We start from the raw sequence: 432,500 nt of genomic DNA on the forward strand, positions 1-432,500 counted from the left end.
CACGGTGCTGACCACGCCGGCCAACGTCAACGACGTGACCCAGGCACACGGCCTGCTGCACGGGCAGGAAACGGTCGCGCTGGGTGATGCCGGCTACCAGGGCGTGGCCAAGCGTCCCGAGAATCGGGACGCGCCGGTCACCTGGCACGTGGCGCTGCGCCCGGGCGTGCGCCGGGCCCTGCCCGACGATGCGCTGGGCCGGCTGCAGGAAAGGATCGAACAGGTCAAGGCGAGCCTGCGGGCGAAGGTCGAGCATCCGTTTCACATCGTCAAGAACCTGTTCAAGCACCGCAAGACGCGTTACCGGGGGCTGGCCAAGAACCAGGCGCAGTTGTTCACGCTGTTCGGCCTGGCCAACCTGGTACTGGCCGGCTGGCGCCTCAGGGCGCGCGACACCCTCAGTGCGTCCTGAGGGAGCCCAAAACCCGGAATACCCGGCTGAAACGCGTACATTTACCCAATCCACACCCGAAAACGGGCCGTTTTTCCCCAAGCTCGCTCGCGCGTTGGCGCCGTCATGTCCACGGCGCCGGTTTCGGTGGATTGATCAGCGGTTCCCCAGGCGTCCGGCTGAGCATCAGCAAGCGTGCGCAGCGCGTGAGCGCCAACGGCGGCATGACGCTGTAGCCGCAGGCACGGCGGTCCAGCGCCGACCCGTTGCTGCGTCAGGCGGGGCACGCCATGCACGAGGCCAGCCAAATGGCGGGAGCCGCCTCTGCGTGCACGAGCCGGCCGTCAGGCAGCAGCCGGCCTGCGACACGGCCGTTCGCCGCCCGGCCAGCGCCGCCGCACCTTGACAGCCGTCAATCCGCCGCCGTGACGGCGCCGCAGAATGATCGCCGTCCGCTTGCTCCCGCAAGCCAAGTGAGGAATTCCGACATGAGCATCCTGCGTATCGGCAAAGTCGCCATCAATGTCCTGGACCTGGCCGAGGCGCGCCGGCACTACGGCGATTTTCTGGGCCTTACCGAAACCGCCAGCGCGCCCGGCACCGCCTATTTCAAGGGCTGGGACGAGTACGACCACCACAGCGTGATCCTCAAGGAAAACGACCGCGCCGGTCTGGACCACGTGGCCTTCAAGGTGCGTTTTCCGGACGATCTGGCCCGCATCGAGAGCACCTGCGAGCGCTTCGGCTTTCCGGTGCAGCGCGTGTCCGCCGGCAGCCGCATCGGCGAGGGCGAGGCCGTGGCCACCACGCTGCCGACCGGGCACCGGATCGAGTTTTACCAGCAGATGGAGCGGGTCGGCATCGCGGTCGGCAACACCAACCCGGAGCCCTGGCCAGACGACCGGCGTGGCGTGGGCGTGAACCGCTTCGACCACGTGCTGCTGACCGGCGAGGATCTGGAAGGCGTGACGCGCTTTTTCGTGGAAGGGCTCGACTTTCACCAGAGCGAGCGGCTGATCAACAAGGAAGGCGGCCTGCTGGCGAGCTTCCTGCACGTCACCAACAAGGCGCACGACATCGCCTTCATCAAGGGCCCGAACGGCAAGCTGCACCACGTCGGCTTCTACGTAGAGACCTGGGACGACGTGCTGCGCGCGGCCGATCTGCAATCCCGCCACCGGGTGCGTACCGAACTGACCCCGTCCCGCCACGGCCTCACGCGCGGCCTGACCACGTACTTCTTCGACCCGTCCGGTAACCGCAACGAGACCTACGCCGGCGGCACCTTCCCCCACTACGACAACGACGTAGTCACCTGGACCGAGGACGAGGCGGCGCGGGCCATCTTCTTCCACGGCCGGGAAATGATCCCCAGCTTCGGTTCCGCGCTGACCTGAGCGACCTCACTCATCCGGCGTTGACGTGGGTCAAGTCGGGCGCGGGATGGGCGTGAAACGATGGCTGCGCATTGGGTGTCGGCAATCTGCCGGCACCCGGACGCCACCGCAAGGGTGGCGGTAATGGTTATCCCGATCGGCCGCGCCGCGGTCCAGGGATGGGGTGGCGTCCCTTATCTGTGGGGGAGCGGGGACGCCACCTTTTTTATTGCCGGATATGTACCGGCCCGCCTGTCTGGCTTGAACCACCCGATCACCACCATGCGAGCGTCCCATCACCTGTGGGAGCGCAGCTGTGCTGCGCGATGGCGGGGCGTGGCTGGCCGCCATCGCGTTGCCAGTGGCCGTGTGCAGCCGGTCCATCGCCCGGCCCATCGCCCGGCATAGCCGGGCTCCTACACCGGAATCCCGCGGACGGGCGGGCGTTGCGCAAGACGCTGTCGCGGGCATGGCCCGCTCCTACGTCAAGCTGCACGGTTGGCTAACGGCGATCCATGCATGGCATCGCAGTGCGCAACGCCGGCCGCACTCAGCCGCACACCTCGCGACCGTTGACCTTCTTGCAGCCCGGATGCGCTTCGTCATCCAGGCGCGGGTCACGGACCGGCGGACGCACGCCCTGCGGGTGCTGGTGCCCGACGTAGACCCCGTCCGGAGTGCGGATCACGGTGGTGCCGTCGGAACCGACGCCGACGCCACCTTGATAGGTGTAGCTGGTGCCGTCGTCGCAGTTGGCGTAATGCCCCGTCGTCACGCAGTCGTGCGCCCACAGCGGGGTCGAAAACAGGCCGATCAGCGCCAGGCTCGCCCCATACATGCCACGCATAAGCCAATCCCTCCAGTACGTTTGCCAGGCAAATCCGGCGCGCCGATGGTAGCGCGAAGACCCGCCTACCCCGGCGCTGCCGTGGCACTATCCTGAATCGCATCGCCACCCTCGTGGCCCGCGCCCAGTCACGGACGACCCGCACAAACCACCCATCGAGCCGGGCACGAACCCGGCCGGACCCAGGAGGAAAACGTCCATGCCCGAATCCCGCGGCCCGAACCTGCGCCAGGCCCTGCACCGCACCGCCCGTCACCACGCGGACAACGAGGCGCTGGCGGACTCGCAGCACCGCTACACCTACCGGCAGATGCTGGCGCGCGCACAGCAGACCGCCGCCCTGCTGTTTGGCCTGGGCGTGCGCAAGGGCGACCGGGTGGCGCTGATGATGCTGCCGTCCACCATCCACCCGATCGCGCTGTACGGCTGCTGGGAACTGGGCGCCGTGCCGGTGGCCCTGCACGTGCGCGAGAAACTGCCGGTGCTGGTCAAGACGCTGGAGCGCATCTCGCCGCGGGCCTTGATCTACGACGGCAGCTTCGCCGAGCAGGTGGCGCACATCCGCGCCCAGGTGCCGCTGATCACCGGCTACGTGCGCGCCCGCAGCGAGGCCACGCCGCCCGACCAGATCCGCAGCGGCGCCGAGCCGGTGATCCCGGATGATCTGGACCGCTACCCGCTCGACTTCGAGCCGATGGCGCTGGCCGGGCACGACCTGGCGGCCATCGTGCTGACTTCCGGCACCACGGGCATCCCCAAGGGCGTGCTGCACACCCACGCCAAGCTGGTGGAAAGCTGCCGCGCGGCCGTCTACCCGTTCGGCCTGACGCCGCACAGCAGCACGCTGAACATGTTCACCACGTCCTTCATGGGCTGGTCGAACCTGGCCCTGCCCTACTTCAACATCGGCGCCCGGCAGGTGTTTCACGACCACTGGGACCCGAAGCGCGTGCTGCGCACCATTGCCGAGGAGCGCCTGACCAACCTGCTGCTGGTGCCCACCATGTGGCGGCTGCTGCTGCGCGAGGACGTGGAAAGCCACGACCTGTCCTCGCTGCGCCAGGTCGGCTTTGCGGGCGAGGTGATGGACCTGCCGACGCTGGAGGCCATCCGCCGCCGCATCTGCCCGCGCATCATCAACTGCTACTCCACCACCGAGACCGCCGTGTCCGGCGGCACGGCCATGTTCCCGGAGGACCTGGCCCGGCCCGACAAGATCGAGAGCGTCGGCAAGCCGCTGCTGAATTCCGAAGTGCGCGTGGTGGCGGCCGGCGGCAGCCCGGACGATGAACTGCCGCCCGGCGAGGAAGGCGAAATCCTCATCAGCGGCCCGTCGCTGGCGCAGGAGTTCTGGTGCGACCCGCCGCTGTCGCGGGAAAAATTCGTCGGCCCGTGGTGGCGCTCCGGCGACCTTGGCACCTTCGACGCCGACGGCTATCTGTACGTGCGCGGCCGGGTCGACGACATGATCATTTCCGGCGGCATCAACGTCATGCCCGGACCGGTCGAGAACGTGCTGCTGGCGCACCCGGACGTCGCCGAGGCGGCCGTGGTCGGCCTGCCGGACCCGCAGTGGGGCCAGCGCATCGTGGCCTTCGTGGTACGCAAGAATCCCGCCCTCAGCGACACAGCCCTGGACGCCGTGGTGCAGGCATCCGACCTGCCCGGCTACCAGCGCCCGCGCGAATACCGCTTCCTGGACGAACTGCCCCGCGGCAACAGCGGCAAGACCAACCGGCGAGCGCTGCGCCAGATGGCCGAGGGCGGGTAGCATGCGCTTTTGTGGACGGATGGCGCTTGCCGTGAAAGTAGATGTATCTTTTTACTCACTGACCATGCGCACGTTCGGTACGCAGGCTGTAGTGGTTCAGACGGAGACGATCGCGAAGCTGATCGAGCAGCCTGGGCGACCGGGGCACCGAAGGATCAGCAGGAGCAGTGTTCATGTGCAGGCCCAGCTTATCGGACATGGTGAACGTTATGAATCATGAGGTTGGTACACCACGCCCACATTTTTCGGACGTGTCTGGTAACACATTTATTCAGACAAATATCGGATAACTCACATTAGGTTATTAGAAGGGACAATTTATGTCGGTTGAAGAAGAAATCAATGATCGTATCGGAGAAGTCCGCACGGACACCTTTGACATGAGCTTCGGTGAAATTTCCAACTTGCACAAGAATAGGGAGCTTGTCATTCAGCCGGAATATCAAAGATTGTTTCGTTGGAGCAACCAGCAAAGATCTCACCTCATAGAATCCATCTTGCTAGAGTTGCCAATCCCGCAGATTTTTGTAATCGAAAACCAAGACGGGGTTTTAGAACTTATTGATGGGCTACAACGTACTAGTACCGTTTTGCAGTTTATCGATCCAGATTCAGTCGGCCTTGACCCCTTGACTCTCGAGGGCTGTACGCTTATCAGGGCCTTGAATGGCCTGACGTTTCACGATCTTCCGCTAAGTCTTCGGCTAAGTCTGAAGCGCGCGCCGATCCGTACTGTCGTCATAAAAAAACAAAGCAGGGGCTTTTTGCGATATGAAATGTTTAAGCGACTCAACACCGGCGGGGCGAATTTGGAGCCCCAAGAAATCCGAAATTGCTCTGCTCGAATGATAGGAAATGAGGGAGTTAAGTTTTACTCATTCCTCGTGGACTTAACGCAGGATTCCAATTTCTCCGCGTGCTCGGATTACCTACCACAACCCGAAAAGGAAAAGAAAGGTGCTGAGGAGCTTGTTCTCCGCTTTTTTGCTACGAAAAACGCGCGAAACCTTTTTCGGGGCAGCGTTCGCGATTGGCTAGACAACTACATGGAGCAGGTGCTGTTGGAACATCATGTGTTTGACTATGCGCAGGAGGAAGCCGAATTCCGCAATGTGTTTAGGCTTGCGAGGACCAAACTTGGGGAAACTGCATTTTTAAGATATCGTGGAACCATGCCCGTTGGATCACTGCCACCCGCATATTTTGAGGCTATTTCTATTGGCATTTCAAATACAAAGGCGGACATCGAACATAAAAGCGCCGATACTCTTCGAAACGTAATCACAGCTCTTGTTCAGTCTGATGCTTTTCGAGCGGTTACGGGTCCCGGCGCGAATTCCCGGGAAAAGATGGAGACAAGAATCCAGCTTGTCACTGACGCGCTAAGAAACGCATGAAATCGCAGTCGGACGAACTGGAAGAAGATCTACGTTGGCGGGAGGCAGAGCTGGCGTCGTTGAAGCGACTGGCCATTTTTCATAGTGAGAACGAAATAGTTTATCGCGCAACATTGCGCGCGTGCTGGGCGCTGCTTTATGCCCATTTCGAAGGATTTACCAAATTCGCCTGGGAGCTTTTACTAGATAAAGTTGAGGCCGAAAAACTTTCTGTTAAAGAACTTTCGAGGGAATTCCAAGCCCTCGCGTTGGAAAAAAAGTTTCAAATGCTTAGAGGGAATACTGAAACGAAAATGCTTTGGGAGTTTTTTAGCACGATCTTACCTGCTGAGCTCGAAAACTCTGCGGCATTTCATCCGGATTGTAGGCTACAAACAGACAGCAACTTGTGGCCGAATGTATTCGAAAGGGAGTGCGCTAGAGTTGGCATAAATTCCAATATTTTGTCGGATGAAAGATCCCGAATAAAAACGTTAGTTGCACGCCGCAACGATATCGCCCACGGCAAAAATATGACGATCAAATCCGTAGATGAATACACTGAATATGAAAACGCTGCATTTCTAGTTTTGCATGATCTAGCTGTTCAGGTGTTAAGCTTGCTTGAAGATCAGCAGTATCTCCAAAAAAGCTAAAAAGCCAGCGTAGGGTGGGCAAAGCGCAGCGTGCCCACGCGGATACGGCGCCACTCGCCGCATGCGGCTCATCGAAACCTCGTCAGAACCGCGCGGGCACGGCCTTATGGCCTTTGCCCGCCCTACGCTGACTGGCCAGGCCGCGGGCAGGTCAATGCGGTGCGGCTTTCATGCGCGTAGTGATGTCGACGGTCTCGACGCTGACGCGCGTCACGCGCCGGAGCAGCCCGCGTAGGGCGGAATAGCGCAGCGTATTCCGCCTTCCGGGTTGCCCCGCCGCCACTGTTACACTCCCGCCATGCCGCACTACGTTCGTGCTGACATCCCTGGCGGCACCTTCTTCTTCACCGTCGCCCTGCTCGAACGCCGCCGCCGGCTATTGGTCGAGAACATCGCGACGCTGCGCGAAGCGTTTCGCGGCGTCCGGCATCGGTATCCGTTCACCATCGACGCCATCGTGATCCTCCCGGATCACCTGCACTGCGTCTGGACACTGCCGCCCGCCGATGCCGATTTCTCCACCCGCTGGCGATTGATCAAAGCCGCCTTCGCGCGCGGCATCGCGGCTGGGGAACGGCTGTCCGAACGACGCCAGCGCACCGGCGAGCGAGGCATCTGGCAGCGGCGCTTCTGGGAACACGCGATCCGCGATGCGGCCGACCTGACCCGACACGTGGACTACATCCATTACAACCCCGTGAAACACGGCCACGCCGACCACGTTGTGGACTGGCCGTATTCGTCATTTCACCGCTACGTCGAGCGCGGTGTTTATCCACCGGACTGGGCCGCCGGATCAGCAGTGCGCGGGGTGAGTTTCGAGTAGCCTTGCTCTCGGAAGGCGGAATACGCTGCGCTATTCCGCCCTACGCGGTCTGACTGGCCAGGCCACGGGCGGGTCAATGCGGTGCGGCTTTCATGCGCGCTGTGATGTCGACGGTCTCGACGCTGACACGCGTCACGCGCCGGAGCAGGTCGATCACCGCGTCCTTGTGGTCGGCGAAGCGGTAAGTGTCGAACCTGGCGCGGATGGTCGGGTCCTTGGGCTTCTTTTCCTTGTGCTGGTCGAGCACCCAGTCGATGGCGCAGCGGTTGCCGAGCTGGTAGGCCCAGGCCTCGCGCGGCACGCCGGTGAGCGTGGTCTCGCTGTCCAGCGTGATGGTGCCGGCGTCCTTGTCGGATTTGAGCACCGGCTTGGGGCTCTGGCCGGCGGCGCGGGCCTTGTCGTCCGGCACGTCGATGCGGGTGAGCGGCCACGGCTCGACGCTTTCGTAGCCGATGTGCATATCCATCAGCGCCTTGCCCCAGCCCGCCCACTGCCAAAAATCCGCATAAAACGGAATGCGCGGGAATTCGCGCTTCAGGTTCTGCGCGTACTTCTCGCGGTACACAGGGTCGTGCAGCACCGCGTAGACGTAGTGGAAGATGGCTTCCTTGGTGATCGGCTGGCTCTTCTTGCCGCTGCCGGGCTGGTAGTGCTGCTGGAACTGCTTCAGCGCCCAGTCGGTGATGTTGTCGATGCGGTTGCCCGCTTCGTCCCACCGCCACAAGCAGACGGTCTGCCCGGCGTTCGGCAAGAACATGTCCTTATTGGGCAATCTGTCGAAGGCGAGGACTGCAAACCCCGCGCGGTCTTCTGCTGAAAAGCTGAAACCGGGATTCCGCGTGCTGGGCGACGGGAAGACGCTGAAGTTCTGATACGGACGGTGCGTTATCGCAGGAGCGAAGTAGGTGAGGCGCCGCACGTACGGCCGATAGAGCGACTCGTAGACATTGCTGGGGTCATACGCCAGCGCTGTGCCGCGCTGCATGTGTGTTTCGAGTTCGCTGGTCCATTTGATTCCGCGATCAACGAAGTCGCTTGTCGCTTGCCGTTGCGCGGAGCGCCTCCAACGCTCGGCGTCGGCCGCATAAGCATCGCAGAAGAACCGCACCCTGTCTTCAAGCGAGGACTGGTCGTCGGAGTAGACCCACTCGTCGCGATTCGTGACGATGCCCAAAGAGAACAGTTTGAAGATCACCTTGCTCCGGGACGCCTCACTTGCTTGCTTGGCCTCCTTCGTTGCCACCGGCATCAACTCATCGAAGTCATTACTCGTAACGTTCAGCCAGTTCTGCTTCGCATCCGGCCGCACTTCATCGAAGGCCAACTCCGACGCCCGCGCGCTGCCCAACCAAGCCAACTTCTCCTCCGCCGTCTCCATCTCCGGCCGCCGTGCATAGAACACGCGCGCGCCCTTCTTGCCCGCCGCGCCGTGGCGCTTGACGAGGAAGCTGATCGCCACGCCGGTCTGGATGCCGAACACATTGTGTTTCGTTCCGCTCAGCTTCGGGTTCGCGCGCACGTCGCCGCCCAGGTCCATCACATAGACCTCGGCGAACTCCTGCGCCACCACCTTGCGGAAGCCATCGAAGGTGCGGCTGTCGATGAAGCTGCGGTTCGTCACGAAGGTCAGCACGCCGTCGGCCGCCAGCCGGTCGCTGGCCCAGCGAAAGAAGCGCGCGTACATGTCGTACAGCTTGGTCTTCTGCGCCGTGCTCTCGTGGATGTAGGTTTGCTTGATGCGCTTGTCGATGCTCGGGTATTCGCGGTTCTTGTTGTTGTCGTTTTCGTTCACTTGGTTGGCGTTGTACGGCGGGTTGCCGATGATGACGCTGATCTTGCGGGCGTTCTGGCGCTTGATGCGCGCCACGTTCTCCTCGCTGACGCTGCCGAACAGGTCGTGCGTGACGCCGTGGGCGGCGGTGTGCAGGCCGACGTTGTCGAGCGTGTCCACGAAGCACAGGTTCTTGAACTCCTCGTATTCGCCGGTGATGGCGGCGTAGGTGGCCTCGATGTTCAGGTTGGCCACGTAGTAGGGCAGGATCGCCACCTCGTTGGCGTGCAGTTCCTCGCGGTACTTGTGCGCGAGCTTGGCCGGCTGGCCGCGAAAGTGCTCCAGCAGCTCGCAGACGAAGGTGCCGGTGCCGGTGGCCGGGTCGAGGATCTCGACGTTCTTGTCGATCAGGTTGCGCCCGAAGTGCTTCTCACACAGCCAGTCGGCGCCCTCGATCATGAAGCGCACGATCTCGCCGGGCGTGTAGACCACGCCCAGCCGGTCGGCGGCCTTGGGGTTGTAGACCTTGTAGAAATTCTCGTAGATGAGCTTCAGGAAGGCCTGCTTCTCGTGGTGGCTGCCGATCTGCGCGGCCGCGGCGCGGATGGCGGCGTAGTAGGCCTCCAGCCCCTTGAGCGTGGCCCGCTTCAGGCCGCCGGTGAAGAAGGTTTCCTCCAGTTTGTACAGCTCGCGGGCGACGTTGTTGTCGCGGTGGAACTCGCTGTCGAAGACCTTGGAGAAGATTTCCTCGGTCAGGATGTGCTGGATCAGCATCTCGCGCACGTCGGCGGCCGTAAGCGCCGGATTGATGGCCTCCTGCGCGTGCGTCAGAAACGCGGCCGATGCCTCGCGAAACGCCGCATTGCTGGCGAACTGCGCCTCGATCATGGCGCGCAGGGCTTCCAGCACGGCCGGCAGGTCGGTCTTGAACTGCGCGACGGCCTTGCGGAAGTCGGCAATCTCGGCCCGCTCGTAGGCGAAGAACAGCTTGAGCAGCTTCTCCAGTTGCTGCACGTCGGTGACGCCGCAGCGCATCACCTCGGCGCGGTTCTGAATCAGCACCGCCTGGGTGCTGTCCTCGAACACGATGTTGTCCTGCGGGTAACCGCGCTTGAACTTGAAGGCGATCTCCTCGTCCAGGTCATCCTTCGCGTCCTTGGCCTCCCAGTAGCCGAACGGCACGCGCAGCTCGTGCAGCAGCGCGCCGTCGACGAAGCGGGTGTCCCGGGTGGCGCTGTCGAGCTTGTACTCGGGGATGAAGACCAGGTCGTGCTGGCGGCCCCAGCCCTTGAGCAGGTCCTTGAAGGCCTCGCGCACCACCGACTCGCGGTGCGTGCCGCCGACCTTTTTCAGAAGGTCGAGCTGGGCGAGGTACTGGTTGATCAGGACTTGGCTCATGGGCGTGGAGTTTATGCCAGCCCTGTCGCTGGACGCGCCGCGCGGGCAGTCGATGCCAGGCGCCTCGATTTCATCGTCCGGCGATCAAACAGGCCTGTTTGTGGATCATCATCCGCACTGCAATCCGGCTGGCCGCGGGCGCACGACGCAAGGCCGCGCCGGGACATATAACGACAGCGACACAGGAGAGACGCCATGCGAGTTCTGATCACCGGCGGTACTGGTTTCATCGGCGCCGAAGTGGTGCGCCAACTGGTTGCGGAAGGCGGGCACCAGATCGCCGTGTTCCACGTCAGCGGCGCGCAGCAGCGCCTGGCGGACATCGCGGACCGGGTGACGCTGATCCGCGGCGACGTCGGCAACGTCAGCCACGTGCTGGACGCGGTCAAGCAATCTCGCCCGGAGGCCATCTTTCACCTGGGCGCGATCCTGTCCACGGCCTCGGACCTGGACCCCGCGGCGGCCATGCACGCTAACGTGAACGGCACCTTCAACGTGCTGGAAGCCGCGCGCATTCTGGAGGTGCCGCAGGTGCTGTTCGCCAGCACCATCGGCACCTACGCGCTCGGCATGACCGGCGAGCGCATCGACGACCTGACGCTGCAGCGGCCGCTGTCGTTCTACGGCACGGCCAAGCTGTTCGGCGAGGGTGCCGGCAATTTCTACCGCCACCGCTACGGGCTGGACTTTCGCGGCATTCGTTTTCCGGGCATCTGCGGCCCGGGCGTGCGCACGCCGGGCGCGGCGCAGTTCCATTCCTGGGTGGTCGAGGAATGCGCCAAGGGCCGGCCGTACACGATCGAAGTCGCGCCCCACACCCGCGTGCCCATCGTGTACGTGAAGGATGCCGCCCGCGGCGTGCTGCAACTGTCCCGCGCGCCGCGGGAACAGCTCAAGCAGTTCAATTACCTCATCAACGGCGTGCCGCCGACGCCCAGCGCGGAGGCCCTGGCCGATCTGGTGCGCGAGCGGGTGCCGGGGGCGAGGATCGATTTTCGGGTCGATGCAAAGCGCCAGGCCTTCGTCGACCGGCTGATGAAGCCGGTCGACGACCGGTTTGCCCGCGAGGAATGGGGCTGGAATCCGGCCTATGACACGGGCGCCATGCTGGATGATTTTCTGGCCGATCTGGCCGCCCACCCGCAGCGTTATCCGGACTGACGGCCCTACAGAAACCCGCGCCCGGCCGCTAGCGCGGCGGCCGTCAGCATCGCCGACAGCATGCTTTTGTGCTGCGCAATGCCCTTGCCGGCAATGTCATACGCGCTGCCGTGCGGGATCGACAGGTGCACGTAGGGCAGGCCGATGTAGATGGAACAGGCGCCCTCGAACACGGCGGTCTTGACGGCGATCTGTCCCTGGTCGTGGTACATGGACACGACCGCGTCGTGGCGGCCCTCGATGCACTGGCGAAACACCGCGTCCGGCGATATGGGGCCGCTGGCGACGATGCCCTCGGCGCGCGCCTGCTCCACCGCCGGGGCGATCTGCTCACGGTCCTCCGGGCCCATGGCATGCGGGTTCAGGCCCGCCACGGCGATGCGCGGCTGCGCCAGGCCATAGCGTTTCAGGGTGTCGTCGAGTAGCCGCAACAGGGCCAGCACATTGGCTTGCGTGACCGTCGCCGGCACGTCGCGCATCAGCACGTGTTCGGCGATCGGCACCACGCGCAGGGCGCCGCTGACGCGCAGCAGCCAGGTGCCGGCCGGCTGCAGGTCGTCGAGGTCCTTCAGCTTGCCGGTCAGGCGAATGGCGGTGCTGTCGACGGGCGCCATGATGCTGGCCTGCACGGCGCCGGCCCGGCCCAGCCGTTCGGCGGTCTCCAGCCAGTGCAGAACGGCTTCGCCGCAGGCGGCGGACGCGCGGCCAAACACCAGTTGCGCCGGATCGAGCGGCACCGGGTCCAGCACGTCGATGACGCCCGGCTCGTAACGCGCGTCGGCGCTGTCGGCAACCGCTCGCAGCGCGACGTCGATGCCGCAGGCGGCGCGGGTTTTTTCCAGCGCCGCCAGGCTGCCGATCAGCAGCGGGCGCGACTGCTTCTGCGGCTGCCCGGTGGCCAGCGCCTTGAGCACGACTTCCGGACCGACACCGCAGGGATCGCCGATGACGGTGGCAACGATGGGCGACATGACCGACTCCTCCCCGGGTTGTTGTCGGGCCTCAGTCTAGTCGTGCTTGCCCCCGATGTAGCCATAGCGGCGCAGCCCGACATACGAGCGCAGGCTGACCTCGAAACGGCTGCGCCGAGGCAGGGCATGGCGCCATTCCTGGTCCGGCACCACGCGCAGCTCGCCGTGATCGAAGCGCATCGGGTTGCCCGACACCGAGTGGCCGACGCCGACCCGCGCCACGCCCTGGCCTAGGAAGGCGAGTGGATCGGCGTCGGTCAACGGCAGATTCAAGGCGCTGACCAGCGGCGACAGCACGGCGCGCGGGTCGGCCGCCAGGTCCTCGTAGCGCAGGCGGTGCCAGGGCCGGTCGACGGCCTTGTGGGCCGCTTCAGCCATACGGTGGGTGCGGTTCCAGCTGCCGGCGCTGGCCCAGGCCGAGCGCGTTGCCATGTAGGCCTCGGCCCAGTGGATTTCCGGGCGCAGGCGCCGCCGCATCTTGGAATAGGCCACCGCCCGCGGATCGCGAATCAGGTGCAGGTAGCGGGTCTGAAAGCCTGGCAAGTGGGCAAGCTGTGCCGCATAGACCGGATCCTTTGACGAATCCACCAGCCAGCGGGCGCCGGATACATCGGCGATGGCCCCGAACAGACGGCTCCAGTGCGTCAGGATCGCCTCGCCCATGGGCCGCGGCCACAGCCCGCGCTTGAATGCCCGGCGGCTGAGCGCGTCCACGGCGCCGGCGTCAACGACTCCATCGGCGTCCAGCCGCTGGCGCACCTCGCCCCAGAACAGGCAGTCGTGAAACGGCTGCCCGCAACTGCACAGCTGGTTCTCGATGAAGCCCCGCCGCCAGACCCGCTGCAGCTCGCCGACCGACATCACCCCCGGCAGTTCGTTCAGCAAGCGCTCGAGCAGCGTGCTGCCGCTGCGGCTGGCACCGACGATGAACAGCACGCCGGTCACCGGCCGCCCGCCACGCCGGGCTTGGTCACCAGCACGTCTTCCAGGATCAGGTACTCGAGATCGCAGCCGAAGAACATGTCGAGCGCGTCCTTGGGTGAACACACCATCGGCTCGCCGCGGCGGTTCAGCGAGGTGTTCAGCAGCACCGCGTTGCCGGTGCGCGCCGCCATCGCGTCCAGCAGGGCGTGATAGCGCGGGTTGCTGGCGGCGCTGACGATCTGCACGCGGGCGGTGCCGTCCTCGTGCACCACTTCCGGGATGCGGTTCTTCCAGTGCGGGGCGACGTCGAAGGTGAAGGTCATGTACGGCGCCGGGTGCTCGGTGCCGATGATGTCCGCCGCCACGCGGTCCGACACCGATGGGCAGAACGGCCGCCAGCGTTCGCGGTACTTGATCTGCGCGTTGATGCGCTCGGCCACGCCGGGGTGCGACGGATTGCCCAGGATACTGCGATTGCCCAGCGCCCGCGGGCCGAACTCCATGCGCCCCTGGAACCAGGCCAGCGGGTTGCCGGCGGCCAGGATGTCGGCGGCCGTGGCGATGGTGTCGTCCAGGCGCCGGTACTGCGGCCGGGCCGGGTGGGCAGCGCAGGCGGCCAGGCACTCCTCGGTGCTGTAGTCCGGACCCAGATAGGCGTGGCGCATGGGCTGCACGGTGTCACCGGCACCGGCGGCCACATAGGTGGCCGCGCCCAGCGCCGTGCCGGCATCGCCCGCCGCCGGCTGCACGAACAATTGCTCGACCTGCGGCAGGGCCATCAGGCGCTGGTTCAGCTTCACGTTCAGAGCCACGCCGCCGGCATAGGCAAGCTTGCCGCCCTGCGCCAGAACCGGACCGAGGTGCTGCTCGACCAGCTTCAGCGCCGTGTCTTCGAGCAGCTTTTGCACCGCCGCCGCGTAGTGGATGTACGGCTCGTCGATGGCGTCGCCCTCACGCGGCGGGCCCAGCCACTCGACCAGTTTCGGACTGAAGAAATAGCCCTTGCCGCCGCGCTTGTAGCGGCGCAGGCCGACCACGTTGACCAGCCGGTTGTTGACGCGCAGACGGCGGCCGTCGCAGCGCAGCAGGCGCGAGAAGTCGAAGCGGTTCGGGTCGCCGTAGGGCGCCATGCCCATGACCTTGAACTCGCCGTCCAGCATCTCGAAGCCCAGGTACTCGGTGATCGCCCCGTACAGGCCGCCCAGCGAGTCGGGCTCGTAGAACTCGGCCAGCTTGTGGATGCGCCCGCCCTCGCCGTAGCCGAAGAAGGTGGTCGCGTACTCGCCGCGGCCGTCGATGCCAAGGATCGCCACCTTGCCGTCGAAACCGGACAGGTGATAGGCGCTCGACGCATGCGCCAGATGATGTTCCACCGGCACGAAGCGCACACCGGACTGCTCGAAACCGAGCTCGCCGAGCATCGCCAGCGCCTGGCGGCGGTTGCGCCGGTAGCGCCGGTTGCCGTCGAAAAGCGCCGTCAACGCCCGGTCCGGCGCGTACCAGGTGCGGGCCGCGTAATGCCAACGCGCCGGCGAGCCCAGGCCGATCGGCGCATACGGATAGGCCACCGCGTCGACCTGATCCGGCCGGATGCCGGCCCGGTCCAGACAGAACCGCGCCGCATGCAGCGCCTGGCGACCCTTGGCGTGCTTGTCGCGGATGAAGCGTTCTTCCTCGGCCGCCGCCACCAGTTCGCCGTCGACCAGCAGCGCGGCCGAGGCGTCGTGGCTGACCGCGCCGGACAGACCCAGCACGATCACGGTGCGAGCCCGGCGTCGGTCAGTGCCTGCTCGAGCTCGGCCAGCAGCGCCGGCTGATCGGCCCAGTTGGCGCGCAGGCGCGCCAGATCGCGGGCAAAGGCCCGCTCGAACGCGGGGCGTCGCCGGTGGCGGCGCAGGGCATCGAGGTCCAGCAGCATCAGGTTGTCGTCTTGGTCGACCAGCAGGTTGGTGGCCTTGAGGTCACCATGACTCAGATTCAGGCGCTTTAAGTCCCGCAGCAGCGCGCACAGGCGGTCCAGCAGCGCCGCCCGCCGCCCCGGCGCGGCCGCCGCCAGCGCGGCGCCGAGTAGTTCCCCCGGCACGTACTCGCTGAGGTACCAGGCCCGTCCGCGCAGGCAGCCGAAGCGGTTTTCCAGCAGCGCCACCGGCCGCGGCGTCGGCAGGCCCCACAGCATCAGGCGCTGCGCATTGCGCCAGCTGTGCCAGGCGCGGCTGGGTCGCCAGCAGCGGCGCAGCCAGTGGCCGAAATTCTTCAAATTGTAGCGTTTCACCACCCGTGGCCGGCCGTCGATATCGACCCGCACCACGCTGGCGCTGTTGCCGCGCTTGAGCCAGTCGGCATTCAGGTTCTCGAACGGCGCATCCGGCGCGGCCAGCCACGCGCGCAGGGCCGGCGTATCGTCACGGCGATCGAGCACCTGCAGCCGACGCAGCGTGCGGCGGGCATCGAAGGCCGTGCAAGTGCGAAGCGCCTTGTCGATGTGCTGCATCTCGCGCCGGCGCCGCGCACGGTCGATCAGCCGCTGCAGGTCCTCGCGCGGCAGCGGCCGGGCGATGGCGCCATACAGCGCGCACCACTCGCCGAGGCGCTCATCCACGGCCGGCGGGAACTGCGCCAGCCACAGGGCCAGGTTGCCAAGCGCCCGCCGGGCCGGCAGCGGCTGAGCCGATGTGCGGATGCCGGCGCCGTCGAGCGTCCAGGCCACGCCGCTGCGCACCAGAAAATTGGCCAGGTGTGCGTCGCGCTGCTCGACGCCGGCGGCATGGTGGGAAGCCACCGCCCGCAGCACGGCCGGCAAGGCGGCCTCGGCCAGCGCATCGGCGCCGGCGCCGGGCAGCCACGCGGTCAGGACCAGCCAGCCCGGCGGTTCATCGAGCGCGCCCGCGTAAAGCACGTCCGGCGCCGCGATGCCACGTCGATGCAGGGCCTCGAAGCCATGCCACTCGCGCTCGAAGTGGCGCCGCGCCTGCCGGCCGGCCAGAAACAGCTTGGCCACCACCGGCCGCTGATCGCGCTCCAGGGTGCCGGCCAGCGTCCAGCGGCGGCCCGGCAGGATGCGCAAGGCACAGTCGCAGTGCAGAAGGCCGAGCTCCGGCACGTCGATCCGCAGCGGCAGGTCGGGCAGTCCGCTCACACCGGCACCGGCAGGCGCGGCGTGCGTCCATGCGCCTTGCGATACAGAAAAACCGCCTGCCGGCTCACCTGGCGCCAGAACGGCCGGCCAAGCTGTGCCCGCAGCGGCGTGCCGCCGTACAGGCGCATGAAGCGGTAGCAGTCGTGGCGCGTCAGGCCCGCATCCAGGGCCGAGAAATACAGGCCGGCAATGTCCTTCAGCCGCCAACGCCGCGGCGTGCGCCGGCGCAGCTGCACCCGGTGCAGGTCGATCAGGTGCAGGTCGAGCCGGCCACCGGGCTGCGTGAGACCCGGACTGTCCTGCCGCAGCAGGAAGTGGCACAGGTAGAAATCGCGGTGGTTCACGCCGTGCTCGTGCAGGGTGCGGGCGGTGCTGGCCAGCTGCCGCAGCAGCTGGCGTTTCAGGATCAACTGCTCGGCAGTCCAGTGCGAACGCTCACCCCAGCCGGCGCACAGCTCCTCCAGGCTCAGCGTGTCCTGCAGCGCCACGGTGAGCGCGAAGGACGCGTGCCGGGCCGGGTTGCGGCCGCGCTGCCCCCAGCCGGCCAGCTGCAGGGTCGGGATGCCGAGCGCCTCCAGACGGCGGATGGCGCGCACTTCGGTGCCGGCGCCCAGCACCGGCAGGCGCAGCTGCAGCAGGTTCTTGAAGATTTCCCGCCAGCCGACGCCGCGGTGGCGCTTCAGGAAATAGTCTTGGCCGGCGATCGACACGCGCAGCGTCTGCCGGCCGCCGGTCTCCCGGTAGACCTCGCCGGGCATGCTCATCAGCGCGTCGAACGGATCGGCGCCGAGCGCGCCCCGCACGACCGGCTCGAGCTCCAGCCTCATCGGCGCAGCACCTGTTCGATCGTGTCGGCGGCGCGATCGTGCAGATGCCACAGGTCCTGCGTGCGCCCGTAGGCGATGCCGGCCTGCCGCCAGGCCGGGCGCTCGTCGCCGCCGAGCATGCGCGCCAGGGCGGCATCCAGGTCGGCCTGCCGAAACGGCTCCGGCAACACCAGCCCGCAGCCGCTGGCCGCCACGTGCTCGGCGTAGCCGCACACGGCGGTGGTCAGCACCGGCAGCCCGGCCACCACCGCCTCGATCAGCACCGCGCCGGTGTTTTCGTAATAGGCCGGGTGCAGCAGCAAATCGGCGCCCTGCAGGAAGCGCGGAATGTCGTCCCGGCCGGGCAGGATGGTGAGCGCCCCGCCGATACCTAAGCGCCGCGCCAGGCGCAGGAACGGCCCCGGCTTGTCGCGGCCGATGGCGATTAGCCGGCAGCGCGCGCGCAGCCTCTCCGGCAGCGCCGCCAGCGCGCGCAGGCTGCGGTCCAGGCCCTTCATGCGAAAGCCCGAGCCGACCTGCAGCAGCAGGAACTGATCTTCGCCGACGCCGAACTCGGCCCGCAGCGCGGCGCGCAGCTCGGCGGCATCCGGTCCGGCGCGCCGATCCGGGGTGATGCCCGGCGGCAGCAGGTGAAAGCGCGCCGGCGGCGTGTGCCAGGCGGCCTGGTATCGGGCGGCCTCGGCGGCGGAGATGGCCAGGATCTGCGTGCGCCCGGCCGGATCGAACACCGCCCGCTCGGCCGCCACGAAGGCCCGGTAACGCCCCGACAGGCGGTGCCAGAACGCCCGCTGCGCCATGCGCGCCAGGTAGCAGGTGTCGGCGGCGTAGTAGACATCCAGCCCCGGCAGCTTGTTGAAGCCCACCCGGCCGTCGAAGTCCCGCGCCGCCACGGCGAAGGCGCGCGCAAAGTGCGCATACCGGGCGTGGTTGGTCAGGCCCCGCGCCGGCAGCAGATGCACCGGCAACTGCGGATCGCGCGCGCCCTGCCAGGCGATGGTGAAGAACTCCACCGCATGCCCGCGTGCCAGCAGCAGGCGCCCGATGCGCAGTGCATCGCGCTGCATGCCACCGTAGGGAAAGTACTTGAACAGGCAAAAGGCGATCCTCATGCCGCCTCCAGCAGCTGCCCCAGCTGCGCCCACACGGCATCCGGGCCGAGCTGCCCGTAGCAGGGCGGATGCACGGCACCCTCGGCCGCGAAGCGGCATACCCGGCGCAGGCACGGCGCGCACGGATACACCGCCTGCGCGCGCCGCTGACGTGCGCCCCAGGTGCCGGTCAGCTGCGGATCGGTGGCGCCATACAGGGCCAGCGTCGGCACGCCCAGCGCCGTGGCCAAGTGCGTCGGGCCACTGTCGACGCCGATCACGCCCTGCGCGCCGGCCAGCGTCGCGGCCAGTTCGGGCAGGCGCAGCGGCGCCAGCACCCGGGCATGGGCGTGGCCGCCGGCCAGTCGCTCGGCCCTGGCGCGCTCCACGGCATCACCCCACGGCAAGAGCACCCGCCGGCCGGCGCGCCCGGCGATCTCGATCAACGCCCGCCAGTGGGCATCCGGCCACAGCTTGCTCGGCCAGGTGCTGCCGTGCAGGAACACCAGATAGTCGCCATCCGCCACCGACGCCGGCAGGCGCGTGCGGTCGATGCCGTAAGCGGGCTGATCCGGTCCCGGCCGGTAGCCGAGCGCACCGCCGAACAGCGCCCGCAGCCGCTGCACCGCATGCTGGTGCCGATCCACCGGCACCGCGCGGTCGTAGACGAAGGCCGCCAGGCCCTCGCGCGCGCTGCGGCGGTCGAAACCCACCCGCGGCCCGCGCGCCAGCAGCGTCACCGGCGCGGTCTTGAGCAGGCCCTGCGCGTCCAGCACGCAGTCGTAGCGCTGCGCACGCAACTGGCGCAGGAAGTCCGGCAGCTGCCGGCTGCGCCAGGCGGCCAGCGGCGCGCGCCGCCAGCGCCGCAGCGCGACCGGGATCACGCGCGTCACCGCCGGGTGCCAGGCGGGGATCGCGGCGTAGGCCTCCTCCACCACCCAGTGGCATTCCAGCGCCGGCAGCCGCGCGCGGGCCTCGGTCAGCGCCGGCAGGGCATGCAGCACGTCGCCGAGCGACGAGGTCTTGACCAGCAGCAGCTTCACGCCAGCAGCTGCGCGGCGGCGGCCAGCACCTGGTCCGGCGCCAGATCGTTCAGGCAGCGCAGATGGCCGAGTGGGCACTCGCGCTGGAAGCAGGGACTGCATGGCAGGCCAAGACTCAGCACCCGGGCGCGATCCGACAGCGGCGGCGTGAAACCCGGATCGGAGGAGCCGTACACCGCCACCAGCGGCCGGCCGAAGGCTGCGGCCACGTGCATGAGGCCGCTGTCGTTGCTGACCACCAGCTCCGCAGCGGCAATCAGGTCGCAGGCCTGACCCAGATTGGTGCGCCCGGCCAGATCCACGCAGCCGTCGTCCGCGGCGGCGTTGACGGCGGCGGCGGCCGGCGCATCCTTGGCCGAACCGAGCAGCCACACCTGCCAGCCCTGCGCCCGGTAATGCCGCGCCACGGCCGCGAAGTGCTGCGCCGGCCAGCGCTTGGCGGGACCATATTCGGCGCCCACGCACAGCACCAGCACGCGCCCTGCCCTGCCATCCAGGCCCAGCGCCGCCAGCGTGCCGGCCACCGCCGCCGGATCGGCGTGCAGGCGCGGCCGCAGATCGGCCGGCAGCGGCGCACCGGGAGCGAGCCCCAGCGCCGCGAAGCGCTGCACCGTCATCGGCAGCGCGCGCTTGTCGAGGCGCCGGGCGTCGTTCAGGAGGCCGTAACGCAGCTCGCGCACGAAGCCGGTGCGGGTCCGGATGCGGGCAAAAAACGGGATCAGCGCCGACTTCCACGAGCCGGGCAGCACGATGGCCTGCCGGTACTGGCCGCGCAGCGCCCGGCCGATACGCCAGCGCTCGGCCAGCGCCAGCGCACCGTGGCCGATGGGCAGGTCGATGGCGTGGCGCAGCTGCGGCATGCGCGCCAGCAGCGGGCGCGACCAGGCCGGCGCCAGCACGTCGATGGCCGGTGCCGGCCGGCGCTGTTTCAGCCCAGCCAGCAGCGGTTCGATCATCACCATGTCGCCGACCCAGGACGGGCCGACCACCAGCACCGCGCCGGCGGCGTCCTCAGGCGGCAGTCTGGTCAGCCTCGCGCACCAGCACGAACACCGCCCCGCAGTAGGGGCATTTTTCCTCGCCGGTCTCCTCGATCGGCAGGAACACCCGCGGGTGCGAATTCCACCGGGTCATGCCCGGCATGGGGCAGCACAGCGGCAGGTCGCGGGCGGTGACCTGGTAACGGTTCTCGGCATTGGCCGGAATTTCGCGGGTCATGGCAGCCTCACTTCACCGGGGTCAGCCAGTCGAGATGGCCGTCCAGTTCGCCGTTGACGGTGGCGAAGTAGCGATCCTGCAGCAGCTTGGTGATCGGGCCGGGCCGGCCCTCGCCGATCAGGCGGTCGTCCAGGGAGCGGATCGGCGTGACTTCCGCCGCGGTGCCAGTGAAGAAGGCCTCGTCGGCGATGTACACCTCGTCGCGGGTGATGCGCTTCTCGCGCACCTCGTAACCGGCCTCGCGCGCCAGGGTGATGACCGTGTCGCGGGTGATGCCTTCCAGCGCCGCGGTGATGTCCGGCGTGTAGATCACGCCCTTGCGGATGACGAACACGTTCTCGCCGCTGCCCTCGGCCACGTAGCCGTCCACGTCCAGCAGCAGCGCCTCGTCGTAGCCGCAGGCCTGCGCCTCGCGCAGCGCCAGCATGGAGTTGATGTAGTTGCCGGTGGCCTTGGTGCGGCACATGGTGACGTTGATGTGGTGGCGCGCATAGGACGAGGTGCGCAGGCGCACGCCGCGCTCGAGCGCGCCCTCGCCCAGGTACTCGCCCCACTTCCAGGCCGCCACGATCACGTGCACGGTCAGGTTCGGCGCGCTCACGCCCATCGCTTCGGAGCCGTAGAACGCCAGCGGGCGCACGTAGCCGCCTTCCAGCTTGTTCTCGCGGATGGCCGCCAGGCAGGCGTCGGCAATCTGCTCGCGGCTGAACGGGATGTGCATCTGCAGGATGTGCGCCGACGTGAACATGCGCTCGACATGCTCGGGCAGCCGAAACAGCGCCGTGCCGCGGGGGGTTTTGTAGGCGCGGATGCCCTCGAACACGCCCATGCCGTAGTGCAGGGAGTGGGTCAGCACGTGCACCTTGGCCTCGCGCCAGGGGACCATCTCCCCGTCGAACCAGATGACGCCGTCCCGATCTTCCATGCCCATGGCACGAGTCTCCGCTGTATCGCCGTTTTGAAGACAAAAACGCCGCCCGGTGTACGCGGACGGCGGCGGGCAAGTTTACACGCTGGCCGGCCGGCGCTGACGGCTGACACCAAGGACACCGGCTGGGCTGGTTAAACTCCCGCCGCCCCCACCGTCACCACCCACGAGGTTCGCCATGTTCTACAAGCTGGTCGCCGTCACGCTGTTCGTGTCCTTCATCGCCATGTCCACGTCCGGGCTGCTGATGTTCTTCATCGAAAGGCCGTCATTCACCATCCAGATGCACCCGGTGCACAAGCTGTTCGGGCTGGTGATGGTGGCGGCGATGACGGCGCATATCGCGCTCAACTGGCGCGCCTTGCGCAACTACGTGCGGGCCCGCGCGGTGGCGCTGACCGGCGGCGCGCTGGTGGCGCTGCTGGTGGTGCTGTACGCCGTGGCCATCAACAACGAACTGCCGCCCGAAATCGCGCAGCCGCTGGACGCGCTGGGCGCACAGGCCGAATAACAGCATCTGAATAACAGCACCGTCCGGCGGCCGGCGCGGTCGCCGGACGGTGCCGGCATTGACGCGCGTCAAGACCGCCGCCGGCCGCACGGCCACAGTTTCCCGTCATCGATAACCGAGGCGGGAGAACGCGGCATGAAACCCAACGACATTGACCAGCTGATCGTCGACCGGCCGGATGATTGGCTGTTCGAGGTCAGCCGCAGCCTGTTCACGGACCAGGAACTGTTCGACCTGGAGATGCAGCACATCTTCGAGGGCACCTGGATCTTCCTGTGCCACGAAAGCCAGGTCGCCCGGCCAAACGACTTTTTCCGCACCCGCATGGGCCGCCAGCCGGTGATCGTCACGCGTGACGCCAACGGCGCCGTGCACGCCTTCCTGAATGCCTGCCCGCACCGCGGCGCGGCGCTGTGCCGCACCGCCCATGGCAACCAGAAGTTCATCACCTGCCCCTATCACGGCTGGGTGTTCGACAGCGCCGGGCGCAACGTGGACATCAAGGACCAGGACAAGGGCGCCTATCCGGACGCCTTCCAGCGCGCCAATCACGATCTCGCCCCGGTGCCGCGGGTGGGCGTGTACCAGGGCTTCGTGTTCGGCAGCCTGAACGCCGACGTGCCGGAGCTGGAAACGCACCTGGGCAACACGCGGCCGTTCATCGACATGCTGGCCGGCATGGGGCCGGATGGCGCCGAGGTGCTGCGCGGCTCGTCCACCTACACCTACCGCGGCAACTGGAAGATGCAGTGCGAGAACGGCATCGACGGTTACCACTTCACCAGCGTGCACGGCAATTACGTGGGCGTCATCACGCGGCGGCTGGAAGGTGCGCAGTCCGGCGATCGGCCGGACAAGGTCAAGACCGGCTTCGACAAGAACGCGCTGGCCGGCCGCACCGGCAGCTATGACCTCGGCCGCGGCCACGCCATGATCTGGAGCACCTTCCCGCGGCCGGAAAACCGTCCGCTGTGGGACAGCCGGGACGAGGTCAAGGCGCGCATGGGCGAGGTGTACGCCGACTGGATGCTGCGCCGTCAGCGCAACCTGCTGGTCTACCCGAACGTGAACCTGATGGAGCAGGCCTCGTCGCAGATCCGCGTGTTCCAGCCGATCGCGCCCGGCCTGACGCAGGTGCAGATCTACTGCATCGCGCCCAAGGGCGAGAGCCGTGGCCAGCGCGAGCGGCGCATCCGCCAGTACGAGGATTTCTTCAACGCCACCGGCATGGCGACGCCGGACGACCTGACCGAGTTCGAGGCCTGCCAGGACGGCTTTCAGGCCCGCTACGTGGCCTGGCAGCAGGGCTACGACCGCGGCATGACGCGCATGCTCAAGGGCGCCGACGACATGGCGCAGCAGCTTGGCATCAGCCCGGAGTCGAGCGGTCCGGACATCATGGACGAGACGCTGTACTACGGTCAGTACCGCGAGTGGCGGCGGCTGATCGGGCGCGGGGTCAGCGGGCAGAAAAACCGTATCGGCTGACGAGCCCGTTCGGCCCGCGGGCGGGCCTCCCACCAAAGCCTACAAAGACGGATATCGCCGCGCCCCCAGCGCGAATGCGCGCAGCGCCCGACGTCCCGGTTGCGGGCATGGCCCGCTCCCAGCAAAAAAACCGGCCAGCCCCGTCAAGGAGCCGGCCGGCTACCCCCTTGCCTCGTTGATTGACCGCTCAGGCCGCCGGCTGCTGCAGGCTGTAGTCCGGCACCTCGACCTCGACATCGCCATCCAGCAGCTTGGTGACGCAGGACAGACGTGCGTTGGCGGGTGCTTCCTCGGCGGCCAGCGTGCGCAGCTCGGTCGGGAACGGCGCGCTCAGGTGCTCCATGCCGGACAGGATCAGCACGACGTCGGACCCGCAGCTGCCCAGGCCGCACGAGGTGTGAATCGGCACCCCGCCGCGGCCCTTGATCAGACCCAGCAGGCTGGAGCCGGGCATCACCTTGCGCCACGGCCCGCCGTTGATGCGGATGCGCGCCATCGGCCTTACCAGCGCGCCACGGCGTCGAACAGGCCGGTGCCGATGGCATTCGCCACCAGGCTGGCGCCGGCGATGCACGCCCGCTGGGCGTTGATGTCGTCGGCCGGCACATATTTTTCGAGCACGCGCAGGCCTTCGTTGCCGTGTTCCATTTCCACCTCGCCGCCGTGGATGCGGAACCATTCGGCGTCTTCCTCGGCCAGGCCGTAGTGCTTCACCGCGGCCTCTCCGATGCGGCCGAACACCGCCGGCACCACGCTTTCCACGCCCACCGCGGTGGCGGCCATGCCCTCGATCCACGGCCGGTGGAACACGTACCCTTCCAGCACCATGCGCAGCATGTGGATGTAGGGATCGAACTCGAACGATGCCCAGTCCGGCCCTTCCAGGATGGCGTCGCCGGGGCCGCCGAGCGCATTCACCGCCTGCGCCAGCAGGAACGGGTGGTCGCGCTCGATATAGGCGTTCTCGAGCAGCGCGGCCTTCACGGCGTGGTCGTTCTTGGGGCAGCCGGCGGCCAGCGCCGACACGTACTCCGGGAAACCGGTGATGACCCAGCACAGGTTGGCCATCATGCGGGCGAACTTGTCCTTCGGCAGGCGGCCGGCCTCGATTTCCTTGAGCACCGGGTGCGCCAGCGCGGCGGCGGCGACCGGTTCCAGGATGTCGTCTTTCAGGTGCTTGAGCCAGTCGGCCTTTACGTCGATCAGATAAGCGGTGTGGACGTCGTGTGCAACGGTAGCCATGGGCTGCTCCTCCAGGTGATATCACCGCCGGCCAGTGGCTGGCGGCTGTGTGTTTCAACCGTGTGCCGAGCGGGTGGCCCGTCCCTGGTATCCCGCGAGCGATCCCTGCGGCCTGCGCATCCTGCGCAGGCGTCCTGCCGCCCGGCCCTGGGCAGCGCATCGATGTGTCGGTACCGGCGGCCCAACGGCCACCGGTACCGGGCGCGCCTCAGGCGGCGTCGGTTTTGGCGGCGCTTTCCTCCTCCGGCGCCACCATGTCCAGGTCCATGCCGAAGCCGGATGCTTCCACCTCGTGGCCCCAGATGTCGGCCGAGTAGTACTCCTGCTGGCTCGGCGCCGAGCGTGCACCCCAGCCGAGTTCGGACAGCCAGCCGGACGGGTTGCCGCAGTAGAAGGTCACGGCCTGATCGTTGGAGTGCTTGCCGATGTCGATGCCCACCGCCAGCTTGCGCTGACGCACCGCGTGATACGCCACGCCCAGGTCGTTCAGGTCCGTGTACTCCAGCATCAGGTGATTGATGCGCTTGGGCATCGGCCCGCCCAGGAAAGCCACCGAGTGCTGGCGATCGTTGCAGTGCATGAAGGTCGGCATGACCACCGAGCCGTCGGGTTGGCGCAGCTTGTACTCCACCGAGCCACGCATGCCGAACACCTTGGTGTAGAAGTCGTAGGCCGCCTTGACGTCGCTCTGGCGCAGGATGCAGTGGCCCAGGCCCTGATCGCCGGTGACGAAGCGCCCGAACATGGGGCGGCCCGGATGGAACGGCCGGAAGGTCATCACCTCCGGGCCGTAGAAAACCTCGGTCGGGTTGCCGCCCGGATCGTTCAGCTTGAGCAGGCCCAGCACGCGCCGCTCGTCACACTCGGCGGTACTCGCAAAGCGGTACGGAACCTTGGCGGCTTCCAGCTGGGCGGCCATTTCCTCCAGCTCGTCCGGACCCGGCACGCGCCAGCCGATGTAGGCCAGGTCGTCCTCGTTGCTCTTGTGCAGCACGAAGCGGTGGTGCCAGTCGTCCAGGCGCAGGTATTTGCGATCGCCCTCGCCGGCGTCGTGCAGCTCCATGCCGACGATCTCGGTGGCGAAACACTCCCACGCCGCCATGTCGGTGACGTTGAAGCCCATGTAACCCAGCTCGGTAACCTTGACCATACGTGTTCTCCCCGCGGTGACTGGCCTGCGCCGCAACCCCAGCGGTACCGGCGTGCACCGCATTACGCCACGCAGGCGGGCGGCGCACTTGACGCAGGTCAGGCCGGCGCATCGGCCGGGCCGCTGTACCGGCCGCGCGGGCATCGCTTATCCTGCCGACCGACCGTCCGGCAAGCGCCGAACGCATCGCCGCCAACGCAAATCCCAAGGAGAAACCCGCCCATGAGCGAGCCGCTGGTCACCTACGCCCGCGACGGCCACGTTGCCGTCATCACCATGAACCGCCCCGAGGCCATGAACGCCATGAGCGTGGCCATGCTCAACGAGCTCACCGCCGCGGTTAAGCAGTACGCGGCCGACGACGAGGCCTGGGTCGGCGTGCTGCGCGGCGAGGGCCGGGCCTTCTGCACCGGCGGGGACCTGAAGGAAGCCCTGGAGCTGATCGGCGACGAGCCGGCCAATTTCTACGTCATGCCGCGCCAGGGCCTGGAAGCCTTCGCCCTGGTGCGCGCCACGCCCAAGCCGATGATCGCCGCCGTGCACGGCTACTGCATGGCCGGCGGCCTGCTGCTGGCCAACGCCTGCGACCTGATCGTGGCCGGCGAATCGTGCAAGTTCGGCATTCCGGAAACCTCGGTCGGCATGCCGACCATGGGCTACCTGGACCTGTGGAAGTTCATGGGCCCGCGCGTGTTCATGGAAAAGGTGCTGACCGCCGAGCCGTTCGGTGCCGCCGAGGCCAAGGCCTGCGGCCTGGTCAACCGCGTGGTGGCGGACGACCAGGTACAGGCCGAGGCCATGAAGCTGGCGCAGAAAATCGCCAGCAACTCGCCGCGCTCGGTGGCCGCCCACACGCAGGCGGTGCGCCTGTCGGTCAAGTACAACCGCGAGGTGCTGGAGGAATTCCAGCGCCAGATATGGGACCCGGTCGTGTTCGGGCAGGACATCCAGGAAGGCCTGGCCTCGTTCGGCCAGCGCCGCAAGCCGGAGTGGAAGAATCGGTAACGAGCTGCCGATCAGCTCAAGGTCGTCATTCCGGCGAAAGCCGGAATCCAGAAATAAACCGCCTGGACCCCGGCCTTCGCCGGGGTGAAGAAAGCGTCTCCCTATTGCCACGAACTAACGTACGGGCGGCGTTCCAGCGCCACCCTCTAATAAGGAGGAACCCCGCCATGCTCGAACTGACCGAACCGGAACACATCCGCCTGCTGCGGGACCAGCTGCGCCGCTTCGTGGACAGGGAAATGCCGCGCGAGGCGGCCGCGCGCTGGGACCGCGAGGACGTGTTCCCGCGCCAGGTGTTCGACAAACTGGCGGAGCTTGGCGTGTGCGGCCTGACGGTGCCGGAGGAATACGGCGGCGCCGGCGTGGACATCCCGGCCTGCATGGCGGTGATCGAGGAACTCTCGCGCCGCTCGCTGGCCGTGTCGGTGCCGTACATCATGTGCACCTGCTACGCCGGCATGAACATCACCGAGGTCGGCTCCGAAGCGCAGAAGCGCGAGCTGCTGCCCAGAATCGCCGAGGGCAAGCTGATCTTCGCCTACGGCCTGACGGAACCCGACGTCGGCTCGGACCTGGGCAGCGTCAAGACCACCGCCGTGCGCGATGGAGATGAACTGATCATCAACGGCGCCAAGCGCTTTTGCTCCGGCGCCGACGAGGCCGACTACATCTACGCCCTGGTCTGCTCCGACCGCGCCGGTGCGCGCTACAAGAACCTGTCGTTCGTGCTCATCCCGCCGACTGCGCCGGGCGTCACCGTCACCGCCTTCGAGTGCATGGGCGTGCGCGGCATCCACACCACGGACGTCACTTTCGACAACGTGCGCCTGCCGCTGGCCAACCTGGTCGGCGGCGAGGCGGCCTGGAACCGCGGCTGGGAAATGCTGGCCGGCCCGGGCCTGGACGTGGAAAAGATCGAAGTCGCGGCGATTGCGCTGGGCGTCGCCTGGGCGGCGCTCGAAGACGCCTGGAGCTATGCCCAGGAGCGCAAGCAGTTCGGCAAGGCCATCGGTTCGTACCAGTCCATCCGCCACCTGCTGGCCGACATGCAGGCCAAGCTGTACACCGCCCGCACGCTGGTCTACCAGGTGGCCGGCAAGCTGGACGGCGAAGGCCGCCACGGCGTGGAAACCGCCATCGCCAAACTGATGGCCACCGAGTACTGCACCGAGATCACGCTGGCCGCGCAAAAGGTCATGGGCGCCTACGGCTACGCCAGCGAATTCCCCATGGAGCGCTACGTGCGCGACTCGCTGGCGCTGCCGATCTTCGGCGGCTCGTCGGCCATCCAGCGCAACAACATCGTCAACTGGATGGGCTTGCCGAAGTAAGACGGCCTCCCCGGGCAAGGCGACCTCGATCTGGAATCCGCATGCAGGATGGGTGCAGCGCAGCGAAACCCATCGATCCGCACACCGGCTCAGGTGCCCGAATGACCGGCGTCGGGACCGAGCGCGTGCCCGCTCCCGGACGATGGCTTACGGCGGGTGGCCTTCACCCGTCCTGCGCGCTGATCCATCCGGCGGACATGCTGGGGCCGGCTCGAGACGGCACCGGGCTCACTGCGGCCGCGCTCAGCGCCCGCCGACCGGGTGGGCGGCGATCAACCGCGCCTGGGCGGCCGCAAGTGTGTCACTGATGGCGACCGGGTAGGGCTCGGCCGCCGGCTGCAGGTCATGCAGCGCCGCCGGCAGGCGTGCCACCTGCGCCGCGGCGTTGGCACGCGCCTCATCGAGGCCGATCCGCCCGGCTGGCAGGCGCTGGCCGCCCCGCATGACGCACTCCAGCAGCGGCTCGCCGGGCAGGCTTTCGTCGTGGCGGGCGATGGTGTCGCCCGCCGCAAGACCGTTCTGGTAGCGGCGGAACACCTGCTTGCGGCCCGGCAGGCTGATCTTGCCCGGCGACAGCTTGCCGCAATCGTGCCCGCCGTAGGCCACCAGCTTGTAGGCGGCGTCCAGGTACGGCCGGTCGGCGACCACATCCACTGCGGTGCCGACGCCAAAGCCGTCGATCGGTGCACCGTCCGCCAGCAGGGCGGCGATGACGTGCTCGTCCAGGCCGCCGCTGGCAATGATGCGCACGCCCGTCATTCCTGCCGCGTCGAGCAGCGCCCGGCTGGCCTTGGCCAGCGCGCCCAGATCGCCGGAATCGAGCCGCACCGCGCCCACCTTGAAGCGCTCGCCAAGACGCTGGCGCAGCTCGATGACCCGGCGCACGCCGTCGAGCGTGTCGTAGGTGTCCACCAGCAGCGTGGTACCGGGGAATTGCGCCGCGAAGCGCTCGAAGGCCTCCTGCTCGGTGGCGTGCGCCTGCACGTAGCTGTGCGCCACGGTGCCGGCCACGGGAATGCCGTAGCGACGCCCGGCCTCGACGTTGGAGCTGCCGGCATAGCCGGCGATGTACAGCGCCCGGGCGCAGGCGACCGCCGCATCCACGCCGTGGGCCCGGCGGGCGCCGAAGTCCACCACCGCCCGGCCGCCGGCCGCCTGCACCACCCGCTGTCCCTTGCTGGCCACCAGCGTCGGGTAGTGCAGCAGGTTCAGCACCGCGGTCTCGACCACCTGCGCCTCGGGCATGGGCGCCTCGACCGTCAGCAGCGGCTCGTGGGCGAACAGCGGCGTACCCTCGGCCAGGGCATGAACGTCTCCGGTAAACCGCAGCGCCCGCAGGCGCTCCAGAAAGTCGCCGCTGAAGGTACCGAGCGAGCGCAAATAGTCGATGTCCTCCCCACTGACGGCGAATGCCTCCAGATACTCCAGCACCTGCTCCAGGCCGCAGGCAAGCAGGAAATTGCGCCCCGGCGGCAACTTGCGCGCGAACACGTCGAACACCGCCGGCGCCGTCATGCCCTCGGCCCAACAGGCCTGCAACATGGTCAGCTCGTACAGGTCGGTGAACAGCGCCGGCACCGGCGGGCAGCTCATTGCAGCTGCGCTCCGGCCGCTGCCAGCTCGGCAAGTGCCCGCGCGCCGTCGCCGGGCGCCCGATCGACCGCTCGCACCGCGGCGGTCAGCACCACCACCCGGTAACCCAGAGCCAGCGCGTCGAGCGCCGTCGCCCGCACGCAGTAGTCGGTGGCAAGACCGGTCACCACCGCGGTGGTGATGCCGCGCGCCCGCAGCAGGGCGTCGAGTTCGGGCGTGTGCCCTGCGCCGGAGCGCGGATCGCGCACTGAAAAACCCGAATAACCGTCCTCGCCCCCTTCCCCCTTCGACACCACAGGCCCGTTCACCTCGAGCGCCGGGTGAAAGGCCGCGCCCCAGGTGCCCTGCACGCAATGCACCGGCCACGGCCCGCCATCGGACTCGAAATGCGGCGTGTGCGGCGGATGCCAGTCGCGGGTATAGAACACGCCGCCACCGGCGGCCTGCGCCTTGGCGATCTCGGCGTTGATGACCGGCACCACCGCCTCGCCTTGCGGCACGTACAGGCTGCCGGCCGGGTCGGCAAAATCGTTCTGCACGTCCACCACCAGCAGGGCGGTGCGGGAGTCGTACTGCATCGATGCGGGCCTCGCGTTGGCGCCGTGCCATGATGCGGCAGCAACGACGCCGCCGGCCAGCGGGCGCGGCCGCAGTTGACGCCGATCATGGCCCGTCGCCGCCTGCGACACCAAGATGACTCACCCCTCACCCGGAGAAACTGCCATGCCCATCGCCGAGATCTGCAGCCGCGGCGTCGTCATCGCCAATCCGGACGACTCCCTGCGCACGGTCGCCGCACTGATGCGCGTGCATCACGTGGGCAGTGTGGTCGTGACCCGCGACGACGCCGGCCTGTGCCGGCCGCTTGGCATCATCACCGACCGCGACATCGTGCTGGCGCTGGTCGCCAAGGACGTGTCGCCGGACGCCGTCAGTGCCGGTGATGTGATGAGCGAACCGCTCGAAACCATCCGTGAAACCGATGAGGTGTGGACGGCGCTGGAGCGCATGCGCAGCCGCGGCGTACGCCGCCTGCCGGTGCTGGGGGCACAGGGCGAACTGGTCGGCATCGTCAGCGCCGACGACCTGCTGGAGCTGGTCGCCGAAGAGCTCTCCGGTCTGGCGCGCATCATCGGCCGCGAGCAGCGTCAGGAAGTCAGCCGCCGCAGCGACTGACGCGGGTCGGTGGCCGCCCTTGGCCTGCCAAGCTGCGTAGAACCTTGGCCGTCCGATCCACCCCCGCCCGCCCAGCCCGGGGCAGACCCAGGCCACGCTGCATTGTCACGACATAAAAAAGCCCGGTCGACATCCGCCGACCGGGCCCTTGCCGCCGTCCGATCGCAGCCGCTCAGACGTTGAAGATATCCATCTGCCGCGGGATGATGTCGTTGCAGACGACGATGTACTTCTCGCGTATCTGCAGCGCCTCACCCGCCCGTGTCAGGCGGTAGCGGTAATGGCCGAAGAACATGTCGGTGCGCTGCTCTTCGTGCTTGTAGGTGTTGACCTGGAAGTTGGCGGTGGCGATGACCTCGCCGGCCGTCGCCTCGCGCAGGCGGATGTTGGTCACGAAATGCCGCGTGCGCGGCAGGCGCAGCAGGGATGAGGACAGCCCGGACTCGATCCGCCACACGCGGTCGCCCATGCGGTCGCGGTTGCCGCAGTAGATGAGCGAGATTTCGCCCTTCGGGTTGTCGATCAGCACGTCGTCGTCGTCCCAGGACGGCGCCCAGTAGACGGCATCGTCCTGGTACAGGGCCAGCCAGTCGTGCCAGCGCCGCTCGTCCAGGCAGTCGGCCTCTTCCAGCAGCAGTTCGGTGACGGCTTCCTTGAGCACGGGATCAGGCCGCATGGCGCTTGGCCTCCTCGCGGCGCAGGCCTTCGGTCATCAGCTTCAACCACTGCCGGTACTCGCCGTGGTAGAGCGTCTCGTCGGCAAAGCGGCTGGCGCTGACCTGCGGCTGGAAGCCCAGCTCGCGCGCCGGCTCGTCGGCGCCCACGATGCGCCGCTTCATGCCGCGGTCGAAGTCCTGCCACTGCGCGTTGCGGCCGGCGTAGCCGGACTGGCAGGCATCGAACTCGGTCAGGTCGTCCGGCGTGGCGATGCCGCTGGCGCCATAGAAATCCTCGTACTGGCGCACGCGCCGCTCGCGGGCCTCTTCCGACTCGCCCCGGGGCGCCACGCAGTAGGCGTGGACCTCGGTTTCGTCCGGCGCGATCGGCCGCCAGGAGCGCAGCTGCGTGGAGATGCCGTCGAACAGGATGACGTTGGGGTAGATCAGCACCTGGCGCAGACGTCCGGCCATCCACTTGGCCTGCAGCGGGCCGACACGGGCTTCGAGCGCGTCGTACTGCATGCCCAGCGCCCGGTCGCGGAAGTTGGGCACGTCCGACCAGATCATGACGTGGCCGTTGCCCAGGTCGTAGTTGCCGTTCTGGGTGTTGTGCAGGTCGACCTTGATGGCCTTGACGTTGTCGGTCCCGCCGGCCGCCGCCGCCTGTTTGGCACGCTCCTGCGCCAGGCGAAAGTAGGAGGCGTGCACGATGTCGACGTGGTAACCGTCGACGCCGTTCTCGGCCTGCATCTTCCAGTTGCCGCGATGGGTGTAGACCGAGTGGCCGCGCAGGACTTCCAGGCCATCCACCGACTGGTTGGCGAACAGCTCCAGGAACGGCGCGGCCGCCGCCAGGTGGGTCTTGATGTCCGGCACGTCCGCATTCAGGCTGGCGAAGATGAAGCCGTGGTAGCTGGCCACGTGCGGCACCGGCGTGAGGCCATAGTCGGCCTTGCTCCAGCCGTCCGGATAGGCCCCGCCGGCCTCGTCCTTGACGTCCAGCAGCGTGCCCTGGGTGTCGTAGACCCAGCCGTGGTACGGGCACGCCCAGTGCTTGGCGTTGCCGCGCGCCTTGCGGCAGACCATGGCGCCGCGGTGCGAGCAGGCGTTGATGAAGCCGCGCAGCTGCCCGTCCGCGCCGCGGCTGATGATGACCGGCTGGCGGCCGATGACGGTGGTCAGGTAGTCGTGGGGTTTGGGGATCTGGCTGTCGTGGCCGATGTAGATCCAGGTCGCCTCCCAGACGTGCTTGATCTCGAGCTCGAACAGCTCCGGGTCCGTGTACAGCGAGCGGTGGACCTTGAAGGTCTCGCCCGGCTTGTCGACGATGCGCCAGGTGATGTCTTCGATGCGCATGGGGGCCTCCGTGGGGTGAAGGGAAAGGCGCTGACTGTGCGGCCTGAACGGGTCCGCCATGATAAGGGACGAAACGGCCCGGCGCCTCGGGTGGCTTGGCTTCGGCTTTGGACGTGCCGCGACCGGCCTGCTCATCGGCGCCGGTCAATACCCCGACGCCCCGCCGCCGGCCTGATGCCGAGCGACGGGGCGCCACGGGCGAAGGCTCAGCGGTACTTACGCGCGCACAGCTCGGCCCAGGCCTTGCCGCTGGCCACGGTCAGCGCGCGCCAGTCGTCCGGCAGGTCCTCGTACGGCGCGCGGCACGGGCCGGCCTTGATGTAGCCGGCGGCGTTGCAGCGGATTTTTTCCACCTGCACGTTGTACTTGGAGAATTCCTTGAAGTCCGGGATGGCGTTGGGCAGGCCGTGCAGGTCGTGCATGATCTCGCCCATGCGCGCCTTGTCGCCGGCGTCGATGGCCCGCTGCAGGGCGACCACCGGCTCCGGTCCCATGGCGCAGCTGGTCGACCACATGCCCTTGAGGCGATCGCCGACCAGGTCGTAGGCCATCGGCGCGGCAAAGTCGATCGGCAGGAACTGCACATGCGGCGCGGCGTCCATGCTGGCCGGCAGGTCGATCAGCATGTTCTTGGGGTCCATCAGGTTGCCGACGTACTTGCAGGTAACCACCGTCGGACAGTGCTTGCCGACGCCGGCCCAGAACTCGACCGGGAAGGTCGACTTGAAGAACAGCGGATTGGCGTAAACCATCAGGCCCATGTCCGGCACTGCCTCGGCCAGATCGGCGTAGAACTTGACCGAATTGGTGAGGGTCGGGGTCTGCCACAGCGGCAGGCCGACGAAGCCGCCTTCCACTCCCAGCTCGCGGAACTTGCGCATCTGGCGCACGGTTTCCTTGGTGCCCAGCGTGGTGATGCCGGCAAACACCGGCACCCGGCCGCGCGCCACCTCGATGATGGTGCGGGTGAAGGCGAGTTTCTCTTCCAGCGTCAGCGCCGCGCACTCGCCAGTGGTGCCGTTGGCGGCGATCGAGCCGATGCCGGCGGCGATCAGCTGCTCGGTCATGCGCGCGGTTTCGTCCAGATCGACCGAATCCTCGTACTGCCAGCCGCCCTGCCCTTCCTTGCACGGCGTCGGGATCATGGCGGATACGCCGCGGATATCGTCTTTGGTCAGCATGGGCAGGGCCTCCTGGCATCGTAAAAGGGCGGCAATGGTAGCCGGTCCGGGCTTGTGCGTGACCGGCGGCTACTCGTAGCGCAGTTCCCCGGCCTCGCCCCAGAACACGCGGTAAACGTACACGGTGTAGACGATGATGGCCGGCAGCGTGATGACCACGCCGACCAGGATGAACTTGAGCGACTCCGGCGCCGCGGCAGCCTGCCAGGCGGTGAGGCGATCGACCACCAGATAGGGATACAGGCTGTAGGCGAGCCCGATCGCCGCCAGCACGAACAGCCCCACGGCGCAGGCAAACGGCTCCCACGGCCGCGGCAGGTCCTGCTGGCACAGGCGCTTCAGGCGCCGGTCGGCGACCAGCAGCAGTACCGCCGTGGCCAGTGGCACCTGCAGCAGCAGGATGAACTCGGGCATGGCGAACCACTTGTTGAAGATGCGCTCACTGACCAGCGGCGTGGCAATCGACACCGCCGCCAGGCCGAGCGCCGTTCCCCACAGCGCTCGCCGCGCCCAGCCGGCGGCGCGCTGCTTGAGCGCCGAGCCGGTTTTCATCAGCAGCCAGGTGGCGCCCAGCAGCGTGTAGCCGGCCATCAGACACAGGCCGATGAGGGCCGCGAACAGAGAGGGCCACAGACCGCCGGCAAAGCCCAGAACATACTTGCCAAGCATGAACCCCTGCGCGAACGCCGCCAGCGCCGAGCCGGCCACGAAGACGCGGTTCCACAGCGCCTTGTGGTCGGCGTGGGCCTTGACCCGGAAATCGAAGGCCACGCCGCGCAGGATCAGTCCGACCAGCATCAGCGCCACCGGCAGGTAGAGCGCGGTCAGTACCACGCCGTGCGCGTGCGGGAAGGCCACCAGCAGGATGCCGGCGCCCAGCACCAGCCAGGTCTCGTTGGCATCCCAGAACGGGCCGATGGAAGCGATCATGCGGTCCTTGTCGGCATCGTCAACCAGCGGCAGCAGCAGGCCGACACCCAGGTCGAAGCCGTCCAGCACCACGTAGGCCAGCATGGCGACACCCATCAGGCCCATGAAGATCAGCGGCAGGGCCTGGTCCATCACGGCACCTGCGCCACGGTCGGCCCGGCGCCGGGCGAGTCGGCTGCGCCCGCCTTGCGCGCCATGTAGAACAGCACCCACACGTAGGCGAGGATCAGCGCCACGTACAGCGTCAGATACAGCCCCAGCGTCAGGCCAATCATCCCGGTCGGCACGTCGGAAGCCGCATCGGCGGTTCTGAGCAGGCCGTATACCAGCCATGGCTGGCGGCCGATTTCGGTCGTATACCAGCCGGCCAGCACCGCCAGCCAGCCCGAAAACGTCATGACCAGCAGGCCGCGCTGAACCAGCACCGAGGGCTCGCCACGGCGCAGCGTCTGCCAGGCCGCCAGCCAACTGACCGCCAGCATCAGCAGGCCCACGCCGACCATGACCCGAAACGCCCAGAACAGCGGCGCCACCGGTGGGTGATCCTCGAAGCTGTTCAGGCCGCGCAGTTCGCCATTCCAGTGGTGAGTCAGGATCAGGCTGGCCGCGTCGGGGATGGTGATCTCGAAGCGGTTGCTGCGCGTGCGTTCATCCGGCCATGCAAACAGGCGCAGGTCGGCGCCGCGCTCGGTGTCCCAGATGGCCTCCATGGCGGCGATCTTGGCCGGCTGGTGCTCCAGCGTGTTCAGGCCGTGCAGGTCGCCAATGAAGATCTGCACCGGAATCAGCACCGCTGCCAGCAGCACGCCGGCGCGAAGCGTTGCCGCGACCTCGGCGCTGCGCTCGCCGCGCAGGCGCCGGTAGGACGACAGCCCCGCCAGCAGAAACGCCACCGTCAGCCCGGATGCCAGCAGCATGTGCGTCAGCCGATACGGGAATGAGGGGTTGAAGATCACCGCCCACCAGCTGGCGACGTGGGCCTGTCCGTCCACCATCACGTGTCCGGCCGGCGTCTGCATCCAGGAGTTCAGCGCCAGAATCCAGAACGCCGACAGACTGGTGCCGACCGCCACCAACGCCGTGGCCGTCAGGTGCATGCGTTCCGACACCCGGCGCTGGCCGAACAGCATCACACCCAGAAACGTGGCCTCCAGAAAGAACGCCGTCAAAACCTCGTAGCCGAGCAGCGGACCTGCAATGTTGCCCACGCGTTGCATGAAACCCGGCCAGTTGGTGCCGAACTGGAAACTCATGGTCACGCCGCTGACCACGCCCAACGCGAACGACAGCGCAAACACCTTGACCCAGGTGCGATACGCCGCCTGCCAGGGCGCGCCGTCGTCGGCCCGCCCGCGCAGTTTGAAATACAGCAGCACCCAGGCCAGCGCCATGTTGATGCTGGGGAACAGGATGTGAAAGCTGATGTTGGCGGCAAACTGCAAGCGCGCCAGCAGCAGCGGATCGGCGAGCGCGTTCATGCCGACACCTCGCGCTGCTCGTCCGTGTCGCGCCCGCCGGGCAGCAACTGCAGCACCCCCTTCACCTTGCTCCCCAGCGCCATCAGGCGCAGCAGCGTCTGCGGCGACAGGCGCTGCACCTGGGCAAACCACTCGGTCAGAGTCTCCATCAGCGTGTACATCTCGCGCATCCGCTGTTGGGCGTGACGTTCATGCTCCGACTGCGGCTCGGCCAACAATGCCTCGCGCAACATGGACAGGGTGGGCTCGACCTCGCGCCGCTGGCGCTCCTCTGCCAAGGTCTTGAAGATCAGCCAGACGTCGTCCGGGGTGCTGAAGTAGTCACGCCGGTCGCTGGGCTGACGCTGGGTTCGCAGCAGGCGCCAGCCCTGCAGTTCCTTCAGGCTGACGCTCACGTTCGAGCGCGAAATGGCCAGCTGCTCGGCGATCTCGTCGGCGTTCAGCGGGCGCGGTGAGACGAACAGCAGGGCATAAATCTGGCCGACGGTCCGGTTGATGCCCCAGCGGCTGCCCATCTCGCCGAAATGCATCACGAAGTCGCGAACCAGCGGTCTCATGTCATTCATTTCGTAAGTTTCAGTAAATTGTGAAACACGAGAGCGAATTAAATACCATTCGACGCGCCACCGCCAGTGAAGAGCCCGGCAACGAGGCGCCGCGCGGCGCCGTTGCCGGCACACGCCGCCACGCTCAGGCGCCGCTATCGAGCCAAACCTTGCAGGCCAGCGAGCCGGCGATCATGGCCGCGACGAACAGCCACGGCTCCAAGGTCCCCAGCGTCAGCGCCACCAGCGCCGGCCCGGGACAGTAGCCGGCCAGTCCCCAGCCGATGCCAAACAGCGCAGCGCCACTGAGCAGCTGGCCGTCCACCTGCCGCTTGACCGGCAAATGGAAACGGTCATCCAGCCGCGGCCGCGACCGGCGCAACACCCACGGGAACAACGCCGCGGTCACGCCGGCCCCGCCGCCCATGACCAGGATCAGGCTCGGATCCCAGGCGCCGGCCAGGTCCAGAAACGCCAGCACCTTGTTCGGGTCGATCATCTGCGCCAGCGCCAGCCCGATGCCGAACAGCACGCCGCACAGGCCGCCTGCCAGAACCCGGCTCATGGCTGCAGCCCCAGCAGGTGGCGCGTGACGTACACCGTGAGCATGCCGCAGCCGACAAAGGTGATCGTCGCCACCAGCGAGCGCCGCGAGCGCCGCCCCAGGCCACACACGCCATGACCACTGGTGCAGCCGCTGCCAAGACGCGTTCCGAAGCCGACCAGAAAACCCGCCACCAGCAACAACCCGACCGGAAAACCCTGCCGCGGCACGAAGGCGTGCGGCGTCAGCCACCAGAAAGCGCCCCCACCACCGAGCATCCCGAGGATGAAGGCCACGCGCCAGGCGGTGTCGCCCGGCACCCGCGCCAGGGCACCGTTCAGGATGCCGCTGATGCCGGCGATGCGGCCGTTCAGATACAGCAGCAGCACCGCCGCCGCACCGATCAACAAACCGCCGCCAAGGGCGGTATACGGAGTGAACTGACTCACGAGCACCTCACAGCACGTCCAGCGGCAACTTCAGATACGACACGCCATTGTCCTGCGGCGGCGGCAGCTGGCCGGCGCGGATGTTGACCTGGATCGACGGCAGGATCAGGCGCGGCATGCCCAGCGTCGCGTCGCGGGCGGTGCGCAGGGCCACGAACGCATCCAGCCCCACGCCGTCCCGCAGGTGGACGTTGCCGGCGCGCTGGGCCGCAACCGTGGTCTCGCAGCGCGGCGGCCGCGGCGCGGGCGGGTAGTCGTGGCAGACGAACATGCGCGTGGCGTCGCCGAGCGCATACAGCCGCTGCACCGAGTGGTACAGCGTGGCCGCATCGCCGCCCGGAAAGTCGCAGCGCGCGCTGCCCACGTCCGGCATGAATAGCGTATCGCCGACGAACACGGCATCGCCGATCAGGTAGCTCAGGCTGTCGCTGGTATGCCCCGGCGTGGCCAGGACGCGAATGGTAAGCTCGCCCAACGGCAGGCTGTCGCCATCCTGCAGCAGGCGATCGAACTGCGAGCCGTCCGTGGGGAAGCCGTCGCCCAGGTTGAAGATGCGGGCGAAGGTCTGCTGCACCTTGCAGATGCCCGCGCCCACGGCCAGCGGTGCGCCGAGCTGTTCCTTCAGATACGCGGCGGCGGTCAGGTGATCGGCGTGGGCATGGGTCTCCAGGATCCAGGCCACATCCAGATTATGCTCGCGCACCGCCTGCAACAGGCGATCGGCACCGCTGCGGCCAGTGCGCGCTGCCGCGGCGTCGAAGTCCAGGACCGGGTCGATGATGACCGCCTGCCGACTGCCGGCATCGACGACCAGATACGACCAGCTGCCGGTCGGCGGATCAAAGAACGTCTGCACTTCATGCCCCATGATCGAACACCCTCATCGCCTGCTCGAAATGCGTAACAGGTCACATTCAACCGTCATTAGCAGCTCCTAATATCCGGCCGCCTCGCCCTCCACGACGCGCAACAGCAATGTCAGCCGACAACGAACCTTGGGACGCCTTGCGCCAAGCCACGGCAATGCTAAAGGCAATCGGCAACACACATCGCCTGCTCATGCTGTGCGCGCTGGCGCAGCGCCCCATGGCCGTGTGCGATCTGAACCGCCGGGTGCCGATCGCCCAGTCGGCGCTGTCGCAGCATCTGGCGCGCCTGCGCAGTGCCGGCCTGGTGGTCGCCCAGCGCGATGGCCCGAGGATCCGCTATGCGCTGGCCAACGCCCGAACCCGCCGGCTGATCGAAGCGGTGTGCACCGAATACCGGATACGCGATTTCGTGGCGGACCCGGCCGCGGCCCCAGCGGGCAGCGTTCATGCCGAACCGGCCGACACCGGCGAAGCGCTGGCGCCCCTTTGATGCAGCCGGGCCAGCCCGTGTTCGGACAATGAATACAGGGCCGGCACCACCAGCAGCGTGAGCACGGTCGAGCTGAGCATGCCGCCGATGATGGTCACCGCCAGCGGTCCGTTGGCCTCGAATCCGGTGCCAAAACCCAGCGCCGCCGGCAGCATGGCCAGAATGATGGTCAGCGAGGTCATCAGCACCGGCCGCAGGCGCACCGGGCAGGCCTCCAGCAGCGCCTGATCGACGTCGCGCCCTTCGTTGCGCAGCTGGTTGGCCAGATCCACCAGCAGGATCGAGTTCTTGGCCACCAGCCCGACCAGCAGCACCATGCCGATCATCGAGTAGATGTTCAGGGTCATGTCGAACAGCCACAGGCCAAACAGCCCGCCGACCGCGGCCAGTGGCTGGGCCACCATGATGATCAGCGGCTGCACCAGCGAATTGAACTGGCTGGCCAGCACCATGTACAGCAACACCAGCGCCAGGCCGAAGGTGCCGCTCAGAATCCGCACCGTGTCGGCATAGTCCTTGGTCGTTCGCACCAGCTCCAGCGTGTATCCCTCCGGCAGCTGACCGACCGACGCCTGCACCGTGGCGATGGCTACGTTCAGCGGCACCTTCGGTTCGGCGTAGAAATTGGCCGCGTAGCGCAGGTCATAGCGCGAGATCAGCGCCGGCCCCAGCCGCTCCTCGAAGCGCGCCACGGTGTCGGCCCGCACCAGTTCGCCGCTGGCGCTGCGCAGATAGATGCGCCGCAGGTGCTCGGGGCGCGTCACCTGTCCGTCGACTGCCTTGACGCGCACGTCGTAGCGCTCGCCATCGCCCGGCTCGTCATTGAAATAGGCCACGTCCTGGCCGCCCATCAACAGATTCACCGCCTGCGCCACGGTGGCGGCGTTCAGTCCCAGGCTGGCGGCCCGCACGCGGTCGATTTCGAGCTTGTACTGTGGCAGGTCGAGCTTGAGGTCCAGATCCAGGTAACCGAGCTCGGGGTGCTGGGCCGACAGCTTGGCATGCAGCTCCTTGGCCAGCTCCGCCACTCGCGTCAGGTCGACGCCGCGCAGCACGAACTGCAATGGCTCGCCGCGGGCGCCCTGCACCGCCGGCACGCGCCCGGCGAAGGCCTCGATGCCCGGAATGTCGCCCAGCGCCGCCTGCACGCGCCGAATCACCCCGTACTGACTCACCGAACGCTGCTCGGCCGGCACCAGTCGCACGAACACCATGCCCTGGCTGACCTGGCCGATCGGGCCGACGCCTACCGACGACCAGTAGTCGCGCACCTCGGGCTGCTGTTTGAGCAGGGCCTCGACGTCGTGCATGCGCTGCTCGGAGTACTCCAGACTCGACCCCAGCGGCGTCTTGAAGGTCACCAGAAAGCCGTTCTCGTCGACATCCGGTTCGAAGGTCTTGCCGATGACGCCAAACAGCAGCCCCGCCGGCAGCACCACCAGCACCGCCAGCAGCAGCGTCACCCAGCGCCAGCGCAGTACCCACCGCAACGCTCTTCGGTAAGCGGACTCGAGCCGCTCCATGGCGGCGAAGCTGGCCCGCGCCACGCGGCCCTGGTGGACCTCGACCTTCAGCAGGCGCGAACAGAGCATCGGCGTGAGCGTGACGGCCACGAACAGCGAAGCCAGCACACCGGCCGTGACCACCACGGCAAAGGACTCGAAGAACAGCCCGATGATGCCTTCCATGAAGATCACCGGCCCGAAGATGCACACCAGCGCAAAGGTGGCCGCGATGATCGCGAAATACACCTGTTGCGTGCCCTCGGCGGCGGCGCGCAACGGCTCACCCGGCCGCTCATGCATGTGGCGGTGGATGTTCTCCAGCACCACGATGGCGTCGTCCACCACCACGCCGATCAACAGCAGCAGCGCCAGCATGGTCATGGTGTTGAGCGTATAGCCCATGAAATACATGATCAGCACCGCCGCCAGCAGCGACACCGGAATCGCCAGCGCAATGATGATGGTGGCGCGCCAGTTGACCAGGAACACGAACACCACCAGCGCTGCCAGCCCGGCGCCCAGGTAGATGTGCTCGGTCAGGGCGGCAATGGTGCGGTTGATGAAATCACTGTCGTCCCAGGCAATCGACAGCTTCATGCCCGGCGGCAGCGCCGGACGGAACTCGCCGTCGAGGCGCCTTTTCACCTCGCTGGCAATGGCCACGGTATTGGCGTTGCTGATCTTGACGATGCCCAGCCCCATCGACACCTTGCCGGCCTGGTAGGCCGCCTGGCGACGGTCCTTGCCACCGTCCTCCACCTGCGCCACGTCCTTGAGCAGGATAGCCGCGCCTTCGCGGTGCCCGACCACCAGGCGCTGCATTTCCTCGACCGAGTGGTATTCCTGGTCCAGCTTGATCAGGTGTTCGGTCTGACCGCCGACCAGGAAACCACCCGGCAACTGCAGATGCTCGTTGGCCAGTGCGGCGGTGATGTCCTGCGCCGTGACGCCCAGCGCCGCGGCGCGCTGCAGGTCGACATTGACGCGGATGGCGCGCTCCTGCACGCCGCCCAGCTGCACCTCGCCCACGCCATCGATGGTTTCCAGGCGCTTCTTGAGCACCGTGCGGGCGTAGGTCGCCAGCTGCGGGTCGGTCCGGTCGCCCTCCAGCGACAGCCACATGATGGCCTGTGAGCCGGTTTCGAGCTTGGCCACCACCGGCGCGTCGATGTCGTCCGGCAGGCGCTCCACGGCCTGGCTGACCTTGGTCTGCACCTCGTTGAAGGCGACATCGACATCCTTGCCAAGCTTGAAGATGACCACGATCAGCGACACGCCCGGCAGCGACTGAGACTCGATGCGCTCGATGCCGGGCGTGCTGTTGACCGAGCTTTCGATGACGTTGGTGACCGCCGAATCCACCACTTCCGGGTTGGCGCCCTTGAGCGTGGTGATGACGGAAACGGCCGGAAACTGGATCTGTGGATAGCGGTCGATGCCGATGCGCTGGTAGGCGATCAGTCCAAACAGCACGATCAGCAGGCTCAGCATGAGCGCGAAGATGTGCCGCTTGATGGAAATTTCCGGCAGTGTCACGAGCCCTGCTCCCGGACATTCACCGCCGCCCCTTCCGACAGATAGGCGGCGCCATCGATGGCGATGCGATCACCCGCCGTCAGGCCGGAGACGATCTCGACCTCGCTGCCCAGTCGCTCGCCAACCTGCACCTTGCGCTGCCGCACCGTGTCACCCTCGACCACATAGGCCACCTGTCCGGCCGGGCGCAGCACCACACTGACCGCCGGCACCACCACCGAATCGCGCCGTTCCAGCACCACACGTCCCACCACACTGGCGCCCGGGGACCAGTCGCCTGGGTTTGGCAACTCCACGATCGCCTCGCCAGCCCGGCTGCCGCTGCTGACCATCGGGCGCAGCTCGGTCACGGTACCGGTTACTGTCTGTCCGGGGGCAGTCGGGGTCGTCAGATACACGGTCTGACCGGCACGCAGGCGACCGAGCACGGTCTCGGGCAAGGGCAGATGCACCCGCAGCATGGCCCGCGTGGCAATCTGAAACAGCGCCTCGCCGCTGTTCACATAGGTGCCCTTCGACACCAGCCGCTGCTGGATCACGCCGTCCACCGGCGCCAGCACGGCGGTTTTGCTCACGCCGCGCGCGGCCATGTCGCGCCGCGCCCGGGCATTGGCCAGCTGTTCGGTGAGCGCCGTCAGCTGGGATTCGGCCTCATCGAGCGCCGTTTCGGACACGAAACGGTCCTGGCCCAGGCTGCGGTAGCGCTCCACCACCCGGCGCTGGTTGTCAACCAGCGCAACCAGGCGCGAGGCCTCGGCGCTGGCCGAGCGCAGCTCGTTCTGATAATCCACCGCCTCGATGCGTGCCAGCACCTGACCGGCCGTGACCGCCTGGCCGACATCGACCGTGACTTCGACCAGCCGGCCGGCGACCTCGGCCGCCACCCGGGGCGAGGTCCGGGTGTCGATGAAGCCGACCGACTCCTCGATGACCTCCACCGCACGCTGCGCGGCAATGCCGGCGGTGATCGATACCCGGCGCGCTTCGGTCGCGTCCGCTGGCTTGTCGCTGCTGCATCCCCACAAGACCGACGCCAGCACGGGCAGCGCGCAGCCACGCCAGCGAATGAAGGTCGATCGCATGAAACCCCGATCCTTGGAATTTGGAATTAATGTTTGCCGGGCGCCACGAGGCCCGACGCCGAAGTGAAAAACGCCCCGTCGCGCGACCCGATAACCGCCGGCCTCGCCCGCTATCGTCCGTCGCCTGCCGGTCCAGCGGCGGCCGTCGACGATTCGCAGGGACACTGTATCTTGACCGGCGCCGCCACCGCGCCTGCGCCGGTGGTGACGAAGCGCAGCGGCGGCAAGCTGCCCGGCGCGCCCCACTCGTCGCGGCGCGGGCCATGCCACGACACGATCAGGCAGTCGCCCGCCAGACACTGCGCACTGTGCGCCCTGTAGGGCGGCAGAACGACCGCCTGTCCGGCGCCGGCCGTCACCTGCGCGCCACCGGTCAGCGTGTACCTCATCTGGCCGCGCACCACCCAGGCCAGCTCTTCCCCGTGCACGGCATGGGCGGCGGCCACGTGCCCGGAGCCATCGGCCCGCAGGCGCGTCACCGCCACACTCACGTCGTCGCCATGCCAGTGACGAAACGCGACGCCGCCGCCCGCGTAGGACAGCAAGGTCGGCTCCACGGTGCCGAGGTTGAACAACGTGCGCACGGTCGGACCCGTGTAGTCCGTGCGCGGCGGCGCGGCCTTGGCGGCAGGCTGGCCATGCCCCGGGAAATACGCGGCGCCGTCTTCGGGCGGGTACTCCGGACGCGCCGGGGTCACCACGCTCAGGATGCGATTCTCGGTGCCGCCAAAGGTGCCGGTGTGGCGCACGTTGGCCTTTACCAGTACCACGTCCCCTTCCCGCAAGGGATAACGGCGCCCACGCTCGTCGACGATTTCCGAATCACCCGCCACCTGCACCGCCAGTTCGGTGCCGTGACTATGAAAAGCCAATGTGGCCGGTGCCGCCGACGCCGCGGCCGGCGGAAACCGAAACAGCGCGGTGCTCTGATCGCTGCCAAACCAGTGCCGCATGTAGACCGCGCCGGGCACGATTTCCCGCAACTGTGCCCAATCCAGCTCCAGCAGACGCAACTGCCCGGGGTACAGGCGCGGATCCTCGGCCGCCGCCTGCACACTGCCGGCAAGCAGCAACGCTGCCAGTATCTTGCTTCTACGCATGTTCCATCCTGATGCGCCGAAAAACCGGGGCCACGAGCCGCAGTGCGCAACTTAACCCAGTCACGCACCGTACTGGGTCGCCTTGCGCGAGCGGCGCCCCGGGAGCATTGTCAGTCGGCCCCGGCGGCGATCCCGCGCTCAACATTTCGCGCGGCCGACCGATAAATCCTGCCAGGAGAGTGGTTCGACCATTCGCCGGCGGGGCCATTCGCCGTGACGATGTGCCGGATCGGTAAGTTTGCACCTCTCACATTGTTATAGTAGCCACGCCTCGGAGGCATGAGGGGATCCATGGCAATCGCACGACACAGATGGCACAAATGGCAACTCCCAGCACCCGACTGAGCCTGATCGGGCTCGCCAAGCGTCTTGCCGGAGATGGACTGCTGAGCGAGGCCGAGGCGGCGCACGCCAGCGATACCGCGGCGGCCCGCGAGACATCGCTCGTAGCCTACCTGGTCGAGACGAAAGGACTGGACGCGGCGCAGATCGCGCTGTGCGCCTCCAACGAGTTCGGTCTTCCGGTGTTCGATCTGGACGCCTTCGACGCCGAGCTGCTCAGTCTGCACGGCGTGAGCGACCAGATTATCCGCAAGTACCGCGCCCTGCCGCTTTTCCGGCGCGGCAACCGGCTGTTTGCGGCAGTGTCCGATCCGACCGACTACCGGGCCCTGGACGAGATCAAGTTCAGCTCCGGCCTGAGCACCGAAGCGGTGCTGGTGCCGCACGACAAGCTGTCGGCCCTGCTGGCCAGAGTGCTTGCCAGCGCCGAAAACCAACCGTTGGACGAGATCAACGACGCCGACTTGGATGCCCTGGTCGTGCAGGACGAGGACAGCGACCCGGGCGCCGGCGCCAGCAACATCGACGTCGACGACGCCCCGGTCGTGCGCTACGTCAACAAACTGCTGCTGGACGCGATCAGCAAGGGCGCTTCCGATCTTCATTTCGAACCGTATGAGAAGCGCTATCGGGTCCGTTACCGGGTGGACGGCATCCTGCGCGAAATGGCGGCGCCACCGCCGGGCCTGGCCAATCGCCTGGCGGCCCGCATCAAGGTGCTGGCGCGCCTGGACATTGCCGAGCGACGCGTGCCGCAGGACGGGCGCATCAAGCTGAAGGTGTCGCGCAACCGGGCGGTGGATCTTCGTGTCAGCACCTGCCCGACCCTGTACGGCGAGAAGATCGTCATGCGCGTCCTGGACGGTGGCAACGGATTGCTGACCATCGACCAGCTGGGATTCAACCCGGCGCAGCGGGAGCTGTTCGAACACAACCTAAAAAAACCGTACGGCATGGTGCTGATTACCGGCCCCACCGGCAGCGGCAAGACGATGACGCTGTATGCCGGGCTGAAGGAACTGAACCAACCCGGCATCAACATTTCGACCGCTGAAGACCCGGTCGAGATCGTCATGGAAGGGGTCAACCAGGTCAACGTCAACGTCAAGGCCGGTCTTACCTTTGCGGCGGCCCTGCGATCGTTCCTGCGCCAGGATCCGGACGTGATCCTGATCGGCGAGATTCGTGACCTTGAAACGGCCGAGATTGCGGTCAAGGCAGCCCAGACCGGGCACCTGGTACTGGCCACGCTGCACACCAACGACGCCCCACAGACCATCACGCGCCTGATCAACATGGGCGTGCCGTCCTACAACGTGGCCGCTGCGCTGAACCTGATCATGGCGCAACGTCTGGCGCGGCGACTGTGCAAGGTGTGCAAGCGACCGCTGGAGTTGCCACGCCAGACCCTGCTCAAGGAAGGGTTCAGCGAGGAAGAAATCGACGCCGGCCTGACGATCTATGAAGCGGTCGGCTGTGATCGCTGTACCGGCGGCTACAAGGGGCGTATCGGCATCTATCAGGTCATGACGATCTCGGACGAGATGCGCAAGCTCATCACCCGCGAAGCCTCCGACATCGAAATCGCTGCCCAAGCCAAGCGCGAAGGCATCGCCGACTTGATACAGGCCGGTCTGGACAAGGTCCGCGAGGGCATCACCAGCCTGAGCGAGCTCCACCGCATCACCAAGGAATAAGCGCCACCATGGCTGCTCGCACCGCCGCTCGCGCCGCACCCAGCGACCGCATCAGCACCTACACCTGGAACGGCTTCGACCGCACCGGCAAGCGCCTGTCGGGCCAGATCAAGAGCGCCGATGAACTTTACGTACGCGAGCAACTGCGCAAGCGCGGCGTGCTACGGGCGCGGGTGCGGCGCAAGTCGGCGCTGTTCGAGACGCGGCATAAAGTCTCCGCCGCAGACGTCGCCTACTTCACCCGTCAGCTTGCCACCATGCTGGAAGCCGGCGTGCCGATGGTGGCCTCGTTCGACATCATCGGCCGCGGCCACGACAACCCGGCCATGACCGAACTGCTGATGGCCATCAAGACCCAGGTCGAGGGTGGCCTGAGCCTGCACGAGGCGCTGGCCCAGCACCCACGCCAGTTCAACGAGCTGTACGTCAACCTGGTGGCGGCCGGCGAGCAGGCCGGCATCCTCGACGGGGTGCTGGCCAAGCTGTCCGTGTACCTCGAAAAATCCGAAGCGCTCAAGCGCAAGATCCGCTCGGCCATGTTCTACCCGGCGGCCGTGATCGCGGTCGGCTTCATCGTCACCAGTATCCTGCTGGTGTTCGTGATCCCGCAGTTCGAGAGCCTTTTCAAGGGTTTCGGTGCCGACCTGCCGGCCCTCACCGCGTGGGTGGTCGAGTTGTCACGCGGCTTTCGTCAGTGGTGGTGGATTGCCATCCTGGTGGTCGTCGGCGCCGTCGTCGGCTCCGTACAGGCACATCGGCGCTCCGAACGGTTTCGTGATTTCCTGGACGCAGCCGTGCTGCGCATCCCCCTGATTGGCGAAATCATCCGCAAGGGTGCCGTGGCCCGCTATGCACGCACCCTGTCGACCATGTTCGGTGCCGGCGTCCCGCTGGTGGAAGCCATGGATTCGGTGGCCCGCGCCGCCGGCAACGTGGTCTACGAGAAAGGCATACGCCAAATCCGTGACGAGGTGGCCACCGGCAGCAGCCTGCACGTGTCGATGGAAAACACCAACCTGTTCGCGCACATGGTCAACCAGATGGTGTCGATCGGGGAGGAATCCGGCTCCGTCGACCACATGCTCGGCAAGGTGGCCGATTTTTACGAAGACGAAGTCGACCAGATGGTCAGCCGTCTGACCAGCCTGATGGAGCCGCTGATCATGTCGGTGCTTGGCGTGATCGTTGGCGGTCTGGTGATCGCCATGTATCTGCCCATCTTCAAGCTCGCCTCCGTTTTCTGAGCCGGCCGATGGTCGGTGCGCTGCTGGGGAGTCCGGCACTGTTTGTCGGTGTTTGTCTGCTGCTCGGTTTGCTGCTTGGCAGTTTCCTGAACGTGGTCGTGCATCGCCTGCCGGTGATGCTGCAGCGACAGTGGCAGGTCGATTGCGGCGGCATGGCCGCAACCGACCGCTATGACCTGCTCGCGCCGGCGTCGCACTGCCCACACTGCAAGACACCGATTGCCTGGCGCCACAACATCCCCCTGCTGGGCTGGCTGTGGCTGCGCGGCCGCTGCGCCGCCTGCAAGGCACCGATATCTGTCCGTTATCCGCTGCTGGAACTGACCGCCGGTGTGCTGTCTGCCGCGGTGGCCGTGCGCTTTGGACCCGGCATCACCGCCGTGGCGGCAATCGGCCTGACCCTGACGCTGCTGGCACTCACCCTGATCGATATCGACCACATGCTGCTGCCGGATGCGATCACGCTGCCGGGCATCTGGGCCGGCTTGCTGGTGAACCTGGACGGCACCTTCACGGACCTGCGCTCGGCGGTCATCGGCGCGGTGGCCGGCTATCTTGTCCTGTGGCTGGTGTATCACCTGTTCAAGTGGCTGACCGGCAAGGAAGGCATGGGTTACGGCGACTTCAAGCTGCTGGCGCTGCTGGGCGCCTGGCTCGGCTGGCAGGCATTGCCGGCGTGCATCCTGCTCGCCTCGCTGGTCGGAACCGTCTACGGCCTTGGTGCCATCCTGCGCCACGGTCAGAACCGCCAACAGCCGTTTCCGTTTGGGCCATTTCTGGCCGTCGCCGGCTGGATCAACCTGATGTGGGGCGAAGCGCTGCGCGCGGCGTACTGGCAGGCGGCGCTGTGATGTTGGTGGTTGGTCTGACCGGCGGCATCGCGGCGGGCAAGTCCACGGCTACGGCGTTTTTCCAGGAACGTGGCGTGCCGGTCATCGACGCCGACGAGGTGGCGCGCGATGTCGTGGCCCCCGGCACGCCCGGACTGGCCGCCGTGGCCGCCGCCTTCGGTTCGCAGATACTGCAGGCCGACGGCACGCTGGACCGCCGACGACTGCGAGAGGTGGTGTTTGCCGACCCGGCCGAGCGCCGCCGCCTGGAAGCCATCCTGCATCCGCTGATCCAGGCCGAGATTCGCGCCCGCCTGCAACAGGTCCGCGGCCCTTATTGCATTCTTGCCGTGCCGCTGCTGATCGAATCGGCCGCCCTGCGCGCACTGGTACACCGCGTCCTGGTGATCGACGTGCCCGAGGAAGTGCAGCTTGCACGCCTGATGCAGCGCGACCGGATGAGCGCCGAGCAGTGCCGGGCGATGCTGGCCGCGCAGACATCCCGCGCGCGCAGACTTGAAGCTGCGGATGACGTGGTCGACAATGCCACCGACATCGTTGCCCTTACGCATCAACTGGAAAGCGTGCATGCGCGCTATCTCGAACTGGCCGGGCAAAGCTAGCATCCACGCGCCCCGACGGGCACCCTTGGCGGGTTATGAATCCACCCGATTTCGTCGCCTACGAGCAACCGCTGAACGAGCGCATGCGCATGTTGCTGCGGATCGAGTTCGTGCTGCGCAACCTGCACGACAGCCTGGGCGGCGATCAGGTGTGGCACCACCGGGCCGCCGTGCTGCATCTGCTGGATCTGGCCGACCTGCTCACGCGCAGTGACCTGCGCGCCGAAGTCGTCAAGGAACTGGAGCGCCTGGCCGGCATCCTGACCGCCATGCAAAGCGCGCCGGACGTCGATCGCGGACGCCTGCAGGAGGTACTGGAACAGCTCGACAGCGAGATCGACCGCCTGCACGGCCTGCGCCTGCCGTTTGCCCAGGCGCTGCTGGAAAGCGACATGATCGGGCAGCTGCGCAAGCGTCACAACCTGGCCCTGGGCAACTGCGATTTCGACCAACCCGCCTACCGGCACTGGCTGGCACGGCCGGTCGCCAAACGCCAGCAGGACATCGCCGCCTGGAGCGATCCGTTCACCAGCCTCGGCAGCGCTACCCGTCTGATCCTGGAGTTGATACGCCAGTCTGCCGCCGCCGCCGCCGAATCGGCGCAGTTGGGCTTCTACCAGCGCTCGCTGGACACCAACCTGCCGCATCAGCTGTTGCGGATCCTGCTGCCCCTGGGCAGCCAGTACTACCCGGAGATAAGTGCCGGCCGGCACCGTTTCTCGATCCGCTTCGTGCGCTATGCCGAGTGCGGCAAGCCGCAGCCGGCGGACGAGGACGTGCCGTTTCGCCTCATGTGCTGCAGCCTGTGAAGCAACCCTTGACTCTACCCTGCCCGACTTGCAAGAAGCCAACCGTCTGGTCGGTCCAGAACCCGTATCGACCGTTTTGCAGCGAGCGCTGCAAGATGGCGGACCTGGGCAGCTGGCTCAGTGGCGACTACCGCCTGCCGGACACTGCCCCGGAGCCCGACCAGCCGCCAATCGCCGACGATGACGATTGAGCACCGGCCCGCCGCCACTGGCGCCAGGCCAGGCGGGAGAAGACTTCGGACCTGAGCGATCCGAAGCCCGCCTCCCGCCGATAGGCATCGAGAAACCCGCCAAATGCCTGCCGCTCGCGCAGCGCCTGCAGCAGCGGGTCGCGCAGCATCGGACGCAGATTCCGCCCCCGGCGAAGCGTCCCCAACGGTCGCCGGCACACGTACAGATCGGCGATATCGATCAGACCGAAAGCGTCGCCCGGCAGGCACACGATGTTGCCGCTGTGCAGCGAACGAAAGTAGATGCCCTGCCGGTGCAGATGCGCCATGAAAACGGCCAGCCGCGACCAGTCGACCGGCTCGCCGCGGGCAAGCCGCTCGCGCAGCACGTCCCCTGCCAGCGGGCGATAGGCCACTACGTGCCGGGCCGCCGGCGCGCATTGAAAAAACGCCCGCACCTGCACGGTCGGAATGCCGGCCCCCGCGAGGTGAGCGGCATTGCGCACAAAGCGCTGCGCATAGGGTCGCCAGGCCGCCGACGACACGCGGCGCTTGCGGCGAAAAAGCTTCAGAATGGTTCCGCACGGCAGCTGCGCCACCTTTATCCCGAAGCCGTCGCGTTCGAGCACGTTGGCCGCATCCAGCAAGCGCTGCAGGCGTGCGCCGGAAAGCGACCGCGGCCGGTCGCCTGATCGTTTACGCCCAATCCCCGAATCCCCGCCGTGCATCGTCGACTCTATTCCTGTTTGCTCACTGCCAGCCTGCCGCTGGCCTTCGGGCGCCTGCTGTGGCGCAGCCGGCACACGCCCGCCTACCGCCGGCGCTGGGCGGAGCGACTCGGCTTCGCTGCCGCCGCTGCACCCGGCGGCGTGTGGCTGCACGCGGTGTCGGTGGGCGAAGTCAACGCGGCCCTGCCGTTGATCATCGCCCTGCAGAAGGCACGTCCCGAGCTGCCGCTGCTGGTCACCACCACCACCCCGACCGGTTCGGCTCACCTGCGCAGTCGAGTCGGCGACAGCGTGGCGCATTGCTACCTGCCCTACGACCTGCCGGGCGCCGTGCGGCGCTTCCTTGGTCGCCAGAGCCCGCGCCTTGGCATCATCCTGGAAACCGAACTGTGGCCGAACCTGTACGCCACCGCGCAGGCACTGCAAATCCCCTTGCTGCTGGCCAACGGCCGCCTGTCACCCCGGTCGGCCCGTGGTTACGGGCGCTGGCCACAGCTGACCCGGCAAACGCTGGAGCGGCTCGCCGCAGTCGGCGCCCAGACCGCGCCAGACGGCGAACGCCTGCTCGCACTGGGCCTGCCGCCCGGGCGCCTGACCGTCACCGGCAACCTGAAGTTCGATGCTGCCGCGCCGAATCCTGCAGCCGGTCTGGCCCTGCGCCAACGTCTGGGCGAAGGGCGGCCAGTCTGGCTGGCCGCCAGCACCCATGCCGGCGAGGAGCAGGCCGCGCTGGCCGCGCACCGCCGGCTGCGCGCCCAGCATCCAGAGGCGGTGCTGATTCTGGCGCCGCGGCATCCGCAGCGCTTTGCCGAAGTGGCGCGCCTGTGCCGGGAACAGGGCTGGGCCACGGCGCTGCGCAGCGCCGACGACGGCCATCCCTGCGCGGTGTACCTGGCCGACAGCCTGGGTGAACTGCCATCGTTGATGGCGGCCGCGGACATCGTGTTCGTGGGCGGCAGCCTAGGCACCAGCCCGACCGCCCGCGGCGGTCACAACCTGATCGAACCGGCGCAGCTGGGCAAGCCCTCGCTGTTCGGCCCGCACATGAACAACTTTGCCGAACTGCGTGAGCTGGTGCTGGCGGCCGCAGCCGGTCAACAGGTGGCAAACGACGCAGCCCTGGCCGCCCAGATCATGGCCCTGCTGGCCGACCCGGCGCGCCGGGCGGCCATGGGTCAGGCCGCGCAGGCGCTGGTCGCCCAGCACCGCGGCGCCACCGCGCGCACGCTGGCGCTGATCAATCCGTATCTGGAACCTGGCTGATCACGGAGTCGCCGGGACCATCGGCGCAGCTGGTGTTGCCGCCGACGCTCCCAGCCAGCCGTTGACACGCGCAAGATCGTCCTGTGCCAGCTGGCCGGACTCCTGCTCCAGGCGCAGCACATAGAGCACGTAATCGTAACGGGCGGTCGCCAGGTTACGTTTGGCCCGGTACAGCTCGCGCTCGGCGTCGAGCACATCGACGGAGGTGCGGGTACCAACCCGGTAACCGAGCTCGGTCGCCTCCAACGCACTCTGGTTCGACACCAGGGCCTGGGTAAGTGCCTTGACGCGGCTGATGGCGGCCTCAACGCCCAGGAACGCATCACGCGTGCCGCGCGAGGTGGCACGCCGCTGCTGCTCCAGGCGCTGCTGGGCTTCGCGGTATTGCTGCTGGGCCTGGCGCACCAGCGAGCTGGTGCGGCCGCCCTCGAATATCGGCAGCCTCATCTGCAGGCCGTAGATGGTGTCCTCGCCGTCGTAGCCGGAGCCCTGACGACTGCCGTTGTAGCTGGAATCCATATACGTAGCCGTCGCGTCCAGGGTCGGGTAGTGCCCAGCGCGCTGGCGCTCGATTTCCTTGCGGGCAGCGTTGACCGCCTCGCCGGCCGCTGCGACCAGGGGATTCATCTCCATGGCCTGCTTGACCCAGGTCTCGACCTCGGCAATGGCCGGCGGCTCCAGCGGCAGGGTGTCGGCCAGGGGCGTGAGCACCTCGTAACCGGTGCCGGTCACTTCGCGCAGGGCCTCCAGCGCGTTGGTGAGTTGGTTGCGGGCCTCGATTTCCTGCGCCACGGTCAGGTCATAACGGGCCTGCGCCTCATGGATGTCGGTAATGGCGATCAGGCCCACCTCGAAACGCTGCTTGGCCTGATCGAGCTGGCGACCGATGGCCGCCTTCTCGGCCTGCGCAAACTGCAGGTTGTCGTTTGCCGACAGGACACCGAAATAGCGGTCGGCCGTGCGCAGCATCAGTTCCTGCTCGGCAAAGCCGTACTGGTTGTTGGCCTGGCGCACCAGTGCATCGGCCTGACCCAGGCCGGCGATCAGCTGCCAGTTGAACAGCGGCTGCACGGCCTGGACCTGCCAGTAATTGCTGTTGAAGTTGGCCCGGCCGCTGGGCGGGAAGGTGCTCGGAGAATCTGTCCGCAGCGTGTTCTTGGCCGTCTCGGCGCTGGACTGGATGTTCGGCAGCACGAACGACAGCGCCTGCGGCTTGAGCTCCCGCGCCGCATCGCGCGCTGCGGCGGCGGCCGCCAGCTGGGCGTCGTTCTGCACCGCCTGCTGGTAGACCGCCAGCAGATCCTCGGCGCCGGCCGGCAGCGCCAGCACCGCGCCGGCCAAGCCGGCCGCAAGGACGTAATTCTTCATGTAGGGATTCCTGCGAATACGTGAGGGTGGACAGCAGAATCAATAAACAGCCACGCCAGGATCGACCTGCCTGGCCCAGGCATCGATACCGCCGCTGAGGTTGGCCACATCCGTGAAGCCGTTGCGCTCCAGCCACAGCGCGACCTGCAAACTGCGCACACCGTGGTGGCAGACCACCACCGTCGTGCGCGTTGGGTCCAGTTCGTGCAGGCGCTGCGGCAATTCCTGCATCGGCAGCAGGAACGAACCTGCCAGCGAACACAGTGCATGCTCCCAGGGCTCCCGAACATCGACCACCTGCCAGTCCGCGGCCACCCCCGCGTCCTGGTCGGCCTTGAAGGCGCGTACCGACAACTCGCGCACGCGCCGCCCTAGAATTCGAACGCGGCGGCGGTGCGCACATGCAGCAGCATCGGCGCATCGGTTTCGAACAGCACCTGCCGGTGCCAGTCGGTCTCGCCGGTACGGGTGATCAGCACCGCCTGCATGGCTGGCCGCCGACCGATGATCGCCGCCAGGCGACCGCCGGTTCTGAGGCTGTTCAAAAACGCCTGCGGCAGCGCAGGCATGGCGCCGCTGATCATGATGGCGTCGTATGGCCCGTGATCCGGCCAGCCGTCAGCGGCGTTGCCGGTTTCCACCCGCACATTGCGCACGCCGGCCTCGGCCAGATGCAGGGCGGCCGATTCCGCCAGCTCGGCGAACACGTCGACGGTGGTCACGAACGCCGCCAGGCGGGACATGAGCGCCGCCATGTAACCACTGCCGGCACCAACCTCCAGCACCACGTCGCTTGGCCCCAGCGCCAGCGCCTGCAGGAAGCGGCCCTCGATCTTGGGCGGCAGCATCACCTGTCCATGCCCAATCGGCAGCATCAGGTCGGCGTAGGCCAGGTTGCGGTAGGCCGGCGGCACGAAGGTTTCGCGCGGCATATCGGCGAGCAAGCCCAGCACGCGCTCGTCGGACACGTCCCAGGCGCGCACCTGGTTCAAGAGCATATTGAAACGGGCGGCGCCAAGGTCCGGGCTGTTCATATCGTGGGACGACCGGGGGCAGGTGACGACCCATGCAGGGGTCGGGCGGGTGTGTCCAGCAGCCGGTGCGGCGCGTTGACACCCCTTCGAAGCGGCGCATAGATTACCGTTGCTACCCACACCACAACAACAACGCCGCCGCGCCGCCGCCCGGGCAGCGCGCACCCGCTCCACCGCCGCCCCCACAGGTCAGCCCATGAACGCCACCCAGAAACCCGTGCTCACGCCGGCCGCCGACGTCGACGCCGAACTGCGCCGGCCGTTTGCCGGATCGGCCAAGATCTACGTCACGGGCAGCCGGCCGGACATCCGCGTGCCGATGCGCGAGGTCACCCAGACCGCCACCTCCACCCAGCACGGCGGCGACAGCAACGAGCCGATCGCGCTGTACGACACCTCGGGCGCCTACACCGACACGCAAGCCAGCATCAACCTGCGCGCCGGCCTGCCGCCCATCCGCGCGGCCTGGATCGCCGAGCGCGGCGACACCGAGGTACTGCCGCAGATCAGCTCCGCCTACGGCCGCGAGCGCGCCACCGCGGACGATGTCTCCGGCATCCGCTTTGCCCACACCCGCCTGCCGCGCCGCGCGCTGGCCGGCCAGAATGTCACGCAGATGCACTACGCCCGGCGCGGCATCATCACGCCGGAGATGGAATTCATCGCCATCCGCGAGAACCAGCGCCTGCACGCGGTGCGCGACCCGGCCCTGCTGCGCCAGCATCCGGGGCACAGCTTCGGCGCCGCCATCCCCAGCGAAATCACGCCCGAGTTCGTGCGTGAGGAAGTCGCCCGCGGCCGCGCCATCATCCCGGCCAACATCAACCACCCGGAAAGCGAACCGATGATCATCGGCCGCAACTTCCTGGTGAAGATCAACGGCAACATCGGCAACTCGGCCCTGTCCTCGTCGATCGAGGAAGAGGTGGAAAAAATGGTCTGGGGCATCCGCTGGGGCTCCGACACCATCATGGACCTGTCCACCGGCAAGCACATCCACGAGACGCGCGAGTGGATCATCCGCAACAGCCCGGTGCCGATCGGCACCGTGCCCATCTACCAGGCGCTGGAAAAGGTCGACGGCAAGGCCGAGGAACTGACCTGGGACATCTTCCGCGACACTCTGATCGAGCAGGCCGAACAGGGCGTTGACTACTTCACCATCCACGCCGGCGTGCTGCTGCGCTACATCCCGCTCACGGCCAAGCGCCTGACCGGCATCGTCAGCCGCGGCGGCTCGATCATGGCCAAGTGGTGTCTCGCGCATCACAAGGAGAATTTCCTCTACACGCGCTTCGAGGAAATCTGCGAAATCATGAAGGCCTACGACGTCGCCTTCTCGCTGGGCGACGGCCTGCGGCCGGGCTCGATCGCCGATGCCAATGACGCCGCGCAGCTGGGCGAACTGAAAACCCTCGGCGAGCTGACGCAGATCGCCTGGAAACACGACGTGCAGACCATGATCGAAGGGCCCGGCCACGTGCCGATGCACCTGATCAAGGAAAACATGGACCTGCAGCTGAAATACTGCGACGAGGCGCCGTTCTACACCCTGGGGCCGCTGACCACCGACATCGCGCCCGGCTACGACCACATCACCTCCGCCATCGGCGCCGCCATGATCGGCTGGTACGGCACCGCCATGCTGTGCTACGTCACGCCCAAGGAGCACCTCGGGCTGCCGAACAAGCACGACGTGCGCGAAGGCATCGTCACCTACAAGATCGCTGCCCACGCCGCGGACCTGGCCAAGGGCCACCCGGGTGCGCAACTGCGCGACAACGCGCTGTCCAAGGCGCGCTTCGAGTTCCGCTGGAATGACCAGTTCAACCTGGGCCTGGACCCGGACAAGGCACGCGAGTTCCACGACGAGACCCTGCCCAAGGAGTCCGCCAAGCTGGCGCACTTCTGCTCCATGTGCGGTCCGCACTTCTGCTCCATGAAGATCACCCAGGACGTGCGCGACTACGCGCAAAGCAAGGGTCTCGCCGACGAGCAAGGCGCCCTGACCGCGGGCATGCAGGAGAAGGCGATCGAGTTCCGGGCGGCCGGGCAGCAGGTGTATCGCAAGCTGTAAGGCACAGGGCGCCCCGGCGCAGCCTCTTGCGCCGTGCCGGGGCACGGCCTCGCCTGCCCGATCGAGGCCCAAGGCAACAGCGCAGCCTGGCGCCCGACGCGAAGCCCAGTCCATCGGCCCGTGGGCGGGCCTCCTGCAGACATCCCGTCGTAGGAGCGGCGCCCCCGCCGCGATCAGCCCCGGCACGTCGCCCCACCCATCGGCCCGGGGCAGCCCCCCCAAGACAGCCGTCCAACCAACCGCCAGCCGGCCTGCCGATGCCCGGCAGCGCGGCGCTGCATGCCTTTACCGTCGGCTGCATCGGCGGCCTCGTCCTGGCCATGATGGCGCGCGTCGGCCTGGGGCACACCGGCCGGGCTGATGGCGCCGCGGGCAATGCCGCTGGCCTTCGGCGCGCTGACGCTGGCCGCCGTCGCGCGGGTCACGCTGGCCGGCAGCCAGCCGCGCCTGGTCGTGGCGCTGGCCGCCGGGTTCTGGTGCCTCGCGTTCGGGCTGTTCGTGTTTCGCTACGGCCCCATGCTGTGGCGCCCGTGGGGGATGGCCGGCCGGGGTAGCCACGCGTCAGCCAAGCGGTGCAACCCGGCCATGCCGGAGGTTGACCGACCGGCCTCGTTCGACCTATTGAGCGCGGGCGATCGCCGCGCCTGGCATGCCGGTGTCTTTCTCGCGGCCACGCTGCCGTCAGGCGGACGCGGGGCTGGCGGGGCGCTCGGGCGCGAACAGGCCAAAGCGCAGGCCGATCAGACCGAGCAGCGCCTGGTCGCGGGCCTCGCCCGGCGCCCGCGTGCCCAGCTGCGACAGGGCGGCGTCCAGAGCCGCCTTCAGTTCCTGCGGCGCCGGCACCGGGCGGCCCGCCCGCCGACGAGCCCGGTAGTGTGCGGCGACATCCGCCAGCAGGCGATCGAGCGCCTGCGTGTGCAAGGCAGGCAATGCGCTGCGCGCGCGGCGCAAGTTCAGGATGTTCAGACCCATGCGCACCTCGTCGAGCATGTCCACGCCGCCGATGTCGCTGTCGGCCGGCAGCGCGGCCAGGCGCGGCGCCAGCAGGCCGAGCAGGTCCAGCATGCGCACCATGAAACGGTCACGGTCCTGGCGACCGCGGCCTTCGGCGGCCGCGGCGAGCAATGCCCAGCCCTGGCGGACCAGGCGCCGGGCGCTCCATTCCGCGCCGACCGAGCGGAACAGCCGGGTCATCACCAAGGCGAACAGCAGCCCGAGGACGCTCGAGATCGACGAGTTGACGTAGCGGGTGAAGTCCGCCACGTAATCGTTCTGGATCGACAGCAGCGAAGCGAAGTTGGCGGCCATGACCATGCCGGGCAGGAACAGCTTCGGGCGCGAAAGCATCAGTCCAACCGGCAAGAAGGCCGGTGCGAGCACCACCACCAGCGGCACGAAATCGTGGATCGCCGGCAGGATGCCGAACTGGTAGACAAAGGCACCCAGTACCGCCGCCAGGTCCGCCTTCATGAACACGGCGATGTTTGGCGCCGGATCGTCCTGGGCGGCGAAGAATGCCGCGGCGACCGCCGCCATCATCGCGCCGGAGGCGCCGTCGGACCAGCCGAGCGCGATCCACAGCAGGCAGTAGGCGAACAGCGTGGCGCCGGCCGCCAGCGCGGAGAACGCCACCATGCTCCAGTCGATGTGGCGGTTGCCGGGCCGCACCAGCCGGCGCAGGTCGACACCGAACACAGGGGCCGGCGGCGGCCTGCCGGTCGCGATCGAATGCCGCAGATGAGCGCTGTCGTACCACAACTCGGCCAGTTCCTGCAGGCGCAGCAGCAGACCGGTGCGCAGCAGGCCGGCATGGTCCGCGTCGGGCGCCGGTCGCAAGGCGGCGATGCGAAAGCGAAAACGCTCCACCGCCTCGCGCATGGGCGCCGCATCCTCGCCGATCCAGGCGCGCAGGTCGGCGAGCAGCGCCTCCAGCTGTTCGTCCCGCACGGTGGCCTCGCCGAGATTGCCGAGGCGGTCCTCGACCGCGGCCAGCACCGGCAGCAGGCCCAGCAGCCGCGCGCGCAGCTGCGCGAGCCATTCGTCGAGCTCGCCGTGGCGCGGGTCGTCGCGCTTGGCGAACGGAATCACCAGATCCAGCTGCGACAAATCCCCGGCCAGCTGCCGGCGCAGGGCGTTGGAACCGCCGGCGCGCGCCAGGGTCTGCGCGCACCACGCCCGCGCGTCGCGCATCAGGGCGTCGACGCGCTGACGGATCATCGGCTGGATCGAGGCGGGAAAGACCACGGCCGCCACGACCACCGCGCACAGACTGCCCAGCACGATCTCCTCGCTGCGCGCGAGCGCCGTATCGAAAATCGCATCCGGCTGGGTCACGATGGGGAAGCCGACGAAGGCGGCGGTGTAGCCGGCCAGCATGAAGACGTACGACGACGGCCCGCGATGCAGCAGCGCGACGAACAGGCAGGCCGACAGCCACAGCGACATCCCCAGGCTCAGCAAGACCGGCGCCTGCGCCAGGTTAGGCACGATCGCTAGCACCGCGATGGCCGCGATCAGCGTGCCGCTGATGCGGTAGATGCCGCGCGAATTGGTGCCGCCCAGCACCGGCTGCAGCACAACGTAGGCGGTGGTCATCGCCCAGTAGGGCCTGGGCAAACCGGCCGCCAGCGCGATGTACAGCGCGGTCATGCCGGCCAGAAACGATTTGGCCGAGTGCAGCCAGGCCTGGCGGTCCAGCAGCAGCATGATCGCCCTCAAGGCCGCCGGGCGGGGGTGGCGGCGGCCAGGCCCTCGCCGGGTTCGGCCTCGTTGCGGCGCCAGCCGCCGCCCAGGGCCAGGAACAGGCGGATCTGGTCCTGCGACACCTGCGCCTGGGCGCTGGCGAGGCTGGCCTCGGCCGCGGCGAGCGTGCGTTCGGCGTCCAGGCTGGACAGGTAGGGTTCGCGCCCGCCCAGGTAGAGGCGGCGCAGGTCGGCGGCGGCGACGCGCGCCCGGTCGCGCGCCTGCCGCAGCGCCGCCTCGCGGCGCAGGTCCTCGGCGTAGCCGTCGAGAATCGTCTGCGTCTCGCGCAGCGCCTCCAGCACGACGCGATCGAATTCGGCCAGCGCCACCTCGGCGCCCGCCTTCGCCAGCGCGACCCGCGCGTGCGCGCCGCGGCCGGGGATCGACCAGGAGATCAGCGGGCCGATCGACCATTGCCGCGTGGCCGGCTCGCCGAAGTCCTCCAGCAGCCCATTGGCGCCGGCCGAGGCGCCCAGATAAATGTCGGGATACAGCTCGGCGGTGGCGACGCCGATCCCGGCGGTGGCGGCCGCCAGCTCGCGCTCGGCACGGCGCACATCGGGACGGCGGCGCAGCAGCGCGGCGCCGTCACCCAAGGGGATGGGCTGCTCAAGGCTCGGCGCCTCCTCGCATTGCAACGCGTCGGCCGGCACCTGGTCGGGCGTGCGCCCGTGCAGCGCCGCCAGTTCGTAAGCGGCCGCCTGTCGGCGCGCCACCAGCGGCGGCAGCGCCGCCTGCAGCGTCGCCACCTGGGCCGCGGCCTGCGCGACGGCAGTCGGCGTGCCGCGGCCGGCAGCCAGCATCCGCGCGGCGACGTCGTGGCTGCGCTGCTGCAATTGCAGCGAGCGGCGCGCCACGGCCAGCTCGTGGTTGCTGTGGCAGATCTCGACATAGGCGCCGACCACCGCAGCCGCCACGCTGATGCGCGTGAGGTCGCCGGCCGCCTGGACCGCCTCGGCATCGGCGCGCGCGGCCTCGATCCCGCGCCTGATCCTGCCGAACAGGTCGAATTGATAGGACACGGCGAGACTGCCATCGGCAAAGTTGAACACCGGCAGCGGCTCGGTCAGCAGCAGGGATTCCGCGGAGATGCGGCCGCGCGCGGCCGACGCCTCGACGTTCTCGTCCCAGCCGCCGGCCGCGCGCGCCTGCGCGTAACGCGCCTGGGCCTGGTGCAGGCGCCCGGCGGCGACCTTGAGCTCGGTGTTGGCCTGCAGCGCCTGCTCGACCAGCGCGTCGAGCCGTGGATCGTCGTAGAGCGCCCACCAGCGCCCCTCGACGGCGGGCTGCGCCGGCAGGGCTGCCGGCGAGCCGCGGGCATCCAGCGCCGGCGCCGACTGCTGCACCGTCGCGAACACCGACTCCTTGGGCAGCTGGTAGTCCGGGCCGACCGTCGTACACGCGGCCAGGGCCGCCAGCAGGCCGAGGCCGGCGGCCCGCAACGCCCGCGCGTTCATGAGGCCTTCGCCTTCACCTTCGCCCGCGCCGGCTTGCCGGCCACGACGCTGACCGTGACGCTGCGCCCGGCGATCAGGCGCACGCCGGCAGGCACCTCATCGATGGTGATTTGCACCGGCACCCGCTGCGCCAGCCGCACCCACTCGAACACCGGCGCCACGTTCGGCAGCAGCCTCGAACTATCGCTGCGGTAGCGGTCCTCGATGCCGGCGGCGATGCTGTGCACGTGACCGTGCAGCAGGCCGCGCTCGCCCATGAGATGGATGTCCACGCGGTCGCCCTCGTGGACGCCGTGCAGGCGCGTCTCCTCGAAGTAGCCGTCGATCCGCAGCGAGCCGGTGTCGAGCACCGCCAGCACCGGCTTGCCGGCGGCCACGTAGTCGCCGACCTGCGCGACGCGGTCGCTGACGCGGCCGTCGACCGGGCTGCGCACGACCGTGCGCTCGAGGTTCAGCTGCGCCAGATCCACGGCCGCCTGCGCTGATTCGATGTCGGCCTTGGCGGTGGCGATGCCGGCCTGCGCCGCCACCACGGCGGCCTGCGCCTTCTCCAGACTGGCGCGCCGGGCTTCGATTTCTTCGGTGGCGACCAGGTCCCGCAAGGCGCGGTCGCGGGATGCCTCGCGCTGCAACTGGCGTTCCTCGGCCTGGCTCTGCACCAGGGCGGCCTGGCTGCGCGCCAGCGCCGCCCGGCTTTGCGCCAGCACGCCCTGCGCCTGCGCCAGCGCTAGGTGGTAGCGCTCCTGATCGACGACGAACAGCACCTCGCCGCGCTGCACGGGCGCATTGTCGCGAACCCGCACCTCGGCCACGAGCCCGGACACGTCGGGCGCCACCTGGACGACGTCGGCGGCGATATGTGCGTCACGCGTCCACGGATCGCGCATGTAGTACTGCCACAAATGGCGCAGCACCAGCAGCGCGGCGACGACCAACACGAGCGTCGCGACGAGCGGCAAAGCCTTGCGAACCGCGGCGTTCATGCCTGAACCCGGCGCATCAGCGCGAACAGCGCACCCAGTACCAGCACGTACAGGGCGAGATCGAACAGCGGCGGGTGCCAGACATGGCGGTACGCGCCCAGACGCGCCAGCGCGAGGTGCAAACCTTTGTGCACCAGGTAGGCGATCAGCATCAGCCCCAGCAGGGTCGGAATGAACACGCCGTAGAGAGTGAACTCTCCGTACATCTAACGAGAATCCTGAGAGTCAAAGCAATGGCAATACGCTCGGCGCCGAACCGGGCGCGATCCGCCAGCGGCAGGCGGAAAACGCCTCAGCCGACCGGAGCGGCCGCCTGGTCGATGAGGCGGTAGAGCTTCAGGACCGCCGCCAATTCCGCATCGGAGAGCTCCGCCAGAACCTGCGCGCGCAGTTCGATCAGCCCCTGCTCCAACTCGCGGTGCAGACGCTGGCCCGCCTCGGTCAACCACAAGCGGTTGGCGCGCCGATCATTGGCGTCGCTTTCGCGGCGCACCAGGTCCGCAGCGGCCAACTTGCCGAGAAGACGCACCAGCGACGGACCTTCGATGCCCGACTGCTGGGCCAGCGTCACCTGATTCAGGCCGCCGTTGGACCGGCCGATGAACAGGAACGGACCGATGCAGGCGCTGGAAATCCCGTGGTGCCCCAAACGCTCCTGCACGATCCGATGCCACTGCCGAGCGCTGGGCAGCAAGCCGTTGGTCAACTGAAACTGGAGCTGCTGGCGTTCGTCCATGCGGCCAAGGATATGATTAGCTAGCTAATAAATCAATCGGCGCGTCCCATGAGCTGGCTCGACCGCCCGTCGCCGGCGCACGCGCCCGGCCGCCAGCCCCGCTCTCATGCGGGCGGTTCGTGTGCCGCTACGGCCCCATGCCGTGGCGCCGACGGGTGGACGGCGGGGAGGAGGCCGCGCGTCACCGGATACGGCGCACTGCGCGGCGCTTATTGCGTACGTGGGCTGGAGTCAGGACCCGGTGATGGGGGGCTCCGAAGCGGCCGGCATCACCGTGAAGATCAACGTGGGAAACGCCCGCCGCAGCGTGACGTAGAGACTCTCCGGCAGCCACTTGAACACGGCGCGGTACGCCAGGGCGCGCGGGCGTTCGAGCTCGAAGGTCAGGCGCAGCGCCCGGCCGTGTTGTTGGGCAAAGCCGAAGCCGGTCTCGCGCAGCAGGGCTTCGACCTGCGGGACGTTAAGGGGGCGGCAGTCGTAGTGGCTGCCGCGCTTGCGCTGGCGCAGGCGCAGGTAGGGCGTGCGCCAGGCGTGCGGCAGCCAGCTCAGGAAGGCCAGCCGATAGTGCGGCTCCACGATCTGCCAGCGGTTGGGCACGGCCAGGTAGCCGACACCGTCAGGGCGAAGTACGCGGCGCAATTCGGCCAGATGCCGGCGCTGCGCGCTCGAATCGCCAACGTGTTCGATGACGTGATTGCTGATGACGACATCGAAGTGGCCATCGGGAAACGGCAGCTGAACGTCGTCGACGCGGGTGAAGCGGTAGCCGTCGTGAATCTGTCGGCTGTCGGTGACATCCACCGCGTCGACCTCGCAGCGCAGGCTGGGGTGCGTGCCGAAGTAGTGCGCGATTCCGCCGGAGCCCGTGCCGACTTCCAGCAGGCGCAGCGGCCGGCCGGTCGGCGTCAGGCCAAGCAGAGCTTCGATCTTGCGCGCCTTGGCGTTGCGGCTTGTCAGGTCGAGCGCGGCGTGGCCCTGTCTTTCCATGAGGTCCATTCGAGCCTCCGAAACTTAAGCTGATCGCCCGATCAAGCGCTGCAGCAGCGCGGCGTAGCGACTGGCTATCGAAACCCAATCGAAATGCTCCACCACCCGCGCACGGGCCGCCATGGCCCGCCGCGTGGCAGCGGCCGGGTCGTCCAGCACCGTCGCGATGGCATCCGCCAGCGCCGCCGGGTCGGCGGGCGGCACCAGCAGGGCTGTTTCGCCGTCGATGGCAATGTCGCCGATGGCCGGCAGGCGCGAGGCGACTACCGGGCACTCGCAGCCCATGGCCTCGACGATGACCAGACCGAAACCTTCCTGATCGCCACCGGCGGCGACTACCGACGGCACGACCGCCACGCTGGCCCGGCGATACAGATCGGCCAGGCGGGTGTGGTCCACCGCGCCGATGAAATCGACCGCCGAGGCGATGCCCAGGCGCTGTGCCTGAGCGCGAAGACCTTCCAGCTCCGGACCGTTGCCGGCGATGCGCAGCGCCACATCCCGCCCCTGCCCTCGCAGGCGCGCGATGGCGTCGATCAGGTAGCTGACGCCTTTTTTTTCCACCAGCCGGCCGGCGAACAGGACCGTGTTTGGCTCTCGCCCGACCGTGGGGCAGGGCGTGAAGCACCCAAGCAGATCGGTGCCCATCGGAATGATGTCGACCGCCTGCCCCGGCCGCAGGCGCTGCACCTCGTCCCGCATGGCGGCGCTGACCACCGTCACACCCGTGCAACGCGCCAGGATGCCGCGCTTGATCCAGCCTAGCAGCCGGCCGCGCAGGCCGAACAGGTCGCCGCCGTGGCTGGTGCACAGCAAGGCGCAGTTTTTCGGGACGCCGGCCAGGATCGCGACCAGCGCCTGTGGGATCAGCCAATGGGCGTGGATGGCATCGAAACGCTCGCGGCGCAGCAGACGACGCAAGGCCCACCACTGCCCTGCCAGCAGGCACGGCACCAGCAGCAGGCGCCAGCGCCGCTGGCGCAGGCGGGCCAGGATGCCGCCGTCGTAGGCCAGTTGCTGCAGGGCCTCGGGGGCATAGCGAAACCGCTGCACCGCAAGCCCGGCCAGGGTTTCTTCGCGGCGTGCGCCGGCCGCGTGGGGCGCCAGGACGTGGACGTCGAACGTTTCCGCAAGCCGGCGCGACAGCTCGAACACGAACGGCGGCTCGTGATCGCCCGCCCAGCGCGGAAAGGTGGAGGTCAGCACCAGCAGACGCGGGCGGTGGATGTCACTCAAGGCTTGTGCCACGCACCCGGCCCATCGGTTCCGGATTTGTCAAATCGCCCGAGCCGATGCGCCGACGGCTGGCGCTGGATATCCGTCGCCCCGAGGAGCGTAGCGAGGTGGGGGCCTTGCCTTTCACGGCACCGTGCCGGAGGACAAAGGCAAGGTTGCCGCGGCCGGCTTTGCCGGCCTCGCAACGACGAGGGCGAGAGCAGGTATGGAAGATCAAAACGGCGACTGGCTTCAACGCGCCGCCGCCGCCAGAAACGCCGCGATCCGCTCCGCGTCCGGTCGTTCGATGACGCCGTGCTCGCAGACGATGGCGTCGATCAGATCGGCCGGTGTTACGTCGAACACCGGGTTCCAGGCGGCGAAGCCGGCCGGCGCGATCGGCTGGCCGGCCAGGCAGGTCAGCTCCTGCGCCGGGCGTTCCTCGACCTCGATCACATCGCCGGTCGGCGTGGCCGGATCGAAGGTCGACAGTGGCGCCACCACCATCACCCGCGCGCCGTGGGCACGGGCCGCCAGTGCCGCGGTGTAGGTGCCGATCTTGTTGGCGGTGTCACCGTTGGCGGCGATGCGGTCGGCGCCGACGATCAGCCAGGCCGGACGCAGGCGGGCGAACAGCCAGGCCGCCGCGCCGTCCGCCACCAGCCGCGCCGGGATGCCGTCCTGTTGCAGCTCCCAGGCGGTCAGGCGCGCGCCCTGCAACCACGGCCGGGTTTCGTCGACGAACACTTCGCGGATGCGGCCCTGCGCGTGGGCGGTGCGGATCACGCCCAGCGCCGTGCCGTGGCCGCCGGTGGCCAGTGCGCCGGTGTTGCAGTGCGTCAGCACCCGGCTGCCCGGTTCGATCAGCGCCGCGCCGTATGCCGCCATGGCGTGATTGGCGGCGATGTCCTGATCGTGGATGGCGCGCGCGGCGGCCAGGAGCGCCGGTTCGGGATCACCGAGCAGGTCCGCAAGGCAGCCGGCCATGCGCTGCACCGCCCAGGCCAGGTTCACCGCCGTCGGTCGCGCCGCGGCGAGAGGGTCCAGATCGGCCGCGATGGCCTCCCGCCAGCCGGCGCCGTGGCCGGCATAGGCGGCCCGCGCCGCCAGCACCACGCCGTAGGCGGCGGCGATGCCGATGGCCGGCGCGCCGCGCACCACCATGTCCCGGATGGCGTCCGCCACCTCGGCGGCGCTCGCGCAGCGCAGCCAGACCTGACGCGCCGGCAACAGCCGCTGGTCCAGCAGTTCGAGTGCCCCGCCTTGCCAGCGCAGGGCACACACGCCGCTCATGCCAGGCCCCGCGCGGCGAGTGTGTCGATCAGCTCGGCAACATCCGCCGCCGGCAGGCCGATGTCGTCCACCAGCAGCGCGGCCAGCGACGCCGGATCGTCCACGCGCCGGGCGCCGACCTGCGCGCCGCGGTCCTCGGTCAGTTCGTTGCCGATCAGGATCAGGCGCCGCTCCGGCGCCAGTCGGTGCGCAATCAGCCCCTGCACGAAGCGTGACTCCGGATGGGTGGACACGTAATAGCTCGACATCTCGTAATCGGCCAGCGCCTGTTCCTGCAGGGTGAACTGGTACAGCTCGGCCCAGTCACCCTCGCCGATCTGCAGGCGCCACAAGCCGTCCTGCTCCACCAGCCGGTACTGCCACAGGTACTGTGCCTGCGCCGCTCCGGGCGCGAACGCCAGCGGTCGCAGCGGGCCGGCGGCGCCGAAGCCGACATCGGCCAGCCAGGCGGCGGCGTCCGTCTCCACCCGCAGCAGCATGTGCGTGCGCGGCAGCACGCGCTGGGTGCGATAGGTGACGCGGGCCGCCAGGCGCCGCACGCGAAAGCCGATCTGCTCCAGCACCGCCGCGAACAGCAGGTTCTGCTCGAAGCAATAGCCGCCACGGCGCGCCGTGACCAGCTTGTCGAACAGGCTGGGCAGGTCCAGCCGGATGCCGCGTCCGAGCAGCACGTCCAGGTTCTCGAACGGAATGTGGCGCACGTGCGCCAGGTGCAGGTCGGCCAGCACCTGCGGCGTCGGCTGCAGCGCGCCGCGGTAGTCGATGCGTTGCAGGTAGCGGTCAAGATCGAGCGGACTTGCGGCGGTCACGGCGGGCGCTCCGGTGCGACTCAATACAATGGGCAGGGCGCCCGTGTGCCGGGCGGCCGCCATCTTAACAAGCCAGGAATCTGCACCATGGACAGCCCCGACCCGCCGGATTGCACGCCCGCCAGCCTGGGCTTCGAGGCTGCGCTGGCGCAGGTGCTGGACACGCTCGCGCCGCTGCCGGGCAACGAGGAAGTGCCGCTCGATCGGGCCCTGGGCCGCGTGTTGGCCGAGCCGCTGCGCGCCGGCATGGACCTGCAACCGTGGCCGAACTCGGCCATGGACGGTTACGCCTTCGCGGCGGCCGACCTGGATCTGGCCCGCGGCGACGGCCTGGTGATGGTCGGCACCTCGCTGGCCGGGCATCCGTTCAGCGGCACGCTCGCCGGCGGGCAGTGCGTGCGCATCCTGACCGGCGCCATCCTGCCGGCCGGCGCCGACACCGTGGTGATGCAGGAACAGGTGTTGATCGACGGTCCGCGCGTGCGCCTGACAGCCGCGGTGCGTCCGGGCGCCAACGTGCGCGCGCCGGGCGAGGACGTGCGCGCCGGGCAGATCGTGCTGCCGGCCGGCTGCCGCCTGGGCCCGCCGCAGATCGCGCTCGCCGCCGCGCTCGGCCAGGGGCACCTGACAGTCACCCGTCGGCCGCGGGTCGCACTGTTCACCAGCGGTGATGAGCTGACGCCGGTCGGACAGCCGCTCGCCGCCGGCGCCATTTACGACAGCAACCGCCACCTGCTGCGCGCCATGCTGGAAGAAATGGGCGTGTCGGTGATCGATCTTGGCATCGTCGCCGACGACCCGGACGCCGTGCGGGCGGCCTTTGCCGCCGCCCGCGCGCAGGCCGACGTGGTGATCAGTTCCGGCGGCGTATCGGTGGGCGATGCCGACTACGTGCGGGACGTGTTCAGCGAGTTCGGCGACATCCACTTCTGGCGCATCGACATGAGACCGGGCCGGCCGCTGGCCTTCGGGCGCCTGGGCGAGACCTGGTTTTTCGGCCTGCCGGGCAATCCGGTGTCGACCGCCGTCACCTTTCTGCAATTCGTGCGGCCGGCGCTGCGCCGGCTGGAGGGAGAGCCGGCCAGTGCGCCGCTGCGGCTGGAACTGCCGCTGCTCGAACCGGTGCACAAGGCGTCCGGGCGGCTGGATTTCCAGCGCGGCGTGCTGGCTCGCGATGCCGCCGGGCGCCTTGGTGTGCGCAGCGCAGGCCATCAGGGCTCGCACGTCATGAGCAGTCTGGCTGCCGCCGACTGCCTGATGGTGCTGCCGGCGGCGACCGGCGACCTGCCGGCCGGCAGTCTGGTGCAGGTGGAATTGCTGCCCTGGCGGGCCACGCCGCAGCCCTGATCCGTGGGAGATTCCATATTCCCGTTTGTGGAAGCGACGCCCCTGTGGGAGCGGCGCGCCGCCGCGAATCCTCGAAGCAAGCATTCGGCGCAAGCATTCGGCCCGGGGGCGGGCCTCCCACACTCGAGCACTGCCGTGGAAGCGACGCCCCTGCGGGAGCGGCGCCCCGCCGCGAATCTTCAGCTCACCCATTCGGTCCGAGGGCGGGCCTCCCACACCAGAGAATCGCGGTCCTGATCGCGCTCACACCCGCAGCAGAAACGTCACCGGCCCGTCATTGGTGAGGCTGACCTGCATGTGGGCGCCGAACTGACCGGTAGCGACCAAGGCGTGGCTGGTGCGCGCCGCGTCGACCAGGCAATCGAACATCGCCCTGGCGTGCGCCGGCTCGGCGGCGGACGTGAAGCTCGGCCGTCGGCCGCGGTCGGTATCGGCGGCCAGGGTGAACTGGGGCACCAGCAGCAGGCCGCCGCGGGTGTCGGCAAGGCTCAGGTTCATGCGCCCATCGGCATCGTCGAACACGCGGTAGCCGAGTATCCGCTCGGCCATGCGCTGCGCCTGCGCCGGGGCGTCGCCCGGCTGCACGCCGACCAGCACCAGCAGGCCCGGCCCGATCTGGCCGACGGTAGCGCCGGCGACGCTGACGCGGGCCTCGGTGACCCGCTGCAGCAGCGCCAGCATGCTCAGTCGGCGGCGCGGCTGTGGCGGCGGCGGTCGGATTCGAGCAGGTAGCGCTTGCGCACGCGCAGGAAGTGCGGCGTGACTTCCACCAGCTCGTCGTTCTCGATGAACTCGAGTGCCTGTTCCAGCGACAGGCGCGTGTGCGGCGTCAGCACGATGTTCTCGTCGCTGCCGGAGGCGCGCATGTTGGTCAGCTGCTTGGCCTTGAGCGGGTTCACGGTCAGGTCGTTGCCGCGGCTGTGCAGGCCGATCACCTGTCCCTCGTAGACCTCGTCGCCCGGGCCGACCATCAGCCGCCCGCGCTCCTGCAGGTTGAACAGTGCGAAGCCGACCGCCTTGCCGGTGCCGTTGCTGATCAGCACGCCGTTCTTGCGCGTTGCCACGTCGCCGCTGGCGACCGGCGCGTAGGCGTCGAACACATGGTGCATGAGGCCGGTGCCGGCACTGGCCGACAGAAAGTCGGTGCGCAGGCCGATCAGGCCGCGGGTCGGGATGCGGTAGTCCAGGCGCACCCGGCCGCGGCCGTCCGGCACCATGTTGGTCAGCTCGCCGCGGCGGGCGCCGATCAGCTCCATGATGTTGCCCTGGTAGGCGGAATCCACATCGATGGTGAGCTGTTCGTAAGGCTCGCAGGCCACGCCGTCGATTTCCTTGACGATCACCTGCGGGCGTGACACGGCCAGCTCGTAACCCTCGCGGCGCATGGTCTCGATCAGGATCGACAGGTGCAGTTCGCCGCGGCCGGACACGCGGAACACGTCCGGATCCTCGCCGTCCTGCACCCGCAGCGCGATGTTGGTCAGCAGCTCCCGGTACAGGCGCTCGCGCAGCTGGCGGGAGGTCAGGAACTGCCCGTCGCGGCCGGCAAACGGCGACTTGTTGACCTCGAAGTTCATGGTGATGGTGGGTTCGTCCACCGTCAGCGCCGGCATGGCTTCCGGGCGTTCCGGGTCGCACAGGGTGTCCGAGATGGCCAGGCCCTCGACGCCGGTGACGGCGATGATGTCGCCGGCCGAGGCCTGCTCGACCTCGTAGCGCTCCAGACCGCGAAAGGCCAGCACCTGCAGCGCCCGGCCACGGCGCTGTGTGCCGCCGGCGCCGACCACCATCACCGACTGGCCGCGCCTGAGCGTGCCGCGCCGGATGCGGCCGATGCCGATCACGCCCACGTAGCTCGAATAGCCCAGCGCGCTGATCTGCATCTGCAGCGGGCCGTCGACTTCCACCTGCGGCGGCGGCACCTTGTCCACGATGGTCTGGAACAGCGGCGTCATGTCGCCTTCGCGCACGCTGTCGTCGAGCCCTGCGTAGCCCATCAGGGCCGAGGTGTAGACCACCGGGAAATCGAGCTGCTCATCGCTGGCACCGAGCCGGTCGAACAGGTCGAAGGTCTGGTTCAGCACCCAGTCCGGGCGCGCACCAGGGCGGTCCACCTTGTTGATGATGACGATCGGGTGCAGGCCAGCCGCGAAGGCCTTTTCGGTCACGAAGCGCGTTTGCGGCATGGGCCCGTCGACGGCGTCCACCAGCAACAATACCGAGTCGACCATCGACAGGATGCGCTCCACCTCGCCGCCGAAGTCGGCATGGCCGGGGGTGTCCACGATGTTGATGCGGTAAGGCGTGTCGCCGCCCGGCGGGGTCCAGTCCACGGCCGTGTTCTTGGCGGTGATGGTGATGCCCCGCTCGCGCTCCAGGTCGTTGCTATCCATGACCAGGTTGCCGTGGTCCTCGTGGGCGGCGAAGGTGCCGGACTGGCGCAGCAGCTGGTCGACCAGCGTGGTCTTGCCATGATCGACGTGGGCGATGATGGCGATATTGCGGATATGGGTGGACATGAAAGGCCGGCAGGCGGGAGCGAGGGGGCGGCGATTATAGCCGCCCGGCCGTGACCGGCCGGCTTCAGGCCCCGGTCAGGCCAAGAAGGCGCGGCTTCGCGGCGCGATGATCGCCCGGCGGAGCCGGGCTCTTACAGTTTCCCGAGGCTCATCCGGGCCACTTCCAGTCCCGAATCTCCGGCATGTCCTGGCCGTGTTTGTTGATGTACTGCCGGTGCTCGATCAGCTTGTCCTTGAGCTGCTGCTTCAGGTAAAGGCCCCGCTCGCCGGTCTGCGGCAGGCGGTCGATGGCGTCCATCGCCAGGTGGAAGCGGTCCAGATCGTTCAGGACGGTCATGTCGAAGGGCGTGGTGATGGTGCCCTCCTCCTTGTAGCCACGGACATGAAGGTTGGCGTGGTTGGTGCGGCGGTAGGTCAGCCGGTGGATCAGCCACGGGTAGGCGTGATAGGCGAAGATCACCGGTTTGTCGCGGGTGAACAGCTCGTCGAAATCCCTGTCGCTGAGGCCATGCGGGTGTTCGCTGGGCGGCTGCAGCTTCATCAGGTCGACGACGTTGACGACGCGGATTTTCAGCTCCGGCAGGTGCTCGCGCAGGATCGAAACCGCCGCCAGCGTCTCCAGCGTGGGCACGTCGCCGCAACAGGCCATGACCAGGTCCGGCGCGACCGCCTGGTCGTTGCTGGCCCACTGCCAGATGCCGATGCCCTGCGTGCAGTGCTTGACCGCGGCATCCATCGTCAGCCATTGCGGCGCCGGGTGTTTGCCGGCAACCACCACGTTGACGTAGTGCCGGCTGCGCAGGCAGTGGTCCATCACCGACAGCAGGCAGTTGGCATCGGGCGGAAAGTAGACCCGCACCACCTCGGCTTTCTTGTTGACCACGAGGTCGATGAAGCCCGGATCCTGGTGCGTGAAGCCGTTGTGATCCTGGCGCCAGACGTGCGAGGCCAGCAGGTAGTTCAGCGATGCGATCGGGCGCCGCCACGGCAGGTGCGCGGTCACCGTCAGCCACTTGGCGTGCTGGTTGAACATCGAATCCACGATGTGGATGAAGGCCTCGTAGCAGTTGAACAGGCCGTGCCGGCCGGTGAGCAGATAGCCCTCCAGCCAGCCCTGGCACTGGTGTTCGCTCAGCACCTCCATCACGCGGCCGGTGGGCGCGAGAAATTCGTCGCTGGACTCGGTCGCGCCGTTCCACTGGCGCTCGGTCGCCTCGAACAGGGCGCCCAGGCCGTTCGAGATCGTCTCGTCGGGGCCGAAGACGCGGAAATTGCGCTGGGCGTCGTTGAGCCGCACCACATCGCGCAGGAAGGGTCCCAGCACGCGCGTGTCGCCGATGCCGCGCACGCCCGGCGCCGGAACCTCCGCCGCGTAGTCACGAAAATCCGGCATGCGCAGGTCGCGCAGCAGCATGCCGCCGTTGGCGTGGGGATTGGCACCCATGCGCCGGGGGCCGGTGGGCGCCAGTTCGGCCAGCTCTGGCTGCAGGCGCCCCTGCTCATCGAACAGTTCCTCGGGGCGGTAGCTGCGCAGCCATTGCTCGAGCAGCACCAGGTCCTGCGGATGGGCATTTGGGTGCAGCGGCACCTGGTGGGAACGGAACGAGCCCTCGTTCGGGGCGCCATCGACCATCCTGGGGCCGGTCCAGCCCTTGGGCGAGGCCAGCACGATCATCGGCCAGCGCGGACGGATGCGATGGCCGTGCTGGCGGGCGTCCTGCCGGATGTTCCTGATCTGCTCCACGGCCGTGTCCAGCGCCGCGGCCATCGCCTGGTGCATCGCTTCGGGTTCGTGGCCCTCGACGAAGTACGGCGTCCAGCCGCAGCCGCGCAGGAACTGCTCCAGCTCCTCGCGCGTGATGCGGGCCAGGATGGTCGGATTGGCGATCTTGTAGCCGTTCAGGTGCAGGATCGGCAGCACTGCCCCGTCGCCGACCGGATCGAGAAACTTGTTCGAATGCCAGGCCGTGGCCAGCGGCCCGGTTTCCGCCTCACCGTCGCCGACCACGCAGGCGACGATCAGCTCGGGATTGTCGAACACCGCGCCGAAGGCATGGCTGAGCGAATAGCCCAGCTCGCCGCCCTCGTGGATCGAGCCGGGCGTCTCCGGTGAGGCATGGCTGGGAATGCCGCCGGGAAACGAGAACTGTTTGAACAGTCTCTGCAGACCGGCCTCGTCCTGGCTGATATCCGGATAGATCTCGCTGTAAGTCCCTTCGAGATAGGTGTTACCCACGACAGCCGGGCCACCGTGTCCGGGGCCGGACATATAGACCATGTCCAGATCGTATTGCTTGATCACCCGGTTCAGGTGCGCATAGATGAAGTTCTGCCCCGGCGTCGTGCCCCAGTGCCCCAGCAGCATGCGCTTCACGTCGGTGAGCGCCAGCGGCCGCCTCAGCAGCGGGTTGTCGCACAGGTAAATCTGGCCGACCGACAGGTAATTGGCGGCGCGCCAGTAGGCGTCGATCCGGCGCAGCAGATCGGGTGAAAGGCTGCTGGTGTTCATGCTGCTCCTGCGGCCCGCCGGGCCGGTCTGGTGGGTGCGAGCGGCAGTCGGCGGCGCACGGCGTTCATCCGGCACTCGCCAGCGCATCGCCGACGATGGTCTGTGCTTCGGCCTGGATGCGACGCAGATGGGCCTCGCCCAGAAAGCTCTCGGCGTAGATCTTGTAGATGTCCTCGGTGCCGGATGGGCGCGCCGCGAACCAGCCGTGCTCGGCCACTACCTTCAGGCCGCCGATCGGCGCATCGTTGCCGGGCGCGCGGGTGAGCGTGGCCAATATTTCTTCGCCCGCCAGCTGCCTGGAGCGCACCTGCTGGGGCGACAGTTGCGCCAGCAATTTCTTTTGCTCCGGGGTCGCCGGCGCATCGATGCGGTCGTAGGCCGGCGCGCCAAACTCGTCGGTGAGCTGGCGGTAGATTTCGCCCGGATCGCGACCCAGGCGGGCGGTGATCTCACCCGCCAGCAGGGCCGGCACGATGCCGTCCTTGTCAGTGGTCCACACGCTGCCGTTGCGGCGCAGGAAGGACGCGCCGGCGCTCTCCTCGCCGACGAATCCCAACGCGCCGTCCAGCAGGCCGTCGACGAACCACTTGAAGCCGACCGGCACCTCATAGAGCCGGCGGCCCAGCTTGGCCGCCACGCGGTCGATCATCTGGCTGCTGACCAGGGTCTTGCCGACCGCCGCCGCCGGGCGCCACTGCGGGCGATGCTGGAACAGATAAAAAATGGCCACCGAAAGATAGTGGTTCGGCGGCAGCAGGCCGGCGCCTCGGGTGACGATACCGTGCCGGTCGTGATCGGTATCGCAGGCAAAGGCGATGTCGAAGCGATCCTTCAGACCGATCAGGCCCTGCATGGCCCAGGACGAGGACGGGTCCATGCGAATCCGGCCGTCCCAATCGACGGTCAGGAAACGAAAGGTCGGATCGACGATATCGTTCACCACCGTCAGGTCCAGGCGGTAGCGCTCGGCAATCGCGCCCCAGTAATGGACGCCGGCGCCGCCGAGCGGGTCGACGCCCATGCGCACGCCGGCGCCGCGGATCGCCTCCAGGTCCAGCACGCTGCCCAGATCGCCCACGTAGGCATCCACGAAATCGTGCCGGTGCGTGGTGGCGGCGCGCAGCGCCTGCTGCAAGGGCATTCGCTTGACGCCGCGCAGGCGGTCTTGCAGATAGGCGTTGGCCATGGCCTCGATCTGGCCGGTGACGTCACTGCCCGCCGGTCCACCGCTGGGCGGGTTGTATTTGTAGCCGCCACTATCGGGCGGATTGTGTGACGGCGTGATGACGATGCCATCGGCCAGCCCCTGGCTGCGGCCCCGGTTGTAGCAGAGGATGGCGTGTGAGATCACCGGCGTTGGCGTGTAGTCGTCGCGCGCGTCGAGCATGACTTCCACGCCGTTGGCGGCCAGCACCTCAATGGCGCTGGCGCGCGCCGGCTCCGACAGCGCATGGGTGTCGATGCCCAGAAACAGCGGGCCGTCGATGCCCTGCTGGGCGCGGTAATCACAGACCGCCTGGCTGATGGCCAGCACGTGCCATTCGTTGAAACTGGCGTCGAAGGCGCAACCGCGGTGCCCGGAGGTGCCGAAGGCGACCCGTTGCGCCGGCAGCGCCGGATCGGGCGTGAGGCCATAGTAAGCCGTGATCAGGCGCGGCACGTTCACCAACAGGGCCGGCGGGGCGAGCTTGCCCGCCAAGGGACTGATCGTCATTTCCACATCACCCGGGAGTTGGACTCGGCGGCGGCCTCCAGCAGCTTGATCAGGGGCAGCGCCCGCTTCGACAGACTGACCGCCGGCTCGCCTGCCGCCTCCTGGTCCTGGTCCTGTTCCTCCTCCACCACCGGCGGCTCGGCCTTTGCTTGCGCGATAGCGTCGCGCAGCCGGGCCAGCGCGGCCGGCACATCGGCCGCCAGGATCGCCCCCGGCACGGTCGGGCTGTGTCCCATCATGCGCAGCATAGCCAGCGCCACCTCACCGAACATGATGACGTCGCCGTAGTTGTCGGTCGTGAACGTGACCAGCATGGCGCCCTCCTGTGAAATCAGAAAAACCCGCGGCGCCGTCAGGCGCTGGCGATGCGCACCGGGGCGGTGATCGAGTTGCCGATGAAGCAGTTGCGGTGCGCCGACTCGTGCAGCTTGTCCAGTTCCTCGGCGCTCGGCGCCGCGCCGACAAAGGTGATAGTCGGGCGCAGCATCACTTCGGTCACGGCCATGCGGCCCTGCGCATTCTTGGCCAGCGTGCCAGTGGCCTGGTCGCGGTAACTGGCGACCTTGAAACCGCGCTTTTCGGCCACCGCCAGGAAGGTCAGCATGTGGCAGCTGGACACCGCGGCGATCAGGCCTTCTTCCGGGTTGGTGTGGTCCGGATCGCCGGCGTAGTCCGGAGCGGACGAGGCGCGCAGCGTCTGCCCGCCGGCCAGGCGCCACTGGTGGGCGCGGCTGTAGTCGTCCGGGTGACCGGCGCGCGCGGCGCGCTGCCAGGTGATTTCCACGTTGAAGTCAGACATCGTCGCTTTCCTCGTTCAGGGCCGTCAGGCGCGCCAGAAAATCCGCCGGCCGGCGCACCGGGCGCCGCGCCGCGTAATCGTAAAAACCCATCAGCGTGCGCGCCCGCAGCACTTCCTGCCCGGCCCGGTCGACCCGGTAGCGGAACTCGCAGCGGGCGGCGCCCAGGCCGGCAATGGCCAGGTCCACGCTCAGCCGATCGGCCCAGAATGCCTGCGCGGCGTAGTGGACTTCAAGCTCGAGCATGATCAAGCCGGCGCCGTCACGGCCGGCCTCATCGTAACCGGCCGCGGCCAGCCAGCGGCGCCGCGCCTCGTGCAGCAGGCTCACCGCGGCGTCGTGGCCCAGATGGTTGCCATAATTGATGTCGCGCGCCTGGACCGTCAGGTCGGTGCGGAAATGAAACCGCAAAGGCAGGCTCAGGCCACCGCCGCTCATGCGCCGGCCACGCAGGGGCGGCTTGCCGCCGGCAAGGCCGGGAACAATAATTCGCCGGCGCAGCGCCGCGTTGCAATCTTTTTCATATCGAACCCAAAGGGAGAAAAAGAATCATGCCCCGTCACGGATACTGCCTACTGGCCGGCCTGGTCTTGGCGGCCCATCTCGCGACCGCCGTCGCCGCCGAGTACCGCGCCGAACTGGCCACCGGCTGGGGCGACGACGACACGCAGATGTACCGCATCGGCGTCGCCCGCGACTGGAACCGGGCCTGGTTCACGGATGGGGACTGGCAGCTGACCGGCTACTGGCTGGCCGAAATCGGCTACTGGAACAGCGACAAAGATAACCGCCAAAACGACAACCTGTGGGAAGTCGGCCTGACGCCGGTGCTGCGCCTGGCACCCAAGACCAGCGGCGGCATGCGCCCGTACCTGGAAGCCGGCCTCGGCGGCCACGTGCTGTCGGACACCCGCATCGGTGAGCGCCAGCTGTCGAGCGCCTGGCAGTTCGGCAGTCATCTTGGCGTCGGCCTGGACTGCGGCCGGTTCCAGCTCGGCTACCGCTTCCAGCACCTGTCCAACGCCAGTATCAAGGAGCCCAACGACGGCATCGATTTTCACGTCCTGACCGCCGACATGCGGTTCTGAACGCATCGATCGATCCTGGACTGCCCAGCGCCGGCCACTTGGAAAAAACCATGTAGAGCGCAGCTTCGCTGCGCGATGATCGCCCGGCACAGCCGGTCTCCTGCCGATTCTGGCAGCGCGCCCCTCGCCCGGGGCCGCGCTAGGGATAGGCCGCGCGCAGATACGCCGCCAGGGCGCGCCGATCCGCATCATCCAGCGCCGGCGCCGGCATCGAGGCCGGCGGGGTTGCCAGCAGGGCGCCCAGCGCCGCCTGCGAGTAACGGCTGCCAAGCGCGGCCAGTCGCATGCCGGGCGCGCCACCGCGGTGGCAATCGGCGCAGGCGTGCCGGTCGAACAGCGCCGCGCCCCGCGCGAGCGTGGCATCCGCCTGCTGCGCCGGGTCAAGCCGGCTCAGGGCTGATGCGGCCGGCGACGACGGGCTACCGGCCTGATGCGGCCCCGCCGCGGTCGGCGGCACAAACACCGGCCCCGGCCCGGCGGTCGACGGGTCCCACGCAATTCGGTAGATCGCACCGGCGTAATCGTCCGACACGTACACCGCCCGGTCCGGACCCGGCAGTGCGTCAACCGGCCGGCCGGTGACCTTGCCCCCCTGCACGAAACCGACCGCGAAATCACGCTCCGTGATGCGCCCGTCGGCGGCCCAGTGCAGGGACGAGACCCGGTAGCCCGACAGCACGCTGCGGTTCCAGGAGCCGTGCTGGCCGACCAGCGCGGCGCGCTCGAAACCGGGCGGCGCGCGGTCGGGGTCGAAAAAATTGATCGACAGCGCCGCGACATGCGCGCCGAAGGCATGGGCCGGCGCGATCGGGGCGCGCCCGGCGGCGCCCGGGTGGGCGCCGTATTCGGGATCCGGCAGGTTGTCGCCATGCCAGAACGGCCAGCCGTAGAAGCCGCCGGCAACGATGCGGTTCAGCTCGTCCGGCGGAAAGTCGTCGCCCAGCAGGTCGCGCCCGTTATCGACACCGAACAGGGCCCCGCTGCCCGGCTGCCAGTCGAAGCCGACGGTATTGCGCAGACCCTCGGCGAAGGGTGTCACGGCGCCGCCTTGCGGGTCCACGCGCAGCATGGCGGCGCGCGGCGTGGTCTCGATGCACACGTTGCAGGACGAACCGCTGCTGACGTACAGCATCCGGTCCGGACCCACGCGCAGCGTGCGCGTGAAATGCATGCCGCCGCCGGCCAGTGCCGCCACCGTCTGCGGCGCGCCGGACACCGCGCGCGCGGCGGCATCGAAGCGCACCCGGCGCACGGCGCCGGTCTCGGCGAAGTAGAGCCAACCCTCGGCAACATCGATGCCGTGCGGGCGGTCCAGCCCTTGCAGCAGCGTACGCACACCATCGGCGCGGCCGTCGCCATCCGCATCCCGCTCGACCAGCAGGATGCTGCCCGCCCGCGTGATGCTGACCAGCAGATCGCCGGCGTCCGTGAAGCGCAGTACCCGCGCCGGGCCCAGGCCCTCGGCGTACAGGCTGGCCGTGAAGCCGGGCGCCAGGCGCAGGCCGGCGAGCTGGGCCGACGTGGGCTCCACGCCGCCGATGCCGGCAATGGCGTGCAGCACCGGGCCACGAACCGTCACCTGCGTGCTCAGGTAGCCCAGCGCCAGCGCCGCCAGCACGCCGACCGTCCCCAGAATCCCGACCGAAACCTTCAGTGCCTTGCGCATGTGGCCCTCGGTCAGTGTGGCACTGCAGCAGCCGGCGCAGCAGGTGGTGTCACCGGCGCCGTCGATGGCTCGGTGGGCGGCGCGGTGGCGGGCGCGGGAAGCGGCGCCGGCAGGCTGGCGATCAGCGCGCTGCGGCCGCGCTTGAGCTGCCGCTCGACCAGGCTGCGAAAGCGCTGCGGATCGGCCTTCAGTTCCAGCGCCACGGCCGACCCGGACAGGCGCACCTGCCCGTAGGGCTCGCGGCTGACCAGATCACGACCCAGATTCATCACCCGCACGGCATCCGGCGGCGTGCCGTCACCGGCGGCCGGCTCCACCAGTGCCAGATGGCTGCCGGCCACCACCGCCAGGCGCGACTCCAGCTGCCGGGGCTGATCGCCGCCGGCCGCGCCGCTCACCCGGGCGAAATCCACATACCAGACGGCAATGCCGTAGCTCACGCCAGGCCTGCGACCGGCCACCGCCCGCGCCAGGGCGGCACGGGTTTCGGCCAGGGCGGCATCGCTGCCCGGCGCATCGGCCGTCGGCGCCTGCGCCAGCGGGGCACCGCTGGGCGCGAAATACAGGTAATCACCGGCGCGCGCCGGTGCCGGCAGGCTGCCGCCGGTCGGCAGGGACGCCAGTTCCGGATTGAGCACCTCGAAGCCGGCCTGCTGGAGTTCTTTCAGCAGGGCCACGTAAGCGGCGTCGGTAATCGCCTGCATGGTGGTCAGGGGCACGCCGCCGAGTTCCAGGCCGGGCGCGCCGGCCGGGCCGTCGGCATCGGCGCGGGTCCGAAACGCGAGCCGGAAATCGAGCATGAACAGCGGCCCACGCGGTGACTGGGCGGGCTTTTCCGCCGCCTCGGGCCGGGCGGCCGGCGCGGCTTCCGGTGCTGCCGCGACCACCGCCTCGGTCGAGAGCGGGGCACCCACCGGGAGCGCAGGCTGTGCCGGGGCAGGCGCAGTGGTGGCGGAGGCGCCGGTCGCATCCGCGGCGGGGTCCACCGCGGATGCAGGCGCGTCGGGCTTGGCCTTGCCAGCAGCGACGTCCGCAACCCGGCAGCCACGCTTCAGGAACATGTCCACCAGATATTCCTTGCGCGCCCGGGCCGAGGCGATGCGCGCCTCGGAATCGCGCCCGCGCCGGCCGAGCACGTCCTTGGCGATGTCGCCAAAGATGCTGCCGAACGGCAGCACCTTGGCCACGCCGGCCACCACCTCGCCGGTGCGCGAACGAGTGACGGTCTCGGTGGCGCCGCGCACTGCGCCCGGGTCGCCACTGTGCGGCGCCAGCAGGGCCTCGAGTTCCCTGACCTGCCCCGCAATCTGGGCGCAATCGAGGTCGTTGTCGCCCATTTGCACGCGGTCGATCAGGCCGCCGTCCTGGGCCAGCGCATGGCCGGCCAGCAGCAACAAAACCGCAACACACGACGCGCGCGACAGAAACATGGGTATGGATGAGTTCCGGGTGACTAGAATGCGCCGGCGCTGCGCCGGGCCCGCACCTTTGACCCCGGGCGCGGGCGCTGTTCACGGCCGCCACGAGGGCGGCCTCCAGGAAGGCTGACCGGCCCGGACGCAGGCTGCCGCGGGCTGCCATTCTGGCAGAAGCGCCCGCCTGCCAGAGGCCGCCGCGTCGGATCGAGGCCAATCCACGAGGGTTTACGTGCAAACAGCACTTGCCGAGGCCGCGCGGCCGCAACCGATCGCCCTGTGGGCGCTGGGCGCCACATTGTTCGCCGCGGCGCTGGCAGCGGTCCATGCCGGCATGGCGCTGGCCGCCGCAGCGGGCGCCGGGCTGGGCCTGCTGCTGATCGGCCGCGCCGGTGGCACACGCGACGGACTGCTGGTCGCGCTGCGTCATGCGGCGGTCGCGGCATTGCTGGCGCTGGCCGCCACGCCCGGCCTGCCGCTGTGGCAGACGCCGCAGCAGTGGCCTGATCTGCTGCGGCTGACCCCGCTGGGCGCGGCGCTCGCGCTCGCGGTCTACGGCCTGGCGGCGGGCCTGCTGCCGGCACACCAGCGCCGGCCGCTGCCGGCGGCCACGTCGCTGGTGTTGCTGGCGCTGCCGTTCGTGCTGTTCAACGGGCTGTTCCTGCTCGCCTCGACCGGCTTGCTGGATGCGCCCGGCGCCTGGCCGGGAGAGGCTCTACCCGCATCCGCACGGCGGCTGCTGGGCCACTGGCTGGTGTTGGGGCTGTTTGGCGAGTTCGCGCTGCTGGGCCTGGGCCTGGCGATGGACCAGCGCTGGACGCGCAGCGGGCGCCTGCATGCGCTGCTGTGGGGCAGCGCGCTGTGGGCGGCGCTGACGCCGCGGCTGGCCGACCTTGGCAGCGGCCGGTTTGCCGCCGGCCTACCCAGCTGGCAGCAGCTGCCGCTGGTGGTGGCCAGTGCCGCGCTGGCACAGGCCGGCCTGTGGGGCCAGACCTTTCTGATCACCGGCGCGCTGCTGGACGCGCTCAAGGGCCGGCGCCCGACCTGGCAGGCGGCCGCCGACCACTGGCGCAGCGGCGCCGGCAAGGGCGCCGTCTACAGCGCCTGGTTCATGGTGCTGATACACGGCGGCGCGGCGCTGGGCGCTGGCCCGACCGCGGGCTGGATCGCCGGCTGGCCACTGCTGGGCGGAGCGCTGCTCGGCGCGGTGCTGTTTCCGCTGGCGCGCACGGTGATCGAGACCTTCGACGGCAGCCCGCCGCTGACCGGCCGGCTCGGGGCCGCCTACCGACAGCCGGACAACCTGGCGCGCGGCGCGCTGGCAGGGGTGGCGGTGGCGCTATGGTTCGCGCTCGGCGTCGGCGCCGGCAGCGACGGCATGCGCTTTGCCGCCGGTATGCTGGGCGGCGCCGTGGTCTACTCCGGGGCCAACCTGCTGTTCGACACCGCCGCCATCGGGCGCGGACTGCGACGGCGCCCACAGCGGCCGGCGGTGTACCTGTTGCAGGCAGCCATGGGCGGCGTCACCGGCGGGCTGATCGCCTGGTATTTCGACGCCAGCCAGTGGCAGGTGGTGCTGGACCGCTTCGCCGGCTACGCGGCGGTGCACAACCCGCAGGCCGGGCGCGGCAGCTACGAATTCATCATCTACCCGCTGTTCAGCAAGTGGGGAGCGACCGATCTAGGCCTGATCACGGGCGGCGTGAAGCTGTTCTATGCCCAGTCGCTGTCGGGCGTGGTGCAGTGGGCGCTCGCCGCGCCCCTGTTCAGCCTGAACCTGGTGCTGCTGACGGCGCTGATCGAGCGGCGCCTGCGGCCGATCCGCGCCACCTTCAGCCGCGCGGGGCTGGCCGAGGTCGGCGCCCAGACGGTGCGGGTGCTGCGCTGGGGCCTGTGGATGGCGCCGATCATCGCGTCGTTCCTGCGCATGGCGCCGGATCCGGCCTGGTACAACCAGGACGGCGCCGTGCGCTCGGTGCTGGCCACCGTGCAGCAAGTCGTGCAGCCGGCCGGCGACTACCGAGCCTGGAGTCTGGAGCTGTTCCTGGGGCTGATGGCCTACGACTGGCTGCGGGTGCTGATCTGGTTCGATCACATGGGCCTGCGGGTGGCGACGCTGGTCAATTTCTCCTTCGTCGGCGTCGACGCGGTGGACGCCAGCCTGGCGCGCCGGCTCGGTCACGGGCCGCGTGGGCAGGTGATCCCGGAAGGCCTGCGTCGCTTTGCCACCTGGGCGCCACTGCTGGTGCCGTTCTACATCCCGCGCGGCGGCGAATGGGATCAGGTGTGGGCACGTTCCGAGGCGATGCACGGCCAGGCCGGACCGCTGCTGCCGGCGGTGCACGACCTGCTGGGCGCCTACTCCGTCGCCGCGGTGCTGCTGATCGCCATCACCGCCCTGGTGCTGCGCCGCGCGGCGCGGGCCGGAACGCTGGCGCGCATCCATCACACGCCCATGCACCGGCTGGGCAATGGCCACTACACGCTGCGCCTGGCCGTGGATGGTCGTGGCCATGCGCAGGCGATCCGCGACCGCAAGGGCTGTCCGGAAATCGACCTCACGCGCCGTCCGGAAGACGGCCTGGACCGCCGCGGCCGGTTCTTCTACGTGTCCGAACCCGGGCAGCCGTTGTGGTCGCTGATGCGCGAGCCCTGCCCGCGCGCCGATGTGCGCCACTCGGTAACCGAGCTGTCGTCGACCGCTCTGTGCTTCCGCGCCGACACACCCGATCTGACCGCCACCAGCCGCGTCGAGGTGCCACCCGACGACGCCCTCGAATGCTGGACGGTGAGCTTCGAGAACCGCACCGATCGCCCGCGCCTGCTGCGCCTGAGCAGCTTCCAGGAGCTGATGCTCAGCCCCGAGGCGGCGGCCCGCCACCCGGCCTTCAACGCGCAACACATCGGCACGCATTTCGTGGCACCGCTGGGCGCCCTGCTGGCCCACAGCCGTCTGCTGACCGACAGCCGCGGCCGGCCGGCCGGGGAAACCGCCTTTCACGCCGTGGCGGCCGACGGGCAGGCGGTGCGCCTGGTCGGCTACGAGGACAGCCGCGGGCGCTTCGTCGGTGCCGGCGGCATCGCCCACCCGGATGGTCTGGCAGCCGGCGCGCCGCGCAGGCCCGACGACCAGGGCCTGCTGTACGCCTTCGACCCCGCGTTCTCGCTCACCGTCGAGGTATCCGTCCCGCCGCGCGGCAAGGCCCAGGTCCGCTTCGTCACCGGCTTTGCGCCGGATGCCGCCGCGGCGACGCGGCTGATCGCCCGCCAGCTGGGCACGCCGCTGCCGGCTCCGGCCGCGCTGACAACAGCCCTGAATGCGATCCGCCAGGTACGCGATGCCGTGCCGCCGGGGAGCGAATTTTCCGCCGACGGCTGGACGCTCAGCGTCGACGGCAACGCGCCGCGTCCGTACAGCCATCTGATCGCCAACGCGCTCGGTCACGGCGCGGTGCTGGACAGTGCCGGCGACATCGCGTCCTTCGCCGGTAACAGCCAGCAGAACGCGCTGACGCCGTTTCGAACCGGCGAAACCAGCCACCGCCTGCCCGGCGAGGGGCTGTACGTGGTGGACATGGCCACCGGCGCCTGCGGATCGCCCACCTTTGCGCCGCTGCGGCGGCCTGAGGTGGCGCACCGGGCCGAGTTCGCGCCCGGTCAGGCGCGCTTCGTCAGTTCGCTGGGTGAGCTCGACCTGGAACTGACCGTGTGCGTGGCGCCGGACCAGCCGGCACAGGCGCGCCTGCTGCGCATCGCCAACCGCGGCAGCACGGCGCGCCGCTGCCGGGTGGTGGCCTATTTCGAGTGGGTGCTGGCGGAAATCGCCGCCGACAGCCGCGGCCGGCTGGAAGTGCGGCAGGAAAACGGCGCCGTGTTCGCGCGCAATCCGGACAACCTGTTCGCGCCCGGCTGGGCCTTCGTGACCAGCAGCCTTGCGCAGCCGGCGATCGAGACCGTGCGCGGCCGCTTCATCGGCAAGGCGGCCGGCCCGCTGCCCTGCTTCGTCGGCCTTGGCGCCGGCGATCCGGCGGCCCATGACGATGGCTGCCGCGTCGCGGCCTTGTCGGGCGAGCTGCAGGTGCCGGCCGGCGGCGAGCTGTGGGTGAGCTTCGCGCTCGGCCAGGCGCCGAGTCTGGACGAGGCGCGCGCACTGGCCACGCAGTCCCGCGAGCTCGGCTGGGCGCAGGCGACGCTGGCGGCGAGCGAGGCCGATTGGCGCCGGCGCCTGGGCGTGCTGCGCGTCGAAACCAAGCGCCCGGATTTCGATCGCCTGATCAACACCTGGCTGCCGTACCAGGTGATCGCGGCGCGGCTGTGGGCACGCTGCGGGCCGCAGCAGCGCTCCGGCGCCTACGGCTTTCGCGACCAGTTGCAGGACGTGCTGCCGCTGCTGCTGATCGACCCGCAAACGGCCCGCGAGCAGATCCTGCGCCACGCCAGCCAGCAGTTCCTGCAAGGCGACGTGGTGCACTGGTGGCACCCCACGCCAACCGGTGGCACCGGCTTTGCCGCCCGCACCCGGGCCTCGGACCCGCAGGCCTGGCTACCCTATCTGACGGCGCAGTACGTCATGGCCACCGGCGACGCGGGCATCCTCGGTGAGATCACCCCCTTCCTCGAAGGCCGGCCGATCCCGCACGGCGCCGAAGGCCTGGGCTTTGCCCCGCAGCCGAGCGCCGAGCGCGCCAGCCTGTACGAGCACTGCCGCCGCGCCATCGACTACACGCTCAAGCGACGCGGCCGGCACGGCCTGCCGCTGATCGGCAGCGGCGACTGGAACGATGCCCTTGACCACATCGGCAATCTTGGCCGCGGCGAGAGCATTTGGCTGGGATTTTTCCTGCATCGGGTGCTGATCGACTTCGCGCCGCTGGCGCAGGCTCACGGCGATGTCGCGACCGCCACCCGCTGGCTGGGCGAAGCCGAGCGCCTGCGCACGGCGCTGGCCACCATGCGGCGCGATGCGCGTTACCTGCGTGCCATCGCCGACGACGGCACGCCGCTGCTGCTGCCAAACGCCTTGACGGCCGCCTGGCCGGCCCTGTCCGGCGCCGTGCCGAACGACACCGCCCTGGCGGCCTTGCGCGCCGATCTGCCGGAGCTCGAATCAGAGCACCTGGTGCGCGTGCAGTGGCCGCCGTCGGATGAGCATTCCAAACCCTGGCCCGGCCGCATCGCACTGTACCCGCCCGGCGTGCGCGAGAACGGCGGCCAGTACTCGCACGGCAGCTCGTGGCTGGTGGACGCGCTCACCGCCCTGGCGCGCGAGACAGACGACCCCGAAACCGCGCAGCAGCTGCGCGCCGACGCGCTGCGGCTGTGGCGCAAGATCTCACCGCTGGACCGCGACGGGCCGCAACTGGCCGCCCGTTACGGCCTGGCGCCGCACCAGCAGGCGGCGGACATCTACAGCGGCCCCGGCCACGAGGGCCGCGGCGGCTGGAGCTGGTACACCGGGGCCGCCGCACGCATGTTGTGGGCGGCCTATGGACTGCTGGGTATCGAACTGCGCGCCGGCGAGCTGCATGTGCGGGCAGCGGCCGGTGCGGACACGAGCCTGCGCGGCATCCACTGGCGGGGCGAAGCCCAGCGGATCGACGCCGATCAGGCTGACGAACAACCGCCCACCTGATGATCGCCCGGCATAGCCGGGCTCCTACTGCGCCGGCGTAGGCGATATCACTGATGCGCCAGCACCGCCAGCGACAGCGAGGCCATCAACAGCAGGGCACCGACGGCGCGCTTGCGGTACTGAGCACCGGTCAGGCGCTCGACGCCGGCCATGCCCAGCCGGCCCATGCCATAGACCACTGCCAGCACCCACAGGCCGCGCGAGGTCTGCACGATGTTGACGATGGTTGCCTTGCCGGCCAGGCCGAAGGCCATCATCAGGAACACCATGCCGGCGATCTGGATCGCCGCGTAGCTACCCAGCGCGCGGCCGAACGGCAGACCCACGCGCCAGCGGCCCGGCAGCAGCGTGAGGGTGACCGGCAGGGTCAGGAACGCCGGCACCAGCAGCGAATAGACGCCGATTTCGAGCGGGCTGACGCCGGCCCGGATGGCGCCGACCAGCAGCACATCGGTGACGCCATACAGCAGCGCGGCGGCGGTGACGAACAGCGCCGAGCGCAGGCTGCCCTTGAGCTTGCCGTCCGACAGCAGGAACAGGCTCGCGAAGGCCCCGGCGGCACCGACGTACACCAAGGGTTCGTAGGTTTCGCCAAGCAACACGGCCGAGATGCCGGCCACGGCGAACAGCTTCAGCCCCAGCATGGGCACCACGAAGGACGCATCGCCGTGGCGCAGGGCCAGAATGAAGAACACCTGTCCGGCCACCACGCACACGCCGATGGCGGCCAGCGTGCCCGGCATCTGCGCGACCACGTCAAAGCCCGCCCACGGCAGGGCCAGCGCCGCCAGCAGGCCGCAGGCGACCTGGCTGAGGATGGATATCTGGAACGGGTCGCGGCTGTACACCCATAGCCGCTTGGCGAGCGTGAACGAGATGGCGTGCAGCCAGGCAGCGGCCAGGGTCAGCAGCACATAGCTGGGCATGATGTTCCGTCTGTCTTGTTATCGCCGGCCGCGCATTCGCGACCGATCATGCGACCGATTGGTCGGTCAGTCCGCTGCCCCGGGTGCCGCCGCCTGCTCGCACGCCGACGGGCGGCGTGTTACTCGTCCCAGTCGCCGCCCAGCTCCTCCGGGGGCAGGTCATCGTCACGGGCGGCGCGGCGACCCCGGGGGCGACGTTCGGCATCCGGTTCCTCCCAGTCGTCCTCCGGCACGCCGATCTCGGGCTCTTCGTCTTCCTCCTCGTCCACGGCGTCGAGCGGGCCGGTCCAGTCCTCCGGCGGCTCGGCCGGTTCCAGATCGATTTCGTACCAGTCGTCGAGGGGGATTTCGTCCAGCGTGCCATCCACGTACTGGATTTCCACGCTGGCGGTTTCCTCGTCGACGGCCACCACCTCGAAATCGAGGCCCTTTTCGACGTGCTGGTACCAGTTGCCTACGATCGGGTCCATGTCGTAGCTCATTGCGGTTTCCTCTGCGATGCGTTGCCGCGGCCTGCGCCGCGGTTCAGGTAAGCAGGACATCAAGGTGCGCCCGCACACTGCGGGCCAGAGCCGGCAAATCGTAACCGCCTTCCAGCACCGACACGATGCGGCCCTGCGCATGGCGTGCGGCCAGTTCGTGGATGACCCGCGTCACCCAGGCGTAGTCGTCCTCGGTCAGGCACAGCTGGGTCATCTCGTCGTCGCGATGGCCGTCGAAGCCGGCCGAGATGAAGATCATCTGCGGCGCAAAGCGCTCCAGCGCCGGCAGCCACTCGTCCTCGACGGCGGTGCGAAAGGCCTCGCTGCCCAGGCCGGCGGCGATCGGCGCATGGATGACGTTGGGCGCCCGAAAATTCATGTCCGTGTACGGGTAGAACGGGTGCTGGAAGCTGCTGCACAGCAGCACCTGCGGCTGGTGATGAAAGACTTCCTCGGTGCCGTTGCCGTGGTGCGCGTCGAAATCGACGATCGCCACGCGCTGCACCTGGCCTCTGGCCAGTGCGTGGGCGACGCCGACCGCGACGTTGTTGTAGAAGCAGAAACCCATGGCGCGGCGGCGCTCGGCGTGGTGACCCGGCGGGCGCACGCAGCAGAAGGCGTTTTGCACGGTGCCGGCCAGCACCAGATCGGTCGCCTGCACCGCCGCGCCCGCGGCGCGCCGGGCGGCGGCCAGCGTATAGGGATTCATGGCGGTGTCCGGATCGACGTGGATCAGGCCGTGCTCCGGGCTGCGCGCGTCCAGCGCGTCCAGATAGTCGGCATCGTGCACGCGCAGCAGCTGTTCGCGCGTCACTTCCGGCGCCTCGAAGTGGCGCAGCAGCGGATCCAGGCCGGTCGCGATCAGGTGATCCTGGATCGCCGCCAGGCGACCGGGGGCTTCCGGGTGCCAGGGGCCGGCGTCATGTTCGTTGCAGGCCGGGTGGGTGATGAAGGCGGTGTGCATGGCTCAGGTCGCAGGCAGCTCGGTCAGGTCCAAGGTTACCCGCACCAGGGAAGGATCATCGGGGTCATCCTTGACCCTGAAGCCGAGCTTGCGCACCAGGCCCAGCATGGCCGCGTTCTCGCGCAGCACGTCGCCCCACACCTCACGCAGGCCGCGCTTTTTGGCGTAATCGATGATCTGGCGCATCAGCAGCGCGCCCAGGCCCTGGCCGGTCATGTGCTCGGGCACCACCACGGCGTACTCGCCGCGCTCGTTGTCCGGGTCGGCGGCGATGCGCACCACGCCGAAGATTTCCGTGGTGCCCGGAATGCCCGGCTCGGTCAGGATCAGCGCCATCTCGCGGTCGTAGTCGATCTGCGTCAGGCGCGCGGCCAGGCTGTGGCCGAGCTCCTTCATCGGCACGAAAAAGCGCAGCCGCACCTGCTCGGGCGTCAGGCGCTCGAAGCTTTTCTGCAGCTTCGGCTCGTCCTCCGGCAGGATCGGCCGCAGCAGCAGGCTGCGCCCGTCGCCGATCACCACGGTCTGCTCCAGGGACTTCGGATAGGGCCGGATCGCCAGGCGCGGGGCGGCCGGATCGGCCACGGCCGCCACCCGCGCCCGCACGTCCACCGCCAGCACGCCTTCGGGGCTGGCCAGCAGCGGGTTGATGTCGAGCTCCACCAGTTCGGCCAGGTCGGCGGCCATCTGGGCGACCTTGATCAGCGTCAGCGCGATGGCGTCCAGGTCCGCGCCGGGGATGCCGCGGTGGCCCTGCAACAGGCCGTGCACGCGGGTGAAGCTCATCAGCTCGTGCGCCAGGCGCATGTTCAGCGGCGGCAGGCCGATGGCGGTGTCGTTGAGCACCTCCACCGCCGTGCCGCCCTGGCCGAACAGGATGCACGGCCCGAACTGCGGGTCGACCGCAATGCCGACGATCAGCTCGTGGCTGCGGCTGCGGTCCAGCATCGGCTCGACCTGAAAGCCGTCGATGCGCGCATCCGGACGGCTCTTGCGGACCTGTTCGAGCATCGCCTCGGCGGCGTCGCGCACCGCCGCCGGGTGGTGCAGGTTCAGGACCACACCGCCGACGTCGGTCTTGTGGATGATGTCCGGCGAGCGGATCTTGAGCGCCACCGGGCCACCGATGTCGGTCGCCGCCTGGCCCGCCGCCTCGGGCGTAGCGGCGTGCCGGGGCTGCACCTGCGGGATGTGGTAAGCCGCCAGCAGGGCCGTGACCTCGTCGGGCGCCAGCCACTCCCGGTGATCGGCCAGTGCCTGGCGGCACACGTAGCGGGCGCGCTCTGCATCCGGCTCGAACTGTTCCGGCACCGACGGCGGCGTCTGCATCAGCGCCAGCCGGCCACGGCGGTAGCGCTCCAGGTACATGAAGGCGCGCACCGCCTCTTCCGGCGTGCGGCAGGTGCCGATGCGATTGTCGGTGAACACCTGCCGCCCGGCCCGGGCAACCTGATCGCCCACCCAACTGGTCACCAGCGTCTTGCCCGGCTTGCTCTTGAAGGCGCGCACCACGGCGCGGGCCGCCTCGGCCCCGTCGGCGACGGCCACCGGCGCGTGCAGCGCCAGCACGGCATCCACGCCCGGATCCTGCAGCAGCGGCAGCAGGGCCGCCTCGTAGCGTTCGGGCGGCGCGTCGCCGACGATGTCGACCGGATTGCCGTGCGACCAGGTGGGTGGCAAGGCGCGATCCAGTGCCGCGATGGTCTCCGGCGCCAGCTCGGCCAGGCGTCCGCCGTGCTGCTCCAGGGCATCGGTGGCCATGATGCCGATGCCGCCGCCGTTGCTCAGGATGGCCAGCCGATCGCCGGCCGGCGGGCGCGTGGTGGCCAGGATCTCGGCCGCCGTGAACAGCTCGTCCAGGGTGTGCACGCGCAGCATGCCGGCGCGCCGGAACACCGCGTCGTAGACCGCGTCGTTGCCGGCCAGCGCCCCGGTATGCGAGGCGGCGGCGCGGGCGGCGGCGGCACTGCGCCCGGCCTTGACCACCACCACCGGCTTGACGCGCGCCGCGGCGCGCGCGGCCGACATGAACTTGCGCGGACTGCGCACCGCCTCGATGTACAGCAGGATGGCGTCCGTGTCCGGATCGCCGGCCAGGTAGTCCAGCAGGTCGCCGAAGTCCACGTCGGCCACATCACCCAGCGACACCAGGTGCGAGAAGCCGACCCCGCGCGGCTGCGCCCAGTCGATGACCGAGGTCACCACCGCGCCGGACTGGGCGACGAAGGCCAGCCGGCCGGCGCGCGGCGTCAGGTGCGCAAAGCTCGCGTTCAGATGCTGTCCGGGCACCATCAGACCCACGCAGTTGGGCCCGACGATGCGCAGCAGATGGGGCTGGGCGGCCTCCAGCATGGCGCGGCGCAGGGCCGCGCCGTGGGCGTTGTCGCTGTCCTTGAAACCCGCGGTGATGATCACGGCCGCCTTGGTGCCGCGGGCGCCCAATTCCGCGATCAGGCCCGGCACCGACTCCGGCGGCGTGGCGATCACGGCCAGGTCCGGTGCCAGCGGCAGGCTGGCCACGTTCTTGTAGGCCAGCACGCCCTCGACGGCCACGTACTTCGGATTGACCGGCATCACCGGCCCGTCGAAGCCGGCCCGGAACAGGTTGCGCGCCAGCACGGCACCGACCGAGCCCGGCCGGGTGCTGGCGCCGATCAGCGCCACCGATTTGGGTTTGAACAGGTAATTGAGGTTGCGGATGGTCATCGGGCCGACGCCGGAACGGGAAATGCTTTCGATGCTAGCAGGACAGTGGGACGGTGAGCGGTCACATGCCGGACACCGCGCTGAAACCCAGGGCGGCACCGTCGATCGCGCCGCGCGCCGGGCGACGCCGCAGGAACACCCGCGGCGCCGGCCCCGACATGCCAGGCGCCATAATGCCTGCCATGACCACTCGTAGACCGCCCACGCCGGGCGCCGCGGCGGCCGGCTGAGCCATGCGCCTGCTGCTGGTGGAAGATTCCCAGCGCCTGCGCGAGGGCCTGCAAACGGGCCTCGCCGGCGCCGGTTTCGCCGTCGATGCCGCCGCCGACGGTGCTGCTGCACTGGCCTTTCTGGATGCCTACGACTACCCGCTCACGGTGCTCGACCTGGGCCTGCCCAAGGTCGACGGCATGGCGGTGCTGGCGCATCTGCGAGCCGGGCCCAGGCCGACCCGGGTGCTGGTGCTGTCGGCCCGCGACCAGCTCACCGACCGCGTGGCGGCGCTGGACGCCGGTGCCGATGACTACCTGGTCAAGCCTTTCGCGCTGGATGAGCTGATCGCCCGCCTGCGGGCACTGAGCCGGCGCTACCACGGCGCGACCACGCCGCAGCTGGCGGCCGGCAATCTCGAACTCGACAGCGCCCGGCGTGTCGCCCGCTGCGCGGGACGGCCCCTGAACCTGTCGCCACGCGAGTACGCGCTGCTCGAGATCCTGCTGCACGGCCGCGGGCGGGTGCTGTCGCGGGCCATGCTGTTCGAGCGCCTGTACGGCGCCGATGCCCGCGCCTCCGACAAGGTGATCGAGGTACTGATGAGCGGCCTGCGCGGCAAGCTTGCCGCCGCCGGCTGGGATCGGCAGATCGAAAACCGCCGCGGTTTCGGCTATGTCCTGGACTGAGTACCGGCGCCGCCGGCGGCATTCGCTGCGCAGCACCCTGGGGCTGCGCCTGGGCCTGACTGTGGCACTGGCCATGGGCGGTCTGTTCGCGCTCATCGACTATCTGGTGGACGCCGAGCTGTACCGGCGCTTCGACATCGGCCTGGCGGCCCGGGCTCATGCGCTGACCGCCTACCTGGGCGCCCCCGGCGCTGACCCGCGGCCGCCCATCGAGACCCTGATGCCGCAGTTCCGCGGCCAGGGGCATACCGATTTCTATCAGGTCTGGGACGGCCACGGTGCCGTGCTGGCGCGCTCGGCCTCCAGCCATGGGCGCGATCTGGCGCGCCCGGCGCAACCGAGCAGGGACGGTACCTACTACGACCTTCGGCTGCCGGACGGCCACCGCGGCCGCGCCCTGGCCCGGGTAGTGCCGCTACCGCCCGATGACCCGCGCGGCGCGCTGCTGGTCGTGGTCGCCGAAGAGCGCGAGGCGCTGGATGCGCTCGAGCGGCGTCTGCACCGCATCCTGTTCACCGGCACCGGCGGCACCCTGCTGCTGGTGCTGGTGCTCACCGCTTGGTCGATCCGCCGCGCATTTGCCCCGCTCGATGCCTTCGGCCGCGCGGTGGCGGAACTGTCGCTCGACGGCGGCGGCCGGCCACCGCCCGGCGACGACCTGCCGAGCGAGCTGGCGCCCGTCGCCGGCAAGCTGGCGGCGACGCTGGAGCGCCTGCTGGCCGCGCTCGAACGCGAGCGGCGCTTCTCGCGGGATCTCGCCCATGAGCTGCGCACGCCGCTGGCCGAGGCGCGGCTGCTGGCCGAACTGGCCCGGCGCGAGCCGGATACTGCGGGCGCAAATCTCGCCCAGCTGGACGCCGCGCTGGCCGAGATGAGCAAAATCGTCGACGGCCTGCTGTATCTCGCCCGCGTCGAGGCAGGCAGCGAGCAACCGCAGCCGGAGCCGCTCGATCTGGCCGCGCTGCTGGCGGCACAGGCCATGCGCTGCCGGGTGCCGGCCACCGAGCGCGGCCTCGACTGGCAACTTCGGGTCGAGCCCTGCTGGGTGCTGGCCGATGCGGCGCTGCTCGAGCGCCTGCTCGCCATCCTGTTCGACAACGCCGTGCAGCACGCCCCGTCCGGCGACTGCGTGCGGGTGCAGAGCGCCTGTGATCCCCCCGCGCTGTGGCTGGAAAACGCCGCGCCGCTGCTCGAACCGGCCGATCTGGGCCGCCTCGCGGAACGCTTCTTTCACCGCCACGAGGGTGGCAACGAGGCCCACGCCGGCCTCGGCCTCGCGCTCGCCCGGGCGTTGGCCGCCGCGCTCGGACTGCAACTGTCGTTCACGCTTGATGGCGGCCGCCTGCGGGTATCGCTCGGCGGCTTTGCGCCCATTCCGGCCGATCCGGCGCAGGACTGAAAGCCACGGCCTGTTTTCAAACAAGCGCTGAATAAATCCATCCTGGATTTTTCAGCGCCCGCCATCGAAAAAGTGTGGTTTTCCGATGGCTGACAAAATCAGCCGCTGATCGTGGCGGCGCCCGCGCAGCGGCTCCTTAAGCGTTTCCAAAGTCTGGGGTCGGACACTGCGCGCCAGTCCCGTCACCGGAAGCTGCGATGCGCCCTCTCGCCCTGGCCCTGGCCGTCCTGTTCGGCCTCATTCACCCGCTGCTGGCCGCCGACATCGCCGTCAGCCCCGAGCAGGCCACCGCGCTGGGCGTCGAAACCCAGCCGGCGGCGCCGGCGACGGTGTTGATGGCCGCGCGCCTGCCGGCCACGCTGGTGCTGCCGGGCAGCGGCGCCCGCGCGGTGGTGGTCCCCTTCGGCGGCGTGGTGACGCGCCGGCTGGCGCAGGAGGGCCAGACGGTGGCGGCCGGGCAGGCGCTGGTGGAACTGCACAGCGCCGAGTATCTGGCCGCCCACGCCGCCCAGCGCGACCGGCAGGCGCGGCTGGAACAGGCCCGCCAGCAGGCGGCACGCGATACCGCGCTGCTGCGCGAGGGCATCGTGCCGGCACGCCAGGCACAGCAGAGTCAGGCGGTGCTGGCGGCCGTGCAGGCCGAGTTCGGCGCCGGGCGTGAGCTGCTGGCCGCCACCGCCGCGGTGGACGGGCAGCCGGCCGTCTATCGGCTGCTGGCGCCGGCCGCCGGAGTGGTGCACGAGGGCGAGTTGCGCCTGGGCGAGCCGGTGCCGGCCGGCCACAGCGCGGCGCTGCTGCTCAGCGGCGATCGCCTGTGGGCCGAGGCGCAGCTGCCGCCGACCCTGGTCGGGCGTGTTCGCGCCGGGCAGGCGGTGCGCCTGCCCGGCGGCGCTCCGATCGGCCGGGTGATCGCCGTCGGCAGCGTGCTCGATCCGGCCAGCCGCGCCGCGCTGCTGCGCGCCGAGCTGCCGGCGGCGGGACTGGCCGCTGGCCAGACCCTGGAGATCGAGATTCTCGACACCCCGCCGGCGCAGGCGCGGCGCGTGCCGGTCAGCGCGCTCGGCCGCGACGGCGACCAGACCCTGGTGTTCCTGGCGGTGGACGGCGGCTTTCGACCGCAGCCGGTGGAGGTCCTCGGCCGCGACGGCGAGGACGCGGTGGTGCTGGGCCTGCCAGCCGACGCCCAGGTGGTGGCCCGCGGCGTGGCGGCGCTGAAGGTGCTGGCCCGGCAGGAGCCCTGAAGATGCTGTCGCGACTGGTGGAATTCGCCCTCGCCCAGCGCCTGGTGGTGCTGCTGGTCACTGCGCTTGGCGTGGGCGCCGGCATCGCCGCCTGGCGGCAGCTGCCGATCGACGCCTTTCCGGATATCTCGCCGACCCAGGTCAAGCTGATCCTGAAGGCCCCCGGCATGACCCCGCAGGAGGTCGAGCAGCGCATCCTGGTGCCGCTGGAGATGGAACTGCTCGGCCTGCCGCGGCAGGTGCAGCTGCGGGCCCTGGCCAAATACGCCATCGCCGATGTCACCCTGGTGTTCGAGGACGGCACCGACATCTACTGGGCGCGCCAGCAGGTGGCCGAGCGCTATGCCGGCGTGCGCGACGCCCTGCCGGCGGGCGTCGAAGGCGGGCTGGCGCCCATCGCCACACCGTTGTCGGACCTGTTCATGTTCACCATCGAGGGTGATCTCGGCCTGACCGACAAGCGCGATCTGCTGGACTGGACCATCCGTCCGGCGCTGCGCACCGTGCCCGGCGTGGCCGACGTCAACGCCCTCGGCGGCCGGGTGCGCACCTACGAGGTGGTGCCGGACCGCGCCGCGCTGGCCGCCGCCGGGGTGACGCTGACCGAGCTGGCCGCTGCGCTCGAGGTCAACAACCAGAACGACGGCGCCGGCCGCCTGCACGACGGCGAAGAGGCGCTGGTGGTGCGCGCCACCGGCGCCTACGAGGGCCTGGACGATGTGGCCAGCGTGGTGGTGGCGCGGCGCGACGGCCGGGTGCTGCGCGTGGCCGACCTGGCTCAGGTGCGCTTTGGCGAACTCGCGCCGCTCGGCGCGGTGAGCAAGGACGGCCGCGGCGAGGCGGTGGAGGCGATCGTGGTCGGTCTGCGCGGCGCCAACGCCGGCGCGGTGGTGGCCGGCGTGCGCGCCAAGCTCGCCGAGCTGCAACCGGCACTGCCGCCCGGGGTGAGCCTGAACGTGTTCTACGACCGCAGCGACCTGATCGCCCGCGCCGTGGGCACCGTCAGCCGCGCGCTGATCGAGGCGGCGGTGCTGGTGGTGGTGCTGCTGCTGCTGTTCCTGGGCGAGCTGCGCGCGGCACTGGTGGTGGCGATGACGCTGCCGCTGGCGGCGCTCGGCACTTTCCTGTTGATGCGCCTGACCGGCATGAGCGCCAACCTGATGAGCCTGGGCGGGCTGGCCATCGCCATCGGCATCCTGGTCGACGCCGCCGTGGTGGTGGTCGAGAACGCCGTCGAGCGCCTGGCCGGCGAGGAGGCCCAGCGCCTGCCACGCCTGCACATCATCTACCGCGCCGTGGCCGAGGTGGCGCAGCCGGTGACCACCGGCGTTTTCATCATCGCGCTGGTGTTCCTGCCGCTGCTGACGCTGGAAGGGCTCGAAGGCAAGCTGTTCGCGCCGGTGGCCCTCAGCATCGTGTTCGCGCTCGGCGCCTCGCTGCTGGTCGGGCTCACCTTCATCCCGGTGCTGGCCTCGCTGGTGCTGCACGCCGGTCCGCATCGCGATCCCTGGCTGATGCGCCAGCTGGCGCCAGCCTATGCGCGGCTGCTGGGCGCCTGCCTGCGCCGGCCGCTGCCGCTGATCGCGGTGGCGGTGGTCGGCCTGCTGCTGGCCAGCGGCGCCTACCTGCGCACCGGCAAGAGCTTCATGCCGACCCTGGACGAGGGCGCCATCCTGGTGCAGCTGACCAAGCTGCCATCGATCGACGTCGACGCCAGCCTGGCGCTCGATCAGGCCGTGCAGCGGGCGCTGCTGGCCGAGGTGCCGGAGGTGCAAAGCATCGTCGCGCGCCTGGGCTCGGACGACCTCGGCCTGGATCCGATGAGCCTGAACGACACCGACAGCTTTCTGGTGCTGGCGCCCAAGGAGCAATGGCGGGTGCCGGACAAGGATTGGCTGGCAGCGCGCCTGCGCGAGGTGCTGGCGCGCTTTCCGGGCATCGAGTTCACCTTCACCCAGCCGATCGAGATGCGCATCTCGGAGATGCTCACCGGCTCGCGCGGCGATCTGGCGGTGAAGATCTTCGGGCCGGACCTGGCCGAGCTCGACCGGCTGGCCGGGCGCATCGCCGCAGTGCTGGAAGCGACCCCCGGCGCCAGCGAGGTGTTCACCGTGCACAACGAGGGCGTGCAGTACCTGGAACTGCGCCTCGATCGCCTGGCCGTCGGCCGCGCCGGCCTCGATGCCCAGGCCCTGCAGCGCGAGCTGCGCGCCCAGGTGGACGGCCTGCGCGCCGGCACGGTGCTGGAAGGCAACAAGCGCATCCCGCTGATGGTGCGCGGCGAGCCGCGCCTGCGCCGCGACGCCGACGCCCTGGCCGAGACACGCATCGCCCTGCCCGACGGCGGCAGCGCGCGCCTGGCCGATCTGGCCCGCATCGAGCGCATGGCCGGCCCGATCAAGGTGGACCGCGAGGACGGCGAGCGCTTCGCCGTGGTGCAGGCCAACGTCGCCGGCCGCGACCTGGTGGGCTATGTGGACGACGCCCGGGCCCGCGTCGCCGCAGCAGTACCGCTGCCGCCCGGTTACCGGCTGGTGTGGGGCGGCCAGTTCGAGAATCAGCAGCGCGCCGCCGCGCGCCTGGGCCTGGTGGTGCCGGTGGCGCTGGGGCTTATCTTCTTCGTGCTGTTCGCCACCTTGGGCTCGGTGCGCCAGGCGCTGCTGATCCTCGCCAACATCCCGTTCGCGCTGATCGGCGGGGCGATCGCCCTGTGGGCGTCCGGCGAATACCTGTCGGTGCCGGCCTCGGTGGGCTTCATCGCCCTGCTCGGCATCGCCGTGCTCAACGGCCTGGTGCTGCTGACGCACTTCAACCAGCTGCGCGCCGCCGGCCTGCCGATCGAGCAGGTGGTCTACGACGGCGCCCGGCGGCGCCTGCGCCCGGTGCTGATGACCGCCGGCATCGCCGCCCTGGGCCTGGTACCGCTGCTGCTGCAGACCGGGCCCGGTTCGGAGATCCAGCGCCCGCTGGCGATCGTGGTGCTGGGCGGGCTCATCACCTCGACCGCCCTGACCCTGCTGCTGCTCCCCATCCTGTACCGGCGTTTCAGCGCCGCGGAGGCGCGCCCATGAACTCCGATCTGCAGCAACTGACCCTGGTGTTCCCGGACGAGCTCGAAGGCGCCGTGCTGGATGCGCTCGGCACCATCGCACCGGAGCAGCCCTACACCCTGCTGCACGCCACCGGCCACGGCCGCGACTTCGCCGCCGCCAGCAACCGCGAGCGCGTGCGCGGTCAGGTCGGGCGTCGGGTGCTGTGGGTGGTGGCCGCGCCTGCCAGCATCGAGCCGCTGCTGGCGGCGCTGCGCGAGCGCATCCACAGCCGCGACCTGGTCTGGTGGCGGGCGCCGGTGGCCGCCTTCGGAGACTTTTCATGAAACAAACGCGCATGGCAGCGGTGCTGGCACTGGCTGCGGCGCTGGCCGTCAACACGACCCAGGCAGGCGCCGCAGAAGCCGCAGAACCGGTGCCGTTGTTGCTGCCGGACCCTGACACCGCCCACCAGGTGCTGTCCGAAACCCCCACCGTGCAGGCGGCGCTGGCGGCGCGCGAGGCGGCCCGGGCGCGCGGCGAGGCGCTCGATACCGGCCCCTACGAGTTCGAGCTCGACGCCGTCGGCCAGCGCCGCGACGTGCGCCACGAGGGCGACTACAACGAGTGGGAGGCCGGCATCAGCCGGCGCCTGCGCCTGCCGGGCAAGGCGGCGCTGGACCGCGAACTGGGTGCACTCGGCAACGACGCGGCCGAGCTCGGCATCGCCGACGCCTTCCACGGCGCGGCGCTCGAACTGCTCGACGGCTGGTTCGGCTGGCTGGATGCGGCCAGCGCCGTGGCCGCGGCCGCCAGCGCCCGCGACCGCTTGGCCGAGGAGCGCGCGGCGGTCGACAAGCGCCTGGCGCGCGGCGACGCCGCCCGCATCGACCTCGACCTGGCCGACTCGGCGCTGGCCGGCGCCGAGGCGGCCCTCGCCGAGGCGCGCACCGCCGCCGCCGAGACCAGCGCCGCGCTGGGCGCGCGCTACCCCACCCTGGCACTGCCGGCCGCGCCGCCGCCCATCCCGGAGCCCGAAGCGCCGGCCATGGACGCCGCGGCGCTGGCCGCCCAGATCGTCGCCCGCAGCCACGAGATCGGCATCGCCGAGGCTCGCTACCAGCAGTCCATGAAGCGCGCCCAGCGCGGCGAGCGCGACCGCCGGCCGGACCCCGCGCTGGGCATCCGCACCCTGTCCGAACGCGGCGGCGACGAGACCGCCGTCGGCCTGACCTTCAACATCCCCATCGGCGGCCGCTACCGAGCGGCCGAGGCGCGCGCACTGGCCGCCGATGCCGGCGCCGCCGGGGCCGAGCTCGACGCCGTGCGCCGGCAGGTCGTGGCCGGTTCCCGCAGCGTCACCGCCCGCATGCAGGGTAGCCTCGCCGCCTGGCAGGCGGCGCGCCGCGCCGCCGAGGCCGCCGACACCCACGCCGCGCGCGCCCGGCGCGGCTATCAACTGGGCGAGACCGACCTGTTCAGCCTGCTGGCCGCCGAGCGCACCGCCCAGGACGCCCGGCGCGCGGAAATCGCCGCCCGTATCGCCGCGCACCGCGCCATCGCCCGGGTGCGGGTCGACGCCCACGAGATGTGGGCATACCACCACGGGCACGAGGAAGACGGCGCAGCGGCGGACGAGCACCGCCACGGCCAGTGAAATCCGGCAGCGGCCTGACGGTGCTACGCAGGAGCCTGGCTTGCCGGGCGATGGCTGACCGCATGGGGCCGGCCTGCCATCTGCGAATGGCTGGCCGCCCTCACCGCTCCGGGCGCAGGTGCGGGAACAGGATCACCTCGCGGATGGAGGTGACGTCCGCGAACAGCATGGCCAGCCGGTCGACGCCGATGCCCTCGCCGGCGGTCGGCGGCAGGCCGTATTCGAGCGCCTCCACGTAGTCGGCGTCGAAATACATGGCTTCCTCATCGCCGGCGGCCTTGCGGGCGGCCTGCTCCAGGAAGCGCGCCGCCTGGTCCTCCGGGTCGTTCAGCTCCGAGAAGCCGTTGGCCAGCTCGCGCCCGGCGATGAACAGCTCGAAGCGCTCGGTCAGCGCCGGGTCGTCGGCGCGGCGGCGGGCCAGCGGCGAGACCTCGACCGGGAAGTCGGTGACGAAGGTCGGCTGGATGAGCTGTTCCTCGACCACTTTCTCGAACAGCTCGAGCTGCACCTGCGCCAGCCCGTCGTCGTCCTTGACCACCAGGCCCAGCTCCCGCGCCAGGGCGCGGGCGGCGTCCAGATCGGCCAGCAGCGCCGGGGTGGCGCGCGGCAGGTAGGCCGTGATGGCCTCGGCCAGCGTGTAGCGGGCGAAGGGTTTGCCGAAGTCGATCGGCTGGCCCTGATAGCTCAGTTGGGTGCTGCCGAGCACGCGCATGGCCAGATCCCGCAGCAGGCGCTCGGTCAGGTCCATCAGGTCGCGGTAGTCCGCGTAGGCCTGGTAGAACTCGAGCATGGTGAACTCGGGGTTGTGGCGCGTGGACAGCCCCTCGTTGCGGAAATTGCGCCCCAGCTCGAACACCTTCTCGAAGCCACCCACCACCAGCCGCTTCAGGTACAGCTCCGGCGCTATGCGCAGGTACAGCGTCATGTCGAGCGCGTTGTGATGGGTCACGAACGGTCGCGCCACGGCGCCGCCGGGCATCGGCTGCATGAGCGGGGTTTCGACTTCCAGAAACCCGTCTGCGACGAACCACTCGCGCAGGCCCGTCACCAGCGCCGAGCGGATGGCGAAGGTGCGCCGCGCCTCCTCGTTGACGATCAGGTCCAGGTAGCGCTGGCGGTGGCGGCGCTCGGCATCCTGCAGGCCGTGCCACTTGTCCGGCAGCGGACGCAGCGATTTGGTCAGCAGGCGCAGCGACTCGGCGCGCACGGTCAGCTCGCCGGTGCGGGTGCGAAACAGCGTGCCGCTCACGCCGACGATGTCGCCCAGGTCCAGGCGCTTGAAGTCCTCGTAGGCGTCCTCGCCCAGCACGTCGCGCTGCACGTACACCTGCATGCGGCCGGAGCTGTCCTGCAGGTGCACGAAAGAGGCCTTGCCCATCAGGCGGCGGGTCATGATGCGCCCGGCGATGCGCACTGCCACCGGCTGCGCGTCCAACGCCTCGGCCGGCGTGTCGGCGTGCGCGCGCAACAGCTCGGCGGTCAGGGCGTCGCGGCGAAAGTCATTCGGGTAAGCCTGCCCGGCATGGCGCCAGTCAGCCAGCTTGCCCCGGCGAATGGCGATCTGCTCGTTGTCGTCTTCGTGGTGCATGGCTTACAGGCCGCTCTTGAGGCTGGCTTCGATGAAGGGGTCCAGGTCACCGTCCAGCACCGCCTGCGTGTTGCCGGTCTCGACGTCCGTGCGCAGGTCCTTGATGCGCGACTGGTCCAGCACGTAGGAGCGGATCTGGTGGCCCCAGGAGATGTCGGACTTGGCGTCCTCGGTGGCCTGCGCCTGGGCGCGGCGGGCGTTCAGCTCGCGCTCGTACAGCTTGGCGCGCAGCTGCGCCATGGCGGTGGCGCGGTTCTTGTGCTGCGAGCGGTCGGCCTGGCAGGCCACCACCACGCCGGTCGGCACGTGGGTGATGCGGATGGCCGACTCGGTGCGGTTCACGTGCTGGCCGCCGGCGCCGGAGGCGCGGTAGGTGTCCACGCGCAGGTCGGCCGGGTTGATGTCGACCTCGATGTTCTCGTCCACTTCCGGGTAGGCATAGACGGAAGCGAACGAGGTGTGGCGGCGGTTGCCGGAGTCGAACGGCGACTTGCGCACCAGTCGGTGCACGCCGGTTTCGGTGCGCAGGTAGCCGTAGGCATACGGGCCGCGCACGTGCACGGTGGCGGACTTGATGCCGGCCACCTCGCCGTCGGATTGTTCCGTGATCTCGACCTCGAAGCCTTTTCTTTCGCACCAGCGCAGGTACATGCGCAGCAGCATCTGCGCCCAGTCCTGCGCCTCGGTGCCGCCGGAGCCGGCCTGGATGTCCAGATAGGCGTTGTTGGCGTCGGCCTCGCCCGAGAACATGCGCTGGAATTCCAGCCGCTGCACATGGGCTTCGAGACGCTCGACGTCCTTTGTCAGCGCAGCCGCGGCGGACTCATCGTCCTCCAGCTCGATCAGCTCGGCCAGCTCCAGGCTGTCGGCGATGCCGCGCGTCAGCTCACTGATGCCGCCGACGACTTCTTCCAGGCGCGCTCGCTCGCGGTTCAGTTCCTGAGCGCGCTCGGCGTTTTCCCATACCTTGGGGTCTTCGAGCTCGCGCAGGACCTCGGTCAGGCGCTCTTGCTTGGTATCGAGGTCAAAGATACCCCCGTAGCGTGGCCACCCGCGCCGCCAGTTCTTTCAAGGTGTTTCGCTGGGTGCTGATGTCGATCATGGTCGGGCGGCGGGCCGGTGGCGAATAAAGGGCGCGCATGGTACCGCGCCGGCCTCGCGTGCGCCCCAAAAAAAGGCGCCGCGGCGCTGCTACCATCGCCCCGCGCGACAACACCATCAACGGAGGAGCCCCATGCCCATCGCCCGCCTGAACGGCATCGACATCAACTACCAGGTCACCGGCGACGGGCCGGCAACGCTGGTGCTGGTGCACAACGTGATCGCCAACATGAGCGCCTACGACGACAACGCGCCTGTTTTCGGCAAGCATTTCCGGACCATCCGCTTCGACCTGCGCGGGCACGGCCAGTCGTCCAAGGTCGCCAGCCAGGACGAGGCGCCGAGGTTTTACACCTTCGAGAACACAGCCGCCGATCTGGCCGCGTTGCTCGATCACCTCGGCGTCGAGCGCTGCCACGTGCTGGGCCAGGCCTACTGGGGCGTGAGCACGGCCAGCACCTTCATGGCCAGACACCCCGAGCGTGTGCAGAGCCTGACCGCGGTCAGCTGCGACCTGCTGGCCACGGAGGACGGGTTGGGTCTGTTCGACAAGCTGACGCCGGAGCTGCGCGCCGGCTTCGAGCGCCTGCACGCGGTGGCACGCAGTGAGGGCATGCTGGCCGTGTTCGAGGCGCGCAAGCAGACGCGCACCTTCTGGGGCGACCGGCTGATGGCGAGCCCGGCCATCCTGGAGCGGTTCCGGCAGATGTACGCCACCACCTCGCCGCTGACCTTCCTGAACTTTCCGCTCATGCGCCCGGCGGCCAAGCAGGCGATCACCGACGCTCTCAAGGCGCACCGCATCCCGACCTTCGTGCTGATGGGCGTGCAGGACCCCCACCCAGAAGAAATGATCGCCCACTGGAAGACCGACTACCCGGACTGCCACGCCCTGCTGCTGCCGGACTGCGGCCACTACGTGGCGATCGAGAACCCGGCTGACTTCAACCGGGCGGTGCTGAATTTCCTGGCGGGTGTGCGCGCGTACGGCAGCGGGTTTTGACGCCAGGTCGAAAGGCCGTTTGAACCGTCCACGGGGTGGGGTGCTCCCATACCCCGTGGACTTCGCCCGGGCTCAGTGGATATGCGCCCCGGCCACGAAGCGTTCCGGCAAGGCCCCCGGCAGCGCGTGCGGCACCACCTCGCCCTTGTCGTAGAAAGCCTCGAGCACCGGATGCACCAGCCGCCGCCACACCGGCGGCACGAAGGCGGCGAAGATCATGGTCAGGTAGCCGTACGGCAGACGCGGAGCCTCGGGTCGCACGCGCAGGATCTGGAATGGCCGGCCGGAGTTTTCGTGATGGTCCGCATGGCGATCCACCGCCGTGAACAGGAAGTTGCTCAGCATGTAGCTGTCGTCCCAGGAGTGAATGGCCCGCGGCGGCTCGTACTCGCCATTGGGCAGCTTGCGCCGCGACAGGCCGTAGTGTTCCAGGTAATCGCCCACCGACAGCAAAAAGCGCGGCGCGGCGTATTGCAAAGCAAACAACGCCAGCGCCAGCGGGCCGAAATACCAGGTCAGACCCACCACCCAGGCCAGCTCGTTCAACGTCAGCCAGATCATCAGATTGCGCGGCGACAGCCAGCCGCTGCCCAGACGGCGCAGGCGCTGCGCCTCGATCTGCCAGGACATCACGAACTTGCGCGAGATGTTGCGCACCGTGAACTGCCAGAACGATTCACCGTACCGCGCCGAGCCCGGATCCTCGGGCGTCGCCACCACGTTGTGGTGCCCGTAGTTGTGATAGACGAGAAAATTGGCCATGCCGCACAGGCACAGCACCTGCACGCCGATGAAGCGGTCCAGGCGGCTTGGGTGATGACACAGCTCGTGTGCCAGCGTGGCGCCAAAACCCACGCCGACCGCCATCGACAGCGCCAGACCGATCTGCGCATGCAGCGCCATGTCGGTTTCGATGATCAGGTGATAACTGAACAGCACCAGCGCGATCTGCACCGGCAGGTACAGCCACAGCGTCAGGCGGTAATAGAGGCTCTGCTCGTACTGGCGTTCGAGCTGCGGCGGGACGTTCAGGTTGTCCTCGCCGAGCAGGCGATCCAGCACCGGACCGACGACGAAAATCAGCACGACGGTCAGCCAGTGCCAAGCGCCGCCGCCCAGCCAATAGCCGACAAACGGCAGCAACGCCACCAGACTGACTGGAATGGCGCCGACCTTGGTCAGCGGACTGAGTCGAACCTTGCCTTGCTCAAGCGCCACGTCCATGTCGATTTCTCCTCCTTGGAATTATCGAAAAATCACTTCACGAAGCGGTCCATGATTCGGGACAACCGCGCCGAGTACGGCGGCATGATCCAGCGCGTGAAGCTGATGCGGCTGGTCTGGCGCAGCACGGCGCGCTCGTTCGAGAAGGCCTGGAAGCCATAGAAACCGCCCGACTTGCCGATGCCGCTGTTGTTCACGCCACCGAACGGCAGGTTCGGGTGCAGGCCGTGCAGCATCACGTGGTTGATGGTGGTGCCGCCGGCCGAGGTGCCGCGCAGGATGCGCTCGACGTTGTCCTTGATACGGCTGAAGACGTACAGCGCCAGCGGCTTGGGCTTGGCGTTGATCAGCTCCAGCGCGCGATTCAGATCCTGGTAGCCGAGCACCGGCAACAGCGGGCCGAAGATTTCCTCCTGCATCAGCCTGGCGTCGGGCGGCACGTCGGTGAGCACGGTCGGCGCGATGAAGCGCTCGGCGGCATCCGACTGGCCGCCGGTCACCACCCGCGCGCCGCGCGCCAGCGCATCGTCCAGCAGGCCCTGCACGCGGGCGTGGTGGCGCGGATTGACGATGCGCGTCAGCTGCGGCAACCGGCCGGCCTGGCCGCCGGCGTGCGCCTTGAACTGGCGATCCAGGGCGCCCAGCAGCTCGTCCTTGCGCGACTCGTGCACCAGCACGTAATCGGGCGCCACGCATACCTGGCCGCCGTTGAGCAGCTTGCCCCACACCAGGCGCTCGGCGGCGGCCTCGACGTCGGCGCTCTCGTCCACGATTACCGGCGACTTGCCGCCCAGCTCCAGCGTCACCGACGCCAGGTGCTCGGCCGCGGCGCGCATAACGACTTTGCCGATCTCGGGATTGCCGGTATAGAAGATGTGGTCGAAGGGCCGGCGCAGCAGCGCCTGCGCGACTTCCGGCCCGCCCTCGAAGACCGCCACTTCGGCCTCGTCGAAGGTTTCGGCGACGATGTTACGAATCACCGCCCCCAACGCCGGCGTCATCTCGGACGGCTTGATGATGGCCGTGCAGCCAGCGGCGACGGCGCTGGCCAGCGGCACGAAACTCAGGAATACCGGCACGTTCCACGGCGCGATGATCAGCGCCGCGCCCTTGGGCTCGTAGCGGATTTCGCCGCGCGTGCCGAGCAGGTTGATCGGCGTTTTCACCCGCTGCGGACGCATCCAGCGCTTGAGGTGTTTGAGCGCCAGATCGATGCCCTGCGTGACCGGCATGATCTCGCCCAGCAGCGCTTCGACCGGCTGTTTGCGCATGTCGGCGTGGGCAGCCGCCACGATATCCGCCTTGTGTGCGATCACCGCCGCGCGCAGGCGGCGCAGTTTTTCAAGCCGCTGCTCGGCGGTGGTCTGGCGCAGTTCGATCTTGCGCGCCTGCTGCAACGCGAAGACCCGATTGATTTCGGCCTGCAGACGGGGCTGGGGCAGTTCGTTGATGGCATTCATAGCGGTTCTCCTTAACCTGGGCCGAAGAACCGGAATATAAACTGAATGACTGTTTGGGAAAGGCTGAAGCGTTCATTCCCGCAGCGCAGGGACGCGCTCATCGGAAAAATTGCAGGAGCCCGGCTGCGCGCGGGCAGGTCGCGCAGCGAAGCTGCGCGCACGGTTTTTCGGTAGCGGGTTGAGAAATCCAGGATGGATTTATTCAGCGCCTTGCATAGGGAGGCGGGGCAACGCGCGCCCCGGCAGCGGCCAAACCGGCGCCAGACATCTTGAAGAAGCCAGTCGGCACTTGAATGCCGCTCAAGGCGAAGCGCCGAACAGCTGCACGCCGGCCTCCCGTTCCAGCGGCAGCAGCATGGCCAGGGTGTCGCGGTCGGCATAACCGGCTTGCATGGCTGCCTCGATGGCCGCGAACGCCGCCTCGCCGGTCGCGCTGCGCACGCCGCATTCGGCGGCCATCTCGAGCGCCAGGCGCAGATCCTTGTGCAGCAGTTCCGTGCGGAACTTCGGCTCCAGGTCGCGCGCCTTCAGGCGCGGGTACATCATCTCCAGAATCGCGCTGCGCCCGCTGCTGCCCATCAGCACCTGATACAGCGCGTCCAGGTCCACGCCGGCCTTCTGGCCCACCAGCAGCATCTCGATCAGCGCCCGCTGGTGCACACCCACCAGCAGGTTGTTGATCAGCTTGGCGACCGCGCCGCTGCCGGTCGGCCCCATGTAGACGACGGTCTTGCCCATGGCATCCAGCACCGGGCGCGCCTGCTCGAACACCGGCCGTTCGCCGCCGACCATGATGCCGAGCGTACCGGCCTGCGCGCCGGCCGGGCCACCCGACACCGGCGCGTCGAGAAAATGCACGCCGCGCGCCTGGGCGGCAGCGGCGATCCGGCGACAGGTGTCCGGCCCGACCGTGCTGTGGTCGATCAGCAGCGCGCCCGGCCGGGCGGCGGCCACCAGGCCATCGGGTTCGAGGTAAACACGCTCGACGTCAGCAGGCATCGGCAAACAGGTGCACACCACGTCGACCGCGGCAGCGAGGGCTGCATAACCGCCGGCCTCGGTTGCACCGGCGGCCAGGGCCTGCTCGATCGGCCCGCGGCTGCGGCTGACCACCTGCAAAGGGAACCCTGCCTTGCGCAGATTCAATGCCATCGGCAGCCCCATGCTGCCCAGTCCAACGTAACCGACCTGCACCATCGCGCACCTCCTGCAAAAATTGACCGCGTCGCCGCTCAGCTCAGCCAGCGGGCCCCGGCAATCAGCACCCACACCGACAAGGCCAACACCAGCGCCACGAACACCGCCGCCGAAGCCATGTCCTTGGCCCGACCGGACAGCTCGTGCCGCTCCGGGCCGATGCGGTCGATGGCCGCCTCGATGGCCGAGTTCAGCAGTTCCACGATCAGCAGCAACAGCAGGCTGCCGACCAGCAAGGCCCGCTCCACGGCGGTGCGCCCCAGCCACAGTCCGGCCGGCGTCAGTACCGCCACGATCAGCAGCTCCTGGCGAAACGCTTCCTCGCCGGCGAACGCGGCCCGCAGACCCTTGGCCGAGTAATACGCCGCCCGCCCGATCCTGGCCAGACCCATCCGCCACCCCCGGAATGCAAACGCCCCGAACGGGTCGGGGCGCTTGCAGCCAAACCACCCGGTGGCGTCACCACCACCGGGCACGGACCTGCTGTCAGGCCTGCATCTCCAGGTCCATGCCAAAGCCGGTGGCCTCGACACCGTGACCCCACACGTCGGCCACGTAGTACTCGGACTGGTGGGTGGCCTTGCGGGCGCCCCAGCCGTACTCCCACAGCCAGCCGGACGGGTTGCCCATGTAGAACGACCACATCTGGTCATTGCTGTGCTTGCCCGGCTGGATGGCCACCGGAATCTTGCGCTTGCGCACGATGTCCAGCGTGTAACCCACGTCGTCCATGTTCTCCACCTCGATCATCAGGTGGTTGATGCGCTTCGCCATCGGCGCGCCCAGGAAGGCCACCGAGTGATCGCGCTCGTTGCAGTGCATGAACACCGGCGAGGCGGTCATGTTGGTGCCGGGGATCGGCAGGTTGTACTCCACTGAACCGCGCATGCCCAGCACGTCGGTGTAGAAGCGATAGGCCTTTTGCACGTCGTCCTGGCGCAGGATACAGTGGCCAACGCCGCCGGCACCGGTCAGGAAGCGGCCGTACATGCGCCGGCCGGGGTGGAAGGGCAGGAAGCTCTCGATGCGCGGGCCGTGGTAGATCTCGGTCGGGTTGCCGCCCGGGTCCTTGAACTTGAGCAGGTCGAGCACCATGCGCTCCTTGCGCTCCTCGCCGTCGGCCTGCTTCCAGTCCACACCGGCGGCGTCCAGCTGGCGCTTCATCTCGTCGAATTCTTCCGGCCCGGCCACGCGCCAGCCAATGAAGTCCATGTCGTCGTCGCCGTGCAGGTTCACGACGATGCGGTGATGCTGGTTGTCCATGCGCAGGTAGAAGCGATCGCCGTCGCCCTCGTCCAGCACCTCCATGCCAACCACCTGACTGGCAAACTCACGCCAGGCGTCGCCGTCCTTGACACCGATGCCCAAGTAGCCGAATTCCGTTACCTTCGCCATGTCGAACTCCTCCGTGGGGAACGCCGCCTCCCACACATGGCAGAAGGCAAGAATCGGGATGATAACCAACAAATCACGCTGCGGAGTGACTGTCCGATGACGACCGCCATCGGCCTGCTGGCGGCGCTGCTGACCACGGCCGCCTTTCTGCCGCAGGTGCTGCACACCCTGGCCACGCGCGATACGCGCGGCATCTCGCTGCCGATGTACGTGATCTTCGTGACCGGCGTATTGCTGTGGTTGATCTATGGCCTGCTGACCGGCGACCTGCCACTGATCCTGGCCAATGCGATCACGCTGCTGCTGGCGGGCGCGATCCTGTACCTGAAGCTGCGCCACGGCTGAGTTCGCCTTGATGGCTGCAGGATGACCGCGCTGCGTCGCCTGCTTTAACATGCGTTAAGCGCTTGCCCGCCGGGCTGCCCAAATCGCAGCAGCGCGGCGGTCGCCAAAGAATCCTCCGAATCCAGACTGCACGCGGGAGCCTTCGTTGTCCTCACCCGGCATCACCCTCGAACCGGCCCGTCTGCCGCCGGTCTGCGAAGTCTTGCGCAGCCAGGTGCGCGAGTTTCTGAGCCAGGAGCTGGCCGCCGGCCGCTTCACGCCCTGCTGCGACAACTGGCTGGGCGGCTTCGATCCGGATTTCAGCCGCCGCCTGGCCGCGCGCGGCTGGCTGGGCATGACCCTGCCGCGCGAGTACGGCGGCCACGGCCGCACAGCCCTGGAACGCTACGTCGTCACCGAAGAGCTGTTGGCGGCCGGCGCACCGGTGGCCGCGCACTGGGTGGGAGACCGCCAGACCGGCCCGTCCCTGCTGCGCTACGGCACCGAGGAACAAAAGCAGTTCTTCCTGCCCAAACTGGTCAGCGGCGAGGTGTTCTTTGCCATCGGCATGAGCGAGCCGGGCAGCGGCTCGGACCTGGCCTCGGTGCGCACCCGCGCCGAACGGGTGGACGGCGGCTGGGCCATCACCGGCACCAAGCTGTGGACCTCCAACGCCCACCGCGCGGACTGGTTCTTTGCGCTGTGCCGCAGCGCGCCGCTGGGCGAGGACCGCCACGCCGGCCTGTCGCAGTTCATCATCGACCTCAAAAGCCCCGGCATCCGCATCCGCCCGGTGCCGATCCTGACCGGCGCCCATCACTTCAACGAGGTGGTGATGGATCGCGTGTTCGTGCCCGACACGCGGGTGCTGGGGCAAATCGGCCAGGGCTGGCAGCAGGTGACCTCCGAGCTGGCCTACGAGCGCTCCGGTCCGGAGCGGTTCATGTCCACCTTCCCGCTGCTGCAGGAGCTGCTGCGCGTGGTGGGCGACACGCCGGACGAGCGCACGGCGATTGCCATCGGCGAGCTGGCGGCGGAACTGTGGGCGCTGCGGCGCATGTCGCTGTCGGTGGCGGCGGCCCTGCAGCGCGGCGAGGCGCCCGACGTGGCGGCAGCGCTGGTCAAGGACCTGGGCACGCGTTTCGAGAGCGAGGTGTTCGAGCGCGTGCGACTGCTGATCGACTGCGCCCCGTCGCTGGCGGCGCGGCGGCGCATCGACCTGCTGCTGGCGCAGGCGGTGCTGCACTCGCCCGGCTTTACGCTGCGCGGCGGTACCAACGAAATCTTGCGCGGCGTCGTGGCCCGCGCCCTGGGACTCAGGTGAGCGCTGCGATGAGCGACGATACCCGTCAGATGCTGCTGGACACCCTGGAGCGGGTGCTCACCGATCACTGCACTGCCGAGCGCGTGCAGGCCGCCGACCAGGGCGGTTTCGATGCCGCGCTGTGGCAGACGCTGGAGGAACTCGGCTACCCGCTGGCCGGCTTGCCGGAACAGGCCGGCGGCATCGGCCTGCCGCTGCCGGACCTGTGCGCGCTGCTGCGCGTGTGCGGGCGGCACTGCGCACCCGTGCCGCTGGCGGAAAGCGCCATGCTCGCCGCCTGGCTGCTGGCCGACGCAGGTTTGGAACTGACGGGCGGCGTGCTGGCCGTGGCCGCCGCCGACTCGAAACAAGTCAGGATCACCCCTCAGGGCAGCGGGCTGCGCCTGGCGGGCGCCGTGTCCCGCGTCGCCGCCGCGCGCCACGCCAGCGCCATCGTGCTGTTGTTGGAAAACGGCGGCGCCTGTCAGGTCGTCGTGCTGCATCCCACCGATTACCGGCTGGAGGTCAGCGACAACTTGGCCGGTGAGGCGCGGGACGACATGCACCTCGACCTGACAATCGACGCCGGCCGGCTGCACGCCGCCGCGGCCGGTGTGACACTCGAAGCCTTCCACGCCCGCGCGGCCTTGCTGCGCGCGGCACTGATGACCGGCGCCCTGGAACGTGCCCTGCAACAGTCGCTGGACTACGCCCGCGAGCGCAAGCAGTTCGGCCGCGCGCTGGCCGCCTTCCAGGCCATCCAGCAGCAACTGGCCATCCTGGCGGCGGAAGTCGTGGCGGCCAATGCGGCGGTGGACCATGCGGCCGCCGTGGCCGAAACCGGACCGGCCCTGGACGAGATCGCCGTGGCCAAGATTCGCGCCGGAAAGGCCGCCGGCATCGCCTGTCGCATTGCCCATCAGGTGCATGGCGCCATGGGTTTCACGCAGGAATACTCGCTGCAACACGCCACGCGCCGGCTGTGGTCCTGGCGCGACGAGAACGGCACGGAAGCCGCATGGGCGCTGCGCCTCGGCCAGCGCCTGGCGCGCGCGGGCGCCGCTGCGCTATGGCCGCTGACCACGGCCAGCGGCGCTGTGGCAGACTGACCGGCAGTGCAGCCGGCAGCGGCGCCATAACGACAGATCAGCGCCCGGCGTGTACACGGACGTTTGAGGAGGACGAGCGGTGGAACTGAACATTCGCCTGCTGCTGGAGCGGGCGGCGCGCTATTTTCCGGACAACGAGATCGTCACCCACCTGCCGGATGGCGGCCTGCACCGCTACACCTACCGCACCCTGAACGAGCGTGCGCATCGCCTGGCAAGCCGCCTGGCGAGCATCGGCGTGCGCCCCGGTGACCGGGTGGCCACGCTGGCCTGGAACACCTACCGCCATTTCGAGCTGTACTTCGCGCTGCCGTGCGCCGGCACCGTGCTGCACACGGTCAACTTGCGCCTGGCCGATGAACACATCGCCTACATCCTGAACCACAGCGAGGACTCGGCCGTTTTCGTTGATCCGGACCTGCTGCCGACGCTCGAGCGCATCGCCGACCACATAAAAACGGTCAGGACTTTTGTGGTGCTGGCCGACCGGGTGCCGGCAACCTCGCTGCCGAACGTGTTGGCCTACGAGGATTTGATCGCGGCGGGCGATCCCGGATTTGCCTTCAATGAACTGCCGGAGCGCACGCCAGCCGGCATGTGCTACACCTCGGCCACGACCGGCCTGCCCAAGGGCGTGGTCTACAGCCATCGCGACATTTACCTGCACACCATCACCGAGTGCCTGGGCGACGTGCTCGACATCCGCGAGCGCGACACCCTCCTGCCGGTGGTGCCGATGTTCCATGCCAACGCCTGGGGGCTGCCGTTTGCCGCCGCTTGCATGGGTGCCAAGGTAGTGCTGCCGGGCGAGCGGCCACACGCGCCGATGATCCTGGACCTGATACAGGAAGAAAAGGTCACCTTCGCTGCCGCCGCGGTAAGCATCGGCATCGACATGATGACGGAGCTCAAACGCCAGCGCCGCGACCTGTCCAGCCTGCGCGGCATCATGCTGGGCGGCTCGGCCACGCCGGCGGCGGTGATGGAGTTCTACCTCAAGGAATTCGATGTCCCGATCATCACTGCCTGGGGCGCGACCGAGATGGCGCCGCTGGCCACCTGCGCGCACATCCGGCGCGCCGATCTGGACAAACCACCGATCGAGCACATACCGACCCGCATCCGCCAGGGCATCCCCTGTCCGGGTGCGGAACTCAAGGTGCTGGACAACGAAGGCCGCGAGGTGCCCTGGGACGACCAGGCCGTCGGCGAGATCTACGTGCGCACGCCCTGGAGCGCCACCGAGTATTACCACGACGAGCGCAGCCGGGAAAGCTTCATCGACGGCTTCTGGAGAAGCGGCGACATGTCGGCGGTGGACCGCCATGGCGTGCTGCGACTGGTGGACCGGTCCAAGGACCTGATCAAGAGCGGCGGGGAGTGGATTTCGTCGGTCGATCTTGAAAATGCCCTGATCGCCCACCCCAAGGTCCGTGAGGCTGCCGTGGTGGCGGCGCCCGACACCAAATGGCTAGAGCGCCCCTGCGCCTACGTGGTTCCGGAGCCCGGCGCCGCGCCGTCGCAGGCGGAGCTGCGCGCCTGGCTGGAGCCGAAGTTCGCCAAGTGGTGGCTGCCGGATCATTACCTGATCGTCGATGCCATCCCCAAGACCGGCGTCGGCAAGATCAACAAGCGGGCCCTGCGCGAGCAGGTCGAACGGGATATCCGCCAGTCGGCGGGTGCTTAAACCACAGCTTCAGGCGCTGCGAGGAACGACCATGCGCGGAATAAAGATTCGTCCCCTGCACCACGGCAACATGCATGCCGACCTGGAGCTGCTGGTCACCGGTCACCCGGACCTGATGCTCACCAAGAGCAACCATGCCAAGAACAAGGTGTGGTGCGAGGTGCCGTCCTTTACCTTCCTGATCGACCACCCGGACGGTCGCATCCTGTTCGACGCCAGCATTCACCGCCACTGGGAGGACCAGTGGCTGCCCGGCTACAAGGAACTGGCGCCCTACGACGACTACACCGAAGAACAGCTGCTGGAGAACACCCTGAAGCGCAACAAGCTGGGGCCGGAGGACATTGACTACGTGTTCCTGAGCCACCTGCACGTGGACCATGCCGGCAACGCCAAGCTGTGGAACACCTGCCCGTCAACCAAAGTGCTGGTGCACCAGGACGAGTACGCGGCGGCGGCGAACATGAGCCAGGACGAGCATTTCTTTTTGCGCTGCGACTACGACGTGCCGGGCCTGCGCTTCACCACGCTCGGCGGCGACACGGAAATCCTCAAGGACGTGCATGCCATTTCCGCGCCCGGCCACACGGCCGGCACCATGGCGCTGATGGTGCACCTGGAGCACGCCGGCACGGTCATCCTGACCTCCGACGCCTGCTACATGAAAGACAGCTACGACCACGAGACCGGCTCCATCATCTCGAACGACCTGGTGCGCTGGAAGCATTCCCTGCACAAACTGAAGATGCTGGCGCGGGCTCACAACGCCTGTGTGATGCCGGGCCATGACCACAAGCTGTGCCATGAGGGAGAAACGCCACTTCGGGATGAACCCAAATTGCGTGTCGGCGGCAGCTACGACTGACGTTTCAAGAGCAACCCACGGGGCCTGAGCCCCTTAACCCGCGGGGCATGTGCCCCAACACCAGAGTGAGGACGGAGCCGTGAAGTTCATATTGTTTTACTTGCCCTCGGTGGGCACGCTGAGCCAGACCAGGAAGGGTATGGCCGGCATCAACACGCAGAACTACCAGAACATGCTCTGGCAGGTCAGCGAACAGATCAAGTTCGCCGACAAGGCCGGTTTCTGGGGCGCGGCCTTCACCGAGCATCATTTCCACATCGAGGGCATCGAGCAGTCGAACAACCCCATCCTCCTGGGGCTGTATTTCGGCATGCAGACCACGCGCATCCGATTGGGTCAAATGGCGAATGTGATTCCCTTTCACAACCCGCTGCGCCTGGCCGAAGACATGGCCATGCTCGACCAGATGCTGCAGGGACGCACGTTCTTTGGCATCGCCCGCGGCTACCAGAAGCGCTGGGCCGACGTGCTGGGACAGACCTACGGCGTCGGCGGCACCATGTCCGACAAATCGGAAGTGGACGCCAAAAACCGCCGCCTGTTTCTGGAGCATTACGAAATCATCAAGAAGGCCTGGACCACGGACGTGTTCAGCCACAACTCCGAGCACTGGACCATTCCGCCGGAGGGCCTGCATTTCGGGCACGAGGCGGTCAGCCGCTTTGGCAAGGGTCAGAGCCCCGAGGGCATCATTACCGAGATCGGCACCGCCCCCAAGCCCTACCAGAAGCCGCACCCGCCGATTTTCCAGCCGTTCTCGTTCAGCGAGGACACGTTCCGCTTCTGCGCCCGCGAGGGCATCGCGCCGTTCGCCCTGGCGACCGACGACGACACGCTCAGCGACCTGTTCCGCGCCTACCAGGAAGAAGCCGCCGCTGCCGGGCGCGACTACGCGCTGGGCCAGAACATCGGCATTTTCCGCGACACCCTGGTGCTGGAGGACGCCGCCGAGGCGCACAAGTACGCGGCCATGGGCAACGGCTTCGTGTGGCCAGAGTGGTTCGCGCCGATCGGCTTCAACGAAGCCTTCCGCAAGAAGGGCGAGACCGGCAGGATCGGCCCGGAGTGCGACTACAACTATCTGGTCGAGAAAGGCTTCGAGTTCGTCGGCAACCCGGATCAGGTCAACCGGCAGATCGAAAACATGGTCAAGAAACACAACCCGGAATACTTCCTCATGTGGCAGTACCCGGGTCCGATCCCGCACCATATCCAGATGCGCAACCTGGAGCTGTGGGCGACCGAGATCCTGCCCAACTGGAACGACTGACGCTGCCCGTTTTCGCCTTCCTCGGCAGCGGCCGCGCCGGATGCGTTTCGGCGCGGCCGTTTTGCTGTGGCCGGCCGTCGCCGCGTTGGCCAATGCCCTGCCTTGCTAAACTGCCGGCCCCGTTTCCGCCCAGGTAGGCACATCCGTGAACTGGCAGCCCTTCACTGCGGTGTTCGTCACCGTTTTTCTGGCCGAGATCGGCGACAAGACCCAACTGGCCACGGTGCTGTTCGCGGCCGATGCCAAGGCCAGTCGCTGGCTGGTGTTCGCCGCCGCCGCCAGCGCGCTCGTGCTGGCGGCCGGCATCGGCGTACTGGTCGGCGGGCAGCTGGAGCGTTTCGTGTCCCCGGCAACGCTCAAACGGGTGGCCGGCGTCGGCTTCATCGCGATCGGGCTGTGGACCCTGCTGTCACGCTGAGCCCCTGCCCGCGGGGCTCTATTCCAGCGGCTCCAGATCCAGGCTGCGCCCGTCCAGCGTGACGCCGGCCCAGCGCTGCAGCACCTCGATCTTCTGCGCGATCCCGCCGAAGTAGCCCAGATCCCGACAGAACAACTGGTAGAGGTGGTAGGTCAGTTCGCCGAGCAGCTTTGGCCCGTCTCTGTCGGGCGGGCTAAATCTGTGACGTCCGGCGCGGATTCTTGGTCATCAGACCGACTCTGCATCGGATAACCGCCGGTCGTGTCCAGCATCAGCAGCTACGCCGCATGGAGCAGAGCCGCGCGCCCCAGAAAGGCCCGTCCCGACGCACGCTCGAATCCCGCGCCCGCGATGTCACCCGATCGCGGGCGGCTGCGGCCTGCCGCCCCCGCCGCAGCCGCGAGCCGCGCGGAATCCGCGTGCGTGTCCCCAACCCAGACCGATCGATCATGCCAACTGCCGGCGGCCCGGGCAAACCGCCGGCCTATCAGATGGGATAGGCCACGTAACGCGGCACGACATTGGTGTCGAGCACCGCCCGTCGGCTGCGAAAGCGCGCCTCGCCGTTCACGACGACTTCATCGACGTAGGTGCCAGTCGCCAGAACTTCGGTGCGGCCGGTGTTGTCGGGCGTGTAATTGACGGTGAAATGCGTCTCCACGCGGTAATTCACGCCGCCCAGCGGCCGGATGTCGACCACCTGTGTGAAGTGGCGCGGCTGGTAGTGCTCCACGGCATCGGGCTGGATCTTGGTGACCTGCGTCACCCGGTCCTGCAGGCGCGCGTAGCTGTCGTCGAGCATGTACGCGATCGGCAGGCCGCGATCCTCGTTTTCCTTGGGGATGCACACGTAGGTGCCCGGGTTGTCGAAGGTGGCCAACCAGCCTTGCATGTCGCGCCGGTCCAGGGCGCGGATGTACTTCAGGTTCAGCGCCTCGACGGCGTCGCGGACCTTGTAGTCGATGCCCATCATGCGGAGGCCCTCCGAAAGCCCATGCGTTTGCGGTAATGCTCCCAGCGCGGCAGGTTGCCGGATTCGTCGTTCTGCTTGACCTTCAGGTCCAGGCGGTATTCGTCCACCACGCCTTTCTGGAAGATGGCGTTGCCCGGCGAGCGGTTGCCCAGGTCGATGCGCGTGAAGATGGCGGCGTCCTCCAGGCTGATCAGGCCGCTGGGACCGAGCAGGTTGGAGCACTGGCGCGTGCGGTGGGCCAGCAGCTCGGGGCTGTCGTCGTCGCGCGCGAAATAGGCGTAATGGACCTCCACGCCGCGCGGCCCTTTCGGGAAGGCGTAGCGGATATTCAGCATGTCCATGTGCTTGGTGAACACCGTGATCGGGAAGGTGCTGACCACGATCGAACCCTTGCTGTCGGGATCGCCCAGGAACTGCACGATGGAGCTGTCCTGCAGCGCGTCGATTTTCTTGGGGATGCTGAGCTCGGAATCGAAGGCGATATGGCCGTTCTGGGTGATGATCTGCTCGCCATGGCCGCCCTGCCAGCCCAGCAGCTTGAACGCCAGGTGCAGCAGCGGCGCGTGGTAGCCGTCGTTGTCGACATAGGCCTTCCAGTTGCAGTCGTAATAGACCTTCTGGTAGCCGAGCAGCTTCAGGCCGTGGCCGTTGCCCAGTACCCGGCCGAGCGGATCGGCCACCGCCTCGGTCATGTACGTGCGCAGGTCCGGCGTCTTGTCACTCATGGTGACGAAGTACAGCTCCGAGAACGATTCGGTGCGCAGCTCCTTGAGGCCGAACTTCTCCTTGCTGAAGCTCGGCGAGAACTCATGGCTGTTGGGGCAGCCGACCAGCGACCCTTCGCGGCTGAACAGCCAACGATGGTAAGGGCACTCGAAGTCGGCCTTGTTGCCGGCACTGTCGGTCACCAGCGTGGCGCCGCGGTGGGCACAGGCGTTGTGGAACACGCGGATCTTGCCGTCGTCGCCATGCACGGCAAAGATCGGCATCTCGCCGATGAAGGCGGCCTTGTAGTCGCCGGGGTTCGGGATCTCGGCGCGGTGTGCAATCGGGTGCCACTCCTCGCCATAGAAGATGTTTTCCAGCTCCAGGCGCCACAGGCTGGGCTCCTCGAACACGGCCTTGGGGATTTCGTTGTACTTGGCCGGCCACTCCATGACGGTGTCCGGCAGGCTGATAGTGGCAGTCATCGGCGTGGCTCCTCCTTGGGGCGCAGTTCCGTCCGTCACGGTGGCAACAGATGGTAGGCACGCCCCCGACCGCCGACCTGACGCGCATCAAGCTTTGCCGCGGAAATCCGTCCAACGGATTGACGGCATTCGGCGCCGCGCAATGCACGGGTCGGTACTGTCGACCGGCCATCTGCGCTTATACTTGCGCCATTCCAGCGGCCCCAACCAGGAATCCCGGACCTCCGGGGCCTGCGCGTCCGCCCGTCATATTGACCGACCGGTCAGTCTGCGGCCGCAGCCACCACGCTTCACTGTAGAGGGAACATCCATGCCCGAAATCCGGCGCGCATTTCGCACCAGCCTGCTGGCGGCAAGCCTGGGGATGCTTTACGCCTGCGGACCCTCCGCCCCGCCCCAGGCACAGCGCCCGCCGCCGGAAGTGAGCGTGATCGAAATGCAGCCGCAGCGCTTCGAACTGACGGTCGAACTGCCCGGGCGCACCGCCGCCTACCGGGTGGCCGAGGTGCGCCCGCAGGTCAGTGGCATCCTGCAAAAGCGTCTGTTCGAGGAAGGCAGCGCCGTCAAGGCCGGGCAGGTGCTGTACCAGATCGACCCGGCGCCCTACCGCGCCGCGCTGCAGCGCGCCGAAGCGGAACTGGCCCGCGCCCGCGCCGCCGCCGAGGTGGCACGCCTGAAGGCCGCGCGCTTCGCACCGCTGGCCGCCTCCGGCGCCGTCCCCAAGCAGGACAACGACGACGTGCAGGCCATCTACCGACAGGCCCAGGCAGACGTTCAGGCAGCACAAGCCGCGCGCGACAGCGCCCGCATCGACCTCGACTACACGCGCATCGAATCGCCGATCGACGGTGTCATCAGCGAATCGTTTCTCACCGAGGGCGCCCTGCTGACGGCCAACCAGACCCAGGTACTGGCCCGCGTCACCCAGCTCGACCCCATCCATGTCGACATTCAGCGGCCTACGGCCGAAATGCTGCGCCTGCAGCGCGAGTTCGAGGCCGGACATCTCGAACGCAGCGGTCCGGACAGCGCACGCCTGGAACTGCTGCTGGAAGATGGCGCCACCTACGCACAGGCCGGTGAGCTCAAGTTCTCCGGCGTCACCGTGGACCGCGGTACCGGCTCGGTGACCGTGCGCGCCACCTTCCCCAACCCCGACCGCCAGCTGCTGCCGGGCATGTACGTGCGCGGGCGCCTGCTCGAGGGCGCGGAACCGGCCGCGTTGCTGGTACCGCAGCGCGCCGTCACGCGCGACGCCCAAGGCAATGCCAGCGTGCTGGTGGTGGGCAAGGACGACAAGCTGGAACTGCGGCGCATCCATACCCGCCGGGCCGCTGGCGATGCCTGGCTGATCAGCGACGGCCTGAGCGCCGGTGAGCGCGTGGTGGTCAGCGGACCGCTGCGCCTGGCGCCGGGCATGCCGGTCAAGCCGGTAGCGGCCGGCGCCGCGCCGGCCCAGGACACCAGCGGGAAGGCCGGACATGGTTAATTTCTTCATCGACCGGCCGATCTTCGCGTGGGTGGTCGCCATCGTCATCATGCTGGCCGGCGGGCTGGCGATCACCACTCTGCCGATCGAGAGCTACCCGGATATCGCCCCCCCGGCGGTGCAGATTCGCGCCAACTACCCGGGCGCTTCCGCGCGCACCGTGGACACCACCGTCACGCAGGTCATCGAGCAGCAGATGGTCGGCCTAGACGGGCTGCTGTACATGGCCGCCGAGAGCAACAACACCGGCGATGCACAGCTCACCCTGACCTTCCAGCCCGGGACCGACCCGGACATCGCCCAGGTGCAGGTGCAAAACAAGCTGCAGCTGGCGCTGCCGCTGCTGCCGGACGAGGTGGCCCAGCAGGGCGTGCGGGTGGCCAAGGTGGCGCAGAGCTACCTCATGGTGCTCGCGCTGGTCTCCGAGGACGGCTCCATGACGCAGTCCGACATCGGCGATTTCGTGGCCGCGAACCTGGTCGAGCCGCTGGGGCGCGTGGACGGAGTCGGCGACGTGCTCCTGTTCGGTGCCCAGCACGCCATGCGTATCTGGCTCGATCCGGAGCGCCTGACCCAGTACAACCTCACCGCCTCCGACGTCAACGCGGCGATTCGCATACAAAACGAACAGGTGGCGGCCGGACAGCTCGGCGGGCTGCCGGCGGTGCCGGGCCAGCAGCTGAACGCCGTGGTCTCCGCGCAAAGCCGCCTGGAGACGGCCGCGCAGTTCCGCGACATCCTGCTCAAGGTGCAGCCCGACGGCGCGCGCGTGTACCTGCGCGATGTGGCGCGTGTGGAGGTCGGCTCGGAGAACTACGCCTTCGCCAACCGCTACAACGGCAAGCCGGCCGCGGGCATGGCGATCACCACGACGCCGGGGGCCAATGCGCTGGCCACCGCTGCCGCGGTGCGCGCGCGTCTGGCGGAGCTGCAGCCGGTCTTCCCAGCCGGCCTGGCGGTGCGCTACGCCGAGGACAGCACGCCGTTCGTGCGCACCGCACTCAAGGAGGTGGCGATCACACTGGTCGAGGCGATCGCCTTGGTGTTCCTGGTGATGCTGCTGTTCCTGCAGAACCTGCGCGCCACGCTCATCCCCACCATCGCGGTGCCGGTGGTGCTGCTGGGCACGCTCGGCATCATCGCCGTGGCCGGTTTCTCGATCAACATGCTGACCATGTTCAGCCTGGTGCTGGCCATCGGCCTGTTGGTGGACGACGCCATCGTGGTGGTGGAAAACGTCGAGCGCGTCATGCATGAGGAAAACCTCGACGCCCGCTCGGCCACGCGCAAGTCCATGCGCCAGATCACCGGCGCACTTGTCGGCATCGGCGCGGTGCTGTCGGCGGTGTTCATTCCCATGGCCTTCTTCCCCGGCACCACCGGCGCCATCTATCGTCAGTTCTCACTGACCATCGCTTCTGCCATGGGCCTATCGGTGCTGGTGGCGCTGATTTTCACGCCCTCGCTGTGCGCCACGCTGCTCAAACCCAAGGCGCACGCCCCATCGGGCCGTGGACCGCTGGGCGCCTTCCAGCGTGGGCTCGAGACCAGCACCAACGGCTATGTCGGCGTGGTCGGCTACATGGCCCGCCGCATCCCGCGTTTTCTGCTGGTGTACGTCCTGATCGTCGGCGCCTTGGGACTGTTGTTCCTGCGCCTGCCCGGCGGCTTCCTCCCGGACGAGGACCAGGGCACGCTGTACGCCAACGTGATGCTGCCTCCGGGCGCCACCACTGAGCGCACCACCCAGGTCATCGAACAGGTCGGCCGTTACTTCTACGAGACCGAAAAGGACATCGTGTTCGGCGCCATGAACGTCTACGGCTTCAGCTTCGGCGGCCGCGGGCAGAACGTCGGCCTGGTGTTCGTGAACCTCAAGGACTGGGAGGAACGCCCCGGTGAAGAGGCCAGCGCGCACGCCCTGGCGGCGCGTGCCAGCCGGGCCTTCGCCGGCATGGTCAAGGACGGCCTGGCGTTCGCTTTCGCGCCGCCTTCGGTGCGTGCACTCGGGCGCACCGCGGGCTTCGACCTGCAATTGCAGGACCGCGCCGGCCTCGGTCACGACGCGCTGTTGGCGGCGCGCAACCAGCTGCTCGGGATGGCGGCGCAAAGCCCGGTGCTGACCAACGTGCGCCCGAACGGCCTCGAGGACGCGCCGCAGTACGTGGTACGTGTGGACCAGGCCAAGGCGCGCGCGCTCGGCCTGTCGATGGACGAGATCAACCAGACCCTCAAGACCGCGTGGGGCTCGACCTACGTCAACGACTACATCGAGCAGGGCCGCACCAAAAAGGTGTTCGTACAGGGCGACGCCCCGTATCGCATGCTGCCGGAGGACCTCGAGCAGTGGTATGTGCGCAACAGCGACGGCGAAATGGTGCCGTTCAGCGCCTTCTCGAGCGCCGAGTGGACGCTCGGCTCGCCGCGCCTGGAGCGCTACAACGGCGTGCCGTCGAGCGAGATTCTCGGCGAGCCGGCCCGTGGCTACAGTTCCGGCGACGCCATGGCCGAGATGGAGCGACTGGCCGCGCAGCTGCCCCCGGGCATCGGCTACGAATGGACTGGCCTGTCGTACCAGGAAAAACAGGCCGGCTCGCAGGCGCCTCTGCTCTACGCCATCTCGGCACTGGTCGTGTTCCTGGCCCTGGCGGCGTTGTATGAGAGCTGGTCGGTACCGTTCGCCGTCATGCTGGTGGTACCGCTGGGTCTGCTGGGTGCCGTGCTGGCGGCTCTGCTGCGCGGGCTCAACAACGACGTGTTCTTCCAGGTTGGGCTGCTGACCACGATGGGCCTGACGTCCAAGAACGCCATCCTGATCGTGGAATTCGCGCACGACCTGCACACGCACCAGGGCAAGCCCTTGATCGATGCGGTCCTGGAGGCCGCGCGCATCCGTCTGCGGCCGATCCTGATGACCTCGATGGCGTTCGTGCTCGGCGTGATGCCGCTGGCCATCGCCACCGGCGCGGGCGCGGCCTCGCGCATCGCCATCGGCACCGGCGTGATCGGCGGCATGGCCACGGCACTGTTCCTGGCTACTTTCTTCATTCCGCTGTTCTACGTCGCGGTGCGCAGGCTGTTTGGCCGCAACCGGCCCCGGCGCCTGCCGACTCCGCAAACCGGCGTGTGAGCGAAACACCCAGGTAGGCGCTGAGAAATCCATCCCGGATTTCTCGGCGCCTACCTCTTGGAAAACTGGGTCGCGCAGCTTCGCTGCGCGACAATCGCCAGGCACGGCCGGGCTCCTACTACAAGCCGCTGATTTTGGCAGCGCATCCCTGCGTTTCCCTGGTCCGGCGCGCTAAAAAAAACGCCGCGACAGGCGCGGCGTTTTGATATGGGGGTCGGCCCGGGCTGCGGCCCGGCCGTCGCTCACATCCCCAGAGCCTTCTTGACCATGACGCCCAGGTTCGCCGGCGAACGGGCGATATGCACACCGGCGCGCTCCATGGCGCGGAACTTGTCCTCGGCCGTGCCCTTGCCGCCGGCAATGATGGCGCCGGCATGGCCCATGCGTTTGCCGGCCGGCGCGGTGGCGCCGGCGATGAAGCCAACCACCGGCTTTTTGACTTCCGACGCGATGTACTCGGCCGCCTCTTCCTCGGCGCTGCCGCCGATCTCGCCGACCATGACGATGCACTCGGTCTGCGGATCGTCCTTGAACAGGCGCAGCGCATCGATGAAGCTGGTGCCCGGAATCGGATCGCCGCCGATGCCGATGCAGGTGGACTGACCGGCGCCGATGGCCGTGGTCTGGGCCACCGCCTCGTAGGTCAGCGTGCCGGAACGCGACACGATGCCGACCTTGCCCGGCAGGTGAATATCACCGGGCATGATGCCGATCTTGCACGCGCCCGGCGTGATGACGCCGGGACAGTTGGGACCGATCAGGCGCGAGGCCGAACGGTCCACCACCATCTTGACCTGCAGCATGTCCAGCGTGGGCACGCCCTCGGTGATGCACACGATCAGCGGCACGCCGGCGTCGACAGCCTCCAGGATCGAGTCCTTGCAGAAGGCCGCCGGCACATAGATGACGCTGGCATCGGCGCCGGTCTGCTGCACCGCGTCGCGCACCGTGTCGAACACCGGCAGACCCAGATGCTCCGTGCCGCCCTTGCCCGGCGTCACGCCACCGACCATGCGCGTGCCGTAGGCGATGGCCTGCTCGGAATGGAACGTACCCTGCTTGCCGGTGAAACCCTGGCAGATGACCTTGGTGTCCTTGTTGACCAGCACGCTCATGCCACGCTCTCCACTGCCTTGACGACTTTCTGCGCGGCATCGGTAAGGCCGTCCGCGGGGATGATGTTAAGACCGCTGTCGGTCAGCTTGCGGCTGCCCAGATCGGCATTGTTGCCGGCCAGGCGCACCACCACCGGCACCTTGACGCCGACCTCCTTGACCGCGGCGATGATGCCGTCGGCGATCAGGTCGCAGCGCACGATGCCGCCGAAGATGTTCACCAGCACGCCCTTCACGTTCTGGTCGGCGAGGATGATCTTGAACGCCTCGGTCACCCGCGCCGCCGTGGCGGTGCCGCCGACATCCAGGAAGTTGGCCGGGTTGCCGCCATGCAGCTTGATGATGTCCATGGTGGCCATGGCCAGACCCGCGCCGTTGACCATGCAGCCGATGTTGCCGTCCAGCGCCACGTAGCTGATGTCGTGCTCGCGGGCGCGGTTTTCCTTCTCGTCCTCCTGCGAGGCGTCGCGCATGGCAGACAGGCGCGGCTGGCGGTACAGGGCGTTGTCGTCGATGTTGATCTTGCCGTCCAGGCACACCAGGCGGCCATCGCCGGTCACCACCAGCGGATTGACCTCCAACAGCGACAGGTCGCATTCCACGAACATGCGCGCCAGTCCCGTCATCAGCGTGGTGAACTGCTTGATCTGGTCGCCGGTCAGGCCCAGCCCGAAGGCGATCTGGCGACACTGGTAGGGCTGCAGGCCGACGATGGGGTTCACGGCGGTGGTCAGGATCTTCTCGGGCGTCTCGGCGGCGACCTTCTCGATCTCGACTCCGCCCTCGGTGGAAGCCATGAACACCACCCGCTGGCTGGCCCGGTCGACCACGGCGCCCAAGTACAACTCGCGGGCAATCTGGCTGACTTCCTCGACCAGCACACTGTTCACCGGCTGGCCTTCGGCCGTGGTCTGGTAGGTGACCAGGCGCGTGCCGAGCATGGCCTCGGCAACCTGCGCCACCGCATCCGGGCTGTCCACCAGCTTCACGCCACCGGCCTTGCCGCGGCCACCGGCGTGAACTTGTGCCTTGACTACCCAGCGACTGCCGGGCACGCGGCCGGCCGCAGCCTTGGCAGCCTTGGGGCTGTCGGCGACTTCACCGCGCGGCGCGGCGATGCCGTAATCGGCAAACAGTTGTTTTGCCTGGTATTCGTGCAGATTCATGGATGTGATCTTTCCCTATGACTGAAGGGACGGCGCCCGGCCGCCTAACGGCCTGCCCGCTCCACGTTGCAGGTATGTCATCGACCTGAAGACCCGGATGCAAGCCCCACTGCCTGCGCCGTCTCAGATATGTATCGCCCGCCGGTGGGCCGCGAGGGCCGCCTCATGCAGCACTTCCGACAGGGTCGGGTGGGCATGCACGATGCGCGCGATGTCCTCGGCACTGGCGCAGAACTCCATCGCCACCACCGCCTCGGCAATCAGCTCCGAGGCGTGTGGGCCGATGATGTGTACGCCCAGCACGCGGTCGGTTTCGGCATGGGCAAGCAGCTTCACCTGCCCCTGCGCGGCCTCCATGGCGCGCGCCCGACCGTTCGCCTGGAACGGAAAAACACCCGTCACATAGGGCACGCCCTCGGCCTTGAGGGCCTGCTCGGTGCGACCGACCCAGGCGATTTCCGGCCAAGTGTAAATGATCCACGGGATGGTCCCGTAATCGACGTGGCAGTGCTGGCCGGCGATACCCTCGGCAACGGCAATCCCGTCCTCGGACGCGCGGTGCGCCAGCATCGGCCCGCGCACCACATCACCGATGGCGTAGACCCCGGCGGCACTGGTCTGAAAGCGCCCATCGACGGGAATGAAGCCGCGCTCGTCGCGGCTCACGCCAGCGGCGTCCAGGCCCAGATCATCCGTTACCGGCTGGCGACCAACCGCAACGATCAGCCGGTCGAACTGTGCCTGCTGCGCGCCGGCGGCGTCCTCGAAATCGACCGCAACCTGCCCGGCTGCGACCTGTGCGCCGGTCACCTTGGCGCCCAGCCGAATGTCCAGCCCCTGGGCAGTGAATTCCTTGCGTGCAATTGCCGCGATGGCACGATCCGCAGCCGGCAGGAATTCCGGCAGCGCCTCCAGCAAGGTCACCTGGCTGCCCAGGCGCGACCACACGCTGCCCAGTTCCAGACCGATCACGCCCGCGCCGATGATGCCCAGGCGCGCCGGCACGGCCGTGAAGTCGAGCGCCCCCGCCGAATCGACGATGTGTTCGCCATCGACCGGTGCCACGCTCAGCGGCGTCGGCCGCGAGCCGGTCGCGATCAGGATGTGCTGCGCGGCAACGGTTTGCACCGCGCCATCGGTGGCCGTCACCTGCACCTGGCCATCGCCCAGCAGGCGCGCCGTGCCCTGCAGCCAGGCAATGCCGTTTTTCGTGAAGAGACCCTTGATGCCGCCGGTGAACTGGGCGACGATCCTGTCCTTGCGGGCCACCATGGCGGCCGGGTCGATGCTGACCTCGCCCACGGTGATGCCATGCGCGCCAAGGCCGTGCCGGGCGCGGTGGTACTGCTCGGACGATTCGAGCAGCGCCTTGGACGGGATGCAGCCCACGTTCAGGCAGGTACCGCCCAGGGCCGGCTTGCCGTCCTTGCCGATCCAGCGCTCCACGCAGGCCACGCGCATGCCCAGCTGGGCGGCGCGAATGGCCGCCACGTAGCCGCCCGGCCCGGCGCCGATTACCAACAGATCGTAGCGGTCCATGCTCAAAGCCCCAGCAGCAGGCGGGCCGGGTCTTCCAGCGACTGCTTGATGGCGACCAGGAACTGCACCGCCTCGCGTCCGTCGATCAGGCGGTGATCGTAGGACAGGGCCAGGTACATGATCGGCCGCACCACCACCTGACCGTGCTCCACCACCGGCCGCTCGACGATGTTGTGCATGCCAAGGATGGCGCTTTGCGGCGGGTTCAGGATCGGCGTCGACAGCATGGAGCCGAAGATGCCGCCGTTGGTGATCGAGAAGGTGCCGCCGGACAGTTCCTCCAGCGTCAGCTTGTTCTCGCCGGCGCGGCGGCCGAAATCGGCGATAGCTTTCTCGATGTCGGCAAACGACATCTGCCCGGCATCGCGCAGGGTCGGCACCACCAACCCGCGCGGGCTGCTGACGGCGATGCCGATGTCGAAATAGCCGTGATAAACAACATCGCTGCCGTCGATGGAAGCATTGACCAGCGGGAACTTCCTGAGCGCCTCGACGGCGGCCCTGACGAAGAACGACATGAAACCGAGCTTCACGCCGTGGATCTTCTCGAAAGCCTCTCGGTGACGGGCGCGCAGGTCCATCACCGGCTGCATGTTGACTTCGTTGAAGGTGGTCAGGATGGCGGCGGTGCGCTGCGCCTCGACCAGCCGCTCGGCAATGCGCTGGCGGATGCGCGTCATTGGCACGCGCTGCTCGGGGCGTTCTGCGGCCGGCTGCGCCGCCAACTCGGTAGTCGCTGTGGGCGCCCGCTGCGCCACCGCCGCGAGCACGTCTTCCTTGATCACCCGACCGTCGCGGCCGCTGCCGCTGAGCGTCGCCGTCTCCACACCCTGCTCCACCGCCAGCTTGCGCGCCGCCGGGCTGGCTGCCGCACTGCCCGCGGCGGGCCGGATCTCGGCCACCGGCTGCGGCTGCGGTGCCATGTCCGGCGCAGCAGCCACCGCGCCGGCAATCGGCGCCGTGGCGCTGGTGTCCAAGGTCGCCAGCAGCTCGCCGGAATGCACCGTGGCGCCACCGGGCTGGTGAATGGCGGTCAGCACGCCGTCGGCCGGCGCCACCACTTCCAGCACCACCTTGTCGGTTTCGACGTCGATCAGGTTCTCGTCGCGTCGCACCGCGTCACCGGGCTGCTTGCGCCACTGCAGCAGCGTGGCTTCGGCGACGGATTCCGGCAGTACCGGCACCTTGATTTCGAGTTGCATGTCAGTCCCGGGTTGAATGAACCACTTTCAGGCGGATTTTTGTTTGCGGGCGGCAGCGGCTTGTGCCGGCGCCAGGGCGTCGTCGACCAGCGCCTGTTGCTGCGCCTGGTGCAGGGCATAGCTGCCGACCGCCGGCGCCGCCGAACGCGGTCGACCAACGTAGCGCAAGCGCTGGCCGGCGGCCAGCGCGTCGGTCAGCTTGTGGCGAATCTGGTACCAGGCGCCCTGGTTCTGCGGCTCTTCCTGCACCCACAGCACCTCGGCGGCGGTACCGTAATTTGCCAGCTCGGCCGTCAGGCGCGCCATTGGGAACGGATACAGCTGCTCCACGCGCACGATGGCGATGTCCTCGATTCCGCGCTCCTGGCGGGCCGCGTAAAGATCGAAATACACCTTGCCGCTGCACAGCAGCACGCGCCGCACCTGCGCCGGGTCGGGCCGCTGCGGGTCGCCGATCACCAGCTGGAACTCCCCGCCTGCAAGCTCGTCCAGCGTCGACACCGACAGCCGGTGCCGCAGCAGGCTCTTGGGCGTCATCACCACCAACGGGCGGCGGAAGCGGCGCAGCATCTGCCGGCGCAGCATGTGGAACATCTGCGCCGGCGTGGACGGCACGCATACCTGCATGTTCTGCTCGGCGCACAGCTGCATGAAGCGCTCCAGGCGCGCCGAGGAATGCTCCGGCCCCTGGCCCTCGTAGCCGTGCGGCAGCAGCAGCACCATGCCGCACAGGCGTTGCCACTTGGCCTCCGATGAGCTGATGAACTGGTCGATCACCACCTGCGCGCCGTTGGCGAAATCGCCGAACTGCGCCTCCCAGATCACCATCGTCTGCGGGTCGGCGCTGGCGTAGCCGTACTCGAAACCGAGCACGGCCTCCTCCGACAGCAGCGAATCGATGACCAGGAAACTGGGCTGGCCGGGCTGCAGGTGTTGCAGCGGCACGTGGCGCTGCGCCTGCTCCGGCGCGTCCAGGTCCTGGTTGTGCAGGACGGCATGGCGGTGCGAGAAGGTGCCGCGACCGCTGTCCTGACCGGACAGGCGCACCCGGTAGCCTTCCGTCAGCAGCGTGGCATAGGCCAGCGTCTCGGCGCAGCCCCAGTCCAGAGGCAGCGCGCCGGCCGTCATTTGCCTGCGATCGTCCAGCATCTTGGCCACCCGCGGGTGGACCTTGAAGCCGGCCGGAATCGTTGTCAGCTTCTCGCCGAGCCCGCGCAGGGTGTCCAGTGGCACGGCCGTTGATGCCGGTTCGGTCCACAGGGTATTCATGTACGGCGCCCAATCGATGGCCAGCAGCGGGCGCTGGTCGCTCATCGGCAGCGGCGCCACGCACTCGCCGCGGTCGAGCGCCTGCTGGTAGGCCTCGGCCAGGGCCTGTGCCTGGCCGCCGGCAAGCACGCCGGCACTTTCCAGGCGCCGCGCGTACAGCTCGCGCACGCTCGGGTGGCTGGCAATCTTCGCGTACATGCGCGGCTGGGTGATGGCCGGCTCGTCGGCCTCGTTGTGACCCTGCCGGCGGTAGCAGACCAGATCGATGACCACGTCGCTGCCGAAGGCAAGGCGAAAATCCAGCGCCAGCCGCGTCACGAACAGCAGCGCCTCCGGGTCGTCGCCGTTGACGTGGAACACCGGCGCCTGCGTCAGCCGGGCGATCTCGGTGCAGTAGTAGGTCGAGCGGGCATCGGCCGGGTTGCTGGTGGTGAAGCCGATCTGGTTGTTGATGACGATGTGCAGCGTGCCGCCGGTGGCGTAGCCGCGCGTCTTGGCCAGGTTCAGGGTCTCCATCACCACGCCCTGCCCGGCAAACGCGGCATCGCCGTGGATCAGCAGCGGAATCACCTGCTGGCGGGCCCAATCACCGCGGCGCTCCTGGCGCGCCCGCACCGAACCTTCGACCACCGGGTTGATGATTTCAAGATGCGAGGGGTTGAAGGCCAGCGTCAGGTGGATCGGTCCGCCCGGCGTGATCGGATCGGCCGAAAAGCCCTGGTGATACTTGACGTCGCCGGAGCCGATGACTTCGGCCTTGCCCTCGAACTCGGCGAACAGCTCCCGCGGCTGCTTGCCAAGGATATTGACCAGCACGTTCAGGCGGCCGCGGTGGGCCATGCCGATGACCAGTTCCTTGACGTCGGCCGACCCGGCCCGGCGCACGATTTCATCCAGCACCGGGATCAGGCCGTCACCGCCTTCCAGCGAGAAACGCTTCTGGCCGACGTAGCGACGATGCAGGTACCGCTCCAGCCCCTCGGCGGCGGTCAGCGCCTGCAGGATCTGCCGCTGCTCGGCCTCGTTCAGCACCGCGCGCCCGCGGCCGGCCTCGATGCGCTGACGCAGCCACTCGACCTGCGCCGAATCGGACTTGTAGGCGTACTCGAAGCCGATGGCGCCACAGTAGGTCGCCTCCAGCGCCGATAGCAGCTCGCGCAGCGGTGCACCGGTCGGCAGCGGGAAATTGCCGGCAGCGAACTGCAGGTCCAGATCGTCCTTCGTCAGGCCGTGGTAATCCAGGCTCAGGCTCGGCACCTCCATCGGTTCCTGCAACTGCAGCGGATCGGTGCGCGCCCGCAGGTGGCCGCGCTGGCGATATTCGTTGATCAGCTGCTGTACCGCGTTCTGCTTTTGCAGGCGCTGCAAGTCGCCGCTGGAGGCGGCCAGCTGCAGCGTCGCCGGGCGCGTGGCGCGCTCGCGAAACCGTGCCTGCACCGCCCCATGACTTGCACCGACCGGGGCGTTGCCCCAGGACTCGAACTCGCGCCGCCACGGCGTGGGGACGCTGGCCGGATCGGCCAGAAAATCCTCGTACAGCGCCTCGATGAAACCGACACTGCCGAAACCAAGACTGGAGCTGGCGTCCATCACAGATCCCATACCCGTTAGATTTGTGCCCGATTTTACGGCCAGCGGGCCCCGTATCTGAAACGCCTCCCATCCGGCAGGCCTTGCGGCCGGCCCGATCAGCCGCGCTCGAGAGCCTGCAGCGGCTCCAGCCGCGCCCGATGATGGCCCTGCGCGTGAATGCGCGCGGCATGTCTCAGATGGGTCAGGCGCAGCACCACGGCGGCCACCAGCGCAGTCAGCATCAGGTTGGGCGCCATCAGCCAGCCGAGCAGGGCGGCGCCCGCCGGCAACAGGCCCAACCAGACAGCGGCAGCGGTACCGATTAGCCCCACCCACTGCAGCGCGAGCGACCACAGGCCCAGGCGCGGCCAGAAGCGGTCGGCCTCCAGCGGCTGCGCCAGGGCCAGCAGCAAGGCCAGCAGCTGCGCGCCCACCACCACCGCCAGCACCGCCCGCGGCTGGCACAGGTCCGGCACAAAGCCGCCGTCCGGGGCGCGTTGGTCCGCTATAATCGCAGGCTCCGCCACGCCCGCCCTCCCGCCCATGTCCGAAGCACCCCGCAAACCCTGGGGCGGCCGTTTCGCCGAGCCCACCGACGCCTTTGTCGAGCGTTTCACCGCCTCGGTTGGCTTCGACCAGCGCCTGGCCCGCCACGACATTATGGGTTCCATCGCCCACGCCCGGATGCTGGGCCGGGTGGCGGTGTTGGGCGAGGCCGAAGTCACCGCCATCGTCGCCGGCCTGCAGGGCATCGGTGCCGATATCCAGGCGGGCCGTTTTCAGTGGCAGGTAGCGCTCGAAGACGTGCACATGAACATCGAGACGGCGCTGGTGGAGCGCATCGGCGAGGTCGGCAAGAAGCTGCACACCGGCCGCTCGCGCAACGACCAGGTGGCCACCGACGTGCGCCTGTGGCTGCGCGACGAGCTCGACGCCATCGACGGCCAGCTGCACGAGGTGCTGACCGTCCTGGTGGATTTGGCCGAACGCGAGGCCGACACCCTGATGCCGGGCTTCACGCACCTTCAGACGGCGCAGCCGATCACGTTTGGCCACCACCTGCTGGCCTGGTTCGAGATGCTGGCGCGCGACCGCGAGCGCTTTGCCGACTGCCGGCGGCGGGTCAACGTCATGCCGCTGGGCGCCGCGGCGCTGGCCGGTACCAGCTTTCCGATCGACCGCCTGTACACGGCGCAACTGCTCGGCTTCGACCGGCCGGCCGAGAACTCGCTCGACGCCGTCAGCGACCGCGACTTCGCCATCGAATTCGTGTCCGCGGCGGCGCTGCTGATGACGCATTTCTCGCGCATGTCCGAGGAACTGGTGCTGTGGTCCTCGGCGCAGTTCGGCTTCATCAGCCTGGCCGATGCCTGGTGCACCGGCTCGTCGATCATGCCGCAGAAGAAAAACCCCGACGTGCCGGAGCTGCTGCGCGGCAAGACCGGCCGCGTCAACGGCCACCTGGTGGCGCTGCTGACGCTGATGAAGGCGCAGCCGCTGGCCTACAACAAGGACAACCAGGAAGACAAGGAACCGCTGTTCGACACCGTCGATACCGTGCGCGACAGCCTGACTGCGGTGGCCGGCATGCTGCCCGGGATGACCGTGAATGCCGAGCGCATGCGCAGCGCAGCACGCGCCGGCTTTGCCACCGCCACGGATCTCGCCGACTACCTGGTGCGCCGCGGGCTGCCGTTTCGGGATGCCCATGAGGTCGTCGGCCGCGCCGTGCGCGAGGGCGTCGTCACTGGACGCGATCTCGCCGAGTTCACGCTGGACGAACTGCGAGCGTTCTCGCCGCTGATCGAGGCCGACGTGTTCGCCGTATTGACGCTCGAAGGCTCGGTTGCCGCGCGCGATCACCTGGGCGGCACGGCACCGGCGCAGGTACGGGCCGCCGCGGCGCGGGCCCGCGCCCGGCTTGACAATTTCCAGGGCGCCCGCTGAAGCTCATGGGCTTTTGATGGCAACTCGGCCCCGCGTTGACGGGGCCCGGATCGCCGCGTCAGGGATGTTCGCGGTACACAGGTGTAACGGGGGAATTTGCTCATGACGTCGAATCAGGCACTTGCGGACTGGGTCCGCGAGGTGGCAGCGCTCACGCAACCGGACCGGATTCACTGGTGCGACGGGTCGCAGGCCGAATACGATGCGCTGATCGCCGGCATGCTGCAAAGCGGCACCCTGATCGAGCTGGATCAAGAAACCCGCCCGCGCTGCTACCTGCATCGCTCGGACCCGTCCGACGTGGCGCGCACCGAGCACCTGACCTTCGTGTGCACACCCGAGCGCGACGATGCCGGCCCGAACAACCAGTGGATGAGCCCGGCCGACGCGCACGCCAGGATGGACGCGCTGTTTGCCGGCGCCATGCGCGGGCGCACGCTGTACGTGGTGCCGTACTGCATGGGCCCGCTCGACTCGCCGCTGGCGCGCTGCGGTGTGGAGATCACCGACAGCCCGTACGTGGCCGCCAGCATGCGCATCATGACCCGCATGGGCGCGCCGGCGCTCAGGCGCATCGAACGCGAGGGCAGCTTCGTGCGCGGCCTGCATTCGCTCGGTGACCTGCACCCCGAGCGGCGTTTCATCATGCATTTCCCGCACGAGCTGTCCATCCAGAGCATCGGCTCCGGCTACGGCGGCAACGCTCTGCTGGGCAAGAAATGCCACGCACTGCGCATCGCCTCCTACCAAGCCCGCCAGGAAGGCTGGCTGGCCGAGCACATGTTGATCATGGGCATCGAAGACCCACAGGGCCGCCTGCACTATATCGCCGCAGCCTTTCCGTCGGCCTGCGGCAAGACCAACATGGCGATGCTGATCCCGCCCCAGGAATACCAGGGCTGGAAGGTGAAAACCATCGGCGACGACATCGCCTGGCTGCACGTCGGCGACGATGGCCGGCTGTGGGCCATCAACCCCGAGGCGGGTTTCTTCGGCGTGGCGCCCGGCACCAGCCGGCACACCAACGCCAATGCCGTCGACATGCTGCAGCACGACACCATCTTCACCAACGTGGCGCTTACCGAGGACGGCCGGCCGTGGTGGGAGGGGCTGTCGGACGAGACGCCGGCCTATGACTGGCAGGGGCGCCCGTACGATCCGGCCAACGGCCCGGCCGCGCATCCGAATTCACGCTTTACCGTGGCGGCGCGTCAGTGCGCGTCCTGGTCGGATGCCGCCGAGCGGCCGTCCGGCGTGCCGATTACCGCGATCATCTTTGGCGGCCGGCGCGCCTCGCTGGCGCCGCTGGTGCTGGAAGCCAAGAACTGGCAGCACGGCGTGCTGCTGGGCGCCTCGATGGCGTCGGAAACCACCGCCGCGGCCACCGGCCAGGTGGGCGTGGTGCGGCGCGACCCGATGGCCATGCAGCCGTTTTGCGGTTACCACTTCGGTGATTACTGGGCGCACTGGCTGGCCACCGGCGCGCGCCTGAGCCAGGCGCCCGGCATCTATCAGGTCAACTGGTTCCGCCGCGATGCCGAACGCCGCTTCCTGTGGCCCGGCTACGGCGAGAACCTGCGCGTGCTCAAGTGGATCATCGAGCGCTGCCAGGGCAGCATCGACGCCCAGGAAACGCCGGTCGGCAACCTGCCCCTGCACGGCGACATCGACCTGACTGGGCTGGATGTATCGCATGAGCACATGCGCCAGCTCACGCACATCGAGCCGCAGGACTGGCTCAGCGAGATGGACGAGGTGGCGAGCTTCCTGCACGGCTATGGCCCGCGGGTGCCGCAGGCCCTGCACGAGGAGCGTGAGCGGGTCAGCCAGGGCCTGCGCCAGCAAGCCGGGGGCTGACGGCGCCGGCAGCCGGTCATTCGGGTCTGCGGGGCGCTTCTCCCGTAACAAAAAAGCCGGCCGGGGGTGGTTTCCCCGAGCCGGCTTTTTAATTGTCTGACGGTCCGCCTACGGCCGGACCGTCCCCTGTCAGACGGCTTCTTCGTTCAGTGCCTTCATGCTCAGGCGGATGCGGCCCTGCTTGTCCACTTCCAGCACCTTGACGCGCACCACATCGCCCTCGGCCAGCTTGTCGCTGACCCGCTCGACCCGTTCCTCGGAAATCTGCGAGATGTGCAGCAGGCCATCGCGACCGGGCAGGATGGTGACGAAGGCGCCGAAGTCCATCAGGCGCGCCACGCGGCCCTCGTAGACCATGCCGACCTCGATGTCGGAGGTGATGCGCTCGATCATGGCGCGCGCTTCCTCGCCGGCGGCCCGGTCCACGGATGCGATGCGCACGGTGCCATCGTCGTCGATGTCGATGGTGGCGCCGGTCTGCTCGGTGATGCCGCGGATGGTCACGCCGCCCTTGCCGATGACGTCACGAATCTTGTCCGGGTGGATACGCATGGTCAGGATGCGCGGCGCGTAGTCCGACATCTGCTCACGCGGCGCGGACAAGGCCTTGGCCATCTCGCCCAGGATATGCACACGACCCTCGCGGGCCTGCTCAAGCGCGGCCTGCATGATCTGGCCGGTAATGCCCAGCACCTTGATGTCCATCTGCAGCGCGGTCACGCCGCTGGCCGTGCCGGCCACCTTGAAGTCCATGTCGCCCAGGTGATCCTCGTCGCCCAGGATGTCGGACAGCACCGCAAAGCGGCTGCCGTCGGTGATCAGGCCCATGGCGATACCCGCCACCGGCTCCTTGATCGGCACACCGGCATCCATCAGCGCCAGGCTGCCGCCGCACACCGTGGCCATGGAACTCGACCCGTTCGACTCGGTGATCTCCGACACGATGCGCAGCGTGTACGGGAAAGCCGTCTTGGCGGGCAACACTGCCGCCAGGGCGCGCTTGGCGAGCCGCCCGTGACCGATCTCGCGCCGCTTGGTGGCACCCATGCGACCGGTCTCGCCCACGCAGTACGGCGGGAAGTTGTAGTGCAACATGAAGCCGTCACGGAACTCGCCTTCCAGCGCGTCGATCAGCTGCGCGTCGCGCTCGGTGCCCAGCGTGGTGACCACGATCGCCTGCGTTTCGCCGCGGGTGAACAGCGCCGAGCCGTGCGTGCGCGGCAGCACGCCGGTGCGGATGCTGATCGGGCGCACCTGGCGGGTGGAGCGACCGTCGATGCGCGGCTGCGCATCCAGGATGCGCCCACGCACGATGCGCTTCTCGACCGACGAGAACAGGGCCTGCACTTCGTTGGCCCGCTCGCCGTTCTCACCGGCCAGATGGGCAACCCGCTCGCGGACCTGCGCCACCGCCTCCTGGCGCGCCTGCTTGTCGGGGATCGAATAGGCTTCGTTCAGCGGCTGTTCGGCCACGGCGCGAACGGCCGTTTCGAGCGCCTCGTCCTTCTGCGGCGGCGTCCACGGCCACGGCTGCACACCGGCCTCGGCGGCCAGAGCCAGAATGGCCTCGATGACCGGTTGCATGGCCTGGTGACCGAACATGACGCCGTCGAGCATCACCGACTCGGGCAACATCTTTGCTTCCGACTCCACCATCAGCACGCTGCTGGCGGTGCCGGCAACCACCAGGTTCAGGTCCGATTCGGCCGTTTCCTGGTAGCTCGGGTTCAGGATGAAGGCGCCATCCTTGTAACCGACGCGAGCCGCGCCCACCGGCCCCTGGAAGGGCAGGCCGGACAGCGTCAGCGCAGCCGAGGCGCCGATCATGCCCAGGATGTCCGGGTCGACCTCGTCATCGGCCGACAGCACAGTCGGCACGACCTGTACTTCGTTGTAGAAACCCTTTGGAAACAGCGGCCGCATGGCCCGATCGATCAGGCGCGAGGTCAGGATGGCCTTCTCGGAGGGCCGTGCCTCGCGCTTGAAAAAGCCGCCCGGAATGCGCCCGGCGGCATAGCTGCGCTCGACGAAATCGACCGTCAGGGGGAAGAAGTCCTGCCCCGGCTTGACGCCCTTGCTGGCGGTGACCGCCGTCAGCACCATGGTGTCGCCCATGCGGACCATGACCGAGAACGCCTGCTTGGCGATTTCGCCGGTTTCAAGCGTCAGCAGGTGCTTGCCGAACTGGACTTCCTTGCGGATCAATTTCACGTGGCGTACTTCCTTTGCTTTGAACATGCAGCCTCCGCCGCCCTGCGGGGGAGACCTTGACCCCCGGATGGGGCCGGTGGGCGAGCTGCTTTAACGACGCAGACCCAGGCGCTCGACCAGCGCGCGGTAGCGGCCGTTGTCGCTGCGCTTGAGGTAGTCGAGCAGCTTGCGCCGCTGGGCGACCAGGCGCAGCAGGCCCTGGCGCGAGTGATGATCCTGGCGATGCAGCTTGAAGTGCTCGTTCAGCTGTTCGAGCCGCGCCGATATCAGCGCCACCTGCACTTCCACCGAACCGGTGTCGTTGGTGGCATGGCCGTACGACTGCACGAGCTCGGATTTCTTCTCGACACTGAGCGACATGAAACGGTTACTCCGGACAAAAAACGCCACTGATCATCTTTGGCGAAACGGCGCATTCTACCTGCCGGCCAGCGCCGGGCTCAAGCCGCGTCGGCCGCGCTGCCTTCCTGGCTGACCAGACGCCGCGGCAGCAATCGGCCGTCGCGCGCCTCGGCCATGCCAATGAACTGGCGCTGCTGCGTAAACACGGCCACCCAGCCGTCGGCCAGCGGCTGGCGCAAGGTCTGCGCCTGACCGCGTTGCAGGCTGGCCGCCTCGGGTGGGGCCAGTTCCAGCTGCGGCAGGTGGGCCAGGGCGTCCGCAATCGGCATCAGACAGGCATCGAGTGCATGCGGTTCATCCGTGGCCAGTGCCCGCAGCCGTTCCAGGTCCATTGCCTGGCGCACATCCAGCGCACCGACCCGCAGGCGGCGCAGGGTCGTCATGTGGGCACCGCAGCCCAGGGCCTCGCCGATGTCCTCGATCAGGCTGCGCACGTAGGTGCCCTTGGAACAGTCCAGCTCGACCTCGAACTCGCTTGCGTCGAATTCCAGCAGCTCGAGCCGGCTCACATGGACCGGCCGGGGCGGGCGCTCGACCGTCTCGCCGCGGCGAGCCAGCGCGTACAGGCGCTCGCCGCCCTGCTTGAGCGCGGAATACATGGGCGGCACCTGCAACAGATCACCGGTGTGCGCCGCCAAGGCCGCGGCCAGGCGTGCGGCGTCCACCGCCACCGGGCGCTCGCGCAGCACCTCGCCTTCGCTGTCGCCGGTGGTGGTGGTGATGCCCAGGCGGGCCCGAGCGCGGTAGGTCTTGTCCGCCCCCAGCAGGAACTGCGACACCTTGGTTGCCTCGCCGAAACACAACGGCAGCAGACCGCTGGCCAGCGGATCGAGCGTGCCGGTATGGCCGGCCTTGGCAGCGTTCAGCAATCGCCGCGCGGTCTGCAGAGCGTGATTCGATGACATGCCGATTGGCTTGTCCAGCAGCAGGACGCCGCTGACCGGCCGGCCACGCCGACGCCTCAAGCGGTCCCACCCTCCGCTCCGATGCGCCGCAACAGGTCCTCGATGCGCGACGGTGGATCGAGCTCGAAACGCAGTTCCGGCATCCGCCGCAGGCGCAGGGCGGTCGCCAGACGACTGCGCAGAAAGCCGGCTGCATGGTGCAGGCCGGCCGCGGCGGCCGTGACATCGGCACCACCCAGCACGTCAAAGCGCACCTTGGCAACACCAAGATCGCGACTCACGGTCACTCCGTGCACGGTGATCAGACCAGTCACGCGCGGGTCCTTCACCTCGCGCAGCGCAGCGGGGAGTTCCTCTGCAATCGCCTGCGCCACGCGGCGGGTGCGGTCGACGCCCTGCATGGCTTACAGCGTGCGCTCCACCGACGTGCGCTCGAAGCACTCGATCTGGTCGCCCACCTGCACGTCGTTGTACTGCCTGACGGCGATACCGCACTCGGTGCCGGCCCGCACCTCGGCCACGTCGTCCTTGTGCCGGCGCAGGGATTCGAGCTCGCCCTCGTAGATCACCACGTTGCCGCGCAGCACGCGGATCGGGCAGCGGCGGCGTACCACGCCGTCGGACACGATGCAGCCGGCAACGGCGCCAAACTTGGCCGAGTGGAACACCTCGCGCACTTCCGCCAGACCCAGGATGGTCTCCCGGATTTCCGGTTCGAGCAGACCGCCCAGCGCCCGCTTCACCTCGTCGATCACCTCGTAGATGATGCTGTGGTAGCGGACTTCGACGCCGGTCTCCTTCAGCAGCTTGCGCGCCGTCGCGTCGGCACGAACGTTGAAGCCGATCAGCAGGGCGCCGGTGGACAGGGCCAGATTGACGTCCGTCTCGGTGATGCCGCCCACGCCGGAGGCCACCACGCGCACGGTGACCTCGTCCGTCGCCAGCCCCAGCAGGGAGCTGGCGATGGCCTCGGCCGAACCTTGTACGTCGGCCTTGATGATGACGTTCAGGCTCTTGATCTGGGCCGTGCGCAGCTGGCTGAAGATGTCGCCACCGGGTACCGCTTCGCGCCGCGACAGGCTCGCCTCGCGCGCCGCCTGCTGGCGGAACAGGGCGATTTCGCGCGCCTTGCGCTCGTCCTCGACCACGTTGAACACATCGCCCACGTTGGGTACGCCGGACAGGCCGAGCACTTCCACCGGCCGCGACGGGCCGGCTTCCAGCAGGGGCTGCGCGTGCTCGTCCAGCAGCACGCGGGCGCGACCAAACTCGCCGCCGGCCAGCACCATGTCGCCGCGCTTGAGCGTGCCGGCCTGCACCAGGACGGTGGCCACCGGGCCGCGACCGCGATCGAGCTTGGCCTCGACCACCACACCCATGGCAGGGCCTTCGGCCACGGCCTTGAGTTCCATCACCTCGGCCTGCAGCAGCACGGCTTCCAGCAAGGCGTCGATGCCGGCGCCCGTCTTTGCAGACACCGGCACGAACTGCACCTCGCCGCCGAAATCCTCGGCAATGACGTCGTGCTGGATCAGCTCCTGCTTGACCCGGTCCGGCTCGGCGTCCGGCTTGTCCATCTTGTTGACTGCCACCACCAGCGGCACACCTGCTGCCTTGGCGTGCTGCACCGCCTCAATGGTCTGCGGCATCACGCCGTCGTCGGCGGCCACCACCAGGATGACGATGTCCGTCAGCGCCGCGCCGCGGGCGCGCATGGCCGAGAAAGCCGCGTGGCCGGGCGTATCCAGGAAGGTGATCGCGCCGCGCGGCGTGGTGACGTGATAGGCACCGATGTGCTGGGTAATGGCGCCGGCCTCGCCGGCTGCCACCTGCGACTTGCGGATGTAGTCCAGCAGCGTGGTCTTGCCGTGATCGACATGACCCATGACCGTGACGATCGGGGCGCGGGGCACGCCCTCGCCGGTCGGCGCCAGCTCAGTGAGCAGGGATTCGGGGGTCTGCGGCGCCGCCGCTGCGGCGGTGTGGCCCATCTCCTCGACCACCAGCATGGCCGTGTCCTGATCCAGTGCCTGGTTGATGGTGGCCATCTGGCCCATGCGCATCAGGCACTTGATGACCTCGGCCGCCTTGACCGACATGCGGCTTGCGAGCTCCGCCACGGTGATGCTGGCCGGCACCTCCACTTCGCGGGTGATGGCACCCTGCGGGCGTTCGAACTGGTGTCGTCCGGCGCCGGCGCCGCGATGGGCGCCCGGCCGGGAGCGGCTGCGCAGCCGCCCGAGCGCGTCGTCACCAAACCCGCCGCGCTCGTCACGCCCGCCTTTTTTGCGCTGCTTGCCGGCACCGCGGCCGGGCTCATCGCGGCGTGCAGCCGGCTGCGCGCCCCGCGCGGGTGGCTTGCCCGGGGCTGAGGGCTGCGGACGCGCCGCCGGCTGCGGCTCGGCCACGCGACGCGGCGGCGCCTCGGCGGCCGCGGTGGCCTGCGCGGCGGCGGGCTGTTCAGGTTCTGCAACGGGCACCGACTCGACCACCGGCTCCGGGGCCTGCACGACCACCTCGGGCTCGGGCGCCGGCTGCTCGACCGGCGTTGCGGCTTCGCTCTCGGCCGCCGTTTCCTCGCCGACCCTTTCCTGATCTTCGCGCTTGACGTAGGTGCGCCGTTTGCGCGTCACCACGGTCACCTTGTTGGCGGCCACGGCGGGCGCGGCGCCCGGACCCGGCCGACGCGCCACCGCCGGCTGGCGCAGCTCGGATACGACCTGGCGGGTCAACGTGATCTTGCGCGGCGTAGGGCTGGTTTCGGTTGCCTCGGCGCCATGGGCGCGGCGCAAATGACTCAGCAGGGCCGCTTTTTCGTCGTCGGTGATCGAGTCACCCGCAGCGCGGACGCCGACGCCGGCCTCCTGCAACTGGCGCAGCAGGCGGTCGACCGGCACCCGGATGGATGCGGCGAACTGTTCTATGGACTGTGCTGCCACTGGATCTGAACCTCTCAGGCCTGAGCGCCGTCGGTGAACCACGCCGATCGCGCAGCCATGATGAGCTGCCCGGCGAGTGCCTCGTCGAAGCCCTCGATGTCGAGCAAATCCGGAACCGCCTGGTCGGCCAGGTCCTCTCGGTTGACGATGCCGTGTGCGGCAAGCTGATACGCCAGACGCCGGGACATGCCCGGGACTTCCAGCAGATCGGCGGCCGGCTCGACGTCGCCGAATTGTTCCTCGCGGGAGATTTCCTGAGTCAGCAGCACGTTCTGGGCGCGGCTGCGCAGCTCCTGCACCAGGTCTTCATCGAATTCCTCGATCGCCAGCAGCTCGGCGGCCGGTACGAAGGCCACTTCCTCGACGCTGGTGAAGCCTTCCTGGACCAGGATGTCGGCCACGCTCTGGTCCAGATCGAGCTTGTCGACGAACATCTGACGCAGGACGCCGATCTCGGCCTCCTGCTTCTCGGCCGCCTGCTCCTCGGTCATGAGGTTCAGCTCCCAGCCGGTCAGCTCGCTGGCCAGGCGCACGTTCTGCCCGCCGCGACCGATGGCGATCGACAACTGGTCCTCGGCGACGGCCACATCCATGGTGTGGCTCTCCTCGTCCATGGTGATCGACACCACCTTCGCCGGCGACAGGGCGTTCAGCACGAACTGCGCCGGGTTGGCGTCAAACAGCACGATGTCCACCCGCTCGCCGGCCAGCTCGTTCGAGACCGCCTGCACGCGCGTGCCGTGCATGCCGACGCAGGCGCCGATCGGGTCGATGCGCGGGTCGTAGCTGCGCACGGCGATCTTGGCGCGCACGCCCGGGTCCCGGGCACACGCGACCACTTCCACGATACCGTCGGCCACTTCCGGCACCTCGCGCCGGAACAGCTCCATCATGAGCTTGGGCGCGCGCCGGGTCAGGAACAGCTGTGGCCCGCGCTGCTCGATGCGCGCGTCGGCCAGCAGGGCGCAGACGCGGTCGCCGATGCGGATGTTCTCGCGGGCAATCATCTCGTCCCGCGTCAGCAGGGCATCGACGTTGCCGCCCAGGTCCACGATCAGGTTGCCGCGGTCCAGGCGCTTGACCTGCCCGACCAGCATGTGGCCGATGCGCGGCGCGTAGGTTTCGACGATCTTCTCGCGCTCGGCATCGCGCACTTTCTGCACGATAACCTGCTTGGCCATCTGCGAGGCAATACGCCCGAACGGCACCGCCGGCAGCGGCTCCTCGATCACGTCACCGACGGACACGCCGGGATGATCGCGCTTCGCGTCCGTCAGCCTGATCTGTTGCTCGGGATCGAACTCGTCGGCCGCGTCGTCGACCACTGTCCAGCGACGAAAGGTCTCGTAGCTGCCGCTGTGGCGGTCGATGGCGACCCGCACGTCCATGTGCTCGCCGCCCACCTTGCGCGTGGCGGCCGCCAGCGCAGCCTCGATGGCCTCGAAGATGACTTCCTTGGAGACGCCCTTCTCGTTCGAGACGACATCCACGACCTGCAGGATTTCCTTAGTGTCCATCGCCCTTGCTCCGCAGTTCCGCCGCCAGGTCCGGCACCAGTCGGGCAGCCCTGATTTCTGCCAGTGGCAGACTCAGCCGCTGGCCATCCACTTCAATTTCGATCACGCCATCGGCCTCGCTGCACAGGCGGCCGCGCAAACGCCGCGCGCCCTGCAGCGGCCGATGCAATTGCAGGCGCGCCTCGCTGCCCACAAAACGGCGAAAATGCTCCGCCGTCACCAGCGGCCGGTCCAGGCCCGGCGACGACACCTCCAGCGCATAGGCACCTGGCAGCGGGTCCTCGACATCCAGCAGGCCGCTCACGTACTGGCTCACCTTCTGGCAATCATCCAGCGTGACGCCGCCCCCGACATCCACCAACAGGTCGATGTACAGGCGCAGCACCGGCCGGCGGGTGGCGATCTGCTCCACCTGTATCAATTCGTAGCCCAGTTTTTCAAGCGCTGGCCCCAGCAAATCGCGCAGCCGCTCGGTCAATGACCCCGACAAATCCCGTACCTGAAATAAAAAATGGGCCAAAGGCCCATTCAATGCTCGCTGAATAGAGGGCGGCGATTATAGCCGCGGCGCCCGGGAAATGACACCCCGAGCGGGAACCGGCCCTGGCCCTCGAAGCCGGCGTGGGCCGTTCCGGTGCGCCAACATCCGCACGCCTGGCCGGTCAGGAATGGCCCAGCGCCTGCGTCAGACCTTCGACGACTTTCTTGGCGTCGCCGAACACCAGCGCGCAGTTGTCCTGGTAGAACAGCGCATTGTCCACGCCGGCGTAGCCCGGCTTCATGCTGCGCTTGACGAAGAAAATCTGCCGCGCCCGGTGCACGTCCAGGATCGGCATGCCGTAGATCGGGCTCGCCCGGTCGGTCTTGGCGGCTGGATTGGTGACATCGTTGGCACCCAGCACCAGCGCCACGTCGCAGGTGGCGAAATCCGGATTGATCTCCTCCATCTCGAACACCTTGTCGTAGGGGATGTCGGCCTCGGCCAGCAGCACGTTCATGTGCCCCGGCATGCGCCCGGCCACCGGATGAATGGCGAACTTGACCTCCACGCCCTTCTTTTCGAGCGCATCGACCAGTTCGGCCGTCGCGTGCTGGGCCTGCGCCACGGCCAGACCGTAACCGGGCACGATGATGACCTTGCCGGCGTTCTCCAGCATGAAGGCTGCATCCTCGACGGCCGCCGACTTGACCGACCGGCCCTCGACACCGCCACCGGCGGCAGCCGCCGCCTCGCCGGCGCCAAAGCCGCCGAAGATCACGCTCAGGATCGAGCGGTTCATGGCCCGGCACATGATGTAGGACAGGATGGCGCCGGAGGCGCCCACCAGCGCGCCGGTGATGATCAGCAGCTCGTTGTGCAGCGTGAAACCGGTCGCCGCAGCCGCCCAGCCCGAGTACGAGTTCAGCATCGATACCACCACCGGCATGTCGGCGCCGCCGATCGGCAGGATCAGCAGCACTCCCAGCAGCAGCGCCAGCGCCGTCATGGCGGCAAAGGCCGGCAGCCCGCCGCCGAGCACGAACTGGCCGGCAAACCCGACCATCAGCAGCGCCAGCGCCAGATTCACCCAGTGCTGACCGGCAAAGCGCAGCGGCGCCGAACCGATCAGACCCTGCAACTTGCCAAACGCAATCACCGAGCCGGTGAAGGTGATCGCCCCGATGAAGCTGCCGATGCCCAGCTCCGCCATCAGCAGCGCGTTCAGTGCGCCCGCGTCGCGGTGTGTGAAGTAGGTTCCGAGCGCCACCAGCACGGCGGCGAGCCCCACGAAGCTGTGCAGGATGGCCACCAGCTGCGGCATGTCGGTCATCTTGACCCGCCGCGCCAGCACCGCACCGATGCCGCCACCGATGGCAACACCGGCCACGATCCAGCCGTAATCGGCAACCTGCGGCGAGGCCAGCGTGACCAGGGCCGCCAGCGTCATGCCGGCCATTGCATAGAGGTTGCCGGCGCGCGCCGTGCGCGGCGAGGCCAGGCCCTTCAGGCCGAGGATGAACAACACCGCGGCGATGAGATACGCCACGGCCAGCGTGCTGGCAGCCATGCTCAGGTCTTCTTCTTGAACATGGCAAGCATGCGCTGGGTGACCAGGAAGCCGCCGAAGATGTTGATCGATGCCAGCACCACGGCCACGAAACCGATGCCGCGGGTCAGGCCGTCGGCCTCGTGAAAGCCGGTCACCAGCATGGCGCCCACGATGATGATTCCGGAGATGGCGTTGGTCAGCGACATCAGCGGCGTGTGCAGCGCTGGCGTGACGCCCCAGATCACCTGGTAGCCGATGAAGCAGGCCAGCACGAAGATGTATAGCGAAACGACGATGGCGGTCATGGGGTCCTTCGTCAGGGTTTTGCGAAACGCACCGTGCCGGCCTGCACGGCCAGCGCGGCGGCGATGATTTCGTCCTGCAGGTCCAGCTCGATGCGCGTGCCGGCCTCGTCCTTGCGCAGCACCAGTTCGAGCAGGTTCAGCAGGTTGCGGGCATAGAAGGCGCTGGCATCGGTGGCCAGGCGCGACGGGTAGTCGGTAATGCCGACCAGCGTCACGCCGTGTTTTTCCACCACCCGGTCGGCCTCGGTCAGTGGGCAGTTGCCGCCATTCGCAGCGGCCAGGTCCACGATCACCGAACCGGGCCGCATGCCCTGCACCACCGCCTCGGGCACCAGCACCGGGGCCGGGCGACCTGGAATGAGCGCGGTCGTGATGATGATGTCGGCCGCCTTCAGGCGCTCGCCGAGCAGTTCCTGCTGGCGCTGCTGCGCCTGCGCCGACAGCTCCCGTGCATAGCCACCGGCCCCGGCGCCGCTCTCGCCAAGGTCGATGTCGATGAACTTGGCGCCCAGCGACAGCACCTGCTCGCGCGTCTCGGGGCGCACGTCGAAGGCCTCCACCTGCGCGCCCAGGCGCCGCGCGGTGGCAATCGCCTGTAGGCCGGCGACGCCCACGCCCAGAATCACCACGCGGCTGGGCTTGGCGGTGCCGGCGGAGGTCATCATCAGCGGCAGGAAGCGCCGGTAATGCGCCGTCGCCTCGAGCACCGCCCGGTAACCGGCGATGTTGGCCTGTGAGGACAGCGCGTCCATGCCCTGCGCGCGCGAGATGCGCGGGATCAGCTCCACCGCCAGCACGCTCAGGCCCGCCTGCGCCAGCGCGTCCAGGCCACCGGCGTGAGGATCGGCAAAGCCGACCAGCAGCGCGCCCGGCCGCATGGCGGCGATCTGCTCGGCGACGGGCCGGCGCACCGTCAGCAGCACGTCGGCCGCCAGTGTCTCGGCCGCTGTGGTCACGCGGGCGCCGGCCTGCGCATAGGCGGCATCCGCATAGCGGGCGGCCTCACCGGCGCCCGCCTCCACGCACACCTGCGCACCCAGGGCCAGCAGTTTCTTGACCGTTTCCGGCGTCGCCGCCACACGGCACTCGCCTGCCGCGCGCTCGCGCGGCACCCCCACCAACACCGTCATGGAATGCTTCTTGTCGTGGCGTGAATCGCGCGGCGAGCCCCCGGTCGGCTCCAGGAGGTGGCAGGCGGCGCTGTGGCAAACTCGCCCGGCCGCGCGAGCGGCCGGCGTGAAAAGTGCCAGCATTCTACACGCTGGCCCAAAGCCCCAAACGGAGAGACGCAATGATTCGGCACATGGTGATGGTCAAGCTCAAGCCCGGCTCGGATACAGCGGCGCAGGCGCTGTTCGAGCGTTTCCGCAGCATGGTCGGCAGCTTCGACGGCTTGCTGAGCTTCAGCGGTGGCCCCTACTCCAGCCCGGAAGGCATCAACCGCGGCTTCAACTACGGCTTCTCGATGGATTTTCGCGACGCCGCCGCCCGCGACCGCTACCTGCCGTCGCCGGAGCACGTGGCGATCGCGCAGGACATCGGCCCGCTGCTCGACGGCAGCTTCGACGACTGCGTGGTGGCCTTCGACTACGCGTGTTGAATTCGAGTCCGGACACGTCCAGCCTGGACTTCCCGAACCACGGAATCCGACCACGCCGGTTCTGCCACCTCGCCAGGTGATCCGGCGGTACCTTTGCGCCACCGGTGGCCAGCGCGGGCTGTGCTAGTCGCAAAACGCCTGTACCGCCCCGATATTGGCCACGCCTGCGGCCAGCATCAGCAGGCGGTCGAAACCCAGCGCCACCCCGGCGCAGTCCGGCAGGCCGTGCGCCAGCGCCGCCAGCAGCTGCTCGTCAAGCGGCACGTGCGGCAGGCCGGCCGCCTGCCGCACGCGGTTGTCCTGTTCGAATCGACGACGCTGCTCGGCCGCATCGGTCAGCTCGGACCAGCCGTTGGCCAGCTCGATGCCGTCCACGTACAGCTCGAAGCGCTCGGCGAGCTGCGGCCGGCCCGGTCGCAGGCGCGCCAGCGCCGCCTGGCTGGCCGGATAGTCGTGGATGAAAACCACGCCCAGCGGCGCGATGGCCGGCTCGATCAGGCGCGTGAGCAAAATGTCGAGCGCCGCATCGCGCCCGGCGGCCTGCAGCACCGGTGACGGCTCGATGCCGGCCGCCGCCACGCGCTGCCACAGCGTTGCCTCATCACAGGTGAATGCATCAATCCCGGAATGGCGCTCGAACAGTGCGCCATAGGTGAAAGCCCGCGCCGCAGGCCGGCCGAGCAGGCCACAGACCAGCGCCTGCACCTCGTCCATCAGCGCGCGGTAGTCGAAACCGGTCCGGTACCACTCCAGCAGGGTGAACTCGACCCGGTGACGCGGGCCGTGCTCGCCGGCCCGAAACGCCTTGCAGACCTGATAGATGCTGCCGCTGCCGGCTGCCAGCAGGCGCTTCATGGCGAATTCCGGCGACGGCTGCAGGTAGCGCCGGCCGACGCCAGGCAGATCAAGGTCCAGGCAGTGCTGTTGCGGGTCGCTGCCGGGCGCCGGACCCAGCAGCGGCGTGTCCACTTCGAGCACGCCCCGGGCCGCAAAGAAGGCGCGGATTTGTTCCAGCAGCCGCGCGCGCAGGCGCAGCGTTTCGAGACTGATCTGCGGGCGCCAGTCCGGCGCTGCCGGGCGGGCGCGGATCACCTATTCCTTGACGCGCGAGACGTACTCGCCGGTGCGGGTGTCCACGCGCAGCAGGTCGTCGATTTCAACGAACAGGGGCACCTTTACCGTGGCGCCGCTCTCCAGCGTGGCCAGCTTGGTGGCACCGCTGCTGGTGTCGCCGCGCACGGCCGGCTCCGTGTAGGTAACCTTCATCACCACGTGGTTGGGCGGCGCCACGGCGATCGGCTCGCCGTTCCACAGCGTGATGGTGCACATGTCCTGCTCCTTGAGCCACTGCGCCTTGTCGCCGATGGCTGCGGCACCGGCATGGACCTGCTCGAAACTGCTCGGATTCATGAAGCACCAGGACTCGCCGTCGTTGTACAGATACTGCATTTCCGTATCGACCACGTCGGCCGCCTCGATGGTCTCGCCGGACTTGAAGGTGCGCTCCCACACCCGGCCGGTCTTGAGGTTGCGCAGGCGCACGCGGTTGAAGGCCTGGCCCTTGCCGGGCTTCACGAACTCGTTTTCGATGATGTCGCAGGGGTCGCCATCGAGCATCACCTTGAGCCCGGCGCGAAATTCGTTGGTGCTGTAAGACGCCATAATTTCCTCTTTATCGGAACGTCATCGAGAGTGAGTACATGTCGAGTCTTGCCGCGGTGACCCGCGTGATCGCGCCGTGGCAGCGATTGCTGGCCGAGGCCATCGTCGACCCGGCCGAGCTACTGCGCGTCCTGGGCTTGCCGGACAGCCTGCTGCCGGCCGCCCGGCGTGCCGCGGCGTTGTTTCCGCTGCGCGTGCCGGCGCCCTATCTGCAGCGCATCCGGCCGGGCGACGCCGCCGATCCGCTGCTGCGCCAGGTGCTGCCGCTGGACCTTGAATGCGAAACCCGGCCCGGCTACAGCACCGACCCACTCGGCGAGTCGGCTGCCCAGCCGGTGCCGGGACTTCTCAAAAAATACCACGGCCGGGCGCTTTTGATCGCCACCGGCGCCTGCGCCGTGCACTGCCGGTACTGTTTCCGGCGCCATTTTCCCTATGCCGACGCGCACGCCGGCGGCTCACGACTGGACCCGGCGCTGGCCGCCGTCGCGGCCGATCCGAACGTCGGCGAGGTGATCCTGAGCGGCGGCGATCCGCTGACGCTGAGCGATGCGCGGCTGGCCGAGCTGGCTGCGCGCATTGCCGCCATCCCGCACGTCCACACGCTGCGCATCCACAGCCGCCTGCCGGTGGTGCTGCCGCAGCGAGTGACTGGCGAGCTGCTCGCCGGGCTGCGCCGGCTGCCGCTGCGCAAGGTCCTGGTGCTGCACAGCAATCACCCGCGCGAACTGGATGCGAAGGTCGATGCCGCCCTGGCAGCGCTCACGGGCGCCGGCGTCACGCTGCTGAATCAGGCCGTCCTGCTGCGCGGCGTGAACGACGACGCCGACACGCTGGCGGCGCTCAGCGAGCGCCTGCACCGCGCGCAGGTGCTGCCGTACTACCTGCACCTGCTCGACCGCGTGCAGGGCGCCGCGCATTTCGAAGTGTCACAGACCACCGCAGAAGCGCTGATCGACGCCCTGCGCGCGCGTCTGCCGGGCTATCTGGTGCCGCGCCTGGTGCGGGAAATTCCGGGCGAACCTGGCAAGACCGTCATCGCCTGACCAGGCTGCGCGCCTGCGCCAGCACCGGCAGCAGGCCGGCGGTCAGGGGCAGGTCCAGCAATTCATCGTCGCTCAGCCAGCGCGCATCCGCCGCATCGTCGCCGGCCAGCAACGGGGCATCGTCCCGCAGCGGCGCGCCGACAAAGTCCAGGATCACGTAATGGTGGTCCGCGTCCATGCGCTCGATCCAGGTCACCAGCGGCCCGATCGACACGTCGATACCGGTTTCCTCGCGCACCTCGCGCCGGCAGGCATCGGCCACCGCCTCGCCCCACTCCACCTTGCCGCCGGGCACTGACCACAGGCCCTGTGCGGGCGGGCGACCGCGCTGGATCAGCAGCACCCGCCCGGCGGCATCGAACACGAATACGCCGACCGCCAGCTGCGGCCGCACGGGCGGCGCCTCACAGGGTTGGCGCGTGTTGTCCGCTTTCAAGCGCCGTCTGGCAATCGATACAGCGCTCGGCGGCCGGATCGACCTCCAGACGGGCGCTGCCAATTTGCGCGCCGCATACGCGACACAGCCCATATCGGCCCTGGTCGATAGCCGCCAGGGCAGTCTCGATCAAGCGGACACGATGCACATGCCGGTCGAGGGCGACGATCTCAAGGTCCTCGAGCAGATCCGCCACCGCCTCGTCGCCGCGGTCATGGACCTGGCCGGCCAGATCCAGGTAACGGCCCTGCTCACTGCGCGCCAGCTCGCTCGCCACTTCGCTGCGCAGCTGCGCGTGTTCGTCTCGCAGGCGCTGGCGCAGGTGTTCGACTTCCTTGGCAGACAAACCATTCATCATGACGCGGATTCCTTGGCGGGTATTCGGGCGAGCGGCTCAGCGCTCGAGCAGCCGCGGCATCAACTCCACCAGGTTGCAGGGCCGGGTGCGGTAATCGAGCTGCGGGGCAATCAGCTTATCCCAGGCCGTGCGGCAGGCGCCGGATGATCCGGGCAAACAAAAGATGTAGGTGCCGTTGGCCACACCCGCGACCGCCCGCGACTGGATGGTCGAGGCGCCAATTTCCTCGAACGAAAGGGCCCGAAATACTTCGCCGAAGCCATCGATGGTCTTGTCCAGCAGCGGCGCCATCGCCTCTGGCGTGCCATCCCGGCCGGTAAGGCCGGTGCCGCCGGTGCTCAGTACCACGTGCACCGCCGGATCGGCAATCCAGGCCGACACCCGCGCGCGGATCCGGTAAATGTCGTCCGGCAGAATGGCGCGTCCGGCCAAGCGGTGGCCGCCCGCCGAGAGCCGCTCGATCAGCACGCGGCCAGAGCTGTCCTGCTCCAGGCCGCGGCTGTCGCTGACGGTAAGCACCGCAATGCCCACCGGCAGGAATGCCCTGGCCGCGGAATCATCCATCGATCATCCTGTTCGCCGTTACCGTGTGCCGGCCTTGCGCATGCCCTGCGGGGTGAAGATTTCCGGGTCGATGGTCGAGTCCTTGAGCAGGCCGACCTTCGGCTGCCCGGCGCCAAGATTGCCATACCAGCCGAAGAACGTCGTGTAGCGGCCGTTGACCAGATCGACCAGCTGATCGCCCCAGATCAGGTGCGAGCGGCTGTCGTACAGGTTCAGCACGTAGGCCTCGCCCATGCGCCACAGGCGGTCGCGCGCATCGTAGGCCTCGTGGCCCATACCGTGCCAGGTGTCCTCGTCGATATAGGCCACGATGCGCTTGTACAAGTGGCGCTGCCCGGGCTTGAGTGTGGCCTCCACCTCCCACACCCGGTGCAGCTCGTAGCGGATCAGGTCCTGGTTGACGTGCTTCTTGCCGAACAGATCATCCGGCCGCTTGCCTGGATCGGCCAGCGCGTAGGAGTTGTAGGGCACGAACAACTCCTTCTTGCCGTTGAGCTTCAGATCGTGGCGCGACTGCTTGCCAGCAAACCACCACTGCCAACGCGAGGAAACCGTACGCTGGCCGTCCGAGCCGAACGATGGGCTGTCCTGAAAGCCGATTTCCGGCGCCTTGCGTATCCGTCGCTGCCCGGGGACGTACAGATAGGACTGGAAGTCGAATTCCTGCGCGAAGTTGCAGCCGCCACCGATCAGCCCCGACTGGCGCGGCGGCTGCTTGACCTGAAAGGCGTCGCACAGCAGCGGACCGCCACGGCTGTGAAACCACTCGCTGGCCGGGCGCTCGGCCTTGGGCACCCACCACATCCACGACTGCCACTGTTCCATGATCACGTCGACACGATTGCCGAGCGAATCGACCAGCGGCGCGTCCATGAGGCCCTCGATGGCCTGGCCCTGGTAGGCGAGGTAGTGGTTCCAGCCCACCTCGAAGGCGTTCTTCGGGATCGGGAACGGGTAACCGCCGCCGTCGACATGGTTCTGCAGGCACACATACCCTTCGGTGTCCCAGCCGGGGCACAGTTCCGCATGCAGGGCCTGCCGGGCGGTCGCCTCGTACACCCAGTCCGAGAACGATGCGCTGCGCCGGGTCGGGTACACGTGCATCCGGAAACTGTCCGGATACTGTTTGAACATGGCAACCTGACCAGGGGTCAGTTTGTCCTGGTACTGGGCGTAGTTCTGGGCCGTGATGGTAAACAGCGGCTTGTCGTCCGGGAACGGATCGACCCAGGGGCCGCCCGGCTTGAAGTTGCCCGGCGGCTGCAGGATGCCGCCGGTCCACTCCGGAATGCTGCCATCGGCGTTCCCGGCGCGCTCGGCGCCGACTGGAGTCAACGGTGTACCGGTCAGGCCGAGCGCAGCGGCCTCCTCGGCCGTGATCTTGGCCCACGCCGTGCCGGCGGTGGACAGCGAAAGCGCCCCTGTCAGCGCCGCCGCAATCATTCGCAGTCGTCGATTTTTCATGTCCTTTCCCCTCTCGTGCGGTGCGAATCGTGCAGGTGCCGCCCTCAATGCGCCATGACTCTCCCGACCTGCCGCCGGTCGCCGACCAGCCACACGGCAATGGCCGGCATCAGGAAGATGGCGCCCAGCATGTTCACAAAGAACATATAGGCCAACAGTACGCCCATGTCCGCCTGGAACTTGAGCGACGAGAAATACCAGGTCGCTACGCCAAGACTCATTGTCGTGGCCGTGAACATGACCGCGCTGCCGACCTCGCTGAGCGATCGCGCGTAGGCCTCCGCGAACTTCAGTCCGGCCGCCAGGTGCATCTGTGTGCGGGCAAACAGATAGATGCCGTAATCGACTCCCACACCGACACCAAGGGCCAGGACCGGCAGGGTCGAAACCTTCAGGCCGATGTTCAGCCACACCATCACCGCATCCGCGAACACGGTCACCAATGCCAGCGGGATCATCACTGCCAGCGCTGGCCGCCAGGAGAAAAAGGTCAGCAGACAACACATTCCAACCGCAACATAGAGAATGACCGCCATGCCCAGTTGCGACTCCTCCACCGCCTCGTTGGTGGCCGCCATGATGCCGGCATTGCCCATCGCGAGCTTGAAGGTAACGTCGGGATTGGTGTTGCTGGCCTGAAAATCCTTCACTGCCTGAATGATCGGCCGCAGCGTCTGGGCCTTGTGATCGACCGGATAGATCGTAACCGGCATGATCGAACAGTCGTTGTTGAACAAGCGCTCCGACATCTCGACGCGATAGATGTTGGCGGAAATCATCTCCTCATTGCGCGGCAGGCCGAGGAATTTCGGGTTGGCCTCGAAATTCCCGACGTTGCGCTCGCGCACCACCTGCGACAGGGACTTCACGGAGCGCACACCCGGCACATTGCGCACATGCCAAACGAAATCGTCGATCGTCTCCATGACCGGGTAATCGACACACCCGTTGGGCTTCGAGACCTGAGCAATTACCACCAGCTCGTCCAGACCGACGGTGAACTTCGACACGATGGCCCGGATGTCTTCGTTGTAACGCGAATCCGCCCGGAACTCCGGAGCGCCGGCCTCGGCATCGCCGATGATCAGTGCGCGCCGCTCGATGACACCCAGCACCAACAAGCCGGCGCTGATGACCAGGATCGCCAGCGAGACCGGCTTGCGTGCCCCGGCCGCGAGCCACTCCAGGGCGGTACCATCCGTGTTCTTCTGCGGCGCATTGGAGCGCGCCAACTCTGCCGGGCTCATCTTCAGATAGGACAGCATCACCGGCAGCATGAACTTGTTGGTGATCAACATCACCGCCACGCCGATGCTGGCCGTGATGCCAAGCTCACGGATGATGGCGATATCGATCACCGTTATGACCGCAAAGCCGGCCGCATTGGCGACCAGCGCCGTAGCGCCCGGGATGAACAGCCGGTTGAACGCCTGCCGGGCCGCCGCCTTGGAATCGAGGCCCGCGGCGACGCCCAGCCGCCAGGCATTGGTCATCTGTACCGCGTGGCTCACACCGATCGACAGCACCAGGAACGGCACCATGATCGACAGAGGATCCACGCCATAGCCGACCAGCTTGATGGATCCCAGTTGCCAGATGACGGCAGCAATCGATACCAGAATCGCCGCCGTAGCGAGCTTCCAAGAGCGTGCGAAAAAAATCAGTAGAATGTAGGTGATCGCCAGCGTGATGGCGAAGAAGCCGATCACGTCCTGCGCACCGTCGATCATGTCGCCGATGAACGTCGCAAAGCCGATGATGCGGATATTGACTCCACCCTCGGCTTCGTACTTGCTGCGAAGTTGCTCCAGCTTTTGCGCCATGGCCCGGTAGTCGACCTTGCTGCCGGTAACCGGGTCGACCTCCACCAGCTCGGCGATCACCAGTGCACCGGACAAATCCTTGGCCACGGTCCGGCCGATCTCGTTGGAACGGGACAGATTCTCACGAACCGTCGCGAGCCCATCCTCGGTGGCGACAAAATCGGCCGGAACGATCCGCGAGCCGGTGAATCCCTCCTCGCTGACCGCGACGTAGTTCACGTTCGGCGTGAACAGCGACGTCACAGTGCGAACGTCAATGCCGTCCATGGTCAGGACGTCCTGCGTGACCTGCTCCAGAACCGTGAAAAACTTCGGGTTGAACATGTCGCCGCCTTCGTCTTCCACGAAGATCGTGATCATGTTCGAGCCACCAAACTCGGGCTTGTACTTGGTGTAGGTCTCCATGTACGGGTGGGACAACGGAATCGACTTATCGAACCCGGGATCGAGCCGTTGATGCAATGCGTGATAGGCAAAGAAAACGGTGATGGCTACCGTGACGACCAGCACCCAAGCGCGGTAACCGAGCAAAAAATCCGCAATGGCGGAAGCGACTCGTTCCAGACGCGCGTTATAGCCAGCGACTTGCGCCATGGCATTGATCCCCTGAGACAGATACCAACGAATTGAAACAACCCCGCCTCAGCGGGGCAGCAGTTCAGCGAGCGGCAGTTTCGTGACGCCCCCGCCCAGGCCAGCGAGATAGGCATCATCACCCACGACCAGCACGGCGTTGATACCGACACCGCCCGGACGCGTGGCGACCCGTGCATCGGCGGAGCGCGGATCCACGACCAGCAGCACCCCGCCCGCCCCGACGATCAGCACGCGCCCGTCGGCCAGCACTGCCGCATCCAGCAGGAATTGCTCGGTATTCGTGCGCACCTGCTGCCATGACGTGGCGCCATCGGCGGACTCGAACACGTGGCCTTTCATACCGTAGATCAGGAACTTGCCCCCGGCCAAGGTCAGCGCACCGAAGTAGGAGCCCGCATAGGGCGATACGATGGGGGAGAAGTCGGACCAGCCATCGGGTGAGCGATACAGCACGCCCTTCTCGGCAACAGCCAGAGTCACCCCATCCGGCAACCAGGCAATGTCGAAAATATGGTTCTGGTACCAGTCTTCCACCGCCAAGGTACGTCGATCCCAGACGGCTCCGCCGTCCTTGGTAATCCACAGTTGGCCATTGGCGCCGACCACATACCCCGTATTTGCGTCCCGAAAACGCACGTTGAGCATCACATTGCGCGATTCCGGATCGAAAGAAACCACCGTCCAGCTTGCACCGGCATCGGTGGTCTTCAAAATGACCGCGTCATGCCCAACGGCATAACCGGTTTTGTCATCGACGAACGCAAGTGCGGTCAGGGTGCTGCGCGTCGGCACCTCGGCCTGTGTCCAGGCGGCACCAGCGTCATCCGAATAAATGATCACACCGCGCTCGCCGGCCGCAACCACCCGATCAGCGGCCCTCGCGATGTCCAGAAAAACCACCTTCGTGGCCAGTGGCGCCTTGAGCGCCGGTCGCGGCTCAGCCGCGAAGACATCGCGTCCGCCGCACAGCAATAACGCCAGCAACACGCCACCGAAAAGACGTAACATCACTCCCCCTTTTTTGCCACCATCATCTGACCGCAGAAGACACCCGACGGCCGCGCAGCGCCGCCGGGAAACTGGACATACAGTCGAGCCGCACGCAACCGGCCCGAGCCCTCAACGTGTCCCGAACTTGCGAAGACCCTGCGGCGTAAAGACAGACACATCGACGGACATCTCGTCCGTGGTCTCGAACTTCGGCATGCCAAAGCCGCCCGCCTTGCCCGCCGCAACGTGCCAGTAAGGGTAGGTGGTATAGCGCCCATTTATGAGATCGATCTGCGAGTCACCCATGATGCGCTGAATACGCTTGTCGTAAATATTCAGGTTGTACTGTTCGCCCACTCGCCACAGTCGATCTCTGGCATCGTAGGCCTCGAATGCAACCCCCATCCAGGTGTCCTCGTCGAAATAGGCTACGTGCCGTTTGTACAGATGTCGAAAACCGGGTTTCAGTTCACCGTCGATCACCCACACCCGGTGCAATTCATAGCGCAGCAGGTCCTGGTTGATGTGCTTCTTTCCATAGATATCGTCATAGGTGAGATCCGCACCGGCAATTTTGTAAGCATTGTACGGAACGAAAACCTCCTTGCCTTTTTCCATCTTGTAGCTGTGGCGCGGCTCCTTGCCGCCAAACCACCACATCCAGCGGGATGACACGGTTCGCTGGCCATCAGAGCCAAACGACGGGCTGTCGTGAAAGCCGATTTCCGGCGCCTTGCGCACCCGCCGTTGGCCCGGGATATACAGATAGACCTGAAAATCGGTATTCTGGGCATACATGCAGCCGCCGAACACCAGCCCGGACGAACGCGGTGGCTGCTCGATCTGCCAGGAGTCGCAAAGGAATGCGCCGCCCCATTGCGTGAACCACTCGTTGGTTTGTTTCTTGTCCGCCGGCACCTGATAGGGCCAGTACTCGCGCGAGCGGATGATCACGTCCGTGCGATTGCCCAGCGAATCGATCAGTGCGCCGTTACCCATGGCGTCCATTGTGGTGCCGCTGTAGTGACCCAGCAGCGTGTTCCAGCCGGCCTCCTCGGGGATCTTGGGGATCGGGAACGGCACCCCGCCGTTGGGCTGCACGTCGACCAGGCACATCTCGTTCTTTTGCGCGTACTGCGGGCAAATGTCGATACTCTTGGCCTGAACCTTCGTGGCCTCGACAAACCAGTCCGGATAGGAGGCGCTGCGACGGGTCGGATACACGTGCATCCGGAAGGTATCCGGGTACTGCTTGAGCATCGCAATCTGACCCGGCAGCAGATTCTTCTCGTACTGCTGGTAGTTCTGCGCCGTGATGGTAAACAACGGTTTGTCGTCCGGGTATGGGTCGACCCAGGTGCCACCCGGCTGGAAATTGGCCGGGGGTGACTGAATGCCTCCCGTCCACTCAGGTATGGTGCCCGCTGCGTTGCCGGCGCGCGTCGCGCCAACTGGAGTGAGCGGTGTTCCTGTGACACCAAGCTGCGCAAGCTCCTCGTCGCTCAGCTTGGCGTTCGCAGCACCAACAATCGACAATCCCGCCAATGCCGCCACTGCCGCGCAGCGGCGGGTACTGTTGACAAAAAACATCTTCGCATCCTCCGGAATCAGCCAAGCGCTCCGCGCCCGCTCAGAATGAGTAACTCGCATTGAACGACAGGAAGTCGCGGTCGTTGGTGCCATTGTAGGGGCTGGCCGCCGCGTTGAAATCACCCTGCGGCCCAAAGAAATTTGTGTAACTGATACCACCTGTCCATTTTCCACCACCGTACAGGAAGCCCAGGCCGACCGTGATCGCCTTGCGGTCATCAACCACCAGCTTGGCACCGCCCAGTTCGTTCGAGAAGCCGTGCAGATCCCAGCTGAACGCCACGCTCGGCTCCAGCGCGATCAGGTTGAACAAGGCTGCGTTGTAGGTAAGTGAATGCCGAACCACCAGTTTCCCGAAATCCTTGCTGATGTCCGGCTCGAACAGCTTCGAGGAATCCGGAAGCCCGCCAATCCAGCCCCACATCACTTCCGCCACGGTGGCATTGGCATCGGCCTTCAGCCACTGCGTCACGCCCCAGTTCTTGTTGACGGAGAACTGCGCCTGGTGGCGCTCGATGCGGTCGAATCCCCGTATGGTCGCCCCCGGCGCCAAACCCGGCGCAAGGCCGGCGCCTTGCAACAGCGGCCCGAGCAGCTGAATTGGCGCATTTCTCCGCCACGAATACTCGCCACTGAGCGCAACACCGGCAAGGTTGGTGTTGAACGAGACGCCGAACCGCTCGACATTTTCGGGATATTCGATGAAGAACCGGCCGCCCGGCCCCACCGCGTTGCGCGTGACCGACAACGACGGCAGATGATCGTGCATGTTCTGATAATAGAACCCGACCTCGCCGCCGTTGCCAAAGCTCGGCAGGAACATGCGAAGCGCCAGACCCCATTGGCCGCCGTAGGAGGGAATGTCGTCCCCGCTCCTCACGAGACGGCCGCCCAGCAGGTCGCAGGGCTTTCCGTCGGGCGCGATACAACGCGGATTCATCCCGGGGGGCACATTGACGAATGTACTGCCGCCGAAACCACCGAGTGCATTCGGAAAGCCGCCACCGTCGGAAATCGCATCCAAAGTCCCGAAGAAGCTGCCCATCGGATCGACCTTGATCTCGTCGTACCCGAACAGGTAAAAACCTTCGAGCGTGTAGTTCTCGGCGAAGGTATAAGCAATGTCGATGGCCGGCGTGCCCAGGTACGCGTCCTTCAGGTCGGACCCGGGCGTGCGCAGCTTGGAGATGTCAACGGTGTTGACGTCGGAAATAGCCTGCCCGATGAAGGTACTCTCGCCCCAGGAAATCACCTGCTTGCCCAGACGAACCGACAGGTTCTGATCCGGCAGCAGATACTTGTAAACGTAGGCGTCCGTGATGTCGCCATGCTGTTTGGCACGGTTCTCGGCGGCATCCGGCAGATTCTGGTTCGCCATCTCGAAATCGTAGAACCAGTTGCCACGCACCAGGCCACCGAAGCTGTCACCCTTCACCTCGAGGGTATGGGAACCCTTGATAGCGTTCGAGAATATGTCCCACTTGTCCTGGAACAGATAGCGATTGGCGTAGACGCCCTGGTTCAGGGGATCGGGCTTGGCCGTACGCATCGAAAGCCCCCAGGTGAGGTCCGTATCGAACGCCGCCTCCAGCTCCCCGATCTTGAAGTCCACTGCCGGCGCCGAGGCCGAAATGAAGGCCGCGGCACCGGCCGCAACCGCTGTGCGTAATTGCATGCGCTTGGTCATGTTTTTCCCTCCTCTGCGTTCCATTAACCACGAACACCGGCGCGCGTGGCCGGCACCAGGCCGACCCGCGCGTCAAGTATAGTCAGCCGCACTCAGTGCGACAGCCCGCGCGTCGACACCCGCTCTTTCTCGACGTCAATCAGCCATGCCGCCAGCGCCGGCAACAGCACGACGGCGCCGACCATGTTCACGAAGAACATATATGCCAGAAGCACGCCCATGTCGGACTGGAACTTCAAATCCGAGAAGAACCAGGTCGCCACCCCGATGGACATGGTGCTGGCCGTGAAAATTACCGCCGTACCGGACTGCTTGAGGCCCTCATAATATGCATCCTTCAGACTCAGGCCGCGGCGGATGTGCGCCTGGGTGCGGGCGAACAGATAGATGCCGTAGTCGACGCCGACGCCGACGCCCAACGCCACCACCGGGAGCGTGGAGACCTTCAGGCCGATGTTGAGCAGCACCATCACCGCGTTGGCGAGAATCGACACCAGCGCCAGCGGCAGCAGGATGCACGCCGATGCCCGCCACGACAGGAACGTGAGGTAGCACAGAAAGCCCACCGTCACGAACAGGGCACCCATCATGGTCAACTCGGCGCGCTGAACCGCCTCGTTGGTGGCGGCCATCACGCCCGCCGGGCCCAATGCCAGTCGGAATGCGACTTTCGATCCGTCACCCTCCTCGGGAACCCGGAAACTCTTGACGGCCTCGATCACCCGCTGCAGCGTCGGCGCCTTGTGGTCCCACAGGAAGATGCGTATGGGCAGCGCTTCGCAGGTGTCGTTGAAAAGCTTCTGGCTCAGCTCGATGTTGCGCATCGCCGAACCCAAACCGGCGGCCGTCCGTGGCAGGCCATAGAACTTGATGTGCCCCTCGTTGTTGCCGACGTTGCGGTCCTTCATCACCTGCGACAGCGTCGCAACCGACTGCACGCCATCGACATTGCCCACGTGCCATACGAAGCGGTCAATTGTCTGCATCACGCCGAAGGTGTTGCAACCATCACGTGGCATCTCGGCAATCACTGTCAGTTCGTCGATACCGACATTGAAGTTACTGATGATGGCCTTGATGTCCTGGTTGTAACGGGCATCGGGCCGGAACTCCGGTGCCCCTACCTCGCTGTCGCCGATGATCAATGACTGCCATTTCCACCAGCCCAAGCCGAGCAGGACAACGGCGACCAGGATGACCCCCGTGCCGCGCCGCCGATCCGCGAAACCGGACAGAAAACGGAAAAACGGCTTTTCCTGCTCGAGAACCCGGGCGCGGATCCGCTCGACGGTGCGCGGCTTCATGCCGGCGTAGGACAACAGCACCGGCAGCATGAACTTGTTGGTGGCCACCATCACCGCGACACCGATGCTGGCCGTGATGCCGAGTTCCTGGATGATGTCGATGTCGATGATCATGATCACGGCAAAGCCGACAGCATTGGCCAGCAGCGCCGTGGTGCCCGGGATAAACAGCTTGTTGAATGCCTCGCGCGCCGCCGTGCGCGAATCCGCACCGCCCAGGATTTCCAGCTTCCAGGTGTTGGTCATCTGGATGGCGTGGCTGACGCCGATCGACAGAATCAGGAACGGCACCAGAATCGACAGTGGGTCAATGCCGTAACCGAGCAGCCGGATCAAACCAAGCTGCCAAACCACCGCCGTGACGGCGACCAGGATCGCCAGTACCGTGATCTGCAGCGAGTTCGAATAGAAGTACAGCATCACGCCCGTGATCGCAACGGCGATGACGAAGAACAGCACCACCCCCAGCGCGCCCTGGATCACATCGTCGATGAACTTGGCAAAGCCGATGATCTTCACGTCGACGTTGTCGCTGCCATACTTGGCCCGAATCTGCTCGAGCGCGGCCGCCACCTGCGTGTAATCGAGCGGCTGGCCCGTGGCGGGGTCCTTGTCCACCAACTCGGCCCGGATCAGGGCACCGCGAAAGTCATGCGACACCAGGCGCCCGACGTGCTGCGAAACCAGCAGATTGCGCCGCACTTGCTCGATGCTCTCCGGGCTTGGCTTGAAGTCAGGCTCGACCACGCGGTGGCCGGCAAAGCCCTCTTCGTTCACCAGCACGTAGTCGACGTTCGGCGTGAACAGCGAGGTCACCGACGACCGGTCGACGCCCTTGATGAACAGCACATCCTGGGTGGCCTTCTCCAGCGTCTTGAAGAAATCGACGTTGAAGATGTCGCCTTCCCTCTGCATCAGGGCCACGATGATCACATTGGCCCCACCGAACTGATCGGTGTACTGGGTGTAGGTCTTCATGTACGGGTGGCCAAGCGGGATGGACTTGGTGAAACCCGGGTCCATTCGCAGGAACGATGCCTGGTAGCCCAGAAACGCCGTCAGCAGCGTGAGCACGACCAGCACCGCGACACGGTAGCGGATCAATGCGTCTGCCAGCCAGCCGGACACGCGCGTCATCGCGCTCGCGTAATTAGACGTCAGCATGACTTCTCCAGAACGGTGTGTTGCGCGAGCGCTTACTTGATATCGAGGGAGATGCTGCGGACACCACCCTCGCCGAACGCGAGCCAGGTTCCATCGCGCTTTTGCAGGAGGCGGGCGAACTTGCGCCGCTCCGGCTGGGACATGAGTTCGAAGCTCTCGCCACCGTCCCGGCTCACCGCGATGGCGCCATCGAGGCCGGCCAGCACCACCGCGCCGCCGGCGGAAATGGTGGCCGACATGAACGACTTGTCGGTGCCCGTTGGCACCAGGCGCCAAGTGGAACCGTTGTCGTCGCTGACGGCCACGTGGCCTAGCATGGCGAAGGCGACGACGCGACCGGCGCTGGTCGTGATCACGCCGAAAAAGGACCCGCGGTAGGGGCTGTCCAGCTGCGTCCAGGTGGCGCCGCCGTCGTCGGACCGGTACAGAACGCCCTGTTCGGAAGCCAGAAAATAGCTTCCCGACGGCGACTTGCTGATCCCGAACAAATGGCTGTCAAAATCATCGCGCGTCAGAACCACCTGGTTGGTCCAGGTCTTGCCGCCATCGTCGGTACGGAAAAGGTTGCCGCGTCCGCCGACGGCCAGACCCGATGTCGCTGACTCGAAATAGACATCCAGCAGCGGCACGTCGAGGTCCGGATCGGCATGCTGCAGGACCCAATTGGCGCCCCCGTCCTCGGTGGCCAGGATCACCGCGTCGTGCCCGGTTGCCCAGCCATGTTTGGCGTCGACGAAGCTCACCGACGTCAACGTGACATCGACCGGCACCACGGCCTGCAACCAGTTCTGGCCCTGGTCGTCCGAGTACAGCACGATGCCGCGTTCGCCGACCGCCACGATGCGCTCGCCGGCATGCGCGGCATCCAGCAACAGCGCCTTGGACACTTTCGGCCCGGTAGCCGCCGGCTGCGCGCCGATCAACTCCACCCCGCGCGCGGGCAGGGCTAGCCCGCCGCCGATGAGCAGCATCCCAAGCAGCGTGAACAGTACACGCGAGCTGATCATCTTGATCGAGTTCAACACGGACCCCCTTGAATCAGTTCCTGATACATAAGCGCGCAAATTCCCCCGTAAGGGGCTTGCAACCGACACCATTTGCGCGCCGTCTCGGCGTGACAGTAAGCGCATGCGCCGGCAGGCGGCAGCCAGGGACGGTCGCCCCAACACATGAGACGACCGTACTCAACGCAACCCGCAGTCAGCGAACCCCATACTTGCGCAGACCGGCTGGCGTCATCAGGTCCGGATCAGGCTTGCCAGAAGGCGAGAAATCCGGCGGGAAGGTGCCGAGCTTCGCGCCCTGGTTGAAGTAACCGTTGGTGCCGGAATGGCGGCCGGAGATCAGGTCCGAGTGGTCGTCGCCCCACCAGTGCACCATCGGCACGTTGTAGTAATTGAGCAGATATGCCTCCGACACACGCCACAGGTTGCCCTGCGCATCGTACATATCGGCAAGCGCCGCGGCCCAGCTGTCCTCGTCCACGTACACCAGGCGATGCGGGCCAAGATGACGGAATCCTGGTTTCAGCTTGCCCTCAATGACCCAGACGCGGTGCAGCTCGTAACGCTTGATGTCCGAGTTGACGTGGCCCTTGCGCACGATGTCCTTGAAGGTGTACTGCGGGTCGGCCAGCTTGTAGCTGTTGTAGGGGATGTACATCTCCTTGCGCACCGGCGGCGACCAGTCATACCACTCCTCGTCACCGGTCTGGGCGAACAGGTTGCGGGCATCGGCCGTGCGCAAACCATCGGAGCCGGTGCCGGGGCTATCGTAGAAGCCGATCTCCGGCGCCTTGCGCACCCGCCGTTGACCCGGCACGTACAGGTAGGCATCGAAATCGGTTGAGCTGAAATAGTTGCAGCCGCTGAACATGGTGCCCGCAGTGCGCGGGGGCGCCAGGTCTTCCTGCGAGAAGCACCAGGCGGCGCCGCCCTTGCGGTCGTACATTTCTCCCTTGGGTTTTTCGTCCCCAACCAAGAACAAGGGGAACAACCAACGCTCACGCTTCACGTGCTCGGCATAATTGCCATCCGGAAACGCATTGAAGCCATACGCAACCGTCGTGAACCACTTGCCGAAGAAGTAGAACGTGTGGTTGTACATAAGCTCCCCGCCATCCTTGGGAATGGGGAAGAACACACCCGGACGATAGGTCTCCTGCTTCACGCAGCGCTGGGCTGTGTTGGGTCCACCCGGAGGGGGGTTGCACCAATCGGTGTTGGTTGCGTTCCAGATCGAATTCTCATACAGCCACTGCGGATATGAGGCACTGCGCCGACTCGGATAGACGTTCATCTTGAACGTGTCCGGATACTTCTTGAGCATCGCGACGGTGCCCGGCGACAGCTTGTCCTCGTACTGCTGATAGTTCTGCGCCGTGATGGTGAACAGCACCTGGTCGTCCTTGTAGGGATCCACGTACCACTTGCCGTCCTCGTAGCCGGCGGGCGGCGCCTTGATGCCGCCATCCCAGGCCGGAATGCTGCCGTCGGCGTTGCCGGCGCGGACGGCGCCGACTGGCGTCAACTCCGTCCCCTCCAGGCCCAGCTTGGCCGCTTCCTCAGGCGATACCTTGGCGACAGCCGCCCCGGCAAATAACGCCGCCGCTCCGGCAACGGCAAGGCCGGCGATGATCGGTAAATTTTTCATAACAATCACTCAAATAGGCTTGAAGTCATTTCTTGAAACCCGATACCGGCACCCAGTCAAAGAGGGCGCGGCATAGAGAACCAACAATGTCATTGAAATCACATTTTCTAGCGCATTCCATACTTGCGCAATCCAGCTGGTGTCTGAACATCAGGGTCCGGCATGACGTGGTAATTGATCAAGTCACCGGGATTGCCGCTGATATTCGGCCAGCCGGCATTGGAAGCATGCCTGCCGTTGATCAGGTCGGAATGATCGTCGGCAAAATGATGAACGGTTGGTACGTCGTAGTAATTAAGCAAATAGCCCTCGGACACGCGCCACAGGTTGTCCTGTGCATCGTACATGTCGGAGGCTACCCCGGCCCAGCTGTCTTCGTCTATGTAAGTGACGCGGTGTGGCGACAGATGCCGAAATCCTGGCTTGATCTTGCCTTCGATGGCCCACACCCGATGCAGCTCATAACGTATAAGGTCCGAATTGACGTGACCAGGTCGCACGATGTCCTTCATGCCGATTCCCGGCTGCGCCATTTTGTAGGCGTTGTACGGCACGAACATCTCCTTTCGCTGCGCCGTCCACGTGTACCATTCCACGTCACCGGTCATGGCGCCCATGTACTTTGAGTCCGCCGTGCGCAGGCCGTCGGAGTTGGTGCTCGGGCTGTCATAGAAGCCGATTTCCGGCGCCTTGCGCACCCGGCGCTGGCCGGGCACGTACAGGTAAGCGTCAAAGTCGGTGGTCTCGAAATAGTTGCATCCGCCGAAAATACTGCCCGCGTTGCGCGGCGGCGCCAGGGTTTCCTGCGAGAAGCACCAGGCTGCCCCGCCGTTACGGGTGAACACGTCACCCTTCGGTATCTCATCCGGATTCATGGCCGAAGGCACGATCCAGCGCTCGCGCGTGGCGAATTCGGCATAGGTGCCATCGGCAAACGCATTGAAACCATAGTGCGTGACTGTGTAGAACTTGCCAAACCAATAATAGGTATGGTTCCACATCGCCTCGCCGCCGGTCTTCGGTATGGGGAAGAAAATCCCTGGCCGGTATACCTCGCGCTTGACGCACCGCTCCTCACGGTCCTTGCCCAGCGGCGGGTTGCACCACTCCGTGTGCGTCGCGTTCCAGATGCTGTTCTCGTAGACTTCCTTCGGGTAGGACGCGCTGCGCCGCGTCGGGTACACGTTCAGCTTGTAGCTGTCCGGGTATTTTTTCAGCATCGCGATCTGACCGGCTGACAGCCTGTCCTTGTACTGCTCGTAGTTCTGCGCCGTGATGGTGAACAGAATCTTGTCGTCCGCATACGGATCGATATACCAGCCGCCCTGGGTGTAGCCCGCGGGTGGCGTCTTGATGCCGCCATCCCAGGCGGGGATGCTGCCGTCGGCATTGCCGGCGCGGATCGCGCCCATCGGCGTCAGCTCGGTGCCCTCGATGCCGAGCTTGGCCGCTTCTTCCGGCGACACCTTGGCACTCGCCATCAGCGGCACACCCGTACACGCCACGGCAAGCGCCAGGCTCGCCGCCCATTTCACCCCTTTCATGGCTTCCCCCGAATCATGAAGAAAAAGGGCCGGTGCCAACCCCAGCACCGGCCCACGTCGTTGCGTCAGAACGTGTAGCTCACATCCAGTGACAGGAAGTCGCGGTCGGTGTTGTTGACCGGGCGGCTGCCGTTCGGACGCCACTGGTCGTTATCGCCGTCGAAGATGAAGGTCTGGTTGATGCCCAGCTTCCAATTCAATGCATAGTCGAAGGTCACCCCGACCGACAATTGCTTGCGACCGCCAATGAACAGCGTCGCCCCGCCGAACTCGGGCGACACGCCCTCTACGTCCCACTTCAAGGCGGTGTTGAAGTCCATGTTGATGCGGTTGAACAGAATATTGTTGTAGGTGAGCGTCGAGCGGGCCACGAAGCCCCAGAAGTGATTGGTGACATCATCAAAGCGAAGGAAGCCGCCGCCCGCGATAGCCGCCGCCGCCAACTGCGCAGGGGTATAGGCAGGCGCCCTTTCGTGACCATTGAGGTCAATACCCGGCATATCCTCCGCCCAGCCGTAGGCGATTTCACCGATGGTATTCCACTGGTCCGCACCCAGCAGCATCGGCACCGGACCCCAGAGGCGCTGCGCGGTCAACTGAACCTGATGGCGCTTGTAATCCTCGAAGCCGACATATTTCGTACCCGGGGCGTAGACATTGCCGCTCAGATCGCGGCCCGTCGCCGCCACAATCAGAAAATCCGTGTCCTGGAGCGGTGCATTGCGCCTATAGCTGTACTCGCCACCCAAGGCCCACGACCCCAGCGTGGTGTTGAAGCTCAAACCGTAACGCTCGACATCCTTGGCATAGTCGACAAAAAACCGCCCTGGTTGTGGCACCCCGCCGACAACGGACCCGGCATATGAGGACAGCTGCGGGTTGTGGTCGTGCAGGTTTTGATAATACAGGCCAAAATCGAAACCGTTACCCAGATTCGGCGCGTAGTAACGTAGCGCCACGCCATACTGGCCGCCATACGACGGAATGTCGTCGCCGGCACGCGTCACCGGTATGCCACCCGGAGCCGCTAAATGACAGATTCCACCGTCCGGCGCCGCACAAATGGGAAACGGGCCACTCATCGCATTGGCAAAGCCACCACCATCGGTGATGACATCCTGGGTGCCGAAGAAACCACCATAAGGATCGACCTTCAGCTCGTCGTAACCAAACAGGACGAAGGTTTCCAGCGACAGCGCCTCATTCATCTGCCAACTGAAATACGCCGCCGGCGTGCCGACCAGGGCATCCTTCAGCTCAATACCGGGCTGACGTAATTTGGAAATATCAACAGTATTGATATCGTTCAATGAACCACCGATGAAGGTGTTCTCGCCCCAGGAAATGACCTGTTTGCCCAGACGCACCGTGAACTGGTCGGCACTGCCAAAGCGGGTCAGGAAATAGGCGTCGGTGATGTCGCCGTGCATGATGGCGCGGTTCTCCGCGGCATCCGGAAGACTGTCCTTCTCGCTCGCCATGGCGAAGTCGTAGAAATAATTGCCGCGCATGAACGCGCTCCAGCCTTGGCCGTTCACCTGCAGGTCATGCGAGGCCTTGACCAGGTTGGAGAAGATGTCCCATTTTTTGTTGAACAGTTCGCGGTTGCCGTACTGTACGTTGCCGAGCAGCAGCCCAGCCTCGGTCTGGCCCGGCGCCCAGCGGCTGGGATGGGGAATGGTCAAGGACGGGTCCATCTTCTCGGTCCGCAGTTGCAGACCGTAACCCAGCGTGGTGTCGAAGGAACCCTCCACCGCGCCATCGAACAACTGAAAACTGGCGGCCTGGACAGCGTCGCCGGCTGCGGCGAGTGCCGCTGCAGCCAGCCAGTAACGAGCCGTGCGGGTCGGCGGCGTGACGTTCTTGCGTAATTTCATAATCCCCTCCCGGTTGCATCCATTAACGGCTATGGCCGGCCACAAGGCACGGCGGCAAACTCGTCCGGACGAGGAGGGGCGGGTCCGCAGTGCGCACGCACGGCCGGCCGTTCAGGATGCCGGCCGCGCGGATGCCCTGGACATTCGGCGCAGTATCAATTGCTTTGTCAGGCTGCGGGCACCCCTTCCCGTAGCCAAACCCCCTCTTCATCCCCTGCCGTGCTGGCGCTGCGCCTTCCAGGCCGCCACCAGCACTGCGCGGCGCGGACCGTAGCACCGGCCCAAACACACTGTCAACAATTGGAAATGTTGCCCCCAGTGTGTTTTGTGCCGGCCGGCATCGGTCGGCGGGACACGCGCGGGCCCAGTGGCGATAATGGCCGAGGGCCTGCGCCCTGCCCGTCGCGAATCGGAAGTCCTCACGCATGTATCTTAATGACGTCCCACGAACCGATCCGGCGACGCTGCTGCAGCTCGCCCGGGATGTGCTGGAAACCGAAGCCGAAGCAATACGCCAACTGGCGCCGCGGCTGGGCGAGACTTTCGTGCGGGCCTGCCGCCTGCTGCTGGCCTGCCGCGGGCGGGTGGTGGTGCTGGGCATGGGCAAATCGGGCCACATCGGCGGCAAGATCGCGGCCACGCTGGCCAGCACCGGCACGCCGGCCTTTTTCGTGCATCCGGGCGAAGCCGGTCATGGCGACCTTGGCATGATCACGCCGCAGGACGTAGTGCTGGCCCTGTCCAATTCCGGCGAGACCTCGGAAATCCTGCTCATCCTGCCGATGATCCGGCGGCTGGGCGTGGGCCTGATCGCCATTACCGGCGATCCTTCCTCGACGCTGGCCCGCGAGTCGGACGTGAATCTTGACGCCAGCGTGGAACGCGAAGCCTGCCCGCTGGGCCTGGCGCCGACCGCGAGCACCACCGCCACGCTGGCCCTGGGCGATGCGCTGGCGGTGGCGCTGCTGCACACACGCGGCTTCTCGCGCGATGACTTCTCGCGCAGCCACCCGGGCGGCAAGCTCGGCCGGCGCCTGCTGTTGCATGTGGGCGATGTGATGGTGAAGGGCGAGCGCATGCCGGTAGTCGGCCGCGACGCCAGCCTGACCGACGCCCTGCTCGAGATCACCCGCAAGGGCCTGGGCATGACAGCCGTCGTGGACGCCGACGGTCGCGCGGTGGGGGTATTCACCGACGGCGATCTGCGGCGGGTGCTGGAAAAGGTCGACAACGTGCGGACCGTGGGCATCGCCGAGGTGATGACCTGCGGCGGCGTGCGCATCGGTCCGGACCTGCTGGCGGCCGAAGCCGCGCAGCTGATGGAACGACGGCGCATCAATGCGCTGCTAGTAGAAGACAAAGACGGGCGCCTGATCGGCGCCCTGAACATGCATACGTTGCTGGATGCTGGCGTGATCTGAAGCGGGGCCAAAGCGCATCGAGGTGGCGGCGTGCTGCCTGACGGGAGCCGCCCCTGACAGGCACTGGGCGGCAATCAAGACGTAGGCGCCGCGCAGTGGGTTTTCTGAACAAGTGGACCAATCAGCATGACATCAGGGGATAACCATCACGCCGGGCCGGATTCCGAATTGCGGGCGCTGGCCGCCCGTATCGAGCTGGTGGTGTTCGACGTGGACGGCGTGCTGACCGACGGCCGCCTGTACCTGGGCGATAACGGTACCGAGTTCAAGGCCTTTCACGTGCGCGACGGATATGGCTTCAAGCTGCTGCGCGAGGCCGGGGTCAAGCTGGCGGCGCTCAGCGGGCGGCGCTCGTCGGCCGTCACCCGGCGCCTGGACGAGCTGCAGGTCGACCTGTATCGCCAGGGTTGCCAGCACAAGGACCGGGATTTTCTGGACCTGTTGCAGCACTTGGGCATCGACCGCCGGGCCACGGCCTACCTGGGGGACGATGTGATCGATCTGCCAGCCATGCACCTGGCGGCCTTGCCGGTCGCGGTGGCGGACGCCCATCCGCGGGTACGCGAGATGGCGCGCTGGATCACAACGCTCGGTGGCGGCCGCGGTGCGGCGCGCGAACTGTGCGACCTGATCGTCGATGCCCGTGAGGCTGCCCCGGCGCCGGAATGAGAAAGCCAGGATGGATTCATTGCGCGCTGGCACCGGCGCGCAGCGCGCGGTTAATCGACACGACCGCCAAATCTCGGCTCGACCGGCCGCGCGCCTGCCAGCGATGGGCGGACTGCTAGACTTGCCGGCGGCGGCGCACCCGTCCGCTGCATAATTTTTGCCCGTGGTTCAACTGATACCCATGCGTTTTTTATCCACCCGCTCGCTGTGTGGCCTTGCCTTGCTGTGCCTTGCCGGTTCCGTCATGGCCCTGGATTCGGACCGCCAGCAGCCGATCTACATAGATGCCGATCGGGTCGAGCTGGACGAGGCCAAGGGCCTGAACACCTACACCGGCGCCGTGGTGGTGGTGCAGGGCACGATGCAGATCAACTCCGACACGCTGGTCATCCACACCGAAAACCGCAAACCGACCCGCTATGTCGCCAACGGCAAACCGGCCCGCTACAAACAGCAGCCCAAACCCAACGAAGGCGACGTGGTGGCCACCAGCCGGCAAATGGAATACGTGATCGGCGAGAAGAAGCTCTATTTGCGCGGAGATGCCCACATCACCCGCCAGGGCGACGTGTTTCAGGGCGATCAACTGGTGTACGACACCGTGCGCGACCTGGTCACCGGCAGCGGCGGCGAGGGCGGGCGCATCCGCATGATCATTCAACCCCAGCGCGGCGCCGAGAAAGCGGCGCCATGAGCCAGCTGACCGCGCACAACCTGCGCAAGAGTTACCGTGGTCGTGCGGCCGTAGCCGATGTGTCGCTGCAGGTCGCGCCGGGCGAGATCGTCGGCCTGCTCGGCCCCAACGGCGCCGGCAAGACCACCTGCTTTTACATGATCGTCGGCCTGGTGGCGCCCGACAGCGGCCACGTGGCCATCGACGGCGTGGACATCACGCAGGCGGGCATGCCCCAGCGGGCGCGCCTGGGCTTGGGCTACTTGCCGCAGGAAGCGTCGGTGTTTCGCAAGCTGTCGGTCCAGGACAACCTGCGTGCCATCCTGGAAACCCGCCGCGACCTGGATCCGGACGCGCGTCGAGTGCGCCTGGAGCGGCTGCTGAACGACCTGCACATCGCGCACCTGCGCAGCAGCCCGGGCGCGGCCCTGTCCGGCGGGGAGCGGCGGCGGGTGGAAATCGCCCGCGCGCTGGTCATCGAGCCGCGCTTCATGCTGCTGGACGAACCGTTCGCCGGCGTCGATCCGATCACCGTGATCGACATCCAGCGAATCGTTCGCGACTTGGCCGCCCGCGGCATCGGCGTGCTGATTACCGACCACAACGTGCGCGAAACCCTGGGCATTTGCCATCGCGCCTACATCGTCAACGAAGGCGAAGTGATGGCGGCGGGCACTCCGGAAACCATCCTGGCCGACGATCGCGTGCGCGCGGTGTACCTGGGCGACGCATTCCAGTTGTAGCCCGGCTTTGCGCAGGGCGCGGCATGCGGTACGCTTCTTGCTAACCAGAAGCCCCGCTTGGCAACCGCATGAAGCAAGGTCTCGAACTTGGCGTCTCGCAACATCTTGCACTGACGCCGCAGCTGCAGCAGGCCATACGCCTGTTGCAGTTGTCGACGCTCGACCTGCAGATCGAAATTCGCGAAGCGCTGGAAGCCAACCCGCTGCTGGAAGCAGACGAGGAAACAGCCGACCTCGCCGAAGAACCGCAGCTGCCGGTCGTGCCGGAGCAACCCGAGCGCGCCCTGGAGTTCGACGGGGACAACGAAATCCCGCAGGAGCTGGCAGTCGACGGCAACTGGGAAGACACCTTCATCGACCTGGGGGCCGGCAGCGGCGCCAGCAGCCGCGACGAGGATGACGGCGGCGACTTCACTGCCGTGTCCAGCAAAGCCGAGACGCTGTACGACCATCTGCTGTGGCAGCTTGACCTGACGCCGTTCAGCCCCGACGACCGGGCAATCGCCGAACTCATCCTGGACGCCATCCGACCTGACGGCTACCTCGGCCAAACGATCGCCGAGCTGTGCCAGACCGCCAGCGAGGGACGCGCCGAACCGGTGGACGAAACCGAGCTGCTGTCGGTGCTGCGGCGCATCCAACACTTCGACCCAGCCGGCGTGGGCGCACGCGATCTGGCCGAGTGCCTGCGCCTGCAGGTCGAACAGTTCGAGGGCCTGGATGCGCCGCTGCGCGAGGCCGCGCTGTCGGTGCTGGAGTACATCGCGCTGCTGGGCGAGCACGACTACAAGGCCCTGCAACGCGCCACCGGCCTGCCGGCCGAGACCGTCGACCAGGCCGTACATCTGATCCAGGCCCTGAACCCGCGCCCCGGCACCAGCCTTGACGCAGACGAGCCCGAGTACATCGTCCCGGACGTACTGGTGCGAAAGATCAACGGTGCGTGGCAGGTCGAGCTGAACCCCGCCATCGCGCCCAGACTGCGCATCAACCAGACCTACGCCGGCATGATCCGCCGCCGCGACAGCGGCGCCGACAACGAATACCTGAAAAATCGCCTGCAGGAAGCCCGCTGGTTCATCAACAGCCTCAAAAGCCGCAACGACACCCTGCTGCGCGTGGCGCGGGCCATCGTGCAGCGCCAGGTCGGGTTCTTCGAGGACGGCCCGCACGCCATGGTGCCGCTGGTGCTGCAGGACATCGCCGACGAACTGGGCCTGCACCAGTCGACCATCTCGCGCGCCACCAACCGCAAGTACATGCACACCCCGCGCGCCATCTACGAGCTGAAGTTCTTCTTCTCCAGTCACGTCTCGACCAGCGACGGCGGCTCGGCCTCGGCCACCGCCATCCGTGCCCGCATCCGCGACCTGATCGCTGCGGAAACGCCCGGCAGCCCGCTCAGCGACAACGACCTGGCCGAACAGCTTCAGCAGATGGGCATCAACGTGGCCCGCCGCACGGTGGCCAAATACCGCGAGGGCATGGGCATCGCCTCCACCACCGAGCGGCGCAAGGCGGCCCGCCGCAAGAGCTGAGCCGACCCGCCATGCCGCAGCGCCTGATCATCGTCAGCGGCCTGTCGGGGGCGGGCAAGTCCACGGCGCTGCGTGCGCTCGAGGACCTCGGTTTCTATTGCGTCGACAACCTGCCGATCGCGCTGCTGCCGGCCCTTGGCCAGGAACTGACGCGCAGCGGCGCCGACACGCCGGCGGCGGTCGGCATCGATGCGCGCAATTTCTCCGATCTGGCGGCCCTGCCCGGCATCCTGAAAACGATCCGCGACAACGCCGTCGACTGCCAGGTGCTGTTCTTCACCGCCGATCGGCAAACCCTGATCAACCGCTACAACGAAACCCGGCGCCAGCACCCGCTGGCCGGTCAGGGCGGCTCGATCAGCGAGGCCATCGACGCCGAACAGCTGCGCCTGGCGCCGATCGCCGAACTGTCGGATCTGAGCATCGACAGTTCCAGCCTGAACATCTATCAGCTGCGCACCACCGTGCGCGACCTGCTAAGCCACGGCCGGCAGGCGCCGACGCTGGTGTTCCAGTCCTTCGGTTACAAGTTCGGCACGCCGCTGGATGTCGACATGGTGTTCGACATGCGTTGCCTGCCGAATCCACACTGGGATCCGGCGCTGCGCGAGTTCACCGGCCTGGATGCGCCGGTGCGGGAGTTCCTGGACCAGCAGCCGGATGCGCAGCAGTTGTTCGCCGACATCCGGCAGTTTCTGGACAACTGGCTACCGCGCTTTGCCGCCAGCGACCGCAGCCAGGTGACAGTCGGCATCGGCTGCACTGGCGGCCGGCACCGTTCGGTCTACATGGCGCATCGTCTGGGCGAACATTTCAGGACGCGGCAGGGCACGAACCCGCCGGAGCGGGTGTTGGTGCGCCACCGCCAGCTGGCAGGCTGAGGCCGGGCCGGCTCAGGCCGGCGCCTGGAGCAGGTCCTCACGGCTGATCACGGCCACGCCCTCGCCGCCGCGGGCAAATTCCACCCACGTGAACGGCAGCTGCGGCAGGCGCTCGACCAGCGCCGGCCAGGTGGCACCGACCTCCAGCACCAGCAGGCCGCCGTCGTTCAGATGAGCCGCCGCGCCACGCAGGATGCGCAGCGGGTGGTCCAGGCCGGCATCGGGCGATACCAGGGCGCCCTGCGGCTCGTGCCGGTACTCGTCCGGCAGACCGGCGTATTCCGCATCCGGCACATACGGCGGGTTGCTGACGATCAGGTCGTAACGCTCGCCGGACAGCGCCTGATACAGATTGGACCGCAGCAAACGCACCCGCTCCTGCAGGCCGTAGCGGGCCACGTTCGTTGCCGCGACGTCGAGCGCGTCCTGGCTGATGTCGATCGCGTCCACCGTCGCCTGTGGAAACGCCAGCGCGCAGGCAATCGCAATGCAGCCGCTGCCGGTGCCGATGTCCAGAATGCGCGCGGGAGGGGCCTCGTCCAGCCAGGGTGAAAAACCGTTCTCGATCAGCTCGCCGATCGGCGAGCGCGGGATCAGCACCCGCGGGTCGACCGCGAAGCGCAAGCCGGCGAACCAGGCCTCGCCGGTCAGGTACGGCGCCGGCAGGCGCTCGTTGATGCGCCGATGCAGCAGTGCGGTCACCGCCATACGCTCCTCGACCGTCAACGCGGCGTCCAGAAATTCCGGCGCCAGCGGCAGATCCAGGTGCAGCACATGCGCGATCAGCACCGCCGCCTCGTCGGCAGCACCGTCCGTGCCGTGGCCATAAAAAAGACCCGCGCCGGCAAAGCGACTGGCGCCCCAGCGCAAGAAATCGCGCAGCGTGCGTAATGAATCCAATGTGCGTCCGGGTCAGGCGGGCTGGCGACCGGCCGGCGGCGGGCGCCGGGAGCGGTGGCCAGGGGCCACGAAACGGGCCACCAATAGTAGTGCAAACACCGTGAGGTACACGGCCGGCTCGGCGGTGTCGGCCTTCACCTTCCACCAGAAATGCAGCAACGCGAGCCCGGTCGCCAAGTACACCAGCCGGTGCAGCGCCTGCCAGCGGCGCGCGCCCAGCCGCCGGATCGCCGCATCGAACGACGTCGCCGCCAACGGCAGCAACAGCGTGAAGGCCGCCATGCCCGCGGTGATGAACGGCCGCTTCAGGATGTCACCGACGATCTGCGACCACAGCAGGCCCTGATCCAGCACCGCGTAGACCAGCAGATGCAGCAGCGCGTAACTGGCCGCCGTCAGTCCCAACAGGCGCCGATGGCGCAGCAGCACCGTCCAGCCGGTCAGCCGGCGCAGCGGCGTGGCGGCCAGCGTCAGCAGCAGAAAGCGCAGCGCCCATAGGCCCAGTTCGAGCGTGAGTTCCTCGACCGGATTGGCGCCCAGGCGATTGCCCAGGGCGCGCGCCAGCAACACCAGGGCCGGCGTCAGCGCCAGCGTCCACAGGCCGGCGGCCCACAGGCGGGCCTGCAGTGCGCCGCGGCGCACGCCTCAGAAGTCCCGGCGCAGGTCCATGCCGGCGTACAGGCTGGCCACCTGCTCGGCATAGCCGTTGAACGGCAGCGTCGGCCGGCGCGGCGCGAACAGGCCCTCGCCCAGACGACGCTCGCGCGCCTGCGACCAGCGCGGGTGGTCGACCTGCGGATTCACGTTGGCGTAGAAGCCATACTCGTGCGGCGCCACCACGTTCCACGCCGTCTGCGGCTGTTGCTCGGCAAAGCGGATGCGCACGATCGACTTCACGCTCTTGAAGCCGTATTTCCACGGCACCACCAGCCGCAGCGGGGCACCGTTCTGGTTGGGCAGCACATCGCCGTACAGGCCCACCGCCAGGAAGGCCAGCGGATGCATTGCCTCGTCCAGGCGCAAGCCCTCCACATACGGCCAGGGCAGCACGTCGCGTTTCTGGCCGGGCATCTGCTCGGGATCGTGCAGTGTGGTGAACTCGACATATTTGGCCGAACCCAGCGGCTCGACCCGGCGCAGCACGTCCGCCAGCGGCAGGCCGATCCACGGGATCACCATCGACCAGCCCTCCACGCAGCGCAGGCGGTAGATGCGCTCCTGCAGGTGCTGCGGCTGCAGCAACTCGGCGACGTCCAGGGTAAGCGGGCGAGTCACCGCGCCGTCGATCCGCACCTGCCACGGCCGCGGACGCAGCGTGTGCGCATTGGCGGCCGGATCCGCCTTGTCGGTGCCGAATTCGTAGAAGTTGTTGTAACCGGTCACGAACTGGCGCGGCGTGAGCGCCTCATCGGTCCCGAACGGCCCGCGCGGCACCGCCGCGAGCGGCCCGCCAGCCGGCGCCGCCCTGGCAAAGCCGGGCCAGGCCAGCGCCAGCCCGCCAGCCGCGCCGGCCAGCAGCAGCCGGCGGCGCGCCTCGTAGACCGGCCGCGGCGTGATCGCGGATGCGCCCGGAACAGCAGATTCGACGCGTTTCATACCAGCCCTCTCAGCCATCGGGCACGCCCGGCGCGGTGCACCTATGCGCAAGGTGCGTAGCGTGAATGCTTGGACGCCTGTCCGGTCGGTTGGTTACATGCTGCAAGAAGACTTTTCAAGCGTTCTTTTCAACATGTACGCTTATGCTGCCTGTCCGGGACGACACTGTTCCAATGGGCACTTCACATCAACCAAAGCACCAAACGGGAGTACAGACCATGTCTAAATTCCGGAATAGCTGCGTTGCCTTGTTTGTGACATTCGCGGCGGGAATCGCCACTGCCGAACCGGTCGACATCAACTGCGCCGACGCGCCGGCACTCACCGCCGGCCTGAAGGGCATCGGCGACGCCAAGGCCCAGGCCATCGTCGCTTACCGGACCGAGAATGGGCCATTCAAGTCCGCGGACGATCTGGAAAAGGTCAAAGGCATCGGCGCCAAGACCATTGAGGCCAACCGCGCCAACATCACGCTGAGCGAAAGCTGCGCCCCGGCGGCGCCCGCACCCGCGCAGTAAGCGGGACGCCTAGCACTTCAGATGGCCGGCCACCCCGCCCGGGGTGACCGGCCTTTTTTATGGGCGTCGCGGCGCGGTCGCGACCGACCCCACCGGCCAGGCCCGACCGGTCGTCAGTCTTCCTTGTACTTGTCGTGGCAGTCCTTGCAGGCCTGACCGACCTTGCCGAACTGGGGCTTCAGCGCATCGACGGCGGAGGCCGTCTTGGCCGCCTCGGCCAGCTTGGCAGCCTCGGTCTGGAAGGTTTCCATTTTGGCCTTGAAGTCGTCCATGTTGTCCCAGATTTCCTGCTTGGCCTCGGTCTTGCCGACCCGGCTGTCCGGGATGAAGCCCTCCAGCGGCAGGGTGCTCAGAAAGGCCACGCGCTCGGCACGCAGGGCGAAGGCCTTGGCGTCAAAGGGGATTTCGCCCTTGACCATGCCGGCCATGGGGCCGAAGTTGCCGGCGATGACATGAAACACGGCCTGACGGTAGCCGACCGCGCGCTCGGCGGGCGTGGGCTCGGCCGCGCCGTGGGCGACGGCGGTAACGGTGAACAGAACGGCTGCGCAGGACAGGGCGGTTTGACGCTTCATGGGGCAGGAGCTCCTCGGTCTGTGAAAGGGCAATAGGCGGTCGGACTGGACTCTAGCACAGGCCATTGGGGCTGCTTTCGGGCGCTTTGGGCAGCGCAGCGGATGGTAGTATCCCGCCCGTTACCGGTCGTTCAACCCAATCACCGGCGGGGGCTGGCGGTGTCATTCGACGTGCATCTGGATGAGGAACTCGACCTGCTGCGCGACACCGTGGCGCGCTTTGCGCGCGACGAGGTGGCGCCGCTGGCCGAGCAGATCGACCGCAGCAACGAATTCCCCATGCACCTGTGGCAGCGCATGGGCGAGCTGGGCCTGCTGGGCATGACGGTGCCGGAGGAATTTGGCGGCAGCGGCATGAGCTACCTGGCGCACCTGGTGGCGATCGAGGAGCTTTCGCGCGCCAGCGCCGCGGTGGGCCTGTCGTATGGCGCCCATTCCAATCTGTGCGTGAACAACCTGTACCTGAACGGTAGCGATGCGCAGCGGCGCCGGTTCCTGCCGAAGCTGTGCTCGGGTGAGCACATCGGCGCGCTGGCCATGTCCGAGCCGGGCGCCGGATCGGACGTGGTCGGCTCCATGCGCTGCAGCGCGGTGCAGCATGGCGAGGTGTGGGTCGCCAACGGCAGCAAGATGTGGATCACCAACGGCCCGGATGCCGACGTGCTGGTGGTCTACATGCGCACCGACGACGCCGCCAAGGGCTCGCGCACCATCACCGCCTTCATCGTCGAGAAGGGCATGCCGGGCTTCAGCACGGCGCAGAAGCTCGACAAGCTGGGTATGCGCGGCAGCAACACCTGCGAGCTGGTGTTTCGGGACTGCGAAATTCCCGCTGCCAACGTGCTCGGCGCCGTCAACCAGGGCGTCAAGGTGCTGATGCGCGGCCTGGATTCGGAGCGCGTCACCTTGAGTGGCGGGCCTCTCGGCATCATGCAGGCGGCCATGGACGTGGCGCTGCCCTACGTGCACGAGCGCCGCCAGTTCGGGCAGGCCATCGGCACCTTTCAGCTGATGCAGGGCAAGCTGGCCGACATGTACGTGGCGCTGCAGTCGGCGCGGGCGTTCGCCTACCGCGTGGCCCAGGCCTTGGACGCCGGTCGGCCGTCGCGCAAGGACGCCGCGGCTTGCCTTTTGTACGCTTCCGAAAACGCCGTGCGCGTCGCGCTTGAAGCCATCCAGTGCCTGGGCGGCAACGGCTACATCAACGATTACCCCACCGGTCGGCTGCTGCGCGATGCCAAGTTGTACGACATCGGCGCCGGCACCAACGAAATCCGCCGCATGCTGATCGGCCGCGAACTGTTCGAGCAGACCGCCTGAGCGTCACGGCCTTCGACCACCCCAACGACGGGCGTGCGGCCGTGATCGGTTGCATCGTTCGAGTATTTCACTGCATCAGGAGCACCTCACCATGACCACCGACGTCGTCATCGTTGCCGCCCGGCGTACCGCCATGGGCAGTTTTCAGGGCCAGTTCGCCAGCCTGTCGGCCTCGGATCTGGGCGCCGCCGCGATTGCCGCCGTGGTCGCCGATGCCGGCGTGGACGGCGCGCAGATCGAGGACGCGCACATCGGCTGCGTGCTGCCGGCCGGCCAGGGCCAGGCGCCCGGTCGTCAGGCGGTGCTCAAGGCCGGCCTTTCGCTGGGCGTGCCGGTCACCACCGTCAACAAGATGTGCGGCTCGGCCATGAAAGCGACCATGTACGCCTTCGACCAGATTCGCAGCGGCGACGTGAAGGTCGCCCTGGCCGGCGGCATGGAGTCCATGAGCAACGCGCCGTACCTGCTGCCGAAGGTGCGCCAGGGCCTGCGCATGGGCCACGGGCAGGTGCTCGACCACATGTTCTGCGACGGTCTGGAGGACGTGCGCGAGGGCCTGCTGATGGGCGCCTTTGCCGAGCGCTGCGCCGACAAGCAGGGTTTCAGCCGCGAGCAGCAGGACGCCTTTGCCATGGAGTCCCTGCGCCGCGCCCAGCGCGCCACCCACGAGGGCGATTCGGCCACCGAGATCGTGCCGGTGACGGTCAAGACCAGGACCGGCGAGGTCAGCTATGACAAGGACGAGCAGCCGCTGACGGCCAAGATCGACAAGATTCCCACCTTGAAGCCGGCCTTCAAGGAAGGCGGCACGGTCACCGCCGCCAACTCGTCGTCCATCTCCGATGGCGCCGCGGCACTGGTGCTGATGGCCGCGGAAGAAGCCGCCCGCCGCGGTCTGAAGCCGCTGGCGCGGGTGCTGGGTCACGCCACGCACGCGCAGGATCCGGCCTGGTTCACCACCGCGCCGGTCGGTGCCATCGAGCTGCTGCTGCGCAAGCTCGGCTGGACGCCCGACAAGCCCGATCTGTACGAAGTGAACGAAGCCTTCGCCGTGGTGCCGATGACGGTGATGCAGAAGCTGCACATCCCGCACGAGAAGATGAATGTGCTCGGCGGCGCCTGCGCCCTGGGACACCCGGTCGGCGCCTCCGGCGCACGCATCGTGGTGACGCTGCTCAACGCCCTGCGCCGGCGCGGCGGCAAGTACGGCGTGGCGGCGATCTGCCTGGCCGGCGGCGAGGCCACGGCGCTTGCGGTGGAGCTGTTGTAACCCCCTTTCGTCCCCCTGCGCCACCGCCCGGTGCGCGGTTCAGGAGCTGGCACGGCCTGCTCCTTGCCCGCTCCTTGAATGAACAGCCCTTCATCGCCCCCGGGCGGCTTCCCCCAAACCAGAGCGCCCCTGCGCATGAAAGCGATCGTCATCCACGACTTCGGCGGCCCGGAGCAGCTGCAGCTCATCGAGCGGCCCGTGCCGCCGATCAGCGACGAGCAGGTGCTGGTGGCGGTGCGCGTGGCCGCCGTCAATCCCATCGACTGGCGCATCCGTTCCGGTCAGCTGAAGGAGTTCGTGCCCTGCGAATTCCCAGCCATCATGGGCCGCGAGGTCTCCGGGGTGGTGGCGCAGGTCGGCGCCGCGGTGCGGGACTTCGAGGTCGGCGACGCCGTGATGGGCTTTCTGCAGCAGCAGCGGATGCATTGGGGCGGCTACGCCGAATATGTCCCGGTCGAGGCCGCCAAGCTGGCGCACAAGCCGGCCAATCTGAGCTTCGAGCAGGCCGCGGCGCTGCCGGTGGCCGGCCTGACCGCCTGGCAGGGCCTGTTTGAAGTCGCGCAATTGAAGCCGGGCGAGGTGGTGCTGATCACCGGCGCGGCCGGCGGCGTCGGCAGCCTGGCCGTGCAGTTGGCCTGCGATGCCGGGGCCACGGTCATCGCCAGCGCCAGCCCGGCCAATCACGATTTCGTGCGCAGCCTGGGCGCCGCCTTGGTGGTGGACTACCAGGCGCCGGATTTTGCCGCGCGCATCGCGGCGCAGTTCCCGTCCGGCGTGGACGTGATCTTCGCCGCCTTCGCCGGCGTGTCCCTGCAGGGCGCCCGGCCGCTGGTGCATGCCGGCACGCGCATCGTGCTGCTCAGTCCGGTGGCCACCGAACAGGACCTGCAGATCGGGCCGGTGAGATCGCAGCTGCTGATCGCGCGGGCCGACGGCGCGCAGCTCGAGAAGATCGCGCAGCTGGCCGCGCAGGGCCGGCTGCGACCGCAGATCGGCCCGCTGCTGCCGCTGGCGCAAGCTGCCCGTGCGCACGAGATGAGCGAAAGTCACCACACGCGCGGCAAAATCCTGCTGCGGGTTGCGGACGATCCGGCGTAACCCGGCCGCACACCGAACCGAGGAGGCCCCGCGTGCCGGTACTGGACAGCAAGCTGAATCCCGCCACGGCGCAGTTCCAGACCAACGCCGCGCACAACCGCGCGCTGGTGGCCGACCTGAAAGCCAAGCTGGCGCAGTACGCCACCGGCGGCCCCGAGCATGCCAAGGCCAAGCACAGCGCGCGCGGCAAGCTGCTGCCTCGGCAGCGCGTGGAGGCGCTGCTGGATCCGGGCACGCCGTTTCTGGAGCTGTCGCCGCTGGCGGCGCTGGGGCTTTACGAGGACGAGGCGCCGTCGGCCGGCATCGTCACCGGCATCGGCCGGGTCTGCGGGCACGAGGTGGTGATCGTCGCCAACGATGCCACCGTCAAGGGCGGCACCTACTACCCGCTGACGGTGAAAAAGCATTTACGTGCACAGCAGATCGCGCTCGAAAACCGCCTGCCGTGCATTTACCTGGTCGATTCCGGCGGCGGCTTCCTGCCGCTGCAGGACGACGTGTTCCCGGACCAGAACCACTTCGGGCGCATTTTCTACAACCAGTCCGTGATGTCGGCGGCCGGCATTCCGCAGATCGCGATCGTGATGGGCTCCTGCACGGCCGGCGGCGCCTACGTGCCGGCGCTGTGCGACGAGACGGTGATCGTCAAAAATCAGGGCACGATCTTCCTGGGCGGGCCGCCGCTGGTGAAGGCAGCCACCGGCGAGGTGGTGAGCGCCGAGGAACTGGGCGGCGGCGACGTGCACAGCCGCACCTCGGGCGTCACCGACTACCTGGCCCGGAACGACCTGCACGCGCTGTCCATCGCCCGTGACATCGTGGGCACGCTCAATCGCAGCAAGGCGATCGACCTGCCGCTGCGCGAGCCGGTGGCGCCGCGCTTCGACGCCCACGACCTGTACGGCCTGGTGCCGGCCGACGCCCGCCAGCCGTTCGACGTGCGTGAGGTCATCGCCCGCCTGGTGGATGGCTCGGAATTCCAGGAGTTCAAGCAGCTGTACGGCACCACGCTGGTGTGCGGCTTCGCGCACCTGTGGGGTTATCCGGTCGGCATCATCGCCAACAACGGCATCCTGTTCTCGGAGTCCGCGCTCAAGGGCGCGCACTTCATCGAGCTGTGCTGCCAGCGCAGGATTCCGCTGGTGTTCCTGCAGAACATCACCGGCTTCATGGTCGGGCGCGAGTACGAGAGCCGCGGCATCGCCAAGGACGGCGCCAAGCTGGTGCACGCCGTGGCCAACGCGCAGGTGCCCAAGTTCACGGTCATCATCGGCGGCTCGTTCGGGGCCGGCAATTACGGCATGTGTGGACGCGCCTACGGACCGCGCTTTTTGTGGATGTGGCCGAACGCGCGCATCTCGGTGATGGGCGGCGAGCAGGCCGCCAGCGTGCTGGCCACCGTGCGGCGCGACAACATCGAGGCCCGCGGCGACAGCTGGTCGGCCGAGGCGGAGGAAGCCTTCAAGGCGCCGATCCGCGAACAGTACGAGCGCCAGGGCCACCCCTACTACGCCACTGCCCGGCTGTGGGACGACGGCGTGATCGACCCGGCCGACACCCGCACCGTGCTGGGCCTCGCCCTGTCGGCGGCGCTGAACGCACCGATTCCCGAGCCGCGCTTTGGCGTATTTCGGATGTGAGGCGGCCATGGACACCCTGCAAACCCTGACCCTGCATACCGACCACCGCGGCGTGGCCACGCTGGCGCTGAACCGCCCGCAGGTGCACAACGCCTTCAACGATGTGGTCATCACCGAACTGAGCCATCTGCTGAGCCGCCTGGGTGCCGATCCGGCGGTGCGGGTGGTGGTGCTGACCGGCGTCGGCGAGAGCTTCTCGGCCGGCGGCGACCTGGGCTGGATGCAGTCGATGATCGGCTTCAGCGCCGCCGAAAACGAGGCCGATGCCCGCCAGCTCGCCAACCTGCTGGAACTGCTCGACCGCCTACCCAAACCCACCATTGCGCGCGTCAACGGCAATGCGCTGGGCGGCGGCGTGGGCCTGGTGGCCTGCTGCGACATCGCCGTGGGCGCGGCGGACGCAAAGTTCGGCCTGACCGAAGTGCGCCTGGGGCTGGCGCCGGCCACCATCGCGCCCTATGTCATCCGCGCCATCGGCGCCCGCGCGGCGCGGCGCTATTTCCTGACCGGCGAGCGCTTCGACGCGCGTCACGCCCTGCGCATCGGCCTGCTGCACGAGGCGGTGGCCGCGCCGGCACTCGACGCCACCGTCAACACCCTGGTCGAGCACCTGCTGCACGGTGGGCCGCAGGCGCTGGTGGCCTGCAAGCGCCTGGTCGAGGACGTGCAAACGGCCGCCGACCGCGACGCGCTCAAGCGCGACACCGCCGCCCTGATCGCCCGCCTTCGCGTGTCGGACGAAGGCCAGGAAGGACTGCGTGCCTTTTTCGCCCGCCGGGCGCCGGAATGGATGCGCTGACGTGTTCAACACGATCCTGATCGCCAACCGCGGCGAAATCGCCTGCCGCGTCATCGCCACTGCCCGGCGCCTGGGCATCCACACCGTGGCCGTGTACTCGGACGCCGATGTCGGCGCCCGCCACGTGCGCCTGGCTGACCGGGCACAACGCCTGGGACCGGCACCGGCCGCGCAGTCGTATCTGGACATGGACGCCGTGATCGGCGCCGCGCTCGCCAGCGGCGCGCAGGCCATCCACCCCGGCTACGGCTTTCTGGCCGAGAACGCGCAGTTCGCGCGCCGCTGCGCGCAGGCCGGACTGATCTTCATCGGCCCGCCGCCGGAGGCCATCGAGGCCATGGGCGCCAAGGACGCCGCCAAGCGCCTGGTGGTGCAGGCCGAGGTGCCGGTGGTGCCGGGCTTCGACGCACCGGGCGCGGACGACGCGCAGTTGATCAAGGCCGCCGACACCGTCGGCTACCCATTGCTGGTCAAGGCGGCGGCCGGCGGCGGCGGGCGCGGCATGCGTCGTGTGGACGTGCCCGATGCCCTGGCCGAGGCCATCGCCAGCGCGCGGCGCGAGTCGCTGGCCGCCTTTGGCGACGACACCTTGCTGCTGGAGCGCTACGTGACCGGCGCCCGGCACGTCGAGGTGCAGGTGTTTGCCGACGCGCACGGCAATGCGCTGCACCTGTTCGAGCGCGACTGCTCCGTGCAGCGCCGGCACCAGAAGGTGGTCGAGGAAGCCCCGGCACCCGGCCTGGACGAGGCCCGGCGCAGCGCCATGGGCGCCGCGGCGGTGCGCGCCGCGCAGGCGGTTGGTTATCGCGGCGCCGGCACGGTGGAGTTCCTGCTGGCGCCGGACGGGGCCTTCTATTTCCTCGAAATGAACACCCGCCTGCAGGTGGAGCACCCGGTCACCGAGCTGATCACCGGACTCGATCTGGTCGAATGGCAGCTGCGCGTGGCGGCCGGCGAGCCGCTGCCGCTGGCGCAGGCCGACATCCCGCGCCGCGGCCACGCCATCGAGGTGCGTTTGTGCGCCGAAGACCCGGCGCGCGGCTTCATGCCCGGCGCCGGCCGGCTGGACACGCTCGCCCTGCCCGCCGCCGGGCCGGGGCGGCGGGTCGATACGGGTTTCGAGACCGGCGACAGCGTGCCGTCGCATTACGACTCCCTGCTGGCCAAGCTGATCGCCTGGGGCGAGGACCGCGAGCAGGCCCGCGCGCGGCTGCTCGCTATGCTGGCCGAGACGGTGACGGTGGGCGTGCCCAGCAACGTGGCGCTGCTGGAACGCATTCTGGCCACCGACGACTTTGCCGCCGTGAAGCACCACACCGGCTGGCTGGAAGGCGTGCTGGACGGCCTGGTCGCGCCGGCGCCGCCGTCGATCGACGCGCTGTTGGCCGCCACCTGGCGCCTGGCAAGCGACGAACGGGCGGCGGCTTCGAGCCGGCACGGCAATGACCGCGCCTCGCCGTGGTCGCTGGCCGGGCCGTTCCGAGTCGGCGTGCCGGCGCAAAGGACCGTGCACTGGCAAACGGCCGACCAGACCGAGCACGCGCTCACCCTAACCGGCCGTAACGACGGCGGTTACGACTGGCAGTGTGATGATCTGGACGGTCCGCTCGATGGCCGCCTGGATGGCGTCGCGGTCACCGTCGATGGCCCGGCCGGGCAGCAAACCTGGCGCGTCTGGCGCAGCGGGGGGACTTTCGATCTGGCCGGCCCGCAGCGCCTCAGGTTGCATTACCTGGACCCGCTGGCCGCCGAGGCCGGCGAGGAAGAAGTCGAACTGCGCCTGACCGCGCCCCTGCCCGGCAAGCTGGTGCAGGTGGCGGTGGAAGTGGGGCAGCGGGTGGCCAAGGGTGATTTGTTGCTGGTGCTCGAAGCCATGAAGATGGAGCACCGCATCGTCGCCCCGCACGACGGCGTGATCGAGAGCGTCGGCGGGGCGACCGGCGATTTCGTGCCGGCCGCCGCGGTGCTGGTCAGCTTCGTGCCGGAAGAGACCTGACATGCTGCCCGACCGCCTGCCGCAACGCATCCGCATCTGCGAGATGGGACCCCGCGACGGCTTGCAGAACATTCCGGACACCGTGCCGCTGGAGGTGAAACTCGGCCTGATCGAGCGCCTGCAAGCGGCGGGCCTGAGCTACATCGAAGTCGCCGCCTTCGTGAGTCCCAGGGCGGTGCCGCAGATGGCCGACGCGCAGGCCGTGTGCGCGGGTCTGAAACGCCGACCGGGCGTCAGCTACGCCGCCCTGGCGCCCAATGTGCGGGGCCTCGAACGGGCGCTGGCCTGCGGCATCGACGAACTCGGACTGTTTACCGCCGCGTCCGAGACCTTCTCGCAGCACAACACCCGCTGCACGATCGACGAGTCCCTTGAGCGCGCCGCCGCCATCGCCGCGCCGGCCCGCGCCGCCAGTGTGCGCCTGCGCGGCTACGTGTCCTGCGTGCTGGGCTGCCCCTACGAGGGCGCCACCGACCCCGGCAAGGTGGCGGAACTGGCCGCGGCGCTGTTCGAGCTTGGCTGCTACGAGGTCTCGCTGGGCGACACCATCGGCGTCGGCACGCCGGGCAAGGCGCGCGCACTGCTGGCGCGGGTCCGGCAGGCGGTGCCGACCGCCCCCCTGGCGCTGCATTTTCACGACACCTACGGCCAGGCCCTGGCCAACATCCTGGCCTGCCTGGAGCTGGATATAGCCAGCGTCGACAGCTCCGTGGCCGGCCTGGGCGGCTGCCCCTACGCGCCCGGCGCAAGTGGCAACGTGGCCAGCGAGGACGTGGTCTATATGCTTCACGGTCTGGGCATCGAAACCGGCGTCGACCTGGACGCGCTGTGCGCCGCCGGCGCCTACATCAGCGAGGCGCTCGGCCGGCCGTCTGGCAGCAAGGCGGGGCGGGCGCTGGCCGCCCGGGCGCGGCGCGGCTGACGCACGATGATCGCCCGGCACGGCCGGGCTGCTGCGGCGCGATGCGGCAGGGGCGTCTTCGGGCTGATAGCCGGATCGGCGACACGCCCGCCTCAGCGCCGGCGCCGCCACAACGCCGCCAGCCCCAGCCCGGCCAGGTTCTGCCACACCGAAAACAACGCCGCCGGCAGCGCCGCAAGCGGCGGCAGGAACTTGATCGCCAGCGCGCTGGCCAGGCCCGAGTTCTGCATGCCGACCTCGATGGCGATGGCGCGCCGCTGCGCCGGCCCGGCGCCGCCCAGGCGTGCGCCCAGATAGCCCAGCGCAAAGCCAAGCCCGTTGTGCAGCACCACGGCCGTGGCCACCAGCGTGCCGGTGGCGGCCAGCTGGCGCCGGTTAAGGGCCACGATGACCGCCACGATGAGCGCGATCAGCAGCATGGAAAGCCCCGGCAGCCAGCCGGCCAGGCGCCTGGCCAGGCCGCCCAGGTAGCGGCGCAGCAGCACCCCGGCCAGCACCGGCAGCAGCACCATGCGCAGGATGTCCAGCAGCATGGCCAGCGCCGGCACGTCCACGCGCGCACCGGCCAGCCACAGCGTGAGCCAGGGCGTGGCCAGCGGCGCCACCAGGGTCGAGGCGGCGGTCATCGCCACCGACAGCGCCACATCGCCGCGGGCCAGATAGGTCACGACGTTCGAGGCCGTGCCGCCCGGACAGGCGCCGACCAGAATCAGGCCCGCGGCCAGCGTCGGCGGCAGGCCGAGCTTCGCCGCAATGGCCCAGGCCAGCGTCGGCATGATCAGGAACTGCAGCCCGATGCCCTGCAGCAGCCAGCGCGGACGGCGCAGCACGGCGGCCAGCTGCGGCCCGGTCAGCGTCAGGCCCATGCCGAACATGATCAGGCCCAGCGCCGGCACGATGGCGACCTTCAGCGGCACGAAGGCCTGCGGCAGGCACCACGCCGCGGCACAGGCCAGCAGCAGGGCAGCGGTCGGCAGCAGCGCCTCGCGGCGGGCGGAATTCATCGCGCGGTATCCATTGATGTTGCGGGAGCGCAGCTGTGCTGCGCGATTGTGCGTGATCGCATCCATCGCCCGGCATAGCCGGGCTCCTACACGCGTTGCGTCATATCTGGACGGTCTGGGCTTTCTTGCCGGAGCCGGTCTTCGCCAGCCAGCAGATAGGCCGCCGTCAGGTTGTCGTACAGCGCGCAGCCGGTGCTGATGAACAGGCGCTGCTCGGCCACAACGGCAGACGCGGGCGGATCGGCCAGCAGCGCCAGCAGGTCGGATGGCGGTGCATCGTCGATCAGCCCCCGCCGGCGCCAGGCCAGCAGGTCGCCGTAGTTCACGGCGTCGGCCGAATCAACCCACAGCCTCGCCCGACCGGCCCAGGCATCGGTCAGTTCACGCTGCCCGGCGGCATCGGCGCCCAGGCTCACGACCACTGCGGGCGCCGCCGGCGGCGGTTCGCAAAACGGCGCCTCGCTGGTGGTGGCCAGCAGCCAGGCATCGCAGCCCGCATCGGCCACCGGCACGGCGCGGCAGGGCAGGCCGTGCCGGACCAGGATTTCTGCGACATCACGTGCGCGGGCGTGGTCACGGTCGGCAATGTCGATGCGCTCGATTGTCCCCAAAGCTGCGCAGTACAGCGCCGTGTAGAAGCCCACCCGGCCGGCGCCGATCACGGCAATGCGCCGTGCCCGCGGCGCCAGGCGAGCGAGCGCCAGCGCCGCCACCAGGCCGGTGCGGGCCGACGACAGCAGGCAGGCGTCGAAGCGTTCGCGCACGAACTGTTCGGCAGCGTCCAGCACCAGTAGCTCGCCGACCGTGATCTGACCCGGCAATACGGTTTGGCGGCGGTTGGTGCCGATGATCTTGACCGTCTTGAGCGTGCCGCGCGGGCCGCGCAGCACGCAGGGCATGAGCCGGAAATCACCGCCGTCCGGGTCGTCCAGCACCTGCTTGGCCGGCATTTGCAGCTGCGCCCTGCCGGACGTGAGGTCGGCCAGGTAGTCCGCGGCGAAGGCGAGATAGCCGGCCGGATCGGCGCACAGTCGGCGGTGCACGGTGGCCTCGTCCCAGTGCCGGCAGGGCACCGTCTGCGGCCACAGCGCAGCCGGCAGCGCTACGCCGCCGGCCGTCACCATCGGACCTCAGGCATTCAGCTTCATCAGCCGGATGGCGTTGCCGGACAGCATCTTTTGCTTCTCGGCCGGCGGCACCGCCAGCGCAGCGATGCTGAACAGTGTGTCGCGGGTGAAATCCTCGCCGCCGGTGCCGTCGAAGGGCGTGTCGGTGCCAAACAGTAGCCGGTCGGGGCCAAGGTAGCCATAGGCCGCGGCCAGGCCGCCGACGGCGCCCATCAGCGCCGTGTCGCCGTAGAACAGGCGGAAGTATTCGTTAGCCGGACGCGCCAGCTTGTCGGCCGCGGCGCGGATTTCGGGCATGGACGGCTTGCCGTAGATGGCGTCGATGCGCGCCTCGAAGGCCGGCGCCATGGCCCCGGCGTGGTGGGTGATGACCTTGATGTCCGGGTGGCGATCGAACAGGCCGTCGAACACCAGGCGCGTCATGGCGGCGGTGGTCTCGTAGGGCCAGCCGAAGACCTGCCAGATCCAGTATTTGGAATGGTCCTCGCCGCGATAGTCGGGCTGGCTGCCGCCGCGCGCCGGGTGCAGCCAGATCGGGTAGTCGTGCTCGGCCATCACGGCAAAAAAGTCGCGAAACTCCGACCGGTCGAGCGCCAGGCCGGCGGCCGAGGAATAGATCAGCACGCCTTTCATGCCCAGCTGCGTCAGGCAGCGCTCGGCCTCGCGCGCCATGTGGGCAGGATCGTTCATGGCCACCGTGCCGACCGGGATGAAACGACCCGGGTGCGTGGCGGCCATTTCGACGATTTCGTCGTTCGCCAGGCGCGCCAGATCGGCCGCCGTGGCCGGATCCGCAATGGCGATCTCGATCGGCGGTGAGGAGGCGGTGATGACCTGCGCGTCGATGCCGTGACGGTCCATCACCGCCAGTCGCGCCGGCAGATCGACCAGATGCGGCAGCGATTCGATCATGCCCGACAGGTAATCCGGGCCGGTCATCCTGGCCTTCATGGCGGCGTAGAAACGCGGCGGCATGACGTGCGTGAAGCAGTCGATCTTCATGGGGCATCCTCCTCATGGGGCTTGCGCCAGACCGTGGCCAGCCACGGCTGCAGGTGGCGCGGCTGGCCGGCTGGGCGGTAATAGTGTTCGATCTCGATAAAGCCGGCGGCCGTGACGTAGCGACGCCAGCCTTCCAGCGAATGGTAGGCGCCGTAGCGATCGCCCTGCCAGCCTTCCTGATCGTCACCGCGCGGATTGCTGACGAACAGCACCCCACCCGGCTTGAGTGTGCCAAAAAGCGCACGCAGCACCGCCGGCAAGTGGGCGCTTGGCACGTGAAACAGCGAGGCGTTGGCGAACACGCCGTCGAAATGCCCGCCCGGCAGCTCCAGCGCCAGGAAATCCTGGCGCCAGACCTCGCAGCCCGAGTGGGCGCGGGCCATCTCGCAGAACCGCGCCGAACCATCCAGGCCGACCGCCGTGTGGCCGAGCTCGCGAAAGGCGATCAGATCCCGCCCCGGCCCGCAGCCGAAATCGAGAATGCGCAGCGGCGCCGGCGCGGTGATGTGCCGCAGCAGCGCATCGCGGTTCTGGCTGACGTCATGATCGCGGGTGCCGTCCCAGAAGGACTGTGCCTGGCGATCGTAATGGCCGAGCGTGCGGCGGCTGGTCAGGGGCGGTGTTTCCATGGGCGGCAATGATGGCCGAATGTCGATGGGCAATGTAGCGTGCCGGTCCGGTGCCGATGGCCGGTTCGCTGTAACGCGCAACGGCTTGTGAATTTGGTGAACCCTGCGCCGTGCTACGCGCGCGCCAGGCGGGCCACAATCGCCGGTGCCGGCGTGCCCCGGCGCGGTTCGCGGCGGCGAATTCCGGATGGCACCCGCGTTGCTTTGAGGAAACGACCATAACGACAGGAGGAGCCGATCATGACCAATCAAGTGCGCCCCTATACCGGCGCCGAGTATCTGGACAGCCTGCGCGATGGGCGCGAGATCTGGATCTACGGTGAGCGCGTCAAGGATGTCACCGCGCATCCGGCGTTCCGCAACCCGGCGCGCATGCTGGCGCGCCAGTACGACGCCCTGCACGATCCGGCGCGGGCCATCGCCGTGCCGACCGACACCGGCAACGGTGGCTTCACGCATCCGTTCTTCAAGGCGTCCCGCACGCGCGAGGAACTCATCGCCGCGCGCGATGCCATCGTCGCCTGGGCGCGCCTGACCTACGGCTGGATGGGGCGCTCGCCGGATTACAAGGCGAGCTTCATGGTCACGCTGGGCTTCAACCCGGATTACTACGCGCCCTACCAGGACAACGCCCGGCGCTGGTATGTGATGAACCAGGAGCGCTGCCCATTCCTGAACCATGCCATCGTCAACCCGCCGATCGACCGCCAGCGCCCCCCGGAGGAAGTCGCCGACGTCTACGTGCACTGCGAGCAGGAAACCGACGCCGGCATCATCGTCTCGGGCGCCAAGGTGGTGGCGACCGGCTCGGCGCTGACGCACTACAACTTCCTGGGCCAGTACGGGCCAACGCCGACCAACGACCCGCGCTACGCCATCTCCGGCATGGTCAAGATGGACGCGCCGGGGGTGAAGCTGATCTGCCGGCCGTCCTATGCCTACCAGGCGGAGGTGATGGGCAGTCCCTTCGACTACCCCCTGTCCAGTCGCCTGGACGAGAACGACGCCATCCTGGTGCTGGACAAGGTGCTGATCCCCTGGGAGGACCTGTTCATCTACGGCGACTGCGAGAAGGCGGCGCAGTTCCTGCCGGCGTCGGGCTGGGCCAACCGCTTTGCCTTTCACGGCTGCACGCGCCTGGCGGTGAAGTTCGACTTCATCACCGGGCTGCTGATGAAGGCGGTGGAGCTGACCGGAAGCCGCGACTACCGCGGCGTGCAGGTGGCCATCGGCGAGGCGCTGGCCTGGCGGCATCTGTTCTGGTCGCTGTCGGACGCCATGTGCGGCATGCCCGAGGATGGCCCCAACGGCGCCATCCAGCCGAATGTGCAAGGCGCCCTGGCCTACCGGGTGATCGCCACCATGGCCTACCCGCGCCTGAAGGAACTGGTCGAGAACGCCGTCGCCAGCGGGCTCATCTACCTCAACTCACACGCCGTCGACTTCAAGGTGCCGGAGCTGCGCGGCTACATCGACAAGTACATCCGCGGCTCCTACGGCCACGACGCCGAGGACCGGGTCAAGACCATGCGCCTGCTGTGGGACGCCATCGGCACCGAGTTCGGCAGCCGCCATGAACTGTACGAGCGCAACTACGCCGGCAACCACGAGAACATCCGCCTGGAGAACCTGTGGATCGGCCAGGCGCGCGGACTGGACAAGGAACTGATGGCCTTCGCCGAGCGCTGCATGGGCGAGTACGACCTCGACGGCTGGACGGTGGGCGATCTCGTCAATCCGACCGACGTGAACCTGTTCATGGGCAAGCGGCCGTGAACAGCGCGCCGCAGCCAATGTTGACCTGAGTCAGATTGACCCGCGGTCATTTGGCGTGCAATAAACCGATCGATTGGTCACTTCCATCACCCTGGGGAGGGAAAACGATGACTCAATGGAAGCCATGGATTCACCGCTTGGCCGGTGCGTCGGCAACGTTGCTTGCTGGCGGCGCCCCGGCGGTGCAATACGACATCGGCGACACACAAATCAACGTCGGCGGCTACCTGCGCCAGTACGTCTCGACCAACCTGAGCGACAACAAGGACCTGCGCGGCGACGACCAGTTCGATGTGTCGATGCTGCGCAGCGTGGTGCAGCTGAACGCCGACACGCAGGTCGGGCCGCTGTTTTTCAAGGCCATCGGCCGCATCGCACGCGAGCCGCTGACCCGCTACTCGGAGGACCTCGAAGACCAGCACAACGCCCGCTTCGGCGGCGCGCCGTTCTTCGTGCCGCGGAAAACCGACTTCAACGATCAGTACAACGAGGATGAGTTGCGTGAGTTCTACGTCGCCTTCGACGCCGGCGATCGGTTCGGCTTCACGATCGGTCGCCAGCAGGTGGTGTGGGGCGAGTCGGACTTCTTCCAGGCCATGGACATCGTGCACGGTTACGACTTCCGCTGGCGCGCCTTCCTGGAGCCCGAGAACGAGGACACGCGCCGCCCGCTGGCCATGATCAACGGCCAGATCAAGGTACCGGAGTTCGACGGCACCCTGCAGGTGCTGCTGCGTCCGGGCGGCTGGGGCCGCGACCACGACATCGGTTCGCTGTACGACACCTTCGGCGGCCGCTGGGCACCACAAAAGGACCGCGGCACCGACATCCCGGCCTTCCTGCGCTACAACTATCGGCACAGCGACGGCGACGTGCAGGACACCACCTGGGGCCTGCGCTGGTCGGGCCTGGCCGGGCCGGTGCAGTACACGCTGAACTATCTGCGCTGGTTCGGCACCGACCCGGTGATCGACTCGATCTGGAATCCCACCGCCAACATGGGCGATCTGAAAGGCGTGTGGGGCAGCCTGTACTTCCCCAAGCTGAGCACCTACGGCTTCACCGCCAGCGGCTACGTGGAGCCGGTGGACGCGGTGTTCAGCACCGAGATCGCCTACACCAAGGACAAGCCCTACAACATGCTCGGCTCGCCCGACAACTGCCCGTTCGGCGGAACGGGGTGCGGCGGAACTCTGGCCGGTCAACCGCTGCCAAGCCTGGGCGGCGTGACCGACCGCGACACCATCCGCGCCATGGTGCGCATGGACAAGCAGCTCAAGACCGAAGGCTGGCTGGGCACGGCGCGGCCGTCGTTGTTCTCGGTGCAGGTGTTCGACACTTGGCTGCTGGGTTATGACCCGCGCCACAACGGCGATCCGCTGGCCATCGTCGACGGCCCCGGGCATGCGGCGATCAAGAAGGAGCACTCGACGGTGGCCACGGCCATCCTGGCGATGAACTACCGCTACGACACCATCAACCCGACCCTGGCTGCCGGCTGGGATCCGTCCAACAACGGCGGCTTTTTCATCCCGAGCGTCGATCTGGTGTATGGCGAGCACTGGCGCATCCGTTTCGAAGCAGACCTGTTCTTCCACGACGGCGACAGCAAGTTCAACAGCGGCGACCCCTGGACGGCTTCGACCGACACCCACCTGTTCGGTTATTTCGCCAACAACAACCAGCTCCTGATGCGCGCCACGTATCAGTTCTGAGCACCGTATTCGCAAGGAAACAATCCAATGTTCAAGCAAACCTTTTTTGCAGCGGCGCTGATCGGGGCAACCTCACTGGCATTTGCCGGCGAAATTGCGCCGGACACCGTGCTCAATGCCGGCAATTACGAGAGCCTCAAAAACGAAACCCTGGGCGGGCGCAGCCTGGACAGCCTGCTCAGCGACACGCAGAAGTGGATGGTGCGCGAGAAAGGCCTGTCGATGCGCCTGCAGCCGCAATGGCAGGCTCCCGGCCTGCCAGCCGACCTGAAGGAAACCACCGACAAATACCGCGGCCAGACGCAGCTGGACGGCGCCAACAACCGCATCAGCAGCTATACGGCGGGTATTCCGTTCCCGGACATCGACGTCGCTGATCCGGATGCTGCCAAGAAGATCGTCTGGAACAACTACCTGGCAAACCCGATCGGCTACACCTCGTCCTCCGACATGGGCTTTGCCCTGTTCAGCATGGATCGCGGCTTCGAGCGCAAGAACAATTGGTTCTACCGGCGTCTGTACATGTCCGGCCGATACGGCACCGTCGAAGCCACACTCGATGGCGGCAAGGAGCACTACCGGCAGATTCTTTACGCCTACTACCCGGAAGACATCCGTGGCCTGGGAACGGTGACTTACCGCTACATGGACGGCCGCCTGGACGACATCTTCGCCTACGTGAAATCGGTCCGTCGCATCCGCCGCCTATCCGGCGGCGCCTGGTTCGACCCGATCGGCGGCACCGATTTGCTGTCCGACGAACCGTGGATCCTGTCCGGGTATCCGGGCTGGTACAAAGACCAGAAGCTGACGGAAAAGCGCTGGCAACTGATGCCGGTGGGTGATCCAAAACACCCCGGCTGGGTCAAGGACGCCAGGACCAAGGCCGAGGAATACCCCTACATCGAAACAGAGCAGAAACCTTACGGCATGCCCAAATTGCAGTGGGCACCGCGCGAGGTGTACGTGATCGAAGTGGCGCCGCCCGCCGAGCACTACTACTCGCGCAAGACCTGGTACTGCGACGTCGAGTACCCGATCTTTCACATGGCCGACAACTACGACAAGGCCGGCAACTTGTGGAAGGTGCAGTTCCTGCCGCGGCTGTGGCAGGAACAGGACACGCCCGAGGGCAGCAAGACATTCGGCCCGATCCAGACCGACTACCTGATCAACTTCAAGGACAGCCACGTAACGGTCGTGAACTTCGTCTTCGACAGCTGGAAGTTCAACGATCCCAAGGAGAAGCCGGCCGATTACGTGCCCAACATCCTGTCCGACATAGCCGCCGGCCGACGCTGACCGGTCAGGTACACAGTGCCGAAAGAAGCCCCGGTCCGCCGGGGCTTTTTTTCGTCCCGCGTTCGGGCGCCCCGGACTGCGCCGGCGGTGGTCACCGGCTACAGCTTCAGATACCGCCCGGCATTGCCGCGCAGGATGGCGTCGCGCTGGGCGGCCGGCAGGTCCAGCCCGACGACACGCCGGCCGGGCGCCTTCTCGCGGATCAGGAACGGATAGTCGGAGCCGATCATCAGCTGCTCGGCGCCGTACAGATCGATCAGGTAACGCAGCGCCAGATCGTCGTAGACCAGCGTGTCGTAGTACATGCGCCGGGCGTATTCCACCGGCGCTCGCGGCAGAAAGGCATTCTCGCCGCGGGTGGTTTCCCAGCCGGACTGCAGGCGCGGCAGCACCAGTCCGAAGCTGCCGCCGCCGTGGCTGAAACCGATGCGCAAACCCGGGAACTGCTCCAACAGGCCACCGGTGATCATGGACGCGACGGCGAACGCGTTCTCGTTCGGGAAGGCGATCAGCGCCTGCAGCAGCGGCGGCCCGATCACTCGATCCGCGCCGGCCGGGTGCAGGGCGTGCACGAACACGGCCAGGTCGTTCTCGACCGCGGCGGCAAAGAACGGCGCGTGATCCGGATGGCCGATCGGCTTGCCGTTGATGTTGCTGCCGACCTCCACGCCAACCAGACCGTAGTCGCGGCGCAGGGTTTGCATCTGTTTGGCGGCCAGTTCCGGGTCCTGCAGCGGCACCATTCCAAGACCGGCGAAGTGCGCCGGGTCGGCCGCCACCATGGCGGCGATGGTGCCGTTCACGTGCCGCGCCATGGCCAGCGCATCGTCGGCATCGAACCAGTACGACAGCAGCTCCGGCATGGGCGAGAGCACCTGCATCTGCACGTCCTCGGCCAGCATCTGGTCCAGGCGGCGGGCCACGTCCCAGCTGTGGTCGCTGACGGTCCGAAACGGCTTGTCGCCGATCACCACGGTCTTGTGGCCGGGGTGATCGCAAGCCTGCATCTGCGGCCAGTGCTGCGCGCCGGCCCGCCCGGCATAGGCCGGAAAATCGGCTGGGACGATGTGGGTGTGTACGTCAATGGCCATGAGATCTCCGTCGGAAAAGACGTCCGGGGCGAGGATGGTACGCCGTCGATCCGGACCCTTCGGCGGTCAGCCTCAGGCGGCGCTGGCCGCCAGCGCCTGCTCGATGTCGGCCAGGATGTCGGCCACGTTCTCGATGCCGATCGACAGGCGCACCATGTCCGGTGCCACGCCGGCGGCGGCCAGTTCCTGCGCGTCGAGCTGGCGGTGGGTGGTGGAGGCCGGGTGCGTGGCCAGCGACTTGGCGTCGCCGATGTTGACCAGGCGCGTGACCAGTTGCAGCGCGTCCAGGAATTTCACGCCGGCATCGAAGCCGCCCTTGACGCCAAACGACAGGATGCCCGAGGCACGGCCGCCCAGGTATTTCTTTGCCTGCGCGTGGTCCGGGTGCTGCGGCAGGCCGGCGTAGCTGACCCAGCTCACCTGTGGGTGGCCTTGCAGGAACTCGGCGACTTTCTGCGTGTTCTCGCAGTGCCGCTCCATGCGCAGGGACAGGGTCTCGATGCCCTGCATGATGAGGAACGCGTTCATCGGCGCCATCTGCGCGCCCATGTTGCGCAGCGGCACCACCCGCGCGCGGGCGATGAACGCGGCGGCGCCGAAGGCGTCGGTCATCACCGTGCCGTGGTAGGACGGGTCCGGCGTGCTGAACTGCGGGAAGCGGTCCGCGTGCTGCGCCCACGGGAACTTGCCGGAATCGACGATGATGCCGCCCAGGCTCGTGCCGTGGCCGCCCATGTACTTGGTCAGCGAGTGAATGACCACGTCGGCGCCGTGCTCGATCGGCCGGCACAGGGCCGGCGTGGCGACCGTGCTGTCCACCACCAGCGGCACGCCGGCGGCGTGCGCGATGGCCGCCATGCCGGCCAGATCCGGCACGTGGCCGCCCGGGTTGCCGATGGTCTCGCAAAAGACCATCTTGGTCTTGCCGTCGATGGCGGCGCGCAGCGCGTTCAGGTCGTCGTGATCCACGAAGCGCGTCTCGATGCCGAACTGCGGCAGCGTGTGGGCGAACAGGTTGTAGGTGCCACCGTAGAGTTTCTTGGTGGAAATGATGTTGTCGCCGGCTCGCGCCAGGTTCATCACCGTGTAGGTGATGGCCGCCGACCCGGAGGCCAGCGCCAGCGCCGCGATGCCGCCCTCGAGCGCCGCCACGCGCTGTTCGAGCACGTCGTTGGTCGGGTTCATGATGCGGGTGTAGATGTTGCCCGCGACCTTCAGGTTGAATAGGTCGGCGCCGTGCTGGGCACTGTCGAAGGCGTAGGCAACGGTCTGGTAGATCGGCACCGCGACGGACTTGGTGGTCGGATCGGGCTTGTAGCCGGCGTGGATGGCGAGGGTTTCGAGCTCCATCGGGGGCGACTCCTGGGCATGTTGCGGGCCGGCCGGGCTTGCCGGCCACGGGGGCGCCGGACTATACCATCGGCCTTTTCGCAGCCAACGGAACCTTGCCATGCAGTATTCGCCACTCGGCCGCAGCGGTTTGCAGGTCAGCCGGCTGTGCCTGGGCACCATGACCTTTGGCGAGCAGAACACCGAGGCCGAAGCCCACGCGCAGCTGGATTACGCCACCGCCCAGGGCGTGAACTTCATCGACGCGGCCGAGATGTATCCGGTGCCGCCGCGGCGGGAAACCCAGGGCCGCACCGAGGCCTACATCGGCTCCTGGCTCAAGATGCGGGGCGGTCGGGACAAGCTGATCGTCGCCACCAAGGTGGCCGGTCGATCGACTGAATTGGCCTACGCCCGGCCGTTCGCCATCCACCCGGACCGGCGCAACATCGAGGCCGCCGTCGAGGCCAGCCTGCGGCGCCTGCAGACTGATTACATCGATCTTTACCAGGTGCACTGGCCGGACCGCAGCACCAACTTCTTCGGCCGGCTGGGCTATCAGCACCAGCCGATGGCGGACGAGGTGCCGATCGAGGAGACGCTGGAGGCGCTGGCTGATCTGGTGCGCGCCGGCAAGGTGCGCCACGTCGGCGTCAGCAACGAGACGCCGTGGGGCCTGATGCGCTACCTGGCGCTTGCCGAGCAGCGCGGGCTGCCGCGCGTGGTGTCCATCCAGAACCCATACAACCTGCTCAACCGCGTGTTCGAGATCGGCCTCGCCGAGATCGCGCTGCGCGAGCAGGTCGGCCTGCTGGCCTACTCGCCGCTGGCCATGGGCGCGCTGAGCGGCAAATACCGGCACGGCGCCCGGCCGCCCGAGGGCCGGCTGACACGCTTCGATCGCTTCCAGCGCTACAGCACGCCGGGCGGCGCGGCGGCGGTGGAACAGTACGCGCAGATCGCCGAGGCGCACGGTCTTGACCCGGCGCAGATGGCGCTGGCCTTTGTGCTGCGCCAGCCGTTTCTGACCAGTGCCATCGTCGGCGCAACCACGCCGGAGCAGCTGCGGAGCAACCTGGCCAGCATCGAGCTTGAGCTGCCCGATGCGGTGATCGAGGCCATCGAGGCCGTGCACAACGCGGATCCGAACCCATGCCCGTGACGCTGGACCTGTACGGCCACCCCTGGTCGGCGCCCACGCGCGAGGTACGCATCCTGTGCGCGGAGCTTGGGGTCGAGCATCGCTTCATCGAGGTCAAGCAGGCCGAGGCCGGCGACTACCTGCCCGAGGCCCTGAATCCGGCCTGCAAGGTGCCGATGATCGACGAGGGCGGCTTCATCCTGGGCGAGGCGCACGCCATCCTGCGCTATCTGGCGGCACGCCACGACGCGGCCGGCGCCTGGTACCCGGCGCAGATCGATGTGCGCGCAAAGGTCGATCAGTGGCTGGACTGGCAGGCCCTGCGCCTGGGGCGGCTGGCGGCGCAGCTGATGCGGGAGCGGCGCTTTCGGCCCGACGGGCCGGATGCGGCGGTGTGTGCCGAGGCCGAACGCCTGCTGGGGCTGATCTTGCCGGAGCTGGACATGGAGCTGAAGGCGGCACCGTTCGTGTGCGGGCAACATCCGACGCTGGCCGACATCGCGATCTTCACCAGTGCGGAGTATCTGCAGGTGGCCGGATTCGCGCTGAGCGGGTTCGACGCCTTGGCCGACTGGTACGCCCGCTGCGCCACACGCCCGGCCTGGGCCGCCGTACCGGTAGGGACATTGCCCGGATAGGGCGCGGGCCGATCAAGCGCCGCTGGCATACCCGGTAGCGATTGCCGCCGACGGATAGCGCAGCAGCAGCGTATCCAGTTGCCGGTACAGCGCCGAGCGCCGGCCGGTGCCCAACACGTGCAGTTCGAACTGGCCGAAGGCGTGGGTCAGCGCGTCCTGCGCCACGTCATCCAGCACCTGGTCGGCAACGGCGAACACCACGTCCTGTTCCGCGGCGACATGCTGCTCTAGCAGCGCATGATAGGCCGTGGCGGCGGCACTGAAGCGGCCGCCGGCGCCAGCCTTGCCGGCCGCCCAGGCGGCCTGGGCCCGGGTCATGGCATCCATCAGCTGGCGGCCCTGCCGGCGTCCGGCCAGTTGTGCCGCCAACAGCCCGTCGTTGGGCGGAATTCCCCGGCGGACCAGGGCCGGGAACAGCAGTTCCTCTTCCTTGGCGTTGTGGCAACGTTCCGCGAACTCGCGCAGGAACTCCAACACCTGTCCGGCGCTGTGGGTGTGAATGTGGGCGGCGCCGGCGGCAGCCTGTTCGCACAGCCGGCCGAGCACGCCCACGGCCCGCTGGATGGCGGCGTGTTCGGCGGCCAGAATGGCGATGGCGCTACCCATGGCGGGATACCGGTGGCGGGAACTGGCAGGGACTGCAGACCACTCGCTGCCCATCGACACGGCGGGGCGCGAACTGACCAAGCGTTCAAAGGCGAGGTTCAATGATTCGCCATTTCGCCGCGGAAAACTGTGACTTGTTACCACTCAAGACGCCGACGACCGGCTTTGCAAGGCTGGCCGGCGGCTGCGGGCGAGGCCCGGCGCTGGCCCCGCTTGGGTTAGATTAAACGGCTATATGTTTAGTTTGTACCGGTCCATTGCCGGCCCGCACGCCAACCGGACTGCCCGCCCATGCCTGCTTCAGACCCGGTGATCGACACCTCCCCCGTCGTCGCGGACGAAATCAAGACCACCACCTGCTACATGTGCGCCTGCCGCTGCGGCGTGCGCGTGCACCTGCGGGACGGCCGCATCCGCTACATCGACGGCAACCCGGATCACCCGGTCAACGGCGGCGTGATCTGCGGCAAGGGCAGCGCCGGCATCATGAAGCAGGAGTCGCCGGCCCGGCTGCGCAAGCCGCTGCTGCGCACCGGCGAGCGTGGTCGCGGCGAATTCCGGGAAATCGAGTGGGATGAGGCGCTCAGCCTGCTGGCCGACCGCCTGGCCGGAATCCGCAACACCGACCCGCGCAAGCTGGCCTTCTTCACCGGCCGTGACCAGAGCCAGGCGCTGACCGGCTGGTGGGCGCAGCAGTTCGGCACTCCGAACTACGCCGCTCACGGTGGGTTTTGCTCGGTAAACATGGCCGCCGGCGGGCTATACAGCATCGGTGGCAGTTTCTGGGAATTCGGCGAGATCGACTGGGAACACACCCGCTATCTGGTGATGTTCGGCGTGGCCGAAGACCACGACAGCAACCCGCTGAAGATCGGCCTGGCCAAGCTCAAGGCGCGCGGCGCCAAGTTCGTGTCGGTCAACCCGGTGCAGACCGGCTATTCGGCCATCGCCGACGAGTGGCTGGCGATCCGCCCCGGCACCGACGGGCTGCTGATCCTGGCCCTGGTGCACGAGTTGCTGCGCAGCGAACAGGTCGATTTCGACTATCTGGCCCGCTACACGAATGCGCCGTGGCTGGTGATCGACGATCCCGGGGCCGCCGACGATGGCCTGTTCGCCCGCGACGGCGACGGCAATCCGCTGCTCTTCGACCGCGCGCGTGGCCAGCTGGTAAATGCGCTGTCGGCGAACACGCAGCCGGTGTTGGCCGGCCGCCGCACGCTGGCGGACGGGCGCGGTGCCGTGCCGGCCTTCGAGCTGCTGGCCCGTCGTTATCTGGAGCCGGCCTATGCGCCCGAGGCAGTGGCCGAACAGACTGGCCTGTCCGCCGCCACCATCCGCGGACTTGCTGCAGAGATCGCCCAGGCCGCCTTCGAGCAGCCGGTGGTCATCGAGCAGCCATGGACCGACTGGGCCGGGCGTCGGCACGAGCAGATGATCGGCCGGCCGGTGGCGTTCTACGCCATGCGCGGCATCGCCGCGCACAGCAACGGCTTTCATGCCTGCCGGGCGCTGCACATGCTGCAGATGCTGCTGGGCGCCATCGACACACCGGGCAGCTTTCGCTACAAGCCGCCCTTCCCGCGGCCGGCGCCGCCCCCCCAAAAGCCGACCGGCAAACCGGCGCAGGTGCGTCCCGGCGAGCCCATGCCGGGCCTGCCGCTCGGCTTCGTGACCGGCCCGGAAGACCTGCTGCTGGACGCCGACGGCCAGCCGATGCGCATCGACAAGGCCTACTCCTGGGAAGCGCCGCTGGCCGCGCACGGCGCCATGCACAGCGTGATCCACAACGCCTGGAAGGGTGATCCCTACCCGATCGACACGCTGTTCCTGTTCATGTCGAACATGGCCTGGAACTCCAGCATGAACAGCGCCGGCACCATGGACATGCTGACCGACCGGGATCCGGCCAGCGGCGAGTACCGCATCCCGTTCATCGTCTACTCGGATGCCTTTGCGTCCGAAATGGTGGCCTACAGCGACCTGGTGCTGCCCGACACCACCTATCTGGAGCGCTGGGACGCCATTTCGCTGCTGGATCGGCCGATTTCCAGCGCCGACTGCCCCGCCGACGCCATCCGTCAGCCGATCATGCAGCCCGACCGCGACGTGCGCTGCTTCCAGAGCGTGCTGCTGGACCTGGGCGCCCGGCTGGGGCTGCCGGGCATGGTCACGCACGATGGCAGCCCGCGTTATCCAGGCGGCTATGCGGACTACATCGTCAATCACGAGCGCAAACCGGGCGTCGGCACGCTGGCCGGCTGGCGCGGCGCGCACGGCAACCAGCACGGCAGCGGCGCCGCCAACCCGAACCAGCTGCAGCGCTACATCGACAACGGCTGCTTCTGGCAGGACGGACTGCCGCCGCAGGCGCGCTACTTCAAGCACGCCAACCGGGATTATCTGGACTACGCCGCGCGCATGGGCTTCATCGACGGCGCCGAGCCGATCATCCTGCAGATTTACAGCGAGGTGCTGCAGAAATTCCGCCTCGCCGCCCGCGGTCACGGGCCGGTGACGCCGCCGGTGGCGGAGCGCGCGCGCGTCGAAACCTACTTCGACCCGCTACCGATCTGGTACGCGCCGCTCGAAGAGGCCGCGCTGAACGGCGCCGACTTCCCGCTGCACGCCATCACCCAGCGGCCGATGATCATGTACCACGCCTGGGACTCGCAAAACGCCTGGCAGCGGCAGATCCTGGGCAGCAACCGGCTGTATCTGCACCCGCAAACCGCAGGGCGGCTTGGCGTGCCCGACGACGGCTGGGTGTGGGTCACCAGCCACCACGCGCGCATCAAGTGCCAGGTGCGCCTGATGGCCGGCGTGAATCCGGACACGGTGTGGACCTGGAATGCGGTCGGCAAGCGGGCTGGCGCGTGGAACCTCGATCCCGGCGCGGCGGAGGCGAAAAAGGCGTTTCTGCTGAACCACCTGATCGCCGATCTGCTGCCAGGCGGCGGGCACAGCAACAGCGATCCGGTGACCGGGCAGGCCGCCTGGTACGACCTTCGCGTGCGCATCGAGCCGGTGGCGGCGGCGGATCAGGAGCCGGTCAGCGCGCCGCAGTTCGCGGCCCTGCCGCGCCCGCCCGGCCTGGACGCGGCGCCCGGGCGTCTGTCCCGCGGCGGGATGTTTCGCCGCCGGTCGGCATCCTGACCGGCGGCGAACGCGCATGCCCTTACAGCAGCGGGTGGCCGCCGAGGCCGTACTCGGCCCGGCCATAGGCCAGCATGTTGTCGTCGTAGAGCTGACCGACGTGGATCGACAGCATCAGCAGGTCGCGGGCGGCGATCTCCAGTACGTCCCCGCGCGTGGTGGCGGCGCCGCCCAGCAGCTCGATGCCGCGGAAGGCCAGCGCGGAGGCCTCCTTGCACATCAGCGAGCGCCAGGCGTTGGGCCGATTGCGCGCGGCCTCGTCGACCACCGGCGTGTTGGCGGCGTCCCAGGCCTCGAGTTGCTGCACGTAGCGTTCCTGCAGCGCCTCGATGGTGTCGGCCTTGACCAGCATCTCGGCCACGTTGCGCTGGGCGATGGGCGACTCCCATTCCTTGACCCCGTACAGCACCCGCTGACGGTCGCGCACGCGCTGCTTGACCTCGGCCACCACCCGCTGGGTGACACCCACCGCGATGGCACCGAAGCCGACGCAGAACATCGGCATGAACGGGATGCGGTAAATCGGGGTCGTGTCGTCCCAGTCGCCGCCGATAGGCCGGCCGGTGGCCTTGATGTGCGCCAGCGGCAGCACGCGGTGCCAGGGTACGAACACCTGGTCGGCGCGCACCGTGTGGCTGCCGGTGCCACGCAGGCCAAACGGGTTCCATTCGCCGACGATCTCGATCTCGCGCGTATTGGCCGTCACCAGGCACGGCTGTGGCCCGCCGGCCATGCCGGGCACCTCGACCAAGGCGCCCAGGCCGATCCAGTCGTCCCACTTCACGCCGCTGCCCCAGTTCCACTGGCCGGACAGCTTCACGCCGCCATCGACGTAATCCACCTTGCCGATGGGAAAGAAGATGTCGGCCGTGAAGCCGTCGCTGTCATAGATTTCCTGCCGGCCCTTGGGGTCCAGGAAGGCCACCCACTGTTCGTGCAGCGCGGTGAAATAGACCAGCCAGGCTGCCGAGGCGTTGCGCTGGGCAACCACCCGCACCACCTCCGAGAAGGTGCGCGCGCCCATGCCAAAACCGCCGTAGCGCTTGGGACGCAGCAGCTTGTGGATCTGCGCCTTGTGCACCACGTCACGCAGCTTCAGGGAAAAGCCGCCCTTGAGCTCGGCTTCGGCGATCTCAGGGTCCGCCTGCTGGCCGATGTACTCGGCGCGGGCAACCATTTCCTCGTGCGTCATTTCGTTCACTTCTCCTGCTCCTGCGGTCGGCGATCAAGAAAGGCACGCAGTCTAGCAAACGCCCGTTATCGCGCCGCATGGCGCGGCTTGACGCGCATCAATGGTCACGGACGCGTCCGATCGGACCGGCGCCAACCCGGGACGCATTCCCTTTCCACCGGATCCCCGAACCCATGACCGCAATCGCACCCAACACCACCGGCCGCAAGCTTGGCCTGGTGATCGATCTGGACACCTGCGTCGGCTGCCACGCCTGCGCGGTGGCCTGCAAGGAATGGAACGATGGCGGCCACATGGCGCCGCTGACCGACGAGGATCCTTACGGCAGGGAGCCATTTGGCGTGTGGTTCAACCGCGTCCACGCCTTCGAGACCCAGCCCGAATCCGGCTGCGGCGGCGGGCCGGCCAGCACGCGCACCGTGCACTTCCCCCGCTCCTGCCTGCACTGCGAGCAGCCGGACTGCGTCACGGTCTGCCCGACCGGCGCCTCGTACAAGCGGGCCGAGGACGGCATCGTGCTGATCGACGAGGACCAGTGCATCGGCTGCAAGCTGTGTTCCTGGGCCTGCCCCTACGGCGCACGGGAATACGACTCCCACAGCGGCACCATGAAAAAATGCACCCTGTGCGTGGACCGCATCTACAACACGAACCTGCCGCCGGCCGAGCGCCGGCCGGCCTGCGTCATGGTCTGCCCGACCTCGGCCCGCCTTTTCGGTGATCTGGGCGACCCCGGCTCGGACGTGTCGCGGCGGGTGGCCGCGCGCGGCGGGGTCGACCTGCTGCCGGACCTTGGCTACCGGCCGGTGAACAAATACCTGCCGCCGCGCGAGCGGCGCGCTGCCGCCGACACCGCGCCCCTGCCGGACGCCCCCGGCGGCGCCGACATCGGCCAGCGGCTGCTCGGCTGGGTCGATCGCCTGCTGTCCCGATAACAAGCCCGAACGCCATGCATCCCGCCGCCTCGGTCATCCTGTTCACCGTCACCTCCGGCATGGGCTACGGCCTGCTGGCCCTGCTCGCCGTGCTGGGCAGCCTGGGCATGCTGCCACCCGATCCAGGCCTGGGGCTGGCCGGCCTTGGCACGGCGCTGGCGCTGATCACGGTCGGCCTGCTCGCTTCCACCTTTCACCTCGGCCATCCGGAGCGGGCCTGGCGGGCACTGAGTCAGTGGCGCACGTCCTGGCTGTCGCGTGAAGGCGTGCTGGCAATCATGGCTTATCCGCCGGCTGTGCTGTTTGGCGGCGGCTGGGTGCTGGCCGGCCGCACCGACGGCGTCTTCGCGCTGGCCGGCTGGCTGACTGCGTTGCTCGCCGTGCTGACGGTGTGCTGCACGGCCATGATCTACGCCAGCCTCAAGCCGATTCCGCAGTGGCGAAACCGCTGGGTAATGCCCGGCTATCTGGCGATGGCGCTGGCCACCGGCGCGGCCTGGCTGGCGCTGCTGGCAAGTGTATTTGGCATCGGTCGCGGACTGACCGACATCATCGCCATACTTGGGCTGGGTCTGGCGGCGCTGGTCAAACTGGCCTACTGGCGGCATATCGACAGTGCCGCGCCAATCGCCACGGCGGCCGCTGCAACCGGCCTGGGCGGGCTCGGCCAGGCACGCCTGCTCGAGCGCCCGAACACGCAAGAAAACTACCTACAAAAGGAGATGGGCTTTCGCGTGGCACGCAAGCATGCCAATCGCTTGCGGCGCCTGGTGCTGATCGGTGGTTTTGGGCTGCCGCTGGTGCTGATACTGGCGGCGAGCTTTCTGCCGGCCGCAATGTCGATCTGGCTACTTGCGCTCGCGCTGGTCGGGGTCACGATCGGCGCGCTGGTCGAACGCTGGCTGTTCTTTGCCCAGGCGAAACATACGGTGACGCTGTACTACGGCGCGGCTACGGTCTGAGCCGGCGATGGGAACGCCAGGGCCTGCCGGATAGAACGGCCGGCATGCGGCCGTTGAATGTCCCGTGGGCAGCGCCCGGTGCAGCGCTGCCGGGCGCCGATCGCCTATTCCAGGGGGCGTTCGACAGGCATTTCCTGTCGCGTCTTCACGCAGCCCAGACAACGGGTGAACAGGCCACGCGCCGGACCCACCACCAACTGACTGGCCGACTCATCCACGTTGCCACCCAGCGCCGAGAACGGCAGCGTGGCGACGAATATGGCCATGCCGGCAGCGGTGGCGGCTGCATACAACGGCCTCGCGATCAGGGCATCACCCATCATGCGGGCAGCGGTCGGATCGTCGTTGGCGCCCGGACCGTACATGTCGGTTTCGAGGCTGGCACCCAATGCGGTGAAAGGCTGCGTCAGCGCCAGGGCCAGGGCCAGGGTCGCCGAGACGACAAACTTGAACGCGGACATACGAGCTCCGTGGGCGGCATCCGCGACAAAGGGGCGGACGGCGGCAAGGTTAGGCGCCGTTGGGCGACCGGTCAATGCGCGGGACTGTGCCGCCCACCGGCGTGGCGCAACATCAGAGCGCAGGTCACCAGGCCCAGCAGGGCTGTGCCCAGCGACAGTACCGGCCAGAGCCAGCTGCCGGTTTTCTCGAGCAGGGTTCCGACCAACGGCGGCCCGACGAGAATCCCCAGGCCCTGCCCGGACAGCGCAAGGCCGAGTATGGGCCCGGTGGCCGGCGGCCGTGGCGCCAGCAGCGGTGCCTGCGTGAAGATGCCGGTCGGGATGATGCCCAGCAGGAAGCCATAGGACGCCAGCAGCAGATACGTCCAGCCCAGAGAGTGCGCAAACAACATCATCGCCGGCAGGACGACCAGCAGCGGCAGTGCCGGCAGCACCAGCAGCGTCGACGGCCGCCAGCCGCGATGCACCAGAACGCCGCCGAGCAGGTTGCCGGGAATGATCGCCGCCGGCACCAGCGCGCTGGCCAGCGTCGCCGTCGCGGTGTCCAGGCCGAGCGTGTGCATCAGGTGCGTGGGCAGAAACGTGAACACGCTGAAGAACTGGCTGCTGAAACAGAAAAACGCCAGCGCCAGCCACCACGGCCCGCTGCTGCGCAGCACAGACAGATCGAGCCGACCGCCGGAGGGCAAGCCAACATCCCGCGGCAACCCCGGCAGCATCGCCAGCACGGCCAGCGCCGCCACGGCGCTCACCGACCACAGCCCGCGCCAGCCGAAGGCGCCCAGCAGCAGCGGCGCCAGCGCCAGCATCAGCATGCTGCCGACCGGCATCCACAGCGCCCACACGCCCATCGCAAGGCCGATGTCCTGACGCCGGGTGAGGCTGGCGATCAGCGTCGGCGCGGCGACCGTGATCAGCACCACGCCCACACCCTCCAGACCGCGCCCGGCCAGCAGCCAGGCGGTGGCCGGCGCCAGCGCACTGAGCGCGCCGGCCACCACCAGCACCAGCAGCCCGTCACGCAGCAGCCCGCGCGAGCCACGCCAGTGACCGAGCTGGCCGGAGACGACTCCCAGAGCAAAGGTGGCGATGGTGCCGGCCGACATCACCCAGCCGATCTGCGCCAGCGTCAGATGCAGTGCACTGCGCAGGTCGAGCGCGGCCGGGCTGGCCTTGGCCAGCGCCGTGGCCGCCGCGACACCGGCCAGAAAGGCGACGCCTACGCCCCGCCAGTGGGTCTGCGCGGGGTCCTGCATCACGGCTCAGAGCAATTCGGCCAGCGCCGCCGCGTAGCGCGCGCAGGCGGCCGGCGACGTCAGTTCCGTGGTGCAGACCAGCAAGCCGTCGGCCAGTTCCGGATAGTGTTCCGCCAGCGGCAGGCCGCCCAGGATGTCACGCTCCAGCAGGCCGTCCAGCAGGCGCGACAGATCGCCCGGCAGGCGCAAGACCGTCTCGTTGAAGGTCGGCCCGCTGAACGCGGGTCTCACGCCCGGCAGCGCGCACAGGCGCTCGCGCAGCAGATTCAGGTTGGCGTGGCTTTGGCGCGCCACGGTGGTGAGCCCGGCCGGCCCCATCAGGCTCATGTACAGCGTCGCCGCGGTCGCCAGCAGACCCTGATTGGTGCAGATGTTGGACGTCGCCTTGGCGCGGCGGATGTGCTGCTCGCGCGCCTGCAGCGTCAGAGTGAAACCGTCCTTGCCGTCCAGGTCCACCGTGCGGCCGGCAATGCGGCCCGGCAGCTGACGCACCAGTCCCTCGCGACAGGCCATGAACCCCAGATACGGCCCGCCACCGGCCAGCGGAATGCCCAGCGGCTGGCCTTCGCCGCAGGCGATGTCCGCGCCGCGCGCGCCCCACTGGCCGGGCGGTTTCAGGATCGCCAGGGCCAGCGGGTTGACCACGCCGATGACCAGCGCGCCGGCAGCATGGGCGGCATCCGTCAGCGCGTCGACGTCCTCCAGCACGCCAAAGAAATTCGGCTGCGGCACGGCCAGGGCCGCCACGCCGATCCAGTCGATGCCATCCAGGACGGTGCGACCGGTCTGTGCATCGAAACCCGGCTCGACCAGCTCGATACCCTGGCGGGCGACGATGCCGCGCACGGCCGCCCGATAGGCCGGATGCAGCGCGCGCGGCAGTAGCACGCGCCGGCCGGCCTGGCCATTGGCACGCACCGCCATCAGCACCGCCTCGGCCAGCGCGGACGCGCCGTCGTACAGCGAGGCATTGGCGACGTCCAGCGCGCACAGCCCGGCGATCATGCTCTGGAACTCGTACAGCACCTGCAGCGTGCCCTGGCTGGCCTCGGCCTGATACGGCGTGTAGGCCGAATAGAACTCGCCGCGACTGACCAGTTGCCACACTGCAGCGGGGATGTGGTGCTGATAGGCGCCGGCGCCCAGGAAACAGGTCGGATTGCGATCGCCGGCGGTCCGCTCGGCGAGCAGCGCGCCGACTTCCCACTCCGGCAGGCCGTCCGGCACGCCAGGCAGGCCGTCGATGCGCAGGCCGGGCGGAATCTCGTCGAACAGCGCGGCAATGTCGGCCACGCCGACGGTGCGCAGCATGGCGCTGACTTCGTCCGCCGTGTGCGGAATGAACGGCATCAGGCGGACTCGGTCAGGGCGCGATAGGCGGCGGCGTCCAGCGTGTCCGGCGGCAGCGCGCCGGCCACGCGCAGCAGCCAGCCTGCGCCGTAGGGATCCTGGTTCACGAGCTCCGGCGCGCTGGCGAGCGCATCGTTGAAGGCCAGCACGGTGCCGGTCAGCGGCGCGTACACGTCCGCGGCGGCCTTGACCGACTCCACCACCGCGCAGGCATCGCCCGCCGTGAGCGCCTTGCCGACCGCCGGCAGTTCCACGTAGACCAGGTCACCCAACTGCGCCTGGGCATGGTCGGTGATACCCACGGTGATGCTGCCGTCGGCTTCCTGGCGCAGCCATTCGTGGGTGGGGGTGTAGCGCAGCGTGTCCGGCACCTGGCTCAAGGCAAGTCTCCCTTAGGCAAGAAAACGGCAGCGATCAGACCTCGACCAGCGGCGGCAGATCGACGCGCAGCGCGCCGTCGCGCACGAACGGCGGATTCACGAATCGTGCCGGCAGCTCGCGATCGCGGATGCGTATGGTACAGGCGCCGCCGGCGCCGGCTTCGACCCGCGCCAGACCGATCCCGCGCCCGACGGTCGGCCCGAAACCGCCCGATGTCAGGTGGCCGATCTGCCGCCCGTCCTGAAGCACGGGCGCGCCATCGCGCAGCACGCCGCGGCAGACCAGCACCACGCCGGCCCGCTGCCGGCCGGGGCCGGCGGCGCGCTGGGCGGCCAGCGCCGCGCGGCCGATGAAATCCCGCTGCGCCGGTTCCCAGTGCACGGTCCAGCCCAGGCCGCATTCGAGCGGCGTGACGGTGTCGTCCATGTCGTGGCCGTACAAGGACAGGCCGGCTTCCAGCCGCAGCGTGTCGCGCGCGCCAAGCCCCGCCGGGCGCACGCCGGCTTGCAGCAGCGCCTGCCACAGCGCCGGTGCGGCGGCCGCCGGCAGCATGATTTCGTAGCCATCCTCGCCGGTATAGCCGGTGCGACCGACCAGCCAGTCACCCTCCTCGGCAGCAGCAAAGCGGGCCAGGCCCGCCACACCCGCACGCAGGGCGGCCGGCAACAGCGGATCGGCCAGCGTGCGCGCCTGCGGTCCCTGCACCGCCAGCATGGCCAGCTCGTCGCGCGGGGTGAGCACCACGTCGAAGCCGGCCTGCCCTGCGCGCAGCCAGGCCAGATCGGCCTCCCGGCGGGCGGCATTGAGCACCAGCCGAAACCGGTCGGCGCCGAGGCGGTAGACCAGCAGGTCATCGATGATGCCGGCCTGTTCGTTCAACAGGCAGGTATACAGCGCCTTGCCGCTGGCGATGCGCGCGACATCGCCGCACAGCACCCGGCGCAGGTAGTGGTCGGCCTGCGGGCCACTCAGGTCCGCCTGCGCCATGTGCGACACGTCGAACACGCCGGCGCCGGCGCGCACCGCGTGGTGTTCGTCCAGCTGCGAGCCGTAATGCAGCGGCATGTCCCAGCCGGCGAACGGCGCCATGCGGGCACCGGCAGCCAGGTGCAGGGCATGCAGGGGCGTTTTCAGGAGCAGGTCGGCGGGCATGGCAGGGTCCGGGCAGCGATGGCCGGCATGATAAGCGATGGCCGGCGGGCCTAGAATTCGCAACAGTCCTGCCAGGAGAGCCCGCATGCCGCTGTCGATCGATGCCGCCCACCGCGTCGCCGTGGTGCTGGTCGAGGCACTGCCCTACATCCGCCGTTTTCGCGGCCAGACCATCGTCGTCAAGTACGGCGGCAACGCCATGGTCGATGCCCAGCTCAAGCACAGCTTCGCGCGCGACATCGTGCTCATGAAACTGGTCGGCATGAACCCGGTGGTGGTGCACGGCGGCGGGCCGCAGATCGGCGAGCTGCTCGGACGCCTCGGCATCCAGAGCCGCTTCGTGGACGGCCAGCGCGTGACCGACGCCGCCACCATGGACGTGGTGGAGATGGTGCTCGGCGGCCTGGTGAACAAGGACATCGTGAACCTGATCAACAGCCACGGCGGCCGGGCGGTGGGCATCACCGGCAAGGACGCGGCGGCCATCCGCGCCCGCAAGCTGATCCTGCGCCACGCCGGCGAAAACGACACCCTGCCGGAGGAGATCATCGACCTGGGCCACGTCGGCCAGGTCGAGGCCATCGACACGGCGCTGCTGGACCTGCTCAGCGGCCGCGACTTCATTCCAGTGGTGGCGCCGATCGGCGTCGGCGCCGACGGCGCCACCTACAACATCAACGCCGACACCGTGGCCGGCAAGCTGGCGGCGGCGCTGAAGGCCGAAAAACTGATGCTGCTGACCAACACCGCCGGCGTGCTCGACGCCAGCGGCAAGCTGATCCCGCGCATGGATGCCGCCACCGTGCAGGCACTGATTGCCGACGGCACCATCCACGGCGGCATGCTGCCCAAGGTCAACTGCGCGCTGGATGCGGTGGACGCGGGCGTGGGCGCGGCCCATATCGTCGATGGCCGGGTCGAGCACGCCGTGCTGCTGGAGGTGTTCACCGACAGCGGTGTAGGCACGCTGATCGCGGGCGCGCTCGACGGCATCTGGCCGGCCAGTTAAACGGGGCGGTGGCGCTATCAGGAGGAGCTTTCGTGGAGGCGAGCAGCCTGGTCGACGATCGTCCCGAAGCGGGCGTGTTTCGTGTACATCGGACCGCGTTTACCGACCCGCAGGTGTTCGAGCTCGAAATGGCGCGCATCTTCGAGGCGACCTGGGTCTTCATCGCGCTCGAAAGCGAGATCGAACAGCCGCACGACTTCGTCACCCGCCAGATCGGCCGCCAGCCGATCATCCTGACGCGCGACGGCGCCGGCACGCTGCGCGCGTTCCTGAACAGCTGCCGCCACAAGGGCACGTTGCTGTGCCCGTTTCGCGCCGGCAACCGCAAGTTCCACACCTGCCCGTACCACGGCTGGGTCTATGACAGTGCCGGGCACTGCATCGGCATCACCGATCAAAAAGACGGTCACTACCCGCCGGCTTTCGATGACGAAAGCCACGACCTTGCCCCGGTAGCACGGGTGGGCAGCTATCGCGGCTTCGTGTTCGCGAGCCTCTCGGCGAGCGTGCCAAGCCTCGAAGATCACCTGGGCGAGGCGCGCAAGCTGCTCGATCTGGTCGCCGACCAGGCGCCGGACGGCCTCGAATACATCCCCGGCGAGGCCAGCTACACCTACGACGGCAACTGGAAGCTGCAGTTCGAGAACGGCCTCGACGCCTACCACTTCGCGAGCACGCACGCCGCCTTCGTGGACATCGTGCGCCAACGGCCGCGCGCCCACCCGGCCCCGCTGCCAGCCGGACCGATCATTGCCGGCACCATCAGCACGGCCCGCGGCCACGCCATGTCGTGGTCGGTCGGCGCGCCCGGCCAGGGACCGGAAAGCCGTCCGCTGGTGCGCGACACGGAATTGCTGGAGGTGGTCAGGCAGCGGGTCGGCGAAGCCCGACTGGACTGGATGCTGCGCCAGCGCAACCTGACCATCTTTCCGAACCTGCAGATCATCGACATCCAGTCGCTGCAGCTGCGCACCTGGCAACCGCTGGCGGTCGACAAGACACGCATGAGCTCGCACTGCCTCGCCCCGCGCGGCGAGAATCCGCAGGCGCGCCGCTTTCGCATCCGCCAGTACGAGGAATTCTTCAATGCCGGCGGTCTGGCCACCTCCGACGACAACGTCATGTACGCCCTGAGCCAGGACGGCTTCGCTGCGCAAGCGGCCGGCGACACGCAGGGCTATTCGCGCGGCATGGCAGCGCCGCCGTCCTTGCCGCATGCCTTCGCGCCGCTCGGACTCACGCAAGCCCGCTGCAACGCGAGCTCGGCCGGCCTGGCCTTTGGCGACGAGACCGCCATCCATGCCGGCTACCGGGAGTGGCGCCGGTTGATGCAAGGCGGTTGATCGGCGCCCGCTTGCAACGCAGGAGACCCCGATGCCCGACCCCATTGCCACTTCCATAACCACCGACCTGCTGCACGCCGAATGCCGGTATCTGGACGACCGCGACTGGGCCGCCTGGCTGGAGCTGTACACACCGGACGCCGTCTACTGGGTGCCGTCCTGGCGCGATGAATACGCGCAAACCTCCGATCCGGACACCGAGATTTCACAGATCCATCACGACAGCCGCCGCGGCCTTGAAGAACGCGTGATGCGCGTACAGTCCGGCAAGTCGGTGACCGCCATGCCGCTGCCGCGCACCACGCATTTCGTGAGCAACATCGAAGCGAGCTTCGAGTCGGCCGACGCGATTACCGCACGGGCCAACTGGATGGTCCTGGTCTACAACCCGCGGACCGAAAAACAACACAGCAACTTCGGCCGCTACGAACTGGGGCTGCTGAAAACCGGTCCGCGCTGGCTGTTCGCCCGCAAGACAATCCGCCTGCAGAACGACCGGGTGCCGGCTTTGATCGATTTCTACACGCTATAGGCAGGCCGCGGGCAGATCCGCTCAGGCCACCAGACCCACCATGCGTTCCGTTTGCTGCCACAGGCGCGCGCGCACCGCGCGGTCGTGCGACTCGGCCGACGATTTGGCGGGCTTGCAGCCGCTGAAATACTGCCCGGTGACATCGGCCACCTCGGGCGCCGTGGCCAGGTAAAGCGACGTGCGGGCACCCTTGTCCGCCTTGGGCAACAGTTTCTTGATGAAGCCGGGCATACCGCCAAGGTTGGTATCGATCACGCCCGGATGCAGGCAGTTCACCGTGATACCCAGCGCCTGCCAGCGTTCGGCAAGGTCGTAGGTGGCCATGACGCAGGCCAGTTTCGAGCGCCCATAGGCGGCGAACATCTTGTACTTGCGCGTACTTTGCAGGTCGTCGAAATCGATGTGCCCCATGCTGTGCACGCGCGAGCTGACGTTGACCACGCGCGATGGCGCGCCGGCAGCCAGCGCCGGCTCCAGCAGCCGGGTGAGCAGGAACGGCGCCAGGTGATTGACCGCAAACTGCAACTCGAAACCATCGGCCGACATCTGGCGCCTTTCCACCATCACGCCGGCATTGTTGATCAACACGTGGATCACCGGATGGGCGGCCAGAAGCTCGGTCGCCAGGCGCCGTACATCGGCCAACGAAGCCAGATCGGCCTGCCACAGCTCCACCGCCGCATTGCCGGTGGCAACGCGGATTTCCTGCTCGGCCGCGGCGCCGCGAGCGCGGTCCCGGCACACCATCACCACCGTGGCGCCAGCGGCGGCCAATCCCTGCGCGGTCGCCTTGCCGATGCCTGAATTGGCGCCGGTGACTACGCACACCTTGCCCTGCATGTCTGCCATGTCCAGCCTCCTCCTGCCCTGCAAGTCGTGTTATGCGTCAGGGCCGTGCCCGACACCGCAAGGATCGCACACCGCCGGTAGCTCGGACTCGATTGCAAACACGGCACGCCTTTTACCGGAAAACCCGGCCCAAAAAAAAGCCCGGAAAATCCGGGCTTTTTAAAAGCGAAATGTTCGCTCAGTAACGCGGGCCGCGGCCGGCACCACCGCCGCCGTAGCCACCGCCGCCGCCCGGACGCGGGCCACGGCTGGCGTCACGCTCCATGGCCATGTTGACCTTCAGCGGGCGACCGCCCAGATCACGGCCATTCTGTTCCAGCGCCTTCTCGGCCGCCTGCTGGGAAGCGAAGGTGATGAAGGCGAAGCCCTTCGGACGACCGGTCTCGCGGTCCATGATCATGGCCAGATCGGTGATCTGCCCATACTCCGAGAACAACCCCCGCAGCTGGTCTTCGGTGACCGAGTAGGGGAAATTTCCAACGTACAGTTTATTTTGCTGCATATACAAGCACTCCAGGGTTTCAAGGATTCCCGGCGGGGACGCCGGGGTCGGCGGATGCCGATTCATCAGACGGCGACTGCGCCGACACATCCCCTTGCGCGGAACTCTTGGCGAGCTTGCGCAGGTTCTTTTCTTCTTTTTTCTTGCTCTTCGCCAGCTCGCGCTGACGTTTCTCGAACGAGTAGTTTGGCTTGGCCACGGGGCACTCTGGACGGCAGGCGGGCGACAGACGGTACGGACTACAGGTCCGTGGAAAGGGGTCGTCGGGAGGCGACAGAATGCCGGGCGCAGCAGGCGCCAGGCACGCAAGGCAGGGTTTTGTTCAGACACGCGCCTTTTCGAACGCCGGACAGGCGAACCGCGGCGGGTTCGTTGGCGAGAAAAGCGGCCACTGGGCAGGTAGCCCGGGAACAATCAAGAAGCAAACGCACACTCACTGACCAGACAAGCAATCAAACATTGCGGGCTGCAGCATACAGGTTTTTTCGGCGCGGTGCGCGCCCGGGCGGCGACGCGCCTGACCACGCGGCCTCGCCGCCTCACCACGGGTGAACCTGCACCTGCATGCTGCGGTAGCCGCGGATGATGTTGGACTTGGCCCGCACCGGGCCGCCGACGACCTCGACCATGCGGAAGCGCTTCATGATTTCTTCCCAGGACACGCGCAGCTGCATTTCCGCCAGGCGGTTGCCCATGCAGCGGTGGATGCCGAAGCCGAAGGACAAGTGGTGCCGGGCGTTCTCGCGGTCGATCTTGAAGCGCATCGGGTCGGCGATCACCTCGTCGTCGCGGTTGCCGGACACGTACCACATCATGACCTTGTCGTGCTTGCGGACCTGCTTGCCAAACAGTTCGGTGTCCTGCGTGGCGCGGCGGCGCATGCCAAGGATCGGCGTCTGCCAGCGGATGATCTCGGACACCATGTTCGGGATCAGCGTGGTGTCGCGGCGCAGCTTGTCGTACTCGGCCGGGTTCTGGTTCAGCGCCAGCACGCCGCCGGTGATCGAATTGCGCGTGGTGTCGTTGCCGCCGATGATCAGCAGGATGATGTTGCCCAGGTATTCCATGGGCGAGTCGATCATGTTTCGGGTGCGCTCGGAATGCGCCAGCATGGAGATCAGGTCGTTACCCGGCTTGCTGACCCGCTGGTGCCACAGCCGCACGAAATGTTCGGCGCAGTCGGCCAGCGCCACGTCGCGGTCCTCGGGGGTGATGAAGTCGCCGCCGCTGATGTCGGGCGCGCCGGTGGTCGCGTCCGACCAGAAGGTGAGCTTGCGCCGTTCCTCGAAGGGAAAATCGAACAGGGTCGCCAGCATTTGGGTCGTCAGTTCGATCGACACCCGCTCCACCCAGTCGAAGGTTTCGCCGACCGGCAGCTCGTCCAGGATCTTGCCGACCCGTTCGCGGATGATCGGCTCGAGCTTGGCCAGGTTGGCTGGCGCCACCACCGGCTGCACCGCCGCGCGGTGCACGTCATGCTTGGGCGGGTCCATCTGGATGAAGCTCTGGAAGGGGATTGCTTCCGGCAGGTCGGCGATGGTGATGGTCGGCTCGGACGAGAACAGCTGGTGGTTTTTCTCGACGTGGGCGATGTCGTTGAACTTGGTCACCGACCAGAACGGGCCGTACTCGCTGTCGGCGCAGTAGTGCATCGGCGCTTCCCGGCGCAGGCGCTCGAAAAAGCCCCATTGCGCGTCGTGCTCGTAAAGGTCGGCCTGACTGACGTCGATTTCTTCCAGCGGGATGTCGTATGGATCGACATCGATCATTCTGAGGCGATTTACCGAATCCAACATGGCTCTCTCCTCCGTGAGTGAGTATCGGCAGGCGGCTGGCTTTGCCTACATCTGGAAGGCGGGCAGCTGCACGACGAGGCCTTCGAGCGCGTCGGAGACCTGAATCTGGCAGGACAGGCGCGAGGTCGGCGTGCGCTCGGGCGTCGGGTTCAGCATTTCCTGCTCTTGCGGGTTCGGTCCGCCGAGTCGCGCGTACCAGTCCGGTGGCAGGATGACGTGACAGGTGGCGCACAGACACTTGCCACCGCAGTCGGCATCGATTCCGGGCACGGCGTTTTGCACCGCCGCCTGCATCAGTGAGCGGCCGTCGCGGGCCTGCACCTCGTGCCGCGCGCCGTTTGCCTCTACGAAAACCACCTTCGTCATGGTTGCGCCTCCTTGCGCTGCGGGGTATGCCTTGCCGTGAATTCGAGTATACGCAGGATTGCGCCTTTAGCAATCGTTCGTTCAGCTCGTCGGGCCGGCGGACGAGCCGGCGGGTAGGCGCGCCGATCCCGCAAACGGCAGCGTTATCATGCCGCGCCCTGCTGCCACCACAGCCCGTCCGTGAACCCACCCGCCCCTGCCCTGAACTGGACCGCGCCAGCCACCGTGTCGACGCGCGGTCTGCTGGTCCTGGCCGGGTTTTTCATCGGCCTGCGGCTGGTGTTCTTTCCGCTGCTCGATCCGATCGTCGACGAAGCCTATTACTGGCTCTACTCGCAGCGGATGGAGCTGGCCTTTCTGGATCACCCGCCGCTGGTGGCGTGGCTGAACTGGCTCGGCACGCACCTGCTGGGCAACACGCCGGCCGGCGTGCGGCTGGGCGCGATCGGCTGCGGACTGATTGCGCTGGTCTACATCTACCGCCTGACGCGGGAGGTCGGCGGGCACGAACAGGCGCTGGCGGCGGTGCTGCTCGGCTGCGCCCTGCCCGGCTTTTTCCTGTCCGGTTTTCTGATGACGCCGGACGCGCCGCTGGTGGCGGCCTGGTCGGCCGGGGTGTTTTATCTGCACCGGGCACTGGTGCGAGACCAGCGCGGCGCCTGGCTGGGCGTCGGCCTGGCGATGGGCCTTGGCCTGCTTGGCAAGTATCCGATCGTGCTGCTGGCGGCCGGCGCCGCCGGCTTCGTGCTGAGCGACCCGCTGGCCCGGCGCTGGCTGGCCCGCCCGCAGCCCTATCTGGCCGCGCTGTTGGCGCTGGCGCTGTTCTGGCCGGTGTTGGCGTGGAACGCGGCTCACGACTGGGCTTCGTTTGCCTTCCAGAGCACCCGGCGCGTGCAGCAGAACTACGAGTTCTCCACCCATTTGTTGGTGGCGCACGTCCTGCTGCTGCTGTTCCCGACCGGAGCACTGGCCGCCTGGGGCGTCGCCACCCGTCCTGCGTGGCGGGCCCAGGCGGTGGCAGACGCGCGCAGCCGGCGCCTTTTGCTGTGGACGGCGGCGGTGCCGTTTGGCGTTTTTTTCGCGTTCAGCCTGTTCAACTACCCGCACTTTCACTGGACCGGGCCGGCCTACATCGGCCTGCTGCCGTTTCTGGCCACCACGCTGGTGCTGCCGGCGGCGCCCGCTGACCGGCTGGGGCGTTTCCTCGCGCGCGCCTGGCGACCCACGCTGTACCTGCTGGGCGCGATCTACGCGACCACGGCGGTGTACATCGTGTTCGGCCTGCCGGGCGTGCCGTACCCGAGCCGCAACGTCGATTACCTGGCCTGGCGCGAGGCGGCTGCGGCGGTGCACCAGCTCGAACAACAGGTGGAACGCGACACCGGCCAGCGACCGCTGGTGGCCGGCATGAGCAAGTGGTCGATCGCGGCGGGTCTGGCCTTTTACGACACCGACGGCCGGCGCGACAACATCACCTCGCGCAACATCGTCGGGCGCGGCGGGGCGATGTTCGAGTACTGGTTCGACGATCAAAGCAATGGCAGACGGCCAGTGCTGCTGGTCGATTTCGAGCGCAAGGATCTGGAAGACCCTTCGGTCGAGGCGGCGCTGGTCGATGTCGGCCCGATCCAGGAACAGATCATCCACTGGCGCGGGCAAGTGATTCGCCACCTCTACTACCGCGTTGCCGCCGGCTACCGGCCGGCGGCGGTGCAAAGGACACGCTGAGCCATGCGCCTGCTGCTGCACTTGGCCCGCGCCTATCCTGGCCGCAGCCTGCTGACGCTGCTGTCGCTGTTGCTGGCCGGGCTGCTGGACGGACTGGGCCTGTCCTCGCTGCTGACCATGCTGGTGACGGTGGCGGATGACGGTGCCGGTCAGCCGCTGCCGGCGCAGCAGGTGACGCGGTTTCTGGCCATGTTGGGTATCCCGCCGCGGCTCGGACCGCTGCTGGCCCTGATGGTGATTGCCATGGTGGTAAAGGCGGTGATGACCCTGGCCGCCAACGCCCAGGTGGGCTACACCATGGCACGCGTGGCGACCGACCTGCGCCAACGCCTGTTGCGCGCGGCGCTGTCGAGCCGCTGGGAGTACTACCTGCACACGCCGATCGGCGCGCTGTCGAACGCCATATCCGGCGAGGCGAACCAGGCGGCCAACGCCTATTTCTGCGCGGCGCAGATGATGGCCGTACTGGTGCAGGCGCTCATCTACTCGGCGCTGGCGATGATGGTGTCCTGGCAGGCGACGCTGGCGGCGCTGCTGCTGGGCGGCCTGCTGATGGGCGCCATGGGCGGACTGGTACGCCGCGCGCGCCGCGCCTCCAGACGCCAGCATAAGCTCACCGCGCAGCTGGTGATCTACCTCACGGACGTGCTGCAGTCGGTCAAGCCGCTGAAGGCCATGGGGCGCGAGGATCTCGCCGACGGCATCCTGGCCGCCCAGACGCGGCAGATCGACAAGGCCCTGCGCCGGCAAGTGATCGCCAAGGAGGCCCTGCCGGCGGTGCAGGACCCGTTGTTTGCCTCGCTGACGGCCGGCGGGCTGTATCTGGCCATCCAGCATCTGGGCCTGTCGCTGGCCTCGGTGATGGTGGTGATCTTTCTGCTGGCGCGGGTGCTCGGCTATTTCAGCAAGACGCAGCGCCAGTACCAGGCCATGGTGGCCTCCGGCACCGCCTACTGGCGCATGCTCGCGGCGATCGAGCGGGCGCAGTCGGCGGCGGAGCCGCCGGCCGGCGGCGCAACGCCGCGCCTGGAACGCGGCATCGAGTTGCGCGGGGTGCGCTTCGCCTACGGCGAGCGGGCCGTGCTGGACGGCGTCGACCTGAACATCCCGGCCCGGCAACTGACCACCCTGATCGGTCCGTCCGGCGCCGGCAAGACCACGCTGGTGGACATCGTCATCGGCCTGCTGCAGCCGCAGTCCGGGCAGGTGCTGATCGACGGCGTGCCGCTGGAGACGCTGGACCGGCGCGCCTGGCGGCGCATGATCGGCTACGTGCCGCAGGACACGCTGCTGCTGCACGACAGTGTGTTGGTGAACGTGACGCTGGGCGATCCGGCGCTCGGCCGTGAAGACGCCGAACGCGCGCTGCGCCAGGCCGGCGCCTGGGACTTCGTGGCGACCCTGGAACAGGGCCTGGACACGCCGGTCGGCGAACGCGGCGGCAAGCTGTCCGGCGGGCAGCGCCAGCGCATCGCCATCGCCCGCGCGCTGATCCACCAGCCGGCGCTGCTGATCCTGGACGAGCCGACCTCGGCGCTGGACGCCGCCGCCGAGATGGCCGTGCGCGACACGCTGCGCGAATTGAAGGGCCGCTATACGCTGCTGGCCATCACCCACCGGCCGGCGCTGCTGGACGTTTCCGACCACGTCTTCCATATCGCCAAAGGCACCCTGCACCCGGCCGGCGAGCCGGTCAGCTGATGGCCACGCTGCGCAAGCGCGTGTGGCTGCCGCTGCGGCGCGTCTGGCGGCGCGGCGTGTTTCGCCTGCTGCGCGCCGTGGCGCGTGCACTGGCCAGCCGTCCGCTGACCACGCGCCGGGTCGGGCGCTTCGTTGGCGGGCTCAACTACGCCCTGCGCCCGGCCCAGCGGCGACGCGATCTTGCCAATCTGCGTCTGGCCCTGCCGGGGCGGCCGGCGGCGGAACTGCCCGCCATCGCCCGCGAATCGCTGTGCGACGCCAGCGTCGGCGCGCTCGAGTTCCTGCAGATGGTCGACGGCAGGCTCGAGCTGGCGCAGTTCCTGGGGCCGATCACGGCCCACGGCCGCGAGCATCTGGATCGGGCCCTGGCCGGCGGGCGCGGCGTGCTGGGCGTGGGCCTGCACCTGGGACATTTCAGCAAGGTGCCGCTGTGGTTGGCGCAGGCCGGCTACCCGGTCACCATCGTCATCCGCGAGGCGCGCCAGGTGCCGCCGGGCTACTACATCGGAGCGCTGCAGCGCTTGGGGATAGAAGCGATCCGCATCGAGCGCGACCAGGCTGCCGCGCCGCGCGTGCTCGACGCCCTGCGCCGCGGCCGGTTGGTAATGATCTACCTGGACCAGGGCGTCAAGAACGACGGCGGCATCCAGATCGAGTTCCTGGGCAAGCGCGTGCCGATGCCGGCCGGGCCGCTGGTGCTGGCGCGCCGGGCGCGGGCGCCGATCGTGCCGGTGTTCCTGCATCCGGAACTGCACGAAGTGGTGATCCACCCGCCGCTGCCGGCGCCGGCCGGCACACTGCGCGAGGACGACCCGACCCTGCAGACCCTGTATCGCCTGGCGGAGGCCGAAATCCGCGCCCATCCCGCCTTTTGGCAGTGGCGCTACCGGCGCTGGGGACGCAGCTGAGCGGCGCGCCGCGGCGCCTCAGAACGGATTGCGCACGATGCCGCCATCGACCCGCAGCGCGGCGCCGGTGGTGGCAGAGGCCAGCGGACTGACCACGTAGGTGACCAGCGCCGCCACCTCGGCCGGCTCGGCAAAACGCCGGATCAGCGAGCTCGGCCGGGCACGGTTGAAGAACTCGCGCTCGATGTCGGCCACCGGCTGGCCGGCCTCGGCGGCCATCTTTTCGAGGAAGCCCACCACGCCGCGCGAGCGGGTCGGCCCCGGCAGCACGCTGTTGACGGTGATGCCGGTGCCGGCCAGCGACTCGGCCAGGCCGCGCGAGACGGCCAGCTGGGCGGTCTTGGTCATGCCGTAGTGCACCATCTCGGCCGGAATGTTGATGGCGCTCTCGCTCGAAACGAACACGATGCGCCCCCAGTCGCGCCGCCGCATGGCCGGCAGGCAGGCCCGCGCCAGGCGCACGCCGGCCATCACGTTGACCTCGAAAAAACGCAGCCAGTCGGCGTCCGGAATGTCCTCGAAGGGTTTGGCATCGAAGATGCCGAGGTTGTTGACCAGGATGTCCACGTCCGGGTAAGCCGCCGCCAGCGCCGTGCACACCGCCGCCTCGCCCAGATCGCCGGCAAAGCCCAGCCCCGACACGCCGGTATCGGCCAGCAGGCTGCCCAGCGCCGCGTCCACGCCGGCCTGTGTGCGGCCGGTGATGATGACCTGCGCGCCCTCGCGCGCCAGGCTGACGGCGATGGCGTAACCGATGCCGGCGGTGCTGCCGGTGACCAGCGCGCGCTTGCCGGTGAGTTGCAGATCCATGGCGCCTCCTTGGTCGCGGGACGTGTCGAGAAGGACGGCAAGAATGCCCGTTTTCAGCCGCTCATCAAACCGTGGCCGCCGCCGGCGTGAGCTCGAAGCCGGTATAGCCCTGCGCCGCCACCTCATCGCAGCGCTGCCGGTACGGTCCGAGGCCACCGAGGTAGGCCATGAACACGCGCGGCTTGCCAGGCACGTTGGCGCCGACGTACCAGGAATCTGCCTGCGGCATGAGCGTGGCGTCGGCCACCGCCGCGACGTGCGCCTCCCACTGCGCCTGCGCCGGGGCGCTGGCCTCGATGCAGCGGATGCCGCGGGCACGCAGGTAGGCAAGACAGTCGGCAATCCAGTCCACGTGCTGCTCGATGGACATCACCATGTTGGTGAATACCGACGGACTTTGCGGTCCGGTGATCAGGAACAGGTTCGGGAAGCCGGCGCTGGCCAGGCCCAGGTAGGTGTGCGGGCCGTCCGCCCATGCCTCGCGCAGGCTGCGGCCGTTGCGCCCGCGGATGTCCATGGCCAGCAGGGCGCCGGTCATGGCATCGAAGCCGGTGGCGAAGATCAGCGCATCGAGCCGGTATTCGGCCTCGCGCGTGCGCAGGCCGTGCTCGGTGAGCGTCTCGATCGGCGTGGCGCGCAGGTCGACCAGCGTCACGTTGTCGCGGTTGAAGGTCTCGTAGTACTCGGTGTCCAGACACAGGCGCTTGGTGCCCAGCGGATGCGTGCTCGGGCACAGCCGCTCGGCAAGGTCGGGATCCTTGACCGTGGCGCGGATCTTGCGGCGCACGAACTCGGCCACCCGCGCGTTGGCCTCCGGGTCCACCAGCACGTCCGGCGCGGCGGCCAGCAGACTCATGGCGCCGCCCTGTGCCCACAGCGTTTCGAGCGTCTGATTCAGCTCGGCGGGCGGAATGTCGCGCGTGCGCCGCGGCGCCTCCGGTACCGCGACGGGAATTCCGAACAGCGATCGGCGGCTCAGCGCGCGGCGATCCGGGTAACCGGCCTTGATGCGCTGCTGTTCGGCCGCCGGCAGCGGGCCGTTGCGCGCCGGCACGCTGAAGTTGGCGGTGCGCTGGAACACCGTCAGGTGTTTGGCCTGGCGGGCCACCTGCGGGATCACCTGGATGGCCGTGGAACCGGTGCCGATCACGCCCACGCGAAGGCCGGTGAAGTCGACACCGTCCTTCGGCCAGGCGGCGGTCAGATAGGTGGCGCCGGCAAAGCGTTCGATGCCCGGCAGCTCGGGCGCCTTGGGTACCGACAGGCAACCGGTGGCCATCACGCAATGGCGCGCCGTAACTGGCTGGCCACGGTCGGTTTCGATGCGCCACAGGCCGGCGTGTTCATCGAAATGCGCCGCCGTGACGCGGGTATTCAGCTCGATGTCGCGGCGCAGGTCGAAGCGGTCGGCGACGTGGTTCAGGTAGGCCAGGATCTCCGGCTGGCGCGGGTAGCGCTCGGTCCACTGCCACTCCTGCTCCAGCTCGGGCGAGAAGGAATACGAATAGTCCACGCTCTCGATGTCGCAGCGGGCACCCGGATAGCGGTTCCAGTACCAGGTGCCGCCGACGCCGTCGCCGGCCTCGAACACGTGCGCCGTGAAGCCGGCCTCGCGCAGCTTGTGCAGCATGTACAGGCCGGCAAAGCCGGCGCCGACGATGACCGCGTCGAAATCGGGGGGCAGGGGTGGCGTGATGCGTGGGTCGTTCATGGGTCTCTCCTCGTCCTCGTTTTATGTGTCCTTCGGGTCGCCGCGCCAAGATACACCCCGCGCGGCGCCCGCCACCGTCAGTGGCTACGGGTTGATTTCCGCGTCCTGATCGGTCGGCGCCAGCCGCTCCCAGCGCCCGTGCTGGTAGGCGTGCAGCGGCTGGTAGCGACTCTTGTAGGCCATTTTTTCCGAATCGGCGATCCAGTAGCCCAGATACAGCCAGGGCAGGTTGCGCTTACGGCATTCCTCGATCAGCCGCAGCACGCCGAAGGTGCCCAGGCTGCGGCGGGCCAGCGCCGCGTCGTCCGCCTCATAGAAGGTGTACACCGCCGATAGGCCCTGCGGCATCTGGTCGATGACGCTGACCATCACCAGCCGACCGTCGAGCCGGTACTCCAGGCTGGAGGTGTCGATGAAGCGGCTGCGCAGGAATTCGAGCTGCTCGCGCGCGTCGCGCACGCCCGCCCGGCCGTCGTGGCGCGCCACCTGATAGCGGTGGTAGAGGTCCAGATGCTCGGGGCCGAATTCGGTGCGCGCGCGGCTGACGGTCAGGTCCTGATTGCGCTGCCAGGCGCGGCGCTGGGCGCGGTCGGGCAGAAAATCCGCCACCGGAATGCGCACCGGCACGCAGGCGGTGCAACCGCGGCAGTGCGGTCGGTAGACGTTGTCGCCGCTGCGGCGAAAGCCGTAATCGATCAGGCGGGCGTAGGTCTCGGTGTCGATGACCTTGTTCGGGTCGGCGAACAGCATCACCGCCTCGCGGTCCGGCAGGTAGCTGCAGGTCTGCGGTTCGGTGGAGAAGAAAAACAGCCGTCCGAAGCGGGTGTTAAAGATCATCATCGACGTGCCAGGGTCCGCGTGGGTCCGGTGGTCGGGCGAGCCGGTCGAGCCATGTTAAGAACTCGGCCCGCGGCATGTCCACGGCGCCCAGGCTTGCCAGATGGCCCGAACTGACCTGACAGTCGATCAGCCGGCAGTCATGGTTTAGCAAATACCGCACCAGATGCGCAAACGCCACCTTGGACGCATCGGTGCACCGGCTGAACATGGACTCGCCAAAAAACACCTGCCCCAGCACCACGCCATACAGGCCGCCGACCAGCTCGCCGTCCTGCCAGGCCTCGACGCTGTGCGCGTAACCCAGCCGGTGCAGCGCGCCATACGCGCTGCCTATGGCCGGTGTGATCCAGGTACCGCTGGCGCCCGGCCGCGGCGCGGCGCAGGCGGCGACCACGGCGTCGAAGGCGGTATCGAAACTGACCCGATAGTCGCCCCGCGTCAGGCGCCGGCGCAGACTGCGCGAAGGCGCGAAATCCTGCGGCCACAGCACGGCGCGCGGCTGCGGCGACCACCACAGGATCGGGTCACCCTCGCTGAACCAGGGAAAGATGCCGCGCCGATAGGCGTCGATCAGCGTCGCCGGTTGCAAATCGCCGCCCGCCGCGAGCAGGCCGTTGGGTTCCTCACAGGCCTGTTCCGGTGGCGGCCAGCCGACCCGCCAGCGAGCCTCGCGCACCCAGTACAGGCGCGGTCCGCTCAAGGCTGCTCGCGGCGAAACGGCGAGTGCTCCGCCAGCAGCTCGCGGTAGCGCTCCATCTCGCCGGTCTCCTCGACCAGATAGTCGGCCACCGCATCGGCGAACCGCGGCTCGGCCAACCAGTGCAGGGAATGGGTCGGCACCGGCAGAAAGCCGCGACTCAACTTGTGCTCGCCCTGCGCGCCGGCCTCGAAGCGCGCAAGACCCTGGTCGATGCAGTACTCGATGGCCCGGTAATAGCAGGTCTCGAAATGCAGGCTGTGGTAGTCGGCCAGGCAGCCCCAGTAGCGGCCGTACAGCGCGTCCGTGCCCTGCAGGTTGAGCGCCCCGGCCACGTAGCGGCCATCGCGCACCGCCAGCAGCAGCACCACGCAATCGGCCAGCGTCTCGCCCAGACGCTGGAAGAACGCTTCGGTCAGATACGCAATCGCCCCGTGGCGGGCCACCGTGGCGCGGTAAAACCCGTACATCGCCGCCCACTCGACCGCGCCGGCATGGCTGCCCGGCACCACCTCGACGCGGATGCCGGCCTCGGCCACCTGGCGGCGCTCGCGGCGGACCTTCTTGCGCTTCTCGGCCGTCAGCGCGGCCAGGTAATCGTCGAAGCTGCCGTAGCCGCGGTTTTCCCAATGAAACTGGTGCCCGACGCGCTGCAACCACTGTCCGCCGGCCAGCGCCGTCGTCTGCCGCTCGGGCGTGAACAGCCAGTGCACGGACGACGCCCGCAGCGCCTTGGCGTGCGCAATCAGCGCCTCGCCGGCCGTGGCCAGCAGCGCCGCCTCGTGCGCGCCCGGCGCCAGCAGCAGCCGCGGCCCGGTCACCGGCGTGAACGGCACCGCCACCACCAGCTTCGGGTAGTAGCTCAGGCCGGCGCGCTGGTAGGCGTTGGCCCAGGCCCAGTCGAACACGTACTCGCCGTAGGAGTGCTGCTTCACGTACACCGGCGCCGCCGCCAGCAACCGGCCGCCCTGCTCGATCAGCAGATGCTGGCTGGCCCAACCGGAGCGGCCGTCCACGCAGGCGGATTCCTCCAGCGCCAGCAGGAATTCGTGCCGCAAGAATGGGTTGCCGGCCAGGTCGAGGCCGTTCCACGACGCAGCGGGAACGGCCTTGATGCTGTCGACGAAACGGGTCTTGACGCGGTCCGGCACCGGATGGATTCGAGTCAGCAATGAGGGGGCACGCCACCGAAAAACCGTAGGAGCCCGGCTACGCCGGGCGATGCCCCAGCGACACACAACGGTGGCGATCAATTGTAGGAGCCCGGCTACGCCGGGCGATCATCGCGCAGCGCAGCTGCGCTCCTGCATGCAAGGGTAACAGCGGCACCCGGCTTGCCGCGCCACCGGCGCGCCCGGTTAGAATGCCGCCCACCTGAGGAGCGCTGCAACGGGATTCCCGCCAGGCTCAGGCCGTCCAACCGCGCTCGCTACCCCGTGACCCGCGGCGGGAGCGAGCTGTCAGCAACCAGCCCCCCGCCCGGTCGTCCGAATCAAGGAGTGACCGCGTGAACGCCATCCAGAAACCGCACGACTTCCTGGTCGCCGATCTTGCCCTGGCCGACTGGGGGCGCAAGGAAATCGCCATCGCCGAGAGCGAAATGCCCGGCCTGATGGCCACCCGCGCCGAGTACGGCGCCGCCAAGCCGCTGGCCGGCGCGCGCATCGCCGGTTCCCTGCACATGACCATCCAGACCGCGGTGCTGATCGAAACGCTGCAGGCGCTGGGTGCCGACATTCGCTGGGCGTCCTGCAACATCTTCTCGACCCAGGACCACGCCGCCGCGGCCATCGCCGCCGCCGGCACGCCGGTGTTCGCCGTCAAGGGCGAGACGCTGGACGAGTACTGGGCCTACACGCACCGCATCTTCGATTTCGACGGCGGCGCCAACATGATCCTGGACGACGGCGGCGACGCCACGCTGCTGCTGATCCTGGGCGCGCGCGCCGAACAGGACGCCAGCGTCATCGCCAAACCCGAAAATGACGAGGAAGTGGCCCTCTACAAGGCCATCCGCGAGCGCATCGCCAGCCAACCGGGCTGGTACAGCCGCCAGCTGGCCGGCATCCGCGGCGTGACCGAGGAGACCACCACCGGCGTCAAGCGCCTGTACCAGATGGCCGCCGAGGGCCGCCTGCCGTTCCCGGCCATCAACGTCAACGACTCGGTCACCAAGAGCAAGTTCGACAACCTGTACGGCTGCCGCGAGTCGCTGGTGGACGGCATCAAGCGCGCCACGGACGTGATGATCGCCGGCAAGATCGCCGTGGTGGCCGGCTACGGCGACGTCGGCAAGGGCTGCGCGCAGTCCCTGCGGGGCCTGGGCGCCAGCGTGTGGATTACCGAAATCGACCCCATCTGCGCCCTGCAGGCGGCCATGGAAGGCTACCGCGTGGTGACCATGGACGAGGCCGCGCCGCTGGCCGACATCTTCGTCACCGCCACCGGCAACGTGGACGTCATCACCCACGACCACATGGCGGCCATGAAGACGCAGGCCATCGTCTGCAACATCGGCCACTTCGATTCCGAAATCGACGTCGCCTCGCTGCGCCAGTACCGCTGGGAGAACATCAAGCCGCAGGTCGATCACATCATCTTCCCGGACGGCAAGCGCATCATCCTGCTGGCCGAAGGGCGCCTGGTGAACCTCGGCTGCGCCACCGGCCACCCGAGCTTCGTGATGTCCAACTCCTTCACCAACCAGGTGCTGGCGCAGATCGAGCTGTTCTGCCACGGCGATCGTTACCAGAAGCAGGTCTACGTGCTGCCCAAGCACCTGGACGAGAAAGTCGCCACGTTGCACCTGGCGCGCATCGGCGCCCGCGTGACGCGCCTGACCGACAAGCAGGCGGCGTACCTGGGCCTGTCGCAGCAGGGGCCGTTCAAGCCCGAGCATTACCGCTACTGAGGCCCGGCCGTGAGCAGCGCGCCCAGCTTCAGCTTCGAGTTCTTCCCGCCGCGCAGCGACGAGGCGGCGGCGCGCCTGGCGGAGGCGCGCCGCGCCCTGCTGCCGCTGCGGCCCGGTTACGTGTCGGTCACCTTCGGCGCCGGCGGCAGCACGCGGGATCTGACGCTGGACACCGTCGCCACCCTGCAGCGGCAGGACGGCGTGCCGGTGGCGCCGCACATCTCCTGCGTCGGCGCCACCGCGGCCAGTCTCAGCGAACTGCTGGACGCCTACCGGGCGCTGGGCATCCGCCGACTGGTGGCGCTGCGCGGCGATCTGCCGTCCGGCATGGGCGACACGCCGGGCGAATTCCGCTACGCCAGCGACTTGGTGGCCTTCATCCGCCGCCAGACCGGCGACTGGTTTCACCTGGAAGTGGCCGCCTACCCGGAAGTCCACCCGCAGGCCAGGAGCGCCCGCGCGGACCTGGAGGCCTTCGTGCGCAAGGTGCAGGCCGGCGCCGACGGGGCCATCACGCAGTATTTCTTCAACGCCGACGCCTATTTCCGCTTCTGCGATGCGGCCGCCGCGGCTGGCGTCACGGTGCCGATCGTGCCCGGCGTGATGCCGATCACCAACTACACGCAACTGGCGCGCTTCTCGGCCGCCTGCGGGGCGGAAATCCCGCGCTGGCTGGCGCGCCGGCTGGAGGACTACGGCGACGACCTCGACGGCCTGCGCGCCTTCGGGCTGGACGTGACCCTGGCGCTGTGCCGCCGCCTGCTGGAAGGCGGCGCGCCCGGCATCCACTTCTACACCCTGAACCGCGCCGAACCGACCGCCACCCTGTGGCAGGCCCTGGGCCTGGGCCAGCCGACCGAGTCCTGCTGACACGCGCGGCGGTGCGCCGCTCCCGCAGATCCACCACCGTGGGAGGCCCGCCCTCGGGCCGAATGCCGGTGGGAAGATTCGCGGCGAGGGCGCCGCTCCCACAGCTGCTCCACTCCCACAGATCCACGACCGTGGGAGACCCGCCCCCGGGCCGAATGCCTGAGCCCGGACCTGTGGGAGGCCCGCCCCCGGGCCGAATGCCGGTGGGAAGATTCGCGGCGAGGGCGCCGCTCCCACAGCTGCTCCACTCCCACAGACTCACGACCGTGGGAGGCCCGCCTCGGGCCGAATGCCTGAGCCCGGACCTGTGGGAGGCCCGCCCCCGGGCCGAATGCCGGTGGGAAGATTCGCGGCGAGGGCGCCGCTCCCACAAACCCACCTCGGGCCGAATGCCTGAGCCCACTGGGCTTGCCGCGTCAGCCAACCGATAACGAGCTTGAACGGGTGCTATTGTCGGCCCTGTCTACAGGACCTGAGGATCCCGGCATGGGCACCAAGTTCTCCGAGGATGTGATCCCGCTGGCCGACCTGAAGGTCAACCCCGGCCGCGTCGTCAAGCATGCGACAGACGCGCACCGGCCTGTGCTGCTGACCAGCCGCGGGCGCGGCGTGGCCGTGGTGCAATCGCTGAACGACTACGAGGCGGCCGAGGAGGAACGCGCATTCATGCGGGCGGTCGTTGCCGGTCTGGCCGACCTCGAGGCGGGCCGAGAGCTGTCGCTTGCACAGGCCAAGGCGCGGCTCGGTCTGAAGTAGCCGCGTGGCCAAGGCCGCCATCCGGCTCGCCGAATCCGCGCTGGCCGATCTGGAGTCGATACGGGCGTGGTACGCCGGACAGGGCGTGCCCGAGGTGGGCGAGCGCTTGCTTGGCCAAATCGTTGCGAGCATCGAGGCACTCGCCGATCATCCGGACATGGGGCGTATCGTCCCCGAGTTCGACCAGCCTTTTCTGCGCGAGCTGATCCGGCCACCGTTTCGCATCGTCTATCGGCGTGACCCGAAGCACGTGCGTGTCGTTCGGGTCTGGCGCAGTGAGCGCCTGCTCGACGTGCCGGACCAAGACGCGCCCTGACGCGCCGAATCTGCGAATCAATACGCCATCAATGACTCACCCGCCGCTCGAAGGCGCGTTTCCCGCAGATCCACGACCGTGGGAGGCCCGTCGCCGGGCCGAATGCCTGCGCCCAGCCTTGTGGGAGGCCCGCCTCGGGCCGAATGTCGGTTGAAAGATTCGCGGCGAGGGCGCCGCTCCCACAAGGGTGACCCCGGCCGAATGCCTGCGCCCAGCCTTGTGGGAGGCCCGCCTCGGGCCGAATGTCGGGTTGGAAGATTCGCGGCGAGGGCGCCGCTCCCACAAGGGTGCCGCTCCCGCAAGCCCGCCGCCGGGCCGAATGCCTGCGCCCAGCCTTGTGGGAGGCCCGCCTCGGGCCGAATGTCGGTTGGAAGATTCGCGGCGAGGGCGCCGCTCCCACAAGGGTGCCGCTCCAAGAATCGGGCAATTTTTGTCATATTTTGACAATCTGCGTCCGGCGGTGCCGTCGCGGTCGGCGGTGTGGGCGATGCCATGCAAACACACGGCGCGCCGGCCCGGTCGGTCCCGGCACCTGCCGGGCGCCGCCACAATGCCGGCGTCATCCAATACTTCATATTTATATCAATCAGTTGTACATCACCCGGCGGACCGGGCAAGCCTCCGATGCGGCGCTCGCCAAGGCACCCCGTCCGACCGCCGCCCCGGCGCTGGCACGTGAATTGCTCTACTACATCCGCGCGCCGGCTCAAGGTCGCCCGCATCGGGTCGTTGACTATTCGGCCACGGTGGCAGGGGGCGGATTGCCGCCGACGCCGACTGGCAATCATTCATCCTTCAATGGGAGATACGCAGATGCAGAAACTTCAACAGGGCTTCACGCTCATCGAACTGATGATCGTGGTGGCCATCATCGGCATCCTGGCCGCGCTGGCCGTGCCGGCGTACCAGGACTACACCATCCGGTCGAAGGTGGCGGAAGCGGCCTCGCTGGCCTCGGCGGTGCGCACGGCGATTGACGTTGCCTTTAGCGAATCCGGCACGCTGGCCGGCTTGCCGACGACCCATGCGTCGTTGGGGCTTTCCCTGGCCACGTCTTATAAGGCGAAATACGTCTCGACGGTTGCGGTTGGAACTGGCGGTACGGTCACTGTGACGATGACGAACGTGAGTGATTTTCCCACGGCTGTTGCGGGTAAGACGGTTATCTACGAGCCGATTAATCGGGGCGGCAACCTCGAATGGGTGGTCAGCGCCGGCCCATCAACCGTACCCGATAAATACCTGCCGCGTCGTTAAGCCGGTCAGGTTGGTTAAAAAGGGCGGCTTCGGCCGCCCTTTTTTATCTGCAACAGTGGTCGGCGGATGAACCCTCGGCATCGCACGCTCGCCCTGGCCGGGTTGCTGGTTCTGGTCGGGCTGGTCTACTGGCCCGGCCTGTCCGGCCCCTGGTTGTTCGACGATTTCTCCAATATCCGCGACAACGCCTTCCTGCGCGTGACGGCGCTGGACTGGCAGTCCCTGAGCGGCGCCGCAAGCTCGCTGGCGGCGGGGCCGCTCGGCCGGCCGATTGCTTATCTCAGTTTCGCGCTCGACCACTATTTGCACGGCGACGCCAGCCCGTACGCCTACAAGCTGACCAACCTCGCCATCCACGGCCTGAACACGCTGCTGGTGGCGGCGCTGCTGGGCGCCGTGTTGGGCCGTCTGGCGGCGCGGCAGGTGTTGCCGGTGCGACTGGCCGCGCCCGCGGCGCTGGTGCTCACGGCGCTGTGGGCGCTGCACCCGATCCAGATTTCCAGCGTGCTGTACGTGGTGCAGCGCATGACCAGTCTTTCGGCCACCTTCGGGCTGGCGGCGCTGCTGTGCTGGCTGCGCGCGCGCGCGCATATTCTCGTAGGAGCGGGCCATGCCCGCGACCGGGACGCTGGACCTGGCCACGACGCCGCCAATCCTGAAACCGTCGCGGTCGCGGCCATGGGCCGCTCCTACACCCCGGACCTGACGCAACCGCCTGTCGGAGCGGGCCATGCCCGCGACCGGGGCGCCGTGCCCGGGCATGACGATGCGCATTTACCCGCCACTGCGGTCGCGGGCATGGCCCGCCCCTACAGCGTCGGCACGGGACGTGGTCTGCCGGGCTGGCTCGCGCCACTGGGCTGGCTGCTGGCCGGCGTGGCGTTTGCCCTGCTCGGCGCCTTCACCAAGGAAACCGCCGTCCTGCTGCCGCTGTACGCGCTGCTGCTGAACCGGGTGCTGTACCCGCAGGCGCCGTACTGGCAACGCTGGCTGCGCGTGCCCGCCGGGCTGCGGCTGGCGCTGCTGGTGGCGGCGCTGACGGTGGTGTTCGGCCTCGCCGCCTGGTATTGCGCGTCGGGCTACGCCGGCCGGCCCTTCACGCTGACCGAGCGCGTGCTGACGCAGGCGCGGGTGCTGTGGTTCTACATCGGCCTGGTGGCGCTGCCGCGCATCGATGCATTTGGCCTGCACCACGACGACATTGCGCTGTCCATCGGGCTGCTGGCGCCGTGGACCACGCTGCCGGCCTTGCTGGGGCTGGCCGGGCTGGCACTGCTCGGCTGGCGGTGCCTGGACCGCCGGCCGCTGGTGGGCCTGGGCCTGCTGTGGTTCCTGGCCGGGCATGTGCTGGAATCCACCGTGGTGCCGCTGGAAATCGCCCACGAGCACCGCAACTACCTGCCGAGTCTGGGCCTGCTGCTGGCCGGCGCGGGCGTGCTGCTGCCGCTGGTCGAACACTGGCGGCGGCGGGCGACGGTGGCGCTGGTGGCGACCCTCGGCGCCCTGCTGGCCGCCACCACGGCGCTGCGGGCCGATCAGTGGGGCGATGAGCTGGGCATGAGCCGCTACGAGGTTCGCCACCACCCCGGTTCGGCCCAGGCTCGCAACAATCTGGCCGCCGATCTGGTGTGGCGCGGCCACTACGCAGAGGCCCGTGAACACCTCGAGGCGGCGATCGAACTGGCGCCGTGGGAAGTGGGCTACCCGATGAACCTGGTCGGCGCCTATCGGGTGCAGAAACTGGACCCCCCACCGGCGCTGAGCGCGGAAATCCTGGAGCGCATTCGCACCCAGCCGCTGAGCGCCTTCGGCAGCTCGACCCTGAAACGCTACAGCGAGTGCCTGCCGAAGGCTTGCACGTACATGACCGACGACGTCACCGGCTGGCTGGAGGCCTACCTGGCCGGCGGCCAGCCGACCTTCGATCGCTCCTACGTGCAGTTCCTGCTTGGCCGCGCCTACCGCGAGCAGGGGCGCATCCAGGACGCGCTGAACGCCTTCCAGCGCGCCCACGACCTGGACCCGCGCTACCTGCACCCGCTGTTCGAGCAGGCCAACATCCTGCTGAGCCTGCGCCAGTGGGACACCGCGGCGCTGGTGCTGGACAGCATCCGCGCCGCCAACGAAAACGCATATCAGCGCCTGGACCGGCAGATTGCGGAACTCGATGCAGCGATTGCCAAGGGGCGGGGCGGCAAATGAGCTGGCGTGTCCCCGCCACCGGACTGCGTGGCCTCTGGCCGTGGGAGGCCCGCCCCCGGGCCGAATTGGGCCGGTGGGGGTGTGTGGATTCGGTGCCGGCGGCTTCGCGGCGAGGGCGCCGCTCCCACATGCCCGCCCGGGCCGAATGCCTGAGCCCGGGTTTGTGGGAGGCCCGCCCTCGGGCCGAATGCCTGAGCCCGAGCCGTGGGAGGCCCGCCCCCGGGCCGAATGTCTGAGCCACGACCGTGGGAGCCCGCCCCCGGGCCGAATGTCGGTGGGAAGATTCGCGGCGAGGGCGCCGCTCCCACAGGGGCGGTGCTCCCACGGGGGCGACGCCCCAGCAAGCGCCGCTGTCGCGAATGAAAATCCATATACCCAAAATTGATGGCGCTGAGGCCGGACGCCGGCTGGTGACGCAACAGCAACTATGAAACTGCCCCGCAAATTGCAGGCGGCCGCCCTGCTGGCCACGCTGGCGCTGGTGGTGCTGGCCTATCTGCCGGGCCTGCGCGGGCCGTTCGTGTTCGACGATTACCCGAACATCCTGAACAACCCGGCGGTGGCGGTGACCGAATTCACGCCGCAGGCGCTGGGCGCGGCGGCGCTTTCCAACACCAGCGGGCCGCTGGGCCGGCCGCTGGCGGCGCTGTCGTTCGGTATCGACCATTACCGGGCCGGGGGGTTCTATCCACTGGCCTTCAAGCTGAGCAATCTGGCCATCCACCTGCTGAACGTGCTGCTGGTGTATGCGCTGGCCGGGCGCCTGGCGCGCCGGCTGGGTGCGGGAGAGATGGCGCCGACGGTAGGGCTGTTCTGCGCCCTGCTGTGGGGCCTGCATCCGCTGCAACTGACCAGCGTGCTGTACGTGGTGCAGCGCATGACCAGCCTGGCGGCGACCTTCACGCTGGCGGCGATGCTGTGCTGGCTGCAGGCGCGGGAGCTATGGGCGGGTTCGGGCGCGGGCGGTGCCGGCGATACGGCCAACGTGGGCCCGGTTGGCCCCACGGGCACAAGCCGACGCGCGTCGACCGGTGAAGGGCAGACGTCGGGTTACGCTGCGCTAACCCGACCTACGGGCTGGCTGCTGGCCTGCGGGGTGTTGTTCGTGCTCGGGATGCTGAGCAAGGAAAACGCCATCCTGCTGCCGCTGTATCTGGGGGTGATCGAGCTGTGCCTGTGGCGCTGGCACGACACCGCCGACGCCGACCACGGCCGTCGGGCGGCGACGTGGTTTTTTGCCGTGACGCTGCTGGCGCCGCTGCTGGTCGGCCTGGCGCTGTTCGTCTGGCAGCCGGGGCTGCTTCTGGATGGCTACGCCAGCCGGCCGTTCACGCTGGGCGAGCGGCTGCTGACCGAGGCGCGGGTGCTGTGGTTTTACGTGGGCCTGGTGCTGCTGCCGACGCCGGCGCGGCTGGGTCTGTATCACGACGACATTGCGACCTCGACCGGGCTGCTGGAGCCGTGGACCACGCTGCTGGCCCTCGACGGCTGGCTGGTGGTGCTGATGGCGGCGCTGCTGCTGCGCCGACGGGCCCCGGCCTTCACCTTCGGCGTGCTGTGGTTCCTGGCCGGGCATGTGCTGGAATCGACCGTGGTGCCGCTGGAGATTGCCCACGAGCACCGCAATTACCTGCCCAGTTTCGGGCTGCTGTTCGCCGCCGTGTATGGCGTGGCCCGCTTTGCCCGACATACCGGCAACCGGCGTGTCTACGCCGTGCTGGGTCTTGCCACCGCGCTGGCGCTGGGCTTTGGCACCTTCGGCCGGGCGGCGTCCTGGCACAGCGAGGAGACCATCATCGAGGCGCTGTATCGCCATCATCCGCAGTCGGCTTCGGCGCAGCAGATGATGGGCGAGCTGATGCTCAAGCGCTATGGCCAGCCGGCGCAGGCGGTGGCGCATTACCGGCGCGCCTACGAACTGGCGCCGTGGGAGACCGGCTATGCGATCCGGGCCGCCTGGGCGGATCGCGCCGCCGGCGAGCCGGTGCCAACGCTGGCCGAGCAGGACGTGATCGCCAAGGCGCTGCGCGAACGCCCGCTGCCGCCGACCACGCTGATCGCGCTGCAGAGCCTGAGCGACTGCGCGCTGGCCGGCGAGGCGCCGTGCCGGGATCTGACGCCGGCGCTGCTGGCCTGGCTGGCGGCGGCCGCCGAGAACCCGCGCATCAACGCCGTCAGCCTGACGCAGGTGACGATCAACTACGGCCAGATCTGCCTGCAGACCGACCGTTTCGACCAAGGCCTGGCCTGGGTGCAGTCGGCCTACCGGCGCTCGTCGCAGCCGGTGTTTCGACTGATGGAAGCCAATTTCCGGATGCTGCAGGGCGACCTGGACGGCGCCTCGGCGGTGCTGGACGAGGTCCGCCGCGTGCCGGAATTGAGCGCCACCGACGCCGGCCACCTGGCCGTGCTGCGGGACGCGATCGCAAACCGCCGCGCCGGCGCGGTGGCCGGCGATGGTCCGCCACGCTGAGTGTGGCCGGCGCCGGTCAATCCGGCAGGCTGAGGGTGTCCTGAATCACCTGCACCGCGCGCTGCTACGCTGTAGGCGGCGCCGCCCTTCTTTTCCTCACCGCCACATTGCCCGAGCATCCCCATGACCGACACCCCGCCCGAGCTGTCCATCGTCCTGCCGGCGCGCAACGAGGCAGCGGCGCTCGAAAAGCTGCTGCCGGTGCTGCGCGGGCAGTTTCCGCAGGCGCAGATCATCGTCGTCAACGACGGCTCGACCGACGACACCAGCGCCCTGTGCGCCCGCCACGGCGTGCAGGAAGTGCGCCACCGCTACAGCATCGGCAACGGTGGGGCCGTCAAGTCCGGTGCCCGCGCGGCGCGCGGCGAGCTGATCGTGTTCATGGACGCGGACGGCCAGCACGACCCGGCCGACATCCCGCGCCTGCTGGCGCGGCTGGGCGAGGGCTACGACATGGTGGTCGGCGCCCGCGACGGCAGCTCGCAGGCCAGCGTCGGCCGCTCGCTGGCCAACCGCCTGTACAACCGCGTGGCCAACTACATGACCGGCCAGCACATCGCCGACCTGACCTCCGGCTTTCGCGCCGTGCGGGCGGACAAGTTCCGCGAGTTCCTGTTCCTGCTGCCGAACGGCTTTTCCTACCCGACCAGCATCACCATGGCATTTTTCCGCGCCGGCTATGGGGTTGCCTACGAGCCGATCGTGGCCGCGCGGCGCACCGGCCGCAGCCACATCCGCCCGCTGCACGACGGGGCGCGGTTCCTGCTGATCATCTTCCGGGTGGCGACGCTGTACTCGCCGCTGAAGATCTTCGCGCCGGTGTCGGGCCTGAGTTTCCTGGCCGGTCTGGCGAACTATCTGTACACCTACGCCAGCAATGGGCGCTTCACCAATGCCAGTTCGGTCCTGTTCACCACCGCCGTGGTGGTGTTCCTGATGGGCCTGATCTCGGAGCAGATCACCACCCTGCTGTATGCGACGGCGGCGCGCGAGCGGCGCGACGAGGACTGACCGGCCGCAAGCCGCGGGACCCACCCGAGGCCGAATGCCCGAGCCACAGGCTGTGGAAGGCCCGCCCCCGGGCCGAATGTCGGGTTGGAAGATTCGCGGCGAGGGCGCCGCTCCCACAGGTGCTCCACTCTCACAGGCGGCGCCGGCCTGCCGGGGCGCTCACGGCCGGCGGGCGATGGTCACGCTGACCAGACCCGGCGGCGGCACCGACTGGGCATCCACGCGCAGGCCGGCGGCCTCGATCAGCGCTTTCTGCTGCGACAGCGACAGCAGCTCGTTGCCCCAGAAGCGCTCGATGAACTGCGTCATGGCGCAGCTTTGCGCCGCGCGCAGGCCCTCCACCGTTTCCGGGTAGGGCTCGTCCACCACCAGCAGTACGCCGCCGGGCTTCAGCGCGGCAAAGGCCCCGGCCAGGATGTCGGCGCGCACCGCCGGCAGCGTCTCGTGCAGCACCTGGATCAGTGTCACCAGGTCGAAGCTCGCGGCCAGGTCCACGCTCTCGGCCGATGCCAGGCGTGCCTGGGCACGCTCACCGACACCCGCCTCGGCCAGTCGCGCGTTGGCCAGTTCGACCGAGCGCGGCTCCACGTCCAGCCCCAGCAGCCGGCCGTTTGGATAGGCGCGCGCCAGCGCCAGCAGCGTGCCGCCCATGCCGCAGCCCAGATCCAGCACGGCCAGATCATCACGGCCGGCGAATTCCGGCAGGCCGGGCAGGATGCTGGCGGCGACGAACCCGGCGATGCCGGCGGTGACATCGGCCACGCCGGCGATGAAATCGGCCTCGTGCTGCTGGAAGGTGTAGGTGCCGCCGGTTTTGAGCAGCGCCGGCATGCGCTCGAAATCGCGCCCGCTGATGTGGTGAAAGCCGGCCAGGGCACCCAGATAGCTGTTGTGCTCCGGGCGCGCCAGCAGCGGCGCCATGTGCTCGGCCAGGCGGTAGCGGTCGCCGGCCAGGTCCAGCAGCTCGAGCGCGTAGCCGGTTTGCAGGAAATGGCGCGTGTACTCGGCATCCAGGGCCTGCGCGGCGGCCAGATCCTGCGGCGTCAGGCCGTCGGGCGCGGCGGCCAGCGCCCGAAACAGGCCGGTTTCGACGCCCAGCGCGATGAAACGGGTGGCGTTGTAGCCCAGGAAATACTGGGTCAGTTTCTGCATCTGCGAGACGCGATCGGCCATGACTCCCCCGGTGTCGTGTGCGCGGCGCACGCCGGCACACCGGTCGCTGCGGCTCAGGCCGGCTGGCGATGCTCCCGGCGCAGGCGTTCGGTCAGCTGTGCGGCCGGCATGGGCCGGGCGAAATGGTAGCCCTGCATCAGGCGGCAGCCGAATTCCTGCAGGATTTGCGACTGCGCCGGCGTCTCGACGCCCTCGGCCACCACGCCCACGCCAAAGGCCTTGGCGACGGCCAGAATGGCCTGCACCACGGCGCGGTCGCCGCTCGCGCCGGGCAAGCCGGCCACGAACGCGCCGTCGATCTTCAGGCGATCGACCGGCAGTTCGCGTAGATTCGCCAGGGATGCGTGACCGGCGCCGAAGTCGTCGATGGCAAAGCGCACGCCCAGCGCCCGGCAGGACTGCATCACCGCCCGCGCACGCGGCAGGTCTTCCAGGGCCGCGGTTTCGGTGATTTCCAGCACCAGCCGTTCACGCGGCAGGTCCGGGTGCTCGGCCAGCAGCTCGATCAGTCCGGACAGGAAGCCCTCCTCCAGAAACTCGCGCGCCGACACGTTGACCGCCACCGCCAGCTCGTACCCGTCGCGGTGCCAGGCGGCCGCCTGGGCCAGGGCACTCGTGAGCACATAGCGGCCCAGCGCCAGCATCAGGCGCCGGCTGTGGCGCTCCACGTCCGGGATGAAGGTGCCCGGCGGGCGCAGGCTGCCGTCCGGCTGCGGCCAGCGCAGCAGCGCCTCGACGGCTATGGTGTTGCCACTTGGCAGATCGACGATCGGCTGGTAATGCAGCACGAAGTGGCCTTCGGCCAGTGCCTGCTCGACCTGTTCGAGCAGCAGTTCGCGCTGGCGCACGGCCTGCGCGATGCTCTGGTTGAAGAAACAGATCTGCCGCCCGCCGCGCCGGCGCTTGGCCTCGTACATGGCCAGGTCCGCATTGGCCAGCAGGGTGCCGGCTTCCTCGCCGTCGTCCGGAAAGGCGGCAATGCCGATGCTGGGCGCCACCGCGGTGGTGCCGCCGGCCACGGACACGCGCAGGCTCAGACGCGCCAGCACCCGCGTCGCCACTGTGGCGGGCTCCTCCGGCCAGCGCCGGTATTCCATCAACAGCACGAACTCGTCGCCGCCCAGACGGCCGATCACGTCGCCGCCGCGCACGACCTCGCGCAGGCCCTCGGCCACCTCGCGCAGCAGGCTGTCGCCGGCGGCGTGACCGGCGCGGTCGTTGACCGCCTTGAAGCCGTCCAGATCGATCACCATCAGCGCGTAACGACGCCCGTAGCGCTTGCCGTCGGCCACCGCCTGGCGCAGGCGCTCCAGAAAATGGCCGCGGTTCGGCAATCCGGTGAGGTCGTCGTGATTGGCGCGGTGCTGCAGGCGCTGTTCCAGCCGCCAGCGCTGGTGCGCCACGCCCAGCTGTGCGGCGATGGTGGCCAGCAGCGCCAGCAATGGCTCGTCGGGCGCATGCACAGGGTTCTTGAACCACGACACCACCAACAGCCCGATCGGCTCGCCGGCACTGTGCAGCGGCAGGGCCAGATTGGCGCGCAGGCCACTGGCGACGAACTCGGCCATGGCGCCCGGATGCGCCGGGTAGTCGGGCACGAACACCGGTTGGCGGGTGGCCAGCGCCTGGCCGGCGACACCACTGTGCCGATCGAAACAGTAGCCGAGGAACTGGTCGCGGTAGGCGTCCGGCACGCCCAGAAAAAATTGGTACTCCAGCAGGTCATCGGCGTTCAGCAGGATCAGCGCCGCGGCATCGGCGCCGACCAGATCCGCCGCCGCCCCCGCTGCCTTGCGGAAAAAAGCCTCGAAATCGGCCTCGAGCGACAGTGCCTCGATCACCTGACGCAGAGTCTGGATGGCAGTGGAGGCGGATGACTGACTTGAAGGCATGTTGCAGACCGGACACCGAAGGACGCGTGATTTCAGCAGGCCGCCACGCAGGATGCATCAGCAAGACCTGGGCACGATGGGGACGACCGTTTCCCCGCGCTGTCGCCACCGGCGCGATGGGACGGCCCTTCGCGGAAACTGCCGAAGCAATATTGGCGCCAACGCCAGCGCCGGCAACGCTTCGCAACCGTGTTTGAAATGCGCGCAAAATTGGCCCTGCGGTACCGACATCGCACCTTAACAGTGCGCCCGATCCCGCCACGGCGAGCGGTACGCGTCGGCCAGCTTGCCAGCATTACAACGGCCCTTCGCCGGCCGATCTTTATAGAGAGGAGTGACCATGAACGCGCCCGCTTGCGACCTCGAAACGCGCATCACCACCGACCTGCCGGCCATGATCGAGGGTCCGATCCCGGTCGAACCCTACGTGTCGGCCGAGTTCTTCGAGCGCGAGCGCGAACGCATCTTCAAGCGCGTCTGGCTGAACCTGTGCCGGGCCGAGGACCTGCCCGAGGTCGGCGACTTCAAGGTGTTCGAGGTCGCAGTCTGGAAGGCCTCGATCCTGCTGGTGCACGGCAAGGACGGCACGATCCGCGCCTTTCACAACACCTGTACCCATCGTGGCAACCAGGTGGCCGCCCGCTACGGCTGCGCAGGCAACACGCGCACCTTCGTGTGCGGCTACCACGGCTGGACCTTCGAGCTGGACGGCAGCCTGCGCACGCTGCCGGCGCAGGAGTATTTCCCGGGCGTCGACAAGGCCAAACTCGGCCTGCTGCCGGTTGCCTGCGATGTATGGAACGGCTTCGTGTTCGTGAACTGGAATGCCCAGCCCGAGTGGCCGCTGGCCGAATTCCTGGGTGGACTTGGCCGGCAGATCGATGGCTACCCGTTCGCGCAGATGGAGCGCGTGGCCCGCTACAGCGCGCGCGTGGCGGTGAACTGGAAGACCTTCGTCGACGCCTTCCACGAGACCTACCACGTGGGCATGGTGCATGCCCGCTCGCTGCCGGGCTGCTCGATCCCGACCGACCTGCGCCACGAGTTCGACACGCTGGCCTCGGCCCGCTTCTACCCGCCGCACCACTCGGCCAGCAACCGCATGGTCAGCCGCGTGGACGTGACGCCGGTCAGCGCCGCCGCCTGGCAGCTTGGCCCGAGCTTCGCCGCCAACGAGGCCGCGCCGCGCCTGCCGGGCACCAACCCGAGCGACGATCCGCGCTGGTATTTCGACATCAACGTGTTCTTTCCGAACTTCTTCGTCGATGTCGGGCCGGGCTGGTATTTCACCTACAACTTCTGGCCAATCAGCGTCGACGAGACCGAATGGACCATGGACATCTACCAGTACGCCGCCGCCGACGTCGGCCAGCGCATCGCCCAGGAACACACCAAGGTGCTGCTGCGCGACCTGCTGTACGAGGACCTGAGCACCATGGAGACCACCCACCGGGCGCTCAAGTCCGGCGCCCTGAAACACATGACGGTGGGTCCGGTGATGGAGGTGGCCGTGCGCCACCAGTACACGAACGTCATGCTCTGGGTAAACGGGGAGGTGTGAGCGACGGCCCATCCCCTGCCCGCCGCCTTTGCCGACCTGCAGTCACTGGCGGACCGCTATGCGCTGCCGACCGAACGGGAACGCCATGCCGAGCGCCTGAAAGGACCGTTTGCGGACCTCAAGGCCCTGTACGACGCCGTGTTGCCGCGCCTGGACGCCATCCATGCACACCTGAAGCAGTACCCGTGGCCGGAGCTGCCGCCGGCCGAACGGTCACTGCTGAATCTGGCGCTGGCGCTGATGGAAGTGTCGCTGGCGGTGGAATCGCACGGCCAGCCGATGGTGCCGTTCGGCTTCGATCACACGCGCTTTCGGGTGCATTTCTGAACCGAGGGCATTTGTGAACCGAGCGCGGCCGGCCGCGCTCGCCAGGAGCGCGCTGCTTACTCGCCCATCATGGTCTGCAGGAAGTTCTGCTCGCCGACCTTGTCGAACAGCGCCAGGTGCGTCTCCAGCCAGTCGACGTGTTCTTCCTCGCCTTCCAGGATGTCCTCCAGCAGCTCGCGGGTGACGTAGTCGCCGCACTGCTCGCAGTGCGCGATGGCTTCGCGCAGCAGCGGAATGGCTTCGTGCTCCAGGCGCAGGTCGCATTCGAGCACCTCGCGCACGTGCTCGCCGATGTACAGCTTGCCCAGGTCCTGCAGATTCGGCAGACCCTCCAGGAACAGCACGCGCTTGATCAGCCGGTCGGCGTGCTTCATCTCGTCGATGGATTCCTCGTATTCCTTCTTGTAGAGCTTCTTCAGGCCCCAGTTGTCGGCCATGCGGGCGTGCAGGAAGTACTGGTTGATGGCCGTCAGCTCGTTCTTGAGCACGCGGTTGAGGAATTCGATGACCTTGGCGTCACCTTTCATGGCAGATCTCCGGCAAATGCGGGGGCGAAGTCGATTATAGGGGCCCGTACCCTCCGTCCAGCCCGCGCAGGCCGATCGGGAAGTTTCAGCCGACGCTGGCCAGGCGCGCCGCCGGCACGGCCCCCGCATGATCGGCCGCTTCCAGCAGGGTCGTGGCGAGTTGGGCGCACTTGCCGCAGCAGGTGGCCACGCGCAGCGTCTGCGCCAGCTCGGTGAGGCTGCGCGCCCCGGCCTGGGCCGCCTGTCGAATGGCCCTGTCGGTCACGCCGTGACACACGCATACGTACATGGGACTGGCACCGGTTTGAATTCCGTTGCGGTGATTCGATTACAAATGCGAATGATTGTCAACGACGCGCCCGGACGGCCGCGCGCCGGCCCTGCCGCCCGGCAATCAATCGCCCGCGACGAGCGCCTCACGCACGTGCTGCATGCGCTGACCGACGGTGTACAGCGAAAGCACCGCGATCAACACGACGGCCGGCCCCAGCAACCCCAGCAGCAGGCCGGCGATCAGCAACACCAGGCGCTCGGCGCGGCTCATCAGACCCACCTTGCAGTCGATGCCCAGCCCCTCGGCGCGGGCACGCGCGTAGCTGACCAGCAGCGAGCCGAGCAGCGCCAGTACCACCAGCGCCACCAGCAGCGGCCGGCCGTCGCTGGCGAAGCGGTACGCCACCGCGGCCAGCACGGTGCCCTCGGATATCCGATCGAGCGTGGAGTCGAAAAACGCACCAAACGGACTGGTCTGGTCGGTGGCCCGCGCCAGCATGCCGTCCACCAGATCGCCCAGCCCGGCCACGATCAGCACCAGCGCCCCCAGGCGCAGCCAGCCGGCGCCGATGCACAGCGCCGCCAGAACGCTCAATGCCAGCGCCGCCAGCGTGACCTGGTTGGGCGTCACCTGACGCATGGCGAGCCACTCGACCACCGGTTCGAGGCGCGCACGCAGCGGACCCTCGAAACGCTCGCGCAAGTTCTCCAGCATGGCTTCGGTGCTCCGGGTTCAGGACTGTGAATCGACAAGTTGCCAGGCGACCTGCCCGCCGGCGCGCAGCGGCACCAGCCGGTCGTCGCCAAAGGGCAGGCTGTCGGGCACGGCGGTGGGCGCGCGGCGCAGGGTGAGCGTGCCGGTGTTGCGCGCCAGGCGGTAGAAGTCGGCCCCGTGATGGCTGGCGAAGGCTTCGAGCCGCTGCAGCGCGCCGGCCGCCTCGAAGACTTCCGCATACAGTTCGATGCCGGCGTGGGCGCTGTAGATGCCGGCGCAGCCGCAGGCGCTCTGCTTCTGGCCTCGCGGGTGCGGCGCGCTGTCGGTGCCCAGGAAAAACCGCGCATCGCCCGAAACGGCCGCCTGCAGCACGGCGGCCCGGTGCTCCTCGCGCTTGAGAATCGGCAGGCAGTAGTGGTGCGGGCGCAGGCCGCCTTCGAGCAGCGCACCGCGGTTCATCGACAGGTGCTGCGGGGTGATGCTGGCCGCCACGCCGGGCCGGGCGGCGCGCACGAAATCGACACCCTCGCGCGTGGTGACGTGCTCGAGCACCACGCGCAGGGCCGGGAAGCGCGCCACCAGCGGCGCCAGGTGGCGGTCGATGAACACCGCCTCGCGGTCGAACACGTCCACCGCCGGATCGGTCACCTCACCGTGCACCAGCAGCGGCAGGTCCAGCGCCTGCATGACCTCCAGCGCCGGGTAGATGGCCTCCACCCGCCGCACGCCGGCATCCGAATGCGTGGTGGCGCCGGCCGGATACAGCTTGACGCCGACGATGCCGGCCGCCTTGGCGGCGGTCAGTTCCTGCGCCGAGGTGGTTTCGGTCAGGTACAGCGTCAGCAGGGGCGTGAAATCCAGCCCCGCCGGCAGGGCGGCCAGGATGCGCTGCCGATAGGCCAGCGCCGCCTCGACCGTGCTCAGCGGCGGGCGCAGGTTGGGCATCACCACCGCGCGCGCGAAGCGCCGCGCCGTATCACCGAGCACCGCCGCCAGCGCCGGCCCGTCGCGCAGGTGCAGGTGGCAGTCGTCGGGGCGGGTCAGGGTCAGCGTGTCCATGGCGCGGCGGGTGATGAAACGGCGCGCCATTATCCGGCCAGCCGGCGCCGGCTGCGCGCCGGTGGTGACGCGTGCGGGGCCCGCGGCAGGCAGGTCAGCGGCCCGCCATGGGCTGCTAAACTCAGCTCCCGGCGGGGCCACCCCCCGACCGGCGTTCGGGCCGCGGCAAACACAGGGCCGCCGGCCTGCTCCGGTTTCACCCAAACACGCGGAGATCCTGCATGAACAAACCGGAAGGCGGCCTGCCTGCGGTAGGCGGCCAGCTTGCGCACGATGAAGACCCGCTGGAAACCCGCGACTGGCTCGACGCCCTGCGCTCGCTGGCGCAGGTGGAAGGTGAGCCGCGCGCCCGCTTCATCCTGGAAACCCTGCAGGACGAGGCGCAGCGACTGGGCCTGAACCTGCCGCAGGGCCTGACCACGGCGTACCTGAATACCATCCCGACCGCGCACCAGCCGGCCTACCCGGGCGATCAGGAACTGGAAGGCCGCATCCGCGCCGCGCTGCGCTGGAACGCCATGGCCATGGTGACGCGCGCCAACCGCGAATCGACCGAGCTGGGCGGCCACATCGCCAGCTACGCCTCGCTGGCCACCATCTACGAGGTCGGCTTCAATCATTTCTTTCACGCGCCCGGCGAGGCCGGCGCCGGCGACCTGGTGTTCTTCCAGGGCCACACGTCGCCGGGCATGTACGCGCGGGCTTTCCTCGAAGGCCGCCTGAGCGAGCGCGACCTGGATCACTTCCGCCAGGAGCTGGCCGACGGCGGCGGCCTGTCGTCCTACCCGCACCCGTGGCTGATGCCGGAGTTCTGGAGCCTGCCGACGGTATCGATGGGCCTGGCATCCATGATGGCCATCTACCAGGCCCGCTTCATGGCCTATCTGGACGCCCGCGGCCTGGCGCCGATGGACGGCCGCAAGGTCTACGCCTTCCTGGGCGACGGCGAGATGGACGAGCCCGAATCCCGCGGCGCGTTGGCGGTGGCCGGGCGCGAGAAGCTCGACAACCTGATCTTCATCGTCAACTGCAACCTGCAGCGCCTGGACGGCCCGGTACGCGGCAACGGCAAGATCATCCAGGAGCTGGAAGGCGAGTTCCGCGGCAACGGCTGGAACGTGATCAAGGTGATCTGGGGCTCGGAGTGGGACGACCTGCTCGGCCGCGACCGCAGTGGCCTGCTGCGCCAACGCATGGAGGAAGCCCTCGACGGTGAGTACCAGGCCTACAAGGCCCGCGGCGGCAAGTACACGCGCGAGCGCTTCTTCGGCAAGTACCCGGAGCTGCTGCGCCTGGTCGAGCATCTGTCGGACGACGACATCTACCGCCTGCGCCGCGGCGGCAACGACCCGCTGAAGATCTACGCCGCCTTCGACGCCGCCGTGCGCCACCGCGGCCAGCCGACGGTGATCCTGTTCAAGACCGTCAAGGGCTACGGCATGGGCACCGCCGGCGAAGGTCAGAACATCACCCACCAGCAGAAGAAGATGACCGACGAGCAGGTGCGCGCCTTTCGCGACCGCTTCCGGGTGCCGATTCCGGACGACCAGCTGGCGTCCATCCCCTACTACAAGCCGGCCGAAGACAGCCCCGAAATGCAGTACCTGCGCGCCCGGCGCGAGGCGCTGGGCGGCTACCTGCCGGCGCGCCGCGCGCAGGCGCCGCGCCTGACCATCCCCGGCCTGCCCGCCTTCGAGAAACTGCTGGAAGGCACCGGCGAGCGCGAAATCTCGACCACCATGGCCTTCGTGCGCATCCTGACGCAGCTGACCAAGGACCCGAACATCGGCCAGCACCTGGTGCCGATCGTGCCGGACGAGGCGCGCACCTTCGGCATGGAGGGCCTGTTCCGCCAGCTGGGCATCTATTCCCCGGAAGGCCAGCTGTACGAACCCGAAGACGCCGGCCACTTCATGTTCTATCGCGAAGACAAGAAGGGCCAGATCCTGGAGGAAGGCATCAACGAGGCCGGCGCCTTCTGCTCCTGGATCGCCGCCGGCACCTCCTACGCCATGCACGGCGTGTCGATGATCCCCTTCTACATCTTCTATTCGATGTTCGGCTTCCAGCGCGTCGGCGATTTCGCCTGGGCGGCCGGCGACATGCGCACGCGCGGCTTCCTGATCGGCGGCACGGCCGGGCGCACCACGCTGGCTGGCGAGGGCCTGCAGCACCAGGACGGCCACAGCCACCTGCTGGCGGCCACCATCCCCAACTGCGTGGCCTACGACCCGGCCTACATGTACGAACTGGCGGTCATCATCCAGGACGGCATGCGGCGCATGTACGAGGCCGACGAGAGCGTCTACTACTACATCACCGTCGAGAACGAGAACTACGCCCACCCGCCGATGCCCGATGGCGTGACCGAGGGCATCCTGCGCGGCCTGTATCGCCTGCCGGGGACTGCGGCCAAGAAAACCCGCGCCAAGGCCACGCCGCGCGTGCAGCTGCTCAGCAGCGGCGCCATCCTGCGCGAGGCCCTGGCGGCCGCCGACATCCTGAGCAAGGACTTTGGCGTGCAGGCCGACGTATGGAGCGCCACCAGCTTCAACGAGCTGCGCCGCGACGGCCTGTCGGTGCAGCGCTGGAACCGCCTGCATCCCACCGCCAAGCCGCGCAAGAGCTACGTCGAGCAGTGCCTGGACGGCAGCGACGGGCCGGTCATCGCCGCCACCGACTACATGCAGGCCTACGCCGACCAGATCCGGCCCTGGGTGCGTGGCCGCTACGAGGTGCTGGGCACCGACGGCTTCGGGCGCAGCGACACGCGCCGGCGACTGCGCCAGTTCTTCGAGGTCAGCCGCGAGCACATCGCCTACGCGGCGCTCAAGGCCCTGGCCGACGAGGGCACGCTCCCGGTCAAAACCGTGGCCGACGCTGCCGGCAAGCTGGGCATCGACCCCGAGCGGCCCGACCCGGCCACCGTCTGAGACGCACGGAGCACAACAACAAATGCAACAGAACCTCATCGTGCCGGGACTGGCCGAGAACGTGCACGAGGCCGACGTGGCCGAGGTGTCCGTCAAGCCCGGCGACACGATCCGCGAAGGCGACATCATCCTGACGCTGGAAACCGACAAGGCGGCCATGGAACTGCCGGCCGAGTTCGGCGGCAAGGTGACCGCCGTGCGCGTGAAGGCCGGCGACCGGGTCAAGGAAGGCGATGTCATCGCCGTGCTGGAAACCACAGCCAGCGCCACGCCGCCGCCAAAGGAAGCCGCCGCCCCCGAACCGGCATCGGCGCCCAAAGCCGCCTCCGCCCCTGCCGCCGAAGCGTCACCCGAGCCAGCAGCCGCTGCGGCGCCCGCGGCTGCGCCGGCGTCTCCAGCGGCCAGCACGCCCACCGTGCAACCGGTCACCTGCCCGGACCTTGGCGACGGCAAGGCCGCCGACGTGATCGAGCTGGCCGTGAAACCCGGCGACACGGTGGCCGAGGGCGACGCCCTCCTCACGGTGGAGACCGAGAAGGCCGCCACCGAACTGCCGGCGCCGTTCGCCGGCACGGTGCGCGAACTGAAGGTCAAGGTCGGCGACAAACTGAAAACCGGCGACCTGGTGGCCATGATCGAAACGGCGGCGCAGGCACCCGCCGCGGCACCGGAACCCGTACCGGAGGCGGCATCACCGCCGGGCGCTGCACCTGCGCCCCTGGCGGCCAGTCCGGCGCCGCAGATCACTGCTGCGCCCCCACCCTCCGGCCAGCTGCCCCACGCCACGCCATCGGTACGCCGCTTCGCACGCGAACTGGGTGTCGATCTGGCCCAGGTCACCGGCAGCGGGCGCAAGGGCCGCATCACACAGGAAGACGTGCAGGCTTACGTCAAGTCCGTCCTGCAGGGCGGGGCGGCGGGAACTGCGAGCGGCGCCGGCCTGGCGCCGCTGCCGGCAATCGATTTTGCCCAGTGGGGCGAGGTCGAGACGGTGGCGCTCAGCCGCATCCGCCAGCTGACCGGCGAGAATCTGGGCCGTTCCTGGCCGCAGGTGCCGCAGGTCACGCAGCACGACGAGGCCGACATCACGGACCTGGAAGCCTTCCGCAAGGCGCGCGGCAAGGACGCCGAGGCCCGCGGCACCAAGCTGACCGTGGTGGCGCTGCTGCTGAAGGCCTGTGCGGGGGCGCTGAAAGTCTTCCCGGACTTCAACGCCAGCCTGGCGGCCGACGGCAAGTCGCTGATCGTCAAGCGCTACGTCCACATCGGCGTGGCCGTGGACACGCCCAATGGCCTGGTGGTGCCGGTGATTCGCGACGTGGACCGCAAGGGCATCATCGACCTGGCGGCGGAACTCGCGGACCTGAGCGCCCGCGCCCGCGAGCGCAAGCTCAAATCCGACGAGATGCGCGGCGGCAGCTTCACCATCTCCAGCCTGGGCGGCATCGGCGGCACCGCCTTCACGCCGATCGTCAACTGGCCGGAAGTGGCCATCCTGGGCGTGTCGCGTTCGTCCATGAAACCAGTCTGGGACGGCACCGCCTTCGTGCCGCGCCTGATGCTGCCGCTGTCGCTGTCCTACGACCACCGCGTCATCGACGGCGCCGCCGGGGCACGCTTCACCCGCCATCTGGCCGGCCTGCTGGAAGACCTGCGTGGCCTTCTGCTCTGAGATCCAACCCGCGCGGAGCGCCCATTCATGAGTAATTCCATCCGCACCCAACTGGTGGTGCTCGGTGCCGGTCCCGGCGGCTACAGCGCCGCCTTCCGGGCGGCCGATCTTGGCCTGCAGGTGGTACTGGTCGAGCGCGAGCAGCGCCTGGGCGGCGTGTGCCTGAACGTCGGCTGCATCCCGTCGAAGGCCCTGCTGCACGTGGCCAAGGTGATCGACGAGGCGGCCCACACGCCCGGCGTCGCCTTCGGCAAGCCCAAGATCGACCTGGACGGCGTTCGTGGCCAGAAGGACAAGGTCGTCAAGCGCCTGACCGATGGCCTCAGCGGCCTGGCGCGCCAGCGCAAGGTGCAGGTGGTGCGTGGCGCGGCGAAATTCACGGCCGCCCATACCCTGCGCGTCGAAGGCCCGGACGGGCCGGTCGACGTCCAATTCGAGCACGCCATTGTCGCCACCGGCTCGACGCCGGTGCGCATCCCCGGCCTGCCGGACGACCCGCGCGTCATGGACTCCACCGGCGCGCTGGCGCTGGCGGACATCCCCGGCAAGCTGCTGGTGATCGGCGGCGGTTACATCGGCCTCGAGATGGCTACCGTGTACCGGGCGCTGGGCAGTGCGGTCAGCGTGGTCGAGTTCATGGACACGCTGCTGCCGGGCGCCGATGCGGACCTGGTCAAGCCGCTGGCCAAAAAGCTGGCCGGGGAGTTCGCCGACATTCGCCTCAAGACCAAGGTCACTGGCATCGAGGCCAAGAAAGACGGCCTGCATGTGAGCTTCGAAGGCCCGGACGGCAAGGAGGTCAAGACCTACGACCGCGCCCTGGTGGCCGTCGGCCGGCGCCCGAACGGCAAGGAGCTGGGCCTGGAGGCGCTGGGCGTGGCGGTGACCGAGCGCGGCTTCATCGAGGTCGATGCCCAGCGCCGCACCGGCGTGGCGCACATTTTTGCCATTGGTGACGTGGCCGGCGAGCCAATGCTGGCGCACAAGGCCGCCCACGAGGGCAAGGTGGCGGCGGAAGTCATCGCCGGCCACAAGGCGGCGTTTGCGCCGCTGGCGATCCCGGCGGTGGTGTTCACCGATCCGGAGATCGCCTGGGCCGGCCTGACCGAACAGCAGGCCAAGAAGGACGGTATCGCCTATGAGAAGGCGGTGTTTCCGTGGGCCGCCAACGGCCGCAGCCTGACACTCGGCCGCGACGAAGGATTGACCAAGATCCTGTTCGACCCGACCAGCCGCCGGGTGCTGGGCGTCGGCATCGTCGGCCCCGGCGCCGGTGACCTGATCGCCGAAGGCGTGCTGGCCATCGAAATGGGCGCCGATGCCCAGGACCTTGCCCTGACCATCCACGCCCATCCGACGCTGTCGGAAACCGTCGGCATGGCGGCCGAGGTCTTCGACGGCAGCGTCACGGACATCATCGCGCCCAAGCGCTGAGGTGCGCCTTTGCGGCGCACCTCGGGCGAAACCACAACGCGATCAAGCCGCCCCGCTCACTGCACGTCGATGGTCACGCTGCGCGCCGGCCCGGGCTCGACCTTGGGCAGTTCCACCCGCAGCACGCCATTGCGGTAGCTGGCCTTGGCCTGATCGGCCCTGACCGGCGCCGGTAGCGGCACGACCCGGCGAAACGCACCGTAGGCGCACTGAATGGTGCGCCAGCGACCGTCGCTGCTGTCGCGCTCGAAGCGCTTCTCGCCGCTGACGACCAGCGCGTCGTCCACCACCTCGATCTTGAAGTCGTCCTTGTCGAGGCCGGGAATTTCCAGGCGCGCCACCAGGCGCCTGTCGTCTTCCAGCAGGTCGACACCGAGCATGGACCAGGACAGGCCCGGCACCCACAGCTCGTCATCGATGCTGGACGATTCCGGCAGATTGGTCGTGTCGCCGGGTTTGAAGCGGGTCAACGCCCCGGACGCCGAACGGCGCAATTGCCGCCAGCCTTCGGAAACGTTGGACCACCACGACTCGACGTTTTCCTTCAGGTTGTTGATGTCCATCGTTGGGTCTCCTGATCACGCCAGCGGCGAGCGGCCGACCTCGTGCCGGCCGCTCGCCAGAACCCGACCGCCGGCCTGCGGCGCCGGGTGATGTTTGCCCGAACCGTCGAAAAGCGCTCTCAACGGCCCGAGCCGGCTCGACATCCCGTCACGCGGCCTGCACGCTGATGCGCCGCGGCTGTGCGTGTTCGGCCTTGGGGATACGCAGCGTCAGCACGCCGTCACGCAGCTCGGCGGTGATTTTCTCGCTGTCGAGTTCGCGCGACAGGTTGAACACGCGCCGATAGCGTGGCAGCGTGATCTCGGCGTGCGTACCCTCGAGTCCCTCCTTCATCGGCAGCTGCATTTCGCCTTCGATGCACAGCTGGTCGCCCTCGACGCGAATGTCGAGCCGGTCGCGCGGCACGCCCGGCAGGTCGGCATACAAGGTGATGCCGCTGGCGTCCTCGATCACGTCCGCCGGCGGCGGCAAGGCCGGTTCCGGCTGTTTGGCAGCTTCGTTTTGCACGATGTCCTGGCTCATGATGGTGTCCTCCGGTCGATCACTGGATGTTGATGCGGCGCGGCAGTGCAGAATCCTTGCGCTGCGCGCTTATGTGCAGCACGCCGTCGCGGTAGGTGGCCGTTACGGAGGCCGGGTCGATGCTGTCCGGCAGGCTCACCACCCGGTGGAAGCGTCCGGCAAAGCGCTCGCCCAGGTGCACGGTGGCCTTCTCCGGCACCTGCGGGGCCTTGCGTTCGCCGCTGATGGTGAGCACGCCTTTCTCGATCTGCACATCGAGGGCGGCCGGATCCACGCCGGGCGCGAAGGCAAAAATTTCCACCGAGTTGGGCGTGGAGCCGATGTTGAGTGTCGGAAAGCCTGCGCCCAGGCCGCGGATGCTCGGAGACAGCTCGAAAGCCTGGTCGAGCTCGCGGCGCAAACGGTCGAATTCCGCGAACAGATTGCGCGAGAACGGGGGTCTGTAAATTGCCATGGTGGTCCTCCTGGTGTACGGGTCGGTCCGACGACCGCCCTGCAAGTTGAACGCAAGCAAAAGATCGGTGCCACCGTGACTGCTTTCAAGAGCTCGCACAGGGTTGTGGGTAGGCTGTCGCTGCCCTTGAGTCCGGCGCCGCGCAGCCCTATTTTCCAAACCCCGGTCAACGGCTAGCACTGCCAAGGAGTGCCCATGGAGTTTCGGGACTACTACCAGATTCTCGGCGTGCCGCGTGACGCGACTGCCGACGCCATCAAGCGCGCCTTTCGCAAGCTGGCGCGCAAGTACCACCCGGACGTGTCCAAGGAACCGGACGCCGAGCAGCACATGAAGGAGGTCAACGAGGCCTACGCGGTACTGTCGGACCCCGAAAAACGCGCCGCCTATGACCAGCTCGGACCCGGCCATCGGCCCGGCGAGGAATTTCGCCCGCCGCCGGGATGGGATGCCGGGTTCGAGTTCTCGGGCGGCGGCTTCTCGCCGCATGAGGCGGCCGATTTCTCCGATTTCTTTACCGAGCTGTTCGGGCACATGGGCGCACGCCCGCGTCGCGCCGCGCATGGGCGTGGCCAGGACCATTACGCCAAGATCTACCTTGACCTCCAGGACGCCTTCACCGGCGCCACACGCGACATCACGCTACGCGTGCCGACGGTCGATAAACAAACCGGCCGCCTGAGCATGGTGCAGCGCACGCTGCGCGTGACCATTCCCAGGGGCGTGCGCGAAGGTCAGCTGATTCGCCTGGCCGGACAGGGATATCCGGGCGCCGGCAGCGGTGCGGCCGGCGATCTGCTGCTCGAAGTACACCTCAAGCCCGACGAGCGCTATCGCGTCGAGGGCCGCGATCTGAGCATGACCTTGCCGGTGGCGCCGTGGGAGGCCGCACTGGGCGCGGTGATCGCGGTGCCGCTGCCGGTGGGCGAGGTCAAGGTACGCATTCCGGCGGGCGCACAAAGCGGTACCGAGCTGCGCGTGCGCGGCAGGGGCCTGCCGGGCGATCCGCCAGGCGATCTGCTGCTGCACGTGCGGGTGGTGTTGCCGCCGGCGGACACGCCACGGGCACGGGAACTCTATGCAACGATGGCACGGGAATTGGCTTTCGATCCACGTCGCAGGAACTGAACGGCGATGAACCAGAAAGAAGCACTGATCGGCACCCTGCTCGACGAATCGTGGCTGACGCTGGAGCAGCTGGCGGCCGCCTGCGCGGCCGACGTCGAGTGGCTGCAGCAACACCTGGAGGCTGGCCTGCTGCCGCAGGCGCGGTCGCTCGGCGGGGTCTGGCGGTTCTCGTCGGCCACCCTGCGCCGGGCGCGCCGGCTGCGGCAGATCGAGCGGGATTTCGATGCGGCGCCGGAACTGGCCGGCCTGGTCGGTGACCTCATCGAGGAGATCGAGCGCCTGCGCGCGCGCCTGGCCCTGTACGGCCTGGGCTGAACCGCCAGCGGCCCGTGGATGATCAGCGCGCCATCGGGCGGGCCCGCGCAGCGGAGCTGACACGCCGCTGCGGGCGCGCTATGCGGCTGTCAGTCCTGCTCGGCTGCCTGCTGCTGGGCACCTGGCACTCGCCCGGCGTGGCTGCCTGGCAGGGCGAGCAGCGCACGATCACGCCACGCGGCGCGCTCGGTGCGGACGAGCGTGCCGTCATCGAGCTGTTCGAGCGCACCCGCGACTCGGTGGTCTACATCAGCACCGCCGAGCTGGTGCAGGATTTCTGGACGCGCAACGTGTTTGCCGTGCCGCGCGGCACCGGCTCGGGCTTCGTGTGGGACGAGGCGGGGCACGTGGTGACCAATTTTCACGTCATCCAGGGCGCTGCGCGCGCCACGGTGCGCCTGGCCGATGGGCGCGACTATCCGGCGCGCCTGGTGGGGGCAAGCCCAGCGCACGACATCGCCGTGCTCAGGATCGGCGTCGATTTCAAGTCGCCGCCGCCGGTGCCGATCGGCACCAGCCACGACCTGAAGGTGGGGCAGAAGGTGTTTGCCATCGGCAACCCCTTCGGACTCGACTGGACCTTGACCACAGGCATCGTCTCGGCGCTCGACCGCAGCCTGCCGGCCCAGGAGGGCGGCAGCATCGTCGAACATCTGATCCAGACCGATGCCGCCATCAACCCCGGCAATTCGGGCGGACCGCTGCTGGATTCGGCCGGTCGGCTGATCGGCATCAACACCGCCATTTACAGCCCCTCGGGCGCCTCGGCCGGCATTGGCTTCGCCGTTCCGGTCGACACCGTCATGCGCGTGGTGCCGCAGCTGATCCGGCACGGCAGGTACACGCGCCCGGCGCTGGGTGTCGAAGTCGACGAAGGCGTCAATGCGCGCCTGAGCCGGCTGCTCGGCATCGAGGGCGTGTTCGTGCTGGATGTCGCGCCGGGCTCGCCGGCGGCGGCGGCCGGCCTCACGCCGCTGCGCTTGACGCCCGACGGGCGCATGGCGGCGGGCGACATCATCATCGCCGTGGCCGGCAAGCCGGTGGATTCGGTGGCGCGCCTGCTGGCCCGGCTCGACGATTTCTCCGTCGGCGACGTGGTGCAGATCGGTCTGCTACGCGGCGGGCAACAACGTACCGTGACCGTCACCCTGCAGGCGGAAAACTGATCCGAACCGGCTAGGGTCGCTGGCGGGCGCGCGCCAGCTCGATGATGCGCCGGTTCTGTTCGCGCACGGCAGCGTTGTTGCCGGCCAGGGAGTCGGAGCGGGACGCCAGCGTGGCGGCCTGATCGAAGTCGCCGTTTTGCAGGCGCAGCCAGGCCAGCTTCTGCCATAGCACCGGATCCTGCGGTCGGATACGCAGCGCCCGCTCCAGCTGCGCCGCCGCGGACGCATAGTCGCCGGCGGCGGCCTGCCGGTCGGCCAGCGCCACCAGCGACCCGGTGGCCGTCGGCTGCGCCGGTGGCGCAGGGGTGGCGCTGGCCGGTGGCGCCGACGGCGGTGGGCCGGGCCGGATGATGGCCGATGCCGGCGGCTGCGGCCTGGGCAAGGGCTGCGCCGGCGGCAGGGGCGCCTGTGGCGCCTGACTGGTAGGTGGCGGCGGCGCAGGCTCGGGCTCGGGCCGCGGCGGCGGTGCACTGACGCAACCGGCCAGCAGCAGCGGGCCGGCCAGCAACAGCCGCCACCGCGGCTTCGAGCGGCGGTTCAGAACAGCTTGCGCAACCAGCGCCATGAGTCGTCGTCCTTGTGTTGCGGAGGTGAAATGGCGGCGCCGTCGCAGGGCGCGGCGCCAGGCGGCGCGCCGCCGTCCAGCACCGGCATGCCAAAGCCGCCCGGACACTGCGCCGCCGGCAGCCAGGGACCATCGGGCGCCTGCACCCAGCGAATGCCGGGCGGCTCGGCCAGGGTCAGCGGCACCGCCGGCAGGCGACCGATCAGATCGGTCCAGATGCGCATGGCGCCGCTGGCGCCGTACAGGCCGGTCTCGCCGTTGTCGTCCAGACCCACCCACACCGCCGCCACCGTGTTGCCGGTGAAGCCGGCAAACCAGGAGTCGCGGCTGTCGTTGGTGGTGCCGGTCTTGCCGGCCACGTTCAGGCCCGGCAGCACGCGCCCGAGCGCCCGCGCGGTGCCGTTGCGGGCCACTTCCTGCAGCGCCGTGTTGACCAGAAACACCGCCGCCGGATCGAGCTTTTGTTCCACCGACATCGGGTAGCTGGCCAGCGGCTTGCCGTCCTTGTCGGTCACGGCGTGGATGCCGCGCAGATGCAGCCGAAAGCCGCCGGCGGCCAGCGTCAGGTATATGCGCGTGACTTCGAACGGGGTCAGCTCGACCGCGCCCAGCAGCACCGACGGCACCTCGGGCAGGTCGCGCGTCACGCCCAGCGCGCGCAGGGTCTTGAGCACGCTCGGCACGCCGACCTGCAGGCCCAGCGCCACCGTGGCGCTGTTGCGCGACTCGGCGAGTCCCCGCAGCAAGGACACGTCGCCCGCATAGTCGTCACCGGAGTTGCGTGGTTGCCAGCTCTGGCCGCTCGGCAGGCGCACCGACATGCGCCGGTCGTCCAGGCGCGTGGCCAGGTTGAAGCGCTCCGGCTGCGCCAGCGCCGTCAGGTACACCGCCGGCTTGGCCAGCGAGCCGATCTGGCGCTGGGCGTCCAGCGCCCGGTTGTAGCCGTCGAACCGCGGATCGCGGTCGCCGACCAGCGCCAGCACCTCGCCAGTGGCGATGTCCGCCGCCACGGCGGCCATCTGCAGATCGGGCAGCTTGCGCTGCTTGGCGAGTGCACCACCCTGTTCGGTGACTGCCGCCTCGGCCGCCACCTGCACCGCCGGGTCCATGGTGGCGAAGATGCGCAGGCCCTCGTTGCGCAGCACCTGTTCCGGGTAGTCGCGTTGCAACTGGCGCCGCACCAGGTCCAGGAAGGCCGGATAGCGGGCCATCGTCAGCGAGCTGCGCTTGACCACCCGCAGCGGCTTGGCCTGCTCGGCGGCAACCTGCTCGGGCGTCAGCTGGCCCTGCTCGCCCAGCAGGCGCAGGGCAAGGTTGCGCCGCGCCGTGGCGCGCTCGGGATGGCGCCGCGGGTCGTAGTAGGACGGCGCCTGCACCATGCCGGCCAGCAGCGCCAGCTGGCCGGTATCCAGTTCGCCCAGCGGGCGGCCGAAGTACAGCATCGCGCCCTGCGCCACGCCGTGCACGCCGCGCCCGCCGACCTGGCCCAGGAACACCTCGTTCAGGTACGACTCGAGGATGTCGTCCTTGCTGTAATGGGTTTCCAGCAGCACCGCCATGATGGCCTCGGTGAGCTTGCGCCACACCGTGCGGTCGGCGGTCAGGAAGTAGTTCTTGACCAGTTGCTGGGTCAGCGTGCTGCCGCCCTGCACCACCGCGCCAGCCCGCACGTCCGCCCACAGGGCGCGCCCGATGGCACGCGCCGACACGCCGCGGTGGCGGTAGAAGTCCCGATCCTCCAGCGTCAGCAGGGCCTGCACCAGCACCGGCGGCACCTCCGGCAGGCGCACCAGCAACCGGTCCTCGTTGCTGGCCGGATAGAAACCGCCGATGAATTCCGGCTCCAGGCGCAGCAGCGGCAGCTCACCCTCATCGCCATACAGGCCGGCGATCTGCCGGCCATCGAAGCGGATTTCCACCTTGCGCGGCGGCTCCGGGCCGTCCCAGAACTGAAAGCCGCGCGTGTAGACGAGCAGTCGATTGCCGCGCACGGCATAGCTGCCGACACCGGTCGGTTCACCGCGCTGATAGCCCAGGCGATCGAGCGCCTCGACCACCCGCGGCGGGTCGAGCGGCACGCCGGCGTAAAGCTCCAGCGGCCGGGCGAACACGCGCGCCGGCAGTGCCCAGCGCTGGCCCTCGAATTTCTCGCGAATGACCCGGTCCAGGTGCACCGCGTACAGGGCGAGTCCGGCAAGACCCGCCAGCGCGAGCGGCAGCAGCCATCCCAGCCAGCGGCGGCGGATGGCAGGACGTGGGCGCGGTTTGGGCATGGGCAGTGCAGTATCGGCGGCAGGTTTAACCTACTAGTCTAGCGTGCCGACCCGACCCCACCGTGCCCCAATGCGTGCGGCTTGCAAAGCGAGGAGGAAGCCATGTTCGAACCGGACCGTTTCGTCGCCGACTGCCGGACTGCCCTGCTCAGTGCCGATCCGGCCGCCGCCATCGCCGCCCTGCTGGCGGACGCCCTGCGCGACCCGCAGGCGCTGGTGGACGCCTTTGCACCCGGCGCAGACCAGCCCGGCGTGGTGCCGCTGTTTCGCTCCGACAGCCTGACCGTGGCGCACGTCATCAGCGCGCCGGGCAGCCGCAGCCCGGTCCACAACCACCGCATGTGGGGCGTGATCGGCATCTACGCCGGGCAGGAGGACAACCACCTGTATCGGCGCGGCGCGCACGGCCTGATCGATGGCGGCCTGCGCAGCCTGCGCCCCGGCGACGTGTTCGTGATGGACCCCGAACTGATCCACGCCGTGGCAAATCCGCTGACCACCCTCAACGGCGGCCTGCATGTGTACGGCGGCGACCTGATGGCCCGCCCCGGCCGCAGCCTGTGGGACCCGGACAGCGGCGCCGAGGAAGCCTATGCCTTCGAGCGGGTGCTCGAGTACACGGCGCGCCTGAGCGGCTGAGGAAGCTGAATACATCCATCCAGGATTTTCCAGCGACCGCGACCTGGAAAGACCGGGTAGGAGCCCAGCTTCGCTGCGCGATGATCGCCCGGCACAGCCGGGCTCTACAGGTTTCCGATGGCTCACACAATCAGCGGCTTGCAGCCACCGGTGCCGGCCGACCCGCGGCGGGCCGCATCAACGCTTGCACGCCGCGCCGCTCGGGGCCGGCTCAGCGCCCGCGCAGGAACAGCCGGTCCAGTTCCGCCAGCGGCAATTCCACCCAGGTCGGGCGGCCGTGGCTGCACTGGCCGCTGCGCTCGGTGCGCTCCATGTCGCGCAGCAGCGCGTCCATTTCGGTCAGCGACAATTGGCGCCCGGCGCGGACCGAGCCGTGGCAGGCCATGCCCGACAGCAGGGCGTCGATGTGCTCCTGCACGCGCGTGCTGCGGCCGTGCTCGCGCAGCTCGGCCAGCACGTCGCGCACCAGCGCGGCCACATCGCCGCCGGCCAGCAGTGCCGGCACCTCGCGCACGGCCAGTGTGTCCGGCCCCAGCACCGCCAGCTCCAGGCCAAGCTGCGGCCACAGCATGGCGTGTTGCTCCACCGCCGCCGCCTCGGCCGCGCCGACGTGCAGCGTCAGCGGCACCAGCAGCGGTTGACTGACGATGCGCCCGCTGGCGTGGGCGGCGCGCAGGCGCTCGTAGGTGATGCGCTCGTGCGCGGCGTGCATGTCCACCAGCACCAGGCCGCGCGCGTTCTGGGCCAGGATGTAGATGCCCATCAGCTGCGCCAGCGGCCGGCCGAGCGGCTGCTCGTCGGTCTGGTCGTCGGCCTGGTCGCTGGCGGCCGGCAGCCGCTCCCCGGCCAGGGCCGCGCCGCGCGCAAGCTGCGTGTACGCCTCGAGCTGCTCGGCTAGCTGGCCGGTGGACAGGCGCGGCGCGTTGGCCTCCCAAAGCCGGGACGAGCTGACGCTGCTTGCGCCTGGCGCGGCCGGCGCCAACCCTGCAAGCGGCGTGGCATCCGTCGCCTGTACCCCGGGCGCCTGCGCCCCGGCCCGACTGCCGCTGGCGATCACCTCGCGCAGGCAGCGGCGCACCAGGTCGTGCACCGTGCGGCTGTCGCGAAAGCGCACCTCGGCCTTGGCCGGATGCACGTTCACGTCCACCAGTTCGGCCGGCAGGTCCAGGTACAGCACGTAAGCGGGCTGGCGGCCGTGGTAGAGCACGTCCTGATAGGCCTGGCGCGCGGCATGGGTGAGCAGCTTGTCGCGCACCAGGCGGCCGTTGACGTACCAGTGCTGCAGGTCCGCCGCGGCGCGCGAGAAGGTCGGCAGCGCCGCCCAGCCGGACAGGCGCAGCTCGCCGGCCGGAAAGTCCAGCCGCAGCGCGGCCTCCACGAACCCCGGCCCGCACAGGCGCGCCAGGCGCTGCTCGCGCGCCGGCAGCTCCAGCGCCGGGGCCAGCTGCTGCACCGGCCGGCCGTTGTGCGACCAGGCCAGGCCGACCTCGAACCGCGCCAGGGCCAGGCGCCGCAGCAGCTCGTCGACGTGCTGGAACTCGGTCTTTTCGGCGCGCAGGAACTTGCGCCGCGCCGGCAGGTTGTAGAACAGGTCGCGCACGGTCACGGTGGTGCCGGGCGGGTGCGCCGCCGGCGTCGGCTCGGACTGGCCGTGCAACAGCTGCGCGGCCGGCGCGCCGGCCGGCGCCGAGACGATGTCCAGCCGCGCCACCGAGGCGATGCTGGGCAGCGCCTCGCCGCGAAAACCCAGCGTCCGGATGCGCATCAGCTCGCCGCTGCTGGCCAGCTTGCTGGTGGCGTGGCGGCGCAGCGCCAGCGGCAGCTCGTCGGCCGGGATGCCGCTGCCGTCGTCGCGCACGCGAATCAGGGCGATGCCGCCCTGCTCCAGCGTGACCTCGATGCGCCGGGCGCCGGCGTCGAGCGCGTTCTCGAGCAGTTCCTTGACGATCGAGGCCGGCCGCTCGACCACCTCGCCGGCGGCGATCTGGTTGGCGAGCTGTGCCGGCAGTTCGCGGATCGGCCGGCGCGGCGCCTCAGCCGCCGTCATCCGCGCGGCGCAGGGCCGGCGTGCGGCCGGTTTCCGCATCGGCCAGCGCCTGGCGCAGGCGTGGCTCGGTTTGCAGGTAATCGCGGATACCAGCCGCCAGTGCCCCGGCCAAGCGGCGGCGGAACTGCGAATCGGCCAGCTTGCGCGCCTCGTCGGGCGTGGAAATGAATGCGGTTTCGACCAGCACCGAGGGCACCTGCGGCGATTTGAGGACCATGAAGCCGGCCTGTTGCACGTCCGAGCGGTGCAGCTTGTTCACATCCGCCAGGCGATCCAGCAGGCGGTCGGCCAGGCGAAGGCTACTCTCGGTGGTCGCGTTCTGCGACAGGTCCAGCAGCACCGAGCGCAGCACCCGGTCCTGCCCCACGCTGGCCAGGCCGGGGTCCAGACCGGCCGCGTTCTCGCGCGCCGCCAGCAGGCGCGCCGCCTCGCTGGTGGCGCCATGCTCGGACAGCGCGTAGACGCTCGACCCGCGCGCCGTGCCCTTGGCCACGGCGTCGGCGTGTATCGACACGAACAGGTCGGCCTTGTGCTTGTGCGCCACTGCGGTGCGCTGGCGCAGCTCCAGGAAGCGGTCGTCGCTGCGCGTGAGCACGGCGCGCATGCCCGGCTTGGCGTTGATCTGCGCCGCCAGTTCGCGGGCAATGGCCAGCGTGACGGTCTTCTCGTACAGGCGCCCGGGGCCGACCGCCCCCACGTCGTGGCCGCCGTGGCCGGCATCGATCACCACCGTCACGGCGCCGGCCGACTTGGCGCGCAGCACCGGCGCAGCGGCGGCGCTGGGTACAGCCGCCGCCGTGGCAACCGCTGGCTCGGGCCGTGGAGCAATCGGCGCAGCGGGCTGTTTGCTGACCTGCGGGATGGGCTTGGCAAGCGCGACCGCATTGGCTGGCTTGGCAACAACCGGTGCCGAGGCCGGCCGGGACGTCTGTGCCGGCGCGCGTGCCACCACCGGCGCCGGCGCCGCCTTGCCGCCCAGCACGTCGATCTGCACCCGCGGCCCCTGGCCGCCGCCGGCCGGCAGCGTGGCGTGGCGCCACTGCACCGGCGCCGCCAGGTCGAACACCACCCGCAAGCCGCCGCCGGCCTGCGGGCCGCTGCGCACGGCGCGCAGCGTACCGCCGGGCGGCGCGGCCAGTGCGCCGCGCAGCGTGGTGGCCGGCAGGTCGACCACCAGCCGCTCCGGCGCCTTCAGGCTGAACACGCGCACCGCGGTGGGCGCGCTCAGATTCAGCGTCAGCCGCGTGCCGCCGGCCACCGGCGCGTACTGCACGCCGCGCAGCTCGCCCGCGAAACCGGCCAGCGGCGACAGCGCCAGCAGACAGATCAGGAGTTTTTTCATGCCAGGGATTCCAGGGTTCGCTCGCCGGCGGGGCTGTGCGCGCGGGCCTGCACCCGGCGGCCACTGCCGGCCATGTCGATGTCCAGTTCCAGGTCGGCCTGCGGCAGCCAGCCGGCGCCGCGCTCGGGCCATTCCACGAAGCAGACATGCCGCCCGTCGAACAGCTCGCGGGCGCCGATGTCTTCCAGTTCCTCGGCACTGCCGAGGCGGTACAAGTCGAGATGGCAGACCTCGCCGCGCGCCACGGCGTAGGTTTCCAAAATCGTGTAGGTCGGGCTGCGCACCGGGCCGGCGTGGCCGAGCGCCCGCAGCACGCCGCGCACCAGCGTGGTCTTGCCGGCACCCAACGGGCCGCGCAGGTAGACGCACAGGGATCCGGGCAGCGCCCGCGCCAGGCGCGCGCCCAAATCCAGCTGCGCCGCCTCGTCCTCAAGCACCCAGGTGCGCTCCATCGTCCATTCCATTGAGCAAGGGCGGCAAAGCGGCCGACACGTCACAGGCCAGCAGGCCGCGCTCGCCGCGGCGCGCCGCCAGCGCATCGGCGGCCGCCGCGTGCAGGCAGGCGCCCAGCGCCGCCGCCGCCAGTGCCGGCAGGCCCTGCGCCCACAGCCCGGCGATCAGGCCGGTCAGCACATCACCCATGCCGCCGCTGGCCATGCCCGGATTGCCATACGGCACCACGCCGACCGGTGCCTGGCCGTCGCACACCAGCGTGCCGGCGCCCTTGAGCAGCACCACGCCGCCGAAGCGGGCCTGCAGCGCGCGCACGGCGCCGTAGCGATCGGCCTCCACCTGCGCGGTGGTGATGCCCAGCAGGCGCGCCGCCTCGCCGGGATGCGGCGTCAGAATCCAGTCCGCGCGCCGCTCGGGCGCCGCGGCCAGCAGGTTCAGTGCGTCGGCATCCACCACCAGCGGCAGGCCGCGGCCGAGCGCCGCCCCAAACAGCGCGCGGCCGAAATCGCCCTGCCCCAGGCCCGGACCGAGCGCCAGCACGCTGGCGCGGGCCAGCAGCGGCGCCAGATCGGCGGCGCCATCCACACCGCGCGCCATCAACTCCGGCCGCCCGGCAAGCAGCGCCGGCACATGCGCCGGGCGCGTAGCGACGCTGGTCAGGCCGGCCCCGGCGCGGGCCGCCGCCTCGCCGGCCAGGCGCACCGCACCGCCGTAGCCGTGATCGCCGCCGATCACCAGCACGTGACCGAAATCGCCCTTGTGCGCGCCGCGGCGGCGCGGCGGCAACCAGGCCGCGCGCAGGCGCGGCAGGTCCAGCAACACCGCCGGCGCCGCGCCGGCCTGCGCCAGCGCCTGCTGCGGCACGCCCAGATCATCGAAAACCAGCTGCCCGCAACAGTCGCGCGCCTGGCCGGTGTACAGACCCTGCTTGCGGGCCACGAAGCTGACCGTGGCATCGGCCCGCACCAGCGCGCCCGGCGCCTGGCCGGTATCGGCGTTCAGCCCGCTTGGCACATCCAGGGCCAGCACCGGCCGGCCGCTGGCATCGATGGCGGCAATGGCGTCGGCCACCGGTCCGGCGGGCGGTCGGTCCAGACCCGTGCCCAGCAGTGCATCGACCACCACATCGGCCTGCGCCAGCGTGGCAACTGAAATACTTTCTTCGGCGCCGCCGCAGGCGATGAACCACTGCCGGGCCGTGTCCGCCTCGCTGCCGGGACGCGGCGGGCCGGCCACCGCGGCCAGGCGCACCGGCCACCCGGCCAGATGCGCCAGACGCGCCAGCACGTAGCCGTCACCGCCGTTGTTGCCGGCTCCGCACAGCACGGCCAGGCGCTGCGCCTGCGGCCAGCGGCCACGCAGAAACGCGAACGCAGCCGCACCGGCGCGCTCCATCAGCACGCTGCCACTGCACGCGGCTAGCTGCGCCGCGGCTCGATCGATCTGCCGCGACTGCGCAACCGAATAGAGTTTTTCCAGCGAAGACAACACGTTAAGAACGTCGTTTGATGCCCGGCCTGAAGAAGTCGACGCAAGCATACGCTTTTTTCGCCGTCGTCAACCTGCAAAACCACGCGGGGCTTGGCTTTTGGCCACTTCCGGTGGCGACGGACGCCGGCCACGCCACCGCGGGCGGAGCGCTGCTTCATAATCGCCAGCCGATTCGTCTGGCCCCGGGCCCGACCGGCGAGCCGCGGACCGGCCGACACCGCCCACGCGCGGGCGGTGGCCACCCAGCAGCCCCGGCCGGCAGCGTCCCGGCCCGCGCCCACCGCCGGAAACCCGCATGCCCACGCTGAACTGGATCGGCAAGGAAGCCGTCGTCAAACACCACAAGGACGTGCCGCTGCGCCTGCTGGAGCCGGTGCCGGGGCTGTCCTGCGGTGCGGCGGATGCCGGCACCGAAGGCGGGACGCCGAACAACCTGATCGTGCAGGGCGACAACCTGCACGCGCTGAAAGCCTTGCTGCCCCGCTACGCCGGGCAGGTGAAGTGCATCTACATCGACCCGCCCTACAACACCGGCAACGAGGGCTGGGCCTACAACGACAATGTCAACAGCCCGCAGATACGCAAGTGGCTGGGCGAGGTGGTCGGCCGGGAAGGCGAAACGCTGGACCGCCATGACCGCTGGCTGTGCATGATGTACCCGCGCCTGGTGCTGCTGCGGCAGTTTCTGCGGGACGACGGCGCCATCTTCGTTTCCATCGACGACAACGAAGTGGCGGCGCTGCGCTTGCTGATGGATGAGATTTTCGGGGCGAGGAACTTCGTGGCGACCGTGCTGTGGCAGAAAGTCTATTCGCCCAAGAACTCGGCACGTCATCTCTCTGAAGATCACGACTACATCGTCATCTATGCTGCAAACTCCGAGACGTGGAAGCCAAATTTGCTCGGCCGCAATGAATCGCAAGATGCTGCGTACAAAAACCCCGACAATGACCCACGCGGGCCTTGGAAGACAAGCGATCTATCCGCGCGAAATTTCTATTCTGATGGCACTTACTCGCTCACGACGCCATCAGGGCGCGTGATTGAAGCACCTCCAAAGGGTCGTTATTGGACGATCTCAAAGGAACGCTTCGAAGAACTCGATCGGGACAATCGCATTTGGTGGGGAAAGAAGAAAGATTCAATCCCCCAGTTCAAACGATTTCTCACCGACGTGAAAGACGGTGTTGTTCCGCAGACGATGTGGTTTTACAAGGATGTTGGCCATACGCAAGAAGCAAAGAAGGAGCTACTCGAACTGGTCGATTTCGATACCTCCGACGACGTTTTCATTACGCCGAAGCCAACCCGTCTGATCCAGCGCATCCTGCAGATCGCCACGGACAAGGACTCCATCGTCCTCGACAGCTTCGCCGGCTCCGGCACCACCGGCCATGCGGTGCTCAAGCAAAACGCCGCGGACGGCGGCAGCCGTCGCTTCATCCTGGTCGAGATGGACGACAACATCGCTCGCACCGTCACTGCCGAGCGCGTCAGGCGCGTCGCCAACGGCTACACCAACGCCAAGGGCCAGGCCGTCGCGGGCCTCGGCGGTGGCTTCCAGTTCTGCCGCCTGTCCGCCGAGCCGCTGTTCGATGCCGACGGCCAGATCCGCGGCGACGTGCGCTTTGCCCAGCTGGCCGAGTTCGTCTGGTTCGCCGAGACCGGTACCGGCTACACGGGCCAGGCCGATTCGCCGCTGATCGGCGTGCACGAGGGGCGCGCCATTTACCTGCTCTACAACGGCATCCTCAAGGATCGCTCGGTGGCCGGCGGCAACGTGCTCACCGGCCCGGTGTTCGACCTGTTGCCCCGCTTCGCCGGCCCGAAAGTGATCTACGCCGCCGCCAACCGCATGGGCGGACGCGCCGCGCGCGAGGGCATCACCTTCAAGCAGACCCCGTACGCGCTGGAGGTGTAAGCGATGAGCGATGAACTCAAAGTCATCATCATCGCCGGCCCGAACGGGGCGGGGAAAACCACCTTTGCCCGCGAGTTCCTGCCCAACGAGGCGGGCTGCCCGGTGTTCGTCAATGCCGATCTGATCGCCGCCGGCTTGGCGCCCTTTGCGCCGCAGACGGCAGCCGTGCAGGCCGCGCGGGTCATGCTGCTGGAATTGGCGCGCCACTTTGCCGCGCGCCAGAGCTTTGCCTTTGAAACCATGCTGTCCGGCAGGACCTACCTGCGCCACATTCGCGCGTGGCAGACGGCGGGGTACCGGGTGGAGTTGTTTTTTCTGCGCCTGAATAGCGCCGACGAGGCGGTAGCGCGCGTGGCACAGCGGGTGAAACAGGGCGGCCACCACATTCCCGAGCCGGTGATTCGTCGGCGCTTCGCCGCCGGGCTCGACAACTTCACGCAGCGCAACGCGCCAGCCGTCGATGCCTGGGCGCTGTACGACAACTCAGCGGAAGTGCCACGACTGCTGGACTGGAGTGAAAACAGATGAAGCAACCCAAACCCATCGAGCAGGCGGCCAACCCGAATCTGCGCGGCTCCTGGCCCGCCTTGCTGCGCGCCGCCCGACGTGCGCGCGAGCTGGCCGCGCAAACCGGCACGGCCATTGTGGTCAGCCATGATGGCGTGATCGAGTACATCCGGCCCCAACCGGAAACACCAAGCCCTCACGTGGCGGAGCCGCACGCCGAAGGGTGACAAACCATGACCACCTTCGCTCCCAAGACCTACCAGCAGCAGGTGCTGGACAGCGTGGAGGCCTATTTCAAGGCCTGCCACGAGCTGCCGTCGCCGTCGATTGCCTTCACCGCCACCACCGAGCGTCTGTGGGGTCGTGGCAACCCGTACAACCCGCTGGCGGGCTTTCCGCCCGACATGCCGTACTTCTGCCTGCGCGTGCCGACCGGCGGCGGCAAGACCTGGCTGGCCGCCAGGAGCGTTCAGCTTGCCAACACGCACCTGCTGCGCTGCGAGCACAGCGTGATCCTGTGGCTGGTGCCCAGCAAGCCGATCCGCGAGCAGACCCTGCGCGCCCTGCGCAACCGCCTGCACCCCTACCACACGGCGCTGCGCGAGGCCGGGCCGGTCACGGTGCTGGATCTGGACGAGGCCAAGAGCATCACCCGCGCCACGCTGGATACCTCCACCACGGTGATCGTCGCCACCCGGCAGGCCTTTCAGGTGGAGGACGAGGAATCGCGCAAGGTGTACCAGAACAGCGGCGCGCTGATGCACCACTTCGACAACCTGTCGCCAACGCAGCGCGGCCTACTGCTGACCGAAGGCGAAGGCGCCGAGCACACCACGCCCTGCTCGCTGGCCAACGTGCTGCGCCTGCGCCGGCCCTTCGTGGTGGTGGACGAGGCGCACAACAGCCGCACGGAACTGGCCTTCGACATGCTGGCGCGCTTTCGCCCCAGCGGCGTGCTGGAACTGACCGCCACTCCGGACCTGGAACGCACGCCGAGCAACGTGCTGCACAGCGTCTCGGCCGCCGAATTGAAGGCGGAGGAGATGATCAAGCTGCCGGTGATGCTGGAAACCGAGCCGAACTGGCAGCAGTGTCTGGCCGACGCCATCGGCCGCCGCGATGCGCTGCACAGGCTGGCGGATGAGGAACGCCGCGCCGGCGCGGATTACCTGCGGCCGATCGTGCTGATTCAATCCGAGCCCCGCCGCGCCGGCGTGGACACGCTGGACTTCGAGCGCGTGCGCCAGGAGCTGATCACCAACCACGGCATTCCCGCCAATGAGATCGTCGTCGCCACCGGCGAGGAAAAGGGCCTGGAGCAGATCGAGGCCGACTACAAACTGGGCATTGCCGACCCGGCCTGCCCGGTGAAGTTCGTCATCACGCAGAAGGCGCTGGCCGAGGGCTGGGACTGCCCGTTTGCCTACATCCTGGTCAGCATGGCCTCGCTGTCGTCGGCCACGGCGGTGGAGCAGCTGCTCGGGCGGGTGTTGCGGCAACCGGGCGCCAGCCACCGCCAGGCCAGGGCGCTGAATCAGTCCTATGCCTTCGTGGTGTCGCGCAATTTCGCCGAGACGGCCAGCGCGCTGCGTGACCGTCTGGTAACGGGGGCTGGCTTCGAGCGGCGCGAGGTGGCCGAGTTCGTCACCGCCGCCAAGGCCGAGCAGGCGCGGCTGGATTGGGAGGGCCACGCCGAACGTGACATGGTGCAGCCGGTGTCGATCACGCTGACCGAGAAACCCGACCTCGCGAGCGTGCCCAAGCCGGTGCGCGACAAGGTGAGCTGGGACGGCGAGCGGAGCACGCTGACCATCACCACGTCGCTGACCGAGGACGAAACCGAAGTCCTCAAGGCTTCGGTCAGGTCGGAAACCGCAGCGGCGGCGATCGTGGAAGCCGCCCAGATCAGCCGCACCTTGCCCCACACGCCGGCCGAACTGGGGGAGCGCTTTCGCGTGCCGCAGTTGGCCTTGCGCGTGCCGGGCCCCAGCGGTTCAGAACAGTTGCAACTGTTCGACGACCCGGAAGTGCTGGAGTACCCGTGGGACCTGTCGCCCTTCGACGCCACGCCGACCAACGAGGATCTGCTGGCCCTGGACGGCAGCCTGAAAGTGTCCGAAGGCGGCGAGATCGATGTCGACGACGCGAGCGGCAAGGTCGTTTCGCGCTTCCTGCCCGATCTGCAACGCGATCTGGGGCTGGTCTATCAACCCGAGCACTGGGACGAGCTGCGTCTGGCCACCTGGCTGTGCCGCAACCTGCCGGAGCAATCACTCACCCACGCCAGCAAGCAGGCCTTCGTCGCCGCGTGGCTGACCGAACTGCTGCGCCGGGAAGGATTCACGCTCGCCCGCGCCAATCTGCAGAAGTTCCTGATCCGCAATCGGCTGGAAGCGCGCATCCGTGATCTGCGTCGCCAGGCGGTCGGCAAGGCCTTCCAGCAGACGCTGTTTGGCGAGGATGCGGCCTCGCGTGTCGCGGTGACCGATCGATACGCCTTCGAGTTCAACCCGCACGCCTACGCGCCCAGCCGCGACTACGACGGCCGTTTCGGGCACTTCGATTTCCGCCGGCACTTCTACGGCCGCATCGGCGATTTCGACAGCAAGGAGGAATTCGAATGCGCCTGCTGGCTGGACACGCAGGCGCAGCAGGGCCGCATTCGGTTCTGGGTACGCAATCTGGTGCGGCGGGAAGGCAGTTCGTTCTTCCTGCAGAAGGCTGACGGGCGTTTTTATCCGGATTTTGTCTGCCAGCTTGCCGATGCCGATGGCAAACCCGGTGCCATCCTGGTTGTGGAATACAAAGGCGCGGACCGCTGGACCGATGCCCAGGACGACCGCCTGATCGGCGGCCTGTGGGCGAACCTGTCCGAGGGGCGCTGCCGCTTCGTGATGGTCAAGGACAAGCGCTGGGAGTGGCTAGAGGAGCACGTACGGTGACGGCATCGCTCCCGTCCGGGGACGACGTATACAGCATCCTGGCACCCGCCAACGCGTCCGCATTCGACGACTTGTTCGAGCTTTACCGGTCATCCATGCCGGCTGCGGAGCGAAAGTCCCGGGCGACCTTGCAGGCGTTGCTCGGTCGCAACGATTATCGAGTGGTGCTGCTGCACCGCGCTGAGCGGCTGATCGGCTACAGCATCACCTTCGTGCCCGAAAACGACAATTTTTGCCTTTTGGAATATATGGCGGTGCGCGAGGGTTTTCGCAGCGGCGGCATCGGCGCGGAGCTTTTCCGTCACAGCGTCGATACGGCCCGGGCAGGCCGCCGCGATGTCGCCGTGCTGCTCGAGGTGGATTCGTGGCGGGAGGCGTCGCCGGACCGTGCAATGCGCGTTCGCAGGCAGGCTTTTTATCAGCGCCTGGGCTGCCTGCGGATCGAGGGGCTGGATTACTTGCTGCCTCTTGAAACCGGACGCACCCCGCCGGTGATGGATTTGATGATCCTGCCACCCGCCGACGGCAGAGTGATTCGCCGCGCCGAGCTGGAACGCTGGCTGCGCACGGTGTATGTCGCCGTCTACGACCAGTCACCATCCGACCCGCGAATTGCGCGTATGGTCAGTACCGTGGACGATCCCTTGCAACTGAGCGGAGTGATACCGCGATGACGGAGGCCATGTCGCATGCAATGGCCTGGCTCACGGGAACTGTGGTGTCCGTTTGCCGTCTGATCTCGTCCTATCCGAGAACCACGCTCGCCGTGGTGGGAGCCACGGCCGTGGTTCTGATCTGGCTCAATCCGACAGCGGCCAGTGCCGTTGCCGCGGCTTTGGCCGCCGTTGCCGCGTTTCTGCTCCTGCTGCATGAGGCGCGCAGTTTCCGCAAGTCGGTGAATGACCTTCACTACACCGAACTGGACAACATGTACCTGGATCTGCTCAAGATGGCGATCGACAAGCCGTACCTGCGCCAGCCGGAAGCGATATACAGAAATCCGCTGGCAAAGACCAACCAGGAACGGGAATACGACATTTACGCCAGAATGATCTGGAATTTTCTGGAAGCCGTCGCGGATCGCTGCCACAACGATCCAGAATTGAAAGATACATGGTATCCGGTGATCCAGGATGAGGGGATCGTGCACACGCAATGGATTCGACAGAAACCCAAAGGATTCAGCGAAAATTTTTACCGAAGGTTCGGCCCGAATGGGCCGTTCGGCGACAAGTTCCTGAATAGCAAAATCTGAACAAATCCGGGCGTGAGCAGGTCACTTTTCATTTCCCGATATCCGCAAGCGCGCCGCCTTGCCGGGTGGGATTTCGCCTCGACTCGAAAATCTCCGCACGGCGGCTGTTCGGGTTGTCAGGCGGGCGCTGGACCGACCAGGCCGCGGCAATGATTGCCGCCGATTCAGCCGCCCTCGCCGCAACCATCCGCACGCTGTCTACCGAACTGGGCTTCACCGGCCTTGGCATCGGCGGCGTGGACCTGGCCGTGGCCGAACAGCGCCTGGCCGACTGGCTGGCGCGCGGCTATCACGGCGACATGGCGTGGATGGCCCGGCACGGCACGAAGCGCTCGCGCCCGGCCGAGCTGGTGCCGGGCACGCTGCGGGTGATCTCGGTGCGCATGGATTACTGGCCGGACGGCGCCGCCGCGCCCTGGCCGGTGCTCGAATCGCCGACGCTGGGCTACGTGTCGCGCTATGCGCTGGGTCGGGATTATCACAAGCGGGTGCGCCAGCGCCTGCAAACACTGGCGGACGGCATCGCCGCCCTGATCGGCCCGTTCGGCTACCGCGTCTTCTGCGACAGCGCGCCGGTGCTGGAAAAACCGCTTGCCGAGCAGGCCGGCCTGGGCTGGATCGGCAAGCACACCTGCCTGATCGACCGGCGCGGCGGGTCGTGGTTTTTTCTGGGCGAGATGTACACCGACCTGCCGCTGCCACTGGACATGCCCGCCGGCGGCCATTGCGGGAGCTGCCGCGCCTGCATCGACGTGTGCCCGACCGGCGCCATCGTGGCGCCCTACGTGCTGGATGCCCGGCGCTGCATCTCGTACCTGACCATCGAGCATCCGGGGCCGATTCCGGAGCCGCTGCGCCCGCTGCTGGGCAACCGCATCTACGGCTGCGACGACTGCCAGCTGGTGTGCCCGTGGAACAAGTTCGCGCGCCCGAGCGGCGAGGCGGATTTCGCGCCCCGGCATGGTTTGGACGCGCCGCGGCTGATCGATCTCATGGACTGGACCGCGGACCAGTTCGACACCCGCCTGGCCGGCTCCGCCATCCGCCGCATCGGTCACCAGCGCTGGCAGCGCAACATCGCCGTGGCGCTGGGCAACGCGCCGGCCGGCGATGCCGACACCGTGGCCTGCCTGCGGCGGCATCGCGACAGCGCCTCGCCGCTGGTGGCCGAGCATGTCGCCTGGGCGCTGCAACGGCATGGCGCCGGCTGACACGGAACCGGCCAAGCTGTCATTGAAGCGGCCCTGACCTTGGCCACGTGCGGTGCGTGGCCGGTGGCGCCGATGAATGTCCCGCCCCGCACGCCAAAAACCCCGGCGCCATCAGGCCGCCGGGGTTTTCGTTCACCACAAACCGCAGTTCGCCAGGGTGCGTCTCACATACCCGTGTGGCTCTGCCCACCGTCCACGTTGAGCAGCTGACCGGTCACGAAATCCGACAGTTCGGACATCAGGTAAACCGCCGTACCGACCAGGTCCTCGGGCACCTGCGGGCGGCCCAGGCATGCCTGCGCGGCGTACTGCGCCGTCATCGCATCGCCCGCGCCGCCGATGCTCCCCATCAGGTCCTTGACCGCCTGGGACTGGGTGAAACCCGGCGTGAGGGCGTTGACGCGAATCCCGTACGGACCGAGCTCGCGCGCCAGACACCGCGCCATGGTGGCCACCGCGCCCTTGGAGGTGACGTAGTCCAGGATCATCGGCGTGCCCATGCCGATGGTCTGCGACGAGATGTTCACGATCTTGCCGTAGCGCTTTTCCATCATGTGCGGCACCACGGCCTTGCAGCAGTTCCACGGGCCTTTCACGTTGATGGCCATGGTCAGGTCCCAGTCTTCTTCCGGGATCTGCGTGAACGGGCGCATCTGCACGCCCTTTTGCTTGGCGCTGACGCCAAACAGGGCGGCGTTGTTGATCAGGCCGGTAACCGAGCCGAAGGCGTCGAGCGTCTTTTGCACCATCGCTTCGCAGGATGCGTAGTTCGCCACGTCCACCGCGATGCCGATGGCCGACTCGGGGTGGCTGGCATTGATCTTGTTCACCGTATCGGCCGGGTCCAGCAGGTCGGCAACCGCCACCTTGGCGCCGTGCTCGGCAAGCGCCAGCGCGTAAGCCTGGCCAATGCCGCGTGCGGCGCCGGTGACGATGACGACACGGCCGTCGAGTAGTCCCTTCATCGAAAGCTCCTCCTTGTAGTGCAACGGGAGCTCATTTAATACGCTCGAGACGCGCCCGCGGATAGTCCCCACACTGCCGGAGCCCAAAACCAGCGCCTCGCACCCGGCGCAGCGCGCGGGGGCGCCGGGGCCACTGGCCGGCCGGCTTCAATTCAAGCCCAGCTTGAGCATCCGGTAGCGCAACTGACGCAGGGTCAGGCCCAACCGCGCGGCGGCGGCGGTGCGGTTGTAGCGGGTGGCTTCCAGCGCGGCCACGATGCGGTCGCGCTCGACGCCGTCCAGTTCGGCGTCCAGGTCATCGCCGCCGGCGCCGCCCTCCGGCGGGTACTCGCAGGCGGCCGGCAGGTGCAGGTCGGCGCGGTCGATCTGCGGCCCCTCGCACAGCGCGGCGGCGCGCTCGAGGATGTTTTCCAGCTCGCGCACGTTGCCCGGGAAGGCATAGCCCTGCAGCGCCGTCAGGGCCGCGGGCGTCAGCGCCAGCCGCTCGCCGCCGGCCATGCGCGCCAGCAGATCGGCCGCCAGCGCCGGGATGTCCTGCGCCCGGTCGCGCAGCGGCGGCACGGTGACTTCGATGACGTTGATGCGGTAGTAGAAATCCTGGCGTATGCGCCCGTCGCGCACCAGGGCGGCCAGATCCTCGTGCGTGGCGCTCAGCACGCGCGTGTCGACCGGTATTTCCTGACGCGCACCGACCGGGCGCACGGCCCGCTCCTGCAGCGCCCGCAGCAGCTTGACCTGCATGGCCGGCGGCACGGCACCGATTTCGTCCAGGAACAGCGTGCCGCCGGCGGCGGTCTGGAACAGGCCCTCGCGGTCGGCGCTGGCGCCGGTGAAGCTGCCCTTGACGTGCCCGAACAGCTCGCTTTCGAGCAGATGCTCAGGAATGGCGCCGCAGTTGACCGGCACGAACGGTCCGCCGGCGCGCGCGCCCTGGGCGTGGATCAGGCGCGCCACGCGCTCCTTGCCGACACCGGACTCGCCACGGATGAACACCGGCGCCTGGCTGCGTGCGAGCTTGGCGACCATGACCCGCAGCGCCTGCATGGCCGGCGAATCGCCGATCAGGGTTGGCACGCTGCCGGGCTCGGCGCGTACCCGCGACAGCCGCAGCGCCTGATCGATCAGGCCCCGCAGGCCCTGCACGTTGACCGGCTTGTTGACGAAATCGAAGGCGCCGGCCTTCATCGCCGCCACCGCCGCGCCGACGTCGCCGTGGGCGGTGATCATGGCCACCGGCAGTTGCGGCTGCGTGCGCTGGATGTGCTCGATCAACTCGAGGCCACTGCCGTCGGGCAGGCGCAGGTCGCACAGGCACAGGCGGTAGCTGGCGTCGCTCAGGGCCTGCCTGGCGGCGGCCAGGGTGCCGGCGCTGTGGCTTTGCAGGCCCATGCCGCGCAGGGTGATGGCCAGCAGCTCGCACAGGTCCGGCTCGTCATCGACGATCAGCACCCGCGGCGCGTCTTCGGGAAGGGTGTTCATATCAGCTGCCGGCGCCGGCGGTCCGCCAGCACGATGCGAAAGCCTGCCCCGCCGGCCGCCGGCGTGTAGTACTCGATGCGCGCCTGGTTGGCGGTGCACAGCTCGCGCGCCATGAACAGACCAAGCCCGGTGCCATCGGCGCGGCTGGTGTGGAACGGCTCGAACAATCGGTCACGCTCGGCCAGCGGCACGCCCGGGCCGCGGTCCTCGACCTCGATCAGCGGCCGGTCGCGCGATGCCGACTGGCGGGCGCGCACGCTTACCCGCGGATGGGCGGCGCGTGCCGCATGGCGAAGGCCGTTGTCCAGCAGGTTCTCGATCACCTGTTGCAGCTGCCCCGGCGCGCCGCGCGTCACCATGTCCGACTCGACACTCAGTGCAATGGCGCTGCGCGGCACCTCGTGGCTGGCGCAGTAGGCATCGATGACCTGCCCCAGCCAGGGCCCGAGCTCCAGCAACTCGGTCTCCACCCGCTGCGGCCGGCCGAGCGCCAGCACCTCCTCGATGATGCGGTTCACACGCTCGCTCTGGCGCAACAGGATGGACACCAGCGGCTGCTGATCGGCGCCCAGGCGGGCGTCCTCGCCCAGCAGCTGGGCCGCGTGGCTGATGGCGCCCAGCGGGTTTCGCACCTGATGGGCGATGCTGGCCACCAGGCGACCGAGCGCGGCCAGCTTCAGCAGCTGCGCCTGCTGGTTCAGGGTCGCCGTATCGTCCAGGAAGATCAGCACATCGGCGGACTGACCGCTGCCAAGCGATGCGAAGCGCGGCACCCAGGCATCGGCGGGGCTGCCGGGCGGGGGCTCCTGGCCACCCCGCCACAGGGTCAGTGCCCGATCCAGCTGCGGCGCCACTTCCGGCAGCCGGCTGGCGGGGCCGATGCGGCGTCCGAGCAGGCGCGCCGCCGAGCCGTTGGCGAGACGGATGCGCTGCGCCGCGTCGATGACCAGGACCCCGGTCTGCATGCGCTGGATGATCTCGTCGTTCAGGCGCACCAGCGCCAGCGCCTCGGCCCGCCGATCGCTGGCCAGCAGGGTGCTGCGCCGCACCCGACGCGCCATCTCGAAAGCCAGCACGGCGGCCGCGAAACAGGTGGCGCCCAGCAGGCCGGCCTGGGTGTAGGTCGGCGCCAGGTCGAGCACATTGACCCGGTACAGGCTCTCGCCGAGCACCGCCAGGGCGGCCAGGGCGGCATACAGAAAGGCCAGCCGGCCGGACACCAGCAGGCCGCCACCGGCCACCACCACCACCAGCAGGATGCCAAGCCCGCTGGCAAGCCCGCCGCTGGCGTGGGTGAGCACGGTGATGGCCGCAACATCGGCCGCGACCAGCAGAGTGACTTGCAGATTGAAGCGCGGCCAGCGCAGCGCGAGCGCCACCAGGCCCAGCACGGCGCCGGTCAGGTAGGCCACAGCGGCCAGGCGATACAGGTGCGGCTCGGCGCTGCCCAGCGGCTTCAACGGCGGCTGCAGCAGACTCAGGCCCAGCAGCATCCCGGCGCTGCCAAGCCGCAGCAGGTTGAACCAGAACAGCGGACGCCAGGTGAGCCGATCCTGCGGATCCTCCCCCGCCAGTCCGACCAGCGCACTGCTGGGACCCTCGCCCGAAAAATCCACGAAGGGGCGTTCGGCAGCCGCTTCGGAGTCGCCGCCGGCCCGCGCCCGACGGTGCCGGGATCCGCGTGCCGGCGCCGGCCCGGGGCGCTGGCGCGTGCCCTCAGCCACCGCCGACGGCAGCCCGCCAGCGCGCCTGCAGCCAGTCGCGCATCAGCCAGCGCAGGCCGTCGTGAGCGGCAAAGGTGCGCACCCATTCGCGCCCGCGCACGAACTGCCGGTGACGGGCGCAGCAGCCGTGGGCATCCGCCCGGCCCAGCCAGACGGTGCCGACCGGCTTCTGGTCCGTGCCGCCGTCCGGGCCGGCAATGCCGGTGATCGACAGGCCGATGTCGGCGCCGAAGCGCTCGCGCACGCCACGCGCCATCTGCTGCGCCACCGGCTCGCTGACCGCGCCGTGCTCGGCCAGCGTGGCCGCATCCACACCCAGCAGGTCGTGCTTGGCGCTGTTGGCGTAACTGACCACGCCGCCCAGGAAATAGGCCGATGCGCCCGGCAGATCGGTGATGATCTTGCCGACCAGGCCGCCGGTGCAGGACTCGGCCACGGCGAAGGTCTGGCCGGTTTCGGTCAGATAGCGCGCGAACAGCTCGGGCGTGCTCAAGGCGCTGAAATCGAGCAGGTAGTCGGCGAAATTCTCCAGCGCGAAGGCGCGCAGGCTGCGGATCTGCGCCTCGCTGGCGTCGTACAGCTTCAGTTCCAGTTCCGGGAAGATGGCCCGGTAGCCGAGCTCGATGTTCTGGTCGGCCCACGGCCGCATGGCCGCGGCCAGACTGGACTCGCCGATACCCAGAAAACGCATGAAGCTGTGCGATGCCTTGCGCGCCTGCGGCAGGCTGGCCAGGAAGGTGCGCAGCATGGGCTGCATCTCGCGCGGCGGCCCGGGCAGAGCGACGATGCGCCGTTCGCCGTCGGCCAGCGAGAGGCTCGCCACGAAGCCCGGCGCGGTGCCGTTGGGATTGGCCAGAATCTGCGCCCCGGCCGGGAACATCGCCTGCTTGCGGTTGTTCTCGGTCAGCGGGATGCCGAACTCGGCGAAGCGGCGCTCCACGTGCTGCCAGCTTGGCAGATCGAACTGCAGCGGCACCTGCGCCAGCTGCGCCACCACCTCGGCGGTCAGGTCGTCCTCGGTCGGCCCCAGGCCGCCGGTCATGAACACCCAGCCGGCGCGGTCCAGTGCCGTGCGCAGGACAAAATCCAGATCCGCGCGCCGGTCTCCGGCCGTGAGCATGAGCTGAATCTCAAAGCCAGCCTCCCCCAGCTGGCGCGCCAGCTCGGCACTGTTGCTGTCGATCAGTTCACCCCGCAGCACCTCCTCGCCGGTACTGACGATGCAGGCGGTCAGTCTGGGAATACTCACGCTGGACGCTCGCGGGTGAAGGGCCGGACAACGCCGGGCAGTATGCCGTGCGCCTTCGCGCGCCGTAAACTTCGCGCCCCGCCGCCCGCCCCCACGCCATGCCCGCCGTTTTTCTGCTCGGTCCGACCGCCTCCGGCAAGTCGGCGCTGGCGCTGGCCATCGCCGGCCGCCTGCCGTGCGAGATCGTCAGCGTGGACTCCGGCCAGGTGTATCGGGGCATGGACATCGGCACCGCCAAGCCCGACGCCGCCACGCGCGCCGCCGTGCCGCACCACCTGATCGACATCCGCGATCCGGACCAGCCCTACTCGGCGGGCGAATTTCGCGACGACGCGCTGCGCCTGATCGCGCAGATCGAGGCCCGCGGCCACGTGCCGCTGCTGGTCGGCGGCACCTTCCTGTACTTTCGCGCACTGGAACGGGGCCTGGCGACGCTGCCGGCCGCCGATCCGCAGCTCAGGCTGGCGCTCGAGGACGAAGCCGCCGCGCGCGGCTGGCCGGCGTTGCACGCGGAGCTGGCCGGCGTCGATCCGACAGCGGCGGCGCGCATCGCCCCGGCCGATCGCCAGCGCATCAGTCGCGGCCTGGAGGTGTACCGTCTCACCGGCCGGCCGCTCAGTGCCTGGCAGGCGCAGGCCGCGACGATCGCAAGCCCGCCTGCACTGCGCCTGATCCTGGCGCCGCCGGCCCGGGCCACGCTGTACGCGGCCGTCGATGCGCGCCTCGAGGCCATGCTCGCCGCCGGCCTGCAGGACGAGGTCGCGCGCTTGCGGGCGGCCGGCTACAGCCGCGATCTGCCGGCCCTGCGGGCGGTCGGCTACCGCCAGATGTGGAGCCATCTGGCCGGTGAAATCGATTACCCGACCCTGGTCGAAGCCGCCAAGACCGCCAGCCGCCAGTACGCCAAGCGCCAGCTGACCTGGCTGCGCGGCGACCCGCACGGGCACTGGCTGAACCCGGCGGGCCGCGGCGTGCTCGACCGGGTCTGTGCCCTGATCGGCAAGGGCGCCGCCTGAGCGGCGAACGCGCGCATCGCGGCGCGGTCGAATCGACGGTCGCCGGCCACCTTGAACCGGCGGCGGCGGGCACCCATATTGCTACACTGACGATGCGGGCCAGCCGCCATGGCCTGTTCACACGCGAGGACTACACAAATGAAAAAATCCCAGGGCCTGCAGGATCCGTTCCTGAACCAGCTGCGCAAGGAGCACATTCCGGTCTCCATCTTCCTGGTCAACGGCATCAAGCTGCAGGGCCATGTCGAGGCCTTCGACCAGTACGTCGTGGTGCTCAAGAACGCCGTATCGCAGATGATCTACAAGCACGCCATCTCGACCGTGGTGCCAGGGCGGCCGGTGCGCGTTCCGACCGTGGTCGAGGGTGAGGAAGCGGTCACCCAGGAGGCAAGCGATTCTTAAGCTGACCACCGACCCCGCCGCGCCCGCCCTGCCCACCCCGGCAGGTGCGAACGGGGCAACGGCGGCGCCCGCGCAGCGGGTCATCGTGGTGGCGGTCGAACTGCCCGGCGCCGACATCCCGCTCGAGGACGACCTGGCCGAGGCGCTGGAACTGACACGCGCCGCCGGCGGCCAGGTGGTGGGCACCCTCACCTGCCGGCGCGCGCAGGTCGACCCGGCGCTGTTCATCGGCAGCGGCAAGGCGGCCGAACTGGCGCTGCTGGTGGCCGACACCTGCGCCGAACTGGTCATCTTCAATCACCCACTCAGCCCGTCGCAGGAGCGCAACCTGGAGCGCCTGCTCAAGTGCCAGGTGGTGGACCGCATCGGCCTGATCCTGGACATCTTCGCCCGCCGCGCGCGCTCGCACGAGGGCAAGCTGCAGGTCGAACTGGCGCAGCTGCGCCATTTGTCCACCCGCCTGGTGCGCGGCTGGACCCACCTCGAGCGCCAGAAAGGCGGCATCGGCCTGCGCGGTCCCGGCGAGAGCCAGCTGGAAACCGACCGTCGCCTGCTGCGCGCGCGCCTGCGCCAGCTCGAAACGCGCCTGGAACGCTTGGTCGGCCAGCGCATCAACAGCCGCCGTCAGCGCACGCGCAGCGAAACACCCACGGTGGCGCTGGTCGGTTACACCAACAGCGGCAAGTCGACGCTGTTCAACGCGCTGACGGCGGCCGACGTGTTCGCCGCCGACCTGCTGTTCGCCACGCTCGACTCCACCCTGCGCCGCCTGGAACTGCCGGACTGCGAGCCGCTGGTGCTGGTCGACACGGTCGGCTTCGTGCGCCGCCTGCCGCACGACCTGGTGGCGGCGTTTCGGTCCACGCTGGAAGAGGTCCGCAGCGCCAGCCTGCTGCTGCACGTGGTGGACGCCTCCCGCGACGACCAGCGCCAGCTGATGCTGCAGCAGGTCAACGGCGTGTTGCAGGACATCGGCGCCGGTGACATCCCGCAGATCGAGGTCATGAACAAGATCGATCTGACCGCCCGCGGGCCGCTGCGCAGCGGCGGCGAGCTGGGCGGCCCCGAGCGGGTGTGGCTGTCGGCACGCAGCGGCGCGGGTCTGGATCTGCTGCGGGACGCCATCGGCGAGCGCTTTGCGGACGGCATCTCGCACCAGAGCCTGCACCTGCCCCGTTGCGACGGGCGCCTGCGCGCGCAGGTGTTTCGCCTGGCGCAGGTGCGGCACGAGCAGTTCGACGCCGACGGCGGCTGGCAGGTGGAGTTCGACATCCGCCGCCGCGAACTGGGGCAGCTGACGCCACTGCTGGTCGCCGCCGAGGCCCTGCCGGCCAGCGCGCGACCTGTGGAACAATAAGCGCCCCCAACGCCGGCCCCCCGGCACTCAGGAGAAATTGATGGCCTGGAACGAACCGGGCGGGTCCGGCAATCGCGACCCGTGGGGTCGGCGTGCCGACGCTGGACCGCCGGACCTGGACGAGGTATTTCGCCGTCTTCGCAAGCGCTTCGGCGGCAGTTCCGACTCCGGAAACAACGCCGCCGGTGGACCGCCGCCGGCCCTGTGGGGCGGACTGCTGGGCCTGTTGGTGGCCCTGTGGCTGGCCTCCGGCTTCTACATGGTCCGCGAGGGCGAGCGCGGCGTGGTGCTGCGCTTCGGCAAATTCGCCAGTACCTCCACACCCGGTTTGCGCTGGCACCTGCCGTATCCGGTCGAGCGCGTGCTGCGTGTGAACATCGGCGAGATCCGCACCGCCGAGGTCGGCTACCGCAGCCAGGCGCGCAGCCGCGCCGAAGCCGACGTGACGCAGGATTCGCAGATGCTGACCGCCGACGAGAACATCGTCGACGTGAAGCTGGCCGTGCAATACCGCGTCAAGGACGCCGCCGACTACGTGTTCAAGGTGCGCGACCCGGACCTGACCGTGCAGCAGGTCGCCGAGTCGGCGATCCGCGAGGTGGTCGGCAAGAGCCGCATGGAGTTCATCCTGACCGAAGGCCGCGACGCGGTCACCCAGCAGGCCGCCCTGCTGCTGCAGGACACCCTCGACCGCTACCAGACGGGCATTGAAGTGACCTCGGTCAACATGCAGGACGCGCAGCCGCCGGAGCCGGTGCAGGCGGCCTTCTTCGATGCCGTCAAGGCACGCGAGGACGAGCAGCGCCTGATCAACGAGGCCCAGGCCTATCGCAATGAAGTCGTCCCGCGGGCGCGCGGCGAGGTGGCGCGCATCATCGCCGACGCCGAGGCCTACCAGGGCCAGATCATCGCCCGCGCCGAGGGCGACACGGCGCGCTTCGGCCAGATCGCCGAGCAGTACCGGGCGGCGCCGGTGGTGACCCGCCAGCGCCTGTATCTGGAGACCATGGAACAGGTGCTCTCGCGCACGCCCAAGGTGCTGATGAGCGGCGACGGCAGCAAGCTCACCGTGCTGCCGCTGGATCGACTGCTGTCGTCCGGCACCACCGAGCCGGCCGCGACCGCCCAGCAGGCGGCACCGACGCCGCCATCCATCAGCCTGCCGATACGACCGGCGCGCGAACGCACCGATTACGTCCGCGGCCGGGAGCCCCGCCCATGAGCAATCGTCTGCCGATCATCGGCGCCCTGATCCTGCTGGCGCTGGTGCTGATCAACGCCACCTTCTACACGGTCGACCAGCGCGAGCGGGTACTGCTGTTCCGCCTCGGCGAAGTCATCGCCGCCGACCTGCCGCCGGGCCTGAAGATGAAGACGCCCTTCATCAACAGCGTGGTCAAGTACGACGGTCGCATCCAGACACTCGACCGCGGCCCGGTGCGCTATCAGACCAGCGAACTCAAAAACGTGGTGGTCGATTCCTTCGTCAAGTGGCGCATCGCCGACACCAAGCGCTTTTTCGTGTCGGTCGGTGCCGGCGACGTCAACACGCGCCTGGCGCAGATCGTCAACGACCTGTCGCGCAACGAATTCGGCAAGCGCACGGTGCAGGAGGCGGTCAGCGGCGACCGGGGCGAGATCATGGGCATCCTGCGTCAGCAGGCCAGCAACCGGGCCGCCGAATTCGGCGTCGAGGTGGTCGACGTGCGCATCAAGCGCGTGGACCTGCCGGTCGAAGTCAGCAGCTCGGTGTTCACGCGCATGGAGGCCGAGCGCAAGCGCGTGGCCGCCGAGCTGCGCGCCAAAGGCGCCGAAGAAGGCGAGCGTATCCGCGCCCAGACCGACAAGGAGCGCACGCTGCTGCTGGCACAGGCCGAGCGGGATGGCCAGCGCATTCGCGGCGAGGGCGACGCTACCGCGGCCGCCCGCTACGCAGCCGTCATCGGCACCGACACGGATTTCTACGACTTCTACCGCAGCCTCGAAGCCTACCGGAACAGCATCGGCACCAACCGTGACCTGCTGGTGCTGGACCCGGACAGCACGTTTTTCCGGCATTTCGACAACGCCCGCGCGGGCGCGCGCTGAGGCCGAGCGTGCACGATCTGGCGGCAGCCTTCTGCCTGGTGCTGGTGCTCGAGGGCGTGGTGCCCTTCCTGAGTCCGGCCATGCTGCGCCGCACGGCGGCCCTGACCAGCCAGATGCCGGACCGGGCGCTGCGCCTGGCCGGTCTGGGCAGCATGCTGGTCGGCCTGCTGCTGCTGCAGCTGGTGCGCTGAAGGGTCGCCGATGCGCTGGTTGTTGCCGCCCGGCATTGAGGATTTGCTGCCGCCGCAGGCGCAGGCGCTGGAAGGCGCACGGCGGCGCTTGCTGGACCTGTTCGCCGCCTGGGGCTACCGGCTGGTGATGCCGCCGCTGGTGGAATACGCCGACGCGCTGCTGACCGGCACCGGGGCGGATCTGGCGCAGCAGACCTTTCAGGTCACCGACCCGCTGTCCGGGCGGCTGCTGGCCATCCGCGCCGACATCACGCCGCAGGTGGCACGCATCGATGCCCGCGACAGCGACCCGGCGCCGGCCCGGCTGTGTTATCTGGGCTCGGTGCTGACGGCGCAGGAAGCCGCCCCCAGCGCCTGCCGCAACCCCATGCAGGTCGGCGCCGAGCTGTACGGTCACGGCGGCCCGGAGAGCGACGTCGAGGTGCTGCGCCTGATGCTGGCCACGCTGCGCAGCGCGGGCCATGACAGCACCCATGTGGACTTGGGCCACGTCGGCATCTTCGGCGGCCTGAGCCACGCCGCGGGTCTGGACACCGACGCCGAGCACACACTGTTCGAGCTGCTGCAGCGCAAGGCGCGGGCCGACATCGCCGACTTCGTGGCGGGCCTGGGCCTGGCACCGGCGATGCGGGACTGGTTCGTTCATCTGCCGCAGTGCTTTGGCCCCATCGAGCGGCTGCCGGCGCTGCGCGCCATGCTGCCCGGCGTGCCGGAGCCGGTGCTTGCAGCGCTGGACGAGCTCGAAACCATCAGCCACCTGCTGCTGCGTTTCGAGCCGCAGCTGCCGCTGTTCGTGGACCTGGCCGAGCTGCGCGGCTACCACTACCACACCGGCATCGTGTTCGCCGCCTACGGCGCCGGCTACGGCCAGGCCATGGCCTGGGGTGGCCGCTATGATGGCGTCGGCGGGGTCTTCGGCCGCGCCCGCCCGGCCACCGGCTTCAGTGCCGACCTGAAACGACTGCTGGGCGCGCCGGCACCGCAGGCTCTGCCGGTGCTGGCGCCCTGGTCCAGTGACCCCACACTCACGGAACTGGTCGAACGCCTGCGGGCGGACGGCCGAACCGTGGTCTATGAACTCCCCGGCAGCGACACTGGCCCGGTCGGCGCACGCATCGTGCAGCGCGACGGCGGCTGGGCGCTGCAAGACGCAGGATAGGCAGATGGCGAAGAACGTTGTCGTGATCGGCACCCAGTGGGGTGACGAGGGCAAGGGCAAGGTGGTCGACCTGCTGACCGAGCAGGCCGCCGCGGTGGTGCGCTTCCAGGGCGGCCACAACGCCGGCCACACGGTGGTGGTGGGCGGCGTCAAGACGGTGCTGCACCTGCTGCCGTCGGGCATCCTGCGCCCCGGCGTGCTGTGCCTGATCGGCAACGGCGTGGTGCTGGCGCCCGATGCGCTGCTCAAGGAGATTGCAGAGGTGGAAGCGGCCGGCGTCGACGTGCGCTCGCGCCTGCGCATCAGCCCGGCCTGCCCGCTGATCCTGCCCTGTCACGTGGCGCTCGACCAGGCGCGCGAGCTGGCGCTGGGCGCCGACAAGATCGGCACCACCGGCCGCGGCATCGGCCCGGCCTACGAGGACAAGGCGGCCCGCCGCGCGCTGCGCATGGGCGATCTGCTGCAGCCGGCGCGCTGCGAGGCCAAGCTGCGCGAGCTGCTGGACCTGTACAACTTCCTGCTGACGCAGCGTTTCGGCCAGCCGGCGCTGGAACTCAAGCCAATGCTCGAGCAGGCCCTGGCCTGGGGCGAGGCGCTGCGCGCGCTGGTGGCCGACGTGCCGGGCCTGCTGCACGAGCTGATGGCGGCCGGCAAGCCGGTCATGTTCGAGGGCGCGCAGGGCACGCTGCTGGACGTCGACCACGGCACCTACCCGTTCGTCACCTCATCCAACACCATCGCCGGCGCGGCCGCGGTCGGCGCCGGCGTCGGCCCGACCGCCATCGGTTACGTGCTTGGCATCACCAAGGCCTACACCACGCGCGTGGGCTCCGGCCCGTTCCCGACCGAGCTGTTCGACGAGGTCGGCCGGCACCTGGCAGATGTCGGCGCCGAGCGCGGCGCCACCACCGGCCGGCCGCGCCGCTGCGGCTGGTTCGATGCCGTGGCCATGCGCCGCAGCGTGCAGCTGAACGGCGTCAGCGGCCTGTGCATCACCAAGCTCGACGTGATGGACGGCCTGGACACGGTGAAGATCTGCGTCGACTACCGCGGCGGTTCAGGGCAGTTCGGCCTGTACGACGCCGACGCGCTGGCCGCCTGCGAGCCGGTCTACGAGGAATTGCCCGGCTGGCAGGGCGTCAGCGCCGCCAGCGGCTTCGATCAACTGCCGGCCAACGCGGTGCGCTACCTGCGCCGGCTGGAAGAACTGCTGGGCGTGCCGGTCGACATGGTGTCGACCGGCGCCGAGCGTTCGCGCACCATCGTGCTGCGCCATCCGTTCGATTGAGCGCCGCGCCGGCGCCAGAAACACAAAACCCGCCGAACGGCGGGTTTGTGGTGCGGGCTCAAGGCGCCCGCGGTGCGCACGGTTATGTTATGTCCGGCCGGCATGCACCATCCAGGATGGTGCCGAGAAGAGGACTTGAACCTCCACGGGGTTTCCCCCACTAGCACCTGAAGCTAGCGCGTCTACCAATTTCGCCATCTCGGCCGAGCTGCCCCGACCCCTGCGGGCCGAAGCGAGCGCGGCATTCTACCGGCCAGCGGCCGGCTGTCAACGAATCATTACCCATGACAAAACGAAGTTCACCCAAAGACCCCCACGGCAAACGCGAAGCGGCCCGCTACGAGCGCCCGATCGCCAGCCGCGAACTGATCCTGGACGTGCTGACCGCGGCCGGCAAACCGCTGCCGGCCGAGGCCATTGCACAGCAACTCACCATCACCGAGGACTGGGCCCTAGAGGCGCTGGCCAAGCGCCTGGGCGCCATGGTGCGCGACGGCCAGCTGCTGCTGGACCGCCGCGGCCGCTACGGCCCGGTACAGCGGATGGACCTGCTGCGCGGCCGGGTCAGCGCGCACAAGGACGGCTATGGCTTTTTCATCGCCGACGGCGAGCACGCGGACCTGTACCTGTCGCCGCGCGAGATGCGCGCCGTCATGGACGGCGACCGGGTGGTCGCCAGCGTCAGCGGCGTCGACGCCCGCGGTCGCTACGAGGGCAGCATCGTCGAGGTGCTGGAGCGGCGCCACCGGCGCGTGGTCGGTCGTTACCGGCGCGACGGCAAACTGGCCTGGCTGGTGCCGGACGACCGCCGCCTGGGCGGCGAGATCCTGGTCACGGACAGCGCCATCGGCAAGAAAGTGGGTGACGGTCAGATCGCGGTGGTCGAGATCAGCCACTACGCCGACCGCCAGCAACCGGCCCGCGGGCTGCTGGTCGAGCTGCTGGGCGAGCACCTGGCGCCGGGCATGGAAATCGACATCGCGCTGCGCAAGCACGACCTGCCCTGGCAATGGCCGGCGCCGGTCGAAGCCCAGGCGGCCGGTTTCAACGCCCGCGTGACGGCTGCCGACCGCCGCGGCCGCGAGGATTTCACGCACCTGCCGCTGATCACCATCGACGGCGAGGACGCGCGCGACTTCGACGACGCCGTGTACGCCGAACGCGACGGCCGCGGCTGGCGGCTGCTGGTGGCGATCGCCGACGTGAGCCACTACGTGCGCCCAGGTAGCGCCATCGACGTCGAAGCACACCTGCGCAGCACCTCCGTGTACTTCCCGCAGCGCGTCATCCCGATGCTGCCGGAGGTGTTGTCGAACGAGCTGTGCTCGCTCAAGCCCGAGGTCGAGCGCCTGGCGATGGTGTGCGACATGCGCATCAATGCCCGTGGCGAGGTAAAGGAATACCGCTTCGCCCGCGGCGTCATCCGCTCGCATGCCCGCACCACGTACACCGAGATCGCCGCTGTCATTGCCGGTGACGACACCCAGCGGGCGCGCTACCAGGCACTGGAGCCGCAGATCCAGACCCTGCACCGTCTGTACCGGGCCCTGGATGGCGAGCGCCAGCGGCGCGGCGCGGTGGAGTTCGAATCGTCCGAGGCGCGCATCGTCTACGGCCCGGACCGCAAGATCGACCGCATCGAGCCGGTCACGCGCAACGTCGCCCACTGCATGATCGAGGAGTGCATGATCGCCGCCAACCGCTGCGCGGCGAAATTCCTCAGCGAACGCGGACTGCCGGCCCTGTACCGCGTACACGACCGCCCGAACGCGGAAAAAGTCACGGCGCTGCGAAGTTTTCTGGCCGAGTTCGGCCTGCAACTGGGCGGCGGCGACGAGCCGGCGCCGGCCGACTACCGCGCCCTGACCGAACTGATCGCGCAGCGCCCGGACCGCTACCTGCTGCAAATTCCGGTCCTGCGCAGCTTCAAGCAGGCCATCTACGACGCCGAATGCCGCGGCCACTTCGGCCTGTCGCTGGAGGCTTATGCGCACTTCACCTCGCCCATCCGCCGCTACCCGGACCTGCTGGTGCATCGCGCCATCGTGCATGCGCTGCGCGGGCGCAAGGCCAGCTCCTACTACTACACGGCCGAGCAGATGGCGGCACTGGGCGAGCACTGCTCGATCACCGAGCGGCGCGCCGACGACGCCACGCGCGAGGTCATCGCCTGGCTCAAGTGCGAGTTCCTGCAGGATCGCGTCGGCGAGGTGATGAGCGGCCTGGTCAGCGGCGTGGCGGCCTTTGGCCTGTTCGTGACCCTGGACGGCGCCTACACGGAAGGCCTGGTGCACATCACCGCCCTACCGGAGGACTACTACCACTTCGATCCGCTGCACCACCACCTGACCGGCGAACGGCGGCGGCGCGTGTTCCGGCTCGGCGACCGTCTGCAGGTGCGGGTCATGCGGGTCGATCTGGACGAGCGCAAGATCGATCTGGACTATGTGGGGCGCGAGGGCGAGCACCTGAGCATGGCCGATAAAGAGGCGGAGCAAACGCCTGGCCAGCCGGCCGCCGCGCGCAGCGGCCGCCGGCGCCGGAAAAAATCATGAGCCCGCGTCACCTCGCCTACGGCCTGCACGCGGTGCGGGCCCTGTTGCAGCACGAGCCGGCGGCCATCGCGCGCCTGCTGGTCGCCGGCGGCGAGCGCGGCGGGCCGGGCGAGCTGGCGGCGCTCGCCGCCGCGCACGGCATCCCGGTCGAGCCACGCCCCACGGCCACGCTCGACCGCCTGACCGGGCACGCCACCCACCAGGGCGTGCTGGCGCTTTTGGCCAGCCCGCCGCAGCCGCTGGATGAGAACGCGCTCGAAGGCATCCTCGCGCAGGCCGAGCGGCCGCTGCTGCTGGTGCTGGACGAAGTGCAGGACCCGCGCAACCTGGGCGCCTGCCTGCGCAGCGCCGATGCCGCCGGCGCGGCGGCCGTGATCGCGCCGCGCCGCAACGCGGCCGGGCTTACCGCGGCGGCCATCAAAACCGCCGCCGGCGCCGCCAGCACGGTGCCGTTCGTGCAGGTCGGCAACCTGGCCCGCACGCTGCGCTTTCTGAAAGGCGCGGGCCTGCGCCTGTACGGCGCCGACGCCCGCGCCCACACCAGCCTCTACGACACCGACCTTGCCCCGCCCTGCGCGCTGCTGCTGGGCGGCGAAGGCCAGGGCCTGCGCCGGCTCACGCGCGAGCTGTGCGACGGCCTGCTCAGCATCCCGATGACCGGCGCGGTCGGCAGCCTCAACGTGTCGGTGGCGGCGGCGGTGTGCCTGTTCGAGGCCGTGCGTCAGCGGCGGTCTTGTCCTGGCGGACCCGCCTGAGTAGAATTGCCGCCCTTTTGCCGGCCGCGATAAAAACCACAGAGCGGCATCCTTGCCCGGATTCGTGCGATCCGGGCTGTCAGCCACAAGGAGTGTTCATGCGTCATTACGAAATCGTGCTCCTGGTCCACCCGGACCAGAGCGAGCAGGTGCCCGCCATGCTGGAGCGCTACCGCAGCGTGGTCGAGACCCGCGGCGGGGCGATTCACCGCCAGGAAGACTGGGGCCGCCGCCAGCTGGCCTACCCGATCGCCAAGGTGCACAAGGCGCACTACCTGCTGCTGAACATCGAGGCCAACGACGAGGCGATGCGCGAGCTGGCCAGCGCGTTCCGCTTCTCCGATGCGGTGCTGCGCAATCTGGTCATCAAGCGCGACGAGGCGGTCACCGAGCCTTCCGCCATCGCCATCGCTCGCGAGAGCGAGGAGCGTCGCGACCGACGCCCGCGTCGCGATGAGCGCGACGGGGAAGCCGTCGCCGCCGAGGGTGATGCCGAAGGCGAAGAAGCCGTCGCCGACGACACCGACGCCTGACCCCAGCCTGCACCAGGAACCGAACATGGCCCGTTATCTGCGCCGCAAGAAATTCTGCCGCTTCACTGCCGATCAGGTGAAAGAGATCGACTACAAGGATCTGGAAACCCTGAAGCAATACATTTCCGAGACCGGCAAGATCATCCCGACCCGCATCACCGGCACCAGCGCGCGCTACCAGCGCCAGCTGACGCGCGCCATCAAGCGCGCCCGTTTCCTGTCGCTGCTGCCATACAGCGACGCGCACTAGACCGGTGACCGGGGCGCCCGCCGCCGGCGATCGCCTGGCGACGCTGGCGGCCTGGCTGGCGACTGGTGGATGGTCGGCGGCGGCTCTGTTGGCGGCGCTGGCAGTCGGTCTGCTGGCCGCGCTGCTGCTGCCGGGCGCGGTGTTACTGCTGCCGCTGGCGCTGGCCTGCAACGTGGCCGGCATCAGCCTGCTGGCGCTCGAAGCCGGTCCGCAGGCCGCGCTGCGCAGCCTGCTGCTGATGATCCTGTTGCTGGCACCGCTGGTCCTTCTGGGCGGCGCCGGTCTGCTCGGGCCGGCCCTGCTGTTTGCCTGGTTGCCGGGCCTGGCCGCCGGCTTTGCGCTGCGATCCGCGCGCAGCCTGCCCTTGGCGCTGGTCGTGCTGACGGCGCTGGCGGTGACGGTGGTGCTGGTTGTGAACCAGACCGGCCTGCCGACCGGCGAGCCCGAAGGCCGCCAGGCGTTGGTCGATGCGCTGGTCAAGCTGAACCCGAGGCTACCGGCGGGCGAACTCGATGCAGCACTGGATCTGATGCTGCAACTGGCCGGCGGCCTGCTGGCGCTGGTGCTGCTGGGCGCGTGGACCGGCGGCCTGGCCCTGGGCCGCAGCCTGCAGGCGCGGCTGCGGCGGCCGGGCGCGTTCGCGCAGGAGTTTCGCGCGCTGCGCTTCGGGCGCGCGTACAGCCTGCTGGAGCTGACTGCGGTGGCGGCGGCCTTGGGGCTGCGCCTGGCCGCTGGCGGCCTGGCGGTGGAACTGGCGCTGGTGCTGGCGCTGCCGCTGTTGCTGCAGGGGCTGGCCCTGGTGCACGCGGAAACGGCGCGGCGCGGCTGGTGGCGCCGCCTGCCGTGGGCGGTGTACCTGATGCTGGTGCTGGCCACGCCGCAGATCGGGTCGCTGCTGGTGATACTGGGGCTGGTGGATAATTGGCTCGATTTCAGAAACCGCCCGCTGCGCTGAGCGCGGGCACCCGGGCAACGCCAAACGACGCGGCGCTGCCCGCGGGCCACGGATGGCCCGCCGCGAATCGGTCACGCAGGTGACCGATTCGGCGAAGGCGCGGCCGGTCCAGGACCGGCCGCGGCGTACGCTGAGAAATCCAGGATGGATTTATTCAGCGATTAACCTAGCAACAGCCTGGAGGCTGCGGTCATGCAAGTGATTCTGATGGAAAAAATTCGGCACCTGGGCAACGTCGGTGACCGGGTCGAGGTCAAGGGCGGCTATGGTCGCAACTACCTGCTGCCGACCGGCAAGGCCGTGTTCGCATCGCGTGACAACATCGCGCGCTTCGAGGAACAGCGGGCCGCCATCGAGAAAGCCGCCGCCGAAACCCTGGCCAAGGCGCAGGCCCGCGCCGCCGCCCTGCAGGATGTGACCGTGACCATCGCCCACAAGGCCGGTGACGGCGGCCGCCTGTTCGGGTCGGTCACCACGCGCGAGATCGCCACCGCGCTGACCGCCGCCGGGCATGCGGTGGACAAGCAGGAGCTGAACCTGCCCGAGGGCGCCATCCGCACCCTGGGCAGCTTCCCGCTGGACGTGAACCTGCACGCGGACCTGGTGGCGCGCGTCACCGTCGAGGTGGTGGCGGAGTAATCCCCTACCCGGCTCGCCCCATGGCCGACCCGGCCGCACTCAAGGTTCCGCCGCATTCCATCGAGGCCGAACAGTCGGTACTCGGTGGCCTGCTGCTGGAAGGCGCCGCCTGGGACCTGGTCTCGGACCGGCTGGTCGACGAGGACTTCTACCGCCAGGACCATCGCCTGATCTACCAGGCCATCCGGCGCGTCTACGACCAGGGCCGGCCGTGCGACCTGATCACGGTCGCCGAGTGCCTGGAACAGTCCGAAGAGCTCGAGCGCGCCGGCGGCATGGCCTATCTGGGCCTGCTGGCCGGCGGCGTAGCCAGCGCCGTCAACATCGCCGCCTATGCGGACATCGTGCGCGAGCGGGCCATCGCTCGGCACCTGATCAGCGTCGGCAGCAACATCGCCGACAGCGGCTTTCACCCGCAGGGCCGCCCGGTCGCCGAACTGCTCGACGCGGCCGAAAGCCAGGTATTCGAGATCGCCGAACGCGGCGCGCGCGCCCGCTCGGGCTTCTCCGCCATCAAGGATCTGCTGCCGACGGTAGTGGAGCGCCTGGACGCCCTGTACCGCTCCGGCGTTGCCATGACCGGCGTGTCCACCGGCTTCACGGACCTGGACCGCATGACCTCGGGCATGCACCCGGCCGAGATGATCATCGTCGCCGGCCGGCCGTCCATGGGCAAGACGTCCTTCGCCATGAACATCGTCGAGAGCGTGGCCATCCGGGCCCGCCAGCCGGTGGCCGTGTTCAGCATGGAAATGCCGGCCGAACAACTGGCACTGCGCATGATCTCCTCGCTGGGCCGGGTCGACGCCCACCGCGTGCGCACCGGCCAGCTGCACGACGACGACTGGCCGCGCGTGACCTCGGCCGTGACGCTGCTGGGCGAGTCCAACATTTTCATCGACGACACACCCTCGCTGTCGCCGATGGACCTGCGCGCCCGTGCCCGGCGCCTGAAACGCCAGCACGGCCTGGGCCTGATCGTGGTCGATTACCTGCAGCTGATGCAGGTGCCGGGCGCCAAGGACAACCGGGTGCTCGAAATCTCCGAGATTTCGCGCTCCCTCAAGGCCCTGGCCAAGGAATTGTCGGTGCCGGTGATCGCGCTGTCGCAGCTGAACCGCTCGCTCGAAACGCGGCCCAACAAGCGCCCGGTGATGTCGGACCTGCGCGAATCGGGCGCCATCGAGCAGGATGCCGACGTGATCCTGTTCATCTACCGCGACGAGGTGTACAACGAAGACAGCGCCGACAAGGGCAAGGCCGAGATCATCATCGCCAAGCAGCGCAACGGGCCGATCGGTCACCTGTTCCTGGCGTTCCTGGGCGCCTACACGCGCTTCGAGGATCTGGCGCAGGACTACGGCGGCTATGACTGACCCGGTCGAGCGCTGACCCCCATGGCGCGCGACCGCAGCCAGTACCGCTGCGCCGAGTGTGGCGCGAGCTTCGCCCAGTGGGCCGGGCAGTGCTCCACCTGCGGCGCCTGGAACAGCCTGGTCGAGCAGACCGCCGCGCCGGCCGTGCGCGGCGGCGTCAGACAGCCGGCCACCGGCTGGAGCGGCGAGCGCAGCGTGGTGCGCCTGCGCGAGGCGCGCGCCGGCGCACCGGCGCGCCTGGCCACCGGCTCATCGGAACTCGACCGCGTGCTCGGCGGCGGCCTGGTGCCCGGATCGGTGGTGCTGCTCGGCGGCGATCCTGGCATCGGCAAGTCCACACTGCTGCTGCAAACGCTGGCGCGCTTGGCCGATGCCGTCCCCGTGCTGTACGCCAGCGGCGAGGAATCCGCAGCCCAGATCGCCGCCCGCGCGCAGCGCCTGCAACTGGGCGACGCCGACCTGCCGCTGCTGATCGACGCGCGGCTGGAAGCGATCCTGGACGCCGCCGCCGACTGTCAGGTGCTGGTGGTGGACTCCATCCAGACGCTGATCTCGGAAACCGTGGCCTCGGCCGCCGGCTCCGTGTCGCAGGTACGCGAGTGCGCCGCCCGCCTGACGCGCATGGCCAAGACGCACGGCACCAGCGTGCTGATCGCCGGCCACGTCACCAAGGACGGCGCGCTGGCCGGCCCGCGCGTGCTCGAGCACATCGTCGACACGGTGCTCTATTTCGAGGGCGACAGCACCAGCCCCTACCGCATCGTGCGCGCCTTCAAGAACCGCTTCGGCTCGGTCAACGAGCTGGGCGTGTTCGCCATGACCGAAACCGGCCTGCGGGAAGTCAGCAACCCGTCCGCCATCTTCCTGACCCGGCACCCGCGCCCGGTGGCCGGCAGCGTGGTGATGGCGACGCTTGAAGGCACCCGCCCGCTGCTGCTGGAAGTGCAGGCGCTGGTCGAATCGAGCCCGCTGGGCACCCCGCGCCGGCTCACGCTGGGCATGGACGGCAGCCGCCTGGCCATGCTGCTGGCGGTGCTGCACCGGCACGCCGGCGTGGCGCTGTTCGACCAGGACGTGTACGTGAACCTGGTCGGCGGCATCAAGGTGACCGAAACGGCCACCGACCTGCCGGTGCTGCTGGCGGCCCTATCGAGCCTGCGCAACCGGCCGCTGCCCGCCGACCTGCTCAGCTTCGGCGAAGTGGGCCTGGCCGGCGAGGTGCGCCCCGTGCGCGGCGGCCAGGAGCGCCTCGGCGAAGCCGCCAAGCTCGGCTTCAAGCGCGCCGTGGTCGGCAAGCTGAACGCCCCGCGCAAGGCCATCCCCGGCCTCGAAGTGCTGGCGCTGGAGCACCTGGGCGAGATCGGGGACGTGTTCGCGCGGCTGGTGGATTAGGAAAACACCGAAATATCAGCGCATCGCTGGCGGGTCGGTTGGACCAGCAAGGCGCGCCGCCGTCGTCCGCGGCGTGGCCAGTCATGGATGACCGGGGCCTGCGTTATCTCAACGGTCCTGCTTGGCCTTTTTGACGGCCTTGGCCTCTTTCTTTTCCTTGACGGTCTTGGCCGGCTTTTTCTTCACTTCCTTTTTCTTGTCCATGCCTTTGCTCATGACGAAGTCCTCCGGTAGATGACGCCGCGCTGCGACAGCGCGGCAGCGGCAATCTAACAGGGCGGCGCCGCAAAGACACCGGCCGCTGCCTTGTTCCGGCAGTGACGGCCCGTGATACTGGCCCGCCGCATTCTTGGAAGCCCGACATGGAATTGCTGCACACCCTGCTCGACCTGTTCCTGCACCTGGACACGCATCTGGCCGAATTCACCGCCAACTACGGTGTGTGGGTGTATGCCTTGCTGGCACTGGTGGTGTTTTGCGAAACCGGGCTGGTGGTGACGCCGTTCCTGCCGGGGGACTCGCTGCTGTTCGTGGTCGGCACGCTGGCGGCCGGCGGCATGCTGGATTTCGGCACCGCGGCGGCAGTGCTGTTCGTCGCCGCGGTGGTCGGCGACAGCGTCAATTACGCCATCGGCCACGCCGTCGGCCCGCGGGTCTATGCGCGCCCGGATTCGCGCTGGCTGCGTCAGGAGCACCTGGCGCGCACGCGGGCGTTTTTCGAGCGCCACGGCGGCAAGACCATCGTGCTGGCGCGCTTCGTGCCCATCGTGCGCACCTTCGCACCGTTCGTGGCCGGCGTCGGCAGCATGCATTACCGGCGTTTTCTGGCCTACAACGTGTTCGGCGCGGCGGTATGGGTGCTGCTGTTCATGACCGCCGGGGTGGTATTCGGTCAGCTGCCGCTGGTCAAGAACAACCTGACGCTGATCGCGCTGGGCATCGTCGCCGTGTCGCTGCTGCCGGTGGCCGTGCATTGGCTGCAGGCACGCCGCACCGGAGTGGCTTGACAGGCATCATTCGGCCGGCGGTGGCGGCGTTTATAGTGGCGCACCTCATGCAAGTGCGGGCTGGACGCGCGGGCATGGCCCGGCGTGTGGGCTGGGCCGCGCCGCCGATTGATCATCCGTACGAGGAGTAACCGTTCGTGGCAAAGAGCAAGCTGAAATTCGGCGTCTATACCGAAATGAATTGCATGCCGGGTGTCGACACCGGCGACGCGGTATGGGACGTGATCGGCCACATCGAGCAGTGCGACCGGCTCGGCTACGACGTTTACATGGCCATCGAACACCATTTCTTCCCGACCTTCGGTCAGTCGTCGAACCCGCTGGCCTTGTTCTCGGCCGCTGCCCAGCGCACCCAGAACATCCGTTTCCGCACCCTGTGCCACACCCTGCCGCTGCACACGCCGACCGTGCTGGCGGGCGAGATCGCCACCGCCGACGTGCTGACCGGCGGGCGGCTGGACCTGGGCTTCGGGCGTGGCCACGCCTGGCTGTACAAGATGGCCGGCATTCCCTACGAGGAAAGCCAGCCGCGCTACGAGGAAGCGCAGGACATCATCATGAAGGCGCTGACCGAGGAGCGGTTCTCGCACCACGGCGCGCTGTACACGGTCGATAACGTCACGGTCTATCCGCGGCCGGTGCAAAAGCCGATGCCGGTGTACCTGACCGGCACCAGCGGACGCTCGTTCCGCTTTGCCGCCGAGCGCGGCTGGGGCATTTCCGTGGGCGGCCCGGCGCCGTATCCGCTGTTCGCCAAGCCGATAGCCGAATACCGCGATGCCTGCATCAAGGCCGGCACCAAACCCATCGTCAGCTGGATTCAGCCGGTGCACATCGCGCCGACCGAGAATGAAGCGCACGAGCAGGCGCGCCTGGCGGCGCCGTACTTCTACCACCAGATCGCCAAGCCGATCCTGTCGCTGGACCAGAAGGGCGACCGCGACCGCCTGCTGGCTTCCGGCTATGGCTTCTACGCCAGCGATGCCATGAACCAGATGATGACCCTGAGCTACGACGACATCCTGGCGCAGGAGATGGTGTGGGTCGGCACGCCGGCGCAGATCGCCAACCGGGTGGCGGATTTCCTGGGCAAGGAGGAACTGGACGAGTTCGCCATCCAGGTGCTGCCGCGCGGCCCACACGGTGGCCTGACGCTGGAACAGCATCGGCGCACGCAGGAACTGTTCGCCACGCAGGTGATGCCGGCCTTCAGGTAGCAGCGCGGCTTTGCCGGGCGATCGTCATTGACCGCAATCGCCCGGCTGAGCCGGGCTCCTACCGGAAAATGGCCCGCCGGACACGCAGCGTCGGTCAGGCGCCGGCCAGCGCCTTGCGGATGAAGCCGGTGGCCTCGGCCAGCGGGATGTTCTGCGCCGCCTCGTCGCGGCGCGCCTTGTACTCGACCTGGCCGTCCTTCAGACCCCGCTCGCCGATCACCAGCCGGTGCGGGATGCCGATCAGGTCCATGTCGGCGAACATGACGCCGGGCCGCTCCGGGCGGTCATCGAGCAGCACGTCCACGCCGGCGGCGCTCAGCTGCGCGTAGAGCTTTTCGGTCGCTTCGGCGACGGCCGGCGACTTGTGCAGGTTGATCGGCACCAGCGCCACCTCGAATGGCGCCAGGGCCTGCGGCCAGACGATGCCGCGCGCGTCGTGGTTCTGTTCCACGGCGGCAGCCACCACGCGCGAGACGCCGATGCCGTAGCAGCCCATGGTCATGACGGCGTCGCGGCCGTTTTCGTCCAGCACCGTGCAGGCGAGCTTCTCGCTGTAGACGGTGCCCAGCTTGAACACGTGGCCGACCTCGATGCCGCGGGCGATGGCCAGCGGCCCGCTGCCGTCCGGCGCCGGCTCGCCGGCCAGCACGTTGCGGATGTCGGCGGTTTCCGGCTCCGGCAGGTCGCGGCCGAAGTTGACGCCGGTGAGGTGATAGCCGTCGGCGTTGGCGCCGCACACGAAATCGGCCAGCGCGGCGGCGGCGTGGTCGGCAATCACCGGACCTGGAAAGTCCACCGGTCCGACCGACCCGAAATCGCAGCCCAGCGCGGTCCGTACATCGGCCGGGGTGGCGAACTGCAGCGGCTGGGCGATCTGCGGCAGGCGCAGGGCCTTGACGGCGTTCAGCTCATGATCGCCGCGCAGCAGCAGCGCCACCAGGCCGCCGTCGGCGCCGCGCACGATCAGGGTCTTGACGATGCGCTCGGCCGGCACATTCAGGAATGCGCTGACCTCGGCGATGCTGTGCTGGCCGGGCGTGCGCACCGATTCGCGCTGCGCTGAGGGTGCCGGACGCGGCGGCGCCGGTGGCGCCGGAGCCAGTTCCACGTTGGCGGCATAACCGCCTTGCGAGTAGGCGATGGCGTCCTCGCCGGAGTCGGCCAGCACGTGGAATTCGTGCGAACTGGCGCCGCCGATGCTGCCGGTGTCGGCCGCCACGGCGCGGAACTTCAGGCCCAGCCGGCTGAAGATGGCGCTGTAGGCGCCGTGCATGGCCTGGTAGGTGTCGTCCAGGCTGGCCTCGTCACGGTGGAAGGAGTAGGCGTCCTTCATCAGGAACTCGCGTGCCCGCATCAGGCCGAAACGCGGCCGGATCTCGTCCCGGAACTTGGTCTGGATCTGGTAGAAGCAGGCCGGCAGTTGCCGGTAACTGCTCACCTTCTGGCGCACGATGTCGGTGATGACTTCCTCGTGCGTGGGGCCGAAGCAGAAATCGCGCTGGTGGCGGTCCCTGATGCGCAGCAGTTCGGGGCCGTATTTTTCCCAGCGGGCCGACTCCTGCCACAGCTCGGCCGGCTGCACCGCCGGCATCAGCAGCTCCTGCGCGCCCACGGCGTCCATCTCCTCCCGCACCACGCGCTCGGCGCGGCGCAGTACCCGCAGCCCCAGCGGCAGCCAGCTGTAGATGCCGGCCGCCAGGCGGCTGATCATGCCGGCGCGCAGCATCAGGCGCTGGCTGATCACCTCCGCGTCGGACGGGTCTTCGCGCAGGGTGGCCAGCAGAAAGCGCGAGGTGCGCATGGGGAATCCTCGATGGACGGGTGAACGTAGGCGCCGGCGAACGGGCGCCGGGCCGGGGGGGCGGTCATTATTCACCAGCCGGCGGGCGATTCTGCGGCCGGCGGCGGGGGCACGGCATGCCGTGCCCCTACGTGGGTGGAACCGACCCGGCCGCGGGGCGGCGGGCACGGCATGCCGTGCCCCTACGGTCGGCCGGGTCTGGCCCGGCGGGCGCCCTCAGACCTCGATGTCGGCGAACAGCGCGGTCGACAGATAGCGCTCGCCGGCCGACGGAATGATCGCCACGATGGTCTTGCCGGCCGCTTCCGGGCGTTTGGCGATCTGCTCGGCCGCCCACAGCGCGGCGCCGGAGCTGATGCCCACGAACAGGCCTTCTTCCTGCGCCGCGCGGCGGGCGTAGGCCATGGCGTCCTCGTTGCTGACCTGGATCACCTCGTCGATGATGCCGGTGTTCAGGATCGCCGGCACGAAGCCGGCGCCGATGCCCTGGATCTTGTGCGGGCCGGGCTTGCCGCCGGACAGCACCGGCGAGGCCGTGGGCTCGACCGCGATGGCCTTGAACGACGGCCGGCGCGCCTTGATGACCTCCGACACGCCGGTGATGGTGCCGCCGGTGCCCACGCCTGCGACCAGGTAATCGACCTGGCCGTCGGTATCGCGCCAGATTTCCTCGGCGGTGGTGCGCCGGTGCACCTCCGGATTGGCCGGGTTCTCGAACTGCTGGGGCATGATGCTGCCGGGCCGCTCGGCCAGCAGCTCGCGCGCCCGTTCGATGGCGCCGGTCATGCCCTTCTCGGCCGGCGTGAGCACGATCTCGGCGCCCAGCGCGCGCAGCACCTTGCGCCGCTCGATGCTCATCGAGGCCGGCATGGTCAGCGTCAGGCGATAGCCGCGCGCCGCGCACACGAAGGCCAGCGCGATGCCGGTGTTGCCGGAGGTCGGCTCGATGATCTCGCCGCCGGGCACCAGCTGGCCGCTTTTTTCGGCCGCCTCGATCATGGCCAGGCCGATGCGATCCTTGACCGACGACAGCGGGTTGAAGAACTCCAGCTTGGCCAGCACCGTGGCCTCGCTTTGAATCATGCGGCGGACGCGCACCAGCGGCGTGTTGCCGATGGTCTGCGTGATGTCGTCGAAAATGTGCGCCATGGGATCTCCGCCGGCTGGGCCGGGTGCGAAAGAAAACGGGGATTCGATTCTAGGAACGGCAGGAAAGCTGGGGCAAATGCCAGTTTATGCCGCGCTTATGCCGTTTTGCGCAAAACGCTCCGCCACGGTGACACTTTAGTCATGGAAACCGAACCTTCCCCACCGCCCGCCATCCGCGGCGTGTACGCCCTGGCCGACACCTCGCTGCTGGCCGGCGCCGAACTGATCGCGCGGGTGGAGGCGGCGCTGCGCGGCGGCGTGGCCGTGGTGCAGTACCGCGACAAGTCCGTCGACTCGGCCCGCAGGCTGGCCGAAGCGCAGGCGCTGCGTGCGCTGTGCACCCGCCACGGCGCCGCGTTCATCGTCAACGACGATGTCGACCTGGCGCTGAGCGTCGGCGCCGACGGCGTACACCTGGGCCGGGATGATGCCTCGCCGGCCCTGGCCCGCGTGCGCCTCGGACCCAGGGCGCTGATCGGCGCCACCTGCTACGACCGCCTGGCGCTTGCGCCGGCCGCACTCACCGCTGGCGCCGATCACGTCGCCTTCGGGCGGTTCTTTCCGTCCAGCACCAAACCCGGCGCGATCTACGCCAGCCTGGACCTGCTGCGCGCGGCGCGGGCCAGCCTGCGCTGCCCCATCGTGTGCATCGGCGGCATTCGGGCCGACAATGCCGCCCCACTGCTGGCGGCTGGCGCCGACGCCCTGGCGGTGGGCGGCGCCCTGTTCGGGCCGGGCGTGGACACTGAAGCGGCCGCCCGTGCCCTGGCGGCTTTATGGAAGAACCCATGATGGACAGACACATGCAGCACTCACAGCGGCTTTTCGAGCGCGCGCTGGCGGTGATTCCCGGTGGCGTGAATTCGCCGGTGCGGGCCTTTGGCGCCGTCGGCGGGCAGCCGCCGTTCATCGCCGAGGCGCACGGCGCGCGCCTGCGCGACGTGGACGGCACCGACTACATCGACTACGTGTGCTCCTGGGGCGCGGTGATCCTGGGCCACGCCGCGCCAACCGTGGTGCAGGCGGTGCAGGCCGCCGCCGCGCGCGGCCTGTCGTTCGGTGCCCCGACCGGCGCCGAGGTGGAACTGGCCGAGACACTGTGCCGGCTGGTGCCCAGCATGGAACAGGTGCGGCTGGTCAATTCCGGCACCGAGGCCACCATGAGCGCCATCCGCCTGGCGCGCGCCGCCACCGGCCGCAAACTGCTGCTCAAGTTCGCCGGCTGCTATCACGGCCACGCCGACAGCCTGCTGGTGAACGCCGGCTCCGGCGCGCTGACCTTCGGCGTGCCCAGCTCACCCGGCGTGCCGGCGGAACTGGCCGCGCTGACGCTGACTGCGCCGTACAACGATCTGGCGGCCGTCGAAGCCTTGTTCGCCGATCGGGGCGCGGAGATTGCGGCGGTCATCGTGGAACCGGTGGCCGGCAACATGGGCTGCGTGCTGCCGCAGCCGGGCTTCCTGGAGGGCCTGCGCCGGGTCTGTGACCGGCACGGCGCGCTGCTGATCTTCGACGAGGTGATGACCGGCTTTCGGGTGGCGCTGGGTGGTGCCCAGGCGCGTTTTGGCGTGACCGCGGACCTGGTCACGCTGGGCAAGGTGATCGGCGGCGGCCTGCCGGTCGGCGCCTACGGCGGGCGGGCCGATCTGATGGGGCAGATGGCGCCGGCCGGCCCGGTCTATCAGGCCGGCACCCTGTCCGGCAATCCGCTGGCGACGGCGGCGGGCCTGGCCACGCTGGCGCTGGTGCAGGAGCCCGGCTTCCACGAGCGGCTGGAAGCGACCGCAGCGGCCCTGACCGCCGGGCTGCAGGCGGCTGCAGACGCCGCGGGCGTGCCGTTCTCGACCGTCCACGTGGGCGGCATGTTCGGTTTTTTTCTGCGCGGGGCCCCGCCGCGCGATCTGGCCGAGGCGCAGCAGGCCGACGTGGCCCGCTTCGGGCGCCTGTTCCGGGCCTTGCTCGGCGCCGGCCTGAACTTTGCCCCGTCCGCATTCGAGGCCGGCTTCGTCACCGCCGCGCACGATGCCGCGACCATCGAAGCCACCATCGAGCGCGCACGCCGGGCCTTTGCCGCTGCGTGAGCGGCACCAGCCTCAGCGAAACGACGCCAGGTCCGGTTCGGCCATCCACAGGGGCACGACCGGACCGAGCAGCTCGGCCAGCGCCGTGCGGTCGTCGGCATCCAGCCGCCACTGACCGGCGTTGACGTTGGCCTCGATCTGCGCCGGGCTCATGGTGCCGGCAATGACGCTGCTGACGGCCGGCTGGGACAACAACCAGGCGAAGGCCAGTTCCAGCAGGCTGTGGCCACGGGCGGCGGCGAATTCGGTCAGGGCGCCCAGCAGGCGTTCGTTTTCCGGCGTGCGCAAGCGGCTGATGGTGGGGCTGCCGGCGGCGCCGCGGGTGCCGGCCGGCGCGGCCTCGCCGGGGCGGTATTTACCGCTGAGCAGCCCGGCGGCGAGCGGGAAGTACGGCAGAAAGCCGATGCCTTTTTCCTCGCAGAATGGCAGCAGTTCCAGCTGCGCGCCGCGCACCAGCAGGCTGCACTGGTGCTGGGCAGTGGCAAACGCCGGCAGGCCCAGCCGCGCCGCCTCGCCGAGTGCCTCGGCATGGCGCCAGGCGGCGTAGTTGCACTGACCGATGTGGCGCACCTTGCCCTCGCGCACCAGCGGCGCGAAGGCTTGCAGGATTTCCTCGGCCGCTACCTGCGGGAAGGGAAAGTGCAGCTGCAGCAGGTCCAGGTAATCGGTGTCCAGGCGCCGCAGGCTGGTCTCGCAGTGGCTGCGGATGCGCGCGGCGACCGACTCGCCGGCGGCCATGTTCAACAGATTGCACTTGCTGGCCAGGATCACCTCGCCGCGCCGGCCGGCCAGGGCCTTGCCCAGAAACTCCTCGCTGCGGCCGTCGTTGTAGATGTAGGCGGTATCGATGAAGTTGACGCCCAGTGCCAACGCGCGGTGCACGGTAGCGATGCTGGAAGGCAGGTCCTGGCGCGGCGGGCCGAACACGTTGCCGCCCAGGCCGACGGCCGAGACCTTCAGGCCGGTGTTGCCCAGTTGTCGGTATTCCATGCTGCTTGTCTCCTCTCGAAAATGCCGGAAATTCGATTCTGCGCCGGCTCGCCGATCAGTTCTCGTCCACGCCGCGCGGGATGAAGAACGGCTGCCCATGCTGCAGCAGGCCGGCAAACGCCGGATAGCGAAACACGCTGCTGGTCGAGCGCGGCTCCAGCAGCAAGGGCACCAGACGGCGGTGGCTGCCCGATAGTGGCACACGCAGGGCACCGGCCGGGATGAGGCGGCGGTGGTTGACTTCGTCGATCCGCTGGCAGGCCGCCTCGGGCACGTCGCCGCCGGCGAACACCTCGCTCACCACGGGAACCTCGATGGCCTCGGCAAGCCTTTCGAAGGCCACGCCGTGGCGCGCCAGCAGCTCGGCGAACATATCCGTGTGTTCGGTGACGAAGTACTGCGGTGGAATGCGCAGCGGGTCTTGCGCGATCACCGTACGGTGGTCGGCAAACGTGGACTGGACCCGCGTGCCGCTGGCGCGTTCGCGCAGCGGCAGCGCGAGGGTGGCGTCCGGTGGGTGGCGCAAGTAGCTGCCGTTCAGGGCGCAGGTTGGCTCGTCCAGTTCCAGCACGGCGCGCGCCTGCGCTGCCCGGATGGCCGGCGCACTGGCGCGGATGCAGTCCAGAAACACCCGCATGCACAGCAGTTGTTTGCGCACGCGCGGGCCGATGTCGCGATAGGTCGCGTACTGCCCGGCCTTCGGTTCCATCGGCGTTTCGAGCAACACCGTCAGCGGCCCGCGCAGGCCGGCCTTGTTGCGGAACATGCGCAGCGTCAGGCCGCCGTGCGTGATCGGCTGGCTCCGCGAGCGGATCTCGCCGATGTAGCGCTGCGCGTGCAGGCCGCGCGCCTGTACGCCGGCGATCAGTTGCGGCAGCAGGGTGCCGGTCGCGAAATCGCGCAGCGCAGCCGGGATGGCGGGCGTGCTGGCGACATCGAACTGCGCCTCGAAGGCCGTCAGGTAGCCTTCCTGGCCGAGCGTCCTGCGCTTCAGGACCGCCGATTCGTGGGCATCCAGCACTACCGCCGGGGCGTAGTGCCGCACGGCGGCATCCAGCGCCCGACTTTCGGGCTGTTCCAGCAGAACGAAATCGCGGTTGATGTTGACCCCGTTGCCGTTGCGAAACGAGTCCGCGTCCCGCCCGTCGGGGTTGGCGTTGGGGATCAGCACCAGCTCGAACACATCCAGCAGCTCGCGCAGCTCGCCCAGCAGCAGCTCGCGCGCCAGGCACAGCAGGGCCTCGCAGCCGGCGGCTTCGGAGGCGCCGTGCAGGGAGCCGACCAGCATGACCCGCAGCTTGCCGCTGGCGACGCGCGCCGGATCCGTCACGCCGCACAGCAGAACCGGAATTTCGCGCCCCAGCGCGGACCGTCCGGCGCAGCCGAACACCGCCATCCCGCCGCTGGCAGCGGCCAGCATACGCAGGTAAGCGGCGATCTGGGCGCTGTCCGAATAGCGCCCGAAGGCGTGTGCTTCCAGTGGCGTCGGCAGCGCCATCACGGCGGCGCCTCAGCCGCGTGATAGACGAAAAAATCGGCCGCCGGCCTCACCAGCGCGGCGTAGTCCGGGTAGCGGAACACGCTGCTGGTCGAGCGCGGGTCCAGCAGCAGCAATGCCTTGCGGCCGGCGGGCTGCGCAAGATCGATGACCAGGCTGCCGGGTTTGACGGTCAGCGGCGTGCGCCCACTCGTCTGGGCGGACACCCGATCGGCCGGCCCCGGGCGCGCCGCAAAGCGCGTGGCAGCTACCGCCAGGCGCGTCGCCTGCGTCAGCGTCGTGAAGCGAATGCCGTGGTGATCGAGTAGCTCGCGCAGCCGGTCGGTGTGCTCGGTCACCACCAGCGCCGGCGGGTACGGGATCGTGTCTGCGGTGACTACCCGGCGATGATCGGCAAAGCGGATCGCCTCCAGCGCGCGCGTGTCCAGCCGGCGCAGCGGCAGGGTGACGGTCGGGTGATCCGGGTCCGCCGCGTAGCCGGCAAACAGCGTCAGCGTGGGCGGTTTCAGCGCAGCCCGAGCGGCGGCGGTGTGCGCCAGGATGGCCGCCCGTCGCGCCTGCACCTCGGCCAGAAAACTGCGGATGCACAGCTGTTGCCGCTGCACGCGCACGGCGATGTTGCGATAGCTCGCAAAGTGGTCGTGGTGCGGGTCGAGCCGGGTTTCCACCAGCACCGACAGGGCGCCACCCAGGCCGGCGGTGTTGCGAAAGTTGCGCAGCGTCAGGCCGCCGTTGGTGATCGGCTGGCGGGTGCTGACGATCTCGCCGATGTAGTGATTCGCCGGCAGGCCGGCGGCCGACACGCGCGCGAGCAGCGCCGGCAGAACCTGGTCTTGCGCGAAGGCCCGCAGGCCGGCCGGCAGCGCCGGGTTGTTGGCGATCTCGAACTGGGCGTCGAAATCGGTCAGGTAGCCCTCGCGCGCCAGCGTGGTGCGCTTGAGCACTGCCGACTCGTGGGTGTCGAGCACGGCGTGCGGCGCGTAGCGGGCCAGGGCCTGCGTGAGGGCGCGGCTCTCCGGCTGCGAGAGCAGCACGAAATCGGTGTTGATGTTGACCCGGTTGGCGTTCGCGCGGCGCCGCAAATCGCGCCCGTCGGGGTTGGCGTTCGGGATCAGCACGACGTCCAGATCGTCCAGGAGCGAACGCAGGTCGCCCTCGGTCAGGTCGCGTGCGATGGCCAGCAGCGCCTCGCCACCGGCTGGCTCGGCGCCGCCGTGCTGGGAGCCGACCAGCAGCACCTTCAGTCGCGGCGCGCCCGCCTGCGCCGTCGGCGCCGCAAGCAGCAGCGCTTCGATCGGCCGGCCCTGCACACTGCGCCCGAGCACCTCCGTGCGCGCCACCTCCGGAGTGCGCGCGACCAGCGCATCCAGGTAGGCCGAGATTTCCTCGGACGTGCTGTGGCGGCTGTAGCCGACGGCTTCCAGCGGCGTCGGCGGCGTTTCGGCGCAGGCCGCGGTGCCGATCAAAACCGTCAGCAGCAGCGCCTTGGAGGCATTCAGAATCCTGTACATGCAGTTCATGACCCCGCATGGCGGAGCGATCAGGCGCCCCGCCCGCCAAGCTGGCGCCCGCCATGGAAAACCCCGGGTACAAACGCAGCCTCGCTGCGCGATGATCGGCCGCCACAGCCGCGCTCCCACAGTTTTCCGACGCTGCCCCGGAGCGGCGCGCCGTCTACGGCGTCGACTGCGCCGAATCGTGCGGTGCCGGGCGCCCGAAATAGAAACCCTGGGCCTTGTCGCAGGCCACGGCGCGCAGGAACTGCGCCTGGTCCTCCGTTTCCACACCCTCGGCCACCACGGTGAAGGCCAGGTCCTTGCCCATGGCGATGGTCGCCTCGGTCAGTTTCCGGTCCTCCGGGCTGTGCGCGTAATCACGTATGACGCTGCCGTCGATGTTGACGGTGTCGAAGCGGAACCGGCGCAGCGTCGACAGGGACGAGTAGCTGGCACCGAAATTGTCGATGGCCACCCGCACGCCCAGCGCCCTGATGTCGCCGAGTATCGCCACCGCCCGGTAGATGTCGGTCAGCAGCACGCTTTCGGTGACGCCGAGCTCCAGCAGGCCCGGCTCGATGCCGGTCCTTTGGAGGATCGCTTCCAGGTCGCGGGTGATGTTGTCGTCGGCAAACTGCCGGGCCGAGAGGTTGACCGACACGGTCAGTCGCCGCCCGCTTGCCTGTTGCATGGCCATGCAATCCCGGCAGGCGGTTTCGATCACCCATTTGCCGATCGGCACGATGAGCCCGCTTTCCTCGGCCAGCGGCAGGAACTGCAGCGGCAGGACGAGTCCGAGCTGCGGATGCCTCCAGCGCAGCAGTGCCTCCATGCCAGTGACTTCGCCGGTGTTCAGGTCCAGCTGGTTCTGATAGTGGACGGCGAACTCCTGCCGCTCCAGCGCCAGTTGCAGCGCCGATTCCAGGCTCAGGTGCTCAAGGGTCGTCGTGTTCTCGGCCCCGGAGTAGAAGTGAAAAGTGTTGCGGCCCTTTTCCTTGGCGCGGTACATCGCGATGTCGGCCGTCTTGAGCAGGGACTGTTCGTCCTGGGCGTCATGCGGATAGCGGCTGACGCCGATGCTGACCGTGATCCGAAACTCGTGTCCGAGCAAATCGTACGGCTTGCCGACCGAATCGAGCACCCGCCGCGCGACGGTCAACAGGCTGGCTTCGTCGCATTGCTCCGGCAGCAGGACGATGAACTCGTCGCCGCCCAGCCTTGCCACCACGTCGCTTTCACGTACGGCGGCCGTCAAGCGGCGGGCTACCTCCTGCAACAGCGCGTCCCCGGCGTCGTGGCCCAGGGTGTCGTTGATCAGCTTGAAGCGGTCAAGGTCCAGAAACAGCACCGCCAGTTCGCGGTTGTAGCGTTTGGCCAGCGCCAGCACCTGGTTCAGCATGTGGCTGAAAAAGCCGCGGTTGGGCAGGTCGGTCAGGCTGTCGTGATGCGCGATGTATTGGATGCGCTCGGCGTGCTCGATCTGCTCCTGCGCGGCCCGTTGCCGGCTTTGCTGAAGCTGCCAGCTCAGGCGGCCGAGCACGGCCATGAGGGCGAGCAGCGCCAGGCTGGCGGCACCGCTGCGCAGCAGATAGCCACGCACCCGGGCGGCGGCCGGCAGTAACCGCTCGTCCTCCGACAGGCCGACGACCACGGCCAGCGGGAACTCGTAGAGGGCACGCGCCGCCGTGTAACGCCGCACCCCGTCCCAGCGGTTGTCCGACAGCGATACCCGGGTCAGGTCGATGTCGGCTTCGGCTTCCGGAACGACTTTCTTGTAGTCGACCACCTCGCCGACGGCCACGGTTTGGCCGCTGCGACCGACCCGGAAGACGCCATCCGTACCCAGCAGGCCAAGGAAGCCGTGCTGGCCCAGCTTAGCCTGTTCGTATCCGCTGACGAAATAGGCCGCGTCCACGGCAATGACGACTGCCCCGGCAAAGCTGCCGTCGGGCTTGTCCAGACGCCGGCTGAAGTACAGGGTCCAGTCGCGCGAGTGCGGGTTCGGCTGCGGGGCGCTGACCGCAAACACGGTCTGCGTGCGCTGCGCCTCGAAGTAATCCGTACCGGCGATGTTCGCGCGCCCGTCGACCCGGGTGCTGGCGCGGACGTTGCCGTCGGCGTCGGCGATGCTGACCGTGAACAGAAAGTCCGGTAGCAACAAGCCTTTGTCGCCGAGTTCGGCCAGGATGGACTCGTGGTTGTCCGATGCGTGGGTATAGGCGACCCACTTCAGGGTGCGGTCGATCTCACGCAGGGCGCGCACGATCTGGGCCTCGTAGGTTTCGGCCAGCTCGCGGGTGGTGAGCACGGCGGTGGCCCGCGCATTGGCGTATTCCTGGCGTGCCAGGCTGGCCGTTGCAATCCACAACACGCCCAGCAACAGGATCGCCAGGCCGGGGAACAGCAGCACGGGTTCCGTGCCGCGGCTCAGCCCGTGGCGCAAGGCCGCCAGCAGGCGCCTCGACACTTCCTTCAATCGCATGCTGTCAGGTTCCACGTGATGGCGCTGCGGCCTACTGGACGGCCAGTACCTTGACGCTGTCGTCCACTGCGGCGCGGTCGATGTAGCCGATACCGTCGGGTCGGCCGGCCAGGGTTTTCTTCACCTGCTCGTCGCCATCGACCACCATGGGTGGCTGGCCCCGTCCGGTGAAAATCATCCTTGACCAGTACGCCTTGATGTCGGCCGGTTGTTGGTTGCTGACGTCGCGGTAAAACTCTTTTCGCGGCCGCGAATCTTCGGGCTGGTCGATCGGTACCGCAGGCTGGCCGTTGGGGAAGCGATTGACCTTGCCAAGAAAGATGTTCGACACCTCGCGCGTGCTGAGCGTGGTGGTGGGGTTCTGTGGCGAAACGACAATGACGACCTCGGCCGCCGCGATGTTGCCGGCAAGGGCGAGCAGCATGGCAAGCCTGGATAGGCCGGGGACTTTAAGAAACGGCATTTGCGTCCCCGGCGCTCAGAACACGAAATCCAGGGCGATGGAGAACACATCCGCGTTCCCCCCCGGCCGGAACCCGGGCTGCAGGTTGCCGAAGCGCCCGGCGGACCGATCGTCGAGGCGGATGTGCTGGTATTCGAACTTCAGGGCGGCGGCGTCCAGCAGATCCCACCGAAGCCCCAGGGTCAGGCTCTTCTGGGATGGGGCCGCGGCGCTGAGTACTGCATCAAGGCCGCTGTTCAGCGCGCCCGCCGCACCCCGCAGGGAACCCGGTGGCAGGCCGGCGAGCGGTATTCCGGATTCCGAGGGCGTCCTGGCGTTGACTTCGGCGACCGTGACGTAGGGCGTGGTCTTGCCAAAGTGGTAGCCGCCCGTCACGTACCAGCCGTCCGTCTCTGGCAGCACCCCGGCATCGGTCATCCGCGCCCATTCACCCATCAGCAGCCAGTCTCCGGGATTGAAGCGGGCGCCGACGCTGAAGATTTCAAGCGGCGTTTCATCGAGGTCGTAGCGCCTGGCCAGCGCACGCGCGCGGCCACCTTCCAGGGGAAAGCCGGCCGTGACGAGGTTATCGCCGGCCCCCGACAGGCCGTTGAGGAGGCTGTCCAGATCGGCGGAATCGAAGCTGAGGTCCACGGCCAGATAACTGACACGCAGCGTCAGGTTTTCGTACTCGACCGTGTCGCTGACGATCCAGACGCTTTTCCCGGTTATTTCAAGGCCGTCGACGGCCTTGAATTGGTTGTATCCGAAATTGGCCTGAAACGAATTCATGACAGGACCGACACCGACATTCCAGGCCATATCCACACCGTCCAGGTGGGTGATGGGGACCATGCCGTAGATTTCCTGGGGACCGCGCAGCCACGGGTTTGCATAACCCACGTTCGTCGTGTCGGAGCGCATGAACATCGGCGCCACGGTGCGGCCCAGGCGGGCACTGAACGCGGGAGTGAATTGATATTTCACGTTCGCCCACTCGACCTCGGGCGTCCAGGAATTGTCGTAGCGGTGTTTGGACATCACTTGCAGGACGGCGGAAAGCTCGGGGCTGAAGCGGGCATCCAGTTGGCCGCCGATCTTGCTGTCCACGCCCAGGTGCCAGCGGTGGGTGGCGCCGGCACCGTTGGGTTGCAGATAGATACCGGAGACCACGTCCGAGTAGTCCTGGTCGGAGCGGACTGCGCCCAGTGTTCCGAAGCCGTTCCATGAGATGGCAGGGGAGCCAACCGTATCGGCGCAGCCTGCCAGCAGGGTCACCGCGAGGAGCGCACGGCCCGCCGGATGACGGCTGCCCGTGCCCGAGGTATGGCCGGAGCGCGCGCTTGCATGCGCCATGCGTTCTCCACCGAACTTCATTGTTTTGTTGCCCGAAAGCCGATGCGGGAGCGTGCGGTCCGTTTACCTGAATCGGCGTGATCGGCGCGCAGCGCCGTCGTCCGGAGTCGGACTGTCAGCGCATGGCACTCGACTTGAGGGTCAATGTCAATACGACGCGCGTGGACCGGGGTGCCTTTGCGTAGCCGCCGCTCAGCCGGCGACCCTGGCACCCGCCCACACCGCCAGCAGGCACAGCGCCAAATGCAGGCCGATGTTGAGCAGTGCCACGGCCGGGCGCTGCTGGGCCAGCAGCAGCGTCTCGCCGGCAAAGGCGGAAAAGGTGGTGAAGCCGCCCAGCACCCCCACCATCAGGCCGGCGCGCCAGGGTTCGCCCAGCAGGCCGCGCTGCACCAGCAGCGCCAGCGCCAGGCCCATCAGGAAGGAGCCGACGACGTTGACCGCCAGCGTGCCATACGGAAAGGCCCGGCCCAGCCACCCGGCCAGGCCATTGACGGCCAGATAGCGCACCACGGAGCCCAGCGCGCCGCCCAGTGCGACGGCCGCCAGTACGGCGCCGTTCACTGCTCGCCGGCCTCGCGGTCGCGGGCGCGCAGTTGCGCAAGGTGTTCGGCCAGGCGCCGCTCGAGGCCGCGGTCGCTGGGCTGGTAGTAGCGGCGGTCGGGCATCTCATCCGGGAAATAGCGCTCGCCGGCGGCGTAGGCACCGGCTTCGTCGTGCGCGTAGCGGTAGCCCTTGCCGTAGCCGAGCTGCTTCATGAGCCTGGTCGGGGCGTTGCGGATACGCAGCGGCGGCGGCAGGGAGCCGAACTGGCGGGCGTCGGCCATGGCGGCATCGAAGGCCGTATACAGCGCATTGCTCTTGGGCGCGCAGGCCAGATAAGTGACCGCCTGCGCGATCGCCAGTTCGCCTTCCGGCGAGCCCAGGCGCTCGTAGGTCTGCAAGGCTTCGAGCGCCAGGGTCAGGGCCCGCGGGTCGGCCAGACCGATGTCTTCACTGGCCATGCGCAGCACGCGCCGGGCGATGTACAGCGGCTCGCAGCCGCCGTCCAGCATGCGCGCCAGCCAGTACAGCGCGGCGTCCGGCGCCGAACCGCGCACCGCCTTGTGCAGGGCCGATATCTGGTCGTAGAAGGCCTCGCCGCCCTTGTCGAAGCGGCGCCAGCTCTCGCCGGCCAGCTCCTTGAGCACGGCCTCGTCGATAATCCGGCCGTCGGCGGTCTCGGGCGCGATGTCGGCAGCCAGTTCCAGCAGGCCCAGCAGGCGGCGGGCGTCGCCGTCGGCCATGGCCGCCAGCGTGGGGCGCAGCTCCGGGGCAAAGCGGATATCGAGCGCGCCCAGGCCACGCTCGGTGTCGCTCAGCGCGCGCTCGATCAGGCGTTCGAGATCCGCCACGGTGAGCGGGCGCAGCAGGTACACGCGCGCCCGCGACAGCAGCGCGTTGTTCAGCTCGAAGGACGGATTCTCGGTGGTGGCGCCGATCAGGGTGACGGTACCGTTCTCGACGTGCGGCAGCAGGGCGTCCTGCTGGGCGCGGTTCCAGCGGTGTACCTCGTCCACGAACAGCACGGCGCGCCGGCCAGCGGCTGCCACCTGGCGGGCGCGCTCCACCGCTTCGCGGATTTCCTTGATGCCGGCCAGCACCGCCGACAGGGTGATGAACTCGGCCCGCGTGTGCGCCGCCAGCACCCTCGCCAGCGTGGTCTTGCCGGTGCCGGGCGGGCCCCAGAAGATCATCGAGCGCGGCAGGTCGGCCTCGATGGCAACCCGCAGCGGCTTGCCGGGTGCCAGCAGATGATCCTGGCCCAGCACCTCGTCCAGCGTGCGCGGGCGCAGGCGATCGGCCAGGGGCCGACCCGGATCGGCGGCGGCGTCGAACAGGTCGGGCGGGCCGCCTGCCACGGGCCGGCTACGGTTTGCCGCCCGTCGGCGGCTGCGGCAGGGCGCGGATCACGTCCACGCCAGGCGGCGGTTCGAAGCGGAAACGCGCCGCCGGCAGGGAACCGTTGCGCTGCTGGTCGAGCAATTCGATGCGCGTGGTCTGGCCCAGGCCGTCGTCGAGTTGCAGGGCCTGCACGCTGTCGCCGGCCAGTTTCAGGCGCACGGCGCCAAGGCCGCTGTCCTTCTGTTTGGGGGTCAGGCGCAGCCAGCCGTCCTTTTCGCTGGTGATGTCGAACAGCTTGCTCGGAAACGCCGCCCCGGACAGCAGCAGCCCCGGCGCGTCGGCAGTGTCTGCGTCGATCGGCCGCACCGTCACCTGATCCAGGTCCGGCTCGTACACCCACAGCTCGCGCCCGTCGGCAACGATGGTCTGCTCGTAGGGCGCCTGATAGTCCCAGCGAAAGCGGCCCGGCCGCTGGATGGCGAACTGCCCACTGCTGGTTTCCGTCACCGTGCCGTTGGCGTCGCTGACGGTCTGCGTGAAACGCCCGGCCAGCGTGTGGGTGTTCGTGTAGAACCGTTCCAGCGTGGCGAGGCCATCGGCCAGGGCCGGGCCGGCCAGCAGGCCGAGCAGCACGACGAGGATGCGGGCTCGCATGTCAGCCTCCCGGCGGGGCTTCGGCCAGCACGTCGCGGGCGCCGTTGGACTTGAGCGGGCCGACGATGCCGGCGCGTTCCATTTCTTCCACCAGCCGGGCAGCGCGGTTGTAGCCGATGCGCAGATGCCGCTGCACCGCCGACACCGAGGCCCGGCGGCTGCTGGTGACCAAAAACACCGCCTTGTCGTACAGCTCGTCGCTGCCTTCCTCGCGCTCGCCGATGGCGAACGGGGCACTGCCGCCCTCGCTGCCGTCCTCGCCAAAGTCGCCGCGCAGGATCTCGTCGCGGTAATTCGGCCGGCCGGTGGATTTCAGGTGCGCCACCACGCGGTGGACTTCCTCGTCCGACACGAAGGCGCCATGCACGCGGGTCGGGATGGAGGTGCCCGGTGGCAGGTACAGCATGTCGCCGTGGCCGAGCAGCGCCTCGGCGCCCATCTGGTCGAGGATGGTGCGCGAGTCGATCTTGGACGACACCTGAAAGGCGATGCGCGCGGGAATATTTGCCTTGATCAGGCCGGTGATCACGTCCACCGACGGCCGCTGCGTGGCCAGGATCAGATGCACGCCTGCGGCGCGCGCCTTTTGCGCCAGGCGGGCGATCAGCTGCTCCACCTTCTTGCCGACCACCATCATCATGTCGGCGAACTCGTCGACGATGACGACGAGGTATGGCAGCGGCTCGCAGTAGGCGATTTCGCCCTCGCCATCCTCGAAGTCCGCCGGCTTGGCGGGCGTGGGGTCTGGGATCGGCGTGCCGGCCTCGGCCGCCTCGCGCACCTTGCGGTTGTAGCCGGCGATGTTGCGCACGCCCAGCGCCGCCATGCGCTTGTAGCGGCGCTCCATCTCGGCCACCGACCAGCGCAGCGCGTTGTGCGCGTCGTTCATGTCGGTGACCACCGGGCACAGCAGGTGCGGGATGCCCTCGTAGACCGACAGCTCCAGCATCTTGGGGTCGATCATGATCATGCGCACGTCGTCCGGCGTGGCCTTGAACAGCAGGCTCAGCACCATGGCGTTGACGGCCACCGACTTGCCCGAGCCGGTGGTGCCGGACACCAGCAGATGCGGCATCTTGCCCAGGTCCGCAACGGTCGGGATGCCCTGGATGTCCTTGCCCAGCGCCAGCGTCAGCGGCGAGTGGCTGTCGTCGTAGGCGCGCGAGCGCAGGGTCTGCGCGAAGCGGATCAGCTCGCGCTGTTCATTGGGGATTTCGATGCCGATGGTGGACTTGCCGGGGATGACCTCCACCACGCGCACGCTGATCACCGACAGTGAGCGCGCCAGGTCCTTGGCCAAGCCCGTAACCTGGCTGACCTTCACGCCGGCGGCCAGGTCGAGCTCGAAGCGCGTCACGACCGGGCCGGGGTGGACCTCCACCACGTGCGCCTCGATGCCGAATTCTTCGAGCTTCAGTTCGAGGCGCTTGGAGAGTGCCTGCAGCGCCTCGGCCGACAGGCCGACGACCTTGGTCTCGGAGTCGTCGAGCAGACTCAGCGGTGGCAGCGTGGGGGCGATGTTGGGTGCCGGCTCGAACAGCTCCACCTGGCGCTCGGCCTCCACCCGGTCGACGATCTCGACCGGCCGCAGCACCGGCTCGATGCGCGGCGGCTTGCGGTTGACGTCCTTGGCCTTGTGGCGGTCCACCGATTCGCGTCGGTCCTCGCGCGCCCGCTTGCCGGCCACGCCGTCGGCGTACACGCGCAGGCCGCGGCCGGCCACGGTGGCGCCCTTGACCACCGCGATGCCCAGCAGCTCGGTCAGCTTCAGCCACGAGAACCCGGTCACCCAGGTAATGCCCGACAGGCCAGCGGCGGCCAGGAACAGCGTGGCGCCGGCTGTGTTGAGGCTGCCGGCGGCCAGACGGCCCAGTTCCAGGCCCAGTCCGCCTCCCGGCCCGTTGGGCAGCGCACCGTGTGGCAGGTAGATCTGCGCCAGTGCCGCGCCGCAGATCATCGCCAACAGCAGGCCCAGCAAGCGGAAGGCCACGCCGCGCGCCCGTACCGGTACGCCCTGGTCGCCGCTGCGATACACGCGCCAGCCAAACCACAACAGCAGTGCCGGAATCAGCAGCGCCGGGTAGCCGAAGAAGTAGTACAGCAGACCGGCCCAGTTGGCGCCGATGCGGCCACCGGCGTTACGAATACCGGCGTGGCCGCCGGTGCTGGCCCAGCTCGGATCCTGCGCGTCGAAGCTCAGCAGCGCCAGCAGCAGGAAGGCCGCGCTGGCCAGCAACAGCAGCACCACCGTTTCGCGCAGACCGGCCGGCAGCCGCCAGCGCTTGGGTACCGGGGGCAGTTGCTGACGGCGCGGACGCGACATGAGGCTATTAGAGGACCAGGAGGGGGCGAAGCGCGAATTTTAACAGGCGCCGGATGGTGCCCCCTGGCGATTGCCGTCGACAAACGCTTTGGCCAAGGCGCAGGCGGCCGGATAATCGCCTGCCCCAGCGCCTTTTGCCTTTACGAGCGACATGACCGATTCCACCGTCCCGCGCCATTGCCGCCTGCTGATCCTGGGCTCCGGTCCGGCCGGCTACACCGCCGCCGTGTACGCCGCCCGCGCCAACCTCGAACCGGTGCTGATCACCGGCATCGCCCAGGGCGGGCAACTGATGACCACCACCGACGTCGACAACTGGCCGGGCGACGCCGACGGCGTGCAGGGCCCGGAGCTGATGGCGCGCATGCAGCGCCACGCCGAGCGCTTCGGCACGCAGATCGTGTTCGACCACATCAACCGGGTGGAACTGGACCGGCGGCCGTTCGTGCTGCACGGCGACAGCGCCACGTACACCTGCGACGCGCTGATCATCGCCACCGGCGCCTCGGCGCGCTATCTGGGCCTGCCATCGGAAGAAGCCTTCAAGGGCCGCGGCGTGTCGGCCTGCGCCACCTGCGACGGATTTTTCTACCGCGGCCAGGAAGTGGCGGTGATCGGCGGCGGCAACACGGCGGTCGAGGAGGCGCTGTATCTGAGCAACATCGCCAGCAAGGTCACGCTGGTGCACCGCCGCGACCGCCTGCGGGCCGAGAAAATTCTCATCGACCGGCTGATGCAGCGCGCCGCCGACGGCAAGGTGGAGCTGGTGTGGAACCATACCCTGGATGAGGTGCTGGGCGACGAGTCGGGCGTCACCGGCGTGCGCCTCGCCGCCACCGACGGCAGCGGCACGCAGCAGCGCGCGCTCAGCGGCGTGTTCATCGCCATCGGCCACAGCCCGAATACGGACATCTTCGCGGGTCAGCTCGACATGCGCGGCGGCTACCTGCGCGTGCGCGGCGGCAGCGACGGCAACGCCACCGCCACCAGCGTGCCGGGCGTGTTCGCGGCCGGCGATGTGGCCGATCACGTCTACCGCCAGGCCATCACTTCCGCCGGCAGCGGCTGCATGGCGGCACTGGATGCGGAGCGTTACCTGGATGGGCTCGAAAACCGACCCACCTGAGGCGCCCGATCCGGGCGCCGAGTTTCGCGCCGCAGTCGGCCCGGTGCGGCCGCTGCGCGGGGCGCCGCCGGCCAAGGTGCCGGCGGCAACGCGTCCCGCTACCCCGCGCCGCAAACGACCCGACGCCCCGCCACCGTTGCCGGCCGTGTTGCCGGTCATCGAGCCGGGCGCAACCGTGCGGCTGGCTCGGCCCGGCGTGCCAAACCGTGCGCTGCGCCGCCTGGACGGCGAGCTGTTCGTGGCCGAGGCGCAGCTCGACCTGCACGGTCTGACGGCGACGCAGGCCGGCGCGGCGCTACAGACTTTCATCGCCGACTGCCTGGCGAGCGGCTGCGAGCGCGTGCGCATCATCCATGGCAAGGGCCAGCGTCCGGGTCAGGATCTGCCGGTGCTCAAGCCGCTGGTGATCGAGTCGTTAAAAGGGCATCCCGCGGTGCTTGCGCTACGCAGCGCAGGCCCCCGCGACGGTGGCAGCGGCGCCGTGCGCGTGCTGCTGCGCCGCGCCTGATCTGCCGGGCTTCCCGGTGTGCCGGAGTCGAATGAACGTGATCGAACGCCGTCGCTATACCCGCATCAGCCTGCACGTGCAGGCCGAGTTCGTGAGCCAGGGGCGCAGCTGGCCGTGCCAGGCCATCGATCTGTCCCTGCACGGGGCACTGGTCAGCCGACCGCGCGGCTGGGAAGGCGAGCTCGGCGAGCGCTGCGCGCTGCGCTTTCTCCTCGACGAGGGCACCCGCATCCAGATGGCTGGCATCCTGCGCCACCAGGACTCCGACGCGCTCGGCTGGCAGTGCACCGGCATCGACCTGGACAGCATGGGCGAGCTGCGCCGGCTGATCGAGCGCAACCTCGGCGAACCTGCCTTCCTGCGGCGTGACCTGGCGGAAATGATGCGCAAGCACATGAACGCCGGTGCGGGCTCGCCAGGGAAAGCCTGATCACAACGCCGGCCGGGCTGTCCCCGGCCGGTAGTCGCACCCTGGCCACGGGCATTGCGCCATGTGGCCAATTTCAATTCGTCGCTGCAACGGGCCCGTGCCGGTACGGCGCGGCGTCCCCTTGACCGCAGGGCAGTTGCCGCTTTCAATCGCAGGCGCAGATTTCGGTGTTTTCGGTTGCACCTCTTGGCGGCGACCGGGGACAGGTCACCGCAGCTTCGGTGACCTCCATCCGGCAGGCTCGGGCAAGGGGTCGGGAGGTTTCGCCATGAAACGCGAACTTGCCGTGCTCGGTCGCCTGATCCGGCGTGGCACGCTCGAACTTCGATTGCCGGACGGCGCCCGGCACCTGTTCGGCAGCGGCCCGCCGCATGCGCGCTGGACCTTCACCCGCCGCGACAGCCTGCGGCGCATCATCGCCAACCCGGAGCTTGCGCTGGGCGAGAGCTACATGCGCGGCGAGTGGGATACGCCGCCGGGTGAGCTGGCGACGCTGCTGGCCGTGCTGATGCGAAACGCCGGCGAGCTTGCCCGCGACGGCGGGCGCCTGCGGCGCCTGCTGGGCGGCTTGCTGCAGCAGTGGAACCGGGTGCAGGCCAGCTACCGCAACGTGGCCCATCACTACGATCTGGACGAGTGGCTGTTTCGTCTGTTCCTGGATCGGGAGATGTACTACTCCTGCGCCTATTTCGCAGTGCCGCAGCTGAGCCTGGAGGCCGCGCAGCGGGCCAAGGTCGAGCACATCGCCGCCAAGCTGTGCCTGCAGCCGGGCCAGCGCGTGCTCGACATCGGCTGCGGCTGGGGCAGCCTGGCCCTGCATCTGGCGCAGCACCACGACGTGCACGTGATCGGGCTGACGCTGTCCCGCTCCCAGCTGGCGGTCGCGCAGCGCACGGCCCAGGAACGCGGTTTGTCAGGCCGCGTGCAGTTTTTGCTGCAGGACTACCGGGAGCACACGGACCAGTACGACCGCATCGTCAGCGTCGGCATGTTCGAGCACGTCGGGCGGCCTTATTACGCGCGCTTTTTCCGGCAGGTGGCGGCCGGCCTGCGCCCGCACGGTGTGGCCCTGCTGCACACCATCTGTCGCCTGGGTCCGCCGGGACTGACCAACGCCTGGGTGCGCAAGTACATCTTCCCCGGCGGCTACAGTCCGGCGCTGTCGGAACTGACCGCCGGCATCGAGCACAGCGCGCTGAAGGTCATGGACATGGAGCTGCTGCGTCGGCACTACGCGCTGACCCTGAATGCCTGGCAGGCCCGTTTCCAGCAGCATCGCGCCGAGGTGGCCGAGCGCATGGGCGAGCGGTTCTGCCGGATGTGGGAGTTTTACCTGGCGGCCTCCGAGGCCGCCTTCGAGACGGATGGTCTGGCCGTGGCCCAGGTGCAACTGGCGGCCGAGGTCGACGCCGTACCGCTGACGCGCGATTACCTGTATGCGCCGCTGGCACAGCCGCGGGCTTTGCGCCGCGCCGGATGACGCGGCGGGCTGGCCTCAGCCGGTTTCGCCCGCGGCCGGCAAGGTGCTGCCCAAGACTTGACGCAAGACAGCCGCATCGACACTGCGCGGCGCCCCGGCGCGGCGGGGTGCCGCCCAGATGGCGTCCGGAAAGCTCGCGTCATCGGCAAAGCGCGGGATCACGTGCCAGTGCACATGCGGCACCTGGTTGCCCAGGCTCGCCAGGTTGATCTTGGTGGGCCTTAGCACCTGACGCAGCGCCGTCTCCACGCCAAACACCAGTTCCATCAGATGACGGCGCTGCGCCGGCGTGAGGTCCGTCATCTCGGCCACGTGCGCCTGCCAGATCACCCGGCAAAAGCCCGGATAGGCCGGGTCGCCGACCAGCACCACGCGCGCCGAGCGGTCCTGCCACAGCACGGTCTCGCGGTCCGGTTGGCACAGCGGGCAGGGTGCATTCATGCGCCCATTGTGCCCGCTGTGCCGACGCTCCGGCGGCGGAGCCGCTAGTACCCCATCAGCTGCCGGTACTCGTCCCAGAAGGCGCGGATGGTGGTTTCAGTCACCAGGTGGTCGGTGTCCTTCACATCGCGCCCGTCCATTTCGATGCAGGACCAGTCGTTCTGGTCGCGCACCACCGCCTGCTGGCAGATCACGGACGACTCGCCGTCTTCCATGGAGATCAGCCCGGCCGGGCCGATCAGGTTGATCTGCTTCAGGCGGATGTTGCGCAGCTCCTCGTCGTCGGTCTTGTAGCCGAAGTAGGTCCATACCAGCTCGAAGGCATCGCGACCCTTGGGCACGATCTGGCGCACGGCGAGCGTGTTCTGGATCTGCTGGATGACCAGGTTCGGCATCAACGACATGATGACCAAGGTGACGTCATCGCCCCACTCGCCCTTGCGGCCCTTCAGCAGCGAGGGGTCGGCCAGCGTGTAGCTGTCGGCCTGGTAGGTGCGCAGCTGCGAGTCCTTGGTCTCGGAGATGGCCTCCTCGGAGTCCGTGCCGGAACGCGAGAACAGCACCGTGTGCCAGCCGCCGGTGATCTTGACCCCGCCCACCTGGCTCGACCGGTACAGGCCGAAGGTCATGTGGAACAGGTGCAGCAGGCTGGCGTGGTAGGGATCCTTGGTGTTCTCGGCGTAGAACTTCCAGTTGCTGGGGATGTACTGGCGGGCGTGACCGATGACCTCGATGTCGCGGCCCTCCAGCACACGCCGCAGGTGCTGGTCCACCGCGCCATCGGCGCCCAGGTAGTCCTGGAAACCCGGCATGGTGTCGTCGAAGGTGGCGAACACGGCGCCGTGGTAGTTCTCCACCCGCAGCTTGCGCAGGCCGTGCTGCTTGAGGTCGAAATCGGCCGGGTAGCCGCCCTTGCCGCCCAGACCGCGCCGGAAAGGCACGCCGACCAGGTCGCCGGCGGCGTCGAAGGACCACTGGTGGTAGACGCAGGTGTAGGTACCGGCGGCGTTGTTGCCGCGCAGTTCGCGGCACACCAGTGCGCCGCGGTGAGCACAGCGGTTGACCCAGGCATGGATGGCGCCCTTGTCGTCCCGCGTCATCACCACCGGCGTGTCGCCGATGAAGGTGGCCTTGAAGTCGCCGGCGTTGGGCACTTCCGCCGCCAGGCCGATGAAATTCCAGGTCGGGCCGCGAAATATCCTGGCCTGCTCCTCGTCGTACACCGCCTGCTCGGTGAATACACCGTACGGCACGGCCGAGTTGACCCCTTCTTCCGGCCAGATGAGTCCGCCGGTCCGTTTCACGCGTGCGTCCATGACTGATTACTCCTTTGGTGCTGGCTCAGATGGGGGTGACCATCAAGGTCTGGATACGGTACGTGTCGAAAACGCACAGCTTCTCCTTGAAGCGCAGCGCGCCGTTGACGCGCACGATCTTGTCCACGTACTTGCCAGTGTTGTAGACCCGCGTCTCGCCGTCCAGCAGGGTCTGGAACACGCCGTAGTTGGTCTGCGCGGTGATGACACCGGCCTGCTCGCCCAGGATGCGGGTGTTGCTGACCAGGTGGCGGTAGAAGTGCGGCGCATAGATGTTGGCCTTGCGCAGCGCGACGATGCGGTCGCGCAGCATGCCCTTGCTGTCGCAGAACATCACCGCCACCGGCAGGCCAAGATCCGCGTTCTCGCGCGGGATGACCTTGTAGACGCAATCGTCGGTGAAGAAATCCGGCCACTCCTCCAGGCGGTCGTCGTCGATGCACTGCACGTAGGCGTGGATCAGGTCTTCGACTTCCTGGCGCGTGGTGGTGACAGGGGCCGTGGCAACGGCAGTGGACATGGGCGGCACCTCGTGTGGGCATTCAGGTGTGGACATTGTGGACAGGGCCCGCTGGCGGCCATTGACCGCCGTCAAGGGCTTCATGCCTGACCCCGGCGCCGGCAACCCGGGCGGCTGCCAGAAGAACTCGGCGACGCAGGCAGGCTTTGCCCACCGCGCCGGACGGGCGTAGATTGCTGCGCACATGCCGATGAGGGGGCGCCATGCGGGAAGGCCTCAGAGTCACGACCAGCTACAGCCTGGTCTTCAAAGAGCGGACATCGGCGTCTTGCGTTCGCCCCTCCGGAACGTGCCCGGCCCGGGATCAGGCACCGCAGGGATAGAAACCATGACCACTCACCGTGACCTGGCCGCCCTGCTCGGGCGCGAACGCATCACCGCCGTGGTGGCGGATTTCTACGACCGCGTGCGGCACGACCCGGAGCTTGGCCCCACCTTCGCCAAGGTCAGGGACTGGGATGAAGTGAAGGCGCGCATCGGGCACTTCTGGTGGATCGACCTGGGCGGCGAGCGGTACCGGGACGATGTCTACAACCCGCACACCGTGCACCGCCATTTCGGCGTGCGGCCCGAGCAGGTCGATCCGTGGCTGCGGCTGTTCGAGGCGACGGTGCGCGATCATCTTCCGGCCGAGCTGGCCGAGGTGTGGCTCACCCGCGCCCGGCGCATGGCCGACTGGGTGCGCACGGAGCTGCAAAACCCCACTTCCAACAAGAAACAGGAGGATTGAAGATGGACGAGCAACACAAGAAAACCGCCCTGCGCATGATCCCCTATGGCCTGTACGTGCTGACCGGCAAGGCACCGGACGGCCAGCTCGCCGCCGCCACCGTCAACTGGGTGACGCAGGCGTCATTCGCGCCGCCGCTGGTGGCGCTCGGCGTCAAGGCCGATTCCGGCACGCACGCCGTCATCAAGGCAAGCGGCCGCTTTGCCCTGAACATTCTGGGCAAGGAGCAGGGCAACATCGCCTTCGCGTTCTTCAAGCCGGTACAGGCCGAACCGGGCCTGTTGTCGGGCCAGCCATACCAGGACGGCAGCAACGGCGCGCCGGTGCTCGACGCCGTGCCGGCATACCTGGAATGCACGCTGGTCGACAGCGTCGAGCGCGGCGATCACAGCGTGTTCATCGGCGAGGTGACCGAGGCCGTGGTGCGCCAGCAGCCGGCGGGGCGCGCCGACGACGCCACGCTGTGGCTCAAGGACCTGGGCGAGAAGGTGTTCTACGGCGGCTGAGGCTGCCGTCTGCTACGCCGAAGCCCAGCTGCCACGGTTTTTTGTAGGAGCCCGGCTTTGCCGGGCGATGGCGTTGCGGCCGATACCCCTCATCGCGCCGCGAAGCTGCGCTCCCAAAGGCACACCCAGCGGGCGCACCGGCGCCGGGATTTAGCCGGCCATCGAACGCGGCCGAGGCGCCGGATAAAGCTCCTCAAGGCCAATCGAGCGCCCGTGCTCCACCATCATCCGCGCGTGCCGGCGGCGCAGCGCGCGCGGCTGGGGCACTCCGCAGGAGTGGGCGATCATGGCGATCTCCTTCTCCATGTTGCGGGCGAAGTGCGCCACCCGCTCGGCCTTGTCCTCGGGCACCAGGCCGCGCTGCAGGTGCGGGTCGTGGGTGGTGACGCCGGTTGGACAGGTGTTCTTGTTGCACCGCATGGCCTGGATGCAGCCCAGCGCAAACATGAAGCCGCGCGCGGAGTTGACGAAATCCGCCCCCACCGCCAGCGCCCAGGCGGCGCCGCGTGGGTTGATCAGCTTGCCGGAGGCGATCACCTTGATGCGATCGCGCAGATTCCAGGCGATCAGCCGGTCGACCACCGCCGGCAGGCTGTCGCTGAGCAGCATGCCGACACCGTCCATGAGCGGCATCGGCGCCGCCCCACTGCCGCCCTCGGCACTGTCGACGGTGATGAAATCGGGCGCCGATTCCACCCCGCGGCGCAGCACGAGCGCGCACAGCTCGTCCAGCCAGTCCAGGCTGCCGATCACGGTCTTGAAGCCGGCCGGCTTGCCGGTGATGTCCCGGATGCGGGCGATCTGATCCAGCAGGTCGTCCAGGTTGTTGATGTCCGGGTGACGGTTGGGCGACAGCGAATCCTGGCCGGCCGGAATGCCGCGGATGGCGGCGATCTCGGGCGTCACCTTCACCGCCGGCAGGATGCCGCCCTTGCCCGGCTTGGCGCCCTGGCTGAGCTTGATCTCGAACATCCGGATCTGTTCCAAGGCCGCCAGCTCACGCAGGCGCGGCTCGGACAACTGGCCGACTGCGTCGCGCACACCGTACTTGGCGGTGCCGATCTGGAACACCACATCGCAGCCGCCTTCCAGGTGCGCCGGTGCCAGGCCGCCCTCGCCGGTGTTCAGCCAGCAACCGGCCTTGGCGGCGCCCAGCGACAGCGCCCGCGCCGCCGGCTGCGACAGCGCGCCGTAGCTCATGGCCGAGATGTTGAAGATGGCGCGCGTGCTGTACGGCTGCCGGCAGAACGGACCGAGCGTGACCGCATCCGGCTGGGTGGTTTCCTGTTCCAGCGGCGGGAACAGGCTGCTGACGAAAATCACCGAGCCGGGCCGGTGGATGTCCACCGTGGAGCCGAACGCGACGGTGTTGTCGAGGTTCTTGGCCGCCCGGTACACCCAGCTGCGCTGGGCGCGGTTGAACGGCAGCTCCTCGCGATCCATGGCGTAGAAGTACTGCCGGAAGAACGCGCCCAGACGCTCGAACAGGTAACGAAACCGCCCCACCAGCGGAAAATTGCGCCGCACCGCGTGCTGCGTCTGCGTGCGGTCGACCACGTACATCACCAGCGCCACCAGCACCAGCGCGATGAGTGAAAAAACGAACAAAGCCGCGAGCAACTGGAGCGCCGCCATCACCCAGCGACTCAGGTTTTCGGGCAGGATCGGCATCGTGACAACTCCAGGCAACGGCGCGACATGAACTCTGGCCCGTCCATTATCGACCCCCTGCACCGAATGCCGGAGCTACCGCGCCTGCGCCTTGGCGTCAGCGCCTGCCTGCTCGGCCAGCCGGTGCGTTACGACGGCGGCCACAAGCGCGACAGCTTCGTAGCCGACCTGCTGGGGACACACTTCGAGCTGCTGCCGCTGTGCCCGGAGGTGGCCATCGGCCTGGGCGTGCCGCGCCGGCCGATCCGGCTGGTGCAGACCGCCGCCGGCCTGCGCGTGCGCGGCGTGCACGACCCGGCACTGGACGTGACCGATGCGCTGGACGGCGAGGCGGCGCGCGTCAGTCGCGATCTGCCGGACCTGTGCGGCTACGTGCTGAAGAAAAATTCGCCCAGCTGCGGCATGGCAAGAGTCAAGACCTACACCGAAGCGGGCATGCCGAACGGCCGCGCCAGCGGCGCCTATGCCGCCGGCCTGATGGCGCGCCAGGCCCTGCTGCCGGTGGAGGAGGAAGGTCGCCTGAACGATCCGCCGCTGCGCGAGAACTTCATCGAGCGGGTGTTCGCCTATGCCCGCTGGCAGGCCCTGACGGCGAGCGAGGTGAGCGGTGCGGCGCTGGTCGACTTCCACAGCCGCCACAAGTATCAGCTGCTGGCCCACAACCAGGCCGCCTACCGGCGCCTGGGTCCGCTGGTGGCCGGCGCCGGCCGGCGCCCGGCGCCACAGCTGCTGGACCAGTACGGTCGCGAGTTCATGGCCGCGCTGGCGCGGCCCGCCAGCGTCGGCAACCACGTCAACGTGCTGCAGCACCTGGTCGGGTATCTGAAGGACGCGCTCGACCCAGGCGACAAGACCGAACTGCAGGCGGCCATCGACGCCTACCGGACCGGCCGCGGCCCGCTGCTGGTGCCAATCACCTTGCTGCGCCATCACCTGCGACGCCATCCGCAGCCCTGGGCGGCGCGGCAGACCTACCTGCATCCCGACCCGCGCGAGCAGCTGTTGCGCTATCACGCCTGAAGGCGGCGCCGGGCGAGCGGGCACGCCCGGACGCAGGCGGGTGCCGCAGGGCGCAGCTGCGCCGCGGCAAGGGAGCTTGCGTGGACCGCTGCGGCCGGGTGGTACCGGCATGCCGGTCGATGGCCGCCCGCTCAGCCGGCGCCGCCGTCCACACGCGGCCGGCTCAGCATGGGCGCATAACACCACACGAACAGGCCAAACCCGAGGCACCACAGCGCCGCCGACACGGCCACCGCCAGGCGCGGCGCCACGCCGGCCAGTCCGGCGCGCACGGCCGCGGCCACAGCGACGGCCCCGAACGCGAGCGACATCAATGCCGGCGGCTGCAGCGCCCGCCCGGTGTGGCCCAGGCTGACGCGCGCCATCATGGCCAGGATCAGACCGCCTATGGTGCCGATGGTGAACAGGTGCAGCGCCGCACTGCCCAGGATCGGCAGACCCAGGTGCCAGGCCGCCAGCCCCAGCAGCGCCAACACCAGCCAGGCGTAGGCCAGGTGCAGCGACCACAGCAGCGGCACGCGCAAAACGCCAGGCCGAAACCAGCGCGCCAGGCGCACGGCATGGGCGATCCCCAGCAGCAGGAACAGCGGCGCCAGACGCCTGTCCGGCGCCAGCCCCGCCCCGGCGAGCGCCAGCCCCGCGAACAGCGGCAGGCCGCCGTGGGCCAGTGCCTCCAGCCAGCGGCGCGGGGCGATCGGCGCTGGCAGTTGCAGGCCGCTCGCGGTGAACAACGGAATCACGCGCCCGCCGACGATGGCGATGACCGTGCCGATCAGCCACAGCGCGGCCCACAGGGCGCGGCGCAACCATTCGAAATCGCCCGCCGCCAGCGCCCCCAGCGCCAGCGCGTCCGTCAGCGTCAGCAGCACCAGCAGCGCGACCAGCGGATAGTTGCGCCGCTGCCCGACGCGCCCGAGCTGCCAGCCCACACGCACCGCCACCGCCGGCAGGAACGCGAGTTCCAGCGCCACCAGCACCGGCCAGGGCAAACCCGGCCACAGCCAGCCGATGCGCGCCGCCAGCCACAGCGCGAACACTGCTGCAAGCCACCGGCCGCGCAGCCCGGGCGAGCCGGTCCAGGCCTGCACCGCGGTGAGCAGAAACCCGGCGATCACCGCCACGGCAAAGCCGAACGGCATCTCGTGCATGTGCCAGGTCAGCCAGCTGCCGCGCGGCGCGAGTCCGCCCAGCCAGCCGGCGTAGGCCGCCGCCCACAGCCCCGCCGCCAGCACGGCGAACAGCGCGGCGCCCAGAAAAAACGGCCGAAAGCCGAGCCGCAGCAGCGGCACTCCGGCCGCCGGTTTGGCGATCATCGGCTCGCCGGCGGATCGCACGGTCGTTCCGGCTCGCCGGCGAGCGCCTACTGCGCCTGCCCCAGCAGGGCGGCCATCTCGTCCGCAAAGGCCACGAAGCGGTCGTGGTCCTGGCCGAGGTCGATTTCCGCCTGTTCGAACCGCGCGCCCAGGGCATCCAGCTCGGCCTCGGTGAACAGGCGGCGCGCCATCGGAAACACCATTTCGTCTTCCTTCCAGATGTGGTTCGGATACAGCTGCTGGATGCCGGCGATGGCGCTGCGTGCGGCGCTGCTGGCGGATGCGTCGCCGCCGGCCAGCGCCGCGGTCGCGGTTGCCAGCGCGCCGACCAGTTCGCGCCCCCTGGCGTGTTCACGCAGCAGTCCTTCCAGCGGACAGCCGCCGTGCGGCACGCCCTTGTCCTCCATGGCCGGGAACAGGATGGCTTCTTCCTTGGCGTGATGGCACTGGTCGGCGAACTCGCGCATGAAGGCGACGATGTTGCGCAGGCGCGCGCGGTCCGGCATGCGGCCAGCCGCCAGGTCCTGGTCGATGGCGCTCAGGCCGTGCACCACCTGCAGGATGTGGTGATGCTCGTGCATGAGCTGGTGAATAGGGTTGTCATGAGACATGGCGAATAGCTCCCGATGATGTCCGGATCTGCCGTGACTGACCGCCTGCCAAGGGTAATCCACGCCACGGCGGGCGGTGATGACGCGTCCGGGTCAGCCCTCCAGCGCCGCTGCCGGGCCGAAGAACTCCCAGTGCATCTGCCCGGCCGGCACGCCAAGCTCGCCCAGCATGCGCTTGATGGCGCCCATGAACGGCGGTGGACCGACGAAATAGGCATCCACATCGCGCGCCGATGGCAAGCAGCGCGCCAGCAACTCGGGGCTTGCCCGGCCGTAAGCGTCCGCCTGTACGGCGCCATCTTCCTCGTAACAATAAAACCGCCGCGCCTGCGCATGCCGGACCACCAGGTCGTCCACCCAGTCCCGAAACGCATGCACCCGGCCGCTGCGCGCGAAGTGCAGGAAGGTCACCGGCCGGTTTTGCTCGTGCGCCGCGTGCAGCATGGGCAGCGTGGGGGTGATGCCGACGCCGCCGCTGATCAGCACCAGCGGCCGGCTGCCCGGCTGCAGCACGAAATCGCCGGCCGGCGGAAACAGATCGATCGTCGCACCGGTGCCGACCGCATCGTGCAGGAAATTCGAGACCAGCCCGCCCGCCTCGCGCTTGACGCTGATGCGGTAGGTCGACCCGTTGGGCGGGGCGGAGAGCGAGTAATTGCGCCGCACCTCCTGGCCGTCGACGGTGAGTTTCAGACCGATGTACTGGCCCGGCCGGAAGGCCATCACCGGACCACCGTCGGCCGGTTGCAGGTACAGCGAGACGATCTCGTCGCACTCGATCACCTTGCGCGCCACCTGAAACGGTCTTGCGCCGCGCCAGCCGCCGGGCGCTGTCGCAGCGGCCGCGTAGACCTCCGCCTCGGCACCGATCAACAGGTCCGCGAGCTGCTGGTAGGCCGCCGCCCAGGCCGCGATGACCGCATCGGTCGCCACCTCCGCGCCCAGCACCTCGCGAATCGCCCGCAGCAGGCAGGTGCCGACGATCGGGTACTGCTCCGGCAGCACCTGCAGCGAGACATGCTTTTGCACCACCTGCCCGACCAGCGGCCCGAGCGCGTCCAGGTGGTCGATATGGCGGGCGTATTGCAGGATGCCGTTGGCGAGCGCCCGTGGCTGCGCGCCGCTGGCCTGGTGGGCCTGGTTGAACAGCGGGCGCACCTGCGGGTACTCGTCCAGCATGATGCCGTAGAAGTGGCGGGTGAGCGCCTCGCCGCCGGCCTCCAGCAGCGGCACGGTGGCCTTGACCAGATCGCGGTGTTGTTCGGAAAGCATTGTCTGACTCCATGGCAGTGCGTTGATCCCGGACCTGGCCGGTCGCGCGTCCACCCTGCCGGGTGGCTGCGCGCAACACGGTTTGTCCGTCCCGCAGTGCACATCTCACGTTTCGTGCCATGCAGGAAAACCGCACGGTTACACGCAGGCCGCCTTCACGATGTCAGAATGACAAATCTTCAATGAGGTCGATACGACATCTCGGAGCAGTCAAAATGACCCCACCCCAACAGCTCGCCGCCTTCGCGCAGGTGGTCGAAACCCTGGCGCGGGACGAGCCCGACGAGGCCCGTTACCGGCACCTGCTGGAAGCCGCACTGGCGCTTTTCCCCTGTGACGCCACTGCGCTGCTGCGTCTGGAAGGCGACACGCTGCAACCGCTGGCGGTGATCGGACTGAGCCATGACACGCTGGGGCGGCGCTTTCGCCTGCAGGACCACCCACGCCTGCTGACGCTACTGCAGCGGCGCGGGCCGACGCGCCTGGCGGCCGACTGTCAGCTGCCCGACCCCTACGACGGGCTGGTCGAGGGGCGAACCGGCCAGCTCGAAGTGCACGACTGCATGGGCTGCCCGCTGTACGTCGACGAACATCCCTGGGGCCTGCTGACGCTGGATGCGCTGGACCCGCAGGCCTTCGGCGGCGTCGATCTGGATCTGCTGGAGGCTTACGGCCGGTTGGCCAGCGCCGTCGTGGCGCTCGGCGAGCGCATCGGCAGCCTCGCCCAGCAGGCACAGCGCGAGCAACAGCTGGCGCGCACCCTGGCCGAAGACCCGGCGCTGCTGCGCCAGCGCGAACTGATCGGCCACAGCGCGCCCATGCGCCGCCTGCAGGCCGAGATCGACACGGTGGCCGCCACCGACCTGACGGTGCTGATCGGCGGCGAGACCGGCGTCGGCAAGGAACTGGTGGCACAGGCCATCCACGCCCGCTCGCGCCGTGCGCAGCAGCCGCTGATCACCCTCAACTGCGCCGCCCTGCCGGACAACCTGGTCGAAAGCGAGCTGTTCGGCCATGTGCGCGGCGCGTTCACCGGCGCGCTGCGCGAGCGCTGCGGCAAGTTCGAACTGGCCGACGGCGGCACCCTGCTGCTGGACGAAATCGGCGAGCTGCCGCTGGCGGTGCAGGCCAAATTGCTGCGCGTGCTGCAAAGCGGCCAGTTGCAGCGCCTGGGCTCGGATCGCGAACACCACGTCGACGTGCGCGTGCTGGCCGCCACCAACCGGGATCTGGCGGCGGAAGTCCGCGCCGGGCGTTTTCGCGCCGACCTGTACCACCGGCTGAGCGCCTATCCGCTCACCGTACCGCCGCTGCGCGAGCGTGGCCGCGACGTGCTGCTGCTGGCCGGCGGCTTCCTGGAGGAAAACCGCGTGCGCCTGGGGCTGCGCGGCCTGCGCCTGGCCGCCGACGCGCAGCAGGCCCTGCTGCACCAGCCCTGGCCCGGCAACGTGCGCGAGCTCGAACACCTGATCGGCCGGGCCGCCCTGCGCGCGCTGGCGCAGCAGCCGCAGCGCCCGCGCATCCTGACCGTGCATGCGCAGCATCTGGACCTGTCGCCGACGGCCAGCGCAGCGGTCGACGATGCACCCGCCAACACGCCGCCCGCCCAGACCGGCCTGCGCCAGGCGGTCGCAGACCTGCAGCGACGCATGATCGAGCAGGCCCTGAGCCGTCACGCCGGCAACTGGGCCGCTGCCGCGCGCGAATTGCGGCAGGATCGGGGCAACCTGCAGCGCCTGGCCGGACGCCTTGGCCTGAAATAGGGCCTGACCCGGCGATTTCGCGCAGCGTATTGATCGGCATCAAGCCGGCGCCGCCCCCTTATCGACAAGCGTCAAAGTGCTATCTGCCAGGCCTCGCGATACTGGCTTGGCGTTGATTGCTCGTGCAGTCCGCGCCACAGCGCGGCACATGGTGTGCCGCCGTAACGGGAGGTACCCAACCCATGACGATGATCCATGACGCCGGCCGCGTCGCTGCCCTCGGCCTGGTCCTCGCCGGCGCGGCACAGTCCGCGGCAGCTTATGAAGCCGGTGACCTGCTGGTCCGCGGCCGCGTGATCGCCGTCGATCCGCGCGAGGACAGCGGCACGGTGAAAAGCAGCGTCGCCGGCGCCATTCCGGGCAGCGGCGCCGGGCTTGATTCCAACATCACCCCGGAGCTGGATTTCACTTACATGCTGACGCCCAACTGGGGCCTAGAGCTGATCCTGGCGTCCAGCGAACACGACGTCAGTGGCACCGGGACGCTCGCCGGCCTGGGCAAGCTGTTCGATGCGCGCACACTGCCGCCGACGCTCACCGTGCAATACCACTTCAACACCAACGGCGGCATCCGCCCGTACGTCGGGATCGGCCTGAACTACACGCTGTTCTTCAACGAGGACGCCACATCCGACTTCAAGTCGGCGATGGGCGGCAAGGCCAACGTGGAACTGGACGACTCCTGGGGCTTGGCCGGCAATGTCGGCGTGGACGTGGCCATCAACAAGGACTGGTTCGTCAACGCCGACGTCAAGTACATCGATATGGATACCACCGCCACCATCAAGACCAACGCCCTGGGGCGCCTGAAGGTGGACGTGGACGTCGATCCTTGGGTCTACGGCATCGGCATCGGCCGTCGCTTCTGATCTTTCGGTCGCCGCCGGGCAACCGGCGGCGACCGCACAAACGGCGCCTCACTTGCGCCAGGTGTAGACGCTGGTCACGGCGTAGTTCCACACTGCGCCGACCAGCACCCCGGACAGGGCCGACAGCAACCAGAAGGTCTGCCGGTCGAACAGATACGCCGCGATGCCCACGTTGGCAAAGGCGCCCACGCTGCAGGCCAGCACGAACGACAGCCAGCCTGTGAAGAAACGCCAACCGCGCCGGCGCCGGTCGCGATAGGTCAGGCTATTGTTCAGGACGTAGTTGAAGCCCATGGCCACCAGCGTGGCCAGCGCCTGCGCCGCCACAAAGTCCATGCCCAGGCCGCGAAACGCCAGCCCCAGCACGGCCAGATGCACCCCGACGCCCAGGCCGCCGATGGCCGAGAAGGCGAGGAACCTGACCGGCACGAAACGCCCAACCAGCTTGTCCGCCAGCAGCATCAGGTAGTCCCAAACCACCTTGCTGTCGAGCTTGCTGTGGCCGGCCTGACGCGCGCGAAAGGTGTAGGGCAGCTCGACGAAGCGCAGCGGCCGCGGCGCCGACGCGAACAGGTCGACCAGGATCTTGTAGCCGATGGCCGACACGCCGTGGCGCAGGCAGTCCATCAGCGCCGGCCGGGTCAGCATGAAAAAGCCGCTCATCGGGTCGCTCAGGTCGGCCTTGAGCACCGCCCGGCTCAGGCGCGTGGCCAGGCGGCTGATGCCCTGACGCTGGCTGGAAAAATCGCCAACGCCACCACCGGCGACATGGCGGCTGCCGATGACGATGTCGGTCCCACCGCCGCGCAGGGTATCCAGCATGGCCGGCAGCAGGGCCGGATCGTGCTGCAGGTCGCCGTCCATGACCGCCACATACGGTGCCGACGAGGCCAGCATGCCCTCGATGCAGGCGCTGGCCAGACCCCGGCGGCCGATCCGCTGCAGGCAACGCACACGCCGGTCGCGCTGCGCCATCTCCCGCACCCGGTCGGCCGTGCCGTCGGGCGAGTCGTCGTCCACGAACAGCAGTTCCCAGTCGACGCCGGCCAGCGCCTGTTCGACTTCCGCCACCACGGCGGCGATGTTCCCGGCTTCATTGAAGGTGGGTACTACGACGGTCAGCTCGGGCATCCAGGCGCTCGCTCAGGGGACTGCAAAGCGGCGGATTGTCGGTCATCGGACGGCCATCCTTGACGCCCTGACGAACAAAACCGCGCCAGCGCGAGCTGCGCCGGGCGCCTGTACCCGATTCTGGGCTCAGCCGGCGCCTTCCATCAGCGCCAACCAGCGCCGGTGCAGCACCATGGCGGCGCCCTCGTCCTCCAGGCTGGCGCCGCCGGGAGGCAAGTCCAGACCCAGCTCCTGCGCCAGTTCGGGATCGCCGCGGCGCGCCAGGCCGCGCGAGTAGTCGCTCCAGCGCACGGCGCGACCGTTGCAGCCGATCTGGCGCTGGCGAAACTCGCTCAGATCGTCGGCCGTGGCCATGCCGCTGGCGTTGAAGAAATCCTCGTACTGGCGAATGCGGCGCAGGCGGTCGTCGGGCCCTTCGTCGCGCGGGGCGATGGCATGCGTGGTCACCTCGGTCAGGTCCACCGCCAGCGGCCGGATCACCCGCAGCTGCGAGGACATGTGATCCAGCAACAGCAGGTTCGGGTAGATCAGCAGGTTGCGCAGGCGCCCGACCATCCAGCGCGCCGTGGCCTCGCCCAGGCGATCGCGGTACTCGTCGTAGCGGCTGAAATTGGGCCGGTCCTGCGGATTCGGCCAGTCGCCCCACAGCATCACGTGACCGCGGCCGAGGTCGAAGTAACCGCTGTGCTTCTGCCGGTCCACGCGGCCCAGCTGCATGGCGTGCACGGCGTCGCGCCCGGCGCCGCGCGCCCGCCGTCGATCCGCAGTGGCGATGTACGTGGCGTGCGTGGCATGCAGGTGGTAGCCGTCGACGCCGCTTTCCAGTTGCAGCTTCCAGTTGCCGGGATAGGTATAGGTCGCCTGGCCGCGCAGCAGTTCCAGCCCCTCCTCGCTCTGGTCGACCAGCAGGTCGATGCAGCGGGTGGCCGGTCCCAGGTGGTCGGTGAGCGACGGCACCGCAGCGTTCAGGCTGGCGAAGATGAAGCCGCGGTAGCTGTCCACGCGAGGCAGGCGGCTGAGGCCGTGCTGGCGCTTGTCGAACTGTGGCGGGTAGGCGCCGTCCTTTTCCTTGAGCACGGCCGCCAGCTCGCCGTCGAGGTTGAAGCACCAGCCGTGCGACGGGCAGCTGAAGTCCGGCACGCTGCCTTGAGTCTCGCGCAGCAGCGTGGCGCCGTGGTGCGGACAGGCGTTGACGAACACGCCGACGTGGCCGCGCTCGTCGCGACTGACGATGACCGGCTGGCGACCCAGGGTCAGGGTGACGAAATTGCCCGGATACGGAATCTGGCTCTCGTGGGCCAGGTACGCCCAGCCGCCCTCGAAGATGCGTTCCAGTTCCAGGTCGAACAGTTCGGGGTCGGTGTACAGGCCGCGGTCGAGCCGGCGCACGCCATCGACGGGCCGTTCATCCAGGTAGGCACGGAAACCCGAGAAACCCCGGCTTGTGCTTGGGCAGTCCATGACGAAGATCCCTGCCGGTCACGCGAAATCGACCTTCAGGGTGGCACGGGGTGTGCCGGCGGCCGTTGACGCCTGTCAAGGCGCAGGCGCTCAGCGGCAGGCTTCGCGCGCGGGCTCGTCCGGCTCGGCACCGGCCAGGGCGCGCAGCTCGGGCAGGTTCAGGATGTCGACCGCGCGGCCGTCGATGGCCAGCACGCCGGTATCCTGCAGGCGGCGCAGCAGGCGACTGACGGTTTCCGCCGCCAGGCCGAGGAAATTGGCGATGTCGATGCGCGCCATGGGCAACAGAAAACGCGTTGCCGAATACCCGCGCTGCGAGAAACGCACCGACAGGCTCAGCAGCAGCACCGCCAGGCGTCGTTCCGGTGACTGCTTGCCCAACGACAGCAGTTGTTCCTCGCGCTTGGTGATCTCGCGGCTCATCAGGCGCAGCAACTGATGCTGCAGGGCCGGCACCTGGCGGGCGGTTTCCTCGAGGCGCTCGAATGGCACCTCGCACACGCTGACCGTCTCGAGCGTACGGGCGCTGGCCGCGTGCACGCCCTGCGTAAGTCCGTCCAGGCCCAACAGCTCGCCCGGCAGGTGAAAGCCGATGATCTGCTCACTGCCATCCTGGCCGACGGTGAAGCTTTTGACCGCCCCGGACCTGGCCACGAAGATGGACGTGAACGGATCGCCCTCGCGGAACAGATATTTGCCGCGCGGCAGCGGGCGCGAGCGGTGGACGATCTTCTCCAGCAGGTCGATGTCGGTGTCGCTCACGCCCAGTGGCAGGCACAGCTCGTGCAGGCTGCAGCTGCGGCAGGCACGCTGCATGTTGCGCAGGGACAGTGAGGTCTCGTTCACACCGCGAATCCTGATATCGGAATGAAGCGCGCAGTATGGCGCAAGCACCCGCCGCCAGCGAATGACCGGCCGCGCGGCGCGCCTCGTCCGGCTGCCATAATCACAACCCAACCGGGCATCCGGCCCGGCCTGCACCCCTGCGGAGCGGCATCTTGAACGTGCTTGCCCATGCGCTGCTTGCCCAGCACGCCGGCTGCTCGCTGGTCGGCAACCTGCTGGGTGATTTCGTGCGCGGCGCGCCGCCACCACATTTCCCGCCCGCCTGGCAGGACGGCATCCGCCTGCACCGGCGCATCGACGGCTTCGTCGATCGCCATGCCGCCTCCGCCCGCAGCGTGGCGCGTCTGCCGGCCGAGCAACGGCGCTGGGCGCGGGTGGCGCTGGATGTCTATTACGACCACCTGCTGGCCTGCGACTGGGCGCGCTACAGCAGCGTGCCGCTGGCGCAGTTCGCCGCTGGCGTGTATGCGACGCTCGACGAGCACTACCCTGCCCTGCCACCGAATCTGGCGCGGTTTGCCGGCTTCATGGCCAGCCGCGACCTGCTCGCCGGCTATCGCGAGCCGGCGGTCATCGCCGAAGTCCTGGCGCGCATGGCCGGGCGAGTGCGCCGGCCCAACACCCTGGCCAAGGTGTTCCCCGACCTGGCCGCGGCCCGCGACGGCATCGCGCAGGATTTCTCGCAGCTGTTCCCGGCCACGCTGGCCTTCGCCCGCAGCGAGGTCGCCGCGCGCTGCGTGCAGCCGGCGGCCTGAAAACGCCCGATCCGCGCGCTGGAGCGGCGCTCAGCGCGCAGCTTCGGGCATCATAGCCAGCCGGCCGCATACGGGATTCGTGCCTGAAGGCGCAGCGACGGATTCCCCGGCCGGCCAACCATCCGGAGTTGCCCGTGTCGCGCATGATTCCCGACCTGGAAGGCCATTTTCGCCGCCAGACCCGACCCCAGCGGGCCGATCTGACGCAGGTGGCGATTGCTGCTGCCGCCGACGGCATCCCCACCATCGGGCCAGTGTTGGGCAACCTGCTGGCCCTGCTGGCGCGGTTCGGTGGCGCGCGGCGCGTGCTCGATCTGGGCGCCGGCAACGGCTACTCGACCCTGTATCTGGCCGACGGCATGGCCGGCGAGGGCGAAATCGTGGCCCTCGAAAGCGATCCGCGCCGGGCCGTGGCAGCCCGCCAGAACCTGGTCGGCTGCCGCGTCAGGACCAGCGTGCTGATCGGCGCCGCGCAGGAAGTACTGCCGGGCCTGGTGGCCCCGTTCGACCTGATTCTGCTGGACATCGACAAGGCCGACTACCTGTACGCGCTGGATCACTGCGCCCGTCTGCTGCGCCCCGGCGGCCTGCTGGTGGCCGACAACACCGGCTTTGTGGATGCCGAGCCGTTCAACGCCGCGCTGGCCGCCGATCAACGCTTTCGCAGCGTGAACCTGCTGTGCCTGCTGCCGGGGCACAGCCCGGAGCAGGACGGCGTGGCGCTGGCCGTGCGCCTGTAAGCGATCGCGGCGCGGCATGTGCCTGCTGGTGCTGGCCTGGCGCGTGCTGGAAGACTGCCCGCTGCTGCTGGCGGCCAACCGGGACGAACTGTACGAGCGCCCGGCCGCGCCGGCGCAGTTCTGGCCCGAGGCGCCGCAGCTGCTGGCCGGTCGCGACCTGCTGGCCGGCGGCACCTGGCTTGGCGTGACCCGCGACGGGCGCTTTGCCGCCGTGACCAATTACCGCGAGGCGCGGACCGTCAACCCGCCACCGCGCTCGCGCGGCGCACTGGCGCGCGATTACCTGCTGGGCGGGACCAGTGCCGACGAGTATGTGCAGTCGCTGCCGGCGCACGCGGCCGACTACGCCGGCTTCAACCTGCTGTGCGGCGACCGTCAGTCGCTGTGGTGGTACAGCAATCGGGGCGACCCACCGCGGCACCTGCCGCCGGGCATCTACGGCCTCTCGAACCACCTGCTGGACACGCCGTGGCCCAAGGTGCAAGCCAGCAAGGCGGCGCTAGCCAGCCTATGTGCCGACGGCGCCGCGTCCACCAGCGCACTGCTGGACCTGCTGCAGGACCGGCGTACCCATCCGGCAGCCGCCGATCCGGCCATTGGGCTCGATAGCGCCCTGGCGCAGGCACTGTCGGCCATCTTCATAGAAACCCCGCGCTACGGCACCCGCTGCTCGACCGTGCTGCGGATCAGCGCCGACGCACGGGTGGAGTTGGTCGAACGCCGCCACGCACCCGAACGCGGCGAGTCGCAGTTTCGTTTTCCGCTGCAAGAATCGAGGGCACACCCAGCATGAGCATCTGGCGTCCCGGCCTGACGGTCGAACAACTGAACGCGCCGCGCATCGGCGGCAGCATGGCCTGGCATCTTGGCGTGCGCTTTATCGAGGTCGGCCCGGATTACCTGCGGGCGACCATGCCGGTCAACGAATTCACCCGCCAGCCGGCCGGCATCCTGCACGGCGGCGCCAACGTGGTACTGGCCGAGACCATCGGCTCGGTCGCGTCCGGCGTGCTGGCCGGGCACGAGGGCCTGCGCCACGTCGGCCTGGAAGTGAACGCAAACCACCTGCGCAGCGTGGCCGACGGCCTGGTGACGGCCACCGTGCGCCCCATCCACACCGGCAGAACCACGCAAGTCTGGGACATCCGGATCGAGGACGAGGCGGGTAGAATCAGCTGCGTGTCCCGCCTCACCGTGATGACCATAGGTGCGCGCTGAGGCCGATGCCGTTTTCCATCCCCCACTTCCGAGGAGCGCTCCATGAGCATCAAAGTAGGCGACAAGATTCCCTCCGTGACCCTGACGCAGATGACTGCCGAAGGCCCGAAGCCGGTTTCCACCGACGACGTGTTCGCCGGCAAGAAGGTCGTGCTGTTCGCCGTGCCGGGCGCCTTCACGCCCCTGTGCTCTGGCCAGCACCTGCCCGGCTACGTGAAGCTGGCCGACCAGTTCAAGGCCAAGGGCGTGGACCAGATCGTGTGCGTATCGGTCAACGACGCGTTCGTGATGGGCGCCTGGGCCAAGGACCAGCAGGTCGGCGACAAGGTGCTGCTGCTGGCCGACGGCAATGCCGATTTCGCCAAGGCCATGGGCCTGGAGCTGGACGGCAGCGGCTTTGGCATGGGCAAGCGCTCGCAGCGCTATGCGCTGATCGCCGAAGACGGCGTGGTCAAGCACCTGGGCGTCGAGGAAGGCCGCACCTTCGAGGCCAGCAAGGCCGAGACGATTCTGGCGGCACTGTAAGCAAGACGGCCGGGCTGCACGGCGCTGCCGTGCAGCCCGCAGCCGGTCGGCGCCTGCAACGGGCGTCGCCGTGATCGAACACCACAAAAAACGCACCCGGCCCATCGGGCGAGGAGACGCCATGGATTTCGCCTTCACTGAAGATCAGCTCGCCATCCGCGAGGCAGTCAGCCGCTACGGTTCCGAGCGCCTGGCGCCCGGCTACCTGCAGCGCGAGAAGACCGGCTTCGAGCCCGGGCTGATCCAGGAGATGGGCAGCCTGGGCTACATCGCCCCGGAAATGCCGCAGGACATGGGCGGTGCCGGGCTGGACGCCGTCACCGCGGGCGTGATCGTGGAGGAAATCGCCTACCACGACTTCAACGCCTCCTACGTGCAGCTGATGGGCTCGCTGTGCGCCACCATCCTCACCCGCCACGCGCAACCGGACCTGGCGCGCGCGGTGGTGGGACAAATCTGCCGCGGCGAAATCCTGGTCGGCCTCGGCCTGACCGAGCCGGGCGGTGGCTCGGACGCGGCGAACCTGAAACTGCGCGCCACCCGCAAGGGCGATGTCTACGTCCTGAAGGGCGAAAAAGCCTCGGCCTCGTTCGCCGCCCACATGCACAAGATGGTCGTTTTCGCCCGCACCGGCAGCCAGGAAGATCGCGCCAGGGGCATCAGCGCCTTTCTGGTCGACATGGACAGCCCCGGCATCAGCCGCCTGCCGTATGACGATCTGGGCACCCGTCCGGTCGGCCGCGGCTCGGTGTTCTTCGACGACGTGGAAGTGCCGGCCAGCCGCATGCTGGGCGACGAGAACCGCGGCTTCGGGCAGGTCATGGCCGGCTTCGACTACAGCCGCGGCCTGATCGGCCTGCAGTGCCTGGGCGCCGCCCGGGCGTCGCTGGAGGAAACCTGGGCCTACGTCACCGAGCGCGAGGCCTTCGGCCGGCCGCTGGCCAAGTTCCAGGGCGTCACCGAACCGCTGGCCGAGTTCGAGACCCTGATGGAAGCCTGCCGCCTGCTGTGCTTCAAGACCCTGTGGCTGCGCGACCGCGGCCTGCCGCACACGTCCGAGGCAGCCATGGTCAAGTGGTGGGCGCCCAAGCTGGCCTTCGATGTCATCCACCAGTGCCTGATCACCAACGGCCACTACGGCTACAGCACCGACCTGCCGCACCAGCAGCGCCTGCGGGACGTGCTGGGCCTGCAGATCGGCGACGGCACGGCGCAGATCCAGAAGATGATCATCTCGCGCGAGAAGGTCGGCCGCGTGGCGGTGCCCTATGCCTGAGGCGACCGCGGATTCGGGCACCGTCGTCGCCGTCAGCCGCCACGGCGCGACGATCGTCCTGGAACTGGCCCGGCCGGAAAAATTCAATTGCCTGAGCAGCGCCGTGCACCGGGCCATCGAGGCCGCGCTCGATGCGGCCGAAGCGAACCCTGCCTGCCGGGCGCTGCTGATCGCCGCCCAGGGCAAGCACTTTTGCACCGGCGCCGATCTGGCCGAGGTGCAGGCCCTGCGCGCCGCCGGCCGCTTCGACGAATTCATCGCGCTCGGCCACCGCGTTTTGTGCCGGCTGGAGGCCTCGCCGCTGCCGGTGATCATCGCCGTGCAAGGCCTGTGCCTGGCCGGCGGCCTCGAACTGGCGCTGGCCGGCGACCTCATCCTCGCCGCCGAGGGCGCCAAGCTTGGTGACCAACACGCGCAGTTCGGACTGGTACCCGGCTGGGGCGGCAGCCAGCGTTTGCCGCGGCGGGTCGGCCAGGCGCGCGCGCTCGATCTGATGTTCTCCGCCCGCTGGCTGGCAGCGAACGAGGCGCAGGACTGGGGCCTGGTGGCACAGGTCATCCCGGACGCCGAGCTGCGCGAACGGGCGCTGGATTACTGCATCACGCTCGCCACCCGCAGCCGCCCGGGCCTGGCGGCCATGAAGCGCCTGGCCCGCGCCGGCGCCGATCTGCCGCTGGCCGACGCGCTGGCGCTGGAACAACGCCTGGCCCTGGAAGCCATGGCCGGGCCGGATGTGGACGAGGGCCTGGCGGCTTTCGGCGAGCGGCGCCCGCCACGATTCCGCTGAACAGGGCGCTGACTCGGCGGCGCCGGTCTCGATCCAACAAATTGCCGACGTGCCCGCGGTGTTCGTGGGTGACCAACTGGCCATCAGGATTCCGATGAAACGGGTGCACGGGATCGCCGCCACCATGTTCGCCGCCTTGGCTGCGGCGACCCTGCTCGATGCAGGCCGGGCGGTGGGTTTTTGACAGGACGGGACGATGCACACCGACAAGCGGTCCGACTGGACGCACGAGCACGCTTTCGACCCGCACAGCGCGGCGGCCGAGCGCGGCACGCAGCGGGTGATGTGGATCACCGCCGCGACGATGGTGATCGAGATCACCGCCGGCTGGTGGTTCAACTCCATGGCCCTGCTGGCCGACGGCTGGCACATGAGCTCCCATGCCGTGGCCATCGGCCTGTCGGCGATGGCGTATGCGATGGCGCGGCGCTACGCCAAGGACCCGCGCTTCGCCTTCGGCACCTGGAAGATCGAGGTACTGGGCGGTTTCGCCAGCGCCATCTTCCTGATCGGCGTTGCCGCCCTGATGGTGTTCGGGTCAGTCGAGCGAATCTTCTCCCCGCAACCGATCCGCTACCAGGAGGCCGTCGTCATCGCCGTGCTGGGCCTGGCGGTCAACATCGTCTGCGCGGTGATCCTCGGCCAGGCCGAGCATCACGATCATGGGCACGGACACGCGCCTGCACACGGCCATGCCGATCATCACGACCTGAACCTGAAAGCCGCCTATGTGCACGTCCTGGCGGACGCCGCCACCTCGATACTGGCCATCGTGGCGCTGGTCGGCGGCTGGTTCTACGGGTGGTCATGGCTGGATCCGGTCATGGGCATCGTCGGTGCCGTGCTGGTCGCCGTCTGGGCCAAGGGCCTGATCGTGCAGACCGGCACAGTGCTGCTGGACCGGGAAATGGACCACGCGGTGGTCGACGAAATCCGGCAGGCCGTCGAAACCGGGCCCGGCGCGGACCAGACGCGCATCACCGACCTGCACGTGTGGCGGGTCGGCAATCAGGTCTACTCCTGTGCGCTGACGGTGGTGACCCACGACGCGTCATTGACCCCGACCGACATTCGCCAGCGTCTGGCCGTGCATGAGGAAATCGTCCACTCGACGATCGAGATTCATCTGTGCCCGGACCCGGAGCCCGCGCTCGTCGAGCGTTGAAGCGGTCGCCCACACCTGCGGCACGGGCTCGCGGTTGTTTTGCCAACCGGCACCGGGGCCGGCGCGCTCATCAGGTGCTGCGGATCGCCGCCGGCGAGCTTGCGCGTTCTTGGGCGCCCGCCGAGCACCTTGGTAACCGAGAGCTGCCTGCCGGTACCTCATCCCTGGCCGGGTTTTGACGCTCACGCAAGCCCGTTCACATGCTCCGGACCTGCAAGCGCCGCAGCACGGCCTTCTCCGCTTCCACCGCCAGGAACTTGCCCAGCCCCAGGGCAAGAATCACCGACCAGGAAACCCCATCCAGCGCGGCGGTGCCGAACAATTGCTGCATCGGCGGGGCATAGGTAAACAGGAGCTGGAAAGCAACCAACAGCACGGCCATCCACAGGGCCACCGGGTTGCCGGTGAGGATGTCCCGGGTCAAGGCGCTGGCCGTGAAGCGGCGCACATTGAACAGGTACACCAGCTCGCCAAAGACCAGCATGTTCACGGCCGCTGTGCGCGCCATCTCAACGCTGTTGCCGCGCGCCAGTTCCCACTCGAACACGGCGAAGGTGACAGCGATCATCAGCAGGCTCACGTAGGCGATGCGCGCGGCCAGCACGCGCGTGATCAAGGGCTCCGAGGGCCGGCGCGGCGGTCGGCGCATCACGCCCGGCTCGGCCGGCTCGAAGGCCAGCGCCAGAGCCAAGGTCACCGCCGTGACCGTGTTCACCCACAGAATCTGGCCGGCAGTGACCGGCAACGCCAACCCGGCGAAGACCGCCAACAGGATCACGCCCGCCTCTCCGCCGTTGGTGGGCAGCATGAACAGCAGCGATTTCTTGATGTTGTCGAACACCACGCGGCCCTGGCGCACGGCGCGGGCGATGGTGGCGAAATTGTCGTCGGTGAGCACCAGATCGGCGGCTTCGCGAGCGGCATCGGTGCCCTTTTGCCCCATGGCCACGCCGATATTGGCGGCCTTGAGCGCCGGGGCATCGTTGACGCCATCGCCGGTCATGGCCACCAGCTCGCCCTGGGCCTGCAGGGCAGCCACCAGGCGCAGCTTGTGCTCCGGGCTGGCGCGGGCGAACACGTCGTTTTCGAGGACCACACGCTGCAGTGCCACCTCGTCCAGCCCAGCCACGGCATCGCCCGTGACGGCCCGATCGGCGTTCAGTCCCAGTTGCCGGCCGATGGCCGCCGCCGTGACGGCGTGGTCGCCGGTGATCATCTTGACCCGCACCCCGGCGCGCTGGCAGTCGGCCACGGCCACGATGGCTTCCTCACGCGGCGGATCGATCAGGCCTACCAGCCCCAGCAGGGTGAAACGCCGGCTGATGTCGATCATGGCCAGCGCCGTGGTGCCCGCCGGCATATCGCACGAGGCCAGCGCCAGCACACGCTGTCCCGCACCGGCGGCATCTTCCATGCGCGCCTCCCAGGCAGCCCGATCGAGCGGCTGGCCGCTGGCATCCTGCTCGCACAGATCCAGCACACACTCGGGCGCGCCCTTGAGCAGCACGAAGGCGCGGCCGGCGTGGTCGTGATGCAGCGTGGCCATGAAACGGTGTTCCGACTCGAACGGAATCGCGTCGACCCGCGGCCAGGTCGCGGCAGCTTCGAGCGGATCCAGCCCGGCCTTGCAGGCAAGCGTGAGCAAGGCCCCTTCGGTGGGATCGCCCACCAGCTGCCAACCGCCGGTCGCATCGTGCCCGAGCCGGGCGTCGTTGCAGAGCAGGGCGCAGCGGGACAGGCCTTGCAGCAGCCCGTCCTGCGCGGCGTCCACGCTCACGCCCTGTCGATGAAAGCCGCCTTCGGGCGCATAACCGGCGCCGGTCACTTGCAGCGTATGCGTCGGCAGCATGACCTGCACGGCGGTCATCTCGTTGCGGGTCAGCGTGCCGGTTTTGTCGGAACAGATGACCGTGACCGACCCCAGTGTCTCCACCGCCGGCAGCCGTCGCACGATGGCATTGTTGCGCGCCATCACGCGCGTGCCGATGGCCAGGACGATGGTGACGATGGCCGGCAGCCCCTCCGGAATGGCCGCCACCGCCAATGCCACCACGGCCAGGAAAACCTCCAGCGCCGGCAGGCCGCGAACGAAATGCCCGAACAGAAACGTCACCAGCCCCACCGTCAGGATGAACAGCGTGATCTGGCGGGCGAACTGATCGAGGCGCCGGGTCAGCGGCGTGGCCAGCGCCTGCACCTCGCCGACCAGCGTGCCGATGTGGCCCATCTGCGTGTGCTGGCCGGTGGCGACCACCACGCCGTGCGCCTGGCCGACGCTGACCACGGTGCCGGCATGGGCCATGCAGGAGCGATCGCCGATGGGCGCGGCGCCGGCCACCGGTTCCGTGCCCTTCGCCACGGGTACCGACTCGCCGGTCAGGGCCGCTTCGTTGACGTGCAGGTTCCTGACACGCAAAAGCCGCAGGTCGGCCGGCACCCGGGCGCCGGATTCCAGCAGCACGATGTCGCCCGGCACCAGCAGGGCAGCGTCGATCTCGTCGCGCTCGCCCTCGCGCAACACCATGGCGCGACTGGCCAGCATGGCGCTGACTGCCTCCAGCGCCTTCTGCGCCCGGCCTTCCTGAACGAAGCCGATGACGGCATTGATGAGCACCACCCCGGCAATCACCGCCGCGTCCACATGGTCTTCGAGCGCGAAAGTGACGGCGCCGGCCACCAGCAGCACGTACAACAGGGGGTTGTGAAACTGCAGGACAAAGCGCAGCCAGGGCCCGCGTTGCCTGGGCGCCGGCAGGCTGTTGCGACCGTATCGCTCAAGACGCCGGGCGGCCTCGTGCTGGCCGAGGCCGCTGCTGGCGCTGCTGGACAGCGCCTGCAAGACCTCGGCGCAGTGCATGACGTGCCAGGCGGGCGCGTCGGTATCGGCTGAAGGATGGGCTGGTTCATCGGGCGGCGGCGGCGGCCTCGCCCGCGGGTCGAGGTGCAAGGCCGCCTTCACCAGCAGGTGCGCGCTGACCGGCGCGCTGATGAACAGAAACAGCGTGATCAACAGCTCGTGCAGGCTCAGCGTCGACCCGCGCAGGCTCAGGTGCAGGCTCGAGCCGATCAATATGCTGCCCACGCCCAGCGTGGTGGCCTTGGTTGGGCCGTGCACGCGTTTGTAGAAATCCGACAGCTTGAGCAGGCCAAACGAGCCGATCAGCGCGAAGCCGCCGCCGACCAGCAACAGACCGGCGATGAGGTAATCGGCCAGCAGGCTCATTCGATGATGTCCCGACGCAGCACATAGCGCGACAGCGCCACCGTGCCGATGAAACCCAGCAGCGCGATCACCAGTGCCACCTCGAAATACACGTCGGTACCCAGATGAATGCCCAGCAGCACCAGCAGCGCCAGCGCATTGATGTAGAGCGTGTCCAGCGCCAGGATGCGGTCCGGCAGGGCCGGGCCACGCACCGCACGCCACAGGTTCAGCGCCATGGCCAGCGCCAGCATGCCGGCCGCCAGCGGCAGCGCGTAGTCCAGCGGATTCACGTGAAAATCTCCATCAGTGGGCGTTCATAGCGCTGTTTGATGCTCGCCGCCAGCGCCGCGGGATCGTCGCAGTTGAAGGCATGCACCAGCAGATACCGCCGGTCGGCGCTCAGGTCCGAGGACACGGTGCCCGGCGTCAGGGTGATGATGCCGGCCAGGGCGGCAATGCCATGGGGGTCGCGGATGTCGAGCGGCAACCACACGAAGCGGGGTCGCAATTCCGACTCCGGCCCGAGGATGCGGCGGGCCACCTCAATGTTGGCCAGCACGATGTCCACCAGCACCACCACCAGCAGGCGCGCCGCCCGCAGCGGGCGGCGCAGGCGGGCCCGCTCGGGGCGCAGGCGGTCGGTCAGCAGCGGCAGCGCCAGCGCCAGCAGCGCGCCCAGCAGCGCCTGGCCGGGCGCCAGCGTGTCGTTCAGCAGCAACCAGATCAGCAGCAGCGCGACGCTGAGCAGCGGCGAGGGCAGCAGACGCCTCATGGCTGGCCACCCGCGCGCGACACCGGGCGGGCGCCCAGCACCGCCTCGACGTAATCCGTCGGCACCAGCAACTGCTGCGCACCGGCCTCGGCAAACCGCAGCACTGGCGCCGCCAGCACCGCCAGCAGCACGCCGCCAGCCAGCAGGCCAAACACCGGGACCATTGCCAGCATGCCATGCCGCGGACCCTCCTGCGCCGGCGAAACCTTCCAGAACAGGCGACTGCCGGCGCGGCTGAAGGCGATCAGCGCCGCGAACCCGGACAGCAGCAGCACGGCCCACACCGCAAAACCGCCGACCTGGCCGAGCGCGCCGCGCAGGATCAGCAGCTTGCCGACGAAGCCCGAAAACGGCGGCAGACCGGCCAGGGTGGCGCCGGCCAGCAGGAACATTCCGCCCAGTAGTACCGGCTGGCGCACCGCCGGACCGCCGACCAGCGCACCGGCCTGATCGCCGCGCTGGCGGGCGATCAGCTCGGCAAGCAGAAACAGCGCCGCCACCGCCAGCGTGGTCTGCGGCAGGTAATAGAGCGCCGCCACCAGCGCCTGATCGCCGGACACGCCCACCGCGGCCAGCAAGGTGCCCGCCGATGCCATCGTGAGATAACCGGCCAGGCGTGGCAGGCTGCCGGCACTGAGCGCGCCCAGGCTTGCCAGCGCCAGGGTCGCCAGGCCCAGCGGCAGCAGCAGCGGCGCGGCCACGGCCAGGCGCTCGCCGACGAAAATCAGCGTGAACACACGCACGATGGCATACACGCCGACCTTGGTCATGATCGCGAACAGTGCCGCCACCGGCGCGCTGGCCGCGCTGTAGGTAGTCGGCAGCCACAGCCCCAGCGGCAGCACGGCGGCCTTCAGACCGAACACCACCAGCAGCAGCAGGCCGGCGACCTGCAGCAGGCCGACATCGGCGTCGGGCGCCTGCGCCACCTTGACGGCCAGGTCGGCCATGTTCAGCGTTCCGGTCACGCCATACAGCAGGCTGACGCCAAGCAGGAACAGCGCCGAACCGACCAGGTTCAGTGTCACGAAATGCAGGCTGGCATGCAGCCGTCGCCGGCCGCCCCCGTGCAGCAGCAGCCCATAGGAGGCAATCAGCAGCACTTCGAAGAACACGAACAGGTTGAACAGGTCGGCGGTCAGGAAAGCGCCGTTCAGGCCCATCACCTGCATCTGGAACAGTGGATGAAAATGCGCGCCACGCCGGTGCCAGTGCGCCGCCGCCGCCAGCAGGCTGGCCAGCGCCAGCGCTGCCGTCAGCGTCAGCATCAGCGCCGCCAGACGGTCCACCGCCAGCACGATGCCAAACGGCGCCTGCCAGTTGCCTAGCAGGTAGGCCATCACCCCGCCATCGGCCGCGCGCCCCAACAGGCCGACGCAGATCACCAGCAGCGCAGCGGTCGCCAGCAGATTGACCGGCAACTGCCAGGCCGGACGCCAGCGTTCCAGCACCAGCAGCAGCACAGCCGCGAACAAGGGCAACAGGATCGGCGCGATCGGCCAGTGGCTCATTGCGGCTCCTGCCGCCCGGCATCGACGTGGTCATCGTCGCCGGCGCGTCGGGCAGCCAGGGCAATCGCCACCAGCAGCGCCGTCATGCCGAAACTGATCACGATGGCGGTCAGCACCAGCGCCTGCGGCAGCGGGTCGGCGTACTGTGCGAGCGTGGTCGCGGTATCCGGCGCCAGGATGGGCGGTCGGTTCACCGCCAGTCGTCCGGTGGCGAAGATGAACAGGTTCACCGCGTACGACAGCAGCGTGAGCCCCAGGATCAGGTCGAAACTGCGCGCGCGCAGCACCAGGTACACCCCGCAGGCGGCGAACAGGCCAACGCCCAGTGCGAGCATCAGCTCCAGGGACATCAACGTGCACCCCGCGGTTGCCGGCGCGCCAGACTGAGCAGCGCCAGCAGGGTGGCGCCCACCACCACGGCAAACACACCCAGATCGAAGGCCATGGCACTGGCCAGCGGCAGCTCGCCCAGCAGCGGCAGCACCGGATGAGCCGTGGCGCTGGTCAGGAACGGGTGTCCGAACAGCCAGGCGGCGACACCGGTCAGTCCGGCCAGCAGCAGGCCACCGGCGATCCACACCTCAAACCCGGTATGCAGCCGGGCGTCGACCCAGGCGCTGCCGCGCGCCAGGTACTGCACCAGCAGCGCCAGCGCCAGCACCAGGCCGGCGATGAAGCCGCCGCCGGGCAGGTTGTGTCCACGCAGCAGCAGGAATACCGCCACTGCGCTCGCCAGCGGCAGCAGCAGGCCCGACAGCAGCGTCAGCAGCAGCGGATGACGGTCGCTTGCCAGCCCTGCCTGCGGCCGCGGCGCCCAGCCCAGACGGCGCAATACGGCGTGGACGATCAGCCCGGCCAGCGCCAGCACGGCGATCTCGCCGAGCGTGTCGAAGCCGCGGAAGTCGACGATGATCACGTTCACGACATTGCGGCCACCGCCCAGCGGATAGGCCTGGCCGAGGAAATACTCGGATATCGACGTCGTCGGCCGCGTGAGCACGCCGTACAGCAATGCCGCCACCCCGCTGCCGGCCAGCAGGGCGATGCCGGCGTCGCGCAGCCGCCGGGCCACCGGCTCGGCCGGCGCGTCGTGCGGCAGGCGGCCCAGCGCCAGCAACAGCAGCAGCAGGCTCGCCATCTCGATCAGGATCTGCGTCAGCGCCAGGTCGGGTGCCGACAGGCACACGAAGGCCAGCCCCACCACCAGCCCGGCGATGCCCAGCAGGATCACGGCCACCAGTCGCTGGCGGTGCAGCACCGTCGCGATCACCGCCGCCAGCAGACCCACCAGCCAGATCAGGGCGATGATCGGCGGCATTGCCTGGCCCGCCACAGCGCCCGGCTGATAGCCATGCCGCCACAGCGGCCAGGCCCCAGCGGCAATGGCGGCGAGCAGCAACAGCGCCATGTAACGGCCCAGCCGGCCATCGTCGACCCACCGCGTGACCCGCCCGGCGCCGGCCAGCACCCCGGCCAGCAGCCGCTCGAAGGCCGCCTTGCCACTGTAGGCGGTCAGCTCCAGCGTGTGCATGTCCACCCAGCGATGCAGGCCTACATACACCGCCACACCGCCGACCAGCGCCAGCACGCTCATCATCAGGGGCAGGTTCAGGCCGTGCCATACGCCAAGACTGTAGGGCGGCAACTCACCGCCGTATGCCGCGCCGGCAGCCAGATGGAGCAAGGGCGCCACGGTCAGCCCCGGCAGCACGCCGACCAGCAGACACACCAACACCAGCAGCTCGACCGGCACGCGCATCCAGCGCGGCGGCTCGTGCGGCGTGCGCGGCAGATCGACGGCCGTGCCATTGAAGAACACGTCATGGATGAAGCGCACCGAGTAGGCAACGCTGAACAATCCGGCCAGCGTTGCCACCGCCGGCAGCGCCCAGGCCAGCGCGCCGCGCTCGCCAAGCAACAGCGTTTCGGCAAAGAACATTTCCTTGGACAGGAAGCCGTTGAGCAAGGGCACGCCGGCCATGGCCGCCGCCGCCGTCATGGCCAGCGTGGCGGTATGCGGCATGTAGCGATACAGCCCGTGCAGGCGGCGCATGTCGCGGCTGCCGCACTCGTGGTCGATGATGCCGGCGGCCATGAACAGCGAGGCCTTGAAGGTGGCGTGATTGATGATGTGAAACACCCCGGCCACCACCGCCAGCGGCCGATCAAGGCCGAACAACAGCGTGATCAGGCCCAGGTGACTGATGGTGGAATACGCCAGCAGGCCCTTGATGTCATGCTGGAACAGCGCCAGCACGGCGCCCAGCAGCAGCGTTGCCACCCCGGCCGCGCTGACCAGATAGAACCAGGCATCCGAGCCGCCGAGCGCCGGATACAGCCGTGCCAGCAGGAACACGCCGGCCTTGACCAGCGTCGCCGAGTGCAGATAGGCCGACACCGGCGTCGGCGCGGCCATGGCCTGCGGCAGCCAGAAATGAAACGGGAACTGCGCCGACTTGGTGAAGGCGCCCAGCAGCACCAGCACCAGCGCCGGCAGGTAATAGGGATGAGCATGCAGCGCCGGGCCGGCGGCCAGCACCGTGTCCAGATCGTAGGAGCCGACGGCCGAGCCGATCAGCGCCACCCCGGCCAGCAGCGCCAGACCGCCACCGCCGGTAATGGCCAGCGCCATACGTGCACCCTGCCGGGCGTCGGCGCGGCGCGACCAGAAGCCGATCAGCAGGAACGAGCTGAGCCCGGTCAGCTCCCAGAACACCACCAGCAGGATCAGATTATCGGCCAGCACCACGCCCTGCATGGCGCCCATGAAGGTCAGCAGCAGGCCATAGAAACGGGCGAACGGCTCGCCCTCGGCCAGGTAATAGCGCGCATACAGCACGATCACCAAGCCGATGCCCAGCACCAGGCCGGCGAACATCAGTGCCAGGCCGTCCAGCCGGAAGCCGAAGTTCACCCCGAGCGTCGGCAACCACCGCCAGCTGACGCGCACGATGTCACCGCCGGCCGCCGCCGGCACACTGGCGGCCAGCGCGGCGATGGCCAGCGCCACTACCGCCCCGGCCAGCCAGGCGCAGCGGTCGCGCGCGCCGTTGCGCTGCCCGAACAGTAGCGCGGCGCCCAGCCAGGGCAGCAGCGCGGCTGCCAGCAGGGTCATCGGCATGGCGCTGTCGGGGAATGCGGGTGGATCATCGGCGATTTACGTCGAGTGGCCGGCAATCGTATCGTGCCGATCCGGTCGCCGCCTACCCGCCGGCCGTCAGGCGCGTCGCGACCAGGCCTCGCTGAGCACCAGCATCGCAACGGCACCGCCGATCAGCGCCAGCCCCCCGGTGTTGGTGGCCGACAGCGGCTCGCCCAGCCACCAGGCGCCGGCCAGCATGCCGACCAGCGGCGTTGCCAGCGAGCCGATGGACGTGGTCACCGCCGGCAGCGCGCGGGTAACGGTCAGCAGGATCCAGAAGCAGAACCCGCTGGTCAGCGGCCCGTTGTAGGCCAGGATGGCGATCGACTCGGGTGTCCAGCGAATCGCGGCATTCGGCTCGAACATGATGGCCAGCGGTGCCAGCAGCAGCACCGCCACGGTCTGCTGCCAGGGCAGCAGCGACAGGGACGTGCCGACCCAGCGGTGAGTGCGCACATGCACGATCTGCAGCGCCCACAGTGCGGCCCCGAACAGCAGCAGGCCATTGCCCAGCAGCACCCGCCGATCGCCCCAGTCGAAGCCGACCGGGTTGAACAGCACCGCCACGCCGGCCAGACCCAGCACGAAGCCGGCAATCTTGCCGCCGCTGAGACGCTCCTTGAGCACCCACACCGACAGCGGCAGCACCCACAACGGCGTGGTGTAGGCCAGGATCGCCGCCCGCCCGGAACCGACGAAGCGCAGCCCGAGGAGGCTCAGCACCATGAACGTGCCCATCTGGATCAGGCCGATGCTGAGCACGATCGGCCAGTCCTGGCGCGCCGGCCGGCGCAGCTCGCCGGCCAGCGCGGCCACGGCAAACATGGTCACGGCCCCCAGCGCCATGCGCAGCAGGGCGAAGTGAAACGGCGGGAAGTAGTCCAGACCGACCTTCATCACCGGCCAGTTGACACCCCACAGCACGACCATCAGCACGAACAGGCCGGCGGCGGTGCGCGGCGACACCGCCGCGCTCGACTGCACCATCAGCCGCTGGCCGCGATGAAGCGGTCCAGCGGCTGGCCGTTGTCGGCAAACCACACCGGCAGCATCGTCAGGCGCTTGAAGTAATGCGCCACGTCGAGCTCGTCGGTGACGCCGATGCCGCCGTGCAGCTGCACCGCCGTCTGCCCGACCAGCCGACCGGCCTCGGCGCAGAACTGGCGCGCCGCGGCCACCAGGCGCTGGCGTTCCGGCGCCGGGGAATCGGCCTTGAGCGCCGCCGCGAGCGTGATCGAGCGCGCCTGCTCGGTGGCCATGTACATGTCCACCAGCGCGTGCTGCAGCACCTGAAAGTCGCCGATCTTGCGCCCGAACTGCTCGCGCGTGCGCAGGTACTCGGCGGTACGGTCGATCAGCGCCTGCATGCAGCCGAGCGCCTCGGCGCAGCCGGCGATGGCGGCCACATCGAGCAGCCCGTCGAGCAGTGCAAAACCGCTTGTCGCCTCGCCCAGCAGCGCATCGTCGCCCAGCTCCACGCGGTCCAGCGTGATCTCGGCCGCCCGCAGGCCGTCGATGGTGGCGTAGCCGCGGCGCTTCACGCCGTAGGCCTTGGCCGGCACCAGGAACAGCCCGATGCCGCCCGGCGCATCGTGGGCGCCGTGGCTGCGCGCACTCACCACCAGCGTGTCGGCACTGGCGCCGTGCAGCACCACCGCCTTGCGGCCAGACAGCTGCCAGCCGCCGGTCACCTTCCTGGCCTGCGTCACCACGTGCAGCGCGCCCGGCCGGCCGCCGGTCTCGGTGCTGGCCAGGGCAAGCATGCGCGTGCCGGCCATCACGCCGGGCAGCACGGCCTCCTTTTGCGCCTGGCTGCCGCCGCGCTCCACGGCCAGCCCGCCCAGCACGGTGGCCAGGTACGGTTCCACCACCAGACCGCGGCCGAACACCTCGAACAGGATGGCCAGATCCGCCACCGTGCCGCCGAAGCCGCCGCTATCTTCCGCAAACGGCAGGCCGAGCCAGCCCAGCTCGGCGAAGGTCCGCCAGTGCGCCGGGCTGAAGCCGGGTTCGGCCGCGATGATCGCGCGGCGCTGCTCGAAGCCGTAGTCGCGCTCGACGAAGCGCTCGGCCTGTTCCTTCAGCAGTTGCTGGAATTCCGACAGGGCAAAGTCCATGACTGATGCTTCCGTTTGATGCGCCTGAACATTCCGTGCCTGGAATTTTCAGGCTCGCTGCGGCGCGGGACAGCCCTTACAGGCCGAACACCGCCTTGGCGATGATGTTCTTCTGGATCTCGTTCGAGCCGCCGTAGATGGAGGTCTTGCGGGCGTCGAAGTAGCTCGCCGCCAGCGGCGCCGCATAGTCGGAACCGATGGGCGGCTCATCGCCCCCCCAGCCGTGCTTGAGCACCGCGACGTCGTACGGCAGCGCATACGGCCCCACCGCCTGCATCAGCAGTTCCGTGATGGCCTGCTGGATTTGCGTGCCGCGCACCTTGAGCAAGGACGCCTGCGGCCCCGGCGCGTGACCGGCGGCTTCTTCCCACAGCGCGCGCAGGTCCGTGTACTCCAGCGCCAGCAGATCGATTTCGATCCGCGCCAGCTGGTCCGCGAAACGCGGATCGACCAGCAGCCGGCGCTCGGCAGCGATACGCTTCAGGCGCCGCAGCTGCTGCTTGCTGCGCGCCACGCCGGCAATGTTGCTGCGCTCGTGCCCGAGCAGGAACTTGGCGATGGTCCAGCCCTGGCCCTCGCCGCCGACCAGACAGTCGGCCGGCACGAACACATCCTCCAGGAACACCTGGTTGACCACATGCAGGCCGTCGATGGTGATGATCGGGCGCACGCTAACGCCCTTGCTGTGCATGTCGATCAGCAGAAAGGAAATGCCCTCCTGCTTCTTGCCGGTACTTGCGGTGCGCACCAACGCGAACATCCAGTTGGCGTAATGGGCGTAGGTGGTCCACATTTTGGTGCCGTTGACCCGGTAGCCGCCGTCCACCGGCTCGGCGCGCGTGCGCAGCGAGGCCAGATCGGAGCCGGCACCCGGCTCCGAGTAGCCCTGGCACCACCAGTCCTCGGAGGACAGGATGCGCGGCAGGAAACGCTGCTGCTGGGCCGGCGACCCAAAGGCCATCAGCACCGGCGCCAGCATCTTGAGGCCGAACGGCATGATGCGCGGCGTGTCCGCGGCCGCCAGCTCGTCCTCGAAAATGTAGCGGCGCGTCGCCGACCAGCCGCAGCCGCCGTGCTCCACCGGCCACGACGGCGCGATCCAGCCCTTGAGGTACAGCAGGCGCTGGAAGCGCACGTAATCGTCCTTGCCCAACGCCAGCCCCAGCTCCACCTTGCGGCGGATGTCGGCCGGGTACTGCGTCGCAAGAAACTCGCGCACCTGGGCGCGAAAGGCTTCGTCCTCGGGCGAGAAATCCAGATCCATGCCACTCCTCCTTGCGGTGACCGCGCGCGGCCCGCCGGGTCGCTGCCGGATTGTAGTGGCTGGTGCCGCCGATAGCCTCAGCGGAAGGACGCTTGCTTGATTGGGAGCGGGGCTCGCGCGATCAGTCGCCCGCGGTCAGATCGTCCAGAAACTCCGACCCCGGCACCACGCAGGTCACGAGCAGCTGCTCGCGTGCGCGCGTGGCCGCAACGTACAGCAGGTGCCGTTCCGTGCTGTAGACCTCTTCGAGGTCGGCACCGTCGGCGATCGACTCGATGCGCTGCTGGAGCGGAATCACCTCGTCGTCGCAGGCCATCACGGCCACCGCCCGAAACTCCAGACCTTTGGCCAGCGGCATTGTGCACAGCGCGGCGAAGCCCGCTTGCGTATCGACGCGCTCGTCGAGCTCACGCCAGGGTATCTGCGCCGCCGCCAGCGCTGCCGAGCGAAGCGAGGCCCGTCCGAATGGACTTCGTACTGCTCTTGCTATTGTCGCGGTGGGATATCCTTCCACTTAATGCGCTCATTTTCTGTTGACTCGAATCGCTCCGGGAGCTGCGGGTTTTGCTCCCGCAGCAGACCGCGCTTCTTTATCGATGGCAAATAGGTAAAGTAGCGAAATCCAAAGGGTAGCGTAATCGCTATCCACTTCCTACCGTTTGGTGAAACACCAACTCGGAATCCCCGAAGTCCCCAACTCAAACCTTGCCTTAACATAGCAATAACTCGGGGAGTGCAGCGTCGCTCTTGATCGTGACAACGTGCCGCTCCTCCACCTCCGCAGAGTTCGGCCCGATGAAGTAGGCATGATCGTCCCTTATCGGGTCGATGACATACCCGAGAGAATATACATTTGGGAAAAAGCTTCGCTGCGTAGCGCGGTCAGTTCCGCTAAAGAACGCACCGAGATTGGGGTGGCTGTGAAACCATCCCACTACCAATAGCCCGGCGTCCTTCCTCGGCAAAGCAGACGTCCAAACAGACGGATTCATATGCAACGAGACGCTAGTGCCCTCGTAGTTCTCCGATGGAACGGCCTCGATAACACAGATGATGGGAAACGGCATCGCTTCGCTGAGACGGCTGTTCGGCGCTGCTGCTGTGCCAAGCAGCAGCCCACCGCTTTCCTCGCGCCTTGTCGCAACGTGAGTGCGTATGGCCCGTCTGGCATCATCTGTAAACAGGACGAGCGGAGCTTGGGACAGCACTTGAGTAGCAAATAGTGCATCTAACAACGGCAGGCGGCTTAGCACCGTCGCAAGGTCACGCGGCTTGGCATCCGGTTCCACTGCCTTCCACTGAATCATGTGTTAACTGAAAAGGAATGCTTACATGCCGGGCAGGAAACACTGCCGCTTCTACCGCTGGGCAACCGCAGCTTCGTCTGGCACTTTGGGCACGGTACGATGACCCGCCCGTCTGGTGACGCTGGCGGAGCCCCTGACATGTCGGTCCATTTCATTGATGGGCCGCGCTTGGCTCCCGCCATTGGAAGCGTGTCAGTCGGGAAGTCAGCTGGGTGCTTCAACCGTGCGCGAATGTACCAACGGGCCGCCTCTCCGTTTGCAGCCGATGACGTGTTCACGATTGACTCGTCGAAAGCAAGAATCTTGAACAACCGCTGCGCCAATAAGTCAAGATATTCTGTGGCCAACCATTTTGAGCCAAGGCAGACACGACCGCTCATATAGACATTCGGGTTAAAAACCTTGGTGCTGATGGAGACAGAAGGTTCCTCAAAAGGGTAGCGGACACCGAGTTGGATAGTCGCGTCTACTTCCTGAAGCGCGTTCGATGGAAAGCTGTCGTCGCCAGCAGTGCGCACCGTGAGCCTCAGCTGTATCCGTGAGACTGGAATGCCTGATACTCGCGTGACCCGTATTCTGCCACCGGTAAGCTGTTCCAAGCTCTTGAGTTTCGCGACGTCCTCGTCGCGGCGGGCATTAAACGCACTCATTGCCGAACTATCCTTGGCCAGCAACGAGAACTGGCTGAACCTCTAGAACGTCGCCGTTCTGCACGCCTTGCGCCTCCAGGCTGCTTGCAGGCTGGACAGATTTTGTCGTGCGCGTGTTCACCAGCGAGTAATCGATGTCCTTAGGCAGAGACCAGTTGTCAACCGCAGCTTGAATGACGTCTGCCCCGGTATGTGAAACAGGGAGCGTTACCTCCGCTTTCCGTGCCTGGTCAGCCGTGCGAATGATTACGTTTATGTCAGTCATGGTCTCTCTCCATAAGCTCAACAATCACCTGCGTGCCCTCGTGAACAAAGAATGCAAACTTTCCTGGAAGCGGACGCCCGCTAAATCTTTCCATCAACTCGCTTACCGTGAACTGCTCACGAATTACTGCGAGGCGCTGCTTCAACCCGCAATTACTGCACATCGCGTGGGACTCATCGTAATTCGCTGCCAAATCGAAGACCGGAACACTAGGTCTGGATGAGCAGGTGGCACAGTGCGGTGTCTCCCATGAAACGAGAATGGGGTCACTGCACGTAACGGTTAGATCCGAAGCCGGCTGTGGCCAAGGAAGGCCGCTAGTGATGATCCGCTGAGCTTGAAGAATCGTCCGCCTCGGGAAGTGAGTGGCGCAACACGGGCAAGCCGGGTTCCTCGGCAGGATCGCCTTAGAGACATTGCTGGTGATAGTGTCCAGAAACACACGTCGAGCGCCACCTTCCATATCGTCTCGAAACGAATACAGAAGCAATGATGTAGCCATTGCTCCAGCGTAGCTTGCCGTGATGGCGGTAGTAGGAATTTTCCTTTCCTCATATGCCACCTTGCGAAGCCATCCACACGAGTAGCGGTCGGCCACTCGCTGGTAGGTTGAGGGTGGGAGGTTGCATTCAAAGCAGGCCGAGTCAGAATCTCGCATGAATGGAAAGATCTCGGCTGACGCAAATCTCGAATCAATGCCCGCATTGATGAGATCAACGCCGAGCAAGCTACACAGGCGATTGATGCGGAAGCGAGCGTCGAAGTTGTCTACGCAGGAAAAGACGACGGATGATTCCTGTAGCTGACCAAAGCTGATTCGGTCCCAGAAGTCACCGACGATAGCTTCCACGCGACATGCGGGGTCGAGGCGTTGCGCTGCTTCCGCAGCAGCCTCTGCCTTGTTCCTTCCAACGTCCCCTTCGGTGAATAGCACGCTTCGGGTTAGGTTGTGGATCTCAATTCGATCGAAATCCACAATGCGAATCGCTCCGACGCCCAGGAGGACAAGGTTCTTGATAACCTCGTTTCCTACAGCTCCGGCACCGACGACCAGGATGTTCAGGCTTTTCACCAGTTCTTGGTCAAACCAGTCGATGAGGTTGTGGCGAAGGTAACGGTCAGTCATGTTCCCCTCATGGCGCGGATGCGGCCGTACGCTTCGTTGACAATTTTGACCACCTCCTGTGCATGGGCGCGCATAAAATCGCTTTGCTTGTCGGGGTGGTATGTGCGAACCAGCTTGCGGTAAGCCATCTTCAGTTCATCATCGGAAGCCGAGGAGGACAGACCGAGTATAGCGTAAGGATCCTGCGCAAGCTTCGCGCGCAGTTCAGCTACCCGATCGTTGTACTGTCGTGGAATCTCGCGCCACTTCATGGCTCGACTCGCACAATCATAGCTGGATCGTTAACGATGATCTCTGGGCCGAACACCGCATGATGAATTAGCAATCCACGAATCGTCAGCGTTTTTCCCTTGTAGCTTCGCAGCACAGCTTCTCCACCGAGCTTCCGCACGCCACCCTTGAACGCAACCATCTTGAAGCCCTTGGTCCAAGATGCATTCTCGAACATCACAGCATAGTCGACTCCCTTGCTGCTTTGCTTCACGTCATGAACTAGGCCTGTGAATGTGATGACATGCCCGATATGTTGCCGGTAGTTCTTGAGTGTTACCGCGTCAGGTGTGTAGTTTCGCGCCTTGGCATGAGCTTGGCCTTTGCCGTGCTCTACGATCTGCGTGCTGCCACAAACCATGCAACGAGAGGAATTCGCCTCGCGAAGCACCGCGATGCTTGCCGCTTGATAGAAGACATGGCAGCTAACGCACTCAAAAATCGCCTGAGTGAGGTCGAGGCGCCTCCCGGTGAAAGCGTCGTTGATGTCTTTTAGGTCAGACGCCTCACGTGCCCCGGACTTTGAAGGCGTAAAATTGATCGGTCTGGTCGCGTTGTGGTTCGCCGGGCGGTACGTGTGCGGCGTCGAAGGTTTGGTTCGAACGGCAGCGGGCGGAGGGGGCCGGGCATCAGAGGTCGAGCTGACCCCGAAGAGGTCCTTGATCCAGCCGATCACTGTCGCGAGGCCGCCGCCGAAAATGAGCCACATAACAGCAATGACAACGAGAAACTCCACCGCGGTTGCCCCAACTACCGCTGCATGAAGTAGATACGCGGCATCACACCTAACGCCATGGGCTGGCCGCCGTGGCGGCCAGCCTTCGGGTAGTGTGGTTCGATGACCGCCTCCAACGCCACCCAGGGTACCACGCGCTCCATCTCAGCGAGGAATGTCTCGCGCCGGGTCCGCTTTTTCGTGGCCGCAAACGCCAGCCCTTCAAACAATGTTTGCTTCACCTGCATCGCCCCCGTCTCAGTAGCTGAATCGTACCTCGACACCGATTCGTTCATAGGTTCCAAAAGGAGTATTCGTATGGGAAAAAACCGCTCTGCATAGCCTGTCCTACGGCCGGATGCTGCCGAAGGCGTGATGGCGCCAGTGCTGGAGCAGGCGGCCGGTCTCGGGCGTGACGCGCCAGTCGGCAGGATTGGGGATCGCCCGCCACTTGTCCACCTCGGCGCGCACGCCGTTGATGATGGTCGCGTGGTACTGCTGCGCCTGCGTGGAAAGGTCGGCATCAAAAAGCAGCGCGTCCTGTTGTGGCGCGCCCTTTTGCTTGCGCGGTTTGGGGATGGGCGTGATGAAGTCGGCGCTACGCCGGCTGGGCTTGATGACCTGGGTCGGCTGGCCGATGGCGTCCAGTTCCCAGTGGCGGGCGGGATACGCGTAAGGCGAGTTCAGTATCGGGGCGTCGAAAAAGGGATTGTCCATGGCGCTCACGTCGGGCTGCTGTGCACAAGGTACCCGAAGGACTGTTCGCACCGACACGCCGCCACCTCAGCGGGTGATGTCCCGCCGGGCTGCGCGCGGCGCCGGCGGCGTCGCGTGCAGCGGATCCTCCGGCCACGGGTGCTTGGGATAGCGTCCGCGCATCTGCTTGCGCACCTCGGCGTAGGCGCCGCGCCAGAAGCCGGCCAGGTCGGCGGTTACCGCCAGCGGCCGGCCGGCCGGCGAGAGCAGGTGCAGCACCAGCGACAGCCGCCCGCCGGCCAGGCGCGGGGTGTCCTGCTGGCCGAACAGGTCCTGCAGGCGCACCGCCAGCACGGCCGTGTCGGCCGCGTAGTCGATGGCGCGCGGGCGGTTGTTGACGGTGATCTCGCGGGGCAGTTCGGCGTCCAGACGCCGGGCCTGTGCGTGATCGAGCAGGCCCGACAGCGCCGTTCGCAGCCGCCCGTCGGCAAGATCGTCCAGCCGCCGCAGGCCGGGCAGGTACGGACCCAGCCAGTCGGCAAGACCCGCCTGCAGGGCCGCGTCGGACAGGTCCGGCCAGCCGGTCTCGGGCTCAAGGCTGCGCATCAGCGCCACCCGCGCCCGCAGTTGCCCGTCGGCATCGCTCCACGGCAGGGCGGCCACGCCGCGGCGGGCGATGGCCTCCAGCAGCGCCCCGGCAATGGCCGCGGCCGAAGGCTGCGGCAACGGCTCGTCTGCCAGCACCAGGGCGCCCAGGCGCTGCACCCGCCGCGCCACCACTGCGCCGCTGGCGAGATCGAAGCGCACTTCCTCGGCGGACTGGATCAGCGGCGCGCAAACCGCGTCGATTTCGCTGCGCCCAATGGTGGCGGCCAGGCGAATGCGCGCGTTGTCGCCGACGTCATCCAGTTCCGCCACCACCAGAAAGTCTGCTCCGGCCAGCGCGTCGGCGACGTCCAGCGTCGCACCGCGACCGCTCGCCAGGCGGTAGCTGCCGCGCGCCCGGCGCTGGGCGATGCGGTCCGGAAAAGCCAGCGCCAGCAGGACACCGCAGCTTTGTGGCTCGCCGGTCGCCGCCGACAGGCTCCGTTGAAGCCCTTTTTGCAGGCGCCGCGCCAGATGCAGCACGGCATCGAAGGCCGCGCGGTCCACATCGCCAGCGGCGCGTCCGCTGCGCAGCGCCGCGAGGCGCAGCTCTATGTCCACCGCCAGCGCCTGCCCCGGCGTGCGGCGCAGGATGTCGCGCTCGGCCAGCAGCGCCGCCAGCAGGCAGGCATCGGCGCTGGCGCCGGCCAGCAGCAGGTGCGCCAGCCGCGGCGGCAGGCCGAGCCCGGCCATGGCGCGGCCGTGCGGGGTGATCGCGTGGTCGCCATCCAGGGCGCCCAGCGCCTGCAGCAACTGCCGCGCCTGGGCCAGGTGCGGCGCCGGCGGCGGCGTCAGCCACGCCAGTTCTGCCGGATCGCGCACGCCCCACAGGGCCAGTTCGAGCGCCAGCGGGGCCAGGTCTGCCACGGCGATTTCGGGCGCGGCGTATGCAGGCAGGCGGCCGTGCTCGGCCTCGCTCCACAACCGAAAACACACGCCCGGCCCAAGCCGCCCGGCGCGGCCGGCCCGCTGCTCGGCCGCCGCCCGCGACACCGGCACTGTGACCAGGCCATCCATGCCGGTGCGCGGGTTGAAGCGCGTGTGACGGCTCAGGCCGGCGTCGATCACCACGCCGATGCCGTCGATGGTGAGGCTGCTCTCGGCGATGCTGGTGGCCAGCACGATCTTGCGCGCGCCGGCCGGCGGCGCGGCGATGGCGGCATCCTGCGCCGCCGCATCCAGCCCGGCATACAGCGGGCACACGCGCACGTCGGCCGGCAGGTCGGCGCGGTCCAGTTGGGCAGCCAGGCGACGGATTTCCGGCGTGCCGGGCAGGAACACCAGCAGGCTGCCGGTTTCCTCGACCAGCGCGCGGCGGATGGCCGCCACCAGCCGCCCTTCGAGCGGCCCGTCGCCCGGCAGGTAGCGCACGCTCACCGGAAAACTGCGCCCGGCGCTGCTGACGCGCGGCGCCCCGCCGAGCAGGTCGGCCACGGCGGCGCCGTCCAGCGTGGCGCTCATCACCAGCAGCCGCAGCTGCGGCCGCAGCAGCGCCTGCGCCTGCAAACACAGCGCCAGACCCAGGTCGGCCTGCAGGCTGCGCTCGTGGTACTCGTCGAAGATGACCAGCCCGACGCCGCTGAGCGCCGGGTCGGCCTGCAACAGGCGCGTCAGGATGCCCTCGGTGATGACCTCGATGCGCGTGGCAGCCGACACCCGACTGTCCAGGCGCGTGCGGTAGCCGACGGTCTGGCCTTCCGCCTCGCCGACGAGGCTTGCCATGCGCCGTGCCGCGGCGCGCGCGGCCAGGCGGCGCGGCTCCAGCAGCAGGATTTTCTGATCCCCGAGCCACGGCGCCTGCAGCAGGTCGAGCGGCACGCGCGTGGTCTTGCCGGCGCCCGGCGGCGCCTCCAGCACCACCGCCGGGTGGTTCTGCAGCGCCGCGCGCAGCGCCGGCAGGGCTTCGTCGATGGGCAGTTGGGGACCGGACATCCGGCCATGCTAACAATCGCCTGCGCGGCGATTGACACGGCGGTTGCGCTCGCGCACATTCCCGAACGATCGATCAGGATTGATCGGCACCCCCACATGCACCAAGAGGCTGGAGACAAGGTCATGGATTACCTGCGTTATTACCTCAACTGCCTGCTGCCGCTGGCGGCCATCGCCGGCTTTCTGCTGGGCGACCAGTGGGTATGGCTGGGCATCGCCACGCTGCCGCTGCTGCTGATCGCCGATGCCCTGTCACCGCAGGACTACGCGCCGCGCAACATCAGCAACGGCGCACTGGCCGACCTGGTGATCTACGTGCAGATGCTGCTGGTGCTGGGCACCTTCGCGGCGTTTGGCTGGCGGGCGCATGTCGGCTTCGATCCGGCGCTGGGCGCCGTGCAGCCGTGGATCGCCAGTGCCGCGGCGCTGATCTGGGTGGGCCTTGGCGCCAACGTCGGCGCCGCCCACGAGCTGATGCACCGCCACAACCCGGCTGCCGCCTTCATCGGCAAGCTCGGCTTCGGCATCATCGGCGCGCCCAACCGCGACATCTCGCACACGGTCACGCACCACCTGTATTTCGACACCGAGCGCGATTTCGACACCGCCCGCCGCGGCGAGTCGGTGTACCGCTTCGTGCCGCGCTGCATCTGGGGCAACACGCGGGACGAATTCGCCTACGAGCGCCGCCGCCTGGCCGCCCAGGGCCTCGGCCTGTGGCACTGGAAAAGTCAGATCGTCCAGGGCCTGGCGCTGACCGCGGGCGTGCTGGCGGTGATGTACTGGGCCGGCGGTGTGCCGGCGCTGCTGGTGCAGCTGGCGGCCATGATCGGTGGCCGCATCCTGGGCGAGGCGCTCAACTACCTGCAGCACTTCGGCCTGCTGCGGGTGCCCGGCCAGCCGATCGAGGACCGCCACACCTGGAACCACCTGTCGGCGGTCACGCGCATTCTGGGCCTGGAGATCACCAACCACGTCCAGCATCACCAGGATCCGGACCGGCCGTACTACGCGCTCAAACCGCGCCCGAACGGCCCGCAGATGCGCAACATCCTGCTGTGGGGCATCGCGGCCTTCTTCCCGCCGATCTGGAACCGCATGATCCAGCCGCGCCTGAAGGACTGGGACATGAACCACGCCAACGCCGAGGAGCGCGCCCTGGCGCGCGAGGCCAACCGCCGCGCCGGCTGGCCGGACTGGCTGGGAGAGACGGTCACCGACGCCCAGACCGCCGCGGCACACTGAGCCGCTCCGGCAGACAAAAAACCCGGCCCTGGTCACACCCGCGCCGGGTTTTTTTTGTTCGATTGGGGAAGCGCCGAATACGTCGGCGCATCCTCAGGCGTAGGCGTCCACCAGGCCGCGACCGATCACGCGCACGCGCTCGCCAATGACCGGCCCACCCAGCCCCATGCCCGCCGCCGAACCGCGGGCCTCACCTGCTGCCTGCTGCGAGGTGCCCTGCTGCGGCGTCTGCTGGCCGGCACCGGCCTGCTGCTGGGACACGTCCGCCTGACCCAGTTGCAGGCCCTGCTGGGCGAGCATTTCACGCAGCTGAGGCAGCGATTGCTGCACCGCGGCGGCGGTGCCGGCGTGCTGGGCGCTGAAGCTGAGCTGTGCGGCGCCGTCGCTGACGCCGACGCGCACCTCGATCGGGCCCAGCTCGCGCGGATTCAGCTGCAGGCGCGCCTCGTGCACGCCCTCGCGCACCAGCCACAGCAGGCGCTCGCCCAGTTCCTGACTGAACTGCGGGCTGCCGGGCGAGGCCGCCATCGGCAGTTCTACCGGTGGTCCGGCGGGCGCCGCCGTCGCACCCGGCCGACCGGCGAGCTGCACGGCCGCGGCAAGCTCGTTGCCCGGCAGGGTGCCGACCGGTGCCGATTCATTTGCCAGGCCGGGGCCCTGCTCCGCCATGGCGACCTGCAGCCCGGCAGCAACGGCCGGCGTCATCGCGGACGCCGCCGCCTGCTCGCCCACCTGCCCCGCCAGGGCTGCCTGCCGGCCATGGCCAGCATCCGCCGCGGCGGCATGCGCATTGGCAACCGCGCCGGCGATGGGCGCGGCGCTCAGGAGCAGGCCGGGCGGCAACGGGCCGGCGGCGGCCGGATCGGCCGGGTCTGCGGTCACCGCGCGGCGCGGCGCGCCCGGAGCACCATCCGGCACCTGGGCGGCGATGACCGTCGCCGCCTCGGCATCCGCGCCCTGCCCTTCACCGGCGTCCGTCGCCTGCAGCGCGCCGCAGGCCGCGACCGGTATCGCCACCGGATCGCTCGACGCCGCCGTTGCAGGCTGCGAGGCGCCCGATGGGGCCGCCGCGGGCGCAGCCTTCTGCCCGCGCGCAATGTCGCCGAGCGCGTCCACGACCGCCGCCACGGCGCCGGGCGGCTGCGCGGCGGCGGGCAGCGGCAATCCATCGGCCGCGGCAGGCGCCGCCGCGGGCGTGATCGCCTCCGCTGCCGCGCCGGTCACTACCGGCGGGACCGGCAACGTCTGGCCGCCGACAGGCGGCGAGCCGTTGCCGTCGGCGGCGACCGCCGGCTGGGCCAACGCCTGGCCGAGGGCAGCCGGAAAACCGGCCGCTGGCGCCTGGGCGTCGCTATCGACGGGCGGCGCGGCGCCTGTGGCCACGCCGGTCGATACGGTACTGACTGCATCCACCGCTGCATGCTCCTGCAAAAACTCGCCCACCCGTACGCCCGAACGACGCCGTGCCGCATCGGGGTTCTGTACATCTGCATTGCACGGTCCGGGCCAACTGCCGTCACGGTCGGCCGACCGACGCCATGCACTCGCCTCAGCCGGCCCTGGGCCGGCTGCTGACCCAGTCGTCCAGGGCGCGCTGCTCGCGCCGCTCGGCCGCCTGCAGGGCCTGCGCCTGGTAGCGCCCGATCAGCCGGCGCAGACCCTCGCTGCGGCGCTGGCGGCGCTGCAGTTCCTCGCGCGCCCGGGCGCAGGCCTGCTCGGCGGCGGCCACGGCGCGCTCCTGATTCAGGGCCAGGTGTTCCAGACGCCCGACGAACTGCTGGTGGTCGCGCAGCGTCGCCACCGACACCGCACCGACCTGCGTGCGCTGCCGGTACTCGCCGGCGTAGCGGTGCAGATCGGCCAGGCGCGCGCGCTGCGTGGCCCAATCCGTCTCGCAGGCGACCAGGCGCTGCCGGGCCTGGCGCTCCGCTTCGAGCAGGCGTTGCAACACCGGCTGCAGGCGCGCCGCGCGCTTCATGCGCCGGCCCCGGCAAACAGCGCGTCGAGGCCAGCCACACTGGTCGCATGATCAACGCCCTGGCGCAGGTCCTGACGCAGAAAATCCAGCAACTGCGGCTGGCGGGCAATCGCCTCGTCCAGCAGCGGATCGGCGCCGGCCTGATAGGCACCGACGGCCACCAGATCGCGGTTTTGCCTATAGGTCGAATACAGCTGGCGAAAGCGCCGCGCCGCCGCCAGCTGCTGCGGGCTGGCCAGCTCCACCATCAGGCGGCTGACCGAGGACTCCATGTCGATGGCCGGGTACAGGCCGGTCTCGGCGATGTCGCGGCTGAGCAGGATGTGCCCGTCCAGGATGGCCCGCGCCGAGTCGGCGATGGGATCGTTCGGGTCGTCGCCTTCCGTGAGCACGGTGTAGAAGGCGGTGATCGAGCCGCCGCCGGGCGCCGTGCCGGCGCGTTCGATCAGCGCCGGCAGGCGCGCGAACACCGACGGCGGGTAGCCCTTGGTGGCCGGCGGCTCGCCGACCGACAGGGCGATCTCGCGCTGGGCATGGGCGACGCGGGTCAGGGAGTCCACCAGCAGCAGCACATTCAGGCCCCGGTCGCGGAAGTATTCGGCGATGGCCGTGGCCAGCATGGCGCCCTGCAGGCGCTGCAGGGCGGTGGTGTCGGCCGGCGCGGTGACCACGACGGCGCGCTTGAGGCCCTCGGCGCCCAGGATCGACGTGACGAACTCGTTGACCTCCCGGCCGCGCTCGCCGATCAGGCCGACCACGGTCACGTCGGCAGCCGTGTAGCGGGTCATCATGCCCAGCAGCACGCTCTTGCCGACGCCGCTGCCGGCGAACAAGCCCAGACGCTGGCCGCGGCCGACCGTGAGCAATGAGTTGATGCTGCGCACGCCGACATCCAGCGGCTCGCGAATCGGCGGGCGGCCGAGCGGGTTTTGCGGCGTGCCGGCGAGCGGCACGTGCCGCTCGGCACGGATCGGCCCCTTGCCGTCCAGCGGCCGGCCGGCGCCGTCCAGCACGCGGCCGAGCAAGCCCGGCCCGACCGGCGCCAGGGCGCCGTGACGCAGCGGCAGCACGCGCGCCGTCGGCCCCAGGCCCTGCACCGGATCGATCGGCATCAGCGACATGAAATCGCCCGAGAAACCGACCACCTCGGCCTCCACATCCGCCTGACCCGGCTGGCGCACCAGGCAGCGGCTGCCGATGACCGCCGGCAGTCCGATCGCCTCCAGCGTCAGCCCGACCATGCGCGTGAGCTTGCCCTCGACCTGCACCGATGGCGGCGTGCCGAGGTCGTCGATGCGGCTTTTCAACCGCTGCGCCAGACGCTGCTGCAGGGCCGCGCTCATGCCGCGCCGCCCTCCAGCAGGCGGCCGAACACCTCCGTCAGGCGCGTTTCCAGCGTCAGGTCCACCTCCGACGATTCGGTGCTGATGCGACAGCCGCCGCGCGACAGGCTGGCATCGGCCACCAGTTCCCAGCGGGCGTCGTTGCGGCCACGCGGCGCCATGGTGCGCACCAGGTCCAGATCCAGCGGGTTCAGGTGCACGCTGATCTGGCGCGCCGCAGGCGGCAGCGCCGCCACGCCCTCGCGCACCAGCTCGCCGATGCGCGCCGGTACCGCGGTCAGCTCGCGGCGCACCACCTGCCGCGCCAGGGCGCAGGCCAGCTGCAGCATGCTGTCGAGCAGCTCCTGCTCCAGGCTGGCCAGCGGCGCCGCCAGGCTGTCGAGCACGGCCGCCAAGCGGGCCGCATCGCCTGCCAGTTGCTCGGCGGCACGTTGCCGGCCTTCGGCCAGGCCCTGCTCCAGGCCGGCGGCGTAACCTTGCGCATGACCGGCGTCGCGGGCCTGCGCCCGCGCCTGCTCCAGCAGCGGATCGCCTGCCTCGATGGCCCGCGGACTGACCGCCTGCCAGCGCTGGAAGGGCTTACTCGACGAAGTCGCCACTGGCCTTGCCCAGCCGGATGGTGCCCGCTTCCGCCAGGCGGCGGGCGGCGGCCAGCATTTCCTTTTGCGCCGCCTCCACTTCCGCCAGGCGCACCGGGCCGCGCAGCTGCATGTCGTCGCGCAGCATCTCACCGGCGCGCTTGGACATGTTCTTGAAGAAACGATCCCGGATCACCTGGTCGGCGCCCTTGAGCGCCACCAGCAGGACCTCCGAAGTGGTCTCGCGCAGCAGCGCCTGCAGGCCCTTGTCGTCGACATCGGCCAGGCTCTCGAACAGGATCAGGTTGTCCTGTATCTGCTGTTCGAGTTCCTCGTCGGCCTCGCGCAGTTCCTCCAGCACGCCGTTGCCCAGCGCCGGATCGAGCCGGCCGACGATGCCGGCGGCCACCTTGACCCCGCCGACCCGTGCCGACTTGACGCTGACGTTGCGGTAGAAGTGCTGTTCCAGGATGGCCCGCACCTCGCTGAGCGCCCCCGGTTGCAGCTCGTCCAGCGTGGCGATGCGGGTCACGATGTCGGTGCGCTGGTCGGCCGGCAGCAGCGGCAGCACCTGGGCGGCCTGATCCGGCTCCATGGAGGCCAGTGCCAGAGCGGTGACCTGCGGGTGTTCGTCCTTGAGCACGGCGGCGATGGCCTTCGGGTCCATCCACTTGAGGTTGCCCAGCGTGTCGTCGTCGCGTTCCAGCACCCGGTCCAGGATGCCGCGCGCCTTGTGCTCGCCCAGCGCGCTGACCATGACGTTGCGCAGGTAATCCTCGACGCCGACCGTGAGCATGCTGTCGCTCTGAACGGCCATCCCGAACTCGGCCAGCACGGCGTTGATCTGGTCGCGGCTGATCGCGCCCAGGCGCGTCATGGCGGCGCCGATGCGCTGCACCTCCTTGGGCTCCATCTGGCGCAGCACGTCGGCGGCCTTGCGCTCGCCCAGCGCCAGGATCAGGATCGCCGAGCGCTCGACGCCGCTGAGCTTGGTCGGCTCAGGCATCGGCGGCCATCCAGTTGCGCATCACCTGCATCACCCGCTGCGGGTCCTGTTCGTGCAGGTCCGGCAGGGGCGGCGGGCCGGCCGGCGCCGCCAGACGCTGCGGGGCGGGCGACAGCTCGCCGGTCTGCTCCAGGGCCGGGGTCGTGGCCGGGCCGGTCTGGGCGATGACGGCGGCGCCGGCCTGGCGCACGCTGCGCAGCATGGGCCGCAGCACGCCCAGCAGCACCGCCGCCAGTGCGCCCGCGCCGAGCAGCAAGCGGACGGCCTGCCACAGCCAGGATTGCTCCCACACCGGGGTGCTTGCCACGGGCGGCGTCGGCTCGCCCGGCACGAAGGCCGCGTTGATGACGTTGATGCTGTCGCCGCGCTCGGCGTTGAAGCCCACCGCGTCGCGTACCAGCGCGGTGTAGCGATCGAGCTCCTCCTGGCTGCGCGGCTGGCGCGTCTGCTTGCCATCGGCACCGCTGGCCAGGCGGTCGTCCACCACCACCGCTACCGTCAGACGCTTGACGCCGCCGCCGGCCAGCTTGCTGTGGCTGACGGTGCGATCGATCTCGAAATTGCGCACCGAGCGGCTGCTGCGTTCCTTGGGCGTCGGCGCGGCGGCAGCCGGCGTTGCGGGCGCCCCGCCAGCCGCGGCGCCGCTTGCCGCAGCCGTGGCCGCGCCCGCGACCGCCGGCACCGGAGCGGCCTCGGGCGCCAGGCTGCCGCCCTGCGGCGGCTGGTTGCTGAGCGTGCCGGGCACGCCGCCGCTGGCCGCACCGGCGGCGGCGCTTTCGGTCGATTCTTCCTGCGAGCTGCGCAGCACGGCGCGATCGGGCTGGTATTCCTCGCGGGTGCGTTCGGTGACCTCGAAATCGACCTCGGCGCTGACCTTGGCACGCACGCCGCCCGGCCCCACCACCGCCGCCAACAGGTCCTCGATGCGCCGCACATAGTCCTGCTCCAGGCGACGGGCATAGTCGTAATGCTCGCCGGACTGGTTCAGACCGGCCTGGCCGGCCGGCCGGGTCAGCAGCGCGCCGGCCTGGTCGACCACCGTGACGCGCGAGGCGGCCAAGTCCGGCACGCTGGAGGACACCAGGTGCACGATGGCCGCCACCTGAGCGTCGTCCACCGTGCGTCCACGGTACAGCTGCAGCATGACCGACGCGGTCGGTTTGTCGCGGTCGCGCACGAACACCGAACGCTCCGGGATGGCCAGATGCACGCGCACCTGCTGCACGCCGTCCATGGCGCCGATGGTGCGCGCCAGTTCGCCCTCCACGGCGTGCTGATAGCGGGCGTTCTCCATGAAGCGGCTGACGCCAAAGCCCGGATCCTGGCTGAGCATCTCGAGCCCACTGCCGCTGCCCTTGGGCAGGCCTTCGGCGGCCAGCTTCAGGCGCGCCTCGTGCACCGCCGTGGACGGCACGCGCAGCGCGCCAGTGGCGGCATCCAGGCGGTAGGGAATGGCGGCTTTCTCGAGCGCCGCCACCACCTGCGCGGCGTCGCGCTCCTCCAGGCTGCCGTACAGCAGGCTGTAGTCGGGCGTGCGCGCCCACAGCACGATGCCGATGACGCTGGCGATGCAGGCGGCCAGCGCCACCAGCAGCACCGCCTGGCGCGAGGCCGGCAGCTTGATGAAGCCCTGGATCAGCGCCGCCGGGCTGCCGGCGGGCAGGCTGGGAGTCGACTCGGCCATGGTGGTTCAGTTCCCCCCTGAAATCCGCTCAGATCTGCATGTTCATGACGTCCTGGTAGGCCGACAGGAGCTTGTTTCGCACCTGCACAACGGCCTGGAAGGACACGTTCGATTTCTGGCTGGCGACCATCACCTGCGCCAGGCTGACCTTCTCGTCGCCCTGCTCGAAGCGGGCGGCAAGGTCCGTGGACGCTGCCTGCGCCTCGTTGACCTGACTGACGAACTGGCCCAGCACGGCGCCAAAACTTTCCTTGGCGCCGTCGGTGGGCGTCGGCGCCTTGGCCGCCGGGTGGTCGATCTGTTCGCGCAGGGCGCGGATCTGGCCCAGCACGGCGTTGATGTGCATGTCCGACATCGCTTCAGTCCTCGTCCCGTGCGGCACCCGCGGCGGGCACCTCGAAGCCGGCCTCGCGCAGCTGCGACAGCTTGTAGCGCAGCGTGCGTTCGCTGATGCCAAGCTGCGCCGCTGCCTGCGCCCGGCGGCCGCCGCTGGCGCGCAGCGCGCCCAGGATCAGCTGCGCCTCGCGGCTGCGCAGGTCGCGGTCCAGATCGCCGACCGCGGTCGGCTCGTTGGCCAGTGCCGCCTGCCCGTCGGCCAACGCTGCCGGCCCGCCGACCAGGTGCGCGGCCTCGATGGCGCCGGCGTCGGCCAGAATCAGCGCGCGCTGGATCATGTTGTCCAGCTCGCGCACGTTGCCCGGCCAGGGATAACCGACCAGCGCGCTGGCGGCGGCATCGGCCAGCACCGGCGCCGGCGTCGGGCGCCGCCAGTGGCGCGCCAGCAGGCGGCGGGCCAGCGGCAGGATGTCCGCCGGCCGCTCGCGCAGCGGCGGGATGTGCAGCGGGAACACCGCCAGGCGGTAGTAGAGGTCCTCGCGAAAGCGCCCGGCGGCGACTTCGGCGGCCAGGTCGCGGTTGCTGGTGGCCAGCACGCGCACGTCCAGCGCGATCGCCTGCTTGCCGCCCAGGCGCTCGACCTCGCGCTCCTGCAGCACCCGCAGCAGCTTGGCCTGCAGGCCGATCGGCATCTCGGAGATTTCGTCCAGCAGCAGGCTGCCGCCGTGCGCCTGTTCGAACTTGCCGGCGTGGGCGCCGGTGGCGCCGGTGAAGGCGCCCTTCTCGTAGCCGAACAGGACCGCTTCGAGCATGTTCTCGGGAATCGCGGCGCAGTTGATGGCCACGAACGGCCCGCCACGGCGCGCCGAATGCCGGTGGATGTAGCGCGCCAGCACCTCCTTGCCGGTGCCCGACTCGCCGGTCAGCAGCACGCTGACCTCGCTGTGCGCCACCCGCGCCGCCAGCGCCAGCAGCTCGCGCGAGCGCGGATCCTCGGCGACAGGCTCGTCGCCGCTGTCGCCCTGCCGGGGCAGCAGCTGGCCGATCAGACTGACCAGCGTCGCCGGCTCGAAGGGCTTGGCCAGATACTCGACGGCGCCGTCGCGCACCGCCTGCACGGCGCTGCGGATGGTGCCAAACGCGGTCATCAGCACCACCGGCAGGTCTGGCCGCTGCCGGCGCAGGGCGTGCAGCAACGCGTTGCCGTCCATCGGTTGCATCTGCACGTCGCTGACCACCAGCGCCGGGCGCTCGCGCTCGAGCAGCGCCAGCGCCGCCTGGCCATCGGCCGCCGGCAGGCTGCGGTAGCCGGCCAGATCGAGCGTGTCGCACAGCGCCTCGCGCAGCGCCGGGTCGTCCTCCACCACCATCACCGCGGCGTGCGTCATGGCTCAGGCCTCAAGCGCCGCGCGCGCCGCCTGGCGGCCCATAACGTGGCACGGCAGCGCGATCTCGAACCGGCAGCCGGGCCCCGATTCGGCCAGCCGCAGCGTGCCGTGGTGACGCTCGATCACGCCCCGCGCCACCGCCAGGCCCAGGCCGGTGCCGCCCGGCCGACCCGACACGAAGGGCTCGAACACCCGCCCGCGCAGGGCCGGCGCAATGCCGGGCCCGTCGTCGCTGATGGCCAGCCGCAGCTGTCCGAGCGGCGCCGGCAGGCGCTCGACGGTGACCTGCCGGGCGCCAGCCTCGAAGGCGTTCAGACACAGGTTGGCCAGCGCGCCACTCAGGTTCTCGATACTGCCGGTCAGGCGCAGGGTGGTGTCCCGCTGCGGCAGGCGCAGCTGCACGCCGGGCGGGCACTGCGGTTGCACGGTGGCATCCAGGGCGAGCACCAGTTCGGCCAGGGAAAATGCCTGCGTACCGGCATCGGCGCCGTGGGCGTAGGCCAGCATGTCCGCCACCAGGCGTTCGAGCTGGCGCAGGCGCTCGACCAGGCGCTCGGCAAAGCGCGCCTGACTGTCGGCATCCAGCGCCCCATCGCGCAGATGGCAGGCGTAGACCAGCGCGGTTGCCAGCGGCGTGCGTACCTGATGGGCCAGCCCGGCGGTCATCTGGCCGAGAACCGCCAGCGGCCGCTGCGTGGCCAGCTCCTGCTGCAGGACGTCGAGACGCCGTTCGAGCTGGCGGTAGGAATCGCCCAGCGTGCCCGACAGATGATCGAGCGCGGCGGCATCGCGAGCGGAATCGACGATCGGCAAGGCCGGCATGGTCGGTGCGTCCTGATCAGTGCGCCCCAGGGGATCGGGGCCGGTCGACCGGACCTAAAGCAACCGCCGTACCAGATTATTTTTTATTTGTTATTCAATCAGTTGAAAACGATCATCGGCGCGAGCGTCAAACATCCGACGCGAAACCCGCCCGCTGCAGGCCGTACTTGCGCATCTTCTCCACCAGCGTCGTGCGGCGCATGTTCAGCAGTTCGGCGGCGTGCGCCACCACGTCGTTGGCCTCGGCCAGTGCCTGCGCGATGTAGTTGCGTTCCAGGTCTTCGAGGTAATCCTTGAGGTTGATGCCGGCCGCCGGCAGGCGCGCGGCGGCGCCCTCCGGCGGCGGCACGAAGGTCGGCAGGGGCAGGTCCGATTCGCCGCCGGCCACGGTGCCCGCCGCGCTGTCCGCCGCCTGGCGCAGCCGCGCCGGCAGGTCGCCGGCAGCGACCGGACCGTCGCCGTGCATGATGGCCATGCGCTCGATGACGTTGGCCAGTTCGCGCACGTTGCCCGGCCAGGGGTAGCCCGCCAGCACCGCCAGCGCGTCCCGCCCGATTCGCACGTTGATGCCCTTCTCGCGCCCGATGCGGGCCGACAGTTCCTCGACCAGGGCCGGGATGTCCTCGCGCCGCTCGCGCAGCGGCGGCAGCTCGATCGGAAACACGTTCAGGCGGTAATAGAGATCCTCGCGAAAGCTGCCCTCGCGGATGCCGGCTTCCAGGTCGCGGTGCGTGGCGGCAATGATGCGCACGTCAGCGCTGATGCTGCGGTTGCTGCCGACGCGTTCGAACACGCGCTCCTGCAGCACGCGCAGCAGCTTGACCTGCATCGGCAGGCTCATGTCGCCGATCTCGTCCAGGAACAGCGTGCCGCCCTCGGCCGCCTCGAAACGCCCCTGGCGGGCGCTGATGGCGCCGGTGAAGGCGCCCTTCTCGTGCCCGAACAGTTCGCTTTCGAGCAGGTCCGCCGGGATGGCGCCGCAGTTGACCGGCACGAACGGCTTGTTGGCGCGCGCCGACTGGAAATGGATGTTGCGCGCCACGACCTCCTTGCCGGTGCCCGACTCGCCCAGGATCAGCACGTTCGAGTCCGTACGCGCAACGCGCTCGATCAGGTACTGCACGCGCTCCATGGCGTGGCCACGGCCGACCAGCCGGTAGACCAGGCTCGCGTTGTGGCCGGCGCCGGCCCGGTCACGCACGAAACGCGCCCGGTCCAGCGCCGCCGACAGTTCGCCAAACTGCAACGGCAGCGCCACGCTGGCGACCAGCGACCGCCCCAGCGCGGTCTGCCAGTCGGCGTCCGCAGTCTGGCCGCCGGGCACCGCCAGCACCACCACCAGCCGCGGCCAGCGCGCCCGGCAGGCATCCAGCAGGGCCAGGGCCGCCTCGCGCGGACCGGCCTGGAACAGCATCAACGCCAGCGGCGCCGCTTCGGACGGCAACCCGGCCAGATCGGCCGCTGGCACCACCTGATAACCCAGGAACTGCAGCAGTACGTCGGGCGCCGGGAAAATGTCGTGAGGGTGCGGAGCCAGCAGCAGACTGTCGCGGACCATGCCAGGGAATTCCCGTTCGATGCCCGGTCGCAGTGCCCGGCGAGCACATGCCACAGCGAGGCGAAAGCGTCACAGCGCGGGCATGGTGCAAACGCAATCAGGCAGTGTCAAGAATCCGGCAATCAGGCGACCTTGAACGGCGGCGCTCAGGCTGGGCGTTTGGCCTGCGCCACCGCCCGCCGATGACGGCGAAACAGGTAGCTCTCCAGAGCGTCCCTGGCCGACGCGTCCAGACCGTGAAACTCGGCCAGCACCTTGCCATCGCCCAGTGGCAGCAGCGTGGCCGGCAATTCCAGCGCGCTAGGCAGCGCCGCATGCAAATAGATGCTGATCCGTCCCGGCCCGGCCGGCAGCGCAGCCTGCCAGAGCACGCCGCGCAGCCCCAGGCGCGCCGGTTGCGGGTCCGGCAGTTCCAGTTCGCGCTTGTGCCAGCGGCCGATCAGGCCCAGCAGCAGGTCCAGCTTCTGATCCAGGCGCTGCAAATGCGCTGCCAGCTGCGGGGCGTCGTCCAGTGGCGGGGGCGGCTCGTCGAGATTGCCCAGCAGCGCCAGCAGCGCGGCGGCGTTACGGTTGGCATCGGCCAGCCCGTCGGCGTCCGGCAAGGCCGCCAGCGGCTGCCACACCAGCACCAGGCTGTCGGCCAGACTGAGGCCGCCGGCCAGGGGATCGACTGCATCCGTGTCCATGCCTTGCTTCCTCCTGAACCGTTCGCGGCCGCCAAGGCAGCGCACTTTGCCATGCGCAAGCGGCCCGCGGCCCCTCCAGGCGCCCGGCGGTCAGCCGGCCGCGGCCTGCGCGGCGTAAGCACCCTGCATGCGGCGGCCACCGCGCAGTTCCTGCAGTGCGGCGGCGGTTTCCTGACGCGCGCGCGCCGCGCGCTCGTTCAGCGCCCGGTCGGCAGCCAGCATCGAGCGCAGCGCCTCGATCACCGGCGGCCGCAGGCGCCAGGCATCGCCGGCCAGTGCCGTTTCCAGGCAGGCTTGGCGCTGTCGGGCCAGTTCGGCGGTGGTGTCCCAGGCGCCGGCATCCGCCGCCGCGATCATGGCGGCGGTCAGTTCCAGGGCCGTGCTCAGGAAGCGCTCGTCCATCAGCCGTTGGCCGCCAGCGGCGCCGGCCGGTCCGGGTCGATGGCCTGCCAGGCCTCGGCCAGCGTGCCCAGCAGGCGCCCGGCTTCGTTCAGCGGCTCCACCCGATTGGCGGCGTTGGCCTCGATCAGGCGCCGCAGAATGTAGTCATACAGGGCCGACAGACGATCCACCAAATCCGGTGCCGCGTCGCGATGCAGGCTGCCGGCCAGCTCGCCGACGATGGCCACCACCGCCGAAATCAGCTCGCCCTTGCGCGCCAGCTCGCCGCGCTGCAGATGGCCCTTGGCACGCGCGATGCGCTCCAGGGCGCCGTCGAACAACAGGGCGGTCAGGCGATGCGGCGTCGCCTCGGTGACGCTGGACTGCACCTGCACGGCGGCGTAGTGCTTCAGGGCTGCGCGAGACTGGGACATCACGGCGAATCTCCGGGTAAGTGGCCTGTGTTGGCCTACTTATCGGCCGATCCGACGCCGGGTAAAGAGGCAAGTTGCTGGGTGAGGAAATTTCCGGTGGATTGAATCTGCGCCAGCAGTCCGTCGAGCGCGTTGAACTGCGCCAGATAGCGCTTCTGCAGCCCATCGAGGCGCGCCGTCAGGTCGTCGCGCTGGTCGCCGATGTCGCTCAAACGCCGGTTCAGACCATCGGTGCGGGCCTTGATGATGCCGCCGGAGGTACTCAGATACCCGTCCACCACGCCCGACAGACGCGCGACCAGGCCATCGTCGCCCTGCAACACGCCGGCCAGCGCGCCGCGGTCGCCGCTGAGCAGGGCGTCGAACTTTGCGCTGTCGAGCTTGAGCGTGCCGCTGCCGTCCACGGACAGGCCGATGTCGCCAGCCAATTTTGCCGCCCCGCTGGCACCCGGCACCGGATCGGCGAGCACCCGGCGCAGCTGCTGCTCCACGCCGCGCAAGGCCGGGTCGCCGATCAGCACACCGCCCTTCTTGGCGGCGGCGTCGTAACCGCCCTGCTCCTTGAGCACGGCGCGCAGGCCGTTGTAGGCATCCACCAGCGCCTGCAACTTGGGCTTGACGCCGCCGGTGTCGGCGGCGACGGTCAGCGTCACTGGCGCCGTGGTGGTTGCCTTCAGGGTCAGGGTCACGCCGGTGACGGCGCCGCTGACCGTGTTGCCTGCGCTCTGGTAGGTGAAGCCGTCGATCTTGACGATCGCGTCGCCGGGCGGCTCCTTTTCGGTCAGCCCGTTGGCGGGCCCGCCGGTCTGGTACTGCAGCGCCGCCAGCCCGCCGTCGCCGCCGGCCTGGGTCAGGCTGATGGTGCTGGCCTGGCCGGTCTTGGCGGAGGTCAGCACCAGGTAGGTTCCGGCCGGTTCGACGCCGCCGGTGCTGGTCACCAGCGTGGCGGACACACCCAGCGGCTGGCCGTCGGTTGTACGGGCAGCGTTGATGGCGTCGCGGATGCCGGCCAGGGTCTTGTTGCTGTCGTCGATGGTGATGCTGGCGCTTTTGCCGGCCAGGGACAGCGTCAGCGTGCCGGTGCCGACCACCGTGTCGGCACCGGCAAAGGCACCCGATGCGAGCTTTTGCGCCTTGGCCAGCGCCGACACCTCGACCGCATAGCTGCCGGTGCTGGCGGTAGCGTCAGCGCTGGCGATGATCTGCGTGTCGTCGCTCGAGCTCGCCCGGGTGGCGCTCAGCAGGGTCGCCGAATTCAGCCCGTCCAGGGCCGATTTGAGCTTGTCGAGCGCGCCGCGCAGCAGGCCAAAGCCGGACAGCTTGGCCTGCAGACCGGCCTCCTGCACCGCCAGGCGGGTTTCGGTCGGCGTGCGCTCGGCCTCGATCAATCGTGATACCAGGCCGCCCACATCAAGGCCGGAGCCGATACCGCCCGAAACCAACGTCGGCATGGTCTTACGCCTGCTCGCGCAGCAGCAGGCCGCTGCCGGCTTGCAGGGTTTCTATGGTCTGCAAGGTATCGAGCGCTTCCTGGCTCGGCATCTGGCGCACCAGCTCGCCGGTATCGACATCCACCACCCGTACCACGGTCTGGCCGGTGACTTCGTCGACCCGGAAATGCAGCTCCCGATGCAGCGTCTGTACGTGGTCCTGCAAGCGCGCCACCGCTTCGCCCAGATCCGCCGGCTGCGGCGCGTGCGGGTCGGCACCAGGCTCGTCCCGACCGAATGACTGCTGCCGGCCCAGGCCGGCTTGCACCGGCGCCGCCACCTGCTGCGCGGCCGACGCGGCGATCTGGGCCACCGCAGTGGTCGGCACTGTCACCGGCGGGCGCATACCTGGATCGAAATTCACGTCCATGGGGGCATCCCTCGCATGTCATGCTCTTGCCTGCCTCGGGAGCGTGAACCCCGCGGACAGGCGAAAGGGCGGGTCGGAGCTGTGCCCCGACCCGCCTCCCGTTTGACGTTCGCGCTTGGCGCGCTCACCGTTACCGCAGCAGCGAGAGCACGTTCTGCGACTGCTGGTTGGCCTGCGCCAACATCGCCGTACCGGCCTGCTGCAGGATCTGCGCGCGCGACAGGTTGGCCGTCTCGGCCGCGAAGTCGGCGTCCTGGATGCGCGAGCGGGCCGCCGAGACGTTCTCCGCCGTGGCCTGACTGCTGGCAACCACCGAGCTGAAGCGGTTCTGCACCGCACCCAGCGCGGCGCGCAGGTCGTCGACGAAGGCCAGCGCGCCATCGAACACCGCCAGCGCATCACTGGCACCGGTCTGAGTGGCGACGCTCGCGCTGCCAACCGAAGACAGGGAGCTGGGCACAGTGGTCCCCGAAAGCACCGTGGTACCGGTATCGGTGGTGACACTGAACACGGTCGACGCGTTGAACGACACCTTGCCGCCAACGACAAGACTGTCGGTGGCGGTGGCGCCGGTCAGGGTCACGCCGGCCAGGCTCACGGTCTTGGTCGCTGCCGAATTGTCGAAATCCTGCACCTTGATGTCGTACCCCTCGGCGCTGACCATTTTGATCGACGCCTTGTCGGCCGACAGCTCGGCGGTAATCCCGGTCGTGGATGTCTTGGCATTGATGGCCTCTGCCAGAGCACCCAGGTCGCTGGTGCTCACCACGTTGGCCGAGATGGCTACGCCCGTCGTATTCGAGCCGAACAGGGTCATCGTCACAGTGCCGGCGGCACCCAGCGAGGCGATGGTGGCCTCGGTACGCGCAGTGGCGGTAACGCCAGTGGTGGCGCTGGCGCCGTTCACGCCGGCAGCGATGTCCCGCGCCGTAGCGTCGGCAGCCACGGCCACGGACGCCGTTCCGGTCGTGCCGGACACGGTCAGATTTTGCGCGGCAACGTTGTTCCCGCCCGAAACATCGGCGGCTGCGGTCAGAGTCCCGCCGACGTTGGCATTGCTCGAGGCCAGGTGCGAACCGATGTCGCTCGCCTTGGCGCTGCCAATGCCGAAGCTGATGGTCTGGCCCGCATAGGCTCCGACCTGGAACACGCCGTTGGCAAACGAACCGTCCAGCACGTTCTTGCCGTTGAACTGCGTCTGCGTGGCGATGCGCGAGATTTCCGCCGACAGCGCGGACACCTCCTTCTGCAGCGAGGCGCGGTCGGTGGCGCTGTTGGTGTCGTTGGCCGACTGGACCGCCAGCTCGCGCATGCGCTGCAAGGCGTTGGTCACCTCACCGAGGGCGCCTTCCGCCACCTGGGCGATGGAAATACCGTCATTGGCATTGCGCACCGCCTGGTTCAGACCGCGAATCTGCGCCGTCATGCGGTCGCTGATGGCCAGACCGGCGGCGTCGTCCTTGGCGCTGTTGATACGCAGGCCCGACGACAGGCGCTGCAGGGAAATCGACAGGTCACCCTGGCTGCGGTTCAGGTTCCGCTGCGTGTTCAGGGCATCGATATTGCTGTTAACTACTTGCGGCATGGGAATGCTCCACTGTTGAGTTGCCTTACCTGGGCCGTGCCCCCACGGGGTGTCGGGCCTGTTCCAGGAACCCGGAGACAGGCTCCGCTTCCGGGCTGTGTATCGGCGGGGCTAACAGGAAGCTTGAGCGGCGGCCTGCAAATTTTTTAAGCAGGCATCAGCAGGCGTGCGCGTGACTCCGCAGCGGCCTCACAACGAGGCCAGGGAAACCTTGACGTAGGAGCCCGGCTGCGCCGGGCGATCACCCGCCTGCGCGCTGCGCGCGGGCGGGTCGCGCAGCAAAGCTGCGCTCCCTAACTCAGCCGGCTCGCGGCAGGCTGCGCTCCCAATCGAGCGCGGTGCGGACGATGAAATCCAGGTCGTCGTACTGCGGCTGCCAGCCGAGCGCGCTGCGGATGCGGGTGCTGTCGGCCACCAAGGCAGCCGGATCGCCGGGGCGGCGGTCGGTGTCACGCACGGCGAGCGCCTTGCCATGTTGCCGCTCGACTGCCGCCAGCACCTCGCGCACGCTGTAGCCGTGGCCGTAGCCGCAGTTGAGGGTCAGCGACTGGCCACCCGCAGACAAGTGGTCCAGCGCCAGCACGTGGGCGCGCGCCAGGTCCTCGACGTGGATGTAGTCGCGCACGCAGGTGCCGTCCGGGGTCGGGTAGTCGGTGCCGAACACGTCGATGCGCTCGCGCCTGCCGCAAACCAGCTCGCAGGCCACCTTGATTAGGTGCGTGGCGGCCGGCGTGGCCTGCCCCAGACGCCCGCCGGGGTCGGCGCCGGCCACGTTGAAGTAGCGCAGCGTGACGTGGTCCAGGGCGCCGGTGGCGGCCAGGTCGCTGATCATGCGCTCGCTCATCAGCTTGGAGGCGCCGTAGGGATTGATCGGCAGCAGCGGCGCGCTTTCGCTGATCGGAATGTGCTCCGGCGTGCCGTACACGGCGGCGGTGGACGAGAACACCAGCCGGCGCACGCCGTGGCGCACCAGCGCCTGCAGCAGGCCGAGCGTGTTGCGGGTGTTGTTGGCGTAGTACTTGAGCGGGTCGGCCACCGACTCGGGCACCACGATGTGGGCGGCGAAGTGCAGCACCGCCTCGAAACGACCGGCCGCCAGCGCGGCGTCCAGGCGGGCGGTGTCGGAAAGATCGGCCTCGATCAGCGGCGCGCCCAGCGTGGCCCAGCGAAAGCCGGTGCCGAGGTTGTCGTACACGGTCACGTCGTGGCCGGCTTCGACCAGTTGCCGGGTGACGTGGCTGCCGATATAGCCGGCGCCACCGGTGACGAGCACACGCATTGGGGGTTTCCTGTTGCGGTTTGGGGCGCCGATGATAGGGCGTTTCGTGGGCGGATCAGGACAGTACGGGCGCGCCGTGGGTCAATTGCACGCGCAGCTGCACCCGGCCACGCGAGTAGCCGCCTTCGGCCAGGCCGGCAATGCTCGCCCGCAGCGTTCGGCCCTGGTCCAGCCAGCGGGCGACGGCGGCGTTGTCGGTACGCGGCAGGTAGCCGAGCTTCTCGCGCCGGTAGTACACCGCCACCGCCAGCGGATCGTGGCGGTTCCAGGGCTCGCGGCGCAGACGCAGTTCCAGGCCCGGCCGCAGGAACGGCCAGATGCCCTCGGCGCGGTGGTACTGGAAGCCGGCCAGCGACAGGTGCAGCGGCGGGATGTCCGGCTCGGCTACGAACAGCTGCGGCAAGCGGGCGAGCAAACGGGCAGGATGCAGCGATAGGGCCATGTCAGATCTCCGGCGGTGAGGGGTCGGAACACTGTAGGTGGGCACCGTCCCGAATCCTGAGACACCTGCCCTCGCCGGCAAAATTTTTTCCGCGCCGGGCTGGGACCATGGCCCACAATCCGCCCGTCCCATCCCGCAACCCGGCAGGAACGCGTGTCACGCCCCTTCATAGCCCGCCACCCGCACCTGGCCCTGGTCGGCTTGATCCTGATCTGGGGCGTCGGCTACCCGATCATGAAAATCGGCCTCGGTTACTGCCCGCCGCTGCTGTTCGCGGGGTTGCGGGCGGTCGGCGGCGGCCTGCTGCTGACCGGACTGGCCCTGCACCACGATGGTCTGCCCGATCTGGCCGGTACCTGGCCGGCGCTGCTGGTGAGCGCGCTGTTCAATGTGCTGCTGTTCTTCGGCCTGTCGACGCTGTCGGTGCAGTTGCTGCCAGCCGGCATCGCCTCGGTGGTGCTGTACCTGCAGCCGATCTTCATCGCCGGCCTGGCGCACCTGTGGCTGGGCGAGCGGCTGACGCGCACCAAAATGGCCGGCCTGATGCTCGGTTTCGGCGGCGTAGCGGCCATTATGGTGCATGGCATGGAAGGCTCCCTGTCGCCGGCCGGGCTGGCCTACGGCGTCGGCTCCGCGGCGGCCTGGGCACTGGGCACGGTGGCCTTCAAGCGTGCTGCGCCACACTCGATCCTGTGGTTCATCGCGCTGCCGTTCCTGCTCGGCGGCCTGTTGATCGTTGCCAGCGGGCTGGCAATCGGGGAACGCTGGACCGACATCGCCTGGACGCCGAGCTTCATGCTGGTGCTGGCCTACGGCGCGGCGGTCGGGCTGGCGCTGTCGTGGACGCTGTGGCTGGCGCTGGTGGCGGCCGGCGAGGCCTCGCGCATGGCCGGCAACACCTTCCTGGTGCCGCTGGTGTCGGTGGCCGCCGGCACGCTGTTTCTGGGTGAGCCGCTCAGCCTCATGCTGGCGGTCGGCGGCGCGGCGGTGATCGGCGGCGTGTACCTGGTCAACCGCGGGCCGGTACGCAGCAGCTAAAAGCCCGGCGTGGGAGGCCCGCCCGCGGGCCGAACGGCTCTGGCGCATGCGCGGCGGGCGCCGCTGCAGCCGATCGCCGGCCGGCTTGAGCCGCTGGCACGATGCGTGCCTTTCCCAGCCATGCCAAGGTATGCACCGGAGTCCCAGGACATGGCCAACACCGCGCCGGTTTTTCTCAGGTCCGGGCGCCCGCTGGCGCCCCAGAACGTCACCCCGATCGGACGTAAGCAGATGCGCATCGACTGGAACCACTACGACCCCGGCTCGCATTTCGACGAACTGCTGGCGGCCCCCGGCCAGCCACGCCCCGCAGCGCGTGGCCTGACGCAGTACCTGCGCTCGCTGTCGGATGCCGACCTGGCCGCCCGCAAGGCGGCGGCGGAGCTGGCCATCGTCGAGATGGGCATTACCTTTACGGTCTACTCGGAGGGCCAGAACATCGATCGCGCCTGGCCGTTCGACATCATCCCGCGCGTCATCCCGGCCACCGAGTGGACGCAGGTCGAGCGCGGCCTGCGCCAGCGCCTGACGGCGCTGAACCATTTCATCGACGACATCTACGGCGACCAGAACATCATCCGCGACAAGGTGTTCCCGGCCGAAGTGCTGGCGCAGTCGAAAAATTTCCGCCCGCAGTGCGTGGGCGTGCGCCCGGCCTACGGCGTGTGGGCGCATATCTGCGGCAGCGATCTGGTGCGCGCCGCCGACGGCACGATGTACGTGCTGGAGGACAACCTGCGCGTGCCGTCCGGTGTGTCGTACATGCTCGAGAACCGCGTGGTGATGAAGCGCGTGTTCCCGGAGCTGTTCGAGGCGCAGACCATCCTGCCGGTGGACGCCTACCCGACGCAGCTGTTCGACACCCTGGCCGCCATCTCGCCGCGACCGCTGGACTACCCGCAGGTGGCGGTGCTCACGCCCGGCATCTACAACTCGGCCTACTTCGAGCACGCCTTCCTGGCCCAGCGCATGGGCGCCGAGCTGGTGGAGGGCAGCGACCTGACGGTCGGCGACGACGACTGCGTCTATATGCACACCATCCGCGGCCTGCAGCGGGTGGACGTGATCTACCGGCGCGTGGACGATCTGTTCCTGGACCCGGACGTGTTCAACCCGGACTCGCAGCTGGGCGTACCCGGCCTGATGCGCGCCTGGCACAAGGGCACCGTGGCGCTGGCCAACGCGCCCGGCGCCGGCGTGGCCGACGACAAGGTGGTGTATGCCTACGTGCCGGACATGATCCGCTACTACCTGGGCGAGGACGCCATCATTCCGAACGTGCCGACCTTCCTGTGCCACGAGCCCAAAGCCCTGGACCACGTGCTGGCCAATCTGGACAAGCTGGTGGTCAAGCCGGCCAACGAGTCCGGCGGTTATGGCCTGCTGATCGGCCCGCATGCCAGCCGCAAGGAGCGCGCCGAGTTCGCGGCGCGCCTGAAGGCCGACCCGCGCAACTACATCGCCCAGCCGACGCTGGACCTGAGCACCGTGCCGACGCTGTGCGACGGGCGCCTGGAGCCGCGCCACGTGGACCTGCGCCCGTTCGTCCTGCAGGCCGACCGGACGAACGTCACGGCCGGTGGCCTGACGCGGGTGGCATTGCGCAAGGGCTCGCTGGTGGTCAACTCCTCCCAGGGCGGCGGCAGCAAGGACACCTGGATCGTCGCCGAGGCCGACGGCTGATGCTGTCGCGGGTCGCCGAGCGCGTGTACTGGATGGCGCGCTATCTGGAACGGGCCGAGAACACGGCGCGCCTGGTCAGCGTCTACGCCAACCTGCTGCTGGACCTGCCCAAGGGCTACACGGTCGGCTGGCACACGCTGATCACCATCACCGGCATCGAGGAGTCGTTTCGCAAGCACTACGAGCAGGCCGACGAGCGCAGCGTGGTGCGCTTCCTGCTGACCGACACGGCCAATCCGTCGTCGGTGCTGTCGGCCCTGGCCGGCGCCCGCGAGAACGTGCGCACCACGCGCGACCTGTTTCCGGCCGAGGCCTGGGAGGCGGTCAACGAACTGCACCTGTTCGCCCGCGAGCACGCGGTCGGCGGCGTCAACCGCAGCCAGCGGCACGACTATCTGGCGCAGATCATCCACGGCTGCCAGCAGCTGGCCGGCCTGCTGGCCGGCACGCTCAGCCACGACGCCGCCTACGACTTCGTGCGCCTGGGCCGCAACCTGGAGCGCGCCGACATGACCACGCGCATCCTCGACGTCGGCGTGGCGACGCTGCAGGAGCAGGACGACACCGCCGCGCCGCTGCTGTCGACGCTGTGGATCAACGTGCTGCGCTCGCTGTCAGCCTACCAGATGTACCGTCGTCACGTGCGGGCCTCGGTCAATGGCCGCGACGTGTCGGCCTTCCTGCTGGGCGATGCGCAGTTCCCGCGTTCGGTGCGCTACTGCGTGGACGAGCTGGACGCCGCCCTGCGCCGCCTGCCGCGCAGCGAAGCGCCGCTGCACCGGATCGCCCACATCAGCCGCCTGCTGACCGAAACAGACCCCAAAGCCATCGACCGGGAGGCGCTGCACGGCTTCATCGACGATCTGCAACTGGAACTGGGCCAGGTCCACGACGCCATCGCCGCGACCTGGTTCCCGGCCCCGCCGCCGAGCTGAGACATCCCCATCATGGCCATCCGCGTCGCCCTGGAACACCACACCGAGTACCGCTTCGACCGGCTCGTCGACATCCACCCGCACGTGCTGCGCCTGCGTCCGGCGCCGCACAGCCGCACGCCGATCAGCGCCTACAGCCTGCGCATCGAGCCGGCCGAGCACTTCATCAACTGGCAGCAGGATCCGTTCGGCAATTACCTGGCGCGGCTGGTGTTCCCGAAGCCGGCGCGCAAGCTCAGCATCACGGTGGAGGTGATCGCCGAGCTGGCCACCATCAATCCGTTCGATTTTTTCGTCGAGGAGTACGCCGAGAAGTACCCGTTCACCTACGCCCCAGCGCTGCACACCGAACTGCTGCCGTACCTGCTGGTCACCGAAAGCGGCCCATTGCTGAGCGCCTGGCTGGCGAGCTTCGATCGCACGCCACGGCCGATCAACGATTTTCTGGTCGACCTCAACCAGCGCCTGCAGCGGGACATCGCCTACAGCGTGCGCATGGAGCCGGGCGTGCAGACCTGCGAGCAGACGCTCGAACGGGGCATCGGCTCGTGTCGCGACACCGGCTGGCTGCTGGTGCAGATCCTGCGCCACTTGGGTTTGGCGGCGCGTTTCGTGTCCGGCTACCTGGTGCAGCTGACGGCCGACATCAAGTCCCTGGACGGACCGTCCGGACCCGAGCAGGACTTCACCGACCTGCACGCCTGGGCCGAGGTGTACGTGCCGGGTGCCGGCTGGCTGGGTCTGGACCCGACCTCGGGCCTGTTCGCCGGCGAGGGCCACATTCCGCTCGCCTGCACTGCCGAGCCGGCCAGTGCCGCGCCGGTCACCGGCGCCACCAGCAAATGCGAGGTCGAGTTCTATTTCCACAACACCGTCACGCGCATCCACGAGGACCCGCGCGTCACCAAGCCCTACGACGAGCACCAGTGGGCCTGCATGCTGGCCCTGGGCCGGCAGGTGGACCAGGACCTGATCGCCGGCGACGTGCGCCTGACCCAGGGCGGCGAGCCGACCTTCGTGTCCATCGACGACATGGACAGCCCGGAATGGACCGTGGCTGCCGACGGCCCGCACAAGCGCGAGCGCGCCCGCGATCTGACCCGCCGCCTGTGGCAGCACTTCGCGCCCGGCGGCCTGTTGCACTACGGCCAGGGCAAGTGGTATCCGGGCGAGGCGCTGCCGCGCTGGGCGCTGGCCTGCTACTGGCGCAAGGACGGCGTGGCCCTGTGGCGGGAGCCGGCCCTGCTGGCCGATTTCGACCGCGACTACGGCCACGACCTGGCCGCCGCGCAGCGCCTGGCGCAGACGCTGACCGGGCACCTGGGCGTGCCGGCGCAGTACCTGATGCCCGCCTTCGAGGACGTCTTCTACTACCTGTGGCAGGAAGGCAAGCTGCCGGCCGACATCGACCCGCTCACGGCCGACCTGAAAGACGCCGCCGAGCGCCGGCGCCTGGCCGAGTTGCTGGACCGCGGCCTGGGCGAGCCGACCGGCTTCGTGCTGCCGCTGCACTGGGACTACCGCCGCGGCAGTTGGCGTTCCGGTCCCTGGCCGCTGCGCCGGCAGCGGCTGTATCTGGTGCCCGGCGACTCGCCGCTGGGGCTGCGCCTGCCGCTCGACAGCCTGCCCTGGGAAGCCGAGCGAGAGGACCCGCAGCCGGCGCAGTTGTTCGAGCCCAAGCCGGCACTGGGCGATTACTACGGCGAAGTCGCGCGCCGCTACAGCCAGCTCACGGCCACGCCGACACCGCCGCACCAGGCACCTGCCGACGAGCACGACGAGACGGCACCGGTGCAGGTCATCCACACCGCGCTGTGCATAGAGGCCCGCCACGGCCGGCTGCACATCTTCCTGCCACCGTTGACCGAACTGGAGCACTACATCGAGCTGATGGCGGCGATCGAGGCCAGCGCCGCCACCTGCGGCCTGCCGGTGGTGCTGGAGGGCTACGAGCCGCCCCGCGATGGGCGCCTGGAGCGCCTGGCGGTCACGCCGGACCCGGGCGTCATCGAGGTCAACATCCACCCGGCGGCGAGCTGGGACGCGCTGGTCGAGAACACCACCACGCTGTATGCGCTGGCCCGCGAGGCGCGCCTGGGCACCGAAAAATTCATGCTCGACGGGCGCCACACCGGCACCGGCGGCGGCAACCACATCACCCTGGGCGCCGCCTCGCCGGCCGACAGCCCGGTGCTGCGCCGGCCGGACCTGCTGCGCAGCCTGCTGACCTACTGGCAGCACCATCCGGGCCTGTCGTTCCTGTTCTCGGGCCTGTTCATCGGCCCCACCAGCCAGGCGCCGCGCGTCGACGAGGCCCGCCACGAGAGCCTGTACGAGCTCGACATCGCCTTCCAGCAGATGCCGGACGGCGAGGCACCCGCGCCTTGGCTGGTCGACCGCCTGCTGCGCAACCTGCTGGTGGACCTGACCGGCAACACGCACCGGGCCGAGTTCTGCATCGACAAGCTGTACGCGCCCGGCAGCGCCAGCGGGCGCCTGGGGCTGGTCGAGCTGCGCGCCTTCGAGATGCCGCCGCACGCCCAGATGTCGCTGTTCCAGGCGCTGCTGCTGCGCGCACTGGTGGCCCGTTTCTGGGCCGCGCCCTACCGCCAGCCGCTGGTGCGCTGGGGCAGCGGCCTGCACGACCGCTTCATGCTGCCGCATTACGTGACCGCCGACCTGCGCGCCGTGCTGGCCGAACTGCGCCAGGCCGGTTACGCGTTCCAGGACGACTGGCTGGACCCGTTCGTCGAGTTCCGCTTCCCGCGCTACGGCACCGTGCAGGTGGGCGATCTGACGCTGGAGCTGCGCGCCGCGCTCGAACCCTGGCACGTGATGGGCGAGGAAGCCACCGCCGGCGGCACGGCGCGCTACGTCGATTCATCGGTCGAGCGGCTGCAGGTGCGCCTGACCGGCGCCACCGATGGCCGCTATCTGGTGGCCTGCAACGGCCGGCGGGTGCCGCTTCGATCGACCGGCACCCACGGCGAACAGGTGGCCGGCGTGCGCTACCGGGCCTGGAACCCGCCCTCGGCGCTGCACCCGACCATCGGCCCGCACGCGCCGCTGGTGCTGGACATCATCGATACCTGGAACGGTCGCGCGGTGGGCGGTTGCACCTATCATGTGGCCCATCCGGGCGGGCGCAATTACGACACCTTCCCGATCAACGCCTACGAGGCCGAGGGTCGCCGCATCATGCGTTTCTGGAATTACGGCCACACACCGGGCGCCATCACGCCCCCGCCGGCGGTGGCCGGACTGGGCCGGTTCCTGCCGCACGGCAGCCTGCCGGCGCCGCTGGCGCCGCCGCCCGAGCCGATCAATCCCGACTATCCGCTCACCCTGGACCTGCGCTGGCAGCCGACCTGAGCACGCCGCGTCTCCGATCCGTGCCATGCCCCGCAAAAACAGCGAATCGAGCCCTGTGTTCAGCAGCTGGGACCCGCTGCTCGTGGACCAGGACCTGCTCCCGCACTGGCAGCGCCTGACCCGCGCCCTGCGCGCGCTGGGCCCGGCCGCCCTGACCGGCCGGGCCGACGAGGCCCGTCGCCTGCTGCACGAAACCGGCGTCAGCTACAACGTCTATGGGGCTGCCGACAGCTCGCGCCAGCCGTGGCCGCTCGATGTGGTGCCGCTGCTGATCAGCAGCGACGACTGGGCCGCCATCGAGGCCGGCCTGGTGCAGCGCGCGGAACTGCTGAACCTGATCCTGACCGACATTTATGGCCCGCGCGACATCCTGCGCCGCGGCCTGTTGCCGCCGGCCCTGGTGTTCGGGCACGGCGGTTTTCTGCGCGCCTGCCAGGACATTCGCCTGCCGTCCGCGCACCAGTTGCCGCTGTACGCCGCCGACCTGGTGCGCGACCGCTCCGGGCAGACCTGGGTGCTGGCCGACCGCACACAGGCGCCGTCGGGCATCGGCTACGCGCTGGAAAACCGCCGCGTCACATCCCGCGTGCTGCCGAGCCTGTACCGCGACGCCCAGGTGCATCGCCAGGAGCCGTTCCTGCGCGCCCTGCGCAGCAACCTGATCGCCGCCGCACCGCCGGCGGCGCGCAACGACCCGGCGCTGGCATTGCTCACGCCCGGCGCGCGCAACGAGACCTATTTCGAACAGGCCCTGCTGGCCGAGAAACTGGGCCTGCAACTGGTCGAAGGCTCCGATCTGCTGGTGCGCGGCGGCCGTCTGCGGCTGCGCGCGCTCGGTGGCCTGACGCCCATCGACGTGCTGTGGCGGCGCGTTGACGACGCCTGGTGCGACCCGCTGGAACTGCGGGCCGATTCCTTCCTGGGCGTGCCGGGCCTGGTGGAAGCCGCGCGCCGCCGCCAGGTCAGCGTGATCAACCCGCTGGGCAGCGGCGTGCTGGAGAACCCGGCCCTGGGCGCCTACCTGCCGGCCCTGGCAAGGCATTTCCTGGGCGAGGACCTGCGCCTGCCCAGTGTCGACAGCTACTGGTGCGGGGATCCGCAGCACCTGCAGCACGTGCTGGCCAACCTGGACCGGCTGGTCATCAAGCGCCTGCAGCGGCACCCGGACCAGCGCTCCGTGTTCGGTGCCACCCTGTCCGCGCAGGAACTGGCAGTCTGGCGCGAACGCCTGCTGGCCCAGCCGGGCCAGTACACGGCGCAGGCTGCCGTGACGCCGGTGCCGACGCCATCGTTCGGCGGCACGCAACTGGGCATGCGCCCGGTCCTGCTGCGCGCCTTCCTGACCGCCGGCGCCGAAGGCTACCGGATCCTGCCGGGCGGCTTTGCCCGCGTCGGCCCGCAGGCCGACACGCTGTTCATCAGCAACCAGGCCGGCGCCATGGGCAAGGACGTGTGGGTACTGGCCAGCGAACCGGAAACCGACACCGCCTATCCGTCGCTGGCACCGGTGGTCGGCGCGGCGCACGGCGGCCTGCCACGGCGCGCCGCCGAGAACCTGTTCTGGGTCGGCCGCTACCTGGAGCGGAGCGTGGCCAGCCTGCGCCTGCTGCGCCTGACGCTGGAGCGGCTGACCGACAGTGACGCCGCGCGAGAACCGGCGGCGCTGGACAGTCAGCGCCTGCTGGCGCAAACCCTGACCCACCTGACCGGCACGCATCCGGATGCGGTGGACCAGAGCGCCATTGCCGAACCGCTGTGGACCCTGCTGACCGACCCGCGGCGCCCCGGCAGTGTGGCCTTTGGCCTGCAGGCACTGGCGCGGGCCGCCGAAACCGTGCGCGAACATCTGCCGCAAGACGCCCTGCATGTGCTGGTCGATCTGTCGGCGCCGCTGACCGGCTTGCCGGCGGCATCCGGCGACGCCGAGCAGATGAACTCGGCCGCCCAGCAGGCGCTGCACGGCGTCCTCGCGCTGTGCGGCGCGCTGGCCGGCGACACGGAACAGGACGCTGGCTGGCATTTCCTGGAGCTGGGCCGCTGCATCGAGCGCGGACAGAATCTGGGCGTCGTCCTGCGCAGCCTGCTGTGCAGCCAGGCGCCGCTGGCCGCCACCCCGGCCGCGATCGAGACGGCGCTGGCCTTCTGCGGCAGCCTGCCGGCGTATCGCCGCCATGGCCCGGACGTGCCGCCACTGCGGCTGGCACTGGAACTGCTGCTGCTGGACGCCCGGCAGCCGCGCAGCCTGATGCGCCAGCTGCAGGGCATCGAACGGCATCTGGCGGCGCTGCCGGATCCGGCCACGGGCGTGCAACTGAGCGTCAGCGGCCGGCTGGCGCTGGACGCGATCACCCGCCTGCGGCTGCTCGACATCGTGAGCCTCGACACGGCGGACGGACTCGATCAGACCGCGCTGGACCAGTTTCTGGCCCGCGGCGATTACCTGCTGCGGGAACTGTCGGACGCGATCGCCAGCGCGCATTTCCAGACCCCCGTGGCGCCGCATTCGCTGCTGCGGGTGCCGACCGAGTCGCCATGAACTACCGCACCGTGCATATCACCCGCTACCGCTACGACAAGCCGGTGGTCAGCAGCTACAACGAGGCACACCTGCTGCCGCGCAGTTGCACCGGGCAGACACTGGTCAGCGCCAGCCTGAGCATCGAGCCGCCGTGCCGGGACTACCGCGACCGACAGGATTTTTTCGGAAACACGGCCAGTTATTTCGCCATCCTGGACCCGCACCAGGAAGTCACCATCACGGCCACCAGCGAGGTACGCCTGCAGGCACCGCGGCGGCAGCTGAGCTTCGGCGATGCCATCGACTGGCAGGAGACGGCCCGCCGCCTCGCCGAGGCCGGCGACCCGGAAACCCTGGACGCTGTCCAGTACTGCCTGGACTCGCCCATGGTGCGCGCCCTGCCGGCCCTGCACGATTACGCGGCGGCCAGTTTCCCCGCCGGCCGGCCGCTGGCCGACGCGGTGGCGGAACTGGTGGCCCGCATACATGAGGACTTCACCTACGACCCCACCGCCACCGACGTCGCCACGCCGGTGCTGGAGATACTGCAACGGCGCCGGGGCGTGTGTCAGGATTTCGCGCACCTGGCCATCGGCTGCCTGCGCAGCCTGGGCCTGGCGGCCCGCTACGTGAGCGGCTACCTGGAAACCCTGCCGCCGCCGGGCAGGCCCAAGCTGCAGGGCGCCGACGCCTCGCACGCCTGGCTACAGGTGTACCTGCCCGGCACCGGCTGGCAGGACTGGGACCCCACCAACAACCTGCAACCGTCCGGCCGCCACATCACCACCGCCTGGGGCCGCGACTACAGCGACGTGGCGCCGCTGCAGGGCGTGATCTACGGTGGTGGCGACAATCACCGGATCGAGGTCGCAGTGGATGTGACCGCCCTTCCCGAGCCGGTGGAGCTTTGATGCCCAGCCAGCGCACGGCGAGCGAATTCCTGCGCGCCGGCCGCTACGGCGTTCTGGCCACACTCTCGCGCAGCCTGCCCGGCTACCCGTTCGGCTCGATCACGCCCTACGTGCTCAGCGCCGTCGGCGAGCCGGTCATCTACATCAGCACGCTGGCCGAGCACACCAGGAACATCGGCGCCGATCCACGCGTGTCGCTGACCGTATTCGACCCGGCCGACGCCGCCGATCCGCAGGCCGGCGCCCGCCTGACCTGGATCGCCGACGCCTATGCCCTGGATGCGCCGGCCAGCGCCGCGGTGGCCGAGCGCTACTACCGGTTCTTTCCAGCCGCCCGCGCCTACGCCGACATGCACGATTTCGGCTTCTACGCCCTGCGTCCGGTGCGCCTGCGCTACATCGGCGGTTTCGGCAAGATCGGCTGGATCGAGCCGCACGAAATCGACCTGAGCAACCCGCTGGCGGATGCCGAAGCCGGCATCGTGGAGCACATGAACGGCGACCACGCCGACGCGCTGCGCGCCTACTGCCGGCATTTCCTTGGCCGTGAGGCACGGCAGGTGACGCTGGTCGGTGCCGATGCCGATGGCGTGGACCTGCTGGCCGACGGGGCTGCGCTGCGCCTGCCGTTTGCCGCCCGCGCCGAAAGTGTCGACGCCCTGCGCCAGCAGTTGATCGCACTGTTGCGCGAAACGCGCGAGGCAGCGGGCGGCGCCTGAGCAGCCGCATTGCGACTGGCGTACCGCCAGCACGTAAACTGCTGGCCGGGCACCCGCCCGTCGACCGTCTATCCGAATTCCGCCAAAGAGGAGTCGAATTCATGGCCCGCATTGCCCGCATCCGCACCGCGGCCGGCCCGCGTCACGCGCTCGAACAACCCGATGGCCGGCTGTGCCTGATCGAAGGCGACCTGCTGGGCGACTGGCGGGCGACCGATCAGGTCGCACCCGCCGATGCCCAGCGCCTGGCGCCGGTCGTGCCGCCGACCATCTACTGCATCGGCCTCAACTACCGCAAGCACGCCGAGGAAACCGGCGCCGCCATCCCCCAATATCCGGTCCTGTTCATCAAATCGGCCAGCGCGCTGCACCATCCGGACCAGCCGATCCTGATCCCGACCCACGCGCCCAGTCACAAGGTGGACTACGAGTGCGAACTGGCGGTGGTGATCGGCCGCCGGGCCAAGAACGTGCGCGCCGCCGAGGCCCTCGACTACGTGCTCGGCTACACCTGCGCCAACGACGTCAGCGCCCGCGACTGGCAGATGGAATGGGGCGGCGGGCAGTTCTGCCGCGGCAAATCCTTCGACACCTTCTGCCCACTGGGACCGGTGCTGGTCACGGCCGACGAAATCCCCGATCCGAACGCGCTCGACATCCGCACGACGCTCAACGGCCAGACCGTGCAGTCGGCCAACACCAGCGACATGATTTTCGACGTGCGCACGCTGATCGAGTTCCTGAGCGCCGACTGCACGCTCGAACCCGGCAGCGTGATCCTGACCGGCACACCCAGCGGCGTGGGCGCCGCCCGCAAACCGCCGCTGTGGATGCAGCCCGGCGACGAGGTGTGCGTGGAAATCGCCGGCATCGGCACGCTGCGCAACCCGCTGGCGGCGTCCTGATCGCCATGCAGAAAATTACTCTTGCAACATGGCATCCAACGGCGGTAGGATGCAACCGACTGACCGATCGGTCCACCCCTCCGCTCGGGCCAGTCAGGCTTCGATAATGACTAAGAATCCCCCTCCCAAACCCTGCGCCGCCGCTGCCCACCGAGTCCTCCGGGCAGCGGCGGAAGTTTTTTCCAGCCAGGGCTACGATGCCGCTTCCATCAGCGCCATCGCCGAGCGGGCTTCGGTCAGCAAGGCCAACATCTTCCATCACTTCAAGAGCAAGGCAGCGCTGTATCAGGAAGTCCTGAAAACCGCCTGCCAATCCTTTACCGATGCCATCGACGCGGTCGCCCAGCTCGACGATGACGCCGCCCAACGCCTGTCCGCCTATGCCAGCGAGCGCCTGTGCGCGTATATCGAAGACCCGATGTCCAGCCGTCTGGTGCTGCGCGCGCTCACCAGCGACGGCGCAGATAGCGACATCCAGCCGGTACGTGACGACTTCGCGCGCAACTTTCACCGCCTGGTGGAGCTGATCCGCGCCGGCCAGACCGCAGGACAATTGCGCGCCGACCTGAACCCGGCGCTGGTGGCGCTGATGATCAACGCCGGCAACGTGTTCTATGCCCAGACGCGGCCGATGCTGCGCCACTTCAAGGATGTCGACTGCGCCGATGACCCGCAGCGCTACAACGCCCTGATGATGGATATCCTGCTGCGCGGCATCCTGCCGGCTTGAGCGCCCCCGGCAACGCTGGGGAAGCTGAATAAATCCATCCTGGATTTTTCAGCGCACGCGCGTCCTTGCGCTGGGAAACACTGAACACTGCAGCGTTTCTCTAGCTCACCACCTCGTCCGTCCACACCCGGAAACTCTCGAGCGTGTTCGGGCCAAAGGTGGTCGTGATGGCCACGTCGGCGGCATCCCGACCCCGCGCGATCAGGACCCGCCCGATGCGCTGCCGGTTGTTGCGCGGATCAAAGGTGTGCCAGGCACCGCCCAGGAAAACTTCCATCGACGCGGAGAAATCCATCGCCGAGCTGTCCGGCGGCACGCCGATGTCGCCCAGGTAGCTGGTGCAGTAACGCGCCGGAATGTTCAGGCTGCGGCAAAAGGCAATCGCCAGATGAGCGTAATCGCGGCACACGCCCCGGCGCTCGTTGTAGACCTCCCAGGCGCTTTTCGTGGGACGGGCATGCTCATAGCCAAAACTGATGTGGTCGTGCACGAAGTCGCAAACGGCCTGCACCCGCGCCCAGCCCGGCGCCGTCGTGCCGAAAAGCCGCCAGGCCGTCTCGGCCAGCAGATCGGACTCGCAGAACCTGCTCGGCAGCAGGAACACCAGGGTTTCTTCCGGCAGCGACTCGACCGGATGTTGCAACGCCCCAGGAACCTCCGGATCGACCGTGCCGCGATCGTTGATCAGCGCATCGGTGGTCAGGCGAAAGCGCCCGGCCGGTGCCACCAGGCGCGTGCACCAGTTGCCGAAGCCGTCGCGGTACATGCTGGTCGGCACCCACGGATCGGTGTGCATCTGGTCCGGACGCACTAGGTCGGAGACGCGCGTGTAATGCACGTTCAGCGTGACGATCATCGGCGTTGGCTGCGGGAACTGATAAACAAGCTCGTAACCCAGGCGAATCTGCATCGGAACACTCCGTTGGGCGGGCGGCGAGGAACACCTCGTCGACAGGATTTGCGAACCGGGCCGTGAGCACGCAGCAGGAAGGACTGCGCAGCCGGCGGGTCAACATCAGCACAGGTCGCCTTGGACATGCAGCAGCAACCGCGCCAGACGTTCGATCCACACCGCCTGCCCCGCCGCGTCATCGATCATATCCTGGCGAATCTCCAGTTCGACGTGAGCCAGGCCGCGCGCCTCACCGTAACGAGGAATGGCGTAATCGGTGTCATCGTGGACGGCGTAAGGCTCGTTTTCACCCACGACCAGACCACCCTCGTCGCGCAACGCCTGTGCCAGCAGACGCGCCAGGCGCGGATCGCGGTTGTAGAGCACCGCCACGTGCCAGGGACGAGGGACCCCCAGATACACCGGCGTGAAGCTGTGCAGGGAAACGAGCAGCGTGCGCTGACCTCGGCGCAGGCGAGCGTCCAGCAGCGCGCGGATATGCGCGTGGTAAGGCACGAAAATCTCGGACTCGCGCGCCGCCACCTGAGCACGGGAAATCGACACATTGCCGGGAATGGTCGTGCGCTCGCTGAGGCTGACGATCGAATCGGCGCTGCCCGGCGGCCGGTTGCAATCGATCACCAGGCGCGAATACGGCTGCAGGACGACGCAGGCATCCAGTGCGTCGCCCAAGCCGGATGCGACCGCGCCGGCCCCGATATCCCAGGCAATGTGGCTGGCCAGGGCGTCCGCAGGGAGGCCGATGGTACCCAGACGGCGCGGGATCCGGTTGCCTGCATGGTCACAGATCAGCAAATAGTCCGAGCGGCCATCGGCGTGCTCGATACGCCACGCCGGCGGCTCGTCGGGCGCCAGCAACGGCGGGGTCACGACGCGCATCGGGCAGTACTCATGGTTGCGACACCCGGGTCAGTTGCAGACAGTTCAGCACGAACGGCCGACGCACTGCGGTGCGCCAGCGCCCCGACCTTTGCACCAGGCGGCGGCATATCATGTTCCGGCCCCGCATCGTGCGGGGCACCCCACCCCGAGGAGAAACCGTCATGAAACTCTATGGAGCCGCCTACAGCCGCGCCGGGCGCTGCATCTGGATGCTGGAAGAGATCGGTCAGCCCTATGACCACGTCGGCACCAGCCCGCGCGGCGAAACGCGCACGCCCGAGATGCTCAAGCTGAACCCGAACGGCCACGTGCCGGTGCTGGACGACAACGGCTACGTGATCTGGGAATCGCTCGCCATCAACCAGTACCTGGCCGAGAAGACCGGCACACTGTGGCCGGCCGGTGTCCAGGCGCACGGGCAGATCGCCCAGTGGAGCCTGTGGGCCATGACCGAGGTCGAGCCGCACCTGGTCACCATGCTGATGCACATGATGTTCCTGCCGGAGGCCCAGCGCAGCCCGGAGGCCATCGAGCAGGCCAAGGCCGCCCTTGCCAAGCCGATGCAGGTACTCGACGAGCACCTGGCCGGCCGGCCTTACCTACTGGGCACGGACTTCAATGTCGGCGACCTGAACGTGTGCTCGGTGCTGGGCCTGGCGGCCATGCTGAATTACGACTTCTCGCCCTTTGCCAACGTCGGCGCCTGGCTTGGTCGCTGCAACGGCCGCCCGGCGGCCCAGCGCTACCAGCAAAAGGCACAGGAGGCGATGGCCAAGATGGGCTGACGCCAACTTCAGGAAAGCGCAAAGCCGGCGCCGAAGTCACTCCTCGCGCCGGCTTTTTTGTGCCCGACAGCCGGCGCGATCAGCCGAAGCGGCCGTCCAGGAAATCCAGCACCAGCTGGTTGAAGGCCTGGCGCTGCTCGATCTGAATCCAGTGGCCGCAGTGGTGGAACATGTGCAGCTGGGCATTGGGCATGCGCTCGGCCACGTACAGGCTGGTGCTGGTCGGAATGAAAAAATCCTCCCGGCCGTGCGTCACCAGCGTCGGGTGCGCCATGGCGCGCAGCTCGTGTTCCGGCACCACGAAGGCGTCCACGTGCACCTGCGCGTCGCCCGGGAACATGGCCTCGAACTGCCGGCGGATGCGCTCCTGCATCACCAGGCCGTAGCGCTGTTTGGCAATCGCCTCCACATCCCCGCCCAGCACCTCCGGGTTGTGCAGGAACTTGCGCACCAGGTACGCCAGCTCCTCTTCGGTACCGGCGCGGTAGTAGCCCCAGCCGCGCTGCAGGCCCGGCGTGGCCGTGAACGGCGCGCCGACGGCGCCCATCAGCACGATGCGCTCGAAGCGCTGGGGGTGCCGGCGCAGCAGTTGCAGCGTGACGCCGCCGCCCATCGAGTTGCCCACCAGGTGCGCCTTGGCGATGCCAAGGCCGTCCATCAGAGCGATGATCTGGGCGGTCCACACCTCGATCCAGGCCGCGGCGCCGCTCGGCGGCGCATGGTGCTGGCTGTCGCCAAAGCCGGCGATGTCCGGCGCAATCGCCCGGTAGCGCTCGCCCAGGAACGGCAGCGCGTGCACCCAGTTGGACAGGGCGTTGGCGCCCGGCCCGGAACCGTGCAGCAGGATCACCGGCGTGGCATCGGCCGCGCCGGCCTGGTGATAGAAGGTCTCGAAGCCGCCGGTCGTCAGCCGGTTGCTGGCTACTTGCATGGGATTCTCCTCGGGTTCGGGAATGCTCGACCGGCGCATGGTAACGCCCACGCGCCCGCATCAGCCGGCCGGCAGGAAGTGCATCAGCAGCACCTGCACGAGGCCAATCAGGCCGCCGAGCAGCACGCCAAACCAGGTGATGGCCCGAAACTGCCGGCGCGAGAAGCCCAGCACCAGCGCCTCCAGCTTGGCCACGTCCAGGGCATCGATACGGGCGCGGATGCGTTCGCGGATATGCTCTCCGCTGGGGCCGTCGGCCCGCGCCAGCGCGTCTATTTCCCGCAGCAGCAGGTCGCCCGCCATGCCCTTGGCCATCGACAGCATGGCTGCATTGGCACCCAACAAACCGCCTAGCTGGTCGACCATGCCGGCCACCTTGTCTCGCAACCGCGCACGTACCGGCTCGGTCAGCAGCAGGTCGGCGACCTGTTCACCGTCGAGCACGTGGGCAGTGAACGTGTCGGCGATGGCCAGCGCGATTTGCGCACGTTCGCGCGGAATCAGCCCCGGCGTCAGCGGTACCCGCAGGCGGCCGATGCGCCACGGCCGGTAGGGCCGGAACAGCATGCGGATGGCGACGTCGTTGGTGACGCCACCGATCACGGCGCCAATCAGCGGCGGCAGCACCCAGCCGGTCCATGTGCTCAATGCAACACCTCGCGCATACGCCGCGCCGCCGGCGAGGCCAGATCGATCTCCGGCGCGGTCATCACGCGGTTGCGGCCGGCCCGCTTGGCCTGATACAGCGCAGCGTCCGCTGCCTGCATCAGGTCCTCGGGGCGGCAACCACTGTGGGGACGCACGCTGGCAACCCCGAGGCTGATGGTGACGATCGGATGGCTGGTCCCCGGTGCATGCGGCAACCGCAGATTCTCGACTGCCCGTCGCAGCATGTCGGCCACCGCGCTGGCACCGCTGGCCGGCGTCAAAGGCAGCAGGACGCCGAATTCCTCGCCACCGAGCCGCACCACCAGATCGCCGTGGCGGTGCACCAACTCGCGCGCGACCGCCGCCAAGCGGCGCAGACAGGCATCCCCGCCCGGATGGCCGTAGTGGTCGTTGTACGGCTTGAATTCGTCCACATCGAAGATGACCAGGGCCATTTCGCCGCGCAGGCGCAGCGCGCGCTGCCACTCGCCGGCCAGGGTTTCCTCGAAATGCCGCCGATTGGCTAGACCGGTCAGCTGGTCGAAGCGGGCCAGGCGCGCGAACTCCACCTGCATCTGCACGCCATCGACATAGGTACGGTGCAGTTCCAGGCCGGCCAAGGCACTGCTGCAGGCGAGCAGCAGCAAGGCACCGGCGCCGCCGGGCAGCGGCTGCGGACCCAGCAGCATCAGTGCCAATGGCCCCGTCAGCGTCGCGACCAGCAGCCACGCATAAGGGCGTCCAAGCCGCGCGAGAGATGGAAACTCCACCAGTATTGCGGCGCCGAGCACCACCCAGGCGAACAGCTGCAGCACGTGCGGTTTGCCAACCACTAGAAGGACGCTGCCAACACCCCAGACCAGGCCGCCAACCAGTGTCGCGTTGACGTAATGTGCCCGCCACCGTGGCAACTGCGCGTCCCCGACGCGCTCGCGATTGAAACGCCGCACCAACAGCAGGCGGCCTGCCGTCACCACGCCGTGCGCCAGCAGCCAAGCCCCCGCCCCCGGAGCCGGCAGGACCGGCCACAGCAGCCCGGCCAGACCACAGGCACACAGCAAACTGAGCAGCGGCGGCACCGAGCCGCGCCGATACAGATCCACCACCTGGCGCCGCAGCTGGGGGTGGGGGCTGAGCCGCTGTGCGGCAGGGCCAAGATCGTCGTGACCGGCCGGCCCGTCGCCGATCGGCCTGGGGCTGCGCAGCCGGGCGGTTCGCATGATGTTCACCTCACGGACCGGGCGCACGCAAACCCACCTCGAACAGGCTCTCCAGATCGTGCCGCGAATAGGCGCGAAAGGCGAGCAGGGTCTGCGTGCTCACGATACCGGGCAAACCGGCCAGCCGGTCTGTCACCAGTACCGAAAGATCGTCGGCCGACGCCACGCGGGCAATGGCCACCAGGTCATGCTGGCCGCTGACCGAGTACACCTCGGCCACGCCAGGCAGTTCGGCCAGGGTCTGCGCCAGGGCGCTCACCTGGCCCCGCGCCGCCTGAATCAACACGAAGGCCGTGATCATGTGGCGGTCTCCTTCGATTCAACCGCTCGCAGGGCACGTCCTGCAAACGGCAGAAGCAGATAGGCGGGAAAACACAGAAAAAACGTAAGCAAGAAATAGTCCCGATAGCCCAGCCACGCCGCGCCGAAACCGCTGGCGAAGGCGGCCAGCGATCGGCTCAGGGCGAACAGCGACGACAGCAACGCATACTCGGTTGCCGCCTGACGGGGGTCCACGACCGACATCAGGAATGCCAGAAACGCGCCCGTACCCAGCCCACCGGTGAACGATTCGACCATGCTTGCTCCGTATAGCACGGACGTTGAGACCCCGCCCGCTTCGGCAAGTTGCGCCGCGTAGACGTAACCCAGATTCGACATCGCCTGCAGCAATCCGAGCGACCACAGCGCCGTGAAAATGCCAAGACGGTGCGTCGCCACGCCGCCGAGGACGCCCCCGGCAACGGACAGTAACAGACCAACGTTGACGGAAATGAGGCCTATTTCACTGGCCCGAAAGCCGGCATCCACCCAGAACGGCTTGACCATGAATCCCATGGCCGCATCGCCCAGCTTGAAGGTCAGCGCGAACGCCAGCACGGCGAGCATATAGGGCCGCGCCAGCAGCGCCGCAAACGGCGCCGTCACCGGGCCGGATCCGGCGCGCACCGGTTGCAGCGCGGCCAGTCCCAGCAAGCCCGCCGCCAGCACCGCCAACGCCACCTCAGCCCGCCCGCTGATCCACCCCATCTGCCGCCCGGCCAGCCAGGCCAGCACCAGCAACACCGACAGCCCGGCCAGAGCCACGCGCGGCTGGCGCGCCATTGCACGCAAGTCTGCCAAGCGCGGCGGCGGCCCGACACGCGGGGCTTCCATCGGCGCCGCGCGGCACACCAGGGCCAGCACGACCAGCAGACCGGCGGCCGCCAACTGGGTGCCGGCCCAGCCGATGCGGTCGCTGAGCATCAAAAGCCCGCCGGCCGCCAGCATGCCGACCCTGTACAACGCGATGCGCACACCGTTGGCAAGACCGAGCTCCGCGCGCGGCACTTTCTCGACCGTGTAGCCGTCGATGGCGATGTCGTTGGTGGCCGACAGCGCGGCGAACACGCCCAGCACCAGCCACATCTGCGGCTGCCCTGGGTCCATGCCCACCAGGGCGGCCATACACAGCGCCATCAGCAGATTGGCGGCCTGCATCCAGCGCCGATGATGGCGCCAGGCGTCCACCGCGGGCGCCCACAGGAACTTGAACGTCCAGGCCAGGCCAAGCAGGCCAAGCACGCCGATCTGGCGCAGATCCACCCCATGCTGGCGGAAGTACACCGGCAACAGGTCCAGAAAGATGCCCAGCGGCAGACCCTGCGCGAAATACAGCACGCCCACCCAGAACAGGCGCGAGCGCAGCGGCGAGACGGTGTTCATTGGACGCTATCCAACGGCGCCATCGTTTCGCTCCTCCGCATCGGCCAGCTGCGGGCTGAACCAGGACAGCGCCTCGTGCAAACCGACCACGCCGCCGACGATGATCAGCGCCGGGCCGGGCAAGCCCTGAGCGGCCGTGGCCAGCTCGCCCAGCGGCGCGGTGACGACCTGCTGGCGCAGCGTGGTGCCCTCGGCCACCACGGCCGCCGGCGTGGCGGCATCCTTGCCGTGCGCGATCAGCGCCGCGCAGATCTCGGCCAGCGCGCCAAGACCCATGTAGATCACGAGGGTGCCGCCCAGCGCCACCAGCTGCGGCCAGGGCAGGTCCACACTGCCGTCCTTGAGGTGGCCGGTCACGAACACGCACAGCTGCGCATGGTCGCGGTGCGTCAGCGGAATGCCGGCGTAGGCGGCGCAGCCACTGGCTGCCGTCACGCCGGGCACCACCTGAAACGGAATGCCCTCGGCCGCCAGGGTGGCGATTTCCTCCCCGCCACGCCCGAACAGGAACGGGTCGCCGCCCTTGAGGCGCAGCACCCGCTTGCCCTCGCGCGCCAGGCGCACCAGCAACGCGTTGATGTCCCCCTGCGGCAGCGTGTGCTGGCTGGCGCGCTTGCCGGCGTCGATGCGCTCGGCCTCGCGCCGCGCCATGTCCAGGATTTCCGGCGCCACCAGGCGGTCATGGACCACCACGTCGGCCTGCTGCAGCAGACGCAGGGCCCGAAAGGTCAGCAGGTCCGGATCGCCGGGACCGGCACCGACCAGATACACCTCGCCTACCCCGCCGGCCGCGCCGCGTTCGAGCAGGTGATCCAGCAATTGCCGGGCACGCCGATCCTGGCCGGACAGCGCCAGTTCCGCCACCGGGCCTTGCAGGGTTTCGTCCCAGAAGCGGCGACGGGCGACCGGATCGGCAATCCGCTCGCGGACTTTGCCACGGACGCTGCCGGCCAGCTCGGCCAAGCGGCCGTAGGCGGCCGGGATCAGGGTTTCCAGCCGCGCCCGCAGCAGGCGCGTCAGCACCGGTGCCCGGCCGCCGGAACTGACGGCCGCGATCACCGGCGAGCGATCCACCACCGCCGGCATGATGAAACTGCACAGTGCCGGCGTGTCCACCACGTTGACCGGCAGGCCGCGCGCGCTGGCCAATGCCGCCACCTGGGCATTGACCTGCGCATCGTCGGTGGCGGCGATGACCAGCGTCATGCCGTCGAGGTCGACCTCCGCAAACGGCCGCTCGCGAAGTTCCACCGCGCCAGCCATGGCCCGCAGCTCGGGCGTGAAGTGCGGCGCCACCACCACGCCGCGCGCGCCGGCCCGCAGCAGCAGCGCCAGCTTGCGCGCCGCCACCGGGCCGCCGCCCACCACCAGGCACGGCCGGCCCCGCACATCCAGAAAAATCGGCAAATAATCCATGGGCTCAGTGTGCTCGCAGCTCCGCGCGGTGCCCTGCAGGACGATCGGGCAAACGTGGACGGCGCCGGCTGGCGTAGGGCTGGCGAAAAAGGCTTCTGTATAGTGCGGCGCGACCCGCCGATAGGCTTTCGAGGAGGATGGTCATGAATCTGGAACTGGCAGGAAAAGTCGTCATCGTCACCGGCGCCAGCCAGGGCATCGGCCTGGCCACGGCGCTGAGTTTTGCGGGCGAAGGCGCCCGGCTGCTGCTGGCGGCGCGCGGCGCGGATGGTCTCACGGCCGCTGCCGCAGCGGCCACGGCCGCCGGTGCGCCGCAGGTGCAAACCGTCACCTGCGACGTCACGGTGGACACCGACGTCGACGCCCTGATGGCAACTGCCCGGCAACACTTCGGACGCGTCGACGTGCTGGTCAACAACGCCGCCGGCAAACTGCCGGCCGGCGACTTTGCCGACATCAGCAACGAGGCCTGGCTGGCCGGCTGGAACCAGAAGCTGCAGTGCCACATTCGCGCCTGCCGGGCCGTCTACCCGATCATGTGCGAGCAGAAAAGCGGCGTCATCGTGAACGTGCTGGGCACCGCCGCGCGCAACCCCAAGGCCTCCTACATGCCGGTGGGCATCAGCAACGCGGCGCTGTTCAACTTCACCAAGAGCTTTGCCGACCTGTGCGCGCCGCAGGGCATCCGGGTGGTCGGCGTGGCGCCGGCGGGCGTGACCACCGACCGCTGGACGCGCCTGATCAATGCCCGCGCGCCTGCCGAAGGCAAGACGCCCGAGCAACTGCAGGCGGAAATCGACGCCGCGCTGCCACTGGGCCGCATGGCCTACCCGCAGGACGTGGCCGACGCCATCTGCTTCGCCGCCTCGGCGCGGGCGGCCTATATCTGCGGCAGCGTCATCACCGTGGACGGCAACAGCACGCAGGGCGTGTATTTGTAGCGTCGCGGCCGCCTGCGCCGGAGCATGGAGGGCGCGGCCATTGATGCAATTCAACCGGCGGTGCCACCGCGCGCGGCAGGCACCCAGTCATCAGCCGGTTAGTCAACGTTGCCCTGTCGATCAGCCGCCCGATGGCCGTGGCAGCACCGCGGCCGGGTCGATCGGCGTGCCGCGGTAACGGATCTCGAAATGCAGCACGCCGCGCCCATCGCCGGGGCTGCCCATGCTGGCGATGGTCTGACCGCCGCTGACAGTGCTGCCCTCGGCCACGGCGATTTTCTGCAAGTGACCGTAGGCGCTCAGGTAATCCTCGTTGTGTTTGACGATGAGCAGGTTGCCGTACTGGCGCAGGCCGTTGCCGGCGTAGACAACAGTGCCGGCGGCCGCGGCGCGAACCGGCTGGCCGATCTGGCCGGCGATGTCCAGTCCCTTGTTGCCGCCGTGGGCGGCCACGTATCCACGCAGCGTGGTGCCGGCCGTCGGCCAGGTCCAGCCGCCGGCCGGCGCGATCGGCGGGGCCGCAGGAGCACCGCCCGCACCGGGCAGGTGCAGGCGTTGGCCGGGATAGATCGTGTAGGGCGACCGGATGCCGTTCAGGCGCGCCAATGCCTGGTAATCGATGCCATAGCGGCGGCCGATGATCGCCAGCGTCTCGCCCCGCTGGACGACATGTTCGCCACTTGGCAGCGAGGCGCTTGCATGCGACGACGCGGTTGGCGAAACCGCCGGCGGGCGGCCGGATCGACCGGCGCAGCCGGCCAGGATCAGCGCAATGACCAGCGCCAGCAGCACGCGCGCCGCTTGGCCGCCCAGCGCAGGGCGCAAGGCAGCCTGCGGGGCCTCGCCGGGCGCCTCAGCCCCGGCCGCGCCGCAGCGGCACGAAATGCGCAGCACCCAGGCGTTCCTCGTGCAGGCCGGTGGCGGTTCGGGTGAAGCGGCGCAGAACCTGCTCGCGCGAACCCACCGGCGCGATGAGCCGTCCGTCCTGGGCCAGCTGTTCGAACAGCTGCGGCGCCAGCGTAGCCGCCGCGGCGGTGATCAGGATGCCGTCGTACGGACCTTTGCCCGGCAGGCCCTGACTGCCGTCGCCGACCACCAGGGCCACGTTGCGCACGCGAAGGTCGCGCAGCACGCGCCGGGCCTGGGCGGCCAGGGCGCCGATACGCTCGATGCTGACCACCTCCGGCACCAGTGCCGCCAGCACGGCGGTCTGGTAGCCCGAGCCAGTGCCGATTTCGAGCACCCGGCGCAGCGATGGCCCCTGCAGCAGGGCGCTGGTCATCTGCGCCACGGTGAGCGGCTGGGAAATGGTCTGGCCGTGGCCGATGGGCAGCGACACGTTGTCGTAGGCACGGCTGGCGAGGGCTTCCTCCACGAACAGATGCCGCGGGATCTGACGCATCACATCCAGCACCCGCGCATCCAGCGGCGACAGCTGCGCCAGGGTCTCGACCAGCCGGTCACGCGTGCGCTGCGAGGTCATGCCGATGCCGGCGGCCTGCTGGCCGGAACCGGAATCGGCACGGAACGGGTTGCTCATCGGCTTGGAGATGTACCGGCGCGGCAGCAAAACGGGGCAATCTCCGGCCGGAAATTGCCCCGTGCAGAATTGGTCGGGACGAGAGGATTTGAACCTCCGACCACTTGACCCCCAGTCAAGTGCGCTACCAGGCTGCGCCACGCCCCGAGAAATCGATGTGATGCGACGGCCCGCATCAGGTCTTCAGTATCGCCAGAACCTCTTCCAGTTCCTGCCGCATCTGGCGCACCAGCTGCGCCGTGCGGTCCGCATCCTGGCGGCCTGCCTCCCCGCCCAGGCGCTGGCGGGCGCCGCTGATGGTGAAGCCCTGTTCGTACAGCAGGCTGCGAATCTGGCGGATCAGAATCACGTCCTGACGCTGATAGTAGCGCCGGTTGCCGGTGCGCTTGGCCGGCGTCAGCTCCGGGAATTCCTGTTCCCAGTAGCGCAGCACGTGGGGCCGCACGCCGCACAGTTCGCTGACCTCGCCGATACCGAAATAGCGCTTGCCCGGTATCGGCGGCAACTGGTCATTCTGCGACGGTTCCAGCATAGGTATCGACGCGACGCTTCAGCTGTTGACCGGGCTTGAAAGTTACCACACGGCGCGCGGTGATAGGAATTTCCTGGCCGGTCTTGGGGTTGCGACCCGGGCGCTGGCGCTTCTGGCGCAAGGTGAAATTGCCAAAGCCGGACAGTTTCACGCCCTCGCCACGGGCCAGCGCCGCGCGCATGTGCTCGAAGAAGGACTCCACGATCTGGCGCGCCTCGCGTTTGTTGACGCCCAGCTCGCTGCACAGCAGCTGGCTCATCTCGGCCTTGGTCAGGGTGCTGTTCATGTTCAGTCTCGCAGGTGCGCCCGGTGGGCCTCGGCGAGCGCCCGCAGCAGGCGGGCGATCAGCGGCTCCACATCGGCGTCAGTCAGGGTGCGCTCGGTGGCAGACAGGGTAATGCCAAGCGCGACGCTCTTGTAGCCGTCCGGCACGCCCTGACCCTGGTATACGTCAAAGATCAGCAGCTCCTGCACCGGCGCCTGCGCGCAGGCGGCGCGTGCCGTGGCCAGGATATCGGCGGCAGCCACGTCGTTCGGCAGCACGATGGCCAGGTCGCGGCGCACGGCCGGGAAACGCGACACTTCTGCGTAGGCGGGCACGCGCCCGGCGGTCAGTGCCGCCAGCTCGATCTCGAACAGCAGCGGCGAATCGATTTTCAGTTCCGCCTCGAGAGCCGGGTGCAGGCGCCCCAGCCAGCCGACCGGCTGGCCTGCGCGCAGCAGGCGGGCGCTCTGGCCGGGATGCAGCGCCGGATGTTCGGCCGGCTCGAAGCTGAACCGGTCGGCGCAGCCGGTGATGGCCAGCAGCGCCTCGACGTCGGCCTTCAGGTCGAAAAAATCCACCGGCTGCGCCGGGATCGACCATTGTTCGGGACTGCGCGGGCCGGCGATCAATCCGGCCAGCTGCGCGTCCTGACGCAGTCCGCTGCCGTCGTCCACAAACCGCAGTCCGGTTTCGAACAACCGCACCCGCGCCGCCTGGCGGTTGGCGTTGTGCGCATAGGCCGCCAGCAGGCCGGGCCACAGGCTGGTGCGCATCACGGCCAGTTCGGCAGACAGCGGGTTGGCCAGCGCCAGGGGCTGGTTTTGCGGGTCGATCAGGGCTTGCAGGGTCTGGTCGACGAAACTGTACGTGATGGCTTCCTGATAACCGCGATCGACCAGGGCCAGGGCCAGCCGCTGGCGGGAGACGCGGTCGTCGTCGGCGGCCGGGAAATTGCCGCGCGGTGCCGGGCGGATACTGGGCAGGTTCTCGTAGCCGTGAACGCGCGCCAGCTCCTCGATCAGGTCTTCCTCGCAGCCAAGATCGAAGCGCCGGCTGGGGGGGCGTGCCTGCCAGACGCCGGTTGATTCCAACGTGACATCGATATCGAGCCGCTGCAGGATGGCTTCGATCTCGTCAGACGGCAGCGACGTGCCCAGTACGTGCTCGACCCGCGTCTGACGCAGCCGGATGGACGGCGTGGCCGGCAGCTCGGCCTCGGCGCAGGCTTCCACGATCGGCCCCGGCTGGCCGCCGCACAGGTCCAGCAGCAGCCGCGTGGCCCGTTCGATGGCCAGTCGTTGCAGCTGCGGGTCCACGCCGCGTTCGAAACGCTGCGAAGCGTCGGTTTGCAGCCCCAGCGCCCGCGCCCGTCCGGCGATGGCGCGCGGCGCAAAAAAGGCGCTTTCGAGCAGCACGTTGCGCGTGGCGTCGCCCACAGCCGAGTCCGCCCCGCCCATGATGCCGGCTGCAGCCAACGGCCCGGTGTCGTCGCAGATCAACAACAGCTCGGCACCGACCTCGATGTCCTGCTCGTTGAGCAGCCGCAGCCGCTCACCGGGCCGCCCGTGGCGCACCACGATGTCGCCGCTGAGGCGCTCCAGGTCAAACGCGTGCAGCGGCTGGCCCAGTTCCAGCAGCACGTAGTTGGTGATGTCCACCACCGGCCCGAGGCTACGCAGGCCAGCCCGGCGCAGGCGTTCCTGCAGCCACAGCGGGGTACTCGCCTGCGGGTCGATGTTCTCGACCACGCGGCACAGGTAGCGCGGGCAGCCCTGCGGCGCCTCCAGTCGCACGCCGAAGCGACGCGGGCTGACCGGCGCAACGGCGGCGATGTCGGGCGGCGACAACGGGGTCTGCGTGAGCGCGGCAAGTTCCCGGGCGAGGCCCGACAGGCTCAGGCAGTCGCCGCGGTTGGGCGTCAGTTCGACCTCGATGATGCGGTCGTCGAGCTGCAGGTAGTCGGCAAGCGGCTGGCCGACCGGCGCGTCGGCCGGCAGTTCGAGCAGGCCGGCCTGGCCTTCTCCGAGCCCGAGTTCGCGCGCCGAGCACAACATGCCCTCGGAGGTTTCGCCGCGAATCTTGCTCTTTTTGATGTGCAGGCCACCCGGCAAGCGGGCGCCGACCCTGGCCAAAGGCACGCGCAGATCCGGCCGCGCATTGGGTGCACCACAGACGATATTGAGCAGCGCCTCGCCGGGAATCGCTTCCACCTCGCACAGGCGCAGGCGGTCGGCGTCCGGATGCGGGCGGGTGGTCACGATGCGTGCCACCACGACATTCTCCAGCGCCTCGGCCACCGGCTCGATGCTGCCGACCTCGATACCCGCCATGGTCAGGCGCTGGGCAATGCCGGCCGTGTCGAGCGGCGGATTGCACCACTCACGCAGCCAGGTTTCGCTGACTTTCATCCGCGCGCGGCCTAGTTGAACTGGCGCAGGAAGCGCAGGTCGTTGTCGAAGAACAGCCGCAGATCGCCGATCCGGTACTGCAGCATGGCCAGGCGCTCCACGCCCATGCCGAACGCGAAGCCGGTGTAGCGCTGCGGATCGACATTGACGTTGCGCAGCACGTTCGGATGCACCATGCCGCAGCCGAGCACCTCCAGCCAGCCAGTGTGCTTGCACACGCGGCAGCCGGCGCCGTCGCAGATGACGCAGCCGATGTCGGCTTCCGCCGACGGCTCGGTGAACGGGAAAAACGACGGCCGAAAGCGGATCGGCAAGTCCTCGCGGTCGAAAAACCGGCGCAGGAACTCGATCAGCACGCCCTTGAGGTGCGCAAAGCTCACGCCCTCGTCGACCATCAGCCCTTCCACCTGGTGGAACATCGGCGTGTGGGTGAGGTCCGAATCGCGCCGGTAGACGCGGCCGGGGGCGATCAGTTGCACCGGCGGCCTGCTGCGTTCCATGACGCGAATCTGCACCGGCGAGGTGTGCGTGCGCAGCAGCAGACCGGACGGCAGGTAGAAGGTGTCGTGCATGGCCCGCGCCGGATGGTCGGCCGGGATGTTCAGGGCGCCGAAGTTGTGGAAATCGTCCTCGATCTCCGGGCCTTCCTCGACGTCGAAGCCGATGCCGCGAAACAGCATCTCGATGCGGGCCAGCGTGCGCGTGATCGGATGCAGCCCACCCGGCTGCTCGCCGCGGCCGGGCAGGGTGACGTCGACCCGCTCGGCCTGCAGGCGGGCGATCAGGCTCGCCTCGCGCAGCACCTCGCGGCGGGCCTCGGTGGCGGCCTCGATGGCCGATTTGGCGTCGTTGACCGCCTTGCCAAAGTCGCGCCGCTGCTCGGGCGGCAATTGCGGCAGGCCGCGCAGCAGCTGCGCCACGGCGCCCTTCTGGCCCAGATAGGCGACGCGCAGCTGTTCCAGGGCCGCCTCGTCATGACAGGCGGCGATGGCGCGCTGGGCTTCCTGGGCAAGGTGCTGCGGGTCGGTCATGTCGATTCGGAACAAAAAAAGGGCAGACCAGGCTGCCCTTCGTTCGGCGCGTGGCGCGCTCGTTTCGTGTCAGCTCGCCAGGGCGGCCCGGGCCTGCTGCGCGAGAACCTCGAAAGCGGCCGCATCGTGGATGGCCAGATCGGCCAGCATCTTGCGATCGACCTCGATGCCGGCCTTGTGCAGACCGTTCATGAACAGGCTGTAGGACAGGCCCGACTGGCGCGCGCCGGCGTTGATACGCACGATCCACAGCGCGCGGAACTGACGCTTGCGCTGGCGGCGATCGCGGTAGGCGTACTGCCCGGCTTTGATGACGGCCTGGTTGGCGACGCGAAACACGCGGCTGCGGGCGCCGTAATAGCCCTTGGCCAGTTTCAGGACTTTCTTGTGGCGGGCGTGGGCGGTGACGCCGCGTTTGACTCTAGGCATGACTCAGTGACTCGTGCGGGAACTGCGGGAGCGTCAGGCGTACGGCAGCATCTGCTGCACGGAGGCCGTATCGGAAGCGCACACCAGGGTGGTGCCGACCAGGCCCCGCTTACGCTTGGAGCTTTTCTTGGTCAGGATGTGGCGCAGGTGCGAATGGCCGCACTTGAACGCCCCAGAGCCGGTTTTCTTGAACCGCTTGGCGGCGCCGCGTTTGGTCTTGAGCTTGGGCACGGCTTCATTACTCCTGAATACTGTTCTGTGAAGCGCCGCGACGGGCAGCGCCTGCGTGGGCTCGCGCCTATTTGCGCGGGCTCATCACCATCACCATCTGGCGGCCTTCCAGCCGCGGGTATTGTTCGACCACCGCCACGCCCTTGAGGTCGTCCTCCAGGCGCTGCAACAGCTCGCGACCAAGCTCCTGGTGCGCCATTTCGCGACCGCGAAAGCGCAGCGTGATCTTGGCCTTGTCGCCTTCCTCGAAGAACCGCAGCAGGTTGCGCAGCTTGACCTGGTAGTCGCCATCGTCGGTCTGGGGCCGGAACTTGACCTCCTTGACCTGAATCTGCTTCTGGTTGCGCTTGGCGACCTGCTGTTTCTTGCTCTCCGTGTACAGAAACTTGCCGAAGTCCATGATCCGGCACACCGGCGGCTCGGCACTGGGCGAAATTTCCACCAGATCGAGCCCGGCTTCGGAAGCGGCTTCCAGCGCCTGCATGCGGCTGACCACGCCCACCTGTTCGCCTTCCGGGCCGATCAGGCGTATGGACGAGGCGGTAATTTCCTCGTTGACGCGGAGTTTTTTCTCTTTCGCGATGTCTCAGCACTCCGTAACGCAATGGCCGCGGTTCGCAACTTCGGCAACGAGGGTCGCGACAACATCTGCCAGCGGCAGGCTGCCCTTGTCCTCGCCGGAGCGCGTACGCACGGCCACCGTTGAATTGGCGCACTCCCGCTCGCCGACGACCAGCAAGTAGGGAACACGCTGCAGGGTATGTTCGCGGATTTTATAGCCGATCTTCTCGTTCCTCAAGTCGGCCTCCACGCGCAAGCCCGCGTCGCGCAGAGTTTCGGCCACTTGCGAGGCGTAGCGGGCGTGACTTTCGGTGATGCTCAGCACCACCGCCTGACGCGGAGCGAGCCACAGCGGGAAAGCCCCGGCGTGGTGCTCGATCAGGATGCCGAGGAACCGCTCCATCGACCCGACGATGGCCCGATGCAGCATGACCGGCACCTTGCGGGTGTTGTCCTCAGCCACATACTCGCAACCCAGGCGCTCGGGCATCATGAAATCCACCTGCATGGTGCCAAGTTGCCAGGCCCTGCCGATGGCGTCCTTCAGGTGGTACTCGATCTTGGGGCCGTAAAAGGCGCCTTCGCCGGGCAACTCCTCCCAGGCCACGCCGCAGGCGCCCAGGGCCGCGCGCAGCGCCGCCTCGGCCTTGTCCCACACAGCGTCCGAACCGAGCCGCTTGTCCGGCCGCAGGGCGATCTTGACCGCCACCTGCTCGAAACCGAAGGCCGCATAGACCTTCAGCGCCTGGCGGTGGAAATCGGTTACTTCCGATTCGATCTGCTCGGGGGTGCAGAAAACATGGCCGTCATCCTGCGTGAAGGCGCGCACGCGCATGATGCCGTGCAGGGCGCCCGAGGGCTCGTTGCGGTGACAGGCGCCAAACTCGCCATAGCGGATCGGCAGCTCACGGTAGCTGTGCAGGCCGGCTTTGAAAATCTGCACATGACCCGGGCAGTTCATCGGCTTGAGCGCGTATTCGCGCTTTTCCGACTCGGTGAAAAACATGTTCTCCTGGTAGTTGTCCCAGTGGCCCGAGGCCTTCCACAGGGATACATCCAGGATCTGCGGGCAGCGCACTTCCTGGTAGCCGGATTCCTTGTAGACCTGGCGCATGTACTGCTCGAGCGTCTGCCACAGCGCCCAACCCTTCGGGTGCCAGAACACCATGCCGGGCGCTTCTTCCTGCTGGTGGAACAGGTCCAGCTGACGCCCGATGCGCCGGTGGTCGCGCTTCTCGGTCTCCTCCAGCATGTGCAGGTAGGCGTCGAGGTCTTCCTTCTTGGCCCAGGCGGTACCGTAGATGCGCTGCAACATCTCGTTGCGCGAATCGCCGCGCCAGTAGGCGCCGGCCACGCGCATCAGCTTGAATACCTTGAGCTTGCCGGTGGACGGCACATGCGGCCCGCGGCACAGGTCGACGAAATCGCCCTCGCGGTACAGCGACACGTCCTCGCCTTCCGGGATGGCGGCAATCAGTTCGGCCTTGTACTTCTCGCCCTGGGCCAGGAAGAACGCCACGGCCTCGTCGCGTGGCAGCACCTGCCGGGTCACCGGAATGTCCCGCCGGGCCAGCTCCGCCATGCGCTTTTCGATGGCGACCAGATCGTCCGGCGTGAATGGCCGGCTATAGGCGAAGTCGTAATAGAAGCCGTTCTCGATCACCGGGCCGATGGTGACCTGCGCCTCGGGAAACAGCTCCTTGACCGCGTAGGCGAGCAGGTGGGCCGTCGAGTGGCGAATGACCTCCAGGCCGTCCGGGTCGCGCTCGGTAATGATGGCCAGATCCGCGTCGTTCTCGATCACGTACGAGGTATCGACCAGCTTGCCGGCCACCTTGCCGGCAAGCGCCGCGCGCGCCAGGCCGGGGCCGATGTCGCCCGCCACCGTCGCCACGCTGACCGGCTGCGGATAACTGCGGGTGGAACCGTCGGGCAGGCGGATTTCGGGCACGGGGCCTCCAGGTGAACTACCGGCTGACCGGCGGTGGGTGGCACGTCGGGGAGCGGCTCGAATACGGCTGAAGTCGACCAGAACCGTGGCCACCGACAGCCGCGCAGATTATCACGCGCAACCGGCAAGCCCGGGCGCCGGGGTAGCCCCGGCGGGCACCAAACCGCGCTGATCGCGCCGGCCGACCGATCGGCCGGAGCCAGTTCCGAACGCTCCTGCACGGTCGCTCCGCGCGTCCTGCGACACCATGCCGCATCCCCGGCCGGCGGCGATCCGGCTAGCCTGAGTGGCGCTGCGTGCCTGCCAAATGGCACCAGCGCCTACCAGCTTCATCCAGACCGGGAACCTCATGCCCTCATCCGTTCGGCGCTCGCTCGCCATCGCTGTCCTGGCCACGCTATCCGGCCCGCTCGCGGCCGAGACCCGCATCGTCATCACCGCCCCCGGGGAAACCGGCGGCCAGACCTTGAACACCTCGATCCTGGACCAAGCGGCCCTTGCACCGCTGCGCTACCGCAGCAGCGATACCGCCAGCCTGCTGCGCGACCTGCCCGGCGTGAGCCTGCGCGGCGCCGGTGGTGTGTCCAGCCTGCCGGCCATCCACGGCCTGGCCGATGACCGGCTGCGCATCAAGGTCGACGGCATGGACCTGGTGTCGGCCTGCCCCAACCACATGAACTCGCCGCTGTCGTATCTGGACCCGACGGCGGTGGCGCGCATCGCCGTCTATGCCGGCGTCACGCCGGTCAGCGTCGGCGGCGACAGCATCGGCGGCACCATCGTCGTCGATTCGGCGCCGGCGGCGTTTGCGGCGCCCGGCCAAACCCGCGTGACCGGCGAGGCCGGCGCCTTTTACCGCAGCAACGGCGAGGCCCGCGGCGCGCACATCGCCGCCGGCGTGGCCGGGGCCAATGCCAGCTTCCTGTACACCGGCGCCGGCACCGAGGCCAACAACTACGACGCCGGCGACGCGTTCAAGCCGGCCGGTCCGGCGGCGCTGGGCCGCGGCTGGCTGGACGGCGACGAGGTCGGCTCGAGCGCCTACAAGGCCATCAACCAAGCCGGCCGGCTGGCCCTGCGTGGCGATGGGCATCTGCTGGAACTGAAATATGCCCGCCAGCACATCCCCTACGAGGGCTTTCCCAACCAGCGCATGGACCTGACCGACAACCAAAGCGATCAGGTGAACCTTGCCTACACCGGCCAGTACCGCTGGGGTGAGCTCAAAACCCGCCTCTACCACGACGCCACCGACCACCGCATGAACTTCGGCGACGACAAGCAGTTTTATTACGGCGACGCGCCGGGCATGCCGATGGCAAGCGAGGGCAGGAACACCGGCGCCACGCTCAGCGCCGCCATGCCGCTCACCGCCACCGGCACGCTGCGCATCGGCAGCGAGTACCAGCGCTACCGGCTCGATGACTGGTGGTCGCCGTCGGGCAGCGGCATGATGATGGCGCCGGGCACCTTTTGGAACATCAACGACGGCCAGCGCGACCGCTACGCCGTGTTCGGCGAATGGGAAAGCCGCTGGAGCGCGCAATGGCAAGGCCTGCTGGGCGTGCGCCACGAGACGGTCAGGATGGATGCCGGACCGGCCGCCGGCTACAGCATGATGTACGCGGCCGACGCCAACGCATTCAACGCCAGAAACCACGACAAGACCGACCACAACTGGGACGCGACGGCCCTGGCGCGCTTCGCCCCGGATGCCCGGCAGACCTTCGAGCTGGGACTGGCCCAGAAGACCCGCTCGCCGAATCTTTACGAGCGCTATACCTGGTCGACCCTGGCCATGGCGGCGGTCATGAACAACTTCGTTGGCGACGGCAACGGCTACGTCGGCAATCTGGACCTTGACCCTGAAATCGCCCGCACGGTGAGCCTGGCCGCCGACTGGCACGACGCCGCGCAGGCGCGCTGGAACATTCGCCTGAGCCCCTACTACACCCGCGTCGAGGACTACATCGACGCCCGCTGCCTGGGCACATGCACAGCCCGGCAGTTCAACGTGCTCAAGTACGACAACGCATCCGCGCGCCTGTACGGCGTCGACCTGTCCGGCTCGGTGCGGCTCGGCAGCACGCCCGATTTCGGCGACTTTGCCCTGCGCGGGGTGCTCAACTACGTCGACGGCAAGAACCGCGACAGCGGCGACGACCTGTACGACGTCATGCCGCTGGATGTACGGCTGACGCTCACGCAGAGCCTCGGCCGCTGGAGCAACGCGCTCGAATCCGAATGGGTGGGCCGCAAGGACCAGGTCTCGGACCTGCGCAACGAGGTCGAAACCGCCGGCTATAACCTGCTGCACCTGCGCAGCGCCTATCAGTGGCGGCAGGTGCGCCTGGATGCCGGCATCGAGAACCTGCTCGACAAGCACTACGCGCTGCCGCTGGGCGGCACCTACCTGGGCCAGGGCCGGACCATGTCGATCAACGGCATTCCCTGGGGCACCGCCGTGGCCGGGCCGGGCCGCTCCTTCTACGTGGCCGTCAATTACAGCTTCTGATTATTGCGGGGGCGGGCACGGCAGAACCCCTGCCGTGCCCGCCCGCGCGTACTGCCAATTCGCCAGATCAGCGCAAGGCCAACCGCTCAGGACCGGAGCGCTTGCGGCGGCTGCGTGACCAGCGCCGCCCATTCGGCGTCATCGAACAGCCGCGAGCGGCTGTGAAAGCGCATCCCCTCGGGGCCTTCGAGCGAAAACATGCCGCCGCGACCGGGCACGGCATCGATGATGATCTGGGTGTGCTTCCAGTACTCGTACTGGGCCGCGCCGATGTAGAACGGCTGGCCGCCGATGTCCCCCAGGTACACGTCCTGCTCGCCCAGCAGCAGCTCACCGCGCGCATAGCACATGGGCGAGCTGCCGTCGCAGCAGCCACCGGACTGGTGGAACATCAGCGGCCCGTGCCGGGCCACCAGGCGCGCGATCAGCGCCAGCGCGGCCGCGGTGGCCACCACCCGCGGCGGGGCGGCTGCCGGCTCGGCCATCAGAAAAACCCGAGCGCCTGCTCGCTGTAGCTGACCAGCACGTTCTTGGTCTGCTGGTAGTGGCCCAGCATCATCTTGTGGCATTCGCGGCCGATGCCGGACTGCTTGTAGCCGCCAAACGCCGCGTGCGCCGGGTACAGGTGATAGGCGTTCACCCACACCCGGCCGGACTGGATGGCGCGCGCCATGCGGTGGCAGGTGTTCTGCTCGCGCGACCACACGGCCGCGCCCAGGCCGTACAGGGTGTCGTTGGCCAGCGCCAGGGCCTCGGCCTCGTCCTTGAAGGTGGCCACCGACACCACCGGGCCGAAGATTTCCTCCTGAAAGATGCGCATGCGGTTGTGGCCCTTGAACACGGTCGGCGCCATGTAATAGCCGCCGGCCAGGTCGCCCTCGTGCATGACGCGCGTGCCGCCGGTGAGCAGCTGGGCGCCTTCCTGCTTGCCGATGTCGATGTAGGAGAGGATTTTTTCGAGCTGCTCCTGCGAGGACTGCGCGCCGATCATGGTGTCGGTGTCGAGCGGATCGCCGCCGCGGATGGCCGCCACGCGCGGCAGGGCCCGTTCCATGAAGCGCTCGTAGAGCGATTCCTGGATCAGCGCCCGCGACGGGCAGGTGCACACCTCGCCCTGGTTGAGCGCGAACATGGCAAAGCCTTCCAGCGCCTTGTCGAAGTAGGCGTCGTCGCGGGCGCCGACGTCGTCGAAGAAGATGTTGGGCGACTTGCCGCCCAGCTCCAGCGTCACCGGGATCAGGTTGGCCGAGGCGTACTGCATGATCAACCGCCCGGTGGTGGTCTCGCCGGTGAAGGCGATCTTGGCGATGCGCGGGCTGGAGGCCAGCGGCTTGCCGGCCTCGACGCCAAAGCCGTTGACCACGTTGATGACGCCCGGCGGGATCAGGTCCTGCAGCAGCTCCATCAGCACCAGGATGGACGTTGGCGTCTGTTCGGCGGGCTTGAGCACCACGCAGTTGCCGGCGGCCAGCGCCGGAGCGAGCTTCCAGACCGCCATCAGCAGCGGGAAGTTCCAGGGAATGATCTGCCCGACCACGCCCAGCGGCTCGTGGAAGTGGTAGGCGACGGTGTCGGCGTCGATCTGCGACAGCGCGCCTTCCTGCGCCCGCAGCGCGCCGGCGAAGTAGCGCCAGTGGTCCACCGCCAGCGGCAGGTCGGCGCCCAGGCACTCGCGGATCGGCTTGCCGTTGCTGAAGGTCTCGGCCACCGCCAGCATTTCCAGGTTCTGCTCCATGCGATCGGCGATCCGCAGCAGCAGGCCGGCGCGCTCGGTTGGGGAGGTCCTGCCCCAAGCAGCCTTGGCGGCATGGGCGGCGTCGAGCGCGCGCTCCACGTCGTCCTTTTGCGAGCGGGGAATCTCGCAAAACGCCCGCCCGGTGATCGGGCTTATGTCCTCGAAATACTCGCCGCCGGCCGGTGGCAACCACTGGCCGCCGATGAAATTGCCGTAACGCGGCTTGAAGCTGACCTTGGCGCCCGGGGTGCCGGGGGCGGCGTAACGCATGGGGGTCTCCTCCTGCGGATGGGGGGTATGCTGCGCTCGCCATCTTAAACTGCCGTCACCGACCCCACCGGAGGCTTTATGCGACGCACGCTGACTGCCCTGCTGCTGCTGTTTCTGCCGGCACTGGCCAGCGCCGCCGAACCGCCCGCCGAAGGCGCCGCCGCGCCGGCTTTCAGCCTGCCGGATCAGGCCGGCAAGACACACGCGCTGGCCGACTATGCCGGGCGCTGGCTGGTGCTGTATTTCTATCCGAAGGACGACACGCCCGGCTGCACCACCGAGGCCTGCAACTTCCGCGACGACATCGTGCGCATTCGCAGGTTGGGCGCCGAGGTGGTCGGCGTGAGCGTGGATGACGTCGCCTCGCACGCGGACTTTGCCGCCAAGCACAAGCTACCGTTTACGCTGCTGGCAGACGAGGGCGGCAAGGTGGCCGAGTCCTACGGCGCGCTGCGTGACCTGATGGTGGTGAAGATGGCCAAGCGCCAGACCTACATCATCGACCCGCAGGGCCGCATCGCCCGCCGCTATCTGGAGGTCGACCCGCAGACCCACGCCGCTGAGGTAGTGGCCGACCTGGAGCGGCTTCAAAAGGCCGGCGACTGATCGCCATCCGCGCCGTGGCGGTTCGACAGGGCGCCAGTTAAGCTTTGCCGCAGGCCGCGCACCGGCCCCACCCCAACGACAAGCATTCGCCCGAGGAGACGACGATGCACGGCCTGATCATGAACTACCCGCTGACGCTGACATCGATCCTGCGCCGGGCCAGGGACCTGTTCGCCGATGGCCAGATCGCCACCCGCGAACCCGGCGGCGTGCATCGTTATACCTATGGCGAGTTCTATGACCGGGTGCTGCGCCTGATGGGAGCCCTGCGGGCCGCCGGCGTGAAGCCCGGCGACCGGGTGGGAACCTTCGCCTGGAACCGCTACCAGCACCTGGAGCTGTACTTCGCCGTGCCGTGCCTGGGCGCGGTGCTGCACACGCTCAACATCCGTCTGTCCACCGATCAGCTGACGTACATCATCAATCACGCCGACGACAGCATGATCTTCGTCGACGAATCGCTGGCCGAGCAGCTGGCGCCGGTGCAGGAGCACTGCAAGGGCGTGCGCCGGTTCGTGGTGATGCGCGAGGGCGGTGGCGAGCACTTCGGCCTGCGCGGCGAAACCGAGTACGAGGATTTTCTGGCCGGCGGACAGCCGCTGGCCGAGCTGCCGGAGCTCGACGAGAACACCGCCTGCGCCATCTGCTACACGTCGGGCACCACCGGCAATCCGAAAGGTGCGGTGTACAGCCACCGCGCCTTGTACCTGCACACCATGGCAATCGGCATGACCGACGTGATGGGTTTCTCGCAGCTGGACAGCGCGCTGGTGTTCGTGCCCATGTTCCACGTCAACGCCTGGGGGCTGCCGTTCGCGGGGGTGATGTTCGGCGGCAAGCTGGTGTTTCCCGGCCGCAACCCGCAGGCCGCCGACGTGGTGGATCTGATCCGCGGCGAAGAAGTGACCTTCGCCGCCGGCGTGCCCACCATCTGGATGCTGGTCGACCAGTACCTGCAGCAGCACGGCGGCGATCTGAAGCCGCTGCAGCGCGTGGCCTGTGGCGGTTCGGCGGTGCCAGCGGCGCTGATGCGCGCCTTCGACGAGCGCTACGGCGTGCCGATCGTGCAGCTGTGGGGCATGACCGAGCTGTCGCCGCTGGGCACCGTGTCGCGCCTGAAGCGCCGTATGCGCGACGCCAGTGCCGAGGAGCAATACGCGGCGCGCCTGAAGGCCGGTATCCCGGTGCCGGGCATCGAGATGCGCATCGAGGGTCCGGATGGCCAGATCCTGCCCCGCGACGGTCAAAGCGTCGGCGAGCTGGTGGTGCGCGGGCCGTGGGTGATCAGCAGCTATTTCAAGATGGAAGGCGCCGGCAAATCCTTCACCGAGGACGGCTGGTTTCGCACCGGCGACGTGGCGGCGCTGGACGCCGACGGCTACATGCGCATCGCCGACCGGGTCAAGGATTTGATCAAGTCCGGCGGCGAGTGGATTTCCAGCGTCGACATGGAAAACGCGCTCATGGCGCACCCGGCGGTGGCCGAGGCAGCGGTGGTGGGGCGTCCGGACCCGAAATGGGACGAGCGACCGGTGGCTTTCCTGGTGCCCCGGCCGGGCCGCGAGGCGGAGCTGACGCCGGCCGCCGTGCAGGAATTCCTGGGCGGCAACGGCGACTTCGCCAAGTGGCAGATTCCGTATGCCGAGGACATCCACCTGATCGACGCCATCCCGCGCACTTCGGTCGGCAAGTTCGACAAGAAGGTGCTGCGGCGCCAGTTCGATCAGGCCTGAGCGCCAGCAGTCCGGCCGGGCGCGCCGATGCGCGGCCACGGCCTCCCATTCCGAGTGTGGGAGACCCGCCCTCGGGCCGAATGCTTGATCGAAGATTCTGAAGATTCGCGGCGGGGCGGCGCTCCCACAAGGGCAGCGCCACCATGGATGCGGCTCAGGCCGGTGCCCGCCGGGCCTGGCAGACCGGACAGTCCGGATCCTGGCGCAGGCCGATGGCGCGCCACTCGCTGCGCCGGCCGTCGAAGATCAGCAGCCGCCCGGCGAGGCCGGTTTCCATGCCCAGCAGCACTTTGAGCGCCTCCAGTGCCTGCATGGCGCCGATCACGCCGACCACCGGCGGCAGCACGCCAACCCGCGCGCAGTGCTCGGCCTCGGCGCCGGCATCGCGGTACAGGCAGCGATAGCAGGGCGCATCCGGCCGGTCCAGGCGGAACACCGACACCTGGCCCTCGAAGCGGATGGCGGCGCCCGACACCAGCGGCTTGCGGGCCGCCGCGCAGGCGGCGTTGATGGCAAAGCGGGTATCGAAGTTGTCGGTGCAGTCCAGTACCAGATCCACGGCCGCCACCTGCGCGGCCAGCGTATCGGCGTCCATGCGGCCGGTAATCGGCGTGACGCGGATGGTCGGATTGAGCGCCAGCAGCGCGTCGCGGGCCGATTCGGCCTTGGGCCGGCCAACGTCCGCCGTGCGGTGCAGCACCTGCCGGTGCAGATTGGAGACGTCCACCTGGTCGTGATCGGCCACCACCAGTTCGCCCACCCCGGCACCGGCCAGGTACAGGGCAGCCGGCGAGCCCAAGCCGCCCAATCCGACGATCAGCACGCGCGCCTCCAGCAACCGCAGTTGGCCAGCGAAGTCCACCTCCGGCAGCACCAGCTGACGGGCGTAGCGGTGCAGTTCGTCGTCGTTCAGTTCGCGCATGGCAGGCGACCGAAGGTGACGCGCGGCCGACCGGCCAGGTCGGCGTGGGTGGCGATGGCGTCGAAGGCCCAGGCGGCCAGCAGCGCGCGCACCGCCGGGGCTTGATCGGCCCCGTGCTCCAGCAGCAGCCCGCCGCCGGGCGAAAGATGCGTCGCGCTGCCGGCGATGATCGCCGCCAGATCGGCCAGGCCAGCGTCGCCAGCGACCAGCGCCGCGCGCGGCTCGCAGCGCACGCCGTCGCCCTCCAGGCAGGCGTCGTGCGCGGCGATGTAGGGCGGATTGCTGACGATCAGGTCGAAGCGCTCACCGGCCAGCGGCGCGAACCAGTCGCCGTGCCGGAACTCCACGCTCGAACCCAGCCGCGCGGCATTGCCGGCGGCCACCGCCAGCGCAGCGGCGCTGCGGTCGGTGGCGACGATCTGCCAGTGCGGCCGCGCGCTGGCCAGCGCCAGCGCGATGGCACCGCTGCCGGTGCCAAGATCGGCCAGCCGGCCGCATTCGCCCATGCGCGCCAGTGCCAGCTCCACCAGCAGTTCGGTCTCGGGACGCGGCACCAGCACCTCCGGCGTGACGTCGAGCTCCAGCGACCAGAAGCCCTGCCGGCCGCGCAGATAGGCCATCGGCTCGCCGGCCAGGCGGCGCTGGAGCAGGGTCTCGAAACGGGCCAGCGCCGCAGCGTCCGGGCGCTGCTCACCATGGGCCAGCAGCCAGGTACGCGGCACGTCGAGTGCCAGCGCCAGTAGCAGGGCGCAATCGCCCGCCGCGGCGCTGTTGTCGGCGCAGCGCCGGCGCGCCGCGGCCAACACTGCCTGCACGGTCGGCCCGGCGTGTTCGGTTGCGGCAACGCCGCTCATGCGATCCCCAGGATCATCAGCTGCTCGGCCTCGTACTCGCGCCGCAGCGGTTCGATCAGGGCGTCCAGGTCGCCGGCCATCACCTGATCGATCTTGTACAGGGTCAGGTTGATGCGGTGGTCGGTGACGCGGCCCTGCGGGAAGTTGTAGGTGCGGATGCGCTCGGAGCGGTCGCCGGAACCGACCAGGCTGCGCCGGGTGGCGGCTTCCTGGGCATGCTGGCGCTGGCGTTCGGCCTCCAGCAGGCGGGATTTGAGCAGCGCCATGGCACGGGCGCGGTTCTTGTGCTGCGAGCGCTCGTCTTGGCACTCCACCACGGTGCCGGTCGGCAGGTGGGTGATTCGGATGGCCGAATCGGTCTTGTTGACGTGCTGGCCGCCGGCCCCGGAGGCGCGGAAGGTGTCCACCCGCAGGTCGGCGGGGTTGATCGGAATGTCGTCGACTTCGTCGACTTCAGGCAGGACGGCGACCGTGCAGGCCGAGGTATGGATGCGGCCCTGCGCCTCGGTGACCGGCACGCGCTGCACGCGGTGGCCGCCGGACTCGAACTTCAGGCGCGCGTACACGCCGCGGCCCTCGATGCGCACGATCACTTCCTTGTAGCCGCCGTGCTCGCCCTCGTGCGCGCTGACGATCTCGCACTGCCAGCCCTGCGCTTCCGCGTAGCGCAGGTACATGCGCAGCAAATCGCCGGCAAACAACGCCGCCTCGTCGCCGCCGGTGCCGGCGCGGATTTCCAAAAAGATGTTGCGACGGTCGTCCGGGTCGGCCGGCAACAACAGGTGTTGCAGTTCGGCTTCGATGTCGGCCAGGCGCTGCTGGAGCTCGGGCAGCTCCTGGCGGGCCAGTTCGCGCAGCTCCGCATCGTCGCCGGCTGCCAGGGTCTGCGCCTCTTCGAGCGCGGCCAGGGTGTCCAGGTAACGGCGGTACGCGTCGGTGGTCGGCGTCAGCTCGGCATGCTCGCGTGCCAGGGCGGCGTAGCGCTGGCCGTCGTCGGACAGGGCCGGGTCCGAGAGCAGCACGGTCAGCTCCTGGTTACGTTCGCTGGCCAGGCGCAGGCGGGTTTCGATGGACGGTTTCATTGAGTTTCGTCAAAGCCCAGCAGGCGGCGGGCGGCGTCCAGCAGGGCCGCGTCGCCCTGCTCGCCGGCGCGGCGAATCCGCACCGACGGGCCGTGGGCGAGTTTGTTGGTCAGGTCGTGCGCCAGGCGCTGGATCACCTGCTCCGGCGGGCGGCCGCGGCGCAGGTCGGCCAGCGCGCGCTCGGTTTCAAGATCGCGCGTGCGCAGCATGCCGCCGCGCAGCGCCCGCACCAGCGGCACCGCCTGCTGGGCGTTGCACCATTCCATGAAAGCGTCGACCTGGCTGTCGACGATGCGCTCGGCCTCGCCGACCGCCGCCTGGCGCGACTGCAGGCCCTCCTGCACCACGCCGCGCAGGTCGTCCACGGTGTACAGGTACACGTCGCGCAGGCTGGACACCTCGGCCTCGATGTCGCGCGGCACGGCCAGATCCACCAGGAACATCGGCCTGCGACGTCGGGCCTTGAGCGCACTCTCCACCGTGCCCTTGCCCAGGATCGGCAGCTCGCTGTTGGTGGACGACAGCACGATGTCGGCCCGCTCCAGCAGCGACGGCACGGCGGTCAGCGGCACCGCTTGCGCGCCGTAGGGCGCGGCCAGTTGCTGGGCGCGGGCCAGAGTGCGATTGGCGATCGTGATTCGCTTCACGCCCTGGCCGTGCAGGTGGCGCAGGGTCAGTTCGGCGGTGTCGCCGGCCCCGATGATCAGCGCCGAATGCTGGGCAAGATCGCCGAAAATCTGCCGCGCCAGCGTCACCGCCGCAAAGGCGACCGACACCGGATTGGCGCCGATTGCGGTGTCGGTGCGGATGCGCTTGGCGACCGCAAACGCCTGCTGGTAGGCGCGGCCCAGCCACTTGCCGACGCCGCCCACGCGACGGGCAAGATCATAGGACTCCTTCAGCTGGCCCAGGATCTGTGGTTCGCCGACCACCAGCGAGTCCAGGCCGCCGGCCAGGCGAAACATGTGCCGCGCCGCCAGCGGACCGCGAAAGATGGCCAAGTACGGATCGATCGGTTGCTGCAGGCCGGCGCACACGGTACGAAACCAGTCCAGCGCGCCGGTCGAGTCCGCCGATCCGACCGCCGCCACCAGCTCGGTGCGGTTGCAGGTCGACAGCAGGCTCGCTTCGGCCACGTCCGGCTGCAACAGCAAGGAGCGCAGTAGCGCCTCCATGCGCTCGGGCAGGATGGCCACCCGCTCGCGCACGTCCAGCGGCGCGGTGTGGTGGTTGATGCCCAGGGCGAGTAACTGCATGTCGAGGTGACGGCGGGTCAGGTAGCTCGGCCGTACGCCGGGCGCATAATAGTCAGCGAACACGCACCCGCCCGTCGCTTGCGGGCTACTGGAACCGACGCCCTGCCCACTGGGTCTTAAGCGGCATGCGCAAACAATTGCTTACCCTGGTCGCCGGCTCGATGCTGCTGGGCTGTGCCAGCCCACCGCCTGCATCGCCGCCGGCCGCCATCGCGACCCTGCGCGACACCCGCCGCGACGAGGCGGTGCTCGCGCTGCTGCTGGCCGACATGGCCGCGCAGCACGGCGACTACGCCCAGGCGGCGGCCAAGTATACCGCCGTGGCCGAACAGGCCCGCGATGCCGAGCTTGCCCGGCGCGCCGTACAGGCCGCGCTGTACGGTCAGGACGTGCCGGCCGCGATTGCCGCTGCGCAAGCCTGGCAGCGCATCGAGCCGCAAAGCGTCGACGCGGCGCAGCTGTTGACCGGCCTTGAACTGCAACGCGGCAACGCCGAGGCTGCGCGCACGCACCTGCGCAGCTTGCTGGCACTCAAGAATTTCAGCAGCCGCCAGGACTACCTGAATCTGGTGCGCTTGCTGAACCAGAACGTCCCACCCGAAACGCTGCTGGGCGTGCTCGACGCGCTGCTCGAAAGTCGCCCGGATGATCCGGAAGCCCTGTTTGCCTACAGCCTTGCCGCCACGGGTCTGGGGCAGGCGCAGCGTGCCGACAAGCCGTCCGCCCGGCTGCTGGAATTGCAGCCCGGCGTCGACGAAGCGCTGCTGCTGCGGGCGCAGGTCCTGCTGCAGACCGGCCAGTCGCAGGCCGCAAGCGAATTGCTGCGCGGCTTCCTGAAGGCCCATCCCCGGCACGCACAGGCGCGCCTGACACTGGCCCGGGTACTGCTGGAAGAGAAGGATTACGCCGGCGCCCGGGATGCCTTCGAGACAGTACTGAAACAGGACCCCGCCAACGGCGATGCGCGCCTGGCGGCAGCCTTGCTGGCCGGACAGCTCGGCGACCGACGCACGGCGCGGGCACAGCTGCTGAAACTGGCCGGCGACGAGAAACGCGCCGACCAGGCGAATTTCTATCTTGGCAAACTCGCCGAAGACGCTGGCAATCCGGCGCAGGCGATCGACCACTACGCCCGGGTCAAGGCCGGCGAACACTATCTCGATGCGCTGCTGCGACGGGCAAACCTGCTGGCGCAGCAGGGCGATCTGGACGCCGGCGTGGCGCTGCTGGCGGCAGCGGCTTCAGAGTCCGAGGACAACCGGACGCGGTTGTTGCTGGCGCAGTCCGACCTGTTGCTGCAAGGCAACCGCGCGCTCCAGGCCGAGGCACTGATCAACGAGGCGCTGGCGCAGGAGCCCGACAGCATGGACCTGCTGTTCGCCCGCTCGATGGTGCTCGAAAAGCTCAACCGCACCGCCGAGATGGAGCAGGATCTGCGCCGTATTCTGGAAATCGACCCCAAGAACGCCAACGCGCTGAACGCCTGGGGCTACACGCTGGCCGATCGCGGCGAGCGCCTGGACGAGGCGCACACACTGATCAGCCGCGCACTGGAGCAATCACCCGACAACCCCTACATCCTGGACAGTCTGGGCTGGGTGCTGTTCCGCAAGGGCGACCTGGTCGGCGCGGAGAGCTACCTGCGACGGGCACTCAGCCTGCTGCCGGATGCCGAGGTCTACGCCCACCTGGCCGAGGTGCTGCACGCACAGGGACGCACCGACGAGGCCCGCAAAGTTCTGGCCGAGGGCCTGGACAAGTCGCCGAAGGACGCCCGCCTGCTGGGCGTGCAGAGCAAACTCGACCCGTGACCCTGCCGCCGATGATGCGCCTGGCGGCCCTGGTGCTGGTGGCCGCCCTGTCGGCCTGCGCCGCGCGCGGACCGGTGCCACCCACCCTGCCGGCCACGTCGTGGGCCGACCGTCTGGCGGCGCTCGACCAGATCGGCGACTGGGGCCTACAGGGGCGCCTGGCGCTCAAAGGTGCTGGCGAGTCGGCCAGCGGCAGCGTTGCCTGGTGGCAACGCAGCGACGGCTTCGACCTGCGCCTGCACGGGGCCTTCGGTCGCGGCGCCATGCGGCTGACGGAAAACACCGCCGGTGCGCGCCTTGAGCGCGCCGACCAGCCGCCAGTCGAAGCCTCGAGCGCCGCCATACTGCTGGCCGATGCCCTGCCCGAGACGCCGTTACCGCTGGCCAGCCTGCGCTACTGGGTGCTGGGTCGGCCGGCCCCCGGCGCGGTCGATGCGCAGCAGCTCGATGCCGACAACCGCCTGGTGATGCTGCGTCAGAACGGTTGGGAAATTCGTTACCTCGAATACCAGCCCGTGCCGCCGTGGGTGCTGCCGAGCAAGCTGCAGGCGCGCCAGGGCGAGGTCGAACTGCGCCTCGCCATCAAGCGCTGGACACCCGGGGAACATGCCCCCTGAAAGCCGGCGCACCTGGCCGGCACCGGCCAAGATCAACCTGTTCCTGCACATCGTAGGCCGGCGTGCGGACGGTTATCACCTGCTGCAGACGGTGTTCCAGTTCGTCGACTTGTGCGATGAACTGCGCTTTCGCCCCCGCGACGATGACCAGATCCGCATGCTAAAGCCCCTGCCGGGCGTGCCGCCGCAGCAGGATCTGTGCGTGCGGGCGGCACAGGCGCTGCGTGCGCACACTGGCTGCCGGCTGGGCGTGGACATCGAACTGAGCAAACGCATTCCGATGGGCGGCGGGCTCGGCGGCGGCAGCTCCGATGCCGCCACCACGCTGCTGGCGCTCAATCGGCTGTGGCGACTCGATCTGCCGCGCGACGAACTGGCCGCGATCGGGCTTGCGCTGGGCGCCGACGTGCCGGTATTCGTCGGCGGGCGGGCGGCCTGGGCGGAAGGTGTCGGCGAACGGCTCACGCCGATCGAGCTTGACGAGCCCTGGTACCTGATCGTCGATCCTGGCGTGGCAGTCGCCACGACGGGCGTGTTCGGGCATCCGAAATTGACACGCGATACCCCGCCAATCACAATTTCGCAGTTCCGCAGCGGACCCACCGGCAACGACTGCCTGGCCGTGGTCAGCGCGCTGTATCCGCAGATCGACGCGGCATACCGATGGCTGGCCCGGTTTGGCCAGGCGCATCTTTCCGGCACCGGAGGGTGCCTGTTTGTGCGTTTCGACGCCCGGCAGGCGGCCGATGCCGCCAGGGCGCAGCTTCCGGCGCCCTGGCGCGGCTGGGTGGCGCGCGGCCTGAATCGCCATCCGTTGCTGCCCGATCCAACCCCGGGCAGGTAGTCACCAGTTTCTGCTGGGGTGTCGCCAAGCGGTAAGGCACGGGATTTTGATTCCCGCATACCCAGGTTCGAATCCTGGCACCCCAGCCATTTTTCTCGCGCCGCGTGCGCATTCCAGACCCAGGCGAGGAGCCCATGGCCTACGGCGGCATGATGGTGTTTTCGGGCTCGGCCTGCCCGAAGCTGGCGGCGTCCATTGCGCAGTATCTCGACCAGCCGCTGGGCAAGGTCGTGGTGGATCGCTTCAGCGACGGCGAGGCGCAGATCGAAGTGATCGACAACGTGCGCGGTAAGGACGTGTTCATCGTCCAGTCCACCGGCGCGCCCACCGATCAGAACCTGATGGAGCTGCTGATCATGGTGGACGCCATGCGCCGGGCGTCGGCGTCGCGCATCACGGCCGTCATGCCGTACATGGGCTACTCGCGCCAGGACCGGCGCATGCTGGGCGCGCGGGTGCCGATTTCGGCCAAGGTAGTGGCCAAGATGATCGCTGCCGCCGGTACCGACCGCGTGCTGACGGTCGACCTGCACGCCGACCAGATCCAGGGCTTCTACGACATCGCCATCGACAACGTGTACGCGTCGCCGGTGCTGCTGGGCGATATCTGGCGCCATCGCTACGATGACCTGATGGTCGTGTCACCGGACGTCGGCGGCGTGGTGCGCGCGCGGGCCCTGGCAAAACATCTGGACGACGCGGACCTGGCCATCATCGACAAGCGCCGACCGCGCGCCAACCAGTCGCAAGTGATGAACATCATCGGCGATGTGACCGGGCGCACCTGCATCATGATCGACGACCTGGTCGACACCGCCGGCACGCTGTGCAAGGCCGCCGACGCCCTGAAACAGAACGGCGCGGTGCGCGTGGTCGCGTACGTCACGCACCCGGTACTGTCCGGCAAGGCGGTCGAGAACATCATGAACAGCAGTCTGGACGAGCTGGTGGTGACCGACACCCTGCCGCTGCGGGCCGCCGCCGCGGCTTGCCCGCGCATCCGTCAGCTGAGCATTTCCGAACTGCTGGCCGAGACCATGCGCCGTATCAGTGACGAGGATTCGGTCAGTACCCTTCTGATGGGATAAGGTCGCTGGCGAAAGGCCAGATGGCGAACCTGTAGTACCATTTCGCGTTCCGTTTTTTCCACGCAGCGTGGCCGGCCCGACCGGCGACGGGGCCACCCGCGACGCTCGCGTTTTACCGTTTTCCGGAGTTTCGGCCATGGATAACCAGTTTCAGATCACCGCCGAGCCGCGCAGTGACCTTGGCACCGCCTTCGCGCGTCGCCTGCGCCACGCCGGCCGAGTGCCGGCCGTCATCTATGGCGCCGGCCAGCCGAACACCGACATCACGCTCGACCACAACGACATCATCCATCACCTGGAACGGGAAGCCTTCCATTCCCACGTGCTGAACGTCGACGTGGGCGGGCGCAGCGAGCAGGTGGTGCTGCGCGACGTGCAGATGCACCCCTACAAGCGCCTGGTGATGCACCTGGATTTTCTGCGCGTGAGCGCCGACCGCAAGCTGCGCATCACCGTACCGGTGCACTTCATCGGCGAAGACACCTCGATCGGCGTCAAGCAGCACGGCGGGGTGGTCTCGCACCTGCTGCCGGAAATCGAAATCGAATGCCTGACCAAGGACCTGCCGGAGTTCATCGCTGTCGACATCAGCAACATGGATATCGACCAGTCCCTGCACTTGTCCGACCTGGTCCTGCCGCCTGGCGTCAGCATCCCGGCGCTGGCCCTGGGCCATGACCACGACCTGCCGGTAGTGGCCATGCATGCCCCGCGCAAGGCCGAGCCGGAAGCCGGCGAAGAAACCGCCGGCTGATCAGGCCCCGACCGGGGCTGCGGCATGATCGAACTGATCGTCGGCCTTGGCAATCCGGGCCCGCGTTATGCCGACACCCGGCACAACGCGGGCTTTGCTTTTGTGGAGCGACTGGCGACTGGCGAGCGGCTGTCCTTCAAGTCCGAAAGCCGCTTTCACGGCGAAGTGGCCACCTGGCACCGGCCGCACGGCGACGTGCGGCTGCTGAAACCCCTCACCTTCATGAACGACAGCGGCCGCGCGGTGCAGGCGCTGGCCGCCTACTACCGGATTGCGCCGGAACATATCCTGGTGGCGCATGACGAACTGGACCTGCCGCCCGGCGACATCCGCCTCAAGGCCGGCGGCGGCCATGGCGGGCACAACGGCCTGCGCAGCACCATCGGCGCACTGAACTCGCCGGCCTTTCTGCGCCTGCGCATCGGGATCGGCCACCCCGGTGCCGCACCGCTGGTCACGCCCTACGTGCTTGGCGCGCCGCCGGCCGACCAGGCACGGCTGATCGAGGGCGCCATCGACAGCGCGCTCGCCCTGCTGCCGCGCCTGCTGGCCGGCGAAACCGCGCCGGTCATGCAATTGCTCAATACCCGTCCGCCGCGCGCGGACGCCCGCTAGCGCGGCGTCGCTCAGGCCACGTTCACTTCAGTTTGCAGGAATCGCCCCATGGGTTTTCGCTGTGGCATCGTCGGTCTGCCCAACGTCGGCAAATCGACCCTCTTCAACGCCCTTACGCAGGCCGGTATCGCGGCCGAGAACTACCCGTTCTGCACCATCGACCCGCACGTGGGCATCGTCGCCATGCCGGACCCGCGCCTGGATCGGCTGGCCGCCATCGTCAAGCCGCAAAAAATCGTGCCGACCAGCATGACCTTCGTCGACATCGCGGGTCTTGTGGCCGGCGCGTCCAAGGGCGAGGGCCTGGGCAACCAGTTCCTGGCCAACATCCGCGAAACCGAGGCCATCGCCCACGTGGTGCGCTGTTTCGAGAACGATGACGTGGTGCACGTGGCCGGCGGCGTCGATCCGCTGCGCGACATCGAGGTCATCGACACAGAGCTGGCCCTGGCCGACCTTGAAACCGTCGAGCGCGCCCTGCAGCGGGTCGGCAAGCGCACCAAGACCGGCGACAAGGCCGCGCTGGCCGAACAGGCGCTGCTGGAACGGGCACGCGCCTGCCTGGATGCGGCAAAACCGGTACGCAGCCTGCGTCTATCCGCGGACGAATCCGCGCCGCTGGACGAGTTGCACCTGCTCACCGCAAAGCCGGTGGTCTATATCGCCAACGTGGCCGAAGACGGCTTCACCGACAATCCGCTGCTGGACGCCGTGCAGCGCCACGCAGCGGCAGAGGGCGCGGAAGTGGTGGCCGTCAGTGCCGCCATCGAAGCCGAACTGGCGCAGCTGGACCCCGCCGCGCGCGACGATTTTCTGGCCGATCTTGGCCTGGAGGAACCGGGTCTGGACCGCGTCATCCGCGCCGGCTACCGGCTGCTCGGCCTGCAAACCTACTTCACCGCCGGCGTGAAGGAAGTGCGCGCCTGGACCGTCCGGCAGGGCGCTACCGCCCCGCAGGCGGCGGCCGTCATCCACACCGACTTCGAGCGCGGCTTCATCCGCGCCGAGGTCATCGCCTATGACGATTTCATCGCCTACAAGGGCGAAGCCGGCGCCAAGGAAGCCGGCAAATGGCGCCTGGAAGGCAAGGATTACGTGGTCCAGGACGGGGACGTGATCCATTTTCGCTTCAACGTCTGACGCTTTTTTCGGATCCCCGGAACGTTCGGTAGCGCTTGATGGACTGAGTGGTCGTTTTTTATGGCTTGAAAAAATTCGGTCTGCTGAGCGTTCCTGTTCTTCATCAAGGCCTGAAAAATTCGGGGGTAGCGACGACATTGCCAACCTGGCTTTCTCCTGCCCTTGGTGGCGCAACATGGCGTAGAACCGTTCGCGGCGCAATGCATCCCGGTGGAGGAAACCCTGCTGACCGTGGATAACTACAAGGCGTTCTTGCAGGAGCGCCGCACACGCATCGCGGCGGCACTCAATGCCTTCCTTGGTGCGGCTGCTTGAGCGGAAAGTGGCCGCTCGTCGCGACCATGCGACGACCGATCGGGTAGCCGAGAATCTGACCGACCATGCCCAATCCCCGCTCGCTGGTTTACGCGCTTTACTCCCACTGGGACATCGTAGAAGCCCTGGTTCGGCTGTCGCGCGAGTTTGCCGTCCTCACCGGTGAGCAGGTGCTCAGCACCATTGCCAGGGTGTCTCCCGAGCTGGGTGCCGAGGCGCAGGGCGCGGCACTGCGCGCGCTGGTCAACGCGGACATCCTGCAAACCTTGCCGCGCAGCAGCGATCTGCAGCTCAACGCGTATGTGCTGGAGTTCGTGCGTGGTCTCACCCGCGAGCACGAACTGGGCCTGGCCGCCGTGCTGCAGGCGCGCATCACCGCCATCCGTGAGGCCACCGAGACACTCAACGACGGGATGGCGGGCGCGGACATGGATCGCATGCGCGGGGCCGCCAACAGGCTGGCGGAGCTGTTCCGCCAGATCAGCCTGCAGCTCGACCAGGACCGGCATGCCCTGTTCGAGCTGGCAGAAAACGCCAAAAGCGCGGACGGCAGCATGCCGATCACCCAGCGCTACCACCGCGTACTGGAAGCCTACGATGAGTATGTGGAGCCGATGAACCAGATGATGGACACCGGCCCGCAGAGCAGCTTCTATCGGTATCTGGAGGATGCCGAGCGCGCGCTCGACTTGGGCCTGGAGCAACTGTCGGTGCAAGGCGCGCTCTACTCCCATCGCCTGCAGTTGCGCCAGGTGGCGCACCAGGCCAAGGAGTTGCGGCGCTTTGGCCGACTGGTCGCGCAACAGTGCGCCGACACGCTGCTGCCCTTGCGCGAAGAACTGCGCCTGCACAACGCGCTGACCAGCGCGATCAGCCTGCTGCTGGGGCAGGTGCGCAAACGCGGCCTGCGCCGTGCCCTGTCGCGCCCCACGGAAAAAACGATGCTGCCGCTGTGGCGCAATGAGCGTCGCTTCAAGCTGCAGCTGGGGGATGAAGTGCGGGCCGTCATGGCCGCCGCGCGCCAATACCAGCCGCAGGCGGTGGCTTTCCCGCTGGACGAACCCGGCGACGCCTTGCAGTTGCTGGAGCACGTTGATGAAGCGGGCATTCGCGAGCACCTGGCACGCAGCCTGCCGGTAGAGAGCCTGCTCGATTGGCTGCACAGCCATTACGCTCACCTGCAGGATGCGACCTTGCTGCGTCTTTTCCATGACCTGCAGCACGAACCCATCTGGCACATCGAAGCGGCGGATCAGGTTGAAACAACAACGCTACAGACCATCCGCGTCCTGCATCACCCGCACCGCGTGAGTGTCCCGGAATGACGACACCTTCTCCTTTGGCAGTCACGCTCGCGCAGATGCCGGCCTTGGCCGAGCTGTTCCGGCTGTTTCTTTCCGGCAAGCACCTCAACCGCGTCGCCGAGCCGGCGCTCTGGGCCGAACTGGAGCAACGGGAGGCGGACTATGTCGCCCTGTTTGCCGCCCTGGATTTCGATCTGCGCCTCGACGCCCGGGGCTTTGCCTGGTTCCACAGCGGGGACGCCAGCAGCAACATTGGCAAGATCAGCCGTCAGTTGGCCCTGCTGTTCATGGTGATCTTCGATGCCCAGGCCAATGCCGGCAAAGCCTTGCAACGCTTTACCGATTGGCTGATCGACAGCACCTGGCTGATCGATGTCTACAAGCAGCAGCAAGACCTGCTCGATGCCGAGGGCCTCAATCCTGACGCACTGGTGGATCTCCTGGACCGCGCCTGCTCACTGGGCTTTGCCGTGCGCGAGCCGGTGGGCTGGCGACTGTTGCCCGCCGTGTGCCGCTATCTCGACCATTTCGAGGACTTGGCCATGGCCGCCAAGGGCGAGGGCGAAGAAGTGGACGCGCCTGCCGAGGACGATATGGCCTTGGATGCGCCGGATGACGAGGAGAATGGCTGATGCAGTACGGCTTCCAACGCCTGGTCTTGCTGGGCAGTGCCGGCTACTCGCGCGCCGAGCTGCCGCTCGATGGCGCGGTCTCTCTGGTGGCGCCCAACAACACCGGCAAGACCAGCCTGATCAATGCCCTGCAGTTTCTGCTGATCATCGACCGCCGCCGCATGGATTTTGGCGCGCACGATGTGGACAAGAGCCGGCGCTTCTATTTTCCGAACAACAGCGCCTATGTGTTGCTGGAGGTGTCGCTGCCGGAATCCGGCACCGTGGTGTTGGGCTGCGTGGGCAAGGGGGTGAGCTTCGACTACGAGTATTTCGCCTACGCAGGCCAGCTCAGGGTCGAGGAATTTTGCCTGCCGGATGGCACGCTGGTGGCGCAGCCTCAGTTGGCCCCCCACCTGGCCAGCCATGGACGCCGGGTGTTCAGCTACAGCAGTAGCGAATTCTCAGACATGGTGTATGGCGGCCGTAGCCGCAAGCTGAGCAGCCAGCAGGATTTCTGCGTGTTCCGCCTGGAGCACGCCAATGACGCCAGCGTGTTTCAGCGCGTGCTCACCCGCACGCTGCGGCTGGACAAACTGCGTTCCAGCGAAGTGAAGGACTATCTGCTGCAGATCTTCCGTCGCGACCTGCCCGACGCCAGCATCGATTTCAAGGCCGAATGGGACAAGGCCTTCGCCGACCTCAACGCCGAGCGCAGCCAGTATCTGGCCGCCGTTCGCCTGCAAGCCAGTCTCGGCGAACTGGAGCAAAAGCAGGACGCCCGCCTGGTATTGCGCGGCAAGCTGCTTTGTTGGCGCCCCATGATCGACGTGGCGTTGGGCCAGTGGCAGCAGCATTACGAAGCCAGCCAGCAATCCCTTCAGAACGAATTGGCGCAATGTGATGTCGAGCTGCAGCGCTTGCGCGAGCAGGACATTCAATCGGCCCGCGAGCAAAACCAATGCGAGCAGGAACAAGCGCAACTCCGCCAGCAAAGCGAACAGTTGCGCGAGCTGCAGCAGCGTTTTTCCCTGATTGCCGAGCGCTCCGTGCTGGAAGCGCGCCGCCGCGAACTGCAGGAAGAACGGGATGCGCTGGTCGTCCGTATCGGCCAGGCACAGAGCCGTGCGCCAGCGGCCATCGAGCGTGAACTGGCCCGAATCGAGCAAGAGCTGGCGCAGATCGCTCAAGAGATGCGCACCCAAGGACAGAATCTGTACCAGCAATTGGCCAACCTCCTGCCGGCAGCGCAACTGACCGCGCTGAACAAAGTGTTGGCCAAGCCAGTTCTGACCCTGGGTGCAGAGGATTTCCGGCTCGATAGCCATGCCCTGGCTGCGGCCCTGGCCGATGCGGATGCGGGGCGTCTCGAGCTGCCCGGCCTCCAGCTGCATCTGGAAGCCCTGCCGCTGCAACATCAGCAGCGAACCTTGGAGGAGCTGGGCGAATTGCAGCAGGAGTTGCAGCAACAACAGGCTCAACTCAAGGAGCAACTGAGCACTGCTTTGGCGCTGGAAAAGGTCAAACAACAGCGCCAGTCGTTGGAGCAGGAACTGGCGCAACTGGATGATGAGTTGCGTGACTACACGCATATGCAGACCCTGCAGCACAGCGATGCCGAGCGGCAGGGCCGACTGGCAGCCCTCGCGCAAAAGCTCGCCGAACTGACCGCCAGCCTGGCCCAGTCAGGCGAGCGGCACCGGGCACTGGACCAGCAGCGCCAACAGCGGCAGCAGGACTTGGCAGCCTTGCAGCAGCAACACCGACAGATCGAGCAACGCCGTAACCAGCGACTCGATCACGAAGGCCCCTTTACCTGGCTGGCCGACCTGCCGCATCGCCCCTGGCTGGCACAGCCTCAGTTTGCACTGGAACAACTGGCCGAGCGCTTGCAGACCTATCTGGCCGACTGCCGCCAATTGCTGGAGCTGGATGAGCAGATTCGCCATCTGCTGGGCGAAATCCACACCGGCGGGCTCACCAAATATCAGTTTGTCGGCGATGCGGAAAGCGAGATCGAACGTCTCGTTGAATTCGCCCATCACCTGCCGCAGGAAGCCGAGGCGCTGGAAAAGAAAGCGCGTTCGGCAGTGGTCAATGTCGCACTCTGTTTACGCGAATTACGCGATGGGCTGCTGTCCTTCAAGCGCCGGATGCGCGAGTTCAACCGCAAGATCAGCGGTCGCCAGCTTTCCGACCTGGCCGTGTTCAAGATCGAACCCGAGGACGAAACCGCGCTGCTCGAAGCCATCGAGCTACTGATCAACACGGCGGCAACCGTGGACAGCGGCCAGACCTTTGAGTTGTTCAACCAGCAAAGCGTGCTCGACGATGACCAGCTCGATCGTGCCAAGACCCTGCTGATCAACGAGGGCAACGCACGCCACGGTCTGCGTGTGGCCGACCTGTTTCGCCTGCGCTTTTGGGTCGGCAAGGCGGATCGCGAGCCGGAAGCCTTCGACGACCTCGACAGCGCCGCCTCCAATGGCACCGTGCTCATGGCCAAGCTGGTGACGGGGCTGGCAATGCTGCACCTGATGCAGGACCAGCGCCGTCCCATCCAGGGCGTCTGCTACCTGGACGAAGCGTTGGCATTGGACGCACGGAACCAGCGCAGCCTGATCGACACGGCGGCGGAATTCGGCTTTTCGCTGATTTTTGCTTCCCCTGCGCCGCTGACCACCGTGCGCTATTGCGTCCCCATTCACCACCGCCATGGCAGCAGCCAGATCAGCCGCTTCAGTTGGCAGATCATCGAGCCCGTGGAAGCCTGATCATGGATCGCATCCTGCGAACGGCATTGCTCAGGTTGCATGGCAAGGATGCCCTGCCGGCCAGCCAGTTCACAGCCGCCCAGCGCACTGCGCTGGATAGTTTTGCACGGCAAACCGGGGCAGTGAGCTGCCAGCGTCAGGGGCGCGGGGATGTCTATCGGGTCAGCGATCCACGCTTATTCGATATGCATCTGGCCGCACTTTCCCCTCAGGCGGCTATCCTTTTAGCCGAGAATCTCCCGCTGCGTGCACAGCACATTGCCCATGCGCGGGACAGCAAGGCGCGCAATCATCAGCACAGCGACTACTACCCGACGCTCAAGGCGGTCGGCGACAAGGTGCTTTGGCGGAATGCAGAGCACGGCGTCGAGTTGCCGCTGGGGCAGCTCACGCGCGACTTCGGGGCGGCAAGCCTGCGCATCGAAGCCAGTGACGCCTGGTTTAGCGAGCAGCCTCTCTGGCTGGTGGAAAACCAGGCACTGTTTGAGCGCACGGACTGGCTGCCTGCCGACACGTCAGTTACTCTGCTTTATTACGGTGGGCAGCTCGACGGCCGGCTCCTTGCCTGGCTGGCCCGACGCCCGCGCGCCAGCCGTGTCATGCTTTTCCCGGACTATGATGGCGTGGGTTTGGCCAACTTCGCTCGACTTTATGCCCTGCTTGGCGACGCCTGCGCATTCTGGTTGATGCCGGGTTGGAGTAGCAAACTGGCACGCTATGGCAGCCAGCAGCTATGGCGGAATACGTTTCGGGAATTCACCGGCGCGGTCACGCAACTGCCTGACTACCTGGACCCTTTGACCAGGCAAATGCGGCAGTCCGGCCTCGCGCTCGAACAGGAAGCGGTCTGGCTGCCCTCCCCGTAGGCTTTTCTCAAGCAAGGTGGCAATTTCACTTGGTGCCATCCCTGCCCCAAGGCTCTTGCCTACGCTACCTCTGGCCGCAGCCAGCCTTGCGGTGACGCGACATTGCTCGCAACGGCCTCGCTCAAGCGGAACATCAGCCCTTCAAGCAGCTGCCCACCACCCACTTCAGCGGCGCCTAGTTCGGCCTGTCCCAGCAGCGTATTGCGCGCTGACTCCAGTGAGCTGGTCGGCACTCTATCGGCTGCCTGATCGACACCAGGCTCGACCTCCAAGCGGATCAGCGCATCGACCGCCAGGAGAAAGCGCGTCTTGATGAGACCCAGTTGATCATCACACAACAGCTACACCGGAGTAAGCGTCCGGTCAGCGCCGTCTTGGCACGACTGACCTGAGCAGCAAGCATGTTCGCCGCGGACACAGTATAGGTGTCCGCTTATCGACAGGCGGACACCTATGACAAACGAGACTTCAGAAGCCTCTCCGGCGCGGCAGGAGCGCCGCCGGTACGATGCCACATTCAAGCGCGCGATCGTCGAGCGGACCTTGGCTCCGGGCGCATCGTTGGCGCGGATTGCCCGCGAGCACGGCATCAATGCCAATCAATTGTTCAAGTGGCGCCGTCAGTTTCTGCTCGGCAAGCCTGTGGCGCTGGCGCCGAGGGAGCCGGCACCGCCAGCTATCTCACTGCTGCCGGTGACGATCGCCACCGAAGAGCCGGCGCCCGTCGCTTCGACCTCGCTCGCGGCACCGTCGGAGTCGGGACGGATCGAGATCATGCTTGCCGGTGGCACTGTCCGGATCCAGGCGCGGTCGATACGACGATGCTGCAGCGGGTCTTGTCGAGCCTGCGCCGATGATCGGCTTGCCCTCGGGCACCCGGGTCTGGCTCGCAGCCAGCGTGACCGATCTGCGGCGCGGCTTCGATGGGCTGGCCGCCTTGCTGCAGACAAAGCTCGAAGCCGATCCGTTCGCCGGACACCTGTTCGTGTTCCGCGGCCGCCGCGGCGACCTGATCAAGATCCTATGGTGGGATGGCCAGGGGATGTGCCTGTTCAGCAAGCGCCTTGAGCGTGGTCGGTTCGTGTGGCCGAGTGCGCAGGATGGCCGCGTGGCGCCGACCCCTGCACAGCTCTCGATGCTGCCGAAGTCATTGACTGGCGCATCCCGCAGCGCACCTGGCAGCCGCAGTCAGCGGCCTGATTTTTATCGCGTAAAAGCACTGGTATAAATGGCTCGGATGGGTACAACTTTGCCCATGCGCGATACGGCACTCCCCGATGATCCACGGGCGCTCAAGGCACTGATCGGTGACTTGGTCGGACAGCTCGACGCCAAGCATCAAGCCATCACCTCATTGGAGCATCGGATCGCGGACCTGCGGTTGCAGATCGCGGTGCTGCGCCGCGCCCGCTTTGGCCGTCGCTCGGAGCAACTCGATCAGCAGCTCTCGCAGCTCGAGCTGATGCTCGAGGATATGCAGAGCACCCATGCCGACGTCGTAGCCGACAAACCACCCAGACCTGCAGCGCAGCGACCGGTGCGCAAGCCGCTGCCGGATCACCTGCCGCGCGAGACGCAGACGCTCGACCCAGAGACAGATGCCTGTCCGGCCTGCGGCGGCCGCCTTAAAGCGTTGGGTGAGGATGTCAGCGAGACCCTCGAGCATGTCCCGGCCTCGTTCACGGTGATCCGCATCGTCCGGCCCAAGTGTGCCTGTGCCGCCTGCGACACCCTCGTGCAAGCACCGGCTGCGAGCCGGCCGATCGCGCGTGGCCTGGCCGGACCGGGACATGCTGGCGCATGTGCTGGTCGCAAAGTACGCCGACCACCTGCCGCTGTACCGGCAGAGCGCGATCTATGCGCGGGCAGGAATCGCGCTGCCGCGCTCGACGCTGGCCGAGTGGGTCGGCGAGGCGCATCACTGCTGCGCCCGCTGGTCGCGGCGCTGCGCCGTTACGTGCTCGACACCGCCAAGCTGCACGGCGACGATACACCGTCCCGGGACTGGCACCGGGCAAGGGCAGGACCGCCACCGGACT

At 68.4% G+C, this 432,500-nt stretch carries 383 protein-coding genes, 3 tRNA genes, 8 pseudogenes and 1 riboswitch (1 of these 395 running past the window's edge); of the genes and pseudogenes, 166 read left to right on the forward strand and 228 right to left on the reverse strand.

Annotated elements, in window-relative coordinates; all coding sequences use genetic code 11:
- Together H5U26_RS03900 and H5U26_RS03905 are read left to right on the forward strand one after the other, a co-directional pair.
- On the forward strand, positions 1-412 hold a 412-nt coding region (locus tag H5U26_RS03900), incomplete at its 5' end, for a transposase (RefSeq protein ID WP_290616860.1).
- A gap of 467 nt (positions 413-879) precedes the next feature.
- Positions 880-1,788: a catechol 2,3-dioxygenase gene (locus H5U26_RS03905; protein WP_290616862.1), complete on the forward strand. Its 909-nt coding sequence runs from the start codon at positions 880-882 to the stop codon at positions 1,786-1,788.
- Between the two features lie 529 nt (positions 1,789-2,317).
- Here H5U26_RS03905 and H5U26_RS03910 read toward each other — a convergent pair.
- On the reverse strand, positions 2,318-2,614 hold the full coding sequence (locus H5U26_RS03910; protein WP_290616864.1) for a hypothetical protein: 297 nt from the start codon (positions 2,612-2,614) through the stop codon (positions 2,318-2,320).
- Between the two features lie 199 nt (positions 2,615-2,813).
- Between H5U26_RS03910 and H5U26_RS03915 the strand changes: the two genes are divergently transcribed.
- From H5U26_RS03915 to H5U26_RS03930, 4 genes are all read left to right on the forward strand, one after another.
- On the forward strand, positions 2,814-4,385 hold the full coding sequence (locus tag H5U26_RS03915) for a class I adenylate-forming enzyme family protein (RefSeq protein WP_290616866.1): 1,572 nt from the start codon (positions 2,814-2,816) through the stop codon (positions 4,383-4,385).
- A gap of 320 nt (positions 4,386-4,705) precedes the next feature.
- Positions 4,706-5,782, forward strand: coding sequence for a DUF262 domain-containing protein (locus H5U26_RS03920; RefSeq protein ID WP_290616868.1), 1,077 nt, complete (start codon positions 4,706-4,708; stop codon positions 5,780-5,782).
- Positions 5,779-6,417, forward strand: coding sequence for an MAE_28990/MAE_18760 family HEPN-like nuclease (locus H5U26_RS03925; RefSeq protein ID WP_290616870.1), 639 nt, complete (start codon positions 5,779-5,781; stop codon positions 6,415-6,417). Before H5U26_RS03920 ends, H5U26_RS03925 begins: the two co-directional genes overlap by 4 nt.
- Positions 6,418-6,715: 298 nt before the next feature.
- Positions 6,716-7,243: a transposase gene (locus H5U26_RS03930; RefSeq protein WP_290616872.1), complete on the forward strand. Its 528-nt coding sequence runs from the start codon at positions 6,716-6,718 to the stop codon at positions 7,241-7,243.
- Positions 7,244-7,316: 73 nt separating this feature from the next.
- Here the strand turns inward: H5U26_RS03930 and H5U26_RS03935 are convergent, their stop codons facing one another.
- A complete protein-coding gene (locus H5U26_RS03935; RefSeq protein WP_290616874.1) occupies positions 7,317-10,412 on the reverse strand; it encodes a type ISP restriction/modification enzyme in 3,096 nt (1,031 codons plus the stop codon).
- On the opposite strand from H5U26_RS03935, the gene H5U26_RS03940 reads away from it, so the two are divergent.
- Entirely contained in the window at positions 10,411-10,620 is a 210-nt protein-coding gene (locus tag H5U26_RS03940) for a hypothetical protein (RefSeq protein WP_290616876.1), read from the forward strand. The two genes, H5U26_RS03935 and H5U26_RS03940, sit on opposite strands and share 2 nt — an antisense overlap.
- Positions 10,608-11,573: an NAD-dependent epimerase/dehydratase family protein gene (locus H5U26_RS03945; protein ID WP_290616878.1), complete on the forward strand. Its 966-nt coding sequence runs from the start codon at positions 10,608-10,610 to the stop codon at positions 11,571-11,573. The genes H5U26_RS03940 and H5U26_RS03945 overlap by 13 nt, the downstream gene beginning before the upstream one ends.
- Before the next feature lie 5 nt (positions 11,574-11,578).
- Here the strand turns inward: H5U26_RS03945 and H5U26_RS03950 are convergent, their stop codons facing one another.
- The 10 genes from H5U26_RS03950 to H5U26_RS03995 are packed head-to-tail and all read right to left on the reverse strand — an operon-like array spanning position 11,579 to position 21,711.
- The gene (locus tag H5U26_RS03950) at positions 11,579-12,544 is read right to left on the reverse strand and encodes a 4-hydroxythreonine-4-phosphate dehydrogenase PdxA (RefSeq protein WP_290616880.1); all 966 of its coding nucleotides are present in this window, start codon (positions 12,542-12,544) and stop codon (positions 11,579-11,581) included.
- Positions 12,545-12,580: 36 nt separating this feature from the next.
- Positions 12,581-13,480 carry a sulfotransferase gene (locus tag H5U26_RS03955; RefSeq protein ID WP_290616881.1) on the reverse strand — a complete coding sequence of 300 codons (900 nt, stop codon included), beginning with the start codon at positions 13,478-13,480 and terminating at the stop codon, positions 12,581-12,583.
- Positions 13,481-13,485: 5 nt separating this feature from the next.
- Positions 13,486-15,228, reverse strand: coding sequence for a carbamoyltransferase C-terminal domain-containing protein (locus H5U26_RS03960; protein WP_366055878.1), 1,743 nt, complete (start codon positions 15,226-15,228; stop codon positions 13,486-13,488).
- Positions 15,225-16,604: a lipopolysaccharide kinase InaA family protein gene (locus H5U26_RS03965; RefSeq protein ID WP_290616885.1), complete on the reverse strand. Its 1,380-nt coding sequence runs from the start codon at positions 16,602-16,604 to the stop codon at positions 15,225-15,227. The genes H5U26_RS03960 and H5U26_RS03965 overlap by 4 nt, the downstream gene beginning before the upstream one ends.
- Complete coding sequence (gene rfaP / locus H5U26_RS03970) at positions 16,601-17,431, reverse strand: lipopolysaccharide core heptose(I) kinase RfaP (protein ID WP_290616887.1); 831 nt, start codon at positions 17,429-17,431, stop codon at positions 16,601-16,603. Before rfaP ends, H5U26_RS03965 begins: the two co-directional genes overlap by 4 nt.
- The gene (locus H5U26_RS03975; RefSeq protein ID WP_290616889.1) at positions 17,428-18,540 is read right to left on the reverse strand and encodes a glycosyltransferase family 4 protein; all 1,113 of its coding nucleotides are present in this window, start codon (positions 18,538-18,540) and stop codon (positions 17,428-17,430) included. The genes rfaP and H5U26_RS03975 overlap by 4 nt, the downstream gene beginning before the upstream one ends.
- Complete coding sequence (gene waaC / locus H5U26_RS03980) at positions 18,537-19,562, reverse strand: lipopolysaccharide heptosyltransferase I (protein ID WP_290616891.1); 1,026 nt, start codon at positions 19,560-19,562, stop codon at positions 18,537-18,539. The genes H5U26_RS03975 and waaC overlap by 4 nt, the downstream gene beginning before the upstream one ends.
- Positions 19,559-20,557 carry a lipopolysaccharide heptosyltransferase II gene (gene waaF, locus H5U26_RS03985; RefSeq protein WP_290616893.1) on the reverse strand — a complete coding sequence of 333 codons (999 nt, stop codon included), beginning with the start codon at positions 20,555-20,557 and terminating at the stop codon, positions 19,559-19,561. The genes waaC and waaF overlap by 4 nt, the downstream gene beginning before the upstream one ends.
- A gap of 16 nt (positions 20,558-20,573) precedes the next feature.
- Complete coding sequence (locus H5U26_RS03990) at positions 20,574-20,780, reverse strand: zinc-finger domain-containing protein (protein WP_290616895.1); 207 nt, start codon at positions 20,778-20,780, stop codon at positions 20,574-20,576.
- Positions 20,781-20,787: 7 nt separating this feature from the next.
- Positions 20,788-21,711, reverse strand: coding sequence for a branched-chain amino acid transaminase (locus H5U26_RS03995; protein WP_290616897.1), 924 nt, complete (start codon positions 21,709-21,711; stop codon positions 20,788-20,790).
- 175 nt (positions 21,712-21,886) lie between these two features.
- Between H5U26_RS03995 and H5U26_RS04000 the strand changes: the two genes are divergently transcribed.
- Complete coding sequence (locus H5U26_RS04000; protein WP_290616899.1) at positions 21,887-22,219, forward strand: DUF4405 domain-containing protein; 333 nt, start codon at positions 21,887-21,889, stop codon at positions 22,217-22,219.
- Positions 22,220-22,354: 135 nt separating this feature from the next.
- Positions 22,355-23,707 carry an aromatic ring-hydroxylating dioxygenase subunit alpha gene (locus tag H5U26_RS04005; RefSeq protein WP_290616901.1) on the forward strand — a complete coding sequence of 451 codons (1,353 nt, stop codon included), beginning with the start codon at positions 22,355-22,357 and terminating at the stop codon, positions 23,705-23,707.
- Between the two features lie 187 nt (positions 23,708-23,894).
- On the opposite strand, the gene H5U26_RS04010 is transcribed toward H5U26_RS04005, so the two are convergent.
- The 3 genes from H5U26_RS04010 to bphC (H5U26_RS04020) form a co-directional block, all read right to left on the reverse strand.
- Entirely contained in the window at positions 23,895-24,203 is a 309-nt protein-coding gene (locus tag H5U26_RS04010; protein ID WP_290616903.1) for a 2Fe-2S iron-sulfur cluster-binding protein, read from the reverse strand.
- A gap of 5 nt (positions 24,204-24,208) precedes the next feature.
- The gene (locus H5U26_RS04015; RefSeq protein WP_290616905.1) at positions 24,209-24,949 is read right to left on the reverse strand and encodes an iron-containing redox enzyme family protein; all 741 of its coding nucleotides are present in this window, start codon (positions 24,947-24,949) and stop codon (positions 24,209-24,211) included.
- 208 nt (positions 24,950-25,157) lie between these two features.
- A complete protein-coding gene (gene bphC / locus H5U26_RS04020; protein ID WP_290616907.1) occupies positions 25,158-26,099 on the reverse strand; it encodes a biphenyl-2,3-diol 1,2-dioxygenase in 942 nt (313 codons plus the stop codon).
- A gap of 222 nt (positions 26,100-26,321) precedes the next feature.
- Here bphC (H5U26_RS04020) and H5U26_RS04025 point away from each other — a divergent pair, with 222 nt between their 5' ends.
- The gene (locus H5U26_RS04025; RefSeq protein ID WP_290616909.1) at positions 26,322-27,104 is read left to right on the forward strand and encodes an enoyl-CoA hydratase/isomerase family protein; all 783 of its coding nucleotides are present in this window, start codon (positions 26,322-26,324) and stop codon (positions 27,102-27,104) included.
- A 167-nt stretch (positions 27,105-27,271) separates the two neighbouring features.
- Positions 27,272-28,435 carry an acyl-CoA dehydrogenase family protein gene (locus H5U26_RS04030; RefSeq protein WP_290616911.1) on the forward strand — a complete coding sequence of 388 codons (1,164 nt, stop codon included), beginning with the start codon at positions 27,272-27,274 and terminating at the stop codon, positions 28,433-28,435.
- 243 nt (positions 28,436-28,678) lie between these two features.
- Here H5U26_RS04030 and H5U26_RS04035 read toward each other — a convergent pair whose 3' ends face one another.
- Both H5U26_RS04035 and H5U26_RS04040 read right to left on the reverse strand, forming a co-directional pair.
- Positions 28,679-30,028 (reverse strand): nicotinate phosphoribosyltransferase, encoded by a 1,350-nt coding sequence (locus H5U26_RS04035; RefSeq protein WP_290616913.1) that lies wholly within the window; start codon positions 30,026-30,028, stop codon positions 28,679-28,681.
- The gene (locus tag H5U26_RS04040; protein ID WP_290616915.1) at positions 30,025-30,606 is read right to left on the reverse strand and encodes an isochorismatase family protein; all 582 of its coding nucleotides are present in this window, start codon (positions 30,604-30,606) and stop codon (positions 30,025-30,027) included. Before H5U26_RS04040 ends, H5U26_RS04035 begins: the two co-directional genes overlap by 4 nt.
- A 145-nt stretch (positions 30,607-30,751) precedes the next feature.
- Between H5U26_RS04040 and H5U26_RS04045 the strand changes: the two genes are divergently transcribed.
- The gene (locus tag H5U26_RS04045; protein ID WP_290616917.1) at positions 30,752-31,204 is read left to right on the forward strand and encodes a CBS domain-containing protein; all 453 of its coding nucleotides are present in this window, start codon (positions 30,752-30,754) and stop codon (positions 31,202-31,204) included.
- 172 nt (positions 31,205-31,376) lie between these two features.
- Here H5U26_RS04045 and H5U26_RS04050 read toward each other — a convergent pair whose 3' ends face one another.
- The 9 genes from H5U26_RS04050 to H5U26_RS04090 all read right to left on the reverse strand — a co-directional run bounded on the left by H5U26_RS04050 (position 31,377) and on the right by H5U26_RS04090 (position 39,214).
- Positions 31,377-31,880, reverse strand: coding sequence for an aromatic-ring-hydroxylating dioxygenase subunit beta (locus H5U26_RS04050; protein ID WP_290616919.1), 504 nt, complete (start codon positions 31,878-31,880; stop codon positions 31,377-31,379).
- Positions 31,870-33,219 carry an aromatic ring-hydroxylating dioxygenase subunit alpha gene (locus H5U26_RS04055; RefSeq protein ID WP_290616921.1) on the reverse strand — a complete coding sequence of 450 codons (1,350 nt, stop codon included), beginning with the start codon at positions 33,217-33,219 and terminating at the stop codon, positions 31,870-31,872. The genes H5U26_RS04050 and H5U26_RS04055 overlap by 11 nt, the downstream gene beginning before the upstream one ends.
- 206 nt (positions 33,220-33,425) lie before the next feature.
- Positions 33,426-34,400 carry a dihydrodipicolinate synthase family protein gene (locus tag H5U26_RS04060; protein ID WP_290616923.1) on the reverse strand — a complete coding sequence of 325 codons (975 nt, stop codon included), beginning with the start codon at positions 34,398-34,400 and terminating at the stop codon, positions 33,426-33,428.
- A gap of 69 nt (positions 34,401-34,469) precedes the next feature.
- A complete protein-coding gene (locus tag H5U26_RS04065; protein WP_290616926.1) occupies positions 34,470-35,462 on the reverse strand; it encodes a cytochrome d ubiquinol oxidase subunit II in 993 nt (330 codons plus the stop codon).
- On the reverse strand, positions 35,462-36,808 hold the full coding sequence (locus H5U26_RS04070) for a cytochrome ubiquinol oxidase subunit I (RefSeq protein ID WP_290616928.1): 1,347 nt from the start codon (positions 36,806-36,808) through the stop codon (positions 35,462-35,464). Before H5U26_RS04070 ends, H5U26_RS04065 begins: the two co-directional genes overlap by 1 nt.
- On the reverse strand, positions 36,805-37,374 hold the full coding sequence (locus H5U26_RS04075; RefSeq protein ID WP_366055879.1) for a GbsR/MarR family transcriptional regulator: 570 nt from the start codon (positions 37,372-37,374) through the stop codon (positions 36,805-36,807). The genes H5U26_RS04070 and H5U26_RS04075 overlap by 4 nt, the downstream gene beginning before the upstream one ends.
- Before the next feature lie 124 nt (positions 37,375-37,498).
- Positions 37,499-37,918, reverse strand: coding sequence for a YeeE/YedE family protein (locus H5U26_RS04080; RefSeq protein ID WP_290616931.1), 420 nt, complete (start codon positions 37,916-37,918; stop codon positions 37,499-37,501).
- The gene (locus tag H5U26_RS04085; protein WP_290616933.1) at positions 37,915-38,346 is read right to left on the reverse strand and encodes a YeeE/YedE family protein; all 432 of its coding nucleotides are present in this window, start codon (positions 38,344-38,346) and stop codon (positions 37,915-37,917) included. Before H5U26_RS04085 ends, H5U26_RS04080 begins: the two co-directional genes overlap by 4 nt.
- A 7-nt stretch (positions 38,347-38,353) precedes the next feature.
- Positions 38,354-39,214, reverse strand: coding sequence for an MBL fold metallo-hydrolase (locus H5U26_RS04090; protein WP_290616935.1), 861 nt, complete (start codon positions 39,212-39,214; stop codon positions 38,354-38,356).
- Positions 39,215-39,369: 155 nt separating this feature from the next.
- Here H5U26_RS04090 and H5U26_RS04095 point away from each other — a divergent pair, with 155 nt between their 5' ends.
- Entirely contained in the window at positions 39,370-39,705 is a 336-nt protein-coding gene (locus tag H5U26_RS04095) for a metalloregulator ArsR/SmtB family transcription factor (RefSeq protein WP_290616937.1), read from the forward strand.
- On the opposite strand, the gene H5U26_RS04100 is transcribed toward H5U26_RS04095, so the two are convergent.
- The 3 genes from H5U26_RS04100 to H5U26_RS04110 all read right to left on the reverse strand — a co-directional run bounded on the left by H5U26_RS04100 (position 39,660) and on the right by H5U26_RS04110 (position 44,928).
- Entirely contained in the window at positions 39,660-42,746 is a 3,087-nt protein-coding gene (locus H5U26_RS04100; RefSeq protein WP_290616939.1) for an efflux RND transporter permease subunit, read from the reverse strand. The two genes, H5U26_RS04095 and H5U26_RS04100, sit on opposite strands and share 46 nt — an antisense overlap.
- Positions 42,743-43,828 (reverse strand): efflux RND transporter periplasmic adaptor subunit, encoded by a 1,086-nt coding sequence (locus H5U26_RS04105; protein WP_290616941.1) that lies wholly within the window; start codon positions 43,826-43,828, stop codon positions 42,743-42,745. The genes H5U26_RS04100 and H5U26_RS04105 overlap by 4 nt, the downstream gene beginning before the upstream one ends.
- A gap of 110 nt (positions 43,829-43,938) precedes the next feature.
- Positions 43,939-44,928 carry a hypothetical protein gene (locus H5U26_RS04110; protein ID WP_290616943.1) on the reverse strand — a complete coding sequence of 330 codons (990 nt, stop codon included), beginning with the start codon at positions 44,926-44,928 and terminating at the stop codon, positions 43,939-43,941.
- A gap of 320 nt (positions 44,929-45,248) precedes the next feature.
- Here H5U26_RS04110 and pilB point away from each other — a divergent pair, with 320 nt between their 5' ends.
- Genes pilB through H5U26_RS04140 form a run of 6 tightly spaced genes read left to right on the forward strand, consistent with a single transcriptional unit; the run spans position 45,249 to position 50,664 of the window.
- The gene (pilB, locus tag H5U26_RS04115) at positions 45,249-46,967 is read left to right on the forward strand and encodes a type IV-A pilus assembly ATPase PilB (protein WP_290616945.1); all 1,719 of its coding nucleotides are present in this window, start codon (positions 45,249-45,251) and stop codon (positions 46,965-46,967) included.
- Positions 46,968-46,975: 8 nt separating this feature from the next.
- Complete coding sequence (locus H5U26_RS04120) at positions 46,976-48,211, forward strand: type II secretion system F family protein (RefSeq protein ID WP_290616947.1); 1,236 nt, start codon at positions 46,976-46,978, stop codon at positions 48,209-48,211.
- 8 nt (positions 48,212-48,219) lie between these two features.
- Positions 48,220-49,062 (forward strand): A24 family peptidase, encoded by an 843-nt coding sequence (locus H5U26_RS04125; protein WP_290616949.1) that lies wholly within the window; start codon positions 48,220-48,222, stop codon positions 49,060-49,062.
- Positions 49,062-49,664, forward strand: coding sequence for a dephospho-CoA kinase (coaE, locus tag H5U26_RS04130; RefSeq protein ID WP_290616951.1), 603 nt, complete (start codon positions 49,062-49,064; stop codon positions 49,662-49,664). Before H5U26_RS04125 ends, coaE begins: the two co-directional genes overlap by 1 nt.
- Positions 49,665-49,699: 35 nt before the next feature.
- A complete protein-coding gene (gene zapD, locus H5U26_RS04135; protein ID WP_290616953.1) occupies positions 49,700-50,473 on the forward strand; it encodes a cell division protein ZapD in 774 nt (257 codons plus the stop codon).
- Entirely contained in the window at positions 50,470-50,664 is a 195-nt protein-coding gene (locus H5U26_RS04140; protein ID WP_290616955.1) for a DNA gyrase inhibitor YacG, read from the forward strand. The genes zapD and H5U26_RS04140 overlap by 4 nt, the downstream gene beginning before the upstream one ends.
- Here H5U26_RS04140 and H5U26_RS04145 read toward each other — a convergent pair.
- The gene (locus H5U26_RS04145) at positions 50,601-51,371 is read right to left on the reverse strand and encodes a hypothetical protein (protein WP_290616956.1); all 771 of its coding nucleotides are present in this window, start codon (positions 51,369-51,371) and stop codon (positions 50,601-50,603) included. The genes H5U26_RS04140 and H5U26_RS04145 overlap by 64 nt on opposite strands.
- Between H5U26_RS04145 and waaA the strand changes: the two genes are divergently transcribed.
- The gene (gene waaA, locus H5U26_RS04150) at positions 51,366-52,634 is read left to right on the forward strand and encodes a lipid IV(A) 3-deoxy-D-manno-octulosonic acid transferase (RefSeq protein ID WP_290616958.1); all 1,269 of its coding nucleotides are present in this window, start codon (positions 51,366-51,368) and stop codon (positions 52,632-52,634) included. The genes H5U26_RS04145 and waaA overlap by 6 nt on opposite strands.
- Here the strand turns inward: waaA and H5U26_RS04155 are convergent, their stop codons facing one another.
- Genes H5U26_RS04155 through H5U26_RS04165 form a run of 3 tightly spaced genes read right to left on the reverse strand, consistent with a single transcriptional unit; the run spans position 52,635 to position 55,036 of the window.
- Positions 52,635-54,002, reverse strand: a complete 1,368-nt coding sequence (locus H5U26_RS04155; RefSeq protein ID WP_290616960.1) for a TolC family outer membrane protein — start codon at positions 54,000-54,002, stop codon at positions 52,635-52,637.
- A 39-nt stretch (positions 54,003-54,041) separates the two neighbouring features.
- Positions 54,042-54,356, reverse strand: a complete 315-nt coding sequence (locus tag H5U26_RS04160) for a rhodanese-like domain-containing protein (protein ID WP_366055888.1) — start codon at positions 54,354-54,356, stop codon at positions 54,042-54,044.
- Positions 54,357-54,373: 17 nt separating this feature from the next.
- Positions 54,374-55,036: a protein-L-isoaspartate O-methyltransferase gene (locus H5U26_RS04165; protein WP_290616963.1), complete on the reverse strand. Its 663-nt coding sequence runs from the start codon at positions 55,034-55,036 to the stop codon at positions 54,374-54,376.
- A gap of 196 nt (positions 55,037-55,232) precedes the next feature.
- Between H5U26_RS04165 and thiC the strand changes: the two genes are divergently transcribed.
- Together thiC and H5U26_RS14890 are read left to right on the forward strand one after the other, a co-directional pair.
- On the forward strand, positions 55,233-57,113 hold the full coding sequence (gene thiC, locus H5U26_RS04170) for a phosphomethylpyrimidine synthase ThiC (RefSeq protein WP_290616965.1): 1,881 nt from the start codon (positions 55,233-55,235) through the stop codon (positions 57,111-57,113).
- A 257-nt stretch (positions 57,114-57,370) separates the two neighbouring features.
- Positions 57,371-57,632 (forward strand): annotated as a pseudogene (locus H5U26_RS14890) (NnrS family protein); the annotation flags it as partial.
- A 162-nt stretch (positions 57,633-57,794) separates the two neighbouring features.
- Here the strand turns inward: H5U26_RS14890 and H5U26_RS04175 are convergent.
- From H5U26_RS04175 to H5U26_RS04215, 9 genes are all read right to left on the reverse strand, one after another.
- The gene (locus H5U26_RS04175; protein WP_290616967.1) at positions 57,795-59,819 is read right to left on the reverse strand and encodes an FUSC family protein; all 2,025 of its coding nucleotides are present in this window, start codon (positions 59,817-59,819) and stop codon (positions 57,795-57,797) included.
- Positions 59,820-59,827: 8 nt separating this feature from the next.
- On the reverse strand, positions 59,828-61,312 hold the full coding sequence (locus H5U26_RS04180; protein ID WP_290616969.1) for an efflux transporter outer membrane subunit: 1,485 nt from the start codon (positions 61,310-61,312) through the stop codon (positions 59,828-59,830).
- Positions 61,309-62,295, reverse strand: a complete 987-nt coding sequence (locus tag H5U26_RS04185) for an HlyD family secretion protein (RefSeq protein WP_290616971.1) — start codon at positions 62,293-62,295, stop codon at positions 61,309-61,311. The genes H5U26_RS04180 and H5U26_RS04185 overlap by 4 nt, the downstream gene beginning before the upstream one ends.
- A complete protein-coding gene (locus tag H5U26_RS04190) occupies positions 62,292-62,501 on the reverse strand; it encodes a DUF1656 domain-containing protein (protein WP_290616973.1) in 210 nt (69 codons plus the stop codon). Before H5U26_RS04190 ends, H5U26_RS04185 begins: the two co-directional genes overlap by 4 nt.
- An 86-nt stretch (positions 62,502-62,587) precedes the next feature.
- Positions 62,588-63,031: a MarR family transcriptional regulator gene (locus H5U26_RS04195; RefSeq protein ID WP_290616975.1), complete on the reverse strand. Its 444-nt coding sequence runs from the start codon at positions 63,029-63,031 to the stop codon at positions 62,588-62,590.
- Positions 63,032-63,262: 231 nt separating this feature from the next.
- A complete protein-coding gene (locus H5U26_RS04200; protein ID WP_290616977.1) occupies positions 63,263-64,027 on the reverse strand; it encodes a class I SAM-dependent methyltransferase in 765 nt (254 codons plus the stop codon).
- A 15-nt stretch (positions 64,028-64,042) separates the two neighbouring features.
- Positions 64,043-65,254: a glycosyltransferase gene (locus H5U26_RS04205; protein ID WP_290616979.1), complete on the reverse strand. Its 1,212-nt coding sequence runs from the start codon at positions 65,252-65,254 to the stop codon at positions 64,043-64,045.
- A gap of 231 nt (positions 65,255-65,485) precedes the next feature.
- On the reverse strand, positions 65,486-66,526 hold the full coding sequence (gene mtnA / locus H5U26_RS04210) for an S-methyl-5-thioribose-1-phosphate isomerase (protein ID WP_290616981.1): 1,041 nt from the start codon (positions 66,524-66,526) through the stop codon (positions 65,486-65,488).
- Positions 66,523-67,335, reverse strand: coding sequence for an arylamine N-acetyltransferase (locus tag H5U26_RS04215; RefSeq protein WP_290616984.1), 813 nt, complete (start codon positions 67,333-67,335; stop codon positions 66,523-66,525). The genes mtnA and H5U26_RS04215 overlap by 4 nt, the downstream gene beginning before the upstream one ends.
- An 87-nt stretch (positions 67,336-67,422) precedes the next feature.
- Between H5U26_RS04215 and glp the strand changes: the two genes are divergently transcribed.
- Positions 67,423-68,682: a gephyrin-like molybdotransferase Glp gene (gene glp, locus H5U26_RS04220; RefSeq protein WP_290616986.1), complete on the forward strand. Its 1,260-nt coding sequence runs from the start codon at positions 67,423-67,425 to the stop codon at positions 68,680-68,682.
- Positions 68,683-68,925: 243 nt separating this feature from the next.
- Here the strand turns inward: glp and dtd are convergent, their stop codons facing one another.
- From dtd to H5U26_RS04255, 7 genes are all read right to left on the reverse strand, one after another.
- Complete coding sequence (dtd, locus tag H5U26_RS04225; RefSeq protein ID WP_290616988.1) at positions 68,926-69,363, reverse strand: D-aminoacyl-tRNA deacylase; 438 nt, start codon at positions 69,361-69,363, stop codon at positions 68,926-68,928.
- Positions 69,364-69,365: 2 nt separating this feature from the next.
- The gene (gene typA, locus H5U26_RS04230; protein ID WP_290616990.1) at positions 69,366-71,201 is read right to left on the reverse strand and encodes a translational GTPase TypA; all 1,836 of its coding nucleotides are present in this window, start codon (positions 71,199-71,201) and stop codon (positions 69,366-69,368) included.
- Between the two features lie 148 nt (positions 71,202-71,349).
- Positions 71,350-73,710, reverse strand: a complete 2,361-nt coding sequence (locus H5U26_RS04235; RefSeq protein WP_290616992.1) for a phosphoketolase family protein — start codon at positions 73,708-73,710, stop codon at positions 71,350-71,352.
- A 64-nt stretch (positions 73,711-73,774) separates the two neighbouring features.
- Positions 73,775-75,424, reverse strand: coding sequence for a phosphoglucomutase (alpha-D-glucose-1,6-bisphosphate-dependent) (gene pgm / locus H5U26_RS04240; protein WP_290616994.1), 1,650 nt, complete (start codon positions 75,422-75,424; stop codon positions 73,775-73,777).
- The gene (locus H5U26_RS04245; RefSeq protein WP_290616996.1) at positions 75,421-75,738 is read right to left on the reverse strand and encodes a DUF1840 domain-containing protein; all 318 of its coding nucleotides are present in this window, start codon (positions 75,736-75,738) and stop codon (positions 75,421-75,423) included. The genes pgm and H5U26_RS04245 overlap by 4 nt, the downstream gene beginning before the upstream one ends.
- A gap of 38 nt (positions 75,739-75,776) precedes the next feature.
- A complete protein-coding gene (locus H5U26_RS04250; protein ID WP_290616997.1) occupies positions 75,777-76,223 on the reverse strand; it encodes an OsmC family protein in 447 nt (148 codons plus the stop codon).
- Positions 76,216-76,659 (reverse strand): thioesterase family protein, encoded by a 444-nt coding sequence (locus H5U26_RS04255; protein WP_290616999.1) that lies wholly within the window; start codon positions 76,657-76,659, stop codon positions 76,216-76,218. Before H5U26_RS04255 ends, H5U26_RS04250 begins: the two co-directional genes overlap by 8 nt.
- Before the next feature lie 113 nt (positions 76,660-76,772).
- Between H5U26_RS04255 and H5U26_RS04260 the strand changes: the two genes are divergently transcribed.
- Positions 76,773-77,309: an acyloxyacyl hydrolase gene (locus H5U26_RS04260; RefSeq protein WP_290617001.1), complete on the forward strand. Its 537-nt coding sequence runs from the start codon at positions 76,773-76,775 to the stop codon at positions 77,307-77,309.
- A 139-nt stretch (positions 77,310-77,448) separates the two neighbouring features.
- Here H5U26_RS04260 and H5U26_RS04265 read toward each other — a convergent pair whose 3' ends face one another.
- Positions 77,449-78,975, reverse strand: a complete 1,527-nt coding sequence (locus H5U26_RS04265; protein ID WP_290617004.1) for a c-type cytochrome — start codon at positions 78,973-78,975, stop codon at positions 77,449-77,451.
- Positions 78,976-78,986: 11 nt separating this feature from the next.
- The gene (locus tag H5U26_RS04270) at positions 78,987-80,405 is read right to left on the reverse strand and encodes a hypothetical protein (RefSeq protein WP_290617006.1); all 1,419 of its coding nucleotides are present in this window, start codon (positions 80,403-80,405) and stop codon (positions 78,987-78,989) included.
- 217 nt (positions 80,406-80,622) lie between these two features.
- On the opposite strand from H5U26_RS04270, the gene H5U26_RS04275 reads away from it, so the two are divergent.
- Positions 80,623-86,022, forward strand: a complete 5,400-nt coding sequence (locus H5U26_RS04275; RefSeq protein ID WP_290617008.1) for a hypothetical protein — start codon at positions 80,623-80,625, stop codon at positions 86,020-86,022.
- Between the two features lie 47 nt (positions 86,023-86,069).
- Here H5U26_RS04275 and H5U26_RS04280 read toward each other — a convergent pair whose 3' ends face one another.
- The 5 genes from H5U26_RS04280 to H5U26_RS04300 form a co-directional block, all read right to left on the reverse strand.
- Entirely contained in the window at positions 86,070-86,948 is an 879-nt protein-coding gene (locus H5U26_RS04280) for an EamA family transporter (protein WP_290617010.1), read from the reverse strand.
- A 119-nt stretch (positions 86,949-87,067) separates the two neighbouring features.
- The gene (locus tag H5U26_RS04285; protein WP_290617012.1) at positions 87,068-87,430 is read right to left on the reverse strand and encodes a DUF6763 family protein; all 363 of its coding nucleotides are present in this window, start codon (positions 87,428-87,430) and stop codon (positions 87,068-87,070) included.
- A gap of 43 nt (positions 87,431-87,473) precedes the next feature.
- Positions 87,474-88,394 carry a histone deacetylase family protein gene (locus H5U26_RS04290; RefSeq protein WP_290617014.1) on the reverse strand — a complete coding sequence of 307 codons (921 nt, stop codon included), beginning with the start codon at positions 88,392-88,394 and terminating at the stop codon, positions 87,474-87,476.
- 3 nt (positions 88,395-88,397) lie between these two features.
- Complete coding sequence (locus H5U26_RS04295) at positions 88,398-91,097, reverse strand: bifunctional acetate--CoA ligase family protein/GNAT family N-acetyltransferase (protein ID WP_290617016.1); 2,700 nt, start codon at positions 91,095-91,097, stop codon at positions 88,398-88,400.
- Positions 91,098-91,158: 61 nt separating this feature from the next.
- Positions 91,159-91,281, reverse strand: a complete 123-nt coding sequence (locus H5U26_RS04300; protein WP_290617019.1) for a hypothetical protein — start codon at positions 91,279-91,281, stop codon at positions 91,159-91,161.
- Positions 91,282-91,330: 49 nt separating this feature from the next.
- Between H5U26_RS04300 and H5U26_RS04305 the strand changes: the two genes are divergently transcribed.
- From H5U26_RS04305 to H5U26_RS04330, 6 genes are all read left to right on the forward strand, one after another.
- Positions 91,331-91,996 (forward strand): response regulator transcription factor, encoded by a 666-nt coding sequence (locus H5U26_RS04305; protein ID WP_290617021.1) that lies wholly within the window; start codon positions 91,331-91,333, stop codon positions 91,994-91,996.
- Positions 91,983-93,395, forward strand: a complete 1,413-nt coding sequence (locus H5U26_RS04310) for a histidine kinase dimerization/phospho-acceptor domain-containing protein (protein ID WP_290617023.1) — start codon at positions 91,983-91,985, stop codon at positions 93,393-93,395. The genes H5U26_RS04305 and H5U26_RS04310 overlap by 14 nt, the downstream gene beginning before the upstream one ends.
- A gap of 197 nt (positions 93,396-93,592) precedes the next feature.
- Complete coding sequence (locus tag H5U26_RS04315) at positions 93,593-94,636, forward strand: efflux RND transporter periplasmic adaptor subunit (protein ID WP_290617025.1); 1,044 nt, start codon at positions 93,593-93,595, stop codon at positions 94,634-94,636.
- A gap of 2 nt (positions 94,637-94,638) precedes the next feature.
- Positions 94,639-97,707, forward strand: coding sequence for a CusA/CzcA family heavy metal efflux RND transporter (locus tag H5U26_RS04320; RefSeq protein WP_290617027.1), 3,069 nt, complete (start codon positions 94,639-94,641; stop codon positions 97,705-97,707).
- Positions 97,704-98,012 (forward strand): DUF3240 family protein, encoded by a 309-nt coding sequence (locus tag H5U26_RS04325; RefSeq protein ID WP_290617029.1) that lies wholly within the window; start codon positions 97,704-97,706, stop codon positions 98,010-98,012. Before H5U26_RS04320 ends, H5U26_RS04325 begins: the two co-directional genes overlap by 4 nt.
- Positions 98,009-99,322, forward strand: a complete 1,314-nt coding sequence (locus tag H5U26_RS04330; protein ID WP_290617031.1) for a TolC family protein — start codon at positions 98,009-98,011, stop codon at positions 99,320-99,322. Before H5U26_RS04325 ends, H5U26_RS04330 begins: the two co-directional genes overlap by 4 nt.
- A gap of 100 nt (positions 99,323-99,422) precedes the next feature.
- Here the strand turns inward: H5U26_RS04330 and lysS are convergent, their stop codons facing one another.
- Complete coding sequence (gene lysS / locus H5U26_RS04335) at positions 99,423-100,910, reverse strand: lysine--tRNA ligase (RefSeq protein ID WP_290617033.1); 1,488 nt, start codon at positions 100,908-100,910, stop codon at positions 99,423-99,425.
- 3 nt (positions 100,911-100,913) lie between these two features.
- Positions 100,914-102,012 (reverse strand): peptide chain release factor 2 gene (prfB, locus tag H5U26_RS04340; RefSeq protein WP_290617618.1). Its coding sequence is split into 2 segments (ribosomal slippage): positions 100,914-101,936 and positions 101,938-102,012, totalling 1,098 coding nucleotides; the frame shifts between segments, so codons are not numbered across the junction.
- A 132-nt stretch (positions 102,013-102,144) separates the two neighbouring features.
- On the opposite strand from prfB, the gene H5U26_RS04345 reads away from it, so the two are divergent.
- On the forward strand, positions 102,145-103,014 hold the full coding sequence (locus H5U26_RS04345) for an alpha/beta hydrolase (protein WP_290617035.1): 870 nt from the start codon (positions 102,145-102,147) through the stop codon (positions 103,012-103,014).
- Between the two features lie 72 nt (positions 103,015-103,086).
- Here the strand turns inward: H5U26_RS04345 and H5U26_RS04350 are convergent, their stop codons facing one another.
- From H5U26_RS04350 to bphC (H5U26_RS04370), 5 genes are all read right to left on the reverse strand, one after another.
- On the reverse strand, positions 103,087-104,238 hold the full coding sequence (locus tag H5U26_RS04350; RefSeq protein WP_290617037.1) for an alkane 1-monooxygenase: 1,152 nt from the start codon (positions 104,236-104,238) through the stop codon (positions 103,087-103,089).
- 32 nt (positions 104,239-104,270) lie between these two features.
- Positions 104,271-105,698: an aldehyde dehydrogenase family protein gene (locus H5U26_RS04355; RefSeq protein ID WP_290617039.1), complete on the reverse strand. Its 1,428-nt coding sequence runs from the start codon at positions 105,696-105,698 to the stop codon at positions 104,271-104,273.
- A gap of 300 nt (positions 105,699-105,998) precedes the next feature.
- Positions 105,999-106,895, reverse strand: a complete 897-nt coding sequence (locus tag H5U26_RS04360) for an NAD(P)-dependent oxidoreductase (RefSeq protein ID WP_290617041.1) — start codon at positions 106,893-106,895, stop codon at positions 105,999-106,001.
- A gap of 35 nt (positions 106,896-106,930) precedes the next feature.
- Positions 106,931-107,287 (reverse strand): diacylglycerol kinase, encoded by a 357-nt coding sequence (locus H5U26_RS04365; RefSeq protein ID WP_290617043.1) that lies wholly within the window; start codon positions 107,285-107,287, stop codon positions 106,931-106,933.
- Positions 107,288-107,381: 94 nt separating this feature from the next.
- Positions 107,382-108,290, reverse strand: a complete 909-nt coding sequence (gene bphC, locus H5U26_RS04370; RefSeq protein ID WP_290617045.1) for a biphenyl-2,3-diol 1,2-dioxygenase — start codon at positions 108,288-108,290, stop codon at positions 107,382-107,384.
- Positions 108,291-108,386: 96 nt separating this feature from the next.
- Between bphC (H5U26_RS04370) and H5U26_RS04375 the strand changes: the two genes are divergently transcribed.
- From H5U26_RS04375 to H5U26_RS04405, 7 genes are all read left to right on the forward strand, one after another.
- Entirely contained in the window at positions 108,387-108,635 is a 249-nt protein-coding gene (locus H5U26_RS04375) for a SemiSWEET transporter (RefSeq protein ID WP_290617047.1), read from the forward strand.
- Between the two features lie 145 nt (positions 108,636-108,780).
- The gene (locus tag H5U26_RS04380; RefSeq protein ID WP_290617049.1) at positions 108,781-109,938 is read left to right on the forward strand and encodes an acyl-CoA dehydrogenase family protein; all 1,158 of its coding nucleotides are present in this window, start codon (positions 108,781-108,783) and stop codon (positions 109,936-109,938) included.
- An 8-nt stretch (positions 109,939-109,946) separates the two neighbouring features.
- The gene (locus tag H5U26_RS04385) at positions 109,947-111,026 is read left to right on the forward strand and encodes an acyl-CoA dehydrogenase family protein (protein ID WP_290617051.1); all 1,080 of its coding nucleotides are present in this window, start codon (positions 109,947-109,949) and stop codon (positions 111,024-111,026) included.
- A gap of 79 nt (positions 111,027-111,105) precedes the next feature.
- The gene (locus H5U26_RS04390; RefSeq protein ID WP_290617053.1) at positions 111,106-112,713 is read left to right on the forward strand and encodes a long-chain fatty acid--CoA ligase; all 1,608 of its coding nucleotides are present in this window, start codon (positions 111,106-111,108) and stop codon (positions 112,711-112,713) included.
- Between the two features lie 31 nt (positions 112,714-112,744).
- Complete coding sequence (locus H5U26_RS04395; RefSeq protein ID WP_290617055.1) at positions 112,745-113,578, forward strand: N-acyl homoserine lactonase family protein; 834 nt, start codon at positions 112,745-112,747, stop codon at positions 113,576-113,578.
- 79 nt (positions 113,579-113,657) lie between these two features.
- The gene (locus H5U26_RS04400) at positions 113,658-114,848 is read left to right on the forward strand and encodes an LLM class flavin-dependent oxidoreductase (protein WP_290617056.1); all 1,191 of its coding nucleotides are present in this window, start codon (positions 113,658-113,660) and stop codon (positions 114,846-114,848) included.
- Between the two features lie 145 nt (positions 114,849-114,993).
- Positions 114,994-115,266: a TMEM165/GDT1 family protein gene (locus tag H5U26_RS04405; protein ID WP_290617058.1), complete on the forward strand. Its 273-nt coding sequence runs from the start codon at positions 114,994-114,996 to the stop codon at positions 115,264-115,266.
- Positions 115,267-115,753: 487 nt separating this feature from the next.
- Here H5U26_RS04405 and H5U26_RS04410 read toward each other — a convergent pair whose 3' ends face one another.
- Complete coding sequence (locus H5U26_RS04410) at positions 115,754-116,239, reverse strand: aromatic-ring-hydroxylating dioxygenase subunit beta (RefSeq protein ID WP_290617060.1); 486 nt, start codon at positions 116,237-116,239, stop codon at positions 115,754-115,756.
- On the reverse strand, positions 116,236-117,429 hold the full coding sequence (locus H5U26_RS04415) for an aromatic ring-hydroxylating dioxygenase subunit alpha (protein ID WP_290617062.1): 1,194 nt from the start codon (positions 117,427-117,429) through the stop codon (positions 116,236-116,238). The genes H5U26_RS04410 and H5U26_RS04415 overlap by 4 nt, the downstream gene beginning before the upstream one ends.
- A gap of 310 nt (positions 117,430-117,739) precedes the next feature.
- Between H5U26_RS04415 and H5U26_RS04420 the strand changes: the two genes are divergently transcribed.
- Positions 117,740-118,918, forward strand: a complete 1,179-nt coding sequence (locus tag H5U26_RS04420; RefSeq protein ID WP_290617064.1) for an efflux RND transporter periplasmic adaptor subunit — start codon at positions 117,740-117,742, stop codon at positions 118,916-118,918.
- The gene (locus H5U26_RS04425; protein ID WP_290617066.1) at positions 118,911-122,048 is read left to right on the forward strand and encodes an efflux RND transporter permease subunit; all 3,138 of its coding nucleotides are present in this window, start codon (positions 118,911-118,913) and stop codon (positions 122,046-122,048) included. The genes H5U26_RS04420 and H5U26_RS04425 overlap by 8 nt, the downstream gene beginning before the upstream one ends.
- 242 nt (positions 122,049-122,290) lie before the next feature.
- Here H5U26_RS04425 and sucD read toward each other — a convergent pair whose 3' ends face one another.
- The 6 genes from sucD to H5U26_RS04455 all read right to left on the reverse strand — a co-directional run bounded on the left by sucD (position 122,291) and on the right by H5U26_RS04455 (position 130,438).
- Positions 122,291-123,163, reverse strand: coding sequence for a succinate--CoA ligase subunit alpha (gene sucD, locus H5U26_RS04430; protein WP_290617068.1), 873 nt, complete (start codon positions 123,161-123,163; stop codon positions 122,291-122,293).
- Positions 123,160-124,329 carry an ADP-forming succinate--CoA ligase subunit beta gene (gene sucC, locus H5U26_RS04435; protein ID WP_290617070.1) on the reverse strand — a complete coding sequence of 390 codons (1,170 nt, stop codon included), beginning with the start codon at positions 124,327-124,329 and terminating at the stop codon, positions 123,160-123,162. Before sucC ends, sucD begins: the two co-directional genes overlap by 4 nt.
- A 123-nt stretch (positions 124,330-124,452) precedes the next feature.
- The gene (lpdA, locus tag H5U26_RS04440; RefSeq protein ID WP_290617072.1) at positions 124,453-125,868 is read right to left on the reverse strand and encodes a dihydrolipoyl dehydrogenase; all 1,416 of its coding nucleotides are present in this window, start codon (positions 125,866-125,868) and stop codon (positions 124,453-124,455) included.
- Between the two features lie 2 nt (positions 125,869-125,870).
- Positions 125,871-127,070, reverse strand: a complete 1,200-nt coding sequence (gene odhB, locus H5U26_RS04445; RefSeq protein WP_290617074.1) for a 2-oxoglutarate dehydrogenase complex dihydrolipoyllysine-residue succinyltransferase — start codon at positions 127,068-127,070, stop codon at positions 125,871-125,873.
- Between the two features lie 27 nt (positions 127,071-127,097).
- The gene (locus H5U26_RS04450; protein ID WP_366055880.1) at positions 127,098-129,941 is read right to left on the reverse strand and encodes a 2-oxoglutarate dehydrogenase E1 component; all 2,844 of its coding nucleotides are present in this window, start codon (positions 129,939-129,941) and stop codon (positions 127,098-127,100) included.
- An 86-nt stretch (positions 129,942-130,027) separates the two neighbouring features.
- Positions 130,028-130,438 (reverse strand): hypothetical protein, encoded by a 411-nt coding sequence (locus H5U26_RS04455; protein ID WP_290617078.1) that lies wholly within the window; start codon positions 130,436-130,438, stop codon positions 130,028-130,030.
- 16 nt (positions 130,439-130,454) lie between these two features.
- Between H5U26_RS04455 and argH the strand changes: the two genes are divergently transcribed.
- Together argH and H5U26_RS04465 are read left to right on the forward strand one after the other, a co-directional pair.
- Positions 130,455-131,858: an argininosuccinate lyase gene (gene argH / locus H5U26_RS04460; RefSeq protein ID WP_290617079.1), complete on the forward strand. Its 1,404-nt coding sequence runs from the start codon at positions 130,455-130,457 to the stop codon at positions 131,856-131,858.
- 102 nt (positions 131,859-131,960) lie between these two features.
- Complete coding sequence (locus tag H5U26_RS04465; protein ID WP_290617081.1) at positions 131,961-133,715, forward strand: phosphoenolpyruvate carboxykinase (GTP); 1,755 nt, start codon at positions 131,961-131,963, stop codon at positions 133,713-133,715.
- Positions 133,716-133,844: 129 nt separating this feature from the next.
- Here H5U26_RS04465 and pnp read toward each other — a convergent pair whose 3' ends face one another.
- The 10 genes and pseudogenes from pnp to H5U26_RS04515 form a co-directional block, all read right to left on the reverse strand.
- Positions 133,845-135,926, reverse strand: coding sequence for a polyribonucleotide nucleotidyltransferase (pnp, locus tag H5U26_RS04470; protein WP_366055889.1), 2,082 nt, complete (start codon positions 135,924-135,926; stop codon positions 133,845-133,847).
- Between the two features lie 90 nt (positions 135,927-136,016).
- On the reverse strand, positions 136,017-136,286 hold the full coding sequence (gene rpsO, locus H5U26_RS04475) for a 30S ribosomal protein S15 (RefSeq protein ID WP_290617085.1): 270 nt from the start codon (positions 136,284-136,286) through the stop codon (positions 136,017-136,019).
- 80 nt (positions 136,287-136,366) lie between these two features.
- Positions 136,367-137,293 carry a tRNA pseudouridine(55) synthase TruB gene (truB, locus tag H5U26_RS04480; protein ID WP_290617087.1) on the reverse strand — a complete coding sequence of 309 codons (927 nt, stop codon included), beginning with the start codon at positions 137,291-137,293 and terminating at the stop codon, positions 136,367-136,369.
- Positions 137,290-137,634 carry a 30S ribosome-binding factor RbfA gene (rbfA, locus tag H5U26_RS04485; RefSeq protein WP_290617089.1) on the reverse strand — a complete coding sequence of 115 codons (345 nt, stop codon included), beginning with the start codon at positions 137,632-137,634 and terminating at the stop codon, positions 137,290-137,292. Before rbfA ends, truB begins: the two co-directional genes overlap by 4 nt.
- Before the next feature lie 3 nt (positions 137,635-137,637).
- A complete protein-coding gene (infB, locus tag H5U26_RS04490; protein ID WP_290617091.1) occupies positions 137,638-140,172 on the reverse strand; it encodes a translation initiation factor IF-2 in 2,535 nt (844 codons plus the stop codon).
- Between the two features lie 14 nt (positions 140,173-140,186).
- Entirely contained in the window at positions 140,187-141,689 is a 1,503-nt protein-coding gene (gene nusA / locus H5U26_RS04495; RefSeq protein WP_290617093.1) for a transcription termination factor NusA, read from the reverse strand.
- Positions 141,679-142,167 carry a ribosome maturation factor RimP gene (gene rimP, locus H5U26_RS04500; protein ID WP_290617095.1) on the reverse strand — a complete coding sequence of 163 codons (489 nt, stop codon included), beginning with the start codon at positions 142,165-142,167 and terminating at the stop codon, positions 141,679-141,681. Before rimP ends, nusA begins: the two co-directional genes overlap by 11 nt.
- A 184-nt stretch (positions 142,168-142,351) precedes the next feature.
- A complete protein-coding gene (locus H5U26_RS04505; RefSeq protein WP_290617097.1) occupies positions 142,352-143,737 on the reverse strand; it encodes an NAD(P)(+) transhydrogenase (Re/Si-specific) subunit beta in 1,386 nt (461 codons plus the stop codon).
- A 2-nt stretch (positions 143,738-143,739) separates the two neighbouring features.
- A pseudogene (locus tag H5U26_RS04510) lies at positions 143,740-144,003 on the reverse strand (proton-translocating transhydrogenase family protein); the annotation flags it as partial.
- Positions 144,004-144,035: 32 nt separating this feature from the next.
- Positions 144,036-145,148, reverse strand: a complete 1,113-nt coding sequence (locus H5U26_RS04515; protein ID WP_366055890.1) for a Re/Si-specific NAD(P)(+) transhydrogenase subunit alpha — start codon at positions 145,146-145,148, stop codon at positions 144,036-144,038.
- A gap of 167 nt (positions 145,149-145,315) precedes the next feature.
- Here H5U26_RS04515 and H5U26_RS04520 point away from each other — a divergent pair, with 167 nt between their 5' ends.
- Positions 145,316-145,624 carry a Dabb family protein gene (locus H5U26_RS04520; protein ID WP_290617101.1) on the forward strand — a complete coding sequence of 103 codons (309 nt, stop codon included), beginning with the start codon at positions 145,316-145,318 and terminating at the stop codon, positions 145,622-145,624.
- A 123-nt stretch (positions 145,625-145,747) separates the two neighbouring features.
- On the opposite strand, the gene epmA is transcribed toward H5U26_RS04520, so the two are convergent.
- Positions 145,748-146,716: an EF-P lysine aminoacylase EpmA gene (gene epmA / locus H5U26_RS04525; RefSeq protein WP_290617103.1), complete on the reverse strand. Its 969-nt coding sequence runs from the start codon at positions 146,714-146,716 to the stop codon at positions 145,748-145,750.
- Positions 146,717-147,286: an elongation factor P gene (gene efp / locus H5U26_RS04530; protein ID WP_290617105.1), complete on the reverse strand. Its 570-nt coding sequence runs from the start codon at positions 147,284-147,286 to the stop codon at positions 146,717-146,719.
- A 38-nt stretch (positions 147,287-147,324) separates the two neighbouring features.
- Here efp and epmB point away from each other — a divergent pair, with 38 nt between their 5' ends.
- Positions 147,325-148,332: an EF-P beta-lysylation protein EpmB gene (epmB, locus tag H5U26_RS04535; protein WP_290617107.1), complete on the forward strand. Its 1,008-nt coding sequence runs from the start codon at positions 147,325-147,327 to the stop codon at positions 148,330-148,332.
- Here the strand turns inward: epmB and H5U26_RS04540 are convergent.
- The 13 genes from H5U26_RS04540 to H5U26_RS04600 form a co-directional block, all read right to left on the reverse strand.
- Complete coding sequence (locus H5U26_RS04540) at positions 148,322-148,726, reverse strand: NUDIX hydrolase (protein ID WP_290617109.1); 405 nt, start codon at positions 148,724-148,726, stop codon at positions 148,322-148,324. The two genes, epmB and H5U26_RS04540, sit on opposite strands and share 11 nt — an antisense overlap.
- Before the next feature lie 10 nt (positions 148,727-148,736).
- A complete protein-coding gene (locus H5U26_RS04545; protein ID WP_290617111.1) occupies positions 148,737-149,123 on the reverse strand; it encodes a TraR/DksA C4-type zinc finger protein in 387 nt (128 codons plus the stop codon).
- Between the two features lie 39 nt (positions 149,124-149,162).
- The gene (gene moaB, locus H5U26_RS04550) at positions 149,163-149,690 is read right to left on the reverse strand and encodes a molybdenum cofactor biosynthesis protein B (RefSeq protein WP_290617112.1); all 528 of its coding nucleotides are present in this window, start codon (positions 149,688-149,690) and stop codon (positions 149,163-149,165) included.
- A gap of 18 nt (positions 149,691-149,708) precedes the next feature.
- A complete protein-coding gene (locus H5U26_RS04555; RefSeq protein ID WP_290617114.1) occupies positions 149,709-151,154 on the reverse strand; it encodes a DUF1329 domain-containing protein in 1,446 nt (481 codons plus the stop codon).
- A gap of 44 nt (positions 151,155-151,198) precedes the next feature.
- Complete coding sequence (locus tag H5U26_RS04560; RefSeq protein ID WP_290617116.1) at positions 151,199-153,571, reverse strand: MMPL family transporter; 2,373 nt, start codon at positions 153,569-153,571, stop codon at positions 151,199-151,201.
- A 48-nt stretch (positions 153,572-153,619) separates the two neighbouring features.
- Complete coding sequence (locus H5U26_RS04565; RefSeq protein ID WP_290617118.1) at positions 153,620-154,582, reverse strand: YCF48-related protein; 963 nt, start codon at positions 154,580-154,582, stop codon at positions 153,620-153,622.
- Positions 154,583-154,693: 111 nt separating this feature from the next.
- Positions 154,694-156,154, reverse strand: a complete 1,461-nt coding sequence (locus H5U26_RS04570) for a DUF1329 domain-containing protein (protein WP_290617120.1) — start codon at positions 156,152-156,154, stop codon at positions 154,694-154,696.
- A 40-nt stretch (positions 156,155-156,194) separates the two neighbouring features.
- Positions 156,195-157,841, reverse strand: a complete 1,647-nt coding sequence (locus H5U26_RS04575; protein WP_290617122.1) for a DUF1302 family protein — start codon at positions 157,839-157,841, stop codon at positions 156,195-156,197.
- Positions 157,842-157,933: 92 nt separating this feature from the next.
- On the reverse strand, positions 157,934-160,309 hold the full coding sequence (locus tag H5U26_RS04580) for an MMPL family transporter (protein ID WP_290617124.1): 2,376 nt from the start codon (positions 160,307-160,309) through the stop codon (positions 157,934-157,936).
- Between the two features lie 32 nt (positions 160,310-160,341).
- Positions 160,342-161,331, reverse strand: coding sequence for a YCF48-related protein (locus tag H5U26_RS04585; RefSeq protein WP_290617126.1), 990 nt, complete (start codon positions 161,329-161,331; stop codon positions 160,342-160,344).
- 178 nt (positions 161,332-161,509) lie between these two features.
- Complete coding sequence (locus H5U26_RS04590; RefSeq protein ID WP_290617622.1) at positions 161,510-162,961, reverse strand: DUF1329 domain-containing protein; 1,452 nt, start codon at positions 162,959-162,961, stop codon at positions 161,510-161,512.
- A gap of 107 nt (positions 162,962-163,068) precedes the next feature.
- Positions 163,069-164,505, reverse strand: a complete 1,437-nt coding sequence (locus H5U26_RS04595; protein WP_290617128.1) for a DUF1329 domain-containing protein — start codon at positions 164,503-164,505, stop codon at positions 163,069-163,071.
- Positions 164,506-164,570: 65 nt separating this feature from the next.
- Positions 164,571-166,382, reverse strand: a complete 1,812-nt coding sequence (locus H5U26_RS04600) for a DUF1302 family protein (RefSeq protein ID WP_290617129.1) — start codon at positions 166,380-166,382, stop codon at positions 164,571-164,573.
- Between the two features lie 425 nt (positions 166,383-166,807).
- On the opposite strand from H5U26_RS04600, the gene H5U26_RS04605 reads away from it, so the two are divergent.
- The 6 genes from H5U26_RS04605 to rapZ all read left to right on the forward strand — a co-directional run bounded on the left by H5U26_RS04605 (position 166,808) and on the right by rapZ (position 172,307).
- The gene (locus tag H5U26_RS04605; RefSeq protein ID WP_290617131.1) at positions 166,808-167,803 is read left to right on the forward strand and encodes a KpsF/GutQ family sugar-phosphate isomerase; all 996 of its coding nucleotides are present in this window, start codon (positions 166,808-166,810) and stop codon (positions 167,801-167,803) included.
- A gap of 126 nt (positions 167,804-167,929) precedes the next feature.
- The gene (locus H5U26_RS04610; protein WP_290617133.1) at positions 167,930-168,472 is read left to right on the forward strand and encodes an HAD family hydrolase; all 543 of its coding nucleotides are present in this window, start codon (positions 167,930-167,932) and stop codon (positions 168,470-168,472) included.
- A 181-nt stretch (positions 168,473-168,653) separates the two neighbouring features.
- Positions 168,654-169,166 carry a lipopolysaccharide transport periplasmic protein LptA gene (gene lptA, locus H5U26_RS04615; RefSeq protein WP_290617135.1) on the forward strand — a complete coding sequence of 171 codons (513 nt, stop codon included), beginning with the start codon at positions 168,654-168,656 and terminating at the stop codon, positions 169,164-169,166.
- The gene (lptB, locus tag H5U26_RS04620; protein WP_290617137.1) at positions 169,163-169,888 is read left to right on the forward strand and encodes an LPS export ABC transporter ATP-binding protein; all 726 of its coding nucleotides are present in this window, start codon (positions 169,163-169,165) and stop codon (positions 169,886-169,888) included. The genes lptA and lptB overlap by 4 nt, the downstream gene beginning before the upstream one ends.
- A gap of 68 nt (positions 169,889-169,956) precedes the next feature.
- A complete protein-coding gene (locus H5U26_RS04625; RefSeq protein WP_290617139.1) occupies positions 169,957-171,426 on the forward strand; it encodes an RNA polymerase factor sigma-54 in 1,470 nt (489 codons plus the stop codon).
- A gap of 11 nt (positions 171,427-171,437) precedes the next feature.
- Positions 171,438-172,307: an RNase adapter RapZ gene (gene rapZ, locus H5U26_RS04630; protein ID WP_290617141.1), complete on the forward strand. Its 870-nt coding sequence runs from the start codon at positions 171,438-171,440 to the stop codon at positions 172,305-172,307.
- 12 nt (positions 172,308-172,319) lie between these two features.
- On the opposite strand, the gene prmB is transcribed toward rapZ, so the two are convergent.
- Genes prmB through msrP form a run of 3 tightly spaced genes read right to left on the reverse strand, consistent with a single transcriptional unit; the run spans position 172,320 to position 174,803 of the window.
- A complete protein-coding gene (gene prmB / locus H5U26_RS04635) occupies positions 172,320-173,207 on the reverse strand; it encodes a 50S ribosomal protein L3 N(5)-glutamine methyltransferase (RefSeq protein WP_290617143.1) in 888 nt (295 codons plus the stop codon).
- Positions 173,208-173,219: 12 nt separating this feature from the next.
- Positions 173,220-173,849: a protein-methionine-sulfoxide reductase heme-binding subunit MsrQ gene (locus tag H5U26_RS04640; protein ID WP_290617145.1), complete on the reverse strand. Its 630-nt coding sequence runs from the start codon at positions 173,847-173,849 to the stop codon at positions 173,220-173,222.
- Between the two features lie 3 nt (positions 173,850-173,852).
- Positions 173,853-174,803, reverse strand: coding sequence for a protein-methionine-sulfoxide reductase catalytic subunit MsrP (msrP, locus tag H5U26_RS04645; protein WP_290617147.1), 951 nt, complete (start codon positions 174,801-174,803; stop codon positions 173,853-173,855).
- 173 nt (positions 174,804-174,976) lie between these two features.
- Between msrP and H5U26_RS04650 the strand changes: the two genes are divergently transcribed.
- A complete protein-coding gene (locus tag H5U26_RS04650) occupies positions 174,977-175,321 on the forward strand; it encodes a helix-hairpin-helix domain-containing protein (RefSeq protein WP_323759904.1) in 345 nt (114 codons plus the stop codon).
- A 113-nt stretch (positions 175,322-175,434) separates the two neighbouring features.
- On the opposite strand, the gene H5U26_RS04655 is transcribed toward H5U26_RS04650, so the two are convergent.
- Complete coding sequence (locus H5U26_RS04655; RefSeq protein ID WP_290617149.1) at positions 175,435-175,896, reverse strand: cytochrome c; 462 nt, start codon at positions 175,894-175,896, stop codon at positions 175,435-175,437.
- A 159-nt stretch (positions 175,897-176,055) separates the two neighbouring features.
- Here H5U26_RS04655 and H5U26_RS04660 point away from each other — a divergent pair, with 159 nt between their 5' ends.
- The 7 genes from H5U26_RS04660 (at position 176,056) to H5U26_RS04690 (ending at position 184,941) form a co-directional block, all read left to right on the forward strand.
- Positions 176,056-177,216, forward strand: coding sequence for an isovaleryl-CoA dehydrogenase (locus H5U26_RS04660; protein ID WP_290617151.1), 1,161 nt, complete (start codon positions 176,056-176,058; stop codon positions 177,214-177,216).
- A gap of 91 nt (positions 177,217-177,307) precedes the next feature.
- On the forward strand, positions 177,308-178,486 hold the full coding sequence (locus tag H5U26_RS04665; protein ID WP_290617153.1) for an acetyl-CoA C-acyltransferase: 1,179 nt from the start codon (positions 177,308-177,310) through the stop codon (positions 178,484-178,486).
- Positions 178,487-178,621: 135 nt separating this feature from the next.
- The gene (locus H5U26_RS04670; protein ID WP_290617155.1) at positions 178,622-179,584 is read left to right on the forward strand and encodes an NADP-dependent oxidoreductase; all 963 of its coding nucleotides are present in this window, start codon (positions 178,622-178,624) and stop codon (positions 179,582-179,584) included.
- Positions 179,585-179,616: 32 nt separating this feature from the next.
- Positions 179,617-181,224 carry a carboxyl transferase domain-containing protein gene (locus H5U26_RS04675; protein ID WP_290617158.1) on the forward strand — a complete coding sequence of 536 codons (1,608 nt, stop codon included), beginning with the start codon at positions 179,617-179,619 and terminating at the stop codon, positions 181,222-181,224.
- Positions 181,225-181,231: 7 nt separating this feature from the next.
- Positions 181,232-182,023: an enoyl-CoA hydratase-related protein gene (locus H5U26_RS04680; protein ID WP_290617160.1), complete on the forward strand. Its 792-nt coding sequence runs from the start codon at positions 181,232-181,234 to the stop codon at positions 182,021-182,023.
- Position 182,024: 1 nt separating this feature from the next.
- Positions 182,025-184,019, forward strand: a complete 1,995-nt coding sequence (locus tag H5U26_RS04685) for a biotin carboxylase N-terminal domain-containing protein (RefSeq protein ID WP_290617162.1) — start codon at positions 182,025-182,027, stop codon at positions 184,017-184,019.
- A gap of 1 nt (position 184,020) precedes the next feature.
- Entirely contained in the window at positions 184,021-184,941 is a 921-nt protein-coding gene (locus H5U26_RS04690) for a hydroxymethylglutaryl-CoA lyase (RefSeq protein ID WP_290617164.1), read from the forward strand.
- 92 nt (positions 184,942-185,033) lie between these two features.
- Here the strand turns inward: H5U26_RS04690 and H5U26_RS04695 are convergent, their stop codons facing one another.
- The 4 genes from H5U26_RS04695 to H5U26_RS04710 form a co-directional block, all read right to left on the reverse strand.
- Entirely contained in the window at positions 185,034-185,945 is a 912-nt protein-coding gene (locus H5U26_RS04695; protein WP_290617166.1) for a bile acid:sodium symporter family protein, read from the reverse strand.
- 86 nt (positions 185,946-186,031) lie between these two features.
- The gene (locus H5U26_RS04700) at positions 186,032-187,069 is read right to left on the reverse strand and encodes a hypothetical protein (RefSeq protein WP_290617168.1); all 1,038 of its coding nucleotides are present in this window, start codon (positions 187,067-187,069) and stop codon (positions 186,032-186,034) included.
- 6 nt (positions 187,070-187,075) lie between these two features.
- Positions 187,076-188,074: an amidohydrolase family protein gene (locus H5U26_RS04705; protein WP_290617170.1), complete on the reverse strand. Its 999-nt coding sequence runs from the start codon at positions 188,072-188,074 to the stop codon at positions 187,076-187,078.
- Positions 188,071-188,703, reverse strand: a complete 633-nt coding sequence (locus tag H5U26_RS04710) for a class I SAM-dependent methyltransferase (protein ID WP_290617172.1) — start codon at positions 188,701-188,703, stop codon at positions 188,071-188,073. The genes H5U26_RS04705 and H5U26_RS04710 overlap by 4 nt, the downstream gene beginning before the upstream one ends.
- Before the next feature lie 240 nt (positions 188,704-188,943).
- Here H5U26_RS04710 and H5U26_RS04715 point away from each other — a divergent pair, with 240 nt between their 5' ends.
- The 3 genes from H5U26_RS04715 (at position 188,944) to H5U26_RS04725 (ending at position 193,496) form a co-directional block, all read left to right on the forward strand.
- Positions 188,944-190,479 carry a 4-hydroxyphenylacetate 3-hydroxylase N-terminal domain-containing protein gene (locus H5U26_RS04715; protein WP_290617174.1) on the forward strand — a complete coding sequence of 512 codons (1,536 nt, stop codon included), beginning with the start codon at positions 188,944-188,946 and terminating at the stop codon, positions 190,477-190,479.
- Between the two features lie 107 nt (positions 190,480-190,586).
- A complete protein-coding gene (locus H5U26_RS04720; RefSeq protein WP_323759242.1) occupies positions 190,587-192,194 on the forward strand; it encodes a DUF1302 family protein in 1,608 nt (535 codons plus the stop codon).
- Positions 192,195-192,221: 27 nt separating this feature from the next.
- Positions 192,222-193,496 (forward strand): DUF1329 domain-containing protein, encoded by a 1,275-nt coding sequence (locus tag H5U26_RS04725; RefSeq protein WP_290617178.1) that lies wholly within the window; start codon positions 192,222-192,224, stop codon positions 193,494-193,496.
- A 98-nt stretch (positions 193,497-193,594) separates the two neighbouring features.
- Here H5U26_RS04725 and H5U26_RS04730 read toward each other — a convergent pair whose 3' ends face one another.
- On the reverse strand, positions 193,595-194,587 hold the full coding sequence (locus tag H5U26_RS04730) for an amidohydrolase family protein (protein ID WP_290617180.1): 993 nt from the start codon (positions 194,585-194,587) through the stop codon (positions 193,595-193,597).
- A gap of 72 nt (positions 194,588-194,659) precedes the next feature.
- Complete coding sequence (locus H5U26_RS04735) at positions 194,660-195,937, reverse strand: aminotransferase class I/II-fold pyridoxal phosphate-dependent enzyme (RefSeq protein WP_290617182.1); 1,278 nt, start codon at positions 195,935-195,937, stop codon at positions 194,660-194,662.
- 100 nt (positions 195,938-196,037) lie between these two features.
- Here H5U26_RS04735 and H5U26_RS04740 point away from each other — a divergent pair, with 100 nt between their 5' ends.
- Together H5U26_RS04740 and H5U26_RS04745 are read left to right on the forward strand one after the other, a co-directional pair.
- On the forward strand, positions 196,038-197,078 hold the full coding sequence (locus H5U26_RS04740) for an NADP(H)-dependent aldo-keto reductase (protein WP_290617184.1): 1,041 nt from the start codon (positions 196,038-196,040) through the stop codon (positions 197,076-197,078).
- The gene (locus H5U26_RS04745; protein ID WP_290617186.1) at positions 197,069-197,695 is read left to right on the forward strand and encodes a glutathione S-transferase family protein; all 627 of its coding nucleotides are present in this window, start codon (positions 197,069-197,071) and stop codon (positions 197,693-197,695) included. The genes H5U26_RS04740 and H5U26_RS04745 overlap by 10 nt, the downstream gene beginning before the upstream one ends.
- A 12-nt stretch (positions 197,696-197,707) precedes the next feature.
- On the opposite strand, the gene H5U26_RS04750 is transcribed toward H5U26_RS04745, so the two are convergent.
- On the reverse strand, positions 197,708-198,301 hold the full coding sequence (locus H5U26_RS04750; RefSeq protein ID WP_290617188.1) for a hemerythrin domain-containing protein: 594 nt from the start codon (positions 198,299-198,301) through the stop codon (positions 197,708-197,710).
- 291 nt (positions 198,302-198,592) lie between these two features.
- Between H5U26_RS04750 and H5U26_RS04755 the strand changes: the two genes are divergently transcribed.
- Positions 198,593-201,457, forward strand: a complete 2,865-nt coding sequence (locus H5U26_RS04755) for a molybdopterin oxidoreductase family protein (protein ID WP_290617190.1) — start codon at positions 198,593-198,595, stop codon at positions 201,455-201,457.
- A 22-nt stretch (positions 201,458-201,479) separates the two neighbouring features.
- Here the strand turns inward: H5U26_RS04755 and H5U26_RS04760 are convergent, their stop codons facing one another.
- Positions 201,480-202,649 carry an acyl-CoA dehydrogenase family protein gene (locus tag H5U26_RS04760; RefSeq protein WP_290617626.1) on the reverse strand — a complete coding sequence of 390 codons (1,170 nt, stop codon included), beginning with the start codon at positions 202,647-202,649 and terminating at the stop codon, positions 201,480-201,482.
- A gap of 173 nt (positions 202,650-202,822) precedes the next feature.
- Here H5U26_RS04760 and H5U26_RS04765 point away from each other — a divergent pair, with 173 nt between their 5' ends.
- On the forward strand, positions 202,823-203,584 hold the full coding sequence (locus H5U26_RS04765) for a 4Fe-4S dicluster domain-containing protein (protein WP_290617192.1): 762 nt from the start codon (positions 202,823-202,825) through the stop codon (positions 203,582-203,584).
- A 14-nt stretch (positions 203,585-203,598) separates the two neighbouring features.
- Positions 203,599-204,546, forward strand: coding sequence for a DmsC/YnfH family molybdoenzyme membrane anchor subunit (locus H5U26_RS04770; RefSeq protein WP_290617194.1), 948 nt, complete (start codon positions 203,599-203,601; stop codon positions 204,544-204,546).
- A gap of 104 nt (positions 204,547-204,650) precedes the next feature.
- Here the strand turns inward: H5U26_RS04770 and H5U26_RS04775 are convergent, their stop codons facing one another.
- The 5 genes from H5U26_RS04775 to gcvT form a co-directional block, all read right to left on the reverse strand.
- The gene (locus H5U26_RS04775) at positions 204,651-205,007 is read right to left on the reverse strand and encodes a hypothetical protein (protein WP_290617196.1); all 357 of its coding nucleotides are present in this window, start codon (positions 205,005-205,007) and stop codon (positions 204,651-204,653) included.
- A gap of 71 nt (positions 205,008-205,078) precedes the next feature.
- Positions 205,079-206,263 carry an MFS transporter gene (locus H5U26_RS04780; protein ID WP_290617198.1) on the reverse strand — a complete coding sequence of 395 codons (1,185 nt, stop codon included), beginning with the start codon at positions 206,261-206,263 and terminating at the stop codon, positions 205,079-205,081.
- Positions 206,264-206,269: 6 nt separating this feature from the next.
- The gene (gcvPA, locus tag H5U26_RS04785) at positions 206,270-207,613 is read right to left on the reverse strand and encodes an aminomethyl-transferring glycine dehydrogenase subunit GcvPA (protein WP_290617199.1); all 1,344 of its coding nucleotides are present in this window, start codon (positions 207,611-207,613) and stop codon (positions 206,270-206,272) included.
- Positions 207,613-207,993 (reverse strand): glycine cleavage system protein GcvH, encoded by a 381-nt coding sequence (gene gcvH, locus H5U26_RS04790; RefSeq protein ID WP_323759232.1) that lies wholly within the window; start codon positions 207,991-207,993, stop codon positions 207,613-207,615. The genes gcvPA and gcvH overlap by 1 nt, the downstream gene beginning before the upstream one ends.
- A gap of 34 nt (positions 207,994-208,027) precedes the next feature.
- Positions 208,028-209,146 (reverse strand): glycine cleavage system aminomethyltransferase GcvT, encoded by a 1,119-nt coding sequence (gcvT, locus tag H5U26_RS04795; RefSeq protein ID WP_290617201.1) that lies wholly within the window; start codon positions 209,144-209,146, stop codon positions 208,028-208,030.
- 85 nt (positions 209,147-209,231) lie between these two features.
- Between gcvT and argB the strand changes: the two genes are divergently transcribed.
- Genes argB through H5U26_RS04810 form a run of 3 tightly spaced genes read left to right on the forward strand, consistent with a single transcriptional unit; the run spans position 209,232 to position 212,030 of the window.
- Positions 209,232-210,155, forward strand: a complete 924-nt coding sequence (gene argB, locus H5U26_RS04800) for an acetylglutamate kinase (protein ID WP_290617203.1) — start codon at positions 209,232-209,234, stop codon at positions 210,153-210,155.
- Between the two features lie 32 nt (positions 210,156-210,187).
- A complete protein-coding gene (locus H5U26_RS04805; RefSeq protein ID WP_290617205.1) occupies positions 210,188-211,498 on the forward strand; it encodes an SRPBCC family protein in 1,311 nt (436 codons plus the stop codon).
- A gap of 31 nt (positions 211,499-211,529) precedes the next feature.
- Positions 211,530-212,030: an aromatic-ring-hydroxylating dioxygenase subunit beta gene (locus H5U26_RS04810; RefSeq protein ID WP_290617207.1), complete on the forward strand. Its 501-nt coding sequence runs from the start codon at positions 211,530-211,532 to the stop codon at positions 212,028-212,030.
- Positions 212,031-212,051: 21 nt separating this feature from the next.
- On the opposite strand, the gene H5U26_RS04815 is transcribed toward H5U26_RS04810, so the two are convergent.
- The 5 genes from H5U26_RS04815 to H5U26_RS04835 form a co-directional block, all read right to left on the reverse strand.
- Positions 212,052-212,879, reverse strand: coding sequence for an SDR family oxidoreductase (locus tag H5U26_RS04815; RefSeq protein ID WP_290617209.1), 828 nt, complete (start codon positions 212,877-212,879; stop codon positions 212,052-212,054).
- Between the two features lie 178 nt (positions 212,880-213,057).
- Entirely contained in the window at positions 213,058-213,381 is a 324-nt protein-coding gene (locus tag H5U26_RS04820) for an RNA-binding protein (protein WP_290617211.1), read from the reverse strand.
- A gap of 19 nt (positions 213,382-213,400) precedes the next feature.
- A complete protein-coding gene (locus H5U26_RS04825; protein ID WP_075968178.1) occupies positions 213,401-213,580 on the reverse strand; it encodes a hypothetical protein in 180 nt (59 codons plus the stop codon).
- Positions 213,581-213,920: 340 nt separating this feature from the next.
- The gene (locus H5U26_RS04830; RefSeq protein WP_290617214.1) at positions 213,921-215,177 is read right to left on the reverse strand and encodes a cytochrome P450; all 1,257 of its coding nucleotides are present in this window, start codon (positions 215,175-215,177) and stop codon (positions 213,921-213,923) included.
- A gap of 45 nt (positions 215,178-215,222) precedes the next feature.
- Positions 215,223-215,543, reverse strand: coding sequence for a 2Fe-2S iron-sulfur cluster-binding protein (locus H5U26_RS04835; RefSeq protein ID WP_290617216.1), 321 nt, complete (start codon positions 215,541-215,543; stop codon positions 215,223-215,225).
- 180 nt (positions 215,544-215,723) lie between these two features.
- Between H5U26_RS04835 and H5U26_RS04840 the strand changes: the two genes are divergently transcribed.
- The 3 genes from H5U26_RS04840 to H5U26_RS04850 are packed head-to-tail and all read left to right on the forward strand — an operon-like array spanning position 215,724 to position 219,880.
- On the forward strand, positions 215,724-217,271 hold the full coding sequence (locus H5U26_RS04840) for a glycosyltransferase family 39 protein (RefSeq protein WP_290617218.1): 1,548 nt from the start codon (positions 215,724-215,726) through the stop codon (positions 217,269-217,271).
- Positions 217,272-217,274: 3 nt separating this feature from the next.
- Positions 217,275-218,972, forward strand: a complete 1,698-nt coding sequence (locus H5U26_RS04845) for an ABC transporter ATP-binding protein (RefSeq protein WP_290617220.1) — start codon at positions 217,275-217,277, stop codon at positions 218,970-218,972.
- Positions 218,972-219,880: a lysophospholipid acyltransferase family protein gene (locus tag H5U26_RS04850; protein ID WP_290617222.1), complete on the forward strand. Its 909-nt coding sequence runs from the start codon at positions 218,972-218,974 to the stop codon at positions 219,878-219,880. The genes H5U26_RS04845 and H5U26_RS04850 overlap by 1 nt, the downstream gene beginning before the upstream one ends.
- A gap of 18 nt (positions 219,881-219,898) precedes the next feature.
- Here H5U26_RS04850 and H5U26_RS04855 read toward each other — a convergent pair whose 3' ends face one another.
- The 5 genes from H5U26_RS04855 to H5U26_RS04875 form a co-directional block, all read right to left on the reverse strand.
- Complete coding sequence (locus H5U26_RS04855) at positions 219,899-220,690, reverse strand: SDR family oxidoreductase (protein WP_290617224.1); 792 nt, start codon at positions 220,688-220,690, stop codon at positions 219,899-219,901.
- Between the two features lie 64 nt (positions 220,691-220,754).
- Positions 220,755-222,401, reverse strand: a complete 1,647-nt coding sequence (locus H5U26_RS04860) for an NAD(P)/FAD-dependent oxidoreductase (protein WP_290617226.1) — start codon at positions 222,399-222,401, stop codon at positions 220,755-220,757.
- Between the two features lie 84 nt (positions 222,402-222,485).
- Entirely contained in the window at positions 222,486-223,238 is a 753-nt protein-coding gene (locus H5U26_RS04865; RefSeq protein ID WP_323759222.1) for an arginyltransferase, read from the reverse strand.
- Complete coding sequence (gene aat / locus H5U26_RS04870; RefSeq protein ID WP_290617230.1) at positions 223,228-223,941, reverse strand: leucyl/phenylalanyl-tRNA--protein transferase; 714 nt, start codon at positions 223,939-223,941, stop codon at positions 223,228-223,230. Before aat ends, H5U26_RS04865 begins: the two co-directional genes overlap by 11 nt.
- The gene (locus H5U26_RS04875; protein WP_290617232.1) at positions 223,938-225,110 is read right to left on the reverse strand and encodes a GNAT family N-acetyltransferase; all 1,173 of its coding nucleotides are present in this window, start codon (positions 225,108-225,110) and stop codon (positions 223,938-223,940) included. The genes aat and H5U26_RS04875 overlap by 4 nt, the downstream gene beginning before the upstream one ends.
- A 198-nt stretch (positions 225,111-225,308) precedes the next feature.
- A riboswitch (S-adenosyl-L-homocysteine riboswitch) is annotated at positions 225,309-225,373 on the forward strand.
- A 72-nt stretch (positions 225,374-225,445) separates the two neighbouring features.
- Here H5U26_RS04875 and ahcY point away from each other — a divergent pair.
- The 8 genes from ahcY (at position 225,446) to H5U26_RS04920 (ending at position 235,734) form a co-directional block, all read left to right on the forward strand.
- The gene (gene ahcY, locus H5U26_RS04880) at positions 225,446-226,849 is read left to right on the forward strand and encodes an adenosylhomocysteinase (protein WP_366055881.1); all 1,404 of its coding nucleotides are present in this window, start codon (positions 225,446-225,448) and stop codon (positions 226,847-226,849) included.
- Positions 226,850-226,858: 9 nt separating this feature from the next.
- Positions 226,859-227,719 carry a methylenetetrahydrofolate reductase [NAD(P)H] gene (gene metF, locus H5U26_RS04885; protein ID WP_290617234.1) on the forward strand — a complete coding sequence of 287 codons (861 nt, stop codon included), beginning with the start codon at positions 226,859-226,861 and terminating at the stop codon, positions 227,717-227,719.
- A 486-nt stretch (positions 227,720-228,205) separates the two neighbouring features.
- Entirely contained in the window at positions 228,206-228,475 is a 270-nt protein-coding gene (locus H5U26_RS04890) for a type II toxin-antitoxin system Phd/YefM family antitoxin (protein WP_290617236.1), read from the forward strand.
- Positions 228,476-228,479: 4 nt separating this feature from the next.
- Complete coding sequence (locus tag H5U26_RS04895) at positions 228,480-228,791, forward strand: type II toxin-antitoxin system RelE/ParE family toxin (protein ID WP_290617238.1); 312 nt, start codon at positions 228,480-228,482, stop codon at positions 228,789-228,791.
- Between the two features lie 813 nt (positions 228,792-229,604).
- Positions 229,605-230,048 carry a pilin gene (locus H5U26_RS04905; RefSeq protein WP_366055882.1) on the forward strand — a complete coding sequence of 148 codons (444 nt, stop codon included), beginning with the start codon at positions 229,605-229,607 and terminating at the stop codon, positions 230,046-230,048.
- 66 nt (positions 230,049-230,114) lie between these two features.
- A complete protein-coding gene (locus tag H5U26_RS04910) occupies positions 230,115-232,250 on the forward strand; it encodes a tetratricopeptide repeat protein (protein ID WP_290617240.1) in 2,136 nt (711 codons plus the stop codon).
- A 427-nt stretch (positions 232,251-232,677) separates the two neighbouring features.
- Positions 232,678-234,723, forward strand: a complete 2,046-nt coding sequence (locus H5U26_RS04915; RefSeq protein ID WP_290617242.1) for a hypothetical protein — start codon at positions 232,678-232,680, stop codon at positions 234,721-234,723.
- 123 nt (positions 234,724-234,846) lie between these two features.
- A complete protein-coding gene (locus H5U26_RS04920) occupies positions 234,847-235,734 on the forward strand; it encodes a glycosyltransferase family 2 protein (protein WP_290617244.1) in 888 nt (295 codons plus the stop codon).
- Between the two features lie 159 nt (positions 235,735-235,893).
- Here the strand turns inward: H5U26_RS04920 and H5U26_RS04925 are convergent, their stop codons facing one another.
- Together H5U26_RS04925 and H5U26_RS04930 are read right to left on the reverse strand one after the other, a co-directional pair.
- Entirely contained in the window at positions 235,894-236,907 is a 1,014-nt protein-coding gene (locus H5U26_RS04925) for a class I SAM-dependent methyltransferase (protein WP_290617246.1), read from the reverse strand.
- A 53-nt stretch (positions 236,908-236,960) separates the two neighbouring features.
- On the reverse strand, positions 236,961-238,799 hold the full coding sequence (locus tag H5U26_RS04930) for an EAL domain-containing protein (protein ID WP_290617248.1): 1,839 nt from the start codon (positions 238,797-238,799) through the stop codon (positions 236,961-236,963).
- A 340-nt stretch (positions 238,800-239,139) separates the two neighbouring features.
- Between H5U26_RS04930 and H5U26_RS04935 the strand changes: the two genes are divergently transcribed.
- Entirely contained in the window at positions 239,140-240,360 is a 1,221-nt protein-coding gene (locus H5U26_RS04935; RefSeq protein ID WP_290617250.1) for an aromatic ring-hydroxylating dioxygenase subunit alpha, read from the forward strand.
- Positions 240,361-240,501: 141 nt separating this feature from the next.
- Positions 240,502-240,687, forward strand: coding sequence for a hypothetical protein (locus H5U26_RS04940; RefSeq protein ID WP_290617252.1), 186 nt, complete (start codon positions 240,502-240,504; stop codon positions 240,685-240,687).
- Positions 240,688-240,743: 56 nt separating this feature from the next.
- Here the strand turns inward: H5U26_RS04940 and bfr are convergent, their stop codons facing one another.
- From bfr to pyrC, 4 genes are all read right to left on the reverse strand, one after another.
- Positions 240,744-241,214, reverse strand: a complete 471-nt coding sequence (bfr, locus tag H5U26_RS04945) for a bacterioferritin (RefSeq protein ID WP_290617254.1) — start codon at positions 241,212-241,214, stop codon at positions 240,744-240,746.
- Positions 241,215-241,299: 85 nt separating this feature from the next.
- Complete coding sequence (locus H5U26_RS04950; protein ID WP_290617256.1) at positions 241,300-241,503, reverse strand: (2Fe-2S)-binding protein; 204 nt, start codon at positions 241,501-241,503, stop codon at positions 241,300-241,302.
- Positions 241,504-241,608: 105 nt separating this feature from the next.
- Entirely contained in the window at positions 241,609-242,202 is a 594-nt protein-coding gene (locus tag H5U26_RS04955; protein ID WP_290617258.1) for a CDP-alcohol phosphatidyltransferase family protein, read from the reverse strand.
- A gap of 18 nt (positions 242,203-242,220) precedes the next feature.
- Positions 242,221-243,261 carry a dihydroorotase gene (pyrC, locus tag H5U26_RS04960; protein ID WP_366055891.1) on the reverse strand — a complete coding sequence of 347 codons (1,041 nt, stop codon included), beginning with the start codon at positions 243,259-243,261 and terminating at the stop codon, positions 242,221-242,223.
- Positions 243,262-243,482: 221 nt separating this feature from the next.
- On the opposite strand from pyrC, the gene aceE reads away from it, so the two are divergent.
- Genes aceE through lpdA (H5U26_RS04975) form a run of 3 tightly spaced genes read left to right on the forward strand, consistent with a single transcriptional unit; the run spans position 243,483 to position 249,300 of the window.
- Positions 243,483-246,194, forward strand: coding sequence for a pyruvate dehydrogenase (acetyl-transferring), homodimeric type (gene aceE / locus H5U26_RS04965; RefSeq protein ID WP_290617262.1), 2,712 nt, complete (start codon positions 243,483-243,485; stop codon positions 246,192-246,194).
- Positions 246,195-246,216: 22 nt separating this feature from the next.
- Complete coding sequence (aceF, locus tag H5U26_RS04970; RefSeq protein WP_290617264.1) at positions 246,217-247,866, forward strand: dihydrolipoyllysine-residue acetyltransferase; 1,650 nt, start codon at positions 246,217-246,219, stop codon at positions 247,864-247,866.
- Between the two features lie 27 nt (positions 247,867-247,893).
- Positions 247,894-249,300: a dihydrolipoyl dehydrogenase gene (lpdA, locus tag H5U26_RS04975; protein WP_290617266.1), complete on the forward strand. Its 1,407-nt coding sequence runs from the start codon at positions 247,894-247,896 to the stop codon at positions 249,298-249,300.
- A 56-nt stretch (positions 249,301-249,356) separates the two neighbouring features.
- Here the strand turns inward: lpdA (H5U26_RS04975) and H5U26_RS04980 are convergent, their stop codons facing one another.
- The 3 genes from H5U26_RS04980 to H5U26_RS04990 form a co-directional block, all read right to left on the reverse strand.
- Entirely contained in the window at positions 249,357-249,863 is a 507-nt protein-coding gene (locus tag H5U26_RS04980) for an Hsp20/alpha crystallin family protein (RefSeq protein WP_290617268.1), read from the reverse strand.
- Between the two features lie 148 nt (positions 249,864-250,011).
- On the reverse strand, positions 250,012-250,386 hold the full coding sequence (locus H5U26_RS04985; protein ID WP_290617270.1) for an Hsp20/alpha crystallin family protein: 375 nt from the start codon (positions 250,384-250,386) through the stop codon (positions 250,012-250,014).
- Positions 250,387-250,405: 19 nt separating this feature from the next.
- A complete protein-coding gene (locus tag H5U26_RS04990) occupies positions 250,406-250,834 on the reverse strand; it encodes an Hsp20/alpha crystallin family protein (RefSeq protein ID WP_366055892.1) in 429 nt (142 codons plus the stop codon).
- Between the two features lie 201 nt (positions 250,835-251,035).
- On the opposite strand from H5U26_RS04990, the gene H5U26_RS04995 reads away from it, so the two are divergent.
- From H5U26_RS04995 to H5U26_RS05005, 3 genes are all read left to right on the forward strand, one after another.
- Positions 251,036-251,968 (forward strand): DnaJ C-terminal domain-containing protein, encoded by a 933-nt coding sequence (locus H5U26_RS04995; RefSeq protein ID WP_290617274.1) that lies wholly within the window; start codon positions 251,036-251,038, stop codon positions 251,966-251,968.
- A 6-nt stretch (positions 251,969-251,974) separates the two neighbouring features.
- The gene (locus H5U26_RS05000) at positions 251,975-252,283 is read left to right on the forward strand and encodes a hypothetical protein (RefSeq protein ID WP_290617276.1); all 309 of its coding nucleotides are present in this window, start codon (positions 251,975-251,977) and stop codon (positions 252,281-252,283) included.
- An 80-nt stretch (positions 252,284-252,363) separates the two neighbouring features.
- A complete protein-coding gene (locus H5U26_RS05005; RefSeq protein ID WP_366055883.1) occupies positions 252,364-253,449 on the forward strand; it encodes a trypsin-like peptidase domain-containing protein in 1,086 nt (361 codons plus the stop codon).
- A 10-nt stretch (positions 253,450-253,459) separates the two neighbouring features.
- On the opposite strand, the gene H5U26_RS05010 is transcribed toward H5U26_RS05005, so the two are convergent.
- Both H5U26_RS05010 and mrcB read right to left on the reverse strand, forming a co-directional pair.
- Entirely contained in the window at positions 253,460-254,014 is a 555-nt protein-coding gene (locus tag H5U26_RS05010) for a tetratricopeptide repeat protein (protein WP_290617278.1), read from the reverse strand.
- Entirely contained in the window at positions 253,987-256,287 is a 2,301-nt protein-coding gene (gene mrcB / locus H5U26_RS05015) for a penicillin-binding protein 1B (protein ID WP_290617280.1), read from the reverse strand. The genes H5U26_RS05010 and mrcB overlap by 28 nt, the downstream gene beginning before the upstream one ends.
- A 102-nt stretch (positions 256,288-256,389) precedes the next feature.
- On the opposite strand from mrcB, the gene H5U26_RS05020 reads away from it, so the two are divergent.
- Positions 256,390-256,926: a hypothetical protein gene (locus H5U26_RS05020; RefSeq protein WP_290617282.1), complete on the forward strand. Its 537-nt coding sequence runs from the start codon at positions 256,390-256,392 to the stop codon at positions 256,924-256,926.
- Positions 256,927-257,137: 211 nt separating this feature from the next.
- On the opposite strand, the gene mutL is transcribed toward H5U26_RS05020, so the two are convergent.
- From mutL to H5U26_RS05040, 4 genes are read right to left on the reverse strand one after another with little or no spacing between them, the layout of a single operon-like run.
- Positions 257,138-258,973: a DNA mismatch repair endonuclease MutL gene (gene mutL, locus H5U26_RS05025; RefSeq protein WP_366055893.1), complete on the reverse strand. Its 1,836-nt coding sequence runs from the start codon at positions 258,971-258,973 to the stop codon at positions 257,138-257,140.
- Complete coding sequence (locus H5U26_RS05030; protein ID WP_290617286.1) at positions 258,960-260,315, reverse strand: N-acetylmuramoyl-L-alanine amidase; 1,356 nt, start codon at positions 260,313-260,315, stop codon at positions 258,960-258,962. Before H5U26_RS05030 ends, mutL begins: the two co-directional genes overlap by 14 nt.
- On the reverse strand, positions 260,312-260,767 hold the full coding sequence (tsaE, locus tag H5U26_RS05035) for a tRNA (adenosine(37)-N6)-threonylcarbamoyltransferase complex ATPase subunit type 1 TsaE (protein WP_290617288.1): 456 nt from the start codon (positions 260,765-260,767) through the stop codon (positions 260,312-260,314). The genes H5U26_RS05030 and tsaE overlap by 4 nt, the downstream gene beginning before the upstream one ends.
- On the reverse strand, positions 260,745-262,259 hold the full coding sequence (locus tag H5U26_RS05040) for an NAD(P)H-hydrate dehydratase (RefSeq protein ID WP_290617290.1): 1,515 nt from the start codon (positions 262,257-262,259) through the stop codon (positions 260,745-260,747). The genes tsaE and H5U26_RS05040 overlap by 23 nt, the downstream gene beginning before the upstream one ends.
- A gap of 295 nt (positions 262,260-262,554) precedes the next feature.
- On the opposite strand from H5U26_RS05040, the gene H5U26_RS05045 reads away from it, so the two are divergent.
- From H5U26_RS05045 to queG, 7 genes are all read left to right on the forward strand, one after another.
- Positions 262,555-264,180 carry a site-specific DNA-methyltransferase gene (locus tag H5U26_RS05045; protein WP_290617292.1) on the forward strand — a complete coding sequence of 542 codons (1,626 nt, stop codon included), beginning with the start codon at positions 262,555-262,557 and terminating at the stop codon, positions 264,178-264,180.
- Positions 264,181-264,183: 3 nt separating this feature from the next.
- Positions 264,184-264,708: an AAA family ATPase gene (locus tag H5U26_RS05050; RefSeq protein ID WP_290617294.1), complete on the forward strand. Its 525-nt coding sequence runs from the start codon at positions 264,184-264,186 to the stop codon at positions 264,706-264,708.
- The gene (locus H5U26_RS05055; protein ID WP_290617296.1) at positions 264,705-264,914 is read left to right on the forward strand and encodes a hypothetical protein; all 210 of its coding nucleotides are present in this window, start codon (positions 264,705-264,707) and stop codon (positions 264,912-264,914) included. Before H5U26_RS05050 ends, H5U26_RS05055 begins: the two co-directional genes overlap by 4 nt.
- A gap of 6 nt (positions 264,915-264,920) precedes the next feature.
- Positions 264,921-267,629 carry a DEAD/DEAH box helicase family protein gene (locus H5U26_RS05060; protein ID WP_290617298.1) on the forward strand — a complete coding sequence of 903 codons (2,709 nt, stop codon included), beginning with the start codon at positions 264,921-264,923 and terminating at the stop codon, positions 267,627-267,629.
- The gene (locus tag H5U26_RS05065) at positions 267,626-268,303 is read left to right on the forward strand and encodes a GNAT family N-acetyltransferase (RefSeq protein WP_290617300.1); all 678 of its coding nucleotides are present in this window, start codon (positions 267,626-267,628) and stop codon (positions 268,301-268,303) included. Before H5U26_RS05060 ends, H5U26_RS05065 begins: the two co-directional genes overlap by 4 nt.
- Positions 268,300-268,884, forward strand: coding sequence for a hypothetical protein (locus tag H5U26_RS05070; protein WP_290617302.1), 585 nt, complete (start codon positions 268,300-268,302; stop codon positions 268,882-268,884). The genes H5U26_RS05065 and H5U26_RS05070 overlap by 4 nt, the downstream gene beginning before the upstream one ends.
- Before the next feature lie 149 nt (positions 268,885-269,033).
- Positions 269,034-270,095, forward strand: coding sequence for a tRNA epoxyqueuosine(34) reductase QueG (gene queG / locus H5U26_RS05075; RefSeq protein WP_290617303.1), 1,062 nt, complete (start codon positions 269,034-269,036; stop codon positions 270,093-270,095).
- 164 nt (positions 270,096-270,259) lie between these two features.
- Here the strand turns inward: queG and H5U26_RS05080 are convergent, their stop codons facing one another.
- The 4 genes from H5U26_RS05080 to H5U26_RS05095 all read right to left on the reverse strand — a co-directional run bounded on the left by H5U26_RS05080 (position 270,260) and on the right by H5U26_RS05095 (position 275,512).
- Positions 270,260-271,060: an SDR family oxidoreductase gene (locus H5U26_RS05080; protein WP_290617305.1), complete on the reverse strand. Its 801-nt coding sequence runs from the start codon at positions 271,058-271,060 to the stop codon at positions 270,260-270,262.
- 147 nt (positions 271,061-271,207) lie between these two features.
- Positions 271,208-272,539: a sigma-54 dependent transcriptional regulator gene (locus tag H5U26_RS05085; RefSeq protein WP_290617307.1), complete on the reverse strand. Its 1,332-nt coding sequence runs from the start codon at positions 272,537-272,539 to the stop codon at positions 271,208-271,210.
- Entirely contained in the window at positions 272,536-274,155 is a 1,620-nt protein-coding gene (locus tag H5U26_RS05090) for an ATP-binding protein (RefSeq protein WP_290617309.1), read from the reverse strand. The genes H5U26_RS05085 and H5U26_RS05090 overlap by 4 nt, the downstream gene beginning before the upstream one ends.
- 100 nt (positions 274,156-274,255) lie before the next feature.
- Positions 274,256-275,512: a CinA family nicotinamide mononucleotide deamidase-related protein gene (locus H5U26_RS05095; protein ID WP_290617311.1), complete on the reverse strand. Its 1,257-nt coding sequence runs from the start codon at positions 275,510-275,512 to the stop codon at positions 274,256-274,258.
- A 98-nt stretch (positions 275,513-275,610) separates the two neighbouring features.
- Here H5U26_RS05095 and miaA point away from each other — a divergent pair, with 98 nt between their 5' ends.
- The 8 genes from miaA (at position 275,611) to H5U26_RS05135 (ending at position 283,013) form a co-directional block, all read left to right on the forward strand.
- The gene (gene miaA, locus H5U26_RS05100) at positions 275,611-276,528 is read left to right on the forward strand and encodes a tRNA (adenosine(37)-N6)-dimethylallyltransferase MiaA (protein ID WP_290617313.1); all 918 of its coding nucleotides are present in this window, start codon (positions 275,611-275,613) and stop codon (positions 276,526-276,528) included.
- Positions 276,529-276,666: 138 nt separating this feature from the next.
- Positions 276,667-276,930, forward strand: coding sequence for an RNA chaperone Hfq (hfq, locus tag H5U26_RS05105; RefSeq protein ID WP_290617315.1), 264 nt, complete (start codon positions 276,667-276,669; stop codon positions 276,928-276,930).
- Between the two features lie 85 nt (positions 276,931-277,015).
- Positions 277,016-278,287 (forward strand): ribosome rescue GTPase HflX, encoded by a 1,272-nt coding sequence (gene hflX / locus H5U26_RS05110; protein ID WP_290617317.1) that lies wholly within the window; start codon positions 277,016-277,018, stop codon positions 278,285-278,287.
- 40 nt (positions 278,288-278,327) lie between these two features.
- Positions 278,328-279,509, forward strand: coding sequence for an FtsH protease activity modulator HflK (gene hflK, locus H5U26_RS05115; RefSeq protein ID WP_290617319.1), 1,182 nt, complete (start codon positions 278,328-278,330; stop codon positions 279,507-279,509).
- Positions 279,506-280,375 (forward strand): protease modulator HflC, encoded by an 870-nt coding sequence (gene hflC, locus H5U26_RS05120; protein WP_290617321.1) that lies wholly within the window; start codon positions 279,506-279,508, stop codon positions 280,373-280,375. The genes hflK and hflC overlap by 4 nt, the downstream gene beginning before the upstream one ends.
- 8 nt (positions 280,376-280,383) lie before the next feature.
- Positions 280,384-280,566 carry a DUF2065 family protein gene (locus H5U26_RS05125; RefSeq protein WP_236953317.1) on the forward strand — a complete coding sequence of 61 codons (183 nt, stop codon included), beginning with the start codon at positions 280,384-280,386 and terminating at the stop codon, positions 280,564-280,566.
- A 10-nt stretch (positions 280,567-280,576) separates the two neighbouring features.
- On the forward strand, positions 280,577-281,725 hold the full coding sequence (locus H5U26_RS05130) for an ATP phosphoribosyltransferase regulatory subunit (RefSeq protein WP_290617324.1): 1,149 nt from the start codon (positions 280,577-280,579) through the stop codon (positions 281,723-281,725).
- 4 nt (positions 281,726-281,729) lie between these two features.
- Positions 281,730-283,013, forward strand: a complete 1,284-nt coding sequence (locus H5U26_RS05135) for an adenylosuccinate synthase (protein ID WP_290617326.1) — start codon at positions 281,730-281,732, stop codon at positions 283,011-283,013.
- Between the two features lie 117 nt (positions 283,014-283,130).
- Here H5U26_RS05135 and H5U26_RS05140 read toward each other — a convergent pair.
- Positions 283,131-283,217: transfer RNA gene (locus H5U26_RS05140), tRNA-Leu, on the reverse strand.
- Between the two features lie 80 nt (positions 283,218-283,297).
- Between H5U26_RS05140 and rnr the strand changes: the two genes are divergently transcribed.
- From rnr to H5U26_RS05190, 10 genes are all read left to right on the forward strand, one after another.
- Positions 283,298-285,568, forward strand: a complete 2,271-nt coding sequence (gene rnr, locus H5U26_RS05145) for a ribonuclease R (RefSeq protein WP_290617328.1) — start codon at positions 283,298-283,300, stop codon at positions 285,566-285,568.
- The gene (rlmB, locus tag H5U26_RS05150) at positions 285,565-286,323 is read left to right on the forward strand and encodes a 23S rRNA (guanosine(2251)-2'-O)-methyltransferase RlmB (RefSeq protein ID WP_290617330.1); all 759 of its coding nucleotides are present in this window, start codon (positions 285,565-285,567) and stop codon (positions 286,321-286,323) included. Before rnr ends, rlmB begins: the two co-directional genes overlap by 4 nt.
- A gap of 98 nt (positions 286,324-286,421) precedes the next feature.
- Positions 286,422-286,856 carry a 30S ribosomal protein S6 gene (gene rpsF, locus H5U26_RS05155; protein ID WP_290617333.1) on the forward strand — a complete coding sequence of 145 codons (435 nt, stop codon included), beginning with the start codon at positions 286,422-286,424 and terminating at the stop codon, positions 286,854-286,856.
- A gap of 25 nt (positions 286,857-286,881) precedes the next feature.
- Positions 286,882-287,106: a 30S ribosomal protein S18 gene (rpsR, locus tag H5U26_RS05160; protein WP_290617335.1), complete on the forward strand. Its 225-nt coding sequence runs from the start codon at positions 286,882-286,884 to the stop codon at positions 287,104-287,106.
- A gap of 4 nt (positions 287,107-287,110) precedes the next feature.
- Positions 287,111-288,061, forward strand: coding sequence for a hypothetical protein (locus H5U26_RS05165; protein ID WP_290617337.1), 951 nt, complete (start codon positions 287,111-287,113; stop codon positions 288,059-288,061).
- A gap of 192 nt (positions 288,062-288,253) precedes the next feature.
- Positions 288,254-288,700 carry a 50S ribosomal protein L9 gene (rplI, locus tag H5U26_RS05170; protein WP_290617338.1) on the forward strand — a complete coding sequence of 149 codons (447 nt, stop codon included), beginning with the start codon at positions 288,254-288,256 and terminating at the stop codon, positions 288,698-288,700.
- A gap of 20 nt (positions 288,701-288,720) precedes the next feature.
- The gene (gene dnaB / locus H5U26_RS05175) at positions 288,721-290,076 is read left to right on the forward strand and encodes a replicative DNA helicase (protein ID WP_290617340.1); all 1,356 of its coding nucleotides are present in this window, start codon (positions 288,721-288,723) and stop codon (positions 290,074-290,076) included.
- A 21-nt stretch (positions 290,077-290,097) separates the two neighbouring features.
- Complete coding sequence (gene radA / locus H5U26_RS05180; protein ID WP_290617342.1) at positions 290,098-291,468, forward strand: DNA repair protein RadA; 1,371 nt, start codon at positions 290,098-290,100, stop codon at positions 291,466-291,468.
- A gap of 362 nt (positions 291,469-291,830) precedes the next feature.
- Positions 291,831-292,475 (forward strand): DedA family protein, encoded by a 645-nt coding sequence (locus tag H5U26_RS05185; RefSeq protein WP_290617344.1) that lies wholly within the window; start codon positions 291,831-291,833, stop codon positions 292,473-292,475.
- 137 nt (positions 292,476-292,612) lie between these two features.
- Complete coding sequence (locus H5U26_RS05190) at positions 292,613-293,692, forward strand: LLM class flavin-dependent oxidoreductase (RefSeq protein ID WP_290617346.1); 1,080 nt, start codon at positions 292,613-292,615, stop codon at positions 293,690-293,692.
- A 94-nt stretch (positions 293,693-293,786) separates the two neighbouring features.
- On the opposite strand, the gene H5U26_RS05195 is transcribed toward H5U26_RS05190, so the two are convergent.
- A complete protein-coding gene (locus tag H5U26_RS05195; protein WP_290617348.1) occupies positions 293,787-295,493 on the reverse strand; it encodes a proline--tRNA ligase in 1,707 nt (568 codons plus the stop codon).
- Between the two features lie 216 nt (positions 295,494-295,709).
- Positions 295,710-296,642 (reverse strand): cysteine synthase A, encoded by a 933-nt coding sequence (cysK, locus tag H5U26_RS05200; protein ID WP_290617350.1) that lies wholly within the window; start codon positions 296,640-296,642, stop codon positions 295,710-295,712.
- Between the two features lie 141 nt (positions 296,643-296,783).
- On the opposite strand from cysK, the gene thiE reads away from it, so the two are divergent.
- Together thiE and hemL are read left to right on the forward strand one after the other, a co-directional pair.
- On the forward strand, positions 296,784-297,434 hold the full coding sequence (gene thiE, locus H5U26_RS05205; protein WP_290617352.1) for a thiamine phosphate synthase: 651 nt from the start codon (positions 296,784-296,786) through the stop codon (positions 297,432-297,434).
- 11 nt (positions 297,435-297,445) lie between these two features.
- Entirely contained in the window at positions 297,446-298,723 is a 1,278-nt protein-coding gene (hemL, locus tag H5U26_RS05210; RefSeq protein WP_366055894.1) for a glutamate-1-semialdehyde 2,1-aminomutase, read from the forward strand.
- 12 nt (positions 298,724-298,735) lie between these two features.
- Here the strand turns inward: hemL and H5U26_RS05215 are convergent, their stop codons facing one another.
- The 10 genes from H5U26_RS05215 to H5U26_RS05260 form a co-directional block, all read right to left on the reverse strand.
- The gene (locus H5U26_RS05215; protein WP_290617356.1) at positions 298,736-299,713 is read right to left on the reverse strand and encodes an aldo/keto reductase; all 978 of its coding nucleotides are present in this window, start codon (positions 299,711-299,713) and stop codon (positions 298,736-298,738) included.
- A gap of 55 nt (positions 299,714-299,768) precedes the next feature.
- Positions 299,769-301,211: a M14 family zinc carboxypeptidase gene (locus tag H5U26_RS05220; protein WP_290617358.1), complete on the reverse strand. Its 1,443-nt coding sequence runs from the start codon at positions 301,209-301,211 to the stop codon at positions 299,769-299,771.
- A complete protein-coding gene (locus H5U26_RS05225; RefSeq protein ID WP_290617360.1) occupies positions 301,211-302,731 on the reverse strand; it encodes a M14 family metallocarboxypeptidase in 1,521 nt (506 codons plus the stop codon). The genes H5U26_RS05220 and H5U26_RS05225 overlap by 1 nt, the downstream gene beginning before the upstream one ends.
- Before the next feature lie 154 nt (positions 302,732-302,885).
- Positions 302,886-305,189, reverse strand: coding sequence for an EAL domain-containing protein (locus tag H5U26_RS05230; protein ID WP_290617362.1), 2,304 nt, complete (start codon positions 305,187-305,189; stop codon positions 302,886-302,888).
- 31 nt (positions 305,190-305,220) lie between these two features.
- Complete coding sequence (locus H5U26_RS05235) at positions 305,221-305,652, reverse strand: substrate-binding domain-containing protein (protein ID WP_290617364.1); 432 nt, start codon at positions 305,650-305,652, stop codon at positions 305,221-305,223.
- A gap of 15 nt (positions 305,653-305,667) precedes the next feature.
- Positions 305,668-306,987: a porin gene (locus H5U26_RS05240; protein WP_290617366.1), complete on the reverse strand. Its 1,320-nt coding sequence runs from the start codon at positions 306,985-306,987 to the stop codon at positions 305,668-305,670.
- A 192-nt stretch (positions 306,988-307,179) separates the two neighbouring features.
- Positions 307,180-307,551, reverse strand: coding sequence for a fluoride efflux transporter CrcB (crcB, locus tag H5U26_RS05245; protein ID WP_290617368.1), 372 nt, complete (start codon positions 307,549-307,551; stop codon positions 307,180-307,182).
- Positions 307,548-308,888 (reverse strand): replication-associated recombination protein A, encoded by a 1,341-nt coding sequence (locus H5U26_RS05250; RefSeq protein WP_290617371.1) that lies wholly within the window; start codon positions 308,886-308,888, stop codon positions 307,548-307,550. Before H5U26_RS05250 ends, crcB begins: the two co-directional genes overlap by 4 nt.
- A gap of 7 nt (positions 308,889-308,895) precedes the next feature.
- On the reverse strand, positions 308,896-309,525 hold the full coding sequence (lolA, locus tag H5U26_RS05255; RefSeq protein ID WP_290617373.1) for an outer membrane lipoprotein chaperone LolA: 630 nt from the start codon (positions 309,523-309,525) through the stop codon (positions 308,896-308,898).
- A gap of 1 nt (position 309,526) precedes the next feature.
- Positions 309,527-311,848 carry a DNA translocase FtsK gene (locus tag H5U26_RS05260; protein ID WP_290617374.1) on the reverse strand — a complete coding sequence of 774 codons (2,322 nt, stop codon included), beginning with the start codon at positions 311,846-311,848 and terminating at the stop codon, positions 309,527-309,529.
- Between the two features lie 151 nt (positions 311,849-311,999).
- Between H5U26_RS05260 and trxB the strand changes: the two genes are divergently transcribed.
- From trxB to H5U26_RS05280, 4 genes are all read left to right on the forward strand, one after another.
- Positions 312,000-312,974 carry a thioredoxin-disulfide reductase gene (gene trxB / locus H5U26_RS05265; RefSeq protein ID WP_290617376.1) on the forward strand — a complete coding sequence of 325 codons (975 nt, stop codon included), beginning with the start codon at positions 312,000-312,002 and terminating at the stop codon, positions 312,972-312,974.
- Positions 312,949-313,482, forward strand: a complete 534-nt coding sequence (locus H5U26_RS05270; protein WP_290617378.1) for a Smr/MutS family protein — start codon at positions 312,949-312,951, stop codon at positions 313,480-313,482. Before trxB ends, H5U26_RS05270 begins: the two co-directional genes overlap by 26 nt.
- 31 nt (positions 313,483-313,513) lie before the next feature.
- Positions 313,514-313,912: a PilZ domain-containing protein gene (locus H5U26_RS05275; protein WP_290617380.1), complete on the forward strand. Its 399-nt coding sequence runs from the start codon at positions 313,514-313,516 to the stop codon at positions 313,910-313,912.
- 268 nt (positions 313,913-314,180) lie between these two features.
- A complete protein-coding gene (locus tag H5U26_RS05280) occupies positions 314,181-315,392 on the forward strand; it encodes a cyclopropane-fatty-acyl-phospholipid synthase family protein (RefSeq protein WP_290617382.1) in 1,212 nt (403 codons plus the stop codon).
- A 15-nt stretch (positions 315,393-315,407) separates the two neighbouring features.
- On the opposite strand, the gene H5U26_RS05285 is transcribed toward H5U26_RS05280, so the two are convergent.
- The 3 genes from H5U26_RS05285 to H5U26_RS05295 are packed head-to-tail and all read right to left on the reverse strand — an operon-like array spanning position 315,408 to position 317,669.
- Positions 315,408-315,833: an HIT family protein gene (locus tag H5U26_RS05285; RefSeq protein ID WP_290617384.1), complete on the reverse strand. Its 426-nt coding sequence runs from the start codon at positions 315,831-315,833 to the stop codon at positions 315,408-315,410.
- A 44-nt stretch (positions 315,834-315,877) separates the two neighbouring features.
- Entirely contained in the window at positions 315,878-317,149 is a 1,272-nt protein-coding gene (locus H5U26_RS05290; RefSeq protein ID WP_290617386.1) for an aromatic ring-hydroxylating dioxygenase subunit alpha, read from the reverse strand.
- A 25-nt stretch (positions 317,150-317,174) separates the two neighbouring features.
- On the reverse strand, positions 317,175-317,669 hold the full coding sequence (locus H5U26_RS05295) for an aromatic-ring-hydroxylating dioxygenase subunit beta (RefSeq protein WP_290617388.1): 495 nt from the start codon (positions 317,667-317,669) through the stop codon (positions 317,175-317,177).
- A gap of 328 nt (positions 317,670-317,997) precedes the next feature.
- On the opposite strand from H5U26_RS05295, the gene H5U26_RS05300 reads away from it, so the two are divergent.
- Both H5U26_RS05300 and H5U26_RS05305 read left to right on the forward strand, forming a co-directional pair.
- Positions 317,998-318,399 (forward strand): group III truncated hemoglobin, encoded by a 402-nt coding sequence (locus H5U26_RS05300; protein WP_290617390.1) that lies wholly within the window; start codon positions 317,998-318,000, stop codon positions 318,397-318,399.
- A 2-nt stretch (positions 318,400-318,401) separates the two neighbouring features.
- Positions 318,402-318,905, forward strand: coding sequence for a flavin reductase family protein (locus tag H5U26_RS05305; protein ID WP_290617392.1), 504 nt, complete (start codon positions 318,402-318,404; stop codon positions 318,903-318,905).
- A 150-nt stretch (positions 318,906-319,055) separates the two neighbouring features.
- Here H5U26_RS05305 and H5U26_RS05310 read toward each other — a convergent pair whose 3' ends face one another.
- Entirely contained in the window at positions 319,056-320,576 is a 1,521-nt protein-coding gene (locus tag H5U26_RS05310) for an FMN-binding glutamate synthase family protein (protein ID WP_290617394.1), read from the reverse strand.
- 66 nt (positions 320,577-320,642) lie between these two features.
- On the opposite strand from H5U26_RS05310, the gene H5U26_RS05315 reads away from it, so the two are divergent.
- Positions 320,643-321,596, forward strand: coding sequence for a DUF1722 domain-containing protein (locus H5U26_RS05315; protein ID WP_290617396.1), 954 nt, complete (start codon positions 320,643-320,645; stop codon positions 321,594-321,596).
- A 131-nt stretch (positions 321,597-321,727) separates the two neighbouring features.
- Here the strand turns inward: H5U26_RS05315 and H5U26_RS05320 are convergent, their stop codons facing one another.
- From H5U26_RS05320 to hmpA, 3 genes are all read right to left on the reverse strand, one after another.
- A complete protein-coding gene (locus tag H5U26_RS05320) occupies positions 321,728-322,909 on the reverse strand; it encodes an NnrS family protein (protein WP_366055895.1) in 1,182 nt (393 codons plus the stop codon).
- 47 nt (positions 322,910-322,956) lie between these two features.
- Positions 322,957-323,520: a hemerythrin domain-containing protein gene (locus H5U26_RS05325; protein WP_290617400.1), complete on the reverse strand. Its 564-nt coding sequence runs from the start codon at positions 323,518-323,520 to the stop codon at positions 322,957-322,959.
- 93 nt (positions 323,521-323,613) lie between these two features.
- Entirely contained in the window at positions 323,614-324,792 is a 1,179-nt protein-coding gene (gene hmpA / locus H5U26_RS05330; RefSeq protein ID WP_290617402.1) for an NO-inducible flavohemoprotein, read from the reverse strand.
- 215 nt (positions 324,793-325,007) lie between these two features.
- On the opposite strand from hmpA, the gene norR reads away from it, so the two are divergent.
- Both norR and H5U26_RS05340 read left to right on the forward strand, forming a co-directional pair.
- A complete protein-coding gene (gene norR, locus H5U26_RS05335) occupies positions 325,008-326,555 on the forward strand; it encodes a nitric oxide reductase transcriptional regulator NorR (protein ID WP_290617404.1) in 1,548 nt (515 codons plus the stop codon).
- 182 nt (positions 326,556-326,737) lie between these two features.
- Positions 326,738-327,424, forward strand: a complete 687-nt coding sequence (locus H5U26_RS05340; protein WP_290617406.1) for an OmpW family protein — start codon at positions 326,738-326,740, stop codon at positions 327,422-327,424.
- A gap of 48 nt (positions 327,425-327,472) precedes the next feature.
- Here the strand turns inward: H5U26_RS05340 and H5U26_RS05345 are convergent, their stop codons facing one another.
- The 3 genes from H5U26_RS05345 to fnr form a co-directional block, all read right to left on the reverse strand.
- On the reverse strand, positions 327,473-328,555 hold the full coding sequence (locus tag H5U26_RS05345) for a glycosyltransferase family 2 protein (protein ID WP_290617408.1): 1,083 nt from the start codon (positions 328,553-328,555) through the stop codon (positions 327,473-327,475).
- 126 nt (positions 328,556-328,681) lie between these two features.
- Positions 328,682-330,016, reverse strand: coding sequence for an aromatic ring-hydroxylating dioxygenase subunit alpha (locus tag H5U26_RS05350; protein ID WP_290617410.1), 1,335 nt, complete (start codon positions 330,014-330,016; stop codon positions 328,682-328,684).
- Between the two features lie 90 nt (positions 330,017-330,106).
- The gene (gene fnr, locus H5U26_RS05355) at positions 330,107-330,862 is read right to left on the reverse strand and encodes a fumarate/nitrate reduction transcriptional regulator Fnr (protein ID WP_290617412.1); all 756 of its coding nucleotides are present in this window, start codon (positions 330,860-330,862) and stop codon (positions 330,107-330,109) included.
- Between the two features lie 158 nt (positions 330,863-331,020).
- Here fnr and H5U26_RS05360 point away from each other — a divergent pair, with 158 nt between their 5' ends.
- The 9 genes from H5U26_RS05360 (at position 331,021) to dmeF (ending at position 337,328) form a co-directional block, all read left to right on the forward strand.
- On the forward strand, positions 331,021-331,617 hold the full coding sequence (locus H5U26_RS05360; protein WP_290617633.1) for an ACP phosphodiesterase: 597 nt from the start codon (positions 331,021-331,023) through the stop codon (positions 331,615-331,617).
- A gap of 143 nt (positions 331,618-331,760) precedes the next feature.
- Entirely contained in the window at positions 331,761-332,357 is a 597-nt protein-coding gene (locus H5U26_RS05365) for a class I SAM-dependent methyltransferase (RefSeq protein WP_290617635.1), read from the forward strand.
- Between the two features lie 16 nt (positions 332,358-332,373).
- Entirely contained in the window at positions 332,374-333,150 is a 777-nt protein-coding gene (locus H5U26_RS05370) for an NRDE family protein (protein WP_290617414.1), read from the forward strand.
- Positions 333,147-333,575, forward strand: coding sequence for a hotdog fold thioesterase (locus H5U26_RS05375; RefSeq protein WP_290617416.1), 429 nt, complete (start codon positions 333,147-333,149; stop codon positions 333,573-333,575). The genes H5U26_RS05370 and H5U26_RS05375 overlap by 4 nt, the downstream gene beginning before the upstream one ends.
- Positions 333,576-333,617: 42 nt before the next feature.
- Positions 333,618-334,100, forward strand: a complete 483-nt coding sequence (locus tag H5U26_RS05380; protein WP_290617418.1) for a peroxiredoxin — start codon at positions 333,618-333,620, stop codon at positions 334,098-334,100.
- A 121-nt stretch (positions 334,101-334,221) separates the two neighbouring features.
- Positions 334,222-335,376, forward strand: coding sequence for an acyl-CoA dehydrogenase family protein (locus H5U26_RS05385; protein ID WP_290617420.1), 1,155 nt, complete (start codon positions 334,222-334,224; stop codon positions 335,374-335,376).
- On the forward strand, positions 335,369-336,163 hold the full coding sequence (locus H5U26_RS05390) for an enoyl-CoA hydratase/isomerase family protein (protein ID WP_290617422.1): 795 nt from the start codon (positions 335,369-335,371) through the stop codon (positions 336,161-336,163). The genes H5U26_RS05385 and H5U26_RS05390 overlap by 8 nt, the downstream gene beginning before the upstream one ends.
- A gap of 49 nt (positions 336,164-336,212) precedes the next feature.
- On the forward strand, positions 336,213-336,347 hold the full coding sequence (locus H5U26_RS05395; protein WP_290617424.1) for a hypothetical protein: 135 nt from the start codon (positions 336,213-336,215) through the stop codon (positions 336,345-336,347).
- 12 nt (positions 336,348-336,359) lie between these two features.
- On the forward strand, positions 336,360-337,328 hold the full coding sequence (gene dmeF, locus H5U26_RS05400; RefSeq protein ID WP_290617426.1) for a CDF family Co(II)/Ni(II) efflux transporter DmeF: 969 nt from the start codon (positions 336,360-336,362) through the stop codon (positions 337,326-337,328).
- 196 nt (positions 337,329-337,524) lie between these two features.
- Here the strand turns inward: dmeF and H5U26_RS05405 are convergent, their stop codons facing one another.
- The 19 genes and pseudogenes from H5U26_RS05405 to hrpB form a co-directional block, all read right to left on the reverse strand.
- Positions 337,525-340,551, reverse strand: a complete 3,027-nt coding sequence (locus tag H5U26_RS05405; protein ID WP_290617428.1) for a Na+/H+ antiporter subunit G — start codon at positions 340,549-340,551, stop codon at positions 337,525-337,527.
- Positions 340,548-340,784 (reverse strand): K+/H+ antiporter subunit F, encoded by a 237-nt coding sequence (locus H5U26_RS05410; protein WP_366055896.1) that lies wholly within the window; start codon positions 340,782-340,784, stop codon positions 340,548-340,550. Before H5U26_RS05410 ends, H5U26_RS05405 begins: the two co-directional genes overlap by 4 nt.
- 35 nt (positions 340,785-340,819) lie before the next feature.
- Positions 340,820-341,305 (reverse strand): Na+/H+ antiporter subunit E, encoded by a 486-nt coding sequence (locus tag H5U26_RS05415; RefSeq protein ID WP_290617432.1) that lies wholly within the window; start codon positions 341,303-341,305, stop codon positions 340,820-340,822.
- Positions 341,302-342,816, reverse strand: coding sequence for a monovalent cation/H+ antiporter subunit D (locus tag H5U26_RS05420; protein ID WP_290617434.1), 1,515 nt, complete (start codon positions 342,814-342,816; stop codon positions 341,302-341,304). Before H5U26_RS05420 ends, H5U26_RS05415 begins: the two co-directional genes overlap by 4 nt.
- Positions 342,813-343,160, reverse strand: coding sequence for a Na+/H+ antiporter subunit C (locus H5U26_RS05425; protein ID WP_366055897.1), 348 nt, complete (start codon positions 343,158-343,160; stop codon positions 342,813-342,815). Before H5U26_RS05425 ends, H5U26_RS05420 begins: the two co-directional genes overlap by 4 nt.
- Positions 343,161-343,165: 5 nt before the next feature.
- Positions 343,166-345,931, reverse strand: coding sequence for a monovalent cation/H+ antiporter subunit A (locus H5U26_RS05430; protein ID WP_366055898.1), 2,766 nt, complete (start codon positions 345,929-345,931; stop codon positions 343,166-343,168).
- Between the two features lie 102 nt (positions 345,932-346,033).
- The gene (locus tag H5U26_RS05435) at positions 346,034-346,945 is read right to left on the reverse strand and encodes a DMT family transporter (RefSeq protein WP_290617440.1); all 912 of its coding nucleotides are present in this window, start codon (positions 346,943-346,945) and stop codon (positions 346,034-346,036) included.
- Positions 346,945-348,075: an acyl-CoA dehydrogenase family protein gene (locus tag H5U26_RS05440; protein ID WP_290617442.1), complete on the reverse strand. Its 1,131-nt coding sequence runs from the start codon at positions 348,073-348,075 to the stop codon at positions 346,945-346,947. Before H5U26_RS05440 ends, H5U26_RS05435 begins: the two co-directional genes overlap by 1 nt.
- A 76-nt stretch (positions 348,076-348,151) precedes the next feature.
- Positions 348,152-349,339 (reverse strand): acyl-CoA dehydrogenase family protein, encoded by a 1,188-nt coding sequence (locus tag H5U26_RS05445; RefSeq protein WP_290617444.1) that lies wholly within the window; start codon positions 349,337-349,339, stop codon positions 348,152-348,154.
- 121 nt (positions 349,340-349,460) lie between these two features.
- Positions 349,461-349,781 (reverse strand): annotated as a pseudogene (locus tag H5U26_RS05450) (3'-5' exonuclease); the annotation flags it as partial.
- 268 nt (positions 349,782-350,049) lie between these two features.
- Positions 350,050-350,646: a Mov34/MPN/PAD-1 family protein gene (locus H5U26_RS05455; protein ID WP_290617448.1), complete on the reverse strand. Its 597-nt coding sequence runs from the start codon at positions 350,644-350,646 to the stop codon at positions 350,050-350,052.
- Positions 350,643-351,296, reverse strand: a complete 654-nt coding sequence (locus H5U26_RS05460; RefSeq protein WP_290617450.1) for a ubiquitin-conjugating enzyme E2 — start codon at positions 351,294-351,296, stop codon at positions 350,643-350,645. The genes H5U26_RS05455 and H5U26_RS05460 overlap by 4 nt, the downstream gene beginning before the upstream one ends.
- A gap of 7 nt (positions 351,297-351,303) precedes the next feature.
- A complete protein-coding gene (locus tag H5U26_RS05465) occupies positions 351,304-351,561 on the reverse strand; it encodes a hypothetical protein (protein ID WP_290617452.1) in 258 nt (85 codons plus the stop codon).
- Positions 351,554-352,687: a ThiF family adenylyltransferase gene (locus H5U26_RS05470; RefSeq protein WP_290617454.1), complete on the reverse strand. Its 1,134-nt coding sequence runs from the start codon at positions 352,685-352,687 to the stop codon at positions 351,554-351,556. The genes H5U26_RS05465 and H5U26_RS05470 overlap by 8 nt, the downstream gene beginning before the upstream one ends.
- Entirely contained in the window at positions 352,684-352,938 is a 255-nt protein-coding gene (locus H5U26_RS05475) for a J domain-containing protein (protein WP_366055884.1), read from the reverse strand. The genes H5U26_RS05470 and H5U26_RS05475 overlap by 4 nt, the downstream gene beginning before the upstream one ends.
- A complete protein-coding gene (locus H5U26_RS05480; protein ID WP_290617456.1) occupies positions 352,935-353,693 on the reverse strand; it encodes a hypothetical protein in 759 nt (252 codons plus the stop codon). The genes H5U26_RS05475 and H5U26_RS05480 overlap by 4 nt, the downstream gene beginning before the upstream one ends.
- A 20-nt stretch (positions 353,694-353,713) precedes the next feature.
- Positions 353,714-353,914 (reverse strand): annotated as a pseudogene (locus H5U26_RS05485) (IS5/IS1182 family transposase); the annotation flags it as partial.
- A 109-nt stretch (positions 353,915-354,023) separates the two neighbouring features.
- Positions 354,024-354,389 (reverse strand): annotated as a pseudogene (locus H5U26_RS05490) (restriction endonuclease); the annotation flags it as partial.
- Positions 354,390-354,455: 66 nt separating this feature from the next.
- Positions 354,456-356,945: an ATP-dependent helicase HrpB gene (gene hrpB, locus H5U26_RS05495; RefSeq protein WP_290617460.1), complete on the reverse strand. Its 2,490-nt coding sequence runs from the start codon at positions 356,943-356,945 to the stop codon at positions 354,456-354,458.
- Positions 356,946-357,068: 123 nt separating this feature from the next.
- Between hrpB and H5U26_RS05500 the strand changes: the two genes are divergently transcribed.
- Complete coding sequence (locus H5U26_RS05500) at positions 357,069-358,190, forward strand: fatty acid desaturase (protein ID WP_290617462.1); 1,122 nt, start codon at positions 357,069-357,071, stop codon at positions 358,188-358,190.
- 93 nt (positions 358,191-358,283) lie between these two features.
- Here the strand turns inward: H5U26_RS05500 and H5U26_RS05505 are convergent, their stop codons facing one another.
- From H5U26_RS05505 to H5U26_RS05590, 18 genes are all read right to left on the reverse strand, one after another.
- Positions 358,284-359,603, reverse strand: a complete 1,320-nt coding sequence (locus H5U26_RS05505) for a flagellar hook-length control protein FliK (RefSeq protein WP_290617464.1) — start codon at positions 359,601-359,603, stop codon at positions 358,284-358,286.
- A 136-nt stretch (positions 359,604-359,739) separates the two neighbouring features.
- Positions 359,740-360,168 carry a flagellar export protein FliJ gene (fliJ, locus tag H5U26_RS05510; RefSeq protein WP_290617466.1) on the reverse strand — a complete coding sequence of 143 codons (429 nt, stop codon included), beginning with the start codon at positions 360,166-360,168 and terminating at the stop codon, positions 359,740-359,742.
- Entirely contained in the window at positions 360,165-361,511 is a 1,347-nt protein-coding gene (locus H5U26_RS05515) for a FliI/YscN family ATPase (protein ID WP_290617468.1), read from the reverse strand. The genes fliJ and H5U26_RS05515 overlap by 4 nt, the downstream gene beginning before the upstream one ends.
- Positions 361,508-362,110, reverse strand: a complete 603-nt coding sequence (locus tag H5U26_RS05520; RefSeq protein WP_290617470.1) for a flagellar assembly protein FliH — start codon at positions 362,108-362,110, stop codon at positions 361,508-361,510. Before H5U26_RS05520 ends, H5U26_RS05515 begins: the two co-directional genes overlap by 4 nt.
- On the reverse strand, positions 362,091-363,095 hold the full coding sequence (fliG, locus tag H5U26_RS05525) for a flagellar motor switch protein FliG (protein ID WP_290617472.1): 1,005 nt from the start codon (positions 363,093-363,095) through the stop codon (positions 362,091-362,093). The genes H5U26_RS05520 and fliG overlap by 20 nt, the downstream gene beginning before the upstream one ends.
- Positions 363,088-364,779, reverse strand: a complete 1,692-nt coding sequence (fliF, locus tag H5U26_RS05530) for a flagellar basal-body MS-ring/collar protein FliF (RefSeq protein ID WP_290617474.1) — start codon at positions 364,777-364,779, stop codon at positions 363,088-363,090. Before fliF ends, fliG begins: the two co-directional genes overlap by 8 nt.
- Before the next feature lie 28 nt (positions 364,780-364,807).
- Positions 364,808-365,134 carry a flagellar hook-basal body complex protein FliE gene (gene fliE / locus H5U26_RS05535; protein ID WP_290617476.1) on the reverse strand — a complete coding sequence of 109 codons (327 nt, stop codon included), beginning with the start codon at positions 365,132-365,134 and terminating at the stop codon, positions 364,808-364,810.
- A 4-nt stretch (positions 365,135-365,138) separates the two neighbouring features.
- Positions 365,139-366,503, reverse strand: coding sequence for a sigma-54 dependent transcriptional regulator (locus tag H5U26_RS05540; RefSeq protein WP_290617478.1), 1,365 nt, complete (start codon positions 366,501-366,503; stop codon positions 365,139-365,141).
- Positions 366,504-366,506: 3 nt separating this feature from the next.
- Positions 366,507-367,325, reverse strand: a complete 819-nt coding sequence (locus tag H5U26_RS05545; protein ID WP_290617480.1) for a HAMP domain-containing sensor histidine kinase — start codon at positions 367,323-367,325, stop codon at positions 366,507-366,509.
- 127 nt (positions 367,326-367,452) lie between these two features.
- Complete coding sequence (locus H5U26_RS05550; protein WP_290617482.1) at positions 367,453-368,883, reverse strand: sigma-54 dependent transcriptional regulator; 1,431 nt, start codon at positions 368,881-368,883, stop codon at positions 367,453-367,455.
- Positions 368,884-369,029: 146 nt separating this feature from the next.
- Positions 369,030-369,569, reverse strand: coding sequence for a PilZ domain-containing protein (locus H5U26_RS05555; protein WP_290617484.1), 540 nt, complete (start codon positions 369,567-369,569; stop codon positions 369,030-369,032).
- Between the two features lie 90 nt (positions 369,570-369,659).
- Positions 369,660-369,971, reverse strand: coding sequence for a flagellar protein FliT (gene fliT / locus H5U26_RS05560; protein WP_290617486.1), 312 nt, complete (start codon positions 369,969-369,971; stop codon positions 369,660-369,662).
- Positions 369,971-370,384, reverse strand: a complete 414-nt coding sequence (gene fliS / locus H5U26_RS05565) for a flagellar export chaperone FliS (RefSeq protein ID WP_290617488.1) — start codon at positions 370,382-370,384, stop codon at positions 369,971-369,973. The genes fliT and fliS overlap by 1 nt, the downstream gene beginning before the upstream one ends.
- A gap of 35 nt (positions 370,385-370,419) precedes the next feature.
- On the reverse strand, positions 370,420-371,835 hold the full coding sequence (gene fliD / locus H5U26_RS05570; RefSeq protein WP_290617490.1) for a flagellar filament capping protein FliD: 1,416 nt from the start codon (positions 371,833-371,835) through the stop codon (positions 370,420-370,422).
- 4 nt (positions 371,836-371,839) lie between these two features.
- Positions 371,840-372,244: a flagellar protein FlaG gene (locus H5U26_RS05575; protein ID WP_290617492.1), complete on the reverse strand. Its 405-nt coding sequence runs from the start codon at positions 372,242-372,244 to the stop codon at positions 371,840-371,842.
- A 130-nt stretch (positions 372,245-372,374) separates the two neighbouring features.
- On the reverse strand, positions 372,375-373,829 hold the full coding sequence (locus H5U26_RS05580; RefSeq protein ID WP_290617494.1) for a flagellin: 1,455 nt from the start codon (positions 373,827-373,829) through the stop codon (positions 372,375-372,377).
- Positions 373,830-374,127: 298 nt separating this feature from the next.
- Positions 374,128-375,108 (reverse strand): UDP-glucose 4-epimerase GalE, encoded by a 981-nt coding sequence (gene galE, locus H5U26_RS05585; RefSeq protein ID WP_290617496.1) that lies wholly within the window; start codon positions 375,106-375,108, stop codon positions 374,128-374,130.
- Positions 375,109-375,163: 55 nt separating this feature from the next.
- On the reverse strand, positions 375,164-375,550 hold the full coding sequence (locus H5U26_RS05590; protein WP_290617498.1) for an HIRAN domain-containing protein: 387 nt from the start codon (positions 375,548-375,550) through the stop codon (positions 375,164-375,166).
- A 153-nt stretch (positions 375,551-375,703) separates the two neighbouring features.
- On the opposite strand from H5U26_RS05590, the gene H5U26_RS05595 reads away from it, so the two are divergent.
- The 9 genes from H5U26_RS05595 (at position 375,704) to H5U26_RS05635 (ending at position 388,361) form a co-directional block, all read left to right on the forward strand.
- A complete protein-coding gene (locus tag H5U26_RS05595) occupies positions 375,704-376,588 on the forward strand; it encodes a DMT family transporter (protein WP_290617499.1) in 885 nt (294 codons plus the stop codon).
- A 231-nt stretch (positions 376,589-376,819) separates the two neighbouring features.
- Positions 376,820-378,271 (forward strand): circularly permuted type 2 ATP-grasp protein, encoded by a 1,452-nt coding sequence (locus tag H5U26_RS05600; protein ID WP_366055899.1) that lies wholly within the window; start codon positions 376,820-376,822, stop codon positions 378,269-378,271.
- The gene (locus H5U26_RS05605; protein ID WP_290617503.1) at positions 378,271-379,206 is read left to right on the forward strand and encodes an alpha-E domain-containing protein; all 936 of its coding nucleotides are present in this window, start codon (positions 378,271-378,273) and stop codon (positions 379,204-379,206) included. The genes H5U26_RS05600 and H5U26_RS05605 overlap by 1 nt, the downstream gene beginning before the upstream one ends.
- Before the next feature lie 12 nt (positions 379,207-379,218).
- The gene (locus H5U26_RS05610) at positions 379,219-382,578 is read left to right on the forward strand and encodes a transglutaminase family protein (RefSeq protein ID WP_290617505.1); all 3,360 of its coding nucleotides are present in this window, start codon (positions 379,219-379,221) and stop codon (positions 382,576-382,578) included.
- A gap of 25 nt (positions 382,579-382,603) precedes the next feature.
- Positions 382,604-385,114: a circularly permuted type 2 ATP-grasp protein gene (locus H5U26_RS05615; protein ID WP_290617507.1), complete on the forward strand. Its 2,511-nt coding sequence runs from the start codon at positions 382,604-382,606 to the stop codon at positions 385,112-385,114.
- Positions 385,111-386,007, forward strand: coding sequence for a transglutaminase family protein (locus H5U26_RS05620; protein ID WP_290617509.1), 897 nt, complete (start codon positions 385,111-385,113; stop codon positions 386,005-386,007). The genes H5U26_RS05615 and H5U26_RS05620 overlap by 4 nt, the downstream gene beginning before the upstream one ends.
- Positions 386,007-386,726, forward strand: a complete 720-nt coding sequence (locus H5U26_RS05625; RefSeq protein ID WP_290617511.1) for a DUF2470 domain-containing protein — start codon at positions 386,007-386,009, stop codon at positions 386,724-386,726. Before H5U26_RS05620 ends, H5U26_RS05625 begins: the two co-directional genes overlap by 1 nt.
- A gap of 101 nt (positions 386,727-386,827) precedes the next feature.
- Positions 386,828-387,631: a fumarylacetoacetate hydrolase family protein gene (locus H5U26_RS05630; RefSeq protein ID WP_290617513.1), complete on the forward strand. Its 804-nt coding sequence runs from the start codon at positions 386,828-386,830 to the stop codon at positions 387,629-387,631.
- A 106-nt stretch (positions 387,632-387,737) separates the two neighbouring features.
- Positions 387,738-388,361 (forward strand): TetR/AcrR family transcriptional regulator, encoded by a 624-nt coding sequence (locus H5U26_RS05635; protein WP_290617515.1) that lies wholly within the window; start codon positions 387,738-387,740, stop codon positions 388,359-388,361.
- A 100-nt stretch (positions 388,362-388,461) separates the two neighbouring features.
- Here H5U26_RS05635 and H5U26_RS05640 read toward each other — a convergent pair whose 3' ends face one another.
- Together H5U26_RS05640 and H5U26_RS05645 are read right to left on the reverse strand one after the other, a co-directional pair.
- Complete coding sequence (locus H5U26_RS05640) at positions 388,462-389,271, reverse strand: transglutaminase family protein (RefSeq protein ID WP_290617517.1); 810 nt, start codon at positions 389,269-389,271, stop codon at positions 388,462-388,464.
- Positions 389,272-389,376: 105 nt separating this feature from the next.
- Complete coding sequence (locus H5U26_RS05645; protein ID WP_290617519.1) at positions 389,377-390,153, reverse strand: N-formylglutamate amidohydrolase; 777 nt, start codon at positions 390,151-390,153, stop codon at positions 389,377-389,379.
- Between the two features lie 164 nt (positions 390,154-390,317).
- On the opposite strand from H5U26_RS05645, the gene H5U26_RS05650 reads away from it, so the two are divergent.
- Entirely contained in the window at positions 390,318-390,941 is a 624-nt protein-coding gene (locus tag H5U26_RS05650; RefSeq protein ID WP_290617521.1) for a glutathione S-transferase family protein, read from the forward strand.
- Between the two features lie 79 nt (positions 390,942-391,020).
- On the opposite strand, the gene H5U26_RS05655 is transcribed toward H5U26_RS05650, so the two are convergent.
- The 6 genes from H5U26_RS05655 to cysG are packed head-to-tail and all read right to left on the reverse strand — an operon-like array spanning position 391,021 to position 396,860.
- The gene (locus H5U26_RS05655) at positions 391,021-391,872 is read right to left on the reverse strand and encodes an alpha/beta fold hydrolase (RefSeq protein WP_290617523.1); all 852 of its coding nucleotides are present in this window, start codon (positions 391,870-391,872) and stop codon (positions 391,021-391,023) included.
- Between the two features lie 60 nt (positions 391,873-391,932).
- A complete protein-coding gene (locus H5U26_RS05660) occupies positions 391,933-392,520 on the reverse strand; it encodes a DUF445 family protein (protein ID WP_290617525.1) in 588 nt (195 codons plus the stop codon).
- Complete coding sequence (locus tag H5U26_RS05665; protein WP_290617527.1) at positions 392,517-393,740, reverse strand: GGDEF domain-containing protein; 1,224 nt, start codon at positions 393,738-393,740, stop codon at positions 392,517-392,519. Before H5U26_RS05665 ends, H5U26_RS05660 begins: the two co-directional genes overlap by 4 nt.
- Positions 393,741-393,750: 10 nt before the next feature.
- The gene (locus H5U26_RS05670) at positions 393,751-394,041 is read right to left on the reverse strand and encodes an Lrp/AsnC ligand binding domain-containing protein (protein ID WP_068803820.1); all 291 of its coding nucleotides are present in this window, start codon (positions 394,039-394,041) and stop codon (positions 393,751-393,753) included.
- Positions 394,038-395,444 (reverse strand): MFS transporter, encoded by a 1,407-nt coding sequence (locus H5U26_RS05675; RefSeq protein ID WP_290617531.1) that lies wholly within the window; start codon positions 395,442-395,444, stop codon positions 394,038-394,040. Before H5U26_RS05675 ends, H5U26_RS05670 begins: the two co-directional genes overlap by 4 nt.
- 6 nt (positions 395,445-395,450) lie before the next feature.
- The gene (gene cysG, locus H5U26_RS05680) at positions 395,451-396,860 is read right to left on the reverse strand and encodes a siroheme synthase CysG (RefSeq protein WP_290617533.1); all 1,410 of its coding nucleotides are present in this window, start codon (positions 396,858-396,860) and stop codon (positions 395,451-395,453) included.
- A gap of 143 nt (positions 396,861-397,003) precedes the next feature.
- On the opposite strand from cysG, the gene H5U26_RS05685 reads away from it, so the two are divergent.
- Entirely contained in the window at positions 397,004-397,801 is a 798-nt protein-coding gene (locus tag H5U26_RS05685) for an SDR family oxidoreductase (protein WP_290617535.1), read from the forward strand.
- 120 nt (positions 397,802-397,921) lie between these two features.
- Here H5U26_RS05685 and H5U26_RS05690 read toward each other — a convergent pair whose 3' ends face one another.
- From H5U26_RS05690 to thrS, 11 genes are all read right to left on the reverse strand, one after another.
- Positions 397,922-398,695, reverse strand: a complete 774-nt coding sequence (locus H5U26_RS05690) for a peptidoglycan DD-metalloendopeptidase family protein (protein WP_290617537.1) — start codon at positions 398,693-398,695, stop codon at positions 397,922-397,924.
- On the reverse strand, positions 398,655-399,341 hold the full coding sequence (locus H5U26_RS05695; protein WP_290617539.1) for a protein-L-isoaspartate(D-aspartate) O-methyltransferase: 687 nt from the start codon (positions 399,339-399,341) through the stop codon (positions 398,655-398,657). The genes H5U26_RS05690 and H5U26_RS05695 overlap by 41 nt, the downstream gene beginning before the upstream one ends.
- Positions 399,342-399,411: 70 nt before the next feature.
- Positions 399,412-399,488: transfer RNA gene (locus tag H5U26_RS05700), tRNA-Pro, on the reverse strand.
- Between the two features lie 28 nt (positions 399,489-399,516).
- The gene (locus H5U26_RS05705) at positions 399,517-399,873 is read right to left on the reverse strand and encodes a MerR family transcriptional regulator (RefSeq protein WP_068803814.1); all 357 of its coding nucleotides are present in this window, start codon (positions 399,871-399,873) and stop codon (positions 399,517-399,519) included.
- Positions 399,851-400,159, reverse strand: coding sequence for an integration host factor subunit alpha (locus H5U26_RS05710; RefSeq protein WP_068803812.1), 309 nt, complete (start codon positions 400,157-400,159; stop codon positions 399,851-399,853). Before H5U26_RS05710 ends, H5U26_RS05705 begins: the two co-directional genes overlap by 23 nt.
- 2 nt (positions 400,160-400,161) lie before the next feature.
- Positions 400,162-402,546 (reverse strand): phenylalanine--tRNA ligase subunit beta, encoded by a 2,385-nt coding sequence (pheT, locus tag H5U26_RS05715; RefSeq protein WP_290617543.1) that lies wholly within the window; start codon positions 402,544-402,546, stop codon positions 400,162-400,164.
- An 11-nt stretch (positions 402,547-402,557) separates the two neighbouring features.
- Positions 402,558-403,577: a phenylalanine--tRNA ligase subunit alpha gene (pheS, locus tag H5U26_RS05720; protein WP_290617545.1), complete on the reverse strand. Its 1,020-nt coding sequence runs from the start codon at positions 403,575-403,577 to the stop codon at positions 402,558-402,560.
- A 69-nt stretch (positions 403,578-403,646) separates the two neighbouring features.
- Positions 403,647-404,006 (reverse strand): 50S ribosomal protein L20, encoded by a 360-nt coding sequence (gene rplT / locus H5U26_RS05725; protein ID WP_290617547.1) that lies wholly within the window; start codon positions 404,004-404,006, stop codon positions 403,647-403,649.
- Between the two features lie 33 nt (positions 404,007-404,039).
- Positions 404,040-404,237 (reverse strand): 50S ribosomal protein L35, encoded by a 198-nt coding sequence (gene rpmI / locus H5U26_RS05730; RefSeq protein ID WP_290617549.1) that lies wholly within the window; start codon positions 404,235-404,237, stop codon positions 404,040-404,042.
- A 67-nt stretch (positions 404,238-404,304) separates the two neighbouring features.
- Entirely contained in the window at positions 404,305-404,820 is a 516-nt protein-coding gene (gene infC / locus H5U26_RS05735) for a translation initiation factor IF-3 (RefSeq protein WP_290617639.1), read from the reverse strand.
- Between the two features lie 3 nt (positions 404,821-404,823).
- Positions 404,824-406,749 (reverse strand): threonine--tRNA ligase, encoded by a 1,926-nt coding sequence (thrS, locus tag H5U26_RS05740; protein WP_290617551.1) that lies wholly within the window; start codon positions 406,747-406,749, stop codon positions 404,824-404,826.
- A gap of 349 nt (positions 406,750-407,098) precedes the next feature.
- Between thrS and H5U26_RS05745 the strand changes: the two genes are divergently transcribed.
- Positions 407,099-409,264: a TonB-dependent receptor gene (locus H5U26_RS05745; RefSeq protein ID WP_290617552.1), complete on the forward strand. Its 2,166-nt coding sequence runs from the start codon at positions 407,099-407,101 to the stop codon at positions 409,262-409,264.
- Between the two features lie 86 nt (positions 409,265-409,350).
- On the opposite strand, the gene H5U26_RS05750 is transcribed toward H5U26_RS05745, so the two are convergent.
- Both H5U26_RS05750 and adh read right to left on the reverse strand, forming a co-directional pair.
- Positions 409,351-409,749: a DUF779 domain-containing protein gene (locus tag H5U26_RS05750; RefSeq protein ID WP_290617553.1), complete on the reverse strand. Its 399-nt coding sequence runs from the start codon at positions 409,747-409,749 to the stop codon at positions 409,351-409,353.
- Entirely contained in the window at positions 409,749-411,269 is a 1,521-nt protein-coding gene (gene adh / locus H5U26_RS05755) for an aldehyde dehydrogenase (RefSeq protein WP_366055885.1), read from the reverse strand. Before adh ends, H5U26_RS05750 begins: the two co-directional genes overlap by 1 nt.
- A gap of 78 nt (positions 411,270-411,347) precedes the next feature.
- On the opposite strand from adh, the gene H5U26_RS05760 reads away from it, so the two are divergent.
- A complete protein-coding gene (locus H5U26_RS05760; protein WP_290617554.1) occupies positions 411,348-411,875 on the forward strand; it encodes a peroxiredoxin in 528 nt (175 codons plus the stop codon).
- Positions 411,876-411,979: 104 nt separating this feature from the next.
- On the forward strand, positions 411,980-413,608 hold the full coding sequence (locus H5U26_RS05765) for a long-chain fatty acid--CoA ligase (RefSeq protein WP_290617555.1): 1,629 nt from the start codon (positions 411,980-411,982) through the stop codon (positions 413,606-413,608).
- Positions 413,609-413,762: 154 nt separating this feature from the next.
- Here H5U26_RS05765 and moeB read toward each other — a convergent pair whose 3' ends face one another.
- From moeB to hemA, 4 genes are read right to left on the reverse strand one after another with little or no spacing between them, the layout of a single operon-like run.
- Positions 413,763-414,521, reverse strand: a complete 759-nt coding sequence (moeB, locus tag H5U26_RS05770; RefSeq protein ID WP_366055900.1) for a molybdopterin-synthase adenylyltransferase MoeB — start codon at positions 414,519-414,521, stop codon at positions 413,763-413,765.
- Positions 414,518-415,384 carry a peptide chain release factor N(5)-glutamine methyltransferase gene (gene prmC, locus H5U26_RS05775; RefSeq protein ID WP_290617557.1) on the reverse strand — a complete coding sequence of 289 codons (867 nt, stop codon included), beginning with the start codon at positions 415,382-415,384 and terminating at the stop codon, positions 414,518-414,520. The genes moeB and prmC overlap by 4 nt, the downstream gene beginning before the upstream one ends.
- Positions 415,381-416,466 (reverse strand): peptide chain release factor 1, encoded by a 1,086-nt coding sequence (gene prfA / locus H5U26_RS05780; protein ID WP_290617558.1) that lies wholly within the window; start codon positions 416,464-416,466, stop codon positions 415,381-415,383. The genes prmC and prfA overlap by 4 nt, the downstream gene beginning before the upstream one ends.
- The gene (hemA, locus tag H5U26_RS05785; RefSeq protein WP_290617559.1) at positions 416,463-417,785 is read right to left on the reverse strand and encodes a glutamyl-tRNA reductase; all 1,323 of its coding nucleotides are present in this window, start codon (positions 417,783-417,785) and stop codon (positions 416,463-416,465) included. The genes prfA and hemA overlap by 4 nt, the downstream gene beginning before the upstream one ends.
- Positions 417,786-417,847: 62 nt before the next feature.
- On the opposite strand from hemA, the gene H5U26_RS05790 reads away from it, so the two are divergent.
- From H5U26_RS05790 to H5U26_RS05845, 12 genes are all read left to right on the forward strand, one after another.
- Entirely contained in the window at positions 417,848-419,533 is a 1,686-nt protein-coding gene (locus H5U26_RS05790; protein WP_290617560.1) for a tetratricopeptide repeat protein, read from the forward strand.
- On the forward strand, positions 419,530-420,150 hold the full coding sequence (lolB, locus tag H5U26_RS05795; RefSeq protein WP_290617561.1) for a lipoprotein insertase outer membrane protein LolB: 621 nt from the start codon (positions 419,530-419,532) through the stop codon (positions 420,148-420,150). Before H5U26_RS05790 ends, lolB begins: the two co-directional genes overlap by 4 nt.
- Positions 420,140-420,994 carry a 4-(cytidine 5'-diphospho)-2-C-methyl-D-erythritol kinase gene (ispE, locus tag H5U26_RS05800; RefSeq protein ID WP_290617562.1) on the forward strand — a complete coding sequence of 285 codons (855 nt, stop codon included), beginning with the start codon at positions 420,140-420,142 and terminating at the stop codon, positions 420,992-420,994. Before lolB ends, ispE begins: the two co-directional genes overlap by 11 nt.
- Positions 420,995-421,008: 14 nt before the next feature.
- Positions 421,009-421,083, forward strand: a tRNA-Gln gene (locus H5U26_RS05805).
- A gap of 45 nt (positions 421,084-421,128) precedes the next feature.
- On the forward strand, positions 421,129-422,082 hold the full coding sequence (locus tag H5U26_RS05810) for a ribose-phosphate pyrophosphokinase (protein ID WP_290617563.1): 954 nt from the start codon (positions 421,129-421,131) through the stop codon (positions 422,080-422,082).
- 136 nt (positions 422,083-422,218) lie between these two features.
- Entirely contained in the window at positions 422,219-422,836 is a 618-nt protein-coding gene (locus H5U26_RS05815; RefSeq protein WP_290617564.1) for a 50S ribosomal protein L25/general stress protein Ctc, read from the forward strand.
- Between the two features lie 24 nt (positions 422,837-422,860).
- Positions 422,861-423,451 (forward strand): aminoacyl-tRNA hydrolase, encoded by a 591-nt coding sequence (gene pth, locus H5U26_RS05820; protein ID WP_290617565.1) that lies wholly within the window; start codon positions 422,861-422,863, stop codon positions 423,449-423,451.
- Between the two features lie 48 nt (positions 423,452-423,499).
- Positions 423,500-424,591, forward strand: a complete 1,092-nt coding sequence (gene ychF / locus H5U26_RS05825; RefSeq protein WP_290617566.1) for a redox-regulated ATPase YchF — start codon at positions 423,500-423,502, stop codon at positions 424,589-424,591.
- Positions 424,592-424,971: 380 nt separating this feature from the next.
- Positions 424,972-426,231, forward strand: a complete 1,260-nt coding sequence (locus tag H5U26_RS05830; RefSeq protein WP_290617567.1) for a hypothetical protein — start codon at positions 424,972-424,974, stop codon at positions 426,229-426,231.
- On the forward strand, positions 426,228-426,842 hold the full coding sequence (locus H5U26_RS05835) for a hypothetical protein (protein ID WP_366055886.1): 615 nt from the start codon (positions 426,228-426,230) through the stop codon (positions 426,840-426,842). Before H5U26_RS05830 ends, H5U26_RS05835 begins: the two co-directional genes overlap by 4 nt.
- Positions 426,842-429,595, forward strand: coding sequence for a hypothetical protein (locus H5U26_RS05840; protein WP_290617568.1), 2,754 nt, complete (start codon positions 426,842-426,844; stop codon positions 429,593-429,595). Before H5U26_RS05835 ends, H5U26_RS05840 begins: the two co-directional genes overlap by 1 nt.
- A gap of 2 nt (positions 429,596-429,597) precedes the next feature.
- On the forward strand, positions 429,598-430,461 hold the full coding sequence (locus tag H5U26_RS05845) for a hypothetical protein (protein ID WP_290617569.1): 864 nt from the start codon (positions 429,598-429,600) through the stop codon (positions 430,459-430,461).
- A gap of 59 nt (positions 430,462-430,520) precedes the next feature.
- On the opposite strand, the gene H5U26_RS05850 is transcribed toward H5U26_RS05845, so the two are convergent.
- A complete protein-coding gene (locus H5U26_RS05850; protein ID WP_290617570.1) occupies positions 430,521-430,799 on the reverse strand; it encodes a hypothetical protein in 279 nt (92 codons plus the stop codon).
- A gap of 115 nt (positions 430,800-430,914) precedes the next feature.
- On the opposite strand from H5U26_RS05850, the pseudogene H5U26_RS05855 reads away from it, so the two are divergent.
- The 3 pseudogenes from H5U26_RS05855 to H5U26_RS05865 all read left to right on the forward strand — a co-directional run.
- Positions 430,915-431,079: pseudogene (locus H5U26_RS05855) on the forward strand (transposase); the annotation flags it as partial.
- 235 nt (positions 431,080-431,314) lie between these two features.
- Positions 431,315-431,661, forward strand: a pseudogene (gene tnpB, locus H5U26_RS05860) (IS66 family insertion sequence element accessory protein TnpB).
- A gap of 55 nt (positions 431,662-431,716) precedes the next feature.
- Positions 431,717-432,500 (forward strand): annotated as a pseudogene (locus tag H5U26_RS05865) (transposase); it runs 254 nt beyond the window's last position.

Origin of the sequence: Immundisolibacter sp., assembly GCF_014359565.1 — a bacterium.
GTDB lineage: Bacteria > Pseudomonadota > Gammaproteobacteria > Immundisolibacterales > Immundisolibacteraceae > Immundisolibacter.

Excerpts from the sequence above, each read along its gene's own strand:
- H5U26_RS05225 (WP_290617360.1), bottom strand. The coding sequence starts at position 302,731 with ATGAACTGCATGTACAGGATTCTGAATGCCTCCAAGGCGCTGCTGCTG.
- H5U26_RS04385 (WP_290617051.1), top strand. The coding sequence starts at position 109,947 with ATGAGCGACGATACCCGTCAGATGCTGCTGGACACCCTGGAGCGGGTG.
- H5U26_RS05055 (WP_290617296.1), top strand. The coding sequence starts at position 264,705 with ATGAAGCAACCCAAACCCATCGAGCAGGCGGCCAACCCGAATCTGCGC.
- bfr (WP_290617254.1), bottom strand. The coding sequence starts at position 241,214 with ATGAAAGGTGACGCCAAGGTCATCGAATTCCTCAACCGCGTGCTCAAG.
- H5U26_RS05440 (WP_290617442.1), bottom strand. The coding sequence starts at position 348,075 with ATGGACTTTGCCCTGTCGGAATTCCAGCAACTGCTGAAGGAACAGGCC.
- H5U26_RS04955 (WP_290617258.1), bottom strand. The coding sequence starts at position 242,202 with ATGCTGGAGAACTTGCGCGAGCGTTTCGAGGGTCCGCTGCGTGCGCGC.
- pheS (WP_290617545.1), bottom strand. The coding sequence starts at position 403,577 with ATGACCGACCCGCAGCACCTTGCCCAGGAAGCCCAGCGCGCCATCGCC.
- H5U26_RS04065 (WP_290616926.1), bottom strand. The coding sequence starts at position 35,462 with ATGGACCAGGCCCTGCCGCTGATCTTCATGGGCCTGATGGGTGTCGCC.
- fliJ (WP_290617466.1), bottom strand. The coding sequence starts at position 360,168 with ATGAAGCGCGCGGCGCGCCTGCAGCCGGTGTTGCAACGCCTGCTCGAA.
- H5U26_RS04110 (WP_290616943.1), bottom strand. The coding sequence starts at position 44,928 with ATGCGTAGAAGCAAGATACTGGCAGCGTTGCTGCTTGCCGGCAGTGTG.
- H5U26_RS03950 (WP_290616880.1), bottom strand. The coding sequence starts at position 12,544 with ATGTCGCCCATCGTTGCCACCGTCATCGGCGATCCCTGCGGTGTCGGT.
- H5U26_RS05410 (WP_366055896.1), bottom strand. The coding sequence starts at position 340,784 with ATGCTGGCGCTGGCCATGGCGCTGAACCTGTGGCGTGCGGTGCGTGGC.
- hmpA (WP_290617402.1), bottom strand. The coding sequence starts at position 324,792 with ATGCTTTCCGAACAACACCGCGATCTGGTCAAGGCCACCGTGCCGCTG.
- H5U26_RS04980 (WP_290617268.1), bottom strand. The coding sequence starts at position 249,863 with ATGGACATCAACAACCTGAAGGAAAACGTCGAGTCGTGGTGGTCCAAC.
- H5U26_RS05540 (WP_290617478.1), bottom strand. The coding sequence starts at position 366,503 with ATGACGCACGCCGCGGTGATGGTGGTGGAGGACGACCCGGCGCTGCGC.
- H5U26_RS05625 (WP_290617511.1), top strand. The coding sequence starts at position 386,007 with ATGCCCAGCCAGCGCACGGCGAGCGAATTCCTGCGCGCCGGCCGCTAC.
- rplT (WP_290617547.1), bottom strand. The coding sequence starts at position 404,006 with ATGCCTAGAGTCAAACGCGGCGTCACCGCCCACGCCCGCCACAAGAAA.
- adh (WP_366055885.1), bottom strand. The coding sequence starts at position 411,269 with ATGCGTTACGCCGCCCCCGGCACCCCGGGCGCCAAGGTCAGCTTCAAG.
- H5U26_RS04860 (WP_290617226.1), bottom strand. The coding sequence starts at position 222,401 with ATGAACGACCCACGCATCACGCCACCCCTGCCCCCCGATTTCGACGCG.
- H5U26_RS04320 (WP_290617027.1), top strand. The coding sequence starts at position 94,639 with ATGCTGTCGCGACTGGTGGAATTCGCCCTCGCCCAGCGCCTGGTGGTG.
- H5U26_RS04625 (WP_290617139.1), top strand. The coding sequence starts at position 169,957 with ATGAAGCAAGGTCTCGAACTTGGCGTCTCGCAACATCTTGCACTGACG.
- H5U26_RS05320 (WP_366055895.1), bottom strand. The coding sequence starts at position 322,909 with ATGATCGCCAAACCGGCGGCCGGAGTGCCGCTGCTGCGGCTCGGCTTT.
- H5U26_RS05070 (WP_290617302.1), top strand. The coding sequence starts at position 268,300 with ATGACGGAGGCCATGTCGCATGCAATGGCCTGGCTCACGGGAACTGTG.
- H5U26_RS04715 (WP_290617174.1), top strand. The coding sequence starts at position 188,944 with ATGACCAATCAAGTGCGCCCCTATACCGGCGCCGAGTATCTGGACAGC.
- bphC (WP_290617045.1), bottom strand. The coding sequence starts at position 108,290 with ATGGCGAAGGTAACGGAATTCGGCTACTTGGGCATCGGTGTCAAGGAC.
- H5U26_RS05380 (WP_290617418.1), top strand. The coding sequence starts at position 333,618 with ATGAGCATCAAAGTAGGCGACAAGATTCCCTCCGTGACCCTGACGCAG.
- H5U26_RS05455 (WP_290617448.1), bottom strand. The coding sequence starts at position 350,646 with ATGATTCAGTGGAAGGCAGTGGAACCGGATGCCAAGCCGCGTGACCTT.
- H5U26_RS05670 (WP_068803820.1), bottom strand. The coding sequence starts at position 394,041 with ATGATCACGGCCTTCGTGTTGATTCAGGCGGCGCGGGGCCAGGTGAGC.
- rlmB (WP_290617330.1), top strand. The coding sequence starts at position 285,565 with ATGAGCCCGCGTCACCTCGCCTACGGCCTGCACGCGGTGCGGGCCCTG.
- dmeF (WP_290617426.1), top strand. The coding sequence starts at position 336,360 with ATGCACACCGACAAGCGGTCCGACTGGACGCACGAGCACGCTTTCGAC.
- H5U26_RS04295 (WP_290617016.1), bottom strand. The coding sequence starts at position 91,097 with ATGACCATCCGCAACCTCAATTACCTGTTCAAACCCAAATCGGTGGCG.
- lpdA (WP_290617266.1), top strand. The coding sequence starts at position 247,894 with ATGAGTAATTCCATCCGCACCCAACTGGTGGTGCTCGGTGCCGGTCCC.
- lptA (WP_290617135.1), top strand. The coding sequence starts at position 168,654 with ATGCGTTTTTTATCCACCCGCTCGCTGTGTGGCCTTGCCTTGCTGTGC.
- trxB (WP_290617376.1), top strand. The coding sequence starts at position 312,000 with ATGACCGATTCCACCGTCCCGCGCCATTGCCGCCTGCTGATCCTGGGC.
- H5U26_RS04735 (WP_290617182.1), bottom strand. The coding sequence starts at position 195,937 with ATGGAGCTCGAAACCCTCGCCATCCACGCCGGCTACAAGCCCGATCCG.
- H5U26_RS05030 (WP_290617286.1), bottom strand. The coding sequence starts at position 260,315 with ATGAAAAAACTCCTGATCTGTCTGCTGGCGCTGTCGCCGCTGGCCGGT.
- H5U26_RS04015 (WP_290616905.1), bottom strand. The coding sequence starts at position 24,949 with ATGGCTACCGTTGCACACGACGTCCACACCGCTTATCTGATCGACGTA.
- H5U26_RS04200 (WP_290616977.1), bottom strand. The coding sequence starts at position 64,027 with ATGGACCTCATGGAAAGACAGGGCCACGCCGCGCTCGACCTGACAAGC.
- H5U26_RS03990 (WP_290616895.1), bottom strand. The coding sequence starts at position 20,780 with ATGACCCGCGAAATTCCGGCCAATGCCGAGAACCGTTACCAGGTCACC.
- H5U26_RS05590 (WP_290617498.1), bottom strand. The coding sequence starts at position 375,550 with ATGGCCCTATCGCTGCATCCTGCCCGTTTGCTCGCCCGCTTGCCGCAG.
- H5U26_RS04075 (WP_366055879.1), bottom strand. The coding sequence starts at position 37,374 with ATGAATGACATGAGACCGCTGGTTCGCGACTTCGTGATGCATTTCGGC.
- rpsF (WP_290617333.1), top strand. The coding sequence starts at position 286,422 with ATGCGTCATTACGAAATCGTGCTCCTGGTCCACCCGGACCAGAGCGAG.
- H5U26_RS05285 (WP_290617384.1), bottom strand. The coding sequence starts at position 315,833 with ATGAATGCACCCTGCCCGCTGTGCCAACCGGACCGCGAGACCGTGCTG.
- H5U26_RS05290 (WP_290617386.1), bottom strand. The coding sequence starts at position 317,149 with ATGGACGCACGCGTGAAACGGACCGGCGGACTCATCTGGCCGGAAGAA.
- H5U26_RS04765 (WP_290617192.1), top strand. The coding sequence starts at position 202,823 with ATGACCGCAATCGCACCCAACACCACCGGCCGCAAGCTTGGCCTGGTG.
- H5U26_RS05310 (WP_290617394.1), bottom strand. The coding sequence starts at position 320,576 with ATGCCGATCCTGCCCGAAAACCTGAGTCGCTGGGTGATGGCGGCGCTC.
- H5U26_RS04520 (WP_290617101.1), top strand. The coding sequence starts at position 145,316 with ATGATTCGGCACATGGTGATGGTCAAGCTCAAGCCCGGCTCGGATACA.
- H5U26_RS04270 (WP_290617006.1), bottom strand. The coding sequence starts at position 80,405 with ATGTTTCTGTCGCGCGCGTCGTGTGTTGCGGTTTTGTTGCTGCTGGCC.
- H5U26_RS04195 (WP_290616975.1), bottom strand. The coding sequence starts at position 63,031 with ATGGACGAACGCCAGCAGCTCCAGTTTCAGTTGACCAACGGCTTGCTG.
- H5U26_RS05005 (WP_366055883.1), top strand. The coding sequence starts at position 252,364 with ATGCGGCTGTCAGTCCTGCTCGGCTGCCTGCTGCTGGGCACCTGGCAC.
- H5U26_RS05710 (WP_068803812.1), bottom strand. The coding sequence starts at position 400,159 with ATGAACAGCACCCTGACCAAGGCCGAGATGAGCCAGCTGCTGTGCAGC.
- H5U26_RS04850 (WP_290617222.1), top strand. The coding sequence starts at position 218,972 with ATGGCCACGCTGCGCAAGCGCGTGTGGCTGCCGCTGCGGCGCGTCTGG.
- H5U26_RS05845 (WP_290617569.1), top strand. The coding sequence starts at position 429,598 with ATGGATCGCATCCTGCGAACGGCATTGCTCAGGTTGCATGGCAAGGAT.
- H5U26_RS05220 (WP_290617358.1), bottom strand. The coding sequence starts at position 301,211 with ATGGCGCTGCCGACGCCACTGGAAGCACACGCCTTCGGGCGCTATTCG.
- H5U26_RS04750 (WP_290617188.1), bottom strand. The coding sequence starts at position 198,301 with ATGGGTAGCGCCATCGCCATTCTGGCCGCCGAACACGCCGCCATCCAG.
- H5U26_RS04265 (WP_290617004.1), bottom strand. The coding sequence starts at position 78,975 with ATGCGCAAGGCACTGAAGGTTTCGGTCGGGATTCTGGGGACGGTCGGC.
- rbfA (WP_290617089.1), bottom strand. The coding sequence starts at position 137,634 with ATGCAGGGCGTCGACCGCACCCGCCGCGTGGCGCAGGCGATTGCAGAG.
- H5U26_RS05080 (WP_290617305.1), bottom strand. The coding sequence starts at position 271,060 with ATGAAGGGACTACTCGACGGCCGTGTCGTCATCGTCACCGGCGCCGCA.
- H5U26_RS04465 (WP_290617081.1), top strand. The coding sequence starts at position 131,961 with ATGACGTCGAATCAGGCACTTGCGGACTGGGTCCGCGAGGTGGCAGCG.
- H5U26_RS05315 (WP_290617396.1), top strand. The coding sequence starts at position 320,643 with ATGCCGGAGCTACCGCGCCTGCGCCTTGGCGTCAGCGCCTGCCTGCTC.
- pyrC (WP_366055891.1), bottom strand. The coding sequence starts at position 243,261 with ATGGACACGCTGACCCTGACCCGCCCCGACGACTGCCACCTGCACCTG.
- H5U26_RS05060 (WP_290617298.1), top strand. The coding sequence starts at position 264,921 with ATGACCACCTTCGCTCCCAAGACCTACCAGCAGCAGGTGCTGGACAGC.
- H5U26_RS05830 (WP_290617567.1), top strand. The coding sequence starts at position 424,972 with ATGCCCAATCCCCGCTCGCTGGTTTACGCGCTTTACTCCCACTGGGAC.
- H5U26_RS05240 (WP_290617366.1), bottom strand. The coding sequence starts at position 306,987 with ATGGCGCATGCAAGCGCGCGCTCCGGCCATACCTCGGGCACGGGCAGC.
- H5U26_RS04950 (WP_290617256.1), bottom strand. The coding sequence starts at position 241,503 with ATGTACGTATGCGTGTGTCACGGCGTGACCGACAGGGCCATTCGACAG.
- H5U26_RS04045 (WP_290616917.1), top strand. The coding sequence starts at position 30,752 with ATGCCCATCGCCGAGATCTGCAGCCGCGGCGTCGTCATCGCCAATCCG.
- H5U26_RS05665 (WP_290617527.1), bottom strand. The coding sequence starts at position 393,740 with ATGCGAACCGCCCGGCTGCGCAGCCCCAGGCCGATCGGCGACGGGCCG.
- H5U26_RS05460 (WP_290617450.1), bottom strand. The coding sequence starts at position 351,296 with ATGAGTGCGTTTAATGCCCGCCGCGACGAGGACGTCGCGAAACTCAAG.
- H5U26_RS05000 (WP_290617276.1), top strand. The coding sequence starts at position 251,975 with ATGAACCAGAAAGAAGCACTGATCGGCACCCTGCTCGACGAATCGTGG.
- H5U26_RS03910 (WP_290616864.1), bottom strand. The coding sequence starts at position 2,614 with ATGCGTGGCATGTATGGGGCGAGCCTGGCGCTGATCGGCCTGTTTTCG.
- H5U26_RS04610 (WP_290617133.1), top strand. The coding sequence starts at position 167,930 with ATGACATCAGGGGATAACCATCACGCCGGGCCGGATTCCGAATTGCGG.
- H5U26_RS03925 (WP_290616870.1), top strand. The coding sequence starts at position 5,779 with ATGAAATCGCAGTCGGACGAACTGGAAGAAGATCTACGTTGGCGGGAG.
- queG (WP_290617303.1), top strand. The coding sequence starts at position 269,034 with ATGATTGCCGCCGATTCAGCCGCCCTCGCCGCAACCATCCGCACGCTG.
- H5U26_RS04820 (WP_290617211.1), bottom strand. The coding sequence starts at position 213,381 with ATGCAGCAAAATAAACTGTACGTTGGAAATTTCCCCTACTCGGTCACC.
- zapD (WP_290616953.1), top strand. The coding sequence starts at position 49,700 with ATGAATCCACCCGATTTCGTCGCCTACGAGCAACCGCTGAACGAGCGC.
- H5U26_RS05215 (WP_290617356.1), bottom strand. The coding sequence starts at position 299,713 with ATGGAATACCGACAACTGGGCAACACCGGCCTGAAGGTCTCGGCCGTC.
- H5U26_RS04555 (WP_290617114.1), bottom strand. The coding sequence starts at position 151,154 with ATGAAAAATCGACGACTGCGAATGATTGCGGCGGCGCTGACAGGGGCG.
- H5U26_RS04055 (WP_290616921.1), bottom strand. The coding sequence starts at position 33,219 with ATGCGCATCGAAGACATCACCTGGCGCATCGTCGACAAGCCGGGCGAG.
- hflK (WP_290617319.1), top strand. The coding sequence starts at position 278,328 with ATGGCCTGGAACGAACCGGGCGGGTCCGGCAATCGCGACCCGTGGGGT.
- dtd (WP_290616988.1), bottom strand. The coding sequence starts at position 69,363 with ATGCTGGCGCTGCTGCAGCGGGTCACCGAGGCCCGCGTCAGCGTCGCC.
- H5U26_RS04570 (WP_290617120.1), bottom strand. The coding sequence starts at position 156,154 with ATGTTTTTTGTCAACAGTACCCGCCGCTGCGCGGCAGTGGCGGCATTG.
- radA (WP_290617342.1), top strand. The coding sequence starts at position 290,098 with ATGGCGCGCGACCGCAGCCAGTACCGCTGCGCCGAGTGTGGCGCGAGC.
- H5U26_RS04310 (WP_290617023.1), top strand. The coding sequence starts at position 91,983 with ATGTCCTGGACTGAGTACCGGCGCCGCCGGCGGCATTCGCTGCGCAGC.
- H5U26_RS04190 (WP_290616973.1), bottom strand. The coding sequence starts at position 62,501 with ATGTACGGAGAGTTCACTCTCTACGGCGTGTTCATTCCGACCCTGCTG.
- H5U26_RS05515 (WP_290617468.1), bottom strand. The coding sequence starts at position 361,511 with ATGAGCGCGGCCCTGCAGCAGCGTCTGGCGCAGCGGTTGAAAAGCCGC.
- H5U26_RS04345 (WP_290617035.1), top strand. The coding sequence starts at position 102,145 with ATGCCCATCGCCCGCCTGAACGGCATCGACATCAACTACCAGGTCACC.
- H5U26_RS05620 (WP_290617509.1), top strand. The coding sequence starts at position 385,111 with ATGAACTACCGCACCGTGCATATCACCCGCTACCGCTACGACAAGCCG.
- H5U26_RS04920 (WP_290617244.1), top strand. The coding sequence starts at position 234,847 with ATGACCGACACCCCGCCCGAGCTGTCCATCGTCCTGCCGGCGCGCAAC.
- H5U26_RS05340 (WP_290617406.1), top strand. The coding sequence starts at position 326,738 with ATGACGATGATCCATGACGCCGGCCGCGTCGCTGCCCTCGGCCTGGTC.
- nusA (WP_290617093.1), bottom strand. The coding sequence starts at position 141,689 with ATGGACACTAAGGAAATCCTGCAGGTCGTGGATGTCGTCTCGAACGAG.
- H5U26_RS05365 (WP_290617635.1), top strand. The coding sequence starts at position 331,761 with ATGATTCCCGACCTGGAAGGCCATTTTCGCCGCCAGACCCGACCCCAG.
- H5U26_RS04315 (WP_290617025.1), top strand. The coding sequence starts at position 93,593 with ATGCGCCCTCTCGCCCTGGCCCTGGCCGTCCTGTTCGGCCTCATTCAC.
- H5U26_RS05375 (WP_290617416.1), top strand. The coding sequence starts at position 333,147 with ATGAGCATCTGGCGTCCCGGCCTGACGGTCGAACAACTGAACGCGCCG.
- H5U26_RS04705 (WP_290617170.1), bottom strand. The coding sequence starts at position 188,074 with ATGAAGATCGACTGCTTCACGCACGTCATGCCGCCGCGTTTCTACGCC.
- hflC (WP_290617321.1), top strand. The coding sequence starts at position 279,506 with ATGAGCAATCGTCTGCCGATCATCGGCGCCCTGATCCTGCTGGCGCTG.
- argH (WP_290617079.1), top strand. The coding sequence starts at position 130,455 with ATGTCCGAAGCACCCCGCAAACCCTGGGGCGGCCGTTTCGCCGAGCCC.
- H5U26_RS04595 (WP_290617128.1), bottom strand. The coding sequence starts at position 164,505 with ATGAAAGGGGTGAAATGGGCGGCGAGCCTGGCGCTTGCCGTGGCGTGT.
- rpsR (WP_290617335.1), top strand. The coding sequence starts at position 286,882 with ATGGCCCGTTATCTGCGCCGCAAGAAATTCTGCCGCTTCACTGCCGAT.
- H5U26_RS04180 (WP_290616969.1), bottom strand. The coding sequence starts at position 61,312 with ATGAACGCGCGGGCGTTGCGGGCCGCCGGCCTCGGCCTGCTGGCGGCC.
- H5U26_RS05135 (WP_290617326.1), top strand. The coding sequence starts at position 281,730 with ATGGCGAAGAACGTTGTCGTGATCGGCACCCAGTGGGGTGACGAGGGC.
- H5U26_RS04010 (WP_290616903.1), bottom strand. The coding sequence starts at position 24,203 with ATGGCGCGCATCCGCATCAACGGCGGGCCGTGGCGCAAGGTGATGCCC.
- H5U26_RS04770 (WP_290617194.1), top strand. The coding sequence starts at position 203,599 with ATGCATCCCGCCGCCTCGGTCATCCTGTTCACCGTCACCTCCGGCATG.
- bphC (WP_290616907.1), bottom strand. The coding sequence starts at position 26,099 with ATGGTCAAGGTTACCGAGCTGGGTTACATGGGCTTCAACGTCACCGAC.
- H5U26_RS04915 (WP_290617242.1), top strand. The coding sequence starts at position 232,678 with ATGAAACTGCCCCGCAAATTGCAGGCGGCCGCCCTGCTGGCCACGCTG.
- pheT (WP_290617543.1), bottom strand. The coding sequence starts at position 402,546 with ATGAAAGTCAGCGAAACCTGGCTGCGTGAGTGGTGCAATCCGCCGCTC.
- H5U26_RS05475 (WP_366055884.1), bottom strand. The coding sequence starts at position 352,938 with ATGAAGTGGCGCGAGATTCCACGACAGTACAACGATCGGGTAGCTGAA.
- H5U26_RS04350 (WP_290617037.1), bottom strand. The coding sequence starts at position 104,238 with ATGGACGTGGCGCTTGAGCAAGGCAAGGTTCGACTCAGTCCGCTGACC.
- H5U26_RS04560 (WP_290617116.1), bottom strand. The coding sequence starts at position 153,571 with ATGGCGCAAGTCGCTGGCTATAACGCGCGTCTGGAACGAGTCGCTTCC.
- H5U26_RS04855 (WP_290617224.1), bottom strand. The coding sequence starts at position 220,690 with ATGGATCTGCAACTCACCGGCAAGCGCGCGCTGGTCACCGGCAGCACC.
- lptB (WP_290617137.1), top strand. The coding sequence starts at position 169,163 with ATGAGCCAGCTGACCGCGCACAACCTGCGCAAGAGTTACCGTGGTCGT.
- prmC (WP_290617557.1), bottom strand. The coding sequence starts at position 415,384 with ATGAGCGGCGTTGCCGCAACCGAACACGCCGGGCCGACCGTGCAGGCA.
- H5U26_RS04090 (WP_290616935.1), bottom strand. The coding sequence starts at position 39,214 with ATGGGGCATGAAGTGCAGACGTTCTTTGATCCGCCGACCGGCAGCTGG.
- H5U26_RS03905 (WP_290616862.1), top strand. The coding sequence starts at position 880 with ATGAGCATCCTGCGTATCGGCAAAGTCGCCATCAATGTCCTGGACCTG.
- pth (WP_290617565.1), top strand. The coding sequence starts at position 422,861 with ATGATCGAACTGATCGTCGGCCTTGGCAATCCGGGCCCGCGTTATGCC.
- cysK (WP_290617350.1), bottom strand. The coding sequence starts at position 296,642 with ATGGCGCACATTTTCGACGACATCACGCAGACCATCGGCAACACGCCG.
- H5U26_RS05020 (WP_290617282.1), top strand. The coding sequence starts at position 256,390 with ATGTTCGAACCGGACCGTTTCGTCGCCGACTGCCGGACTGCCCTGCTC.
- H5U26_RS04580 (WP_290617124.1), bottom strand. The coding sequence starts at position 160,309 with ATGCTGACGTCTAATTACGCGAGCGCGATGACGCGCGTGTCCGGCTGG.
- H5U26_RS04935 (WP_290617250.1), top strand. The coding sequence starts at position 239,140 with ATGAACGCGCCCGCTTGCGACCTCGAAACGCGCATCACCACCGACCTG.
- H5U26_RS04165 (WP_290616963.1), bottom strand. The coding sequence starts at position 55,036 with ATGAACAGCCCGGACCTTGGCGCCGCCCGTTTCAATATGCTCTTGAAC.
- sucD (WP_290617068.1), bottom strand. The coding sequence starts at position 123,163 with ATGAGCGTGCTGGTCAACAAGGACACCAAGGTCATCTGCCAGGGTTTC.
- H5U26_RS05555 (WP_290617484.1), bottom strand. The coding sequence starts at position 369,569 with ATGGACACGGATGCAGTCGATCCCCTGGCCGGCGGCCTCAGTCTGGCC.
- H5U26_RS05230 (WP_290617362.1), bottom strand. The coding sequence starts at position 305,189 with ATGCGATTGAAGGAAGTGTCGAGGCGCCTGCTGGCGGCCTTGCGCCAC.
- H5U26_RS04185 (WP_290616971.1), bottom strand. The coding sequence starts at position 62,295 with ATGAACGCCGCGGTTCGCAAGGCTTTGCCGCTCGTCGCGACGCTCGTG.
- aceF (WP_290617264.1), top strand. The coding sequence starts at position 246,217 with ATGCAACAGAACCTCATCGTGCCGGGACTGGCCGAGAACGTGCACGAG.
- H5U26_RS04700 (WP_290617168.1), bottom strand. The coding sequence starts at position 187,069 with ATGGTGACGGCCGGCGGCGTAGCGCTGCCGGCTGCGCTGTGGCCGCAG.
- H5U26_RS04450 (WP_366055880.1), bottom strand. The coding sequence starts at position 129,941 with ATGGGATCTGTGATGGACGCCAGCTCCAGTCTTGGTTTCGGCAGTGTC.
- H5U26_RS04925 (WP_290617246.1), bottom strand. The coding sequence starts at position 236,907 with ATGGCCGATCGCGTCTCGCAGATGCAGAAACTGACCCAGTATTTCCTG.
- H5U26_RS05840 (WP_290617568.1), top strand. The coding sequence starts at position 426,842 with ATGCAGTACGGCTTCCAACGCCTGGTCTTGCTGGGCAGTGCCGGCTAC.
- dnaB (WP_290617340.1), top strand. The coding sequence starts at position 288,721 with ATGGCCGACCCGGCCGCACTCAAGGTTCCGCCGCATTCCATCGAGGCC.
- H5U26_RS04145 (WP_290616956.1), bottom strand. The coding sequence starts at position 51,371 with ATGCACGGCGGGGATTCGGGGATTGGGCGTAAACGATCAGGCGACCGG.
- H5U26_RS05465 (WP_290617452.1), bottom strand. The coding sequence starts at position 351,561 with ATGACTGACATAAACGTAATCATTCGCACGGCTGACCAGGCACGGAAA.
- H5U26_RS04910 (WP_290617240.1), top strand. The coding sequence starts at position 230,115 with ATGAACCCTCGGCATCGCACGCTCGCCCTGGCCGGGTTGCTGGTTCTG.
- H5U26_RS04280 (WP_290617010.1), bottom strand. The coding sequence starts at position 86,948 with ATGCCCAGCTATGTGCTGCTGACCCTGGCCGCTGCCTGGCTGCACGCC.
- ychF (WP_290617566.1), top strand. The coding sequence starts at position 423,500 with ATGGGTTTTCGCTGTGGCATCGTCGGTCTGCCCAACGTCGGCAAATCG.
- lpdA (WP_290617072.1), bottom strand. The coding sequence starts at position 125,868 with ATGGACCGCTACGATCTGTTGGTAATCGGCGCCGGGCCGGGCGGCTAC.
- sucC (WP_290617070.1), bottom strand. The coding sequence starts at position 124,329 with ATGAATCTGCACGAATACCAGGCAAAACAACTGTTTGCCGATTACGGC.
- H5U26_RS04545 (WP_290617111.1), bottom strand. The coding sequence starts at position 149,123 with ATGAATGGTTTGTCTGCCAAGGAAGTCGAACACCTGCGCCAGCGCCTG.
- H5U26_RS04740 (WP_290617184.1), top strand. The coding sequence starts at position 196,038 with ATGCAGTATTCGCCACTCGGCCGCAGCGGTTTGCAGGTCAGCCGGCTG.
- rnr (WP_290617328.1), top strand. The coding sequence starts at position 283,298 with ATGACAAAACGAAGTTCACCCAAAGACCCCCACGGCAAACGCGAAGCG.
- H5U26_RS05430 (WP_366055898.1), bottom strand. The coding sequence starts at position 345,931 with ATGACCCTGCTGGCAGCCGCGCTGCTGCCCTGGCTGGGCGCCGCGCTA.
- fliT (WP_290617486.1), bottom strand. The coding sequence starts at position 369,971 with ATGGACGAGCGCTTCCTGAGCACGGCCCTGGAACTGACCGCCGCCATG.
- H5U26_RS05650 (WP_290617521.1), top strand. The coding sequence starts at position 390,318 with ATGAAACTCTATGGAGCCGCCTACAGCCGCGCCGGGCGCTGCATCTGG.
- H5U26_RS05045 (WP_290617292.1), top strand. The coding sequence starts at position 262,555 with ATGCCCACGCTGAACTGGATCGGCAAGGAAGCCGTCGTCAAACACCAC.
- H5U26_RS04025 (WP_290616909.1), top strand. The coding sequence starts at position 26,322 with ATGAGCGAGCCGCTGGTCACCTACGCCCGCGACGGCCACGTTGCCGTC.
- H5U26_RS05545 (WP_290617480.1), bottom strand. The coding sequence starts at position 367,325 with ATGCCGGCCTTGCCGATCGTCGATTCCGCTCGCGATGCCGCCGCGCTC.
- H5U26_RS05640 (WP_290617517.1), bottom strand. The coding sequence starts at position 389,271 with ATGCAGATTCGCCTGGGTTACGAGCTTGTTTATCAGTTCCCGCAGCCA.
- H5U26_RS04375 (WP_290617047.1), top strand. The coding sequence starts at position 108,387 with ATGACGACCGCCATCGGCCTGCTGGCGGCGCTGCTGACCACGGCCGCC.
- H5U26_RS03945 (WP_290616878.1), top strand. The coding sequence starts at position 10,608 with ATGCGAGTTCTGATCACCGGCGGTACTGGTTTCATCGGCGCCGAAGTG.
- H5U26_RS05790 (WP_290617560.1), top strand. The coding sequence starts at position 417,848 with ATGCGCAAACAATTGCTTACCCTGGTCGCCGGCTCGATGCTGCTGGGC.
- H5U26_RS05280 (WP_290617382.1), top strand. The coding sequence starts at position 314,181 with ATGAAACGCGAACTTGCCGTGCTCGGTCGCCTGATCCGGCGTGGCACG.
- H5U26_RS04710 (WP_290617172.1), bottom strand. The coding sequence starts at position 188,703 with ATGGAAACACCGCCCCTGACCAGCCGCCGCACGCTCGGCCATTACGAT.
- H5U26_RS05685 (WP_290617535.1), top strand. The coding sequence starts at position 397,004 with ATGAATCTGGAACTGGCAGGAAAAGTCGTCATCGTCACCGGCGCCAGC.
- H5U26_RS05675 (WP_290617531.1), bottom strand. The coding sequence starts at position 395,444 with ATGAACACCGTCTCGCCGCTGCGCTCGCGCCTGTTCTGGGTGGGCGTG.
- H5U26_RS05580 (WP_290617494.1), bottom strand. The coding sequence starts at position 373,829 with ATGCCGCAAGTAGTTAACAGCAATATCGATGCCCTGAACACGCAGCGG.
- H5U26_RS05745 (WP_290617552.1), top strand. The coding sequence starts at position 407,099 with ATGCCCTCATCCGTTCGGCGCTCGCTCGCCATCGCTGTCCTGGCCACG.
- H5U26_RS04505 (WP_290617097.1), bottom strand. The coding sequence starts at position 143,737 with ATGGCTGCCAGCACGCTGGCCGTGGCGTATCTCATCGCCGCGGTGTTG.
- moaB (WP_290617112.1), bottom strand. The coding sequence starts at position 149,690 with ATGGATGATTCCGCGGCCAGGGCATTCCTGCCGGTGGGCATTGCGGTG.
- H5U26_RS04865 (WP_323759222.1), bottom strand. The coding sequence starts at position 223,238 with ATGATCTTTAACACCCGCTTCGGACGGCTGTTTTTCTTCTCCACCGAA.
- H5U26_RS04300 (WP_290617019.1), bottom strand. The coding sequence starts at position 91,281 with ATGGCAGGCATTATGGCGCCTGGCATGTCGGGGCCGGCGCCGCGGGTG.
- H5U26_RS04005 (WP_290616901.1), top strand. The coding sequence starts at position 22,355 with ATGAAACCCAACGACATTGACCAGCTGATCGTCGACCGGCCGGATGAT.
- H5U26_RS04410 (WP_290617060.1), bottom strand. The coding sequence starts at position 116,239 with ATGATGGGCATCGACTACAAGGTCCGCGACGCCGTCGAGGCGCTGAAC.
- H5U26_RS05630 (WP_290617513.1), top strand. The coding sequence starts at position 386,828 with ATGGCCCGCATTGCCCGCATCCGCACCGCGGCCGGCCCGCGTCACGCG.
- H5U26_RS03975 (WP_290616889.1), bottom strand. The coding sequence starts at position 18,540 with ATGAGGATCGCCTTTTGCCTGTTCAAGTACTTTCCCTACGGTGGCATG.
- H5U26_RS05575 (WP_290617492.1), bottom strand. The coding sequence starts at position 372,244 with ATGGACGTGAATTTCGATCCAGGTATGCGCCCGCCGGTGACAGTGCCG.
- H5U26_RS05635 (WP_290617515.1), top strand. The coding sequence starts at position 387,738 with ATGACTAAGAATCCCCCTCCCAAACCCTGCGCCGCCGCTGCCCACCGA.
- H5U26_RS04250 (WP_290616997.1), bottom strand. The coding sequence starts at position 76,223 with ATGTCTGACTTCAACGTGGAAATCACCTGGCAGCGCGCCGCGCGCGCC.
- H5U26_RS04565 (WP_290617118.1), bottom strand. The coding sequence starts at position 154,582 with ATGTTACGTCTTTTCGGTGGCGTGTTGCTGGCGTTATTGCTGTGCGGC.
- H5U26_RS04285 (WP_290617012.1), bottom strand. The coding sequence starts at position 87,430 with ATGAGCTACGACATGGACCCGATCGTAGGCAACTGGTACCAGCACGTC.
- H5U26_RS04000 (WP_290616899.1), top strand. The coding sequence starts at position 21,887 with ATGTTCTACAAGCTGGTCGCCGTCACGCTGTTCGTGTCCTTCATCGCC.
- H5U26_RS05420 (WP_290617434.1), bottom strand. The coding sequence starts at position 342,816 with ATGAGCCACTGGCCGATCGCGCCGATCCTGTTGCCCTTGTTCGCGGCT.
- H5U26_RS04325 (WP_290617029.1), top strand. The coding sequence starts at position 97,704 with ATGAACTCCGATCTGCAGCAACTGACCCTGGTGTTCCCGGACGAGCTC.
- H5U26_RS04655 (WP_290617149.1), bottom strand. The coding sequence starts at position 175,896 with ATGAAGCGTCAAACCGCCCTGTCCTGCGCAGCCGTTCTGTTCACCGTT.
- H5U26_RS05260 (WP_290617374.1), bottom strand. The coding sequence starts at position 311,848 with ATGTCGCGTCCGCGCCGTCAGCAACTGCCCCCGGTACCCAAGCGCTGG.
- H5U26_RS04095 (WP_290616937.1), top strand. The coding sequence starts at position 39,370 with ATGCTAAAGGCAATCGGCAACACACATCGCCTGCTCATGCTGTGCGCG.
- H5U26_RS05695 (WP_290617539.1), bottom strand. The coding sequence starts at position 399,341 with ATGAGCAACCCGTTCCGTGCCGATTCCGGTTCCGGCCAGCAGGCCGCC.
- lysS (WP_290617033.1), bottom strand. The coding sequence starts at position 100,910 with ATGCACCACGAAGACGACAACGAGCAGATCGCCATTCGCCGGGGCAAG.
- H5U26_RS05300 (WP_290617390.1), top strand. The coding sequence starts at position 317,998 with ATGACCACTCACCGTGACCTGGCCGCCCTGCTCGGGCGCGAACGCATC.
- H5U26_RS04080 (WP_290616931.1), bottom strand. The coding sequence starts at position 37,918 with ATGAGCCGGGTTCTGGCAGGCGGCCTGTGCGGCGTGCTGTTCGGCATC.
- H5U26_RS04680 (WP_290617160.1), top strand. The coding sequence starts at position 181,232 with ATGGACACCCTGCAAACCCTGACCCTGCATACCGACCACCGCGGCGTG.
- H5U26_RS05810 (WP_290617563.1), top strand. The coding sequence starts at position 421,129 with ATGGCCTACGGCGGCATGATGGTGTTTTCGGGCTCGGCCTGCCCGAAG.
- H5U26_RS05550 (WP_290617482.1), bottom strand. The coding sequence starts at position 368,883 with ATGGTCCGCGACAGTCTGCTGCTGGCTCCGCACCCTCACGACATTTTC.
- thiE (WP_290617352.1), top strand. The coding sequence starts at position 296,784 with ATGGAAACCGAACCTTCCCCACCGCCCGCCATCCGCGGCGTGTACGCC.
- H5U26_RS05705 (WP_068803814.1), bottom strand. The coding sequence starts at position 399,873 with ATGCTGGAACCGTCGCAGAATGACCAGTTGCCGCCGATACCGGGCAAG.
- H5U26_RS04995 (WP_290617274.1), top strand. The coding sequence starts at position 251,036 with ATGGAGTTTCGGGACTACTACCAGATTCTCGGCGTGCCGCGTGACGCG.
- H5U26_RS04745 (WP_290617186.1), top strand. The coding sequence starts at position 197,069 with ATGCCCGTGACGCTGGACCTGTACGGCCACCCCTGGTCGGCGCCCACG.
- H5U26_RS03930 (WP_290616872.1), top strand. The coding sequence starts at position 6,716 with ATGCCGCACTACGTTCGTGCTGACATCCCTGGCGGCACCTTCTTCTTC.
- H5U26_RS05195 (WP_290617348.1), bottom strand. The coding sequence starts at position 295,493 with ATGCGCACCTCGCGCTTTCTGCTGGCCACCCTGCGCGAAGACCCGTCC.
- H5U26_RS05765 (WP_290617555.1), top strand. The coding sequence starts at position 411,980 with ATGCACGGCCTGATCATGAACTACCCGCTGACGCTGACATCGATCCTG.
- argB (WP_290617203.1), top strand. The coding sequence starts at position 209,232 with ATGCCGCTGTCGATCGATGCCGCCCACCGCGTCGCCGTGGTGCTGGTC.
- H5U26_RS03995 (WP_290616897.1), bottom strand. The coding sequence starts at position 21,711 with ATGGGCATGGAAGATCGGGACGGCGTCATCTGGTTCGACGGGGAGATG.
- H5U26_RS04905 (WP_366055882.1), top strand. The coding sequence starts at position 229,605 with ATGCAGAAACTTCAACAGGGCTTCACGCTCATCGAACTGATGATCGTG.
- H5U26_RS03915 (WP_290616866.1), top strand. The coding sequence starts at position 2,814 with ATGCCCGAATCCCGCGGCCCGAACCTGCGCCAGGCCCTGCACCGCACC.
- H5U26_RS05345 (WP_290617408.1), bottom strand. The coding sequence starts at position 328,555 with ATGCCCGAGCTGACCGTCGTAGTACCCACCTTCAATGAAGCCGGGAAC.
- rplI (WP_290617338.1), top strand. The coding sequence starts at position 288,254 with ATGCAAGTGATTCTGATGGAAAAAATTCGGCACCTGGGCAACGTCGGT.
- H5U26_RS04290 (WP_290617014.1), bottom strand. The coding sequence starts at position 88,394 with ATGCACACCGCCTTCATCACCCACCCGGCCTGCAACGAACATGACGCC.
- rapZ (WP_290617141.1), top strand. The coding sequence starts at position 171,438 with ATGCCGCAGCGCCTGATCATCGTCAGCGGCCTGTCGGGGGCGGGCAAG.
- fliE (WP_290617476.1), bottom strand. The coding sequence starts at position 365,134 with ATGTCGGACATGCACATCAACGCCGTGCTGGGCCAGATCCGCGCCCTG.
- H5U26_RS05760 (WP_290617554.1), top strand. The coding sequence starts at position 411,348 with ATGCGACGCACGCTGACTGCCCTGCTGCTGCTGTTTCTGCCGGCACTG.
- efp (WP_290617105.1), bottom strand. The coding sequence starts at position 147,286 with ATGGCGTCTTACAGCACCAACGAATTTCGCGCCGGGCTCAAGGTGATG.
- H5U26_RS04330 (WP_290617031.1), top strand. The coding sequence starts at position 98,009 with ATGAAACAAACGCGCATGGCAGCGGTGCTGGCACTGGCTGCGGCGCTG.
- hfq (WP_290617315.1), top strand. The coding sequence starts at position 276,667 with ATGAAAAAATCCCAGGGCCTGCAGGATCCGTTCCTGAACCAGCTGCGC.
- H5U26_RS04845 (WP_290617220.1), top strand. The coding sequence starts at position 217,275 with ATGCGCCTGCTGCTGCACTTGGCCCGCGCCTATCCTGGCCGCAGCCTG.
- H5U26_RS05500 (WP_290617462.1), top strand. The coding sequence starts at position 357,069 with ATGGATTACCTGCGTTATTACCTCAACTGCCTGCTGCCGCTGGCGGCC.
- H5U26_RS04930 (WP_290617248.1), bottom strand. The coding sequence starts at position 238,799 with ATGCCTTCAAGTCAGTCATCCGCCTCCACTGCCATCCAGACTCTGCGT.
- H5U26_RS04155 (WP_290616960.1), bottom strand. The coding sequence starts at position 54,002 with ATGAAGAATTACGTCCTTGCGGCCGGCTTGGCCGGCGCGGTGCTGGCG.
- H5U26_RS05390 (WP_290617422.1), top strand. The coding sequence starts at position 335,369 with ATGCCTGAGGCGACCGCGGATTCGGGCACCGTCGTCGCCGTCAGCCGC.
- hrpB (WP_290617460.1), bottom strand. The coding sequence starts at position 356,945 with ATGTCCGGTCCCCAACTGCCCATCGACGAAGCCCTGCCGGCGCTGCGC.
- H5U26_RS04575 (WP_290617122.1), bottom strand. The coding sequence starts at position 157,841 with ATGACCAAGCGCATGCAATTACGCACAGCGGTTGCGGCCGGTGCCGCG.
- H5U26_RS04780 (WP_290617198.1), bottom strand. The coding sequence starts at position 206,263 with ATGCAGGACCCCGCGCAGACCCACTGGCGGGGCGTAGGCGTCGCCTTT.
- H5U26_RS05655 (WP_290617523.1), bottom strand. The coding sequence starts at position 391,872 with ATGCAAGTAGCCAGCAACCGGCTGACGACCGGCGGCTTCGAGACCTTC.
- H5U26_RS04425 (WP_290617066.1), top strand. The coding sequence starts at position 118,911 with ATGGTTAATTTCTTCATCGACCGGCCGATCTTCGCGTGGGTGGTCGCC.
- H5U26_RS04360 (WP_290617041.1), bottom strand. The coding sequence starts at position 106,895 with ATGGTGCAGGTCGGTTACGTTGGACTGGGCAGCATGGGGCTGCCGATG.
- H5U26_RS04070 (WP_290616928.1), bottom strand. The coding sequence starts at position 36,808 with ATGAACGCGCTCGCCGATCCGCTGCTGCTGGCGCGCTTGCAGTTTGCC.
- H5U26_RS05050 (WP_290617294.1), top strand. The coding sequence starts at position 264,184 with ATGAGCGATGAACTCAAAGTCATCATCATCGCCGGCCCGAACGGGGCG.
- mtnA (WP_290616981.1), bottom strand. The coding sequence starts at position 66,526 with ATGAGCGGCGTGTGTGCCCTGCGCTGGCAAGGCGGGGCACTCGAACTG.
- H5U26_RS05445 (WP_290617444.1), bottom strand. The coding sequence starts at position 349,339 with ATGGATCTGGATTTCTCGCCCGAGGACGAAGCCTTTCGCGCCCAGGTG.
- fliG (WP_290617472.1), bottom strand. The coding sequence starts at position 363,095 with ATGCCTGAGCCGACCAAGCTCAGCGGCGTCGAGCGCTCGGCGATCCTG.
- gcvPA (WP_290617199.1), bottom strand. The coding sequence starts at position 207,613 with ATGCCGTTCATTCCGCACACGGCGGACGAAGTCAGCGCCATGCTGCGC.
- cysG (WP_290617533.1), bottom strand. The coding sequence starts at position 396,860 with ATGGATTATTTGCCGATTTTTCTGGATGTGCGGGGCCGGCCGTGCCTG.
- H5U26_RS04125 (WP_290616949.1), top strand. The coding sequence starts at position 48,220 with ATGGTCGGTGCGCTGCTGGGGAGTCCGGCACTGTTTGTCGGTGTTTGT.
- H5U26_RS05435 (WP_290617440.1), bottom strand. The coding sequence starts at position 346,945 with ATGGTGCAGTCGAGCGCGGCGGTGTCGCCGCGCACCGCCGCCGGCCTG.
- H5U26_RS05270 (WP_290617378.1), top strand. The coding sequence starts at position 312,949 with ATGGGCTCGAAAACCGACCCACCTGAGGCGCCCGATCCGGGCGCCGAG.
- typA (WP_290616990.1), bottom strand. The coding sequence starts at position 71,201 with ATGTCCACCCATATCCGCAATATCGCCATCATCGCCCACGTCGATCAT.
- H5U26_RS04040 (WP_290616915.1), bottom strand. The coding sequence starts at position 30,606 with ATGCAGTACGACTCCCGCACCGCCCTGCTGGTGGTGGACGTGCAGAAC.
- ispE (WP_290617562.1), top strand. The coding sequence starts at position 420,140 with ATGCCCCCTGAAAGCCGGCGCACCTGGCCGGCACCGGCCAAGATCAAC.
- mutL (WP_366055893.1), bottom strand. The coding sequence starts at position 258,973 with ATGACGGCGGCTGAGGCGCCGCGCCGGCCGATCCGCGAACTGCCGGCA.
- H5U26_RS03920 (WP_290616868.1), top strand. The coding sequence starts at position 4,706 with ATGTCGGTTGAAGAAGAAATCAATGATCGTATCGGAGAAGTCCGCACG.
- H5U26_RS04670 (WP_290617155.1), top strand. The coding sequence starts at position 178,622 with ATGAAAGCGATCGTCATCCACGACTTCGGCGGCCCGGAGCAGCTGCAG.
- H5U26_RS03940 (WP_290616876.1), top strand. The coding sequence starts at position 10,411 with ATGGGCGTGGAGTTTATGCCAGCCCTGTCGCTGGACGCGCCGCGCGGG.
- H5U26_RS05130 (WP_290617324.1), top strand. The coding sequence starts at position 280,577 with ATGCGCTGGTTGTTGCCGCCCGGCATTGAGGATTTGCTGCCGCCGCAG.
- H5U26_RS04890 (WP_290617236.1), top strand. The coding sequence starts at position 228,206 with ATGGGCACCAAGTTCTCCGAGGATGTGATCCCGCTGGCCGACCTGAAG.
- H5U26_RS04695 (WP_290617166.1), bottom strand. The coding sequence starts at position 185,945 with ATGAATTCCGCCCGCCGCGAGGCGCTGCTGCCGACCGCTGCCCTGCTG.
- H5U26_RS04985 (WP_290617270.1), bottom strand. The coding sequence starts at position 250,386 with ATGAGCCAGGACATCGTGCAAAACGAAGCTGCCAAACAGCCGGAACCG.
- pgm (WP_290616994.1), bottom strand. The coding sequence starts at position 75,424 with ATGACGATCAGTCCCTTGGCGGGCAAGCTCGCCCCGCCGGCCCTGTTG.
- H5U26_RS04305 (WP_290617021.1), top strand. The coding sequence starts at position 91,331 with ATGCGCCTGCTGCTGGTGGAAGATTCCCAGCGCCTGCGCGAGGGCCTG.
- H5U26_RS05010 (WP_290617278.1), bottom strand. The coding sequence starts at position 254,014 with ATGGCGCTGGTTGCGCAAGCTGTTCTGAACCGCCGCTCGAAGCCGCGG.
- gcvT (WP_290617201.1), bottom strand. The coding sequence starts at position 209,146 with ATGCCCGCCGACCTGCTCCTGAAAACGCCCCTGCATGCCCTGCACCTG.
- coaE (WP_290616951.1), top strand. The coding sequence starts at position 49,062 with ATGTTGGTGGTTGGTCTGACCGGCGGCATCGCGGCGGGCAAGTCCACG.
- aceE (WP_290617262.1), top strand. The coding sequence starts at position 243,483 with ATGAACAAACCGGAAGGCGGCCTGCCTGCGGTAGGCGGCCAGCTTGCG.
- H5U26_RS04105 (WP_290616941.1), bottom strand. The coding sequence starts at position 43,828 with ATGCGATCGACCTTCATTCGCTGGCGTGGCTGCGCGCTGCCCGTGCTG.
- H5U26_RS05305 (WP_290617392.1), top strand. The coding sequence starts at position 318,402 with ATGGACGAGCAACACAAGAAAACCGCCCTGCGCATGATCCCCTATGGC.
- H5U26_RS05615 (WP_290617507.1), top strand. The coding sequence starts at position 382,604 with ATGCCCCGCAAAAACAGCGAATCGAGCCCTGTGTTCAGCAGCTGGGAC.
- lolA (WP_290617373.1), bottom strand. The coding sequence starts at position 309,525 with ATGCGAGCCCGCATCCTCGTCGTGCTGCTCGGCCTGCTGGCCGGCCCG.
- H5U26_RS05185 (WP_290617344.1), top strand. The coding sequence starts at position 291,831 with ATGGAATTGCTGCACACCCTGCTCGACCTGTTCCTGCACCTGGACACG.
- H5U26_RS04605 (WP_290617131.1), top strand. The coding sequence starts at position 166,808 with ATGTATCTTAATGACGTCCCACGAACCGATCCGGCGACGCTGCTGCAG.
- H5U26_RS05815 (WP_290617564.1), top strand. The coding sequence starts at position 422,219 with ATGGATAACCAGTTTCAGATCACCGCCGAGCCGCGCAGTGACCTTGGC.
- galE (WP_290617496.1), bottom strand. The coding sequence starts at position 375,108 with ATGCGTGTGCTCGTCACCGGTGGCGCCGGCTATATCGGCAGCCACGTC.
- H5U26_RS05350 (WP_290617410.1), bottom strand. The coding sequence starts at position 330,016 with ATGGACTGCCCAAGCACAAGCCGGGGTTTCTCGGGTTTCCGTGCCTAC.
- H5U26_RS04835 (WP_290617216.1), bottom strand. The coding sequence starts at position 215,543 with ATGACGAAGGTGGTTTTCGTAGAGGCAAACGGCGCGCGGCACGAGGTG.
- mrcB (WP_290617280.1), bottom strand. The coding sequence starts at position 256,287 with ATGCCCAAACCGCGCCCACGTCCTGCCATCCGCCGCCGCTGGCTGGGA.
- H5U26_RS05370 (WP_290617414.1), top strand. The coding sequence starts at position 332,374 with ATGTGCCTGCTGGTGCTGGCCTGGCGCGTGCTGGAAGACTGCCCGCTG.
- H5U26_RS04730 (WP_290617180.1), bottom strand. The coding sequence starts at position 194,587 with ATGGCCATTGACGTACACACCCACATCGTCCCAGCCGATTTTCCGGCC.
- H5U26_RS04815 (WP_290617209.1), bottom strand. The coding sequence starts at position 212,879 with ATGGCAGACATGCAGGGCAAGGTGTGCGTAGTCACCGGCGCCAATTCA.
- H5U26_RS04420 (WP_290617064.1), top strand. The coding sequence starts at position 117,740 with ATGCCCGAAATCCGGCGCGCATTTCGCACCAGCCTGCTGGCGGCAAGC.
- H5U26_RS04030 (WP_290616911.1), top strand. The coding sequence starts at position 27,272 with ATGCTCGAACTGACCGAACCGGAACACATCCGCCTGCTGCGGGACCAG.
- H5U26_RS05600 (WP_366055899.1), top strand. The coding sequence starts at position 376,820 with ATGCGCATCGACTGGAACCACTACGACCCCGGCTCGCATTTCGACGAA.
- H5U26_RS03935 (WP_290616874.1), bottom strand. The coding sequence starts at position 10,412 with ATGAGCCAAGTCCTGATCAACCAGTACCTCGCCCAGCTCGACCTTCTG.
- H5U26_RS04650 (WP_323759904.1), top strand. The coding sequence starts at position 174,977 with ATGGGCACTTCACATCAACCAAAGCACCAAACGGGAGTACAGACCATG.
- epmB (WP_290617107.1), top strand. The coding sequence starts at position 147,325 with ATGTCGAGTCTTGCCGCGGTGACCCGCGTGATCGCGCCGTGGCAGCGA.
- fliF (WP_290617474.1), bottom strand. The coding sequence starts at position 364,779 with ATGGCCGAGTCGACTCCCAGCCTGCCCGCCGGCAGCCCGGCGGCGCTG.
- msrP (WP_290617147.1), bottom strand. The coding sequence starts at position 174,803 with ATGAAACGCGTCGAATCTGCTGTTCCGGGCGCATCCGCGATCACGCCG.
- H5U26_RS04060 (WP_290616923.1), bottom strand. The coding sequence starts at position 34,400 with ATGCTGACCAAAGACGATATCCGCGGCGTATCCGCCATGATCCCGACG.
- H5U26_RS05610 (WP_290617505.1), top strand. The coding sequence starts at position 379,219 with ATGGCCATCCGCGTCGCCCTGGAACACCACACCGAGTACCGCTTCGAC.
- H5U26_RS04120 (WP_290616947.1), top strand. The coding sequence starts at position 46,976 with ATGGCTGCTCGCACCGCCGCTCGCGCCGCACCCAGCGACCGCATCAGC.
- H5U26_RS04725 (WP_290617178.1), top strand. The coding sequence starts at position 192,222 with ATGTTCAAGCAAACCTTTTTTGCAGCGGCGCTGATCGGGGCAACCTCA.
- glp (WP_290616986.1), top strand. The coding sequence starts at position 67,423 with ATGGACAGCCCCGACCCGCCGGATTGCACGCCCGCCAGCCTGGGCTTC.
- H5U26_RS05275 (WP_290617380.1), top strand. The coding sequence starts at position 313,514 with ATGAACGTGATCGAACGCCGTCGCTATACCCGCATCAGCCTGCACGTG.
- norR (WP_290617404.1), top strand. The coding sequence starts at position 325,008 with ATGACCCCACCCCAACAGCTCGCCGCCTTCGCGCAGGTGGTCGAAACC.
- H5U26_RS04355 (WP_290617039.1), bottom strand. The coding sequence starts at position 105,698 with ATGAATGCCATCAACGAACTGCCCCAGCCCCGTCTGCAGGCCGAAATC.
- rpsO (WP_290617085.1), bottom strand. The coding sequence starts at position 136,286 with ATGTCGCTCAGTGTCGAGAAGAAATCCGAGCTCGTGCAGTCGTACGGC.
- miaA (WP_290617313.1), top strand. The coding sequence starts at position 275,611 with ATGCCCGCCGTTTTTCTGCTCGGTCCGACCGCCTCCGGCAAGTCGGCG.
- H5U26_RS04755 (WP_290617190.1), top strand. The coding sequence starts at position 198,593 with ATGCCTGCTTCAGACCCGGTGATCGACACCTCCCCCGTCGTCGCGGAC.
- thiC (WP_290616965.1), top strand. The coding sequence starts at position 55,233 with ATGAACGCCACCCAGAAACCCGTGCTCACGCCGGCCGCCGACGTCGAC.
- H5U26_RS04255 (WP_290616999.1), bottom strand. The coding sequence starts at position 76,659 with ATGAGCGGCGGTGGCCTGAGCCTGCCTTTGCGGTTTCATTTCCGCACC.
- hemL (WP_366055894.1), top strand. The coding sequence starts at position 297,446 with ATGCAGCACTCACAGCGGCTTTTCGAGCGCGCGCTGGCGGTGATTCCC.
- pilB (WP_290616945.1), top strand. The coding sequence starts at position 45,249 with ATGGCAACTCCCAGCACCCGACTGAGCCTGATCGGGCTCGCCAAGCGT.
- H5U26_RS05405 (WP_290617428.1), bottom strand. The coding sequence starts at position 340,551 with ATGAGCCTGCTGGCCGATTACCTCATCGCCGGTCTGTTGCTGGTCGGC.
- fliD (WP_290617490.1), bottom strand. The coding sequence starts at position 371,835 with ATGCCGACGTTGGTTTCGGGCGGTATCGGCTCCGGCCTTGATGTGGGC.
- H5U26_RS04830 (WP_290617214.1), bottom strand. The coding sequence starts at position 215,177 with ATGTTGGATTCGGTAAATCGCCTCAGAATGATCGATGTCGATCCATAC.
- prfA (WP_290617558.1), bottom strand. The coding sequence starts at position 416,466 with ATGAAACCGTCCATCGAAACCCGCCTGCGCCTGGCCAGCGAACGTAAC.
- H5U26_RS05085 (WP_290617307.1), bottom strand. The coding sequence starts at position 272,539 with ATGAACACCCTTCCCGAAGACGCGCCGCGGGTGCTGATCGTCGATGAC.
- H5U26_RS05415 (WP_290617432.1), bottom strand. The coding sequence starts at position 341,305 with ATGAGGCGTCTGCTGCCCTCGCCGCTGCTCAGCGTCGCGCTGCTGCTG.
- H5U26_RS04245 (WP_290616996.1), bottom strand. The coding sequence starts at position 75,738 with ATGCTGGTCACGTTCACGACCGACAACTACGGCGACGTCATCATGTTC.
- rfaP (WP_290616887.1), bottom strand. The coding sequence starts at position 17,431 with ATGAGGCTGGAGCTCGAGCCGGTCGTGCGGGGCGCGCTCGGCGCCGAT.
- H5U26_RS04590 (WP_290617622.1), bottom strand. The coding sequence starts at position 162,961 with ATGAAAAATTTACCGATCATCGCCGGCCTTGCCGTTGCCGGAGCGGCG.
- H5U26_RS05470 (WP_290617454.1), bottom strand. The coding sequence starts at position 352,687 with ATGACTGACCGTTACCTTCGCCACAACCTCATCGACTGGTTTGACCAA.
- H5U26_RS05645 (WP_290617519.1), bottom strand. The coding sequence starts at position 390,153 with ATGCGCGTCGTGACCCCGCCGTTGCTGGCGCCCGACGAGCCGCCGGCG.
- tsaE (WP_290617288.1), bottom strand. The coding sequence starts at position 260,767 with ATGGAGCGCACCTGGGTGCTTGAGGACGAGGCGGCGCAGCTGGATTTG.
- H5U26_RS05835 (WP_366055886.1), top strand. The coding sequence starts at position 426,228 with ATGACGACACCTTCTCCTTTGGCAGTCACGCTCGCGCAGATGCCGGCC.
- H5U26_RS04665 (WP_290617153.1), top strand. The coding sequence starts at position 177,308 with ATGACCACCGACGTCGTCATCGTTGCCGCCCGGCGTACCGCCATGGGC.
- H5U26_RS04365 (WP_290617043.1), bottom strand. The coding sequence starts at position 107,287 with ATGGGTCTGGCCAGGATCGGGCGGGCGGCGTATTACTCGGCCAAGGGT.
- H5U26_RS04760 (WP_290617626.1), bottom strand. The coding sequence starts at position 202,649 with ATGACGCACGAGGAAATGGTTGCCCGCGCCGAGTACATCGGCCAGCAG.
- fliS (WP_290617488.1), bottom strand. The coding sequence starts at position 370,384 with ATGTCCCAGTCTCGCGCAGCCCTGAAGCACTACGCCGCCGTGCAGGTG.
- H5U26_RS04775 (WP_290617196.1), bottom strand. The coding sequence starts at position 205,007 with ATGTCCGCGTTCAAGTTTGTCGTCTCGGCGACCCTGGCCCTGGCCCTG.
- H5U26_RS04720 (WP_323759242.1), top strand. The coding sequence starts at position 190,587 with ATGACTCAATGGAAGCCATGGATTCACCGCTTGGCCGGTGCGTCGGCA.
- H5U26_RS05235 (WP_290617364.1), bottom strand. The coding sequence starts at position 305,652 with ATGCCGTTTCTTAAAGTCCCCGGCCTATCCAGGCTTGCCATGCTGCTC.
- H5U26_RS04175 (WP_290616967.1), bottom strand. The coding sequence starts at position 59,819 with ATGCTGCTGCTGGACCGCCAGGCCTGGCTGCACTCGGCCAAATCGTTT.
- H5U26_RS04415 (WP_290617062.1), bottom strand. The coding sequence starts at position 117,429 with ATGACTGCCACTATCAGCCTGCCGGACACCGTCATGGAGTGGCCGGCC.
- H5U26_RS04035 (WP_290616913.1), bottom strand. The coding sequence starts at position 30,028 with ATGAGCTGCCCGCCGGTGCCGGCGCTGTTCACCGACCTGTACGAGCTG.
- H5U26_RS05385 (WP_290617420.1), top strand. The coding sequence starts at position 334,222 with ATGGATTTCGCCTTCACTGAAGATCAGCTCGCCATCCGCGAGGCAGTC.
- H5U26_RS05325 (WP_290617400.1), bottom strand. The coding sequence starts at position 323,520 with ATGTCTCATGACAACCCTATTCACCAGCTCATGCACGAGCATCACCAC.
- H5U26_RS04600 (WP_290617129.1), bottom strand. The coding sequence starts at position 166,382 with ATGAAATTACGCAAGAACGTCACGCCGCCGACCCGCACGGCTCGTTAC.
- H5U26_RS04235 (WP_290616992.1), bottom strand. The coding sequence starts at position 73,710 with ATGAACACCAGCAGCCTTTCACCCGATCTGCTGCGCCGGATCGACGCC.
- H5U26_RS04050 (WP_290616919.1), bottom strand. The coding sequence starts at position 31,880 with ATGCGGCCTGATCCCGTGCTCAAGGAAGCCGTCACCGAACTGCTGCTG.
- H5U26_RS04810 (WP_290617207.1), top strand. The coding sequence starts at position 211,530 with ATGCCCGACCCCATTGCCACTTCCATAACCACCGACCTGCTGCACGCC.
- H5U26_RS05750 (WP_290617553.1), bottom strand. The coding sequence starts at position 409,749 with ATGGCCGAGCCGGCAGCCGCCCCGCCGCGGGTGGTGGCCACCGCGGCC.
- odhB (WP_290617074.1), bottom strand. The coding sequence starts at position 127,070 with ATGCAACTCGAAATCAAGGTGCCGGTACTGCCGGAATCCGTCGCCGAA.
- H5U26_RS04690 (WP_290617164.1), top strand. The coding sequence starts at position 184,021 with ATGCTGCCCGACCGCCTGCCGCAACGCATCCGCATCTGCGAGATGGGA.
- H5U26_RS05605 (WP_290617503.1), top strand. The coding sequence starts at position 378,271 with ATGCTGTCGCGGGTCGCCGAGCGCGTGTACTGGATGGCGCGCTATCTG.
- H5U26_RS05295 (WP_290617388.1), bottom strand. The coding sequence starts at position 317,669 with ATGTCCACTGCCGTTGCCACGGCCCCTGTCACCACCACGCGCCAGGAA.
- H5U26_RS04260 (WP_290617001.1), top strand. The coding sequence starts at position 76,773 with ATGCCCCGTCACGGATACTGCCTACTGGCCGGCCTGGTCTTGGCGGCC.
- H5U26_RS04395 (WP_290617055.1), top strand. The coding sequence starts at position 112,745 with ATGCGCGGAATAAAGATTCGTCCCCTGCACCACGGCAACATGCATGCC.